We start from the raw sequence: 419,096 nt of genomic DNA on the forward strand, positions 1-419,096 counted from the left end.
TGCCGCAGCGCCCGCGCCGGCCGCGGCCGCCAAGGCCCCGGCCCTGCCGCCCGCGCCGAAGCCCGCCGCCAAGCCCTCCGCGCACAGCAACGCCGACGACGACTGGACGGCGTTCTGACCGGCCGCGCACGGCGGCAGAAATGACCACACGGGGCGCCTTCGGGCGCCCTTTTTCCTTCCGGTGGCCGGTGATCAGTCGGGATCGCGGTGCACCGGCGCCAGCCGGCGCGGGGCGGGCGGTTCCTGCTTGGACTCCCCGCCGCCGAAGATGCGCCGCACGGTCTCGCCGATGCGCGCGCCCAGCACGGTGCCCACGCCCGGGGCGACCACCGTGCCCACGGCCGCGCCGGCCAGGGCGGCGGGCGGCAGCCGGAGCGTGGGGTCCTTCACCGTGCCGCCGAATTCGAGCGGCACGCCCACGATGCCGTCCACCAGGTCGACCGCCACATGGCCGCTCACGCGCTGGTTCTGCACCACGGCGTCGCCGGTGGCGGTGAGCACGCCGGAGGTCGCCTTCAGGTCGCCGTAGCGCACGATGGTGCCGCCGGGATCGGCTTCGGTGCGCACGATGCCCGTCAGGCTGTCGAGCTGGGTCGTGCCGCCCTTGTCGCTGCCGGCGCTGCGGATGGCGGCTTCCAGGTCGAAGGTCAGCAGCTTCGCCCGGGCCACCGTGAAGGACGTGCGCGTGTGGAGCGCGCGCATCGCCGCGGCCGGGTCGTCGCCCTCGGCGATCAGGTCGGTGTGGCCGCTCGCGCGGCCGGACACGATGGAGCGGCGATCGAAGGCATCCATGACGCCCACCACGTCCACCCCCGAGAAATCGAGCGAGCCGGTCACCCGGTAGCGTTCGCCGAACTCCTGCAGCCGCAGCTCGCCGCGCTCGGTGCGCCCCCCGGCCGTCACGTCGGCGCGCCAGCGGTCTTCGCCGCCCTCACGCTCGATGGCCAGGCGTGCGGGGGGAGAGGCGCCCTCACGCTCCAGAAGCCCGCGCACGGGGCGCCATGCGGGCCCGAAATCCACGGAGCCGCCGTAGGCCAGGTCGCGCCCCTGCCGCCCGATCCAGCGCACGCCCTGCCATTCGGCGCGCGCCACCGGCACCTCGGCCAGCGTGAAGGGGCCGAAGCCGGCAGGGCCGTCCTCCCGGGCATTGCGCACCTTGAACTGCGAGAGCGACAGCTGCGGAACGGCCGCGCCCTCCAGCCGCAGCCGCGCCAGGGCGAGCCGCAGGCGCAGCAGATCGGACCAGCGCGCGTCGGCCACGATGCGGTCCGCCGAGACGGGCGCTTCCTGCTCGGTGTGCACGCCGTGCAGCACCACCTGGGGCGCCGGCAGCAGGTGCCACTCGAGGCGGTCCACCACGACGGGTACGCCCAGCAGGTCGCCGGCGCCGTCGCCCGCGCGCCGCGCGAGTTCCTCGTCGGAGGGCAGCCACCACCACAGCACGGCGCCGGCCACCAGCACGAGCGTGCCCGCGGCGGCCACGGCGCCCAACGTCCACCGCAGGGCCCGGCCCAGGCCAGGCCGGGGCGCAGGATGCGGGCGGTCCGGCGCCGGGCCGGCAGCGGCGAGGGGCGCACGGGCCGGCACGGCGGATGGAGAGGAGGACGAAGGCGTTGGCACGCTGCGTGGCCCGGTCGTTCGGAGGTGGCGGGAAAGGACGGCCCACCTTACCGCAGGCATTCCGCTGCACGGGTCGTCCCATTCCTACGCACGCGTGGGCCGGGGGCGCCAGCGCCTACACTCGCCACGCTTCACCCACCTCCCCTTTTTTCCATCCACCGCACGGGCGGGGCCCTGCCCTGCCCGGACGGAAAGCCCCCACCCGATCCACCGGACGCCCAAGGAGCCCATCGCCGTGCCTACCCCCTCTTCCCCGTACTTCACCCGCTGGCGGCGGGTTTCGCCCGCCGAGGGCGCCGTGGTCGCCCCCGACGAGCGCCTGCCCTGGGGGCACACCGCCGCCATGGGCGTGCAGCACGTGATCGCCATGTTCGGCGCCACCGTGCTCGCGCCCATCCTCATGGGGTTCGATCCGAACGTCGCGATCCTGATGAGCGGCCTGGGCACGCTGATCTTCTTCCTCGTCACGGGCGGCCGCGTGCCGAGCTACCTGGGTTCGAGCTTCGCCTTCATCGGCGTGGTGATCGCCGCCAGCGGCTACACCGGCCCGGGCCCGAACGCCAACATGGCCGTGGCGCTGGGCGGCATCATCGCCTGCGGCCTGGTCTACACCCTGATCGGCGCCATCGTGCAGGCCGTGGGCACGGGCTGGATCGAGCGCTGCATGCCGCCCGTGGTGACGGGCGCGGTGGTCGCGGTGATCGGCCTCAACCTCGCGCAGGTGCCCATCAAGAACATGGCCGCCAGCAATTTCGAGAGCTGGATGCAGGCCGCCACCTTCGTGTGCGTGGGCCTGGTCGCCGTGCTCACGCGCGGCATGCTGCAGCGGCTGCTGATCCTCGTCGGCCTGATCGCCGCCAGCGTGCTGTACGCGCTGCTCACCAACGGCCTGGGGCTGGGCAAGCCGATGGACCTCTCCGGCGTGCTGGCCGCGCCCTGGCTGGGCCTGCCGCGCTTCGCCGCGCCCGTGTTCAGCGCGCCGGCCATGCTGCTGATCGCGCCCGTGGCCGTGATCCTGGTGGCCGAGAACCTCGGCCACGTGAAGGCCGTCACGGCCATGACCGGCCGCAATCTCGACCGCTACATGGGCCGCGCCTTCATCGGCGACGGCATCGCCACCATGGCCAGCGGCGCGGTGGGCGGCACGGGCGTCACCACCTACGCCGAGAACATCGGCGTGATGGCCGCCACCAAGATCTACTCCACCGCCGTGTTCCTCGTGGCCGGCCTGATCGCGCTGGTGCTGGGCTTCTCGCCGAAGTTCGGCGCGCTGATCCAGGCGATCCCGCTGCCGGTGATGGGCGGCGTCTCGATCGTGGTGTTCGGCCTCATCGCCGTGGCCGGCGCCAAGATCTGGGTGGACAACCGCGTGGACTTCTCCGACAACAAGAACCTCATCGTGGCGGCGATCACGCTGATCATCGGCACGGGCGACTTCACGCTGAAGTTCGGCGACTTCGCGCTGGGCGGCATCGGTACCGCGACCTTCGGGGCGATCGTCCTCTACGCGCTGCTGAACCTGCGGCGCGGCCGCTGATCCCGGCCCCGGTCAGCGCTTCAGCAGCGACCAGACCAGCTCCACCCCGGCCGACAGCAGGTCGAACCGCTCGGAGGTGTGGGAGGTGAATGCCTCCCGCTGGCGCTCCCGGCGCTCGCGCTCCCGCTCGCGTTCCATCGCGATGAGCGCGTCGGCCAGGGCCTCGGGCCGGGCGGGCTCGGCCCCCGCCCGGGCGGCGCGGGCGTGGCGGTCCAGCGCCTTGTCCACGGCCTGCGGGTCGAGCAGCGACAGGGCCGAGCGGCAATAGGGGCAGGCGTGGTCGTTGCGGATGTCCACCGCGCCGCCGCAGGCCGTGCACGCGATGGTGCCGACGCGGTCGGCCAGCGCATCGATCTCCAGCGATGAGAGGTGGCGCACGAAGCCCTTCTCCACCATGAAGGCGCCGAAGGTGCTGAACCGGCCGTGGCGCGCCGCGCAGCGGTAGGTGCGGTAACGCCCGCCCTGGCCCAGGTCGAACCCCGGCTCCAGCACCTTCGCGCAGCGCGGGCACTGCATGCGATCGGCGAGCGGGCGGTGCGCGTCGCCGCGGTGCCGGTGCAGCAGCTCGAACAGCTCCAGCACCGCGCCCGGCGCGAGCCGCGTGTTCTCCTGCGGATCGAACCACAGGCCCTGGCAGGCGAAGCACAGGTCGATGTGCAGATCCGCGCCGTCGCGCGCGGCGAAACGGTGGTTCTCGGCAGGCTGGCGGCAGGAGGGGCAGAGGCTGGGCGCGGGCATCGCGGTGGATGTTACGGCACGGTCGGCGGGCCCGCGCAGTGTCGGCCGCGTCACGCTGCGGTGCCACGGACCGCACTGCCGCCGCCGGTGCAGCGGCTCGGCCGTGCCGGGGCGCTAAGATTTTTGCATCCGCTCCCAAGGCCCTCGCGGCCTCCTTCCCCTCCGGCCTTTCCCTGCGGCCCCGCGTCCGCCCTTTTCCCATGCCTTCCTTCGACACTTCCCGCATCCAATGCCCCGTCCTGCGGGACAAGCTCATGACGGCCGAGCAGGCCGCCGCCCTGATCCCGAACGGCGCGCGCGTCGGCATGAGCGGCTTCACCGGCGCCGGCTACCCCAAGGCGATCCCGCCCGCGCTCGCCGCCCGCATCGAGACGCTGCACGCCGCCGGCGAGCCCTTCAGCATCGGCCTGTGGACGGGCGCCTCCACCGCGCCCGAGCTCGACGGCGCGCTCGCCAAGGTGGGCGGCGTGAACATGCGCATGCCCTACCAGTCCGACCCGACCTGCCGCGCGCAGATCAACGCCGGCAAGATGCAGTACGTGGACGCCCACCTCTCCCACGTGGCGCCCTACGTGTGGTTCGGCTTCTGGGGCCGGCTCGACGTGGCGGTGATCGAGGTGGCCGGCGTGCTGCCGGACGGGCGGCTGATCCCGTCCTCGTCCGTGGGCAACAACAAGACCTGGCTCGACCAGGCCGACAGGATCATCCTCGAGGTGAACGCCTGGCAGCCCGAGGGCCTGGACGGCATGCACGACATCTACTACGGCACCGACCTGCCCCCCAACCGCGTGCCGATCCCGCTGGTGCACCCCGGCGACCGCATCGGCGAGCCCTACCTGCGCTGCGATCCGGCCAAGGTGGTGGCCGTGGTCGCCACGCACGCGCCCGACCGCAATTCGGCCTTCGCCGCACCGGACGACACTTCCGAGCGCATCGCCGGCCACATCATCGAATTCCTGCAGCAGGAGGTGCGGCACGGCCGGCTGCCCTCCACGCTGCTGCCGCTGCAGTCGGGCGTGGGCAACATCGCCAACGCCGTGCTCGCGGGGCTGGACGCCGGCCCGTTCCAGCACCTCACGGCCTACACCGAAGTGCTGCAGGACGGCATGCTGGAGATGCTGCGCTCGGGCACGCTGGAGAGCGCCTCGGCCACCGCCCTGTCGCTGAGCCCCGCGGCCACCGAGGAATTCACCCGCAACATCGGCTTCTACCGCGAACGCATCGTGCTGCGCCCGCAGGAGATCAGCAACCACCCCGAGCTGATCCGCCGGCTGGGCCTCATTTCGATGAACGGCATGATCGAGGCCGACATCTACGGCAACGTGAACTCCACGCACGTCATGGGCTCGTCGATCATGAACGGCATCGGCGGCTCGGGCGACTACGCGCGCAATGCGTATCTCTCGATCTTCATGACGCCCTCGCTCGCCAAGGGCGGCAGCATCTCGTGCATCGTGCCCATGGCCTCGCACGTGGACCACACCGAGCACGACGTGCAGATCCTCGTCACCGAGCAGGGCCTGGCGGACCTGCGCGGCCTGTCGCCCTCGCAGCGCTCGGAGGTGGTGATCGAACGCTGCGCGCACCCCGATTTCCGCCCCGCCCTGCGCGACTACGTGGCGCGGGCGCGCGCGAGCGGCTGCGGCCTGCACACGCCGCACCTGCTGGGCGAGGCGCTGTCCTGGCACGAGCGCTACCTGCGTACGGGCACCATGCGCACCTGACCGCCCCCTGTCCCGCGCGGGCCTGCGGGGAACGCCGGCGCCTCCCATAATCCACGGATCGCACCCGAAGGAGACACCCCCATGCCGATCTGGAAGCAGCCCATCGACCTGCACAGCCTGAACCACCCGGCCACGCCGAACGCGGTGACCCACCTGGGCATCGAATTCACCGAGATCGGCGACGACTTCCTGCGCGCCCGCGTGCCGGTGGACGAGCGCACCAAGCAGCCCTTCGGCCTGCTGCACGGCGGCGTGAGCGTGGTGCTGGCCGAGACGCTGGGGTCGGTGGGTGCGTTCTACGCCTCGCCCGAGGGCTGCCGCGCCGTGGGCCTGGACATCAATGCCAACCACCTGCGCGCCGCCACCGAGGGCTGGGTGACCGGCACCGCCCGGCCCGTGCACATCGGCCGCACCACCCACGTCTGGCAGATCGACATGGCCAACGAGGCCGGCGACCTCACCTGCGTCTCGCGCCTCACGATGGCGATCCTCGCGCCGCGCTGAATCAGTCGGACCTGCCCTCGCGGCAGGCGACGGAATCCATGCCGGCCGCCCACACGCCCAGGCGGAAATCCGCATCCGTCGCATCCACCACGCGGCGCAGGTCCATGCCGGCCTCCAGCCGCAGATGCGCCGCGTCGCCGGCCAGCGCGCAGCCCGCGATGGGCCGGCGCCAGTGGCAGGCCGCCACCACGCCGCCCGGGGCGAGCGAGGCGCGCACGCGCAGCGCCAGGCGGTCGATGTCGGCGGGCGCGAGGTAGTACACGAACTCGCTGAGCACGATCAGGTCGAACGCGCCCTCGGGCCATTCGTCCGGCACCCACATGCGCCGCAGCGCCACGTGGGCATGGCGTTCCAGGCGGCGCCCGGCGACCTCCAGCGCGCGCTCGGCGCCATCGGTGGCCAGCAGCTCGCCGCAGCGGGGCGCGAGTTCGGCCGTGAGCAGCCCCGTGGCGCAGCCGGGCTCGAACGCCCGGGCATACCGCTCGTGGGGCAGTGCCGCCAGCAGCAGGCGCCGCTTGCGGGCCTCGTACCAGCTGCCGTCGAAGTGCCACGGATCGTCGCTGCCGGCGTACAGCGCCTCGAAATGCCGCGGCGGCACCGCCTGCGGCGGCGCTTCTGCGGGCGCGGGTGTCGACGTGGGCATGGGAGGCTCGGTGAAAGCGGGAGGGTCTGCCAGCAGGGTCATGTGCTCGGGAGAAAGAAGTATTCGAGCGGCCAGCGGGCCCGCTCCAGGATGGCACCGTCGAGCACCGGCGCGAGGCCGTGCCCGCGGTCGGCGAGCTGCGAGCGGTGGCGCGCCAGGGCCGCCTGCTTGGCCGCCGCCGCCCCCGCCGTGGGCTGGAAGGCGCACAGCCGGTGCCAGGGCACCGGCGACTGCAGCGGGTCCGCCCAGTGCCACATCCATACCGGTGCCTCCCACAGCAGCGCGCCGGCCGCGCGCGCGGCGCCGGCCGCGGCCCGGCCGCAGGCCTCGTGGTCCGGGTGTCCGTCGAGCCGCCACGTGGTCACCACCGCATCGTCCGGGCGCAGCAGCGTGCGCAGCGACCGTTCCAGCGCATCGCCGCAGTCCTCGACGCCGCCGTCCGGCAGGCCGAGCAGCAGCAGGTCGGCCGTGCCCGCGCCCAGCGCTTCCAATCCCTCCACGCGCTCGCGGCGGCGCAGGGCGGCGGTGTCGGGTGCCGACCAGCCGGGCGTGCCCTGGTGGCTGGCCTCGCCGTCGGTCACCCCGACGATCAGCACCTCGCCGCCGCGGCGCGCATGGGCGTGCAGCAGCATGCCGCAGGCCAGCAGTTCGTCGTCGGGGTGCGGGGCCAGCACCACGAGGCGTTGGTCCGCGCCGACGATGGCCGCGGCGGGCAGGCGGGCCGGGCCGCGGCCGGCCAGCCACTGCTGCCAGGCATGCGGTGCGCGGCGCGGCCGGCCGATGTCGATCTGGCGATCGGCCGCGGGGTGTCCGGCTTCCATCAGATCGACCATGGGGCCACCGCCTTTTCCGCCAGGCATTCGCCCATCGCGGCATCGTCGCGTTCCGCGTGGCTCTGGCGGATGAAGACCGGCAGGTCCGCCGCCATGCGCGCGAAGGCGGGATCGCGGCACAAGGGCGTGGCGCCCAGCGCCCGGCCGACCTCGTCGAGCACCTCGCGGGCACAGGCTTCCGCTGTCTGGCGCACGCGCAGCGCGGCCAGCCGCGCATCCTCCTGCGGATGGGCATCGATCCATTGCGCCGTCTCGCGCAGCAGCGCCGCGGAGCCGGCCAGCAGGCGGTCCACCCGGCCCAGGGCCGCGAGCCGGAAAGGCATGCGCTGCGCCGCGGGCGCGCGGGCCAGCGCCGTGTGCAGGGTGCGCGCCAGGGCCACCGCACCGCCATGCCAGCACGCCGCGACGCCCGCCCCGCCCTGCCAGAAGCCGGGCCGGCGCAGATAGCCGCCCACCGCGCCCACGGCCACGGCCGGCACGTCCTGGAACAGCACGTCCACGCTGGCGCTGGCCTCCATGCCGACCGCATGCCATTGGTCGCCGCAGAAACCCACCCCCGGCTGGCGCATGTCCACCGCCACCAGCTGCGGGCCTTCTCCGTCCGGCCCCCAGGCGGTCAGCAGGCCGTGGCTCACATGCTGCGCCCCCGAGCACCAGGACTTGGCGCCGCACAGGCGCGGCATGCCGTCGGGCCCGGGCTGTACCGTCAGCCGCGCGCCCGGCGCTTCCGCGGCCCAGGTGCCCCAGACCGATGCGGCCGTGCTGCCCGCGATGCCCTCCGGCGCCCCGAGTTCGCGCAGGATCGCGAGCGCGTCGGTATGGCCTTCGTAGAGTTTCACGAGCGCGAGGTCGTGCGCCGCCACCTCGGCGAGCGCGCGCCAGCGGGCCGCGGTGTCGCCTCCGCCGGGCAGCGGCAGGTCGGCGCAGCCCGCATCCACCAGGGTCTGCAGGCGGTCCGCCGGGGCGAGCGTGCCGCTGCCCGCCAGCACCGCGCGCAGCACCGCCAGCGACACGGCGCCGTGGCTCGGAGGCAGCGCGTTCATGCCATGCCTCCGGCGGCCCAGGTCGTGGCCGCGGCCAGACCGGCCAGGCCCGCGAGGTGCGCGCCGAACCCTTCCGGCGCGCGGTACTGGCGGCGCGCGCTGGTCACCACGCGCGGCAGGTTGGTCCAGGCGATCGAGGCCCCCGTGGCCTCCAGGGCGCGCACGAGGGCCACGTCCTCGCCCGTGCACAGTTCCTGGAAGCCCCCGGCACGCAGGTAGGCGCCGGACGCCACGCCCAGGTTCGCGCCGTGGATGTGGCGGTGGTCCGGCCGGTCGTGGTAGGCCGCGCGGTAGCGCTGCTGGAGATCGTCGGAGTACCCGCCCCACTCGCGCACTTCCACGGTGCCGCAGACCGCCTCGCTCGCCAGTCCCAGCTGGGAGGCGAGCCAGTCGTGCGCCACGGTGCTGTCGGCATCCGTGAACCCGAGCCAGCGGGCGCCCGCATCGAGTGCGGCCTGCGCACCGGCGGCACGCGCCGCGCCCACGTTGCGACGGGTGAGGGTGAGGGTGCGCACGCCGTGCCGCCGGGCGATGTCGGCGGAGCGGTCGGAACATGCGTCGAGGGCGACCACGATGTCCACGCGCTCGCCCCGGAGCGCGGGATGCAGTGCGGCCGTGCGCAGTGCATGCAGGCACTCGCCCAGGCACGCTTCCTCGTCATGCGCGGGAACGACCACGCCGATCATGGCCGCGCTCCCGGCCACCGCATGGCAAGGCCCTGCCGCCGCGCAACCCGCTGCGGCACGCTGGCCAGCATCGTCCGGCGGCGGCACCGTCGGTGCCTGCGTCCTGCCGGTTCAGCCCGTTCAATCCTCGCCATGCACTTTCCTTGTTCTGTTCGACGGGAAAGTTAAGGCGGCACCCCTGGCCGGACTGTAGGAGAACAAGCCCATCCATTACCCGACGGCACCGGTTTCCGGACCGTGTGCGGCCGCGCGGCGGCGAGGCGTGCCGCGCCGGGAATGCAGCGGCTACGGGGCCGTGCCGACGCGGCCGGCGTCAGCCGCTGAGGCGCCCGATTCCTCCTCCGCGCGCCGTGCCATGCGGTCGCTCTTCCAGTACACGTCGTCGCCCCCGTCCATGCGGTTGAGCACGCGCGCGAGCACGAAGAACAGGTCCGACAGCCGGTTCAGGTAGCGCCGTGGCGCGGCCCGCAGCCCCTCCGGCTCGGCCTCGCCCAGCGCCACGACGGAGCGCTCCGCGCGGCGGGCCACGGTGCGGCAGACATGCGCCTGCGCGGCGGCACGCGAGCCCGCGGGCAGGATGAATTCGGCCAGGCGCGGCAGGGCGCCGTTGTAGCGTGCCAGGGCGTCGTCGAGCTGCGCCAGGGCGTCGTCCTTGAGCAGCTCGAAGCCGGGAATGGAGAGTTCGCCGCCCAGGTTGAACAGCTGGTGCTGCACGTCGCCCAGCAGCGTGCGCACGCCATCGGGCAGCGGCTCGCAGAGCAGCAGGCCGATGTGGGAGTTGAGTTCGTCCACGTCGCCCATGGCGTGGGGCCGGGCGCTGTGCTTGGAGACGCGCGTGTTGTCGCCGAGGCCGGTGCTGCCGTCGTCTCCTGTGCGCGTGGCGATTTGTGTCAATCGGTTGCCCATGGGGACCTTCCGGAGGAAATGGGGAGAAGAGCCCCGATTCTCCGTTACACCCGGGGGCCGATTGTGTACTCGGGCAACAGCGGGCAAAAGCGCTGGCCTGGCGGTCCGCGCTGCGGTGCAATGAAGGCCTGTTCAACTTCTACGGAGCCTGACATCCATGCCAGCTACGCAGCAACGACGATCCGCCCTCTCCTTCGATGCCCGCAGCGTGCTGCTGTTCGCGGCCATGGCCGTGGGAGGCGCCGCGGCGCATGCGCAGACCTCTCCGTCCGCCAGCACGTCGACCGGCCTGCATGCCGCGCCCTCGCGTTCCGGCAGCAACGGCGGCAACGGCGCCCAGGGCCTGTCCGCTTCCGCGGGCGGCGGCGCCGTGTTCGGCGGCACCCCCACCGCGGCCCCGTCCGCCGGTGCCTCGTTCGACCGGGCCGACGCCAACCACGACGGGCAGCTGAGCGCGCAGGAAGCCGCCCGCCTGCCGGCCATCAGCCAGCGCTTCAAGGCGCTGGACACCAACCGCGACGGAGCCCTGTCGCGCACCGAATTCGAGGTGGGCGCGAAATCCTGACGCACCCCCTTCGCCCCCGACGTCTGGCTGACGTTCTGTGATTGCGCAACTACCACGGGAACTCCAGCTGTATCTTGCAACGACCCGGCCCGCATGACAGGAGGCATGCGGGCTTCGGTGCGTCTGGAGGGAGGGCCGTCAGCGGTCCAGTTCGGCCAGTTGCATCGCGAGCCTGCGCCGCACGAAGGGAAGGTGGTCGACCAGGCCGAGCAGTGCCCCCCGCGCCGCGCGTGCCAGCGGTGAAGACGCCGTTGCCAGCCGGGTGAGCGCATCGGTCGTGCGGACCACCTCGCGCGCGATCGCATGGCGCCGCGCCGCCCAGGCCGCGATCGCGCCGGTGTCGCCTTCGCGCAGGGCCCGGTGCAGCGGGGCCGCGAGTTCGACGGCGTCCTGGATGCCCGTGTTCATTCCCTGCCCGCCCGCCGGGCTGTGCACGTGGGCGGCATCTCCGCACAAGAGCGCATGCCCCTTCCACACCTGCGCCGCAAGCCGGTGCTGCACGTGGAACGACGATCCCCACAGCAGCTCCCTGATCGCGGGGGTCGTGCCGGGCCGGGGACCGCGGGTGCCGAGCAGGGCGTGCACATGCGCCGGCGTCACGTCCGGGTCCGGATCGTCCACCGTGGCCACCACGCGGTAGCGGTCAGCGCCGCCGCCGGGCAGGGGCGCGACCACCATCAGGCCCTGCGGCGAGAAGAACAGGCTGACTTCGCTGCGGGGCAGCGGCCAGTCCATGCGCACGTCGGCCAGCACGAAGCGCTCCGCATAGTCGCCGCCCTCGAAGGAGATGCCGGCGCCCGCGCGCACCTCGCTGCGGGCGCCGTCGCATCCCACGATCCAGCGGGCATGCACCTGCCGCGGGCCTGCATCAGAGCAGTCCAGCTCCGCCGCGATGCCCCCGGGTACCTCCGTGAACGACACCAGCCGCGCCGGTCTCCACACCGTGGCGTTCCTGCCGCCGAGCCCCGCCGCGAGCACGGCCTCTGTCACGTTCTGCGGGCACATCAGCGCATAGGGATGGGGTGAGGGCAACCCCGCGAAGCCGATGCGCAGCAGCAGGTCGCCGCCTTCGCGCACGCAGAAATCCGGCGTTTTCAGGCCCTGGGACAGGAGCGCCGGCACGACGCCGAGCGGTTCCAGCACTTCCAGCGTGCGCGCATGGATGACGGCGGCGCGCGAGGTGTTCAGCCCGGCCGCGTGCCGGTCGACCAGGACCGAGGCGATGCCCAGGCGGTCCAGCGCGCGCCGCAGGGCCAGGCCCGCGGGGCCGGCTCCCACGATGAGCACTTCCGTGGAGATCGGTGCATTCGGTGCTGCGTCCATGGCGGGATTCCCAGAAAAGTAAACAGGCGTTTGCATTCTGGTCGCATCCCTGGCACAAGTAAACTGGCGTTTACAAAAACCCACATCCCCTGTCCAGGAAGTTTCCCGTGACCCGTTCGCAAGCCACCCGAGACCGCATCCTCGAATCGGCCCGCTGCCTGTTCGCCCAGGAGGGCTACGACGGCACCACGCTGCGCGCCGTGGCGGCCCATGCCCGGGCGAACGTCGCGCTGGTCATCCGCTACTACCGGAGCAAGGAGGCGCTGTTCCTGGCCGCCTCGGAGTTCGACCTGCGCCTGCCGGACCTCGGCACGGCCGCACGCGACGAACTCGGCCCGCGGCTCGCGGCGCATTTCTTCGCCGTGTGGGAAGACGGCCCCGCAGGACGGCAGCTGGTGTCGCTGCTGCGGGCTGCAGCGACGCACCCCGACGCGAGGGCTCGCATGCAGGCCATTTTCGAAACGCAGCTGCGCGCGGCCGTGCGCACCCTGGTGCCGCCCGATGAGGGCCCGGACCTGCGGGCCACCCTCATCGCCTCGCAGATGCTCGGGTTCGCGTTCGTCCGCTACGTGCTGGAGTTTTCAGCGGAAGGGCTCGACCGATCGGCGGCGGTGCGCGCTCTCGGCGGCACGCTGCAGCGCTACCTGACGGAGCCCCTGTGACCGTCAGTCGTGCAGCGACGACAGGAACTGCTGCAGCTCCGGCGTGCGCGGGTTGCCGAACACCTCGGCCGGCGGGCCCATCTCGTGCACGCGGCCCTGGTGCATGAAGATCACGCGGTCGCTCACCTTGCGCGCGAACGCCATCTCGTGCGTGACCATCAGCAGCGTCATGCCCTCGGCCGCCAGGCCCTCCACCACGCGCAGCACCTCGCCCACCAGTTCCGGATCGAGCGCGCTGGTGATCTCGTCGCACAGCAGCACGGCGGGCTCCATGGCCAGGGCGCGGGCGATGGCCACGCGCTGCTGCTGGCCGCCGGAGAGCTGGTCGGGCATGGCGTCGAACTTCTCGGCCAGGCCCACGCGCAGCAGCAGCCGGCGCGCATGCTCGGCGGCATCGACCTTGTCCTTCTTCTTGACCAGCGTGGGCGCGAGCATGATGTTGCGGCCCACCGAGAGGTGCGGGAACAGGTTGAAGCCCTGGAAGATCATGCCCACGCGCTGGCGCAGCTCGCGCATCGCCATGGGGCTGTCGTGCAGCAGCGGCTTGCCGTCCACGGTGAGCGCGCCGTCCTGGAATTCCTCCAGGCCGTTGATGCAGCGCAGCAGCGTGCTCTTGCCCGAGCCGCTCTTGCCGATGATGGCGATGACCTCGCCGCGCGCGACCTTCAGGTCGATGCCCTTGAGCACCTCGTTGGTGCCGTAGGACTTGCGCAGCGCCGTGACGTTGACGATGGGGGCGGCGGATGCGGATGCGGATGCAGATGCGGCGGTGGCGGGCGTGGGCATGGCGGCGGTTTCAGCGGCGGCTTGCATGGACTTTCCTTTCCAGGAACTTGGCATAGAGACTGATGGGGTAGCACAGCGCGAAGTACATGAGCGCCACGCAGGCGAACACCGTGAACGGCTGGTAGGTGACGTTGGAGATCATGTTGCCGGCGCGCGTGAGTTCGACGAAGCCCACCACCGACGCCAGCGCGGTGCCCTTGATCACCTGCACCATGAAGCCCACCGTGGGCGCGATCGCGATGCGCAGCGCCTGCGGCACCACCACGTGGCGCAGCTGCTCGCCGAAGGTGAGTGCCAGGCTCTGCGCGGCCTCCCACTGCCCCTTCGGGATGGCGGCCACGCAGCCGCGCCAGATCTCGGTGAGGAAGGCGCTGGTGTAGAGCGTGAGCGCCAGCGTGACCGACACCCACGCCGACACGTCGATGCCGAACAGCCCGATCCCGAAGTACGCGAGGAACAGCTGCATCAGCAGCGGCGTGCCCTGGAAGACCTGCACATAGGCGCCGACGAGCCGGTCCACCCAGCCGATGCGCGTGAGGCGTGCCACCAGCAGCAGCGCGCCCACGAGGCCGCCGCCGACGAAGGCGATGAGCGACAGCACCACCGTCCAGCGCGCGGCCAGCAGCAGGTTGCGGAAGATGTCCCAGACAGTGAAATCGACCATGGTGACTTACCCTTTCACTTTCCGAAGACGAAGCGCGGCCCCGCCCAGTTGAGCGCGCGCCGCAGCCCGATGGCCAGCAGCAGGTAGATGCCGGTGGCGACGATGTAGGCCTCGAAGGTGCGGAAGTTCTGCGCCTGGATCACGTTGGCCGAGTAGCTCAGCTCCTCGGTCGAGATCTGCCCGCAGACCGCCGAGCCCAGCATCACGATGATGATCTGGCTCACCATGGCCGGCCACACGCGCTTGAGCGAGGGCGGCAGCACCACGCGGGTGAACACCTGCATGCGGCTCAGCGCCAGGCTCTGCGCGGCCTCGATCTGCCCGCGCGGCGTGGCCTCGATGCCGGCGCGGATGATCTCCGTCGCGTAGGCGCCGAGGTTCAGCACCATGGCGATCACCGAGGCCACCTCCGGGCTCAGCTTGATGCCCATCGACGGCAGGCCGAAGAAGATGAAGAACAGCTGCACGATGAAGGGCGTGTTGCGGATCAGCTCCACATACGTGCCCACCACCACGCGCAGCGCCAGCGGTCCGCTCGCGCGCGCCCAGGCGCAGCCGATGCCGACGGCCATGCCGATCGCCATCGACACGGCCGTCAGCCCCAGCGTCCACAGCACGCCGCGCAGCAGGAAGGGCCACTGCACCAGCACGGCCCCGAAATCGAGTTGAACTTGCATATCAATCACTCATTGCCGGGCGCCAGCGATGACCCGCGCCCTGTGCCATGAAACGGTCACGACCTTACCCATCGAGTGGCCGCGGAGCAGGCCAGGCCAGCAGACGCCGCGGAACCGGCTCCGCCGGGCCGCTGGCGTCGAGCAGCCCCAGGCCAGAGGCCTGGGGCGTTCGGGCTGTCCAGGCCCGCGCAGGCGGGCCTGGAGCCGCAGCCCTCACCCCCTGCCCGCCGTGCACAGCACGGCGAGAGCGGGGGGAAGCGGCAAAGCCGCTCAGGGGGGCGTGCCAATCACTCCGTCAGGGGGAGGTCGCCCGCCGGCCGCCCCAGCCACTTCTTCGACATCGCATCCAGCGTGCCGTCCTTCTTCGCGGCCAGGATGATTTCGTTCACCTTGGCGCGCAGCGCGTCCTCGCCCTTGGCCACGCCCACGAAGTTCGGGCTGTCCTTGATCAGCAGCTTGTATTCGGCGCCCAGTTGCGGGTTCTTCTGCATCATCAGCCCGGCGTTGGAGACGCTGGTGGCGATCACCTGCGTCTGCCCGGCCACGAAGGCGGCGGTGGACGCGGCCTGGTCCTCGTAGCGCTTGAACTGCATGGAAGCGGGGCCGACCTTCGCCAGCTCCTGCTCCTCCATCGCACCCTTGGCGACGGCGATGGTCTTGCCGGCGAGGTCGTCGAACGACTTGACCTGCATCGCCTTGGGCGCATACACGCCCTGGAAGAACGGCGCATAGGCGTGCGTGAAGTCGATCACCTTCAGGCGGTCGGGGTTCTTGCCCAGCGTGGAGATCACCAGGTCCACCTGCTTGGTCTGCAGGTAGGGGATGCGGTTGGCGCTGGTCACCGGCACCATCTGCAGCTTCGCGCCCATCTGCTGGGCGATGAGTTCGGCCATCGCGACGTCCAGGCCCTGCGGCTTGAGGTCCAGGCCCACGAAGCCGTAGGGCGGGTAGTCGGTGGGCACCGCGATCTTGATCGTCTTCGTCTGCTGGATCTTCTCCAGGGCGTTCTGCGCGTGGGCGGCCGTGCCGCCCAGCAGGGCGGCGGCGGCCAGGGCGAGAGTGAGTTGGCGGCGGGTGGGGGTCATAGAAGCGCTCCTAGGTAGGTCGGTGAGGGGTCGTCGTCGTTGCCGGACGGGGAGGATGAGGATGGGGAAGCAGCAGCCGGGGCCAGCGGCGGTGACAGCGCACCGGGCCGGCGCTTCGCGCGCGGAACGGGGGCGGTGACGGCGGCGATGCCGGCCTCGCCGGAATGCAATGCCTGTGCCTGTGCACGCGCCCGCGGACGTGCGGCCGACTTCGGCACCACCGGCGCCAGCGCCCCGCGCAACTGCGCCAGCGGATCGGCATGGGCGGGCAGCCGCAGGTGCCCCTGCACGGTGCCGATGTGTTCGGACATCAGCGCCTCGGCGCGGGCGGTGTCGCCCGCCTCCAGCGCCGCGACGATGCGCACGTGGTCCTCGCAGGACTGGGCGGCATCGTGCGACGACTGGTAGAGCATGGCGATGAGCGTGGTGCGTGCCGTGAAATCGCGCAACGTGTCGGCCAGCAGGTGGTTGCCCAGGCATTCGGCCAGGCACACGTGGAAGTCGCCCAGCAGGAAGCTGCGCGCGCCCACGTCGCTGCCGCGCACGGCGGCCTTCTCACGCGCCAGGTGGGCACGGAGCGATTGCAGCGCGGGCTTGCCCAGCGGCTTCGCGCCGCGGATCAGGCCCAGCTCGATCACGCGCCGCGCCTCGAAGGCCTCGCGCGCATCCTCCTGCGAGGGCTCCACCACGTACCAGCCGCGCCGCGCGCTCACGGTGACGATGCCGCGCACCGACAGCCGGGTGAGCGCCTCGCGCACGATGGTGCGGCTGCAGTCGAACAGCATGGCCAGCTGCTGCTCGCCCAGGCGCGCGCCGGGTGCGAGTTTCTGCGCCATCACCGCTTCGATGATGCGTTCGCTGATGTCGGTGGAGGAAATCGCCATGGCTTGCATACCAGCACGAAGCGTGCCCGCTGGTATGCAAGATCGGCGCACAACTCTGGTTCAACCACGGCACCGCTACAGGCTCATCGGCACCAAGTTGGCGCCGCCCTGCCCGATCAGGTGCCGAGCAAACCTTCTGCGAGCCACTCGGTGCCCAGAAGGAAGTCGTCGATGTCCATCGCCTCCTGCGGGTTGTGCGAGCCGTGGGCATTGCGCACGAACAGCATGGCGGCTGGAATGCCCGCGGCGGCGAACACCGCCGCATCGTGGCCCGCGCCGCTCGGAATGCGCTCCAACGTCTGCCCCGCGCGGGCGGCCACGGCCTCGAATCGCCGGATCCAGCTCTCGTCCATCGTCGCGGGGGCCGTGGTGAGGCGGTCGTCGAACTCGAAGCGCACGCCCCGGTCCGCCGCGATCGCGCGGCATTCGTCCTGCATCAGCTGGTGGAAGCGCTCCAGCGTGGCGGCGTCCTGGCTGCGCGCCTCGAAGCTGAACTGCACCTCGCCCGGAATCACCGACACCGCGTGCGACTGCGCGGGCGTGGTGCAGATGCCGCTGGTCATCACGAGGTCCATACCCATCTGCAGCAGCACGCGCCAGTGCTCGTCCATGCGCGACAGCAGCTGCGCCACCGCCAGCACCGCATCCTTGCGCAGCCAGCGCGGCACCGCGCCGGAGTGGCCCGTCTCGCCGATGCAGCGCACGCGGTTGTGGCGCACGTTGCCGCGGATGCCCGTCACCGCCGCCACCGGCCAGCCGCGCGCCACCATCACCGGGCCCTGCTCGATGTGCAGCTCCAGGTACGCGGCCACGGCGCACGGCAACAGCGGCGTGTTCTGCGCGATGGCGGCCACGTCCGCGCCGCAGCGCGCCATCGCGTCGCCCAGCGTGCCGGCGCCGGCTCCCGCGCGGTGCGGCAACTGCAGCGCCGCGGCGGGCAGGCGCCCCAGCAGCGCCATCGAGCCCATGTAGGCGCGGCCGTACCAAGCGCTCTCCTCGCCGCGCAGGGCCAGCACGCGCACCGGCGGCGCCTCCGCATGCCGCCCGCGCAGCGACGACAGCACCAGCATGCCCGCCACCACGCCGGCCAGCCCGTCGTAGTTGCCGCCCTGCGGCACCGAATCCACGTGCGAGCCGATCACCACCACGGGATCGTTGCGCCCATCCTCGGGCAGGCGCATCCACAGATTGCGGGCGCGGTCGTATTCGCAGGCCAGGCCCATCGCGGCGGCATGGCGCTCCAGCAACTGCAGGGCCGAGTCTTCGCCGGGGCCGTAGCTCTCGCGCGTGATGCCGGGGCCGTCGCGGGTGGCGTCCGCCACCTCGCCGAGCAATGCCTCGGCCTGGCGGCGCCACGTGCGGGTGTCCAGGGATTCCATGACCGCGCTCATGCCGCGCCCCCCACCGGGCTCGCACCCGTGCCGCCATGGGCCAGCGACCACTGCGTGGGCGAGGCGGTGAACTCCGCCAACGTCTGCGCCTGCGCGGCGTTGAGGCGCCCCGCTTCCAGCAGGGCCACGTGCAGCTGCGCCCACGAGGCCAGCGCATGCAATTGCAATTGCTGCTGCGCCAGGCGCTGCGGCGTGTCCGGGTAGATCGCGTAATCGAACAGCACCAGGGCATCGCCCACGTCCACGCCCACCTGCCGCAGCGCCTGCGCGGCGGCCATCTTGGAGCGGCCGTCGGTGGTCACGTCGTCCACCAGCAGCACGCGCGCGGGCAGCCCGTCGCCCCGGTGCGGCAGGCGGCCCTGCAATTGCGCCTGCACGCCCCAGCCGATGGGCCGCTTGCGCAGGTACAGCATGGGCAGGCCGAGCCGGTCGGCCAGCCACGCCGCGAAGGCGATGCCGGAACTCTCCGAACCCACCACCGCGCCGATGCCTTGCCTCGCCACCAGCGGCGTCACCGCGCGCGCCGCGGCCTCCATCAGCTCCGTGCGCCAGGCCACGTCGCAGAGCAGGGCATGCGCATCCACATAGACCGGGCTGGCCCAGCCGGAGGTGTAGAAGAACGGCGTATCGCCCGCGATGCGCACGGCATCGGTGGCGACCAGGGCGCGCGCCACGCGCGCCGCATCGGCGGGAGAGAAAATCATTGCGAGCCTGACAAGAGCCAAGCGATGCATCCTAGGCAGCGCACCGGTTCCGGAGAAGTGCAAAAATCTCCGCCAGCCGTTCCCAAACGCGATGGCTCGTGCCGCGCCCTTGGCGCCGCATGCCGCGAACCCCGCCCCGTCGCGCCCTGCCCTCTTCCCGCCGTCTTCCTGCCGACCCCGCTCCCATGGCCCGCCTGCTCTCCCCCCGCAACTTCCTGCGCCAGCTCGACCTGGGCTCGCTGGACCTCTTCATGCTCGTGTGCGAGACCGGCAGCATCGCGCGCGCCGCCGAGCGCGGCCAGATGGCCGCCTCCGCCGTGAGCAAGCGCATCGCCGAACTGGAAGCGCTGGCGCAGGCCCCGCTGCTCGCGCGCCATGCCCGCGGCGCGCGGCCCACGCCCGCGGGCCGGCAACTGCTGCAGCATGCGCACGCCATCCTGCTCGCGGTGGAGCACCTGCATGCGGACCTCGGCGAATTCGCGCAGGGCGTGCGCGGCCACGTCACCGTGTGCGCCAGCGCCTCGGTGGTGGAGCAGTTCCTGCCGGCGGAGATCGCGGGCTTCATGCAGCGCCATCCCGACATCCGCATCGACCTGCGCCAGGCCGCCAGCCGCGCCGTGGCGCAGGCCGTGCGCGAGGGCACCGCCGACATCGGCATCTGCGGCGCGAGCGACGAAGTGCTGGGCCTGGAGGCCCGCCCCTACCGCCGCGAGCGCCTCGTGCTGGTGGTGCCGCGCGGCCATGCGCTCGCGCGCCTGCGCACGGTGGCCTACGAACGCGCGCTCGCCTATCCGCAGATCGGCCTGCGCGACAGCAGCACCGTGCAGCAGGCGCTCGCGCAGGAGGCGCGTGCCACGCGGCGCGTACTCGGCCGCCGCATGGAGGTGGACAGCCTGAGCGCGATGTGCCGCATGGTCGAGAGCGGCCTGGGCCTCGGCGTGATGCCCGAGGGCGCCTTCCGCGCGCTCGGCGAGGCCACCACGCTGCGTGCCGTCGCGCTCACCGATGCCTGGGCCGACCGCGAACTCAACCTCTACGCACGCCGCTTCGCCGACCTGCCCGCCGCGGCCCAGCGTTTCGCGGACCATGTCACGCCGCAGGTCGAGCCCGGGGCACCAGCGTGAACGCGCGCGGCTTCCTACAATGCCTTTACCACCCGCACCGCACGGAGACACCGCCATGAACGCCCCCACCGCCACCGCCCACCTGCTGCCCGAGATCCGCCTGCGCCCCGTGCCGCAGGCATTCATGGACGCGCTCGCCGCGCGCTTCGGCGCCCAGTGCTCCCTCGCGCAGGCCGTGCGCGAGCAGCATGGGCGCGACGAAGGATCGATGCAGGCCCCGCCGCCCTCGGCCGTGGTCTTCGCCGAAAGCACGCAGGACGTCGCCGATGCGGTGCGCCTCGCCGCGCAGCACGACGTGCCCGTGATTCCGTATGGCGCGGGCTCGTCGCTCGAAGGCCACCTGCTCGCCATCCAGGGCGGCATCAGCATCGACGTCTCGCGCATGAACCGCCTGCTGAGCGTGGACGCCGACGACCTCACCGTGACCGTGCAGCCCGGCATCACCCGCAAGCAGCTCAACGAGGCGATCAAGGACACGGGCCTGTTCTTCCCGATCGACCCAGGCGCGGACGCCAGCATCGGCGGCATGGCCGCCACGCGCGCCAGCGGCACCAACGCCGTGCGCTACGGCACCATGCGCGAGAACGTGCTCGCGCTCGAAGTGGTGACGGCATCGGGCGAGGCCATCCGCACCGGCACCCGCGCCAAGAAAAGCGCCGCCGGCTACGACCTGACGCGCCTGCTGGTGGGCAGCGAAGGCACGCTCGGCGTCATCACCGAAGTCACGCTGCGCCTCTACCCTCTGCCCGAAGCCGTGAGCGCCGCCATCTGCTCCTTCCCGAGCATCGAGGCCGCCGTGCGCACCGTCATCCAGACCATCCAGCTCGGCGTGCCGATCGCGCGCGTGGAGCTGATCGACGCGCACACCGTGCGCATGGTGAACGCCCACAGCAAGCTCGGCCTGCGCGAGGAACCGATGCTGCTCATGGAATTCCACGGCTCGCCCGCCGGCGTGCAGGAACAGGCCGAAACCGTCCAATCCATCGCGCAGGACTGGAACGGCAACGCCTTCGAGTGGGCCACCACGCCCGAAGAACGTACGCGCCTCTGGACCGCGCGGCACAACGCGTATTTCGCGGCCGTGCAGAGCCGCCCCGGCTGCCGCGCGATCAGCACCGACACCTGCGTGCCCATCAGCCGCCTGGCCGACTGCCTGCTCGATTCCGTGACCGAGGCCGACGCCAGCGGCATCCCGTATTTCCTCGTCGGCCACGTGGGCGACGGCAACTTCCACTTCGGCTACCTGATCGACCCGAACAGCGACGACGAGCGCATGGTGGCCGAACGGCTGAACCACCAGCTCGTCGCCCGGGCGCTCGCCATGGGCGGCACCTGCACCGGCGAGCACGGCGTGGGCATCCACAAGATGGGGTTCCTGCTGGACGAGACCGGGCCGGGGGCCGTGGGGATGATGCGGGCGATCAAGCAGGCGCTGGATCCGAAGAATATTTTGAATCCGGGGAAGATCTTTGCGATGTAATCAAGATTCTGGAATACTGTTGTTTTTGACAGTATTCGCAGAAGGGAGCGAACTGGTGAGGATCACCAGTTCGGTTACTGGGCACTAGAATGTGCCCCATGAAGACCACATCGAAACTCAGCGGAGGGATGCCCGCCCACTTCTCCGGGCACGAGACGTTTCCCCTGCGTCAAATGTGGCTCAAGAAGGCCTTCGACCAAGCAATCGAAGGTGGCCTGATCCGCAAGTCCACTTTCACCGACGAGAACGCCATAGCCTCTTTCGGCGTTGGCAAGAACATGGTCGTGTCGATTCGGCATTGGGCCTTGGCATGCGGCGTTATGCGCGAGGCCGACAATGGTTTCCGCGTCGGTAGCCTCGCCTCTGAGATCCTGCAGGACGGCGGCCTCGATCCTTACGCAGAAAATCCATCGACCGCGTGGTTAGCCCATTGGCAGCTCGCGGGCCGATGTTTCCGCTCGACGACGTGGCATTGGCTGTTCAATCATGTGACGGCGCCTACCTTCACCCGCCAGGAGCTCGAAGAGCCTTTGGCCCGATATGCCCGCGAGCTTGATCCAAAGCATCGTCTCTCAGCCTCGACGATCTCCCGCGACTTGGAGACCTGCCTTCGCAGCTACGCGCCGCGCGTGGCCGGCGGCTCGCCCGAGGACTTCGCCGAGCCGCTGCTTGGTGAGTTGGGGCTCCTGCAAGAAGTCCACAAGGGGCAATACGCCTTCCGCCGCGGCCCCAAGGCCTCTCTTCACGATGGTGTCTTCGCATATGCCCTTGTCGACTTTTGGGACCGCAATGCCGAAGGCCAAAGCTCGCTGGCTTTCGAGACAGTCGCATACGCCGAAGGATCTCCGGGACGAGTCTTCAAGCTCGACGAAGAGTCGATCGCGCAGCGACTAATCACACTATCCGACTTCACAGGACGCAGGCTCGAATGGACCGATTCCGCGGGCCTGCGCCAAGTCCACCGCAAGCACATGACCCGGGACGACATCAAAAACATGATCAGGCGCGCCTATGACTGAAAAGAAGCAAGAGGCGCTCTCTGACATCGTCCAGATTTCGCGCCAATACCAGCGCTCCATCCGCGTCGACGCGGACATCGGCCGAGCAGACGCCCTCTCCGGCTATATCTGCCATGCGACCGCGGCCTCCGTGGTCGAGGGCATGTGCAGGCAAATCGCGGATACGAATCAACGCTGCTTCACCTGGACGGGCCCGTTTGGCGGTGGAAAGAGTTCGCTGGCGGTGGCGCTGGCGAGCGCGCTGCACCCCGACAGGGCTCTGCGGGAGAAGGCTCGCCAAGCCCTGCATCTGGACTCCAAGCCATACTTCGACAAGGCTTTCCCCGTTCAGAAGGGGTGGTTGATCGTCCCGGCTGTGGGCCGGCGCGGCAGCGTCGTGGCCGAGCTCCATGCAGCCCTGCGCAAGGCGCAGGGCAAGACGGTCGACGGACGCAGCAAGCCCACCTCGCAATCGCTCATCGCCGAGCTGCTTGAAGAAGCCAAGAGCCGCCCGCGCGATGGAGCGCTGGTGTTCATCGACGAAATGGGCAAGTTCTTGGAGGCTTCCGCCCTCGGATCCGGAGACGATGTCTATTTCTTTCAAGAGCTCGCCGAGGCCGCGGCCCGATCCGAAGGCCGCCTGGTGGTCGTCGGTGTGCTGCATCAGTCCTTCGCGCAGTATTCGGCTCGCCTGGGCATCGACACCCGCGACGATTGGGCCAAGGTCCAAGGCCGCTATGTCGACTTGCCCTTCGTGGCCGCGAGCGACGAGGTCGTGGAGCTCATCGGCCGCGCGATCGAAGCCAAGGTCACGCCGCCGTGGATGCGCGACGCGTCCAAGTCGATCGCCGAGGCCATCCGCTCGCGCCGCCCCGCGGTGGGGCAGAACTTCGCCTCAGCGTTGGAGGCCTGCTGGCCGCTGCACCCGGCCATGGCCGCCCTGCTGGGCCCGATCTCCAAACGGCAATTCGGACAAAACGAGCGCAGCACCTTCGGCTTCTTGTCGTCGGTGGAGCCGCATGGCTTCCGCTCGTATCTGAACTTGACGCTGCGCGAGAACGCGAGCTGGTATCGCCCGAGCGACTATTGGGACTACCTGCGCTCGAACCTCGAGCCCGCGATCTTGGCCTCTCCCGATGGGCACCGCTGGTCGCAGGCGGTGGAAGCAGTGGAGCGCGCCGAAGCGAAGACCGGCGACGCCCTGCTCGTCTCGCTGATCAAGAACATCGCGGTCATCGACATGTTCCGCAACGGCTCGGGACTTGCGGCCGACGCCGCGGTGATCGGCGCCCTCTTCTACGACCAGACTCGCGAGCAGCTCGACGAGGCCCTCAAAAGGCTCTCCGATCTCAAAGTCGCCCTCTACAAGAGCTACACCGGCGCATGGTCGGTCTTTGAAGGTAGCGACTTCGACATCGACTCCGCCATCGCGCAAACCTTGGCCGCATCGCCTGGCATCGACTACGGTCGCTTGGCCCAACTCATGGGCATGCATCCGGTGGTGGCCAAGCGCCATTACCACGAGACCGGCTCCATGCGCTGGATGGAGCTCTCGCTGTGCAGCATCGAGCAGGCCGAGAAGATGGCGGCGGACTACCGCCCCAAGAAGGGCGAATTCGGCGCCTTCATCCTCGCGCTGCCCAGCAAGGGCATGAAGCCCAGAGACGCGAGGAAGCGCGCGCAGGGCTGCGCGAAGCTTCGCCCATGGCCCGTAATGATCGGCATCCCCGAGAACCACGCCCGCATCGAGGAGCTCTCCGCCGAGCTGGTGGCCCTCGAGCAGGTCAAGGATCGCCACGAGCTCTCGGGCGACGCCGTGGCCCGCCGCGAGGTCTACGCGCGCTTGGCGGCCACCCGCGCGGATCTGGAGGACCAACTGCAAGCGGCCGTGTCGCTGGCGAAGTGGCATGACGGAAGCGAGCAGATCGTCGAGCCTGGCTCGAAGCTTTCTCCGGTGGCCTCGAGCCTGGCCGAAGGCATGTTCTCCGACTCGCCCCCGGTGTGGAGCGAGCTGGTCAACCGCGACAGCGTATCGAGCAACAGCGTCAAGGCTCGCCGCGCCCTGCTGCACGCGATGATTAACGCTGAAGGCCAAGAGGCTTTGGGCTTCGAGGGCTTCCCGGCTGAGCGCGGCCTCTACGAGACGCTGCTCAAAAGCACGGGGCTGCACCGCCAAGACGCATCGGGAGCCTGGCGCTGCATGCCGCCGGACGATCAGTTCGCCGAAGGCTTCAAAAATCTGTGGGACGCCACGCGCGCCCTCTTCTCAGATGCCGACGCTCGCGTGGGCGCTCACGAGATCTATGAGCTTTGGAGCGCGCCGCCCTTTGGCATGAAGCTGGGCATCCAGCCGGTGATCATCACGGCCTTCTTACTGGCTCACAAGGCCAACGTCGCTGTCTACAAGGACGGGATGTTCGTGCCTCGGCTCACCGACTTCGACATCGACGAGTGCTTGCAGGATCCCGATCGCTTCTCGCTGCGTTGGGTGGCCATCGACGAGGACAAGAACCGCATCCTTGACGGCATTTCGAAGCTCTTGGCTGAGATCGGCGAGAAGGCCGGCGCGGCCGACCCGCTCGAAGCCGCCCGCGGCTTGGTGGCCATGGTCTTCAACCTGCCCGAATGGGCTCGCCGCACCTCGCGCCTGGGCAAGACCGCCCGGGAAATGCGCGACATGCTCTTGAAGGCCAGCGATCCGCACAAGGTGCTGTTCGTCGACCTCGCATCGCTGCTCGAGGCCGCCGACGGCAAGGCTTACGTCAAGGCGCTTCGCGCGCCTCTGCAGGAGCTCGCCGACGCTTACGGCAAGATGCTCTCGGAAGTCGAAGCCAAGATGCTCGCCGCGCTCGACGCCAGCCGCGATGACCTGCAATCCCTGCGCGATCGGGCGAACTCTGTCTCCGGCATTTCGGGCGATTACCAGATCGATGGCTTCGCGACGCGCCTGGCCAGCTACGACGGCTCGCGCGCGGCCCTGGAAGGCATCCTGAGCATGGCGGCCGAGAAGCCTCCACGCGACTGGGTAGACCGGCACATCGACGCCGCAGTCCTGGAGCTGGCGAAGTTCGCCCGGCGCTTCCGCGAGTCCGAGGCCTTCGCGGGCGTGCAAGGCCGTGCGGCGCGCAGCGAAGCGATTGCGGTGGTCATCGGCGCGGGCTCAGACACCAAGACGATCTCGCGCTCGTTCGCGATCCCCGATCGCCATCGCAAGACGGTGGAGGCCAAGGCCGACGAGCTCGCCTCGATGCTGGAAGGCCAGGGCCTGGGGACTGATGTATTGCTGGCAATCTTGGCCAAGGCCGGGATGAAGCTTGCATCGATCGATAAGGAGACAGCCAATGGTTGAACGCCACGTTTTGGGGATCTCGGGGGGCAAGGACTCTGCTGCGCTGGCCGTCTATATGGCCACGAAGCATCCCGAGCTCGACATCGAATACTTCTACACCGACACCGGCGAAGAGCTGCCTGAGGTCTACGAATTCCTGGCCAAGCTCGAGGGCAAGCTGCACAAGCCGATCCTGCGGCTAAACCCCAATCGCGACTTCAAGTTCTGGCTGCGCCAATACAACCACTTCCTGCCCAACCCAAACTCGCGCTGGTGCACGCGAAAGTTGAAACTTGCGCCGTTTGAAGAATGGGTCCGGCCTATGCTCGCGGCCGGCGACAAAGTCACGTCCTATGTGGCCATCCGCGCCGATGAGGATTACCGTGAGGGCTACGCGGCCAAGGCCGAGAACCTCTTCGTGAAGCTGCCCTTCCGCGAGGCCGGCGTCGACAAGGCCGGCGTCATCGACATCTTGGAGAACTCCGGAGTCGGCTATCCCAAGTATTACGAGTGGCGCTCGCGCAGCGGATGCACCTTCTGCTTCTTCCAGCAGAAGATCGAGTGGGTGCGCCTGCGTGAGAAACACCCTGACGCCTACGAGGCGGCGAAGGCCTTGGAGAAGGACGCACTGGAGCACGGCTCACCCTTCACTTGGTCCAAGGGCGAGTCACTCTCGGACATGGAGCAGCCTGCACGCATCGCTGAGATCCAAGCCGAATACGGCATCCGTCGAGCCCGCATGCTCAAGGCTATCCCCATCAACCCGCTGCGGCCTGTGAAGGCCTGCCCGGACGACATCGACGACATCTATGGGGTGGACGAAGGCAACGGCTCCTGCGCTGTCTGTCATAAGTAGGCGTGCAAGCTTCACTCTCAATGGAGGGATAACAGCAAGTGTTCAGAATCACCGCACGTACCGTCCTAGAGCTTGGCTCCGAACTCATTAGCTCGGACATCATTGCATTTTATGAGCTGATCAAGAACGGTTTCGACGCAGGCACGAAGTCGGGCGTCGAGATTCATTTCAACATCGTTCTACGTCGAAACCACTATCTTTCGGCGCGCGATCGCGCCTTGAAGTCGGGAGGGTTTGGTCACGCCCTCATTGAGGAGACGTTAGATCGACTCAATCCGGAGGCTGCGACTCACCTCCTTGAGTCGGCTCGCAGCAAGCTCAGCTCGGTAAGGAATCGCGATCAATTCCTTACCGCGATAGATGATGTATATGGGATGAGCGACATCACTGTTTCGGACACCGGAACTGGTATGTCCTTGAGCGGCCTGACGGACAACTTTCTTGTGATCGGAACGGCGTCGCGCAAGCGGGAAGTTGATAGCGCCCTTAGGCGAGGCGACGCGAAGTCCCCCTACTTGGGTGAGAAGGGTATCGGCCGGCTTTCGGCCATGCGGCTGGGAGACAAGCTACAGGTCGAGACGGCGACTGTTGCAGATGACGTGCTCAATGTGCTGTCTATCGATTGGGCTGACTTTTCATCGATCGACGCAATGCTTAGCGACATTGATATCAGGCCGAGCATTGGTGGCGCCAAGCCCAACCCTACCTGGTCGGGCACGCGCATTCGGGTCGGGGCGCTTGCAGAGGACTGGACCAAAGCTCGGGTGAAGAGGATGGCAGAGTACGACTTTGCACGCCTCACGGATCCATTTAACGATCCGAAACGGCGGCCACGGGTCGCACTCTTCTGGAACGGGGAGAGATTGGACATACCGTGGATGGAGCGGGCGCTCTTAAATGCATCGCACGCTTCCATCAAGGGGGTATATGAGATCGAAAATGGCGCTCCCGTTTTGCGGCTCGATCTAGTTGCTAGTAATCTCGGCTTCGAACATCCAAAAGAAGCGGAAAGCTCGATTGTTCGATCGATTGACCTACAGGCGCTGCTGATCGGCAATGAGCGGGAATTACCTGCCAGCTCCATGACCACCATTGGGCCGTTCAAGTTCGAGATGTACTGGTTCAATAGACGCTTATTGAGCCGAATCGAAGGCATAGGAGACCTGAAGGCCGTTCGAAACCTGCAGGAACGCTGGTCGGGGATCTTGCTCTTCCGCGATGGTTTTCGCGTATTCCCCTACGGTGACGATGATGACGATTGGCTAGGTCTCGATAGGAAGGCACTGCGGCGTTCTGGATATACCCTGAACAAAACCCAGTTCATCGGCCGAGTCGAGATTTCACGCGGCGCCAACCCGCATCTCGTCGACCAAACTAATCGTGAAGGACTGCGAGAGACCTCTGAACAGCAAGTGCTGATCGAGATCCTTCAGTACGCGATTCAGGATCAACTGTTCCGCTTCATGAAGCATGTAGAGGGACAGTACAAGGGTCAGAGGCTTGATCTGGCAGAAGCAAAATTAGAAGTTGAGGACCTCAACAAACGAGCGCGTACTGCCATTACGCAGCTGCGGAAGCTGGCACCGCATGCGAAGGCTGAGGTTGAGACCCTTCAACAGGCATTGTTGGAGTTCTCTGAATTCGCGGACAAGGCTCGGCAGCGTATTGAAGAGGTTGAGAGACAGAGCAAGCAAATGATCGAGATGGCTGGCGTTGGTCTGATGGTTGAAATCGTCGCCCATGAGTTGGCCCGCGCATCTGAGAATGCTTTGCAAAACATCGAAGCCCTCAGATCCAAAGCGACACCCTCCGACGTTCAGGACAAGCTCGCCTCACTTCGCGACCAGATGCTTAGCCTAAGCAAGCGCATTCGCGTCCTCGATCCACTGAGCGTATCCGGCAGGCAAACGAGCGAGACCTTTGATCTCCATCAATTGATTCGCGAGACACTCACCGCCCACGAAGCGCAGTTTGCTAGGCATCGCATTTCCGTCTCGCTCCCGACAGAAACCAGGCCTGTGAAGATTCGGGCCGTGAAGGGGATGATCATTCAGATCCTGGAGAACCTGATATCCAATTCTAAATACTGGATGGACATGAAATCATCCCGGGAGCCTAGCTATAAGCCCAAGATCACCATCGAAGTGTTAGATCATCCGCCCACGATTTTTTATGCTGACAACGGGCCAGGGATTGCTCCTGAAAATAGAGAGCGAATTTTTCGGTCATTCTTCTCCCTAAAGGAAAAGCCTAAGCGCCGAGGATTGGGCCTATTCATCGGGCGAGAGTGCGCGGAATATCTTGGGGGCTCGCTAACCCTAGACGAAGCCCCCTTGAAAGAGACAGGAAGGCTCAACCGGTTCATTCTTGAGTTGCCTGGGAGCGCGGTGAAATGAAGGAACTGAAGGAACTGCTTGAAGCCACGGGCGTGAAACGTGCCCTTGTAGTGGATGATGCATTCGATACCGTCCCGTTGGCCTCCGACATGGCAGTCGATTCAGAGGCGTGGACTAGATTCTTTTCGGATATCTCCGAAAGCGACCACGGCGTTCTCCAAGAGGCTTACCCAGCTTACAGCGACACTTCCGCTGACGAACTGAAGGAACGTGACAATTTCGTCAAAGCGATCTGGGCAGCTCGCCCCCGCCTCAGCAAAGAGCCGGTCGATGCCCTCTTCGCACGCTTTGACAGTGATCGGCAAATGGATCTGTCGTTCGCGTCAGCACTACTGACGACACTCAAGGATTTCGGTCTCGATTGCGAAGGTAGTGGGCGCAATTTCAAGGAAAAGGCAGCTGACGTTCAACTCATTTTTGTCGACCTATTCCTAAACACGGCCCAGCGCGACGAGGATATGGAATTATCCATCGAGGGTGTACGCCAAGTTATTGAGCAGCGACGACATGAGCATCCACTCGTAGTGCTAATGTCCCGCAGTAGCAGGCTTCCCGAGCGACGCGTTCAGTTTCAGGAAAGGACAAAGCTCTTCGAAACAAATTTCAGAATCATCCAGAAATCTGAGCTGGTGAAGTCTGACGTTGTCGCCCGCCTGCTGATACGACTCGGGACTCATTTCGAGGATTCGAAAAAACTATTGACATTTGTCAACGCCTGGGAGGATGGCCTCAACCGGGCGAAGGACAACATGATGATGCTGATCCGGAAAATAGGATTGGCCGAGATCGCTCGAATTCATCAGCTGTTGTTATCCACGGAAGGTGAGCCGCCAGGAAGCTACCTTGTGGACATCTTTGACAAGGTTCTGCAACATGAGATCGAGGGGCTCGATCCGATCATTGATGCGGCAAAAGTCATGAACACCCTAGCAATGGAAGGGTACCCCCCACCTTTCGTGCCTGGCGAGAAGGATCTGCAGGACTTTGTCCAGAGATGCTTGTTTCAGAATCCTGCTCGGCTGTCTTTGTCAGCGTCTCTCGGCTCGAAGATGGCATTTGGGGATGTGCTTCGGCGAAAGAGAAATGATCGCGTGGCGGCAGAGCAAGGCAACGAGGCAAAGCCCGCACAACACGATCCTCTCAGTGACCTAAGCCATGAGATGGTTGCTGCCGTTTTGACACCTGCCTGCGATCTGCAGCGAAAGGGTGCGAAGCGCGTCCTGTTATTGGTGGGAGCACTCAAGCCGCTAACCGCCGCGGACTGGTCTTACAAGGACGACGGGGCAAAGACCCCTGTCATTCAGATGAGCGACGGCTCCCGCTTTTGGATCAAATGGGACCTGAAGCACATCGAAGCGCTTGCTCACAATCAGCTCGAGGCGTTGCTGTCGGAGGCGGGGACCTTTGAGATTGCAGCAAGACTAAGAGAGTCCCATGCTTTAGAGCTTCAGCAAAAGTTGCTATCGAACCTCGGACGGATTGGACTCGTTGCTCCAATGCCGGCGACGTTCAACATGCGGATCGAAGCCTTCGTTCCAGATACCGATGGTGTTTTGACACAAGCCGAAATCTCTACATTGGACGACGGTGGCGTGTGCTTTATCGGCCGTGACCCCGACGGCAAGAAACCCGAAGAGCGCTTAATCCTGACGGAGAACGCTTGTGAAGCCGTCTGGACGTATGTGTGCAGCATTGACCCAGCCAAGATTCACGAAAGAACTCGTCCTCTCGTCAACGAGGTGAGGTTCACCGCAGATGTGCTCCAGGCGCTTGAACAAGGCTTGAGTCTTCCAACAACTGCGGACTCCTTCAAAGAGATAAAGGCGCCATCCGGAAAAGTTATCGGACTCGTTAAGCGCTCGAAAATCCAAGCCGGTATTGACAAGCTCGAACGGCAACAGCTTCCCAAAGCGGCAGTTGTATTGTCAATCTACACGCCAAAGGAACTCAACGCGCAGGATCCGAAGGAGCAGCCAAACGAGATCTTTGGGGCTATGGCAACGGATATCGTCGTCGCAGCAGAGGAATTCGGCAGCGCGGGCCCCGATCCTGTGACCTCGGAGAATGCCGCTGAGGTCAAGCCTGCCGGACCTGTCCTTTAACAACCCAGTCCGAATAGTCGGCCCAGCAGATTTGGGCCAGCTTTCGTGATCGGAGGCGCAAACCCATCATCGCTTGAGTCAAGCTACAGGTTATCGGATCGAATGGCAACCACTGCGGCTTCGATATCCTGATCCGACAAGAACGGGGCTTGCGCAAATACCAAGCCCTGCTCGCCGTTAAGCTTGGCGGCCAAGTGTCCCCGGCCTAGCAGCAGCTCGGCTCCCGGTCGATCCAGCGCGATCTTGGATGTCGCTTCACTCGACACCTTCAAGATCAGGCGGTTGCCCAGGTTCTCGCGCAGTTGCATGGGCATCACGTCCTTGTCGGGACGCTGCGCTGCAAAGATCAGGTGAATGCCGGCGGCCCGGGCCTTCACGCCCAGACGCTGCACTGCCGCTCCCACTGCCGACTTGTAGGCGTCGTCGAGCATCCAATCGGCAAATTCGTCGTGGACCAGGAAGACCATCGGCAGCCGCTCTTCGGGCGAGACCTTGGCGTTGTAGGTTGGAAGATCGCGCGCGCGGGCCTTGGCGAACGCCCGATAGCGGTTCTCCATCTCCTCGACCAAGGCCTCCAACACTTCGCCAGCCTTCTCCTTCGTGGTGACGATCTCCTCACGCATGTGGGGCAAGTCCGCCAATGGAGCGTAGTCCACGCCCATCTTCGGATCGATCAAGATGAGCTGAGCCAAGTCCTTGGAGTTGGTCGCAGCGATGTCCAGGATCAAAGCCTGTATCAACACTGACTTGCCGCTGCCCGTCGAGCCGGCCACCAGCGAATGCGGCTCGTGCGAGGACAGCCCGCCGAACTCCGAGCCGAGATTTAGATACAGCAGCGCGCCGTTGATCTCTTGGAGGCCCAAGAGGAAGGAGGTGTTGATGCCGGCGACATTGCGGTTGAGCTCTCGGCGAGACCATAGCTCCCAAAGCGACACGGCCTGCCGCTTTGTGCCCGCGATCGTCACCACGATCTCTCCCGGCTTGGGCTGGACCGTCACCAGGTTGATCGCATGCGTCGTAAGAAGCTGCATGCGCTTGTTCTCGATGTCTTCGACGCGCAGCTTGTCGGAGCCGGCCAGTCGAACCAGGCAGCCATTGGGCGTCAGTCGCGTGCCGAGGATGGCAGCCTGCAGCCCATAGCTATTCAGGGCGACTTTGAGCTTCTTGCTCACGTCCTGAGCCCACTCCTCCCGCTCGGCATCGGACTGAGCTCCGCCAGCGAACTTGGTGGCTACCAGCTCGGCGAGGCCAGCGCCAGTGTTCGCGCCCACGAATGCTGGCGTGATCGGGGCCGGCGCCGGGGCTTCGGTTGGTTGGACCGGGGCTGGAGCTGGCGCCGCAGGCTCTTGCGTCGGAGCGCTGACGGCGGCGGACGACTCCGCGTTCACCGGCGTTGCCAGGGGCGCCTCACCTGCGCCATCTGCGAGTTGACCCATCGCAGAAAGCCAGGCGACCCGTTTCGCGGGCTTCTTGAAGCTGTGGCCAGACCAGGGCTCGAGCGGGCCAAGGCCAGCTCGCGCGGCCAGGCTGCCGGCGCTCCTCGCATAGGCCTCGACAAGCTTTCGCAGATCTTCCCGGTCAAAGACCTCTTGCCAGGCCTTCACGCCGCTCTCATCGAGCAGAAGCTCTTGCTCAGAGGCCGAGCCAGAACCTGCGTCCGAGGTGTGGATGTATACCTGCGAGTAGCCGCGAAGCGAAATTTCCACGTCTCCCTCGCGAAGCTTCGAGCGGGCGCGTTCCATCAGGCCGGTCATACCTGGCGGAATCTCGGCATCGATGAGCATGTCGGCCAGGCGAGCCAACCAAACGTCTCGGTCAAGCCGACCCGGGTCGCCGAAAAGCGCTTCGCGGAATTTGTCCAGCGTCTGAAGCAGTTGGTCCTTCGAGCTGCGACGCGCCATCGCCAGGCCATCGGCGCCGACGTATTTCGACTCGACGATCGAGATGACGACGCGGATTCCCTCTTCCTTTTCCTCGACATTGATCGCCAGGATGTCGGCGATGCGGCTCTCCGGTTGCGAAAGCCAGCTTGCGTAGTCGTCCAGCAGGAAATAGGCCGTCAACGCTTGGCCGCCGCCGGCCTGCGCTTTGAACTCCTCCGCCAACAGGTGGCGGCTGAGGACTAGACCGATCATTTCGCCCGCGGACACGCCACGCTTGGCCGCGCGCAGCACGATGTCTCCGGACACCGAGAGCGCATCGCGTTTGGCTTTTTCCGCCGTTTCAGCAAGCTCCTCGGCGGTGAGCGGGAGCTTCAACTCGTCGAGTCGGCGGCGCACCAAAACTCCCAGCAGCCGCAGCTCGGAAGTCGAGCTCACAATCATGTTGCGGCCATTGGTGGATCCGCGGCGGTAGCGGACGACGGTGATCTTGTTGTGCTGGAGCTGTCGCTTGTCGAGAAGTTCGTCGTAGGTGGCGACCCATTCAGCCAGCTCGTGCGCGTCCTTGATCAAGGCGGCCAGATGCTGGCTTTGCAGCGAGATGCGCCGAGCCGGCAGAAATCGCTTCTCTTGCTCGATATCCTTGGCCATGCAGACGGAGGCCACTGACGTGACGTATGCCCACCCTGAGGCTGTCTGCCATGGGCAAGTGAGGAACGTGGTCGATTTGAGCTCGTCCTCGCCGGAGACGCTTCGATAGGACCAACGCGATGGCGCGTGATCGAGACTGGGACGATCGTTGGTCCAAGCAACCTCCAACCACTCCTCTCGAGCCGAGCGAGCGACCACGTCATGCAGGAAAGCTACGTCGAAGGCTTTGAAGCCCTGCGCGCTCTCGCTGGGAGTCGAAGAGATCGGACTCACCGCGATACGCAGCTTCGAGATGAAGTTGTCGCTGATCTCGCTGACCACCGGAAGGTCGGGATCGTCCCCGGCCTTGTTGACCAGTTCGCCGTAGACGCTCCGAAGCTTCGCCTGATCGGCATGGCGCACTGACACGCTGCATTGGAACTTTCCATCCTCCTGGATGGAGGAGAGCTCGCGCACCGTGGCCAGCGGCAGCTCGGCCGCGTCAGCGTTGTAGAGCACCACGCTGAGGTTCGAGGCCTCATGGGGCTGCAAGCCCACATAACGCTCCAACAGCTCGCGTGCCTGCTTGGCCGCGGCGGCCGGATCCACGTCCGACATGGCGTCTTCTTCGCCTCGGATCGGAGACTCAAAAAGGCTGTAGCCGTTGACCGTGCTGCTCTCGCTGACTAACTTGGGCGAGCTGCCCGCATTCAACACAGCGATCTCCGGATAGAACGGATGCGCGATCTCATCGCCGAGCTCGCGCATGAAGATCTCGCGGTCCCCGTAGAGAATGCTGTTGCTGGAGAGCAGGTGCGTGGCGAAGGCGGCCACGCGACGCGACTTCACCGCCAGTGCCTTCATGCGCTCCGGGTGCCACGGCGGAATGATCAGCGACGGGTTGTCGCCCGCCACGCGGGCCGTTCCCACGGAGAGCACCTCGGAGACCAGTTTCGAGCGACAGATGTCGCCGCGGGCATGCATCAACAGTGTGTTGAGGAGCGCACCGAACGACTCAGCTTGGCGTGTGACTGCCTCTCCATGCAGTCCAAAGCCGATGAAGTCCTCCATCGCCTTGATGTAGTCCGCCTCGAACAGATCCCAAGCGGCTCGCACCTCGTCGCGCTGGGCTTTGTTGAGCCGACCGTCGTCCTCGAGCTGTTTGATCCGCTTCTTGATCTCTTGCCGCAGGCTCCCAAACTTGTTCGTCGCAGGAACGAGCGAGCCAGCGTCGGTGGAATAGGTGGCCTCCAGCGAGTTGGTGTCGAGAAGCGATACGTTTTGAACGCCGCCCTTCTTGCTCACGAGCCGGCGATGGACTTCCGTGCAGCCGACCGCGCCCTTCTCCAACAGGCGGCGCATGTCCGCGACCATCGACAGTCCGATCGCCCCGGGCTTGTAGATCCAGACAAGTTGTGTCTTGTTGATTCTGGTCTCGGCGCCGCCAACGACCTTGATCAGCTCCACATCGAACTTGATCTGCAGCGCCACGCGCCCGAGCCCGGTGAAAGGCTTGAACTTCTTGTTGCGGCTCTCGGCGATCTCACGTTCTTTGGCGATGAACTTGTCGAAGTCGAACAACGGATCAGGGAGATCGGCGGTGGTCATCTTCGTGACCCTCCAGTCCGCCTTCGATCCCATCAGCCCCCGCAGACCGCGATACATGGCCGAGAAGTAGCTTCCGGCGTCTTGGTTGAAGCGCTCACGCCACTCGGTCCGCCCCTTGTTGACGGTGAATCGCAGAATCCGCTCGCCGTTGGCGTCGTCCAAACCTGCATGAAGGTTGTTAACTACCCGCGCAAAGCCGTCGAAGAAGTCCACGCACTCGATCGGCTTGCCGAACAGAGCCTTTTCCCAGCGCGCCATCAGCTTGGAGTCGCGCTCAAGGAACCGGCGGTGAGAGGCGAAGAATTCCTCGTCCTCCGGCGTGAATTCGCCTCGGCGCTCCCGCGTCTTCAAATCTTCGAGATGCTTGCGCCCGTCCTGCGACAGCGAATCCTCTTCTTCGCAATCGTGCTCGAAGAATCGAAGCGTTGTTTCAGCCAAGCCCTGGAGCTTTTCCTTCGGCTTGTCGAAGGCGAGATAGACCCCATCGACCTCCCACTCGAATTGAGCCAGCGCCGCGGCGGTGGTTTGGTCTCCCGCCGAGGCCGCAGCGAAGGCCAGCAAGGCCTTGCGCGCGCCCTCATCGATATCGGTGACGTTCGCGTCGATCCGCTCTTGGATTTCATCCGGATCCAGGGGCTGCCCGTTCTGACGCAGCTTCTTGAGCAGAGGAGCGCGCTGGTCGAAGAGCTTCGCAAACGCCTTCTGCCAGGGGCCCCGCGCTGTGGCGAACGTCCTGGCGTTGGTGAAATAGCCGCTGTCCTTGGGCAGTCCGACCTTGGGCAGCGAATAGCCCACTGCGTCCCGGATCGGCAAGCCGCCGGTGGAGATGGCTTCGACGATCTCTGAACAAAACTCGCCGAGCTGCACCAGAGAGAGCTCAGTGGCATTGAGCAACCCGCCAATTGCGGCTTGGAAGACCGCGCGATCGTCGGCCACCGGAGAGAGGCCGCCGGTGAAGAGGGCGGCGTCCACCCAGGGCTGCGGCTCGGCGCGCATCTCCTTGGCGCCGACCGGCGTGACGTGCGCGAGCGTGTCGGCGAGGTTGTGCTCGCTCCCGCTGGCTGTGAGGATCGCCTCCTTCTCCGTGACGGCGTTATTGCGCACGTAGCCGGCGTTCTCGGCGATTAGGATCTCTGGCGGCAGGCCCTGGCCGACCACCAGCGTCTCGGGGATCATCAGATCCATCCGGGCGAACAGATCGGTCTTGGCCATGACCGCGCGCGCCACGGCGGCGACCTGGCTGGACGAGAGCCGGTCGAGGCGGAACAGCGCTACGGTGTCATCCGCTTCGGAAGGTTTGGCGAGGCGCTTGGCGAGGATGTCCGCGCCGACGCGCCCGATGATGCGATCGGTCAGCATTCAGCCTCCACCTCAGACGCGAACGGGTTTTCAACAAAGGAACATGAGTCAGAGAGCCTGCGAACCAGGCCCAAGCCAACAAGGCGGGCTTCGAGGTTGTCACGGTTCTCAGTGAGCTCTGATTCGTCGATGGACTTGGTGTCTATCAACCGGGCGCCTTCGACTTCGCCGATCACCAGCCCATAACGGATCTTGGCTGCGGCCAGGAACTCATCGAATTGCATGCGCTCGCCCACGAGAGCGATGACGACGGATTTGAGCAGCCGATCGTTGGGCGCGTAGCGGTAGCGACGCGAGAGCCTCCGAGAGCTGAGGCCAATCGCTCGCGACCATGAAGCATGGATCTTCCCGACGTGCTGGGAATGGCGCGGCAGCGCAACCTTGACAAGCATGTCGATCAAATCGTCTGGCTTGCGGCTCGCAAGACCCTCTTCATCTTTGTCATCGGCCGGCGGCCATTGGAAAGCCTCGCGCAACAGCTTTACCCGCTCAGCATCCGGGAATTCAGCCGAGTCCGCATCGATCCAGGACTTCTCTCGTCGGATGGACTCAATGTGGGCGCGGATCGCCTTCTCGGGACAGCCCTGGTTCTGCAAATAGCTGTCGCTCGACAGCGCCCGCACCTTTCGACCATCCTTGGAAACGATCTCGCAGACAAACTCGACGGGCACGTCGTCTCCCGCGACGCGCTTGGCTCGCTCCAGGAAGTAGAGAAGCATATGCAAGCCCGTGATCGCAATCAGATGCTCCAAGGCGTCGTAGACCGGCATGTCCCTCGACAAAATCGCGAGCCAGTCTTCGCAGATCAGATCGAAGCGCTGATTGGAGACCTCGGGCAGATAGCCAGAAGTGCGCGGGTCTTCGGGAAGCTGCGGATCTCCTTGCAGAGCGCGAGTCAGCCGATTCATCGGCGCCGAGCGATCAAAGAGGCGCTTGGCCAGGATGTCGCCGAGCTCGGCGCCCTTCTTGGCGCGGGTCAGCATCAAATAGAGCAGCTCGCCGGAGCGCGCGAAGAAGCGCCGGTCATTGCTCATGCCGCCCTTCGCATCGATCTTCAGATCCTCGAAGAGCGCATCCGGGCCGAAAGGAAACACGAACTTGGAGCTCCAGCGCTTGTTGCTGCGGTCCTCGAATGCGGATGAGCGCAGCAGTTCGATCGCCTTCGCGAAGTCGTCGAAGCTGGCGAAGGATTGGCGGAGGTATGCCACATCGTCTTTCGAGTCGCTGTTGCCCGTCTTGCCCTGGTCGAACTTGTCGAACCATTGCCGCCACTTCTCCTCGTCGGGGAGCCGGCTGTCCGCGATCGACTCGACATAGGGGTTGTTGAAGAGAAGCCCTCGCAAGCGCATCTGCCGCTGCGGCTTGAATCGCACCGCGCCGTCGAGCCCTTCATGGGGACGCAGAGGCTTGTCCAGATTCGATCCCAGGACGCCCAGGAATTCGAGCACGGTCAAATGGGGCAACTGCTCGTCGTAGAGGCGGTGGCCCCAGATGTTTTCGTCGACGCAAAACTCGACGCCCTTGATGTAGGGACGCTTGAAGATTTCACTCATGCAGGGGCCCTCACCGTCACGGGGCGAACCAAGCCGCGCCCGCCGGGTTCGATGTCGATGAAGTCAAGGGTCATGGCCGAGTCCTGGCCCCCCACCTCGTCGTCATCCGCGACGCCGTTGCGGCGGACGTTCTCAGCCTTGCGCAGGAGCTTGGCCTTGAAGGCCAACAAATCCTCCAAGCACTCGTTGGAGAAGCTGGCGGGAAGAGCTCCCTCCGCGACGCGGGCGAGGAACTCATGGCGAATCGGCGTGAGGTCGAACTCCACGCGGTTGGCCGCGCCCGCGGCGAGCTGAACCTCCAGATAGGGGCGACCTGTCAACTCATAGAGCTTGATCGCCATGCCGAGGCCTTGCTGGCGCCGAGCGGTGGTCTCGTGGTCGCAAAGCACGCTCACCCGGCTTTGAGTAAAGCCGCCGGAGCTGGCGATGAAGATGCGATCGGCGTTCTCGAGCAGAAGGCCCGTCAGCACGCGGTTGAGACCCTTGGCGATCCGCGCTCGTACCGCCTCGCTGACTTGCGTCTTCTTCTCCTTCAACGTGTCGATGATGCCGAGGTAGTCGCCCGCGAAGCGGTAGACCGTCATCGACCAGCGCGCGTAGCTAGGATCGTCGCTGGGCAGCGTGAAGTAGAGCCTGCGGCGTTGGTCTGCCAGCATCTCCATGAACTCCGCCGCCCCGCCATCAACCCGGGCACCCTCGTGGCCTTCGAGGTAGTTGTGTTGGGCTTTAAGGTAGTTCGCCGTGGCCCCGTAGACTGGGTCACTAGCCACCAGCCGAGCGAAATCGGACTGGAGCCGGGCGTCATCCTTGCCGTAGACCAGCAAGCCATCGGCAGCGTTCGAGGTCTCTTCTCCGACCCCGAAGGACGCCATGGCCTTGAAGACAGGACCATCGAACACCCGTCGCTTGGGAAGGTTCGCGCCGAAAGCGTTGGCGTAGATGCTAGCCTTGTCGATGTGGCCCGCCTCTTGGATCTGAGCCACGTCGGCGCAGGTCATGAGATTCTCCTTCGCCTCCTTGGCATCGGAGTATCCGAGGACCATGTTCGCGCAAAGCGCGAGCAGATCCCGCACTGGAAGATGCAGGCCATTCAGGCACGCGATCTCCACCAAGTCGCCGAGGCGACCAGCGAGTTGCCCGCCATCGCCTTCACCGAGCAGTCGGCGGCGGTTCTCATCGATCGGGCAGACCTTGTCGCCGGCCTTCAGGGAACAGCGGGAGCAGTTATTCCACTGAGGATGCCCCGCTACAGCCTTGGCCACCTCTTCGAGGGTCTTTCGGGTGGTGGTGCGGCTGAGGTCGAACACCGCCAGGCGATCAGGCGCCGGACCGGCTTGCACGAAGCACTCTTGCAGCGGCGTGCGCAGCGGATGCCTGCCGCCCTGGCGCTTGCCAAGGATGCGCAGGCGATCCAAGACCTGGCCATGGTTCGCGGCGAGGATGACGACCTCGGAGTCATCGCCGCCGAGGACGGACTTTTCGAGGCGCTGCATGGACAAGTCACTCGACTCGCCCTCGAATTCGGAGAGGTCCTTGACGAACACCGCCAGGCGACCATCCGCTAGAGGAAGCTCCTTGACGTTGCCCTTGGCCGCCCAGGCCTTGGCATCTCCGCCAAGGCGAGTCCACAAGGCCCGGCAATGGTAGGTCTTGCCGTCTCCCGCGGTGCCGGCGATCAGCATCGATCCAGGAACCCTTGACTCGATGTGCGCGACCATCGCTTCGAGCATTGGTGTGGCGAGCTTGATCGGCTCGACCTTGGCCCGGCTGACTGCGGCAGCCACATACTCGTCGAAGAGGATCAGATTTTGCGGGGTGGGACCGTAGCTGCGAAGCAGTCGAACCCAAGCATAGGCCGGCGGAACCCCACCATCCCCTTGTCCTTGCGCACTGGCATTTGTCATTTCTCACTCCCTTTGAGTGTCATTTTCCACGACGCGCGCAGTCCTCGCCGGATCGGGACATACCCGGGGCCATGATCGCGCTCTCCACCCTATACAAGGTCGTGGTATTTCGCAGCCACAGGTGGTAGGTGATGTTGCCCCCGTATTTCCGGCCCCGTCCTATTCGCAATAAAGCGTTTGGTCCACCGATGGCTCAGGCCGCTGCGCGAAACCGCCACACGCCACTCATTGGGGCGTGCGGTCTGTCGCCGGCGGGGTGCCTTAGGCACAGCAGGTCGGCTTCTGCCGTCACGCGATAGGCGCGCTTGGCATTGACTTTGGATGCCCCGCACTGCGCGCTGGCGATTGACCAGGGCACAAGCACGACGGTAGCCATAGCTAGGCTCATGACGCAGTTCAGCATCACCGCTGGGCGTGCGGGGCCTGCGGCCATCGGTCCTTGCTTCAGTGCGCACCAATAGGTCGCGCATGTGCGAGCGCGACAGCTCCATCGTCTGCCAGACCGTCTTCACTTCTCGTCCCCGGGCAACAAGGGCAAGCGCGCAATCCAATTTTTTTGGCAGCGTACTCCATGGCTTCCTTGAGGATTTCGTTCTTTAAGGTCTTCTTGCTGAGCATGCGCTGGAGTTTGGCGATTTCCGCGCGGGCCGCCGCAAGCTCAGATGCAGGCATCACGGCTTCTCCTGCAGACACGTCCGTCAACACGACCTGCCGTTCGAGCTTGCGCCACTGAAATGGCAGCCCCGCCGAGACGCTTTCTCAACCAGTGATCAGCGCCTGCGGCGCTGGCCCTTCATCACTACCTCGACTGACTCCGTATGCCTAGTCATAAGCACAGTCTCAAAAGATAAGCGACGGGACGGTTCCGGGGGAATCAGGGGGCTATCTCACCGTCGGCCGTGCCATCGAAGCGGCTATCGAGCACATGAAGGTGGACGGGCTGAGGCGCAGCCCGATCAAGGAAGAGTTGGGCCCTGGACGTGGTGATGTGTGGGACTGGACAAAACCTGCGGTTGATCCTGGCCATGCCGCGGTTCGATCGCGCCCGAATCTGGCTGTCCATGCAAGCAGCTGTCGCCGCGCTGATTGCTGAAAACGAGATTGTTTAGCGCGCCCTACCCATTAGGGTCTGACGGCAGAGTTGGGCAATCTAGGACAGTCCGCACACTCAGGAGGAACGTTCTCGAAAACGATATCTCGTCCGATCTGCACCGCATTGACCGGCGGGTTCAACCACCAGTAAAGCTGGCCGTTGATCCATAGATCAGCAACATCGCTCTCCCCCATTAAGGTCTCCGGTTCGATACGATAAAGACGCACGAATGACGGGATTTTCATGTCGTAATGGATAAGTCGTTGGATCGGCGATACATCGTAATACTCTACACGATACACATGGCGAGGACTAATGTAGCTGCCTTTGAAAACAGGTGTCGTCAGATACCATACGCAGCATGCAAAGAGCACTGCAAGGCAAAGCCAAAGCGCCCATCGCAAATACTTCTTCTTTAGCTCCATGCTTTTCACCAAGAGAATTTTTGCGGGAACGGCAGTCGTACGCGCAAAACATCAGAAAGCACCATGAAGTCGCCGCCCCTCTGGTGCTTTTCCCTCCACCGCTGGAAGTCGGCGTTCTGAACGAGATATTTATAGCCTTCCACGGCAGCTGGTTCTTCATCCACGGTGATATCCTCAACTTTCACGGTGGTTCGGGTGAGAGGTCCGCATTGCACACCGGAGAAGCCCCAGCAGCCCAGGGGTTGTGACAGAAAAGCATGGTTGTCGTTGAAGTCGTAGGAGTCGCGCAAATAGAAGCCGAGTTCGTCGATCTCCACCATGGCCCCGCCACCGTCCTTCGGCATAAAAATACCTGAAACAGCCACGTTCATTTGCGCCTCGCCCATCGCACCATAGAAATCGTCCAGTGGATCGCTCCACTTTCCAAAGACCACATAGTTGACCTGGCAAGTCTCGTCCAATATTTTGGCAGGCTGGGACAGATCGCCAAAGCGCACACATTGCAGACCGCCATATTGGTTGGCGATACGCCTCTTCAGCATGCCCACCCCGGCAGGATTCGCCCAATTGGCCTGCAATCTAGCCAACGCAGCCTGCACTCGCGCAAACCTAAGCGCCAAGCCATGGTCACGGTCGTTTCGTCCAGATGCACCGCCGCCAACTGGCTCAATCGATAGTGGGAAGCTCGACCTTCCTTCATTTCAGGAGGCAAGCGGAATGGTGCACCGTTGAACCACCGTTCCATCAACGCACCTGCCACAGTCCACCCTAGCCGCGAGCGCATCACCGTCGGGATGTCACGCAGTTGAAAAAGTCGCGTAGCGTATTTCGGTGCGAGCTTACGCGCCAGTTCGGCACGCAGCGCCTCTTGCGCCACTGTTACGATGCTGCTGCTCATATCCTTCCCACCCCTCTTCTAGTCATGTCGAGGGGCGATCATATAAACCCAACGGTTGAGCAGCGCTATGTTCGCTCGGCAGATAGTTACCAATTGCAAGTCAGCGCCATTTGGTCGTTGAAGGCTTGTCCATAGACGTCGTCTCATGCGCTTCGAAGGCACCATCCACTCCTGGAACGACGACCGCGGCTTTGGCTTCATCCAGCCCACGCAAGGCGGGCAGGAGGTCTTCGTGCACATCAAGGCGTTCCGCGGCCTGCTTCAGGAGCGCCCGCAGGTGCACCAGCGCGTCAGCTTCGCGGTCGAGATGGGCCCGCAGGGCAAGAAGCGCGCAGTCCAGGTGGAACTGGTGCGCGCCACGAGCCGGCCACCGGCTGGCCGCGCCGCCCGCCCACGTTCCGATACCCCGCGCAGCGCACCCTGGAGCGCCGCCAGCGTATGGACGCTCGTGCTGGGTGCCGCGGTGCTGCTGGCTGGCTACGGGTTGGGCCATCCACCGCGGTGGACGCTCTGGCTGTACCTCGGGGCCAGCGTGGTCACGTTCCTGGCCTATGCCATCGACAAGTCCGCAGCCCGGCGCGGCGCTTGGCGCATCGCGGAGCGGAAGCTCCACTGGCTGGCGCTGGTGGGCGGCTGGCCCGGGGCGCTGGTCGCGCAGCAGGTGCTTCGGCACAAGTCGACGAAGGCGGAATTCCGCACGGTGTTCTGGGCGACGGTGGTGCTGAACCTGGCGGGCTTTTGCTTTCTGGCGAGCCCGTATGCCCGGGTGCTCGGCCGCCTTTCCTGAACGTTTTTCTTTTCCTCTTGCTCGTTCTCTCCTGCTTTCCGGCCGCACTGGCGATTCCCGCGACACCACAGTGAGCGTTGCCGCTGCTTATGGCTGGGAGAAAGGCTTGCCACTGTCCGCCGCGGGCATGGCGGTACAGAATGGCTGGGCACTAAAAAAGACAGGCAGGGAGGGAACCCATGCATCTTCACGCACCGCAGGCGATATTCCTCGTCGGCCTGCTGGCCTACCAGGGCATTCGCACCGTCTACCAACGCCGCGCCCGCGCCGCGGGACCATCGCGGGCGAACCATTCCACGCGGCTGGACAAGGCGCTGATCGGGCTCGTGGCGATCGGGCAGATGGTGCTGCCGCTGGTCTACCTCTTCACGCCCTGGCTTGATGGCGCTTCGTATGCCGACCCTCCGGACGCATGGCCAGCTGCGGGGGCGCTGGTGTGGGCCGCGGGCCTGTGGCTGTTCTGGCGCGCGCATGCGGAGCTGGGCACCTGGTGGTCGATCACGCTGGAGATCCGCCCGAACCACCAGATCGTGCAGCGGGGCGTGTACCGGTTCATGCGGCACCCGATGTATGCCGCGTTCCTGCTGTTCGCGCTGGCGCAGGCACTGCTGCTGCCGAATGCCGTCGCGGGGATGGGCGCGCTCGTCGCCGTGGGCATCCTCTGCATCGTGCGCATTCCGCGCGAAGAGGCGATGATGTGCGAGGTGTTCGGGCCGGCGTACCGCGATTACATGCAGGCCACGGGCGGGGTGGTTCCGCGGCTCTTCACGCGCCGCAGCCGCATCGCGTGATGCCGAAGGGCTGGTGTGGGCGGGCGGCTCCATGCCCGTGGCGGTTTGTTTCCGCCTTCCTTCGTCCATCCTCCCGCCCTTTCCATGCCACGCTCCCCCGACGGCACCCGCCGTGCAGACCTGCTCCTCGAAGGCGAGATCCGCTTCGGCCCCGCTTTCTACCGGCTGTCGATCGGCGGGCGCGCGGTACCGCACCGGATCTTCGGCGCGCCGCTGTGCTGGTCTGCCGATGCGCGATTTCTCGCCGCGCAGGAATGGCTCACGACCGACTACGGCACGGGGCCCGTCACCTGCGCCGTGCTGATCGATGTGGCCGCCTGGACGATCGCGCGGGAGGAAGTGGTGGTGAAGGGGTTCGCGGGGGACTTCCGCTTCGGCGAGGACGGCGTGCTGCACTACGCCAAAGTGTTCCCCGCCCGCGGCGAACGCGTGCAGGCCCGGGCCGCGCCGGACGCGCTGCAGCGCTGGGTGGGCATCGATGCCGCGCCGCCGGCCGCCACGGCCGGGTTCTAAGACCTGTCTAAGTCTGCACTCCTACGATGAAACCGTCGTTGAAAGCCCCGCCGATTTCCTCCACGAAACCGCGGTGCCGACGGCACGGAACCGGCCAGGCCGCCGCGCTGCGCTGCGCTGCGCCTCCCCGGGAGACCCATCATCATCGTTCGATCGAGGAGTGCCATCATGAGAGTTCTTGCCCGCCTGTCCGCCCTGACCCTGTCCACCCTGGTCGCCGCCACCGCGATGGCGCAGACCCCGAGCCCGGCCAAGGCGCCCGCCGCAACGGCTGCCGTGGCCGCCGCGCCCGCAGCGAAGGCCCGAAAGCCGATCGTGAAGACCACCTGCTCCGACTACGTGGGCCTGGACGAGTCCATCAAGCCCAAGTTCATCTACTACGCCGTGGGCCACACGCAAAGCGGCAAGAAGGAAGCGGTGTTCGAAGAGGACGCCATCGAGAAGATCAAGCCCGAGCTGGACCAGTACTGCTCGGTGCACCTGGACAAGTCCGCCTATGCGAAGGTGCTGGCCAGCAGCATGGCGTCCGAGGGGAATGCGGCGCATGGGCATTCGAAGGCCAAGTGATGGCGCGTGACAGCACGGGTGCCAGGTTCCACCTGGCCCTTGCAGGCTGAATGGATCAGATCCACCGATCCCCACGCCCCGACGCCATCCTCGCCCCCACCCAGGCCACCAACGCACACAGCCCCGCGAGCACCGACGTGAGCACGAGCTGGAACACGAACGCTCCGGGCGCGGCAGCCCACACGTAGTGCCGCACCCCGCCCGCACGGGGGTGAACGACGAGGTGGCCGGTCTGCACCGCGCCCACCACCTGCAGCGCCAGCCAGGCCGCGATCAGGCCGGCCAGCGCCGCGCCGGCTGCCGCCATGCACCGGCCAGGCGCGCGCAGCCGGAACGCGTCCACCGGCGGCTCCGCCACCTTGGGCAGGCTGCGGGCCTGCCGCCGGCGGGCGGCCGATCGCGCAGGCAGCGGTTCTCCGTTCAACGCCACGGGCACGCTCAGGAAATCCCCCACCGCGCGGGCGGCGTCCGCGAGGCGGGGCGGTGCGGCGGTCCCGGGCAGCACCGCGACCCAGGCCAGCACGCGGGGGCCGCCGTGCATGCAGCGCAGCACGAGTTCCTCGCGGCGCAGCCCACTGCGGCCGTGCGGCACGCGGCGCAGCCACACCGCGTCGACGTGGTGCAGCACCACGCCCATGTCGCGCACGCTCGGCGCGGCGCGGTAGTGGCGCAGGGCCTCGCCCGTACCGTGCGGGCCCGACAGAACGGCTTCGCGGGTGCGCGACGCGAAGCGCACCAGGGCGATGCCCGCGCCGCACGCCAGCACGGCCCAGAGGCACAGCATCGCGATCGCCCAGAAGCTCTCCGCGGCCAGGCGCGCGCGGGCCTGCGGATCGCCGATCAGGTGGACTGCCGCGATCCACGGCAGCACGGCGAGGCAGGTGCCGGCCAGCAGCATGACCGCGGCCCGCAGGCGCGGCCGCACGACGATGCGCAGGCGTTCGCGGCCCTGCCGCTCGACCGTCACCACACGCGGTGGCTTCCGCCGTGCGCGTCTCTCCTCATGCCGCCGCAGCCATGCGCTGCGCCCGCGCCCTGGCCGCGACGCCGATGCCGACCACGCCAGCGGACGCCACGCCCAGCACCAGTGCGGAGGCCGAGCCGTAGAAGATGCCGGAGGTCATGCCGGCGTCCAGCATGGCGCCGAACACGGGGGCGGCGACGCAGAAGCCGAGGTCCAGCCCCGAATACACGGTGCCGTAGACGCGGCCGGTGGCACCGGGCGGCGCCGCGCGCTTGATGAGCATGTCGCGCGAGGGGCCGGCCAGGCCGGTGCCAATGCCCGCCAGGGCGACGAACACCATGGCGGCCATGCCGGGCAGCAGGCCGGTGCCGGCGACGACCAGCAGCACGGCCGTGGCCAGCAGGCAGACGGTGATGGTGCGCTCCAGGCGCGCCACGCGGCCGGCCAGGAAGCCGCCCACCACCATGCCGGCGGCGCCGCACAGCATGTAGCCGGTGACGACCATGGAGGTGAGCGACAGCGGCAGGCCGTACATCTTCTGCAGCGTGGGGCCGGCGAAGCTCTGGATGACGCTCAGCGAGCAGGTGGTCCAGAAGAAGAACGAGAAGCACAGCCACACGGAGGGCAGCCGCAGGAAGGCCATGGGATGTTCGGCGATCGCGCCCTGGCCCACGCCCGCCGACGTCGCGGCGGCAGCACCCGGTTTGCCGGCAGCCGGCGAGGCGGCTGCGGCACCGCGGCGGTCATCGAGCGCATCGCGGTTCAGCACCATGATGGTGAGGATGATCAGCGCGAGCACGCCGCCGCAGAGGCACGCCGCGCGCCAGGAGCCGGTGGCCGCGGCGATGCCGCCCATGAACACCGGCGCGGTCGCCCAGCCGAGGTTGCCCGAGATGCCGTGCACCGAGAAGCCGTGGCCCAGGCGCTGCGGCGACACGCGCTTGTTGAGGATGGTGAAGTCCACCGGATGGAAGGGCGCGTTGCCCAGGCCCGCGAGCGCCGCCGCGGCCATCAAACCGGCATAGCCTCCCGCGGTGCTGGCCACGAGGCCGGAGAGCACGAAGCTCGACAGCGCGAAGAACAGCACCGGGCGCGCGCCGACGCGGTCCACGATGAAGCCCGACAGCGCCTGCCCCACGCCGGAGATGACGAAGAACACCGACACCAGCAAGCCCAGCTCGGAGTAGCTGTAGCCGAACTCCGCGATGAGGAACGGGAACAGCGGCGGCAGCAGCATGTGGAAGAAATGCGAGGAGCCGTGCGCCAGGCCGATGAGGCCGATGGTGCGGGCGTCCTGCCGCAAGGTGGCCGTGGGTGCGTTGATCGGGGTCATGCGCCGATCTTAAGAAGCCCGCCCTCGTCCGCATTACGATAGCCGGCCAAAGACTGTCGCGAACATGCCAAGCACTGCACTTTCCGCTCCCGCGGCCGGAACACGGCCCGACCGCACCCCGCGCGCACCGCGCACGCAGCGCGCGTTGTCGTACGTGGATTCGCTCACGCCGCACCTGTTCGTGCCCGGCCCGGCGCGGCCGGTGCGCGCGAAGATGCGGCACCTGTCGGCCGACACGCAGGTGCTGCCGCACAGCCATCCGTGGGCCCAGGTGGCGGTGTCCACCACCGGCGCGATCCGGCTCACCGTGGCGCAGGGCACGTACATCGTGCCGCCCTCGCGCGCGCTGTGGATTCCCCCGGGCGTGGAGCACACGGTGACCATGGTGGAGAGCGCCGACCTGCGCACGCTCTACCTGCACCAGCCGCGCGGGCGCTGCGGCCCGGGCGTGCCGCGCGCCGACGAGGCCCCGTGGCGGCAGTGCCGCGTGCTGGAGGTGTCTGACCTGCTGCGCGCGCTCGTGCGCGAGATGCCGTGCGAGCCCGACGATGCCCCCGCGCCGTCCGACGCGGCGCTGCGGCGGGAACGCCTGCTGAGCGCCCTGGTGCTGGACGAGCTGCGCCGCGCGCCCGTGGTGCGCCTGGGCGTGGACCTGCCGCGCGACAAGCGGCTGCGCCACCTGTGCGAGGCGGTGCTGGCCGATCCCACGCGCCACGCGACACTGGCCAACTGGGCGCGCGACACCGGGGCCAGCCCGCGCACGGTGGCGCGGCTCTTCCGCACGGAACTGCGCACCACCTTCACGCAGTGGCGCCAGCAGGTGGTGCTCGCCAAGGCCGTGGCGCTGGCGGCCTCGCGCCAGCCGATGGGGCAGATCGCGGCGGAACTGGGCTACGGCCCGAGCGCTTTCAGCGCGATGGTGCGGCGCACGGTGGGCATGCCGCCGGGACGCTTCCTGGGCACGCAGGCGGGGCCGCGCGGCGGCTGACGGGGGTTTTGTGTATCGTGGCGGCCATGACGAACACCGCCCGCACCCTCCACAGCTACGAGCCGCGCAGCGGCCACCGCCTGCCGCACGACCCCTTCAACGCCATCGTGGGCCCGCGGCCGATCGGCTGGATCAGCACGCGCAGCGCCGAGGGCACGCTGAACCTCGCGCCCTATAGCTTCTTCAACGCCTTCAACTACGTGCCGCCCATCGTCGGCTTCGCCAGCATCGGCGCGAAGGACACGCTGGCCAACGTGCAGGCCACCGGCGAATTCGTCTGGAACCTTGCCACGCGCGACCTGGCGGAAGCGATGAACCAGAGCTGCGCGGCTGTGCCGCCCGAGGTGGACGAGTTCGCGCTGGCCGGCCTCACGCCCCTGGCCTCGGAGCGCGTCGCCCCGCCGCGCGTGGCGGAAAGCCCCGTCACCTTCGAATGCCGCTGCACGCAGATCCTGCAGCTGCAGGGCGCGGACGGCGTGCAGGTGCCCACCTGGCTGGTGCTGGGCGAGGTGGTGATGATCCACATCGACACGGCCCTGCTGCAGGATGGGGTGTACGACACCGCGACCGCCGGGCACATCCTGCGCGCGGGCGGGCCGGCGGATTATTTCTCGGTGGGGCCGGAGCAGAAATTCAAGATGTACCGGCCGCGCTGAACCATGGCGGTGCGGCAGCGCTTATGCTCATGCATGGCAGCCTTTCCCATCCGCATTCCCTGCCGGGCAGCCGCCCGCTGCACGCACGGTGCCCGTGCAGGACTATCCTGAGAGAACCCACACCCATGAACGCCACACGCCTCGTCGCCCTGGCCCTCATCGTGGCCGGCGCCCTCGGCCTCGCCTACGGCGGCTTCAGCTACACGAAGGACACCACCGTGGTGAAGCTCGGCCCGCTGGAAATCTCCGCCAAGGAGAAGGAACGCGTCAACGTGCCGCTGTGGCTCGGCATCGGTGCGATCGCCGTCGGCGGGCTGCTGCTCGCGGTGGGCGGCCGGAAGTAGCGCGGCCCGCCGTCCGATGGCACGGCTCGCCCGGCGCTTTCCGTTCCTCGCCCGCCACTGGTTCGGCCTGCTGTGCACCTTGCTGGGCCTGGCACCGCTGCTGCTCCTGCTGGCCTGGTGGCCGCTGGCCGCGCTGCTGGAGTGCACGGGCAACGAAGGATCGGGCATGCACTGCGCCGCCGCGCCGGGGCTCTCCGACGCGGCCTACGCGGTGTTCCTGACGGGCGCATGGGGATCGATGTTCACGCTGCCGGCGGCGCTGACGCTGTACCTGGCCGGGGCGGGCCTGCGCTGGCTGCTGCGCAAGCCTGCGGCGCGGCGGTGAAGCGCAGCCGCCTTCTCCCGTACCGCACTATGCGGCCGTCGATGGCGCGTCGTCCTCGTCGGCCTGACCGCCGCCGCGCAGCGGCAGCGCAATGCCCGATGCGGCGAACACCTCGCGCACCACGCCCAGCGCATTGAGTGCGGCCGGAAAGCTGGCGTAGACCGCTATCTGCATCACCACCTCGACGATCTCCTCCGGGCTGCAGCCCACGTGCAGCGCCGCATGCACGTGCACGCGCAGTTGCGGCAGCGCATGGCCCATGGCGCACAGGGCCGCCACGGTGGCCAGCTCGCGTTCGCGCAGGCCCAGCGCGGGGCGGGAATAGATGTCGCCGAACGGGAATTCCAGCAGCAGGCGGGCGAAATCGGGGAAGGACTGTGACAGTTGCTCCACCACGGCGAGGCCCGCGGGGCCGTCCACCCGGGCCAGCATGCGGGCGCCGCGCTCGTGGCGCGTGTCGTGGTCGTAGTTGTGGTTGCCTGTGCCGGCGGGCATCGGCGGGAGGGAGGCGGTGGAGGATGGGGACGTGGGGGCGCTGGACGGGGATGCATGCGGCATGCGGGGCTCCTTTCGGCTGTCGAGGGGTGGAGCCGCGAATGTAGGAAGCCTGCGGCGCTCCGGGAATGACCGTTTCGGTGATACCTTTCGGTATGTCTTCCAAGCTCGATTCCCGGTCCCTCGCCCTCTTCCTGGCCGTGGCCGACGCCCTGAGCTTCCGCCAGGCCGCGGAGGCCCTGCATCTGTCGCAGCCGCCCCTGAGCCGCGCGATCCGGGAGTTGGAGGCACGGCTGGGCACGGCCCTTTTCGACCGCCACGCCCGAGGCGTGGGCCTCACCGATGCCGGGCGCCGGCTGCTGCCCTATGCGCGCGGCGTGGCCGATCTGCTGCGGCAGGCCGAGGCTGCCTTCCAGGGCGCCGCCGTGCCGGCCACGCTGCGGCTGGGGCTGACCAGCGCGGCCGAGCCGGCCTGGTTCCGCGGGCTGGCCGACCGCGTGCAGGCTCTGCAGCCCGGGGTGGCGGTGGCCGTGTCGTCGGACACCTCGCCGCGCCTGGTGCGGCAGCTGCGCAAGGGCCAGCTCGATGCCGCCTTCATCGCGCTGCCCACGGACGTGCGCGGGCTCGACGTGCTGGCGCTGGACCGCCTGCCCATGGTGGTGGCGCTGCCTTCCGCGCACCCGCTGGCCCGGCGCCGGCTGCTGCGGCTGGCCGACCTGGCGGATGAGCCCATCTTCTGGTTCGAACGCGCCCGGCAGCCCGCGTTCTACGACCACTGCGAGCAGGTGTTCGCACGGCATCGCTTCGCGCCCACGCGGCTGCGCGAGCCGGCGGACCACCATGTGCTGCTGGCCGGCGTGGCGGCCGGGCGCGGCATGGCGCTGCTGGCCGGCTCCTTCGCGGGGCTGCGGCGCGCGGGCGTGGCCTACCGCCGGCTGGCCGAAGGCGATGCGCTGGCGCTCGGCATCGGTCTGGCCGTGCCGCCGGAACAGCCGGCCCTGCGCGCGTTGCTGGCCCGGGCCTGCGGCGTGCCGCGGGCACCGCAGGCGAATTAAGGCGATGCTGAATAAGTCTCTGCGCTGCGCGCGAGGGGCTTGGTCAGCGTTGCCTTAACCGCCCGTGGGCCCCTGGTGGAACACCAGGTCTTCCACCGGCTGCCCGCCCACCAGATGCTGCTCGATGATGCGGTCCATGTTGGCCGGCGTGACGTCGTAGTACCAGGTGCCGTCGGGCTGCACGCACATCACCGGGCCGCCCTTGCAGGCGGCGAAGCAGCCCACGCGGCTGCGCTTCACGCGCAGGTCGCCGTCGTTCAAGCCGGCCGCCTTGAACTTCTCGCCCAGGCTGTCGAACAGCGCCTGGGCCTGGCCCTCCTGCGCGCAGCGCGGGCCGGTGCAGATGAGGATGTGGCGGCGGTAGCTGCCGATCTTGGGCTTGACGACGACGCGCACGCCTTCGGCGGGCGTGGCGGTTGCGGCGGTGTTCTCTGGCGTGTCGGTGCTCATGCCTCTTCCTCGGTCGTTGCGGCCTCGGCGACGGCGAGCGGTTGTGCCAGCGTGTCGCGGATGTAGTCGGCCGGCAGGCGGTGGCGAAGGGCCAGCGCTTCGATGCTTTCGCCAGCGGCGTGGTCGAGCTGCAGGTTCTCCAGCCAGCCATTGAGGCCCGTGGAGAGCGAACGGCCGGGACGTTCGCCTTCGCGCGTGGCGCCGCCGCCTTCCACGTCGTACTTGTTGGCGTAGCCGCGCGGCGTGACCATGAGGCCGTGCTGCACGATGGTGTTGCTGTTGCCGATGAGCACGGTGCTCAGCATGCCGATGTCGGCATCGCACATGGTGGCCAGGGTGGCCAACTCGATGCGTTCGCGGCGGCGGTAGGCGCTCTTGACGATGGCCACGGGCGTGTCGGGGCTGCGGTGGCGCAGGAACAGGCGCTGCGCTTCCTCGATCTGGCGCGTGCGGCGGCCGCTCTTGGGGTTGTAGAGCGCGACGACGAAGTCGGCCATGGCGGCGGCGTCGAGCCGGCGCGCGATGGTGGGCCAGGGCGTGAGCAGGTCAGAGAGGGAGATGGCGCAGAAGTCGTGCGTGAGCGGCGCGCCCACGCGGGCCGCGCAGCTGTTGAGCGCGGAGGCGCCGGGCACGATCTCGACCTCGATGCCGCCGGGCTCGACCACGCCGTTCTCGTCGAAGGCGGGCGGTGTCCAGCCGGCCTGGAACAGCACCTCGAAGGTGGGGCCGGCCATGCCGTAGACGCCCGCATCGCCCGAGGAGATGAGCGCGACCTTCTTGCCCTCGCGGGCGCGGGCCAGCGATTCGATGGCGCGGTCCAGCTCCTCGGTCATGGACTTGCGGATGATCTCCTTGCCCTCGATGAGATCGGCCACGAGCTTGATGTAGGTGACGTAGCCGATGATGGTGTCGGCCTCGGCGATGGCGGCGCGGGCGCGCGCGGTCATGTGGTCGGTGCTGCCGGGGCCGATGCCCACGAGCATGATCTTTCCTGCGGACATGTGCGTGCGTCCCTTCAGGCTGCGGCGGCCGGCGATGCGGGCGCGGCGATGCGCTGCAGCGTGCGCTCGTCGATGCAGGCGGCGAGCCAGCGGCGGCCGCGCAGGCGGGCAGCGGCCACCGTGATGCCGATGGTGAGCAGCGGCTCCACCGCCACGAGGCTCAGGTACGACGCGGCGAACAGCGCCCAGTCGGCCACCGGGGCCGCGTCGCTGCTGATGGAGAGCCAGAAGCCGACCATGAGCGTGACGCCCGCGTAGTACACGGCATCGAGCTTGAGCACGTTGGCCACGCTGATGCGCTGCATGCGCTGGCCCAGGCCGTGGTGCACGGCCACCAGCGGCACGGCCAGGCTCAGGAAGTTGATGGCGAGGTGCGCCAGATCCTGCGGCTCGAAGACGAGGGCCTGCGCGAGCAGCCCCAGCCCGAAGCCGAACAGCGTGGGGATGAAGCCGAACAGCAGGTAGATCGGCATGGCGCCCACGAAGTGCAGCTCGGACGGCCCCACGGGCATGTGCCAGACCTGCATCAGCACGCTGAAGAAGAAGGCGGCCAGCAGCGTGCGCAGCCAGGCCGTGGGGCTTTTCAGCAGGGGCAGCGCGTGCGCGCCCAGCAGCGCCGTGGCGGCGACGGAGGCATAGGCGATCTTGTCCTGCGAGAGGATGCCGATTTCGATATGCATGGTGGACCTTTCAGTGAGTTGCGGGAGGAATCCGGCTCAGGGCGCTTGCGCGGTGCCTCAGCCGGCGTGATCGGAAATGCCCTGCGGGGCCTGCGGCATGCGTGCGATGGAGACCGTGGCATTGCGACCGTCGGGCCCGCGCAGGCGGTGCTTTTCGACGAGCAGCGCCGAGGCATCGGCAGCACCCGCGGCCAGCAGCGCGGCGGCTTCGCTGACCGAGGGCGTGCCCATGTAGCGCAGCACGGTCTCGGACGGGTTGGGCACGGGCACGGCCGCGAGCCGCGCGGCGGCATACCAGCGCAGCGGCCAGCCGTGGCGCGCGGCCAGCGAGAGGAAGGCGGCTTCGTCCCGCTTGGCCTCGATGCTGGCGGCCACGGCCACCTGGGCAATCTCAGCGCCGGCCTGGGCGAGCGCTTCACGCAGGCAGGCATCGACCGTGGCCTCGGGCGTGCCGCGGTCGCAGCCCAGGCCGATGGCGAGGCGGACGCCGGAGCCCGTGGCCGCGTCCGGAGACGCAGCCGCGGCGTCGATGGTGGCAGCGGAGATCACGCGATGGCCTTGTCCGCGTCCTGTGGCGGGCGGTACACCACCAGACGCTCGTGCCACGCGGCCCAGCGCTCGGGTGCGACCTCGTCGTGCGTGATCCACAGCACGGCCTTGAAGCGTTCAGGATCCACGCCGCTCCAGTCGCCGAGGCAGGTGATGTTGGCGGGCAGCGGCGTGGGCCGGTTCCACCAATTCGGACTGCCGGCCTCCTGCACCACAGCGATGGGCTCGCCGTTGACCACATGGGCCGAGACGCGCGTGATGTTGATCTTGGGCGCCTCCACGCGCCAGCCCAGGTGGCGGCCGAGGATATCGACGGGAATGGTCTTGCCCACGTCGGACGCGGTGGTGAGCACGGGCGTGGCGCCGATCAGCGCGGCGATGCGCTCGCTCCATTCGTTGGCGCCGCCCACGTGGCCCGAGAGCACGGGGATGACGAACTGGCCGGCATCGTCCACCACCGTGACGCCGGGATCTTCGTCCTTCGACTTGAGCACCGGCGCGATCAGGCGCACCACGGCGCCGAGCGAGACGAAGAAGACCAGCTGGTCGTACTGCGCGAAGAGGGGCGCGATCTCGTCGCGCAGCGCGCCTTCGTAGGCGCGCACGGTGTTGGGCAGGCCTTCGAAGGCCGCTGCGAACTTGGCGGCGGCGCAGACATGCGCCTGGGGCACGTCGCGCGCCAATTGCGCGGCCTGGGCGGCGCCGTGGCGGGTGATGGCGACGAGGCACACGCGCACCTCGCTGGCGGGCTGCGCAGGGGCGGAGAGCACCACGTCGGGCGCGGCGGGAGTGGTGGCGGTCGTCATTCGGCAAGCTCCGGTTCTTCGGATGTCGAGATGCCCGCATCAGCGGCAGCGGGCGAGGATTTCTTCAGGCAGCCCTTGATGCGCTCGCCGCGGATGCGGTGCGGGTTCTTCACCACCATGAGCGAGAGATAGCTGACCTTGGTGCCGCGCAGCGCGGGCAGGTCAGGGCCTGCCACGCAGCGCTCGTCGGGTGCGCCCACGCGCTCGATGAACTGCGTGTGCGGCAGAAGCTCGCGCCGCTCCAGCCAGTCGATGAGGTCGTCCATGAGCGGCTTCACCTTCATGAGCACCAGGGTGTCGAAGTCGGGCAGCAGGCGGTCCACCGCGCTCACGCCGTAGGCGGCGGGCACGATGGCGATGGTGTCGTCCTGCTCGGCCAGCGGCATGCCGCGCGTGGCGCAGGCGGCCGTGAAGGCGTTCACTCCGGCGATCACGGGCGCTTCGATGCGCGCGTCCAGCGCCCGCACGGTGCGCGCCAGGTGGCCGAAGGTGGCGTAGGTGCTGGCGTCGCCTTCCACGAGGAAGAGCACGTCCCGCCCGGCCTGCAGCCAGGGCAGCACGGTGTCCGCCGCGCGCATCCAGGCCCGGGCGAGCTTGTCGCCGTCGTGCGTCATGGGAAAGAGCAGCGTCTGGTGCGTGGCGGGCGGCGTGAGGCCGGCGCGCTGCACGATGTCGAAGGCGTAGCTGGGCGTCTTGGTGCTGCGCGCAGGGTAGGTCCACACGGCATCGCTGCGCTGCAGCTGCGCCCAGGCGGCGCGGGTGATGAGGCCGGGGTCGCCGGGGCCGAGGGAGACGCCGATCAGGCGGCCCAGGGGTCCTTGCGTGGACGGCGTGTGCTTATCCTGCGGCTGCGGCCGCGGCCGCGGCGCGATCGTGATGGTGGCGGGTTCGGCGGTCATGCGCCCTCCTCCACGGCCGGCGCCGCAGCCCCGGCGCTGGCGGCCTGCGCGCAGACGATCCACACCGGGTTCTCGGCGGCCATGCGGTGCATGTGCAGGATGGGCTTGCTGCGCGCGGCCTGCAGCTGCAGCACGTCCCAGGCGGCACCGGCGGCCTGCAGCGCCTGGGTGGCGGCGGCGAGGTTCTCCAGCGTGACGAAGTTCATCACCAGCCAGCCGCCGGGGCGCAGGCGCTTGAGGCACAGCGCGATCAGCTCGGCCAGCTCCCCGCCCGAGCCGCCGATGAAGACGGCGTCCGGGTCGGGCCAGGCATCGAGCCCCTCGGGCGCCTTGCCGTGCACCAGCGTGTGGTTGGAGACGCCGAAATCGCGCACATTGCGGCGCGCGATCTCCACGTCGCCCTCGTTCTTCTCCATCGCCCAGACGTGGCCCTGCGGGCACAGGCGCGCGGCCTCCAGCCCCACGGAGCCGCTGCCCGCGCCGATGTCCCACACGCGGCTCGCGGCGCGCAGCTGCATGCGGGCCAGCGAGACGGCGCGCACTTCCTGCTTGGTGATCAGGCCCTTGTCCGGCTGGCGCTGGTGGTAGGCCGCATCGGGCAGGCCGAAGCGCACCGCGTCGGGCCGCTGGCGCGTGCGCACCAGCAGCACCACGTTGGGGTCGGCAAACTGCTGCGCGGCGGCCTGGGCCGGCGCCATGTCGGCCCACACGCGCTCGTCGGGCGTGCAGAGGCGCTCGGCCACGCTGATCTGGAAGTCGTCGCCCAGCCCTTCGGCCACCAGCAGGCGGGCGATGCGCGCGGGCGTGTTGTCGGGGCTGGTGAGCACGGCCAGGCGGTCGTGCTGGCGCACGGCCTGGGCCAGCGCGTACAGGCCGTGCGCGGGCGCGGCGCCCACGGTCCACTCGCCGGCATCCTTGGCATGCACGGAGACGATGCGCGCGTCCTGCCATGCCAGGCCCAGGCGGGCGCAGGCCAGTTGGAGCGTGGAGACGTTGGGCATCACCTCCAGCGCCTGGATGCACAGGCGCGAGGCCAGGTAGCTGGCGATGCCGTGGCAGAGCGGATCGCCCGTGGCCAGCACCACGCAGGCCTGCTCGGCGGCGCGGGCCTCGGCGATCCAGCCGGGCACGGACGAGAGGCAGCCGGTCAGGTCGCGCCGCACGGCCTGCGGGGCGATGTCGTCCTCCAGCAGCGCCAGCGTGCGCGTGCCGCCGATCACCAGGTCGGCGCGGCGCAGCAGCGCGAGCGCAGTGGCGCTCAGGCTGGCGGCGCCGTCGTCCAGCACGCCGATCACGCGGCAGGGCTGGGGGTCTTTCTCGAGCAGGTTGGTGGTCGTCATCGTGAGGTGCCGTCAGGCGTTGGCGGCCGGCCCGGAGGCGGCCTCGGTGATCTTGCTGCCGTCGAAATCGCAGACCAGCACGGTGAGGTGGAAGCGGTCGCCGTAGCGGTCGGGCGCCGTCAGCGTCTGCACCACGGCCTGCGCGAGGGCATGGTGGAAGGGCTCGCCCAGGCCCAGGGCCTGCATGCGTTCGGCGCCGAAGCGCGCGGTTTCGGCAGCGGCGATCTCGGCGCAGACCTCGGGCGGTGCGCCCACGCGGGCGGCCAGACCGGCCAGCAATCCGGTATCGACCTCGGCGCGGTTGGCGTGGGTGATGGTCTCGCCCTGGGCGATCTTCGTGAGCTTGCCCACCATGCCGCCGATCACCACTTCGCGCAGGCCCTGCGCCACGGCTTCGTCGAGCGCATAGCGCAGGAAGTCGCCCATCTGCACGAAGCAGGCGGCGGGCAGCCCGGGCCGCTCCTTCATGGCGAACTGTTCGGTGCGCCCGCCGGTGGTGAGCACCACCACGCCGTGGCCCAGCGTGGCGGCCACCTGCACGCCCTGCACCACGCTCGCGCGGTAGGCAGAGGTGGAATAGGGCTTGACGATGCCGGTGGTGCCGAGGATGGAGATGCCGCCCAGGATGCCGAGGCGCGCGTTCAGCGTCTTCTTGGCCATCTCCACGCCCTGGGGCACGGAGATGGTCACTTCCAGCCCCGCATGCTCCAGCAGCGGGCCGCCCACGGCGCGCACGTTGTCTTCGATGTTGCGGCGGGGCACGGGGTTGATGGCCGGGCCGCCCACTTCCAGGCCCAGGCCGGCCATGGTGACCGTGCCCACGCCGAAGCCCCCGCAGAGCACGACCTCGCCCGCGCGTCCGGGCAGCACGCGCACGTCGGCGGTGAGGTGGGCCTTGTCGGTGCAGTCGGGGTCGTCGCCCGCGTCCTTGATGACCATGGCATGCGCGGCTTGAGCGCTTTGCGCGCCATCGCCGGACGCACCATCGCACCTTCCGTCGTTCACCGCGAAGCGCACCACGTCGCCGTTGGGCAGCACGCAGTCCACCGCCTCGGGCACGGCGCCTTCGACCAGGCCCAGCACGGCGGCGCGCGCGGCCGCGGCGGAGCAGGCCCCGGTGGTGAAGCCGGTGCGCGTGCCGCGGCGGACGGTTTTCTCCATCATGGCGGGTTCAGCCTCCGGCAGCGCCTGGTTGTTGCTGCTGCTGTTGCTTCTGCCGCGCCTCGGCCAGCGCCAGCAGCGCGTGCAAAGCGGCCACCACCAGGGTGGAGCCGCCCTTGCGGCCGCGGATGACGATCCAGGGCACCTCGGCCACATCGGCCATCAGGTCCTTGGATTCGGCGGCGGACACGAAGCCCACCGGCATGCCGACCACGAGGGCCGGGCGCACGCCCTCTTCGCGGATCAGGCGCACGAGTTCGATGAGCGCGGTGGGCGCATTGCCGATGCCGACCACGGCGCCTTGCAGCAGCCCCAGCCGGTGCGCCTTGCGCATGGCCTGCACGGCGCGGGTGGTGTCCTCGGCCTGGGCCTGGGCGATCACGTCGGCGTCGCTGATGAACTGGTGCGCGCGCATGCCGAAGTGCGCCAGGCGCGGCTGCGAGAGGCCCGAGCAGATCATCTCCACGTCGGCCACCACGGGCGCGCCGCCGCGCAGCAGGGCGGCGACGCCGGCTTCCACCGCATCGGGGTGGAAGTCGGTCAGGCCGTTGAATTCGAAGTCGGCGTTGGCGTGGATCATGCGGCGCACGATGGGCCACTGCTGCGCCGTGTAGGGGTGCGGGCCGGCCTCGGCGTCGATGATGGCGAAGCTGTCGTGCTCGATGGCCTGGCCGGCGCGCGTGAGCTGTTCGGTGACGGTGTTGACCGTGCTCATGCGGCGGCTCCGGCCGGCTGGGGGACGGCATGGGCGGGGTGGTGATCGTGGCCATGCGCGTGCCCATGGGCATGTCCGTGTTCATGCCCGTGGTCGCCGTGCCCATGCGCGTGATCATGTCCGTGGCCGTGCGCATGTTCATCCGCGTGCGCGTGTTCGGCGGCTGCCTCGGCGGGGGCCGCGGGCGCATGGGCATGGGTGTGCTCGTGGCTGTGGCCGTGTCCCAGCTCGTGGGCGATCTCGCGGTACTTGCAGCCGTCGCACGGCAGGCGGCTGTCGGGCAGGCCGGCCTGCAGGTCGGCCACGCGCTGCTCCAGCAATTCGAAGATCTCGCGCTCCATGCCGAAGTGGGCCGACTGCGCGAAGCGCACCTGGGGGTACTGCACGCGCAGGTGCTCCACCTGCCGGGCGATGCGCTGCATCAGCGTGCCGGTGTAGAGGTAGTACGGCAGCACCACGATCTGCTTCATGCCCAGCAGCGCCTGGCGCTGCACCACGCGCTCCAGCCGCGGCCAGGTGATGCCGGTGAAGGCGATCTCGACCAGTTCGTGGTGGCTGTCTTCCTGCAGCCAGCGCGCCATCTTGGCGACGTCGCCGTTGGCCTGGCGGTCGGACGAGCCCCGGCCCAGCAGCACCACGCCGGTGGTGGTGGGGTCGGGCATGTCGAGCTTCTGCATGCAGCGGCGCAGCTGGCGCTGCAGGATCGCCAGGATGGGCTCGCAGGCCGTGAGGTGCGGGCCGTAGAGGAATTCGACGCCCGGGCAGTGCGCGCGCGCATGCTCGATGGCTTCAGGGATCTCCATCTTCACATGGCCGGCCGCGTTCAGGATGAGCGGCAGCACCAGCACGCGGGAGCTGCCCTTGGCGGCCAGCAGCAGGCCGTCGTGCAGGCCGGGCGGCGCGAATTCGATGAAGCAGACCTCGATGCGCCAGCCGGGCTGGCGCTCGCGCCACTGGCGCACGAAGGCGTGGATCTCGTCGTTGCCCTCGGGCTCGCGCGAGCCGTGGCCGACCAGCAGCACGGTGGTGCCGGCCTGCGCGGGCACCGCGACGGCGCCGACGCCGATGCGGACGGCAGCGGCCGGAGCGAGTCCCGCGCCGTCGCCGTGGTCATGGCCGTGGCCGTGTTCGTGGGAGTGCCCATGGGCATGCGGAGCGTGCAGGTGCGTCATCGTGGGGTGTCCTGTGGGATGTCCGTCAGGGGACTGGAGGCTTCCGCGCCCTGCGGCGCATCGCTCGCGCGGCGGAAGCGGTGGGTGAAGCCCGGGTCGTAGAGCTTGGATTTGGCGAGCTGCTGCCACTGGCGGGCCCCCAGCGTGGGGCTGGCGATGATCATGGCCTGGCTCACCACCTGGGCCTCGCGGCAGCGCTCGCGCACGTCGGCCACGGTGCAGCGCACGATGCGCTCCTCGCCGGGCCAGGAGGCCTTGTGCACCACCAGCAGCGGCGCGTCGTCGGGCCAGCCGGCTTCGCGCAGGCCGGCCTGCACCTTGTGCAGCAGCGTGATCGACAGGAAGATGCAGAGCGTGCAGCGGTGGCGCGCGAGTTCGGCGAGCGATTCGCCCGGCGGCATCGGCGTGCGGCCTTCCACGCGGGTGAAGATCACGCTCTGGGTCACCTCGGGCAGCGTGAAACTCTCCACCGCCGCCGCGGCCGAGGCCATGGCCGACGACACGCCCGGCACCACGCGCACCGGCACGCCCGCCGCGTCGAGCGGCTGCACCAGCTCGACCAGCGCGCCGTAGAGGGCCGGATCGCCCGTCTGCAGGCGCACCACGGTGCGGTGCTTCTGGGCCTGCAGCACGAGCCACGCGGCCATCTGGTCGAGCGTCATGGACTTGCTGTCGGCGATCGAGCAGCCGGGCGGCGCCCAGCGCGTGGCGGCCTCGTCCACGAGCGAGCCCGCGAACAGGATGGCGCCCGCGCGCTCGATGAGCGAGCGGCCCTTGACGGTGATGAGTTCCGGATCGCCGGGACCGGCCCCGACGAACCATACGGTGCCGGGCCCCGTGGCGGCGGTCTCGCAGGCCCCGGAGGACTGCGCCGAAGAATCTGGCATGGGAATGCAACGAACGAAAATGCGCCCGCCCAGCGGCGAACGCGCCCGCACCCTGCCTCCCCGCAGGGTCCGTGAAATGGAACGCGCACGCCGCGGCGCAGCGCGCGCACTCCCCTGTCGGCCGGTATCCGGGCTGGCGTTGCGGCAGGCATGCCGGGTTCCCCGGGCCCTTCCCGGAGGCCGCGAGGGCTTGTCCAGTGGGCATCGTTCCAGGGGCCGAAGGCGCGCGGCTCATGCACGTGCGCCTTCCATCGCTGACCGTTGCGGGGGCAGCCCAGGCCGGGGCGGATGTCCGTGGCGGACTGGCCCTTCCTGGTTCCCGTTTAACTGCGCGGCCGGAAGCGGCCGCGCGAGCACCAACGGGCGGGAGTATAGGGGCCTCGGCGGCCGCAGGCACGGTGCCGGGAGGATTCAGGAGGTTTCAGAACGATTCGGTCGGCCGCGGCGGTCGACACGGGGTGCGCTGCAGCGCGCTCTGGCACACGATCGCGCCCTTCGCGGGGAGCCGACGGCCACGCTCCGCAGGAAAAAAAACAGGGACCTCGCGGTCCCTGCCGTGCTCAGCGCGAAAGCGCGTCCGTCGTGGCGGCATCCAGCCGCCCCGTCACCGGCAGGCCCTTGTCCTTCTGGAACGCCCGCAGGCCGTTCGACGTCTTCGGGCCCATGCCGCCGTCCGGCGTGCCCACGTCGTAGCCCAGCGCATTCAGACGCGCCTGGGCTTCACGCACCGACATCGACGCGCCGGCCTTCGTCTGCGACGGGGCTGCGCCACCGTCCACGCCCAGGCGGCCACCACCGCCCAGACCCTGGCCCTGCACCTTCTGCGCCTTGTAGCTGCGCAGCGCCACCACCATCTGGTTGTACGCGTCCATGAACGCCGCCGTCAGCACCTTGCCCTGCGAGGTGTTCTGGTAGCCGCCCAGGTTGCCCCCGGCCGAGCCGCCGAACAGGCTGCCGAAGCCCGCGAAGTCGCTCTTGGACGCGCTGCCTTCCGACACCGACACCTGCACGCCCGAGCGGTTGTCCACCAGCGTCAGCATCGCGCTCGCCTCGCGCGTCTTCAGCGAGCCGCCCAGCGCGCCGATCGCCCGGCCGCTGCCGCCGCCGATGAGCGCACCCAGCGCGCCGCCGATGCCGCCCGCGTCGCTGTTGGAGAAGATGATCTCCGGCGACATGCCGTAGTCCGAGGCCACCATCTGGCCCTGCCCGAAGTTGCTGCCGCCGCGCATTTCGCCCGACTGCATGAGGGCGCGCTCGCGGTTCATCGCGCCCATGCCCGCCATGCTGCGCTCGACCACCACGAAGCAGTTCGACTGCTGCACCAGCAGCCGCAGCAGGTTCGACGTGGGCGGCAGGCGGTACTCATTGCGCAGGATCGTGTACCAGCCCGCATCCTGGTTCTCCACCAGCGACACCGTACCCAGCGGCGAGGAGCAGCGCTCCAATTGCGTGTTCGCATTCGCCGACGACTCGCCGGCCGCCGCGCCCGTCGCCACCGTCTTGGACTCCGCGCTGCCCATGCGCATGTTCGTGGTCTCGCAACCCGACAGCAGCGCCGCGGCGCAGGCCACCGCCAGCAGGGTGAAGGTCTTCTGGAACATGGGAGAAATTCCTTTCGGGATAAACACAGGGGAATAAAAGGGCCGCGCCCGGCAGCGCTCGGCAGTGCGGCGCAGCCGTCGCGCGGCGGCGCCGAATCATAGCGCCGGGGTCTGCCCACGCCCAGACGGCGGGGGCAGGCGCCCCACCCGGTAGATCCAGACCGGGTGGCCGTCCACGGGCCGCAGCACGGCCTCGGGCGCGGCCTCCGGCACCTCAAAGGCGAGGCTGACCAGCCAGGCGTCCGCGGCCATCTCGGCGCGGGCCTTGGCCGCCGCGCGCGCCATGCTCTCCGGCCGCTGGAACACGTAGACCATCCGGTAGCCGCCCCAGGGCGCGCGCCAGATGTCGCCGCGGCGCACCCGCGCCCACGGGCAGCGCAGCGCGCACAGGCAGCGCAGCGGCCAGCTCCATTCCAGCCCCTCCAGGCGCGCGGCGGGATAGACGCGGCGCAGCGCACGCAGGCCGTGGCCCAGGCCGCAGCCCGCGTCGAGCACGGCGGCGCCGGGCTCCAGGGGTGCGGCATCCGGCAGGCCGTCGAGCGCGCGCTGCGGGGTGGGGAACAGCGGCGCGTCGCGCCAGGCGTTGAGCGGATAGACCAGCAGCAGCACGCCCAGGGGCGCGAGCCAGGCCCAGGCGGGCACCTGCGCGGCACCGGCCGCCAGGAAGGACAGGGGAAAGCCGGCCGCGATGAAGCCCTGCCGCCAGCGGGTGGAACCCCAGAGGCTGGCGAGCACGCCGACGGCGCAGCCCGCGAGCCAGGCGCCCCACCAGGGCATGCCGGCCGCACCGCGCAGCAGCGCGAAGGCCAGCCATGCGGCCGCCCAGGCCAGCAGGGCGGGAAGGGGCCAGGGCAGCGGTATCTGCATGGAAGCGTCTCGTCGTCGAACGGAGGAAGGAAGACGCGGAACGGCCCGCGTAACGCGCAGTGTAGAGAGAGAGCCGCGGCAGGCGGACAGCCCCTGCACCTGCCCCTCCTACAATCCGCTGTTCCTTTTTCCACACCCGTTGCCACCCCGGAAGCCTTCCGCTCCGGGTTTTCCGAACTTTCGTACCGCCAAGGGCTTTCGTGCGTCCGTCTTCCCATCCATCGCCCTGCGCCGACGCCCTGCCCCTGGTGGTGGACCTCGACGGCACGCTGCTGCTCACCGACATGCTGCACGAGAGCTCCCTGCAGCTGGTGCGCGACGCGCCCTGGAAGGCGCTGGCGCTGCCCGTGTGGCTGGCAGGCGGCAAGGCGGCCCTCAAGCGCCGCATCGCGCAGCAGGTGGAGGTTCCGGTCGCCCATCTGCCCTACAACCAGCCGCTCGTCGCCTGGCTGCGCGAGCAGCGCGCCACGGGGCGGCGCGTCGTGCTGTGCACGGCCTCCGACCAGGCGCTGGCCGATGCGATCGCCGCCCACCTGGGCTGTTTCGACGCGGTGATGGCGAGCGACGGCGCCACCAACCTCGCCGGCCCGGCGAAAGCCGATGCGCTGGTGCGGGCCTTCGGCGAGCGCGGCTTCGACTACGCGGGCAATTCGCGCGCCGACCTGCCCGTCTGGCGTGCCGCGCGCGCGGCCATCGTGGTGAATGCCCCGGCATCCGTCGCGCGCCGCGCCGAAGCGCAGGGCAACGTGCAGCGCAGCTTCCCTGCGGCCGCGGCCGGCGTCACCGCATGGCGCAAGGCACTGCGCCTGCACCAGTGGATGAAGAACCTGCTGCTGTTCGTGCCGCTCATGGCGGCGCACCGCCTGGGCGACGGCGCGGCGTGGACGCAACTGCTGATGGCTTTCGTGGCGTTCGGGCTGTGCGCCTCCTCCGTCTATCTCGCGAACGACCTGCTGGATCTGGAGAGCGACCGCCAGCATCCGCGCAAGCGGCTGCGGCCGTTCGCCGCCGGCACGCTGCCGGCGTGGCAGGGCGTGGCGCTGGTGCCCGTGCTGGCGGGCGCGAGCCTCGCGCTGGCCTGGGCCACCGCCCCGGCCTTCCTCGCATGGCTGCTGGTCTATTTCGCGACCACCTGGGCCTACTCGCTGGCGCTCAAGCGCTGGGTGCTGGTGGACTGCGTGGCGCTCGCCGTGCTCTACACGCTGCGCCTGGTGGCGGGCGCGGCGGCCATCGCGCAGCCGCTGTCGTTCTGGCTGATCGCCTGCTCGGGCTTCCTGTTCCTGTCGCTGGCCTTCGTGAAGCGCTATGCGGAACTGCTCGTGCAGCAGGCCGCGGGCAAGACGCAGGCCCACGGACGCGGCTACCTCACCTCGGATGCGCCGATGGTGCAGAGCCTGGGCGTGGCGGCCGGCTATACCTCCGTGGTGGTGCTCGCCCTCTACCTCAACAGCGACACCGTGATGACCATGTACCGCGCGCCCGACCTGGTCTGGGCCACCGTGCCGGTGCTGGCCTTCTGGGTGAGCTGGATGTGGCTGCGCGCGGCACGCGGCCAGATGCACGACGATCCGCTCGTGTTCGCCTGCAAGGACCGCGCCAGCCTCGCGGCAGGCGCGGTGTTCGTGCTGGCGCTGGCCGTGGCGGCCCTGGGGTTGCCGTGGTAGCGGTGCATTCCTGGGGGCGGCTGCAGGCGGCGGAGCACACGCTGCATGCGCTCGCGGACCATCCCCCTACCCGCCTGCCGCTGGCGGAGGGGCAGCACGGCCTGGCCCACGGCATGGGGCGCAGCTACGGCGACGTCTGCCTGAACCCCGGCGGCGCGCTCTGGGCCACGCGCGGTCTCGACCGCTTCATCGCCTGGAACGAATCCACGGGAGAACTCACCTGCGAGGCCGGCGTGCTGCTGCGCGACATCCAGCGCACGTTCGTGCCGCGCGGATGGATGCTGCCCGTGACGCCCGGCACGCAGTTCGCCACCGTCGGCGGCGCGATCGCCAACGACGTGCACGGCAAGAACCACCATGTGCACGGCAGCTTCGGCGACCACGTGGCCGCGCTGCAGCTGCTGCGCACCGACGGCCTGCGCATGCACTGCGGGCCCGGTCTGCGGCCCGACTGGTTCGCCGCCACCGTCGGCGGGCTGGGCCTGACGGGCGTCGTCACGCAGGCCACGCTGCGGCTGCGGCGCGTGGCCGGCCCGTGGCTCGACACCGAAACCCTGCCCTACGCGAGCCTGCGGGAATTCTTCGAGCTCTCGGACGCATCGGAAGCCGATTGGGAATACACCGTCTCGTGGATCGACTGCCTCTCGGGCGCCGATGCGCGCGGCATCTTCATGCGCGGCAACCACGTGCCCGGCCCGGTGGCGTCGCCGCCGCGCACGCCCGGCGGCGGCAAGCGCACCGTGCCGTTCGCACCGCCGTTCTCGCTGGTCAACCGCCTCAGCCTGCGGCCGTTCAACACGGCCTACTACCACCTGCACGCGCAGCGCGCGGGCCGGCGCCTGCAGCACTACGAGCCGTTCTTCTATCCGCTGGACAACCTGCTGGAGTGGAACCGCATCTACGGCCGCCGCGGCTTCCACCAGTACCAGTGCGCCGTGCCCCGCGAGGGCGGCGAAGGCGCGGTGGCCGCACTGCTCGGCGAGATCTCCGCGTCGGGCCAGGGATCGTTCCTCGGGGTGCTCAAGACCTTCGGGCAGCGCACGCCGCCGGGCCTGCTGAGTTTCCCGATGCCCGGCGTGACCCTGGCGCTCGATTTCCCGAACCTGGGCGAGTCCACGCTGCGCCTCTTCGAGCGGCTCGACACCGTGGTGGCGGCGGCCGGCGGCCGGCTGTATCCCGCGAAGGACGCCCGCATGCCGCGCGCGCTGTTCGAATCGGGCTACCCGCGCCTGCCGGAATTCCTGCCCTACCGCGATCCCCGCATCCGCTCCGCGATGTCGCTGCGGCTGTTCGGCGACTGACGCGCCGGCCCGCCATACCTCCGGGTTTCTTCTTCCATCCCTTCACCGCTCGCGCCGCTTCCGCCGCCCGCCACCTCCGTCCGCCATGTCCGATACCTCCTCCTTCCGCACCATCGCCATCGTGGGCGCCACCTCGGCCATCGCGCACCACTGCGCCCGCCTCTGGCTCGCCGCCGGCACGGTGGACCGGCTGGTGCTCATCGGCCGCGACGCCGCACGGCTGCCTTCGGTCGCGGCGGACCTGCAGGTGCGCCAGCCCGGCACCCGCATCGAATCCATCGCGGGCGATATGCTGCGGCCCGATGCCATCGCTGACACGGTGCGCAGCGTGTGCGCCGAAGGCGTGCCCGACCTCGTGCTCATCGCGCACGGCAACCTGCCCGACCAGCCGGCCTGTGAATCCGATCTCGCGGCGGCGCAGCAGGCGCTGGAAGTGAACGGCATCTCCCCCGCGCTCTGGGCCGAGGCCTTCGCGGGCGCCCAGCAGGCGCAGGGACGCGGGCGCATCGGCATCATCGGATCGGTGGCGGGCGACCGCGGCCGCCAGTCCAACTACGTGTACGGCGCCGCCAAGGGCCTCGTGGAGCGCTACGCCCAGGGCCTGCAGCACCGCCTGGCCGGCACCGGCGTGCGGGTGACCCTCGTCAAGCCCGGGCCCACGGATACGCCGATGACCGCGCACCTGAAGGCGCAGGGCGCGCGGCTCGCGACGCCCGAGGACGTGGCCGGCGCCATCGTGCGCGGCATGGCGCGCGGCACCCCGGTGGTCTACGCCCCGGCGAAATGGGCACTCATCATGCTGGTGATCCGCCACCTGCCGCGCGCCGTGTTCCACCGCATGAAGATCTGAAGACGGGACCATGGACGGACACGCCCCGCCTTCCCCAGACTCCACGCCGCGGGCCGCGCCCGCCTGGCGGCGGCAGCTGCCGTTTGCGCTGCTGCTGGCCTTCGCGGCGCTCTACGCCCTGGCCACCGCGGTCTCGGCCTGGCGCAGCTTCACGTCCGTGCCCATCTGGGACATGTGGGGCGCGCTGGAGTTCTACACCGACGTGCGCGGCGGCGCGGGCTGGCAGGCCTGGTGGCGGCTCTTCAACGAGCACCGGCTGGTGCTCGCCAAGGCCCTCTTCTGGATGGAGTACACCTGGTTCGGAGGCCAGCAGGTCTTCCTGATCGTGGTCAACTACCTGCTCGCGGGATGCGGCGCCGCGGTGCTGTCCGCCTTCCTGCGGGCGCGGCTGGCGGACGGGCCGCGCCGGACGTGGATCGCCGGCACCGTGCTGCTCGCGCTGTGGCTGTTTTCCTGGGTGCAGCGGGAGAACCTGACCTGGGCCTTCCAGAGCCAGTTCTTCCTCGCCCAGCTGCTGCCGCTCGCAGGGTTCTACTGCCTCTACCGAGCGACGCGCCCGCCCGCTGCGCAGGGCTGGTTCGTGGCGGCCTGCGCCCTCGGCGTGCTCAGCATCGGCACGATGGTCAACGGCGTCATGGCGCTGCCGATGATGGTGCTCTACGCGCTCGTCGCGCGGCTGGGATGGAAGCGCACGGCCGTGCTGGCGCTGCTGGCCGCCCTCTGCATCGCCGCATACACGGCCGGCTATGTCTCACCGGGCGGGCACGGGGGCGGCGTGATGGCGACGCTGCGCGAGCATCCCGGGGGCATGGTGGTCTACACGCTGCTCTACCTCGGCTCGCCCTTCCAGCACCTCACCCGGCATCTGGGCCCTTCGTGGATGATCGTCGGGCAGGCGTTCGGGGCCCTGTTCGTGCTGCTGGCGCTGGCAGCGCTGCCCCGCGCCCTGCGCGCACCGCAGGCGCACCGAATGGATCTGGCCCTGCTGAGCTTCGTGGCCTACGTCGGCGGCATCGCGTTCGCGACCAGCGGCGGGCGCCTGCAGTTCGGGCTCGAGAGCGCGCTGTCGAGCCGCTACACGACCCCCACGCTGATGGCCTGGGCCGCGCTCGCCGTGCTGTACGCGCCGCGGCTCACGGCCCTGCGCGGCGGCGCGCGTGCCGCGGCCTTCGGCGTGCTGGTCTTGCTGCTGACCCTCATGCTCGTCGTGCAGACGCGCGACGTGGAGCGCAACGACCACGCGCACATGCGCCTCACCGGCGCGCTGGCGCTGCAGATGGGCGTGCACGATACGCGCCGCATCGGCATGCTGATCTGGAGCGAAGCACTGGGAGCAGAGCTGGCCCGCAGGGCCACCGCCGCGGGTGCGGGCGTGTTCGGCCGGCCTGCCCTGGCGGAGGCGACGCACGCCCTGGGCGAGCGGGCCGCAGCCCTGCCCCCGCGCTGCCACGCCTTCGTGGACCAGGTGGAGCACCTGCCCGGCGAGCCGCGCTTCGTGCGCGTGCAGGGCGGGCTGCTGCCGGAGCCGGACCGCACGCCTTTCGCGGCGGTACGACTCGTCGGCGCCGACGGCACGGTGGTCGGCTACGGCCTGCCCGACCGCTGGCGCAAGCGCACGCCGCCCTACCATGCGCCGGGCCCGTCCGGGCGCTACCTCATGTTCACGGCCTACCTGCAGGTGCCGGCGCCGGCTCCACTGCCCGCCGCGGTCACGCTGCAGGCGGCCGGCACGCCCTGCGCGGCCACCCTGGTGCTGACGCCTCCCGTACCGGCGCCCTGACACGGCTGCCCTTTCCAAGCTTTCCGATCCCGATGCATTCCCCCTCTTCCATGCAGCAGCAAAACACCAAGATCGTCCTGCCCGGCGGCGCCGGCCTGGTCGGCCAGAACCTCGTCGCGCACCTCAAGCTCCATGGCTACGCGAACCTCGTCGTGCTCGACAAGCATGCCGCCAACCTGGAGATCCTGCGCCGCATGCACCCGGACATCGTCGCCGAACTGGCCGACCTTGCCGAGCCTGGCGACTGGGAGCGGCACTTCGAGGGCGCCGACGCGGTGGTGATGCTGCAGGCGCAGATCGGCGCGCCGCAGGCCGAGCCGTTCGTGCGCAATAACCTCACCTCGACCGAACGCATCCTGGCGCTCATCCAGCAGCACCGCATTCCCCACACCGTGCACATCAGCTCCTCGGTGGTGGAATCGGTGGCCAAGGACCACTACACCGACACCAAGCGCGCCCAGGAAGAAATGGTGCTGGCCAGCGGCATTCCCTGCGTGGTGCTGCGGCCCACGCTGATGTTCGGCTGGTTCGACCGCAAGCACCTGGGCTGGCTGTCGCGCTTCATGCGCAAGATGCCGGTGTTCCCGATCCCGGGCAGCGGCCGCTACATGCGCCAGCCGCTCTACGCGGCGGACTTCTGCCGCATCATCGTGCGCTGCATCGAGGAGCGCCGCGTGGGCGGCGTGTTCAACATCACGGGGCTGGAGAAGGTCGACTACATCGACATCATCCGCACCATCAAGGCCGCCACCGGCGCGAAGGCCGCCATCGTGAAGATTCCCTACGGCCTCTTCTACCTGCTGCTGAAGGTGTGGGCGCTCTTCGACCGCGATCCGCCCTTCACCGCCGACCAGCTCAAGGCCCTCGTGGCCCATGACGAGTTCGAGGTGATCGACTGGCCCGGCATCTTCGGCGTGCGCGCCACGCCCTTCGCCGAGGCCATCCACGAAACCTTCCACCACCCGGAGTACAGCCGCGTGGTGCTGGAGTTCTGATGACCGCCGCCGCTTCCTCTTCCGCCGCATCCCAGGCCACGCCCGGCCAGCGCATCGCCGTGCTAGGCGCCGGCCCCATGGGCCTGGCCGTGGCCTACCAGCTCGCGCGCGACGGCCACCGGCCGGTGGTGTTCGAAGCCGACGACCGCGTGGGCGGCATGACCGCGATGTTCGATTTCGACGGCCTGCCGATCGAGCGCTACTACCACTTCCACTGCACCTCCGACCACGACTTCCTGCAGGTGCTGGACGAGCTGGGCCTGGCCGACAAAATGCGCTGGCGCGCCACGCGCATGGGCTACTGGTTCCAGAAGCGCCTGCAGGCCTGGGGCAACCCGGTGGCGCTGCTGCGCTTCCAGGGCCTGGGGCTGGTGGCGAAGTTCCGCTACGGCCTGCATGCGTTCCTCTCCACCAAGCGGGATGACTGGAAGCCGCTCGACGGCGTCGAGGCCACGGGCTGGATCCGCCGGTGGGTGGGCGCGGAGGCCTACGAGGTGCTGTGGCGCCGCCTCTTCGAGTACAAGTTCTACGAGCACACGGGCAACCTCTCGGCCGCCTGGATCTGGAGCCGCATCCGCCGCATCGGCCGCTCGCGCTACAGCCTCATGCAGGAAAAGCTCGGCCACCTGGAGGGCGGCTCCGCCACGCTGCTGGACGGCATGGCCGCGGACATCCGCGCGCACGGCGGCGAGATCCGCCTGTCCACGCCCGTGACGCGGGTGCGCATGGAAGCGGGCCGCGTGCAGGGCGTGGAGACGGCGCAGGGCTTCGAGGCCTTCGACAAGGTGATCAGCACCGTGCCGCTGCCCTTCGTGCCGCGCCTCATGCCGGACCTGCCGCAGGACGTGCTCTCGCGCTTCGCGGCGCTGAAGAACATCGCCGTGGTCTGCGTGATCGCCAAGCTGCGCAAGCCCCTCACCGAGAACTTCTGGCTCAACGTGAACGACCCGGACATGGACATTCCGGGCCTGGTGGAATACAGCAACCTGCGCCCGCTGCCGGAATCCATCGTCTACGTGCCGTTCTACATGCCCGGCGAGCACCCCAAGTACGCCGAGCCCGACCAGGCTTTACTCGACAAGGTGCGCCGCTACCTGCGCACCATCAACCCCGCGCTGCAGGAGGGCGACTTCCTCGCGATGCGCGCGAGCCGCTACCGCTACGCGCAGCCGATCTGCCCGCCCAACTACCTGGAGAGCCTGCCGCCCGTGCAGTTGCCGGTGCAGGGCCTGTGGGTGGCCGATACGTCCTACTACTACCCCGAGGACCGAGGCATCTCCGAGAGCATCGGCTTCGGCCGCCGCATGGCGCGCGATGCGGCCGCCGCAACCGCCTCCACGACAGGCCCACGCCCGTGATCGCCGCCTTCCGCTCCCGGCAGTTCCTGGCCTTCCTGGTGACGGGCGGCGTGGCGGCGCTCGCCAACTTCGGCTCGCGCATCGCGTTCAGCCACTGGATGCCGTTCTCCGCCGCCGTGATCGCGGCCTACTGCGTGGGCATGTGCACCGCCTTCGTGCTGGCGCGCGCCTTCGTCTTCAAGGCGAGCACGCAGTCCACCCGCAAGTCGGCGATGTTCTTCGTGCTGGTGAACCTGCTCGCCGTGGCGCAGACCTGGGCCGTGAGCATGGCGCTGTTGCGATGGGTGCTGCCCGCGCTCGGCGTCACGGATTTCGCGCCCGAGATCGCGCATGCCGTGGGCGTGGTGGTGCCGGTGTTCACGAGCTACCTGGGCCACAAGCGCTGGTCGTTCGCCGAGCAGCCCGCGCAGCCCACCCCGCGTTGAGGCCGGCACCGTGAACCCGCGCAGCGCCCTCTTCGCCGCCCTCGCCTGCACGGCCCTCTACGTGGCGGCCCTGGTGTGGGTGGATGCGCGCAACCAGATCTTCGCGCAGCTGCCGCGCGTGGCCGTCTGGCTGCCCGGCATGGCGATGGTGTCCCTCGCCACCTACGTGGTGCGCTATGCGCGCTGGTACGGGCTGCTGCGCCGCGCCGGGCACAGCGTGCCGGTGCTGGCGGGGTTCGCGGGATATCTCGCGGGCTTCGCCTTCACGGCCACGCCGGGCAAGGTGGGCGAGCTGGTGCGCGCGCGCTACTTCGCGCGCTGGGGCGTGCCGGCCGCGCGCACGCTCTCGGCCTTCGTCTACGAGCGCGCCTTCGATCTGCTGGCGGTGTCGCTGCTCGCGGCACTGGCCATTCCGTCGGGACGGCTGTTCGGCATCGTGCTGGCCTTCGTGGCGGGACTGATCGGCGCCGTCGCCGCGGTGGCCGCGCGGCCCCGGTGGCTGCAGCGCCCCGCCGCCCGCCTGCGCGCGGCCGGCTGGCGACGCACCGGCCGCGCGGGCCGCACGCTGGCGCGGGGCCTGTCGGGCTGCCGGCTCTGGCTCACGCCGCGCGACATGGCCCTCTCTTTCGTGCTGGGCCTGGTGGCCTGGGGCGGCGTGGCGGCGTCGTTCGCGTGGCTGCTGCAGGGCCTGGACGCGGCGCTGCCGCTGCGCGCGGCCCTGTCCACCTATCCCACCGCGATGCTGGCCGGCGCGGCATCGATGCTGCCCGCGGGCATCGGCACGACCGAGGCCACCATCGTCGCGCTGCTGGCGCTGCATGCCGTGCCGCTGGGCACCGCGGCCCTGGCCGCCGTGGGCATCCGCTTCGCCACGATGTGGCTGGCCGTGGCCTGCGGTTTCGCGGCCATGGGCTGGCTGGAGCGCCGAGGCCCGGCCCGGGCGGGCGACGGCACCGGCAGGACAACGGCGCCAGAAAGCCTCGGGCGCTCTTGACGCCCTCGGGGCACCCCTGGGGTCAGTCTTCGCCGCGCAGGCGCTCTATGAGGCCGTTGAGGGCCTCCAGCGAGCCGAACTGGATCGCCAGCTCGCCGACTTCCTCGGTGCGGCCGCCGCGCTTCACGCGCTTCTTCACGCGCACCTCCACCTCGGCCATCAGCAGGTCGGAGAGTTCCTCTTCCACCCGTTTGAGGTCGCGCGATTTGGCGTCCTTGCGGGACTTCTGCGGCGCGAGGCTGAATTCCGCGCCGATCTTCTTCACCAGCCCCTCGGCCTCGCGCACCGACAGCTTGCGCGCCGCGATCTGGTTGCCGGCGGTGATCTGCGCGGCGCGGTCCAGCGACAGCAGCGCGCGCGCATGGCCCATGTCGATGTCGCCTGCCATCAGCATGGTCTGCACCGGCTCGGCGAGGTTCAGCAGGCGCAGCAGGTTGCTGGCGGCGCTGCGCGAGCGGCCCACGGCCTGCGCCGCCTGCTCGTGCGTCAGGCCGAATTCCTTTACGAGGCGCGCGAGGCCCTGCGCCTCTTCGAGCGGGTTCAGGTCTTCGCGCTGGATGTTCTCGATCAGCGCCATCGCCGCGGCGGACTCGTCCGGCACATCGCGCACCAGCACCGGCACCTCGGCCAGCCCCGCGATGCGCGCGGCCCGGAAGCGCCGCTCGCCCGCGATGATCTCGTAGCGGCCCGCGTTCTCGCCCTGCGCCAGGCGGCGCACGAGGATGGGCTGCATGATGCCCTGCGCCTTGATGCTCTCGGCCAGCTCGTAGAGCGCGCCCTCGTCCATGCGCGTGCGCGGCTGGTAGATGCCGGGCACCATGTCGTCGAGCGGCAGCGCGGACGGTGCCGCCGGGGCGGCGGATGCACCGCCCTGCGCGCCGGGAGCCGCCTCCGCGACCTTGGGGCCGAGCAGCGCTTCGAGGCCACGGCCGAGGCCCTTGGGTTTCTTGGTTGCCATGCGATGTGATCCGAAAGAAAGGTGGAAATTCAGCGGGGAGTGTCAGCCGCGGGGCGCCATGCCTGCCACAGCCGTCGCAAGAGCGCGCGCTGCCCCCAGAACAGCACGGCCAGCGTGCCCAGCACCCACGCCCAATTCGATGGGGCGAAACCGGGCTGCAACTGGCGCACCGGCAGGCCCGTGGCTTCGACCAGCACGGCGGTCTCCACGGCGGCCCCCAGAGCGGCGAGGCCGGACAGCACCATGCCCGGCCCCAACGGAATGGCGGGCCCCGGCATGCGCGCGGCACGGCGGCGGCGCGCCAGTCGTATCCAGATGCCCAGACCGATGAGCGCGAGCACCCCGGCCAGGGCGGCCTTGCCGACCGCCAGGGCGATGGGCACGGAAAAGAGCGCACCGCCCGCGGCCAGAGCCTGCAGCCCTTCTGCCAGGACAGCGACCGCACGCCCGCGCCGGCCGCCGGGTTGCGGCGGCTGCAGCGTGGGAGGCGTACCGGCGCGGCGCCACGCCATCAGCGCGCCGCCACCCAGGGCGCGATCAGCGCATGCCCCGCGTCCCAGTCGCCCAGGCCCGATGCGGCATTCAGGTGCCCGCAGGCGCCGGCATCCACGAAACGCGCATGCCAATCGGCAGCCATCGCCCGGGCGCGCTCCAGGGCGCAGTACGGGTCGTCCTGGCTGCCCACCAGCACCGCGGGGAACGGCAGCGCCGCGCGCACGATGGGCGTCCAGCCGGGCAGCAGCGCGGCGATGTCGGGGCGCGCCACGTCGCCGGGGCCCACCAGCAGCGCGCCGCGCACCTTGCCGGCGTGCCGCGTGTGCGCGGCCCACCATGCAGTGAGGATGCAGCCCAGGCTGTGGGCCACGAGCACGACGGGCCGGGGCGCGTCGCCCACGACGTCCTCCAGCCGCGCGGTCCAGTCGCCGCGCAGCGGATGCATCCAGTCGTGCTGCTCCACGCGCCGGTAGCCGTAGCGGGCCTCCCAGCGGCTCTGCCAGTGGTCGGGGCTGGAGTTCTGCCAGCCCGGCAGGATGAGGACGTCTTCGGGGCTCATGCTACTCTTTTGATAGCAAAATCACATCCGCTTGACGCGCTTGACCATCTCGCGCGCGAAGTCGATGAATGCCTGGCTGCCCTTGGCGTTCGGATCGAACACCACGCCCGGCAGGCCATAGCTGGGCGCCTCGGCCAGCCGCACGTTGCGCGGGATCACGGTGCTGAACACCTTGTCGCCGAAATGGTCCTTGAGCTGCTCGCTGACCTGGCTCTGCAGCGTGATGCGCGGATCGAACATCACGCGCAGCAGGCCGATGATCTGCAGATCCTTGTTGAGGTTGGCATGCACCTGCTTGATCGTGTTGACGAGGTCGGTGAGGCCTTCCAGCGCGAAGTACTCGCACTGCATCGGCACGATCACGCCGTTGGCGCAGCACAGGCCGTTGAGCGTCAGCATCGACAGGCTCGGCGGGCAGTCGATGAGGATGAAGTCGAAATCCTTGTCCACCGCGGCCAGCGCGCTCTTCAGGCGCCGCTCGCGCTGCTCCAGGGCCACCAGCTCCACTTCGGCGCCCGCGAGTTCGCGGTTCGCGCCCAGCACGCGGTAGCCGCACTGCTCCGACAGCACCGCCGCCTCCTGCACCGAGGCGGATTCGAGCAGCACGTCGTACACCGTGAGTTCGAGCGCGCGCTTGTCCACGCCCGAGCCCATGGTGGCGTTGCCCTGGGGATCGAGGTCCACCAGCAACACGCGCTGGCCCACCTTGGCGAGGCCGGCGGCGAGGTTGACGGAGGTCGTCGTCTTGCCGACGCCGCCTTTCTGGTTGGCAATGCAGAAGATCTTGGCCATGGAGGATGCGGGAAGAGCGCCGGGAGGACGGGAAGTGGAAGCGGGCGGAAGGGAAAAGGCGGACAGCGGAAGCAGGTCGGTCGGTGCGGGGCCACCGGTCGGTCAGCTGGAGACCGCCAGCTTGATGCCGAAGCCCAGCAGGAAGGTTCCGGCGACCTTCTCCAGCACCCGGCCAACCACCGGCCGCGCGCGCATGCCCTCGGCCATGCGGTGCGTGAGCAACACCACGGCAAGACCGTAGAGGAACGTGAGGCCGGCGATCGTGGCGGCCATCACGCCAAAAGTCAGCAGGCCGCGGTGGTGCGCCGGATCGACGAAGAGCGGGAAGAACGCCATGTAGAAAACGATCGCCTTGGGATTGAGCAGCGTGATGAGGGCAGCCTGCCGGAAGTAGTGCCGTGGCTGGATGGCGATCACCGGGGACGAGCCCGGGCGGGCCAGCAGCATGCGAAGGCCCATCCAGGCCAGGTAGGCGGCGCCGAGCCACTGCACGGCGTGGAAGACCGCGGGCATGGCCGCCAGCAGCGCAGCCACGCCGGCCACGGCCATCCACAGCAGCACCTGGTCGCCCGCGATCACGCCGAGCGTGGCCGCCAGGCCGGCGCGCACGCCGCCCTTGCCGGTGGAGGTGACCAGCGCCAGATTGCCCGGGCCGGGAATGGCCAGGAACAACAGGATGGCGGCGACGAATGCGCCGTAGTCCGCAATGCCAAACATCAGCACCCCCGAAAATTGGAAGCGGGAGTTTAAGCCAGTGCTCCGTCGCCGGGTGCTGGCGTGCCGTCCGTTACGTCTTCGCGGGGGCGCATCCAGACGATGCAGCGCTCGGCGCCCAGGCCCGGCACCGCCAGTGGTTCCACGTGAAACACCTCGGCCCGTGCAGGCAGCGCGGCGATTTCATCGGCCGGATGCTTGCCCTTCATCGCCAGCCAGATGCCGTCGCCCGCCAGCGCCGCCTGTGACCAGGAAACGAAATCCGGCAGCGAGGCGAAGGCCCGGCAGCTCACCACGTCGAACGGGCCTTCGAGGTTCTCCACGCGCGCGTGGATGCCCTTCAGGTTGCGCAGTTGCAGCGAGACGGCCACCTGCTGCACGAAGGCCGCCTTCTTGGCCACCGTATCGACACAGCTCACCTGCAATTGTGGGCAGCAGATGGCGAACACCACGCCCGGCAGGCCGCCGCCGGAGCCTACGTCCAGCAACCGGGCTGCCTGCCCACGGGTACCCAGGCTGGACAAATGCCGCTGCAGCGGCGGCACCGCGGCGAGGCTGTCCAGCAGATGGTGGGTGAGCATTTCCTGCGGATCGCGCACGGCTGTCAGGTTGTAGACCTTGTTCCACTTCTGCAGCAGGGCAAGGAACTCCAGCAATTGCGCATGCTGGGTTTCGGTGAGGGACAGCCCCAGTCGTTCCAGGCCTTCGCTCAGCGGCCCGGCCAGCGCCGATGCAGCCCCTGCGGCCATCATGCCGCGGCCTCCACGGCGGGCTGGGCCGAGAACCCGCGAAAGCCGCCTTTCTTCAAGTGCACCAGCAGCAGCGACACGGCAGCCGGCGTCACGCCGGAAATCCGCGATGCCTGGCCGAGCGTCTCGGGGCGGTGCTTCTGCAGCTTCTGGCGCACCTCGATGGAAAGCGCCGCCACCTGCATGTAATCCAGCTCCTGCGGCAAGTGCAGGCTCTCGTAGTGGGAGGCGCGCTGCACTTCGTCCCGCTGCCGGTCGATGTAGCCCGAGTACTTGGCTGCGATCTCGACCTGTTCCAGCACGGGCTCGCTCAGGTCACCCAGTGTTTCACGTGAAACATCCGCACTGGCGTATTTGCCGGCGTTCATGCCCATGAGCGTCCCATACGACACGTCCGGCCGGCGCAGCAGATCGAACAGGTTGTATTCGTGCTCGATCGGCTTTCCGAGCACGCGCGCGGATTCCTCGGCCGGCAGATTGCGCGGGTTCACCCAGGTGGACTTCAGGCGTTCGGTTTCGCGTGCCACGGCATCGCGTTTGCGGCTGAAGGCGTCCCAGCGCGCATCCTGAACCAGCCCCATGCGGCGCCCGGCTTCCGTCAGGCGCATGTCGGCGTTGTCTTCGCGCAGCTGCAGGCGGAATTCGGCGCGGCTGGTGAACATGCGGTAGGGCTCGGTCACGCCCTTGGTGATCAGATCGTCCACGAGCACGCCCAGGTAGGCTTCGTCGCGGCGCGGCACCCACGCTGCCTCGCCCCGGCACTGCAGCGCGGCATTGATGCCGGCGAACAGCCCCTGGGCCGCCGCCTCTTCGTAGCCCGTGGTGCCGTTGATCTGGCCCGCGAAAAAGAGGCCCTGGATCTGGCGCGTCTCGAAGCTGCTCTTGAGCGAGCGCGGGTCGAAATAGTCGTATTCGATGGCGTAGCCCGGGCGCAGGATGTGGGCATTCTCCAGCCCGCGCATGGAACGCACCAAGTCGTACTGCACGTCGAACGGCAGGCTGGTGCTGATGCCGTTGGGGTAGAACTCGTGCGTGGTCAGCCCTTCCGGCTCCAGGAAGATCTGGTGGCTGTCCTTGTCCGCGAAGCGGTTGATCTTGTCTTCCACGCTCGGGCAGTAGCGCGGCCCCACGCCCTCGATCTTGCCGGTGAACATGGGGCTGCGGTCGAAGCCGGAGCGGATGATCTCGTGCGTGCGTTCGTTGGTGTGCGTGATCCAGCACGGCACCTGGCGCGGGTGCATCGCCGCGCTGCCCATGAAGCTGAACACCGGCACCGCGCCCTCGTTCACGCCGCCGGGCATGCCATCCCCAGGCTGCTCCTCGCACTGGCTGAAATCGATGCTGCGGCCGTCGATGCGCGGCGGCGTGCCGGTCTTGAGACGCCCCTGCGGCAGCTGCAATTCCTTGAGGCGCGCCGACAGGCTCACCGCCGGCGGGTCGCCCGCGCGGCCCGCGGAATAGTTGTTCAGGCCGACGTGGATCTTGCCGTCCAGGAAGGTGCCGGCCGTCAGCACCACCGTGCGCGAGCGGAAGGCGATGCCCACCTGCGTGATGGCGCCCACCACGCGGTCGCCTTCCACCATCAGGTCGTCCACGGCCTGCTGGAACAGCCACAGGTTGGGCTGGTTCTCCAGCATCCGGCGGATCGCGGCCTTGTAGAGGATGCGGTCGGCCTGAGCGCGGGTGGCCCGCACGGCCGGGCCCTTGGAACTGTTGAGGATGCGGAACTGGATACCGCCCTCGTCCGTCGCGAGTGCCATGGCACCGCCGAGCGCGTCCACCTCTTTCACGAGGTGGCCCTTGCCGATGCCGCCGATGCTGGGATTGCAGCTCATCTGGCCCAGCGTCTCGATGTTGTGGGTGAGCAGCAGCGTCTTGCTGCCCATGCGGGCGGCGGCGAGCGCGGCCTCGGTGCCGGCATGGCCTCCGCCGACGACGATCACATCAAATTCCTGGGGGTACAACATGCAACTGCTCCGAAACCTCGCACACGAGGGGCGGCCCGATACCGAAGGAGCGCACGCCGGGCCGCCAGCGGGCGCCTTGCCCGCCGGGCCGGCGGCGTGCCGGGTTCGGGTCGGGGCAATGGGATCTGAAAAAGGGGAAGGCCGGGATTTTCCCATGCCCGCCCCGGGCGCGCCACCACCCCAGCGCATCCCCTGCCCTGCGGAAGGGGCTGCCCCCGGGAGTGCCAGGGCGCTTGCCGGGCAGCATCGAGCATTCACCGCCCCTTCGGAACCGGCGGCGGGACCACTTGGGCCAGTTCCCGCCCATCACCTCCGGCATGCCCTCGCCGGCAGGTTGTTTCACGTGGAACATCGGCTTGCAGGAATCCTGCCGCGCGGCTGTGGTCGAATCACTCCATGCCCCAACTCCTCGTCTTCGCCGGCAGCACGCGCCAGCAATCCCTCAACCGCCGGCTGGCCCGCGCCGCTGCCGACATCGCCCGCAATGCAGGTGCCGACGCGACCCTGCTGGAGCTGTCGGATTTCGACATCCCGCTCTACAACGCCGACCTCGAATCCCAGGGCACGCCCGCCGACGTGGTGCGCCTGAAAGAGGTCCTGCAGGCCCATGCCGGCTGGATCGTCTGCTCGCCCGAATACAACGGCAGCTACACCGCGCTGCTGAAGAACACCATCGACTGGGCATCGAGCCCCGTCGCCGGCCATCCGGTGTGGAGCGACGGCACCCTCCCCTTCCGCGGCAAGGTGGTGGGCATGCTGAGCGCCTCCCCCGGCGGCCTGGGCGGGCTGCGCTCGCAAAGCCATCTGGCCCCCCTGCTCCTGAACCTGGAATGCTGGCTCGCCCCCCAGGCGTTTGCGCTGGGCCATGCCGGCAACGCGTTCGACGAGGCCGGCAGCCTGGTCGATCCTGCGCACCATGGCCGGGTGCGCACCGTGGTGGAGCAGGTGCTCTGGGCCAGCCAGCGGCTCGGGCGCTGAACGGGTGACCGCATCCCCTGAAGCACAGGCATGCCGGCCCGGCTGCGGCGCCTGCTGCACGGCGCCGTCCATCTCCAGCCCCATCCCGGGGATGCCCCACGGCAAGCCCGCGGGCGTGGCCTGCGTGCAGCTCGACGAGGCCCTGCGCTGCAGGATCTTCGGCCGGCCCGAACGGCCCGCCGTGTGCGGATCGCTGCGGCCTTCGGCGGACATGTGCGGGCCGGACGCGGCCCATGCCATCGCCTGGCTCGGGCGGCTGGAAGCGGCCACGGCACCGGGTCGAACCTGACAGCCCCACCGCCGCGGCACCCCGCCGGGCACGGGGATCGGGGCCATGTCCGGCGGCATGGCGGCCGACAGCACGGATCCGTGCTCGCTAGTAGCATGGCAGGCTTGTTCCACTGTCTTCGAACCTGACCATGAAGCTCTACTACAGCCCTGGTGCCTGCTCGCTGTCTCCCCACATCGCCCTGCACGAAGCCGGCCTGGCCTTTACCCCCGTGCTTGCCAGCACCAAGAGCCACAAGCTCCAGGACGGGACCGATTTCTACGAGATCAACCCCCTCGGCTACGTGCCTGTTCTGGAACTCGACGACGGCACGCGCCTGCGCGAAGGCCCGGCCATCGTGCAGTACATCGCCGACCAGGCACCCCACAAGAACCTGGCACCGGCCAACGGCACGCTGGCGCGCTACCGCCTGCAGGAATGGCTGAACTTCATCGGCACCGAGCTGCACAAGGGCCACACGCCCCTGTTCATGCCCAACACGCCGGATGCCTATAAGCCCATCGTGCGCGAGAAGCTGATGTCCCGCTTCCAGTGGCTGGATGGACAGCTCGAAGGCAAGGATTACCTGCTGGGCGAACACTACTCGGTGGCGGACGGCTACCTGTTCACCGTGTGCAGCTGGGGCAAGCACGTGGGCGTGGACACCTCGGGCCTCACGAACCTGCGGGCCTATGTGGAACGCGTGGGCGCGCGCCCGGCAGTGCAGGCGGCGCTCAAGGCCGAGGGCCTGCAGAAGTAATCCAGGCCCAGGGTTTCGGAGGAAGGGCAAGCCCGGTCTCAGGCCCTGCCCCTCCAGGGCACCGCACGGGCCCCGGTCCAGTGCAGCCCCGCGTCGAACGCCGGCCGCAGCGCTTGTCCACCAACCGGCGTGTTTCACGTGAAACACCGCTCAGCCGCAGGTCCGGCGCTGCGTTGCCTGCCAGGCGCACCCATAACCGGCCTGGATGGCACCGGGGTATAAGGCGTGCCACTTCCGCCCCGCCGCCGAGCCGACCTTCCGGGATGGTGACGGCGGAGCAGCCGGACCCGACCGGGACGGGCCCAGCCATCGCAGCAGGCACGCCATCGGATGCTGCGTTTTCGCTAGCACGACTCGCATATCCCGTCGCGGCGCAGTCCCACTGCAGAGAATCGGCAAACGCGGTAACGTCGTCTCCCTCATTTTCGAAAGAGGTACTCCCTTGTCCACTACGCTTTTCGATCCCGTCCAGGCCGGCGACCTGCAGCTTGCCAACCGCATCGCCATGGCGCCGCTCACGCGCAACCGCTCGCCGAACGCGGTGCCGAAGGACATCACCGCCACCTACTACGCCCAGCGCGCCACCGCCGGCCTGCTGATCACTGAGGCCACGGCCATCAGCCACCAGGGCCAGGGCTATGCGGACGTGCCGGGCCTGTACGGCACCGACCAGCTCGACGGCTGGAAGAAGGTGACGGCGGCGGTGCACAAGCGCGGCGGCAAGATCGTCACCCAGCTCTGGCACGTGGGCCGCATCTCGCACAACGACCTGCAGCCCGACGGCGGCGCCCCGGTGGCGCCCTCCGCCATCGCCGCCAAGTCCAAGACCTACCTGATCGACAAGGCCACCGGCCAGGGCCATTTCGCGGCCACGTCCGAGCCCCGCGCGCTGGATGCCGAGGAACTTCCCGGCATCGTGCACGACTACGCCGCCGCCGCGCGCAACGCGGTGGAGACGGCCGGTTTCGACGGCGTCGAGATCCACGGCGCCAACGGCTATCTGCTGGACCAGTTCCTCAAGACCGGCGCCAACCAGCGCACCGACGACTACGGCGGCAGCATCGAGAACCGCGCCCGCCTGCTGCTCGAAGCCACGCGCGCCGTGGTGGACGCGATCGGCGGCGGCAAGGTGGGCATCCGCCTCTCGCCCGTCACCCCGGCCAACGACATCGTGGATGCCGATCCGCAGCCGCTGTTCGACTACGTGATCCGCCAGCTCGCGCCCCTGGGCCTGGCCTACGTGCACGTGATCGAAGGCTCCACCGGCGGCCCGCGCGAGATGGAAGACCGTCCGTTCGACTACGAGGCGCTGAAGACCGCCTACCGCGAAGCCGGCGGCCAGGGCGCCTGGATGGTCAACAACGCCTACGACCGCGCGCTGGCGATGGAAGCGGTGGCCAGCGGCCGCGCCGACATCGTCGCCTTCGGCAAGGCCTTCATCTCCAACCCCGACCTGGTCGAACGGCTGCGCCAGGACGCACCGCTCAACCCGTGGGATTCCAAGACCTTCTATGGCGGCGGCGAGAAGGGCTACACCGACTACCCGACGCTCGGCGAATCCGCGAAGGGCTGACGGAAGGCCTCGCTGCCGCCGCGCCACCGCGTGGCGGCAGCGGGATCGCGTGTCCGGCACCGCCGCGGCAGCAAAAACCCGCGTGGAAGGCCCCGCCCTGGAAGGCCCAGAAGGGCCCCAGGAGGCCCGAACGCCGCCCTCCGCGGGCCCTGGGGCACCCGATGCCGCACCGGGCCCGGAAATGCGGTGAAATCGGGTCATGATCACCTGCACCCTGCGCTACGTCATCGATCCCTACAAGCTCGCCGAGTTCGAGCACTACGGCCGGCTCTGGATTCCCCTGGTGGAGAAGTTTGGCGGCCGCCACCACGGCTACTTCCTGCCGTCGGAAGGCGCCAACAACATCGCGCTGGCGATGTTCACCTTCCCTTCGCTCGCCGCCTACGAAACCTACCGCCAGCAATCGATGCAGGACGCCGAATGCATCGCGGCCTTCCGCTATGCCGAGGACACGCGCTGCATCCTGAGCTACGAGCGCAGCTTCTTCCGGCCGGTGTTCGGCGCGCAGCCGGACTGACGCCTCCGCGCCGCCTCCCAGCCTGTGCGCCGGCACGTCAGGCCGCCGGCGGCGTCGGTGCGGGCGGCGCGAACACCAGGCCCACGCGCAGCCCCTGCCCGTCCGGCCCCGTGCCCAGCGCCAGCCGCGCACCCAGCAGTTCGGCATAGCGCGCCACGATGGCCAGGCCCAGTCCGGCGCCCTGCCCCAGGCGTTCGCCCTCGCGGCCCTGCGCCCAGCGCTGCAGCAGGTCGGTGCGCTGCGCCTCGGGAATGCCGGGGCCGTTGTCCACCACCGACAGCATCACGGAGCCCTCTTCGCCCGGCGCGCCGGAGGCGATCTCCACCGTGATGCGCGGGGCCGGGCCGCCTTCCGCGGGGCGGCCGTAGCGCAGCGCGTTGTCGATGAGGTTGCCGAGCACCCCCTCGATCAGCACCGCCTGCCCCTGCACCACCACGGGCCGGTCGAGGCCGCGCGCGCCCAGGTCCACGCCGGCCGCATCGGCGCGCGGCAGCACGCGCAGCACCGCGTCCCGCGCCAGCTCGTCGAGCGCCACGGGCTCGCGCGGCATGGCGCCGCGCACCTCGTCGGCCAGCGCCAGCGCGAGGAGCTGGTCCACCAGGTGGCTGGCGCGGGCCTCGCTGTCGGCCACGCCGGCGAGCTGTTCGCGCCACACCGCCGGGTCCCGGTGGGCGAGGCCGTAGGCGGCCAGGGCGCGGATACCGGCCAGCGGCGTGCGCAGCTCGTGCGCCACGTTGCCGGCGAACTCGCGCTGCGCGCGCACGCCCTGGGCCACGCGCGCCAGCAGATCGTTCACGGCCGTGCCCAGGCGCTGCAGGTCGCGCGTGGAGGCCTCCACGGCCACCGGATCGAGCCCACGCACGTCGCGGGCCGACAACTCCGCCTGGAAGGCCGCCAGCGGCTGCAGATCGGCCTGGATGGCGCGCCGCAGCCAGAAGGCCAGCGCGCCCAGCAGCAGCAGCTGCGACACCACCGAATACAGCAGCACGCTGCGCAGCATGGCGCTGCGCGCATGCACGGTCTGCGCGGTGATCACCTCGAAAGCCTGCGGTTCGCTCACCCGCACGCGCACCGCCCGCAGCGCGCGGCCGCGGTAGTTGATGTCGGAGAAGCGGTAGGAGTCGTCGCGCGGCGGCGGCGCGGGCAGGCTGGCGTTGCCCGAAAGCATCGATCCGTCCGGCAGCAGCACCGCGAAATACACCGTCTCCACCTGGTCGAACAGCACCGATTTCAGTTCGCGCGAAGTCAGCGCCAGATCGAGCGCGCCGCCCTTGATCCGCACGTTGGCCGCGATGGCGTAGGCGTCGTCCAGCAGCGCGCGGTCGAAGGCGCGCTGCGAGAAGCCGTTGGCCACGAGCACCGAGATCGCCGTGCCCGCGAACCAGGTCAGGGCCAGCGGCACCAGCACGTGGCGCAGCAGGCGGGCACGCAGCGAGGGCGGGTGTGCAGGCGGCGCGGCCGGTGCTGCGGGCCGCGGCGGGCCGGCGCGGTCCTGCGGCGGCACGGGGCCTTCGCTCATGCGGGCTCCGGCGGGGTGTCGCCATCGGACGGGGCCGCCCCGGCCTCCAGCATGTAGCCCAGGCCGCGCAGCGTGCGGATGCCCGCGCCGCTGCCCTGCAGCTTCTTGCGCAGGCGCGAGATGAAGGCCTCCAGCGCGTTGTCGCCCAGCGTGTCGTCGAAGCCCGAGAGCTTGTCCGAGAGCGTCCGCTTGCTCACCACGCGGCCCGGCGGGGTCATCAGCTCCCACAGCACCTCGAATTCGCGCGCGGGCAGCTCGAACGGCACGTCCTGGATCGTGAAGCGGCGCGCGCGCCGGTCCAGCACCAGGGTGCCCGCCCGGGTGCGGTCGTCCGTGCCCTGGGTGCGGCGCACCAGGGCGCGCAGCCGGGCCTCCACCTCGGCCAGGTCGAACGGCTTGCCCAGGTAGTCGTCCGCGCCCGCATCCAGGCCGGCGATGCGCTCCTCGGTGCGGTCGCGGGCGGTGAGCACCAGCACCGGCGTGCGGTCGCCCCGCGCCCGGGCGGCGCGCAGCACGGCCAGGCCGCTGCCCAGCGGGCTCGCCGGGCTGGCGTCCTGCGGCAGGTTCAGGTCCAGCAGCACGGCATCGAACGGCTGGACACTCCAGAAATGGTCGGCCTCGGCCACCGTGACGGCCGCATCCACGCGGTGCCCGGCATCGGCCAGGCTGCGCTGCATGACGCCGCGCAGCACGGCATCGTCTTCGACTACCAGGATGCGCATGGGCAGGAAACGAAAAGCGGTGAAGGGAAGGAAGGGACGAAGTCCAGAACGCACCGCACCGTGGCGCGGACACCGCATTGTGTCCCGGCCGGGGCGGTTGCGGGCTCGGCGGTCAGGCCGTGGTCAGGCTGGGCGTCGGATAAACATGCCATGCGCTCCCATTCCCTCTTCTCTCCCCGCTCCCCCCGGCGTGCCGGTGCCGTGCAGGCGCCGGCCGCCTCCCGGCTCGCGGCGGCCCTGCTGGCCTGCGGCGGCGCCTTCGCGGCCTGGCCGGCCGCCCAGGCCCAGCCGGTACCTTCCACCGCCGCGCCCGCGATGGGTACGGCCCCTGCCGTTTCCCCGGCGGGCGCGGCGCCGTCCGCGAGGACGGGGGCGCCCACGCAGCGCGGCGCCGCCTGGACGCTCGCGCAGGCCCTGGCCGCCGCGCGCGACAACAGCGAAGTCAACCAGGCCCGCCAGGAGCTGGCCGGCGCGCGCGCCGACGTGCTGAGTGCCGACCATGCGCCCCTGCCCTCCCTGATCGCCAAGACCGCCTCCATCGACCTGCAGCACGGCCCCGGGCCGGGCAACGTGTTCACGCGCAAGCGCATCGACAAGTCCGTCGGCATCGACTGGACCTGGGAGCGCGGCGGCAAGCGCGCGCTGCGCAAGAAGGCGGCGGAGAGCGCGGCCGATGCCGCCGAAGCCGACGTGGAAGACACGCAGGTCCAGCAGCTGACGGGGGCCCTCTCGGCCTACTACGACCTGCTGGCCGCGCAGGACCGCCTCGCCGAAGTGGCGGCCATCGAGCGCAGCTTGGGGCAAGTGGCTGGCATGGCGGACCGCCGCGTGAAGGCGGGCGACCTGTCGGCGCAGGATGCCTCGCGCACCCGCATCGAGGCCGAGCGCGCCCGGGCCGACACCCGCGCGGCAGAACAGGCGCGCGACGACGCCGCCCTGGCGCTGGCGCAGGTCACCGGCAGCACCGGCAGCCGCCTGGAGGCCGTGGACACGCCCTGGCCCGCCCTGAACGGCGACCGGCCCGCCACCGACGCGGACCTGGCCGCCTGGGCCGAGACGCGCGCCGACGTGCGCGCCGCCCTCTCCCGCGCGCAGGCCGCCCAGGCCGCGCTCGACGGCGCCAACGCGCTGCGCCAATCCGACTGGACGGTGGGCGCCTCCGTCGACCACTACCCCGGTACCTCCACCCGGCAGGTCGAACTGCGTGTGCAGATCCCGCTGCAGTGGGGCTACCAGTACCAGGGCGAGATCGGCCGCGCCCAGGCCGACTATGCCAAGGCCCAGGACGCGCTGGACAACACCCGCCGCCTGGCGCTGCTGGACCTGCAGCGCCTGCGCCAGACGATGGACAACGCCGCGCGCCGCGCCACCGATTACGACCAGGGCGTGCTGCCCCGCGCGCGCCAGGTGGCCGACAACGCCGAGCTGGCCTACCGCAAGGGCGCCATCGCCCTCACCGACCTGCTGGATGCGCAGCGCACCCTGCGCGCCACCGTGCTCGACGCCCTGGCCGCCCGCGCCGACTACGCCAAGGCGCGCGGCGCCTGGCTGCTGCGCACGCAGCCGCAGGTGCTCACCGGCATGCCGTGAGCGCCAACCGCGCCGCAGCCCCTTCCGCCCACGCCTTTCCTCGATCCCGTATGCCTTCCCGGACCTCCCCGACCATGATGGTGCAACACCCCTCCCTTTCCGCGCGGCGCCGCGCCGTGCGCGGCCTGGTGGCCGTGGCCGCCCTGGGCGCCGCCTGCGCCCTGCTGCCCGGCTGCGGCAAATCCGCCGCCGATGCGGCCGCCGCCCCGCCCGAACCCGCGCCGCCCGTGGTGCAGTCGGGCCAGTTGCGCTTTCCCTCCGGCCATCCGCAGCTCGCCCTGCTGGGCACGGTGGAGGCGCGCGCCGCCAAGGACGTGGCGGTGGACCTGCCCGCCCGGCTCGTCTGGAACGAAGAGCGCACCCAGCGCATCTACCCGGCCTTCGCCGGCCGCGTGACCACCATCCAGGCCGACCTGGGCCAGTCGGTGAAGGCCGGCGCGCCCCTGGCCCTGCTGGCCTCGCCGGATTTCGGCCAGGCCCAGGCCGACACCGCCAAGGCGCAGGCCGGCCAGTCGCTCGCGCAGCAATCGCTCAAGCGCCAGCGTGAATTGTTCGAGGCCGGCATCATCGCCCGCAAGGACCTGGAGCAGGCCGAAGCCGATGCCGCCGGCGCCCAGGCCGAAGTGGCCCGCGCCGCGGCCCGCACGCGCCTCTACGGCAGCGCCAGCGGCGTGAACCAGCAGCTGGCCCTCTCCAGCGGCATCGGCGGCGTGGTGGTGGAGCGCAACCTCAACCCCGGCCAGGAAGTGCGCCCGGACCAGTCCGGCCCCGCGCTCTTCGTGGTGACCGACCCGACCTCCCTCTGGGTGCAGATCGACGCGCGCGAGAGCGATCTCTCCTCGCTGCGCCCCGGCGACCCGATCACGCTGCAGGTGCCGGCCTATCCCGGCGCCACGTTCACCGGCAAGGTCACGGCCACGGCCGACGCGATCGACCCCGGCACGCGCACGATCAAGGTGCGCGGCGTGGTGGCGAATGCCGACCGCCGCCTGAAGGCCGAGATGCTGGCCACCGCGCGCGTGCAGGAAAGCCGCGCGGGCGGCGTGGTGGTGCCCGCCAGCGCCATCGTGCTCGACGGCACGCAGCACGTGGTCTACGTGCGCCGCGAGGCCGGCGTGTTCGAGCCGCGCAAGGTCGAACTCGCGCAGGAAGGCCCGGCCGAAGTCATCGTGGCGAGCGGCCTGCAGCCCGGTGACGCCGTGGTGAACCAGAACGCGCTGCTGCTGTCCCGCCAGTTCCAGTCCATGACCGAAGACGCCGCCGCCGCGAAGAAAGCGACCCCATGAAGCGCCTGATCCATTACGCGCTGCACCAGCCGCTCTTCATCGTGCTGGGCACGCTGCTGTTCGCGCTGGCCGGCGTCATCGCCTTCAAGAACCTGTCGGTGGAAGCCTTCCCCGACGTGACCGACACCCAGGTCACCGTGATCGCGCTCTTTCCCGGCCGCGCGCCGGAAGAGGTCGAAAAGCAGGTCACGCTGCCCATCGAGACCGCGCTCGCCGGCCTGCCCAACTCCATCCGCGTGTTCTCGCACACGCAGTTCGGGCTGTCGTTCACCGTGGTCACTTACGACGACGCGGCCAACGTGAACATCGTGCGCCAGCAGGTGGCCGAGCGGCTCTCCACCATCGACCTGCCGCCCGGCGTGCAGGCCGAGATCGCGCCCAACGCCACGCCGGTGGGCGAGATCATGCGCTATCGCCTCAAGGGCGACGGCCTCACCACCACCGACATCCGCACCATCGAGGACTGGACGGTGGAACGCGCGCTGCGGCAGGTACCCGGCGTGGCCGACGTGGTCGCCATGGGCGGCGCCATCAAGCAGTACGAAGTGCAGCCCGACATGGACAAGCTGCGCGCGTACAAGGTGAGCTTCCAGAACCTGCTGGACGTGCTGGGCCGCGGCAACGCCAACGCGGGCGGCAGCTACGTCGCGCAGGGCGCGCAGCAGTACACCATCCGCGGCCTGGGCCTGCTGCGCTCGGCCGAGGACATCGGCCGCATCGTGGTCGCGTCCCGGGGCGGCACGCCCGTGTTGATCCGCGACATCGCCCAGGTGCGCATCGGCGCCGTGCCGCAGCTCGGCGTGGTGGGCCAGGACCAGGACGACGACATCGTCACCGGCATCGTGGTGATGCGCAAAGGCGAGAACCCGAGCGTGGTGCTCAAGGGCGTGAAGGACAAGATCGCCCAGCTCAACGAACGCGGCCTGCCGCCCGGCGTGCAGATCGTGCCCTTCTACGACCGCACCTGGCTGATGGACAAGACCCTCACCACCGTGTTCCACAACCTCGTGGAAGGCGCGCTGCTGGTGTCGCTGGTGCTCTACATCTTCCTGTCGAACCTGCGCGCCAGCCTGGCCGTGGTGGTCATCATCCCGCTCGCCCTGCTCTCCACCTTCATGGGCCTGAAGATCATGGGCGTGCCGGCCAACCTGCTGAGCCTGGGCGCGATGGACTTCGGCATCATCGTGGACGGCGCGGTGATCGTGATCGAGAACATCATGCACCGCCTGGCCGAGCGCGGCGAGGACATGGACGACCGCGACCGGCGCGACACCATCATCGAGGCCGCGGGCGAAGTCGGCCGGCCCACGCTGTTCTCGATGCTCATCATCATCGCCGCGCACATCCCGATCTTCGCGCTGCAGCGCCACGAGGGCCGCATCTTCCAGCCCATGGCGCTGTCGGTCACCACCGCCCTCATCGGCTCGCTGATCTTCTCGCTCACGCTGGTGCCGCTGCTGGCCTACTGGCTGCTGCGCCGCAAGCTGCCGCACGGCGACAACCGCGTGGTGACGCGCGCCAAGCGCCTCTACGCGCCGGTGCTCGACTGGGCGCTGGAGCGCCGCCGCACGGTGGTCATCATCGCGCTGGCGGTGTTCGGCCTGGCCATGGTGGCCGCCTCGCGCCTGGGCTCGGAATTCCTGCCGGAACTCGACGAGGGCACGACCTGGGTGAACTTCAGCCTCTCTCCCAACGTCTCGACCGCCGAAGCCTCGCGCATCCTGCGCATGGCGCGCAAGGCCCTGCTGTCGGTGCCCGAGGTGCGCACCACCGTCTCCAAGGCCGGCCAGCCCGAAGACGGTACCGATCCCAAGACCATCTCCATGGCCGAGATCTTCGTGGACCTGAAACCCGAGGACCAGTGGCGCGCCGGCATGACGCGCGCCAAGATCACCGAGGAGATGGGCCGCGCGCTCTCCGCCATCCCCGGCATCGACCCGGCGTTCTCGCAGCCCATCCGCGACAACGTGCTCGAATCGATCTCGCAGATCAAGGGCCAGATCGTGATCAAGCTGGCCGGTGACGACCTGGTGGAGATGAAGCGCATCACGGAAGAGATCGCCCGCGAGGTGAAGCAGGTGCAGGGCGTGGCCCGCGCCGAGATCGACCGTGAAGGCCAGGTGCCGCAGCTGCTGATCGACATCGACCGCGACCGCGCCGCGCGCTACGGCCTGAACGTGAGCGACATCCAGGACGTGATCGAGGCGGCGCTCGCCGGCAAGGCCGCCACCAACCTGTGGGAAGGCGAGCGCAAGTTCGCCGTGGCCGTGCGCCTGCCGCGGGACGAGCGCACCATCGCCAACCTGCCGCGCACGCCCATCGCCACGCCGGACGGCGGCTATGTGCAGCTGGGCGACGTCGCGAAGATCCGCGAAAGCGCGGGCGCCATGAACATCGCCCGCGAGGCCGGCCGCCGCACCACGGCCATCGGCATCTTCATCGCCGGCCGCGACATGGGCTCGGTCGTGGCCGACATGAAGGCCCGCGTCGAGAAAAACGTGAAGATCCCCGAGAACTACCAGGTCAACTGGTCGGGCGAGTTCGAGAACCAGGAACGCGCCATGAAGCGCCTCTCGGTGGTCGTGCCGATCTCGCTGCTCCTGATCTTCGTGCTGCTGTTCGACGCCTTCAAGTCGGTGAAGATGGCCTCGCTGATCCTGCTGAACGTGCCCCTGGCGCTCATCGGCGGCTTCGTGGCGCTCTGGGCCTTCGGCATCCCGCTGTCGGTGTCCGCCGCCATCGGCTTCATCGCGCTCTCGGGGCAGGCCGTGCTCAACGGCGTGGTGATGCTCTCGGTGTTCCAGCAGCTGCAGGCCGGCGGCGCCAGCGTGGTCGAGGCCGTGCGCCAGGGCTCCATGCAGCGCCTGCGCACCGTGCTCATGACCGCGATGCTCGCCATGCTGGGCCTGCTGCCCATGGCCCTCTCGCACGAAATCGGCTCCGAGACCCAGCGGCCTCTCGCCATCGTGGTGATCGGCGGACTGGTGACGGCCACGATGCTCACGCTGGTGGTGCTGCCGGCGCTGTACGTGGCGTGGTTCGGGCCGAAGAAGGGGCAGGAGCCTGATCCGGTGGCCCCGGCGGCGGGCACGGCCTGAGCCTCCAGCGTTCCCCTTGAAAACGCCCGGACCGATGTGATCGGTACGGGCTTTTTTTTGTTTGCAGGGGCAGCGACCGCTGAAGCTGCCGCAGCCTTCCGTCCGGCGGCAGTCCCTGCGCGCGGCCCGCGCTGATGTCCCGACCCCACTTGCAGCGGATCGGTGCCATATCCAGGGCGGATACGCACACCCGTGGGGCCATCTGCACGGGCGCGGTGCACACAGTCTTGCCCGCTTGTCACAGAACCGCATCGGCTGCTAGGCATGGTTTACGCTGATGCCCTTGCAGGATACTGTAAATATATTAACAACTGGAGCCAGGGCGATGGAACCCGTTGGTCTGGCATTCAATTTGCTTGTAGCGATACCGCAAATATATCCACCGTATCTTCAAACGAGCGAACCGCACCATCGCACACCGCCCATGGAAGCCTTCGATAGCCCACCCCCCTCATCCCCGCCGCACCCCGTGGTGCGCCTGATCCTCGATGCCTCAGGCGCGCTGCTCGGCCTGGAGCGCTGGCTCATCGCCGGACTGATGACGCTGCTGACCCTGCTGGTGCTGCTCAACGTGGTCACCCGCTATTCCGGCATGCCGCTCTACTGGGTGGACGAGGCCTCGGTCTACGCGGTGGTCTGGCTCACCTTCATAGGTGCCTCGGCGATGACGCGGCTGCGCATGGACTTCGCGGTCACCATGCTCACCGACAAGCTGGGCCCGCGCAGCACCCGCGTCGCCAAGGTGATCGCAACCTCCGGCGTGCTGGCCTTCGCCCTGGCGCTGCTGGCGATGTGCTGGATCTGGATGGATCCGATCGGCATTGCGCGCAAGGGCTTCGACGCCAGGGAATATGCGGCCGAGTCCTTCAACTTCCTCTACACCGAGCACACGCAGACGCTGGAATGGCCGATGTGGGTGCTGCAGCTGATCATGCCGATCTTTGCACTGTGCATGAGCTTGCACGCGCTGGCCAATCTGCTCGAAGACCTGCACCTTGCGCCGCAGCGCAAACACCCGGCCTTCGACGCCGCCAACCCGGAAGCGGTGAACTGACATGATGACCTCGCTCTTCTTCCTGGCGATCATGTTGGTCGGCGTGCCGATCGGCCTGTGCCTGTGTCTCTCCGGCATCTTCTACATCTACAGCATCGAGAACCCGGTGCTGCTGCAGTCCTACGCGACGCAGATGTTCGCGGGCGTCGACAGCTACGGGCTGATCGCAATCCCGCTGTTCATCCTGATCGGCGAGGTGATGAACAGCGGCGGCATCACGCGCCGGCTGGTCGACCTGTCGATGGCCTTCGTCGGCTCGGTCAAGGGCGGGCTGGCCTACGTCAACATCCTGGCCAACATGCTGGTGTCGTCGATCATCGGCTCGGCCACCGCGCAGGTGGCGATCATGGCGCAGGTGATGGTGCCGGAGATGGAGAAGCAGGGCTATGACAAGACCTTTGCCGCGGGCCTGACGGTCTACGGCGGCATGCTGGGTCCGATCATCCCGCCCTCGGTGATGTTCGTGGTCTACAGCGTGCTGGCGCAAGTGGCGGTGGGCGACATGCTGATCGCGGGCATCCTGCCCGGAATCCTGCTGACGGCGCTGTTCTTCGGGGTGATCGCCTGCATGGGCTTCATCTACAACTACCCGCGCAGTCCCAAGCGCACGCTGCGCCAGCGCGCCCACACCGTGCTGGTGTCGAGCCCGACGCTGCTGATCCCGCTGGTGATCGTGGGCTCGATCCTGACCGGCGTGGCCAACCCCACCGAGGCCGCCGCCGTGGGCGCGGTGAGCGCGGTGCTGGTGGGCCGCTACGTGACCCGCGAATTCAGGCTCGGCGACCTGGGCGCGATCATGCTGCGCTCGGGCATCTACTCGGCCATCGTGCTGTTCCTGGTGGCCGCCGCGTCGGTGTTCTCGTGGCTGCTGATCTACGGCAAGGTGCCGCAGCTGGTCGCGGAATGGATACAGACCGTCGCGAAGGATCCGATCACCTTCCTGCTGCTGGTCAACCTGATCCTGCTGGTGATCGGCACCGTGATCGACGGCATCCCGGGCCTGATCATGACCGCGCCGATCCTGCTGCCGATCGCGACCGAGGTCTACCACATCGACCCGCGCCATTTCGGCGTGGTGATCGTGATCAACCTGGTGTTGGGGCTGATGACGCCGCCGGTGGGGCTCAGCTTCTTCGTCGCCTCCGCGGTGACCGGGGCCAAGCCCGGGAAGATGTTCATCGTCACCCTGCCCTTCTTCATCATCAGTTGCGTCGCGCTGGTGATGCTGTCGCTGTTCCCGAGCTTGTCGCTCGGCCTGCTGAAGTAGGCCGGAGCGCCCGCGCATCCCGGTCGCCCGCTTTCGTTTCCGCTTTCGTCCTCACCTCGTTTTCCACGGAGCCCGCCATGCCCTTGAACCGCCGCCATTTCCTCCAGGCCTCGGCCGCCACCGCCGCGCCCCTGGCGTTCGTGACTCCCTCGCGTGCCGCAGCGCCCAAGGAATTCCGCCTGGGCGTGATCACACCCGCGGGCCACTCCTGGAACCGGGCCGCGATGCAGTTCGGCAACGAACTCAAGAACGCTACCAACGGCCGGCTGACGGTCACCGTCTTCCACTCGGGCCAGCTCGGCAACGAGTCGGTGATGATGCAGCAGATGCAGTCCGGCGCCCTCGACATGGGCTGGATTCAGGCCGCCGAGCTCGGCACCCGTGTACCCAGCGTGGCCTCGATCAACGCGCCCTACCTGGTGCGCTCCACGGCTGCCGCCGGCAAGCTGGTCAAGACGCCCGCGGCGCTCAAGCTGCTGGAAGTGCTGCCGCGCGAGACCGGCTGCGTGGGCCTAGGCTGGGGCATCACCGGCATGCGGGTGGTGTTCTCCACCAAGGACATCAAGACGCCCAACGACCTCAAGGGCATGAAGCTGCGCATCAATCCCACGCCGGTCTACCGCGACTTCTACCAGTACTTCGGCGCGGCACCCACGCCGATCCCGACCCCGGCGGTGTTCGACGCGATGACCAACGGACAGGTCGACGGCCTGGAAGCCGATGTCGAATTCTCCTGGAACCAGCGTTTCGACAAGGTCTCCAAGGTCATGATGCCGATGAACGCGCTGTTCATGCCCTTCGCGCCCCTGTTCTCCGGCCGCGTCTGGCAGACGCTCGACGCCAAGGACCGTGACCTGATCCGCCAACTGACGGCCCAGGTACTGGACGCGCAGATCAGCGACATCGTCATGACCGAGGCCGGCCTGCTGGAGAAACTGCGCAAGGAGCCGATCGCGATCCGCGAACTGAGCAACTTCGACACCAAGCCGGCCATCGAAGCGTTCGACAAGCTCTGGCTGCCCAAGGCGCCGCAGATCGCCGAACTGCGGGCGGTGGGCGCGAAGCTCTGACCGCCCGCCGCACGCGCCGCAGGGCCCGGGACGCTCCTGACCCCAGCGCCTCCGACACAGGATGTGCCAGGGCCGGGGGCGACGCCCCTGCGCTTCCTCCTCAGGAATTGATGATGCGGTGCGTGAAGCGCGCCAGGTAGCGCATCAATTGCTCGGCGCCTTCCTCGGCGGCGGCGGCGTCGCTGGAGGCGATCGCCTCGGCCATCGCGAGGTGGGCCTGCGCCCCTTCGCTGATCTCGCCTTCGTGCTGGTAGGCATACCAGAAGCGGCGGCACTGCACCACCAGCGGCAGCACCGCACCGACCGCCGACGCGTTGCCGCAGGCGGCATGGTTGATGTGGTCGAGCTCCTGGTCGGCCTGCATGTAGGCATCGAGGTTGTCCTTCTCGGCCGCCTTCATCATCTTCTGCGCCGCCGCCACCAGCGCCTTGCGCTGCTCGGGCGTGGCGCGGCGGGCGGAGGCCGCGGCGATCAGGCGCTCCAGCACGCGGCGGGTCTCGACCACGTCGAGGTGGTCGGACACGTCGATGCTGGAGACCACCAGGCCGCGCCGCGGCTGCTGCGCGACCAGCCCAATCGACACCATGCGCATCAGCGCCTCGCGGACCGGGGTGCGGCCCATGCCGGTCATCTCGGCGATGTCGGCCTCCACGACCGGGGTGCCCGGGGCGATCTCCAGCCGCGCGATGAGCGACTCGATCTTGTCGTAGGCGATGTCGGCGGCCCGGCGCTTGGGCGCCGGCTTGGCGGGAGGCTTCTTGCCGGAGGAGGACATTGGAATGAACGTGTGGGTCGGTGGAATCCTGCAGGCAGGTGCCGGAGCAATATATCGCGAATCTATTCCAGCGGGTTCACCACAGCTTTTTCGTCGGGTGCTTGTGCAAAAAGAGCGCATCGCCTATGCTCCCCATCGGCATATCGCTAATATATTTACAGCCTATTAAAAGGCGTTCACTTTCCCGGCCCGTGCGCCGATCCCATTGTTTTCAACAGGTAGAACCTCATGAGCGACAACATCTTCACCGGCACCATTCCCGCACTCATGACCCCGTGCACCCCCGACCGCCAGCCCGACTTCGACGCCCTGGTGGCGCAGGGTCGCTCGTTGGTGGACGCCGGCATGAGCGCCGTCGTCTACTGCGGCTCGATGGGCGACTGGCCCCTGCTGAGCGAGGCGCAGCGACAGGAAGGCGTGGCCCGCCTGGTGGCCGCCGGCATCCCCACCATCGTGGGCACCGGCGCGGTCAATTCGCGCGAAGCGGTGTCCCATGCCGCGCATGCGGCGAAGGTCGGCGCGCACGGTCTGATGGTGATTCCGCGGGTGCTCTCGCGCGGCAGTTCCGCCACCGCGCAGAAGGCGCACTTCTCGGCCATTCTCGCGGCCGCGCCGCAGCTGCCGGCCGTGATCTACAACAGCCCCTACTACGGCTTCGCCACGCGCGCCGATCTGTTCTTCGAACTGCGCGCCGCTCACCCGAACCTGATCGGCTTCAAGGAATTCGGCGGTGCCGCCGACCTGCGGTACGCAGCGGAAAACATCACCTCGCAAGACGAGGAGGTGACCCTCATGGTGGGTGTGGACACGCAGGTGTTCCACGGCTTCGTCAACTGCGGCGCCACCGGTGCGATCACCGGCATCGGCAACGCCCTGCCGCGCGAGGTGCTGCAACTGGTGGACCTGTGCAAGAAGGCTGCGAAGGGCGACGTGAACGCGCGCCGCCAGGCCCGCGAGCTGGAAGCAGCCCTGGCAGTGCTGTCGTCGTTCGACGAGGGAACGGACCTGGTGCTCTACTACAAGTACCTGCTGGTGCTCAACGGGCAGCAGGAATACACGCTGCACTTCAACGAGACCGACGTGCTGACCGACGCGCAGCGCAACTATGCCCAGAACCAGTACCAGCTGTTCCGCGATTGGTACGCGAGCTGGTCGAAGGAACTGGCCGGCTGACAAGTCGTGGACGAATGCCCGCCCGTCAGCGATGCTGGCTGGCGCCAAGGTTCTGGCGGATGTGCCGGATGGTCTTGGAAGCCGTGCGTCCACAAAAAAACGCCCGGGCCGATCACGTCGGTCCGGGCGTTTTTTTCGGCAGGGCGGGCGGCCGCCGGGGCCGCTATCGACCTCAGGCCGGCAGCAGCGCCAGATCGCGGCCCGTGTCGGGATGTGCCATGGCATGCAGCGCGGTGCCGCTGTCGTCCAGATGGAACTGCTGCACCACCTGCGACAGGCGCGCGGCCTGCTCGCGCAGGGACTGGGCGGCGGCGGCGGATTCCTCCACCAGCGCGGCGTTCTGCTGGGTCATGCGGTCGATCTCGCCCACCGAGCTGTTGACCTGCCCGATGCCCGAGGACTGCTCTGCCGACGCGGAGGTGATCTCGCCGATGATGTCCGTGACGCGCTGCACGCTCTCCACGATTTCCTTCATGGCGGTGCCGGCATCCTCCACGTGGCGCACGCCGCCGTTCACGGCCGTCACGCTGGAGCTGATGAGGCCCTTGATCTCGCTGGCCGCCTGGGCGCTGCGCTGCGCGAGGCTGCGCACCTCGCCCGCCACCACCGCGAAGCCGCGGCCCTGCTCGCCGGCACGGGCCGCTTCCACCGCGGCGTTCAGCGCCAGGATGTTGGTCTGGAAGGCGATCGAGTCGATCAGGCCGATGATGTCGCCGATCTTGCGGCTGGAGGCCGAGATCTCGTGCATGCTGGCCACGGCCTGCTCCACCACGCTGCCGCCGCGCGTGGCGATGCCCGAGGCGGAAGCGACGAGCTGGTTCGCCACCTGCGAGGACGACGCCGTCTGCTGCACCGTGGCCGTCAGCTGCGACAGCGAAGCCACGGCCTCCTGCGCATTGCTGGCGGTCTGCTCGGTGCGGGAGGACAGATCCTGGTTGCCGGAAGCGATCTCCTGGCTCGCCGTGGCGATGCTGCCGCTCGCATCGCGCACCTGCGACACGAGGGCGCTCAGGCCCTGCTGCATGCCCTGCAGCGAGCGCTGCAGGTCGGCCACTTCGTCGCGGCCCTCCACGTGCATGCGCTGCGACAGGTCGCCGCCGGCGATGGCCTGCGCCATGCGCCGCGCCTCCACCAGCGGGCGGCAGATGGAAATCATGTTCAGCAGCGTGAGCGGCACCACCACCACCACGGTGATCAGCACCGCCAGCGCGAACAGCCACTTGGTCTGCTCGGACACGGTCTGCTGGCGCTCGGTCACGGCCGCGACTTCCTTGCGCAGCGCCTCGTTGAGCTGCACCAGCAGCTTGTCGGCCTCGGCGAACTCCGCGATGGCCCGGGTGCTCATGCGGTTGGCGATGGTGGCGCTGTCGTAGCCGCCGGCCTCGAGCTGGCGCGCGATGCTCGCGAACTGCGCGCTGTAGGCATCCAGGCGCTTCACGATGTCGCTGGCGAGCCGGTTGTCGGTGTCCTGTCCGCCCTGCTGGAAGGTGGCGGCGACCTTCTTCGCGCGATCCAGGCTGGCCAGCCAGGCGGCATGCGCCTTCTGCACGCCCTCCGGCTTCTCGTACTGGATGATCATGTCCTTCTCGTACTGGCGGATGGCGCCCATCTCGCCGCGCAGCTCGGCCATCGCGCTCACCTGCGCGAACGAGTGGCCGATGAAGTCCTCGCTCATCGCGTGGATGCGGAACATGCCCAGCATGCCCGCCCCGCCCAGCAGGCCCAGCAGACCCAGTACGACACCGATGGCCCCCAGCATGCGGACACGGATGGTGAACCCGCGCATGAGCGAATCTAACTTCATGATTGCCTTCCTCTAATCCCCCCAACCCGGCGATGCGGGCTGGCTATGAATGAAACAAAACGTAGCTGACTGAGGGGCAAGCGTAACCGAATGGGGAGTGATTCTCAAAGACGCCAGCGCTTCAACAGCAGTGCATTGGCCATCACGCTCACCGAGCTGAGCGCCATCGCGGCACCGGCCACCACCGGGCTCAGATAGCCCAGCGCGGCGAGCGGAATGCCGGCCACGTTGTACGCAAAGGCCCAGAACAGGTTCTGCCGGATCTTGGCCACCGTGCGGCGCGATATGTCGAGCGCCGCCGCCACCAGCGCGGGATCGCCACGCATGAGCGTGATGCCCGCGGCATGCATCGCCACGTCGGTGCCGTTGCCCATGGCGATGCCCACGTCGGCCGCCGCCAGCGCCGGAGCGTCGTTCACGCCGTCGCCCACCATGGCGACCGTGCGGACCCCCGATGAACCCGCTCCGTGTGCAACGTCGCGTTGGAGCCGCGCCACGTGCGCCGCCTTGTCGGCGGGCAGCACCTCGGCGATCACCTCGCCCGCTTCGGGGCGCAGGCCCAGCCGCCGCGCCATCGCCTCGGCCGCGCCGCGGTTGTCGCCCGACAGCATCGCCACCCGCAGCCCGCGCGTGCGCAGGGCCTCGATCGCCGCGGCCGCGCCGGGCTTGGGCTCGTCGCCGAAGGCCAGCAGTGCACGCACCGCGTCACCGCCGCCGGGCAGCCGTTCCGCCAGCGCCGACACCGTCGCACCGCCGTCCTGCAGAGCCTGCGCGCGTGCAGCCAATGCGGGCGGTACGTCGGCCCCGAGCGACTCCATCCAGCGCAGGCTGCCCAGGCGCCATGCGGCCCCTCCCGCCTGCCCTTCCGTGCCCCGGCCCGGCACGGCCCGCACCGCGTCGGCCGCTGCCGGAAGGGCTTCGCCCCGCTCGCGCACGGCCTGCAGCGTGGCGTGCGCGAGCGGGTGTTCGCTGCCCGCCTGCAATGCGGCCGCGACCGCCAGCAGCGCCCGCCCGTCGTGCCCGGGCGCCGCCTCGAACGCCTGCAGGCGCGGCCGCCCGAGCGTGAGCGTGCCGGTCTTGTCGAACACCACGGTGTCCACGCGGTGGGCCGTCTCCAGCGCCTCGGCGTCCTTGATGAGCACGCCGTGCCGCGCGGCCACGCCCGTGCCCGCCATGATCGCGGCGGGCGTCGCCAGGCCCAGCGCGCAGGGGCAGGCGATCACCAGCACCGCCACTGCGTGGATCAGCGCGGCCTCCATGCCGGAGCCCGCCCACAGCCATCCCAGCAGCGTGCACAGTGCCAGCGCCAGCACCACCGGCACGAACACCGCGGAAACCCGGTCCACGAGCCGCTGGATCGGCGCCTTGGCGGCCTGTGCGTCCTCCACCAGGCGGATGATGCGCGCCAGCACCGTCTCGGCACCCACCGCCGTCACCTGCACCACCACGCGGCCGTCGCCGTTCACCGAGCCGCCCGTCACCGCGTCGCCCGGGTTCCGCGCCACCGGCAGGGGCTCGCCGGTGAGCATCGATTCGTCCACCTGCGTGTGCCCTTCGAGCACCGTGCCGTCCACCGGCAGGCGCTCGCCGGGGCGCACGGCGATGCGGTCGCCCGCCATCAGCTCGGCCACGGCCACGTCCACTTCGCCATCCGGGCCGATCCAGTGCGCGGCCTCGGGCCGCAGGGCATGCAGCGCACGGATCGCTTCCGTGGTCTGCCGCTTGGCGCGCGCCTCCAGCCACTTGCCCAGCAGCACCAGCGTGATCACGACGGACGAGGCCTCGAAGTACAGATGCGGCGCATGGCCCCCCCCGCCGCCATGCGCGGCCGTGAGCCAGAGCCACAGCGACAGGCCATAGGCCGCGCTCGTGCCGATGGCCACCAGCAGATCCATGTTGCCGGCGCGTGCCCGCAGCGCATGCCAGCCCGCGCGGTAGAAGCGCGCGCCCAGCACGAACTGCACGGGCGTGGCCAGCAGCCACTGCAGCCAGGCCGGCGGCATCCAGTCCCGCCCCGCCAGGCCGCCGAGCATGGGCAGCACCAGCGGCAGCGACAGCGCGATCCCCACCGCCACCGGCGCAAAACCGGCCCAGGGCGAAGAGGCCTCCGGCGGCTCCGGCGCATCCGCCGCGTGCGGCTCGTAGCCGGCATGGCGCACGGCGCGGCGCAGCAGGCCGTCCATGGCATCGGGCGCCGCACCGTCCGGCGCACCGTAGACGATGTGCGCGCGCTCGGTCGCGAGGTTGACCTCGGCACTGCGCACGCCGGGCACCTTGCGCAGCGCGCGCTCCACGCGGCCCGAGCAGCTCGCGCAGGTCATGCCGCCGATGCCCAGGTCCAGCGACCGCTCCGCCAGCGCGGCAGCCGGGCCGTCGTGAGAGAAGGAAGGGGAGGAAGATGAATCAGCCATGCCGGCACGTTAACCCCTGACATCATGGCAAGGTCAAGGCCCTGGCATCGCACGGCCGGCGCTTGACTCTGCCACCATGTCAGGGTTCATGATCCCGACATCCCATCACCGGCATTTGTCTGAAAAGGAGCCCGCCATGCAACACAGCTTCCAAGTCCAGGGCATGACCTGCGGCCACTGCGAGCGCGCCGTCGTGCACGCCGTCCGCCAGGTCGACACCGACGCCACCGTGCAGGTCGACCTGCCCACCGGCCGCGTCGTGGTGGACAGCGACCGCCCCCGCGAGGCGCTGGCCGCCGCCATCACCGAAGAGGGCTACACGGTCGCGGCATGAGCGCGCAGGCACCGCAGCGCCCGGTGCCCATCGGCACCGCCGCCGCGCGGGCGGGCGTCTCGCAGCGCATGGTCCGCCACTACGAGGCCCTCGGCCTGCTGCGCGGCGTGGCGCGCACGGACGGCGGCTACCGCCAGTACGGCGAAGGAGATATCCACACCCTGCGCTTCATCCGCCGCGCGCGCGACCTCGGCTTCTCGATGGACGAGATCGCCGCCCTGCTCGGCCTCTGGCAGGACCAGCGCCGCGCCAGCCGCGAGGTCAAGCGCATCGCCCAGGCCCACATCGACGACCTGGGCCGCCGCATCGAGTCCATGCAGGCCATGCAGCGCTCGCTGCGGCAGCTGGTGGGCTGCTGCCAGGGGGATGGGCGGCCGGATTGCCCGATTTTGGACGATCTGGCGGGGGGCGGTTGGGGCTGATCCGGAGAGCGGAGCAGGAAAGCCTTGATCCGAAGAGGTATAGAAGATCTATACCTCCAAAATTTATCCTTTCAGGTCAACGACTTATAAAACCCGCAAGGTTTAAAAGTTTCGCTCGTCCCAAGGTTTTCACGTCCTATGCGATGACGCCTTGGCGCCAGTGCGTGCGAGATCACAAACCTACGATGGCGGCATGGATCGCCGCCCCAGAACCCGACAGGCAACACGCCTGTGGGAAGTCGATCTCCCACCTTTTCTCTCTTCGAAGGACCATCAGCCATGCCTCCACGCGACATCCTCATCGCCTCCATCGCCCGCACCCCCATCGGCACCTTCGGCGGCTCGCTCAAGGACATCCCCAACACCCAGCTCGCCACCACCGCCGTGCGCGCGGCCATCGAGCGCAGCGGCATCGCGGCCGATGCGGTGGGGCATGTGGTGATGGGCAACGTGATTCCCACCGACACGAAGGACGCCTACCTCTCGCGCGTGGCCGCCATCGACGCGGGCTGCCCGGTGGAGACGCCGGCCTTCAACGTCAACCGCCTGTGCGGCTCGGGTCTGCAGGCGATCGTCTCCGCGGCGCAGGCGATCGCGCTGGGCGACTGCGACGTGGCGATCGGCGGCGGCAGCGAATCGATGAGCCGGGGACCGTATTTCGACACCGCGGCCCGCTGGGGTGCACGCATGGGCGACGCCAAGAGCATCGACTACATGCTGGGCATCCTGCACGACCCGTGGCAGAAGATGCACATGGGCATCACCGCCGAGAACGTGGCCGAGCGCTACCGCATCGGCCGCGAGGCGCAGGACCAGCTCGCCGCCGAGAGCCAGCGCCGCGCCGCCGCCGCCATCGCGGCCGGGCATTTCGCGTCGCAGATCGTGCCGGTGGAAATCCCGGGCCGCAGAGGCGCGGTGACGCTGTTCGATACGGATGAGCACGTGCGCGCCGCGACCACGGTCGAGGTGCTGGCCGGCATGAAGCCCGCGTTCAAGAAGGACGGCGGCACGGTGACGGCAGGCAATGCCTCGGGCATCAACGACGGCGCCGCCGCCGTGGTGCTGGTGGCGGGCGACCGCGCGGCCGCACTGGGTGCCAAGCCCCTGGCGCGCCTGGTCGGCTATGCGCACGCTGGCGTGGACCCGGCCTACATGGGCATCGGCCCGGTGCCCGCCACGCGCGCGGTGCTGCAGCGCACGGGCCTGTCGGTGCAGGACATGGACGTGATCGAGGCCAACGAAGCCTTCGCCGCCCAGGCCTGCGCCGTGATCCAGGAACTGGGCCTGGACCCGGCCAAGGTGAACCCGAACGGCTCGGGCATTTCGCTGGGCCACCCGGTGGGCGCGACGGGCGCGATCATCACCACCAAGGCCATTGCCGAGCTGCACCGCACGGGCGGCCGCTATGCGCTGGTCACCATGTGCATCGGCGGAGGCCAGGGCATCGCGGCCATCTTCGAGCGCGTGTGATTGCAACGGTTGGAAACAGCCGCGGCAAACGCTCCGTGGGCGCATAGGATCGCGTTTTTTCGATCCGACGACAGCAGATGCCCTACATCTACCAGAACGCCGAAGCACTCGAGGGAACCGACAAGGTCGGCAGCAAACACTGCGTGGCGCTCCTGCAGCGTTATGCACAGCTGCCGCACACCAGCACCTGGAAACAGGGCGAGACCGTGTTCGGCAACGCCCACATCAAAAAGGGCACGGCCATCGCCACGTTCAACAGCGCCGGCAAGTACGGCAGCCTGCCCACCGGCAACCACGCGGCGTTCTTCATCGCGCAGGATGCCGGCGGCATCTGGATCATGGACCAGTGGCTGAGCGATACGCAAAAGCCCAAGGTGTCCATGCGCTACGTGCGTCCCAAGCCCCAGCGCAAGAACGGCGACTTCGCCGACCCGAGCAACAACGCCGCCGCGTATTCCGTCATCGAATGACGATGCAGGCACGCCAGAAGAACGACACCGGAATCTCCATGACGCATCCAGCTTCCGCTTCAGCCTCCGCCTCCGCCTCTGCCCTCGACCTCGCAGGCGGCCGGTCGGTGGCCCTGGCCCTGTTGCTCATCGTGGGCACGGGACTGGCCGGTGCTGCCACGTCATCGGCGTCCGCACCGGCTCCGGCGCCCACCGGCACCGAGGCCGCGCCGGCCGCCATGCTCGAGTGTCCCGCCACGGTCCGGCTCGATGCCCCGAAGGCCAGTGCCCCGGGCGTGCCTGCAGGCACCGAGATCGTGCTGGACGCCCGCCCGCTGCGCCTCACCGGCTACAACTTTTTCGACGGCCCGCCCGCCCAGGGTGCGGCACTGGTGCCCACGTCGGACAGGCCGGCCAAGGGCGCGAAGGGTGGCAGGGGCGAGTCCACCGCCACGTGGGTGTTCGAGGGCGACTACCCGCAAGGCAAGTTCGCCTCGTGCGACTACGCAGGGGGCACGGTGCGCCTGGTGCAGCGCATGGACGACGCGGCGAAGCGCTGCATGGCCACGTCGCGCACCGCCGGAACTCCATCGGTGCTGCAGGTGCGGTTCCGGTGCGAGTGACGGCGCCACGCACCGCCGGCCTGCCGGCCCAGGAAATCCGCCTTCCCGGCGGATTTTTTATTTGTAGAACGCTTCCACCGTTCCCTTGAGCGTGATCATCAGCGGCCGGCCCTTGCGGTCCACCGTCTTGCCGGCGGGCACCTTGATCCAGCCTTCGCTCACGCAGTACTCTTCCACGTCGAAGCGTTCCTTGCCGTTGAAGCGGATGCCGATGTCGTGCTCGAACACCGCGGGCACATGGAACTTGCTGCGCGGATCGATGGAGAGATGGTCGGGGAGTTCGGGGCGTTGCACTGCGTCGGTCACGGGATGAGGCTCTCTGGCTGAAACAGGGAGAAGAAGAAAGGAAAGCCCGGATTCTCCTGCAATTGGCGAGCCCGTCCACCGTCACCGCAGCATCGCATACCCCACTGCGATCGCCGCGGCCAGACCCACGGCATCGGCGAACAGCGCGCAGGCCAGGGCATGGCGCGTGTGCTTCACGCCGACGCTGCCGAAGTACACCGCCAGCACGTAGAAGGTGGTCTCGGCGGAGCCCTGCATCACCGCGGCGAGCCGCGCGGCGAACGAGTCCACGCCGTGCGCCTGCATCACGTCGACCATCAGCCCGCGCGCACCCGCGCCCGAGAGCACCCGCATCAGACCCACCGGCAGAGCCGGCAGGAAATCCGTGTTCCAGCCGAGCGCCGCCACGCCCGCGCCGACGGCCGCGAGCAGCGCGTCCATGCAGCCGGCCGCGCGGAACACGCCGATGGCCACCAGGATCGCCACGAGGTAGGGGATGATCTGCACGGCCACGCCGAAGCCTTCCTTGGCGCCGTCGATGAAGGCGTCGTACACATTGATGCGGCGCACCGCCCCGGCCAGGATGAACAGCATCACGATGCCGAGGATCACCGCCGCGCCGAGGGTGCCCGCGATGCGGGACGCCTGCTCCGCGGGCAGCCGGCCCAGCGCCCACACGGCCGCGCCCAGCAGGCCGGACACGGCCGCGAGCGGCAGCAGCAGCCGGGGCCGCCAGAGCGGCAGCCGCTGGCAAATGCCCACGGCCAGCACGCCCGCGATCAGCGCGATGAAGGTGACCAGCAGCGTGGGCAGGAAGATGTCCGCCGCGTTGAAGCCCGCGCCCAGCCCCTGCTGCACCGCGACGCTCTGGCGGATCGCGATCACCGACGTGGGAATCAGCGTGAGCCCGGCCGTGTTCATGACCACGAACATGATCTGCGCGTCGCTGGCCGTATCGCGCGGCCCCGTGTGCAGCGACTGCAGCTCGCGCATGGCGGTGAGCCCGAGCGGGGTGGCTGCGTTGTCCAGGCCCAGCAGGTTGGCCGAGAAATTCATGGTCATCGCGCCCTGCGCCGGATGGCCCTGCGGCACGCCCGGAAAGAGCCGCCGCAAGAGCGGGCCGGCCGCGCGCGCGAGCAGTTCCACCATGCCGGCGCGCTCGCCCACGCGCATCAGGCCCAGCCAGAGCGCCATCGCGCCGGCCAGGCCCAGCGAGATCTCGAAGCCCGAGCGCGCGGCGGTGAACATCGCGGCCAGCAGCGCCGGGAAGATGTCTCCATCCCCCAGGGCCCAGCGCACGGCGGCGGTCACGAACGCGATGGTGAAAAAGCCGATCCAGACCCAGTTGAGCGCCATGGGGGGCGATGGTAGCCGCACCGATCCGCGCCCGGGCCGTTGCCCGGGCCGTTGCCCGGGCCGGCCCCGGCGGTCCCGCGGCGCGCAGGCCACGGACCGAGCCGCCCGGTCAGAACGGTGCGTCGTCGTCCGCGTCGGCGCCCGCGCCCGCCGCGGCAGCCGCCGGCGCGGCAGCGGCACCGCCCGCATCGGCCTGGCGCTCGCCCGGTGCCGGCGCCGGGCCGTCCAGCCCCGTGCGGCCCTCGCCGCCCAGCGCCTCGATCAGGTCGGGAATCAGCTTGGAGAGTTCGCCCGTGGCGATCGCCACGTCGGTGTCGAAACCCGAGTCGTCCTGGCCGCGGCCCTCGAACACCGTATCGAGGAACGACACCTTCTTGATCTGCAGGCCTTCGGTCAGCACGAAGGCGACGCGGTCGTCCCAGCTCATCGCGAGCTTGGTGGGCAATTTGCCTGCGGCGATGTGCTCGCGGATCTCGTCGATGTCGAGCGGATGGCGCGCGTAGCGGACCACGGCCTTGGATTCGTCGGCGCTCTTGAGCTCGCACTCGCGGTCCACACTGAAGCCCACCGGCGGTTCCTGCTCCTTGAGCCAGTGGGCCATGGCCGCCTGCGGCGAGGTCTGCGTGTCGAGCAGGGAGACCGACAGGCCCGGCAGCGCTTCCACCAGCAGCGAGACGACCTCGTCGGCGCGGCCCTGGCTGCCGGTGTCGAGCACCAGCAGGCGCGCCTCGGTGTCGATCCAGATCCACATCGAACCCTGCTTGGTGAACGCCATCGGCAGCAGGTCGAGCTTGGCCTCTTCCTTGAGCTCGCGGGTTTCCTTCTTGCCGGGCTTGCGGCCGGTCTCGCGCTCGATGCGCGCGGCCTTGTCCTTCACCTTGCGCGCGAGCACCGAGCCCGGGAGCATCTTCGATTCGGTCATGAAGCGCAGGATCCACTGGCCGCCCACGGATTCGGCGAGCGCGCCGTGGGCCTCGCCGCGCGGGGGCACCCAGCCGACGGATTTCTCCTGGGTGGCGCCGCACTCCACGAACGGGGTGCGGGCGAGGGCTTCTTCGAGCTGGGGCAGTTCCGCATGCCACTCGGCGATGCGGTAGATGATCATGTTCTTGAACACGGAATTCCTTGTGTGCGGTATCGCCCTGGGGCGGGCGCGCCGGCCGCGGTGCCGGCGAAAGGGCGCCATTGTCGTTGCTGCGCCCCGGCGGGGACACAGAACCTTGGCACAACTTTACACAGCCACACGCCCTCCTCATGGCGGGGATACACGGGCGGCCGACACTGGCCCTCAACCACCGCGCCGTACCGGCCGCGGAGGCAACGCCCCCCGGGGCACGAAAGGACTTCCCCCATGACCGCACCCCTCCTGCAACGACGCTTCGCCACCGCCGCCGCGGCCGCCGCACTGGCGGCCGTGCTGGCCGCACCCGCCTTCGCCCAGCCCGCTCCGCCGGCGCAGCCCGGCGCCCCGGCAGCCACCGCGGGGGCCGAGCGCCCGCACCGCATGCCCAGCCCCGAACAACGCGAAGCCCGCCGGGCCCAGCGCACGGAAGCGCTGCGGCAGAAGCTGCAGATCACGCCCGCCCAGCAACCCGCCTGGGACGCCTTCACCGCCGCCATGCGCCCGCAAGGCCCGCGCCCCGACATGGCCGGCATGGCACAGCTCACCACACCGGAGCGCATCGACCGCATGAAGGCGCTGCGCGCCCAGCACAACGCCGCGGCGGACCGCCGCGACGAAGCCGTGAAGACTTTCTACGCCGCGCTCACCCCGGCGCAGCAGAAGGTGTTCGACCAGGAAAGCCGCCACATGCATGGCCGGGACGGCATGCACGGCAAGGACGGCAAGCCGGGCGGCCACGGCGGCCGGCACGGCCAGGGCCAACCGGTGCCCGCGCCCGTGGCGCCGCCGCCCGCTCCGCAGTGATTCAGGAGGCCGACGCGGCCGTCGCTGACGCGGCGGCCGCCTACAGTGGATGACCAGTCGCGGTTCTACAGTGTGCCGCGCCGAGTGTGTAACCTCACAGTCGCGATATAACTGGAAATTCACTCATGAATCATTCATTCACGAAGCGCCTCGGCGCCACGCTGGTGGCCCGGGGCGCTTTCTTCGTTCTGGCGGCCGTCACGGCGATGGGCGTCCAGGCACAGACGGCAGGCACTGCCGACACCCCGTCGGTGTACGTGCAGGGGGGCTGGGCGGAGCACAGCACCGATGCGGCCACCCTGGGCGTCACCCTGCCCTGGGGCAACTGGCGCAGCGAACTGCTGGGCCATGAAGTGCGCGGCTACTGGGACATCCACGCCAGCCGCTGGTCGTACGACGGCGTCGCGGGCGGGTCCGGCCACGCCACGCTCGTCGGCGTCACGCCCACTTTCCGCCTGCGGCCGGACAACGGCCGCTCGGCCTTCTTCTGGGAAGGCGGCATCGGCGTCACCTACATGGACAAGCGCTACGAAACGGTCCACAAGGAGTTCGGCACCCGCTACAACTTCGCGTCCCACCTGGGCCTGGGCTACAGCCTGGGAGCGCAGCGCCAGCACGAGGTGATGGTGCGCGTGCAGCACCTCTCCAACGGCGGGATCAAGAAGCCGAACCCCGGCGAGAACTTCGTCCAGCTGCGTTACGCCTACCACTTCTGACCCTGCGACGGCCAGCCGGCCCTGCCGTCGGCGCCCGCTTCCAGAGAGCCCCGCCCTGCGGGGCTTTTTTTTGACCGTGTTTTTTTACCGCCTGTGGATAAGTCTGGGGGTATTTATGGAGCAAGTGCGACGTTATCCACAGGCGCGACCGGTTGGCCGAAGTTGTTATCGGTCGGCGCGCGGGTTCACCCCGGTTCGCGCCACAGGGTTCGGCCGCATCCAAGTCCGCGCAGCCATTGGATAAAAGCCGCTTGTCCACAGAAGGGGCCGGTCCTTACTACTATTCCTATGGTTTTATAAAAGCTTTCAAGTAATAACAAGAACATCCGTCCGGGGCACCGAAAACGGTCCGCGGGCAGGTTTGTGCGCCGATCCGGCCGCGGGGTGGTGGCTGCCGCCGGGCGTGCATGGGCAGCGAAGCGTGGGCAGGGGCGGCAACCGAGTGCCGCACGGGCCCCCCGGCCGACCCCACGGTGCCGCGGGCCTTGAGCGGGGATCCAGGACGGCTGGCGCACGCTTTCGGCGCACCGGAACGGTCGGCAGGAGAACGATCCGCGGTTCTGGCACGCGGCGAGCGCCGGTCGACGGCAGGCAGCCTGCCGCCCTCCACCCCGCCGACCGGACGATTTCGGCGGATGTGCGCGCCCCGGGGCCGGCCAGAAGCGCTGCGGACCCCGGATTTCCGCGGCTGCGGGCTGCCCACGGCCGGTCCGGAAGAACAACCCTGGGGACATCTTTCGCACAAGCGCCCAGTTGTCCACACGAAACGGCCGGCGCGCCGATTTGTCCCCGACGCGCGGACAGCGGCAGCCGGGTGCCACCCACAGGGTTGGTCCGCGGCGAAAACCGTTGTCGCACAACGGAAATCCGCAGTTATCCACAGAACGGGCCGGTCCTTACTACTACGACTATGTTTTTATAAAAACTACAAAGAAGAAGACAGGGACAACCAGGGTACGGAAACTAGGGCCGTACAGTGTGCGGAAGGAGCGTGTGATGGCGGCAGGAGAAACAGCCGCAGGCAGGGCCGGACGGCACACGCACTGCCCAGGCCTCTGGAAGGGCCGGGAAGGCCTCTTGGCGGGTGTCACGTAGGGGGTGGGCGCCCTGCCGCCGAAAACCGCTCTGCGGGCGTCTGGTGGGATGTGGGAGGTTGCCCGCAGCGATGCCCGGGCGCATGGAGCAGCGCCACGGGCGCGGCAGCGGCTCAGCGGGCCGTGATCCGGGCGCGCAGGAAGTCTTCGAGGACCGTCTCGGGCAGCGGGCGGCTGAAGAAATAGCCCTGGTAGGCACGGCAGCCGGCGTGTTCGAGCCAGCCGCGCTGTTCGGCGGTCTCGACGCCTTCGGCGATCACGTCCAGGCCCAGGCTGCGCGAGAGCGCGATTATGGTGTCCACGATGGCCGCGTCGTTCGGATCGGCCAGCAGGTCGCGCACGAAGCTCTGGTCGATCTTGAGCTGGTCCAGCGGCATGCGCTTGAGGTAGCTCAGCGACGAGTAGCCCGTGCCGAAGTCGTCCAGCGAGAAACCCACGCCATGGGCGCGCAGGGCCGACATGGTGGCGATCGTGGTTTCCATGTCCTCCACGAAGAGGCTTTCCGTCAGTTCCAGCTTCAGCCGGTTGGCCGGCGCGCCCGTGGACGTGATGGCGCGGACCACGTCCTCCACGAACGCCTCGTGGTGGAACTGGCGCGAACTCACGTTCACCGCCATGCTGAGGTGGGCCCGCTGGGGAATGTCCTTCCAGCGGGCGAGCTGCGTGCAGGCGGTGTGCAGCACCCAGCGGCCCAGCGGCAGCACGAGGCCCGTTTCCTCCGCCAGCGGAATGAATTCGCCGGGCGAGACCATGCCGCGGTGCGGATGCGGCCAGCGCACGAGCGCCTCCACGCCGGTCACGCAGCCGCGGTGGTCCACCTGGGGCTGGTAGTGCAGCATGAGCTGGTCGCGCGCCAGCGCGGCGCGCAGGTCGTTCTCGAGTTCGGCGCGCGCCGTCACCACCGCCTGCATGCCCGGGTCGAAGAAGCGCAGCGTGTTGCGGCCGGCGGTCTTGGCCTGGTACATGGCGAGGTCGGCCTGCTTGAGCAGTTCGCCCACGGTCGAGGTGCGCCCGTCGCCGAACGGCGCCACCCCGATGCTGGGCGTGCTGCGGTAGTGGTAGCCCTGCAGCACGTACGGCGTCGCCAGCACCGACAGGATCTTCTCGCCCACGGTGCGCGCGCTCATGGCGAGCTCGTCGGCGTGGGCGCTGAGGCCCTCCACCATCACCACGAACTCGTCGCCGCCCAGGCGGGCCACGGTGTCCACCGAGCGCACGCAGGTGTTCAGGCGCGCCGCCACCTGCTGCAGCAGCACGTCGCCCTGGTCGTGGCCCAGGGTGTCGTTGAGGGTCTTGAAGTTGTCCAGGTCGATGAAGAGCAGCGCTCCGCCCTGGCGCCGCCGGTGCGCCGTCGCCAGGGCCTGGCGCATGCGGTCCATCAGCAGCATCCGGTTGGGCAGGCCGGTGAGCGAATCGTAGAACGCCAGGCGCTGGATCTCCCGCTCGGTCGCCTTGCGCTGGCCGATGTCGGTGTTGATCGCCAGGATCGCGTCGGGCTGGCCCTGCTCGCCGGGGATCAGCGTCCAGCGGCCTTCCACGTCCAGGCGACGGCCGTCGCGGTGGAACTGCACGATCTCGCCGGACCATTCGCCGTGCTCGCGCGTGGTCTGGGTGGCGCGCAGGAATTCCTGCATGTCCTGGTAGAGCAGCATGGCGATGGACTGGCCGGTCGCCTCTTCGCGCGTCCATCCGTACAGGCGCTCGGCGCCTTCGTTCCAGAACGTGATGCGGTGGTCCAGGTCGCGCACGATGATCGCGTCGCGCGCCTTGTCGAGCAGCGAGGCCTGCCGGCGGATGTGCGCGTCCGATGCCTGGCGCGCCATCTCGGCGGCGGCCCGGGCCGCGAAGATGCGCAGCGTGGAAATCACCATGCCCGGCTGCTGCATCGGCTCGCGGAACACCACGAACACGAAGCCGATGGCGTGTCCCTCGGCATCGCGCAGCTGCAGGCCGACGTAGGCCTGCGCGCCCATGCGCGCAGCGGGCGAATCGGGGTAGAGCTCCGAGATGCCGTGCGGTATCACGCATTCGGCCTCGTTCACGAGGCGCAGGCTCGGCGTGCCTTCCAGCGCGTACTCGGCATTGGGCTGCGCCACGCCCTCTTCCACGCGCGACAGCGTCACCGCGCGCGGCAGCTGGCCGGCCGGCTGCGGCAGCAGGCGCGTCACGCAACCCGCCTGCGCGCCCAGCGCGTCGCACATGTGGCTGGCGAGCTGCTTGAAGAACTGCGTGCCGGTGCTGGCCGACACCGCGGCCGCCGCCTTGAGCACCACTGCCTGCAGGCGCTGCTGGTCCTGGCGCGTGCGCAGGCTGCCCAGCCCGAACGCGATGTCGTTGGCGAGCTGCTGCAGCAGCTCGGTTTCCTCGGCGCCGGTCTCCAGCACGTCCTCGGGGTAGAGCGTGAGCAGCCCGAACACCTGTTCCGCATCGCGCAGCGGCAGGCTGATGACGGCGGGCAGGCCCTGCTCCATGAGCGGCTGCGCCCAGAGGCCCGCGTCCGGGTCCTTGGCCAGATCGTGCACGATGACCGGGCGGCCGTTGCGCAGCGCTTCGCCGGAGGGGCCGGGGCTGTGCGGCGTCCAGGGGGCGTCCTGCCGGCCACGGGGGCGCAGGGCTTCCACGGCCACGGTCGTCAGGCCGGCCCAGGCCACCGGCTCGATGCTGCGGCGCTCCGTGCCCCCGACGGTCCAGCTGCGCACCATGCCCACCCAGGCACTGCGGTAGCCGCCGACTTCGCGCGCGATGCGGCACACCTCCGAGAGCAGTGCCGACTCGCTGGTGGCGCGCACCAGCGCCTCGTTGCAGGCGCTCAGCAGCCGCTGCACCGTGCCGACGCGCGCCAGCTCGCGCTCCACGCGCATGCGCTGCGTCACGTCGGTCGCGAGCACCTGCCGCGCGGACCGTCCGGCGAAGGTGGTGTCACCCGCGTAGACCTCCATGTCGATCAGCGTGCCGTCCTTGCGGCAGTGGCGGCGGTGCACGCCGTCGCGCCGCATTCCAGGCGGCAGGGCGCGCGCTTCCACTTCCCGGCGCACGCGTTCCTGCGGGGGCCAGAGCTGCGCGGTCGTCATCCCCAGCAGCTCGGCTTCCGTGTAGCCGTAGTGGCGCACCATGGCCCGGTTCACGGCGAGGATGCGCAGGCTGCCGCGCTCGTAGACCCACATCGGCTGCGGATGGGCGTCGAAGAGCGAGCGGTATTGCTGCTCCGACGCGCTCAGCTGCGCGGCGTAGCTGCGCAGCTGCAGCACGGCGCCCAGCGATTCGGCCAGGATCTGCACGTAGGCCACATGGCGCTGCGTGAACGTGAACACCGGATCGGCGTTCACCTTCAGCATGCCCAGCATGTTCTCGCCGGCGCGCAGCGGCGCCGCGATGAACGACAGCGTGCCGTGCCGGCCTTCGTCGGTGGCCAGCAGCGCCTGCGGCTGCGCGCCGTCGCTGTACAGAACGGTCTGCCCCGCGCCCAGTTGCTCCCAGAGCGGGTAGCCGAGCACGGGGCGCGATTCGTCCACGGGTTCGGAGCGGCGGCCGGTGCTGGCGCGCACGCGCAGGCGTTCGCCCTCGCGCAGCACCACCATGGCGCCATGCCCGTCCGCCAAGTCCATGGCGGTGCGCGCCGCCAATTGCAGCACTTCGTCCAGCGGCAGCTCGGGTGCGCTCATGCGCTGCTGCACGCGCACCAGCTCGGCATGGGCGCTCGCGTCCCGCTGCGCCTGCAGGGCACTCTGCTTCTGGGCGCTGATGTCGGTCATGCCGCCCACCATGCGCACGGCCGCGCCCTCGTCGTCACGGATCACGAAGCCGCGGTCGCGCACCCAGGCATAGGTGCCGTCCTGGCGGCGGAAGCGGTATTCGTCGGTCCAGTGCCGGGACGTTCCCTCGATGGTCGCGTGGATGCCCTCGAGCACGTGGTCGCTGTCGTCCGGATGCAGGCGCTGCGTCCACGAAGTGCTGTCGTGCGGCAGCGTGTGCAGCGGCACGCCGAACAGGGTTTCCATGCCCTCGTTCCACCACATCGAATCGTCGGTGAGGTTCCAGTCCCAGATCGCGTCGGCCGTGGCGCGCGCCACGAGGTGGAAGCGCTCCTCGGACAGCGCGCGCTCCTGCGCGCGCCGCACCCAGCCGCGCCGCTGCCGCCGCAGTTCCAGCAGCGCCATCGTCTGTTCGGCGATGGCCGCGAGCGCCTCCTGCCGCGCGGCATCCAGCGTGCGTGCAGCCGTGTCCATGACCACCACGGCGCCCAGCACCAGTCCCTCGGCGTTGCGGATCGGCATGCAGGCGCACATGCGGATGCGGGGCGGCCCCAGCACCAGGGGGTGCCCGCGCAGCGCGGCATGGGCGCGGGCATCTTCGACCTGCACGAGTTGCCCGCCCTGCGCGAGCGTGCAGAGCGTGTGGGCGCCGGCCAATTTCTGCAGCACGTCGGCGGCCATGCCCGAGCTCGCCTTGAACCACTCGCGGTCCGCGTCCACGAAGCCGATCACGGCCAGAGGCGCATCGCACAGGTGCGCGGCGAGGCGGGCCAGCTGATCGAAGGTGTCTTCGGGCGGGGTGTCGAGGATGGCGCAGGCGTGCAGCGCATCCAGGCGCCGGCCGGGAGCGTCCGTGCGTGCCCCCATGGTCAGCGTTCCGGGAGGCAAGTGGAAGCCCTGCGCTCAGGAACGTGCGACGTCGGAGGCGGGGGCGGCTGCACCTGCATGGCGTGGGCGTGGTGGTGGTTGGACGGGGAATGGCAGGGCCGGAGCCACCCGCTGTCTGAAGCGGATGATCCAGGGCGTGCGTGTTTCCGAATGTACACCCTGGCCGCCCCGTACGGACGTGACTGCAGGGCGGAATCCGTGCAGAAAACAACAGCCCGGCGGGCGATGACAGCTCAACCGTGGTGGCGCCGCGCACGTACTGCCGCGGCCAGCCCCTCCAGCACCGGCACCGTCTGCGCGAGGCTGATGCAGGCATCCGTCACCGACACCCCGCGCTGCAGCGGCTGGCTGGCGACGATGTCCTGGCGGCCCTCTTCGAGGTGGCTTTCGATCATCAGCCCGGTGATCCGCGCATCGCCCGCCGCGATCTGCGCCGCCACGTCGGCCGCCACGTCGATCTGGCGGCGGTGCTGCTTGCTGCTGTTGGCATGCGAAACGTCGATCATCACCTGCTCGCGCAGTCCGGCGCCGCGCAGCAGCGCGCAGGCCGCGTCCACGTCGGCCGCCGCGTAGTTGGGCTGCCGGCCGCCGCGCAGGATCACGTGGCAGTCGCGGTTGCCGCGCGTCTCGAAGATCGCCGCCTGTCCCATCTTCGTCATGCCCATGAAGGCATGGGGCGCCTGGGCCGCGAGGATGGCGTCCGAGGCCACCTTCACGCCGCCGTCGGTGCCGTTCTTGAATCCCACGGGGCAGGAAAGGCCGCTGGCCAGCTGGCGGTGGCTCTGGCTCTCGGTGGTGCGCGCGCCGATCGCGCCCCAGCTGACCAGGTCGCTGATGAACTGCGGCGAGAGCAGATCGAGGAATTCCGTGCCCACGGGCAGGCCGAGCGCGAGCACGTCCAGCAGCAGCGCCCGCGCCATTTCCAGTCCTTCGTTGATGGCGAAGCTGCCGTCCAGGTGCGGGTCGTTGATGTAGCCCTTCCAGCCCACGGTGGTGCGGGGCTTCTCGAAATACACCCGCATCACCACGAGCAGGTCGGCCGCCAGCCGGTCGGCATGCTCCTTGAGCGCTCTGGCGTATTCCATCGCCTGGCCGTGGTCGTGGATAGAGCACGGCCCCACCACCACCACGAGCCGGTCGTCCTCGCCGTGCAGCACGCGCGAGAGCGCGGCGCGGCTCGATTCCACCAGCGCCTGCGCGCTGTCGGGGGCGGGCAGCCACTCCTGCAGCAGTGCCGGAGTGATCAGCGGCCGCACGGCCTTAATGCGCGTGTCGTCGATGCGCGTGGTGTCGTGGGTACCGGGCTGCGGCGCGGTGCGGTGGACGTGCGAAGCGGAAGCGACGCCGGCAGCGTCCTGGGAAATGGTGGGGTTCATGGGCGGCGATTGTCGCGCGCCCGAAAAAAAAAGCCTTGCGCCAGGTCGCACCGATCCGCCGGTGCCGGCCGGCGGAGGCCCGCTCACGGCCTGCGGAACGCGATCGGCTGGCGGGACCAGTAGCCCGAACTGAAGCGGTCCAGCTTCACCGTGCCGCCCGTGGAGGGCGCATGCACGAAGCGGCCGCCTTCCACCACGATGCCCGCATGCGTCGGCCGGCCGGAGCCGAAGATCACCAGGTCGCCGGTGCGCTCGTCGCCCGCCTCCACCGGGGCGCCGAAATCGCTCAGTTGCGCCACGGTGCGTGGCGGCGGAATCCCCGCGAGGCTGCGGTACACATAGCCGATCAGGCCGCTGCAGTCGAACCCGCCCTCGGGCGTGTTGCCGCCGTAGCGGTACGGCGTGCCGACCAGGCCCATCGCATGGATCGCGATGTCGCTCGATTGCTCGGGCGTGAGGCGCGAATACGAATAAGCGGGCGCCCCGCCGCGCCGGCCGCGGGAGGGCGACGTACCGCAGGCCGGCAGCAGCAGCACGGCCGCCACCGATGCCGCGGCGAGCACGGTGCGGCGGGAAGAAAGGCCCGCCGCGGCGGCGTCACCACGGGCACTGCGGGCAGGGGGAGACTCGGTCTGCATGGCGCCGCAGATTAACGCAGGTGCGGAAACCGGCGGCGTTCACCGGATTTCCGCGGGGCGCTTCGAACCTCAGGCCGTGGCCGGAGCCGCCTGCGCCGTGTCGGCCTTCGTGCCGCGCCGTGCGATCAGCCGGTTGGCCACCGCCACCACGGCCTGCACCGACGCGCTCACGATGCTGTGGTCCAGGCCGACCCCGAAGGTGGCGCCCGGCACGCCCTCGAGCGCGGCCTCCACGATCGCGAGCGCCTGGGCGCCCGCCCCCGCCCCGGTGGCGCGCTCCTCGTAGTGGTCCACGCGCAGCGGCAGGCCGATCGCGTCCACCGTGGCATCGATCGGACCGTTGCCCCGGCCCTGCAGCGTCTGGCGCACGCCGTCGATCGTCACGTCGAGCGCGATGCCCTGCCCGTCTTCCTCCAGCCGCTGGCCGTGCAGCGTGAGCGTGCCGGGGGCCGCGCCGCCCGGGGCCCGGCCGTGGGCCGGCCCGATGTAGTGCTGCTCGAAGAGGCTCCAGAGCGCGCCGCCGTCCATCTCGCCTTCGCTCGTGTCGGTCGCGCGCTGCACCACGGCGCTGAATTCCACCTGCAGGCGGCGCGGCATCACCACGCCGCGCTCGCGCTCCAGCAGGAAGGCGATGCCGCCCTTGCCCGACTGGCTGTTCACGCGGATCACGCTGTCGTAGGTGCGGCCGAGGTCGGCCGGATCGATCGGGAGGTAGGGCACTTCCCAGAGGCCCGCCGGGTCCTGCGCGGCGAAGCCCTTCTTGATCGCGTCCTGGTGCGAGCCCGAGAACGCGGTGAAGACGAGGTCGCCCGCATAGGGGTGGCGCGGATGCACCGGCAGCGAGGTGCATTCCTCGGCCACGCGCGCCACGTGCGTGATGTCGGAGAAGTCGAGGTTCGGGTGCACGCCCTGCGTGTACATGTTGAGCGCGAGCGTCACGATGTCCACGTTGCCGCAGCGCTCGCCGTTGCCGAAGAGGCACCCTTCCACGCGGTCGGCGCCGGCCATCATCGCCAGCTCGGCCGCGGCCACGCCCGTGCCGCGGTCGTTGTGCGGATGCACCGACAGCACGATGTGCTCGCGCGGCGCGAGCCGGCGGTGCATCCACTCGATCTGGTCGGCGAACACGTTGGGCGTGGCGTTCTCCACCGTGGTCGGCAGGTTGATGATGATCGGCCGGCCCGGGCCGGCGCCCCATGTCGCGATCGCCGTCTGGCAGGCGCGCAGCGACACCTCGGGCTCGGTGGCGCTGAACGTCTCGGGCGAATACTGCAGCGTCCAGGCCGTGGCGGGCTGCGCGTCGGTGAGGCGCTTGAGCAGCGATACGTGGTGTTCGATGAATTCCATCACCTGCGACACGTTCATGCCGAACACGATGCGCCGCCAGGCCGGCGCCGTGGCGTTGTAGAGGTGCACGATGGCGCGCGGCGCGCCCTGCACGGCCTGCACCGTGCGCTCGATCAGGTCCTCGCGCGACTGGGTCATGACCATGATGGTCACGTCGTCGGGAATGCGGTTTTCCTCGATGAGGCGGCGCACGAAATCGAAATCCGTCTGCGACGCGGCGGGGAAGCCCACCTCGATCTCCTTGAAGCCGATGCGCACGAGTTCCTCGAAGAGGCGCATCTTGCGCTCGCCGTTCATCGGCTCGAAGAGCGCCTGGTTGCCATCGCGCAGATCGGTGGAAAGCCAGATCGGCGCCTGCGTGATGCTGCGCGTGGGCCACGTGCGGTCGGGCAGGGACACGGTGGCGGTGGGTTGGTACTTGGTGGCGGGCTTGGAAATCATCATGACGGGCTCCACGAAACTGAAAAGAAGGGAAGAAAACCGGTGCGACATTCCCTGCAGCCCTCCACATGCGTGGAGGCTGGTTCGTGGGCCGGGGTCAGGGGAAGGTCGGTGTTGCGCGGGCTGGTGGCACGGGTGCCGGATCAGCGGGCAACAGGGATGGCGAACGCAGGCAGACCCCGGCCAGGCACTAGGCCTAGAGCTAGGGTGGATAGGATGCGGCTGCGTTGCATGGTGTGCGAGATCGAGCATTCATGCTAGCACAGGCGGCGCGCCGCGGTAAAGCCCGTGCGATGGCCCCCGAGACCGGTCAGCCGGCGCGCGCTCCCGGCGGGCCCTGCCCTCGCGGCATGCCGGAGGCGTCCGGTGGCCCGCTGCCCAGCGCCTGCAGCTGCCGCCGCAGGGCGGGCGCCAGCTTCGATCGCCGGCGCGCCGGCTCGAACAGCCACACGTCGTAGAGCGGCAGGGATTCCTGGAGTGCCAGCGGCATCAGCGTGCGGGCGTCCGCGCCGAGCAGCGCCGGATGCGGCACCACGGCCAGCAGATCGGATTGCGCCGCCAGCCGCAGCATGCTGGCGAAATCCGGGCAGTGCACGGCCACGCGGGGTGGCGGCATGCGGCGCACGCGGTGGGCTTCCGCCAGCACGTCCACCGGCCCGCTGGCACTGGGATCCACGCGCGCCCAGGCCGCGCCGCGCAGTGCGTCCAGCGACCGGGCGCCGGCCAGCGGATGGCCGCGCCGTGCCACCACCTGCGGGCGGAGCGCGTACAGCCGCTCCTGCACGACACCGTGGTGCGCGAAGCCGCGGGGGCGCGGCGCGATGGCGCAATCGAGCGTGCCTTCCAGAAGATCCGCCAGCAGGCGTCCCTCGTCGGCGCACACCATCTCCAGCGTGCGGCGGGGACGGCCCTCGCACCAGCCGGCATACAGCAGCGGGCCGCATACCAGCGCCGCCGACGGCGTCACGCCCACCCGCAGCACCCGGGGGTTGCCGGCGCCTGCCTCCGCCGCGCCGGGAACCAGGGCGTCGAGCCCTTCGGCCAGCGGGCGCGACCCGGCGGCCAGCCGCAGCGCCAGCGCCGTGGGCACGCGGCGGCGGCCGTCCCGCACCAGCAGCGGCGCGTCGAACCGGGCCTGCAGCACGCGCATGCCGTGGCTCACGGCCGGCTGCGACACGCCGCAGGCACGGGCCGCGGCGGCGAACGAGCCGTGCTCGATGACCGCGCGAAGGTAGGCGAGGTGGGGCAGATACATCGATGCCGTTTATATATCCCGCGCCACGGCGCTTGCGGGCGCAGCGGCGGGCGGTGATGCTGCGGGGCGCGTTCCTTCCCTATTTTTTCCTGCTGTTTCTTTGTTCCGGAAGACCTTGCCATGACCTATCCACAGCTCGCCACCGTGAAAAGCTACCTCGCCTGCCTGCATGCGGGCGACACCGAAGGCCTGATCGCCTGCTTCGACAGCGAGGGCCAGGTGCATTCGCCGTTCCTCGGAACGATGCGGGCCCGGGAGTTCTTCCAGAAGCTCGCCCAGGCCTCGGCCGCGAGCGTGATCACGCCGATCGACCTCATGGTCTCCGCCGAACCGGCCGCGGATACCGTGCGCGTGGCCGCGTATTTCCGGTACGACTGGACGCTCGCCGACGGGCGGATCGTGCATTTCACCTGCGTGGACGTGTTCCGGTTCGCCGCGGGCAGCGCCCGGATCCAGGAAATGCACATCGTCTACGACACGCACCCCCTGCGCGAACAGGTGGGCGACAAATACGCGCCCGACGCCCCTTGAGCGCCCTCCAGGCACGCCAGAGCGCGGCGGTGCCGACGGGACCGCTTTCTTTTTTTCCTCACTCCGCTCCGACTTTTTCGGGGCTTTTTTTCGCCTTTTCGCTGCTCAAACCCCGTTTTTCCGCCCTTTCCCCGGATTCCCCCGCTTCCATGTATTCCACTTTCAAGCCGGAACTGAACAATGTTTTCACACAATGGAGTTTTGTACTAATACATTAAAATGAATGTATGAAGACATTGCATTTCGGTGGATCGTCCGCGGCCGAGATAGCGGACAGCATCGAAACCCATCTGCGCTCCGGGGCCCTGTCGTGCGGCGATGCGCTGCCGGCCGTGCGTGCGCTGGCGTCCCGGCTGGACGTCAATCCGAACACCGTGGCCGCCGCCTACGCACGCCTGCGCGACGCCGGCCGGCTGGTGACCGATGGCCGCCGCGGCACCCGCGTGGCTCCGGCGCGACCGCCCGTGGCCGATGCCACGGCGGTGGTCCTCCCCCATGGCCTGCGCGATCTCGCGGGCGGTGACGGAGACCGCTCCCTGCTGCCGCGGCCCCCGTCCACCGGCTGGCCTGGACTGCCTGCCGATGCCGGCTACGGCGGGCCCGCCGAGGCGCCGCTCTGGCAGGCGACGGCCCGCGACTGGCTGGAAAGCCAGGGCCTGCCCGCCGAGGCCACGGGCGTGTTCTCGGGAACGCTCGATGCCGTGGAGCGCGCACTGCGCCACCATGCCCGGCCGGGCGACAGGGTCGCGGTCGAAGACCCATGCTGGCCTCCGATGGCCGCGCTGCTGCATGCGCTGCGGCTCAAGGCCGTGCCGCTGCCGGTGGATGCGCAGGGCGTGCAGATCCCCGCCGCCGAATGCCTGGACGGTTGCAGCGCGCTGGTGCTCACGCCGCGTGCGCACCACCCCACCGGCTGTGCGCTGTCGGAGGCGCGGTGGAAGGCGTTGCGCCGCCTGCTGCAAAGCCGCCCGCACCTGCTGTGCATCCTCGACGACTACTGGGGCCCGCTCAGCCAGGAACCGCTGGCGCCGGGTGCCGGTCTGCCGCCGCTCTGGCTCTACGTGGTGTCCGTGGGCAAGTTCCTCGGGCCGGACCTGCGCGTGGCGCTCGCCGCCGGCACGCCCGCGCTCATCGACGCCATGCGCGCGCAGCAGGCCGTCGGTGCGCGCTGGGTGAGCCGGCTGCTGCAGACGCTCGCGGCCCGGCTCTGGCAGGAAGCACGGCGATCGGGCCAGCTCGCGCACGCCACCCAGGCGTATGCGCGGCGGCGGCAGGCGCTGGAGTTCGCGCTCCGTTCGCGGCCGGATGCCCAGGTGCCCACGGGCGGCGAAGGGCTGCACCTGTGGATACCCGTGCATGACGAGAACGCCGTGCTGTCCGCGCTCGCGGCCCGCGGCTGGGCGGCCCAGGCGGGGGCGCCGTTCCGCATCGCCAGCGCCCCGGCCGTGCGCATCAGCCTCGGGGATCTCACGGGTGCGGAAGTCGGCCCGCTGGCGCGGGATCTGGCGGAGGCCCTGGCGCCGGTGCCGTCACGGCCGGTGTTCTGAACCCGAAGGATTTGGGCCAGCGGCGGGTTTCGGGTGGAGTCTTGAAAGCGGCGTAGAAACCGCCTCAGCGGGCTACACGGGCAGTGGAACGGGTGATGGGGAAAGCAGGTCGTCCCCCGCCGCATACCGCGCCAGCATCTTGCCGAGCCCCTTGCGCGCGCAGCGCTGCAGTGCCGTCAGCATGGCGTGGTCAGGATCGGCGATGCCATGGCGGGTGCGCAGATCGTGCTGCATGCGGGAGAGCAGCGCAGCGGCCATCTCCGCGTCGGCGAGTGCGCGGTGGGCGCGCTCGGCACGCGGCAGGCCCAGGTGCGTGACGATGCGCCCGAGCTGGTGGCTGGTCGCCTCCGGATACAGGCGGCGCGACAGCAGCACGGTGCAGGCGAACGCGTGCGGTGCCGGAACATCCGCCAGCGCCAGTTCCGCGGCCCAGAAGCGGCTGTCGAACGAGGCGTTGTGCGCCACCATGGGCGCATCGCCCACGAAGCGCGCCGCGTCGCGCATCACGCTCTCGGCCGGCGGCGCCGTTTCCAGCATGGCCGGCGTGATGCCCGTGAGCTGCACGATGAAGGGCGGAAGCCAGGCCCCGGTCTTCATGAGGCTCTGGAACTTGTCCACAGGGCGGCCGTCCTCCAGCAGCACGATCGCGACCTCGGTGGCCCGCGCGCCCTGGGCGGGCGTCATGCCGGTGGTTTCGAAATCGATGACGGCGATGCGGGGAGAAGGCATGGGGCGATTGTCGCCCCTTCTCCCATGGAACGCTCAGCCCGCGCCGCGGCCACCGCCGCCGGTGGAGGGGCCGCCGCCGCCCTGGCGGGATTGCACCTGGTTGCTGCTGCCCACGTGCGCATCGCGGTCGTGGCGGCTCTGCGGCGTGCGCTGGCCTTCGTTGCGCTGCGTGGGTTCCTGGTGGCCTTGCTGGTTGTGGTCGTTCTCGACCTTGCCCGTGCCGGGCTGCTGCTTGTCGGACATGGCGTTGTCTCCTTCCAGAAGTTGCAGAAAGTGCGACGGCAGCGCGCAGTGCGCCGCCGCTGCGGTCAGGTCGGGCCTCAGGACAGCGAGAGTTCCTTGTGCTCGCCCATGTTCGGCGGGTTGCCGGTGACGGCCGCCTTGGCCATCTTGAAGAGCTGGGTCATCTTGCTTTCCTTCACGTCCCAGTACTCGGCGTGCTGGATGCGGACCACGAGCAGCGCCAGGTTGGGATCGTCGATGCCCTTGGGGAACCAGGCCTTGGCCGCGGGCGACCACAGGGCCTCCTTGCGGGCCTTGTCCTCGATGAAGCCGGCGGTGCCCGAGAGCGACACGTAGCTGTCCTTCTCGGGGTTGGCGTAGGTGACGTTCGTCTGCGCGTCGGCCTTCAGCCGCTGGGCGAGTTCGCCGTCGTGCGGGATGAAGAAGTACAGCTCCGATTGCTCGTCGATGTCCTTGTTCTGCGTCGTCAGCGGATGCGCGTGCAGCTGGCCGGTGGCCGAGCGGTGCGTGAGCATGCCGAAACGGATGTCCTTGATCAGCTTCCAGAGCGTGGTCTGGGGGGAATCCTGGGTCATGGGAGAGCCTCCGGTGGGTGCGTTGCCGGGTGCGTCGGCCCCGGTGCGAAAGCCCACTGTAGGCCGCTCGCGGTCGGGCCTGGGTCGGCCCTGCCCCCGCCTGTCTGTCGGGTCCGTCCGACAGCGCATCGCCCGGTGCAGGCCGCGCTGCAGTGCGGCCGGCCTGTCTGCCTAGCCTGCGGTGCGCCGCTCGAGCGTGAACGGCGGCAGGCCCTTGAGCAGCCGCTGCCCGTAGGCCGTGCGCACCAGGCGCTTGTCGTAGCAGTACACGTGGGCGCGGTCTTCCTCGGTGCGGATGGCGCGGCCCACCCACTGCGCGAGCCGGATGGCCGTGGCCGGCACGACGAGTTCGCTGAACGGATCGCGCCCGGCGCCGCGCAGCCATTCGGCGCGTGCCTCGCCCACCGGGTCGTCGGGCGGCGCGAACGGCAGCTTGGTGATGAAGAGCGATTCGCAGAGCGCGCCCGGCAGGTCCAGGCCCTCGCCGAACGACTGCATGCCGAAGATGATCGACGGCTCGCCCGCCGCCACGCGCTCGCGGTGCCGCGCGAGCAGCTGGGCGCGCGGCATCTGCGTCTGCACCAGCACGGTGCCGCGCATCGCGGTGGGCAGCGCGTCCACGGCCTGCCGCATCTGGTCGCGCGAGGTGAACAGCACCAGCGCCCCCGCCTCGACCATCGCCAGATCGCTCAAGAGCGCATCCACCATCTCGGCCGTGTAGTCGGCGGCCTGGCGCGGATCGGCCTGGGTTTCCGACGCGATGAGCGTGCCCTGCAGCGCATAGTCGAACGGGCTGGGCACCTCCAGCGCGGTCACGGCCTCGTCGCCATGCAGCCCGGCCTCGCGCAGGAAGAAATCGAACTGGCCGCAGCTCGTGAGCGTGGCCGAGGTGAGCACCGCGCCGCGCACGGCCGACCAGAGGTGATTGCGCAGCGTATTGCCCGGCAGCACCGGGCTCGCATGCGCCTTGACGACGATGAAATCGCCATCCACCGCCAGCGTGAACCATTTGGCCGCGGGCACCGCACCCTCGGGCGCATCCTGCAGCAGCAGCTGGGCGGTGTCGTGCACGCCCTCCAGCCGCGGAGCGAGCGCGCCGATCTGCGCGTACAGCGTGGAGAGGCGCCGCGCCTCGTCGGGCTTGTCGCGCATCTCGGTGCGCAGGGCCTTGGCGATCGCGCGCAGCGCGTCCAGAAACCCAGCCGCATGGTGCGCCACCTGGCCGAAGGGTTCCACCAGCGCCTCGGGCAGCGCGCCGCCGGCCACGCGCGCCCGGGTGGGCATGGCGTTGGCCGTGGCCTGCGGGCGTGTTGTGGAGCCCGCGGTGGCCGGACGCGCGCCGCCCCAGGCGGGCCGGGGCGAACGCAGTTCGCTGCCGTACACGTCCATCACGATGCGCGCGGCGTCCTGCAGCGCCGTGCGCAGGCGGGCGGAATGGTTGGGGATGTCGGCCACCTCCTCCACTTCCATCAACGTGCCGATGCGCAGCGCGCGGCTCGCGAGCTTGTCGATCCAGGTCAGCCGGCTCAGGTCGGCCTCGCAGGCGAACTGGTCGAGCGCGGTGGAAGGCAGGTGGTGCGCCTCGTCGATCACCAGCAGGCAGTTGTCCAGCTCGGGCAGCAGCCGCGCGCCGAGCGAGGACAGCAGCAGATCGTGGTTCGCCACGATCACCTGCGCGGCCACCAGCGCCTTGCGGCGGTCGTAATACGTGCACTGGCTGAAGGCCGGGCAGTGCTTGCCGGTGCAGGAGCTGGCCTCGGCCGCCACGGGGCTCCACACCTCGGGTTCGGGCGGCGATTCGAGCGTGTCGCGGTCGCCGTCCCAGGCCCCGCGCGCAAGCACGTCGGCCATGGTGGCGTAGAACTTCATGCGCGCCTCGGTCTCGTGGCGCGGTCGGGCGGCGCGCGCGGCGGCCTCTTCCTCGGCGAAGAGATCGTCCTCCGGCGCTTCGTCACCCGCCTCGCCGGTGCCGGCCAGGCGTTCGAGCTTGAGCTTGCACACGTAGCGCCCGCGTCCCTTGGCGAGCGCGAACTGGAACGGCTGCGGCATGCGGGCGGCGAGCGCGGGCAGGTCCTTCTGCACCAATTGCTCCTGCAGCGCCACCGTGGCGGTGGAGATCAGCACGCGCGTGCCGCGCGCGAGCGCCATGGCGATCGCCGGCACGCTGTACGCGAGCGACTTGCCCACGCCCGTGCCGGCCTGCACCACCGCGATCGAGCGCGCGGGCGGGGGCGATGCGCTGTCGCCGTCCTCGGCCTCCACCTTGCCAAGCTGCGCCCGCGCGAACGTGTGCGCCACCTGCTCGGCCATGCGCCGCTGCCCGCCGCGGCTGCGGAACCCCTCGGTGGCCTGCACCACCGCATCGAAAGACTGCAGGGCCTGCGCGGCCCACTCCTGTTGAGACATACAGTGGTAGTGTGACATGGATGGGCGGCGCGGCGCCAGTGCGGCGGCGCAACCAGCCAGCCTAGCTCCTGAATCGATAGCTGCAAAGACAGCAGCAGTGCAGCCGCAGGCATGAAGCTCGGCAGGAATGCAGCCGTCCCCTCCAGAGCGCGGCCACCTACAGACGTCCGCAGGAGGGCTGCCTAGCATGGGATGCATGCCATCGGCCGCTCCGCGGCGATGCACCACGAGCACACAGAGACAGGAGTTCCCCATGGCCCAGCAAGATCCCCGCCCCAACGACCGCCCGCCCACCGACCCCACGGCATCGGCGCCCATCCCCGAGCGCGTCGAGCGCCGCGTGGACACGACGCAGGACCATCCCGCGCCCGACGCCGAGCAGAACGACCTCAACAGCCCCGAAGGCCGCCTGCCCCACGAGCGCGACCAGTCCGTGGCCATGACCGACGGCAAGCCCAACGCCGAGATGAAGCAGGCGCACGACGACCTGGAGCGCGGCCTGAAGGACACCGACCGCGGCGGTCCGGCGCACGAGGCGTACCAGAAGCAGAAGCGCTGATCAGTCCAGCAGCTCCACACGCAGGTGCGAGGCAGGCGCGGCGCATCCTGCCAGGCCGGCGGCAGCCGCCGCCACCGCGCGCACGGCGCCGTCCCGCGCGGGCCGCGTGAGCGCCAGCAGTTGCGGTGCAGCCGCTTCGCTGGCGACACAGGGCGGTTGCCAGACCTCCAGCCGCTCCACGCCGGCCCCGGCCTGCGCCAGGGCACCCGCCAGTGCGGCCAGCGCAGCACCCGCGCCGCCTTCCCCTGCCGGTGAACCCGCAGGCAGCCGCAGCGGAACGCGCAGAAAATGCCGCGTCACCACCTCGTCCATCGCCACCACGGGCCGCTCCACCAGCGTATCCACGGGCCGGCCCAGCGGCAGCACCGCGCAGCGCACCGGCCCACCCGCCTGCGCCACCGTCTGGCGCGCCACGTCGATGAGGTCCGCCACCACGGCCGAAGCCGTCGGCCCGGCGCCGGCCCCCGCGCCGCAATGCAGCAGGGTGCCCTGCGCATCGCCGTGTACCAGCACCGCGTTCATCGCACCCTCCACCTGGGCGACCAACTGCGTTGCCGGCACCAGGGCCGGATGCACGCGCAGCTCCACCGCTTCGCCCTGCCGCCGCGCGATGCCCAGCAGCTTCACCGCATAGCCCCAGTGCGCCGCGGCCGCCACGTCCAGCGCGTCCAGCCCGCGGATGCCCTCCACGTGCGCCCGGTCAAAACCCACCGGCGTGCCGAAGGCATTCGCCGCGAGCAGCGCCGTCTTGTGCGCGGCATCGATGCCGTCCACGTCGAACGTGGGATCGGCCTCTGCATAGCCCAGCGCCTGTGCCTCCGCCAGCGCATCGCCGAAGGCCAGCCCTGCGGCGCGCATGCGGCTCAGGATGTAGTTGCTCGTGCCGTTGACGATGCCCGCCAGCCATTCCACCCGGTTCGCCGCCGCGCCCTCGCGCAGCGCCTTCACGATGGGGATGCCGCCGGCCACCGCCGCCTCGTAGGCCAGCGGCACGCCGCGCGCCTCGGCCTGGGCGAACAGCGCATTGCCGTGCACCGCCAGCAGCGCCTTGTTGGCCGTCACCACCGGCTTGCCGTGGGCGATGGCGGCGGCCACCCAGCCGCGCGCCGCGCCGATGCCGCCCGCCACTTCCACCAGCACGTCCACGTCGGGGTGGGTGGCCACGCGCATCGGGTCGTCGGTCAGATCCACCGAGGCCGCGCCATCGCCCAGCACGCGCGCGGCACGCTCCAGGTCCCGCGCCGCCACGGCCACGACCCGGATGCCCCGCCCGGCGCGCGCGGCGATGTCCGCCTGGTTGCGCGCCAGCAGCTCCCATGTGCCCCGGCCCACCGTGCCGATGCCGATCATGCCCACGCGCAGGGGACGGAGGGCACCGCTGACGGAAGGCGCGGTGGTGCCGGCGGTGGCGGGAACGGGCCGCCATTGGGGGTCGTTGAACATCGCGTCACTCTCTTTCTTGCTGCCGAACGATGGGCCCGCAGGCCCGGAAAAACAAAAAACCCGGCGGTCGGGCCGGGTTCGTTCGGGGAGAAGGAATGACACCAGGCGACCGTCGGGACGGCCACCCAGCACGCAGGCTAGGCAGCCGCGGTGGTAATGGTGATCATCGTCATTCGCGCGCAGGCGGCGACGTGCCGCGCCGGGAGGGCGCAGGGCAGAAGGCCGGGGGTGCGTGCGAACGACATGGCGGCCAGTGTACCGGAACGCGGCGGTGGCCGGGTCAATGCTTTTCCGGGGCGGTCAGCCGACGAGCTGCGCGTCGAGCGTGATCTCGGGCACGGACGCGAGCGCCTTCGACAGCGGGCAGTTCGCCTTGGCATCGGCCGCGATCTGCTGGAACTTCGCATCGTCGATGCCCGGCACCTTGGCCTTCAGCGTGAGCGCGATGCGGTCGATCTTGAAGCCCTCGCCTTCCTTGGCCAGGCGCACCTTGGCGGTCGTGTCGAGCGTTTCGGTGGAAATGCCGGCCTTCTCGCAGGCGAAGGCGAATGCCATCGTGAAGCAGGCCGCGTGCGCGGCACCCACGATTTCCTCGGGATTGGTGCCCGTGCGGTCGTCGCCGAAGCGGCTGCCGAAGCCGTAGGGGTAGCTTTTGAGCGCGCCGGTTTCGGTGCTGATCTGGCCCTGGCCGGACTTGCCGGCGCCTTGCCAATGGACGGATGCGGTTTTCTCGGACATGCGGACTCCTTTTGCGGTGGGGTGGAAACAGCCCCCGATCACAGCATGGCCCGCGCCCGGGACGCGTGGGTGCAGGGAGCGCCCACGGCCCCGTTCGCGTCCTACAGCCCAGTTCAATTCAACTGTTGCACGACCATCGTCGCACCGGCGCCGCCGTCGAGCACGACGGTTCCCACTATGCCCAAAAGCTGCAGCTGCAGCACGGAGCCGGCCGCCAGCGTCACGATGGTCTCGGCGCTGTAGCGGTTCGTCGACATGCTGGGGTTTTCCGTCAGCGCTGCCATCGGAGCGCCGTTGACCAGCAGGCGCGCACTGGCGAGCGTGGAGCTGGTCGTGCGGATCGTGTACTTCACGCGATAGCGCCCCGAAGCAGGCACGACGAAGCTGTCGTTCGATCCGTTCACCGTGAAGCCGCTGCTGCCCAGGTTCTGCGCATTCGGCAGGGGAACCGACGTGCCGCCGAGCACCACGGGGATCGTGGCACCCGAGGTGTTGTGCGCCGCCATCGACGCCATGCTGCCGCCCGCCGGGCCGGTGGCCCCCGTCTCGCCCGCCGGGCCCGTGGCACCCGTGGCGCCGGCCGGGCCCGTCGCCCCTGCGGGACCTTGAATCCCCTGGAGACCCTGGGGGCCGGCCGCACCCACGGACCCTGCGCTCCCCGCCGCACCCGTGGGGCCGACCGATCCGGTCGCCCCGGTCGCGCCCGCCGGCCCCGTGGCCCCCGTCGCCCCTGCGGGACCGGTGGCCCCGGTCGCACCCGCCGGGCCGGTCGCACCGGGTGTCCCCGCCAGGCCCGACGTGGCAGCGGGCGAACAACCACCCAGCCGTCCGGAGGCACTGTCGAAACAGGTCAGCTGGCCCTGCTGCGGCGCGGCCGGCAGCGCAGGCAGCAGCACCGCGCCATCGGTCTGCACCCGCAGGCGCTCCTCCGCCGTGCTGCTGCGCACGCTGAACCCGCCGCCCTGCGGCAGCGTGATGCTGACGTCCGCCGCCTGCACGGAGGGTGCGCTGGCCAGTGCCGCCAGCACGACCGCGGACGCGGCCAGGGTGGCCAGCCAGGGGTGCTGTGGCCCGAAGGAAAAGGAGGTGGGGTACATGGAGCAGGCCTTGTCGCGATTTTTGGAATGTGCGGAATTTTTTCTCGCCCTGCCCGGCCATGGGAACCTCGAAGTCCACGGAAAACCCTTGCGGCAGAGCACAGAGGGCCGCAGTCGCGCGGTGAAAGGCATGCGCGGCATGCTCAACCGACGCCTTGCGTGCTTTTTCCGCTCTCTCTCCCTCTGTCGTTCCAATTTAAAGGACACCGCTGCCATCGGCAACTGGGGCGGCCCCGGCCATGCACGCAGAAAAAGTGCATGGAAGCGCGCTGCAACTCTTCCGTGCAAAAAGGGAGCGGAAGGGCGTATTCCGCGCTGGGACGCAACGTGACGCGACGCGCCACGCTACGCTGCTCAGCGGTGCCGCGTACCGCCGGGCTGCCCCTGGGCGGCCGAGCCGTAGGCACACCAGCCAGGACGCGGGCTCTTCTTCTGCGGATGCAGCCGGCAGGTCTCCGGCCGCACGTCGTAGACCGTGCAGCGCCGCGTGGCCGCGTCCAGAAAGTGGCAGTCCCCGCTCGCCCGCCGCGCCATCGTGAACACCACGTTCTTGTGGTTGAAATGGTCGATCAGCCGCGCCTTCTGCAGCCGCTTCGCGATGTGCCGCGGCTCCTCGTGCTCCGCCTCGAACGCATCCACCAGCCCGAGCCGCACCAGATCGGAGAGCTGTACCTCGAGCGGCATCGTGCAGCAGTTGGCCGCGCAGGTGGCGCACAGGCCGGCGCGGTAGCGGGTCCAGGTGGCGGGGTTGTCGACGTCGACGAGGGAGATGGGGGAGCGCATGGGTGGGGCGATTGTGCCCGTCGCCCTGCGTGAGCGGCTGGTCGGCAGCTTCCGGGCACCTGGGCGCACTGCCAGCCGGACCGCTTGCCCCGACCGGCGCCCCCAAGCGCGCTTGACCTACGCCGGGCCCCGCCACGCCTGTGCACCATGAAGTGGCACTGAATGAATGCATCCCTGCATTTCACTTCCAACCTATTCGAGGAGCCCAGCATGAACCACCCGAACCAAGGCCACACCACTGCCGAATCCGTTGCCGACGCGGCCAAGGCACATCCCATCGGTACCGGGGTCGGTGCCGCTGGGGGTGCCGTGACCGGCGCCGCCGCAGGCTCCATCGGCGGGCCGATCGGCACCGCCGTGGGCGCGGTGGTCGGCGCCGTCGTCGGCGGCCTGGCCGGAAGCGGTGCGGCCGAGGCCGTGAACCCCGCCACCGAAGACGCCTACTGGCGAGACGCCCACGCCCGCGAGCCCTACTACACCGACGCCTACAACTACGACGACTATGCGCCAGCCTACCGCTCCGGCTACCAGAACGTCATCGACGGCGGCCGCGATTGGAACGAAGCCCGCACCGACCTGGAGCGCCGCTGGGACACCGACCACCGCGCGTCGAGCCGCCTGAACTGGAAGGACGCCGAACCCGCTGCCAAGGCAGCCTGGGAGCGTGCCGACCGCATCTGGAAGCAGACGAAGCAGGAATGATCTTGGACGCGCGCGGGCCGTTAAAGCGCAAGGTGTCCGTCAAATCCGGGGCAACTTCACTTTCACCATCCCGATGTTGGTGAGCAGGAAAAGCGATGCCTGGGTCAATGCGGCGACGGAGAGCTTCTTTAGACGCTCAAGGTCGAGCGGGCCCCACCATGTACGCTACGGAACCGGGGCGCAGGCCGGCTCGATAGTCATGGGAGCTACGGAAACACGGACGGTAATTAGCAAGGCGCGTGACCGCCCCCTTACGCATCAGCGAACCCGTTGCATCCGATACGGGTAACCATTAACGTTGCCGTCGATTGGCGGGCCGTCCAGAAACACATTAAGGTAAGCACCACTTTCACTTGTCCTGGTGACAACTTTCAATTGGCCGTCGGGCATTCTCAGCATCGTGCCGGAAGCGTAGGCTTTCAGGGCCTCGGGCGTGCTCTCTACGAAGAAGCCGCTCCAGCCCTTGGCTACACCATTGAGCCATGTGACATCAGTGATGTTAGCGGCCGAGCCCAGTGTTTCCATTATGCCCGTGCCGCCATGCCAACGGCTGGGAAGGCCTGCCATGTATAGGGACGAGTCAGCGATTTTTCCGGCTTCGCACACTACGAAGCCGTCAATGCGGCGCGTGTTCGGCTCGAACTCGCGTCGCATCCGGGCGGCGTACCCGACGACCTCGCGCGAGCCCGATACAAGCGCCACGATCGCACTGGCCGAACTCTGGGATGGCACGGCGGGCAGGGTGGCACCCAAGCCGCACCGCTGTGGAAGCCGATCCAGCGTCCGGACATGGACTAGGGCCACGGGCAACGGCGTTAATGGCCCGTCTACAATGGCGCCCAGAGGCGGAATATCCTTCCAGGCGCTCTTCTGCTCCAACCGCAATTGCACGATGGCCTTGGGTAGGTGGGTAGACCAATACCAGTCCTTCTCCGCCATGGGCCACACCGCTTCCGCCTCCTTGTACAGGGGCGAGATACCAACGGAGAGCGCAGCGGCGGCACGGTTGAGATCATCGTCGCCCGGATAGATCTTGTTGATATGAGTGGCTGGCCACAGCGCAATCACCACCAGCGCCACTGACGCCACCGCAATACCGATAATCCATACCGATTTTCTGAAGGTCATGGCATAACCCAGCAGCATCACCACGGCGACGGTCGAGTAAGCTGTGTAGCGGGTAGAGCCCAGCACCATCCAATGGACGGGCGGCGATCCGGCAGCCGCCGTCCGCACGATCCAGAACACGGCAGCGGCCGCTGCCGAAAGGAGTAAAAACAATCCGGTCAAAAATACCATGGCCGCGATGGCGATGATGCGCCGATCCGCTACGGCAGCGGGCGACAGCTTCGTGCCGAAAAGCGTTAAGCCATAGGTGCGGCGCAAAACGGCACGCAACGCACCTAGCGTCAATCCGACGGTCATCAGCATCATGACCAGCCCCAGCAGCACAATGCCGGGGATGCCCACCAACAGTTCAAGCGTCCGGAAAGGCATCGAAAAATACGCACTGGCGCCGCGAATAAACGATAGGACGGCATTCGGCGTCAGGATTTTGTCGAGCTGCGATAACTCACCGCCGCCATTACCGAAAGTTTTCTGAAAGGCGAATACAGCGACCAACGGCAGCAGCGCGGTGATAAACGCAGTCGGCTTGCGGACCAATATTAGATGCGCTACCACAACCAGGCCGGCAAAAAGATAGCCCGATCCATGGAAACTTACGGCCACCATGGAAACAACGATCGCCAGCACATACAGCACAGGCTTGCGGTACACCAAGCCGATAACGATGGCTGCAAGCAGCGCAAAGTAGAAAAATCGGGAAACACTCAGCACGACCTGGAAAGGTTGCAGCAACGTTTCAAAATCAATCACGCTGGTTAGCAGTGCAGCGGTCGCCAAGCACGCCAGAACGCGCAGCCAAAGTGGCTTTTGCTGCAAGGCACCCCATTTCCACATCAGCCAGCTGGCCGCTGCAGCGAACAGCGCGACGGCACTGAACGAGAACAACTGCATCAATTGCTGATCTGCGCCACTAAAGCGATAATCCCACCAGGCGATGAGATAGACAATAGAATGCAGATGCGCACCGTGCGGGTTAAAAAGATAGTCCCACCATGTGATTTCGTGGGCATTCAGGCGCAGCACGCGATCCCACACGGCCCACCCATCCACGATCGGCAGCACTGCCGATACATGGTGGGCAGTATAGAAGTTGAAGCCCATGATCAGGGCTGTGCCGACGAGCGCCAGCATAACAAACCAGCGGCCGGTCTTGTCAAAATTCGAACCCATTACGCAGCTTCCTTCGGATCAAACTTTCCCATGCATGCATCCAACAAAGTTCTGAAAACAGCCAGATTGCCGGAAAAGGCACTGATCTTGGTCGGTACCTCACCCTTGGGATAACGACGCACTGTCGGCAACTCCACACACCGATGTCCCAGGCGCGGCACGCGATGGGACAGGTAAGCCAGCAGCTCGTAATGACTAAACACGTCGCGGAACGGCGCCACCTGCGGGTCGAGCAGCATTTTCCGGCTATAGGCGCGAAAACCCTGGGTGGTGTCGGTCCACTTAAATCCCGACGATAGGCTCAGCAGGGGCGCGTGAATCAAACGAATAGCCAAGTCACGCGACTTAGGGGTGTTTTCGGCCACACCTCCTGGCAAGAAACGGGAAGCCTGCACAAAATCGAATCCTTGTTGCAGTGCCTCGATGAAGCGGCCAATCGCTTCAGGATCATCCTTGTCGTTGCCATCGATGGTGACGATGCCCTCGTAACCTTCATCCAGTGCAAATGCATATGCACAGCGCAATTGCGCGCTCAGTTTGCCAAGACCTGTCTTGACCAGTAGCCCGCGCACGTCCCGGGCTTTCAATGCGTCCGGCTGAAGGGAGCCATCAGTGCTTCCTCCATCCACAATGATGATGTCAGCAAGTCCAGCAATACCTACCATCTGCATTCTGGCAAGCAGGCTTTTGATGCGTTCGCCCTCGTTGATCAGGGGAATAACGACACACCACGGATGTCGGCGTCCTTGCCAAAAAGTGGTAGAGTAGCTGGGCACTTGCCAAGTAGCGCGCACCGACGGTTCGAGGGAATGGTTCACGGTGAATTAAAAATCTAGGCGCCACGCGCAGTAATGAAGGCAACCCCGGCAATCACCAGGGCTATACCCACACTGGTGGTCCAGGGAAAAGGCTCGCGGAAAATCAGGGCCGAGGACAGCGCCACCATCGCGACGGCACCGGCTGTTAGAATGGGGTGGGCAACATTCAACGGCAACTTCGCCAACGCCGCTGCGTACAACAGGAAGGCTGCACCATAAAGGCCCAGGCCCAGCCAGAAAGGCCAGTTACGTAGCGCCGCTACCGGATCGGAGAACGAAGGAAACTTCAAGGGCGGCTGCACCGCTACCTTGATCAATACGCTGGCAGATGCATTCGACAGAATGCCGAGAGTCAGGATGAGCCACTTCATGCCACGCCCTCGATGGCAGAGCCATAGGTGGACTTGGCAACCTCCAGGGCGCGGGCGACCGATAGCAATGGAGGTTCCGATTTGGTGGCGACCATTTCGATGGTGACCAAGTGGTCCGGAATATGGCGGCTGATGGCATGAGCCATGGTGGCATGCGCCGTACCGCCATCGCCAAGCGGCAGCAGGTCCGGCTCACTCGCGTGGATATGGCCGATGATTTTGGCATGTGACTGCAGCACGCAGTTGACGTTCTCGCCATTGATGGCGAGCGCTCCGGTATCCAACTGCATACGAATTGCCGGATGCGCCACGGCGGTGACGACGGTGGCGGTTTCGTCAGCGGTGCACATGAAATTGGCGCCGTAACGGGCGGGGTTGGGCTCCAGGCAAATCATTACCCCGTGGCGCGCGGCGCTGTCGCCCAGTTTACGGAAAAAGGCCGTGGCCTTGTCCATCGCATCGGCATCGTTCAGGCCGGATCGGTCACGGTTTTTTGGTGACCCAAAAACGATACGTGTCGCGTGCAGCAGGCCACCAATACGGCATATGCCGTCCAGGTGTTTTAGCAAAGCTTCCTGCGATTCGGCGGATCCAAAAACATTCAGTCCGGTGGTGCCGAACAACAGGGCCTGCATGCCGGTAACGGCAATGCCCCGGTCCGCCCACCAAGCCTTGACTGCTTTAATGTCTTGCTCCGTTGCGCTTGCAGGTTGCGGGAAATATTTGCCAGGCGCAATATCGATAGCGTCTATGCCCTGACTGTTGAGCAGCGCGGACATCGCTAGGTCGTCATGCCGTTCCCAGGCGATGTTCGAAATGGCCAGCCTCATGCTGCCGCCTTCCGCGTCAGCGGTTCGGATTGCGCGTAAGAACGAACCGCCTGAATCTGGTCACGCATGGTGTACTGGTAATTGCCTTGGCCCCCGAAAATTCCGGCATGGCGGCTATGCATGTCATACAGTACCGGCGTACCGGCACCGGCATTATCGAAATGCCGCCCGAAACCCTGCTGCGAAATGGCGGCGATGCTGATCGGCTCGGTTGCCATATGCACCAGTTGCAAATCGGCCTGCAGTGCAGTCTGGATGTCGAACCACAGGTTGACCATTGGGTAGAACTGGAATTTTGACCGGCTGTCAATCGCACTGGTGTTATTGTTGTTGAGAAAGTCGAATATGGCGTTCTTGCGTAGACCCGGCCCCACCAGTCCGGGCAGGCGCATGATCAAATGCCGTTCGAATTTTTGTTTGACGAATTTCTCCAGCAGACGGCGGTGCAATCCATAGGCATGCAGGCCGGTCTCTTCCACCCGAGTGTTTTCGTCCACGCCGACCGGCGTACCAAAAACGTCTACGGTACTGATGAGCACAAAAGTCTTTGTCTTAATTGTGTCGAGGTTGGCAATGAGCCCGTCGATTTTCTGGCGGTCTCCATCGGGGTCCTTATTGGCGAGCCATTTCTGCGCCGGCGCTCCGGCACACACCACCGTATCGAAGGATTTTCCTCCGATGTCGGCAATATTGGTGGACCGGTAGAGGTCTTCAAAAGTACCTTGCTTAAGAAGGGTGGAGCCCACGAATCCACTATATCCGATCAGCGCGTTAGTCATGTTGATTGTCCCGCCATTGCGGCTATGGGTAGTAAGTCGAAACACTCGGAATCGAGTTTTTCGATCACGTCGTAGATATTGTCGATTTTGCCGCCAAGTACTGAATAGCAGCCGGGTATATTTTCATGTTTTTCGAAAAGAATGGGGCGGCCGTCGTCACCTTCGTTTTTAGTCAGGATGGTTTTCACCTCGAACAGGGAATCCGCATAACGTGCCTGTGCGATGGCTGGCATGTAGCGCGCCACGTCGCGCAGCATGCGGTCTACCCGGGTTTGGCGATCATAGGCGTCAAGCCGGTCGTAGGGATTGAGGTTGCTTTCATCGTTCCAATGCAGGTGCGGCGTATACCGGACATGCGACAGCGTATGCAGCCGGCGCGCCGGAAACGGCATGACTGAGAAGAAGGGGCCGTCCATCACGGTCACGCCCAGGCCTTTGAGCGCCGCCGGTAGTTGGACCAGCGCCATCTCGGTGATTTCGTGCTTAAGCGGACTGCGTGTGCCGGGGAAGTCGCCACCGAACTGGTTCAGCGCGGCATAAGTGCAGTTGAAGAGATAGCGACAGGTGATGGCCTCCTCTGTACTGGCCTTGGCTGCCATGCAGGCCGTCACGCTGCGATCAGGGCCCGCCAAGATGCGTTTGACGCTGGTTTCCAGCCGGATCTCGACACCGCTCTCAGACAACTCTTTCTTCGCCCACGCTGCCAGCAGCGTGGTGTCGAATACATATTCCTCGACGGTGAAAACGTCCTCGATCAGGCGCGGCTCGAACAGGCCGTGCAGCGCCGGTGATGCCTTGTCGATACGTGCACCGATGTCCCGGCAAAAGCGCTCGAACTGGCGTGCCGTGACCTTTGAATTGCGGCGCGCAATGGCATAGAGCTTGGTGAAGTCCTGGCGTACCACTTGCGGCCAGTCCTGCACGAAGCGCGGGAGATTAATACGGCTGCGGTAGGCCGTGGTAAAACTGCGGGGGTAGTGGTAGCCGTTGTGCACCCGTGCTTGGTTGGTGTACGACGCACGCTGCATCAGGGCGCCTTCGCGTTCCACCAGCAGCACGCGGGACATGCCTCGCTGCCGCGCCAGATAGATGGCGATGGCAGCGCCATAAAAACCGGCGCCGACAACAATCGCGTCATATGCCGTGGAAGAGGATTGCATCGCGGCGCTCAACTCTGCGCCATCCACTCGGACTTGGGCTGGGCTGCCACCACTTCCTCAATGTTGAGCTTCTCGCGGCGCGTCACGCGGGCACTGGTGAACTCCTGGCCGACGTGGTAGAGCGGCCCCTCGCTCGACAGGCTGGCCATGTGCAGGATGTACTCACCCAGCACCAGCAGCACCAGCGAGATGAGAAAAAACATGCCCGACTGTTGCAGAGACATGCTGGTCCAGCCCGGCGCCACGTGCGGATTGGTCAGCGCCACGGCCATAACGTAGATCGAGTACAGCAGGTTGGCCACGGTACCGAACAACGACAGCGACGTGACGAGCCGCATCGGCGCACGGGTGGTAGACACCAGCAGGCGCACCCCGCGGTCGATGCTGTCGGCCAGCTTGCGCACGCGGTTGCTCCTGGGCGGCGCGCTGTAGCTGAGGTTGACGCGGGCGAATCCTGCTGTGGCAGGCAGGTGCCGGTAGCTCATTGCCGGCTGTGAATGCTGCAGCAGGAAGTTGACCACCCGCTTGCTAAGGATGCGGTATTGCGGCGCCTCCTTAGCCAGGCGAATGCCGTTGAAGCGCAGGTACAGCCACTCGAATACCGCGTAGGCAACGCCGTAGCTGATACTGTGGCGCAGCTTCTGCTGGTTGGTGGCGAATACGACGTCGGCGCCCCGCACCGCGTGCTCAAGCATGGTAGGCAGAAAGGCCAGGTCGTCTGCGGCGGTGTCGACCACGGCAACGAAATCACCCAAGGCGTTTTCCAGGCCCACCCAGGATGCCGTATCCATGTCCACTGCCTTGGTCAGAGCATAGACCTGCAGATTGGGCAACCCGGCTTCCTGGGTGAGCGACTTCAACACGCTGACGCTGTTGTCGTCCGACGCATTGTCGACCACGATGATTTCGTAGTCGCTTACTTGAGGACCTAGTCGTGTAGTCGCCTCGGTGAGCAAGGGGGGCAATTCGTCAGCTTGGTTGCGGACGACAAAGACGACGGAAAGAAAGACAGGATGAAACGCCATGGATGTAAGGACTGGTCAGCTGCCAATAGGACCGTAGACCCGTGTTTTGCGGAAGAGACAACGCTCGGCACGGGCGCCGCCTGTCTCCGGGTAGCCCCGCCGGCGAACGATCGTGTAAAGGATTGTTATTGGAGCACAAAATATAGCCGCATAGCCCGCGCGACACTAATTCGGGCCTGAGTGTGTACCGCAGTCTTTTCAGTACGATGGCCGGTCTGGAAGGCAAGAAGTGTTCGCCTTTTCGATACATCGTCAACACGACCACACCCAGCCGCCCCCAGTTTCCAGATGACCCTTGGTTGCGCTAAACATTGCATGGAGCCCCTGCCCGCGATCGTCTTTTGAAGTGTGATCTGCCATGAGTGACATCAAAATATTTCGCATTGAAAAGTGGCAAGCCGCAGAACTTCAGGGGGGCCGCATCGGACCTGGAAGAGCCGATGCAGAATCTGATCGAAGCCGATCTGGATACTTTCCTGGGCATTCGTTTCCTGGCTCTGAAGTACTCCACGGGCAAGACGCACGGCGGTCGCATTGCTCACTGGGGCTCGACGAGAGCCATTGCCCGGGCATCATCAAATACAAGCGTTCGGTAGACGAGAACGTCATCAATCAGCGTCTCCATTACCTGGACTGGTTGATGGACCACCAAGCCGAGTTCAAGCTGTTGGTGCTGGAGAAGGTGGGCAAGTCCGCAGCCGATGCCATCGACTGGAGTGTGCCGCGCCTGGTGTGCATTGCAGCCGACTTCACAAAGTTCGATGGCCATGCGGTACAGCAGATGAACCGCAACATCGAGCTGATCCGCTACCGTCAATTCGACGATGATCTGTTGCTGTTTGCGTTGGCCAACGCAAGTACCGCCGCAGTCAGGAAGGCCAAGGTCGTCAAGGGAGCCAAGGCGCCAGCAGTAGCCGTCCAGACCTCAGGCAGCACGGACAAAAGTTTTTAAGAGCAACTGAGCACACTGCCACCCGATTTGAAGCTGGTGTTGACCTCGCTGGAGGACTACACAGCTTTGCTGGGTGACGATGTGCTGCGCAAGGAGCTCGAGTTGTGTCTGGCGTTCAAGCGGCTCAAGAACTTTGCCACCGTAGTCTTGGCTAAAAAGGGGGGCTGCTGTATTTGCACCTGGACCAAGGACCTGTGACAACGGCGATGAAGAACGCCAGAGATGTCACACATCGGCTACTGGGGCACGGGAAATCTGGAGATGTCGCTGACTTCGATGAGGGATTTTGAGAAGGTCAAACCGCGCTGATGGCCGCGTATGAAGGGCGGGCGCGAGCTTGAGCCGATGCCCGTTCCCTGCCCTCACACATCAATATTCCCCGCCCTCAACGCATTCGTCTCAATAAAGTCCCGCCGCGGCTCCACCTCATCCCCCATCAGCATCGTGAACACCCGGTCCGCCTCGATCGCGTCCTCGATCTGCACGCGCAGCAGGCGGCGCACTTCGGGGTCCATCGTCGTTTCCCACAGCTGTTCGGGGTTCATCTCGCCCAGGCCCTTGTAGCGCTGGCGGCTGGTGGTGCGTTCGGCTTCCTTGATGAGCCAGGCCATGGCCTGGCGGAAGTCGCCCACTTTCTCTTCGCGCTGGCGTTCGCCTTCGCCGCGCAGCACCTTGGCGCCTTCGCCGAGCAGGCCGCGGAAGGTGTGGGCGGCTTCGGCCAGGGCGGCGTAGTCGGCGCCGTGCACGAAGTCCTGCGTGATGATGCTGCTCTTGATGTTGCCGTGGTGGCGGCGGCTGATGCGCAGGATGGGCTTGTCGGTGCGGGCGTCGAATTCGCCGGCCACTTCGGCGGGCACGCCGGTGGTGGTGAGTTCGCGCAGCTTGGCCTGCAGGGCGACGGCGCTGGCTTCGGCGTCTTCCACGGTGTCGAGGTTGAGCGCGACGCCGTCGGCGATCGCGCGCAGGGCCTCGCGGTCCATGAAGGCGGAGAGGCGTTCGATGACGGCCTCGGCCACCTGGTGCTTCTGCGCCAGCGTGCCGAGGGTTTCACCCTCGAGCGTGCGGGCCTGTTCGCCGCCGGTGGTCACGCTGGCGTCGCGCAGGGCCACGCGCAGCAGGAAGGTGTCGAGCGCGGGGCCGTCCTTCAGGTAAAGCTCTTCCTTGCCGTTCTTCACCTTGTAGAGCGGCGGCTGGGCGATGTAGATGTGGCCGCGCTCGACCAGCTCGGGCATCTGGCGGTAGAAGAAGGTCAGCAGCAGGGTGCGGATGTGCGCGCCGTCCACGTCGGCATCGGTCATGATGATGATGCGGTGGTAGCGCAGCTTGTCGACGTTGAAATCGTCCGCGCCGCTCTTGCCGGAGCCGGTGCCGTCGACACTCGCCTTGCCGATGCCGGTGCCCAGGGCGGTGATGAGCGTCAGGATTTCGTTGGAGGTGAGCAGTTTCTCGTAGCGCGCCTTCTCCACGTTCAGGATCTTGCCGCGCAGCGGCAGGATGGCCTGGAACTTCCGGTCGCGGCCCTGCTTGGCGGAGCCGCCGGCGGAGTCGCCCTCGACGATGTAGATCTCGCACAGCGCCGGGTCTTTCTCCTGGCAATCGGCGAGCTTGCCGGGCAGGCCCATGCCGTCGAGCACGCCCTTGCGGCGCGTCATCTCGCGGGCCTTGCGGGCGGCCTCGCGTGCGCGGGCGGCCTCGATGATCTTGCCGCAGAGGATCTTCGCGTCGTTGGGGCGCTCTTCCAGGTAGTCGGTCAGCGTCTTGGCGACGATGTCCTCCACGGGCGCGCGCACTTCGCTGGAGACGAGCTTGTCCTTGGTCTGGCTGCTGAACTTGGGCTCGGGCACCTTCACGGACAGCACACAGCACAGGCCTTCGCGCATGTCGTCGCCGCTCACCTCGACCTTGGCCTTCTTGGCCAGCTCCTGCTGCTCGATGTACTTGCCGATCACGCGCGTCATGGCGGCGCGCAGGCCGGTCAGGTGGGTGCCGCCGTCGCGCTGCGGGATGTTGTTGGTGAAGCAGAGCACCTGCTCGCTGTAGCCGTCGTTCCACTGCATGGCCACTTCGACGCCGATCTCGGTGCCGGGAATGCCGCCGTAGGTTTCTGCCGGGCGGCTGCCCGTGGCGTGGAAGGCGGTGGGGTGCAGCACCTTCTTGCTGGCGTTGATGAAGTCGACGAAGCCCTTGACGCCGCCGGCGCCGGAGAAGTCGTCTTCCTTGCCCGTGCGCTCGTCCTTCAAGCGGATGCGCACGCCGTTGTTCAGGAACGAGAGCTCGCGCAGTCGCTTGGCGAGAATCTCGTAGTGGAAGTCGTTGTTCTCCTTGAAGATCTCGGTGTCGGGCAGGAAGTGCACTTCCGTGCCGCGCTTGTCGGTCTCGCCGGTCACGCGCATGGGCGAGATTTCGACGCCGTTCACCGTCTCCAGGAGGCGGTTCTGCACGAAGCCCTGGCTGAATTCCAGCACGTGCACCTTGCCGTCGCGGCGCACCGTCAGGCGCAGCATCTTGCTGAGCGCGTTCACGCAGCTCACGCCCACGCCGTGCAGGCCGCCCGAGACCTTGTAGCTGTTCTGGTTGAACTTGCCGCCCGCGTGCAGTTCGGTGAGCGCGATCTCGGCGGCGGAGCGCTTGGGCTCGTGCTTGTCGTCCATCTTCACGCCGGTGGGAATGCCGCGGCCGTTGTCGGTGACGCTGATCGAGTTGTCGGAGTGGATGGTGACGACGATGTCGTCGCAGTGGCCGGCCAGCGCCTCGTCGATGGAGTTGTCCACCACTTCGAAGACGAGGTGGTGCAGGCCCGTGCCGTCCGACGTGTCGCCGATGTACATCCCGGGGCGCTTGCGCACGGCCTCCAGGCCTTCCAGGATCTGGATCGCGCCTTCGCCGTACCCTTCGCTGGCGCCGGCCTGCCGGGTGTCGATCTTGTGCGTGGGCTGCGCGTCGCCCGCGACGTTCTCGGAGGGCTCGGGCAATTGGTTCTCAGCGGTCATGGATGGGTAGCCTCGGGTCCGGTGACGCCGCGGTGCGGCGTCCGATGGGGTCAAAAGAGATCAGGGGGCGGCGCGTCAGATGCGCATCGGCATCACGACGTACTTGAAGCTCTCGTTGTCGGGGATGGTCATCAGCGCGGAGCTGTTGCCGTCGGAGAGGTCCACGCGCACCATGTCCTGGCCCATGTTCGCGAGCGCGTCGATGAGGTAGGTGACGTTGAAGCCGATCTCGATGGTGTCGCCGCCGTAGTCGATGTCGAGCTCGTCGACGGCCTCTTCCTGCTCGGCGTTGTTGGACGCCACGCGCAGGGTGCCGGGTTCGATGTTCAGGCGCACGCCCTTGAACTTGTCGCTGGTCATGATGGCGGTGCGCTGCAGGCTGGCCAGCAGCGGCGCGCGGCCCAGGGTGACGCTGTTCTTGTGGCCCTTGGGGATCACGCGGTTGTAGTCGGGGAACTTGCCCTCGACCAGCTTCGTGACGAACTCCATGCCGCCGAAGGTGAATTTCGCCTGGTTGTTGGCGAACTGCATCTCGATGTGGGGCTGGTTCTCGCCGCCGGCGTCCGACAGCAGGCGCTGCAGCTCCAGCACGGTCTTGCGCGGCAGGATGACTTCCTGCTTGGGCACTTCCACGTCCAGCGTGGCGCTCGCGAAGGCGAGGCGGTGGCCGTCGGTGGCGACCAGGCTCAGCGTGTTGCCCTCGGCCACGAACAGGATGCCGTTCAGGTAGTAGCGGATGTCCTGCACCGCCATGGCGAACGAGACCTGGCCGAGCAGGTCCTTGAGCACCTTCTGCGGCACGCTGAACGCGGGGCCGAAGGCGGCGGATTCCTGCACCAGCGGGAAGTCCTCGGCCGGCAGCGACTGCAGCGTGAAGCGGCTCTTGCCGCCCTTGAGCACCAGCTTGGACTGCTGCGATTCCAGGCTCACCGTCTGGTCGGCGGGCATGGTCTTGAGGATGTCGATCAGCTTGCGCGCGCCCACCGTGGTGGTGAAGTCGCCCGTGTCGCCGCCGAGTTCGGCGGTGGTGCGGATCTGGATCTCCAGATCGCTCGTGGTGAGCTGCAGCGCGTTGCCCGTCTTGCGGATCAGCACGTTGGCCAGGATGGGCAGCGTGTGGCGGCGCTCGACGATGCCGGCGACCGATTGCAGTACCGCGAGAACCTTGTCTTGTGTTGCCTTCAGGACGATCATGTCTTCAACCCCTAGTGATTTGTGCGACGGTGCCGGGCCGCCCGGCGGCCGCGGGGAAACGGCCTGCGCGGGCCTTCCCCGGCCAACCTGGCATTTTGCCCGGGAACCGGGTCGTTTCCTGGGCGCGGGCGGGTGTCACCGTGGTCTTGTGGTGGCGGGCCGCGTCAGCCCTTGAGCGTCTGCTCCAGCACGTGCAGCTGCTGGTTCAGTTCCGTGAGCTGCTGGCGCTCGGCCGCGATCTTGCGCACCGCGTGCAGCACCGTCGTGTGGTCGCGCCCGCCGAACAGCTCGCCGATCTCGGGCAGGCTCTTCTGCGTGAGTTCCTTGGCGAGGTACATGGCGATCTGGCGCGGCCGGGCGATGGAGGCCGGGCGCTTCTTGCTGTACATGTCCGCCACCTTGATCTTGTAGTAATCGGCGACGGTCTTCTGGATGTTCTCCACGCTGATCTGCCGGTTCTGGATCGACAGCAGATCGCGCAGCGCCTCGCGGGCGAGCTGGATGGAGACTTCCTTCTGGTTGAAGCGCGAATAGGCCAGGATCTTGCGCAGCGCGCCTTCGAGCTCGCGCACGTTGGAGCGCACGTTCTTGGCCACGAAGAAGGCGACTTCCTCGGGCATCTCGGCGCTTTCGGCGCGGGCCTTGTTGATCAGGATGGCCACGCGCATTTCCAGCTCGGGCGGCTCGATGGTGACGGTGAGGCCGGAGTCGAAACGCGAGACGAGCCGCTCGTGGATGTTCGCGAGGCCCTTCGGGTACGTGTCCGAGGTCATCACGATGTGGCTCTTCTTGGCCAGCAGCGCCTCGAAGGCGTTGAAGAACTCCTCCTGCGTGCGGTCCTTGTTGGCGAAGAACTGCACGTCGTCGATCAGCAGCAGATCGAGCGAGTGGTAGTGCGCCTTGAACTCGTCGAAGGTGCGGCGCTGGTAGGCCTTAACCACATCCGAGACGAACTGCTCGGCATGGATGTAGAGAACTTTCGCGTCGGGCTTGTCCTGCAGCAGGCGGTTGCCCACCGCGTGCACCAGGTGGGTCTTGCCCAGGCCCACGCCGCCGTAGATGAAGAGCGGGTTGTAGAGGTGCCCGGGCGAGCCCGCGACGTGCATCGCGGCCGAGCGCGCCATGCGGTTGGCCGTACCCTCCACCAGGGTCTCGAACGTGAGCGCCGGGTTGAGGCGCGAGCGGAACGGCACGGCCGTGGGCTCGTCCGACGGGGTGGCGCCGATGGGGGTCTCGGATGGGGCGGCCGGTTGGGGTGCGGCGGGGCGGACCACCGTGCGGGCCACGGTTTCCCGCTGAGCGAGCGCTAACTCCAGCGTGACCGGCTGGCCGTACAGGCCCTCCAGCAGGGCGGTGATGCGGCCGGCGTACTGGGCGCGGATCCAGTCGAGCTTGAAGCGGTTGGCCACCAGCAGGGTGACCTTGGAGAAATCGGGAGCGACCTGGGCGACGAGCGGCTTGATCCAGGTGTTGAACTGCTGCTCGGGCAGGTCTTGTGCGAGCTGTTCTGCGCAGGCCTGCCAGAGCCCCTGGCCGGGATCGGCGCCGGTGTCGAGGTCGGGGCTGCGGGAGGGTTCCTCGGTCATGAAGGCGGTTTTTTGTTGTGGATAGGAGGAACGGATCAGGGCCTGGGATTGTAGCTTTTCAAGGGGTTATCCACAAGCTGGGCAGGGCCCGCCGGGGTCTGCTATAACCCCGCCGCAGTGCCTGAGCATTGCCACCTGGCAGGAAGCCTGTGATAATCGCCGGTTTCCCTGAATGCGTTCAGGGCGATGAAGCCCGGGCGGCTTCCTGGCCATGCTGGCATGGCCGGGCGGCGCGTGCGGCTCGCGCGGTCCTTCGGTGGTCCGCGCAACGGGCACGGCCGATCGCAGCCGTGCCTGCCAAACCCCAAGAACCTTCGAGGATCGATCATGAAACGTACCTACCAGCCTTCCAAGACGCGCCGTGCGCGCACCCACGGTTTCCTCGTGCGCATGAAGACGCGCGGCGGCCGTGCCGTCATCAACGCACGCCGCGCCAAGGGCCGCAAGCGCCTGGCCGTCTGATACGGCTCCCCGACCGGAGGGCGCGCTGCATTGCGACGCCCTGCCATCCGGCCGCGCCACGGCACCGCCCGTGGATCGCAGACGGCTGGCCCTTGCTTGCCGGTCGCGGTTCCGTATGAGGCCGCCGCGGTGTCCGGCCCGGTCCTCCGGGAGTGGTGGTTCCATGCATCGGCTCAAGACCCGCCCGCAGTTCCAGGCCGCCATGGCCGGGGGAACCGTTTCCCGGACGGCGCACTTCGCGCTGCACCGCCTGCGCCTCGGCGCGGGTGCGTCCGCCAGCCCTGCTGCCACCGCCATCACGCCCGACACCCGATCTCCGGGGCCCGGCGCCCTGCCTCCACGGCAGGGCCCGCAGGCCCTTTTCGGCGTTCCCGGCTCCGGCGACGGTGCCGGCGAGCCCTGGCTGGGCGCGATGGTGCCCAAGCGCTGGGCGCGCCGCGCGGTGACGCGCAACACCATCAAGCGGCAGATCTACGCGGTGGCCCCCGGCTTCGCCGCGGAGCTCGGCACGGCCGCCCACGTGGTGCGCCTGCGCGCCGGGTTCGATCGCAAGCAGTTCCCGAGCGCCACCTCCGACGCGCTCCGGCAGGCCGTGCGTGCCGAGCTGCTGCAGCTCTTCGCGCAGGCCGTGCGCCGGCCCGGCGGCCACAAGCCCCCGGCGGCGAAGGCCGCTGCAGGGGCCGACGCGTCCGCTGCAGCGCTGCCCCTCGCGGAAGCGGCCCGTCCGTGATGCGCGCGCTGCTCATGGCGCTGGTGCGCGGCTACCGTTTCTTCCTGAGCCCCTGGCTCGGGGCATCCTGCCGTTTCGAGCCCACCTGCTCCGCCTATGCGCTGCAGGCGCTGGAGCGGCACGGTGCCGCGGCCGGCAGCTACCTCACCGTGCGGCGGATCGCCCGCTGCCATCCCTGGTGCGACGGCGGCCACGATCCCGTGCCCGCCGAAGCGCCGCGCGCGATGCGGATGTTTTCGCGGCTGACATCCCGGCCTCCGGAGGCCTCCTCCGTGGCCGGGACCCCCACCCCTTCCTCTCCAAAGAAGTCTTCATGAACGACATTCGCCGTACCATCCTGTGGGTGATATTTGGCTTTTCCATGGTTCTGCTGTGGGACAAGTGGCAAGTGCACAACGGCCACAAGGCCACGTTCTTCCCGTCGCCCGAGCCGGTGGCCACGGCGCCTGCCGCCGCCGGCGGCGCAAGCGCCCCGGGCAGCGTGCCCGCGCCGAGCGCCGCGCCCACGGCCGGTGCGCAACCGCTGCCAGGTGCCGCGGTGCCCACGCCCGTGGGTACCAGCAACGCCCCGCGCGAGCGCGTCACCGTCACCACCGACGTGCTGCGCGTCACCTTCGACAGCGAAGGCGGCACGGTCACGCACGGCGACCTGCTGGGCTACCCCGACATGGCCGACAAGTCGCGCCCGTTCACGCTGCTGGACGACAGCACGCAGCGCGTCTACGTGGCGCAGACGGGCCTGATCGGCGGCGCGAACTATCCCACGCACAAGACGCCGATGACCGTGGTGCCGGGCAACCGCACGCTGCAGGACGGCCAGAACGACATCAGCATCCGCTTCGAGTCGCCCGACCTCGGCGGCGTGAAGCTGGTCAAGACCTGGACGCTCAAGCGCGGTGCCTACGACATCGCCGTGAAGCACGAAGTGGTGAACACCGGCACCGCCCCGGTGTCGCCCCAGCTCTACATGCAGCTCGTGCGCGACGGCAACAAGCCGCCCGGAGAGTCGTCGTTCTACTCCACCTTCACCGGCCCGGCGGTCTATACCGAGGCCAAGAAGTACCACAAGGTCGACTTCAAGGACATCGAAAGCGGCAAGGCCGAGATCGACAAGTCGTCGCCCAACGGCTACGTGGCCATGGTGCAGCACTATTTCGCCACGGCCTGGCTGCTGGCCGACGGCATCCAGCGCGAGATGTTCGTGCGCAAGGTGGACACCAACCTCTATGCGGTGGGCATGATCACCTCGCTCGGCGAGATCGCTCCCGGCCAGACGAAGGCGCTGGATTCGCGCCTGTTCGCGGGCCCGCAGATCGAGACCATGATGGAGAAGCTGACGCCCGGCCTGGAGCTGGTGAAGGACTACGGCTGGCTGACCATCCTGTCCAAGCCGCTCTACTGGCTGCTCGACCAGCTGCACAAGATCCTGAGCAACTGGGGCTGGTCGATCGTGGCGCTGGTGCTGCTGCTCAAGATCGCGTTCTACTGGCTCAACGCCAAGGCATATGCCTCGATGGCCAAGATGAAGGCCATCAACCCCAAGATCATGGAGATGCGCGAGCGCCTGAAGGACAAGCCGCAGCAGATGCAGCAGGAGATGATGCGCATCTACCGCGAGGAGAAGGTCAACCCGATGGGCGGCTGCTTCCCCATCATGATCCAGATCCCGGTGTTCATCGCGCTCTACTGGGTGCTGCTGTCGAGCGTGGAGATGCGCAACGCGCCCTGGATCGGCTGGATCCGCGATCTCTCTTCGCCCGACCCGTTCTTCATCCTGCCCCTGCTGATGACGGCCAGCTCGCTGCTGCAGACCGCGCTCAACCCCGCGCCGCCGGACCCGATGCAGGCCAAGATGATGTGGTTCATGCCGCTGATCTTCAGCGTGATGTTCTTCTTCTTCCCGGCCGGCCTGGTGCTGTACTGGCTGACGAACAACATCCTGTCGATCGCTCAGCAGTGGATCATCAATAAGCGGATGGGCGTTCCGCCCCAGTTCAATCTGCCGAAGTTCCGCTGACACGGGCCTTCTGGCGTCGTTGCCGCATCTTGTCGTACGGCTTGTACTGCCTGCGATGCGGCGCCTAGCCAGAACCGCTTCGCTGGCCCGTGTGCCACGACCCTGCTCCAGGATGGTGCGCCGCCCGCGCGGCGCGCCATCCGGGCAATCCCCAACGGCCGCCCTCGGGCGGCCGCTGTTTTTTCGGTACGTTCATTGCTAGGCTCTCCGGTTCCTGACTGAACCCTTTTTCCCTGGAGGCTTGGCCGATGAAGCAGCGTTTGAAATTTTCCCTGGGCGTGGTGGCTGTCGCCGTGTTCATGGCCACCGGTTCCGCCAGCGCGGCCACCCTGCGCTGGGCCGGCGCGAACGACATCCTGACGGTGGACCCGCACGCGCAGAACCACCAGACCACGCACGCGTTCCTGCAGCAGGTGTACGAGAGCCTGGTGCGCTACGACAAGAACTACCAGATCCAGCCGGCGCTGGCCACCAAGTGGACGCAGATCTCGCCCACGCAGGTGCGCTTCGAACTGCGCAAAGGCGTCAAATTCCACGACGGCGCGCCGTTCACCGCCGATGACGTGGTCTTCTCCATCACCCGCGTGATGACGCCGCCGTCGAACATGATCTCGTCCGTGCAGAGCGTGAAGGAGGTCAAGAAGGTGGACGACTTCACCGTGGACCTGATCCTCAAGGGCCCCAACCCGGTGCTGCTGCGCGAGCTGACCGAGGCGCGCATCATGAACAAGGCCTGGGCCGAGAAGAACAACTCGACCAAGGCGCAGGACTATGCGGGCAAGGAAGAGAACTTCGCCTCGCGCAATGCCAACGGCACCGGGCCCTTCATCATGGTCGGCTGGCAGCCCGACGTGAAGGTCACGATGACGAAGAACGATGCCTGGTGGGACAAGCCCACCGGCAACATCGACGAGGTCGTGTTCACGCCGATCAAGTCGGCCTCCACGCGTTCGGCCGCGCTCATCTCCGGCCAGGTCGATTTCGTCGTCGATCCGCCGCTGCAGGATCTGGCGCGCATGAAGGCCAGCCCCGACATCAAGCTGATCGAAGGCGCCGAGAACCGCACCATCTACCTGGGCCTGGACCAGTTCCGCGACGAGCTGCCCGGCGCCGGCACGCCCGGCAAGAACCCGCTCAAGGACAAGCGCGTGCGCCAAGCGCTCTACCAGGCGATCGACTCGGCCGGCATCCACAGCCGCACGATGCGCAACCTGTCGGTGCCCGCCGGGACCATGGTGGCGCCGATGGTGAACGGCTGGAGCAAGAGCCTGGACGAGCGCGCCGCCAAGTACGACGTCGAGGCCGCGAAGAAGCTGCTGTCCGATGCCGGCTACCCCAACGGCTTCTCGATCAAGCTCGACTGCCCGAACGACCGCTACGTGAACGACGAGGCGATCTGCCAGGCCGTGACGGCCATGTGGACGCGCATCGGCGTGAAGACCACGCTGCAGACGGCGCCGATGTCGCAGTTCGTCACCCGCGTGATGAACAGCGACGTGAATGCCTATCTGTTCGGCTGGGGCGTGGCCACGTTCGACGCGCTCTATTCGCTCGACTCGCTGATGTCCACCAAGGACGGCAAGACGGCCGCGGGCGTCTACAACGGCGGCCGCTTCAGCGACGCCAAGCTCGACGGCATGATCGGCCAGATCAAGGTGGAGATGGACGCGGCCAAGCGCGATGCGCTGATCGCCGATGCCCTGAAGCTGGTCAAGGACGAGTACTACTACCTGCCGATGCACCACCAGATCCGCCCCTGGGCGATGCGCAAGGGCGTGGAGACGCAGCACCGCGCGGACGACCGCCCGATGCCGACCTGGACCACCATCAAGTAAGCCGGGCCGGCGGGCCGCGGGAAGGCGCGCTTATCATGCGCGCCTTCCCTCTCATCCCATGCCGCCGCCGCGGCCGTTTCGCCCATGCTGCCCCGCCACACCGATCCCATCGCCGCCATCGCCACCGCACCGGGGCGGGGCGCCGTGGGCATCGTGCGCGTGTCGGGCCGGGGCCTCGGCCCGCTGGTGGAGGCGCTCTGCGGGCGCGCGCTGCGCCCGCGCGAGGCCACCTACCTGCCGTTCCGCGATGCCGCGGGCCAGGCCATCGACCAGGGACTGGCGCTCTACTTCCCCGCGCCGCACAGCTACACCGGCGAGGACGTGCTGGAGCTGCAGGCGCACGGCGGGCCCGTGGTGCTGCAATTGCTGCTGGCCCGCTGCCTGCAGGCCGCCGCCGAGGCGCAGGCGGCCACCGGCCGGCCGCGCCTGTCCGGCCTGCGGCTGGCGCGGCCCGGCGAGTTCACCGAGCGCGCCTTCCTGAACGACAAGATCGATCTCGCGCAGGCCGAGGCGATCGCCGATCTGATCGACGCCAGCACCGAGGCCGCGGCGCGCAGCGCCAGCCGCTCGCTGGCGGGCGCGTTCTCCGACGAGATCCACCGCCTGCGCGACGCGCTGGTGCACCTGCGCATGCTGGTGGAGGCCACGCTCGACTTCCCCGAAGAAGAGATCGACTTTCTGCGCAAGGCCGATGCCCATGGCCAGCTGGCGGCGCTGCAGCGCACGCTGGCGGAGGTGATGGGCCGCACGCGCCAGGGCGCGCTGCTGCGCGAGGGCATCAAGGTGGTGATCGCGGGCCAGCCCAACGCGGGCAAGAGTTCGCTGCTGAACGCGCTGGCGGGCGCGGAGCTGGCCATCGTCACGCCGATCGCCGGCACCACGCGCGACAAGGTGCAGCAGACCATCCAGATCGAGGGCGTGCCACTGCACGTGATCGACACGGCGGGCCTGCGCGAGAGCGACGACGAGGTCGAGCGCATCGGCATCGAGCGCGCCTGGCAGGAGATCGCGGCGGCCGATGCGGTGCTGTTCCTGCACGATCTCACGCGCGCGGGCGAGCCTGGCCACGACGCGGCCGACGCGGCGATCGCGGAACGGCTCGCGCACAAGGTGCCGGAGGCGGTGCCGGTCATCGACGTGTGGAACAAGAGCGACCGTGCCGTGGCCATGGATGCAGGCGGTGGCGAGAACGGCGGGGCCGCAGCAATGCCGGGGACGTCGCCCGCCGCGCATGCCGGCACCGCCGTGCGCCTGTCCGCGCGCACCGGCGAGGGGCTGGACGCCCTGCGCCGCGTGCTGCTGGACATCGCCGGCTGGCAATCCGCCGCCGAAGGCATCTACACGGCCCGCGCACGCCACGTCGAGGCGCTGCAGGCGGTGGATGCGCACCTGATGGAGGCGGCCGCGCAGCTGGCGGCCGAAGGGCCCGCGCTGGACCTGCTGGCCGAGGAGCTGCGCCTCGCGCAGCAGGCGCTGAACGCCATCACGGGCGAATTCACGTCCGACGACCTGCTGGGCGTGATCTTCTCGAGCTTCTGCATCGGAAAGTAGCGGCCGCGCCAGTGGTGGGGCGGTGGCATTCCGGCAGGCGGGCCGCGGTTGTAAAAAACGTAAGGCCGCCTTGTGCGTACCGCCCAGCGCGGCTACCGTGCCGCCACCATGAATGCCGTGCTGCCCGTCACCCCCACGTCCTCGTCCGCCGCCCGGGTGGATCTCGGCGGCCTTGTGCAGGCCGTGTCCCAGTCCGTGGCGGAAGACGGCCTGCTGAACCCGTTCACGCCCGAACAATGGGAGCTGCTGGCGGGCTACCTGCTGCCCATGCAGGTGGATGCGGGCCACACGCTGTTCACCCAGGGCGTGCAGGACCGCACGCTCTACTTCATCGAGAGCGGCAGCTGCAGCGTGCACTACGAAGACGAGAAGGGCCGGCTGCGGCTCGCCATCGTCGGCGCGGGATCGGTGGTGGGCGAAGGCGCGTTCTTCTCGCACCGTCCCCGCAGCGCCACGGTGCAGGCGGGCGCGCCGTCCCGGCTCTGGACGCTGACGGCGCTGCGGTTCTCGGAGCTGTCGAACCGCCAGCCGGCGGTGGCGCTGGCGCTGTCCATGGCGGCGGGGTCGGTGCTGGCGCGCCGCCTGGGCAACCGCCGGCGGCGTGTTGCGGCAACCTGACACCGGCTCGACAGTAAGCAGGGCTGCGCAGGCCTGCGGGGGCGCGAGGGGGGCAGCGCGGAAAGCCACGGCTACACTGATCGGCATTCGCCCGCACCATCGCAAGAAGGCCCCCGCATGTCGCTGTTCAGCTGGTTCTCCCGCAAGAAGACACCGTCCCGTCCGCACCCTGCGGCGGAGCCGACGGGCCTGCTGGATGCGGACGCCACCGTCCCGCTGATGGGCCGCGGCGGGCGGCCCGCAGCCCCGCCCGCGCCGGTGGAGCATGCCGCCAACCGCAAGAACGAGCGCATGGAGCGGCGTGAACTGCTCTACACCGTGGTGCGCGACGCGATGGTGCGCGCGAGCGTGCTGTCGGCCGGCTACAAGTTCAAGGTGCTGTCGCTGGACCAGCGCGGCCGCCAGTTCCTGGTGATGATCGATCTCGCGCGCGAGTACGGCGGCGAGACGATGCGCCTGAGCGAGATCGAGGCGCTCATCGCGCAGACCGCGAAGACGCGCTTCGACATCCTGGTCACGGCCGTCTACTGGCGCATCAGCGACCATGTGGCGGTCGGCGTGCCGGGGCGCACGGCACCGCATCCCGCGGCCGCAGTGCCGCACGCCGCAGCGGCGCACGGCCCCGTGCATCCGCCGCAGCAGCAACCGGCGCGTGCGCCGACCCAGGGGCACGCTGCCCCCGCGCCCGCGCAGGCACCGCTGCTGCCGCCGAACCCGGCACGCGCGGCAGCGCCGGAACCTGCGCCGCGCTCCCCGCGCAGTGCCCCCGCGATACCGGCACCGGTACCGGCTGTGGCCGCATCCGCACCTGCAGGCGCGCCCGGGCGGGGCTTCGAGCCGATCGAGGCCGACGAGGTCGCGGCGTTCCGCCGCGCGCTGGGCCATGCGGCGATCGCTCCCGGCACGCAGGTGCGCTCGGGCCCGCTGCTGCCCGCCCACGGCACGGGCTACGACGACGAGGAAACGTCCGGCCGCGACCGCGCCTCCTCGCCGGACCTGAGCAACACGCAGTACGGCGAGTTGCGCTGATCCTGCGGCCCGCGCTCAGTAGACGTCGCGGCGGTAGCGGCCGTCGGCGATGAGGGCCTCGACGCCTTCGTCGCCCAGCAGATCCGCCAGCACCCGGTCCACGCCGGCCGCCATGCCTTCGGCGCTGCCGCAGACGAACACGACGGCGCCGTCGTCCAGCCAGGCGCGCAGTTCCATCGCGTGCTCCCGCAGGGCATCCTGCACGTAGCGGTGCGGAGCGCCCGGGTCGCGCGAGAACACCCGATCGAGCCGCGGCAGGAAGCCCTGGGCCTGCCAGGCGCCGATTTCCGCGGCGCAGAGGCTGTCGGCCGCCCGCTGGCGCTCGCCGAACAGCAGCCAGTTGTTGCGCTGGCCGGCCCGGACGCGGGCGCGCAGGTGCGCACGCAGGCCTGCCAGACCGGAGCCGTTGCCGATGAAGAGGCAGGGGCGCCCGTCCGTGTCGTCCGGGCCGAAGCGCGGGTTCTCCACGAAGCGCAGCCACTGCACGCTGCCCTGCGGCGCATGCGCCGTGAGCCAGCCGGAAGCGATGCCCAGCCCCTGCGCATGGCGCTCCTGGCGCACCAGCAGCTGCAGCGCGCCGTCCTCGGGCAGCGAGGCGATGGAGTAGGTGCGCGGCGCCAGGGGCGTGAGCGCGTCGGCGCAGGCCTGCGGATGGCGGATGCCCGGCGGCAGCGGCAGGGTCGGCAGCACGCTGCGGGCCAGCACGTCGGCCAGCGGCGCCTGGCCGGCCGGGTGCCGCACCAGGGCCAGGCCGTCGAGTCCGCAGGCCTGCAGCCACGCGGCCACGGCTTCGGCCGGCTGCCGGGGCGCGATGTCCACCAGGGCGCCGGGTTGCCAGCGGGCCGTCGTGGCGGCCTCCGGCCCGGCGGGGCGCAGCGTGATTTCCACCAGGGGGCCGCCCAGGCTGCCGGGGTTCAGCAGGGTCCGTCCCTCCAGCCGCCAGGGTTCATGGCAGGCGAGCGCGGCGGGGGCTTCCGTTGCCGTTGGCGCGACCACCACGGGCCATGCCTGCACGCCGTCCAGCGCCGCCAGGGCCTCGTGCCAGCGCGCCAGGGCGGCCGGATCGCCGTCGTCCACCTCGATCAGCGGAAACAGCGGCTCGGCGCCCCAGCGGCGCAGCTCTGCATCCAGCGCATGGCCGAATCCGCAGAAGTGCGCGTAGTGCCGGTCGCCCAGCGCCAGCAGCGCATGGCGCACCGCCGCCAGCGGTGCCGTGCCGGCCGCCGGCCCCTGCTGCAGGGCGCGCATGAAGCGGCGCGCGGCATCGGGCGCCTCGCCCTCGCCGAAGCTGCTGGCCACCAGCAGCACGCGCGCATGGCCGGCCAGGTCGTGCGGCGCCAGATCCTGCAGCGGGCGCGCCTGGGCGGGCAGGCCCGCCCGCTGCAGCGCGGAGGCCGTCTGCAGGGCGAGGCGCTCGGCCGTTCCGGCCTGGCTGGCATAGGCCACGAGCAGCGTGCGTTCACCGGCGCGCGCATCCGCCGGGTTCGCCGGGTTCGCCAGGTGCGGGGCGATGGCCTCCGCCGCATGCCGTGCCGCATCGGCCGCGCGGCGCTGGCGCCTCCGGCCCAGGTACAGCATCCAGCCCGTCACCGCGAACAGCGGCAGCGCCAGGCTGGCCGCGGTGACCGCGATGCGGCCGGGCAGCCCGAAGTACGTGCCCAGGTGCAGCGGGTAGATGGTGGTGAGGGCGCGCGCGCCGGCACTGCGCTGGCCGTAGCGGTCGTCCGTGGTGATCGCGCCGTCGGCCATGTCGATCAGCATGCGGTGGCGGGCGCGGTCGTGCGGCGCATCGTGGTCGAGCCAGAGGATCTGCAGCGGCTGGTCCGCACGCTGCGGCAGGCGCAGCACGGCCGTCTTCCAGTCCGGCGCGCGTCCGGCGAACGCCTGCCAGGCCGGAGCGAGATCCGGGGCGGAGCCCGGCGCCGCGCCCGCCTTGGCGGTACCGGCAGGGGTGGCCGTGCCGCGGGCGCCGGGCGCCATCGCCGTGCGCGCCGGTCGCGGTTGCCCGGCCCAGCCGTCGACCGTATCGCGCACGGCATCGAAGGACCAGTAGAGCCCGGTGGCGGTGAGCACCACGTACACCACCAGGGCCCAGGTGCCGGCCACGGCATGCAGGCTCCAGAGGAAGGGCCGGCCCTTGAGCCGCGTGTCGAACGCCAGCCAGGTGCGCCAGCGCAGCGGGTTCCGGGGCCAGCGCAGGACCAGCCCCGACAGCGACAGGCCCAGCAGGCACAGGGCAAGCGTGCCGGCGGCGATGCGGCCCGGCTCGCGCGGCAGCAGCAGCCAGCGGTGCAGCGACTCGACCCACTCAAAGGCATCGTCGCCGCGCAGCGCCGGCTGCACCGCGCCGGTATAGGGATTCAGGTACACGGCTTCGCCGCGGCGCTCGCCCGCCCGGGCCGCGAAGCCGATGCGCGGCGCCGCGCCCGGTGCGGACTGCACGGTGACCGTGTTGATGCGGCGGCCGGCCGCGTCGCTGCGCGCGAGCGCCTCCACGAGCTGGGGCGGCGTCAATGCCGGGCCGGCCTGCGGCGCGACCTGCCGCACGCCGGGGTTGATCAGGTCCAGGATCTCTTCACGGAACGCCAGCAGCGCGCCCGACAGGCCGATGACGACGAGCACTGTTCCCGCCGTGATGCCGATGAACCAGTGGAGCTGGAAGAGGACGGCGCGCAGACCGGGCCACGCGAACGCCCGGCGCGGAAGGCCCGGAGCAACTGAAGGCGTGGGGACCGGCGGACGGACGGGCGCTGCGCGCGGCTGCGCGGGATCGATGGCCATGGAGGACGGGGGGCGGAAAGCGTGGCCAGGCCGGCGGAACATGCCACCGGTCCTGTGTTTTGAGAATGATTGTCATTCTACCGTCGAGCCCGCGGCACGCCCTGCGGTGCCGCGCCGCGGGCGGTCTTGCCAGAGCTCTCAGTGCCCCGCGAAATCCACCAGCGTGAAGAGCGGCAGCCCCGACGCCTTCAGCCGAGCAGAGCCGCCCAGCTCGGGCAGGTCGACGATGGCGGCGCCCTCGGTCACCGTGGCGCCCAGGCGCTCCAGCAGTTTGCGGCCGGCCATCATGGTGCCGCCCGTGGCGATCAGGTCGTCGATCAGCAGCACGCGGTCGCCGGGCTTCACGGCATCGGCATGCAGCTCGACCGTGGCGCTGCCGTACTCCAGCTCGTAGGTCTCCTCGACCGTGGTGAAGGGCAGTTTGCCCTTCTTGCGGATCGGCACGAACCCGACGTTGAGTTCGTAGGCCACGACGGCGCCCAGGATGAAGCCGCGCGCGTCCAGGCCCGCCACCACGTCGGGGCGCAGGGCCCGGTCCATGTAGCGGTGCACGAAGGCATCGATGAGCACGCGGAACACCTTCGGGTCCTGCAGCAGCGGGGTGATGTCGCGGAACTGCACGCCCGGCGCGGGCCAGTCGGGCACGGTGCGGATGTACTGGCGGAGGTAGTCGTTGACGCTGAGGTCTTGCATGGCGGGCGGGGAAGGAAAAGGGTGGGCACGGCGGGCGACGCGCGTGGGAAAAAGGGCGGCAGTGTAGTGCGCCGGCAGTGCATTGAGCGGCCCGCGAGCGGTGCGTTCCCGTGCGCAAGCGGGTCTGCGCGGCCGTGGCTCAGCCGCGCAGCAGCGCGTCTTCCGCCAGTGCCAGAGCGGTCGGGTGGCCGGAGATCACCAGCGTGTCGCCCTCGGCCAGCACGCTGTCGTCGGTGGGGGTGGAGCTGCGCCCGTCCTTGTGGCGCAGGTTCACCGCGCGCACGCCCATGGCGTGCAGCGGCAGCTCCGACAGCGGCCGGCCGATGGTGCCGGCGCCGGGCGGCAGCGTGACGGTGGCGAGGCGCTCCTGGTCGCGCTCGGAGGCGGTGTCGTCGTCGGCCCCGTGGAAGTAGCCGCGCAGCAGGTTGTAGCGGGCTTCGCGCTGGTCCTGCACCAGCCGCAGCACGCGCCGCATCGGCACGCCCACCAGCGCCAGCGCATGGCCCGCGAGCATGAGCGAGCCTTCGATGGCCTCGGGCACCACCTCGGTGGCGCCGGCCGCCTGCAGCTTGTCGAGGTAGAGGTCGTCCTGCGTGCGCACCACGACGGGCACCTGCGGCGCGTGCGAGCGGGTGTTGGCCAGCACCTTGAAGGTGGCCGGGATGTCCAGGTAGGTGACGGCCACGGCGCTCGCGCGCACCAGGCCCGCGGCCATCAGCGCCTGCAGCCGCGTGGCGTCGCCGTACACCACGGCATCGCCCGCCGCGGCGGCCTGCCGCACGCGGTCGGGGTCCAGGTCCAGCGCCATGTAGGGGATGTGCTCGCGCTCCAGCATGCGCGCCAGGTTCTGTCCGCAGCGGCCGTAGCCGCAGATCAGCACGTGGCCGCTGGTGTTGATCGCCTTGCGCGCGATGGTGGTCATCTGCAGCGACTGCTGCAGCCAGTCGCTGGCCACGAGCTTCATCACGATCGGGTTGCTGTACTGGATCAGGAACGGCGTGGCGAGCATGGACAGCACCATCGCGGCCAGCACCGGGTTCATGAGCGCGGGCTCGACCAGGCCGTGCTCCTGCGTGAGCGACAGCAGCACGAAGCCGAATTCGCCGGCCTGCGCGAGGTAGAGCCCGGTGCGCAGCGAGACGCCCGTCGTCGCGCCCATGCCGCGCGCCAGCAGCAGGATGACCCCGGCCTTGAGCAGCAGCGGCACGGTCAGCAGCAGCAGCACCAGGGCCCAGCGCTCCAGCAGGATGTGCCAGTCGAGCATCATGCCCACGGTGATGAAGAAGAGCCCCAGCAGCACGTCGTGGAAGGGGCGGATGTCCGTGCCCACCTGGTGCCGGTATTCCGTCTCGGACACCAGCACGCCCGCGATGAAGGCCCCCAGCGCCAGCGACAGCCCGGCCAGCTCGGTCAGCCAGGCGAGGCCCAGCGTGATCAGCAGCAGGTTCAGCATGAAGAGTTCGTCGCTCTTGCGCCGCGCCACCAGGGTGAGCCACCAGCGCATCACGCGCTGACCGCCCACCAGCAGCACGCCGACGAGCACGGTGGCCTTGAGCAGCGCGAGTCCCAGCGCCACCAGCAGCCGCTCGGGCGAGGAGCCCAGCGCGGGAATCAGCACCAGCAGCGGCACCACCGCCAGATCCTGGAACAGCAGCACGCCCAGCACGCGGCGGCCATGCTCGCTCTCCAGCTCGGCGCGCTCGCTCATCAGCTTGACCACGATGGCCGTGCTGCTCATGACCAGGGTGCCGCCCAGCGCCAGCGCGGTCTGCCAGCCCATGCGCCACAGCCCGCCCACGAAATGCGACAGCAGCAGCATGCCCGCCATGCCGGCCGTGAGGGTGAGCACGACCTGCAGCAGCCCCAGCCCGAACACGAAGCGCCGCATGGCCCGCAGCTTCGACAGGCTGAACTCCAGCCCGATCGAGAACATCAGGAACACCACCCCGAATTCCCCGAGGTGGCGCACGCCCTCGGAGTTCTGGGTGAGAGCGAGCGCGTGGGGGCCGATCAGGATGCCTGCGGCCAGGTAGCCGAGCATCGGCGGCAGCTTGAGGCTGCGGCAGGCCACCACGCCGAGCACGGCGGCGAGCAGGTAGAGCAGCGTCAGGGCGAGGGAGGACATGCCCGATGCTAGCCGAGCGCGGCCGGCCCACGGTGGCCCGCCGTCATGCTTTCCGATGCGCCGCGGCGGCGCCCGGAACGTTCCCAGGGGTTTCGGGTGCGGGGGCCGGCGGCCCGGGGCCTGCCGCATAGAATCCGCGGATGCTTTCCGCCTCTCCCGCGGCGGGGCCGGCCCCGGTGCCGCCCGCGCTTTTTTCCGCCGAGCGGGCCCTGCGCCTGGCCCGTGACACCTTCGAGACCGAAGCCGCCGCGCTCACGGGGCTCGCCGCGCGCGTGGGCGATGCCTTCGCGCAGACCGTGCAGCGCGTGCTCGCCACCACCGGGCGCGTGGTGGTGATGGGCATGGGCAAGAGCGGCCACGTGGGCCGCAAGATCGCCGCCACCCTGGCCTCCACCGGCACGCCGGCGTTCTTCGTGCACCCTGCCGAGGCCAGCCATGGCGACCTGGGCATGGTGACGGCCGGCGACCTGGTCCTGGCGATCTCCAACAGCGGCGAGAGCGGCGAACTCACCGTGCTGCTGCCGGTGCTGCGGCGCCTGGGCGTGCCGATGGTGGCCATGACGGGCGGGCTGCAGTCCACCCTGGCGCGCCATGCCGACCTGGTGCTCGACTGCAGCGTGGAGCGCGAGGCCTGCCCGCTCAACCTGGCGCCCACGGCCAGCACCACCGCCCAATTGGCCATGGGCGACGCGCTGGCGGTGGCGCTGCTGGATGCGCGCGGCTTCCGCTCCGAGGACTTCGCGCGCTCGCACCCCGGCGGCGCGCTCGGCCGCAAGCTGCTGACCCTCGTGAGCGATGTGATGCGCGCCGGCGCCGAGGTGCCGCGCGTGCTGCCCGAAGCCTCGTTCAGCGAACTGATGCGCGAGATGAGCGCCAAGCGGCTCGGGGCCTCGGCCATCGCCGACGCGCAGGGCCGCATCCTGGGCATCTTCACCGATGGCGACCTGCGCCGCCGCATCGAGGCGGGCGACGCACTGCGCGGCGTGTCGGCCGGCGACGTCATGCATGCCGGCCCGCGCACCATCGCGCCCGACGCGCTCGCGGTCGACGCCGCCGAGATGATGGAGCGCCATGCCATCACCAGCGTGCTCGTCGCGGGACCGGACGGCATGCTCCTGGGGGTGGTGCACATCGGCGACCTGATGCGCGCGAAAGTCATCTGATGACCGGCACGGCACGTTCCACCCCCACCCATTCCGCCGCCCCGCAGGATGCCGCCGCCCCAATGGCGCCCCTTCGGCCGTCGCTGCAGTTCGACCCCGCGCTGCTGCTGCGCGCGCAGGACGTGCGCGTCGCCTTCTTCGACGTCGACGGCGTGCTCACCGACGGCGGGCTCTATTTCTCCGAAACGGGCGAGACGCTCAAGCGCTTCCATACCCTGGACGGGCACGGCATCAAGCTGCTGCAGAAGGCCGGCATCGTGCCCGCGGTGGTCACGGGGCGCGATGCGCCCGCGCTGCGCCTGCGGCTGCAGGCCCTGGGCGTGGTGCACGCCCGCTTCGGCACCGAGGACAAGCGCCCCGCGGCCGAGGCCATCCTGGCCGAACTGGGGCTCGGCTGGCACCAGGCGGCCGCCATGGGCGACGACTGGCCCGATCTGCCGGTGATGCGCCGCTGCGCGCTGGCCTGCGCGCCGTTCCATGCGCACGCCGAAGCCCGGGCCGTGGCCCACCACGTCACCACCGCCCCTGGCGGCAATGGTGCCGCGCGCGAATTCTGCGATCTGCTGCTGGTGGCCTCCGGCCGCTATGCGGCGCTGCTGGAGGCGTACGCCGCATGACGCTGATGGGACGCGCGCGCCAGGCGTGGGAGCGTATCTCCCTGTACCTGCCGGTGGTGCTCATGGGCCTGATGGCGCTCAGCACCTGGTGGCTGGTGCGCAATGCCCCCAAGCCGCTGCGCCCGGCGCAGGTGGTGGCGCCCACGCACGAGCCCGACTATTTCATGCGCGGCTTCTCGGTGAAAAGCTTCGACGCCAACGGCCGGCTGCAGAGCGAGATCCGCGGCGACGTCGCGCGGCACTATCCCGACACCGACACGCTGGAGATCGACAAGGCCCACATGCGCTCGATGGCACCGGACGGCCGTGTCACGGTGGCCACGGCCAACCGGGCGCTGACCAATTCCGACGGCTCCGAGGTGCAGCTCTTCGGCAACGCGGTCGTCACGCGCGAGCCGCTGAAGCGGCCGGGGCGCGAGCCCCTGCCGCGGCTGCAGTTCAAGGGAGAGTTCCTGCATGCGTGGCTCAACAGCGAACGCGTGAGCTCCAACCAGCCGGTCACGCTGACGCGCGGCAACGACCAGTTCACCGCGGACAGCATGGACTACGACAACCTCGACCAGATCATGCAGATGCGCGGCCGGGTGCGCGGTTCGCTCATACCGCCCGCGCGCTGACCGGCACCCCCGTCTTCATCCCGATCCCTCTCCTCACGCAAAGGCCGCCCGCCATGCCACCACGCCCCCTGGTCTTCATCACCGGCGCGTCCAGCGGCATCGGCCAGGCGCTCGCGCTGCGCTACCACCGTGACGGCTACCGGCTGGCCCTGGTGGCACGGCGCACGGCGGACATCCAGGCCTGGGCGCAGGCCGGCGGGCTGGGCGCGGACGACTTCCGCATCTACGGTGCGGATGTCTCGCGGCCGGACGACATCGTCGCGGCGGGCGCGGCCTGCATCGCGGAGCAGGGCGTGCCTCATGTGGTGATCGCCAACGCCGGCATCAGCGTGGGCATGGACACCGCCGAGCGGAGCGACCTCGACGTGATGGCGCAGACGTTCGCCACCAACAACCTGGGCATGGCGGCCACCTTCCATCCGTTCATCGCGTCCATGGTGCAGCGCGGCAGCGGCACGCTGGTGGGGATCGGCAGCGTGGCCGGCATCCGCGGGCTGCCGGGGCACGGCGCCTATTGCGCGAGCAAGGCCGCCACCATCAGCTATTGCGAGAGCCTGCGGGGCGAGCTGCGCGCCAGCGGCGTGCGCGTGGTGACGATCTGCCCGGGCTACATCGACACGCCGCTCACGCGGCAGAACCGCTATGCCATGCCCTTCCTCATGCAGCCCGGCGATTTCGCGGACAAGGCCCATGCGGCCATCGCTGCCGGGGCCAGCTACCGCGTGATCCCCTGGCAGATGGGCGTGGTGGCCAAGCTGCTGCGCGCACTGCCCAACGCCTGGTTCGACCGCCTGCTGGCCGGGCGTCCGCGCAAGCACCGGCGCGGCGCCGCGGAGGGCGGGGCCGGGCGCGGGTGAAGCAGGGAGCGACAAGAGAAGAAAAAGAAAAGGCCCCCGTTGGGAGCCTTTGCTGGGAACCCGGCAGATGTCGCTCTGCCGGTTCCGCGGTCGCCGTGCGGCCGATCAGTAGCCGCCGTTGCCGCCACCACCGTTGCCGTAGCCGCCGCGGCCACCACCGCCGCCGCCATTGCGGGCGCCGGAGCCGTAGGGGCTGCGGAAGCCGCCGTCGCCGCGGCCGCCGTATCCACCGCCGCCGCCGCCACCGTCACGGCCACCACCGTAGCCGCCGCCGCCGCCGCCGTCGCCACGGCCACCGCCGTAACCACCACCACCGCCGCCACCGTAGCCACCGCCACCGCTGCGGCCACCGCCGCCGTAGCCGCCGCCACCACCACCACCGCCGCCGAAGCCGCCACCGCTGCGGGGCGGACGCGCTTCCATCGGACGGGCTTCGTTCACGACGATGCTGCGGCCACCCAGGGACTGGCCGTTCATGCCTTCGATGGCGGCCTGCGCCTCCGGGTCACTGGCCATCTCGACGAAGCCGAAGCCCTTCGAGCGGCCGGTGTCGCGCTCCATCATCACCTTTGCGCTGGTCACGGCGCCGAACTGGGAGAAAGCCTGCTCCAGATCGCTGTCGCGCACGGAGTACGGCAGGTTGCCGACGTACAGTTTGTTGCCCATCACGGGACTCCTCAAAAACACATGGAAAAAGCGATGGAGTCCCGAAAACGCAGCCGGACGGTCGCAAAGAGCCCCTGCGCGCGAAACTGACGGATCCCCGCAATGCAACGCGAAAAAAAGATTTTTCGCCGAAGCATTATGGGCCATAAGTGGGGGGGGAGATCAAGCGTTCCCAAGCGTCCGTTTGTAGCTCGCATGAATAAAAAAAGGGTCCCGAGGGACCCTTTTTTGTATCTTTTGGCAACCAGGTGGTCGCCGGCCGATCAGTAGCCGCGGCCGCCGCCGTAGCCGCCGCCGCCATTGCCACCACCGTAGCCGCCGCCGCCACCGCTGCGGCCACCGCCGCCGTAGCCGCCGCCACCATTGCCGCCACCGAAACCACCGCTGCGGGGGGGGCGGGCTTCCATCGGACGGGCTTCGTTCACGACCAGGTCGCGGCCGCCGAAGTTCTGGCCGTGCGCGCCCTGGATGGCGGCTTGCGCCTCGGCATCGCTGCCCATTTCGACGAAGCCGAAGCCCTTCGAACGGCCGGTGTCACGTTCCATCATGACCTTGGCGCTGGAGACGGAACCGTACTGGCTGAACGTCTGTTGCAGGTCTTCATCGCGGAAGGAATAGGGCAGGTTGCCCACGTAGAGTTTGTTGCCCATGAAGGACTCCTAAAAAAAACATGAAAACGCGATGGAGCCCGACGCAACCAGCAAACCTGTGACGATCTCAGAGACGCGAAACCGACAATCACCGCAACTGCATTCCTGCAAGCAGAAAAGCAAGACCATTATCAACCATGTGATCCGGATCGGCGCAAGGAAATTGGCGTGCCTGCAACGTTCATTGTGGGTATTTACCCGCACTTTCCGGCGTCCGGGCCCGCTCCCGCGCACTACAATCGCGGCAGTCTCTGGGGAGTAGCCCGCCCGGCGCACCGCGCGCACGGGGGCATGCGTCAACAAACTTGGGCCTGCGCGGCCCATGGCGCATGCGGTTCGACCGAACTGGGCGAGACCATTGGCTGCGCACCGATCCACAGGCCGGAGTCGGGGCGCAGTCGATGCTGTCCGCTTTATCCGGCCGGATAAACCCCCACCCCATGGAAGCCTTCCTCGTATCCACGTCCATCGTCGCGCTCGCGGAAATGGGCGACAAGACCCAGCTCCTCTCGCTCGTGCTCGCGGCCCGCTTCCGCAAGCCCTGGCCCATCGTGCTGGGCATCCTCGCGGCCACCACCGCCAACCATGCGCTCGCCGGTGCCGTGGGCGCCTGGGTCACCACCGTCATCGGGCCGCAGATGCTGCGCTGGATCCTCGGCCTGTCGTTCATCGCGATGGCCGTGTGGATGCTGATCCCCGACAAGCTCGACGACGACGAAACCGGCGGCACCCCGCGCTTCGGCGTGTTCGGCACCACGCTGGTGGCGTTCTTCCTCGCCGAGATGGGCGACAAGACCCAGATCGCCACGGTGATGCTGGCCGCGCAGTACAGCGCGTACTTCTGGGTGGTGGCGGGCACCACGCTCGGCATGATGCTCGCCAACGCGCCCGTGGTCTGGCTGGGCGAACGCATCACGCGGCGCGTGCCGATCCGCGCGGTGCACGTGGTGTCGGCCGTCATCTTCCTGGTGCTCGGGCTCGCCGCGCTGTTCGCACCGGCCGCCGGTCCTTTGGCATAATTGCCGCACACGCGCCGATTTGCCACCGCTTGCGGGCGCTTTATAAATCCAGCTAAAGACCCGACCGTTGGTGCAGTGCGACGACCCGGCCTCGTTTTTAGCGATGCCGGGTTTTTTTCATCCATGTCGTTCATCGCCACACCGCAATCCATGCATTTCGCGGAGCCGCTGCCCCTGCAGGGAGGCGCGTCGATCCGCGACTACACGCTCGCCTACGAAACCTACGGCACGCTGAACGCCGACCGCTCCAACGCGGTGCTGGTGTGCCATGCGCTCAACGCGTCGCACCACGTGGCCGGGGTCTACGAGGGGCAGGCCCGCAGCGAGGGCTGGTGGGACAACATGATCGGCCCGGGCAAGCCGGTGGACACCGACCGCTTCTTCGTGATCGGCATCAACAACCTGGGTTCGTGCTTCGGCTCCACCGGGCCGATGCACACGCACCCGGACACCGGCGAGGTGTACGGCGCCGATTTCCCCGTGGTGACGGTGGAGGATTGGGTGAACGCCCAGGCGCGGCTGCTGGACCGCCTGGGCGTGCAGCAGCTCGCCGCGGTGCTGGGCGGCAGCCTGGGCGGCATGCAGGCGCTGTCGTGGACGCTGCAGTACCCCGACCGCATGCGCCATGCCGTGGTGGTGGCGAGCGCGCCCAACCTCACCGCCGAGAACATCGCGTTCAACGAGGTGGCGCGCCGCGCGATCGTCACCGACCCGGACTTCCACGGCGGGCACTTCTACCGCCACGGCACCATTCCGAAGCGCGGCCTGCGCATCGCCCGCATGATCGGCCACATCACCTACCTGTCGGACGACGTAATGAACGAGAAGTTCGGCCGGCAGCTCCGGAGCCGGGTGCTCGATCGCGCGGTCCCTGGCGCCACGGCCCCCCTGGCGGACGGCGACGCGCCGGTGCCGGGCGCGGGGTCTTACCTCTACAGCACGCAGGACATCGAGTTCCAGATCGAGAGCTACCTGCGCTACCAGGGCGACAAGTTCAGCGATTACTTCGACGCCAACACCTACCTGCTCATCACCCGGGCCCTGGACTACTTCGATCCGGCGCTCGCGTTCGGCGGCAACCTCACGCGGGCGCTGGCCCGCGCCCACGCGCGCTTTCTGCTGGTGAGCTTCACCACCGACTGGCGCTTCTCGCCCGCGCGCAGCCGGGAGATCGTCAAGGCGCTGCTGGAGAACCGGCGGGACGTGAGCTACGCGGAAATCGACGCGCCGCACGGCCACGACGCCTTCCTGCTGGACGATGCGCGCTACATGAACCTGATGCGTTCCTATTTCGACGGCATTGCCAGGGAGTCCGCAGCATGAGCGATCCATCCACCATGCACGCGATCGCGCGGCTCGTGCCCCACGGCGCGCGCGTGCTCGACCTGGGCTGCGGCGACGGCGCGCTGCTCGACATGCTGCAGCGCGAGCGCGGCTGCAGCGGCTACGGCGTGGAGATCGCCGACGACAACGTGCTCGCCTGCGTGCGCCGCGGCGTGAACGTGGTGCAGCTGAACCTCGACGAAGGCCTCGCGATGTTCGGCGACAACTCGTTCGACGTGGTGCTGCAGATCGACACGCTGCAGCACCTGCGCAACGCCGAGGTGATGCTGCGCGAGACGGCGCGCGTCGGGCGGGCGGGCATCGTCGCGTTCCCGAACTTCGCGCACTGGCCGAACCGGCTGTCGGTGCTGCGCGGGCGCATGCCCGTCACGCGCCGGCTGCCCTACCAGTGGTACGACACGCCGAACATCCGCGTCGGAACGTTCAAGGATTTCGAGGTGCTGGCGCACAAGAACCGCCTGCGCGTGCTCGACGCGTTCGGCCTGCAGCGCGGGCGGGAGGTGCGCTTCCTGCCGAACGCGCTGGCCGGCACGGCCGTGTTCCATTTCGAGCACGACTGACGCCCGCGGCGCGCTGCACGCCGGAATTCGCGCAGCGGGTTGCCCGGGGCGGTGGCGCGTGGCGGCGCGTTCGCTTATTCTGCGCCCCCGCACGACCGTTCTTTTTTCCGTTCCGCGCCATGCCGTCCCAGCCCCTGCTGCACCTGCCGACCCTGCTGGCGATGACCGTGGTGGGATCGCTGGTGATGGCGGCCGGGCTGCTGCTGGTGGGCGCGCGCCGGCGGGGCGAGGGGCAGGGCCTGTGGGCCACGGCCCTGCTGATGCAGTCGCTGGCCTACGTGCTGCTCGCGCTGCGCGGCCGGATTCCAGACATGCTCTCGATCGTGGTGGCCAACGGACTGCTGGCCGGTGTGTTCGCGAGCCTGCTCGCAGCCGTCTACCAGTTCCAGCGCCGGCCCCTGCCGTGGCGACAGATCGTGCCCCCGGTGCTGGTGACGCTCGCCCTCTTCGCGGCCTTCCGTGAAGACTACGCGGCGCGCCTGGTGCTGGCGGGCGTGATCTACACGGGCCAGCTCGGCCTGGTGCTGTGGGCGCTGCGGCAGCACCCGTCGGAGGGCCGCGGGGCCCGCATGGTGGCGATCGGCATCTGGCTGCAGTGCGGCATGCTGGTGGTGCGTGCGGTGGCCGCGGCCACGGGCCACATGCCCACGGCCGGGCTGCTGGAGGAGAGCCTCTGGCAGCACGCGACCTTCCTCACCACGTTCGTCACCGTGCAGGCCTCGTCGTTCGGTTTCATCTTCATGGCGCGCGACCGGGCCGACGCCATCAACCAGCGCATGGCCGCGCGCGATCCGCTCACCGACGTGCCCAACCGCCGGGCGACCATCGCGGCGCTGGACCGCGACATCGGCCGCGCCGTGCGCTCGCGCGAGCCGCTCTCGCTCATGATGGTCGACATCGACCACTTCAAGCGCGTCAACGACGAGTTGGGACATCTGGCGGGCGACGAGGTGCTGCGCGGCGTCGTGGACCTGATGGGCACGCGCGTCCGCGCGCAGGACCTGATCGGCCGCTACGGCGGCGAGGAGTTCGTGGTGCTGCTGCCCGACACCCCGCTCGACGGCGCGCAGCGGCTGGCCGCCGACCTGTGCGCCGCGGTGGAGCGCACGACCTTCGACACCGCCGCGGGGCCCGTGCGGGTCACCCTGAGCATCGGCGTGTTCGGCGGCCGCCTCGACGCGGAAGACCACTGGGACGCGCTCATCGCGGCGGCCGACCGGGCCATGTACGACGCCAAGCACGGGGGACGCAACCGCGTCGTCGTCGCGGACATGCCTCTGGGCGCGGTGGCGCGCGGCGCCGGACCGCGCGACAATCCCGTGGACGGCTGACAGGGCCCCCGCGGCCCGGTGCCGTGTCCCGCGGCATCCCGCCGCAAGCCACGCACGGCACGCCCTCCGCCAAGGAACGAACGACCATGAACGCCCCCCTCGCCCCGCACCTCCTGCAGCCGGCCGACGCGCTGGACCACGTCAGCCGCCAATGGGACGGCGACATCCTGCGCCAGCTCACCGACTACATCGCGATTCCCGCCAAGTCCCCCGGTTTCGCGCCCGACTGGGAGCAGCTCGGCCTGCTCGACACCGTGCTGCGCAACGCCGCGGCGTGGGTGGAGGCCCAGAAGGTGCCCGGGCTGCGCCTGGAAGTGCTGCGCATGCCCGGCCGCACGCCGGTGCTGTTCTTCGAGGTGGAGGCCACGCGCACCGGCTCGCAGCAGACGGTGCTGATGTACGGCCACCTGGACAAGCAGCCCGAATTCGACGGCTGGCGCCGCGACCTGGGCCCCTGGACGCCCAAGTACGAGGACGGCAAGCTCTACGGCCGCGGCGGCGCGGACGACGGCTATGCGGTGTATGCCAGCATCGCCGCGGTGCAGGAGATCAAGCGCCAGGGCGTGCCGCATCCGCGCATCGTGGGCCTGATCGAGACCTGCGAGGAAAGCGGTTCGCGCGATCTGCTGCCCTACATCGACCTGCTGCGCCCGCGCCTGGGCGACGTCACGCTCGTGATCTGCCTGGACTCCGGCGCGGGCAACTACGACCAGCTCTGGCTCACCACCAGCCTGCGCGGCATGGTGAGCGGCACGCTCAAGGTGCAGATCCTGACCGAGGGCGTGCATTCGGGCGATGCGTCCGGCCTGGTGCCGTCGTCCTTCCGCATCATGCGGCAGGTGCTCGACCGCCTGGAGGACAGCGCCACCGGCCGCCTGCTGCCCGCGAGCTTCCATTGCGAGGTGCCGCCCGACCGCCTCGCGCAGGCGCGCGCCACGGCCGCGATCCTGGGCGACGAGGTGACGAAGCGTTTCCCCTGGGCGCACTACGACTGCGGCGGCTCGACCACGTTCGCGCTGCCCACCACCACCGACCCCGTGCAGGCGCTCATCAACCGCACCTGGACGCCCACGCTCAGCGTGACCGGCGCGGAAGGCCTGCCGGCGCTGCAGGACGCGGGCAACGTGCTGCGGCCCTACACCGCCTTCAAGCTCAGCCTGCGCCTGCCGCCCGTGGTGGACGCGGCCGAGAGCGTGCAGACGCTCAAGGCCCTGCTGGAGGACAACGCACCCTACCAGGCGCGCGTGACCTTCGAGCCGGGCGGCGCCGCCAGCGGCTGGAACGCGCCGGCCATCACGCCCTGGTTCGAGAAGGCGCTGAACGCCGCGAGCCAGGCGCACTTCGGCGCGCCCTGCGGCTACATCGGCCAGGGCGGCACGATCCCGCTCATGAACATGCTGAGCCAGGGCTTTCCCACGGCGCAGATGATGGTCTGCGGCGTGCTGGGCCCCAAGAGCAACGCGCACGGCCCGAACGAGTTCCTGCATGTGCCGTACGCCAAGAAGCTCACGGCCGCCGTGGCGCAGGTGGTGGCGAGCCTGCCGGAGCCGGACGAGGACGAGGACGCGGACACGGACGCCTGAGCGTCAGGGCGGGCGCCGGTCCGGCACGATCCATACCGGCACGCCCGTGCGCCGGCACTGCCGGAGGATGCGGCCGGCCTACGTTCGGAGCGATCTCATGCGGCCGGCCGGAGGCGCTGCCGCAGCGCCAGCCAGGCGAGCCCCGCGCCGGTGAGCGCGATCGGCACGAGCGAGCCGTAGTTGAGCAGCGTCCAGCCCTGGGTGGTGACGAGCGCGCCGGAGGCGAAAGAGGTCAGCGCCATGGTGGCGAACACGCCGAAGTTGATCGCGGCCTGCGCGCGGTCCTTCTCCTCGGGCCGGTAGGCGCGCAGCGCCAGCGCGGTGCTGCCGGTGAAGAGGAAATTCCAGCCCACGCCCAGCAGGAACAGCGCGGCCGTGAAGTGCTGCACGTCCACCCCGCGCAGCGCGATCGCCACGCAGCCGGCGTTGAGCGCCACGCCGGCGCCCATCACGCGCAGCACCCCGAAGCGCCGGATCAGGCTGCCGGTGAAGAAGCCCGGCGCGAACATGCCGATCACGTGCCACTCGAGCACGAATGCCGCGTCGCCGAAGGTATGCCCGCAGACCTGCATGGCGAGCGGCGTGGCCGCCATGAGCAGGTTCATCACGCCGTAGCCCAGCGCGGCGGCCAGCATGGCGACGGCGAACGCGGGCTCGCGCAGCAGCTGCGCCACCGAGCGGCCCGCGGTGCCGTCCGCTCCGGCCGCGCGCGCCGCCACGGGCGGGAAGCGCAGCGCGGCCATGCAGGCCATGGACACCAGCGCAACGCCGACCAGCGCCAGGTACGCGCCCGCGAACGGCACGCCGAGCAGGTCGCGGGTGTGGTTCGCGAGGTTCGGGCCGGCCACGGCGCCCAGCAGGCCGCCGGCCATGACGAGCGAGACGGCCGTGTCGCGCTGGGATGCGGGAACGATCTCCGCGGCCGCGAACCGGTAGAGCTGGCCGTTGGCGCTGTAGTAGCCGGCGATCACCGTGGCCGTGCACAGCAGCCAGAACGCATGCGTCCACACGGCCAGCGCGCACAGCAGCGCCGAGCCGGCGGCCACGGCCAGGCCGATCTGGAACGAAGCCTGCCGCCCCCAACGCCGCTGTGCCCGCGCCACCAGGCCGGTGGACAGCGCGCCGCCCACCACGTAGCCCATCACCGGCAGCGTGGCCATCCAGCCGCGCGGCGCGAGCTGCAGGCCCACCAGGCCGTTGATGGCGATGAAGACGACGTTGTTGGTGAGGAACAGGCCCTGGCAGAGGGCGAGCAGGCCGAGCGAGCGGCGGTGGTCGGAGAGCGTCATGCGCCGATCCTGCACGATGCCATGGTGTCAGGGTCAAGCAGAGCGGTCTCCGCCACGGTGCGGTCGCGTCCGCCGGCCTTGGCCGCGTAGAGCGCCCGGTCGGCACGCTCCAGGGTGGCTTCGATGCGTTCGCCGGGTACGTGCAGTGCGAAGCCGATGGAAACGGTGATGCGCAGCGGCTCCGGCGCGGCATGCTGGCGGGCCGGCGTCTCGGGCCGCTCCGCCGGATGCGGGATGCGCAATTGCGCCATGGCCTGCCGCAGGCGCTCCAGCAGGGCGTGCGCCGCATCGGGCGGCGTGTTGCAGAGCATGAGGACGAATTCCTCGCCGCCCCAGCGGGAGACGACGTCGCCCTCGCGCAGGCATGTGCGCACCGCCTGGGCGAACGCCTGCAGCACGCGGTCGCCGGCCGCGTGGCCGTGGGTGTCGTTGACGGCCTTGAAATGGTCCATGTCGAGCAGCGCGAGCACGAGCGGCAGGCCCGAGCGCGAGGCCCGGCGCTGCTCCAGCCGCATCAGCTCCAGCATGTGACGGCGGTTGAGCAGCCCCGTGAGTTCGTCGTGCGTGGCCAGCTCGCGGATGTGCTCCAGCGCCCGGGCCAGCTCGTGCTTCTGCCGCCGCAATTCCTCGCGCGTGGCCTGCAGGCGGGTGGTGAGGAAGGTGCTGCCCATGAGCACCACGGCGGTCATGATCCCGTAGGCCAGCGAGAGTCCCGTGGAATGCGCCGCGTCGCCCTGCCACTCCGCGGCCACCGCCGCCACCCCGAACGCGGCCATGGCGTAGAGCATCACGCCGAACATCTGGCGCGTGGACAGGCCGAACATGCCGAACATCAGGATCACGGCCAGGATCGGCAGGGCGATGCCGCGTGCCTGTCCGCCGATGGCATAGGCCGCGGCGTCGCATGCGATCGCGTAGACGATCTGCGGCAGCGTGAGCGACGGGTCGGCCCAGCGCTGCGACACGCCGCTGCGGATGAGCGCATACACCACCACCAGCCCGCCGCCGGACAGGACGGTCCAGATCCGCACAGGGCCCGGCTCCGTCAGTCCCGCGGCCACCGCGATGTGCATCGCGGCCATGCAGCAGGCCATCAGCAAAGCGGCGAGGCCGGCCATGGAGAGCCGCTGGCGCTGGCGCGGCTCGGCAGTAATCAGGAGGTCGAGGAGCCGCGACCCTGCGGTGGGCCTGGAGGGCATGGACCTGGCTGGCCGCTCTGACACCGGAACTCTCCTTCGGGAACGCGGAACTGCGCCGCCGAAGGGTTGTACTCCAGGCCGCCCCCCCGGAACAATGCCTGCGCCGCAGGTCGCGGGGAAACCCTACAAGGCCGCCCTCAGGCCGGCACCGGCTCCAGTTGCGGCACGCCGCGCCGCTTGGCCACGGCGATGGGCGGCGCCCAGCGCGAACCCTGGGGCTTCTTGCTGGTCACGAGCGTGATCTCGGCCGGCTCGAACACTTCCAGGTTGTGGGTGATGGGCGTGGTCAGCACGTACTGGGCCTGGGTGGAGCGCAGGAAGTGGCCGACCAGCTGGATGTTGCGCACGTCCAGGTGGGCGAAGGGCTCGTCGATGAAGACGAAGCCGCCAGAGCCGCTTTCCTCGTCCTTGAGCAGGCCCACCAGCAGGATCAGCGACTTGATGACCTGCTGGCCACCGGAGGCTTCGCCGTCGTTCAGGCCGATGCTGCCCTTGCCGTCGAACGCGAAATGCACCTTCAGGCCCGCCTGGGCGAGCACGGTGTCGTCGTTCTCCAGCAGCGGCAGGTCGGCCGCCACCTCCACGCCCGCCAACGCGCCCAGCTCCTGGATGTTCTTGCGGTAGCGGCGCACGGTGCTGCGCAGCACCTCGATATAGCTCTCGCGCGCGTTCATCACCGCGGTGCCCGCCTGGGCGTTCTTCACCTGGTGGTCCGACAGGCTCAGGGCCTGTTCGCGCACGGTGGCCTCCATGCGGCGGAAGCGCTCCTCCACCGTGGCATCCTGCTCCCAGGTGCCGTGCTCCAGTTCCTGCTCGACGGCGGCCAGGCGCAGCTTCGCCTGGGTGTCGTTCACGTAGTCCTTCTCGAGCGCGCGCAGCGTGTCGGGCGCCGTCCAGCGGGCCGGGAACTGCCGGCGCTGTGCCTGGCTGCGCCGGGCGTGGTCCAGGTGGCCGCGGCGGCGGGCCGTCCATTCCTGCGCGGCGCGGTCGGTGTCGCCGCGCGAGCGGCGCAGCTGCTGCTCCAGACGCTGGTGCTCGTCGGTGAAGGCGCGATGGCGGTCGTGGGCGCGCGTGGCCTCGGTGTCCAGCCGCTGCCAGCGCTGGGCCGCGGCGATGCGCGCCTGCTTCGCAGCCGGCAGTTCTTCGCGCGCCTGGGCGAATTCGTCGCTGCGGCGCGCGAGTTCTTCCGCGGCGCTGTGGCCCTCGAGCGCGCGGCGGGTGTCGGTGGCCTGGCGCTTGAGCGCCATCAGGCGGTCGAGCACGGGCGCGAGCTGCGCGTCGATCTGCGCGAGGTCGCGCTCGGCGGCGGCACGGCGCGCATGCACGGCGGCGGCGCCGAACTGGTGGTCGCGCGGCTCGACCCACATGGAGCGCGCGCCGCGGCCGTCGTGCATGTAGGCCTGCGGCGTGATCCAGGTACCGCCCAGCCGCTTGCCCTCGCGCGGGTCGGCCACGCAGCGCAACTGCTGCAACTGCTGCACCAGCCAGCGCGGCACGGGCGCGGTGAAGCGCACGTGCGCGAGCAGCGTTCCGGGCTCGCCGCGCAGCGGCTTCTCGCCGGGGCCGACGAGGTAGTGGCGGTAGCGCTCGCGCTCGCCGATGTCGTAGGCCTCGGCGAGGTCGCTTTCCTTGTCGAGCAGCACCACCCAGCGGTGGCCGCGCAGCACCCCTTCGATGGCGGCGCGCCAGGCCTCGTCCGCGACCTCGATCACCTCGGCCACGAACTGGTGGCCGATGCCCTGGGCCACGAGGCGCTTGCGGAACTGCTGCACTTCGGGCGGCAGCGGCGGCAGGCTCTGGCCTTCGAGGCCCTTGAGCGCTTCCTGCGCGATGCGGCGGCGCTGCTGCAGCGCGGAGCGCTCGTCCTGCGCGGCGGATTCCTGCTCCTGCAGCTGCCGCAGGTGGGCCTGCAGTTCGTCGGCGTTGCTGCCCTTGTCCACCAGCGCGAGCAGCTCGGCCTCGCGTTTCGCCAGTTGCTCCAGCGGGGCCTCGTGGCGCGTGGCGCCGTCGAGCGCGGCGCGCGCTTCGTCGCGCTCGGTACGCAGCCGCTCGGCGTCGGTCTGCGCGCGTGCGCTCTCGTCCAGCAGCGTGAGCAGGCGCTTGTTCTGCGCGGCCTGCTCGGCCAGCGCGGCGCGGTGCTGGGCCTTCTGGCGGCGCAGCTCGCGCGCCTGCTTCGCCAGGCCTTCGCGTTCGCCGTGCCAGCCGAGCACCGGCAGCACCTCGGTCGCCAGGCGCTCGCGTTCGGCGAGCTTGAGCTGCCAGGTCTTGTAGTTGGCCACGCGGTTCTGCAGCTCGGCGAGCTGCGCGCGGCTGTGGTCGAGCTCGCGCTCGGCCTGCACCATCTCGCGCGAGAGCTGCTGCTGGTGCTCGCGCGCCTGGTCGTAGGCGTCGAGCACCTGCTGGTCGCCGAACACGTCGAAGACGAGGCGCAGCAGCTCGCGCGGGCTGAATTCGCACAGCCGGTCGGTCTGGCCCTGCTCGAGCGACAGCACGCGCGCGATGGCGGGCGACAGGCCGGCGGCGCCGAGCACGCGGCCCCAGGCCTCCACGCCCATGAAGCCGAGGTCCTTCTCGGGCGTGTCGCGCAACTGCTCGATGGAGACATCGCCGTCGAGCAGGCAGTAGCGCCGCTGCCAGTCGCCGCCGTTCTTGTCGATGCGGCAGGCGAGCGTGACCTGGTCGGCGTACAGCAGCCGGCGCGCGAACGGCCGGCTGGAGGTCTGGCGGCCCTGCGGGCGGTTGTCCACCACCGCGCGCAGCCACGCGGTCTGGGCGCCGGCGTGGCGCGCGTAGGTGCGGTAGTCGCGCGGGGCCGAGCAGCGCAGGCCCAGCAGCGTGCGCATGGCGTCCAGCAGCGTGGTCTTGCCCGAGCCGTTGGGGCCGGCGATGGTGATGATGGAAGCGTCCAGCGGCAGCGCGACGCGCTGGCAGTAGTCCCAGTGGACGAGTTCGAGGGATTGCAGATGGAACATGGTCGGGTGGAGCGGCCCGGTCAGGCCGTGGGGGTCTCGGACCCGGAGGAAGAGGAGGGGGCGGCCGCGGCGTCCGGCAAAGGCGGCGCCGCGGCGCGCTCGCGGGCCAGCACGTCGGCCAGCGCGCCGTCGAGGATGCGGGGGGCGAGCACGTCGTAGTCGAGCAGCACGTCCAGCAGCGGGCCTTCGCCGATCTCGTCCTGGCGGCGCGTGATGAAGCCGTGGCGCTCCAGCAGCTTCAGGTTGGCGTCCAGCCGCAGCTTCTTGCCGAGCTGGTTGCCGTAGTCCTCCAGCAGCGTCTTGTACGACAGCATCGGGCTCACGAGCCGCGCCGAGGGCAGGGGCTTGGCGCCGGGAAAGAAGTCGTTCTGGCCGTCGCCCTCGGCCTCGGTGCGGCTGGTCTGGCGCTCGCGCTTCGGCAGCACGATGAGCGCCCAGAGCACCACCAGCAGGGCCTGCGCATCGCGCGGCAGATCCAGGTTGTTGTTGGCGTTGAGCGCGCCTTCGCCCAGCACGGTGTTCTGCGCGGGGGGCAGCAGCGCGAGGCTGACGTGGTCCGCGTAGATGCTGTCCACGAAGCGCAGGCCGGACTGCGCCAGGCGCTGTTCGACCTGGGTGAAGAGTTCGGCATCCACCAGCGCGCGCTTGACCCGCGGGTGGCTGCGCGGCAGCCAGCGGCGCGTGAGGAGTTCTGCGATCAGCAGGGCGGCGTCGTCCATGGGCAGCGGTCCATCCGAAAAGGCAATGCAGGGAATCGAAAACGAAGCGAAAAAAGGCGGGAGGAGGCGGGCACGCTCCGGGGCGTCAGCCGGCGGCATCCCGGGAAGTGTCCGGCGGCGCATCCGCCGGCACCAGCCGGCCCCGGCTCACCAGCTCCACCTGCGCATGGTCCAGCGGCTGGAGGGCCGCTTCCCATTCCACCCGCCAGGGCTGGCGCGCGAGCGCGCCGGTGGCGCCGGGCAGCACGCCCGCCTGCGGGTCGCCCAGCAGCGGCAGCAGTTGGGCCTTGTAGGCCACCTGGGCGTAGCGGGCGGAATCGGGATCGGCGCCCAGCAGCGCCGCGGCCGCGTCGCGGGGGGCTCCGGCCTCCCCGGTGGCCGGCTCCAGCGACCAGGCCGACAGCAGATCGGCGAGATCGCCCAGTTCGCGCGGCAGGGCCACGGCGGCGAGCGTGCCGGCCGGCGCTTCCTGCGCGCCCGGCAGGTCTTCCGCCGGGCCCTGGGTCGGGCGGTCGCGCTCGAACTCCGCCTCGGTCACGTCCAGCAGTTCGTGCGGGGCGAGCGCGCACAGGCCCACCGGCATGGCGAACGCGGTGTCGAGCAGCGCCGCGGGCTGGCGCAGCGTCTGCAGCCAGCGCTTCACGTCGGTGCTGGTGATGCCGGTGGTGCCGAGCGTCACGCGCTGGCGGTCCACCTGCTGGAGCGCGCGGTTGAACTGGCTGGCCATGGCCAGCAGGCGGGACTGCGCCTGGCCGAGGGCGCGCGCTGCGCGCTCCATCGCGATATGGCCGTGTGCGTGGCCGATGATGGCCGTGATCGCGTCCGAAGCCCGGTCGATGAGCTGGGCGGCGCGGTCGTAGCGCAGCCGCGCCGCGCGCAGCCGGAATTCCGAGCCGCTCGCGATCGCGTCGGCGAACTCGCCGTGCAGCCGCGTGAGCTGCGCCTGCAGCATCTGCAGCTGGCCGGGATCGAGCGCGCCGAGCTGGTTCGCGCCCACCACCTGCCCGAGCAGGGCGGCCAGCTCGCCGCCTTCGGCATCCTGCGCGGCCGCGTCGCCGCTCGCCAGCGGTGCCAGCAGGCCGGCCACGCGCTGCGCGAGCGGCGGCAGCGCATAGGAGCGCAGGCTGTCGTCCCAGGCCAGCAGCCCGACGTCGCGGAAGCGTTTGAGCACCGTGTCCAGCGCCTCCGGGCGCAGGGCGTGGAAGAGTTCGTCGATGCGCTCGCGCGGCAGCTGCGCCTCGCCCTGGCGCGCCAGCTGCAGAAACACCCACAGGCGCAACTGCACCAGCGCCGCGGGGCCGTGGAAAAGGCCGCTCAGCGCCTGCGAGAGTTCCTGCTCGCGCGCGATGCGCCACAGCAGGGGGTCGTCGGTCGCGGCATCCGTGTCGCGGAAGAAGTCGAACAGCGCGCCGGCCGATTCGTCCGGGCTGCCCGGTGCGGCCGGGTGGGCATCCGCCAGTTCGGCCCAGGGCATGGACAGGGGCGCGTCGGTGCCCGCCGGCAGCGGCCAGGCGGCGGCGTCGGTGCGTGCGGCCGTCATGCGCAGGCCAGCAGCGACAGCGCCGCGACGGAGGCCGTCTCGGCCCGCAGCACGCGCGCGCCCAGTCCGGCGGGCAGGAAGCCCTGGGCCAGCGCCAGGTCCTCCTCGTGGGGCGCAAGGCCGCCTTCGGGGCCGTGCAGCACCTGCACCGTGCCGGCGGGGCCCGCGGCTTCGCACAGCGGGCGGCTGCCTTCGCGCAGCGACAGCACGAGGCGGGTGGCGCCGGGCTCGGCCGGCAGGCGCAGCCATTCGGCCAGCGCGACGGGGGCGCCGACCTCGGGCACGCGGTTGCGCCCGCACTGCTCGCAGGCCGCCACGGCGATCGCCTGCCAGTGCGCCTGGCGCTTCACGGCCCGCTCGCCCGAGAGCTTCAGCACGCTGCGCGCCGCCGCCACGGGCTGGATGCGGGCCACGCCGAGCTCGGTCGCCTTCTCGACGAGCCAGTCCATGCGCTCGTTGGCCGGCATGCCCACGACGAGGTGCACGGCCCGCGGCGCCTCGCGCTCCACGGGATCGTGCGCGCCCACCTGCACTTCGACCTCCGAGCGGCCCATGCGCGCCACGGTGGCCGCGTATTCGCCGCCGCGGCCGTCGAACAGCACGATCGCGTCGCCGGGCTGCAGCCGCAGCACCTGGACATGGCGCGCCGCCGTGGGCGGCAGGGCCAGCGCGGCACCGCTGGCGAGCGGCTCGGGGCAATGGAAACGGGGAATGTTCACGCTGGCGTCGTCGGGTTGCTCAAAAGGGGGAAGGGGGCTTGGGTTCAGACGCGGCCGAAGGCGTACCCCGTCGGCGCCTCGGTGCCTTCGATCGCATCGATCAGCCGCAGCAGCGGCACGAGCTCGCGGTAGCGGCCGGCCGTGGCGCGGATGTAGGCGATGAACCGGGGCGTATCGGCAAGGTAGCGCGGCTTGCCGTCGCGCAGCGTGAGCCGCGCGAAGATGCCGGCCACCTTCAGGTGGCGCTGCAAGCCCATCCATTCGACCGCGCGGTAGAACGATCCGAAATCGTCGCCCCATCCGGAGGCGCTGCCGGCGCCGAGAATGCCCGCACGCCGGGCCCGTTCCCAGTAACGCACGGTAATGTCGATGACGAAATCCTCATCCCAGCTGATGAAGGCATCACGCAGCAGGCTGGCGATGTCGTAGGTGACGGGGCCCTGCACCGCGTCCTGGAAGTCGAGCACGCCCAGCGGCGCGCCGGCCTCGCGCGGCACCATCAGGTTGCGCATCATGAAGTCGCGGTGCACGTACACGGTGGGGGCCGCGAGGTTGTCCGCCACGATCGCATCAAAGGCCCGGGACAGCGCGGACTGCTGGGCATCCGTCAGCGCCACGCCGCGGTGCCGCGCCAGGTACCAGTCCGGGAACAGCGCCAGTTCGCGGCGCAGCAAGGCCCCGTCGTAGGGCGGCAGCGTGTCCGGCCGCGAGGCCTGCTGCCACTGCAGCAGCACGTCGACGGCCTGCAGGTACCAGGCATGCGCGTCGGCAGGGCGCGCCGGGTCCAGGCGTTCGATGACGGTCTGGCTGCCGAGGTCGGACAGCAGCATGAAGCCGTTCGTCTCGTCCCAGGCGAGGATGTCCGGCACGTTCAGGCCCGCCTCGGCCATCAGCCGCCCGACGTGCACGAAGGGCCGGCAGTCCTCCTTGTCCGGCGGGGCGTCCATGACGATGCGGCTGGCGCCGTCCGTGCCGTCGATGCGCAGGTAACGGCGGAAGCTCGCGTCGGCGGAGGCGGGGCGCAGGCTGGCGGGCAGCAGGCCGTGCGCCGAGGCCAGGGGCGCGAGCCAGGCATCGAAGGCGGCATGGCGCGCGGCGTCGGGCCATGCAACGGGCGGGACTCCGGCATCGGTGGCCGGGGAGGTGGGGCGGGGGTGGCTCATGGATAATCCGATTTTACAAACCCGGCCCCTCCGGTCCGGGTGGCCTGCTGCGCCCGCCTTCTTCGTTCCGCCTGGCTGCGCCGCCGACCCGGTTGAATCCATGGACCTTCCTTCCTTGCCCGATCCTCTCCGACCGACGCATTCCCTCCCGCGTGCCCGCCGCAGCCGCCCCGCCGAGCCGCCCCGGTTCGAGCGCCGGCTGCTCGCGCGCCTGGCCGCCTGGATGGTCTGCGGACTGCCGCTGGCGGCCTTCGCGCAGGCCGAGTCCGATCCCGCCCCGGCCCCCGGCACTCCCGCATCCGCCGCGGCCACCGCCGTCGACGCGGGGCCCGCCCTGCGCGCCAGCCCGCTGCTGCAGGACCGCATACCCGAGGCGGTGCGCCCGCAGTTGCCGATCTTCGTGCGCGGCGACCGCGTGTCTGGCCAGCCCGACATCAACGCCACCGTGGAAGGCAATGCCGAGCTGCGGCGCGGCGACACCATCATCCACGCCGACCGGCTCGACTACGAGGTGCCCGAAGACCTCGCCAAGGCGCGCGGCAACGTGCGCATCAACCGCGCGGGCAACGTCTACGAGGGCTCGCAGCTGGAGCTGCGGGTGGATGCGTTCTCGGGCTTCTTCGACGACGCCAGCTACCGCTTCCTCGCGAACGGCGCCTATGGCGACGCGAGCCGCGTGGACTTCATCGACCGCGACCGCGCCGTCGTCCGCGACGCCACCTACACCACCTGCCAGAGGAACGACGAATCCACCTGGCGCCCGGCGTGGATCGTGCGCGCCAAGACGATCCGGCTCGACACCGCCGAGGAAGTGGGCACGGCCGAGGGCGGCGTGCTCGAATTCCTGGGCGTGCCCGTGCTGCCGGTGCCCGGCAGCTTCACGTTCCCGCTGTCGGACAAGCGCAAGTCCGGCCTGCTGCCGCCCACCATGGGCATCGACAGCGTGAGCGGCGCCGTCTATTCGCAGCCCTACTACTGGAACATCGCGCCCAACCGCGACGCCACCATCACCCCCACGGTGATGGCCAAGCGCGGCGTGAGCCTGGGCGGCGAGTTCCGCTACCTGGAGCCCACCTACAGCGGCGAGGTGCGCGGCGAGTACATGCCGTCCGACCGGCTGCGCGACCGCGACCGCTGGGGCCTGGGCCTCAAGCACCGGGGCACCATCGACACCGGCATCGGAGCCATCGGCCTGAACGTCGACGTGAACCGCGTGAGCGACGACAACTACTGGCGCGACTTCTCCACCCGCACCAACGGCGGCGTCAACCAGCTCACGCAGCGCTTGCTGCCGGCGGACGCCTCGCTGACCTGGGGGCGCAACGACATGTCGCTGAGCCTGCGCACCCTGCGCTGGCAGACCCTGCAGGACGTGAACGCGCCCATCGTGCCGCCCTACGACCGCATGCCGCAGATCCACTGGGGCTACACGCCCTCGCAGCTGCCCGGCGGCTTCGACGGCAGCGTGGAGGCGGACTACACCAACTTCCATGCCGACCGTGCGCTGACGGGCCAGCCCAATGCCCGCCGCACCTACGCCATGGCGCAGTTCAGCCGGCCGTTCCTGGCGCCGGCCGGCTTCCTGACGCCGCGCGTGCAGTTCCACGCCACGCAGTACGACTTCGACAGCAGCCTGGTCGCCACCGGCCGCAACACCGCCTCGCGCGTGCTGCCCACCTTCAGCCTGGACAGCGGCCTCGTGTTCGAGCGCGACGCGCGGTACTTCGGCCGCAATTTCGTGCAGACCCTGGAGCCGCGCGCCTTCTACACCTACACGCCCTACCGCGATCAGAGCATGATCCCGGTGTACGACACGGCGGCGAACGACTTCAACTTCGCCACCATCTACACCGAGAACGGCTACAGCGGCAACGACCGCATCGCCGACAACAACCTGCTCACCCTGGGCGTGACCACGCGCCTGCTCGACCCCGACACCGGCGGCGAGGCGGCGCGCTTCGGCATCGCCCAGCGCGTGCGGTTCAGCGACCAGAAGGTGGTGATGCCGGGCGAATCGCCCGTGAGCGAGCGCCTCTCCGACGTGCTGCTGGGCGCCGGCATCAACTGGACGCGCCAGTGGGGCTTCGACTCCACCGTGCAGTACAACCCCAAGACGGAGCGCTCGATCCGCACCACGATCGGCGCGCGCTACAACCCGGGCGACTACCGCACCGTGAGCGCCGCGTACCGCCTGCAGCGCGGCACCAGCGAGCAGATCGACGTGGGCTGGCAGTGGCCCATCAACGACCTCTGGGGCGACAAGGGCCGCGACCTCGGCCCGGGCCGCGGCCAGGGCGGCGGGCGCTGGTATTCGGTGGGCCGCCTCAACTACAGCCTGCAGGACCGCAAGCTCGTGGACACCGTGGTCGGCTTCGAATACGACAGCTGCTGCTGGATCGGCCGCGTGGTGCTTGAACGCCTGCAGAGCAGCGTGACCACGGCGACGACGCGGCTGCTGTTCCAGATCGAATTCGTGGGCTTCTCGCGGCTGTCGCTGGGCTCCGACCCGATCCAGACCCTCAAGCAGAACATCCCGCGCTACCAGTACCTGCGCGAGCAGGTGACGCCGCCCAGCCGGTTCACGAACTACGACTGACGCAATGCAACGGAACGCGCCGACCGATCCGCCGCTCCAACCGACCCGATTCCGACGATTTCCCATGAACCATCGAGCACTCCTCCTGGGCCTGGCGGGCATTGCCTCCGCCATCGTTTCCTTCGCGCCGGCCGGCGCCGGCGCGCAGGGGCTGCGCTCGCCGGGCGGCGGCGGGCTGTCGGCCCCGGCCTCCGGGCCCTCGCTGCGCACCGCGCCGCGGATCACGCTGCCCGACCCGGGGCCCTCGGCGGGCGGTGCGTCCGCCGCGCGGCAGGCCGACTTCATCGTCGCCGTGGTGAACACCGAGCCGATCACCAACAACGAGGTGCAGGGCCGCCTCGCGCGCGTGGAGCACCAGCTGGCGACCCAGGGCGGCGAGCGGCCCCCGCGGCAGGTGCTGGCGCGCGAGGTGCTGGAGCGGCTCATCAACGAGAAGATCCAGGTGCAGATGGCGGAGGAATACGGCATCAAGGTCGATGACTACGCGGTCTCGCAGGCCGAGCAGTCGGTGGCGCGCCAGAACAGCGTGACCATCGAGGAGATGCACCGCCGGCTGGCGGCGGACGGCATCAGCCCCGAGCGCTTCCGCGTCGAGCTGCGCAACCAGCTGCTGATCCAGCGGCTGCGCGAGCGCGACGTCGAATCGCGCGTGCGCGTGAGTGACATCGAGGTCGACCAGTACATGCGCGAGCAGCAGCAGTCCGGCGTCACCGACCCGTCCAAGTATGAACTGAACCTGGGCCACATCCTGGTCACCGTGCCGGAGAACGCCACGCCCGAGGTGGTCGAGCAGCGCCGCCAGCGCGCGCAGCAGGCGGCCGACCGCGTGCGGGCCGGCGAGGACTTCGCCAAGGTGGCGCGTGAGTTCTCCGACGCCTCCGAAGCGTCCGCCGGCGGCGAACTGGGCCTGCGCGTGGCCGACCGCTACCCGGACCTCTTCCTGCGCGCCACGCAGCAGGTGGCGGTGGGCGGCATCGCCGGCCCGGTGCGCTCGCCCGCGGGCTTCCACGTGCTGCGGGTGATCGAGCGCTCGCGCGTGGGCATTCCTTCCTCGGCCCTGCAGACCCACGTGCGCCACATCCTGCTGCGCACCGGCCCGCAACTGACCGAATCCGCCGCCGCCGAACGCCTCGCCGAATACCGCCGCCGCATCCTGTCGGGCCAGGCCGACTTCGCCACGCTCGCGCGCGAACATTCCCAGGACGGCAGCGCCAAGCAGGGCGGCGACCTGGGCTGGGCGGGCCCGGGCCGCTACGTGCCCGAGTTCGAGCAGGCCGTCGAAGCGCTCAAGCCCGAGGAGATCAGCCAGCCCGTGGTGTCGCGCTTCGGCGTGCACTTGATCCAGCTGCTGGAGCGCCGCGAGGCCAAGCTCACGCAGCGCGAGCAGCGCGACGCGGTGCGCGACACCGTGCGCGAGAAGAAGCTCGAGGAAGCGTTCACCAACTGGGCCCAGGAGGCCCGCGCCCGCGCGTACGTGGAATACCGCGAACCGCCCCAATGAAGCACATCCCGCGCAAGCGCTTCGGCCAGCACTTCCTGTCCGACCAGGCCATCATCGATGCCATCGTGCGCGCGATCGCGCCCGTGCCGGGCGAGCCGATGGTGGAGATCGGCCCCGGACTCGCCGCGCTCACGCAGCCGCTCGTCGAGCGCCTGGGGCGCCTCACCGTGGTGGAGCTGGACCGCGACCTCGCGCAGCGGCTGCGCGCGCACGGCCAGCTCGACGTGATCGAATCCGACGTGCTGAAGGTGGACTTCACCGCGGTCGCCGCGCGCCTGGGCGTGGCGAAGGTGCGCGTCGTGGGCAACCTGCCCTACAACATCTCCACGCCCATCCTCTTCCACCTGCTGGAGCACGTGCAGGCGATCGAGGACCAGCACTTCATGCTGCAGAAGGAAGTCATCGACCGCATGGTGGCGGCACCCGCCACCGCGGCCTACGGGCGCCTTTCGGTCATGCTGCAGTGGCGCTACGCGATGGAGGACGTGCTGTTCGTGCCGCCCGAGAGCTTCGACCCGCCCCCGCGCGTGGACAGCGCCGTGGTGCGCATGGTGCCCCGCGCCGAGCCCGCCGCCGTGCAGCCCGCGCTGCTGGAAGAACTCGTGCAGGTGGCCTTCAGCCAGCGCCGCAAGCTGCTGCGCCACACCCTGGGCCGCTGGCTCGAGGCACGCCAGTTCGCCGGCACCTTCGACACCCAGCGCCGCGCCGAGGAAGTGCCCGTGGCCGACTACGTGGCCCTGGCGCAAGCGTGCGTTTGAAGGTCTGTTCCATTCCATCTCACCCCGCAGCAAGATGCCGTCACTGCGCTTGAGACTGGCGCGGCCAGGCCAGCAGCAGCCGCGCAAGGGCCGCCCCGCCGCGCTGGCTGCGTCCCCCTTCCCGTAGCGCGCAGCGCGTAGAGAGAAGTGGGAAGGCGCGTCGGCGCCTCAGGGGGTAGTGCCGAATCCTAGGCCGCCGCCAGCCAGTAGCCCGAATTGAACGGGCTGCTCATGCGCAGCGCCAGCGGCGACACGTCCACCAGCTTGTCGGTGGGCATCTTCTCCGAGCCCGGAGCGAGCGTGATGGCGATGGGCTCGGCGGCGGCGACCTTCTTCCTGTCGTTAGCCTCGTTCGCCCGTTCTGCCTGGCCGTGGGATGCAGAACGGGCTACAGAAAAGAATAGAAGCACCGGAACGCGATCTTGCGCTCGGCCCAGTAGTCCGCCGCCTCGCGGAAGATGTCCAGCAGCTGCTCGCGCGCTTCCTTGTCGAACTTCACGGTGGTGGGGATCTGCTCGAGCACCACGATGAAGCCGGGCTGCGGGCCCGACTTGTGCAGCGGATCGGTCATGCAGTCGTACAGCGCGTCGAAATTCTTGCCGAAATGCGCCGGGAACATGAACTGGCTGGCGATCAGCTCGAGCACGTCCTGCTTGGTCAGGGCATGCGCGAGATTGGCGTACAGGAAGTGCTGGCCCAGCGCCTGGGCGGAGGCCTGCAGGTCCTGCACGCGGAAGGCGCGGATCGACTGCACGATGTTGGGGCGTACACCGCGCAGGGAATTGTCCTGGTCGGTACGAAGTGGCTTTTCCATCTCCGCTGCTCTTTCTTTATGTAGTCACCAATGAGGGATATCGTCGCAAGCCGCCCTGGGGCACGGCTTCTCAGGAAGGGAGTCGGCGGGAACGGGATCGTTCAGTGCACCGGCTTCCCGCCCGGACGGGCCCGGAGCCCGTCATTCCACGATCTTCCGAAAGCTCGCGTAGTGGTCGCTGGTGTAGTAGCAGGCATCCGGCGTGCGCGGAGGGCCGCCGCATACGATCCGCCGCGCACCACGGTCGCGAGCTCCCGGCGTCCTGACGGTGTATTCCCGGTAGTAACCGCGCTGGTGGGCGGGCAACAGGCGTTCCCGGTTGCCAAAGACGGTGCCGTCCTTGTCGTGGGGGAATGGGCCGCCTTCACGGATGAGGCCGAAGGTGGCGCGTCCTTGCGGGGGGAGCTCGGCCAGTGCGATGGTGTCGGGTCCGCCCGGGGACGGAACGTTCCGGGCGTTCCCCGCGGCGGGGGCCAGAACGAACGCGGCGCCCAGAGCGCATGCAATACCTGCCTTGTACGCCCGGATGGCGATGGCCTTGAGCATCAACTACACCTTTCAGAAACTACGGGTTTACCCGAAATTTCGAGCCAATAGTGTGACTTAAAGGCCCCCAAAAAGCAAGCGCCTGCCCAATAAACAGGCAGGCGCTGCAAGGTTTCCGAAGAAGAGTAAGTGAGTGCTTGCTAGGCTGCAGGCATTCAGCGCGCCGCGTTGGCGTCCGCGACGGTGAGCGCCGTCATGTTCACGATGCGGCGCACCGTGGCGCTGGCCGTGAGGATGTGCACCGGCTCCGAGGCACCCAGCAGCACCGGACCGATCGCGATGCCGCCGCCGGCCGCCGTCTTCAGCAGGTTGTAGGAGATGTTGGCCGCGTCGATGTTCGGCAGCACCAGCAGGTTGGCGCTGCCAGCCAGCGTGCTGTGCGGCATGACCTGGGTGCGCAGTGCCGCGTCCAGCGCGACGTCGCCGTGCATCTCGCCGTCCACTTCCAGCCAGGGGGCCTGCACGCGCAGCAGCTCCAGCGTCTGGCGCATCTTCACGGCGCTGGGCTGGTTGCTGGAGCCGAAGTTGGAGTGCGACAGCAGCGCGGCCTTGGGCTTGATGCCGAAGCGCATCATCTCCTCGGCCGCCATCACGGTGATCTCCGCCAGCTGCTCGGCCGTCGGGTCGTAGTTGACGTGCGTGTCCACCAGGAACACCTGGCGGTCGGGCAGCAGCAGGCCGTTCATGCAGGCGTAGGTGTTCACGCCGGCGCGCTTGCCGATCACCTGGTCGATGTAGTTCAGGTGGTGCGCGGTGTGGCCCCAGGTGCCGCAGATCATGCCGTCCACTTCGCCCTTGTGCAGCAGCATCGAGGCGATCAGCGCCAGGCGGCGGCGCATCTCGATCTTGGCGATGGGCACGGTGATGCCCTTGCGCTCGGTCATGCGGTGGTAGGTCTGCCAGAAGTCGCGGTAGCGGTGGTCGTTCTCGACGTTCACCACGTCGTAGTCCACGCCTTCCTTCAGGCGCAGGCCGAACTTCTCGACGCGCTGGGCGATGATGGCCGGGCGGCCGATCAGGGTGGGGCGGGCGATCTTCTCGTCCACCACGATCTGCGCGGCGCGCAGCACGCGCTCTTCCTCGCCCTCGGCGTAGGCCACGCGCTTCTTCGCGGCCGCCTTGGCGGCGTTGACGATCGGCTTCATCATCGTGCCGGAGGCATAGACGAAGGTCTGCAGGTGGTCGCGGTAGGCGTCCATGTCGGCGATCGGGCGCTGGGCCACGCCGCTGTCGGCGGCGGCCTGGGCCACGGCCGGCGCGATCTTGATCATCAGCCGCGGGTCGAACGGCTTGGGGATCAGGTATTCGGGGCCGAAGGCCAGCGGCTCGCCCACGTAGGCGGCGGCCACCACTTCGCTCTGCTCGGCCTGGGCCAGCTCGGCGATCGCATGCACCGCGGCGATCTCCATCTCCAGCGTGATCGTCGTCGCGCCGCAATCGAGCGCGCCGCGGAAGATGTACGGGAAGCACAGGACGTTGTTGACCTGGTTCGGGTAGTCCGTGCGGCCGGTGGCCATCACCACGTCGCCGCGCACGGCGTGGGCGTCTTCGGGCGTGATTTCCGGGTTGGGGTTGGCCAGCGCGAAGATGACCGGGCGCGCGGCCATCTTGGCCACCATGGCGGGCTTGAGCACGCCGCCGGCCGACAGGCCCAGGAACACGTCGGCGCCGTCGATCACTTCCGACAGCGTGCGGGCGTCGGTCTTCTGGGCGAACTGGATCTTGTCCTCGTCCATCAGCTCGGTGCGGCCCTCGTAGACCACGCCGGCCAGGTCGGTGACGAACACGTTCTCGCGCTTCAGGCCCACCTTCAGCAGCAGGTTCAGGCAGGCGAGGGCGGCGGCACCGGCGCCGGAGGCCACCAGGCGCACGGAGCCGATGTCCTTGTTCACCACCTTCAGGGCGTTGAGCATGGCGGCGGCCACCGTGATCGCGGTGCCGTGCTGGTCATCGTGGAAGACGGGAATGTTCAGGCGCTTGCGCAGCTCGCGCTCCACGTAGAAGCACTCGGGCGCCTTGATGTCTTCGAGGTTGATCGCGCCGAAGGTGGGCTCCAGGGCGGCGATGACCTCGACCAGCTTGGCCGGGTCCTTCTCGTTGATCTCGATGTCGAACACGTCGACGCCGGCGAACTTCTTGAAGAGGACGCCCTTGCCCTCCATGACGGGCTTGGAGGCCAGCGCACCGATGTCGCCCAGGCCGAGCACGGCCGTGCCGTTGGAGATCACGCCCACCAGGTTGCCGCGCGCGGTGTAGCGGAAGGCGGCGGCCGGGTCCTTGACGATCTCCTCGCAGGGAGCGGCCACGCCGGGCGAGTACGCCAGTGCCAGATCGTGCTGGTTGACCATCTGTTTGGTGGCCGCGATGGCGATCTTCCCCGGCTTCGGAAACTCGTGGTACTCGAGGGCAGCCTGGCGCAGCAGGGCGCGTTTGTCGGGCGTGGCGTTGACCGGGGGGGTATCGGACATCAAGGGGTCTCCAGCTCTGTGAGGGCTGCCGGACCTCGCCACAGGAGCAGGCGCTCCAGGACGGGACGGCGTTTTAGGGTGTGAGATTGTAGTCAGCCTGCCGTAGAAACCCTGGTACGCAATTCTGCTTAACCAGGGTGAAGCACCCGTGACCTGGAGATGGCCTTTGCTGAGTCGGCGTTTTCAGGCCGTATCCAGCGGAAACACCGGCCGCCGCACGTTCCTGAAAGGGAACAGCGCGTAGTTGGAACTCGTCACCCCGGTGGGGCTGTCGCATTCCACCAGCGCATGCGAGAGCGGCACGAACACCGGCCGGCAGTACATGCGCGACTTGAGCAGCACGAAGCCACTGGCTCCTTGGCCACGCCGAGCTGGGTGAGCGGCACCTTGTTGCCCAGGCGCACGGTGGTGTGGGCGCCAATGCCGGCCGCCATCAGTTCGTTCATGGAGTCGCAGGTGCCGCCGGACATGCAGTTGTCGCTGTGGTCCAGCAGCAGCACCGGGCGGTCCGCGCCATCGGCCAGGGCCTGGGCGCGCCGCAGGGACGCGGCTAGCGGCTCGCTGTCCTAGACGAATTCCGCGCGCTCGGCCCAGCGTGCCTTTCTCTTGTCCCAGCCTTTCCAGCGCATGGCGGTAGTGGTCAAACAGCTCGTCGCCATCCTTGGCTAGTAGCGAGGCCAGGCGTATTCAGCAGTAACGATGCTGGGCTGGTTGTACGGTGGCTGCGAGCGCTCGTCAGCCATCTTCAGGAACAGCAGATAGGTCAACTGCTCCACATAGTCGCCATAGCTCATGCCGTCGTCACGCAGCACGTTGCAGTAGTTCCAGAGCTTCTGGACGAGGGAGTGGGTGGTCGCGTTCATGCGGATGTGATGGGCGGCAAGGCGCCAAGCTTGTCTGCCACCTGTTTGCAGGCCGTGATCAGGTCGGTGACGAGCCGTGTATCGACTTCGAGCATGCCTTCGTACTCGCCCAGGTTGCGGGCGTCATGGCACTTGGACAACACGCGCCACACCTCGGGGCCCAGGCCCAGCGTGTGGGGCAGCAGCTGAAAAACAATGAATCGGTTGGCCGAGCGGTAGCCATGCCAGCGCAGCGCTGCAAGGCACAGCGCGTGCGCAGCGTTGTAGGCCAGGTCAAACTGGCTTTCGAGGGCCAGGTCTGGCTTTTGGGCGTCTTGCAGGCGGGCCAGTCCCATGCGCTGCAGGCCTGCAAATTCAGGCGCATCGGGTGGCTCTGCACGCAGGGCCTTGCCTGGCCCGGCCAGGTTGTCAAAGGGTGAGGTCATCAGGTCCTCCTATCAACCAGATCTTGGGTTGTGCCATGACGCGCGACACAAAAGCGCCACCTTCCCGCAGCCGCTTGGCAAAGTCTTGTGGCGTAAAAATGTTGGGATTGACCTCGCGCCCCAACTGCGCGCTCAAGTCTTGCAGCGCCAGAATGGTGTCGCCATAGGTCAGGGTGTCGCTTACCAGCAGCAGGTCAATATCGCTGCGTGCCGTGTCTTGCTGCTTGGCGATGGAGCCATACACGAACGCCACCTTGATTTGTGCCGCCAGCGGCGCCAACGCAGCGCGCAAGGGCTCGGCCATGCCCACCGTCTTGCGCACCAGGCTGCACAGCTCTTCGTAGATGGGTGAATCCGGGTTGGCCTGGTAGTGCCTCTGGTTGCCCACCGGTTTGACCGTGACCAAGCCACTTTGGGCCAAGCGCGCCAGCTCCCGCTGCACCGCCCCCGAGCCCACGCCTGCCAGGTTGATCAATTCGGTGGCGTAGAAGCTGCGATCCGGCTGACCGAACAGCAGGCCCAGCACGCGCCGCTGCGTGCCAGAAAACAGAGCACCCGCCAAGCTGGTGCTGCGTGTTTCTGTGGTGCTTGCTGGTTTTGTACCCATTTTGGGCATTTTAATACCCAAAATGGGTTTTCGAAGAAGTGAAGTGCAGGAATAGAGCTACAAGGGTAGGTTCTTGGGAAAAAATGGCCTCTACCGCCCGTCTATCAATCGCAAGCAGCTATCAAAGTTGTAGTGAATTGATGACTCCGCCGCTTCGGCCTCTTGCAGTTCTTTCAGCGTGCGTCCATCCGCCGCCTTCCATTCAATGCGCCCATTGGCACTGCGGCCCAGCACCACGGCGGCGGCCGTGCTGGGCGAGCTAAAGCTGTAGTCCTGCGTGAACTGGTAGAGCCCGCCCTGCAGGCCCAGCACGCCATTGCCAATCAGCTCCAGCCGCAGGTCATACATGCCGCGCACATGCAGCGCCATGCTGGGCACAGTGTCTGCCACCGCCTGCGAACCCGCCCGCACCACAAAACCCTGGCTGGCCTCGTAGCCCGTGGCCTGCACACCCTTGCCCTTGCAGGTGAGCAGCGGGCTGGCCTTGGCTGCCGGTGCTGGGGCGCCTGCTCAAACGCATGCACCCCCAGCACCGGCAACATGCCCAGCATGTGGCTCAAAAAGACTTCCATGTCGGCCCGGTCGGCTTCGCTCAGAGATGGCTCGGCGGGCTGGTTGGCGTTGTCCAGCGGCAGGCGCTTGGCACCGCGAGCGGAGGGAGAAAGGGCATTGGCCTCCGGCGTCATCCTCTATCTCCTTGCGGTCCATTCTAGAAGCGGGCAGTACCAATTTGCCCAATATGACTGAAGACCGAAGGAAGGCCTGCGCAACGCACGCATGAGTGTGCTTAAGCGCTGAACCCGTGGATTTACATAGCGACCGAAGCCTGCTTCTTCGCAGTTCGCGTCCATACAGCTGCCGATCGACTGCCCACTTGGCCACTCTTGGGCATCACGCCCCTGGCGCTGAACAGATCGTTAGGAATTTCCCGCGCCGCGTTCGCTTCGCCGTTGCTACCAAGCCCAGGCTGTGCTGATTTATGTGACGTCTCGCACCCCCGGCCCGTTTCTCAAGCCGCATCCAGCGGAAAAACTGGCCGCCGCACGTTCCTGAACGGAAACAGCGCGTAGTTGGAACTCGTCACCCCGGTGGGGCTGTCGCATTCCACCAGCGCATGCGAGAGCGGCACGAACACCGGCCGGCAGTACATGCGCGACTTGAGCAGCACGAAGCGGTGGGCCTTGGGGTCCATGCCCACGCAGGAGAAGACGCCCAGGTCCCACGGTTCGTGGGTGCGCTCGGTGACCACGATGCGCGCCTTGCCCGTGTCGAACAGCACCGTGCGGCCCATGGCGCAGCGCTGGCCGGTGTAGATGGGGCCGGTGACGGTGTATTCGCCGTCGCTGATGGCCACCACGGTGCCTTCGACGGCCACCGGCTCCTTGGCCACGCCGAGCTGGGTGAGCGGCACCTTGTTGCCCAGGCGCACGGTGGTGCGGGCGCCCACGCCTGCCGCGATCAGTTCGGCGACGGCCTCGGGGTCGCACAGCGGGCCCACGGCGATGTCTTCCAGGCCTTCGGCCAGCGCGGCCTGCAGCACGTCCATGGAGTCGCAGGTGCCGCCGGACATGCAGTTGTCGCTGTGGTCCAGCAGCAGCACCGGGCGGTCCGCGCCTGCGGCCAGCGCCTGGGCGCGCCGCAGGGAGGCGTCCAGCGGTTCGCTGTCGTAGACGAATTCCGCGCGCTCGTCCCAGATGGCGGCGGCGATGCGGTCGGCGGCAGCCTGGGCCGGCGCGGGGTCGTCGGCATCGGCGGTGACGACCACGCTCATGCAGGGCGCCTCGATGTCGGCGAGCGAGAAGCCCGCGAACACCGTGGCGGCGGGAACGCCTTCGGCCTCGGCCGCGCGCGCCGCGTCCACAGCGCGCAGCATCGCGCCCTGCAGCGTGGTGCTGCGCAGCGTGTGGCCCATCATGGGCAATGGATGCCAGCGCACGGTATAGCGCGCCCGGCCCTGCAGCATGTCCAGCAGCAGGCGGCCGGCGTGTTCGCCGGTTTCGTACATGTCGATGTGCGGATAGGTCTTGAAGCCCACCATCACGTCGGCGTGGGCGACCATCTTGGGCGTGATGTTGCCGTGCAGGTCCAGCGCCACGGCCACGGGCACGCCCGGCGCGGCGGCGCGCACGCGCTCCAGCAGGTCGCCTTCGCCGTCGGGGCTGTTCTCGGCCACCATGGCGCCGTGCAGGTCCAGCAGGATGGCGTCGCAGCCGGGCGCGGCCTCCACGATGCGGCGGGTGAGTTCGTCGTAGGCGGCGGCATGCACCGGGCCGCTGGGGTTGGCCATGGCCGACACGGGCGTCACCATCTCGGCGCCCAGGCTGCGGGCCAGGTTGATGAAGGCCGCCATGGCGGTGCGCATGCCGAGGTTGTCCTGCAGCGCCTCCTGCCCGTAGCGGGGCGAGAAGGCTTCCAGCGGCGTGGGCACCGGCGAGAAGGTATTGGTCTCGTGGTTGAGCCGCGCGATCAGGAACTTCATCGTCATGCCGCCACCCCCGCGCTGCGCAGCATGGCGTGCAGCAGCACGTTGCAGCCGGCCTCCAGGTGTTCAGGCTCCGCGTCTTCGATCTCGTTGTGGCTGATGCCGTCCGCGCACGGCACGAAGACCATGGCCGTGGGCGCCAGGCGTGCGAGGTACACGGCATCGTGCCCGGCGCCGCTCACCACGTCCATGGCGCTGTAGCCCAGCGCGGCCGCGTCGGCGCGCACGCCTTCGACCAGTTCGGGGGTGAAGGGCTGCGGCGGGAAGTACACCACCTGCTCCACCGCCATCGGCGTGCGGCGGGCCGTGCCGATGCGCTCGCAGGCCGCGCGCAGGGCGGCGTCCATCTGCAGCAGCACCGCGTCGTCGGCGGCGCGCAGGTCCACCGTCATGCGCACGCTGCCAGGGATCACGTTGCGCGAACTCGGGAACACCTCCAGCACGCCCACGGTGCCGCGCGCGTGCGGCGCATGCGCCAGGGCGATGCGGTTCACTTCTTCCACCAGGGCGCTCGCCGCCAGCAGCGCGTCGCGGCGCAGGTCCATGGGCGTCGGGCCCGCGTGGGCTTCCATGCCCTGCACGGTCACGTCGTACCAGCGCTGGCCGAGGGCGCCCTGGACCACGCCGATCACGCAGTGGTTGGCCTCCAGCACCGGCCCCTGTTCGATGTGCGCCTCGAAATACGCGCCCACCGCGGGCGTGGGGCCGGCCTCGCCGGCATAGCCGATGGCGGCGAGCGCCTCGGCCACGCTGGTGCCCTGGCCGTCGCGCTGCGCCAGCGCATGCTCCAGCGTGAAGGCGCCGGCGAACACGCCCGAGCCCATCATCACGGGCACGAAGCGCGAGCCTTCTTCGTTGGTCCACACCGCGACCTCGATCGGGGCCTCGGTCTCGATGCCCGCGTCGTTCAGGCTGCGCACCACCTCCAGGCCAGCCAGCACGCCGTAATTGCCGTCGAACTTGCCGCCGGTGGGCTGGGTGTCGATGTGGCTGCCGGTCATCACGGGCGGCAGGGCGTCGTCGCGCCCGGCTCGGCGCGCGAAGATGTTGCCGATGGCGTCGATGCGCACGCTGCAGCCGGCCTCGCGCGCCCAGCGCACGAACAGGTCGCGGCCTTCGCCGTCCAGCGCGGTGAGCGCCAGCCGGCACACGCCGCCCTTCGGCGTGGCGCCGATGCGCGCCAGGTCCATCAGCGATTGCCACAGCCGCGCGCCGTTCACGCGGGCCTGCAGCGCAGGGGGGGAAGTCTTCATGTCCACGGTGGGTGATCCTGAATGGGGTTCGGGGGGTCAGGCCAGGCCTACGCCCAGGTAGCGGTCCTTGGTCGCTTCGTCGGCCAGGAAGTCGGCGTTGCGGGCCTCGTGCACGACGGCGCCCTGCTCGATGATGTAGTGGCGGTCGGCCAGCTGGGTGCAGACCTCGAGGTTCTGCTCCACGAGCAGGATGGCCACGCCCGCGGCCTTGATGGCCTGCAGCTGCGACACGATCTCCTCGACGATCACGGGCGCCAGGCCTTCCACGGGCTCGTCCAGCATGAGCAGGCGCGGCGCGTTCATCAGCGCGCGGCCGATGGCCAGCATCTGCTGCTCGCCGCCCGAGAGCTGCCCGCCGCCGTTGGTGCGGCGCTCCTTCAGGCGCGGGAAGATGCGGTAGATGTCGGCCAGCTGCCAGGGCGACTGCCTGCGCTGGCCCAGCAGCAGGTTCTCTTCCACCGTGAGCAGCCGGAAGATGCCGCGGTGCTCGGGCACCAGGCACACGCCGCGCTGCGCGATGCGGTGCGCGGGCAGGCCCTGCACGTCTTCGCCGCGGAAGCGCACGCGCCCTGCGCTCGGCTGCACCACGCCGCAGATGCTCTTGAGCGTGGTGGTCTTGCCCGCGCCGTTGCGCCCGAGCAGCGTGACCAGTTCGCCGTCGTCCACGTGCAGGCCGACGCCCTGCAGCACGTGGCTCTTGCCGTAGTGGGCGTGCAGCCCCTCGATCTGCAGGATGCTCGTCATGCCTTGCCTCCGGTGATCATGTTGCCCAGATAGGCGCTGCGCACGCGTTCGTCGCTGCGGATCGCGTGCGGATGGCCTTCGGCCAGCACGCGGCCCTGCTGCATGACGGTGACGGTGTCGGAGATGTCCATCACGATGTTCATGTTGTGCTCGATGAGCACCACGGTGTGCTCGTCCTTCAGGCCCTGGATCAGCCGCTTCATGTCGTCCAGGTCGTCGATGCCCATGCCCGAGGTGGGCTCGTCCAGGAAGATCGCCTTCGGGCCCGCGGCCAGCGCCATGCCCACTTCCAGCCGGCGTTGCTGGCCGTGCGAGAGGTTGCCGACGGGCGTGTCGGCATGGCGCTCCAGGCCCAGCCGCGCCAGCACGCGCGCCACCACGTCGGCGCGGGAGCGGGCGCCGACGGGCGCGCTCCAGCAGTTGAGGGCCTGTGCGGGCGCCGTGCCCTGCGCGGCCAGCCGCAGGTTCTCGCGCACCGGCAGCGTGAGGAACAGGCTGGTCACCTGGAACGAGCGCGCCATGCCGCGCTGCACGCGGCGATGGTCCGGCTCGCGCGTCACGTCGTGGCCGTCGAACACGATGCGCCCGCCGCTCACCGCCTTGGTGCCGGTGAGCATGTGGAACAGCGTGGTCTTGCCCGCGCCGTTGGGGCCGATCACCGAATGCACGGTGTTCGCGCGCACCTTGAGGTCCACGCCCGAAAGCGCGGCGAACTTGTCGTAGCGCTTCTCGACGCCGATGGCTTCCAGCAGGATGGGGGATGCCGTGCTCATGCTTTGTCTCCCGTGCCGGCAGGGGTGGCGTCCGCGGGGTGCTTCGCGCCGCGCAGGCGGTCCCAGGCCGATTCGAACAGGCCCCAGAGGCCGCGCTGCATCCCTAAGCTGACGACCATCAGCACCACGCCCAGCAGCAGCAGCCAGCGCGGCCAGAGGGTGGAGAGCCAGTCGCCCACGATCAGGTAGAAGGCCGAGCCCAGCAGCGAGGCCAGCAGGTTGCCGGTGCCGCCGATCACGGTCATCACGAGGATCATCTCGCTCGTGTGGTATTCGGCGCTCGCCAGCGGGGCGATGCCGGTCATCATGGCGTGCAGCGCGCCGGCCAGGCCGGTGACGGCGCCGGAGATCACGAACGCCTGCAGCTTCAGCAGCCGGAGGTCGTAGCCGATGGCGCCCGCGCGCTCCTCGTTGTCGCGCACGGCCAGCAGGGTGCGGCCGAACACCGAGGCCGATACCTTCTGCAGCAGCCAGAAGGCCACCAGGAACACCACGGCGACGAAACCGTAGTACTGCCAGGGCGAGGCGAGCGGCCAGAGCGTGAACCCGCCCACGGCCAGCGAGGGGCGGGGGATGTCCATCAGGCCGTTGTCGCCGCCCGTGAGGCCGGGCATCGAGTAGGCGAGGAAGTAGAACATCTGCGCGAAGGCGAGCGTCAGCATCACGAAGTAGGTGCCGCGCTGGCGGATGGCGACCCAGCCCACCAGCGCCGCGCCCACCGCACCCGCCACCACGGCGAGCGCCAGGGCCAGCGGCATCGGCAGGGGCCAGCGCGTGAGCGTGAGGGCGATGGTGTAGCTGCCCAGCCCGAAGAAGATGCCCTGCCCGAAGGAGAGCAGCCCCGTGTGCCCCAGCAGCAGGTTGCAGCCCATGGCCGCGAGGCCGTAGATCAGCACTTCGCTGGCCAGGGACCCGGACTGCATGGTGAGCGGCATCGCCAGCACGAAGGCCAGCGCCAGCAGCAGATGGAAGTGTTTGCGCAAGATCGTCATGGCGGTGTTCATCCTTTGCGGCCCAGCAGGCCATGCGGGCGCAGCAGCAGCACGGCGGCCATGGCGACGTAGATCATCAGGCGCGCGCCCTCGGGCCACACGGTGCTCATCACGCTCTGCACGATGCCGATCAGGAGGCCCCCGACCAGCGCGCCGCCGAAGCTGCCCATGCCGCCCACCACCACGACCACGAAGGCCACGCCCAGCGCCTCGATGCCCATGAAGGGTTCTGCGCCGCGGATGGGCGCCGCCAGCACGCCCGCGATGGCGGCGGTGGCCGCGCCGAGCGCGAACACCAGGCTGAAGATGCGGAACACGTTGATGCCCAGCAGCGAGACCATCTCGGTCGATTCGCTGCCCGCGCGCACCGCGCTGCCCAGGCGCGTGCCTTCGAGCACCCACCACAGGCCCACGGCCAGCACGGCGGTGAAGCCGATCACGAAGAGCCGGTACTTGGGATAGACGAAGCTGCCCCACATCACCACGCCCTGCAGCAGATCGGGCACGGCCACGCTGTCGCCCAGCGGCCCCCATTGCAGGATCACCAGTTCCTGCACGGCGAGCGCCAGGCCCACGGTGACGAGGATGTGGAACTCGTGCGGCTTGGCGTACACGTGGCGCAGCACCAGCTTTTCGGTGAGCCAGCCCAGGGCGCCCACCACCAGCGGCACCACCACCAGGGCGAGCCAGAAGCTCAGGCCCCAGCGCGTCATCTGGTAGCAGAAATACGCGCCCAGCAGGTAGAACGCGCCGTGCGCGAAGTTCACGAAGCGCAGCAGGCCGAACACGATGGACAGGCCCACGGCCAGCAGGAAGTACAGCATGCCGATGCCGATCCCGTTGATGACCTGTAGCAGGTAGATGCTCATGGAATGGAGGCAGGACGCAGGAAGGGAAAGGCCCCGGCACCGGAGTGCGGGGCGGGAAGGTGCGAAAGGTCGCGGCGGGTCAGCCGAGCTTGCAGCCGGTCTGGTCCACCGGCAGGAACGACTTGCCGGAGCTCACCACGTCCACGTAGTCGTCCTTGTTGGCCATCTTCGCCTTGGGCTTGCCCTTGAGCAGGTAGTAGTTCTTGAGCACCTGGTGGTCACCCTTGCGGACTTCTTCCTCGCCCGTGAGGCCCGCGTACTTCATGCCCTCCAGCGCGGCGACCACGGCCTTGGGCTCCACCGTGCCGGCCTTGATGATCCCGTCGATCAGCAGCTTGGTGCAGATGTACGAGCCCGCCAGGCTGTAGTTGGGGTTGGACTTGAACTTCTCCTGGCTGCGCTTGACCAGCTCCAGGTTCAGCGGGGCGTCCACGGTGTGCCAGTACTGCGCGCCGAAATAGATGCCGTCGCACAGGTCCGCGCCCAGCGATTCGAACTGCTCCAGCCCCGAGGCCCAGGCGATCAGGATGGTCATGTTCTTGTGCATGCCGAAGCTCACCGCCTGGCGCAGCGCGTCCGACGATTGCGAGCCGAAGTTCAGCAGCAGCAGCACGTCGGGCTTGGCGGCCATCGCGTTGGTGAGGTAGCCGCTGAACTCCTTCTCGGTGAGCGAGTGGTAGCTGTTGCCCACGTGCTCCAAGCCCTTTTCCTTGAAGACGTTCTTGGCCGCGGAGAGCAGGCCGTCGCCGAACACGTACTGCGGCGTGATGGTGTACCAGCGCTTGGCCTTCGGCAGCGCGTCGGCCAGCGGGCGCACGGTCTGCTCGATCGCGCCGAAGGTGGGCACCGACCAGCGGAACGTGGCGGGGTTGCAGTCCTTGCCGGTGATCTCGTCGGCGCCCGCGGTGGTGATGAAGATGCCGCCGGCCTTCTCGGCCTCCTTGCCCATGGCCAGCGATTCGGACGACAGGATGCCGCCGGCGAAGAAGCGCGTGCCCTGCTGCTGCGATGCCTCCTGCACCTTGCGCACCGCGGTGGCGGGCTTGCCCTCGGTATCGAGCACGGTGTAGGCCAGGGGGCGGCCCAGGGCCTTGCCGTACTGCTCGATCGCCAGCTTCATGCCGAGGTCGGCGAACTTGCCGTTCGCCGCGAAGGCCCCCGACATGGGCACGGGGCAGCCGAACTGGATCGCGCCGCTGGACTGCGCCCAGGCGCTGCGCGCGAGGCCGAGCGATGCGGGCAGCGCGGCCAGCGCGGAGAGTTGCAAGAGATGACGACGTTGCATGGGGGAAAGCTCCTGTGGGGGTGGAACCGGCCGGCCTGCGGGCCGGGGCAAGGCTTTTTTGCAAAGCACGCGGCGTGCCACGTATTGTTCCTATTTATAGTGATAAATAGAACAAATGCCGTGCACGTAAACCCTGCCTGCGCCACCGCTGCACGCCCATGGTGCATACACTGCACCACGGAGCCGACGGCCCGGTGCGCCTGCACCATGCCGAGCTCCACCCGTCTTCAACCCGCAACGCACCATGGCCACGAAACCGCCCGCCGGCAAGCCGATCAAGCCCCTCAAGCGCCCCGACCTGGTGGCGCAGGAGATCAAGCGGCTGATCACCGAGAAGAACCTGAGCCCCGGCGACCGCCTGCCGCGCGAGAGCGAGCTGCAGGCGCAGTTCGAGGTGAGCAAGGGCACCATCCGCGAGGCGCTCAAGTCGCTGGAGGTGCAGGGCCTGGTGACCATCTCCACGGGCCCCTCGGGCGGGGGCACCATCGCCGAGGTGTCGCTGGACCGCACGCTGCAGTTCCTGCAGAACTACCTGTTCTTCCAGGACGTGACGATCGACAACATCTACGCCGTGCGCCAGTTCCTGGAGCCGGAACTCGCGGCCGGCGCCGTGCCGCACCTGACGGAGGCCGATTTCGAGGCGCTGGAGCACAGCATCGCCTGCTGCGATCCCCACTCCAGCAGCGAAGACCTGCTCTCCCAGCGCCGGGAGGACGTGAACTTCCACGACATCCTGGCCGCCGCCAACCCGAACCCGTTCCTGCGCTTCGCCTGCGAGCTGATCAACGAAATGCTGCGCCAGCTCATCGTGTACGGCAACCGCACCCCGAAGTCGGAGCACCGGCGCTTCGGCGAGACCAATGCCCGGTTCCACCGCGAGATCGTGCAGGCGGCGCGGGCGCGCGACGCGGCGCTGGTGCGCGAGCTGATGGCGCGGCACATGCTGGACGCCGCGAGCAGCGTCCAGCGCATGAAGGGCCGCATCCAGGGCCGCCTGATCCTCGATGCCGAGACGCTGCGCGGACCCCGCTCGGTCCACCTGCGCAAGAAGGAATAGCGGCCCGTCAGGCGGTGGACTGCCGCCCGCCGGCCGTGCCGTGCACCGCCACCCGGTTGCGTCCCCGCACCTTGGCGTCGTAGAGCGCCTCGTCGGCGCAGGCCAGCAGCGCGAACGGCTGGCCGGCATGCTCCGGAAACGCGGCGACCCCGCAGGAGAGGGTGGCGGACAGCGACCCGGGGCCGTGGCGCACCCGCAGCGCCTCGAAGGCCCGGCGCAGCGTCTCGGCCCGCTCCCGGGCGACCGCGAGGGGCGTGTCCGGCAGCAGCAGCACGAATTCCTCGCCGCCATGCCGGCAGGCGAGGTCCTGCACGCGCACGTGGCGCTGCAGCAGCAGCGCGAGGGCCTGCAGCACGGCATCGCCCGCGGCATGGCCGTGGGTGTCGTTGATGCGCTTGAAGTGGTCGATGTCGATCATCAGCAGCGACAGGGGCAGGTCCTGGGCGCCGCAGTGCGCCATCCTTTCCGCGAGCGTGGCGTCGAGGTGGCGGCGGTTGTGCAGGCCGGTCAGCGGATCGCGCACGGCCTGTTCGCGGAGCTGGTCCTGCAGCAGGCGGATTTCCTCGAACTGCTCGCGCAGCCGGGCATTGCTCTTCTGCTGCTCCATCGCCCGCCGGTAGCTGGTGTGGGCGAACATGGTGAGGAACAGCGTGAGCGCCAGGATGCACAGCAGCGAGGTGGCCGTGTCGATGTCCGGGTGCAGCGGCCGGCCCCCGTACACCGCGAGCCCTGCCAGGAGCCCGCAGCCCATGGCGGCCATGAGGCGCAGCAGGCCCGGGTAGCCGTGGAACGCGACGACATTGATGCAGTTGCCGATGAACAGCGTGAAGGTGATCCAGACGGGCATGCCCAGCAGGCCCGCCCAGAGCCCTCCGAAGAGGTTGTCCACCACGATGTTGTGCATCTCCGCCTTCGCCTGCTGTGGCGAGCGGCGGGCCCGCCAGTAGGCGATCTGCGGGTAGACGAGGAACTGCGCCACCAGCACGGCCCAGGCCGCCGGGCCGGCGCCGGTGTGCAGGAAATGTGCTCCGAGCGCCAGGAACAGCAGGGCGTAGAAGAAGGTGCGGTTGCGGTGGTTCATCCGCACCAGCCAATGGACGGAGCGGCCCGGCGGGGAGGTTGGCGGCAAGGGCGCTGGCAGCGGAGGGGGCATCGGCGGCGGGAGGGGGGTCCGGGCGGGACCGCGGGGAAGGGCGCGTGGCGGGATAACTGGACAGTGAATGCCTGGTTATCGACAGTTTCCCGGAAAGCTGCAGTGTTGTCTTCCGCCGACTCCCGGACTTTCCGGAACGGCCGGCCGCTGCGCCGCCTTGCAATGGAGTGACAATCCGCGTTCCACGGCGTCCCGTGGTGCCGCATGCTCCGGGAGGGAGCCCCCGGTGCCGGTCCGCAGTGCCTTCTTCTTTCCATCCAGCCACGAAAACAGGTGAAACGATGCGTTCCATGCGTTCCTACAGTGCCCTCTTGAGCCTTCTCTGCAGCGCCGCGGTGCTCGGCGGATGCGCCGCCGGTGCGTCCGGCCAGGCGTCCGGCACCGCCGCCGAGGCCCCGCCCCCGGCCGCCGCCCCGGCAGCGGAGCCCGCGCCCGCCCCGGCGCCCGCTCCCGCCGCGCCCCGCGTGCCCGAGGACGGCACCGTGGCCGAGTTCTCCGGCACGGACACCGCCCTGCCGGCCGATGCCATGGCCCTGCTGGACGCGATGGCTGCCGACAAATCGGCCGCGTCCCAGCGCTGGGAGATCAAGGGCTACAGCGACCGCAAGACCGCGAAGAACGCGCGCGAGATCGCCCTGGCCCGCGCACTGGCGGTGCGCAAGGAACTGGTGGCACGCGGCATTCCTGCGCAGAACCTGCGCGTGATGTACAGCACCTCCGTGGCGCGCGAGGCGGTCACCGTCCTGCCACGGTGATTACTCCCCCCTGAGTCGCCTTTGGCGCCTGCTTCGCGGCCTTCCGACGGGTGAGGCCGCAGGGCAGGCGTGCGCCGTGCCGCGTCAGCGGCTGCTCGGGAAGCTGAACACCGCGCCTTCGCGCACGCCGGCCGAGGGCCAGCGCTGGGTGATGGTCTTGCGCTTGGTGTAGAACCGCACGGCGTCCGGGCCGTAGGCATGCAGGTCGCCGAACAGGCTGCGCTTCCAGCCGCCGAACGAGTGGTAGGCCACGGGCACGGGCAGGGGAACGTTCACGCCCACCATGCCGACCTGGATGTGGTCGGTGAAGTAGCGGGCCGCCTCGCCGTCGCGCGTGAAGATGCAGGTGCCGTTGCCGTATTCGTGGTCGTCGATGAGCTGCATCGCTTCCTGCAGGGTCTTCACGCGCACCACGCCGAGCACGGGGCCGAAGATCTCCTCCTGGTAGATCTTCATGCCGGGCTTCACGTGGTCGAACAGGCAGGCGCCCAGGAAGTAGCCTTCCTCGTGGCCGGCCACCTGCACGGTGCGGCCGTCCACCACCAGCGTCGCGCCTTCGGCGACGCCGCTGTCCACATAGGCCTTCACCTTCTCGAAGTGCTGCTTCGTGACCAGCGGGCCCATGTCGTTGCCGTTGTCCGTGCCGGGGCCGACCTTCATCTTCGCGATCTCGGCCTGCAGGCCGGCGATCACGGCATCTGCGGTGCCGTCGCCCACGGCCACCACCAGCGGGATCGCCATGCAGCGCTCGCCGCAGCTGCCGTAGGCGGCGCCCATGAGTGCGCTCACGGCGTTGCCGATGTCGGCATCGGGCATCAGCACGGCATGGTTCTTCGCGCCGCCCAGGGCCTGCACGCGCTTGCCGTGCTTGCAGCCTTCCGCGTAGATGTACTCGGCGATCGGCGTGGAGCCCACGAAGCTCACGGCCTTCACGCGCGGATCGCGCAGCAGCGTGTCGACTGCGCCCTTGTCGCCGTTCACCACGTTCAGCACGCCGGGCGGCAGGCCCGCTTCCAGCGCCAGCTGCGCGATCAGCAGCGCGCTGCTGGGGTCGCGCTCGGAGGGCTTGAGCACGAAGGTGTTGCCGCAGGCCACGGCCATGGGCCACATCCACAGCGGCACCATGGCCGGGAAGTTGAACGGCGTGATGCCGGCGGTGACGCCCAGCGCCTGGAATTCGGACCAGGAGTCGATGTTCGGGCCCACGTTGCGGCTGTGCTCGCCCTTCAGCAGCTCGGGCGCGTAGCTCGCGTATTCCACGTTCTCGATGCCGCGCTGCAGCTCGCCGTGCGCATCGGCCAGCACCTTGCCGTGCTCGGCGGTGATGAGGGCGGCGATTTTGTCGGCGTTCTCTTCGAGCAGCACCTTCAGTCTGGACATCACGCGCGCGCGCTTGAGCGGCGGCGTGTTGCGCCAGGCGGGGAAGGCCTTCTCGGCCGAGGCGATGGCCGCCTCGACGGTCGCCTGGTCGGCCAGCGCCACGCTGGTGGTGGACTGCCCGGTGGCGGGGTCGAACACCGGCTGGGTGCGGGCGGTGTCGGCGACGATCTGGCCGTCGATCAGGTGGCCGACGGTGGAGGTCACGGATTTGTCGTGTTGCATGGCGTTCTTGTCGAAGGAAAAAGCGGGATCAGGCCATCGCGGCCTGGGGTTCCAGATGGGGGGTCACGTGGCCCAGCGCGCGTTCCACGTATTGCTCTTTTTCGCCCACGGGGGCGAAGTAGTGCAGCACCTCGCGCGCGGCCTCCACGCCCTTCAGGCGGCACAGCAGCCACGCCACCAGGTACTGCGAGGCGAGGCAGCCGCCCGCCGTGGCGACGTTGCCGCGCGCCACGAACGGCTGCTGCACGACCTGCACGCCCGAGGCTTCCACCCAGGGCCGGCTGGTGAGGTCGGTGCACGCCGGCACGCCGCCGAGCAGCCCCAGGCGGCCGAGCAGGAACGTGCCGGAGCACTGCGCGGCCAGCAATTGGCGGGCAGGGTCCAGCACGCGCAGCGGCTCCATGAGGGCCGGGTCGGCGGCGACGTCGCGCGTCTTCATGCCGCTGCCCACCAGCACCGCGTCGGCCCCGGCGAGCGCGTCCAGGCCTTCGTGGGCGTCGATCGTCAGCCCGTTCATGGACGTCACGCGCCGCGCGGGGCTGGCGATGCGCACATGCCAGTCCGCGTCGCCCCGCAGGGCGATGCGGTTGAGCATGCCGAAGGCGACCAGCGAATCCAGGTCGTTGAAGGCGTCGAAGGTCAGGATGGCGATGTGCATGGGCGTGCGCGTTGGCAGGTGCAGGTCAGGCCACTTCGTCCAGCGCGTCGCCGAGGGCGCTGACCAGCCGGTCGATTTCCGCGGGGGTGGAGATGAAGGGCGGCGCGAGCTGGATCGTGTCGCCGCCGTAGCGCACGTAGAAGCCCTTCTCCCAGCACTTCATGGCGATCTCGTAGGGGCGCCTGGCAGGCTCGCCCGGCAGCGCGGAAATGGTGATGCCGGCTGCGAGGCCGTAGTTGCGGATGTCGGACACGTGCTTCGCGCCCTTGAGGCCATGCACCGCGTTCTCGAAATGGGGTGCGAGCGCCTTGACGCGGGCAGGCATGTCTTCCTTCTGCAGGATGTCGAGCACCGCGTTGCCCGCAGCGCACGCCACCGGGTGGGCCGAGTAGGTGTAGCCGTGCGGGAATTCGAGCATGTACTCGGGGCCGCCCTGCGCGATGAAGGTGTCGTAGATCTCCTTGGTGGCCATCACGCCGCCCAGCGGCTGCGCGCCGTTCGTCACCTGCTTGGCGAAGTTCAGGATGTCCGGCGTCACGCCGAAGGCCTCGGCGCCCGTCCAGGCACCGCAGCGGCCGAAGCCCGTGATGACCTCGTCGAAGATCAGCAGGATGTTGTTCTGCGTGCAGATCTCGCGGATGCGCTCCAGGTAGCCCTTCGGCGGGATCACCACGCCGGCCGAGCCCGAGAACGGCTCCACGATCACCGCCGCGATGTTGGAGGCGTCGTGCAGGGCGATCACGTCCAGCAGCTTGTCGGCCAGCGCGCGGCCGCCGTCTTCGGCCATGCCGCGCTGGAAGGTGCCCGCGGGCGGCTGCGTGTGCGGGATGTGGTCCGCCTCCACGCCCTGGCCGAAGGTCTTGCGGTTGCCCACGATGCCGCCCACCGAGATGCCGCCGAAGTTCACGCCGTGGTAGCCCTTCTCGCGGCCGATCAGGCGCGTCTTGCTCGCCTGGCCCTTGGTGCGCCAGTAGGCGCGCGCCATCTTCAGGGACGTGTCGGCGGATTCGGAACCCGAGCCGGTGAAGAACACGTAGTCGAGCCCCTCGGGCGTCAGTTCCTTGAGCTTGTTGGCCAGCGCGAACGAGGCGGGATGGCCGAACTGGAACGCGGGCGAATAGTCGAGCGTGGCGGCGGCGCGGCCGATCGCCTCGGCGATCTCCTTGCGGCCATGGCCCAGGCCGGAGCACCACAGGCCCGACAGGCCGTCGAAGATCTTGCGGCCTTCGGCATCCGTGTAGTAGGCGCCCTGGGCGCCCACGATCATGCGCGGGCGGGCCTTGAAGTTGCGGTTGCCCGTGAAGGGCATCCAGTGCGCTTCGAGCCAGGCGGCGTCCATGCGGGGAGCGGCGGCATCCGCGCCGGATGCGGGTTCGATGACGGAAAAGCCCATGGTCGGTCCTTCGGAAGAGGGTGGCGGAAGAGAAGACACGCAGGCAGGCCACGGCGGCAGCGTTCCCTGGCCTGCGGCACCTGCATTGGTGACCTGATTCTTCCGGGGATGGATAATTTCTTGAATGAGCAAATATCCATGTTCACTTGCCAGTTCATGCAAGTTTCTGCGCCTGCCATGACGAACCCTGCCGCACCCCGCTCATCCGCCCTGCCGTCCCCGCTGCCGGGCCCCGTCCCGGCCACCCGCGAGCGTGCCGTGCTCGGCCAGCTCAGCGACATGGACCTGCGCCTGCTGCAGGTGTTCAAGAGCGTGGTGGAGTGCGGCGGCATGGCGGCGGCCGAACTGGAGCTCAACATCGGCACCAGCACCGTGAGCCGCCACATGAAGGACCTGGAGACGCGCCTGGGCCTCACGCTCTGCCGCCGCGGCCGGGCGGGTTTCGCGCTCACGCCCGAGGGTCAGCGCGTCTATGAGGAAACGCTGCGCCTGCTGGCCTCGGTGCGCAGCTTCCGCGACGGCATCGACGACATCCATGCGCGCATGGGCGGCCAGCTGGCCGTGGCCGTGTTCGACAAGACCGCCAGCAACCCGGCGGCGCGCATCGGAGAGGCGATCGCCGCCTTCGGCCGGCAGGCGCCCGAGGTGGAGCTGCAGCTGCACGTGGGGCCGATCAACGCCATCGAGCGCGGCGTGATCGACGGCAGCTACCAGGTCGGCATCATCCCCGCGCACCGCAGCTCGCAGAGCCTGGTCTATACGGACCTGTTCGGCGAGACCATGCTGCTCTATTGCGGCGCGGGCCACCCGATCTTCGGTGCCGACCACGCGGGCCTGGATTGGGACGCCGTGCGCGCCTACCCCTTCGCCGGCCTGGGCTACCACTCGCCCAACATGGAACTCAGCCACCGCGCCCGCTTCGCCCGCGCGGCCACGGGGTTCGACCAGGAGTCGATCGCCACGCTCATCCTGTCGGGGCGGTACCTGGGATTTCTGCCCGACCACTACGCGGAGGATTTCGAGCGGCGGGGGCGCATGCAGGCGGTGCGGCCGGAGCTGCTGCGCTACGAGTGCCGGTTCGTGGGGCTGGTCAGGCGATCACCGGCGCCGTCGAGGGCGGCGCAGGCGTTCGGGGAATGCCTGGCGCGGGCGCATGGGTGAGGTGGGGGTGACCACAGCCTGTGCAGTCGCGAACATCCAGAGCGTGGCAGAGCGCAAATCGGCACAGCTGGATGCAGCGTGACCCCGGACTTCCTCCGCAGTCCTCCCGGCAATCATGAAGGCCGTGCATCCCTTGCAGTGGCATGCGGCCTGAGGCTCACTGGGTAGGTGGCATGCGGTCATGGCCGCACGGATGGGGGCTGTTCAGAGGCCGCCCGCAGTCGCGGGATGCCATCGCATTTCTTGCTCCAGGCGCCCATAATCCGCACACCGCCATTCCCTGCAGGGGCTCCCCACATGTCTTCCATCTCCTCCATCGCCTCGTCCGGCCTGCGCGCCGCGCAGCTGCAGCTGGACACGTCGGCGCACAACGTGGCCAACGTGAACACGGAAGGTTTCCGCCGCCAGACGGTGGAGCAGGCCGCGGTGCCGGACCAGGGTGGGGTGGAGGCGCGCGTCGGCCGGGCCCCGGCGGAGGGCGCTTCGCTGGAGGAGGACGTGGTGGGCCAGATGTCCGCGACCTATGCCTTCTCGGCCAATCTGCAGGCGGTCAAGACCGAGGACCGCATGCTCGGCTCGCTGCTCGATACCCGCGCCTGACCGATCCTGCGGCGGGGCTCAGTGCCCCGTGGCGAGGCCGGCGAGGCGTTCGACCAGCCAGTGGGCGAAAGGCGCCGACCGGATCTGCGGGGCTGTCGCGGTGGCGTACGCATGGTGCGGATGCGCCGATGCGCTGCGCGGCACGAGGAGGTGCATGGCGGTTCTCCTGCTTTCTACCGTTCTCTTTCTGGTCTTTTCTCTTCTCTTGGCGTCAGGCGCCCGCGGCGGCCGGTTGTGGGGTGGTGTCCACGGCAGCGCCCGCAGCCGCTGCCGCGCGCCGCACGCTGGCGCGTTGCCAGGCCGTCTCGTGGAAGAAGAACGCCACGGCCTGCACGGTGGGCTCCAGCAGGCTGAGCGTGAGCGAGGCGATCAGGTTGCCGGTGACCGCATAGGCCACCAGGGCCGCCACGCAGATGTGGATGAGGTAGTAGCTGCCGGTCTTCATGAGTGTGGGGAGGTTCTGGCGGGTGGCGTGGCGGATGCGGTCCATGGCGGCTCTCTTTCTTTCTTTTCCTGGCTTCCCGGTCGGTCGGGCGGTGTTCGCAGGGGATGGGTGAATGCTAGGCATTCGCATCTCCGCGCGCCAATTGATCCTCTCGAAACCGGCGATAGCGCCGTGGCCGGGCGCCGCTATGATCGGCCTCGCGCGGACGGGATCGCCGCCGCTTTCCCTGCCTTTCCTTTCCTCTCCTCTCTTCACCCAAGCCGGAGCACCGCATGGCCCTCATGGACTTCATCAAGAAGCAGTTCATCGACATCATCCAGTGGACGGAAGACGACGACGGAACGCTGGCGTGGCGCTTCCCGATGCGCGATCTGGAAATCCAGAACGGCGGCACGCTGGTGGTGCGCGAGTCGCAGATGGCGGTGTTCGTCAACGAGGGCAAGGTGGCCGACGTGTTCGGCCCCGGCACCTACAAGCTGACCACGCAGACGCTGCCAGTGCTCACCTACCTGCGCAACTGGGACAAGCTGTTCGAGTCCCCGTTCAAGAGCGACGTGTACTTCTTCAGCACGCGCCAGCAGGTGGACCAGAAGTGGGGCACGCCGCAGCCGATCACGATCCGCGACAAGGATTTCGGGGCGGTGCGCCTGCGCGCCTTCGGCAACTATGCATACCGCGTGGCTGATCCGAAGCTGTTCCACACCGAGATCTCGGGCACGCGCGCGGCCTATACGGTGGGTGAGCTCGACGGGCAGCTGCGCGGCTTGGTGCTGCAGAACATCAGCAACGCGATCGCCTCCAGCGGCCTGCCGTTCCTCGACCTCGCGGCCAACCAGATCATGTTCGCCGATGCGCTCGCGAAGGAGCTGCAGCCCGCGTTCGCGAAGGTCGGCCTGCAGCTGGAGGCGATGACGGTGCAGAACCTGTCGCTGCCCGAGGAACTGCAGAAGATCCTCGACCAGAAGATCGGCATGGGCATGGTCGGCAACGACATGGGCAAGTTCATGCAGTACCAGACGGCGCAGTCGATCCCGAAGTTCGCCGAAGGCGCGGGCAGCGGGGGCGGCGGCATCGCGGGCGACGCGATGGGCCTGGGCGCGGGCGTGGCGCTCGGCCAGGTGCTGGCGCAGAACCTGCAGCAGGGCCTGCAGGGGGGCGCGCCGGCCTCCGCCGGCAGCGGCGCGGCGCCGGCGGCCCCGGCTTCCGCGCCCATGGCGGGCGTGCGGCCCGAGGACGTGATGGCCACGCTGGAGAAGCTGGGCGACCTCAAGGCCAAGGGCATCCTCACGCAGGAAGAGTTCGACGCCAAGAAGGTGGAGCTGCTCAAGAAGCTGGTCTGAGCGGGCGAGCCCCGACGCGCCGCGGGTGCCGGATGGCGATGCCACCGGCCGCCGCGGCGTGATCCACGCCCTGCCGGCGCAACTGCCGGCAGGAGGCCGACCACACCGACTCCTCCATGGCCGAACCCTCCACCCAGCGCCACTACCGCGCGCCCTGCCCAGGCTGCGGCGCGCCGGTCGAATTCCGCAGCGCGCAGTCCACGCATGCCGTCTGTCCCTACTGCCAGAGCACCGTGGTGCGCAGCGGGGAGGTGCTGTCGCGCGTGGGCAAGATGGCCGAGGTGTTCGACGACCACAGCCCGCTGCAGCTCATGGCGAGCGGCCGCGCGGTGCTGGACGGGCGCGAGCAGCCGTTTACGCTGATCGGGCGGCTGCAATACAAGGCCGACACGGGCACGTGGACCGAGTGGAACGCGATCCTGGAGGACGGCACCACCGCCACGCTGGGCGAGGACAACGGCGGCTACGTGTTCACGCGGCCCGCCGGGCCGGGGCGCGAGCTGCCGGCGCCGGAACGCTTCCGGGTGGGGGCCACGACGGCGATCAACGGCACGCCCTACAGCGTGGCGGCGAACGTGCAGGCGCACCTGCTGTCGGCGCAGGGCGAGCTGCCCAAGCTGCCGCCGCTGGGCCAGCCGTTCGCCGTGGTGGAGCTGCGCAGCGAGCAGGGCGAGGTGCTGTCGATCGACTATTCGCAGTCGCCCCCGCGCGTGGAGCGCGGCCGGGCGGTGCGCCTGGAAGACCTGCGCATGCAGGGCCTGCGCAAGGAGTCGGTCAAAGAGGAAAAGGCGCGCCAGTTCAGCTGCCCGCACTGCGGCGCACCGGTGCAGGTGGCGTTGGATACCACCAAGAGCCTGACCTGCCCCTCGTGCGCGAGCCTGATCGACATCTCGGGCGGCATCGGCGGCGAGCTGCGCCACGCGGTGCAGGACGAGCCGGTGCAGCCGCTGATCCCGCTGGGTTCGACGGGCCGGCTCGAAGGCGTGGACTGGCAGGTGGTGGGCTTCCAGCACCGCATGGGCCAGGAGCCGGACGACGACGAGACCTTCGGCTGGGACGAATACCTGCTCTACCACCGCCAGCGCGGCTTCGCCTTCCTCGTGGATGCCTCCGACGGCTGGAGCCTGGTACGGCCGGCCACGGGCGCGCCCAAGCTGTCCGCCAACGGCCAGAGCGCCACCTACCTGCAGAGCACCTACCGGCTGGATTACCAGTACCGTGCCGAGACCACGTACGCGCAGGGCGAGTTCTACTGGCCCGTGGCGCGCGGGCAGGTCACGCAGAACCGGGATTTCAGCGGCGCGGGCGGCAAGGGGCGGCTGTCGATGGAGCAGACGCCGCGCGAGATCACCTGGTCGGTCGGCAGCCTGGTGGACAGCGCCCTGGTGGCGCAGGCCTTCAAGCTCGAGGGCCGCAAGGATCTTTTCAAGCGCGACGACGCGGCGCCGCTGGCGAGCGCGGGCACGGTGGGCAGCGTGGGCTGCGGCACCGTGGTGCTCGTCGCGCTGGTGCTGATCGTGCTCCTGCTGCTGTTCTCGCGGGGCTGCAGCTCGTCGTGCGATCCGCAGCGCGAGAACTGCACCTCGTCGAGCTACCGCTCCTCGGGCGGCTCCTTCGGGGGCTGGTCCAGCGGGGGCGGGCACAAGTAGCGCGGCCCGGCACATTTTTTTCTTCGTTCAATGAAGGAGTTCACCATGACCCTCGACTGGCTGCATCCCGCCGCGTTCTTCGGCTCCATCCTGTTCGCGCTGATCGGCGTGCTGGTGTTCTGGATCAGCTTCATCGTCATCGACAAGCTCACGCCCTACGACCTCTGGGCCGAGATCGTCGAGAAGCAGAACAAGGCCCTGGCGATGGTGGTGGCCGCGATGTGCCTGGGCATCAGCGTCATCGTGGCGGCGGCGATCCACGGAGGATGAGGAGGCCCGGGGTGCCGCGTCCGCCCCGCCACCCCACGGAAATCCTGGATGGACTGTGGATGAATTATTAAGAATAGTTATCATTGTCATTACAATTCGCCGCTTTTGTAACACGGCCGTAGCCACGTGGGTGGCGGCCGGTTTTCCGAGAGCGACATGGCGAAACCCATCCTTTCCCGAGCGCGGCGCAAGCGAAGCCGCGGCCTGGCCGACGCGCAGGCCCCTCTTTCAACAGCCCTTCTTCACGGCACGCCCCACTTCGGCACCACGCCCCTGCGGGCCGCCATGCTGTGGGCGGGCCTCGCGGGCGCGGCCTGGGCCCAGGCCGAATCCCCCGCGGACGGCACCGCCGCCGCGCAGGCCGCGCTGCCCACCGTGCACGTGTCGGGCGCGCAGTTCGACCCCGACGACGTGCGCCCCGAGGGCGTGACGACGGCCACCAAGACCTATACCGCGCCGCGCGACATTCCGCAGACCATCGACACGGTCGAGGTGAACAAGTACAAGAGCTACGGCATCAACGACCTCGCCACCATGCTCGACGGCCAGCCGGGCGTGACCGCGAACTACGACATGCGCGGCGAGGGGCTGACGATCCGCGGCTTCGACGTGAGTTCGGGCGACATCTACCGCGACGGGGTGCGCGAGGGCGGGCAGGTGCGCCGCAGCACCGCGAACGTGGAGCGCATCGAGATCCTCAAGGGCCCGGCGTCGGTGCTCTACGGCCGCGGCGCGGGCGGCGGCGTGGTCAACCTGGTGAGCAAGCAGGCGCGTTTCGACGCCAAGAGCAGCGCCACGCTGCGCGGCGGATCGTGGGACAACGTGGGCGGCACGCTGGACATCAACCGCGTGCTGGGCCCGAACGTGGCCGTGCGCCTCACGGCCGACCGCGAGCAGGCGCACAGCTTCCGCAGCGGCATCCGCAACAGGAACGAGATGGTGTCGCCCAGCATCCTCGTGGACACGCGCACGGGCCTGCGCTGGACGGGCCAGTACACCTACGACAACGTCTGGCGCGTGCCGGACCGCGGCCCGGCCTACGAGCAGTTGCCCGCGGGCATCTCGCCGCGCCAGGGGTTCGCGCAGCCCGGCGACTACGTGGAAGACCGCCTGCGCGTGCTGCGCTCGGACCTGGGCTACGACTTCAATCCGCGGTGGAGCGTGCGCTGGGTGGCCAGCCAGCGCGAGGCGCGGCAGGATTTCGACCACTACTTCCTGGGCACCTACTGCAATGCCCGTGGCCGCACGCCCACGGGCGCGGCGTGCACGAACCCGGGCCTGCTGCGGCAGAGCTATGCCTGGCAGCAGACGAACAACAAGACCACCATCCACACCGTGGACCTGACCGGCCGCGCCGAGCTGGCCGGCATGGCGCACGAGCTGCTGGTGGGCGTGGAGCACAGCGACGAGGAACGCCAGCCGCGGCTCTTCTCCACCGCGGCGAGCAACGGCTTCGTCGATCCGTTCAATCCGGTGTTCAACGCGGTGCGGCCCGCGCAGGGCACGCCGACGCAGCACAACCTGCATCTGGCCAAAGCCCGGGCGCTCTACGCGCAGGACCTCATCAGCCTCACGCCGCAGTGGAAGCTGCTGGTGGGTGCGCGCTACGACGACTACGACTTCGACAGCCTGAACCGGCTCACGGACGCCTGGCGCCATTCGAGCGGCAGCTCCGTGAGCCCGCGCGCGGGCCTGGTGTGGCAGCCCAGCCGTGAGCACAGCGTGTATGCCTCCTACAGCAAGAGCTTCTCGCCGTACGGCGGGCGCGGCATGCTGGGCGTGAGCGGCGCGCAGGACGACGAGCCGCAGTATTCGCGCCAGTTCGAGGCGGGCATCAAGAGCGATTGGCTGCAGGGCGCGCTCTCCACGCAGTTCTCGGCCTACCAGATCGAGCACTACAACATCCGCTACCAGCCCGACGCGACCAACGAGCCCGACGTCTGGGCCGTGCGCGGCAAGGAGCGCTCGCGCGGGCTGGAGTTCACCGTGTCGGGCCGCGTGGCGGCCGGCTGGTACGTGCGCGGGGGCGCGGGCATCACCCACGCGGAAGTGGTGGAGAACCTGGCCAACCGCGCGCTCGAGGGCAAGGACCTGCGCGACGTGGCCCGCCGCACGGGCAACCTGTTCGTGCGCTACGCGCCGTCCGGCCCCTGGTATGGCGAGCTGGGCGTGACGCACGCGGGCCCGCGCTGGGCGAATGATGCCAACACGTCGCGCATGGCGGGCTACAGCCGCTGGGACGCGCTCGTCGGCTGGCGCGCCGCGCCGTGGACGGTGACGGCGGCGGTCTCCAACCTGTTCGACAAGGAGTACTGGCGCCCGGGCACCAGCGGGCTGCCGGGCACGCCGCGCTCGCTGCTGGTGAGCGTGAACTACCAGTTCTGACGCCGGGGCCGCTCAGAGGCCCAGGGCCTGGCGCATCTGCGCACCCGTGAGCCGCTGGCGCGGACCGGCCAGCAGGGCGCACATGCGTTCGTTGCAGGGCGCGCGCAGGCCATGCGCTGCGGCCAGGCGCACGACGGCGCCGCAGAGGTCGTCGATCTCGGTGGGCCGGCCGGCTTCCAGGTCGTCCCACATCGAGGAGCGCGCGGCCGGGTCGATGCGCAGCATGCGGCGCGCGAGCCGCGTGAACAGCGCGTCGGGCAGCCGCAGCACGTGCGGCAGCAGTGCCGGCGGCACGGGCGCGACCTGCGCGGGGCGGATGCCGGCACGCGCCATGGCGCGCAGTGCCTCGGACTGCAGCGCGGCGAAGACGATCCGGAAATCGCGGACTTGCAGCTCGTCGCGCAGCGGCAGGTCCGACAGCGCATTCACCGGGTTGTTGAGGTTCAGCAGCAGCTTGCCCCACTGCACGGGTTGGATGTCGTCCACGGCGAGCGCATCGATGCCGGCGGCGGAGAAGGCACCGGCCAGCGTGGCGGCAGCCGGATCGCGCTGCAGGTGGATGCGGCCCGTGGTCGCACGGTGCACGTGCGTGCCGCGCAGCACCACGTTGTAGGGCACCATGGCTCCGATGGGGTGCAGGGCCGGCGCATGGGCCGCGATGCGCGCCACGTTCTCCACGCCGTTCTGCAGCGAGACCACCGGCAGGCCCGCGGGGCAGGCAGCGGCCAGCGCCCGGGCGGCCTGCGCCGTGCCGCCACCCTTCACGCAGAGCAGGACGACGGTGTCCGGCGCGAAGGCCAGGGCATCGGGCGTCTCCGCCAGCCGCAGCCGGCCCGGGGGCAGGTGCGCATCGAACCTGTCCAGGTCGCTCACGCGCAGGCCGTCGCGGGCGAGCGCGTCCAGGATGCGCGGTCGCCCGACCAGCGCCACGTCCTGCCCGGCGGCGGCCAGGCGCCCCCCCACGTAGAGGCCGATCGCGCCGGCGCCCATGACGATGAATGGCATGCGGTTCCTTCCGTGCGGCCGTGGAAAAGAGGTCTCCATCAAGGCCCGCCGCATTGTGGCGCCTGGCGGGCGGCTCACCGTTCCGGACATTCCGCGCCCGTGTGCCCTCTGGTCCACGGAAAGGCGGGAATCCATCCCGCAAAATAGCGCGCTTGACCGCCACCCCTGCTTCCCTGCCGCCGGCCACCGCCGCGCCCCGGCCCCTCGACGTCGCCCTGCTCGCCAGCGTGTTCGTCGTGGCCGCCTGCGGCCTGCTCTACGAACTCGCCGCCGGTGCGCTCGCCTCGTACGTGCTGGGCGATTCGGTGCTGCAGTTCTCCACCGTCATCGGCACCTACCTGTTCGCGATGGGCATGGGCTCGTGGCTGTCGCGGTACTTCGATCGCCAGCTGCCCGCGCATTTCCTGCGCATCGAACTGCTGGTCGCGGTGGTGGGCGGGGCCTTGCCCGCGCTGCTGTTCCTGGCGAACGCCTACGTGCCGGGCGCGTTCCGGCTGCTGCTGTACGGCATGGTGCTGCTGGTCGGCATGCTGGTGGGGCTGGAGATTCCGCTCGTGATGCGCATCCTCAAGCGCAACGTGGCGCTCAAGGACCTGGTGTCGCAGGTGCTCACCTTCGACTACCTGGGCGCGCTGGCGGTGTCGCTCGCGTTCCCGCTGCTGCTGGTGCCGCACCTGGGGCTGGTGCGCACGGGGCTGCTGTTCGGCATCTTCAACGCGGTGGTGGCGGTGTGGGCGTTGTGGCTGTTCCGGCACGAGCTGCGGCGCTTCCGGGCGCATGCGCTGGCGTGCGCGGCGGTGCTCGGGGCGCTGCTGGCGGGCTTCGCGGGGGCCGAGCACATCACCCGCCTGGCGGAGGACCGCTTCTACCAGGACCGCATCGTCATCGCCAGCGCCTCGCCCTACCAGCGCATCGTGGTCACGCACGGCCGCTCGGGCTACCGGCTGTTCCTGAACGGCAACCTGCAGTTCGCCGAGCGCGACGAGTACCGCTACCACGAGGCGCTGGTGCACCCGGCGATGTCGGCCCACGGGGCGCCGAAGCGCGTGGCGGTGCTGGGCGGCGGCGACGGCATGGCGGTGCGCGAGATCCTGAAGTATCCCTCGGTCGAGTCGGTCACGCTGGTGGAGCTGGACCCGGCGATGACCCGGCTCTTCCGCACCGACCCGGCGCTGGTGCGGCTCAACGCGGGTGCGCTCAACGATCCGCGGGTGCGCATCGTCAACACCGATGCGTTCCAGTGGCTGCAGGAGGGGAGTGAGGGGGATTCCAGTTTCGACGTGATCGTGGTGGACTTCCCCGATCCGACGAACTTCGCGATCGGCAAGCTCTACACGAACAGCTTCTATGCATTGCTGGAGCAGCGCCTCGCGGCCAGCGGCTACGCGGTGGTGCAGACCACGTCCCCGCTGGTGGCGCGACAGAGTTTCTGGACCGTGGTGCAGACCATCGAGTCGACCGGCCTCGCGGTGGCGCCGTACCACGTGCACGTGCCGAGCTTCGGCGAATGGGGCTTCGTCATCGCCAGCCGGCGGCCGTGGCGCCTGCCGGAGCGCCTGCCCGAGGGGCTGCGCTTTCTCTCGCCGGCCACGCTGCCGCTGCTCTTCGACTTCCCGCTCGACATGGCCCGGGTGCCGGCCGAGGTGAACCGCCTGTCGAACCAGGTGCTGGTGCACACCTACGAGCAGGAGTGGGGACGGGTGGCGGCGCACTGAGCCTCGCTGGCCAGACCCCTATCTCCCTGCAATGTGCTGAAATTGACGGGATGGGGCACAATGTAGTATTCATTTTTATCAATACTGCCTGTGCTGGACCGGTTTTTTTCTGCTGAGGGCACGGGAAGCGATCCCTTTCTGGCCTGGAGCCACGATCCGTGGATGGTGGCGCTGTCGGTGGGGCTGGCGATCGCGTCGTCCACCATGGCGATGCACATGGTCGGGCTCGCGCGAACCGCGGCCACGGTGTTCACTCGCCAGGCGATCGTGTTCTCCGGGGCCCTGGCGCTGGGCGGCGGCATCTGGGCGATGCACTTCGTCGGCATGCTGGCCTTCGACCTGTGCGCCCAAGGGGCTTTCCGGCCCGGGACCACGGCGCTGTCGGTGCTGCCCAGCGTGCTGGCGTCGCTGATGGCCCTGTCGGTGCTCGCGCGGCCCACGATCGGCAGCCGCGGCGCCACGGCCGGCGGGGCGGTGGTCGGCGCGGGCATCGGCCTGATGCACTACCTGGGCATGTCGGCCTCGAGCCTCTCGCCGGTGATGCGCTACGACGCCGCCGGCTTCACCGCGTCGGTGGTGTTCGCCGTGGGGATGTCCATCGCGGCGCTGCATGCGCGCCTCTGGCTGCAGCGGCGCAGGGACGTGCCGCCGTGGCTGGCCGAGGTGGTCGGCGGCACGGTGCTGGGGCTGGCCATCGCCGGCATGCACTACATCAGCGTGGATGCCCTGCGCCTCGCGGGGCCGGCGGAGCCGTTCCTGGTGCCCGGCGCCCGTGCGGGCGGCTATCTGCCCCTGGCCATCGCCGTGGTGACGATGGTGCTGGGCATGCTGATCACCATCGCGAGCAGCGCCCTGCGCCACCGGCGGCTCTACCGGCAGGCCATGGCCACCGCGCTGCACCTGCGCGCGGTGGTGGACACCGCAGCGGACGGCATCGTGGTGATCGACGCGGAAGGCACGGTCCAGTCGTTCAACGGGGCGGCCGAGCGCCTGCTGGGCTGGCGCGCAGCGGAGGTGCTGGGGCGCAGCGCAGGCATCCTCGTGCCGGCGCCGCAGCGCGACCACCTCGCGCGCGCCCTGCGCGGCGATCTGGAAGCCGGCCTGGCCTGGACCGCGGGCGCCGTCCACGAGATGCAGGCCTTGCGCAAGGATGGCTCCTGCGTGGACATCCGCCTTTCGGTGGGCCGCGTGGAGCAGCCGGACCGCCCGGTGTTCGTGGGATTCCTGGTGGACCTGACCGAGCGCAAGGCGCTGGAGGCCGAGCGCCGCCGCGGCGAAGAGCAGTTGCGTTCGCTGGTCGGCAACATTCCGGGGGTGGCCTTCCGGTGCCGCTACCAGCGCGACTGGGCGATGCTGTTCATCAGCGACGCGGTGGAGGCCCTCACAGGCTGGGCCGCGGCCGACTTCATCGCCGGACGCATCGGCTTCGATCGCCTCATCCACCCCGAAGACGCCGAGCGTGCCTGGGAGGAGGTGTCGTGCGCGGTGGCCGCGGGCCGGCCGTACCAGCTCGAATACCGCCTCGTCGCCCGCTCGGGCGCGCTGGTGTGGGTGTCGGAAACCGGCCGCGGCATGGCCGGTACTGGCGAGGCGGTGGAATGGCTCGACGGGGTCATCCTGGACATTTCCGAATCCAAGGCCCGCAACGCCGAATTCTCGGGGGTGCTGTGCGCGCTCGACCGCGCCCAGGCGGTCGCCGAATTCGACCTGCAGGGCCGGCTGCTCTCCGCCAACGCCAACTTCCTGTCCCTCATGGGCTACACGCTCGACGAAGTGGCGGGGCAGCACCACAGCCTCTTCTGCACGCCGGAGTACGTGCGCGATCCGGCGTACGGAGCGATGTGGGAGCGCCTGGCCAGCGGCGAACTGGATGCCGGCGAATACCAGCGCCTGGGCAAGGGCGGGCGGCATGTGTGGATCCAGGCCACCTACAACCCCATCCTCGACGCGGAGGGGCGGACCACCAAGATCGTCAAGTTCGCCACCGACCTGAGCGGCCGCCGTGCCATGGAGCAGGACCTGCGCCGCGCCAAGGAGCGCGCCGAGCAGGCGGCCCAGGCGCGCGCCACCTTCCTGGCCAACATGAGCCACGAGATCCGCACCCCCATGAACGCCATCATCGGCTTCACGGAGGCGCTGCTGGACACCACCCTGGATGCGGCGCAGCGCCGGCACCTGGGGATAGCGCACCAGGCGTCGCGGTCCATGCTGCGGTTGCTCAACGACATCCTGGACACCGCCAAGCTCGAGAAGGGCGCGGTGGAACTGGAGGCCGCCGACTTCAGCCTGCAGGACCTGTGCGAGCAGATCCTCGCCTCGCTGCGCATCCATGCCGCCAAGAAGGGTCTGGCGCTGGAGGTGGACTATCCCGCGGCCGTGCCGCAGTTCTGGCACGGCGACGGGTTCCGCGTGCAGCAGATCCTGCTGAACCTGCTGGGCAACGCGATCAAGTTCACGCACCAGGGCCGGGTGACGCTGCGCGTGCGGCGGGAGCGCGGCGATCTGGTGCTGGCGGTGGAGGACACCGGCATCGGCATCGATACCGAGAGCATGGGCCGCATCTTCGACCTGTTTTCGCAGGCGGACGCCTCGACCACGCGCCGCTTCGGCGGCACGGGGCTGGGCACCACCATCGCCCGGCAACTGGCCGAACTCATGGGTGGCAGCATCGCCGTGCAGAGCGCGGTGGGCACGGGCAGCACGTTCACCGTGCGGCTGCCGCTGCCGCCCGCCGAGGCCGCCGCGGCGGAGCGGGTGCTGCGCCGCGTGGACCTGCCGCCGCTGCGGGTGCTGGCCGTGGACGACGTCCCGGCCAATCTGGAGCTGCTGGACATCCTGCTGGGACGCGCGGGCCACACGGTGGTCTGTGCCCCGAGCGGTTCGGCAGCCGTCGAGGCCTTCACCTCCGGGCGTTTCGACCTCGTGCTCATGGACCTGCAGATGCCGGACATGGACGGGCTCGAGGCCACCCGCCTGCTGCGGGAGCACGATCGCAAGAGCGGCCACCGCCCCACCCCGATCGTCGCGCTGTCGGCCAGCGTGCTCGAGCAGGACCGGCGCAACGCGCGCGCGGCGGGCATGGACGGTTTCGCCAGCAAGCCGGTGGAGCCTGCCCGCCTCGCGCAGGAGATGGCGCGCGTGCTCGGACTTCCGCATGCGGCATCCGCAGGGTTCGCCGTGCAGGCCGCGCTGCGGGCGCCGGAGGCGCCCGGGCCCGAACCGCTGCCCGTGCCGCCCGTGTCGCCCGTTCCGCCGATCGACTGGCACCGTGGGCTGCAGGTCTGGAGCCAGCCGTCCGCGCTGCACCGTGCCATCGACCGCTTCATGCAGGACGCCCGCCCGCTGGCCGCCGGGCTCCAGGCCGCGGTGGACGGCGGGGACTGGCCGGAAGTGGCCCGGGGTGCGCACCGCCTGCGGGGCGCGGCCGGCAATCTGTCGCTGGTGCGGCTGCAGACCGCGGCGGCCGTGCTCGAACGCGCCGCACGGGACGCAGACGCGGCGCTCGCCCGCTCCGCGATGCAGGCCATCGCGCCGGCGCTGGAGTCCGTGCGCGAGGCGCTGCGGCAGCAGTCGCCAGCGCCCGGCGGAGCCGCGCCCGCCGCGGCGGGCGCGGTCGATCCCGCGCTGCTGCGGCAGGCCATGGAGGCGATGGACCAGGCGCTAGCGCGGTCCGAACTGGCCGAGGCGCCGCTGGCGCTGCTGTCCGCCGGGCTGCCCGCGGCGGATGCGGCGCGGTTGCAGGAAACCCTGGACCGGTTCGATTTCGACGCCGCGCGCGCCTGCCTGCACACCTTGCGCGGCAGCCGTGCCGTGGCGGAAGCATTGCCGACATGACAGCGACCGAAGACCTCCGTCCGCGCCTGCTGCTGGTGGACGACGAGCCCGCCAACCTGCAGGTGCTGCGCCACGTGCTCCAGGAGGAGTACCGCCTGCTGTTCGCTACGGACGGGGTCCGGGCGCTGGACATCGTGCGCCGCCAGCGGCCCGATCTGGTGCTGCTGGACGTGATGATGCCCGCCATGGACGGCTATGCCGTGTGCGAGGCGATCAAGGCCGATCCGGCGATCGCGGACATTCCGGTGATCTTCGTTTCCGCCCTGGGCGAGGCGGGCCACGAGGCGCGGGGCTTCGAGGCCGGCGCGGTGGACTACATCACCAAGCCCGTGAGCGCCCCGGTGGTCCGCGCGCGGGTGCGCACGCACCTCTCGCTCGCGCGGGCGGAGGAGCTGCGTGCCACGCGCCTGCAGATCGTGCAGCGGCTCGGCCGTGCCGCCGAGTACAAGGACAACGAAACCGGCATGCACGTCATCCGCATGAGCCACTACGCCCAGTTGCTGGCGCTGGCGGTGGGCATGGGGGACGCCTGGGCGGAAGACCTCCTGCATGCCGCGCCGATGCACGACGTGGGCAAGATCGGCATCCCCGATGCCGTGCTGCTCAAGCCCGGCAAGCTCGACGCCGAGGAGTGGGCGGTGATGCGCCGGCATCCCAAAATCGGCGCGGAGATCATCGGCGAGCATGCGGGCGGCGTGCTGTGCGTGGCGCGGCAGATCGCGCTCACGCACCACGAGAAATGGGACGGCAGCGGTTATCCCGAGGGCCTGGCCGGCGAGGCGATTCCGCTCGCGGCGCGCATCGTGGCGATCGCCGACGTGTTCGATGCCCTCACCACGCGCCGCCCCTACAAGGAAGCATGGAGCATGGAGACGGCCTTCTGCCATCTGCGCTCGGAATCCGGTCGCCACTTCGACCCGGCCCTGGTCGAGCCCTTCATCGCCCTGGAGCCGGAGATCCGGGCCGTGCGCGAGCGCTGGGCGGAGTAGCGCCGCGGGCGCGGGCCTGCCACGGCCCTGGCGTAGAGTACGCCGCATGTCCGCCTTCCCCACCGATCTTCCCGCGCTGCGGCGCCGCACCCTGCTGCGGGGTGCCGCGGCCACGGCCGCTTTCTCGCTGGCGGGCTGCGAGCCGCCACCGCGCGACCTGCCCGGAGGCTACACGGGCATCGACATGGCCCGGGGCCATGCACTGCGCGACCGCCTGCAGAAGGGCGGGGCCATCGAGCCCGACATCGTGCGCCGCACCCAGGTGGTGGTGGCGGGCGGGGGCATCGCGGGCCTGGCGGCCGCGCGCGCGCTGCGCCTGGCCGGGGTGGACGACTTCGTGCTGCTGGAGATGGAGGACACCGTCGGCGGCAACAGCCGTGCCGGGCAGGTGGACGGCATCGCCTGCCCGCTGGGCGCGCACTACCTGCCCGTGCCCGGCGACGGCGCGCGCGAGGTGCAGGACCTGCTGGAGGAACTCGGCCTGCGCCGCCGCGTGGCGGGCCGCTGGCAGATCGACGAGGCGAGCCTCTGCCACAGCCCGCAGGAACGCCTGTTCTTCCGGGGCGCCTGGCAGGACGGCCTGCTGCCGATGAACGGCGTGGGGGCGGACACGATCGCGCAGTACCGGCGGTTTTCCGAGCGCGTGGCCGAACTGGGGCGCGCCGCGCGCTTCGCCATGCCGACGTTCAAGCTGTGGCGGGGCGACCAGCCCCTGGCGGCGCCGCTGCGCGCGCTGGATGCGCAGACCTTCGGCGCCTGGCTGGACCAGGAGGGCCTGGGCGACGCGCACCTGCGCTGGTACCTGGACTATTGCTGCCGCGACGACTATGGCGCGGGCGCCGCGCGCGTCTCGGCCTGGGCGGGCATCCACTACTTCGCGAGCCGCCACGGCTTCCACGCGCCCGGCGACGCCGCGGGCGGCGAGGAGCGCGAGCGCGAGGGCGTGCTGACCTGGCCCGAGGGCAACGGCTGGCTGGCCCGGCGCCTGGCCGGGCCGCTGGACGATGCGGGGCTGCTGCGTTCGGGCAGCACGGTGCTGCGCATCGAGGAGAACCGGCGCGGCGTGGAAGTGGACGTGCTGCACCACGCGAGCGACAGCATCGAGCGCTGGCAGGCCCGGCGCTGCGTGGTGGCCATGCCGGTGTACGTGGCCGCGCGCGTGGTGCGCAATCCGCCGGCCTTCCTCGCCCAGGCCGCGCAGCGGCTGCAGTGGGCGCCGTGGCTGGTGGCCAACCTGCGCATCGACGCTCCGCTCGCCGACCGCGAGGGCGCGGCTCCCGCGTGGGACAACGTGCTCTACGACGATCCCGCCCCCGGAGGCCTGGGGTACGTGGATGCGGGCCACCAGCGCCTCGACCCCCGTCCCGGGCCCACGGTGCTCACCTACTACCGCGCGCTCGGCGACGTGCCGGACGGCCGCCGCCAGCTGGCCGAGCAGCCCTGGACGCACTGGCGCGACGCCATCCTGGCCAGCCTGGCTGCCCCGCACCCCGACCTGCACGCCCGCATCACGCGCGTGGAGATCACCCGCTATGGCCACGCCATGGCGATTCCCGTGCCCGGCACGCAGGACTTCCTGAGCCGGGTCGGCCGCATGCCGGCGGCGCGGCAGCGCTACCTGCTGGCGAACGGCGAGCGCATCGCCGCGCCCGCCGTCCCCGGCACCGCGCGCCTCGCATTCGCGCACGCGGATTGGTCGGGGTATTCGGTGTTCGAAGAGGCCTTCACGCGCGGGCACGCGGCGGGCATGGCGGCCGCTGCCTGAGCGGCCCCGGCGCGCCGGCCGCCGCGGGCGGAAGGCGACGGACGGGGGCCGTCGATCGATCCATGACCCTGCATGCTGTACGGGAATGCCGTCTGCATGTGCAATTCGATATGAATTCGATATATCTTATCGATATAGATATATCGGAATTCACCATGAAAGACATCGAATTGCTCGACCCCCGCGGCGCACCGGCCGGGCCCCGGCGCGGGGGCGGCCGCGTGTTCGGGCACGGCGGCCTGCGCCTCGTGCTGCTGCGGCTCATCGCCGACCGGCCCCGGCACGGGTATGAACTCATCAAGGCGATCGAGGAGCGCCTGGGCGGCAGCTACAGCCCGAGCCCGGGCGTGATCTACCCGACCCTCACCCTGCTCGAGGAACTGGGCCACGTCACCGTGAGCGCCGAAGGCGGTGGCCGCAAGCTCCACACGGTCACCGATGCGGGCCTCGAACACCTGCAGGCGCATCGCGACGAGGTCGAGGCCCTGCTCGCCCGCATGGCCGACGGAGGGCGCGGCGCCGCCCGGCCCGCGCCGGTGGAGCGCGCGGTGCACAACCTGCGCCAAGCGCTGCACATGCGCCTGGCGGGCCCGCCGCTGGACACGGCGCAGGTCCATGCGATCGCCGACCTGCTCGACGAAGCGGCCCGCCGGATCGAGCGGCTGTGAACCGCGCCCATCCGACTTTTCCCCCCGCGGCCTGCCGCACCGGCCGCCATCTCCAGGATTGCCCATGAGCCAGACTGCTCTTCCCCCTTCTTCCCAGCCGACCCCCGCACAGCTGGAAACCCGCGCGCTGCAGCGCGTGCGCCACGAACTGCGCCTGCGGACCCTTGCGGTGCAGCGCGCCGAGCGCATCACCCCGCACTGCGTGCGCGTGACGCTTGCCGGCGAAGAACTCGACGGCTTCCACAGCCCCGGTTTCGACGACCACGTGAAGCTGTTCCTGCCCGATCCCGCCACGGGCGAGGCGCTGCTGCCCGCCGTCGATGCCCAGGGCGCGCCGGTGCCGGGGGCGCCGCGCCCGGCCATGCGCGACTACACGCCGCGCCTCCACGACGCGCAGGCCGGCACGCTCGCCATCGATTTCGCCGTGCACGACGCCGGACCGGCCACGGCCTGGGCACTGCAGGCCGCCCCGGGCCAGCGCATCGGCATCGGCGGGCCCCGCGGCTCGCTGCTGGTGCCGCTCGCCTTCGACGGCTATGTGCTGATCGGCGACGACACGGCGCTGCCGGCCATCGCGCGCCGCCTGGCCGAATTGCCCGAGGCCACGCCCGTGCTCGCGCTCATCGAAGTGGACGGCCCGGCCGACGAGCAGCCCCTGCCGACCCGGGCCGCGGCGCGCATCCGGTGGGTGCACCGCGGGGGCGGCACGGCCGGCGGGCCCGGCCCGCTGCTCGACGCCCTGCGGGCGCTGCCGCTGCCTGCCGGCGACGTGCACGCCTGGGTGGCCTGCGAGACCGCCGTGGCCAAGGCCCTGCGCCAGCACCTGGTGGGCGAGCGCGGCGTGCATCCGAAGTGGATCAAGGCGTCGGGCTACTGGCGGCGCGGCACCGCGGCCACGCACGAGACCCACGACGACTGACGGCGCACCGGGAGGCCTGGCGCCCCGTCCCGGCCCGGCAGGACGCGGCCCCGTCCGATAAGGAAGAGCCGCGGCCGGCGCGATACTGCCGGCCTGGCTCCAGCCGGGGCCTTCTTTCGCCCGACCCACGCCCATGTCCCGCCACGATCCGCCGCCTTCCGGCCCGTCCCGACGGGGTTCTTCCGTTCCCGCGCGCGCGGAGGATGGCGCCGGCCTGCGCGCCCTGCGGACCATCGCGGGTTTCGAGGCATTCAAGGGCGCCGTGGCCCTGCTGGCCGGAGCGGGGCTGCTGGGCCTCGTGCACCACGACCTGCACCGCGTCGCGGTGTCGCTGATCGGGCACGTGGGCCTGGCGCCGGGGGAGCGCTATCCGGCGATGCTGCTGTCCCGCATCGACCTGTGGGCGCACGAGGACCTGCGGTGGCTGCTCCTGGCGATCACCGCGTATGCCGCCCTGCGCTTCGTCGAGGCCTACGGGCTCTGGACGGGCCGCGCCTGGGGAGAGGCGCTGGGTGCGCTCTCGGGCGGGCTCTACATCCCGTTCGAGGCATGGCACTGGCTGCACCGGCCGTCGCTCGCCGCGACCGCGGTGATCGTGGTGAACGCCGCGGTCGTCGCCTACCTGGCCTGGCGGCTGTGGAAGCGGCCGTCACCGGCCTGACATCGAACGCCGGCATCGTCGCGGGTTTCCATCCGTCCCGGTGTTCCCGCATGCCTGCTGCCTTCCGCTTCGTCCCGCTCGCCGCCACCCTGCTGTCGTTCGCGGCCCTCTCCTGTGCCCATGCGCAGACGGCGGCCTTCCCCGCCACGCTCGCCGGCCACGCCGTGCTGCCCGCGCAGTCCTTCATCCCCGCCCCGGCGGATGCGCCCGCCGACCTGCGCACCAGCGGCAAGTTCACCACCGCGCGGCGCGTGGACGCCGTGGGCACCGTCGAAGGCACCTCCGCCGGCCGGCCCACGGGGGTCTCGCTGCCGTTCGAGGGCCAGCCGCTGCAGGGCCATTCGGGCATCAAGCGCATGGCCGACGGCAGCTTCTGGATCCTCACGGACAACGGCGCCGGCGCGAAGGCCAATTCGCCGGACTTCATGCTCTACCTGAACCACTACGCGGTGGACTTCAAGACCGGGCAGTTCGAGCGCCTGAAGACCGTGTTCCTGCACGATCCCGACAAGAAGGTGCCCTTCCGCATCGCCGAAGAAGGCACTAAGGAGCGCTACCTGACCGGCGCCGACTTCGATCCCGAGAGCTTCCAGTTCGCGGGCGGCGCGCTCTGGATCGGCGACGAGTTCGGCCCCTTCCTCATCAAGGCCGACCTGGACGGCCGCGTGTTGGCGGTGTTCGACACCCAGGTGGACGGCCGCGTCGTGCGCTCGCCCGACCATCCCGCCCTCACCACCGCCGCCGCGCCCGACGCCAAGGCGCCGGCCTTCGACATCAAGCGTTCCAAGGGCTTCGAGGGCATGGCGTCCAGCCCCGACGGCAGCCGGCTCTACGCGCTGCTCGAGGGCCCGGTATGGGACGAGTCTGCCAAGGCCTACGAATCCATGGAGGGCGGCCGGCAGTACCTGCGCGTGCTGGAGTTCGACGTGCAGTCGGAAAAATGGACCGGCCGCCACTGGAAATACGTGCTCGAAGCCAACCAGAACGCCATCGGCGACTTCAACATGATCGACCCCACCATGGGCCTCGTCATCGAGCGCGACAACGGCGAGGGCACGCCCGACCTGGCGTGTGCCGAAGGGCAGAAGCGCGCGGACTGCTTCCACGACGTGGCGAAGTTCAAGCGCGTCTACAAGGTCGAGCTGACCGACGCCAATGCCGGCGGCCCGCTGCGCAAGGTGGGCTACATCGACCTGCTGGACATCCGGGACCCGCAGCGCCTCGCCAGGAAGCCGCTGACCGGGGGCGCGCTCGCCTTCCCGTTCTTCACCATCGAGAACGTGGACGTGGTGGACGCCACCCACATCGTGGTGGGCAACGACAACAACCTGCCCTTCAGTTCCAGCCGCGACCCGCGCCGTGCCGACGACAACGAGCTGGTGCTCATCGAGGCGGGCGGGCTGCTGCGGGCGCGCTGAGGGCGGGCGCCGCCGGTCTTTGCCGCCAGGACACGGCATGCCGCTGCGGTTGGGTCACAATCCCGGCAGTCCACCCGCAAACCGGCTGCCCGGCGCAGCCCGTCCCGGGTCCGTCCGGGAAGTCTCCATCCATTGACCCAACCGCCCGCCCTGCCTTCCCGCACCGGTCCCGATGACGGCGCGGCCGCTGCCTTCCCGGCGCGCCCTCCCGCGGCGCCCCCCGATGCGCAGCCGCGCCCGCGCACGCTCGAGGAGCTGGAGGCGCACCTGCGCTTCGCCGCGGCCGCGGGCGGGCTCGGCCTCTGGGAGCTGGACGTGGAGACGATGGAGCTCACGAGTTCCGAGGTGTGCCGGGAGCAATTCGGCCTGCGCGCCGAGCAGCCGCTGTCCGCGCGGGCCGTGGCGGCCGCCGTCCACCCGGACGACATGCCACGCGTGCGCGCCGCGTTCGAGCAGAGCATCGCGCAGCGCCAGGAATACGCGATGGACCACCGCATCCGGCGCCTGGACGGCCAGGTGCGCTGGCTCAAGGTGCGGGCGCGCGTGCATGGCGGCACGGCGGGGCACAGCCTGCGCATCGCCGGCACGGTGCAGGACGTCACCGACCAGACGCTCGCCGAGCGCCGCATGCAGGCGCTGCTGCAGCTCGACGACAGCTTCCGCGCGCTCGACGAGCCGGCCGACATGGCCTACGCGGCGGCGCGCCTGCTGGGCGAGATGCTCGCCGTGGGGCGCGCGGGATACGGCGACATCGACGGGACGAACACGGTCACGATCTACCGCGACTGGACCGACCTGGGCATGTCCACGGCCGCCGGCCGGCACCATCTGCCCCACTACGGCCATTTCTACCAGGACCTGCTGCGCGGCGACATCGTCGTGGTGAACGACATCTCCACCGACCCGCGCACGTCCGGGCACACGTCCGCGCTGCGGGCGGTGCAGGCGGGTGCGCTGGTGAACCTGCCCCTCATCGAGGACGGCCGCCTGGTCGCGATGCTGTTCCTGAACCATCCGGGGCCGCGGTCCTGGTCCGCCGACGAACTGGCGCTGATCCGCAGCGTGGCCCACCGCACGCGCATGGCGGTGCAGCGGCGCACCGCGGAGCGGCAGCTGCGTGGGCTGGCCGACACGCTGGAGTCGAAGGTGGAGCAGCGCACGCGCGAACTCATGGCCGCCGAGGAGGCACTGCGCCAGGCGCAGAAGATGGAGGCCGTGGGCCAGCTCACCGGCGGCATCGCGCACGATTTCAACAACCTGCTGGGCGGCATCATGGCGAGCCTGGACCTGATGCGCCTGCGCATGTCCCAGGGCCGCCACGGCGACCTCGGACGCTGCATCGAAACGGCCCACCGCTCCGCCAAGCGCGCGGCCGCGCTCACCCACCGGCTGCTCGCCTTCTCGCGGCGGCAGACGCTCGCCCCCAGCGTGGTGGACCTGAACCTGCTGGTCGCCGGACTGCTGGACCTGGTGGAGCGCACCGTGGGGCCCTCCATCGCGGTGCGGTTCGAATCCACGGCGGGGCTGTGGAAGGTCCGCGCCGATGCCGGCCAGATCGAGAACTCGCTGCTGAACCTGTGCATCAACGCGCGCGACGCCATGCCCGGCGGCGGCACGCTGCGCATCTCCACCGCCCACCGCGTGGTCCCGCCACCCGGGCCCGGCGAGCCGGAACCGGCCGGTGCGGCCGGGCTGCCGCCCGGCGACTACGTGACGCTGACCGTGGCCGATACCGGTGCGGGCATGGCGCCCGAGGTGGTCGAGCGGGCCTTCGAGCCGTTCTTCACCACCAAGCCCATCGGGCAGGGCACGGGACTGGGCCTGTCGATGGTCTATGGCTTCGCCCAGCAGTCGGGCGGATCGGCGCGGATCGTCTCGGCGCCCGGGCAGGGCACGAAGATCACGCTCTGTCTGCCGCGCCATGCGGCCGCGGACGGCGCCGAGCCGGAGGAGGACGTCGCGGGCGCCCAGGCTTCGCCTCCGGCCCCGGCACCCGGCACGGACCGGCCGGCGCCGGTGCTGCTGCTGGTGGAGGACGAGCCGGCCATGCGCTGCACGGTGGCGGAGTTCCTGCGCGACCGGGGCTGGCGCGTGCTGGAGGCGGAAGACGGCGCCTCGGCGCTGGAGGCGCTGCAGGGCGGGCCCGCGCCGGACCTGCTGCTCACCGACGTGGGCCTGCCCGGCGGCATGAACGGCCGCCAGGTGGCCGATGCCGGCCGTGCGCTGCACCCCCGGCTGCCCGTGCTGTTCATCACCGGCTATGCCGAGCAGGCGGTGATCGGCGAGCGCGATCTCGACCCGGGCATGGGCGTGCTCACCAAGCCGTTCGACCTCGAGGTGCTGGCGGCGCGCCTGGCCGCGGCCCTCGGCGCATAGCCCCGGCGCAGGGCGGGTCGGCCGCTTCGCGGGCGGCGAAGGCGGCGGGCCGGGTGGCACAATGCCCGGGCGGTTTTCCGCTTCCACCCACCCACCCCTTCCCCGATCCCCGCGCCATGTTCACAGGCATCGTCCAAGCCACCGCCACCCTCGCCGAACTGCAGGACCGCGAGGGCCTGCGCACCTTCGTGATCGAGTTCCCGCCGGGCTTTTGCGAAGGGCTGGCCATCGGCGCGAGCGTGGCCGTGGACGGCGTCTGCCTCACGGTCACGCGGCTCGTCTCGCCCATCTCGGCCGCGTTCGACGTGATGCTCCAGAGCCTGAACGTCACCACGCTGGGCGGCTATGGCGCCGGGCAGCGCGTGAACGTGGAGCGGGCCGCGCGCGACGGCGCCGAGATCGGCGGCCATCCGCTGTCGGGCCACATCGATTTCTCGGCCACGCTGGAGAGCGTGCGCGATTCCGAGAACAACCGCGTCTGGCGCGTGGCCGTGCCGCCGGCCTTCCGCCGCTACGTCTTCGCCAAGGGCTACATCGCGCTGCACGGCGCGAGCCTCACCGTGGCCGAGGTGAACCGCGCCGAAGGCTGGTTCGAGGTCTGGCTCATTCCGGAAACGCGCCGCGCCACGGTGTTCGAGGACCTGCGCGCGGGCGACGCGCTCAACGTGGAGATCGAGCGCAGCACCCAGGTGGTGGTGGACACGGTGCGCGAAGCCGTCGAGGAGAGCCTGGGCGAGCTGCGCCCGGTGCTGGAGGCGCTGCTGCGCGAGAAGGGCCTGTCGCTCGACGATCTGGTGCGGCCGCCCGCGGTGCTGCCGCGCTGACTCAGGGCGCCTCTTCGACGCGGTTGCGCCCCCGGTCCTTCGCCCGGTAGAGGGCGGCATCCGCCTCGGACAGCAGGTGGTCCAGCACCAGGCCGTGGCGTTGCGACATGGCGACCCCGATGCTCACCGTGAGGTGCGCGCGCTCGCCCGACGGCAGCGGAACCGGGGTCGCTCCGATCGCCTGGCGCAGTTGCTCCGCGCGCGCGGCGCCCCGGTGCCCGGGCAGGGGCCCAGCAGCACCACGAATTCCTCTCCGCCATAGCGCGCCGCGAGGTCGTCCGGCCGCAGGACCGCCCGCACCGCGCGTGCCACGGCGCGCAGCGCCACGTCGCCGGCGACGTGGCCTTCGCGGTCGTTGAAGGACTTGAACAGGTCCACGTCCAGCAGCAGCAGGGCGACGTCGAAATGCTGCTGCCGCGCCCGCGTGACGCGCTCGCGCGCCGCCGCGAAGAAGGCGCGGCGGTTCGGCAGGCCGGTGAGGAAATCGGTGAGCGACTGCTCCCGCAGCTGCGCGATGAGCCCGTCGCGCTCGCGCTCCAGCGACTGCCGGGTGCGCGTGTGGTCCTGCAGGGCGCGCACGGCGCCGACCACCGCGGCGATCTCGTCGTCGGCGGCGGGCTGCGGCAGCGGGAAATCGAGCCGGTTGTCCGCCAGCTCCTGCAGGGCCCGCGTGGTCTGGGCCAGCGGGCGCAGCACGCGGGCGTGCAGCGCGTACAGCATGGCCGCGAGGACCGCCCAGAGGGCGGCCGAGGCGCCGGCCACCGCCACCAGGCTGTGCAGGGCCTGCTCCTGCGCCGCGGCCGCTTCGCGCTGCATCTGCACCATCACGCTCTCACGCAGCGCCACCACCTTCTGCAGCTCGGGCACGTAGCGCGCCGCGAACTGGGCGGCGGTGATGCCGTAGCGGCCGTCGCCCTCGCCAGCGGCCAGCACGGGCGCCACGATGGCCCGCGCCGCATGGCCGAAGTAGCCGTCCGCCACGGCCGCCCATGCCTGGGCGACGGCGGGCGGGGCCTCCTGCCGCGCCCACCGCTGCTCCAGCAGGAAGTGCAGGGCCTGGATGCGGCCGCGCGTGCGCTCGATGGCGTGCCGCTCTTCGGTCGTGAACGGCCGCTGCGCCGTCAGCGCCGCCGTGAAATGCGAACCCAGCAGACCGGCATGCTCGCGCAGTTCCGCCGTGATCTGCAGCGCCTGCGCTTCGCTGCCCAGTGCCGGCTGGGCCGTGCGCACGGCTTCGATCAGTGCGCTGGTGGCGGGCGCCAGCCGGAGCACCACGTCGACGAGGCCATAAACGCTGTCGCGGATGGCGTCGGGCGTGCGAAGCGCGTGCGGCCGGGCGATGACCTCGTCGGCCACCGTGCGCGCCCGGACCAGCGCCTGCGCGGCCTCGTCCACAACGTACGGGAGCGCCGCCGTGCGCGCCGAAGGCGCAAGGCCCGCCACCGCCGTCCGCAGCTATGCCAGCGCCAGGTCGGTGGCCTCGCGCGCCTGCGCGAGGGCGGTGACGGAAGCCGGATCGGCCGGGCCGTCGGAAGCACCGAGCCGCGCATTGGTGGGCCCGCGCTCGCGCGACACCCGCTCCGCCGCCACCAGCCCCAGGCGCAGATCCGCGAGTGCGCGCGAGCCGGCATCGGCCGCGCGCCAGCTCCTCCATTCGGTCCAGTTCGCATGCATGGCCAGAATGGCCGTCACGGCGGCGAGCACGGCACCGGCGAGGCGCAGGAGATGGTGGAGGGACATGGAAGGCGCAGGGCCGTTACCGGGACGGGCCTGCCGCCGGGGCGTTGATCACGGGAAGAACTACGATATCGCCACTCTATCGCATCACTGCGCCACGGTCGCGTTGCCGGAAAAGCGCTGCCGGCGCCCCTGCTTCCGCTGCCATGCCCGCACCTACCGAGACCGGCCATCCGCCGCCGCCACCCCCTGTCGACATCCGCCCGCTCGCGGCGGCGGACCTTCCAGGCCTGATGGCGGTACAGCAGGCCTGCTATGGCACCGGCTTCCTCGAAAGCGCCGAAGTATTCGGGCAGCGCCTGGCCAGCCCCGCGAACTGTTCGCTGGTCGCCGTCGAGGGCGATGCCGTGCTGGCCTACCTGGCCGCCTACCGTTCCATGCGCGGCAAGGTGACCGCTTTGCACGGCGGTTTCGAGGCCCCGGCCGGCCAGCCCGACACGCTCTATCTGCACGACATGGCCGTGCACCCCGACTGCGCGGGGCACGGCCTGGCCGGCGCACTGCTGGAGGCACTGTGGCGCGACGCCCGCGCGGCAAGGCTGCGGTACAGCACCCTGGTGTCGGTGCAGGGCTCGCGCCCCTACTGGGAGCGCCGGGGCTATGCGGTACGGGAGCCCGCGTCGCCCGAGGCGCGCGAACGGCTCGCTTGCTATGGCGCGGGGGCGGTCTACATGGAGCGGCTGTTGTAGCGGCTCCGTGCCCGCCGATCCCCGTGCGTGTCGAACGCGCGGCGTCTGGCCACAGGGGTGCCGACGGCCTGCGCCGCATCATCGCCGCTCCGTTCCCTGCCCTTTGTATCAACGCGCCGGAGTCCGTGAGTGCGGGGCGCCCGCATCCGGAATTTCTTCGAGTTGCACGGTGGAGGGCGCCCGCGCCGCGCCCTGTGCGCGGCTGCGGAACATCTCCAGCGCGTTGTGCCCCACGCCGCGCAGCGTCTCCCACAGCTCTGCGGGCCGCAGCGACTGCAGCGTGGCATACATCTTCTCCAGGCCCGCGCCCGCCAGGTGGCCCACCGGCCCGGGAATGGTCACGTTGAGCAGGGCCATGGCCGCCGCCCCCGCCAGCATGCCGGTGGTGTTCTTCTCGATGAAGTCGTCCCCGGCGTGGTTGGCCGTCAGCACCGCGATCATCACGAGGCTGAGTCCCGCGAACGACTTGAACTCGTCGAGCGCATCGCGGCGCGTGACGTTGGGATTGCGGGCATTGGCCACCATCAGCGCCACGGTGAAGGCCGCGTCGGAGGACAGGTCCACCATGCCGATGCGGTCGGGGTACATCAGCCCGGTCGTGGCCGCGCAGACGGCGCCTGTGAAGGCGGCCAGGGCGTACTTCGCGGTGCGCTCGGCCGCCTGGGCCTCCCGCTCCGCACCGCCGGCGGCCGTTGCCGCCTGCTCCGGCATGCCCGCGGGATGCAGTACGCGCTCCAGGTCGGTGGCGATGGCCAGGAACGCATCCGCGACCATCGTCACCTGCTTGCTGGTGACCGGGCTCAGCTCCTTGCCCTGCGCCAGGAAGCCGGCCTTGCCGTCGGTGACGGCCTTCTGGTCGCTGCGTGCCTGCTCCAGCGCCTGTGCCAGCGTGGCGCGCGCGATCATGGCGGCCTCGCGCCCGGCGGGCAGGGCCTGCGCCGCGCCCTCGCTGTCGGGGCCGGCCGCCCCCTGCGGAGCCTCCGGCGGCGCTGCCGGGAAGCGCGCAGCTTCCTGCAGCCGGGTACCGACCGCGGCGAGCGCCGGGTCCGGCACGCCGTGGCGCATGCGCTGCACGACCTCCCTCGTTTCCTTGCCCAGGAATCCGAGGAACAGCGCCGCAGTCGACACCATGCCCGCGCCCACGTTGAAGGCCGGGTGCCCGTTGAGCCGGTGCAGCTGCGGCACGAACGTGGGCAGTGCGAAGATCGCCGCCTGCACCACGTTGATGTAGTGGCGCGACATGAAATGGTCCATTGCGCTGTGCCGGTTCGCGCCCATGGGGGAGCGCGCCGAGCCGATCGCCATCAGCGCGGTCTTGGCGTAGAGGCCGGCCAGCTCGGCCTCGAACTGGTTCTGGTGGCCGTGGAAGGCGATGGCCACGGGCACGATGGGCAGCAGCGCATTCATGCCCAGATAGACCGCGGCACGGCGCGCCAGCGGCTGCTCGGTCTGCAGGGCCTCCAGCGTGGAATCCAGGTGCGCCAGCCTGCCCCCGAAGTGCGCCTGGAGTTCGCCGGGCACGTCCGGGGCCAGCAGCCGCCCGCGCAGGCGCTGCGCGGCAGTCCGCAGTTCCGGCAGCGTGCCGCCGGCCGGGATCGCGCCGCGCTCCGTATCGCCCCGGCCTCGGAGCGCCTGCACGAACTCCGCATCGTCGCCGCGCATCACCGCCGTGCGGGCGTCGGCCAGCCGCCCTAGCGCCCTGGCGGCTTGGCCCATGCGCGTCCATGCACCGGGCGCGGATGAGTCGTCCGCTGTGCCCGGCCCGTCTTCTTGCGGGTGGGCGGGACTGCCGGCTGCGGTGGCCGGCGCGGAGGCCGGCGGAGCGGGCCGCAGCCCGGGCGACCGCGGCGGCGTGGCGCCACCGTCGCTGCGCACGGACCGCCGGGCGGGGGAGGGGAGTCCCTCCGGCGCAGCAGCGCGCGCGGATTCACGCGGCGGGCTGGCGGCGGGCGCTGCCGTATCCGCGGAGGCCACAGGACGCTGCGGGGGCGCAGGAGCGAAGGAAGGGGGGGTGATCGCAGGCATTGGATGGGATGATCGAAACAAGCCCGAGCCTGAACGAGCCGGGGCCCTGCGCATGCGGGCGCGCGAATACCTGCCCCCCGGGCGCGAAGCGCGCGGCGGGGCCGTCCGGCGAGGCGCCGGTTCAGGAGGCGAGGGCGGCCTGCGCCGTGATCCAGTCGCGGAAGCTGCGCAGGGCCGGGTCCACCAGCACTTCGGGCCGGTACACCAGCCGGTAGGCCAGCGGCGTCGCCACTGCGGCCGACCGCACGGCCACGAGCGTGCGCGCCGCGAGCTCTTCCGCCACGAAGCCTTTGCGCACCAGGGCGAAGCCCCGGGCCGCCAGCGCAGCCTCGACCGTGCCGTTGGAGTGCGTGAACACCACGCCCTGGTTGCAGTCCACCCCGGAGGCTCCATTCGCATCGCACCAGAGCCGCCAGTCGCCGCGGTGTCCGTCGTGCAGCAACCGGTGGCCGGTGATGTCGGCGATGCGGGGAATGCGCCGGGGCGCGATCAGGCGCGGGCTGCAGACCGGCACCAGATCGTCGGCCAACAGCACCTCGGCCTGCAGCCCCGCCGCCACGTCCAGTCCATGGCGCACCGCGAAGTGGATGTCCTCGGACGCCAGGTCCACCACGCGGTCGGTGGTGCTCACGTGCACGTCCACGTCCGGCGCACGGCGCGCGAAGTCCTCCAGCCGCGGCACCAGCCACTGCACCGCGAAGCCGGCGGTGCAGCTGAGCCGCACCACGCGCCGCTGCCCCAGCGCCTGCAGGCGTGCGGTCGCATGGCCGATGAGTGCCAGCGCCTCTGCGCAGGCCACGAGGTAGTCGCGCCCCGCCGGCGTGAGTGCGAGCCCGCGCGGCAGCCGCTCGAACAGGGCGCAGCCCAGGAAGCCTTCGAGCCCGCGCAGCTGCTGCGATACCGCGCCGGGCGTCACGTGCAGTTCCGCGGCGGCGGCGCGTACGCTCAGGTGGCGGGCCGCCGACTCGAAGAAGCGAACGGAAGCGAGAGGAGGAAGGCGCATGACTGTTCAAGCCAGCTAAACAGACTGACAGGATAAATCGTTTGCCGGGGCTGCGGCCTGCTGAAGAGAATGCCACTGCGGCCGCATGCCGGCCAACCGTTTCCTCCACCCTGCCAGGGATTGCATTCCGCCATGTCTTCCGCCAGCCTGCTGCGCCTCCTGCTGCTCGCCGCCCTGTGGGGCGGCAGCTTTCTTTTCACCCGCTACACCGTCCCGGCCCTGGGGGCCGTGCCCACGGCCTTCGGGCGCGTGCTGCTCGCCGCCCTGGGGCTGATGGCGCTGGTGGCGCTGACGCGGCAACGCCCCGCGTTCCGCGGGCGCCTGGGGGCGGTGCTCGTGCTCGGGGTGGTCAACTCGGGCATTCCGTTCTGCATGTTCGCGCTCGCCGCGCGGGTGCTGCCGGCCGGCTACAGCGCGATGCTGAACGCCACCACGCCGCTCATGGGCGTGCTCATCGGCGCGGCGGCCTTCGGCGAGCGCATCACGGGCGCGGGCGCTGCGGGCGTGCTGCTCGGCATGGCCGGCGTGGCCGTGCTCGCGCAGGCCGGGCCGGTGGCCCTGGGCATGCCGGTCGCTTTGGGCATCGCGGCCTGCCTGGTGGCCACGGGCTGCTATGGGCTGGCGGGCTTTCTCACGCGCCGCTGGATCACCGCCCGCGGCGGGCTGGACAGCCGCCTGGTCGCCCTGGGCAGCCAGTGGGGCGCGGTGCTGGCGCTGGCACCGTGGGCGGCATGGCAGGCCTTCAGCCAGCCCGGCCTTGCCGCCCGGTGGGGCGCGGCGCCTGCGCCGGTGTGGGGGGCGCTGCTGGCCATGGGCCTGCTCTGCACCGCCTGGGCCTACGTGCTGTATTTCCGGCTGATCGCGGACGAGGGGCCGCTCAAGGCGCTGGCCGTGACGTTCCTGGTGCCGGCATTCGGCGTGGCCTGGGGCTGGCTGCTGCTGGACGAAGCCGTGACCGGCGCGCATGCCGTGGGCGGCGGCCTGATCGCGCTGGCGCTCTGGCTGGTGCTGCGGCCGGCGCCCGCGCGGCCGTGACGGGATGGAATGGGGCGATGTCCGACGGGACCGCAGGGGTGCCGCATCGTCATAATGCGCGCCATGCCCCACCGCTGGAAACCCAACGTCACCGTGGCCGCCGTCGTCGAGCAGGAGGGCCGCTTCCTCCTCGTGGAAGAGGACACGGCCGACGGCCTGCGGCTCAACAATCCCGCCGGGCACCTCGATCCCGGCGAGTCCCCCGAGCAGGCCTGCGTGCGCGAGGTGCTCGAGGAGACGGCCTACGACTTCACCGCCACCGCGCTGGTGGGGGTCTACCTCAACCGTTTCACGCGCAGCCGCACGGGCGACGACATCACCTACCTGCGCTTCGCCTTCGCCGGCACGCTGGGCGCGCACCACGCCTGGCGCACGCTGGACGACGGCATCGTGCGCACCGTCTGGATGACGCCCGAGGAACTGCGCTCCTGCGCCGACCGCCACCGCAGCCCGCTCGTGATGCGCTGCATCGAGGACTACCTCGCCGGGCAGCGGCACCCGGTGGGCATGATCCACACCGACCCGAGCGTGCTGCGCGGGAGCTGAAGCGGCCGCGGTCACGTTGGCGGCCTGCCGCCGGCAGGTCTTTGGCGCATGCCGCGAGCAGGCCCGCCGCGCGAAAAATACAATCCCGGGGATGACAGCCTCCCCCAAGCAGCGCATCGTCGTCGGCCTCTCCGGCGGCGTGGATTCCGCGGTGACAGCCCATCTCCTGAAGCAGCAGGGCCACGAAGTCGTGGGCATCTTCATGAAGAACTGGGAGGACGACGACGACAGCGAGTACTGTTCCTCCAACATCGATTTCGTCGATGCCGCGGCCGTGGCCGACGTGATCGGCATCGAGATCGAGCACGTCAACTTCGCCGCCGAGTACAAGGACCGCGTGTTCGCCGAGTTCCTGCGCGAGTACGAGGCCGGCCGCACGCCCAACCCCGACGTGCTCTGCAATGCCGAGATCAAGTTCAAGGCCTTCCTCGACCACGCCATGCGCGTAGGTGCCGAGAAGATCGCCACCGGCCACTACGCACGCGTGCGCCACAACCCCGCCACCGGCCTGCACGAACTGCTCAAGGGGCTGGACCCGGCGAAGGACCAGAGCTACTTCCTGCACCGCCTGAACCAGGCGCAGCTCTCGCGCACGCTGTTCCCGGTGGGCGAGCTGCGCAAGACCGAGGTGCGCCGCATCGCGGAGGAGATCGGCCTGCCCAACGCGAAGAAGAAGGACTCCACCGGCATCTGCTTCATCGGCGAGCGGCCGTTCCGCGAGTTCCTGAACCGCTACATCCAGCATGCGCCCGGCCCGATCCTGGACGAGCGCGGCCGCAGCCTGGGCCGCCACGTGGGCCTGTCGTTCTACACACTGGGCCAGCGCCAGGGCCTGGGCATCGGCGGCGTGAAGGACAAGGGCGCGCAGCGCGGCGGCGGCGAGCACGCGCCGTGGTTCGTGGCGCGCAAGGAGGTGGAGCGCAACGTGCTGCGCGTGGTGCAGGGGCACGACCACCCGTGGCTGCTGTCGCACACGCTGCAGGCCACCGACGCGAGCTGGGTGGCCGGGCGCCCCCCGGCCACGGGCGCCTGCGCGGCCAAGACGCGCTACCGCCAGCAGGACGCGGCCTGCACCGTCGCGCAGGCCGAGGGGCGGGATTTCGCCCTCGCGTTCCCCGAGGCGCAGTGGGCCGTCACGCCGGGGCAGAGCGCCGTGCTGTACGACGGCGACGTCTGCCTGGGCGGCGGCGTGATCACGGCCGCGGGCACGGACGCCGGCACGGTCTAGCGCAAGACCGCCGGCCCCGGCCAGAGGGTTTGTCCCTGTGACCGCACGCGGGAAAGTTCGCCTTCCCCGGTGCTGCCGCGCTTTGAGAAATGCCCCGCTGCGGTGATCATCATTCATCCAACGGAGACAAGCGCATGGCCTGGCAGCAAATCTACGACCCGTTCGGCAGCATGGTCCTCTCGACCGCCCTCGCGGCGATCCCGGTGGTGGTCATGCTCGCAGCCCTCGGCTTCTTCCACATCAAGGCGCACATCGCAGCGGGCATGGGCCTCGTCGCGGCGCTGCTCGTGGCCGTGTTCGCCTACGGCATGCCGGCGGACATGGCGGGCCGCGCCGCGCTGCTGGGGGGCTTCACGGGCCTGCTGCCGATCGGCTGGATCGTGCTCAACATCATCTTCCTGCACCAGCTCACGGAGCAGAACGGCAGCTTCAAGGTGCTGCAGGATTCGCTCTCGGGCATCACGGAGGACCGGCGCATCCAGCTGCTGCTTATCGCGTTCTGCTTCGGCGCGTTCTTCGAGGGGGCGGCGGGCTTCGGCACGCCGGTCGCGGTGACGGCGGCCATCCTCATCGGGCTGGGCTTCTCGCCGCTCGCGGCCTCGGGGCTCTCGCTCATCGCCAACACGGCGCCGGTGGCCTTCGGTGCGCTGGGCACGCCGATCCTCACGCTCGCCAAGGTGCACGGCTACGACGTGATGGAAGTGACCGCCATGGTCGGCCGCCAGCTGCCGTTCTTCTCGCTGCTGGTGCCGTTCTGGCTGATCTGGGCCTTCGCGGGCCGCAAGGGCATGGTGGAGATCTGGCCGGCGATCCTGGTCACGGGCGTGTCGTTCGCGGTGCCGCAGTTCCTGGTCTCCAACTTCATCGGGCCGGAGCTGGTGGACATCATCGCGGCGATCGTCTCCATGGTCTGCCTGATCGCCTTCCTGCGCGTCTGGAAGCCGAAATCGGTATGGACCTCGCCCTCGCTGCGCGGCAACGACGTGAGCGCGGCCGAGGCCAAGCCCCCGCAGCCCGTGGCGCGCCACACCCGCGCCGAGCTGGTGGCCGCGTGGATGCCCTGGGCCATCCTGTCGGTGTTCGTGTTCATCTGGGGCCTGCCGCCCGTCAAGGCCTGGCTCAACGGCCTGTTCGCGCCGTCCTTCCCCATGGCGGGGCTGCACAACCTGATCGAGAAGGTGCCGCCCGTCGTGCCCGTGCCCACCAAGGAGGGCGCGGTCTACACGCTGAACCTGCTGTCGGCCACCGGCACGGCGATCCTGCTGTCGGCGGTGGTGAGCGCCTTCCTGATGAAGTACAACCCGGTCGCCATCGTGCGCACCTTCCTGAAGACGATCTGGCTGGTGAAGTACTCGCTGCTCACGATCGTGCTCATGCTGGCGCTGGGCACGCTCACGCGCTACTCGGGCACCGACACCACGCTGGGCCTGGCGTTCGCCAACACGGGCGTGCTCTACCCGTTCTTCGGCACGCTGATGGGCTGGCTGGGCGTGGCGCTCACCGGCTCGGACACGGCCTCGAACGTGCTGTTCGGCGGCATGCAGAAGGTGGCTGCCGAGCAACTGGGGCTGTCGGCCAACCTGATGGGCGCGGCCAACAGCTCGGGCGGGGTGATGGGCAAGATGATCGACGCGCAATCGATCGTGGTCGCTTCCACGGCCACGCGCTGGTTCGACCACGAGGGCGACATCCTGCGCTACGTGTTCTTCCACTCCATCGCGCTGGCCTGCCTGGTGGGGCTGTACGTGACGATGCAGGCGTATGTCTGGCCGTTCACGCTGATGGTGGTGCACTGAGCGGGCGGCCGGCACGGCCCTTGCGGCGTCACATGGAGCCCGGGGGCAGTTCCTTCAGGGCATCGCGGATGGTGCGCGCGACCAATTGCTGGCGCTCGCGCGGCAGGCGGGCCAGCGTGGTGGCCACGCTGACGGCCGCCACCGGCCGGCCGCGCGCGTCCCGCACCGCCATGCCCACGGCCAGCACGCCGCGCGTGGCGTGGTTGCCGATGACGGACCAGCCGCGCTCCCGCGTGGCGCGCACCAGCAGGCGCATGCGCTCCGGCGTCATGCCGCCGTAGGTGGGCAGGTGCGGTGCGTTGGCGGCGATGATGGCCTCCACCTCCGCATCCGGCAGGGCGGCGAGCAGGGCGAGGCCGGCGGCGCCCACGCCCAGCGGCTGGCGCGTGCCCACCTCGATCACCAGGATCTGCACCGGGTGCGTGCCCACCTGCCGCGCGATGCAGTGCGACAGCGGCCCTTCCCGCACGATGGCGAACGCCGCGTCGCCGCACGCGGCGCTGATGCGCGCGAGCAGCGGCTGCAGGTGCACCGCGCGGTTGGGCTGCGCGCCGGCCGGTGCGAGCGCCGCCATGCGCGGCCCGGGCACGTAGCGGAAGCGCCCCTGCCGCGCCACGTGGCCGCCTTCGAGCAGCGTGGCCAGCAACCGGTACACCGTGGGCCGCTCCAGCCCCGCGGCACGGCACAGGTCCACCACGCGCACGCCATCCGGCCCGCCCGAGAGCACCGCATCGAGCACCTGCAGGCCGCGCCGCAGCGTGCGGCTGCCGGCGTCGTCGTCCTCCGCCGGCACCGGCACGCGGGCCTGATCGTCCGCTGGCCGGACGTTTCGATTCGTGGTGCGAGAGGGCATTGCGAAGAATCCGGGTGTCGATGAAGTCCGTGCGCAGTGTGCCCCAAGGCCGCGCGACGCGGGCCGCGACGGCACCGTGTCGCATCCAGGAGACAAGACCATGACCGTGACCCACCCGACCCTTCGCCCCTTCACGCGCCGGCGCCTGCCGGCTTTCACCGCCGCCCTGGGCGCCATCGCCTGCGCGGCCGCCACGGCCCTCGCCGCGCCGCCCGCGCAGGCACAGCCGCAGGCCGCGGGGGCCTGGCCCGCCCGGCCCGTGCGCCTCGTCGTCGGCTATGCGGCGGGCGGCGCGACCGACGTCATCGCGCGCATCGTGGCCGTGAAGCTCGGGGAGCGCCTGGGCCAGCCGGTGGTGGTGGACAACCGCGCGGGCGCCAACAGCAACGTCGGCGCCGAGGTGGTGGCCAAGTCGCCGGCGGACGGCTACACGCTCTACGTCTTCACCATCGCCAACACCATCAATGCCTCGCTGTACGGCCGGCTGGGCTACGACCCGCAGAAGGACTTCGAGCCCATCGGCCTGATCGCCAAGATCCCCAACATCCTGGTGGTGAACAACCAGCTGCCCGTCAAAAGCGTGGCCGATTACATCCGCTTCGCCAAGGAGTCGAAGGACGGCATCACCTTCGCGTCGTCGGGCAGCGGCTCGTCCATCCACCTCTCGGGCGAGATGTTCAAGATGCAGACGAAGCTCAACATGCTGCACGTGCCCTACAAGGGCAGCGCGCCGGCCGTCACGGACCTGCTGGGCGGACAGGTGCAGTCGATGTTCGACAACACGCCCTCGGCACTGCCGCACGTGCAGGTCGGGCGGCTGCGGGCCATCGCGATCACCAGCGCCCAGCGCTCGCCGCTGCTGCCCGACGTGCCCACGGTGGCGGAATCGGGCTTCCCGGGCTTCGACGTGCAGTCGTGGTTCGGCCTGGCCGCGCCCGCGGGCACGCCCCGGCCCGTGATCGACCGCGTGAACGCCGAACTGGTCAAGGTGTTGAACGCGCCCGACGTGCGCCAGCGCTTCCAGGACCTCGCCGCCACGCCGGAGCCCGGCACGCCCGAGCAGATGCGCACGTTCACGGCCGCCGAGATCCAGCGCTGGCGCGAGGTGGTCAAGGCCTCCGGCGCCAAGGCCGAGTGAGCCGCTCTTCAGAGCCTTTCCAGCAGCACTTTCGCAGGAGTTCTCCGACCCATGTTCCCGATCGATTTCTTCTGGCGGGCCGCCACGCGCTGGCCCGACCGCATCGCCATCGACGCGCCGGAGGGCGCCATCCGCTACGACGCGCTGGCGGCGCGCGTGGCGGCCCTGGCCGCGGCGCTGGTGGCGCGCGACCCGGCGCCGCAGAGCCGCGTCGGCATCTGCGCGCACAACAGCGCCGACCACATCGCGGCGCTGCTGGCGGTGCTGGCCTGCGGCAAGGTGTGGGTGCCGCTCAATCCCAAGAGCACGCAGCCGGAGATCCGCCGCATCGTCGATGCGACCGCGCCCTCGCTGCTGGTGCTCGATCCGGAATGCGCCCCGCTGCTGGAAGGCGCGCCCGGCGAACGCATCCACACCCATGCTGGCGCGGAGCACGGCGCGGGCGCCGTTCCCACCGTCCAGGCCCTGGCCGAGCGCCATGCCGGCGCGGCGCGCCCGGTGTTCGACCTGCCGGACAGCGCCACGCAGGCCATCAAGTTCACCGGCGGCACCACGGGCGCGCCCAAGGGCGTGATGCAGCCCTACCGCGCCTGGATGGCCAACATCGCCAACCAGATCCAGGCCTGGGGCTTTGGCGAAGACGAGCGCTACATCGTCGCCGCGCCGATCACGCACGGCACCTCCACCTACCTGCTGCCCATCCTGGCGCAGGGCGGCTGCCACGTGGTGCTGCAGGGCGCGGGCGCCGAGGCGGTGCGCACGGCCTTCCGCGAGCGCGGCGGCACCGTGTGCTTCATGCCGCCCACGCTGGTGTACATGCTGATGGCGCTGCCCGGCGCCAGCCGCGCGGACTTTCCCCGCCTGCGCCGGCTGATCTACGGCGGCGCGCCCATGCCGCCCGAGAAGATCCGCGAGGTGCGTGCGTTCTTCGGCCCGGTTCTGGGCACCACCTACGGCCAGACCGAGGCGCCGCAGATCCTCACCGTGATGCGGCCGGAGGACTTCGAGGACGAGCGCAACTGGGCCGCCGTGGGCCGCACCACCTGGTTCAGCGACGTGGCCGTCATGGCGCCCGACGGCCGCCTGCTGCCCCCGGGCGAAGTGGGCGAGGTGGTGGCGCGCGGCGACCTGCTCATGACCGGCTACTGGCGCCTGCCCGAGAAGACCGCCGAAACCCTGGTGGACGGCTGGCTGCACACGGGCGACCGCGGCCTGATCGACGAGCGCGGCTACCTCTACCTCAAGGACCGCCTCAAGGACCTGGTCATCACCGGCGGCTTCAACGTCTACCCGGTGGACGTGGAGAACGCCCTCGGCCAGCACCCGGCGGTCCACGAATGCGCCGTGTTCGGCATCCCCGACGACAAGTGGGGCGAGGCGGTGCAGGCCGCCGTGCAGCTGCGCGCGGGCCATGCCGCCACCGAGGCCGAGCTGATCGCCTTCGTGCGCGAGCGCCTGGGCCCGGTGCAGACGCCCAAGCGCATCCGCTTCCTCGACAGCCTGCCGCGCTCGCCCGTCGGCAAGGTGCTCAAGAACGCCGTGCGCGAACAGGCGCTCGCCACCCCCTGAACCGGAGAACCCATTCCATGACATCCGTCCGCAACGACGCCCCCGTCACCCGCCTGTGCACGCACACCCTCACCAGCCTGCACTACCGCGACGCCGACCTGGTCGAGGACCTGATGGGCAAGAAGACCTTCACCGAGGTGATGCTGATGCAGATCCTGGGCCGCACGCCGCGCCCGGTGGACCTGCGCATCGCCGACGTGGTGCTCATCGTGCTCATGGAGCACGGCCTCACGCCCAGCGCCATCGCCACGCGGCTCATCTACATGAGCGCGCCGGAGAACCTGCAGGGCGCCGTCAGCGCCGGCCTGCTGGCCGTGGGCAGTTCCTTCGTGGGCACCATGGAGAACTGCGCGCGCCTGCTCGACCGCATCATGGCCGCCGACGATCCCGATGCCGAGGCGCAGGCCATCGCGCGGGAATGCAAGGCGAACCAGAGCGCCGTGCCCGGCTTCGGCCACCACCTGCACAAGCCGGTCGATCCGCGCGCCTACAAGCTGCTGGAACTGGCGCGCGCCGAGCCCGACCTCGCCGGCCGGCACGTCCGGGCCCTGGAGACGCTGTCCAAGGCCGTGGACGCGGTCGCCGGCCGGCCCATCACCATCAACGCCACGGGCGCCGTCGCCGCGCTGCTGGGCGAGATCGGCGTGCCCACGGGCGTGATGCGCGGCTTCGCCGTCATCTCCCGCGCGGCGGGGCTGGTGGCGCACATCGTGGAGGAGCAGCAGAGCCCCTCGGGCCGCTTCATCTGGGACACCGTGGAGCACGCCATTCCCTATGTCGGCGAGGGCGGCAAGCCTTCGGACGGCGGGGCGCCGACATGAGCGGCGAAGACACCGATCCCGGTGCCCGCCGCCCGCCCGCGCTGCCGCTGGACCTGTCCGGCCGCGTGGTCTTCGTCGCCGGCGGCGGCTCGGCCGGCCCCGGCTGGAGCATCGGCCGCGCCGCCTGCGTGACCTATGCCCGCCTGGGCGCCGCCGTCTGCGTGGCCGACCGCGATGCGGCGTCGGCCGCGGAAACCACCGCGCTCATCCTGGCGGAGGGCGGCGAGGCCGCCACCCTCGTGGGCGACGTGGCCCTCGAGGCCGACGTGCAGCGCCTCTTCGCCGAGGCCCGCGCGCGCTTCGGCGCCATCGACGTGCTGCACCACAACGTGGGCATCGGCAAGACCGGCGGCCCGCTGGAGACGACGGCGGACGACCTGGACCGCATCCATGCGGTGAACGTGCGCAGCCTGCTGCTGTGCGCGCAGCAGGTGCTGCCGGACATGGTGGAGCGCGGGCGCGGCTCGGTCATCGCCATCTCGTCGGTGGCCGGCATGCGCTACGTGGGCTATCCGCACCTGGCCTACAGCGTCACCAAGGCCGCGGTGACCCAGTTCACGCGCATGATCGCGCAGCAGTACGCGCCCCACGGCCTCCGCGCCAACACCGTGGTGCCCGGCCTGATCGACACGCCGCGCATCGCCGGCACGGTGGCGAAGATGTTCTCCGGCACCAGCCTGGACGAGGCCCGCGCCGCCCGCGCGCGGCAGGTGCCCATGGGGCGCATGGGCACGGCGTGGGAGGTGGCGCACGCCTGCGCCTTCCTTGCCTCGGATGCCGCCGCCTACGTCACGGGCACGGAGCTGGTGGTGGACGGCGGGCTGACGGGGAAGTACGCGTAGAGACCGCATCGTCCATACTGTCGATCAGCTCGACAGGAGGGACGACGATGCCGGGATCACACGCGTTGCGGACGCCGCCGCCCACGATGGGGGCGGAGGGGCGGGGCGCCTTGCCGGTGCAGCAGCTCACGGAGCTCATCGAGGCATCCCGCCAAGGCTATGCCCTGTTCGATGCCGACGACCGCCTGCACTATGCCAATCCGGCCTTCCGCGCATCGCTCGGCCTGGCGCCGGGCGAGTTTCCCTCGTGGGAAGGCCTCATGCGCAAGGGCTACCACGCCTCCACCGGCACCGTGGTCGAGACGGACGACTTCGACGTCTGGCTGCGGTCCGCCAGGAGCCGGCGCGGCAAGCTGCCGTACCGGACCATCGAGACGAACCTGAAGGACGGGCGCTGGGTGCTGACCACGGAAACCACGCTGCCCGGCGGCTGGATGCTGTGCGTCCTGACGGACGTATCGGAACTGGGCACCGGGCTGCGCGACCTGCGGCAGGAGCGGGACCGGGCCCTGAAATCCGCCCTTAGCGACGAGCTGACCGGCCTGGGCAACCGCCGCTACGCCATGGATATCCTGAAGCAGAAGCTGGGGCCCAGCAAGGCGCAGCAGATGGTCGTCGCCATCCTCGACATCGACCATTTCAAAGCCGTGAACGACCGATTCGGGCATCCGGGCGGCGACTTGGTGCTCAAGGACTTCGCGGCCCAGCTCGCCCTCGCCGCCGGCCGGGACGATCTGGCGGGGCGCATCGGCGGGGAGGAATTCCTGCTGGTGCTACAGGGGATGGACATGGCGCAGGCCGAGGATCTGCTGCGCAGGCTGCTGGTGTCGGTGTCCGGCCGCGCCCCGTTGCCCGGTGCGCCGGATTTCCGCTACAGCTGCTCCGCCGGAGCCGCGCTGGCGGGCCCGGGAGAGACGGCGGGCGAGGTGCTGCGCCGGGCGGACCAGGCGCTCTATCAGGCCAAGCAGGGGGGCCGCAACCGCGTCGTCGTCTCTCCGGAACCGGCGGGCCCGCCGGCCTCCGCGGCCGGCCCGGCCCGGGCCGCCGCGGGCTGAGAGGGGACGCGGCCGCGCCGCTCAGCCGCGCCGGCCCTCGGGGTCGCTCGGCCCGTTGCGGTCGGACATTACTTCTGCCGGGGGCTCGAGGTCGCCGCTGTCGCCGCCCTCGGCCTCCCAGGTGCCGCCCTCGCGGCCGGTCTTGCCGCGCGGATAGCCCATGGTGGTGCCGTCGTCGAAATTCAGCGGGCCGCCCTCGCGCGGATCGTCGAAGGGCTGGACCGAGATCTCGTCGATGCCGTCGGACACGTCGCGTTCGGCATTCAGGTGGTCGTTGATGTCGTCGCCCTCGGGCAGCTCCGCCGTGGGGTCGTCGGTGGGGTCGATGCCGGGTTCGTCGTCAAGGGAGGGAGGTGTGCGCATGGGAGGCTCCTTGGATGGATGCCGGCGGTAGGCCAGCCGATGCATGCAGCTTCCCGCAGCTGGCGTCGAGGGACAGTGGGTACGCGGCGTGAACGAAGGTAGGAGATCTGCCATGCCGCATGGGACACGCAGGCCTGCTTGCGGGAGCAGCAGTCATACCAAAATTTATTCGCCAATCAACGAAATTTAATATCCGGTCTCAGCCATTCGGATATTTGCCTCCATAGAATCGCCAGCCTCCATATTGAATGCATGGCGCCGTCCATGCACCTTGCGACATGGCATTGCCTCAGGATGGTACAACTATGGCACGCCCGGCAATGGCGCCGGCCAGTATTGCCATTCCAGCCTGCTGAATTTTCTACAAGTGCATTCCGACGAATGGAGGTTCCAATACAAGCCGCTTGCAGGCGCGTATGAACTGTATTCCGGAGAATTGAGCGAGCCCCGCCCGGCGGGATCATCCGGTGCCAGCCTATCCATACGGATCGACAAGGAAGCAGCCCGGCAGATGTTCGCGCAGATGGGGCCTGATGTCCCCCAACCTGTGCCCCTCCGAGCCCGGTGAACGGATGCGCCAGAAAAACGACTTGACCTGCTACCGCAGCCGGTCCGGCAAGCACAGCTGCTATGTCGGCTTCGATCTGGGCAGCGGCAAAAGCAAGGCCGGGAACATCTGCTGACCGGTTCGGGAGGGCTGCCACGGCGGGCGGCTCGCCTGCGCCCACGCCGCTGACGCCGGCGGGCTCACGGAGAGGACGCGATGCAGATGCGGTTGCCGCCGCTTTTCTTCGCCCGGTACATCGCCCCGTCGGCGTGCACCAGCAGGCCGTGCTCCTCGTCGCTGTGGTCGGGATAGATGGACACGCCGATGCTGGGCAGGATGTGCCGGCGGTGGCCCCCCAGGTCGAACGCCTCGCCGAAGGCGGCCAGGATCTTCTCGGCCGTGCTGCCGGCCTGTTCGGCGGAGTGGACGCCTTCGACCAGCACCACGAACTCGTCTCCGCCCAGCCGGGCCACCGTGTCGGAGGCGCGCACGCATTCCAGCAGGCGCTGCGCCACGCGCTGCAGCAGCAGATCGCCCGCGGCATGGCCCAGCGTGTCGTTGACCTCCTTGAAGCGGTCCAGGTCGATGAACAGCAGCGACAGCCGCTTGCCGTCGCGCCGGGCCCGCGCCAGCGCGGTGTGCAGGCGGTCCAGGAACAGCTGCCGGTTGGGCAGGCGGGTGAGCTGGTCGTACTGGGCCATCTGCCGCAGGCGTTCCAGCGTCTGCTTGCGTTCCACGGCCGCCGCCACCTGGGTGGAGACGAACTGCAGCAGTTCCTTGTCCTTGTCGGTGTAGTGCGACTGCTCCGAGTACCCCTGCAGCACCAGCACGCCCAGGACGCCCTGGCGCGTCTGCAGCGGCACGCCCAGCCACGAATGGGGCCGTGGCGCGGGTGCCCCATGCTCTGGCCAGGGCGATCCGTGCGCCTCTGCGGCGCCGGGCGTGAGCAGCAGCGTGCGGCCGGTGCGGATCACCTCGGCGTGCAGCGGCGCTTCGGCCAGCGGCAGGGAGGGCGGTGCGGGAGGGTGGTGTTCGTCGGCGTGGTACGGAAAGCTCAGGGTCTGCGCCAGGACGTCGTACAGCGCCACGGAGAGATTGGGGGCCGGCAGCAGCCTGCCGATGATCTGGTGGATGCGGCTGCACAGCGACTCCAGCGTCTGCTCGGTGTGGGCCGCTTCCGAGATGCCGTAGATGGCCGCCTGCAGTGCCTCGGTGGACTTGCGCTCGGTGATGTCGTGCGCCACGGCCAGGCGCACGTTGTGCTCCTCCAGCCGGCGCGCCGTCCAGCGGATGTGGGCGATGCGCCCGTCCTTGCGGATGTAGCGGTTCTCGAAGTGGAGCTGGAGCTGGCCGCCGGTGATGTGCTGCACCTGGTCCTGGGTGGCGGGCAGGTCGTCGGGATGCACCATGTCGAGCATGCGCTTGCCCGTCACTTCCTGCGGCGCGTAGCCGAAGATGCGCTCGAAGGCGGGGCTCACGAAGATGATGGTGCTGTCCGGTTCGACGATGCACACCGCATCGAGCAGCAGGTCCACGATGTTCAGGGACGAAATGCGTTGCATGGGGCGGGCAGGGTGCTCTGGGCGGGTGACCCATTGTGCCGCGATGCCGTGGTGCTGGGCCCACAGCCGGGCCGGTCAGCCCCCGCCCGCGGGCCTGCGCGTCACCCACCACGCGGAAACTACGATCAGCAGTCCGCCGACCCAGCCCTGCACCGCCATCCGCTCGCCCATCCACAGCACCGCGATCAGCGCCCCCCACAGCGGTTCGCTGCCCATGAGCAGCGCCACGCGCGAGGGACTGGTGCGCGATGCCGCATGGTTCTGCACGAAGAACGCGAACAGCGTGCACAGCAGCACCAGGAAGGCCATGGCCCCCCAGAACGGCAGGCTGCGCGGCAGCGGCGGCCAGACGGGGCCGTGCACGGCCAGCATGAGCAGCCCCGAGCCCAGCGCCATCACGCCCATCTGCACCGCCGTCACCGTGAGCGCGGGCAGACCGTGGCGCTGGCCGTGGCGCCGCGTGAGGCAGACCATCACGCCCCGCAGGAAGGCCGCCATCACCATGAGGCCGTCGCCCCAGGCCAGGCCGGACCGGCCGCCGTGCTGGAACGCCAGCAGCCCCGCCCCCAGCAGCGACAGGCCCGCCGCCGCGAGCACCGCGCGGCTAGGCCGTTCTCCGAGCAGCCACCATTCGCACAGCGGCGTGAAGGCCACGCACAGGCTGATCAGGAAGGCCGCGTTCGAGGCGGTGGTCAGCGAGACGCCGAAGGTCTCGCACACGAAGATCGCCAGCAGGTTGATGCCCAGCAGCGAAGCGCCCGCGAGCGCCGCCGGCCATGCGGCCCCCGCCAGCCCGCGCAGCGCCGGCAGCAGCAGCAGGAAGGTGAGGCCGAAGCGCAGCACCAGGAACTGCACCACGGGCACCTCGCCGGTGGCGATCTTGGCGGCGCTGTAGCTGCCGCCCCAGATCACGGCCACCAGGAGCAGCAGTCCTTCGACCGGGCCGAGCGCCGGCCGGTGCCCGGCGCGCGCGCTCCCGAAATCCTGCATCCCGCCTGTCTGCATCGGTGTTCCCATGGTCTTGCTGTGGACGAGCATTGTTCGCCGCGCGTGGCGGCGTTGACTAGACTGCGCGGGAGAACAGGAGCTGTGCACGGTGAGAACAGATGATTTCCTGGAAGTGGTGCATGAACTCGTGGCCTTCGTGCGCGTGGCGGAGGCGGGCAGCTTCTCCGCGGCCGCGCGGCGCCACGGGCTGACGCCCTCCGCCGTGAGCCGGCAGGTCGCCCGGCTGGAGAAGGCCCTGGGCGTCTCGCTGCTGCGGCGCACCACCCGTCAGCTGCACCTGACGGAGGCCGGGCGCGAGGTGCTGGAGCGCGGGCGCGCGCTGGTGGCGGCCGCCCAGGCCACGCTGCGCGTCGCCGAGGGCCATGTGGGTGGGCCCCGCGGGCTGGTGCGCCTGAGCGCGCCGAAGGCCTTCGCGCGCCATGTGCTGCACGAACCGCTGCTGGCCTTCCTGCGCGCCTGCCCCGAGGTGGATCTGCATCTGCTGGTGGACGACCGCCCGGTGGATGCGCTGCGCGAGGGGGTCGATCTCGTCGTGCGCATGACCGACGATCCGCCGCCGGGCATGGCCGCGCGCGCGCTGATGTCCGTGCGGCAGTGGGTGCTCGCCAGCCCGGCCTACCTGGCGTCGTCCGGGCGCCCGATCCTCCGCCCGGAAGACCTGGCGGCACACCGCTGCCTGCCGCTCGGCGAGCAGGCGGGCGACAGCCTCTGGCGCTTCGCCCGCCGCGCAGGCGGAGCCTCCCACGGCGGCGATGGCGATGGCGATGGCGAAAACGACGGCACGGTGGACGTGACGGTGTATGGCCGCTATGCCGTCAACCACAGCGAGATGCGCCTCGCGGCGATCGAGGCGGGGCTGGGCGTGGGCTGCGTGCCGGACTTCGTCGCGCGCGACGCGCTGCAGGCCGGGCGGGTGGTGCGGCTGCTTTCCGGATGGACCGTCGCCAGCCACTACCAGGGCACGGCCTATCTGCTGTTTCCCGCGTCCCGGCACCTGCCGCCGAAGCTGCGGGTGCTGATCGACCACCTCGTCGCTGCATTGGGCTCCGCCGGAACGTGATTGCGCAAGCGGGTCCACCCGGGCCGGGCTGGCCGCGCAGGAGGTTCGACCGTAAACTACGGGCGAGGAGAGAGGGCTGCATCGGTGGGCGCGAGCGTTCGTCCCCGAAAATCCGGCGTCCCGGAGGGCGGGGCGCCGCCTTGGGCTGCCCCAGGCAGAAAAGGATGCACATGGCGACGGCGATCTATTCCGATCCGTTGGCTCCGTTTTTCGCGCATTCCGTCAGCGCAGCGGGGCTCGAGCGCGTCCTCCAGGTGGTCCGCCGGCACCTTTCCATGGACGTGGCCTTCATCTCCCGGTTCCGGGAGAACGACCGGGTGCTCGATTACGTCGACGGCGACGTCGACTGCGTGCTCCAGCCCGGGCAGGTGATACCGCTCGAGAGCGGCTACTGCCAGAAGGTGATGCGGGGCGAATTGCCGCAATACATCCCCGACACGTCCTGCGTGCCCGCGGCCCGCGACATCCCCGAGACCGCGGCCATCCCCATCGGCTCGCACCTCAGCACGCCCATCGTGCTCGAAGACGGCCGGCTCTTCGGCACGCTGTGCTGCTTCAGCTATCGGCCGGTCGCGGCCCTCACGGAACGCGACATGGACGTGCTGCGCGCCTTCGCCGAGTTCCTCGGCTTCTACTTCGACGCGGCGGCGCGGCGCGAGAAGGAACGGGAAACCGTCGCGCGCAGTGTCCGCACCGCCATGCAGGAGGGCCGCCTGCGCATTGTCTTCCAGCCCGTCTACGACATCGCGCGGCGCAGCCTCCATGGCTTCGAGTGCCTGTCCCGGTTCGACATGGAGCCCGTGCGCCCGCCGGACCAGTGGTTCATCGCGGCCCACGGCGTGGGGCTGGGCATGGAGCTGGAACTGCACGCCATCCGCACGGCGCTGTCGTCGCTGCACTGCTTTCCCGCCGGCCTCCTGTTCAACGTGAACTGCTCGCCGGACTTCATCCTGTCGGGCAGGCTGCAGGCGCTCCTGGAAGAAGGAACCGACGTGTCCCGCATCGTGCTGGAGGTGACCGAGCATGCCGCCGTCAGCGACTACGCGGCGCTGGCCCGGGCCCTGCAGCCGCTGCGCGCGCGCGGCACCCGCCTGGCCGTGGACGATGCGGGCGCGGGCTATTCCAGCATGCGCCACATCCTCCAGCTGCAGCCGGAGGTCATCAAGCTCGACATGAGCATCACGCAATCCATCGACCGCGACCGCCATCGCCGGGCGCTGGCCAAGGGCCTGATCAGCTTCGCGCACGAGATCGGCAGCCTGATCGTCGCGGAGGGCGTGGAGGAGGCCTCCGAACTGGACGCCCTCGGCCAGCTCGGCGTGGACTTCGCCCAGGGCTACTACCTCGCCCGGCCGCTGGCGCTGCAGGACGCCATCCTGGCCGCGCGCGGCGGCTGAGGGCGGCCGCCGGCCCCCGCGGCCTACATCCGCTCGATGCCGGCCATCTCCACCCACTGGGCCCAGCGGCGGATGTCTTCCTGGATGAAGCGCTGCAGGTCCGGGCCGGAGCGCCACTGGTTCTCGAAACCGCGTGCCGCATAGGCCTGCTGCACGGCGGGGTCCGCCATGGCCTGCTGCAGCGCGCGTCCCATGCCCTCGACGGCCGCGGCCGGCGTGCCGGCCGGCGCGGCCAGCCCGAACCAGCCCTGCAGCTCCAGGCCGGGCACGACGGAGCTGGCGGGCGGCACCTGGGGCAGCGACGGCAGCGGCCGGGGGCTGGTGACGGCGATCGGGCGCAGCCGGTCGTTCTGCAGCGCGGGCGCTGCCGAGAGCGTGTCGATGAACACGAAATCCAGCTGCCCGCCCATCAGGTCCGTGAGGATCTGCGTGACCGACTTGTACGACACCCCCTGGTAGCGCAACTCGGCGAGCACGCGCAGCAGCTCGGCCGGCACCTGGGACGACGAGCTGTAGTAGCCGTAGTTCAGCGAGCCGGGCTTCGCGCGCGCGGCCGCCACCAGTTCCTGGAGGCTGCGGTAGGGCGCGTCGGCGCGCACCAGCAGCACCGAGCTGAAACGGCCGAACATGCCGACCTGCACGAAATCCTTGAGCGGGTCGTAGCGCAGCTGGCGGTACAGGCTGACATTGGCGGCGTGCGTGGAATTGCTGGTGAGCAGGAAGGTGTAGCCGTCCGGCGCCGCGCCTTTCGCGGCCAGCGCGCCCAGGATGCCCGCGGCGCCGGGGCGGTTGTCCACCACCACGGTGGCCTGCGGCAGCGTGCGCGGCACGTGGCTGGCGAAGGTGCGCGCCACGAAATCCGCGGCACCGCCCGCGGCGGACGGCACGATCAGGCTGATGGGCCGCGCGCCCGGCCACGGGGCATCCGCCGCGCGCGCAGCGGGCAGGGCCAGCGTGGCGAGCGGCAGGCTGGCAAGGCCGCGCAGCAGCGCGCGGCGGTGGGGCTGCGGTGGGGTGGAGGGGGCGGTGCGGCGCATGGATGTGTCTCCTGGGGGGCTGTGTTTCTGGTCTTGGAGGGGGGCGGCGGGCGGGTGCCTGGGGGTCGTCACGCCCGTGCCGGCGGGCCGGTGAGTGCGGCCAGGAAGGGATGGAGCGCCTGCAGGTAGTGCGGCAGGCAGTCCACCATGGGCGTGTGGCCGCCGGGCAGCAAGCGCAATTGCGCCGAGGGCAGGCAGGCCGCCAGTTCCCTGGCATCGGCCACGCTGCGGCGCGTGTCCTGCTCCCCGTGCACCACCAGCACCGGGCACTGCAGCGCGGGCAGCAGCGGGCGCAGGTCCACGGCGCGCAGGCCCTCGATGCTCTGCAGCAGCGCGGCGGGCGGAAGGTGTTCCAGATAGGCGCACAGCTGCGCGAACAGCGGTGCCGGCGGCGTATGGGCGAAGCAGGTGCGCAGGAAATCCTGCCGGGCCTGCGCGGACCAGTGCTCGCGCACCCGCCGGGCGAAGCCCGGATCGCCGTGGCGGCTGCTGTGCGCGCCGGTATTGCCCGCCACCACGCCGGCCACCGGCATCCCGGGCTGCAGCGCGGTCAGCAGGGCCAGCACACCGCCGACGGAATAGCCCAGCAGCACCACCGGGCTGGCATCGCCCTCCTGCACCCGCGGGCGCAGGGCATCGGCCAGCCGCCGCGCCACCTCGCGCGGATCGCAGGAATGGGGGCTGTGCGGCGGCTCGGCCCAGTCCACGGGCTGCACCGTCCACCCCGGGGCATGCAGGCCGCCGAACACGGCCGGCGAGCAGCCCGCGCCGGGCAGGGCCACCAGCAGCGGCCCGCGCAGCGCGCGCCAGTCGATCGCGCCCAGGGGCGCTGCCGGCAGGGGCGGCGTGCCGCAGGCGTCGAGGGCGGGGGGGCGGAAGACGGGCAGCGGGGGCATGGCGGCCATCGTAGGCAGCCGCCATCGATGTGGATAGGGAATAATTTTCATCCGTTGATAAGCAAGAGGAATCAAACCCCATGGCCTCCCCCTCCCCGTGGCTGCCCGAGCTACCCGTCGCCCAGGTGCGCCATTTCCTGCTCGTGGCCGAGCATGGCGGCTTCCAGGCCGCGGCGGACAAGGCCTTCCGCACGCAGCCGGCGATCAGCAAGTCGATCCGGGCGCTGGAAGAGCGCCTGGGCGGAGCGCTGCTGGAGCCGGGCCGGCGCTCCGTGCTCACGCCCCTGGGCCGGCAGTGCCTGCCGTTCCTGCGCGAGCTGGTGCTCCACCACGACCGCACGGCCGCGGCGGTGTCGGCTTTCGTGCGCAAGGACCGGGGCACGCTCACCGTGGCGGCCATCGCCGCACTCGCCGGCAACTGGCTGCCGGAACTGGTGAGCGGCTACCTGCGGGACCACCCCGGCGTGGCCGTGCGCCTGCTGGACGACAACTCGCGCAACGTGGAGCGCATGGTGCGGGACGGCGAGGTGGACTTCGGCGTCGGCAGCCTCGTGTCGGAGGCGCCGGAGATCGTGTTCGAGCCCCTGGCGGACGACGCCTTCGGCCTCGTGTGCAGCCGCCGCCACCCGCTGGCGCGGCGCCGCCAACTGCGCTGGGATGAACTGCAGGGGCTGCCCCTGCTCGGCACCACCGCCCACCACCAGTTGGCCGCCTGGCCCGAGCAGGCCCGCTGGCTGCAGGCGCCGGTGCTGCAGGTCAGCACCATGCTGACCATGCTGGCGCTGCTGGAGGCCAACGTGGGCGTCACGGTACTGGCCCGCCTGGGCGTGCCCGCCATGCTGTCCGACCGGCTGGCCTTCGTGCCCCTGGTGGCGCCCCGGCGCGAGCGCCGGCTGGGCATCCTGCGCCTGGCGGGCCAGTCGCTCAGCCCGGCCGCGCAGGCGATGCGGGAGCGGTTGCTGGAGCATGCGGAGGGGTTGCAGGCGGTCTAGGACTTTGTTTCGCAGGCCGGTCGGACCGTCCCGTCTGGAGCCGGTCTGTATCTGTCGCGGCGACTGCTGGGTCGCCGATACCTCAAAGGGAAGCCGGGCGGGTGGGTACACTCGTGCCCATGATGAGCCGCCCTTCGAAAAGTCTCCATACCATCGGGTACGAAGGTATGGATATCCGCGCCTTCATCGATAGATTGTCCAGTGCAGAGGTCCAGGCCGTTGTGGATGTACGGGAGCTCCCGCTTTCTCGGAAAAAGGGTTTCTCCAAGACAGCGTTCCGTGAAGTGCTTTCCCAAGCGGGCATTGGATATTTCCACATGCCTGTCCTGGGTTGTCCCAAGGACATCCGCGACCCCTACAAAGCGAGCCGTGACTGGGAGGCTTATACACGGTCATTCCTGGCGTACCTCGGAACGCAAGAAGCCACAGTACGCGAATTGGCCAGATTGGCCAAGGCGACGCAGGCTTGTCTCGTCTGCTTCGAGTCCGATTACGCGATGTGCCACCGCACATATGTTGCAAGAGCTGCCCGCAAGCTGGGAGGCCCGCCGATCGTGCATCTGATGGCTAGAACAGCCCAGGCTGATTCGGTGTTTCAGGCTGCAGCTTAGGCGGGCATATCACACTGATGATGAGCCACTGGTCGGGAAACCGGTGCATGGTGCCCATCAGCAGGATCAGGTCGCGAGAGGGAAGTTGTCTTTCGTATTTCTCCCGGAATGGGGCTTCCCAGCCAGCAGCGCCGTGCTGTTTGAGAAGCCTCCTGTAGAGCGCGCCGACCTCCCAGTCCACCAGTTTGTGACAGTAGACGGTGCGCTGGTCATCGACCATGCACTCATAGCGATAGTAGAAGTCGAACGGAATCTTCTGCAGCAAGGCCACCTGCCTGTGGGTCTCTTCTTCGTCGGGGAAAAGATTGGATTGCCGCTGCATCTGGGTCAGCTTGGCGGGCTCCTCGGGTGTCCACTCGGGATTCCTGGCGGGCCGTATGTCCAGGCCGAGAATTCGCGCCGGCCGCACCATCGCCAATGAACCGTCGGTTCGCTGGCGAACATGTTCCGCCTTGGCGAAGTCATCATGGATAGGAACTTTTCGCAGAAGCTCCATGCGGCATCGCCAGCCTTCCTTTCCTGATGGCAGCGGGTCGGTGTCGCATTCGATCTTGTCGATGTAGATGCGGTGGCTCTCCGGGCGGTGATCGTCCCGCGATTTTTCCATCAACACCCTGATCCACTGCCATTTGCGGAACTGCTGATCGTCTGCGATAAGCCGGAACGGTACCGGAAAAAGGCGGATGAGGGCGCCGGCTTCCGTCATGCCTGCAACACAAGATGTCTCTGAATAGTTGCGCTGGGCGAAGGATAGGTTTTACAGAGAATCAGAACCCGCTCACGGAACGTCGCCATCGAATCCCCTTTTCTACCTGTGCAGTGTATTGCGGGTACTCTTGGCAGGTGTAGGTCAACGCATAAGCAGAAATCAATATCAATATAAATTCAACAATGGAAAAAAGCCCCACAGGCCAATGGCGTGCGGGGCTCTGTGCTGCCGGCCATGCCGGCGCGGCGGTGTCTGCGGCTCAGAACGGAATATCGTCGTCCATGTCGTCGAACCCCGACGCCGCGCGCGGCGCCTGCGCCGTTGGGGCTGGAGCAGGACGAGGCGCCGGTGCCGGGCGCGGCGCGGCCGCCTGGGGCGCAGGGCGCCGCGCGGGCGCCGGTGCGCTGTTGCCGCCACCGTAGCCGTCGTCGCCACCGCCATAGCCGCCGTCGTCATAGCCACCGCCGGCACCGCTACCCTGGCCGCCGCCCATGCCCTGGCGGCTGCCGAGCATCTGCATGGTGTCGGCGCGGATTTCCGTCGTGAATTTTTCCTGGCCCGACTGGTCGGTCCACTTGCGGGTGCGCAGGCTGCCTTCGACGTAGACCTGGGAGCCCTTGCGCAGGTACTGGCCCACGATCTCGGCCAGGCGGCCATTGAAGACGACGCGGTGCCACTCGGTAGCTTCCTTGTTCTCGCCGGTGTTCTTGTCGCGCCAGCGGTCGGTGGTGGCGATGGTGACGTTGGCGACCTGGTCGCCGCTCGGGAAGGTGCGCATTTCGGGATCGCGCCCGAGATTGCCGACGATGATGACTTTGTTGACGGATGCCATGGTGTGAGGGGCCTGTAGAGAATGGTGGAGGAAAGGCACTACGGCCTGCGCGGCGGCCACGGGGGCGCCGCGAAGAGGGAGCGGGGATTGTGCCCCAAGCGGCCGGGCCGTGCGTGACTGCTTTCGCCCGTCCGTACGGCCTGCCCGGCCGCCCCGCCGGGAGTGCCACAATGGTCTCCTGCCGCGCACACCGCGAACCCTTGCGGCGATGTCCGCCCCGTACCGGGCCTCCGCGGCGCGGCATCCCTCCATCCCCGCCATGCAACGAGAACCCGATTTCCTGGACAACCTGCGCTCGGAACTGCGCGACGGCCGGCGCTGGCTGGAGCGCAGCATCGTGCTGGCCTATGCGGTGGTGGCCGGCCTCAGCGTGGTGGCCTTCACCATGCTGGCGGAATGGGCCTTCGGCATCTTCGAGCGCGTCCACCACTGGGGCGGCGGCTGGGCCGTGCTGCTCTGGACGCCCGCGATCACCGCGGCGGTGGTCTGGGTCACGCGGCGCTGGGCGCCGGGCGCGGCCGGTTCGGGCATCCCGCAGGTGATCGCGGCGCTGGAGCCGGGGCTCACGGTGCCGCAGCGGGGCCGTTTCGTCTCCCTGCGGCTGTCGGTGGCCAAGATCCTGCTGTCCAGCGCGGGCTTCATGGCGGGCCTCTCGATCGGGCGCGAGGGGCCGTCGGTGCAGGTGGCGGCCGGGATCATGCACCACGCGCGCCGCTGGTTCGGCCCGCGCTCGGGCATCACCGCGCACGGGCTGCTGGTGGCCGGCGGGGCGGCGGGCATCGCCGCGGCCTTCAACGCGCCGCTGGCGGGCGTGGTGTTCGCGATCGAGGAACTCTCGCGCAAGCTCGAATCCCGCAGCAGCGGGCTGATCATCGCGGCCATCGTGCTGGCGGGTTTGATGGGGGTGTCGGCGTTCGGCAACCTGAGCTATTTCGGGCGCATCCAGGTGCCGCGGCTGGGCTGGGAGGCGCTGCTGCCGGGCCTGGCCGTCTCGCTGGCCTGCGGCGTGCTGGGCGGCCTGTTCGCCAAATTGATGGCCGCGTCGCTCACCGGCGCGCCGGACCGCTTCAACCGCTGGCGCGCGCGCTGGCCGGTCCGTTTCGCGGCGGGCGGCGGGCTGGCGATCGCGGTGATCGGCCTCGCCACGGGCGGGGCGACCTTCGGGGCCGGCTCCGAGGCCGTGAAGCACATGCTGGCCGGCGAGGCGGACGTGCCGGCCTTCTACGTCACGCTCAAGTTCATCGCCACCTGGCTCTCGGCCTGGGTGGGCGTGCCGGGCGGCATCTTCGCACCATCGCTCTCGATCGGGGCGGGCGTGGGCCACAACGTGGCGCTGCTGGCCGGGAGCGACATCGCCCCGTCCATCGCGCCGGCCCTGATCGCCATGGGCATGGCCGCCTTCCTGGCGGCGGTGACGCAGGCGCCGCTCACAGCCTTCATCATCGTGATGGAGATGGTGGACGGGCACGCGCTGGTACTCAGCCTGATGTCGTCCGCGATGCTGGCCAGCCTCGTGTCGCGCATGCTGGCGCGGCCGCTCTACGAGACCCTGGCCGCGTCGATGCTGAGCGCCGCGCACCTGCCCGAGGCGGCGCCCGACGCTGCCGCGGACGCGGGGCCGGGAGCGGTAACGGGAACAGGAACAGGAACATGGACGGAGGCATCGGACACACCCGAGGCGCCCGTGGCGGACCGACCGCAGCCGGACCGCTGACCAGCCCTTCAGACCCGTCGGACCTTTTTTAGTCCCCTGCGCCCGGCTGGAACCGCGGCCGCCTAATGCCGTCCGCGCCCGCGCCCGGCCTGTGGCGGCACCGGCCGCATGCCCCAGGCGGCCGCCAGCCAGGCGAGGCAGAGCAGGCCGGTCACCAGGAACAGGCTGGGCGCGCCACCCCAGCGCAGCAGCGCGCCGCCCAGGGCGCCGCCCGCGAACAGCCCGAGCGACTGGAGGGTGTTGTAGGTGCCCAGCGCCGCGCCGCGCACGGCCGGCGGCGCGGTGCGCGAGACCAGGCTGGGCTGGCTCGCCTCCAGCGCGTTGAAGCCGCAGAAGAACAGGAACAGCAGCCCGCCCAGTGCCCACAGGCCCGGCGGCGTGCCTGCGGCGGCGGCCCATCCCAGCCCGGCCTGCACGACCAGCACCAGGCCGATGGCGCCCAGCAGCGCAGCGCGCAGCCGGCCGCCGCGCTCCAGCGCGAACAGCCCGCCCATGGCCACGAACGAGAGCACCACGGCGGGCAGGTAGAGATGCCAGTGCACGCTCTTGGGCAGGCCGGCCTGCACCAGCAGCGCGGGCACGGCCACCCACATCGCCAACTGCACGGTGTGCAGGACGAACACCCCGAAATTCAGGCGCAGCAGATCCGGGTGGCGCAGCACATCGGCGAGCCGGCCGCGCGGCGCGTCGGCATGGCGCGCGGGCTCGGCCGGCACCACCCAGAGCACCACGGCGATGCCTGCCAGCGCGAGTGCGCAGGTCAGCCCGAAGATGCCCGGCAGGCCGAAGCGTGCCGCGAGCGGCGGAGCGGCCACGAGCGCCACCGCGAACATCAGCCCGATGCTGCCGCCCACGAGCGCCATGGCCTTGGTGCGCACGCCGTCGCGCGTCTGGTCGGCCAGCAGGGCCGTGACGGCGGCGGAGACGGCGCCCGCGCCCTGCAGCGCGCGGCCCAGCAGCAGCCCGCCGAGCGAATCCGCCAGCGCCGCCAGCAGGCTGCCGGCCGCGAACACCAGCAGGCCGAGCACGATGACCCGCTTGCGCCCGAAGCGGTCGGAGGCCATGCCCAGCGGCAGCTGCAGCACGGCCTGGGTGAGCCCGTAGATGCCCATGGCCAGGCCCACCAGGGCGGGGTCGTCGCCGCCCGGGTATTTGCGCGCCTCGAGCGCGAACACCGGCAGCACCAGGAACAGCCCCAGCATGCGCAGCGCGAAGATGAGCGCCAGCGACAGGCTGGAGCGCCGCTCGAGCGGCGTCATCGTGGTGGCGGAAGCGGCGGGGGCGCCGGATGCGGGCTGGGGCGGCAGGGAGTCCGGCACGGCAGTGGTCAGCGGTTGCGGGCGGTGGGGAGACGGCGATTCTCGCCCATCGCGCGCGCCGCCGCCGGGAGAACGTGCGGGCGGCCTCCCTGCAAGGCCGTCCCGACGTTCCGGGGACGGTCAGCGCCGCCGCTGGCGCCAGCCGAGCACGGCCGCCATGGCGGCCAGCAGCGCCAGGGCGGCGGGCGACAGCGCCGGCACCGGCGTGGGCTCCGCAGGAACCGGAGTGGGAGTCGGCGTCGGGGTCGGTGCCGGCGCCGCCAGCAGCGCCGGACCCCCCGGATCGGCGATCACGCCCACGGTGGGGTCGGTGTCGCCCGCGCCGTTGTCGGTGATCGTGAAGCTGATCGTGTCGCCCGCGATCTGCGCGTCCTTCCATTCGAACCAGGTGTAGCGGTCCGCGCCGGGGCCGGACGGGCCGAACTTGATGAAGCGGGTACCGTCGGGCAGGGCCTGCGGGTACTGCATCGTCACCGTCACGCTGCCCGTGCAGCTGGTGGCGACGAAGCGGAACACGCCGTGCGGGAACTGCGCGCCGGCCGGGCCGCCGGAGGGCGCTTCGAACGCGGTCCGGGTGGCGTCGAACTGGCAGCCGCCCGCCACGGCGGGGCCCGACAGCGTGGCCGTGATCGTGCCCGTGCCGGTGGCCGAGGTGCCCGTGAACACGGCGGGGTTCGCGCGCAGCACGAGGTGGATCGTCGATTCCTTCTGGATGTTGTAGTCGGAGAGCGTGCGGCCGTCCTCCAGCTGCTTGCCCGCGAAGATGAGCCGCTGCTGCTCCGGCTCGATGCCTTCCTCGTCCTGGATCTTCGCCTTCACGTTCTCGATCGAGTCGCTGGGTTCGACGTCCAGCGTGATCGTCTTGCCCGACAGCATCTTCACGTAGATCTGCATCGCCCAGGCGCCCTGGGCCGGGAAGGCGAGCAGGCAGAGCAGCGCCAGTTGCGCGAAGGCGCGGCGCAGCGACGGGAAAGCACAGGGCGGGAATGCGAGGGAAGGACCGGGAAGCATGGGAGAAAACGGTGACGCGGCCGCGAGGCGGGATGCAGGGAGAGCGGAAACGCGGAAGGCGTGACCGTCGGGTAAGGAAACGTAACCCCCGATGATGACGGAAGGCTCGTGCCCTGGGAAGGGCGCGTTACGAAGTTTCCGGGCCGGCGCCGGGCGTCGCCACCGTTGCATACAGCACTCGCGGCGGGGGCTGCGGCTATGGCACCAGACCCATCCGTGCCCGGAGGCGTTCCACGCATTCCGCCACCGGGAGCACGTCGGTGCGCAATTCCAGCACGGGTGCCCCGGGCGGCTCGTAGGGCGAATCGATGCCTGTGAAGCGCGGCAGCGCGCCGCTGCGTGCACGCCGGTACAGGCCCTTCGGATCGCGCTCCTCCGCCACGGCCAGCGGCACGTTCACGTACACCTCGATGAAATCCCCGGGTGCGAACAGCGCCCGCGCCGCCGCGCGCTCGGCCCGGAACGGCGAGATCAGCGCCACGATGGCGACCATGCCCGCATCCACGAACAGCCGCGCCACGTGCGCGGCCCGGCGGATGCTCTCGGCCCGGTCGGCATCGGTAAAGCCCAGGTCGCTGCTCAGCCCGGCCCGCAGGCGGTCGCCGTCGAGCACGCAGGCGCGCAGGCCGTCGCGCTGCAGCGAGGCCTCCAGCGCATGCGCGAGGGTGGTCTTGCCCGCGCCCGAGAGGCCGGTGAGCCAGACGGCCCGGGCGGGAGGGCGCTGCGGGCGTTCGGCCTCACGGAGGCCAGGAAGCGCCGCGGGGAGAGGGGGCATATGGTTCATGGCGAAGCGCAGCGGTGCCACCGGTGCCCGCAGGGGCGGGCGCACGGCGGTATGGGCTTCGATTATGGGCATGGGCGCCGCCGCCCGGCCTCCCCTATCATGGTGGGTTTCCCCATGCCGACGCCCCGAAGTGACCGAGCCCACCGCCTCCGATGAACCGCGCCCCGTCGCCGAAGGGGCCTACCTGGCGCACGCCCTGCGCGAGGCCCGCATCAGCATCCGCGGCGCGCGCACGCACAACCTCAAGAACATCGACCTCGACATCCCGCGCAACCGGCTGGTGGTGATCACCGGGCTGTCGGGCTCGGGCAAGTCGAGCCTGGCGTTCGACACGCTCTATGCGGAGGGCCAGCGCCGCTACGTGGAAAGCCTCTCGGCCTATGCGCGCCAGTTCCTGGGCCGGCTCGACAAGCCCGACGTCGACCTGATCGAGGGCCTGTCGCCCGCCATCAGCATCGAGCAGAAGGCCACCAGCCACAACCCGCGCTCCACCGTCGGCACGGTGACCGAGATCCACGACTACCTGCGCCTGCTCTATGCGCGCGCCGGCACGCCCTACTGCCCCGAGCACGGCCTTCCGCTGACCGCGCAGACGGTGAGCCAGATGGTGGACGCAGTGCTGGCCCTGCCCGAGGACACGCGCCTCATGGTGCTCGCGCCGGTGGCGCGCGACAAGAAGGGCGAGTTCACCGAACTCTTCGCGCAGATGCAGGGCCTGGGCTACGTGCGCTTCCGCGTGGACGGCGCCATCCTGGAGCACGAGATGCTTCCGCCGCTCAAAAAGACGGAGAAGCACGACATCGATGTGGTGATCGACCGCCTGAAGGTGCGCCCCGACGCGCAGCAGCGCCTGGCGGAGAGCATCGAGGCGGCCCTGCGCATCGGCCAGCAGGCGGGCGACGCCAACGGCCGCGTGGTCGCGCTGGAGATGGATTCCGGGCAGGAGCACCTGTTCTCCTCCAAGTTCGCCTGCCCCGTGTGCAGCTATTCGCTGCCCGAGCTGGAGCCGCGCCTGTTCTCGTTCAACTCGCCGATCGGCGCCTGCCCGACCTGCGACGGCCTGGGCCAGCACGAGGTGTTCGATCCGGCGCGCGTGGTGGCCTTTCCGTCCCTGAGCCTCGCGAGCGGCGCGATCAAGGGCTGGGACCGGCGCAACGGCTACTACTTCGCCATGCTGGAGAGCCTGGCGAAGCACTACCAATTCGACGTGGAGGCGCCCTTCGAATCGCTGCCCCAGCGCGTGCAGCAGGCGGTGCTCTACGGCTCGGGCACGGAGGAGATCGCGTTCAGCTACATCCTCGACAGCGGCGCCCGCAAGGGCAAGGCGGTGGTGCGCAACCATCCCTTCGAAGGCGTGCTGCCCAACATGGCGCGGCGCTACCGCGAAACCGATTCGACCGTGGTGCGCGAGGACTTGGCCCGCTACCGCAGCACCCAGCCCTGCCCGGATTGCCACGGCACCCGCCTGCGCCGCGAGGCGCGCCACGTGCGCGTGGGCGAAGGCGAACAGTCGCGCGCGATCTACGAGGTGAGCCACGCCACGCTGGCCGAGGCGCTGGCCTGGTTCGAAGCGCTCACGCTCGCGGGCGCCAAGGCCGAGATCGCCGGCAAGGTGGTGCGCGAGATCGCCACGCGCCTCACCTTCCTGAACGACGTGGGACTGAACTACCTGAGCCTGGACCGCAGCGCCGAAACGCTCTCGGGCGGCGAGGCGCAGCGCATCCGCCTGGCCAGCCAGATCGGCTCGGGGCTCACGGGCGTGATGTACGTGCTCGACGAGCCCAGCATCGGCCTGCACCAGCGCGACAACGACCGGCTGATCGCCACGCTGCAGCACCTGCGCGACATCGGCAACAGCGTGATCGTGGTCGAGCACGACGAGGACATGATCCGCGCCGCCGACCACTGCGTGGACATGGGCCCGGGCGCGGGCGTGCACGGCGGCCGCGTGATGGCCCAGGGCACGAGCGCCGAGCTGTGCGCCCACCCCGATTCACTCACCGGCCAGTACCTCTCGGGCGCGCGCACCATTCCCGTGCCCGCCCGCCGCACGCCCTGGCTGCCGGTGCTGGAGGCGGCGGAGCCCGAGCCCGCGAAGAAGGGCAAATCGCGCTTCCCCGAAACCGACGCCAGCCGCCGCCGCGCCGAGCGCATGGCCGAGCACCGCGCGAAGCAGGGGCGCCTGCAGGCGCTGCGCGTCGTCGGCGCCACCGGCCACAGCCTGAAGAACGTGAGCGTGGAGTTTCCCGTGGGGCTGCTTACCTGCGTGACGGGCGTGTCGGGTTCGGGCAAGAGCACGCTGGTCAACGACACGCTCTACGCCGCCGTGGCCCGCCAGCTCTACCGCGCGCACGAGGAGCCCGCGCCGCACGAAGCCATCGAAGGCATCGAATACTTCGACAAGGTCATCAACGTCGACCAGTCGCCCATCGGGCGCACGCCGCGCAGCAACCCGGCCACCTACACGGGCCTGTTCACGCCCATCCGCGAACTCATGGCCGAGACGAACACGGCCAAGGAGCGCGGCTACGGCCCCGGGCGCTTCTCCTTCAACGTGGCCGGCGGCCGCTGCGAGGCCTGCCAGGGCGACGGCGTGGTGAAGGTGGAGATGCACTTCCTGCCCGACGTCTACGTGCCCTGCGACGTCTGCCACGGCCAGCGCTACAACCGCGAAACCCTGGAAGTGCAGTGGAAGGGCCTGAACATCGCGCAGGTGCTGGAACTCACCGTGGAAGACGCGCACGCCTTCTTCAAGGACGTGCCGGCGATCGCCCGCAAGCTGCAGACGCTGCTCGACGTGGGCCTGTCGTACATCCGCATGGGGCAGGCCGCCACCACGCTCTCGGGCGGCGAGGCGCAGCGCGTCAAGCTCGCGCAGGAGCTGTCGAAGCGCGACACCGGCCGCACGCTCTACATCCTCGACGAGCCCACCACCGGCCTGCACTTCGCCGACATCGACCTGCTGCTGAAGGTGCTGCACCAGCTGCGCGACGCGGGCAACACCATCGTCGTGATCGAGCACAACCTGGACGTCATCAAGACCGCCGACTGGATCATCGACATGGGGCCCGAGGGCGGAGCGGGCGGCGGCACCGTGGTGGCCGAGGGCACGCCCGAGGACGTGGCGGCGAACCCGGAAAGCCACACGGGGCGGTATCTGGCCCGGTATTTGTAACGCCGTTTCCCATAGCGGGCCTTTGCAGTCGTTACCAGTGTAACGAGGCGAACCGCTACTGTTGAGCAGTTCAGCTCTTCCATAGAATCGCTCCGCTAAAACAGCCAGCAATGGCGGAGGGAGGGATTCCATGGGTGGAGTGGTCCGTGTCGACCAGGCGCAGCTGCGCGCGCAACTGGAGAAGAAACTGCCGCCCAAAGTGCGGCTTTTTCAGCTGGATGACATTCCAGGGGTGATGCGCTCGCGCCTGGGATGGCCGGTGGCGGCGGCGTTGATGGACCGGTGGTTTCGGGGGGCGGCGTTCGAGATGCCCGGCGAGATGAAAGCAGGAGAGGCGGCCTACCGCCCCGTTGTGCTCCAGGCTGCCCATTTGGACGAAAATACTGTCTCCATGAATTGGGCTCTGGGATTTTCGAGAGTGAATGCCGGCATCGCAAAACTGCAGTCCCAGTGGGCGACTCCTGCCGGTATTTCGCAATTGAAAAAGCTCGTCAGGGAGCAGAGCATGGCCCACATCGCTACGCAGACATGGCGATTCGGAGACCTAGCGCAGCCTGCAAAGATGCTGGATACAACTTGCCAAGTGAACTATCTGGGTTTGGGACAACTCAGCGATCCCCTGGACGATTTCTATGGCGCCATGGGAGAGGCAACGCTCAAAGTGGCAGTGTCAGGATTGGTGACACCGAAGGGTTCAGGGAAAGCAAAAATCGCGATTGATGAGTTGGGGTTCTATTTAAGAGATAGTTACGATTTCAACGACGGGGAAAATTCCTTTCTTTCACAGCCGTTAGGTTTCTGGGGCTTCGGAGGTGTGGAAAGGGTTCATTGGGGACGCCGGATTTCTATTTCGGAGCAATGGGCCCGGGAAAAAGAAGAGCAGATCATGAGTCACAACTATCTCGTGCAAAATCATGATTTCCGCCGTTGGCGCGCCTTGCATGGCAGGGGTGGGGACTTCATTGTCTTGTCGGATGTACACCGTGTACGGCTCCCTTTTTCTGTTCAACTGGAATGGTGATGCAGCCTAAATTCTTCAAAAAAACCCATTGCTTTTTCTGGTTGCTGGGAGGCAGTGCAATCATTTGGGTGGGATGGAGGTTGTCATTCCAGGAATTTATGTTCAGCGACAATAGTCCCCACATGACTTATCGGGTGGATGTCCATCATGCATCCATTCTCCAGCGGCTGATCCATTACGAACTGGACGAGCCTGTGGTCGTGCGTCTTTACCGCATTGAGCCGAGGGGCTTGCTCGGTAAGAGTCCCGTTGTGGATATGAGCGGAGGAACCGCCCAAGTCAGTTGGCATACGGCTCCACCGCTGGATTTTAATATGGTTTATGTAGGCCGCGATGCGATATTCAACAACATACCTTCTGAATGCAAAAATCAGAAGTCATTGCCAGGTTGTCCGAAAGATGAAAAATAAGATGGCAAATCGGATCGATATAAAAAAAATTCAATGCATTGCCTGCTGCTTGATATTGGTCGCGGCAATTTTTCTGGCATGGTATCTTTCATCCCCTACGCTGCACAACCGTTACAACAGTCCATTGCATATATACCGGCTGGAGGTCTACGATGCATCCTGGTTCCAAAAGATGATGTACCGAGATTTCGCCGAGCCTTCAGTAGTCAGGTTGTACCAGTCGAACGGTCAAAAGTTGTTGGGTACCAGCCCCGTGGTGGACCGTTGGCGCAACGATGCCATTGTCTGGAACCTGGATTCACCAGGAAGTGCCAATGACGTGCAATTCGGCAAAGACGTGCGATTCGACCAACTACGATCCGAATGCGAGCCTCCGTCTCCTCTTCTGGTTTGCATGAAGCAATGAGCCCTGCGCAGGCCAGCAGATGGCCTTTTTTGAAGGCGGCCCCATGCGTCATTTGGTGTCTGGCACTGAGTGCTTTCGTTGCCGTCGTTTGGTATGGGGCTTCCCCGTCGTTCTCTTACAGCTACAACAGTCCCCATGGGGTCTACCGCCTGGAGTTTCACAAGGCATCGATCCTCGCGCGCCTTATCCACCACCTGAAATGCCTTATGTCGTGCGCCTGTATCGCGTGTCCCCTCAAGAAGCTGTTGCGTGAGCGGGTCGTGGACCTGCAGTCCGGCGGACAGTTCGATTGGCTTCTCGATGCGCCGGTCGCCATCAACAAAGTGATGATAGGCAGCGTGGTGCTTTCGAAGGCATTCCTCCCGAATGCGGAGACCCGCCGCTGGGCACGGGGCGCCCGGCAAGACCGGGAAGCACGGTGACAGCGCAGTGATCGCGCGCTGCCACCGTCTTGCAGTGCGGCGCTACCCCATGAACCCCAGATTCACCGGATACGCCGACCCCCCGAAATTCCCGATGCGCGGCAGCACGCCCGCCAGTTCGGTGTTCGCCACGCCGAACCAGCGCGCCAGGGTGGCAGCGTACTGGTCCACGGCCGTGCTGGGCAGCAGGCGCCCCTGGCCCACGTGCCACTGGTCTTCGCTGCCGCTGCCGTTGCCCACGCTTACCGGTGGCGGCGCGCCGTAGAAGGCCGCGCCGCGCACCGCGCCGCCGACCACGAAATGGTGGCTGCCCCAGCCGTGGTCGGAGCCGTCGCCGTTCGAGGTGAGGGTGCGGCCGAAGTCCGAGGCCGTGAAGGCGGTGACCTTGTCGGCCACGCCCAGCTCCGCCGTGGCGTTGTAGAAGGCGGTCATGGCGCTGCTCACCTTGTCCAGCAGCGCGGGCTGGGTGGCGATGAGGTTGTCGTGCAGATCGAACCCGCCCAGCGAGACGAAGAACACCTGGCGCTTCGTGCCGAGCGCGCCGCGCGCCGCGATCAGCCGCGCCACCACCTTGAGCTGGTCGGCCAGCGCATTGTTCGCGGGGAAGGCGGTGGAGAGGTTGGCGCTGGCCAGCGCGGCGGAGATCTGGCCTTCCGCGCCGATGGAGCGCTGCGTGACGCGTGCGTATTCCGCCTCCAGCACATGGCTGCCGGCGGCCTGCACCAGTTCGCTGAAGACGCCGCGCACCGCGGCGGAGCCATAGATGTTGCCCTTCACGCCGTTGATGGGCACGGCGCCGCTCGGGCTGATCTGGTATTGCAGCGCCTGGTCGCCCGACAGGAACACGGCATTGCCGCTCGCCGAGATGCAGGTGAAGAGCGAGGTGGCGTTGGACGACAGCGCGAGGTCGCCCAGGTTGCCGCCCCAGCCGACGGTGGAGCCTTCGGCGCCCTGCGACTGCCAGACCGATTGCTGGTCGTTGTGCGAGAACAGCTTGGGCGGCAGCGGGTAGTTGCGCCGGTCGCCGCTCGCGTACTGCGCGCGCGTGAGCGGCACCAGCAGCGGCCCGACGTTGAGCTGCACGGCCGCGCGGCCGGCGTTGAAGAGGCCGGCCATGCCGGTCATCGCCGGGTGCAGCGCGTACTGCAGGCCGCCGGCCAGCGGCGACGCGGGCCGCAGCACCGTGGCGTCCAGCGCCGCGCGCCCGAGCGCGATGCCGCCGGCCGTGCCGTCGCTGTGGCCGCCGCGGATGGCGGAATACTGCGCGTAGCGGGCGCCGTCGTAGGGCACGACGGTGTTGGCGTAGTCGCAGCCGCCGAACAGGAAGACGCAGACCAGTGCCTTGTAGTCCTGCGCTTCGAAGGCGGCTGCCTCGCCCATCGCGGCGAGGTTCAGGGCCATGGGCAGTGCGGCGCCCGTGGCGGCGAGCTGGGCCGAGCGGCGCAGGAAGGCGCGGCGCGAGTGGCGTGCGGGATCGATGAACGGCATGGGATGGGCTCCGGAAGGGGGACGGCGCGGGCCGTTCATTTCATTTCTGCACGAGGTAGGCCGGGCAGGCCATGACCAGGAGCACGGCGGCCGCGACGCGGTTGAGCTGCGCCGCGGCGCTGCTCGTGGCCGTGACCGGCGTGGCCGCCAGCGCCTGGGCGATGCGCGCCTGCGTGGCGTCCGGCACCTGGCCGGCCGACAGCAGCAGCGCCGCCTTGCGCACCAGCGCCGCGGGGTCGGTCACCAGCGGCAGCAGGGCGGCGTAGTCGCAGGTGATGTCGAAGCCATTGGCGGCGTTGCTGGCGCTGTTCTGCGGCACGTCCGGCGCGTTCACGTACAGCCCGTTGCGGATCGCGTTCTGCATGAAGTTCAGGTAGCCGCCCACGCTGGATTCGGTGACGATCTGGAACTCCGGCGCCACCTGTCCGGCGGATGCGAGGGCCGTGGAGGGCGGCACGTAGCCGGGGCGGAAGAAATTGAACACCGAGGGCGATCGCAGCGGGCTCTGCCCCAGCCGCGTGGCGGGATCGCTCAGGTCGCCGAGCTTCCAGCTGCCCCGGGCCGAGCGCAGGCCGAAAGTGCGGCCCCACTGCACGAAGCGCACCATGGGCTCGCGCAGCCGGCCGAACGCGGGGCTGGAGAGGCCCGCGGCGCTGCGCGCTTCCGTATCCAGCAGGATGGCCGCGACCACGGCGCGCAGGTCGCCGCGCACGCCGCTTCCGTTGTCCGCGAAGGCGGCGGCCACCCGCGCCACGTAGGCGGGGCTGGGGTTGCTCGTCACCAGGCGCTGGATGAGCTGGCGGCTGATGAAGGGCGCCACGTTGGGGTGGCGGAAGAGCGTATCGAGCGCGGTCTTCAGGGCGGCGTCGCCGGCGGCACCGGCCGCGACGGTAGTACCCAGGAAGGTCGCGGCCAGCGTGGAATGCCGGCTGGCCGTGAGCACCATCGGCAGCCGGGCCTGCTGCGGGCCCGGCACGGTGCTGGTGCCCACGGTGAAGGACTGGTTCTGGCTGCGGTCGTAGTCGTAGCCGGTGAACACCCGCGCGAGGTTGCTCACGTCGGAGGGGCCGTAGGTCTCGATGCGGTTGCCGTTCGCGTCGCGCTGCTCGGTGCCGTCGGCGTTCAGCCGGTACAGGCCCAGGGTGAAGAGCTGCATCACCTCGCGCGCATAGTTCTCGTCGGGCTGCCGGCCGGTGCGCGCATCTTCCTTCTGGCTGCCCAGGACGTTGAGGTACACGCCCATGCCGGGGTTGAGCGTCACCGCTTCCAGCAGCGCACGGAAATTGCCGAGCGCATGCTGGTTCAGCACGTCCCAGTAGCCGGCGGCGAGGAACGCGGGCCAGGTCTGGTTCAGCCCGGTGGTGGAGACGACCATGATCTCCGAGAGCGCCAGCGCCACGCGCTTGCGCACGGCGTCGCGCTCGGTGAAGAGCTGCGCCCACAGCATGTAGTCGGCCGGGTACGAGGCGTTGTGGTAGCGAGTGTCCGCGTTCGCCACGCCGTAGCCGCGCTGCATGAGCCACTCGGTGCCCGTGGTGTCGACGGGCTGGGCGAACTGCCGGGCCAGCCAGGCGGCATAGCCCTGGGTGCGCACTGCGGCGATCTCTTCGTCGGAGGCGGAGAATTGCGCCTGCAGCAGGAAGCGCGCGGCCTCTTCGGCGGTGGGGGCGGACGCCGCCGCTGGACCGCTGCCTCCGGCCTCGGTGGCTCCGCCGCCCGGTGCGCCGGCCGGATCGCCGCCGCTGCCGCCGCCGCAGGCCGCGAGGATGCCCGCTGCCGCCAGGCTGGCCAGGGCCGGCACGGCCGGAGACGGCACCGGCGTGGCCGCCATGGCGGGGGGAAGGACCGTTTCAGGCGGGCGCTCGGCCACCTCGGCGGGTGCCGTGGGAGTGGGGTGCATGGATCAGCTTCCGTAGGGGCGGGAGACTCGGACACGGGTGGCAACGCACCTGCGCCGGGAAACGTGCCTAACGCAGAAAAGTGCTGCAGGTTGTCAGCATGCAGGCGGATACGCGGAAAAATGGTGACTAATTGTTACCATGTCGCCCTATGTTGCATGGCGGAATCAACGGCACTGAAAACCTCCCCGGACAGCGGCATCTCCCGTGAAAAGTCAGGTGCCGGTCAGCTTCGCGCCGGGCTGGATGCCGGGCCCTCGCCGCCGCCGAGCCGGAAGGCCCCCGCCGCCTGTACCAGTTCGTCGGCCTGCGCGCGCAGGCTGTTCGCCGCCGCGGCCATTTCCTCGACGAGGGCCGCGTTCTGCTGCGTGGCCTGGTCCATCTGCGTCACGGCCTCGCCCACCTGCGCCACGCCCTGGCTCTGCTCCTGGCTCGCCTCGCTGATCTCGGCCATGATGCCCGTCACGCGCTGGATCGCCTGCACCACCTCGGCCATGGTCGAGCCCGCCTGGTCTGCGAGTTCGCCGCCCTGCTGCACGCGCTGCACGCTGTCGGTGATGAGCGCCTTGATCTCGCGGGCGGCTTCGGCGCTGCGGCCCGCCAGCGCGCGCACCTCACCGGCCACCACGGCGAAGCCCCGACCCTGCTCGCCCGCGCGCGCCGCTTCCACGGCCGCGTTCAGCGCCAGGATGTTGGTCTGGAAGGCGATGGAGTCGATCACGCCGGTGATGTCGGCGATCCGTCCGGACGAGGTACGGATGCCCTGCATCGTCTGCACCACCTGCGTCACCACCTCGCCGCCCTGCGCGGCCACGAGGCTGGCGTTCATGGCGAGCTGGTTGGCCTGGCGCGCGTTGTCGGCGTTCTGCCGCACCGTGGCCGTCATCTCTTCCATGGACGCGGCGGTCTGCTCCAGCGCGCTGGCCTGGCTCTCGGTGCGCGCCGACAGGTCCATGTTGCCCTGTGCGATCTGCGCGCTGGCCGTGGCCACGCCCTCGGCGCCGCCGCGCACTTGCGCCACCATGGGCTTGAGGCGGGCGCGCATCTGCTGCTGGGCCGCGATGAGGCGCCCCACCTCGTTCGTGCCGTGCGGCACGTCGCTGCCGCCCAGGTCGCCGTCCGCCACGGCGCTCGCCAGCTGCACGGCCTGCGCGAGCGGCTGCGTGATCGAGCGCATGAACACCACGCCCAGGCCCGCGCCCACGGCCAGTGCCAGCAGCAGCGCGACCAGGGCGATCGCCAGCGTGCGCTGGTCGGCCGCCACGCGCTCGCGCAGTGCCGCGTCCAGGCTGGCCATGGCCGTGGTGTTGAGCCGGTTCAGCGCCTCCAGCGTGCCGGTCAGCTGGTCGAAGTAATCCTTGGCGGGCGTGGTGATGTCCGTGGCCGACAGCAGGCTGCGGTCCACCAGTTGGCGCGATGCCGCCACGCGCTGGCGCACGTCCTGCACCGGGCCGGCCAGGGCCTGGCGCAGTGATCCGTCGGCCAGTGCGCGCTCGAAATTGCGGAACGTGTCGGCTTCCAGCTCGCCCACCCGCTGCTGCAGGGCCTGCAGTGCGCCTTTGCCCTCCGGCGGCAGGGCCTGGCGCGCGAGGTAGCCCGCGCCCTGCCCGCGCAGCAGGCCGAGCTTCTCGCCGAGCATGGGAGCGTTCACGGCGGCGGCCTGGATCAGGTCCTGTGTGGCGGTGTCCGGATCGGTCTGGAATCCATAGTGGTGCAGCAGCTCTTCGCCGATCTGCATCAGCACCGCCACGAGCTGCGTATGCTGCGCGAGGCTCTGCGGCGGCTGCAGCGCGCGCGTGCCCACGGCCTGCTCCAGCGCGCGCCAGGTCTGCTCGGCCTGCGCCCAGGCGCGCACCTGGGTCTCCGGCACGCCGGCTTCCGCGAACGCCTTGCCCGCCTCCGCGAATGCCTGGTTGAGCGCGTCGCGCGCGGCAGGGCGCCGCGCGGCCAGCGCCTCGTCACCGCCCAGCATGGCCGCCGACAGGCCGCGGTGCACCTGCAGCTGCTGCACCACCCGGTTCACCGCGATGAGCGGCGCTGCGCCCCGGCTCTCGCGCTGGGCGGCCCCGATGTCCTGCAGCGACCCGCGCACATACAGGACCGTGGGCAGGGCGCCCATGAGCAGAGCGATCACCCCCAGGATGAGGAATTTGTGGAGCAGGCTCAGGCGGTGCAGCGGAGACATGGTGGGGGCCGGTTGGGATGGGGAAAAGGGCGTGCGCGGGCCCTGCGCAAACGATTGTGGGTCAGCAGGGACGCAAGAGGTGTGCCGACACGCGGAAGACTTGACCAACATCAAGTGCGATCCATCTTCATAATGGGCATGCGGCTTGCCGCACGAATCCCCCTCAACCCGCCGGCAGCGCGTGCCGTAATGGATGCCTGCCGCCCCCGGCGGCACCACGGCCGCGTTGCAGCGCCGCACTGCGCCCCCGTTCCATGCCCTTGCTCTCCACGCCCCACCCCGTCCCGCCAGGCCCCGCCTGCTCCTGCGCAAGCCAGGCGGGTGGCATCGCCCTGCGCGGGAGCGTGCGATGAGCGCCGCAGCGCAGGGGCAGGCCGCCGTGCCGCTGGCCCCGCGCGACCTCCTGGCCGCGCTCGCCGTGGTCGTGCTGTGGGGCGTGAATTTCGTGGCGATGAAATGGGGGCTGCGCTTTTTCACGCCCTTCCAGCTCGGCGCGATGCGGTATGTCTTCGCCGCGCTGCCGCTCGTCTTCTTCCTGCGGCCGCCTGCCGTGCGCTGGCGCTGGGTGGTGCTCTACGGGCTCTTCCAGGGCGTAGGGCAGTTCGGCATGGTGTTCCTCGCGCTGCGCGTGGGGCTCACCGCGGCCCTGGCGAGCGTGCTGCTGCAGACGCAGGTGTTCTTCACCGCGTTCTGGGCCTATCTGCTGCTGCACGAGCGTCCGGGCCGACCGCTGGTGGTCGGCCTGGGGCTGGCGGCCCTGGGCCTGGTCTGCTTCGGCCTGCATTTCGTCGCGCCCGGCAGCGCATCGGATGAGGTGACGCTCGCCGGCGTGGGGCTCGCGCTCTGCGGCGCGGCGTCCTGGGCCGCGTCCAACATCGTCGCGCGCATGGCCCAGCAGGAGTCGCCCGGCTACCGGCCGCTGTCCTTCGTGGCCTGGAGCAGCCTGGTGCCGGTGCTGCCCTTCGTCGCGCTCTCCATGGCCTTCGACGACGATGCCGCGCGCTGGCTGCGGGCCGACGCGTGGACGGCATTGCCCGGGCTGGCCTGGGGATCGGTGGCGTACCTCGGCTGGGCGGCCACCATCCTCGGCTACGGGCTCTGGACGGGGCTGCTCACGCGCTATCCGGCCAACCGCGTGGCGCCCTTCAGCCTGGCCGTGCCGGTGGTGGGCCTGTCGGCCGGCATGCTGGTGCTCGGCGAGCGCGTATCGGCCTGGCAGTGGGCAGGCATCGCCGCGGTGGTGGCGGCGCTGGCCTGCGTGGTGCTGGGGCCGCGCTGGGCCGCGGCGCACCGGCGCTGAACGGTGCGCCCGGTGGTCCAATCGGGCCATGGGCATCCACCACCTCTACCTCGCGGTCGCGATCGGCGCCGAAGTCCTCGCCACATCGTTCCTCAAAGCCTCCGAAGGCTTCACCCGGCCCGTGCCGAGCCTGGTCACCCTGGCCGGCTACGGCGTGTCGTTCTATTTCCTCTCGCTCACCCTGCAGGCGATTCCCACCGGCATCGCCTATGCGATCTGGTCCGGCATCGGCATCGTGCTGGTGTCGACCATCGGCTGGCTCGTCTATGGCCAGCGGCTCGACGGCCCGGCACTGGCGGGCATGGGGTTGATCCTGGCGGGCGTGCTCGTGATCAACCTGTTCTCGAAGACGGCGGGCCACTGAGGCCCGCCCCTGCCGCTACAGCGGGCGCCGCCGCGCGAACCGCACGACCGTGACGCCCGTGCGCGCCTGGCGCGTGGAGGGCATCACCAGCACGCAATCGTCGTAGGGCGTGGCGACGGGTTCGCCGTCGTTGTCGCCGATCACCGTGCCCGCCTGGGGAATCACTTCCAGTGCCGTCACCGGGCGCACGAAGCGGAAGCCGCTGCTGCGCGCGACGACCGGGCCCGTCACCTCCAGCACCCATTGCCGCGGCGCATCGGGCTGGCGCCAGCCGGGCAGGGCCTGCGCCAGCGCGGCGGCATCCAGCGTGCCCGCGGCTTCAAGAAAGCGCGCGCACTGGTCGCGGGCCACGGTGCGGCTCGCCGGATCGCCGTGGAAGCCGCATTCGATCAGCAGCGATCGCGTGCCGTTCTCGCCCGCCTCGCCGGCATCCGCGTGGCCGAAGCGGCCGTAGTCGCGCATGCGCACGCCGTCCTGGTGGCCGGCGTCGGCCACCACGTATTCGGGCGCGCCCATGCGCCGTGCCAGGGCCTGGTTGCGCGCATGCGTGCCGGTGAGCAGCAGCGGCGCGCCGGGCTCGTGCATCGAGTGCAGGTCGAGCAGCCAGTCGGCTTCGCGCACGAAGGGGCGCAGCGCGGCCGCGCGGCGGCGTTCCTGCGTGTCCGCGGCATCCAGCCGGTCGTCGCTCCATTGGCGGTTCATGTCCTGGTCCACGAAGCGCGAGGCGTCGTGGTCCTGCGGATCGAAGCGGTCGAAGGCGGCCAGGTTGCAGAAGGCCAGGGTCAGGCTGCCCGCCTGCGGCCGGAGGCCGGCGTCCAGCAGATCGCACAGCGCCCAGGCGCCGCACAGCTCGTTGCCGTGCACCAGGGCGGTGATCAGTACGTGGCGGCCGGGCCGGCCCGAGTCGAAGCGCCAGACGCCTTCGGTGCCGGTGTTGCCGGCGCGCCATGCGCCGAGGTCGGGTTTCGGCAGCTCGAAGCGCAGGGAGGAATCAGTGGTATCGGAAGCCATGGGCATCACTCCTCGATCTTGGCGAACTGGACGATCTTGCGGTACTTGGCCACTTCGGAGGCCAGGTAGGCGTCGAGATCCACGGAGGGCGAGGCCACGACCGATCCGCTGGCTTCCAGCTTCTTGCGGAACTCCGGCGCCTGCAGGGCTTCGCGCGTCACCTTGCGCAGCTTGTCGGCCACCGGGCGCGGCAGGTTGGCGGGGCCCATCAGCGCGAACCACACGTTGATGTCCACGTTCTTGAACTGCGGCAGCTCGGCCAGGGCCGGAATGTCGGGCGTGATCGCCGAGCGGCGGGCCTCGGTCGTGCCCAGAGCCACCACCTTGCCGCTGCGGATGTGCGGCAGGCCGCTGGATAGCACGAACACGCCGAACTCGATGTTGTTGCCCAGCAGGTCGTTGGTGAGCGGCGCCACGCCGCGGTAGGGGATGTGCGTCATGAAGAGCTGGCCCTGCTCCTTGACCATCTCGCCGGCCAGGTGGAGCGACGTGCCCACGCCCGAGCTGCCGTAGCTGGTCTTGCCCGGCTGCGATCGCACGCGCTGCACGAACTCGGCGGCGGTCTTCACGCCCGAGCCGGTGGAGGCCACCAGCACCAGCGGCTGCGACGCGATGAGCGACAGCGCCGTGAAATCCTTCACGTCGTACTTGACCTTCTTCGTGACGAGCCGGTTGATCGCGATCTCGTTGCTCGCGCCCAGCAGCAGCGTGTAGCCGTCCGCTGCGCTGCTGGCCACCTTCTGTGCGCCGATCGCGCCGCCAGCGCCGCCCAGGTTCTCGATCACCACCGGCACGCCCAGGCGCGTGGAGAGCTCCGGTGCCAGGGTGCGGGCCGTCAGGTCGGTGCTGCCGCCGGGCGGATAGCCCACGACCAGCGTGATCGGCTTGGAGGGCCAGGCATCCTGCGCGAATGCGGCCTGGGGACCGGCGAAGGCAGCGGCCAGGGCGAGCGGCGCAAGCAGGGCGAGCGCGCCGCGACGGGACGAACCGGCGCGCTCGGGCGCACGGTGGTGGCGGAACAATGGCATGAAAGGTCTCCGTGGGCGGTGGAATGGGGTGGGCCCGATTGTGGGATGCCCCTGCCGGCAGGCCGTGCCAAAACGGCACGCAGTGGTGCTGTTTTGGCACGCGGAGATTGCGGGTGCTCAGCTGCGCGACAGCGCCTGCCACACGGCCTCGGCGGCCTCCGTGAGCCGGCGCTTGGGGCGCACCAGGCGCACGTCGAACCGCAGCTCCAGCCGCCGGTCGCCCGCGGGGGCCAGCCGGCCGCTCTGGCAATCCGGGCGCACCATCGACCACGGCAGCCACGCCACGCCCAGGCCGCGGTGCACGTACTCGTACTGCGCATCGGCCGAATCGCATTCGATGATGCGGCGCAGCCGCGGCGCCAGCGGATGCCGCGCGAGCAGGTCTTCCACCAGCCGCCCCAGCGCCAGCGTGTCCGCGTACGCGAGGTAGGGAACGGCCGGGCCGGTGGGCGACAGCGCGTGTTGCGGGGCGCCCTGCGCGTTCGCCCGCGACACCGGCACCAGCCGGTCCGAAGCGAGGGTGGCGTGGGCATAGGCCCGGCCATCCAGCCGCACCTCCAGCGCCGCATGGTGGTAGCCGAGCCAGAGGTCGGCCTCGCCGCGCTCCAGCATCGCCACGGTCTGCGCCAGCCCGTTGGTGACTACGTGCAGCTCCGCGGTCCGCAGCGTCGCGCGCATGCGCGGCAGCGCATCCGCCAGCACCGTGCGCGCCAGCGTGCGGCCCGTGGCGAGGGTCACCGACCGCGCCTGCCGCCCGGCGATGGCGCGCAGCTCGTCCTGCGACTGCGCCAGCTCCCGCGCCAGTTGCTCCGCCGTCGCGAGAAACGCCGTGCCTGCCGCGGTCAGCCGCACCGGGCCGCCGGCAGCGCCGCGGGCACTGCCATCGGCACCGGGCGCCGGCTCGCCTTCCGCGCCGCCGCGCTCCACCAGCGCCGTGCCCGCCCAGGCTTCGAGCGCCCGGATGCGCCGGCCGAATGCCGGATGCGTGACGTGCCGCGACTCGGCCGCGCGCGTGAAGCTGCGCTCGCGTGCCAAGGCGATGAAGTCTTCCACCCATTTGAGCTGCATGGCGCGGTCTGGTGCGTGTGGGCGGCAGCGGTGGATCGTCCGGCCGTTGCGGCCTGCAGTGTGCGCGCTGCCGGGTATCAGCCCCGCGCCGCGTTCAGCGCAGCGCGCGTGGCCAGCGCCGCCTGCCGGGCCGCTGCGGCGAAGCCGTCGTCCGCGCTCGCGTACAGGATGGCGCGCGAGGAGTTCACCACGATCGGGCCGTCCGGCCGCAGGCCGGCGCGCACCGTGGCGGCGGCATCGCCGCCCTGGGCGCCCACGCCCGGAATGAGCAGAGGCAGCGTGGGGGCGAGGGCGCGCACGCGTTCGATCTCGGCCGGGTAGGTGGCGCCCACCACGAGGCCGAGCTGGCCGTTGCGGTTCCAGGGGCCCTGGGCCTGGCGCGCGACGTGCTCGAACAGCAGCGGCTGTCCGTCCACGCTCGCCAGGCGCTGGCTCTGCAGGTCGTCGCCGCCCGGGTTGGAGGTGCGGCACAGCAGGAAGGCACCCTTGCCGTGGTAGGCCAGATAGGGCTCGATCGAGTCGAAGCCCATGAAGGGCGAGAGCGTCACCGCGTCGGCGCCGTAGCGCTCGAAGGCCTCGATCGCGTACTGCTGGGCGGTGGAGCCGATGTCGCCGCGCTTGGCGTCCAGGATCACCGGCACGTGCGGCGCCGTGGCGCGCATGTGCCGCACCAGGCGTTCGAGCTGCTCTTCCGCGCGGTGCGCGGCGAAGTACGCGATCTGCGGCTTGAAGGCACAGGCGAGGTCGGCCGTGGCATCGACGATCGCCGCGCAGAAGTCGTAGATCCGGCCGGCGTCGCCGCGCAGGCCGGCGGGAAAGCGCGCGGGTTCGGGGTCCAGGCCCACGCAGAGCAGGGAGTCGTTGCGCGCGGTCGCGTCCCGCAATTGTTCGAGGAAGGTCATGGCCGGCAATCGTCGGGTCGGAGGGATCGGGCCGCTCACGCGGCGCGGGCGCGCTTCTGCAGGATCTCGAAGGCCGGCAGTTCCTTGCCTTCCAGCACTTCCAGGAAGGCACCGCCGCCGGTGGAGATGTAGCCCACGTCCTTCTCGATGCCGTACTTGGCGATGGCGGCCAGCGTGTCGCCGCCGCCCGCGATGCTGAACGCAGCGCTCTGCGCGATCGCGCGCGCGATGGTTTCCGTGCCGTGCGAGAACGCGTCGAATTCGAACACGCCCACCGGGCCGTTCCAGACGATGGTGCCGGCGGACTGCAGTTGCGCGGCCAGGCGCTTCGCCGTCTCGGGACCGATGTCCAGGATCAGGTCGTCCTCGGCCACGTCGGCCGCGGCCTTCACCGTGGCGGGGGCGTCCGCCGCGAAGGTCTTGGCCACCACCACGTCGGTGGGGATCGGCACTTCGGCGCCGCGCGCCTTCATGGCCTCGATCACGGCCTTCGCCTCGCCCACGAGGTCGGCTTCGGCCAGGCTCTTGCCGATCGGCAGGCCGGCGGCCAGCATGAAGGTGTTGGCGATGCCGCCGCCCACGATGAGCTGGTCCACCTTGTCGGCCAGGCTCTTGAGGATGGTCAGCTTGGTGGACACCTTGCTGCCCGCCACGATCGCGGCCAGCGGGCGGGCCGGCTGGGCCAGCGCCTTGCTGATGGCGTCGATCTCGGCCGACAGCAGCGGGCCGGCGCAGGCCACCTTCGCGTATTCGGCGATGCCGTAGGTCGTGCCCTCGGCGCGGTGCGCGGTGCCGAAGGCGTCGTTCACGTAGATGTCGCAGAGCTTGGCCATCTTCTGCGCCAGTTCCGGCTGGTTCTTCTTCTCGCCCACGTTCACGCGGCAGTTCTCCAGCAGCACGACCTGGCCGGGCTGCACCTGCACGCCGTCCACCCAGTCGGCCACCAGCGGCACGTCGCAGCCGAGCAGTTCGGCCAGACGCGCAGCCACGGGCGCGAGCGAGTCGGCGGGCGTGAGCGTGCCTTCCGTGGGGCGGCCCAGGTGGCTCGTCACCATCACCGCGGCGCCCGCGTCCAGCGCCATCCGGATGCACGGCACCGAGGCGCGGATGCGCGTGTCTTCGGTGATGCGGCCGTCGTCGTCCTGGGGCACGTTCAGATCGGCGCGGATGAACACGCGCTGGCCACGGGCCTGGCCCTGGGCGCAGAGGTCGGAGAAGCGGAGGATTTGCATGGGGGAGACAGGAGGATGTGGAAAAGCCCGGCGGCCGCGGAAGGCGGCGCACCCGGACGGTCGCGGAAAAAAACTGCGGGCGATTGTAGGCGCCGCACCGCCGGCACTGCCGTAGGCGGCGGGCTACAGGCGGCCGGTGCGCGCTCGCTGTGCGCCGCGCTACCAGCCCAGCCCGATGTGCAGCGGCAGGTAGACCGCCATGCCCACGCAGATCGTGCCCAGGATGCCCCGGCGCCAGAAGTAGTAGCTCGCGGCGCAGACCAGCGCCGGCAGGCGCGCATCCTTCAGCGTATCGATGAATTCGCCGCCCGCCATGAAGAGCTCCGGCGCGAGCACGGCCGCCAGGGCCGCGAGCGGGGCGTATTTCAGGCCGCGCTTGAGCCACGAGGGCATCGGCACTTCGTTCTCGGGAATCATGAAGAACGCGCGCGTGACCAGCGTGATCACCCCCAGCCCGACGATCGCGATCACGGTTTCGGTCACCGATGCGCCCATGCCGCCTCCCCGCCCCTGCAACTGCTGTCCGTCATGGATGTTCCTCCTCGCGCAGCGGCACCACGTCGCCGTCCTCCACATGCTTTTTCTCGTCGGGCCTCAGCTTGCCGTGCGCGGGCACCAAGCGCACCTCGGGCCGGCGGCGCAGGTGGCGGTCCACCGCCTCGATCAGCAGACCCGCGGCCACGGCGGCGGCGATCGCCACCAGGATGTTGAGCTTGAGCGGCAGCGAGAACGCCGCGATCGCCGCGGTCATCGCCACGCCCGTGGCGATCCAGGTGGCGCGGTCGAACAGCATCGACAGCAGCACGCCCAGCAGCGCGAGCACGCCCGCGAAGCCCAGGCCCCACGACAGCGGCACCACGTTCGCGAGCAGGATGCCGGCGATCGACGGAATCTGCCAGGAGCACCAGTTGAGCACCGCCGCCCCCCAGAAGTACGGCACCTGCTCGGCCTGCGGCGCGGGCCGGGGGAAGCGCTTCATGAACGCGACGAAGATCACGTCGCCGCTGAAGTACCCCACCGCGAGCCGCTGGCGGCGCGGCAGCCACGCGAAATAGCTGCGCCACATGCTGCTGAAGATCACGAAGCGCAGGTTCACGCAGCACGCGGCGAGCCACATCACCCAGAGCGGCGCGCCGGCCGCGAGCAGCGGCAGCACGGTGAGCTGCGCGCTGCCCGCATACACCATGAGCGACATGAAGATCGCCAGGCCCGCGGGCATGCCGCTCTTGACCATCGCCACGCCGGTCACGAGCCCCCAGGCGCCGATGCCCACGCTGGTGCCGATCATGTCGGTCATGCCGGTGCGGAAGTACGGATGCCGCACCATCTCGCCCACCGACTGCGGTACGGGCCCCTCCGGCGCCTGGGCGGACAGGTCGCCGGGCACGCTCATGCGCCCGCTCCGCCGCCGAGCACCATGCCCGGCGCGAGCGGATGGCCGCGCAGGAAGTCGCCCACCGGCAGGCGCTTGCCGCCCGCGCGCTGCAGCACCGTGAGGCGCAGCACGCCGGCCGCTTCGGCCGCTCCGTCCGCGTCACCGCAGGCCACGTCCACGCCGCCGCCATCGACCTGCAGGATCTCGCCGGGCTTCGCGGCCGCAGCAGGCCGCTGCGGCAGGGGCTCGCAGGCCCAGACCTTGATGGTTTCGGCCCCGCACGAAGTCGAGGCGCCCGGGAACGGATCGAAGGCGCGCACGCGCCGTCCGATGGCCTCGGCCGGCAGCCGCCAGTCGATCGCGCTCTCGGCCTTGTCGATCTTGTGCGCGTAGGTCACGCCTTCGGCGGGCTGGGGCGTGGCGGCGAGGCCGCCGCAGGCCGCCAGTTCCAGCGCCTCGACGATCATCCGGCCGCCCAGGTCGGCCAGCCGGTCGTGCAGCGTGGCCGTGGTGTCCGCGGGAGCGATGGGCGTTTTCTCCGTGAGCAGCATCGCGCCCGTGTCCAGGCCCGCGTCCATCTGCATGATGGTCACGCCGGTCTCGGCATCGCCGGCCTCGATGGCGCGGTGGATGGGCGCGGCGCCGCGCCAGCGCGGCAGCAGGCTCGCGTGGATGTTCAGGCAGCCCAGGCGCGGCAGGTCCAGCACCCACTGCGGCAGGATGAGCCCGTAGGCCGCGACCACCATCGCATCGGCTCCGGCCGCTTCCAGCGCGGCGCGCGCGGCCGCGGCATCCTCGGCGTATTTGCCGTCCAGCCGCAGGCCGCGCGGCTGCGCCACCGCGATGCCGTGCGCGAGGGCGCACTGCTTGACGGGGGACGCCTGCAGCTTCATGCCCCGGCCGGCGGGGCGGTCGGGCTGAGTGAGGACGAGGGGGACGCGGATGCCTGCGGCGAGCAGGCGCTCCAGGGCCACCCGCGCGAAGTCGGGCGTGCCCGCGAAAATGATCTTCATGGCGGCGGAAGGGGGCGCTCCCGCAGGGGCGCCGAACGGTCAGAAATGGAACGGGTCGCGCGGATCGGGCTCGTCGGTGAACATCACCTTGCGGACCACGCCGTGGCGGTCGATGTGCACGTGCCCGAAGCGGCGCGTGTTCATGTCGTCGAGGAACCGGTAGGTCCAGATGTCGCCATCGAAGCGCGCCACCTGCTCCACGCGCATCGGCGGGCCGAAGAAGCGCCGGACGTCCTCTACCGGCGTGCCGGCCGGAATGCCCGCGAGGTTCTGGAAGTTGAGGACCTGGTCGCGCCGCACGAGGCGGCCCTGCGCATCGAAATCGAGGTGGTAGACCTGCCGCCCCATGGGCTGGGTCGTGTAGACCATGCGCTCGCCGCCGCCGGGCAGCGCCGAGGAGAAGTAGGGTGGGCCCAGCTCGCGCAGCACCGCGTCCCGCGGCGCACCCGGCCGCAGGAAATCGGGCGACGCGCAGGCCACCAGCAGCACGGCCAGGCACGCCACCGCGACGCGGCGCCAGAGCGTGGCCGCGCGTCCGGTCATGCCCGCGCCCTCTGCTGCTGCTTGACCAGCTTCGTCTTGATGCGGTTGCGCTTCAGGGGCGAGAGGTATTCGACGAACACCTTGCCCAGCAGATGGTCCATCTCGTGCTGGATGCAGATCGCCATCAGGCCCTCGGCCTCGATCTCCCGCGACTGGCCCTGGGCGTCCAGGGCGCGCACGCGCACGGCGGTGGAGCGCTCGACGCCGTCGTAGATGCCGGGCACCGACAGGCAGCCTTCCTCGCCGACCTGCTTGTCCTCGCTCGCCCAGAGGATCTCGGGATTGATGAGCACCACCGGGGTGTCGCGGTCTTCGGACACGTCCATGGTGATGATCCGCTCGTGCACGTCCACCTGCGTGGCCGCCAGGCCGATGCCCTGCGCGTCATACATGGTCTCGAACATGTCGTCCAGCAGCGCGCGCACGCGGTCGTCCACCGCCGCGACGGGCTGGGCCACCTTGTGCAGGCGGGGATCGGGATAGCAGAGGATGGGAAGGAGGGCCATGGGAGAGACGGGCGGAGATGTCGCTATTTTCGCCACTTTCGTGCGGCGGCGTCGCGGGCCGGGGCAATAATCATTGCCCGATCCAGGGCTTGGGGCCAGAATCCGCAGAGATTTGTAACGTATCGGCCGGCAAGTTTTGTCACCAGCAAGACGGCCCGCTGCCAGTGAGGGGCGCTTTGCGATGTGTGCTGACAAGAGCAACGACGGGATCGAGACCATGAAGCCATCTGCCCGCCCGGGCACTGCCCTGCCGGGCGCCCTGGCGCTGGCCGCCGCGGCGCTGCTGGCCCCCATGGCGGTGCAGGCGCAGAACTATCCCATCACGGCAGACCAGCGCGCCACGGCCCAGCAGGTGGCCTCCCGCGGCGTGCCGCTGGCCGAGCTGGCGCCCAGCGCGCCCGACACCTACGTCGTCAAGCGCGGCGACACGCTCTGGGCCATCTCCGGCATGTACCTGCTGCGGCCCTGGCGCTGGCCCGAGCTCTGGGGCATGAACCTGCAGTCCATCCCCAACCCGCACCTCATCTTCCCCGGCCAGACGCTCTATCTCGAGAAGATCGACGGCTACGCCCGGCTGCGCACCGCGCGCGGCGGCACCGGAGGCGATCCCGAGACGGTGCGCGTTTCCCCGCGCACGCGCACCGACAGCCTGGCCGGCACCGCGCTGCCCACGCTGCCGCCGCACCTCATCGAGCCGTTCCTGGTCGAGCCGCTGGTCGTGGACGAACTGACCTTCTCGCAGGCGCCGCGCATCGTGGCCACGGTGGACGAGCGCGTGCTCATGGCGAACGGCGATCGCGCCTATGCCCGCGGTCCGGCCGGCCAGCCGCTGCTCCTGGAACCCTCGACGCCCCGGCTCTACCGCGTCTTCCGCAATGCCGTTCCCATGAAGGATCCGGAATCCGGCGAGATCCTGGGCTACGAGGCCCAGTACGTCGGCCGTGCCGAGCTGCTGCGCGGCGAGGCCACAGCGGAGACCCGCACGCCCGACGGCGTGACGACGGACGTGGTGCCCGCCACCATCGAGCTCTCCCGCGCCAAGGAGGAGATCCGCTTCGGCGACCGCCTGCTGCCCGCGCCCGAGCGCGGCTACGCCAGCTATACGCCCCAGGCGCCGCAGTTCGCCGTGGATGCGCGCGTGGTCTCCATCTACGGCAGCGCGGCCGTGGCGAACGCGGCGCAGAACCAGGTGGTGGCGATCAACCGCGGCACGCGCGACGGCATGCAGCCCGGCCTCGTGCTCACCGTGCTCACCAAGGGCGAGCGCATCGTCGACAAGACCGATCCGGACCGCGGCACCATCAAGCTCCCGAGCGAGGCCAACGGCACGGGCATGGTGTTCCGCACGTTCGACCGCGTCTCGTACGTGCTGCTGCTGCAGGTGCGGCAGGGCGTGCGCGTGGGCGACCGCCTCGTGAACCCGCAGTAGGCGCGGCCAAAGTAACGCGGCCGTGGCGCCGCGCCGCTATGCTCGCCGCATGCAACGCGACGAACTCTCCGCATGGCTGCGCCTCACGCTCACCCCTGGCGTGGGCCCGGGCACGGCGCGGCGGCTGCTGGCCGCCTTCGGCCTGCCGCAGCAGATCTTCCGGCAGCCGGAAGATGCCCTGGCCGCGCACGCCACGCCATCGCAGGTGAAGGCGCTGTGCGCCGTTCCGGGCGGCCTCGCCGCGCTGGAAGAGGCCACGTGGCAATGGCTCCATGCCGCAGCGCCCGAGGAGGGCACCCCGGAGAACGAACCGCCCGTGCGGCGCATCGTGACGCTGGGCGACGCGGCCTACCCGCCCGCGCTGCTGACGATCGAAGACCCGCCGCTCCTGCTGTACCTGACGGGCGCGGCGCGGTGGCTGGATGGCGACGGCCCGTCGCACTGGCCGATGGAGCGCTGCGTGGCGATCGTCGGCAGCCGCAATCCCACGGCCCAGGGCGCGGAGAACGCCCGGCAGTTCGGGCGCGCGCTGCGCGGCGCCGGCCTGTGCATCGTCTCCGGGCTGGCGCTCGGCATCGACGCCGCGGCCCACGAGGGCGCGCTGGAGGCCGGCCCCGGGCCGGGTAGCGGTGCCGCAACCCTTCCGTGCACGATCGCCGTCGTCGGCACGGGGCTGGACCGGGTCTATCCGGCCCGGCACCGCACGCTGGCGCACCGTATCGCGCGGCAGGGCGTGGTCGTCAGCGAATACCCGTTGGGCACGCCGCCGCTGGCCGGCAACTTCCCCCGGCGCAACCGCCTCATCGCCGCGCTGTCGCAGGGCACGCTCGTGGTCGAGGCGGCGCTCGCCTCCGGCTCGCTCGTCACGGCCCGGATGGCCTCGGAGCAGGGGCGCGAGGTGTTCGCCATTCCCGGCTCCATCCACGCGCCACAGTCGCGCGGCTGCCATGCGCTCATCCGGCAGGGGGCCAAGCTCGTGGAGTCCGCGCAGGACGTGCTGGAGGAATTGCGCTTGCCCGCGCCCGCGGCGGTGCCTGCCACGGGTGGCCAGGCCATGCACGGCGAAGAGGATGCGCAGGACGCAAGCGAGGGCGATGCCGGGCTGGATGCCGTCGATACCGGCCGGCACGCCGCGCTGCTGTCGGCCCTGGGTTTCGACCCCGTGGGCCTGGACGCCCTGGTGGCCCGCACCGGCCTGGATGCCTCCCGGCTGCAGGTGGCCCTGCTGGAGCTGGAGCTGGACGGGCACGTGGCCCGGCTGCCCGGCGGGCTCTTCCAGCGCATGGCGCGGGGATGAGCGCGCTGCCGAGGCGGCCTGCTCACACGTCCAGCATCAGCCGCAGGTTCTGCACGGCCGCGCCGCTCGCGCCCTTGCCGAGGTTGTCCAGGCGGGCGACGAGCACGGCATGGCGGTGGGTCTCGTTCGCGAACACGCGGATCTCCAGCATGTTGGTGTCGTTGAGCGCCAGCGGATCGAGCTTGCCGTCCTCGGTGGGCGGCAGCACGCGCACCCACTGCTCCGGCGTGTTGCTGCGCGCGTAGTGCGCGGCCAGGGCATCGTGCAGGTCGGCCCCCTTGGGCGCGCCCGGCAGCAGGTCGAGGTGCAGGGGCATCTGCACCAGCATGCCCTGCGCGAAGTTGCCCACCGACGGCACGAAGATCGGCCGGCGCGTGAGGCCCGTGTACTTCATGATCTCGGGCAGGTGCTTGTGCGACAGGCCCAGCCCGTACATCTCGAACGGCGCGGCCTCGCCCTTCTCGTAGGCTTCGATCATCGTGCGGCCGCCGCCCGTGTACCCGCTCACCGAAGGCAGCGCGATGGGGTGGTCGGCGGGCACCAGGCCGGCATCCACCAGCGGGCGCAGCAGCGCGATGGCGCCGGTGGCGTAGCAGCCGGGGTTCGCCACGCGCGTGGCGCCCGCCACGTCGGCGCGCTGGCCCGGGGCCAGTTCGGGAAAGCCGAACACCCAGCCCGGCGCCGTGCGGTGCGCCGTGCTGGCGTCGATCACCTTGATCGTGCGGCCCGTGGCCGCCTCGATGCCGTCGACCAGCGCCACCGTCTCGCGCGCCGCGTCGTCGTGCAGGCAGAGCACCACCATGTCCACGCCGGCGATCAGGTCGCGCTTGGCCGAAGCGTCCTTGCGCAGTTCCGGCGCGATGCTCACGAGTTCCACCTGCGGCATCGCCTGCAGGCGTTCGCGGATCTGCAGACCCGTGGTGCCGGCTTCGCCGTCGATGAAGATCTTGGCCATGGACATGGAGACTCCTGAAAGAGGGAGGGGCGCGGAAAGCCGGCGCAGGGCTACGTGACTCCCGCAGGGGATGGTGCGTCGCAGCATGATACAGTCGCCGGCTGCCATGTCACCCACCCGCGGCCAGACATCCGGTCATGGCAAACGGGTAACCACCATCCTTCCCCTGAGAGAGACCTCATGAAGATTCACGAATACCAAGGCAAGGAAATCTTGCGCAATTTTGGTGTGCCCGTTCCCCGCGGCATTCCCGCGTTCACGGTGCAGGAAGCCGTGGAAGCCGCCCAGAAGCTCGGCGGTCCCGTGTGGGTGGTCAAGGCCCAGATCCACGCCGGTGGCCGTGGCAAGGGCGGCGGCGTGAAGGTCGCCAAGAGCATCGACGACGTGAAGAAGCTCGCCGGCGACATCCTGGGCATGCAGCTCAAGACGCACCAGACCGGTCCCGAAGGCCAGAAGGTCCGCCGCCTCTACATCGAAGACGGCGCCGACATCAAGAACGAACTCTACGTCTCGCTGGTCACCGACCGCGCCACGCAGAAGGTCGCCCTGATCGCTTCCAGCGAAGGCGGCATGGACATCGAGGAAGTGGCCCACTCCACGCCCGAGAAGATCATCACCGAGATGATCGACCCCCAGACCGGCATCACGCCCGAGCAGAGCAAGAAGGTCGCTGCGGCCATCGGCCTGACCGGCGCCTCCGTCGACCAGGCCGTGGACATCTTCGCGAAGATCTACAAGTGCTACATGGAGACCGACGCGTCGCTGGTCGAGATCAACCCGCTGAACTGCGACTCCAAGGGTGACCTGATGGCCCTGGACGCGAAGTTCAACTTCGACGCCAACGCCCTGTTCCGCCATCCCGAGATCGTGGCCTACCGCGACCTGGACGAAGAAGACCCGGCCGAAGTGGAAGCCTCCAAGTTCGACCTGGCCTACATCAGCCTGGACGGCAACATCGGCTGCCTGGTGAACGGCGCGGGCCTGGCCATGGCCACCATGGACACCATCAAGCTGTTCGGCGGCGAGCCGGCCAACTTCCTGGACGTGGGCGGCGGCGCCACCCCCGAGAAGGTCACCGAAGCCTTCAAGATCATGCTGAAGAACCCCAAGGTCGAAGGCATCCTGGTGAACATCTTCGGCGGCATCATGAAGTGCGACACCATCGCCACCGGCGTGATCACCGCCTGCAAGGCCGTGAACCTGAACGTGCCGCTGGTCGTGCGCATGAAGGGCACCAACGAAGAGCTGGGCAAGAAGATGCTGGCCGAATCCGGCCTGCCCATCATCGCCGCAGACACCATGGCCGAAGCCGCGACGAAGATCGTTGCCGCCGTCAAGTAAGCCCGGAGAACACTCATGTCGATCTACATCAACAAAGACACCAAGGTCATCACCCAAGGCATCACGGGCAAGACGGGCCAGTTCCACACCGAGAAGTGCCAGGAATACGCGAACGGCAAGAACTGCTTCGTGGCCGGCGTGAACCCGAAGAAGGCCGGCGAGTCGATCTTCAACATCCCGATCTACGGCAGCGTCAAGGAAGCCGCGCAGCAGACCGGCGCCACCGTGTCGGTGATCTACGTGCCGCCCGCAGGCGCCGCCGCCGCGATCTGGGAAGCCGTCGAGGCCGACCTCGACATGGCGATCTGCATCACCGAAGGCATCCCCGTGCGCGACATGCTCGAAGTGCGCAACAAGATGAAGGCCAAGGAAGCCGCCGGCGGCAAGAAGACCCTGCTGCTGGGCCCCAACTGCCCCGGCCTGATCACGCCCGACGAGATCAAGATCGGCATCATGCCCGGCCACATCCACCGCAAGGGCCGCATCGGCGTGGTCTCGCGCTCCGGCACGCTGACCTATGAAGCCGTGGCCATGCTGACCGAAGTCGGCCTGGGCCAGTCGAGCGCCGTGGGCATCGGCGGCGACCCGATCAACGGCCTCAAGCACATCGACGTGATGAAGGCCTTCAACGACGATCCCGATACCGACGCCGTCATCATGATCGGCGAAATCGGCGGCCCGGACGAAGCCGAAGCCGCCCAGTGGTGCAAGGCCAACATGAAGAAGCCGATCGTCGGCTTCATCGCCGGCGTCACCGCCCCTCCCGGCAAGCGCATGGGCCACGCCGGCGCGCTGATCTCCGGCGGCGCCGACACGGCCGATGCCAAGCTCGCCATCATGGAAGAGTCCGGCTTCGTCATCACGCGCAACCCGTCCGAACTCGGCAAGCTGCTCAAGGCCCAGCTGAAGTGACCGCCGCGGTTCCGCTGCCCGGAAGGGCGGCGGACGGCATGCGCCACTAAGCAGAACTACGCACTCCGGTGCGTGGCCTGCCCGCTACACTGTGCGCTCCCAAAAAGAGAGGCGCCCGAAACGCAGGTTTCGGGCGCCTCTTGCATTCATAACAGTGGAGCAACCGCCATGGAATTCCTGCAGACCGCCGACTTCTGGATCGGCCTGGTGAAGATCGTCTGGATCAACATCATCCTCTCGGGCGACAACGCCGTCGTCATCGCCCTGGCAGCCCGTTCGCTGCCCCCGCACCAGCAGAAGAAGGCCATCGCCTGGGGTTCCGGCGCCGCCGTGTTCCTGCGCATCGTGCTCACCGTGGTGGCCGCCAAGCTGCTCGAACTCTCCTTCCTGCAGATCATCGGCGGCTGCCTGCTGCTCTGGATCGGCTTCCAGCTGCTGACGGAAGGCGACGAGGAAGAGGGCGAATCCAAGGCCAACGGCGGCCTGATGGCCGCCGTGCGCACCATCCTCATCGCCGACCTGGTGATGAGCCTGGACAACGTGATCGCCGTCGCCGCCGCGGCCCATGGCAACATGGTGCTGCTCATCCTGGGCCTGGCCATCAGCATCCCGCTGGTCATCTTCGGCAGCACGCTCATGATCAAGCTGATGGAGCGTTTTCCCGTCATCGTCCTGCTGGGCGCCGGCCTGATCGGCTGGGTGGGCGGCGAGACCATCGTCAGCGACGTCGCACTGCACGGCTACGTGATCGCCCATCCGTGGCTGCATTACGTGGCGGCCGCCCTGGGGGCGCTGCTCGTGGTGGGCGGAGGCAAGTGGATGCAGATGCGGTCGCAGCGCCGGGCTGCCGCCTGACGCCTTCCCCTGGCGCCCGCAGTGGCGGGCCCCTGGGGGCCGGTCGGGGCCTGGGCCGGCCTGCCCGACTCCCATCCGCTGCCGCGCCGGGGGACCGGACCGGCGGCGGAAGTACTGCGAGTCACGCTCCGACCGCCATGCCTCGTCTATGATGCCCTCCGAGACGCACAGGGAAAAGGTATGGGGAATTTCACATGGCCGCAGCAATGACACGCATGACCCTGGCGCTCGACCGCGCCGCCAGCCGGCGCGACCGGGGCTGCCTGCCGCGCATGCCTGGGGCCGGTACGGCATGAGCGCGCCCGAGTCCCTGGCGTACGAATTCTGCGCCCTCACCGACCAGGGGCGCGTGCGCTCCAACAACGAAGATGCGGTGGCCGTCGACGTGCAGGCCCAGGTCGCCGTGCTCGCGGACGGCATGGGCGGCTACAACGCCGGCGAAGTCGCCAGCCGCATGGCCACCGAACGCATCCGCGAGTGCCTCGTGCAGTGGCTGAACGGCGACGGGCGCGACGCGCCCACGGGCGAGCTGCGGCACGCGATGGAAGTCTGCGTGGATTCCGCCAACCGCGCCATCTACGAAGCATCCCACGCAAACGCGCAGTACGCCGGCATGGGCACGACCCTCGTGGTCGCCGCCTTCCGGCAGGACCGCCTCGTGCTCGGCCACATCGGCGATTCCCGCTGCTACCGCCTGCGGGATGGCGCCCTCCAGCAGATCACCCGCGACCACTCCTGGCTGCAGGAGCAGATCGATGCCGGCCTTCTCACGCCCGAGGAGGCCGCCGTCTCCGGCTTTCGCAACCTCGTCACCCGGGCCATGGGCGTGGAGCCCACCGCCGCGCTGGAGGTCAACGAATTCCAGGTGCAGCCCGACGACCTGTTCATCCTGTGCTCCGACGGGCTGACGGACATGGTGGACGACGTCGAACTGCAGTCCCTGGCCGCTTTGCACGAGCCGCTCGCGGAGCGGGCCACGCGCATGGTGGCCGCGGCCAACCAGCATGGCGGGCGCGACAACATCAGCGTGCTGCTGGTGCGCGCGGGCGACACCGAGAAGAAGCGCGGGCTGGTGTCACGATTGTTGCTAGGTTCCGCCTGAAAGCCCGGGCATGCCGGCCTTTGCCGCCCTGGGCGTGCAGACGGCAGACAGACGCACAGACGCTTAGACGCATAGACAGACAGACGAGGAACGGCTCATGCCCAAAATGATCGTGTCGATCGACGGAGTGGTCATCAAGGAAGTGGCGCTCACCAAGGAGCGCACGACGCTGGGGCGCCGGCCCTACAACGACATCGTCATCGACAATCTCGCCGTCAGCGGCGAGCACGCGGTATTGCACATGGCGGGTGATGCCGTGGAGGTCGAGGACATCGGCAGCACCAACGGCACCTATGTGAACGGCCAGCCCGTCAAGCGCCAGGCCCTGCGCAACGGCGATCTGGTCGAGGTGGGCAAGTACAAGATCCGCTTCATCCACGAAGCAGCCGGCGAGAACTACGAGAAGACCATGGTCTTCACCCCGGGCATGCAGCCCCCGCGCCCGGCGCCGCTGTCCCGCCCTGCGCCCCTCGGCACCCTGCCGGGCATCGGCTCCGCCCCTGCCGCCGTGCCGCTGAACGCGACCATCCGTGTCGCTTCCGGCGCCGCCGCCGGCCGCGAAGTGGCCCTGGTCAAAGTCGTCACCACCATCGGCAAGCCCGGCGTCGCGGTCGCCTCGATCACCAAGCGCCACCACGGTTTCGTCCTCTCCCATGTGGAAGGCGCAGACCGCCCCCGCCTCAACGGCCAGCCCATCGGCGCCGAGCCGATGCTGCTGCAGGACGGCGATCGCCTGGAACTGGCGGGGACGGAAATGGAGTTCCGGCAGCAGTGACTGGCAGGGTCCAGTTACGTTGGGTAGTCACTGCAACGCTTGCTGACAGGCTTGGGTGACAAGAATGTCACTTATACCCTATGGATGAGCGCCCGAGGCCGGAACTTTGGCCGTGCGCTTCGTGGCACGCAACCTGCTAACAAGGGGTGAGCCTGCGAAATCCTTTTGCAGGTGGACATTCCAACTTGTTCCTTCGGGAGAGATTTATGAAGCGTGCTGTTCAACAAGGTTTCACCTTGATCGAACTGATGATCGTCGTGGCGATCATCGGTATTCTGGCTGCCGTGGCCCTGCCGGCTTATCAGGACTACACGGTCCGCGCCAAGGTGTCGGAAGGTATTCTCGCTGCATCCGCTTGCCGCACCACCATTACGGAAGTCGTTCAATCGTCCACTGGGTCTCTGCCGGCGGGCAACGCTTGGGGTTGTGAGTCTGCCTCTGGCAGTGCGCCTTCCCGTTATGTGGCGAGCGTGGCTACTGATGGTAACGGTGTCGTTACTGTAACGATGCAGAATATTTCTCAATTGGGATCGAACAATACTATTACTCTGACTCCTTATGCTGGGGCCACTGGGACGACTGTTCCTACCGCTGGTACCACCATTGGTCGCTGGGTTTGTGCCGGCTCCATCGACGCTAAGTATCGCCCCGGATCGTGCCGCGGCGGCTGATAGCTCTACTTCAAAAGGAGCGACCTGCGGGTCGCTTTTTTTATGACCATTTCTAGAGAAAAAATTGGATTAATACTATTTGGTATTTTTCTAATATTGGCTTGGACGTCGTCCGATCATTATCCGCCATGGACGGCATTTCATTCCGATGCTATCGCTTTTGCAGCGATAATAATTTATATATGCGTTGCAGGTGTTGCTCCTGGAATTAGGTTGGAGGTGATTTTTCTGCTGATGATTGCAGCCGTGCCTTTGGCGCAATATTGCCTCGGAATAATTTACTTTAAGGGTGATGCATTTATTGCCTTTGGATACTTGGCCGGACTTGCATTGGCTTTTCACGCTGGTTCGCGCGTGACGGACAAAAATTCAGCTTTTGTTGCGATCAGTGTTTCTTTGGTGGTGATGGCGTTGATTTCCGGCGGCGTGGCATTGGGGCAGTGGTTAAGCATAGGGAGTGAATATATATCTATAATGCCAGTGAAGGCTGGTAGAATATATGGTAATTTTGCACAACCCAATCAGTTTGCCACAATGATGGGAGTGGCCCTCGTGATTTCTTTTGGATTGCGGGAGAAGGGGATTATAGGGGAATTTGCTTTTCTGCTATTTTTGTTATTCTCGATTTTTTGCTTAGCGTTGAGTGAGTCTAGAGCAGGAATGCTGCAGATTGCTCTAATGGTGGTTTTGCTTGCAGGATTGAAGTCCTGCAAAAAATTAACTGCATCGTGGGCTTTGGTTCTTGCCCCTTTGATGGCGTTGATTTTGTTCTTGTATGCGGCACCTTTGATCCACAAGCTTTTGCTCCTGAGTGATGGGGCTGCCCGTGACTATATATCACCCGGTGTTCGCTGGATACACTGGGAAAATGCGGTCAGAGCTATCTCTTTAAGCCCATTGGTCGGCTTTGGATGGAACCAGACCGCTGTGGCGTTGGCTCAAACCGTTAATATGGGATCTGCTACTGGCGAGTTGATCGAGCATAGTCATAATATTTTGCTCGATATATTTTTGTGGAATGGAATTCCTCTAGGTTTGGTGATAATTTTTTCGCTTGGGATTTGGGTCTTCAGTTCTTGGCGTCAGGCCGATTCAATAAGTGATTTTTTAATATTGGCCTCGTTTCTGATGGTGGGCCTGCATTCGATGCTGGAATTTCCGTTGGAGTACGCTTATGTCTTGATTCCAATGGGTTTCTTATTGGGATTGGTTTCTCGGAGTAGTGATTTTTGGGGTGCGCTGATATCTTCTCGATTGATATTTTTCGTTTACGCACTAGGGGTTGCTCTTTTTTGTATTGTTCTTAGGGACTATTACTATGCTGAAGATAGATTTAGAGATTTGCGGCTGGATAGTGCAAAAATTGGACCGCCGCCAAAATTAGATTCTGATAGACCTCTTGTGCTTCTCTCTCAGTTGGAGAATTTTTTACGGTTTTCACAAGTCCAGGCCACGCCTGAAATGAGTGCATCAGATATAAAATGGATGAGGAAGGTGTCGGAGAGGTATGGATACCCGCCCGTGCTGTTTCGTTATGCCTTGGCGGCTGGGTTGAATAATGGCTATAAAAGCGCGGAAAGTGCTTTGCAGCGAATTTGCCAGACCCAAAGCGAGACGATGTGCGAGGAAGCTAGGGTGAATTGGAGTAGCATGGAGAAAAAATATCCCGAGCTTGCTAACGTCAAATTGCCTTATCGAAGGTGAAGTCAGATTTCCCGCCAGTTTTGCTCTGGAGTCTGACTCGATTGATTGTCATAGATTTATCGGCTGCCTTGCACATGTCGTAAATTGTTAAAAGCGAGACCTGAACCGCAGTTAACGCCTCCATCTCCACTCCGGTCGGCCCCATTGTTTCTACCGTCACAGTACAGTGCACGGACGATGCCTCTGAGTCCAATTCAAAATCCACTGCCACACGCGTCAACGCCAACGGGTGACACAAAGGAATAAGATCACTCGTCTTCTTCGCCGCCTGGATGCCAGCGATGCGTGCGATTCCCAACACGTCCCCCTTGCCAGCCGTACCGGAGGCGATCAGCGCCAGCGTCTCCGGCTGCATATCGATGCGCCCGCCGGCTACGGCGACACGCCGCGTATTGGGCTTGTCGCCCACGTTCACCATGTGCGCCTGACCGCCGGCATCGAAGTGAGTGAGTTGGGACGAACGGGTGGCCATGGGGAAAACCTTTGAGAAAGTGGAGGTCAAGAGGGATGGCATCTTTGGTGCCCCGGGGCATCATACGGTCCATGCGCGCACTCCATCGCTCCGTACACGCAGGCATTCCCACGGGGAAAGCCACGCCACTTACATCGTCTGCACTCTGCTGTCTGACTGCGGCCCGTAGCGCCTTCCGTCGCTCAGCCATCGCCTGTGCCTTGGCCCTCGTCGCGGCGTCGCAATGCCTCCTGGCAACGCCCGCCCGCGCCCAGGGCGCCCTCCCCACCCTCGGCGATGGCTCCGACATGACCACCAGCGACGAGCGCCGCCTGGGCGACCGGATCATCCGCGAGCTGTACCGCGACCCGGACTACATCGACGATGCGGTGCTGAACGAATACATCCTGGGCATCTTCCTGCCCCTGGTGAAGGCGGCGCGGGAGCGGGGCGAATTGCCGCCCGAGCTGGACGAGCGCTTCGCCTGGGAGATCCTGCTGGGCCGGGACCGGACGGTGAACGCGTTCGCGCTGCCGGGCGGCTATTTCGGCGTGCATCTGGGCCTGATCGGGGTGGTGGCGACGCGGGACGAGCTGGCGTCCGTCATGGCGCACGAGCTGAGCCACGTCACGCAGCGGCACATTTCGCGGCTGATCACGCAGCAGAACCGCCAGGGGCCGCTGATGCTGGGGGCGATGGTGCTGGGCATGCTGGCGGCCGCCAAGAACCCGAATGCCGGGCAGGCGATGATGGTCGGGGGGCAGGCGCTGGCGGTGCAGAACCAGCTCAATTTCTCGCGCGACATGGAGCGCGAGGCCGACCGCGTGGGCTACGGGCTGATGGCGCCCGCGGGTTTCGCGCCGCAGGGGTTCGTGGCGATGTTCGACAAGCTGCAGCAGGCCAACCGGCTGAACGACAACGGCAGCTGGCCGTATCTGCGCAGCCACCCGCTCACCACGCAGCGGATCGCCGACATGCATGCGCGCCTGCCGCCCAGCGTGGCGAATGCGCCCGCGCCGGCGCCAACGCTGGAGCACGCGATGATGTCGGCGCGCGCTCGCGTGCTGGCCCGGCCGGGCGTGGACGTGTGGCGGCAGTGGGTGAACGAGCCGCAGACCAGCGGGTTCGCGGCGCAGCCGCTGGCCCGGCGGGTGGGCACGCTGTATGCCGCGTCGCTGAGCGCTCTGCAGCTGCAGGACACGGCGGCGGCGCGCACGGCGCAGCGCACGCTCCAGGAGGCCGTGCGGGGCGATGCCGCGGGCACGCGGCAGGCGCACCTGCTGGGGGCGGAGATCGAGCTGGCGGCGGGGCAGGCGGGGGCGGCGCTGGACCAGCTGGCCGCGTTGCCGGGCGGTGGCGTTGGTGGCGGCGGCGCCAGCCCGGGCGCAGCTCTGGCGGTGGCGGCATCCGCGGCACCAGGCTCCACGGCGCCCCAGGGTGCCGGAGGCGCAGGCGCCGGCAGCGGTGGGGCGCTGACGCTGGAGTCCACCCAGGTGGCCCGCCCCGCCGCTTCCGCGGCGGGCCCGGGTGCGGGGCGCCCGGAGATGATCCTGCGCACCCAGGCGCTGCTGCGCGAGAACCGGGTGGCGCCGATGACCGGCACGCTGCAGACCTGGGTCACGAACCATCCGCGCGATGCGTCGGTGTGGTATCTGCTGGCGGCGGCATGGCAGCAGCAGGGGCAGCCGCTGCGGGCCGTGCGCGCGGAGGCCGAGGCGCACGTGGCCCGGTACGACTATGCCGCGGCGGTGGACCGTTTCAAGGCCGGGCAGGACATGGCCCGCAAGACCGGCAGCCGCGGGGGCGACCCTGCCGAGTACATCGAGGCGTCGATCATCGAGACGCGCCTGCGCGCGACCGAATCACTTCTTAAGGAACAGGCCGCCGAGCGCTGATTCGATCAGCATGCCCAGCACGGTGTAGATGAGCGAGCCGATCAGTGCCGCGGCGAAGCCGTGCACCTGGAAGCTGCTGCCCAGCACCGAGGCGGCGGCCCAGAACATCAGCGCGTTGATGACGAAGAGGAACAGGCCCAGCGTGAGGATCGTGACGGGCAGCGTGAGCACGACCAGGATGGGCCGCAGCACCACGTTGAAGAGCCCGATCACGAAGGCCGCGATCATGGCCGAGCCGAAGCTGCGCACTTCGACACCGCTGTACAGGTAGGTGACGCACAGCAGCGCGGCGGCGCTGAGCAGCCATTTGAGGAGGAGCTTCATGGCGCAGGAGGATAGCACCGGGTGCCGGCTGCGCCGAAGGCGGACGTGTGCTCCGTGGCCGCCCGTGGCCGCCGCGGCTGCCGTTGTCGCCGCCCCCGGTGGAGTGAGGGCGGCGCCGGCAGCGGCAGGGGCGGGGGCGGGCGGATGCCAGGCCGGGCTCAGGCCTGCTCTGCCACGACCAGGAAGAGCGCGGCGAGGCTGGCGAGCGTGCCGGGCAGGGACCAGCGGCGGGGCGCCGGCTTGCGGATGACCAGGGGCGCTGCCGCCGCCGGGGCTGCGACCGACTGGGGCGCGGCGGCATCCTGCTTGGGCCGGCGGGCATCGACGATCTGCGCGGTGCCGTGCTCGGCCTGCAGTTCGGTGGCGAGATCCGGCAGCGGCCCCTTGGCCAGCACGGTCGTCACGGGGCTGCCGCCGGCGCGCAGCCAGGGCAGGACCTGCGCGAACAGCTTGTCGGCCCACTTGGCGCGCCAGTTCTCGCGCGCGCTGTGGCTCACCCACTTGCTGATGCGGTGGGTCATGCGGGGGGCGCAGGCCACCACCACCCAGTGGGTGCCGGGCGCCTCTGCGCGTGCGGCCAAGGGGGCGAGGATCTGCTGCGCGTAGGCGGCGTCGTCCACGTAGACGATGACTTTGTCCATGAAGGCTCTCCTGGCGGGTGGGTGGGGGAAACGGTGGCTGTAACGAAGTCGATTCGCTGCGGGGCGTGGAGTTCAACCGGGCGGTGCGGATCGTGGTCCGCACCGCCCGGCGGATACGTCCATCAACCGTGGTGCGCGGGGGCAGGGCGGCGCGAAGCCAGGGCCTTGCCGACGATCAGCACGAGGAGCGCGCCGGCCACGCTGGCGCCGTACTTCACGACATCGGTCTGCGGCAGCTTGAACATCCACTGCCAGCGGTCGGGGTTGGCGAAGGCCGGGTCGGTGACCAGCATGCCGCCGGCGATCCAGCCCAGCAGCATGCCGCCGGCCACGATGATGAACGGGAAGCGCTCCATCAGCTTGATGACCAGCTGGCTGCCCCAGACGATGATCGGGATCGAGATCAGCAGGCCGAGCACCACGAGCAGCAGCGAGTGGTCGCCCGCGTTCTGCGCGGCGCCGGCGATGGCGATCACGTTGTCCACGCTCATCACCAGGTCGGCGACGATGATGGTCTTGATGGCGGCGAACAGCTTGTCGCTGCCGGCCACGTCGCCGTGGCCTTCCTCGTCGGGGGCCAGCAGCTTGATGCCGATCCAGACCAGCAGGATGGCGCCGACGAACTTGAGGAACGGCAGGTTCAGCAGCGTCATCGCGAAGGCGATGAGGATGACGCGCAGGATGATGGCACCGGCGGTGCCCCAGATGATGCCCTTGGTGCGCTGCGCGGGCGGCAGCTTGCGGCAGGCCAGGGCGATCACCACCGCGTTGTCGCCACCCAGCAGGATGTCGATGATGATGATCTGCCCCAGGGCGACCCAGAACTCGGGCGATGTCAAGAATTCCATAACTTCCTCGTTGTATTGGCTTTGGCATGCCGGCCCCGTGGCGAACGGGTCCGGCGATTCACGGGCATGAAGCCCGCCAGCGGCCGTCAAGGAATGTGCGGAGGCATGTGCGCGCAGGACGGCGCCCATGCGGGGAGTGCATGGCCTTGAACGGCCCGCGGACGGGCCTTTCAAAGGTCTTGCTCGGCCGGCGGGCCGCACGGCTCCGCCAAGACCCGGAAATGCCGGAAGCGTTGCGGCTTCGTATTGACGACATGACCGAAGGTGCCGGCGGCTCGGAAAAAACCGTTGCGCCGGGACCGGGAGCTACTCCCCCTCGAAGCCCGCATTGGAACACAGGCATGGACGCCGCGGCAAGGCGGACTGCTGCGTGGCAACGTGGCGGCCATGAATGCAATGCGCACGGAATCCTCTTGCACACTGGATCTGTTGCTATGTTTATGGAAGCGTTGGTGCTAACCCGGATGGCGGGCGGGCCATGCCGCGCCGGCGCGCGGCCGGGCCGGGTGCGCGGGTAAGATCGGCCGCCTTTTTCCTGCGCGTCCATGGCCGTCCTGCACATCACCGATATCGAAGCCGCGATCAACCACTGGCGCGCCCGTGCGCCGGCGCGCGAGGGGCTGGCGCTGGCGCCCGAGCTGCAGGCGCTGGCCGAGGTGTATGCGCGCATGGCCTACGCGCGCGAAGACGAAGTGGACGAGGCCCGCCTGTCGCCCGAGGCCCTGGCCGCCTGGCTGGCCTGGTACGAGACGACGCCCGATACCCCCTGCATCGCCATCTGCTCCACCAGCCAGGGCGACGAGCAGTGCAAGGGCTGCGGCCGCAGCTTCGCGGAGGTGCAGCACTGGCTGGCGATGGGGCCGGCCGAGAAGCGCGCGGTGTGGCGCCGCATCACGATGGAGAACAGCGCGTGGCGGTTCAACCGCTATGCCGAGCGGGCCGCGGAGGGAGGGCGGCCGGATGCGCCACCCGGTACACCGGGTGACAGGCGCACCGGAAGCGCCTAAGCTGGGCCCATGCTCCGTCTGACCCAGGCCCCCAACATCGCGATCGCCACGCTCTGGGCCGATCTGCTGAGCGAGGGCGGCATGCCCGCCTCGGTGCAGCGCCAGCACCTGCTGGCCGCGGCCGGGCAGCTGCCGCCGGACCAGTGCCTGCCGGAAATCTGGCTGGAGCACCCGGAGCATGCGCCCCAGGCGCGGCGCCTTTTGCAGGCGCTGGCGGATCTTCCCCAGCGCCGCTGGCAGTGCCCGGGTTGCGGGGAGGCGGTCGAGGGCGGCTTCGAACAGTGCTGGAACTGCGGGGCGTTCATGCCCGCGGCATGAGGCGGCCGGGAGCTGCGCGGCACCCGGCGCGCGAAGGCCTGACGGCCCGCGGCCTCACTTCCAGCGGATCGGCTCCAGGTGGACGCTGCCCAGGTTGCTGCTGAGCGTGAGCGCGCCTTCCTGCACGGTGGCCTGCAGCTGCATGCTGCGCTCGGCCAGGGCGGCGAGCTGCTGCGACGCCTCGGCGGGCAGGCGCCAGACCTCCAGCTTGTCCTGGCGGGTGAGCTTGTTCTCGATGCCCTTCCACCAGACCTCGGCGGCGTGGTGGAAGCAGTACACCCGCACCGCGTCGGCCTTGGACGAGGCCTTGGCCAGCGGCTTGTCCTCCGGCTGGCCCACTTCGATCCACAGGCGCTTGCGGCCGGTGAAGTCGGTGATGGAGACGTCCGGATCGTCCGGGTCGGAGAGGCCCGCGCCGAAGGCCAGCGTGCCGTCGCCCTGGCACATGGCCTGCAGCTGCCAGGCGTTGAGCGCCAGCGCGGCGAGGCGCACCATCATGCGCTCGTCGGTCTCGCTGGGGTGGCGGGCCAGGGTGAGCGCATGGTCGGCGTAGTAGCCGTGGTCGATGTCGGCGATGGAGAGATGCGCCTTGAAGATGGTGGACTTGATGGCCATGGTCAGACCCGGCGCGCCAGCTCGGCGGCCTTGCCGATGTAGCTGCCCGGCGTCATGGCCCGCAGGCGGTCCTTGTCGGCCTGGGGAATCTCCAGGCCGTCGATCAGCGCGTGCAGCGCCTCGGCCGTCACGGTCTTGCCGCGCGTGACTTCCTTGAGCTTCTCGTAGGCGCCCTGCACGCCGTAGCGGCGCATGACGGTCTGGATGGGCTCGGCCAGCACTTCCCAGCTGGCGTCCAGGTCGGCGGCCAGGGCCTCTTCGTTCAGTTCCAGCTTGTTCAGGCCGGTCATGAGCGAGGTGTAGGCCAGGGCGGCATAGCCCATCGCCACGCCGATGTTGCGCAGCACGGTGCTGTCGGTGAGGTCGCGCTGCCAGCGGCTGACGGGCAGCTTCTCGGAGAGGTGGCGCAGCAGCGCGTTGGCCAGGCCCAGGTTGCCTTCGGCGTTCTCGAAGTCGATCGGGTTGACCTTGTGCGGCATGGTGGACGAGCCGATCTCGCCGGCCTTCAGGCGCTGCTTGAAGTAGCCCAGCGACACATAGCCCCAGATGTCGCGCGACAGATCGACCAGGATGGTGTTGGCGCGGGCGATGGCGTCGAACAGTTCGGCCATGTAGTCGTGCGGCTCGATCTGGATCGAATAGGGCTGGAAGGTGAGGCCCAGGCCCAGCGGCTCGGGCGTTTCCACGACCTTGCGGCTGAAGGCCTCCCAGTCGAAATCGGGCCATGCGGACAGGTGGGCGTTGTAGTTGCCCACGGCGCCGTTCATCTTGCCCAGCATCTTCACGGTGGCGATGCGATCGACCGCGCCCTGCAGGCGCACGACCACGTTGGCCAGTTCCTTGCCCACGGTGGTGGGGCTGGCGGTCTGGCCGTGCGTGCGGCTCAGCATGGGCACGTCGGCGTAGGTATGGGCCATCTCGCGCAGCTTGAGGACGATGCGGTCCAGGCCGGGCAGGATCACCTGGTCGCGGCCGGAGCGCAGCTGCAGGGCATGGCTGGTGTTGTTGATGTCCTCGCTGGTGCAGGCGAAGTGCACGAATTCGGCGGCCTTCTGCAGCTCGGGGCGGGCCTCGAATTTGGACTTGATCCAGTATTCGACCGCCTTCACGTCGTGGTTGGTGGTCTTCTCGATCTCCTTGATGGCGGCGGAGTCGGTTTCGGAGAAGTTCTTCACCAGTCCCAGCAGGTAGGCGCGGGCGCCGGTGGTGAGCGGCTTGAACTCGTCGAACCCTGCGTCGGAGAGCGCGATGAACCAGGCCACCTCGACCTGCACGCGCCGGTGCATGTAGCCGTGCTCGCTCATGATCGGGCGCAGGGCGGAGAGTTTGGCGGCGTAGCGGCCGTCGAGCGGGGAGAGGGCGGTGATGGTGGGCAGGCTCATGGGCCGGGATTGTAGGTGCCGACCGTGGCGCGGGCGCAGCACCTCGCTGCGGTCGAGACTGCGCGACGGCGGCAGGGCCCCTAGAATCGGCGGCCGCCCGTTCTCTCTTCTCCTGCCCGTGCCTGCACGGAACCACACCATGAAACTCATCGGATCCTCTGCCAGCCCCTATGTGCGCAAGGTGCGCATCGTGATGGCCGAGAAGAAGCTGGACTACCGCTTCATCGAGGAAAACGTCTGGGCCGACGACACCACGATCGCCACGTCCAACCCGCTCGGCAAGGTGCCGTGCCTCGTCATGGAAGGCGGCGAGGCGGTGTTCGATTCGCGCGTCATCGTCGAATACCTGGATACGCTGTCGCCCGTGGGCCGGCTCATTCCCACGCAGGGCCGCGAGCGCGCCGAGGTGAAGACCTGGGAGGCGCTGGCCGACGGCGTGATGGACGCCGGCGTGCTGGCCCGCCTGGAGGCCACGTGGAAGGGCCGGCAGGAAGGGGAGCGCAGCCAGGCCTGGATCGACCGCCAGCTCGGGAAAGTGGAGGCCGGCCTGAAGGCGATGGCGCAGGGCCTGGGGGAGAAGCCGTATTGCAGCGGCATCCACCTGAGCCTCTCCGACGTGGCGGTGGGCTGCGCACTCGGCTGGATCGAGTTCCGCTTTCCGGAGATCGCGTGGCGTGCGGAGCATCCGCATCTGGGCCGGCTGCTGGACAAGCTGATGCAGCGCCCGAGCTTCGCGGAGACGCAGCCCCGCTGACGCCCGATGTGGGGGCGCGAGGCGCCCCAGATAAGCCGAAAGCGCGCAGCCTTGCGGTTGCGCGCTTTTCTTTTGCCCGGCCGGGGCGGAATAAAAAAAGTTGCGAAGCGTCCCGAAACGAATTAGAGAGGGAGGGAGGAGAAGCGCTTCAGGATTTCAGTCGGACGGGTCCGAAAGGCTTCGCAACGAGAAACTGGAACTCAACTATGAAGAGCAAGCAAAGTCAACTTTAACGTGCCCACGGGGCATAGAGTAGTGCCAATCCGGCGAAGTTCCACCCTTTCGGGGCCCAAAAAACCCAAAAAATGTAACGCTTTCCGCAGAGAGGAATATGAAACGTGAAAACGTTGCAAATTAGCGAAAAATGGCGAGCTGTTTTTCGATCGCCTGCGTGATTCGAGGATCGTCCGGCGCGACGGAACTGGCGAAACTGCCCACCACCTTCCCCTGCCGGTCCAGAAGGTACTTGTGGAAGTTCCACCGGGGCACATCCCCTGCCTGGGCGGCCAGTTCCCGATAGAACGCCGACGCCTCCGCCCCCTTCACGCTGCTCTTGGCGAACATGGGAAACCGCACGCCGAAGGTGTTGCTGCAGAAATCGGCGATTTGCGCATTGCTGCCGGTTTCCTGCGAGAAGTCGTTGGAGGGAAAGCCCAGCACCGAGAAGCCCCGTGCCTGGTAGCGGGCGTGGAGCGCCTCCAGTGCCTGGTACTGGTTCGTGAACCCGCAGTAACTCGCGGTGTTGACGACCAGCAGCACCTGCCCTGCGTATTGGCAGAGCGGCTGGGGGGCTTCGTCCTGCAGCCGCTCCATGGTGTGGCGCAGCACGGCGGGGCAGGTGCCGGGCGCAGCGGCGGAGGCAGACGCGCGCGGCGGGGCGGGCGGGGCGGTCTGTGCCAGGGCCGGCAGGACGCCGGAAGCGGCCAGGGCCATCGCCAGGATCAGCGGCAGGGGAAGGCGGGTCATGCGAGGTCTCCGGAGCGGCAGTGCATGGCCGCCACGGTAGCGGAGGCGGCGCGCGGAGACAAGGGCCACCGCCCGCAGGGCCCGTCGGCGGGCACCGGCTCAGACCAGGGCGAGCATGCGCGAGAGCGGCAGCTGCACGCGCACGTCGCGCAGGGCGACCGCGCCGGTGATCTTCCAGGCCGGCTGGGCGGTGTCGCGTGGGATCGGCTCGCCCGTCGGCATGCCGCTGCGGTTGAGCACCACGGCCACGCGCGGGGTGGTGGCGCTGGCGCCGCGGCGCAGTACCACGGCCACCTCCTGGGTGGCGAGCCGCACGAAGGCGCCGGGGGGATAGACGCCCAGCGCCTTGACCAGGGCAGAGCCGGCCTCGTCCACCTGGTGGGCTTCGTCGTAGTAGGTGGCCTGCATGGCTGCGGTCACGGGCATGGGCGCCCGCGAAGCGCGCGGTGCGAGGCGCGCGGCGAAGATGTCGGCGCGCTGGATCAGGCGGGCCATCTGCTGCGCTTCGGACTTGGCGGACATCGGGCCGGGGGCCCGCTGGTGGTGGCAGCGCACCGCCTCCAGCCAGACCGGATCGCCCACGCCCAGCTGCCGCAGCAGGGCTTCGGAGCGCGCGGAATGGCTTTCGATCTCGGCCAGTTGCTGGGCGGTGAGCGGCTGGGTCTGCACGGCCAGTTGGTCCTGCAGCGTGGTCATGGCGATGTTCATCGACAGCGCGGCACGGCCGATCCGCAGGACGCGGGATTGCGGCCAGCGCAGGTGTTCGGCGGTCACGATCATGCAGGCGCAGGCCACGAGCATGGCGTGCGTGCCGCTGTACTGCTGGGTCTCCTGGCCGGAGAGGTAGATGAGCGCGAGCAGCGTGGCGTCCGGCGTGGCGCTGCAGTGGCGTGCCAGTTCGCCGTGCAGCGCGTCGAAGCGCTCGCCGAATTCGGCGGCCGGCGGCGGCGAGCGCAGCAGCTGGGTGGCGCGCAATTGCAGCTCGGGCCAGTCGGGCGGGCCGTTCGCCGCCACGCGCTCGCGGCCGGAAGCGCCGCCGGCGGAGATCTTCATGGCGGCGATCTGGCCCAGCGAGGTGTCCGTGAGGAGCATCTTCTGCAGCTGGGCCAGGTAGGCGCGGTGGCTGTCGCCGGATTCGGCGGTGTCCACGCAGAGGCTGAGGCCGCGCGCCACCATGAGATTGAGTTCGTCGCGGTTGCGGATCACGTACCCCCGCTGCGCGAGCAGCACGCCGCTGGCGCCGCGCAGCACGAAGGGCAGCGGCTGCCCCAGCGGGATCGTGTCGATGTTCAGCGCAACAAGGTTCATGGCGGGTCGCCCATTATCGGGGCACGGGCGGGGCGTGAAAGCCGCGGCAACCCCGGGAATCCCCGGCTGTTGGCCGGTTCCGGGCGCCCCGCCTTACCGGGGCAGCGGGGTGCCGTCCGCCGGCCGCTGCCGCAGCACCCGCCGCCGGAACCACTGCGCGAAGTCGTCCACGTAGGTGAAGACGGCCGGCACCACCAGCAGGCTCAGCACGGTGGAGGTGAGCAGGCCGCCGATCACGGCCACCGCCATCGGCGAGCGGAAGCTCATGTCCGCGCCGCCCCAGGCCATGGCGATGGGCAGCATGCCCGCGCCCATGGCGAGCGTGGTCATGATGATGGGCCGGGCCCGCTTGTGGCAGGCGTCCAGCAGGGCGTCCCAGCGGCTCATGCCCTGGTCGCGCCGCGCGACGATGGCGTATTCCACCAGCAGGATGGAGTTCTTCGTGGCGATGCCCATGAGCATGATGAGACCGATGAGCGAGGGCATGGAAAAGCTCTTGCCCGCGATCAGCAGCCCGACGAAGGCGCCGCCCAGCGACAGCGGCAGCGCCATCAGGATGGTGACCGGCTGCAGGAAATCCTTGAACAGCAGCACCAGCACGAGGTAGATGCAGACCACGCCCGTGAGCATGGCGAGGCCGAAGCTCGCGAACAGCTCGCCCATCATCTCGGCGTCGCCCACGTCGATCAGGCGCACGCTGGCCGGCATCTGGCGCACCGAGGGCAGTTGCCGCACGGCCTCGGTGACCTCGCCCAGGCCGCGCGTGCCCAGCTCGACCTCGAAGTTGACGTTGCGCGCGCGGTCGTAGCGGTTGATGACGGCGGGGCCGCTGCCCACCTCCAGGCGCGCCACCTCGCCGAGCCGCACGGGGCCGCGCGCGCCGGGCACGGCGAGGCGTTCCAGCACCGAGAGGTCCTCGCGGGCGGCGTCGTCCAGCCGCACCACGATCGGCACCTGGCGCTGCGGCAGGTTGAGCTTGGGCAGGTTCTGGTCGTAGTCGCCCACGGTGGCCACGCGCAGGGTTTCGGCGATGGCGCTGCTGGTGACGCCCAGGTCGGCGGCGCGCGCGAAGTCGGGCCGCACCACGATCTCGGGGCGTACCAGGCTGGCGCTGGAGCCGATGTTGCCGACGCCGGGAATGGTGCGCAGGTCGCGCTCCACGGCGCGCGCCGTGTCGGCCAGGGCCTGCGGGTCTTCGCTGGCCAGGGCCAGCACGTACTTGTCGTTGGAGCCGCCCAGGCCGATCTTCACGCGCACGCCGGGCAGGTCTTCCATCGCCAGGCGCAGCTGCTGCTCGATCTCCTGCTTGAGCGGCCGCTCGCCGCGCGCCACGAAGCGCAATGTCAGGGTGGCCTTGCGCGGATCGCCCACGCTCGATCCGCCGGCCATCGGGTCGGCGCCCGCCGAACCGCCGCCGATGGCGGTGTAGATGCTGCGCACGTGGCCCACCTTCTGCACGCGCTCCGTGGCCAGGGCCACGGCGGCGCGGGTTTCGGCGAGACGGGTGCCGGGCGGAAGCTCCAGGTTGACCTGGGTCTGGGCGTTGTCGTCCGGCGGGATGAAGCCCGAGGGCAGCAGCGGGATGAGCGCGATCGAGGCCACGAAGAACAGCAGCGCGCCGATCACCGTGAGCACGCGGTGGCGCAGCGCCCAGGCCGAGGCGCGCATGTAGCCGGAGAGCCAGCGCGGCTCCTTCTCTTCGCCGGAGAGGGGCTTGAGGATGTAGGCCGCCATCATCGGCGTGAGCAGCCGCGCCACCACGAGCGAGGCGAACACGGCGAGCGCGGCCGTCCAGCCGAACTGCTTGAAGAAGCGCCCGGGGATACCGCTCATGAAGGCCGTGGGCAGGAACACGGCGATCAGGGTGAAGGTGGTGGCGATCACCGCCAGGCCGATCTCGTCGGCCGCCTCCATCGCCGCCTGGTAGGGCGACTTGCCCATGCGCAGGTGGCGCACGATGTTCTCGACCTCGACGATCGCGTCGTCCACCAGGATGCCGACGACGAGCGAGAGCGCCAGCAGCGTGATGATGTTGATGGAGAAGCCGAGGAAGTGCATGCCGATGAAGGCGGGCAGCACGGACAGCGGCAGCGCCACGGCCGAGACGATGGTGGCGCGCCAGTTGCGCAGGAAGAGCCACACCACCACCACGGCGAGGATGGCGCCCTCGTACAGCAGGTGCATGGAGCTGTCGTACTCGTCGCTCGCGATCTCCACGAAGTCGACGGTGCGGGTGAGGTGCACGTCGGGGTGCTCGGCCACCAGCTGGTCGAGCGCCCGCTGCACGCCCGCGCCCACTTCCACCTCGCTGGCGCCGCGGCTGCGCGAGACCTCGAAGCCGATCACCGGCTTGCCGTCCAGCAGGGCGCCGGTGCGCGGCTCGGCGACGGTGTCGGTGACGGTGGCGATGCGGTCCAGGCGCACGCGCCCGCCGCCCGACAGCGGGATCTCCAGCGCGGCGACTTCCTGCGCGGTGCGCACCGTGGCGATGGTGCGCACGGGCTGCTCGGCGCCGCCGAGTTCGGCGCGGCCGCCCGCGCTCTCGGTCTGCACCAGGCGCAGCTGGCGGGAGACGTCGGCCGCGGTCGCGCCCAGCGCCTGCAGGCGCAGCGGGTCGATGGCCACGCGCACTTCGCGCTGCACGCCGCCCACGCGGCCCACCGCGCCCACGCCCGGCACGGCCAGCAGGCGGCGGGTGAGCGTGTCGTCGACGAACCAGGACAGCGCCTGGTCGTCCATGCGATCGGACGCGATGGCGAACGCGAGGATCGGCTGCGAGGAGAGTTCGAGCTTGGTGACGATCGGGTCGCGCAGGTCGGCCGGCATGTCGGCCCGCACGCGCGAGACGGCCGAGCGCACGTCGTCCACGGCCTCCTGCACGGGCTTTTCCAGGCGGTATTCGGCCGCGATGGTGGCCGTGCCGTCCACGATGGTCGTGGTGATGTGCTTGAGGCCCTGCGTGGTGGCGATCGCGTTTTCGATCTTGCGCGCCACGTCGGTCTCGAGCTGCCCGGGCGCCGCGCCGGGCAGCGCGGCGGTGACCATCACGACCGGCAGGTCCATGTCGGGGAAGTTCTGCACCTTCATCGCGCGGAACGACAGCAGGCCCGCGAAGGTGAGCAGCACGAACAGCATCGCGGCCGGGATGGGATTGCGGATGGACCAGGCGGAAAGGTTCATGGCGGCGGGGTGCAGGACGCTGGCGGGGGGACGGAGGTCGGCAGGCGGGGTGCCCCGTTACCGGGCGGCGCTGGCGCTGGGGGCGGCCGGGGCGGTGGCGGCGGCGGGCCGGGAAGGGGCGGCTTCCACGCGCACGGTGTCGCCGTCGTTCAGGAAGGCGCCGCCGCGCTCGACGACCGTGGCGCGCTCGGGCAGCCCCGAGACGATCTCGACCCGCTCGCCCGTGCGCTGGCCGGTCTTCACCTGGCGCATCGCCACGCGGCCGCCCTCGCCGACCTCGAACACGGCGGTGAAGCCGTCGCGCACCACCACGGCCGACTGCGGCACGGTGAGCGTGTCGCGCTGCGCGAGCAGGAATTCGCCGCGCGCGAACATGCCGGCGCGGATGTCCGGGTGCGCGGGCAGGTCCACGTAAATGAGGGCGTTGCGCGTCTGCGCATCCACCGTGGGGGCGACCACGCGCACGGTGCCTTCCACCTCGGCCCCGCTCGCCGCGGTGACGCGCGCGCGCATGCCGGGCCGCACGCGCGGCAGCTCGCTGGAGGTGATTTCCGCGCGCCATTCGAGCCGGCCCTTGCGCACCATGCGGAACAGCTCGGTGCCGGCGCCTACCACCGCGCCCACGGTGGCGGTGCGCGAGGAGATGACGCCACTGTCGGGCGCCAGCACCTGGGTGTGCTTCAGGCGCAGCTGCTGCGCGGAGAGGGCGGCCTGCGCCGCCTCCACGCGCGCGGCGGCGGTCTCGCTGGCGGTGGAGTATTGCTGGATCTGCTGCTGGCTCAAGGCGCCGGAGGCCTGCAGCGTGCGGGCGCGCTCGGCATTGGCCGCGGCCTCGGCGGCGCTCGCGCGCGCCTCCAGCAGGCTGGCGCGGCCCTGTGCCAGCTCGGCCTGCACGGTGTCGGCGGAGAAGACGGCGAGCACCTGGCCCGCACGCACCGTGTCGCCGACGTTCACGCGCACCTCGGTCAGCCGCAGGCCGTTGCTCTCGGTGCCGATGCTCGCTTCCTGCCACGCGGCGACGTTGCCGTTGGCCGGCAGCCGCGCGGCGAGCGATTCGCGCCGGGGCGTGGTGGTGGTCACGGTGAGCGCCGGCCGGGGCGCCGCCGCCGCGGCATCCTTGCCCTTGGCGCCTTCGGCATGGGAGGCGCCGGGCGTGGCCAGCACGAGGGCGCCGCCGGTGACCGCGGCGAGGCAGGCGGCCGACAGGGCCAGCAGGGAGGGGCGTGAACGCAGTCGCAGCATGGAAAGGAGTCCGGGAATGGCGGTCGGTGGGTCGTGGATTCGGGCGCAGGCGGGCCGTCAGGGCGCGGTGGATGCGGGCGCAGGCGCAGGAGCGGGCACGGATGCCGTGGCCGCTGCCGGCGGCGGTGCCTCCCAGCCGCCGCCCGCGGCGCGGTAGAGGCCGATCCAGGCCGCCATGCGCTCCTGGCGCAGCGAGATGAGCGCGGTTTCGGAGTTGAGGGCGGTGCGCCGCGTTTCCTCCAGCTCCAGCAGGCTCGCCAGGCCGCCGCGCCAGCGCGCTTCGGTCGCGACGAAGGAGGCGCGGTAGCCCGCGGCGGCGCGCTCGGCATCGGCGCTGCGCGCCGCGGTGCTCGCGAGCCGCACCAGGGCCTGTTCGACCTCGCTCACCGCGCGGCGCGCGTTGGCGCGGTAGAGCTGCGCGGCTTCCTGGTAGCGGGCCTCGGCGGCGTCCACCTGGGCCGCGCGGCGGCCCGCGTCGAAGATCGGCAGGCTCACCCCGACGGGCCCGATCGACCAGGTGTTCGTCGCCACGCTGGTGCCGCCCGTGCTGCCCCAGGCCCGGCCGACGGAGCCGGCCAGCGTCAGGCGCGGGAAGCGCTGCGCGCGCGCATTGCCCACGTCGGCGCTGGCCGCGGCGACCTCGCGCTCGGCGGCATACACGTCGGGCCGCTGGGCCAGCACGCGGGCCGGCAGGGCATCGATGGCGAACAGCGAATCCGGCAGGGATTGCGGGGCCGGCGCCGCCGCCGCGCGGGCGCGGAGTTCCGGCTCCGGCAGGCCCGTGAGCGCCACCAGGCCCTTCAGGTCGATGTCGCAGGCCATGCGCTGCTGCTCGGCGCGCACGCGGCCTTCGGCCCCGCTGGCCTGTGCGAGCGCCAGCGTGGCCGGCGCGGTGAAGCCCGCGCGCTCGCTGGCTTCCGTGAGGCGCGCGCTCTCGGAGCGGGAGCGGGCGTCGGATTGCGCCACGTCCGCCAGCCGCAGGCACTGCCGCCATGCGTCGTACTGCGTTGCCACCTCGGCGGCCACCGACACGCGGGCTTCGTGCCACCGGGCCTGAGCGCCGGCCAGCCGCTGCCGCGCGGCTTCGGCCGCGGCGGCGTTGCCGCCGAAAACATCCACCTCCCAACTGGCCTGTACGACGCCCTGTACGGTCGTCGCCAGTCCCGCGGCCTGCTGGCTGGTGCCCCGGCTGGCGTTGCCCTGGGCGTCCACGCCCGGCAGCAGCGCCGAGCGCGCGGCGACTTGCGTGGCGCGGGCCTGTTCCACGCGCGAGCGGGCCTGGGCCACGTCCGGGGACACGTCCTGCGCGGCGGCGACCAGGTCGGTGAGCAGCGGGTCGCCCAGGCGCTCCCACCAGCGCACGATGTCTTCCACGCGGCCCTGGTGCGGCAGCGGGGCCTGCCAGCCGGCGGGCGTGGGAAGGTCGACGCGCGGCGGCGGTGCGGTGGCCGCGCAACCGGCCAGGGCGAGCAGGGCGAACAGGATGGCCGCGCCGGGAAGGCGGCGGGGCCCGTGGGGGAGGGGCAGCATCATGGTTTCGACGCCTTTCGGCGGGCCGGCGGGCGGGGGGCGGCAGGAGGCCTGGCCGCAGGGGCGGCGGCATGCCGCCAGGCTTTCTCGGCCGCGATCATGGCCAGCGCATAGTCCACCATGCGGTCGGCCCAGAGTTCCACGGCCTCGGCCGTGGCCAGCAGTTCAGGCTTGAGGGCGTCGATGTCGTCCCGGTGGCCCCACAGCTGGAACGCCATGCTGGAGAGGGTCAGCGCCAGCCGGTGGACGGCGAGGTCGGCGGTGGCGATCCCCATGTGGCGGCAGAGCAGGCGCACGAGCGCATCGTGGGGCTGGCGTACGTCCTGGTCGAGCGCGCGCTCCCACTGCCCCGTCGGCTCGAGCATTTCGCGGATGTGCAGGCGCACGCTCTGGCGGGCCAGCTCGCCATGGGCGAGGGGAGCGAGCGCCGCGTGGAAGTAGCACCGCAGCGCCTCTTCCATCGCAATGCCCGGCTGGGCGAAGGCGGAGCGCAGGGACGCGTGGTCCCACGTAGGCTCGGTGAAGACGGCACTGTAGAGCGATGCCTTGTCGCCGAAGTAGTAGCTCACGGCCGCCACGTTGGCCTGCGCGGCCGAGGCGATGGCGCGGATGGAGGTCTTGGCGTAGCCGTGCTCGGAGAACAGGCGCAGCGCTGCCAGCAACAGGCGCTGCCGTGCGGAGGCGGGCTCATCCTCGCCCCGGCCAGGCGAGGCTGGCCGGGGCGCTGAGGCCGGGGCAGGCGCGGGCGCGGGGTGCGCAGTGCGCGAGGGGCGGGAAGGCATGCGGCGGATTACACCACATCAATCAAACGTTTGTTTGAATTCTTCCCCGCCGCGGTCCGGGGCGCGTGTTCCCGGTCAGCGGGTGCTCAGCGGCGGTCGGTGCCGAACACCGCGCGCCACAGCGCCATCACCGCTTCGCGTTCCGCCTGCAGCGCGGAAGGCGCCACGCGTGTCGGTTCTTCGTTCAGCCGCGCACGGTGTTGCACCTGGCGCAGCGTCCGGTAGGCCGACGCCGCGGCCGCACCCACGCCCGCGGGCAGCAGCCCGGCCGCCTCGGCGCGCTGCAGCAGCGCGATGTTGCCCACGTTGTCGCACAGTTCCGGGTGCGCGCCCGCATGCGCGAGCACGAGGTATTGCACCGCGAATTCCGCATCCACCATGCCGCCCACGCCGTGCTTCACGTCGAACTGCCCCGTGGGCACCGGGTGCGCTTCGCGCACGCGCTCGCGCATGGCGACGATCTCCGCATGCAGGCCGGCCGCATCGCGCGGCGCGGTGATGACGGCCGTGCGCACCTCGTCGAAGCGCTGGTGCAGCGCGTCGCTGCCGAGTACGAAGCGCGCGCGCGTCATGGCCTGGTGTTCCCAGGTCCAGGCGGTGTTGCTGCCGCGGCGCTGCTGGTAGTTGGCATACGCCTCGAAGCGCGTGACGAGCAGGCCCGAGCTGCCGTTGGGTCGCAGCGCGGTGTCGATCTCGTAGAGGTCGCCTTCGCCGGTCTTCACCGTGAGCCAGTTGATCAGCTTGCGCGCGAAGGCGGCATACACCTCGGGCGCGCGGTCGTCGTCGTCGTCGAACACGAAGACGATGTCCAGGTCGCTGCCGTAGCCGAGTTCCTTGCCGCCGAGCTTGCCGTAGCCGATGATGCCGAACTGCGGCACGTCGCGGTGCCGGTTGCGCAGCCGGTCCCAGCACCAGGCGGCGGTCACGCGCAGCACGCAGTCGGCCAGGGCCGAGAGGTCGTCGGCCACCTGCTCGACGGTGATGCGCCGCTCCACGTCGCGCGCCAGGGTGCGGAAGGTTTCCGCATGCTGGGCGCGGCGCAGCAGATTGAGCAGGGCCTCGTCGTCGTCCTCGCCGGTGGAGCGCAGCGAGCCGATGCGCAGCTCCAGCTCGTGCTCGAAATCCGCCGGCACGAAGCGTTCGGCGAGCAGTGCGTCGCCGGCCAGCTCGTCGATCACGCCGGGGTGCTGCAGCATGTAGCGCGCGGGCCACTGGGCGGCGCCGAGCAGGTGCATGAGGTGCTCATGCACCGAGGGGCGCTCCAGCAGCAGCGCAAGGTAGCTCTCGCGGCGCAGCAGCGGCTCCAGCCAGGCCACGAGCCGCACGGCGGCGTCCTCGTTCACGCGGCCCTCGGCCACCCAGCGCGCCGTGCGCTGCACCAGCCGCAGCAGCCGCACCCGGCCCTCGTCGCGCAGCGCGGCCACGCGCGGATGGTCGCGCCACTCGGCCACCCGCTCGCGCACCTTCGGGGGCAATTGCTCCAGCAGCGTGTCGAGTTCGGGCACGGGCGCCGATTGCGCGCGCGGTCCGCCGCAGCCGCCGCTGCTGCACTGGCGCTTGCCGGGGCCGCCGAGCAGGGTGTCGAATTCCTGGGCCACCAGTTCGCGGTGCGCGTCGAGCTGGTGCAGGAAGGCGCAGCAGCCCAGTCCCAGCGTACCGGCGATCCAGGCGAGGTCGTCGTCGTTGGTGGGCAGCACGTGGGTCTGCTGGTCGTCCAGGTACTGGATGCGGTGCTCCACGCGGCGCAGGAAGGTGTAGGCCTCGGCGAGCGCATCGGCCGTCTCCTGCGGCATCAGCCCGGCGCGCGCGAGGCGCTGCAGGGCTTCGAGCGTGGGGCGGCAGCGCAGCTCGGGGAACTGCCCGCCGCGCACCACCTGCAGCAGCTGCACGGTGAATTCGATCTCGCGGATGCCGCCGCGCGAGAGCTTGACGTCGTTGGCGCGCTCCGGGTGGCCCGCGCTGCGCTTGGCGGCGTGGTCGCGGATCTGCCGGTGCAGCGAGCGCAGCGAATCGAACACGCTGTAGTCGAGGTAGCGGCGGAAGACGAAGGGCAGCACTACGGTGCGCAGCCCCTGCACGGCCGGATGGCCCAGGCCGTCGCGCGGCGCGACGATGCGGCTCTTGAGCCAGGCGAAGCGCTCCCATTCGCGCCCCTGCACCTGCAGGTATTCCTCCAGCGCGGCGAGCGAGACGGCCGGCGGGCCGGAGTTGCCGTTGGGGCGCAGGGCCAGGTCCACGCGGAAGACGAAGCCGTGCTCGGTGGTCTCGCCCACCAGGGCATGGATGGACTTCACGACCCGGCCGAAGTATTCCTGGTGCGAGATGCGCCCGCGCCCGCCGTCGATGCCGGCGGTCTCGCCATCGAGCTCGTAGACGTAGATCAGGTCGATGTCGCTCGATACGTTGAGTTCGCGCGCGCCCAGCTTGCCCATGCCCACGATCCAGAGCGCCACCGGCGCGCCGTCCGGGCCCACCGGGGCGCCGTGGCGGGCGTCGAGCTCCTGGCGGGCGTGGCGCAGGGCTTCGTCGAGCGCCAGTTCCGCCAGTTCGGTGGTGGCGCGGGTGATGTCGGACAGCGGCGCGCCCTCTTCGCAGTCGAGGCGGATCAGCCGCTCCATGACCAGCTGCCGCAGCACGCGCAGGGCCGCGCCGGTGTCGTGGCCGCGCGCGCGCAGGGCCTGCAGTGCCTCCGCCATGGACGGGCGGGTCGGGGCGCCGGCCGGCAGCAGGGGCATTTCGCCGGCATAGCGGCGCTGCAGGCGCTGGTGGAAGCGGGAATGGTCGGCGCCGGGGGCGGGCCCCGCGGGAGCGCCCGTGTCAGCGAACGGTGTGGACATAAGGCAAGGAAGAGGCTGTAAAAGCGTACATACCGACACCCTTTCGGGCTGAACCCGCACAGCGGGCGCGGGTCATAATTCCTGCCACATCCGAACCCACCATGATTGAGACGACACCGCACCCATCCCGCCTGCTGAAGTGCATGGCGGGCCTTGCGCGGTGGTCACTGGGACTGTTGATCGCCCTCTGGTTGCTGGTGACCGTGGCCTGGGGGGTGCTCCACGGCTGGATTGTGCCGCGAATCGGCGAGTGGCGTCCGCAGCTGGAAGCCCAGGCCACGCAGGCCCTGGGGGTACCCGTGCGCATCGGCGCGCTGTCGGCGCGCTCCGAGGGCCTGGTGCCGACCGTGGAGCTTCTCGACGTCGCCCTGCTCGATGCGCAGGGGCGCGAGGCGCTGCGCCTGCCCCGGGTGGTCGCCTCGCTGTCGCCGCGCTCGGTGCTGCGCCTGGGCTTCGAGCAGCTCTATATCGAACGCCCCGAACTGGACGTGCGCCGCGAGGCCGACGGGCGCCTGGTGGTGGGCGGCATCCCGGTGCGCAGCCAGGCCGGCCCCGGCGAGGGCGGCGGCGGCGCCGACTGGCTGTTCTCGCAGGGCGAGGTGGCATTGCGCGGGGGCACCGTGCGCTGGACGGACGCGATGCGGGGCGCCCCCCCGCTGGCGCTCTCCGACGTGGACATCGTGCTGCGCAACCGCGGCTGGCGCCACGCGATGCGGCTGGACGCGACGCCACCCGCGGCCTGGGGCGACCGCTTCACCGTCATGGGCCGGTTCCGCCAGCCATTGCTGACCACCCACGGCGGGGCCTGGAAGCAATGGAGCGGCCAGCTGTTCGCGCAGTTCGGGCGCGTGGACGTCTCCCGGCTGCGCCAACACGCGGACATCGACGGCATCGACGTGGTCGGGGGCCGCGGCGCGCTGCGCGCCTGGCTGGACGTGCGGCGCGGCGAGGTGGCCGGCGGCACGGCCGACGTCGCGCTCGCCGACGTCGAGGCCGCCCTCGGCGCGGGGCTGGAGCCGCTGGCGCTGGCGGCGGTGGCCGGCCGCGTGGGTGGCCGGTGGCTGGATGGCGGCTTCGAGGCCTCCACCCAGGGGCTGCAGTTCCGCACCCGCGACGGCCTGCGCTGGCCCGGCGGCAATGCCACGGTGCGCGTCACGGGCCGGGACCCCGCCGCGCCGGAGCGCGAGCAGGGCGAACTGCGCGCCGACCGGCTCGATCTGGCGGCGCTGTCGCAGATCGCCAGCCGCCTGCCGCTGGGCGCGCCGCTGCATGCGGCGCTGGGCCGCTACGGGCCGCGCGGCATCGTGCAGGAGGTGCAGGCCGGCTGGCGCGGGCCCGTGGACGCACCCCGCCAGTACCAGGCCCGCGGCCGCGTGGCCGGCCTGGCGGTGGCCGACGGCACGCCCGACGCCGGTGCGCGTCCGTCCGGCGTGCCGGGGGTGCGCGGGGCCGCGGTGGATTTCGAGCTGACCCAGGCCGGGGGCAAGGCGTCGCTCGCGATCGAGGATGGCGCCCTCGTGCTGCCCGGTGTCTTCGAGGAACCCACGGTGCCGGTGGACCGCCTCACGGCCAGCGTGCGCTGGCAGCTGGAGGGCGAGCGCATCGCCGTGCAGGTGCCGGACCTGCAGTTCGCCAACGCCGACGCGCAGGGCGATGCGCGCGTGGCCTGGTCCACCGCCGATGCGGCGCGCGCCGCCGGCCGCTCACGGTTCCCCGGCGTGCTGGACCTGAGCGGGGCGCTGCACCGCGCCGACGGCACGCGCGTGCACCGCTACCTGCCGCTCTCCATTCCCGCGGAAACCCGGCACTACGTGCGCGACGCCGTGACGGCGGGCACCGCGTCGGGCGTGCAGTTCCGGGTCAAGGGCGATCTGCACGACATGCCCTTCAGCCACGGCGGGCCGGGCGAATTCCGCATCGCCGCCCAGCTCAAGGGCGTGACCTACGCCTACGTGCCGCCGGGCCTGCAGCATGCGGGCGACCCGGCCTGGCCGGCGCTCACGCAACTGGCTGGAGAGCTGGTGTTCGACCGCTCCAGCATGGCGGTGCGCGGCGCGAGCGGCAGCTTCGCCGGCACGCCGCGCCTGCGCGTGGAGCGGGTGGAGGCGCGCATTCCCGATCTGGCGCACAGCGTGGTGGGCGTGCAGGCCCAGGCGCAGGGGCCGCTGTCCGACATGCTGGCCTTCATGGCCGCGTCGCCGCTCTCGCGCCTCACCTCTCGCGCGCTCGATGGCGCCACCGGCACGGGCGCGGCCGGCCTGCAGCTCACCCTGAGCCTGCCGATCAGCCACATCGACCAATCGAAGGTGCAGGGCAGCGTCACGCTCGCGGGCAACGACGTCCGCATCACTCCCGACGTGCCCGTCATCTCGCGTGCGCGCGGCGCCGTGCAGTTCAGCGACACCGGCTTCACGCTGGCGGGCGTGCAGGGTCGGGCGCTGGGCGGAGACCTGCGGCTCGAAGGCGGGATGCGGGCCGCGGCGCCGGGCAGCACGGCGCAGGAATCCTCGGTGCAGGTGCGCGGCCAGGGCGTCGCCACGGCCGAAGGCCTGCGGCAGGCCACGCAATGGCCCGGGGTGCCCGAACTGGCGCGCCGCGCTTCCGGCAGCGCCGCCTACGCATTGACGCTGGGTGTGCGGCGCGGCCTGCCCGAGGTGCTGGTGACGACCAACCTGCAGGGCATGGCCCTGGACCTGCCCGCGCCGCTCGGCAAGGCGGCCGATGCGGTGGTGCCCGTGCGCTACGAATCGCAGCTGGCGCGCGAATCCTCCGTGCCCGCCGCCGCGGGCGCCACGGCCCCGCCGCTGCGCGAGCAGATGGCCGTCGAGATCGGCGGCATCGGGTCGGCCAGCTACCTGCTGGACCACTCCGGCCCCGTGCCGCGGGTGCTGCGGGGCGCCATCGCCATCGGCCTGCCGCCCGGCGAGACGGCGGCCATGCCGGAGCAGGGCGTGTCCGCCAACGTGCGCACCGAACACCTGGACCTGGATGCATGGCAGCAGGCGCTGGCTCCGGCTTCGGCCCCCGCCCCGGCCCCGGCCGCTGCCCCGGTCGCCGAGGTCCCGCCGGCGGCGGAGGCGGTGGCCGCAGGCGCGCCCGGCGCTTCCGGGGCGGGCGCGGGCAAGGGCGCGGCGCGGATGCCCGCCGGCGGCGCGCAGGAGTTCCTGCCGACGGTGCTCGCGGCCCGCGCCAAGACCCTGACCCTGCAGGGCCGCACGCTGCACGACGTGGTGGCCGGCGGATCGCGCGACGGCGCCACGTGGCGCGCCAACCTGGATGCGCGCGAGCTGAACGGCTACGTCGAATACCAGCCGGGCGGTGCGCCGGGCGGCGAGGAAGCCGGTGGCCGGGTGTTCGCCCGCCTGTCGCGCCTGTCGGTGCCGCAGTCGGAAGCGCAGCAGGTGGAGGAGTCGCTGCTCGACACCAAAGAGGCCGGCAGCACCACGCTGCCGGCGCTGGACATCGTCGTGCAGGATTTCGAACTGCGCGGCCGGCGCCTGGGGCGCATCGAGGTCGAGGCGCAGAACCGCGGCGGCACCGGCGGCGCGCCGCGCGAATGGCGGCTGTCCAAGCTCAACCTGTCGGTGCCCGAGGCCACGTTCGCATCGAGCGGCAACTGGGTGCTGCTGGGGGGCGGTGGCGCCGCGGGCGCACGGCGCCGCACCTCCATGGATTTCCGGCTCGACATCCGCGATTCGGGCGAGCTGCTCGCGCGCTTCGGCATGGAAGGCGTCATCCGCCGCGGCAAGGGCCGCATGGAAGGGCAGGTGGCCTGGATGGGGGCGCCGCTCAGCCCGGACTACCGCTCGATGACCGGGCACGTGAACCTCAACGTGGAGTCCGGCCAGTTCCTGAAGGCCGATCCGGGCCTCGCCAAGCTCCTGAGCGTCTTGAGCCTGCAGTCGCTGCCGCGCCGCCTCACGCTCGATTTCCGCGACGTGTTCAGCGAGGGCTTCGCCTTCGACTTCGTGCGCGGCGACGTGCGCATCGACCAGGGCATCGCCACCACCAACAACCTCCAGATGAAGGGGGTGAACGCCGCCGTGCTGATGGAGGGCAGCGCCGACCTCGACCACGAAACGCAGAACCTGCACGTCGTGGTGGTGCCCGAGATCAACGCCATGACCGCCTCGCTCGTCGCCACCGCGATCAATCCGGTGGTGGGCCTGGGCAGCTTCCTCGCGCAGGTCTTCCTGCGGGGTCCGCTCATCCAGGCCGCGACCCAGGAGTTCCGCATCGACGGCACCTGGGCCGATCCGCGCATCGTGCGCGTGCCGCGCCGCCGCGCGGGCGCGCAACCCTCCGGCGCCGCTGCGCCGGATTCCGCCGCCGCCGAGGAGGCCCCCGCGCCGGGGCCCGCACCGGCCGCTTCAAACCGCCAGGCGCCCGCTGCCCGGGGCGCAGAGGACGACGCACCATGATGAAAGCCGCCGCACTGCAGATGGTCTCCGGAACGCAGGTCCGGGACAACCTCGCGCAGGCCCGCCGCCTGCTGGAAGAGGCCGCCGCCGAAGGCGTGGAACTGGCTGCGCTGCCGGAGTACTTCTGCGCCATGGGCGCGCGCGACACCGACAAGCTGGCGCTGCGCGAGACCTTCGGCGACGGCGAGATCCAGGGCTTCCTCGCGCAGGCCGCGCGCGAACTCGGGCTCTGGATCGTGGGCGGCACCCTGCCGCTGCGCTGCGACAGCGACCGGCACGTGCGCAACACCACGCTCGTCTTCTCGCCTGCGGGCGACTGCGTGGCGCGCTACGACAAGATCCACCTGTTCCGCTTCGACAACGGCCGCGAGCGCTTCGACGAGGCCGCCGTGATCGAGGCCGGCGGCGCGCCGGCGCGCTTCCCCATGACCGCGCGCGACGGCTCGGCCTGGCGCGTGGGCCTGTCGGTCTGCTACGACCTGCGTTTCCCGGAGCTGTACCGCGCGCACGCCCGCGCCGGCGCCGACGTGCTGCTCGTGCCCAGCGCCTTCACCCACACGACGGGGCAGGCCCACTGGGAGGTGCTGCTGCGCGCCCGCGCGGTGGAGAACCTCGCCTACGTCGTCGCGCCCGCCCAGGGCGGCCTGCACGAGAACGGCCGGCGCACCTGGGGCCACAGCATGGTCGTGGACCCGTGGGGCGAGGTGCTGGCGCAGTGCGCTGAAGGGCCCGCCGTGGTGGCCGGCACGCTCGACGCCGGGCGGCTGCGGCAGGTGCGCGCGCAGCTGCCGGCGCTGGACCACCGCGTGCTGTGAACCCGCCGTGAGCGCCGTGCCTTCCTCCGCCGATACCGCGCCGTCCGCGCCTGCGTCCGCAGCCGCGCCGGTGCCGCCGCCGGGCCCCGGGCCGGCCGCGCGGGGACGCTGGTCCTGGCGCCGCTGGCACATCGCATGGCGGCGCTGGTCGCTCTGGACGGCGCTGGTGCTGCTCGTGGCGGGCATGCTGGTCACGCAGGTGTGGCTGGCGGGCCGCTACGAGGCCACCGAGGTGCAGAACCGCCTGGAACGCGACGCGGCCGATGCCGTCGCCGACCTGCGCACCGGCTTCACCCACAACCTGCAGAACCTGCAGGCGCTGCAGGCGGGCGATCCGGACATCGCCACCTGGGAGGAACGCTCCGCCCGGCTGCTCGGCATCCGCCGCGAGCTGGTGCGCGTCGAATGGCGGGACCCGTCGCTGCGCGTGCGCGCCCACGCCGAGACGCCCTACCGGCCCGTGCAGTGGGACGCGGACGCACGCGGCAGTGCCCACTCCAACACCGCCCTGGCCTGCGGCAACGCGCGGCGCGTGGGCGGGCCCTCGTACTCCGGCAGCTACTACCAGCCCCTGGGCGAGGGCCGCGGCACCGAGATGATGGAGCTGTGCATCCCGCTCACGCACGAGGGCGTGAGCACCGGCTACCTCGTCGCCACCTATTCGCTGCAGAACGTGCTGGTGGAGATGGTGGTGCCGGGCCTCAAGCGCGGGCAGGAGGTGTCGTTCACCGAGGCCGACGGCACCCGCCTCGCGATGGTGGGCGCCAACCGGCGCGGCATGCGCATGTTCAGCACGCAGCAGCTGTTCGACCTGGCCGGCACGGCCCTGGTGCTGCGCATGGACAGCTGGCACAGCGCCCCCAGCGTCTTCCCCAACGTGCTCACCGCGCTGGTGACGGCGATGTCGATCGCGCTGGTCACCGTGCTCGTGGTGCTGGTGCGCGACAACCGCCGCCGGCTGCGCGCCGAGCGCGACCTGGGCGACGCGCTCGCCTTCCGCAAGGCGATGGAGGATTCGCTGGTGACGGGGCTGCGCGCGCGCGACCTGCAGGGCCGGATCACCTACGTGAACCCGGCCTTCTGCGAGATGGTGGGCTTCCCCACGCAGGAACTGCTGGGCCAGGCCGACCGGCCGCCCTACTGGCCACCCGAGTTCGCCGACGAATACTGGCGGCGGCAGCAGAGCCGGCTCGCGGGCCAGCATCCGCCCCCGCGCGAGGGCTACGAGTCCACCTTCATGCGCAAGGACGGCACGCGCTTTCCCGTGATGATCTTCGAGGCGCCCCTGATCAATGCGCAGGGCCTGCACACGGGCTGGATGAGCGCCTTCCTGGACGTGAGCGAGCAGCGCCGCGTCGAAGAGATCTCGCGGGCCTCGCAGGAGCGCCTGCAGGCCACCGCGCGGCTCGCCACCGTGGGCGAGATGGCCTCGCTGCTGAGCCACGAGCTGAACCAGCCTCTCGCGGCGATCGCGAGCTATGCCTCCGGGTCGATCAACCTGCTCGAGAGCGCGCCGCCCGGGCAGGACGGCGGGGCCGCCACTGCCTCCTACCTGCCGGACGTGCGCGTGGCCCTGCAGCGGATCGCCCAGCAGGCCGAGCGTGCGGGCCGCGTCATCAAGAGCGTGCACGACTTCGTGCGCCGCCGCGACCAGACGCGCGAGCCCGTCGCCCCCGAAGACCTGCTGGACGCGGTGCTGCCGCTGATCCGCCTGCAGGCCCACAAGCTGCGCGTGCAGATCCGCATCGCCGTGGAGCCGCAGCTGCCCCGCGTGCTGTGCGACCGCACGATGGTGGAGCAGGTGCTGCTCAACCTGGCGCGCAACTCCATGCAGGCGATGGACGAGCCCGGCACGCCGCAGCGGCTGCTGGAGCTGCGCGTGCGCCGCGCGGCCTCCAATGCCCAGAACGCGTGGATCGAATTCCAGGTGATCGACGGCGGCCCGGGCATCGCGCCCGAGATCGGTGCCAAGCTGTTCACGCCGTTCTTCACCACCCGCGCCGAAGGCATGGGGCTGGGCCTGAGCCTGTGCCGCACCGTGGTCGAGCAGCACGGCGGCTTCCTGGGCCACGCGCCGCACGCGCCGCGTGGTACGGTATTCACCTTCACCCTGCCGGCCTGCCCCGCCGCAGGAACCGACACCGATCCTGCCCACCCTTCTGCCTGATGGAACCCGTCTCCAACGCCACCGTGTACATCGTGGACGACGACGCCGGCGTGCGCGAAGCGCTCGCCTGGCTGCTGCGCTCGCGCCGCGTTCCCAGTGAATCCTTCGACAGCGCGGAGGCCTTCGAGGCCGCGCTGGGCGAGCGCCCCATGCCGCGCCATCCCTGCTGCCTGCTGCTGGACGTGCGCATGCCCGGCATGAGCGGCCTGGCGGTCTTCGACCGGCTGGCCGAGCGCGGTCTCATCGCGGCCATGCCGGTGATCTTCCTCACGGGCCATGCCGACGTGCCCACGGCGGTGGCCACCGTCAAGCGGGGCGCCTTCGATTTCTGCGAAAAGCCGTTCTCCGACAACCTGCTGGTGGACCGCATCGAGCAGGCGATCGCGCAGTCGGCCCGCCATCTCGAATCCGTGCACCAGCGCGACGACCTGCAGCAGCGGCTCTCCGAGCTGACCGAACGCGAGCGCGACGTCATGCGGCTCGTGGTGGAGGGATTGCCCAACAAGCTGATCGCCGACCAGCTGGACATCAGCGTGCGCACGGTGGAAGTCCACCGGGCACGCGTGTTCGACAAGATGCAGGTGAAATCGGCCGTCGAGCTGGCGAACCTGCTCCGATCGGCCGATTGAGCGTTTGAACGGCCCCGCGGCGCTGCGCGGGACCGGCGGGCTGCGTCAGCCCTGGCGCTGGCGCTCGCCCACGTAGATCTCGACGCGGCGGTTGCGGGCGCGGCCCTCGGCCGTGTCGTTGGTGGCGATCGGCTCGCGTGCGCCGCGGCCTTCCACCTGGATGCGGCCGCCGTTCACGCCGTGCGAGGTGAGGTAGTTGCGCGTGCTGGTGGCGCGGTCGAGCGACAGCGGGTTGTTGATCGCGTCCGTGCCGGTGGAGTCGGTGTAGCCGACGATGCGCACTTCGGCGTTGGGGTTGTTGCGCAGGCCTTCGGCGAAGCGGTCCAGCACCGGGGCGAAGTTCGACTGGATGTCGGAACGGTTGGTGGCGAACGAAATGTCGCTCGGGATGTCGAGCTTGAGCTGGTTGTCGGCCGTCTGCGTGACCACCACGCCCGTGCCGCGCGTCACCTGCTGCATCTCCTGCTTCTGGCGCTCCATGTGCTGCGACCAGATGTACGAGCCCAGGGCGCCCACGCCCGCGCCGATGACCGCGCCGGTGCCGGCGTTGCCGCCCGTCACCGCGCCCAGCACGGCGCCGCCGGCGGCACCGACGCCCGCCCCGGTGGCCGTGCGGCGCTGGGTGTCGGTCATGTTGGCGCAGCCGCTGGCGAGCAGGACGGCGGCGGTGGCGGCGATGAGGGTGCGGGATACGCGCATGGAATTCTCCTTGTGTGCTGTCGTGTGATGGGAGTGCGGCCGGCCCGCGGAATGCAGGCACGGGGGAGCGCGAAAATCAACGTTCCCGTCCAGCCGGCACATACGGGAATTCTTGGCGCCACCGCAGCCGCGCGTGACCGGCGAAAGCCGCCAGCGCGTGCAGGCCCCGTCCTACTTTCCCTCGTCCGGCGGCTCGCCGTCCCGGGGCGGCAGCTCGCCCCGGGGCCGTCCCGAGAACATGGTCCACCACACGATGGCGACGAGCACCACCAGCGCCAGCAGTGCTTCAAGCAAAATCAGCCCCATGAATCTCCGTCTCCTGCGCCTGGTGACAATGGCGCTGATTGTAGGAACGCTGGCCGCCTGCTCCACGCGTGCGCCCGCACCCTCCCCGGTACCCGCCCCGTCGCCCACCGGTCCCCTCGTCACCCTGCCGCCGGGGCCCGGCGTGCCGCTGCCCCCCGAACCCGGCGGGCCGCTTCCTTCGCCCATGGCCCAGCCCAAGAGCCGCTGGATTCCCGTGCACTGGAACGAACTGCCCGGGTTCTCCACCGACTCCCTGTACGAGGCCTGGAACGCCTGGCTGCGCAGCTGCGAACGCCCGCTGCCGGCCTTCGCGCCGCTGTGCCCCGAGATCCGCCGCCTCTCCATCGCCACGCCGGAGGAGCAGCGCGAATGGATGGTGGCGCGCCTGCAGCCCTACCGGATCGAGGCGCTCGACGGCAACGCCGACGGCATGCTCACCAGCTACTACGAGCCGTATCTGGACGCCAGCCGCAATCCGGGCAACGGCTTCACCGTGCCGCTCTACGCCCTGCCCAACGGTTTCGGCCAGCGCAAGCCCTGGTACACGCGCCAGCAGATCGACACCCTGCCCGAGGCGCAGGCCGCGCTCGCGGGCCGGGTCATCGCCTGGGTGCGCGATCCGGTCGAGGCGCTGGTGGTGCACATCCAGGGCTCGGGGCGGCTGCGCATCCAGGAGCCGGACGGCTCCGTGCGCCTCGTGCGCGTGGCCTTCGCCGGCACCAACGACCAGCCCTACCAGAGCGTCGGCCGCTGGCTGCTCGACCAGGGCCTGGTGCGCGACGCCACCTGGCCGGGCATCCGCGCCTGGACGCTGCAGAACCCGCAGCGGGTGCAGGAGATGCTCTGGGCCAATCCGCGCTACGTGTTCTTCCGCGAAGAGGCCATGTCGCCCATGGACGCGGCCTTCGGCCCGCGCGGCGCGCAGGGCGTGCCGCTCACCCCGGGCCGTTCCATCGCGGTCGACCGGCAGAGCATTCCCTACGGCACGCCCGTCTGGCTGGCCTCCAGCGGGCCGACGGCGCAGCTGCAGCGGCTGGTGCTGGCGCAGGACACCGGCTCCGCCATCCTGGGCGCCGTGCGGGCGGACTACTTCGCAGGCTGGGGCCAGGAAGCGGGCGAGCTGGCCGGGCGGCTCAAGCAGGGCCTGCGGCTGTGGGCGCTGTGGCCGAGGTGAGCTGAAGCCGCTCCGGGCCGCCAGCGCCGCTCCGCCCGGGGCAGCGCGGCGCACATGTGACGTGCGCCGCGCCCACACGCCCTGCGGATCGTGTAGTCTGGCCTCTCCATAACCACAGCAGGGAGAGAGAACCATGACACCGATCCGCACGGCGATCGTCCACCTGACCGCGCTGCTCGCCTGCGGCGCCGCGGGCGCCCAGACGCCGCCAGGCGCCGCCACCGATTCCACGGCGTCCACCGCTTCCGCCACTGCCGCGGGCCCCGTCCTGCGCCCCGGCACCAACGCGCACTTCATTCCGTTCGCATCCCCGCCCGGCGACCAGTCCCTGCCCATGGCGAACGCGCCCCGGCTGGCCTTCGAAGTGCGCATGCCCGCCGACGGCCCGGTGAGCGCGCCCGCCCGGACCTTCACCGTCACCATGGACACGGGCTCCACCGGCGTGGTGATTTCCGCCGTCGACCTGCCCGGCTATTCGCGTGCCGGGGAAGCGCGCGACACCCACCCCGGCTGGGAATTCCTCTCCAGCAGCAAGCGGCTGTGGATCGGCCACTGGGTGGTGCGCGACCTCGTCTTCCGCTCCGGGGGCGAGGAGGTGATCGCGCGGGTTCCGGTATTGGCCGTCGAGAAGGAAATGATCTGCCCGGGCTGGAGCGAAAAAGCCAACCGGCCCGACTGCGACCAGCCCACGGACACCACCGAAAACCCCGCCGGCATCGCCTACATGGGCGTCGGCTTCGGGCGCGAGCACGACGGCCAGCCGCAGGGCACGCCCGACAAGAACCCGCTGCTCAACCTCTCCATGATCGGCGGCCGGCCCGTGCGGCCGGGCGAGGTGCATGCCGGCTACATCGTCACCCAGCACGGCGTGCACGCCGGCCTCACGCCGGCCAACGCCACGGGCTTCCGTGCCGTGAAGCTGCAGCCCGGCAGCCTGCTCGCGAACGGCTCGCCCGCCTCCACCGATCCGCGCGACTGGCGGCAGGCCACCATGGCCGTCTCGGTGAACGGCAGCGCGCCCGAGGCCGGGCCCGTGCTGGTGGACACCGGCATCGCGCAGATGTATCTCACTGTCTCCAACCCTTCGGCGCTGCCGACGGCCCAGATACCCAACCCCAGTCGCCCCGGCCGGACCGTCACCGGCCTGCAGCCGGACACGCCCGTGCAGGTGATGTTCCCCGGCGCGCAGGCGCCCGTCGCGCAATACGACTTCCGCGTGGGCGATGCCGCGGCGCCCCAGGCGGTGCTGGTGAACTCGCCCGGGCGCCCGGCCTTCGTCAACACCGGCCGCCACATGCTGCGGCAGTTCGACGTGCTGTACGACGCCGAAGGCGGCTGGTTCGGGTTGCGGCCGGTGCGGCGCTGACCGCCGGCAGCGGTGCGCGCGGGTATCGCCGCCTGCGCTGCCGCTACCGCTCCAGCTCCACCAGATAGCGCGTCACCGCGGGCGGCGCATCGCCCACATGGAACGCCAATTTGCGGTCGCGCAGCGCCACGTCCGATGCGGTGACGCGGTCGAAGCGCCGCAGGTGCTCGGTCCAGGATTCGTCCACGATGCGCTCCACGTAGCGGCTCGGGTCGGCGATGTCGTGCTGCAGCTGCCAGTCGAGCGCGCCCTGGCGCAGGCGGCTGCGGCGGCTCTCCTGCATCGTCGCCCGGAATTCGGTGGCGCGCTCGGGATCGATCACGTATTCGATGGTCACCACCACATGCCCGCGCTCGGGCGTGGTGGGCGCGGTGGGCACCTTGAAGGCGCGCGAGGGGCTCAGGTCCTCTTCCATCGTGCGGTCGGCCACGAAGCGCTGCACCAGTGCCATCGCGATGGTGCCGGTGAGCGCGGCGATCGCCAGGCTCATGTGCACGCTGGTCACCGAGGCCACCTGCCCCCAGAAGGCCGCGCCCGCCGCCGTGGCGCCCATGATCGCCATCTGGTAGATCGACATCCCGCGCGCGCGCACCCAGTTCGGCAGCGCGAGCTGCGCCGACACGCTCAGCGAATTCGCCGTGGTGATCCAGGCCATGCCGCCCACCACCATCGCCGGCACGGCGACATACACATTCGGCGCGATCGCGACCACCGACGTGGCCAGCGCCTGCAGCAGCGCCCCGCGGCCCACCAGCGTGTCGCGCGGCATCGCCTGGCGCAGCCGCGGCAGGAACATCGCCGCGGCGATGGCGCCGGCGCCCATCGAGGCCAGCAGCAGCGTGAAGGTGCCCGCGCCGCCGCCCTCCAGGTCACGCGCCACCAGCGGCAGCAGCGCCAGCAGGGCGGTGGCGTGCAGGAAGAAGATCGAGATGCGCCAGAGCACGGCACGCATGCGCGGCGACTCGCGCACGAACTGCACGCCCACGCGCATCGCGCTGCCGAGCCGTTCGCGGCCCAGCGGATTGGGCACGTGCGTGCGCTTCCAGCGCATGATCGTGAAGCCCGCGATCACCGACAGCACGGCATTGAGCACGAACACCCAGGCGCTGCCCGCGCTGGCGATGATCGCCCCGGCCAGCAGCGGGCCGACGATGCGCGAGGCGTTCATCGCCACGCCGTTGAGCGCGAGTGCCGCGGGCAATTGCGCGCGGTTGACCAGCTCCGGCACGATGGCCGCGAACACCGGCCAGCGCATCGCCAGCCCGATGCCGTTGGCGAACGTGAGCGCCAGCAGCAGCGGCGCCGTCATCCCTCCGGCCAGGATGGCCAGGCACAGCACCAGCGCCACCGCGGCCACCCAGAACTGCGTGGCGATGAAATAGCGCCGCCGGTCCAGGATGTCCGCCAGCGCGCCGCTGGGCAGGCCCAGCAGGAACACCGGCAGCGTGGAGGCCGTCTGCACCAGCGCCACCAGCACGGGCGAGGTGGTGAGCGTCGTCATCAGCCACGCGGCCGCGACGTCGTTCATCCACATGCAGGTATTGGCCGCGAGCCAGGTGAGCCACAGCATGCGGAACACCGGTACCCCGAGCGGGGCGAGGGGGGCGAGCTCGGCACGCCGCGCGGCGTCCTGGCCGAGCTGGGCGGCCGCCGCGGCCTCGGCGGAGGCAGCCGCCTGCGCGGCGGGCGTGGCGGCCGGGTCTTCGATCAGGCGGCCGGGGGGCGCGCGTTCAGCGCCACCGTGCGCGGGCGGTATGGGGGCGTTTGTTGAGGAAGGGTAAGGTGACGTGTCCGGGGAAGGAGGGGGCTGCTGCGGCATAGGCATCCCATTGTCCCCAGTGCGGCGCGATCGTGCAGCGACTTTCTTCCCGGACGTTGCCGGACGGCGCAATACGCGGCCGTCGTTCGGGCCCCGGCGGGGCCTCTTGCGTCAGCGTCCCCGGCCTAGATGGCTCAGCGGCAGCGCCCCACCCGCCTTCACCTCCCCCAGCGAAAAGCTCGTGTGCATGTCCTTCACGTTGGGCAGGTTCAGCAGCACGCCGCGCGCGAACTGCGAGAAGCTCTCCAGGTCGCGCGCCACCACCTGCAGCTCGAAGGTGCCGGTGCCGCTGATGTAGTGGCAGGCGACCACTTCCGGGATCTTCGCGATGGCTTCCTCCATCTCGCGCGTGAGGCCGCCGGTGCTGCGGTCGGCGTCCAGCCGCACGAACGCCAGCACGCCCAGGCCAATGCGGTGCCGGTCGATCTCGGCGTGGTAGCCCTTGATGAAGCCTGCACCCTCCAGTGCCCGCACGCGCCGCCAGCACGGCGCCGCCGAGAGGCCCACCCGCTGCGCCAGCTCGGCGTTGGTCAGGCGTGCATCGGCCTGCAGTTCCGCCAGGATGGCGATGTCGAATTTGTCGAGTTCTTCCATTCATCGATTGTTTCGAGAAAGGATCTTTCTGAAACGAGGGTAAACACGGCATGGAAACGAAAGGACATATCCGGCCGTCCTGCCTACACTGGCATGCAGACACAGCCCGCCCCACCGGGCGCGCAGCCCTGCCCGCGCCCACGAGGCCGCGGCACCCCCGACGATGATGGAGAGACAACCATGAACGCACCGCTGCCGGAGCACATCCGCCGCGCCCTCGAAAACGTTACTCTTGAAGACAAGTACACCCTGCCCGAGGGACGGGCCTTCATGAGCGGCGTGCAGGCCCTCGTGCGCCTGCCGATGCTGCAGCGCCAGCGCGACGCGCGTGCAGGGCTCAACACCGCGGGCTTCATCAGCGGCTACCGGGGCTCGCCGCTCGGCGGCTACGACCAGGCCCTGTGGGCCGCCCGCAAGCACCTGGCGCAGAACCAGATCGTGTTCCAGCCCGGCGTGAACGAAGAGCTGGGCGCCACCGCCGTATGGGGCACGCAGCAGCTCGACCTGTATCCCGACAAGAAGAAGTTCGACGGCGTCTTCGGCATCTGGTACGGCAAGGGCCCGGGCGTGGACCGCTGCTCCGACGTGTTCAAGCACGCCAACATGGCCGGCACGGCGCAGCACGGCGGCGTGATCGCCATCGCGGGCGACGACCACATCAGCAAGAGCAGCACCGCGCCGCACCAGAGCGACCATATCTTCAAGGCCTGCGGCCTGCCGGTGTTCTTCCCCAGCAGCGTGCAGGACATCCTCGACATGGGGCTGCACGCCTTCGCCATGAGCCGCTTCTCGGGCGTCTGGTCGGGCATGAAGACGATCCAGGAGGTGGTGGAGTCGTCCAGCAGCATCTCGATCGACCCGGACCGCGTGCGGATCGTGCTGCCCGAGGATTTCGCGATGCCGCCCGGCGGCCTGCACATCCGCTGGCCCGACGCGCCGCTGGAGCAGGAAGCGCGCCTCATGGACTACAAGTGGTACGCCGCCCTCGCGTACGTGCGCGCCAACAGGCTCAACTACAACGTCATCGAAGGCCCGAATGACCGCTTCGGCATCATCGCGAGCGGCAAGGCCTACAACGACACCCGCCAGGCGCTCATCGACCTGGGCCTGGACGACGATACCTGCCGCCGGCTCGGCATCCGCCTGCACAAGGTGAACGTGGTCTGGCCGCTGGAGGCGACGATCACGCGCGAGTTCGCCCAGGGCCTGCAGGAGATCCTGGTGGTGGAGGAGAAGCGCCAGGTCATCGAATACCAGCTCAAGGAAGAGCTCTACAACTGGCGCGCCGACGTGCGCCCGAACGTGCTGGGCAAGTTCGACGAAGGGGAGGGCGACAACTCCGGCGGCGAGTGGAGCATGGCCAACCCGAGCCAGAACTGGCTGCTGCGCCCGAAGGCCGACCTGACGCCCGCGATCATCGCGCGCGCCATCGCCAAGCGGCTGAAGAAGCTCGGCATGCCGGACGACGTGGTGGCGCGCATGGACGCGCGCCTCACGGTGATCGACGCGCGCGAGCGGTCGCTGGCCGAGACCACGGCCGACACGGGCGACCGCACGCCCTGGTTCTGCAGCGGCTGCCCGCACAACACCAGCACCCGCGTGCCCGAGGGCTCGCGCGCCGTGGCCGGCATCGGCTGCCACTACATGGTCAACTGGATGCCGGGCCGCAACACCTCCACCTTCACGCAGATGGGCGGCGAGGGCGTGACCTGGGTGGGGCAGCAGCCGTTCTCGCTGGACAAGCACGTCTTCGCCAACCTGGGCGACGGCACGTACTTCCACAGCGGCCTGCTCGCGATCCGCCAGAGCATCGCGGCCGGCACCAACATCACCTACAAGGTGCTCTACAACGACGCCGTGGCGATGACCGGCGGCCAGCAGGTGGGCGAGCGGCCCGAGGGCCACTCGGTGCTGCAGATCATGAACAGTTTGAAGTCCGAGGGCGTGGCGAAACTGGTGATCGTGACCGACGAGCCCGCCAAGTACGACGGCGTGCCGCTCGCCGAGGGCGTGACGGTGCACCACCGCGACGAGCTGGACCGCATCCAACGCGAATTCCGCGAGATCCCCGGCTGCACGGTCATCATCTACGACCAGACCTGCGCCACCGAGAAGCGCCGCCGCAGGAAGCGCGGCACGCTCGCCACGCCCGACAAGACCGTGGTCATCAACGAGCTGGTCTGCGAGGGCTGCGGCGATTGCTCCGTGCAGTCCAACTGCCTGTCGGTGGAGCCGCTGGAGACCGAATTCGGCCGCAAGCGCCGCATCAACCAGAGCACCTGCAACAAGGACTATTCCTGCCTGAAGGGCTTCTGCCCGAGCTTCGTGACCGTCGAAGGCGGCACGCTCAAGAAGCCGAAGAAGGAAAAGAAGGGCGACCTGTCGGCGCTGGCCCCCATTCCCGAGCCGGTGCTGCCGTTGGCCGAATCCGCCTGGGGCATCGTCGTGGCCGGCGTGGGCGGCACGGGCGTGATCACCATCGGCTCGCTGCTGGGCATGGCCGCGCACCTGGAGGGCAAGGGCGTGGTCACGCAGGACGCGGCCGGCCTCGCGCAGAAGGGCGGCGCCACCTGGAGCCACGTGCAGATCGCCAACCGGCCCGAAGCCATCTACACCACCAAGGTGGACACGGCCAAGGCCGACCTGATCATCGGCTGCGATTCGATCGTCGCCTCGCTCAAGACCACCATGGCCGCGATGCAGCCGGGCCGCACCTTCGTGGCGCTGAACAACCACGGTTCGCCCACCGCGTCGTTCGTGAACAACCCCGACTGGCAGTTCCCCGGCCAGCACTGCGACACGGCCATCGCCTCGGCCGTGGGCGGCGAGCTGCTGGGCAGCTTCGATGCCGAAGAAGTGGCGCTGCAGCTGCTGGGCGACAGCATCTACACCAACCCGCTCATGCTCGGCTACGCCTGGCAGAAGGGCCGCGTGCCGCTCTCGCATGCCGCGCTGATGCGGGCCATGGAGCTCAACGGCGTGCAGGTGGACAACAACAAGGCCGCCTTCGAGTGGGGCCGCCGCTGCGCCCATGATCTGGCGGCCGTGCGCGCGCTGTTCCAGACGGCGCAGGTCATCCAGTTCGCCAAGAAGCCGGCGCTGGCCGAGGTCATCGCGCGCCGCGAGGAGTTCCTGACCGGCTACCAGAACGCCGCCTATGCCGCCGAATACCGCGCCTTCGTGCAGAAGGTGCAGGACGCCGAGGCGCGACTGGGCACCACCACGCGCCTCGCCGAGGCCGTGGCGCGATACCTCTTCAAGCTCATGGCGTACAAGGACGAGTACGAGGTGGCCCGCCTGCACACCGACGGCGCCTTCGCCGGGAAGATCGCCGGCATGTTCGAGGGCGATTACCGCGTGGTGCACCACCTCGCGCCGCCGCTCACGGCGAAGAAGAACGAGCGCGGCGAGCTGGTGAAGAAGGCCTACGGCCCCTGGATGCACAAGGCCTTCGGCGTGCTCGCGAAGATGAAGGGCCTGCGCGGCACGGCGTTCGATCCCTTCGGCCGCACCGAGGAGCGCCGCACCGAGCGCGCGCTGATCCGCGAGTACCGCGCCTGCATCGAAGAGCTGCTGGCCGGTCTCACGGCGGAGAACCTGCCGCTGGCCGTGGAGATCGCGCGCATTCCCGAGCAGATCCGCGGCTACGGCCACGTGAAGGCCCGGCACCTGGAGGCGGCCCGCACGCAGTGGGAAGGCCTGATGGCGCGCTGGCGGCAGGGCCCGGCCGAGGCGGCGCTGCGGCAGAGCGCCTGAGGAAGGGGCCCGGGTTGCCGGTTCAGAAATCCCACTCGAAGCGATCGGCATCGCCGATCAGCATCACCTTGCTCCGGGTCGCCTTGCAGATCCATCGCTGGCGCGTTGCGTCGATTCCCTGAGGGGGCTCGAACAATGCGTCCGGGACCAACGCCACGGCGCAGGCTTCATGGGGGGCGCGCACCGATTCGTATTTGATCCACAGCACGCCCCTGTGCCGGGCCTCTGCGGCCAAGGCCTGGGTGGCGGTGTAGTCGCTGCCATGGGTCCACTGCGCTCTGCGGCGGTTCCAGGGCTCCTGCATGAGGTCGATGGAAGGGCCCCGCAGCTGCGCCTGGAACAGCGTGTGTTCCGTCAGCAGGTCTTCGCCCAGCAGGCCCGTGCTGTCCAGGATGAACCGGTGGCGCCAGTAGGCGATTTCGGCGCAGACGGCCACCTGATTCCTTGCGCCGTACCACTGCCCGTGCTCATGGGCCGGGCGAAACCGGTGAGGATGCGGTGGCGTGTACCGGAAGGGCGTGAACAGCAGGTAATGCCGTCCTTTCGCAATGGGGGGCTTGCTGGCCTCCAGCATCTGCTCCAGCAAATCCTGTTCCTGCAGGGAGTCGACCAGCCTGACCGTGGCCGCTGCGTATTGCGACTCCACCCCGCGCCATACCAGCAGCTGGCGCACACGGAGGCTTTCGCCGAACCACCGCGGGTCCCATGCGCTCATGTGGGCGCACGCATGGCGTCGAGATACGACAGGGTGGCCACGAGACCGTCCACACGCTGGACCATCTGCAACGGCACACCGCCCAGGGCCTTGTTGAATCCCGTCATCCACGCCTGCCGCTTGCCGTCGTCCGTGCCCACGAGGGCATCCAGCGAACGGTAGACGCGCACCAGCAGCAATGCCAGCTCGCCCTCCTTGCTTGCCGGATCGATCGGCTTTTCCGCTTTGAGGATCCGCGACACCGTGGGCTCGCTCAGGCCCAGCGTTCTGGCCAGCATGACGCCGTTCATTCCAAGAAATAGGCTCGCACGGGCCGTGGCCTTGGCAAGCACCTGGCCAGGGTCGGGTCGGGCGATGGCTTGTTCCATGGCGTGCTCCTTGAGATTTCTGTGGAAATATTATGCATAAAAGACGCAATATTTAATACCGCTGCCCATGGGACACTCCCCCTGCATAACCCAACGACCCACGGGTTATGCCTCCAGGTCCCGGAAAGGCGCCGCATACAATCGCCTGTTGCCCTGCGGCAGGCGCTCTCTGCGCCGCTGCGTGCACGATCGGCCCGGCGGCTGCGCCGGACGACCCTTCTTTCAACGGAGCCTGTTGCCGTGTTTATCTCTTCCGCTTTCGCCCAGACCGCCCCGGCCGCCGCACCTGCCGGCGGCATGATGTCCTCGCTCACGGGCATGCTGCCGCTGGTGCTGATGTTCGTGGTGCTGTACTTCATCATGATCCGCCCCCAGATGAAGCGCCAGAAGGAGCACCGCGCCATGATCGAAGCGATCGCCAAGGGCGACGAGGTGGCCACGGCCGGCGGCATCGTGGGCCGGGTCACGCGCCTGTCCGAAGGCTTCCTGCACATCGAGATCGCCTCGGGCGTCGAAGTGCAGATCCAGCGCAGCGCCGTCTCCCAGGTGCTGCCCAAGGGAACCGTGAAGTGATCACTGGCATCCCCCTCGGCAGCCGTTGCCTCTGGGGGATCGGCGCGCGGCGCCTAGTTAATTGAGATAAGAGCGCGATCATGAACCGTTACCCGGTCTGGAAGTACGCGATCCTCGTGGTCGTGCTGCTCGTGGGCATCCTCTATTCCCTGCCCAATGTGTTCGGCGAGGCGCCCGCGGTGCAGGTGTCCTCGGCCAAGGCGTCGCTGAAGATCGAGCCGTCGCTGCAGGGGCGCGTGGAAGAGGTCCTGAAGGCGGCCGGCATCACGCCCGACGCGGTGGGCTTCGACGGCAATTCGGTGCGCGCGCGCTTCGATACGCCCGACACCCAGCTCAAGGCCAAGGACGTGATCCAGAAGGCCCTGGTGCCCGATCCGGCCGATCCGCAGTACATCGTCGCGCTGAACCTCGTGTCGCGCTCGCCCGCCTGGCTCACGGCGCTGCACGCCCAGCCCGTCTACCTGGGCCTGGACCTGCGCGGCGGCGTCCACTTCATGCTGCAGGTGGACATGCAGGCCGCGATCACCAAGAAGGCCGAGTCCTTCGCGGGCGATCTGCGCACCCTCATGCGCGACCGCAACATCCGCCACGGCGGCATCAACCGCGACGGCCAGACCATCGACGTGCGCCTGCGCGACGAGGCGGCCGCCACGGCCACGCGCAACCTGATCTCCGACCAGTTCCCCGACCTCGTGGCCACCGCCACCCCGGACGGCAACGGCGTGCTCGTGCGGGCGACCATCAAGCCCGAGGCCCTGCGCAAGGTGCAGGACCAGGCGCTCAAGCAGAACATGACCACGCTGCACAACCGGATCAACGAACTCGGCGTGGCCGAGCCGGTGATCCAGCAGCAGGGCACCGACCGCATCGTGGTGCAGCTGCCCGGCGTGCAGGACACGGCCAAGGCCAAGGACATCCTGGGCCGCACCGCGACGCTCGAAGTCCGCATGGTGGACGAGAGCACCGAGGCGCGCGGCGCCGAGCGCGGCTCCGGCCCCGTGCCGTTCGGCAGCGAGCGCTACCCCGACCGCAACGGCCAGGCCATCATCGTCAAGAAGCAGGTCATCCTGACGGGCGAGAACCTCACCGACGCACAGCCCGGCTTCGACGGCCAGACGCAGGAGCCCACCGTCAACCTGACGCTCGACGCCAAGGGCGCGCGCATCTTCAAGGACATCACGCGCGAGAACATCGGCAAGCGCATGGCCATCGTGCTCTTCGAGAAGGGCAAGGGCGAGGTCGTCACGGCGCCGGTGATCCGCTCCGAGATCGGCGGGGGCCGCGTGCAGATCTCCGGCCGCATGACCACGGCCGAGGCCAACGACACGTCGCTGCTGCTGCGCGCCGGCTCGCTGGCCGCGCCGATGGAGATCATCGAGGAATTCACCATCGGCCCGAGCCTCGGCGCCGACAACATCAGCCGCGGCATCCACAGCGTGGTCTGGGGCATGGTGGCCATCGCCGTGTTCATGTGCGTGTACTACGCGCTCTTCGGCGTGTTCTCCACCATCGCGCTGTCGGTGAACGTGCTCATGCTGATCGCCGTGCTGTCCATGCTGCAGGCCACGCTGACGCTGCCCGGCATCGCCGCCATGGCGCTCGCGCTGGGCGTCGCCATCGACTCGAACGTGCTGATCAACGAGCGCATCCGCGAGGAACTGCGCGCGGGCGTCGCGCCGCAGGCGGCCATCCATGCGGGCTACGAGCGCGCCTGGGCGACCATCCTCGACTCCAACGTCACCACCCTCATCGCCGGCCTGGCGCTGCTGGCCTTCGGCTCGGGGCCCGTGCGCGGCTTCGCCGTGGTGCACTGCCTGGGCATCCTGACCAGCATGTTCTCGGCCGTGTTCTTCTCGCGCGGCCTGGTGAACCTCTGGTATGGCCGCAAGAAGAAGCTCAAGAGCGTGTCCATCGGCCAGGTGTGGAAGCCCGGTCCCGACACCCCGGTGGTGCCCTCCGCGCCCGCCAAGACGAACTGACCGAAGGAAGACACGCCATGGAATTCTTCCGCATCAAAAAAGACATCCCGTTCATGAAGCACGCGTTGGTCTTCAACGCGATCTCCTTCATCACCTTCGCGCTGGCCGTGTTCTTCCTGGTCACGCGCGGGCTGCACCTGTCGGTGGAGTTCACGGGCGGCACCGTGATGGAGGTGGCCTACACGCAGGCGGCCGACACCGGCAAGGTGCGCGAGGCCGTCTCGAGCCTGGGCTACTCCGACGTGATCGTGCAGAACTTCGGCACCTCGCGCGACGTGATGATCCGCCTGCCCGTGCAGAAGGGCGCCACCTCCGCGCAGCAGAGCGAGCAGGTGATGGGTGCCCTCAAGGCGCAGGACCCGGGCGTCACGCTGCGCCGCACCGAGTTCGTCGGCCCGCAGGTGGGCGAGGAACTGGTGCACGGCGGCCTCATGGCGCTGGCCATGGTGGTGGTCGGCATCGTGGTGTACCTGGCGTTCCGCTTCGAGTGGAAGTTCGGCGTCGCGGCCATCATCGCCAACCTGCACGACGTGGTCATCATCCTGGGCTTCTTCGCGTTCTTCCAGTGGGAGTTCTCGCTCGCCGTGCTGGCCGGCGTGCTCGCGGTGCTGGGCTACTCGGTGAACGAATCCGTGGTGATCTTCGACCGGATCCGCGAGGCCTTCCGCAAGTACCGCAAGATGACCACGCACGAGGTCATCGACCACGCCATCACGAGCACGATGAGCCGCACGATCATCACCCACGCCTCCACCGAGGCGATGGTGCTGTCGATGTTCTTCTTCGGCGGCCCGAGCCTGCACTACTTCGCGCTCGCGCTGACCATCGGCATCCTGTTCGGCATCTATTCCTCCGTGTTCGTCGCCGCCGCCATCGCGATGTGGCTGGGCATCAAGCGGGAGGACCTGATCAAGGCACCTGCGCGCAAGGAAGGCGACCCCAACGATCCGAACGCCGGAGCGGCGGTCTAGGCCCCTCCTTCCGCAAGGCCGGCTCCGCACCGGAGCTCGGTGCAGGGGCAGCGGCAGGCGGCCGGGCCCATGCGCTGTTCCGCGGTGCGGATCGGCCTTCCGATATAAGCAGATTCCCACACGCGGGCCCCAGGGTTGCGCACGCATAATCCGCGGCGTATGGAGACATCCACCCCCCCTCAATCGAACGCGCGGCGCCTGGCGCGCCTGGGCCGCCAGCGTTTCGTGGAGGGACTGAGCGCGGGCCTGCCCGGCCTGGACGCCGAGCTCCAGGAATTCACCGCGCACCTCATGGGCCTCACGGCCACCCAGCGCGTGATGCAGGAGCGGCGCGATCTGTGGATGCGCTACCAGCAGTTCCATGCGGCCTGGGTCGCGGGCGCCGCGCGCGCCCTGGGCGATGCGCTGTCGTCCCTCGCCAGCACGCGCAGCGCGGCCCTGTCCGTGGGGCTGTCCGTCGGCGGCCTCGAATTGCTGAGCGACGACGTGGTGGAGAACCGGATCCTCGCCTCGCGCATCGGCCTGTCGGTCGGTGAGCAGGCGGGCGCCGCGTTCGATGCGGTACGGCAGCACATCCAGCACCTGGAGGGCGAAGAACCCGGCGAGCGCGACATCCTGCGCCCCGAGGTGCTCGCACTGCGCCTGGTGGACCCGTGGGTCGCCAGCGGCCTGCTGCGCTCCGACCTGCAGGCACTGCTGGAGCCGCTGCAGCGCGGCCTCGGCGCCCTGGTGCTCTCGCGCTACCAGGATCTCGTCGCATTTTTCGAACAGCACGGCGTACGGCCGGACAGCGACCTGCGCTCCCGCGTGCGCCGCACCGGCGGATCGACCGTGCAGGCCCCGCTGGGCGGCCCGTCGCCCGGCGCGGACGGCGCCCGGGGCATTTCTTCCGGGGCAGGGGGCTCCTCCCGCGAAGGATTGCGCGGCGGATCGCAGCCAGCGGGCCAGGGCGGCCCTCCCGGCGCGGCAGCGGGTTTCGCCGGCACGCAGGCCGCCGCCTACGGCACGCCGATGGCCCGCGCGCGGCAGCGTGCGCAGGGGGTGATGGGCCGGCTGCACCGGATGCTCGTGCAGCCCGCCGTCGCCGCCTTCTCGGCGTCCGGCGCCGGGCGGATGCCCGGTGGTGCGCCCGCCACGGCGGTGGCGCCGGCCTCCGCGGCGCTGCAGCAGGCCCTGGCCGCGCAGCGGCTGGAGGCCGACAGCTTCTACCGCAGCAGCGAAGTCGCCACGCTGGTGATGGACTACCACAGCCCCGCGGCCGTCGTGCAGGTCGTCGGCGCGGTGCGCGAGCGCGCCGCGGAGTTCAAGGCCAAGGCCTCGACGCCGGGCGAAAAAGCCATCATCGAGGTGGTCGCCCTGATGTTCCAGAGCATCCTGAGCGAGGACCGCATTCCCCCTGCGATGCGCGTGTGGTTCGCGCGGCTGCAGGTGCCGGTGCTGCGCGTGGCGCTGGCCGAACCGGAATTCTTCAGCGACGTGGCCCATCCGGCCCGCCAGCTCATCGACCGCATGGGCGGGGTGGTGCTCGGGTTCGACACGGCCGCCATCCAGGGCAGTGCGCTGGAAGCCGAGGTCCGCCGCGTGGTGCAGGTGATCGAGCAGTACCCCGAGACCGGGCAGCGCGTGTTCCAGCTGGTGCTGGCCGAGTTCGAGAGCTTTCTCTCCCGGTTCCTCACGGCGCCGCAGGCCACGTCGCGCATCGTCACCGTGGCCCAGCAGGTCGAGCAGAAGGAGACGATGGCGATCCAGTACACGATCGAGCTGCGCAACCTGCTCAGGGACATGCCGGTGCGCGAGGAGATCCGCAATTTCCTCTTCAAGACCTGGGCCGAGGTGCTGGCCCTGTCGGCCGTGCGCAGCGGTGCGCAGCACGCCGACACGGCGGCCTTCAAGCGCGCGGCGACGGACCTGGTGTGGGCCGCGAGCGCCAAGCCCCAGCGCGCCGAGCGCGCCCAGGTCATCCAGAGCCTGCCTGCCCTGCTGCAGCGGCTGCGCCAGGGCCTGGCCCTGCTGGGGGTGACGGGCGCGCCGCAGGACGCGCACATCAAGGTCCTGACCGACACGCTCGCGGATGCCTTTCTCTCCAGGACGGCCTCGATTCCCCAGGCGCACATCGACGCGATGGCGCGCAGGCTGGACCACCTCGAGGATTACATGAGCGACGCCACGCTGGGCGAGATGCCGCTCGACGCCGACTACCTGGAGATGATGCTCGGCATCGACGCCTCCTCCATCCACGTGGCGGCCGACAACGGCACCGCCGTGGACGACGCGGCGCTGGAATGGGCAGGGGAGCTGCAGCTGGGGGACTGGTTCACGCTCGACCACAACGGCGCATCGGCCCAGGTGCAGTACGCATGGCACAGCGAGCGCCGGCAGCTGCACTTCTTCGCGGCGCCGGACGGCACCAGCTACCTGCTGCAGTTGCGGCGCATGGCCGCCTATCTGCGGGCCGGGCTGCTGGTACCCCAGGAAGAAGAAGCCCTCACAATGCGGGCCACGCGCGAAGCGCTCGCCAAGATCGACGCCAATCCGGAACGGCTGCTGGGGTAGGGCCGCCGACCGGTTCGCTGGCGCGGGGAGCGTACCGGCGCCTGGCCGCGATGCTCCGGACCACGCCGCGTCCGTTCGACGCCATTAATTTTGGAAATCCATTGCATCAGTTTGTTTTGAGATGCATGGCTTCAAATATATGGCGCTTGTCATCCGTGAAATTTATCCTGTGGCTGCTCATCCATTGGGCCGGCCCATTCGTTGATCCGCTCGTTGATTCGGGGGCGACGATGCACACCGCGATAAATTTCTCACGGGGGTTTCATGCATACGGAATACTCTTCTTCCGACTGTGCCGACGTCATCGTCGTCGGCGCCGGGATCGTCGGACTGACCAATGCGCTGCAATTCGCCAAACGCGGCCTGAAGGTCACGCTGATCGACAGGATCTCCATCCGCAAAGACAGCTTCAAGGTGGGTGAATCCTTTCTCGTCTTCACCAGCGCATTCCTGAGGACCGTGGGTGAGCTGGACCGCTTCATCTCGGAAGAATCGTTCATCAAACTCGGCGTGTGGTTCACGGTGGGGGCCGAAAGAAAATCCGACTTCTCCGGAACCACCGAATGGGCGGTCAATGCCGATCCGCATCCACCCCATTATCTTTTCGACCTCGCGCCCGACCAGAAGTGGTTCCGCTGCATGTTTCTCGACATGCAGATCGCGCGGCCGGACGCCGAGGCCGCCATGCGCGAGGCGGTGCGCGCGCATGAGAACATCCGGTTCCTCGACGACGTGCGCGCCAGGGAGATCGAGCTCTCGGAAGACGACGGCCCGCACCGGGTGCATCTGGACAGCCCCGATCATCCGGAGCCTCTGCGGGCTTCCTGGATCATGGACTGCTCGGGCCGCAACCGCGTGCTGGCCCGCAGGCTGGACCACCGCGCCGAGCACCGCGAACTCGATGACGGCTTCCAGACGACGGCCGCCTGGGGGCAGTTCTCCCATGTGGACGATGCCAAGTTCGGCGAGCAGTGGACCGCGCTGCTGCGTTCGGGCCAGCGCACGCCGCGCGACCTCTATACCGTGCATCTCTGGGGCGTGGGCTACTGGATCTGGGTCATCCGGCTGTCGCAGAACCGGATCAGCGTCGGCGTCACCTTCGACCAGCGCATGGCGCCCCCCGAGCGGACGCCGCGCGAGCAGTTCTGGTCGCTGATCCACCGCCATCCGCTGCTGGATGGCCTCATCGGCGAGGAGACGCTGCTGGAGTTCCAGTCCTTCCGCAACGTGCAGCACTGGACGGACCGCTTCGTCAGCGGGCGCCGCTACGCCATGGCCGGCGATGCGGGCAGCATCATCGACGCCTACTACAGCCAGGGCATCGCGCTGGCGCTGGTGTCGAGCTGGCACATCGCCAACATCGTCGAGCGGCACGTGAAGACGCGCCGCATCGACCAGGCCTACATCGACCGCGTCAACGAGGCCACGCGGCAGGACTGGCACATGCTGCGCAACATGGTGCGGGAGAAATACACGCCGGCGATCGAAGACCCGCGGTTCTTCCTGCTCTCGCACATCCTCGACATGGCGATCTTCTGGTGCATGGGCAGCACCCGGGCCAAGCTGACCCGCTGGCTGGTGCAGACGGAAGGGTACGCCGACCGGCAAACCCCCGAGCTCGCCCAATTGCGCGCCGGGGTGGAGCAGCGGCTCTTCTATTCCCGCTCGCCTTACTGGCTGGGCCTGGCGCCTGCGCGCATCGAATCGATCCAGCGCCATCTGCAGTCGAAGATCGCCGAGCGGGCCCGCTGGCGGCTGGCCCACGGCATCACCCTCCCGCCGATCACGAGCGTGCTCAGCGTCACGGCCCCGCTGCCGCAGATCTGGAAGCTGCCGTTCGCCCGGAAGGGCCGCCCCGTGGACCTCAGCGGACGCGATCTGGTGCAGCCGGCTTCGCAGCGGCCGCCGGGCACCGCCAGCTGGTTCGACGCCCTGCCGATCTCCGTCAACACGAAGCTCGACTGGGTGATCCGTTTGCGGCCCCTGGGCCTGCTGGGGAGCTTCCTCTTCGGCTACCTCTACGATGCGGCGGACACGGGATGGCGCAAGCTGACGATGCGGCTGCGGCCCGTGCGCCGCGGCGCCGGTGTGCTGGCGCACGGCGCCGCAGCCAAGAGCGGGAGCGGCCCCGATGCATAAGGCCATCTATCTCAGCCTCGGTGCGCCGCACCTCGAGTACCCGGGCGTGGAGGCCGCCCTGCGTGCCGAAGGCGTGGAAGCCCGCATGGTCCACATCGACGCATTCGAGGCGCTCGACCTGGAAGACGTGGACCTCGTCAACCTGCGCATGTGCCGCTGGTACCACAAGGATCCTGCCTTCCGGCAGCGGGTGGAGAACGTCCACCGCCGGCTGCAGCAGGTGCGCCGCGGCCCGGTGCCGATGGCCAATCCGCTGCCGCTGGTGATCGACGCACTCGACAAGGGCCGCTACCTGCGCAAGCTCGGCCAGGACGGCATCGAGCTCATTCCCACCCGCTGGATCGACAAGGGCACTGCCTTCAACCTGTCCCACCTCATGGAAGAGCAGGGTTGGACCGACGTGGTCGTGAAGCCGACCATTTCCTCGGGTTCGTGGAACACGATCCGCGTATCGCGCCGCGGCCCGTCCCTGGACGAGCACCATTTCGTGCTGGAGGGCGATGCGTTCGCGCGGGAGGGCGACCTTGCCGCCCTCGCGCAGACGCACGATCTGATCGTGCAGCCCTTCCTGCCGTCGGTGCTGGAGTTCGGCGAGTTGTCGTTCGTCTTCCTGGGCGGGAGGCTCAGCCACACCGTGCGCAAGACCGTGGGCGCTGGCGGCTGGTGGGCGCATGAACGCCTCGGGGGGTGCAATTTCCGCTGGACGCCGAGCCCGCGGGACGAGGCCTGGGCCGTCCGCGTGAACGACGCGCTCGAACGGCGCTACGGGCCGCTGTGGTTCGCGCGGGTGGATGGCATCCATACCGGAGACGGCCGCATCCAGCTGCTGGAGTGCGAACTCGCCATCCCGCGGCTGCTGCTGCAGGAAGGGCAGGCGTTCGGGACGTATGCGCGGGTCATCGCGGAAGGCATCCGGCGGGTGAAGGCGGCGGGTGGAACACGGGCCGTACCCGAAACCCCGGCGGCCGCAGTGCCTGCCGTTGCAGGGGCTGCGGTGGCGTGACGCGGTGGGGCGCAATGGGGTAGGGTGGGGTGGGATGAGCGCGGACCCGCCGGTGCTTGCAGGCCGGCAGGTCCGCGCGCTTCACGCATGGGGGGGCTTTCGGTGCCGGCCTTTTCGTCAGCCGTCTTCCGGCATGCCGTCGTCCGTGTCCACACGTCCGTTCACGACACGCCGCACCACGTCGCCCGGAAATCCGCGCGCTGCCAGGAAGCGCATCTGCCGCGCCCGCTCCTGCGGCGTGGCCGGCGGGCTGCCGAAGCGCTGGCGCCAGACGGCCAGGGCCCGTGCCGCCTCGCTGCCGCGCAGGCGCTCTGCGGTTTCGCGCACCAGCGCGTCGTCCAGACCCTTGGCGCGCAGCTCCTGCACCACGCGCTGCGTGCCCAGCCGCGCCGCACGGCGGTGCACCACGGATTCGGCCACGCGGCCGGCATTGATGAAGTCCTTGGCCTGGAGCTCGTCCAGCACCGCGCGCAGGTCGTCGCCTTCCTGCACATGGCGTGCGAGCTTGGCTTCGAGCTCGGGGCGGGAATGCTCGCGCTGCGCCAGCAGGCGCAGCGCACGGCCCTTGAGCGAGAGCGTGGAGTTGTTTCGCATGGATGGGTGCAGGCGGGAGCGAAAGCACAAGCGCCGGACGGCCGCATGCACGGCCGGCCGGCGCTTGTGCAGCCGGACGTCAGGCGTCGTCGCCCGTCCCGGCGGCTGCGGCCGGAGCGCTGCTCGGCGGCAGCAGCGAGACGCCCAGGTCTTCGCGCACGCGGTTCTCGATCTCGCGGGCGAGTTCGGCGTTCTCGCGCAGGAACTCGCGCGCGTTGTCGCGGCCCTGGCCGATCTTCTCGCCGTTGTAGGCGTACCAGGCGCCGCTCTTGTCGATGATGCGCGCGTTCACGCCCATGTCGATGATCTCGCCCTCGCGGCTGATGCCTTCGCCGAAGAGGATGTCGAACTCGGCCGTCTTGAAGGGCGGGCTCACCTTGTTCTTCACCACCTTCACCTTGGTCTCGTTGCCGATGGCCTCGTCGCCCTTCTTGATGGTGCCGGTGCGGCGGATGTCCAGGCGCACGGAGGCGTAGAACTTCAGCGCGTTGCCGCCGGTGGTGGTTTCGGGGCTGCCGAACATCACGCCGATCTTCATGCGGATCTGGTTGATGAAGATGACCATGCAATTGGTCTTCTTGATCGTGGCGGTGAGCTTGCGCAGTGCCTGGCTCATGAGGCGGGCCTGCAGGCCGGGCAGCGCGTCGCCCATTTCGCCCTCGATTTCGGCCTTCGGGGTCAGGGCGGCGACCGAGTCGATGACGATGAGGTCGACGGCGCCGGACCGCACGAGGCTGTCCACGATTTCCAGGGCCTGCTCGCCGGTGTCGGGCTGGCTGATGAGCAGGTCGGGCACGTGCACGCCGAGTTTCTGGGCGTACTGGATGTCGAGCGCATGCTCGGCATCGACGAAGGCGCAGGTGCCGTTCTGCTTCTGCATCTCGGCGATGACCTGCAGCGTGAGCGTGGTCTTGCCGGAGGATTCCGGGCCGTAGATCTCGATCACGCGGCCGCGCGGCAGGCCGCCGACGCCCAGTGCGACGTCCAGGCCGAGCGAGCCGGTGGACACCACCTGGATGTCCTCGATGGCTTCGCCTTCGCCCAGGCGCATGATGGTGCCCTTGCCGAACTGCTTTTCGATCTGGGCGAGGGCTGCCTGCAGGGCCTTGGCCTTTTCGCTGTTGGCGGCGTTGTTCTTGACGGGTGCGTCCATGGAGAACTCCTGAAGTAGGAAAAACGAAGGAAGAAAGCCGGGATGGAGGAACCGCCGTCGGTGGCTGTTTTCAATCACAGGCTGGATGCTTGATCAGTAGTGTATGGGCGGCATACTTTGCAAACAATGCCTCTTTTGATCAGTTTGCCTGACAATCCGGCGGATGCCTTCCACGTCCTTTCCACAGCCTCCGTCGGCCAGTCTCGCCACCCGCGACGACGCCTGGCGCCTCACCCACCTGGGCCGGCTGCTCGGCCATGCGATGCGGCGTTTCGATGCCCGCGTGCTGGAGCTGATGGCGCACGACGTGCACGTGCCGCTGGCGCTGTCGCACCTGGCCGCGCGCGACCAGGTGAGCGCGGCGCACATCCACATCACGCGGCACCTCTCCCTGCAGGGCGACCGGCTGACCGACCTGGCCGCGCGCGCCGGCATGGCCAAGCAGTCGATGGCCGCGCTGGTCGAGCAGTGCGAGGCCTGGGGGCTGGTGGTGCGCGAGCCGGACCCGCACGATGCCCGCTCCCGGCGCGTGCGTTTCACGGAGACCGGCCTGGCCTGGCTGCAGGCGTTCCGCGATGCGGTCGCACAGGCCGAATCGGAATTCCGCGCCGAGGTGGGCGACGAGGTGGCCGCGGTCGTCGCGCTGGGGCTGGAGGCCTATGCGGGCGGCGACGGAGGGCGGGGCTGAGAGCGGCTCAAACGACCCTTCTGGCGTCGTTGCCGCATCTTGTCGTACGGCTCGTACTGCCTGCGATGCGGCGCCTCGCCAGAACCGCTTCGCTGGGTCGCGTGAGCCGCTCTCAACGGCGGCGCCCTGCGGTCCTAGAATCGATGCCGTGCCGCGGAAAGCGCCTGCGGTACCTCGCTCTGCAGAAATACTGAAAACGCCAGGAGACACCCCATGCGCATCCTCATTGCCGAAGACGATCAGGTGCTGGCGGACGGCCTGCTGCGCACGCTGCGGGGCTCCGGCGCCGTGGTGGACCACGTGGCGAGCGGCAGCGAGGTGGACACGGTGCTCGCCACCACGCAGGAGTTCGATCTGCTGATCCTCGACCTCGGGCTGCCGCGCATGCACGGGCTGGAGGTGCTCAAGCGCCTGCGGGGCCGGGGCTCGGCCCTGCCGGTGCTGATCCTCACGGCGGCCGACAGCGTCGAGGAGCGCGTCAAGGGCCTGGACTACGGCGCGGACGATTACATGGCCAAGCCGTTCTCGCTGCAGGAGCTGGAGGCGCGCGTGCGCGCCCTCACGCGCCGCGGCATGGGCGCCACCAGCAGCACCATCCGGCACGGCCCGCTCGTCTACGACCAGGCCGGCCGGATGGCCACGATCGACGGGAGGCTGGTGGAGCTGTCGGCGCGCGAACTCGGGCTGCTGGAAGTGCTGCTGCAGCGCGCCGGCCGCCTCGTGAGCAAGGAGCAACTGGTCGAGCGCCTGTGCGAGTGGGGCGAAGAGGTGAGCAACAACGCCATCGAGGTCTACATCCACCGCCTGCGCAAGAAGATCGAGCGCGGCCCGATCCGCATCGCCACCGTGCGCGGCCTGGGGTATTGCCTGGAGAAGGTGGCGGCGCAGGGCGCGTGATGCACGGAGGGCGGCCGTGAAGATCTTCCAGCGCGAGCAGCGCTCGCTCTTCGGGGAAATCCTCGACTGGATGCTCACGCCGCTGCTGCTGCTGTGGCCCGTGAGCCTGGCGCTCACCTGGCTGGTCGCCCAGGGGCTGGCCAACAAGCCGTTCGACCGGGCGCTGGAGTACAACGCCCACGCGCTGGCGCAGCTGGTGACCGTGCAGGACGGCCGGGCACAGTTCAACCTGCCCCAGCCCGCGGGCGAGATCCTGCGCGCGGACGAGTCCGACATCGTCTACTACCAGGTGCTCGGGCCCCAGGGCGAGTACCTGTCGGGCGAGCGCGATCTGCCGCGGCCGCAGTCGCCGGAAGACGATCGGCCGCTGTCGGGGCTGGTGCGCCTGCGCGACGCCGAACTGCGGGGGATCGAGATCCGCGTGGCGGCGATCTGGGTGCGGCTGCCGATGCCGGGGGCGCCCGCGGCGCTGGTGCAGGTGGCCGAGACGCGCGAGAAGCGCAGCGTGCTGGCCACCGAAATCATCAAGGGCGTGATGCTCCCGCAGTTCGTGATCCTGCCGCTGGCGGTGCTGCTGGTGTGGCTGGCGCTGGCGCGCGGCATCCAGCCGCTGCACCGGCTGGAGGAGCGCATCCGCGCGCGCGATCCCGACGATCTTTCGCCGCTGGACCACCGCGCCGTGCCGCTGGAGGTGGCCCCGCTCGTCGATTCGGTGAACGATCTGCTGCGCCGGCTGCAGGATTCCCTCGCCACGCAGAAGCGCTTCCTCGCCGATGCCGCGCACCAGCTCAAGACGCCGCTCGCGGGGCTGCGGATGCAGGCCGATCTGGCGCAGCGCGAGAACACCAGCACCGAAGAGCTGAAGCGCTCGCTGCAGCAGATCGGCCGTGCGAGCGTGCGTGCCACGCACACCGTGAACCAGCTGCTGGCGCTGGCGCGGGCCGAGGCGGGCGGAGCGGTGCTGGCGCGGCAGCCGGTGGACCTGGCCCGGCTGGTGCGCGAGGCGGTGCGCGACAGCGTGCCGCGGGCGCTGGAGAAGTCCATCGACCTCGGCTACGAGGGAGCGCAGCCGGCGGACGCCGGTGTCTGGGTGGACGGCAATCCGACGCTGCTCAAGGAACTGGCGCGCAACCTGCTGGACAACGCGATCGCCTACACGCCCTCCAGCAGCGAGCGGCCGGGCGTGGTGACGGCGCGCGTGCTGGCCGACCCGTTCGGCCACGTCGTGCTGCTGCAGGTGGAGGACTCCGGCCCCGGGGTGCCGGAGGCCGAGCGCGAACTGGTGTTCCGCCCGTTCTACCGCGCGCTCGGCACGGATGCCGACGGCTCGGGCCTGGGCCTGCCGATCGTGCTGGAGATCGCGCGCCAGCACGGGGCCGACGTGCGGCTGGACGACGCGCACCCGGGCCAGAACCCGCCGGGAGCGTGTTTTTCGGTGCGGTTCGCCGCGCGGGCCGCGGCGGGGACGGACGACGGCGCAGGCTGACGCACACCGCAGGCCATACCCTGCGGCGCGCCCCCAGGCGCGAAAAAGCCCGCGCGGCAGGGCCGGGCGGGCGGTGTCTGCAGCCTCCGGCGCGGGGAGGCTGCGGGGATGCGCGGCGGCATCAGTGGGTCATCGGGATCGTGCCGTGTTCGTACACGTAGGCGACGTCGCTCACGTCACCGCCCTGGCGGCGGACTTCGGCCACGTATTCGGGGCCGCTGCGCAGGCGCTGGTATTCAGCGAAGCGCTGCTGGTACATCGGGTCGCTGGCCAGCGAGCGCTCGCCCAGCTGGAAGCGGTCCAGGCCGGCGCGCTTCCACAGGGCCATGTCGGCGTTCACTTCGGCGCGCGTCAGGGGCTGCTGGTTGGCGACCACCGGGGCCGGGCCTGCCCAGACTTCCTGGGAGACGTTGCCGTTGGCCATGGGGCCCGCGGTGGCGGCGGTGGCGCCTGCGAAGGCGATGGTGGCGATGGCGATCAGGTGCTTGCGATTCATGGCGAGGGATCCTTTCTTCGACAAGGGGGAAGGGGGTTTGCAGCGCGCCGGATTGCGTTCTGCATGGGGAGAAGTTTGCGCCTCTCCTCGTTTTCCCGCATGTGCGAAAACGCACGGATTCGTGTAGGTCTGCGGCCGACTGGACTGTGCTCCCCGCGGCCCGGCCGCGTGGGAGAACAGGCAGTTTCCGAGGCCGCCTGCCGGGGAATCAGTTGCCGCCGGCAGCGGACGGCTGGCCTGCGACGGCCGAGGCGTTGCCGCCCTGGCGGCGCACTTCGGCGACGTACTCGGGGCCGCTGCGCAGGCGGCGGTACTCGGCCAGGCGGGTGGCGTAGGCGGGGTCGGCGATGGCGTTGCGCTCGCCTTCCATGCTGTGGCCGAGGCCGGCGCGGTTCCACAGCGCGAGGTCTGCCGCCACTTCGGCGCGCGACAGCGGGGCACCCTGCACGGCGGGTTCGCTGCCGAACCATTCTTCCTGCGAGGTGGGCGCGGCGGAGGCGGCACCGGCGGAAGCGAAGGCGGCGAATGCCAGGGCGATGGTGAGGGATTGGCGGGTGTTCATGGTGTGATTCCTTTCGGTCAGGTCGTCACCGCGTTGCGTTGGTGCGTTGCGGCATGGAGGCAAGTGTGCGCCGCCGACCCCCTCGCCGTCTGTGCGAAAGCGCACAGGTTTTTACATGTCGTCCGTCAAGACGACACCGTGGGCGCACCCTGGAGCGCAGCCGGACGCGCGACGTGCAGCACGGCCAAAGGGGCCGTGCGCCCCCGCACCGGGATCTCCACCGGCGTGCCGAGCTGGTCCAGGACGCCGGCGAGCCGCGCCGCGTCCCGCGACAGCACGAGGCGCGCGCCGGCCACCTTGGAGTGCTCCTGCAGGCGGCTCGCCGTGTTCACCACCTCGCCGACGGCGGTGAACGTGGTCGTCTCCTCGAAACCCACCCTCCCTACGGCGGCCCGGCCCGCGTGCAGGCCCATGCCGAAGTCCAGCGCGTGGCCGAACTGGGCCTCGAACGGCGTGGCCCAGGCCTCCATGCGTTCCTCGATGAGGGCCGCGGCCTGCAGCGCCTGCCGGCAGGCGGTGGGCAGGTCGGTGTCCAGTCCGAAGAGGGCCATCACGCTGTCGCCGATGAACTGGTTGGGCAGGCCGCCCGCGTCGCGCACCGCGCTGCCGACACGCTCGAAGTACTGGTCCAGCACCCAGGCCAGATCGAACGGCCACTGCCGCTCGGAGAGGCCCGACCAGCGGCGCAGGTCCACGAACAGCACCGCCACCTGGCGCTCCTCGGCGGCGGTTCCGGCCGCCCCGGAACCTCCGCCGGGGTGGAAGAGCGGCGTGACGCGCAGGTCCCCGGTCGGCCGCAGCTGGCAGGCCAGGCGCACGCCATCCGGCGCGCCCACGCGCTGCAGCGTCAGGCGCTCGTCGCGCTGCGGCGGCGGCAGGTGGCCGGAGGGCCCCTCGACCCGTACGCGGCAGGTCGAGCAGCGCGCCCGCCCGCCGCAGCGCGACAGGTGCGGGATGCCATGGCTGCGGCTCGCCTCCAGCACGCTGTAGCCGCGGGGCACCTGCACGGAACGGCCGGGGTAGCGCAGGGTGATGCGGCCCTGGCCGCGCCACGGGCGCCACCGGTCCCAGGCATGGCGCAGCAGCAGCACGGCGGCCAGCGCCAGCAGCCATCCCGTGCGCAGGCCGTCGGTCAGGCCGCGCAGCGCCCGGCCCGCTTCCGGCCCCGCACCCGGCGGCGCGGGCATGCCGGTGGCCGCCATCTCGCGGGCCATCGACAACAGCCCCAGTGCGGCCAGCACGGGCAGCAGCACCGCGGCCGTCAGCAGCAGCGGTTGCGCGCGGCGCCAGGGCGCACGCACGCGCAGGGCCATGTGCAGGCCGAGGCAGCCGTGCACCCAGGCCACGGTGAGCAAAAGCAGCTGCAGCGCGATGCCTTCCGGCGTCCAGATCGCCTGCACGATGCGCGCATAGGAGGGGGCCACGCCCCAGGCTTCCTGCGCCCAGCGCGTGCCGGTGGCGTGGGCCGCGAGCAGCAGCGGCAGGCACAGCCCGAACGCCAGCCGCACGGCCTCCAGCGCGGGCATGCGCAGGGTGCGCCGCTGCCAGACGGCGGCGAGCGCCATCGCCCCGTGCACGGCCAGCGCGCCGTAGAGCACCACCGTGCCCGGCAGCGTGCGCCACAGGGCGTGCAGGGCCCGGCGCAGTCCCTCGGCCGCTTCGAGCGACACCAGCCCGGCGGCATGGTTGATCAGGTGCAGGGCCACGTATGTCCAGAGCACCAGGCCGCTGGCCCAGCGCAGGTTGCGCAGGGTAGGCAGGGCAAGCCGGGGACCGGGAAGGGGCATGGGAGGGCGGGGCGAAGCGGAACGGGGCGGCTGAGCATAATGCGCGACGCTTCCGTGCCCCCTTCCGAGCCCCGTCTTTCCATGGCCTCTGCCCCCGTCGCCCGATCCAGCCTGGCCCTGCGCCGCATCGCCCTGTTCGAGGGGCTCGGCGACGCCTGCCTCGGCCGGCTCGCCGCCGAGTGCGACTGGCGCAACATCGACGCGCGCAAGCCCGTCTTCACGCGGGCCTCGGCGGCGGGCGAGGTGTTCTTCCTCGTGTCGGGGCGGGTGCGCATCACCACCTACTCGGCCCACGGCCGCGAGGTCACGTTCCGCGATTACGAGGCGGGCGAGCATTTCGGCGACCTGTCCGCCATCGACGGGCAGCCGCGCTCGGCCGACGTGGTGACGCTGGAGCCCACACTGCTGGCGTGCCTGCCGGGCCCCGCCTTCCTGGAGCTGCTGCGCAACGAGCCGGTGGTGGCCCTGCGCACCGTGGCCAATCTCACCTTGCTGGTGCGGCGGCTCACCGAGCGGGTGATCGAACTCAGCACGCTCGGGGTGCAGACGCGCCTGCATGCGGAGCTGCTGCGGCTGGCGCATGCCGCGGGCGTGCAGGACAACACGGCCCGCCTCGACCCGGCGCCGGCCCATGCGGTGCTGGCGGGCAAGATCAGCACCAACCGCGAGCAGGTCACGCGCGAGCTCGGCGCTCTGACGCGGCGCGGCATCCTGCGCAAGGAAGGCGCGCGGGTGCTGGTGGTGGCCGACGTGCGCGAACTGCAGGCGCTGGTGGCCGAGGTGCGCGGCGACTAGCCCGGGCCGGCGGCAACGGCAGGTGCGTCCTGCAGCGGCGCAGGCCGGCGCGCGGCGAGCAGCCAGTCGCGGAACCGCACCAGCGTCGAGAGCTGCGCCCGCGCTTCCGGGTAGCACAGCCAGTAGCCGAGGTCGCTCGTGTAGCCGCCGCCGGGCAGCGGTTCCGCCACCGTGCCGGCGGTGATCTCGTCCTGCACCAGGCAGCGCGGCACCAGCGCCACGCCCATGCCCACGGATACGGCCCGGATCATGGTCTGGAACTGGTCGAACTGGGGCCCGGCCAGGGCGTCGAGCCCGGCGATGCCGTGCGCCTCGCTCCAGTGCTGCCAGGCCTCGGGCACCGTCACGTGGCGCAGCAGCGTGCAGCGCGCCACGTCCTGCGGGCTGCGCAGATCGAAGCCCGGCGTGCCCGGCCGGGGCGCGATCAGCGCGACGTCGTTGCCGGCCAGGTAGTGCGAGCGCGCGCCGGGCCAGTGGCCGTCGCCGAAGAGGATGGAGCAGTCCAGTTCCGGATCGGAAAAGTCGTAGCCGTGCACGAACGGCACGAAGTGCAGCGTGATCTGCGGATGCTGCTCGCGCAGTTGCGGCAGCAGCGGGATGAGCCACTTGGCCGCGAACGTGGGCAGCACCGACAGGTGCAGGGCGCCGCCGCCGTCGCCGCTGGTGATCAGCTCCAGCGTGGCCGCCTCCAGCCGCGCAAGCAGGACGCTCACCGCCTTTTCGTAGCGTTCCCCGGCAGGGGTGAGCGAGAGGCGTTTGCGGCTGCGCTCGAACAGGTCGATGCCCACCCAGCGCTCCAGCTCCTGTATCTGTTTGCTGACCGCGCTCTGCGTGAGGTGCAGCGCCTCGGCCGCGCGCGAGACGCCGCCGAACCGTGCCACGGTGCAGAAAGCCCGCAGAAGGTGCAGGGGAGGGTTGAGGCGGCGCAGCGACATGGTCCCAGGATGGCGATGACAATATTCCGGATGGGAATATTAACAGGCATACGAATTGCTTTTTGAAACACGGAGCTTACGTTAGTCTTACTTTCTCTATAAGGATCAACCCCCATGCAACGTCGTCATCTTCTCGGTGCAGTGGCTGTCGCAACTGTCGTTCCTGGAATGTCTTTCGCGCAGGACAAGCCCCTGCGCATCGTCGTGCCCTTCCCGCCGGGCGGCGCCACCGACATCGCCGGGCGCTCGCTGCAGGAGCCGCTGCAGCGGCTGCTGGGCCAGCCCGTCGTGATCGAAAACCGCGCGGGCGCGGGCGGATCCATCGGCATGGCGGAAATCGCCCGGTCCGCGGGCGACGGCCTGACCTTCGGGGTGGCCACGCTGTCCACGCACGGCGTGAACCCGGCCGTGTACGCCAAGCTGCCGTATGACCCGGTCAAGGATTTCGCGGGCGTGACCGAGATCGTCAAGGCGCCCGGCATCATCGTGGTCAATCCGCAGGTGCTGCCGGTGAAGGACTTCGCCGACCTGGTGAAGTACCTCAAGGCCAATCCCGGCAAGATTTCCTACGCCACGCCCGGCAACGGCACCATCGGCCACATGTGGGGCGAACTCTTCAAGAGCGTCACGGGCACGGCCATGGTGCACATTCCCTACCGCGGTGCGGGCCCGGCCGTCAACGACGTGCTCGGCGGCCAGGTGCCGGTGTACTTCGACCAGGTCGCGTCGTCGCTGCCGCACGTGAAGGCCGGCAAGCTGAAGGCCCTCGCCGTGTCGTGGCCCGAGCGCCTGGATGTCCTGCCGGAGATCCCCACCTATGGCGAACTGGGCTATCCGCAGGCCAACGAACCCTCGTGGTTCGGCCTGGTGGCCCCGGCCTCCACGCCGGCCAGCCAGGTGCTGCGCGTGCAGCAGGCCGTGGCCACGGCCCTGAAGGAGCCCGCCGTGCGCGACCGCCTCGCCGGCCAGGGCCTCTATGCCTCCGGCACGACGCCGGCGGATTTCTCGCGCCAGATCGTGCGCGAGATCGACAAGATGAAGAAGGTTGCTGCCTATGCCAAGATCAAAATCGAATAATTTCCGAGGAGTGCGCCTATGCAAGCCGTGCTGAAACTGATCCACAGCCGGTACCTGCACGCGGAGCCCGGCGCCGCGGGCGCGCCCTGCGCGCCGCCGCAGGCGCGCATGGTGTCCACCGTGCCGGGCCGCACGCCCGTGGTGCTCGATTCGCCGCACAGCGGCACCGTCTACCCCGAGGATTTCCGCGCCGCGCTGGCCCTGCCGGTGCTGCGCCGCGCCGAAGACACGCACGTGGAGAAGCTCTACGACTTCGCCCCCGCGCTGGGCGTGGGCTGGGTCGAGGCGCATTTCCCGCGCATCTACCTGGACGCCAACCGCGACGTGACCGAAGTGGATGCCTCCATGTTCGAGGGCGGCCGCTGGCCGCACGAAGTGACGGCCGACCCGGTGGTGCTGCAGAAGGTGCGCCTGGGCAAGGGCCTGGTCTGGAAGTTCACCGACGAGGGCGCGCCCATCTACGACCGGCCGCTCACGGTGGCCGAGATCGAGCAGCGCATCGAGCGCTGCTGGCGCCCCTACCACGCGGCCGTGGCGCGGGAGATCGATGCCGCCCATGCGCGGCACGGCTACAGCATCCACATCAACTGCCACTCCATGCCCGCCGTGGCCGCCAGCCACGCGACGCTGCACCCCGGCCTGCACCATGCGGACTTCGTGGTGGGCGACCGCGACGGCACCACCGCCAGCCCCGCCCTGTCGGAGGCGATCTGCGCCTTCCTGCGCGAGCGCGGCTACAGCGTGGACTACAACCACCCCTACAAGGGCGTGGAGCTGGTGCGCCGCTACGGCAACCCCGCGCAGCACCGGCACAGCATCCAGGTCGAGATCAACCGCAAGCTCTACATGGACGAGCAGACGCTGGCGCTCGACCCCGCAGGCTTCGCGCGCCTGCACGGCGATCTGCGGGCCCTGGTGGAGATGCTGCTGGCGACCGATCCGCGGTAGATCCAGAGCGACCCACAGAACCCTTCTGGCGTCGCTGCCGCATCTTGTCGTACTTGCGCGTACTGCCTGCGATGCGGCGCCTCGCCAGAACCGCTTCGCTGGGTTCCGTGGGCCGCTCTCAGTGGATAGTGGCTCAGCCGCAGGCGCGCAGCGGCTTGCCGGCCAGCGCCGGCCGCAGTGCATCGAGCGGCGGGCGCAGCGGGTCGGTGGCCTGGGGCAGGCGCAGCAGGTAGCCGGTGGCATCGCCGCGCTCCTGCACCACGCGCGCCGTGCGCACTCCCTGCGTGCCGAGCGCCGCCAGCGCGCGCTCGGCCGCTTCTTCGGTGGAGAACCGTCCGAGCGACAGGCCCGGCTCCAGCGCCGCGCCCGGCCGGTCGTAGGCCACCTTGCGTGCGCGCAGCTCCGCCCGCTTCTTGTCGAGCGCGTCCTCGTCTGCGAAGCGCCCCATGTAGACCATCCAGCGGGCCGTGGCCGAGACCGCCTCCAGCCGCCATGCCGCATCGGGCAGGCCGGCCGAGGCCGCTGCCGCGCGCAATGCGTCGGCCTGGCGCGCATCGAGCGGGCCGGCCTGCAGGCAGGTGCCTCCTGCCGCGGCGACGGGGGCCGAGGGGCCATTGCCGGCCGGGGCCGATGCGGCAGGGGCTGCGGATGCAGGTGCGGACGCGGACACGGACGCCGCCGGCGCGGCGGGCGATGCCGCGGGCACGGGATTGCGGGCGGCGGGCCCGCCGATGCGCAGGCTGTCCGGCTGGATCTGCTGCTCCAGCCGCCGCGGCTCGGCCTGCTCCGCCGGGGCCAGGCCCCAGCTGCGCAGCAGGCCGTGCGCCCAGGCGTAGTAGCCCGCGTTGGCGAGCAGAAGGACCAGGACGGCGGCGCGCAGCATGGGGGTGTGCTCCTCGGGGTGCGGCCCTGGCGGTCAGGCCGGCGGCAGCGGCTGCCCGGCGGGCCGCACGCTGATCTCGGAACCGGTCACGGCCTGCACGCCCTGCGCGGTGCGCACCCGCAGCGCGCCGTCGGCCTCCACGCCGTCCGCGGTGCCGGCGCCGCCGTCGCTCAGGACCACCTCCCGGCCCCGCAGCACGTCGCGCTGGTGGAAGCGTTCACGCAGCGGCGCGAAACCCTGCGCCTCGAACGACTGCAGCATCGCCACCAGCGGCGGCACCAGCCGCAGCAGCGCGGCCGGCGCGTCCAGCCGGGTATCCACGTCCTGCAGGCTGCCGGGCGGCGTCGTCAGGCCCTGCGCGCTCGGCAGCCGCACGTTGATGCCCACGCCCACGACCACGTAGCGCGCGGCCCGGCCCGTGCCCGGGGCCGGCGCGGAGGCCGCGCCGACGAGGCTCGCCGTCTCGACCAGGATGCCGCCCAGCTTGCGGCCGTCGTCCAGCCACAGGTCGTTGGGCCACTTCAGGCCGATCCGCGCGGCGCCCGGCCGCGGGACCGGCTGCAGGTTCTCCGCGATGGACACGCCCACGGCCAGCGACAGGCCGGACCACTCGACCGGCGCCAGCGGCAGGCCCAGCGAGAACATGAGCGAATTGCCCGCGGCGTTGTTCCAGGCGCGGCCCAGGCGCCCGCGCCCGGCCGTCTGCACCTCGGCCACCAGCAATGTGGGCTCGCTGCTGCCAGCGCGTGCGCGCTGCATGAGTTCGGTGTTGGTGGAAGCTATGCTCGGCAGCACCTCCACGGTGAAGCCCGGCAGCAGGGGGACCACGGCCTCCCAGACCGCCTCGGCGGGCCAGCGCAGGGGCTGGGGGGCAGGGGGCTGCACCGTGCTCACCGGCGGGGGCTCCGGGGTTTGCGTGCGGGCGCTGCAGCGGGCTCGGCACCTGCCTGGGCGGTCTTCGCTTTCGAAGCACGGCGAGGCGCCTTGTCCGGCACGGCTTCCGGGGCGGACTGGTGCGTGGCGGCCTTTTTCGCACCGGCCTTGCGCTGGGGGGCAGGGGAGGGCGGCGGTGCCGAAGGCCCCGGCGGCGACCAGCCGCGCTTGGGCGCCAGCAGCGTGCCCCGGCATTGGGCGCTGCCGCACCAGCACGGGTACTCGGCCTTGAGTTTCGGGGTGTAACGCTCGTCGACGATCAGGCCGTAGTCGTAGTGGAGTTCCTCGCCCGCGTGGATGTTGCGCAGCGCGGTGATGAAGACGCGGCCGCCGCGCTCGTCGGCATAGCAGTTGGGCGCGCAGCTGTGGTTGATCCAGCGCGATGCATTTCCGCCATGGTTCGCATCAATGACACGGTCTTCATCGACGTGGAAATAGAAGGTATGGTTCGGCTGCAGCGGATCGTGCGGATGCCGGTCCTGGGCTTCCTGCCAGCCGATGATCTCGCCCGTGTATTCGATCAGCACCTCGCCCTCGGCGATATCCTGCACCGCGAACACGCCCTTGCCGTGCACGCCCGAGCGCCGCACCTGGATGCGGCGGCCGCCCCTGTCGGCGGAAGGGTCGGCGGCGGGGCGGGCGGTGCGGGGCATGTCGAAACTCTGTTAATTTGGATGGGCACACCTGCGCAGGCACGTGTGCGTGTGCGCGTGTATGCGCGAGAGACCGGAATTGTAGAAGCGCCCTTCGGGGCCGACCCCACAGAAAATGACCAAGACCCTGGTAATCGCAGAAAAACCCTCGGTGGCACAGGACATCGTGCGTGCGCTCACCCCCGTGGCGGGCAAGTTCGACAAGCACGAAGACCATTTCGAGAACGACCGCTACGTGGTCACCAGCGCCGTGGGCCACCTGGTGGAGATCCAGGCGCCCGAGGAATTCGACGTCAAGCGCGGCAAGTGGAGCTTCGCCCACCTGCCCGTGATCCCGCCCTATTTCGACCTGAAGCCGGTGGACAAGACCAAGAGCCGCCTCAACGCGGTCGTCAAGCTCGCCCGCCGCAAGGACGTCACCGACCTCGTCAACGCCTGCGACGCGGGGCGCGAGGGCGAGCTGATCTTCCGCCTCATCGAGCAGTACGCGGGCGGCGCCAAGGGCGGCCTGAACAAGCCCGTGCAGCGCCTCTGGCTGCAGTCGATGACGCCGCAGGCCATCCGCGACGGCTTCGGCAACCTGCGATCGGACCAGCAGATGCAGGGCCTGGCCAGCGCCGCGCGCAGCCGCTCCGAGGCCGACTGGCTCGTCGGCATCAACGGCACGCGGGCCATGACGGCCTTCAACTCGCGCGACGGCGGCTTCTTCCTCACCACCGTCGGCCGCGTGCAGACGCCGACACTCTCGCTCGTCGTCGAGCGCGAGGAAAAGATCCGCCAGTTCGTCAGCCGCGACTACTGGGAAGTCCACGCCGGCTTCCATGCCGAGGCCGGCGAGTACCTCGGCAAGTGGTTCGATCCGCAGTGGAAGAAGGTCGCCGACGATCCCGAGGCCCGCGCGGACCGCGTCTGGAACTTCGAGCGCGCCCGCGAGATCGCCGACGCGGTGCGCGGCAAGGCCGCCAGCGTCACCGAAGAGAGCAAGCCCACCACCCAGGCCTCGCCCCTGCTGTTCGACCTGACCAGCCTGCAGCGCGAGGCCAACGGCAAGTTCGGCTTCTCGGCCAAGACCACGCTGGCGCTGGCGCAGAGCCTGTACGAGCGCCACAAGGCCCTGACCTACCCGCGTACCGACTCCCGCGCCCTGCCGGAAGACTACCTGCCGGTGGCGAAGGACACCTTCGGCATGCTCGCCACCAGCGGCATGCGCCACCTGGCGCCCTATGCCCGGCAGGCGCTCGACGAGAACTACGTGCGGCCGAGCAAGCGCATCTTCGACAACGCCAAGGTGAGCGATCACTTCGCCATCATCCCGACCACGCAGGCGCCCAGCGGCCTCTCCGAGGCCGAGCAGAAGCTCTACGACCTGGTGGTGCGCCGCTTCATGGCCGTGTTCTTCCCGAGCGCCGAGTACATGGTCACCACCCGCATCAGCCAGGTGGTGGGGCATTCGTTCAAGACCGAGGGCAAGGTGCTGGTCAAGCCCGGCTGGCTGGCCATCTATGGCAAGGAGGCCGCCAACGAAGTCGAGGACGGCAAGGCCGGCGACAAGGGCCAGCCGCTGGTGCCCGTGAAGCCCGGCGAGATGACGCACACCGAATACGCCGAGGCCAAGGCCCTGAAGACCAAGCCGCCGGCCCGCTACTCCGAAGCCACGCTGCTGGGCGCCATGGAGAGCGCCGGCAAGCAGGTGGAAGACGAAGAGCTGCGCTCGGCCATGCAGGAAAAAGGCCTGGGCACCCCGGCCACGCGCGCGGCCATCATCGAAGGCCTGCTCACCGAGAAATACATGCTGCGCGAGGGCCGCGAGCTCATTCCCACGGCCAAGGCCTTCCAGCTCATGACGCTGCTGCGCGGCCTGGGCGTGGAGGAACTCTCGCGCGCCGAACTCACCGGCGAGTGGGAATACAAGCTCGCCCAGATGGAGAAGGGCCAGCTCAGCCGCGAGGCCTTCATGCAGCAGATCGCCGCCATGACCGAGCGCATGGTGAAGAAGGCCAAGGAATACGACCGCGATACCATCCCCGGCAACTACGCGACGCTCTCCACCCCGTGCCCGAACTGCGGCGGCGTGGTGAAGGAGAACTACCGGCGCTACGCCTGCACGGGCGCCGACGGGCGTGGCGACGGCTGCGGTTTTTCGTTCACCAAGTCGCCCGCGGGCCGTACCTTCGAGCCCGCCGAGGCCGAGGCCCTGCTGCGCGAGCGCCGCATCGGCCCGCTGGAGGGCTTCCGCTCCAAGGCCGGCTGGCCGTTCACGGCCGAGGTCGCGATCGTGCGCGACGAAGAGGCCGGCAACTTCAAGCTGGAGTTCGACTTCGGCGACGACCGGGCAGGAGAGGCATCGGGCGAGCTGGTCGAGTTCACCGACGAACCGCTGGGCCCGTGCCCCATCTGCGGTGCGCCCGTGCACGAGCACGGCAGCAATTACGTGTGCAGCAAGGCCGTGCCCACCGCCGCCCAGCCCACGCCCAGCTGCACCTTCAAGAGCGGCAAGGTCATCCTGCAGCAGCCCGTGGAGCGCGAGCAGATGGCCAAGCTGCTCGCTACCGGCAAGACCGACCTGCTCGACAAGTTCGTGAGCATGCGCACGCGCCGCGCGTTCAAGGCCTTCCTGGCCTGGGACAAGGAGGCCGGCAAGGTGAACTTCGAGTTCGAGCCGCGCGAGAGCAAGTTCCCGCCGCGCAAGTTCGCCGGCAAGGCCGGTGCGGCTGCCGGTACGGCGAAGGCCGGCACCTCGGCCGCCGCCGCCAAGAAGGCTGCCAAGCCCGCCGCCAAGGCCGCGGCGAAGAAGAGCCCGGCCGCCACCGCTGCCAAGGCCCCGCGCAAGACCGCTGCCGGCAAACCCCCGAGTCCGGCCCTCGCGGCCGTGATCGGCCCGGACCCCGTCGGCCGGCCCGAGGCGGTGAAGAAGATGTGGGAATACATCAAGGCCCACAACCTGCAGGACCCCAAGGACAAGCGCACCATCGTCGCCGACGCCAAGCTGCGCGAGGTGTTCGGCAAGGAGTCGGCGGGCATGTTCGAGCTGGCGGGGATTCTGGGCAAGCACCTGCAAGGAGATGGCGAATGACCCTGATGACTATCACCACCCCGGCCACAGACAAGGGGCACCGTGCCCCTTGCGCCGCCGGCCAGCACGCACGATATGCAGCCTTGCTGGTGGCTTGCTGCGCCGTCCTGGCCCTCGGCGGCTGCGGCACCGTCGCGTCACGTCCCTCCAACGACCCGGCCACCAGCACGCAGGCCGGCGAAAGCGGGGTGACCGTGTTCGGGACGGTCGATATGGGGGTGGGGGGGGTGCGGTCTTCGAGGTGATCGGCCGAAGCAAGGTTTTCATTGCCGCATGCCATTCCGCTGGGAGCATTCGATGGCGGCAAGCTTGTCGGTGTCGCTTTCGTTTCGGGTTCCAGCCTCAGCCTTTGCGATGTGGCACCCGAAGCTCTCCATCGCGGTGTGGTCAAAAGCCTTCGCGAGGCCGCGAAAGTCAGTTGAGTTCAGTGCCGACAGTGCCAAGGCTTGCACTCAAACTATTGTCGGCTTCCGGCTCTCATTACTTCGTGCCTCGCGCGCGCTTTGACGCCGCTCCCGCAGGCTCGCTTTGCGGGCAACCCGGCTTCGTAGAGCCGATCTTCACCTGCTCGCAGTTCCAAGGGCATGCGGCGGCTGTGGTGTGCCAAAATTTTATGGGCCGGTCTGCTGTTTTATTTTTGCCGCACTGCTCAAACCGCAGTGTTATGCCAGTCGAAAATTAGAAATCCCGGCTCTAACGTGTTTTCATCTGGAACATTGGAGAGGTGAGAAACGGCTCGCATTTTGATACCGGCCATCGGCACATGAAGCAGGGCCGAATGACTGCCGGGGAGCATTCAATCCGAGACAGTGCTCAAACGAATTCGCAGGCGAAAAGATCTATAGTACCAGCGCGCCGTTGCCGCAGACTGATAGACACATGCATCAAAGTATCCAATCCAACTTCGACATGCTGCACTCCTACGAAGAACAGTTGTGGCGTTTAGGAGCTTTAGCCGAGCGGTACTTTGCAGAAGATCCCAACACCAGCTTGCTCAAGCTCAGGCAATTCTCAGAAATCTTGGCGCAATCGCTGGCCGCCCGAGCTGGGCTACTGACGAACTCCGCTGAAACCCAGTACGAACTCATACGGCGCTTGCAGAACGAGGGCGCATTGCCTAGAGAGGTGAAGCAGGTCTTCGACCAAATCCGCATCAACGGCAACGCTGCGAATCACGCCCTGGCCGGTAATCACGCAGGAGCGCTTTCCACACTCAAGCTTTGCTGGCAGCTTGCGCTGTGGTTTCATCGCACCTTCAAAGATGCCAACCACCGAGCTGGCCCCTTTGTTCCGCCCCAGCCCCCCAACAACAAAACCACAGAACTACAAGCCGAACTGGCCCGCCTCCAGCAGGCGGTTGCAAGTTACCAAGCTCAAAATGAACAGACGGGCGCAGAGCTTGCGCAGACCAGAACACAGCTATCTTCGTTGCATGAAGAGCGTGCCGTTTGGGAGCAGTTGGCCACAGAGGCCGATGCGGCGAAAGCCCGTTTGGCAGACCAACTTTCTGCCCTGCAAGCTGCCGCTGTCGCTGCACCGGTCATGCAATACGCTTCCTTAGTGCAGTCCGCCAATGCAGCCGCTACCAAAGTCCAGCTGGATGAGGCCGAAACCCGCCGCATCATCGATGCCCAGTTGCGGCAGGCCGGGTGGGAAGCTGACACTGACACCCTGCGCTACAGCAAAGGGGCACGCCCCCTGCGGGGCCGCAATATCGCCATCGCTGAATGGCCCTGCGATGGCTATTCGGCCGACTACGTACTTTTCCAGGGGCTCACGCCCATGGCCGTGGTAGAGGCCAAGCGCAAGAACATCGATGTGTCTGGCGCACTGCAGCAAGCCAAGCGCTACAGCCGCACATTCACGGCGGGCGCTGAGGTTCATCTCCACGAACGCAACTGGGGTGCGCAGTCCGAATACCGCATTCCCTTCATCTTCTCTGCCAACGGGCGGCCTTACCTGCGCCAGTTGTCTACCAAAAGCGGTATCTGGTTTTGCGATCTACGCCACCCTGAAAACCGCAGCCAGGCGCTCGATGGCTGGTACAGCCCCGAGGGACTCAAGCATTTGCTGGCGGCAGATGAGGTCAAAGCCCACCAGCAACTGGACAACACCAATTTCAACTTCGGCTTTCCGCTACGTCCATACCAGCAGCAAGCCATCCGCGAGACAGAAAAACGTATCAGCCAGGGCCAGCGCGACATCCTGCTGGCCATGGCCACCGGTACCGGCAAAACCAAAACCTGCATTGCGCTCATCTACCGCCTGCTCAAAGCGCAGCGCTTCAGGCGCATCTTGTTTTTGGTAGACAGGTCGGCCTTGGGCGAACAAGCAGCCAACGCCTTCAAAGACACTCGCATGGAGCGCCTGCAAACCTTTGCAGAAGCGTTCGGCATCAAAGAGCTGGATGCCCAAGCGCCAGACGCTGACACCAGCGTCCACATCGCCACCGTGCAGGGCATGATGCGGCGCGTGCTGTTCGCTGCCGATGGCGTGGCCCCACCCACGGTGGACCAGTACGACTGCGTGGTGATCGACGAATGCCATCGCGGCTACACGCTGGACCGCGAGTTGTCCGACACCGAACTCAGCTTTCGGGGCTTTGAAGACTACATCTCCAAATACCGCCGGGTGCTCGACTACTTTGATGCCGTCAAGATCGGACTGACCGCCACCCCCGCCCTGCACACCACCGAAATCTTCGGTGCCCCTGTGTTCACCTATAGCTACCGCGAGGCCGTGGTGGATGGCTTCTTGGTGGACTACGAACCGCCCATTCAGATCTACACCGAGCTTTCCAAAGGCGGCATGCACTGGAAGGCAGGCGAAGAGGTCAAGGTCTACGACGCGCAGCGCAATCAGATCGAGCTTTTCAAGGCCCCCGATGCCATCGACCTCAACGTCGAAGACTTCAACCGCAAGGTCATCACCCGTCCTTTCAATGAGGTGGTGTGCAACTATCTGGCGCAAGAGATCGACCCCACGGGCAAGCGCAAAACGCTCATCTTCTGCGTCAACACCGACCACGCCGACTTGGTGGTGGATGTGCTCAAGGCCGCTTTTGAAGCGCAGTACGGCAGCGTAGAGGACGACGCCGTCATCAAAATCACCGGCAATGCCGACAAGCCGCTGGAGCTGATTCGCCGCTTCAAAAACGAGCGCCTGCCCAACGTGGCAGTCACGGTGGACCTGCTCACCACCGGGGTGGACGTGCCCGAGATCTGCAACCTCGTCTTCCTGCGCCAGGTCAACAGCCGCATCTTGTTCGACCAGATGCTGGGCCGCGCCACCCGCATGTGCGACTTTGACGGCGACCCCAAAGACAGCTTCCGCGTGTTTGACGCCGTGCGTATTTTTGAAGCCATCGGCAACATGACAGCCATGCGCCCCGTGGTGGTCAACCCCAGCATCAGCTTTGCGCAGCTGGAGCAAGAAATGGTGGCCGTGCAAGACCCCGCTGCCCGCGAGCTGGTGCGCGATCAGTTCCTGGCCAAGCTGCAGGTCAAAAAGCGCCACCTCGACGCAAAGGCCAAGCAAGACTTTGAAATCAAGGCAGGCATGACGCCCGAGGCTTTCATTCAAAAGCTGCGCACCCTGTCGGTGGATGAAATCGCCAACTGGTTCATTCAAAACCCCCAGCTGGGCGAAATACTCGACCGCAAGCGCGAAGGACGTGGCGAGCCTGTTTTTGTCTCCGACCACCCCGATGCCCTCGCAGGCATCGAGCGCGGCTACGGCACGGCCCGCAAGCCCGAAGACTATTTGAAAGAGTTCAAAGACTTCATTACCAGCCAAGGCAACCAGCTGCCCGCGCTCGTCACCGTACTCACCCGCCCACGCGACCTCACGCGCAAGCAGCTCAAGGAGCTGGTGCTGGTGCTGGACCAGGCTGGCTTTACCGAAACCCGCCTGGCCACCGCCTGGCGCGAGCTGAGCAACCAGGACATTGCCGCCCGCATCATTGGCTACATTCGTCAGGCCGCCATGGGCGACGCCCTGTTGCCCTATGCCGAGCGCGTAGACCACGCCTTGCAAGACCTGCTGGCCAAGCCACTTGCCGGCAAACCCTGGACCCAGCCCCAGCGCGACTGGCTCAAACGCATTGCCGCGCAAACCAAAGCCAATATGTTGGTAGACCGCGAAGCGCTGGACGACCCCGACCTTATATTCAAACGCGACGGCGGCGGCTTTGCCCGCCTGGACAAACTCTTCAACGGCCGGCTCCAGCCCGTGCTGGAAGCCTTCAACGACGCACTGTGGGCGGACGACCAAAAGTCCGCCTGACCGCTTTTCCCCGCATCCCCCTACATGACTGCAATCAACCCTGTGACGTCGGACATCGTCACCAAGCTCTGGAACCTGTGCAACCTGCTGCGCGACGACGGAGTGACCTACCACCAGTACGTGAGCGAGCTCACCTACCTGCTGTTCTTGCGCATGATGCAAGAGACTGGCCAGGAAGACGGCCTGGTCATCTACAAGTCGCCCAAGAAAGGCGAGCCCGCTGAAAGAATGGAAGGCACCCGCTGGGCCGACCTGATGGCGGCATCCGCCCCCGACCGGCTGGACATGTACAAAGAACTGCTGCTGGACTACGGCCTGCATGGCCGGGGCAGCGTGCAGCAGATTTATGCCAACGCCAGCACCTTCATCACCAAGCCCGCCACCTTGTCCAAGCTGGTGGTAGAGATCGACAAGCTCGACTGGTACAGCGTGCAGCGCGACGACCTGGGCGACCTGTACGAAGGCCTGCTGGAGCGCAACGCCAGCGAAAAGAAAAGCGGCGCAGGCCAGTACTTCACCCCCCGCGATTTGATCGACAGCATCGTGGCCGTGATGCAGCCCACGCTAGGCGACGTGATCCAGGACCCCGCCTCGGGCACCGGCGGCTTCTTGATTGCCGCCAACAACTACCTGCGCGACAAGTACCCGGTGGATGACCGCACTGAAGCCCAGCAGCGCAAATACCGCCACAGCACCTTTTACGGCATGGAGCTGGTGCAAGACACCCACCGCCTGGCCCTCATGAACATGCTGCTGCACGGCATTGAAGGCGGCATACAGTTTGGCGACACCCTGGGCGAAGAAGGCACCCACCTGCCCCAGGCCACGCTCTCCTTAAGCAACCCGCCCTTTGGCACCAAAAAAGGCGGCGGCCTGCCTACCCGCACCGACTTCACCTATCCCACCACCAACAAGCAGTTCTGCTTTTTGCAGCACATCTACCGCAACCTAGCCCCCGGTGGCCGCGCTGCGGTGGTGCTGCCTGACAACGTGCTGTTTGAAAGCAACGTGGGCGCAGACATACGCCGCGACTTGATGGACAAGTGCAACCTGCACACCATCTTGCGCCTGCCCACCGGCATCTTCTACGCCCAGGGCGTCAAAACCAACGTGCTGTTCTTCACCCGCGGCACCACCGACAAAGGCAACACCAAAGAGGTCTGGGTGTACGACATGCGCGCCAACATGCCCCAGTTTGGCAAGCGCACCCCCTTCACCCGCGAGTATTTCCGCACCAGGCCCGATGCCCCGGCCAGCACGCCCCGCGACAAATTTGAAGACGTGTTTGGCAACGACCCCTGCGGCGGCCCCGCAGCCTTGGCGCAGCGCGTGGACATGGGCGAGACAGGCCGCTGGCGCTGTTTTTCACGCGAGCAAATCAAGGCCCGTGGCGACAACCTGGACATCAGCTGGCTCAAAGACGACAGCGCCGAAACCGCAGACGCCCAGCGTGACGAACCCGCCCTGGTGGCCCGCCTGGTGATGCGCGAGCTGAACGGTGCCATGGCCGACCTGCGCAGCCTGCTGGAAGAGCTGGGCGAAGACCCCGACGCCGCGCTGGAAGACCAGTTGGCCGACGACACCGTGGCAGACGAGACTACGGCCGACGAGGCCCAGCCATGAGCCAACTGGTTTCCGCCGCGGCAGAAGGTGGCCTGCCCACCAGCCTGCACGCCGAGCTGCGCACCCTCATCGCCAGCAGCCGCCAGCGCCTGGCCGGCGCGGTCAATGCCGAACTCACCCGCCTGTACTGGGCCGTGGGCCAACGCTTGGCCACCGAAGTGCTGGGCGGCGAACGCGCCCAGTACGGTAGCCAGTTGCTGGAGCAACTGGGCCAACAGCTCTCGCAAGAGTTTGGCCGGGGTTTTGAAGCCCGCAACCTGCGCCGCATGGTCAAGTTTGCGCAGGCTTTCCCCAGTGCAGAGATTGTGTCGACACTGTCGACACAATTGAGCTGGAGCCACATGGCCGCCATCGTTGCGCTCAAAAACCCGCAAGCCCGCCAGTTCTACGCCCAGCACGCCGCGCAAGACCGCTGGAGCGTGCGCGAGCTGACCCACCAGATCGAGCGCAAGGCGTTTGAACGCACCGAGCTGGCTGCACTGCAAGCCCCACCCCCCGTTCAGGTTGAGCCTGTCGAAGCCCCTAGCCTTCCCGCCCTCGTCTTCAAAGACCCGTATTTCCTCGACTTTCTGGGCCTGCGCCAAGGCCACGACGAGGCCGACCTGGAAGCCGCCATCCTGCGCCAGCTCGAAGCCTTCATCCTGGAGCTGGGCCGGGGCTTTGCGTTTGTGGAGCGGCAAAAGCGCATGGTCATCGACGGGGAAGACTTCTACCTCGACCTGCTTTTCTACCACCGCCGCCTGCGCCGCCTCGTGGCCATCGAGCTGAAGCTGGGCCGCTTCAAGGCCGCGCACAAAGGCCAGATGGAGCTGTATTTGAAATGGCTGGACCAGCACGAACGCCAGAGCGGGGAGGAAGCCCCCATCGGCCTCATCCTGTGCGCCGAATCCAGCCGCGAACAGGTGGAGCTGCTGCAAATGCACAAAGACGGCATCACCGTGGCCGAATACTGGACCGAGCTGCCGCCCAAGGCCGAACTGGAACAGCACCTGCACCAAGCCCTGCTGGAAGCGCGCGAGCGGCTGGCGCGGCGCGGCGTGTTGTTGGAAGGGGGCGAGGATGAGTGATTTACCTGAAGGTTGGGTATTGACCCCGTTGGGAGTAGTCGCGACTGTTCGAAGTGGAATTGGATTCCCTTTGCATTTTCAGGGGAGCGTCGTTGGCGATTTGGGTTTCTACAAAGTGGGCGACATTTCTAGAGCTGTCGCTTCTTCTAGGGGACAACTACGGGAGCCTCAGCATCGCGTTTCGTTTGAAGTTGCGGCCAAACTAAAAGGCACGCCAATTCCCAAAGGGGCCACGGTCTTTGCCAAGATTGGCGAGGCAATTCATCTCAACAGACGTGCCTTGGTTGTTGAGGACTGCTTGGTTGACAACAACGTGATGGCGGTGAAGGCTGAGTCTGCAATTACAGACAAATTGCTGTTTCGCTTTATGCAAGCGCAAGATTTATCTGAATTGGCGCGATCGACCACTGTCCCGTCCATAAGAAAGGGAGATGTTGAGAGTTTGATGATCCCCCTTGCACCACTTTCGGAGCAAACCCGCATCGCCACCCAACTCGACACCCTGCTCGCCCGCATCCAATCCTGCAACGACCGCTTCGACGCCATCCCCGCCTGGCTCAAGCGGTTTCGGCAGGCGGTGTTGGATCAAGCCACTTCGGGCGCTCTGACTGAAGAGTGGAGAGTCAACGCAAAGCGTAATTCTGCTGCGTGGAAAAACGTGCAGTTGCACGAAGTCATTGCAGAGATGCGGAACGGTCTTGCGCAAAAACCAACCGAGCAGCCGCCCGGGTCAAAGATTCTCAGAATTGGTGCGGTACGCGCCGGGCATCTAGACCTAAATGATCACCGTTACCTTGTGGTCACACAAAAAGAGGCTTTGCAGTACGAACTGCGCAAAGACGACCTGCTTTTTACTCGCTACAACGGTAGTCTTGAATTCGTTGGCGTTTGCGCAGCCTTGAAACAAGATGCACCAAATTATGTGTATCCAGATAAGCTAATCCGAGTAAGAGCACGATCTGAACTGGTACTTCCTAAATTCATAGAGATTGTTTTTGGTAGCAGGCCGATTCGGCGCCAGGTCGAAAGTTTTGTGAAATCAAGTGCGGGTCAGCGCGGCGTTTCCGGAGCGGATCTCAAAAATGTGCGGTTTCAACTGGCCTCGCTTGAGGAACAAGCCGAGATCGTCCGCCGCGTAGAAGCCCTCTTTGCCTTGGCCGACCGCATCGAAGCCCGCGTCAATGCAGCCCGAACCCAAGCCCAACGCCTGAGCCCCTTGGTGCTAGCCAAAGCCTTTCGCGGCGAACTGGTGCAACAAGACCCGCAAGACGAGCCCGCCAATGTGTTGCTGCAGCGCCTTGCCGCGACCCAACCCGCCAAAGCGAAGGCATCGCGTGGGCGGCCACGCACCAAAACGCAAGAGCTGTTTGCCACGCCCGAAGGGGTTCAACCCGATACGGCTGGCTTGCCCGATGGTGTGTGGGCAGCGCCTGACGTAGTGGATGAGCACGCGGTAACGGCCATGCTGGTGGCAGTGCTCCAGGCCTGGGGCGGCCCCATGCCGCAGATGCAGGCCCGCCTTGCCGCCGTGCTGTGCCTGCAACCCCGCCAGATGACAGCGGCGCTGCCTGCAGAGCAAGCCGTGCAATGGCAACGGCTGGTGGGCCCAGTGGCCGACCCGCTGCCTACGCAGGTGACGCGCTTGCAGCCCGCTATCGATGGCACATGGCGCAAAGCCGTGCTGGGCATGCGGGCGCGTGGTGACTTGGTGGAAGAAGGCTCAGGGTCGCAGGCCACCTGGGCTTTGGGGCCTGACGCGGGCCAAATTGAAACGGCAGGTTGGCCACAGGGCCGTGCGGGCTGGGTGGTGGCGTACTTACGGGCGCAGGGTGCCGAGGCCATCTTGCCTTTGCTGGAACCATTGACGGTGGAGTTTGTGCATGCAAGAGCAGCCTGAACTGTTTGAACGCCCCGCCTTGTGGGTCACCCCGCCAGCGGGGGCCAAGCAGCCTGCGCTGTGGGTGCGGCGGCTCACGATCTGGAAAGAGCCGCACCTGCCGGTACGGACAGTGGAGCTTCGGCCAGGGCTGAACTTTGTGTGGTCGCCGGACCCGGCGGACTTTGGTGGCCGCAACGATGCGGGCGCACTAGGGCACGGTGCGGGCAAGACGCTGTTTTGCCGCCTGCTGCGTTATTGCCTGGGCGAAGACCAATTTGCGCCTGAGGACCAGCGGCTGAGCATCAGCGCCGAGTTTTTGAACGGTTGGGTTTCGGCAGAGGTGGTGCTGAACGGCACCCCTTGGGGCGTGTTGCGACCCCTGGGCGTGGGGCGCGGGCATTTTGCGGTGGCGAATGTTTTGCCGGAGCAACTGTTTGACCGGCAGAACGAGCCGACCGGTATGGCACCGCTGCTGAACGCTATTGAGACCCAAGTCCTCACGCCGCAAGTGGCCGCCTTGATGCCGGTGGATCATCCGCACGATGCCTGGCGGGTGGCCTTGGCGTGGCTGACGCGTGACCAAGAATGCCGGTTCGACCATGTGCTGGATTGGCGTGCGGCGGAATCGGCGTCGGAATCGCCCACCCGGTCCATGTCGCGCAGCCGCTTGCAAGAGGCTTTGCGCGGCTTGATTGCCGCCATTTCTCCCGAAGAAATTGAGTTGCAGCAGGCGATTGCCTCCAAAGCCGAAGCCCACAAGGCCAAGACCTTGGAGGCGGGGCGCAGGCAGTGGGCTTGTGAGCGGCTGCGCCTGGAGATCATTCGCAATCTGGACTTGGTACCTACCGATGTGCCCGAGGGACGGTTGTGCATTGGCGTGCTTCGCCAGGCCGCCAGCCAGAAGCTAGCGCAGGCATCCAAGGTGAGCCCGGGGGTGGATGTCTCCAACCTGGGCGAATTGCGACAACGTTGGCGTGACAGCGAGCAGCGCGTGAGTGAGCTAGAGAAACAGTTGGCCGTGCAGGAAGCCAGCTTGCCCATTCGCGAAGAACTGCTCAGGCAATACCAGTCCGAGCTGCCCGCCAGCTCGGCCAGGGTACGGGGGGCGGAAGTCCCTGCCTGCCAAATCTGTGAAGTGCCCATTGACCGCGTGTTGGCCCAAGGGTGCAAGCTCTCGCACAAGCTGCCCGACTTTGACGGCCTGCGGGCGCGTCACGACGCATTGGTGGCGCAGATCGATGAGGCGAAGAAAGCCATCGGAGATGTCCGTGTCGAGATCACGTTGCTCAAGCAGCAGCTACCACCGGCACGCTCCGCACGGGACTCCCTGCGGCAAGCACTGAACAAAGCTGAAAAGCTCAACGAAGGCCGTTCCACCAGTTGGTTCAAGGTGACCCGAAGCCTGGACGACATCAAGCGTCTGGCCCGCGATTGGGACGACTGGGACCAAGCCCTCTCTGCCGCTGCAAAGCTGGTGACGCAGATGGAGGACAAGCGTGATCGCATGGTTGCGTTCCGTGAGCAGCAGGGTCTGGTTTTTGATCGACTGTCGAACTACTTCGATGCAGTGATTCGCACGGTGGTTGGGCCCATGGCGTCAGGGCGCGTTTCGCTGGACGGCAATGGCGTGAAGCTAGCGGTTCAACTGGGGGGAGAGCGGTCTACCGCTGCCATTGAATCGCTCAAGGTGATTGCTTTCGACATTGCCGTGATGTGCATGAGCATGGAGGGCACTACCCACCTGCCCGCATTCCTCGTGCATGACAGCCCCCGTGAGGCTGATTTGGGGCTCAGCGTGTACCACCGCCTTTTCAGCACGGTTGCGACGCTGGAAGCCCAAGAAAACTCCGTTTTTCAGTACATCGTCACGACCACGACGCAGCCACCGGCGCAGTTCCAGAAGCAGCCCTGGCTGCGCCTTGAGCTGCGTGGCTCGCCATCCACCGAACGCTTGTTGCGTTGTGATCTGCCATGAGCGACATCAAACTCTTCCGCCTCACCAGCGGCACCGCCACCGAGCTGCAAGGCAGCGCCTCCGATCTGGAAAAGCCCCTGCAAACGCTGATCGAGGCCAACCTGCAGCCCTTGCTCAACATCCGCTTCATCGCCACCGAGCATTCCACAGGCAAGACGCACGGCGGGCGCATCGATTCGCTGGGCTTGGATGAAAACAATTGCCCCGTGATCCTGGAATACAAGCGGTCGGTGGGTGAGAACGTCATCAACCAGGGCCTGTTCTATCTGGACTGGCTGCTGGACCACAAGGCCGAGTTCAAGCTGCTGGTGCTGGACAAGTTGGGCGCTGCTGCCGCAGATGCCATTGACTGGAGCGCGCCCCGTGTGGTGTGCATTGCGGCGGACTTCACCAAGTACGACGGGCACGCGGTGCAGCAGATTGGTCGCAACATCGAGCTGATTCGCTATCGGCAGTTTGGTGAAGACTTGCTGTTGTTGGAGTCCGCCAGTGCAGGCAGTGATGTGGGCAACAAGATCACCTCTGCCAAACTGCTGAAAGCCGTCGCCAGCAAGCCGGGCGCCGCCGCCAAAGTGGCGCCTGCCGCAGTAGGAGTCCTCGCTTCCAAAGGCACTGGGCCAGACAAGTCCTTTGCAGACCTGTTGGCGAACTTACCGGAAGCCGTGCAACTACTGCTGGCCTCTCTAGAGGATTTCACCCTGTCATTGGGTGACGACGTGCAGCGTAAGGAACTGCGCTTGTATCTCGCGTTCAAACGCCTGAAGAACTTTGCCACTGTGGTGTTGCATCGCAAGAACTGCCTGCAACTGTTTCTGCACGTGGACCCAGCCACGGCCCTACCCGTGCTGCCGAATGCGCGAGACGTGACGAATATCGGGCATTGGGGCACGGGCAATCTCGAAGTCACGCTGACAACACAGGCCGATCTGGACGCGGTCAAGCCGTTCATCATGGCGGCGTATGAGGGCCGCAGCGATGTGCGCAGGGAAAACGCGCCGCTTGGACAGAAGGGCTGCTGATGATCAACTCCTCGCGAGTTTGACAAAAGCTGCAACGCCAAGCTGTCCCCAACGCGGGTAACGAAACCGAGCAACACGGCGCTAAACCCGCGCTGCATCGCGGGCACTGAAAATAGGGCGACAAGATGCGGCGACGAAGCCGTTTGGCCTTTGTTAGCCGCCCTAAACCACCAACCGCGAATGCCCCACGCCCCCGCCCTTCACCACCCGAATCTGCGCCGGTATCCGCTCCTTCAAGGCCTCCACATGGCTGATGATCCCGATCATCTTGCCGCTGGCGTTGAGTGAATCCAGCGCCGTGAGCGCCACCTCCAAGGTGTCGCCGTCCAGCGATCCGAAACCTTCGTCGAGGAACAGCGAGTCGATGGAGGTCTTGTGGCTCACCAGGTCCGACAGCGCCAGCGCGAGCGCCAGGCTGACCAGGAAGCCTTCGCCGCCCGACAGGGTGCGCGTGTCGCGGGGCACGTCGCCCTGCCAGGCGTCCACGATTTCCAGTTCCAGCTCGCCCGTCGGTTTGCGGCGCAGCAGGTAGCGGCCGTGCAGGCGGTTCAGGTGCTGGTTCGCCAGTTGCAGCAGATGGTCGAGCGTGAGGCCCTGGGCGAACTTGCGGAACTTGTCGCCCTTGGCGGAGCCGATCAGGCTGTCCAGCCGCTGCCACAGGTCCGTCTCCGCCGTCTGGCTGGCGATCTGCGCGAACAGGGCCTGCTGGTTGCTGCGCAGCTGGGCGTCCTGGACCAGCAGGGCGCGGTGGGCGCCGATCTGTTCGCTGAAGGCGTTCGCTGTGCTCTCAGCTCGGCCAGGCGGGCCGTCAATTCTTTGGCTGAATGCGGCGTGAGTGCCTGGGCTTGCAACTGCGCTTGCCCGAGACCACCTGCATGGGCCCTGCCGCATCGTCGCGCCAGGCGCCGGTGCGGATGCGCAGCCGGCCGCTGTAGCCGGTGGGGAACAGCGCGGCATGCCAGCCGAAGAGGCGTTCCGCGGTCAGCGGCTCGGCAAAGCGCTGGGTGGCGTCCAGCACCATGTCCACCACGCCGTCCACATGCCGGTCGGACGGGGCCAGCGCGCCGATGTCCACCCCCAGGCGGCGCGCGATGGACGAGCGCACGGCGTCCAGATCGAGGGATTCGCCTTCGATGGCGCTGGTGGTGACGACTTCCTGGGTCAGGGCGCGCAACGTGGCCTGGTCGCGTTGCGCCAGTCCCACCCCGGCCATGCGCCCGGCCAGATGGCCCTGGGCGCGGTGCACCTCCGCCAGAGGCGCTGCCAGCGCCAAGGCGTCGAAGCGCCACTGCGGCCAGTCGGGGCGCTGCCAGACGTAGGTGCGGCGGCGAGGAGCGTTGTCGGACCACATGCGGTGATTATCTGGTTTATTCGCCGCAGATTGTGCGGCGAATAAGGTGGCGGCACGCCATGCCCGGCGCGATGGGCATCGGCGCCCTGCCAATGATGACGACCGGGCACGGCGGTAGGGCGGACGACGCCGCAGAGAGCGTCCGGGGCGGTGCGGTTCGCCAAGGGCCGGCATCAGAAGCAGAAGCAAAAGCAAAAGCAAGGTTCAGCGAAACCGCGCGTCCGAACTTCCTTTTTCTCACCCTCGTTTCGCGAACTGGCCGCCACGGTGGCGGCATGCCTCGAATCATTGGCAGGCTTTCTCTTGAACTCAGGAGCGCTTATGGCGACGGCACGCATTTCCCCTTCGGCTGCAGCACCCCTGCCCGTCCGCCCGGAGACCCGGGCACCGGCTGCGCCGGCCCCGCGGCACGAGGCGCCTCCGTCTCGAAATCCTGCATTGCCCGGTTCGCTGGGGGGGCTGGCGCGACGGCAGTCGCCCGTCCACGGCGGCACTGCGTCGCCGCCTGCCCCGCGGGTCGCCCTGGACCGGCTTTCGCGCGCAGCGCAAGCCGTGCAGCCGTCGAAGGCCACCGGGCCTTCGGTGGGCCGTGCCGATCTATTCAGTCGCCTGAAAGCCAAATTGGGCCGGCATGAAGGCAGCGCTCCTCCCGACGAAAACCTTTTCGAGACCAGTCTCCAAAGCGGACTCGTGCAATCGATAGGCCTCAAGACAGTGTTCGGGGACGATCGGATAGGAGTGGATGGGGTGTGCGCCGGACTCTCCGCCATATGGCTGAATGTCCACTGTGCAGTTCCCGATGGCAACGTCGATACGAGGATGAGAGCGGTGGGGTCGCTCGAGGGAATTCAGCACGCCCTCGTTTTCCAAAGATCGTATATGACGAACCATGAATATTTGACGCGTGGCTCCGGCCCGGATACGTCGCTGCAATCGAAGGCGCGGGAAGACGTCGATGGACTCTACGGAATCGAGAGGGACAGTCGGCCGATCAAAATCACGGGTTCTACGGCAAAAATAGCCGCCATGATGGCGGACGTCGATGGCTACGCGAGCCTTATGTTCCAACGCACGGATAAGGCCTGGAAGACCAGCGGCCATGAAATGAGCATGTACCGGACCCCCGAAGACGGGATGATCACGTTTTTCGATCCCAACTACGGGGAGTTTCGATTCAAACCCGAGGACACTGCCCAGTTCCTGAGAACGTTGCGGGAAAAGTACCGCCTGAAAAGCGATGTCTCCTTCGACTGGGTATTGACCAAGGTCCGGCCGAACCATACCGACGCGAGTACGCCGCTGGACGTTCTGGTGGACTACGTCAAGGCCAACCAGGAGAGCCCGGCCCGCTCCTAGTGCAGCGGTCCGATACGGCCGGTGGCCCGGCTGCCCGCGCACATGCGCGACGCCAGAACGCCATGGCGGCCGCTACGATCCGTGTCCCGGCCCATAGCCCGGCCCGGCCGGCAGGGCCTTTCAGGAGACACATCGCCATGTTCAGCCACGTCATCGTCGGCGTCACCGACCTCGAACGTTCCAAGCGCTTCTACGACGCCCTGCTCGGCACCCTGGGCGTGCCGCCAGGCGTCGCCAACAAGGGCACCCGTTATTTCTACCGCAGCCCCACGGGCCTGTTCGGCATCACGTTGCCGATCAACGGCGAGCCGGCCACGCACGGCAACGGCAGCACCATCGGTTTCGCGGTGCAGTCGCCGGAGCAGGCCGACGCCTTCCATGCGGCCGGCGTGGCGAACGGCGGCACGACCTGCGAAGACCCGCCCGGCTACCGCGAAGGCCCGGCCGGCCCGCTGTACCTCGCCTACCTGCGCGACCCGGACGGCAACAAGCTCTGCGCCATGTTCCGGCCGCCCAAGGCCTGATCGCCCGGCTCCTGGCCCTGCTCCTGCGGCCGCAGCCGTGCGCCGTGGGGCTTCACGGCAGATCCGCCAGGAAGCGCGCGACGCGCTGCGCAAGATCCTGCGGCCGCTCGCGGTGCGGGACGTGCGCCGCGCCGGGGAGGATCTCCACGCGCGCCGGGCCGGCCGCCCAGCGGGCGATGCGCGCGGGCTGTTCGGTGGAGCCGTATTCGTCCTGATCGCCGTGCAGGGCGAGCACCGGGCACTGCACGCGTGCCAGCACGCCGGCCTGCGACCACTGGGCGAAATCAGGATGCAGCCAGGTGTCGACCCAGGCGCCGAGCACCCACCGTGCACGGGCCTCGTCGCCGCCGTGGTAGCGGGCGAGCCGCCGCAGGGCTTCGGGGCTGCGGTCGAACTGGTCGCGCGCCGCGCGGATGCCTTCCAGGGTGCGCTCTTCCACGCAGGCCTGGGCCGCCACCGTGACGAGGGCTTCGCAGCCGCCACCGCTGCCGGAGCCCGTGGGCGTCGCCCTGCCCGTGCCGCCATCCGCCGCGCAGTGCGCCGCCATGGCGCCGCCCACGCTGTGGCCCAGCGCGGCGAAGCGGTCGAACCCGAACTGCGCGCGCAGTGCCGGCAGGCTGGTGAGCGCCTCTTCGCCGATGAAGTCCGGCGGCATGGGCGCGGTGCGGGCATCGGAGCGGCCGAAGCCCAGGCGGTCGTAGGCGATCACGTCGCGGCCGGTGGCGGCGCACAGCGCCGCGGGGAAGTCCCGCCACAGTTCCACGCAGCCGAGCGAATCGTGGAAGAGCACGACCGGGAGCGGGGCCGTGCCGGAAGGCGAAGCCCCGGGGGCGGCCGGGCCGGGAGTCCAGCGGCGCGTGAACAGGCGGCCGTGGGGCGTGCCGGCCCAGGCGTCATGCGTCGTGGGCGGGTCGTGCGACAGGGCGGTGGGGGCCAGGAGGGCAGGGGCGGGCGTGCCAGGCGATGGAGCGCTCATGCCGCGGGATTGTGCGGCCTTGGGGCTCGCCGGCGCGTCGCCCATGTGCCGGGGCGCTGGCCGGTGCCGATACGGGATACTCCCCGCTCCCGCAGACCCGCCTCCCTGGGTTCTTTTTCCATCTCTCTGCCCGCAAGGACCCCGCCATTGAAATCCGCCAGCCCCTCCCTCTTCGACGAGGCCTACTACCAGCGCTTCTACTTCGACAAGAAGACCAGCGTGGTGGACCCGAAGCACATGGAGCGGCTGGGCACCTTCGTCTGCAGCTACCTGAAGTACCTGCGGGTGCCGGTGGAGCGCGTGGTGGACGTGGGTTGCGGCATCGGGCTGTGGAAGGACATCGTGGCGCGGCATTTCCCGGGGGCACGCTACCAGGGCGTCGAGTTCAGCGCGTACCTGTGCGAGCGCTACGGGTGGCAGCAGGGCTCGGTGGTGGACTATGCGGCCGACGACGGGCCGTTCGATTTCGTCGTCTGCCAAGGCGTGCTGCCGTACCTGAGCCCCCCGGACCTGAAGGCCGCGCTGGGCAACCTGGGGCGGCTGTGCCGCGGCGCGCTGTATCTCGAGGCCGTGTCGCGCGAGGACTACGAGCGCGACATCGTCGACGAGGACCTGACCGATCCCGCGCTGTTCCGCCACCGGGCCGAGGTGTACCGGCGCGGGCTGTCGCGCCACTTCCGCGAACTGGGCGGCGGGCTCTGGCTGAGCCGGGCGGCCGAGGTGCCGCTGTTCGAGCTGGAGTGCGCGGGCGGGTAGCCGGGCGGTGGCCGGGGCATGCAGCCCGGCCCGGCGGTGCACGCACACCGAGCTGGCCGTTTTCTACAGCCCCCGCTCCACCATGTCGAGCAGCCGCTGCGCAAGTACCTCGCGCAGCGCTTCGGGGGCGTCGCGCAAGGGGCCATCGATAGCGAGGAAGGCCATGCCGTGCACGGTGGACCAGGCAAGGTACTCCGCGCCGGGCCGGCGTTCGGCGGGCAGGGCGCCGGCAGCCACGAGCTCGTCAAGGGCCACGCCCAGGTGCTCGAAAGGGTTGAGCCCGCTGGCACCGCCCTTGGCGGGATCGGGGTCGCGATCCACCGTGAAGGGCTGTCCGAACGCCATGCGGAACAGCCCGGTTTCCGACTGCGCGAAGCGCAGGTAACCCCGGCCGACGGCCCGCACCTTGCCATGCGCTCGCTGGGCGATAGGCGCATCCGCAGGCACCTTGGCGAGTTCCTCTTCCATGAACACGGCCATGGCGGCCACAGCGGCAGAGCGCACGGCATCCAGCAGGTGCTGGCGGCTCGCGAAGTGGCGGTAGGCCGCATTGGGCGCCACGCCTGCGCGCCGGGTGGCCTCGCGCAGCACGACGGCGTCCGGTCCGCCCTGGCGCGCCAGTTCCAGCCCGGCATCCAGCAGGGCGCGGCGCAGATCGCCGTGGCGGTAGGTAGCGCGCGGGGTGGTGGCCGGTGGCAGGGCGGAAGCGGACATGGCGTTTGCAATGTGGACAGTGTCCATTGTCTCAGCTATATTTTGTGGACGATGTTCACATTTGGATGAACCCCCAGCCTAGGAGCCTCCATGAAAGCCCAACCGTACCTGTTCTTCAACGGCCGTTGCGAGGAGGCGCTGGCCTTCTACCGGGAAGCGCTGGGCGCCGAGGTCACGGCGCTGATGCGCTTTCAGGACAATCCCGATCCACCCCAGGAAGGCACCTGCGGCGGCGCGCCGGGCGCGCCCGCTCCCTCGCCCGACAAGGTGATGCATGCCGAGTTCCGCATCGGCGAAACCCACTTGATGGCCTCGGACGGCATGTGCGGCGGGCAGCCCCGCTTCGAGGGCATCTCGCTGGCGCTCACGCCGGCCGATGCGGCCGATGCCCGGCGCGTCTTTGCCGCCCTGGCCGAGGGAGGGCAAGTGCAGGTGCCGCTGGGGCCGGCATTCTTCTCGCCGGCTTTCGGCGTGGTGGCCGACCGCTTCGGCGTGCCCTGGATGGTGGTGGCGCCGCAGGCCTGATTGCACCGGCACGGGTTTGCCGAAAGGGCCGCCCCTCCTGCAGCACTCCGGAGTGCGTGGGCAACCAAGTGTTACTTCCTGCGCCCGCGTATCCATGGACGGGCCATGGAAAATTCACGCCATGCCGACCTTTCCTCACCAGCCCGTTCCCGCGCGAGCGTCCCGCCGTGCCTTCTGCCGCACCTTGGGGATCCTGTCCGGTGCCTTGGGGCTGGGCGCCACGCTCGTCGCGCCGCCCGCGCAGGCCCAGCCGGCCTACACCATCACCACGCCCCAGATCCAGGACGCGCTGGCCGAGAAGCTGCCGCGCCGCTACCGGCTCGGCGGGTTGCTGAACCTGGAGGTGCAGGTGCCCGCGCTGCGGTTGCTGCCCGCGCAGAACCGCATCAACGCCGTGCTGCCGGTCGTGGCGTCGGGACTGGCGGTGTCGGATGGCGCGCGCGATGCGGCGGGCTCGCTCGACGTGGATTTCGGGCTGCGCTACGAGCCGTCGGACCGCACGCTGCGCGCGCAGCAGATCCACGTCAATGCGCTGCGCATCGACGGGCTGCGGTCTTCCGCGGCGGAAATGCTCAACGGCTACGCGCAGCAGCTGGCCACGCAATCGCTCGGCGAAGTGGTGTTGCACACGCTGCGCCCGCAGGACCTGGCCCTGGCCGACGGGCTGGGCATGCAGCCGGGCCCGATCACGGTGACGGAGCGCGGGCTGCGGGTGGAGTTCGTGCGCAAGCCGGTGCCTTGAGGAGTCCCTGCGGAGGAGGCCGGTGCGGTCCGTGCGCACGGCATGCGAGCACCTTCGCGCCGCCGCGCACGGTTTCGGGCGAAAAACTCTGCAAAGCGCGGCCGGTCGCATGCTGGGAGCATCTTCACTGCGAACGCTGGCAAGGGGCCGTGAGCCGCCGCTGCCATGCGTCGCGCTTCGGAGCGCAACCATGTTCTCGACCACACGCTTTCTCTCCCAGAGCGCCAGGAAACTGCAGAGCGGCTTCAGCCAGCTGACGGGATTGGCGAAATCCCACGGCGCCCCCCGCCCCTCCGTGCCTGCCAGGCAAGCCGCGCCCGAGGGGCTGGGCGCGCGGCAGGCAAGGCAGGAGGCACCGATGGCGCCGCGCAACCCTTCCCGGCCCGAGGCGGCCAGGCATTCGCCGGCCCCGGGACCCAGCGCGCCACCGGCCCGTCCCGCCCCTGGCCGGCCCGCTGCGCAGTCCTTCACCGGGTGGCAGGGCCCCGTCATGGCGCAGCACATCCCGCATGCGCCGTCCCGGCCGCCAGCGCCTTCGTCGTCCGCCGGCCGGAGGGCCGCACCGGAGCCCGTGGGGCTGCAGCAGATCCACGCCATGGTGCAGCCGGCGGCCCATGCCGTGCACCGCACGGGACGCTTCGCCCCCGCCACATCCGCGGAAGCCCTCCCAGGCGCGCAGGCAGCCACGTCCACCGCTGCGGCTGCGCGGGCGGCTTCCCTGTCCGCGTCGTCGGTGGCGTCCCAGCGCACGCACGCGCAGCAGATCGCGGAAGCAACGGCCCACCTGACGGCGCAGCTCACGGCGTCGAGCCGGATGCACCGCAGGCTGATCGACGTGCGCGACGATGCGCAGACGGACGACGATTACGACAGGGCCGACAGCGCGATCCGCGCGCTCAAGCAGCAGCGCGAGCCCCTCATCCTGATGAACAACCTCCTGAGCGGCGCGGACCGCAACGGGTCCGGCCAGATGCGCAGGCTGCAGGACTTCGCTCCGGTGCCCGTTCCGATCGATCCGGGGGCGCTGCGCCATCCAGGCCATTTGCGCACGCATGCGGACGCTCTCCAGCGCAACGCCGCCGCCCTGCGCAGTGCGCACGCGCAGTTCGGTCCGGTCCGGGAGCTGGCCGGGCGCGCCGAGATGCTGCGGGCGGCACTGGCGCAGCACGATCTGCCCCCTGCCGCGCGCCAGGAACTGCAGGCCGTGCTGCGCGGCTTCGACCACTATGTGGCGCTCGACGCGGTGGTGCGCGGCAGCGACCGGGCCATCCGGCGCATGGGCGGCGCCGGGCTCCTGGACGGCACGCCGAGCACGGCCGCCGAACGCCGGGAGGCCGAGGCAGCGGCCCGCCGGGCCCATCAGGCCGCGCTGGACAACGGCTACTGAGGCGCCCGTGCCCTGGCGGTGCGGGCCCGGCATCGTCCTACGCGGCCGTACCGCCGCATGGCCTACAACCGGGGCAAGAGCCCGGCCACAAGGGCCGGGTGCCGCTTTCGCAGGACATCCTTCCATGCCCCTTTCCGACGATTCCGGTCGCGCAGAGCGCGACGTTGCACAGCCCTCCGACGCCGCCGAGGCCGCAGGAGACCCCTCCGCCTCCACCCGGGTCGCCGGCCACATCCCGGAGCATCCGGTGGTGGTCATCACCGGCGCGTCGAGCGGCATCGGCCACGCCACGGCGCTCGCGTTCGCGCGGCGCGGCGCATGCCTGGTGCTGGCCTCGCGCAATCCCGACACCCTCGCACCCGTGGCGCTGGCCTGCCGAAAGGCCGGGGGCCACGCGATCGGCGTGCCCACGGACGTGACCGATGCCGCCGCCGTGAAGCGGCTGGCGGAGAAGGCCCTGCGGCATTTCGGACGCATCGACGTCTGGGTGAACGGCGTGGGGGTGGGCGCGATCGGCCGCTTCGACGAAGTGCCCGTGGAGGCGCACCGCCGGGTGCTGGAAGCGAACCTGCTGGGCCATCTGCACGGCGCGCACGCGGTGCTGCCGCATTTCCGCGAGCGCGGTGCCGGCCGGCTCATCAACCTCATTTCCTTCGGGGGCTGGGTGGCCGCGCCGTATGCCGCGGCGTACACCGCCAGCAAGTTCGGCCTGCGGGGCCTCTCGGAGAGCCTGCGCGCCGAGGTGTCCGATCTGCCGCACGTGCATGTCTGCGACGTGGCCCCCACTTTCGTCGATTCGCCGGGCCTCTCGCACGGCGCCAACTACACCGGCCGGCGCATCCGCCCGCCGCTGCCGATGGTCGATCCGAACCGCGTGGCGAATGCCGTGGTGGGCCTGTCGCGCGCACTGCGTCCGCGCACGGTGACGTGGCTGGGGCTGGGAGCCCTGCCCGGCCGGGTGGTGCACGCGGTGGCGCCGGACACCCTGGGGCGCTGGATGCGCTGCCTCTCCGACTGGGGGCTGTCGCGCGCGCAGCCGGTGCAGGAGAGCGAGGGCAACCTGTTCGAGCCGTCGCTCGGCACGGCCGTGGCGGGCGGGCACCGCAAGCGGCGCGCCGGCCAGATCGGCCTGGTGGCGGCGCTCGGCGTCGTGGGCATCGCCTACGGCTGGTGGGCCGGCCGCCGGCCGCGCTGACGGGGCAGGGCGGCAGCGCCCTGGCGGCGACCGCGCGCCGGGGCTGCCGGCCCGGGCGCGCAGGGCGCGAGGCCGCGTGGGGCATCCTCCTACAGCCCGCGGCGCGGGGCGTGCCTACGATGGGCCCAGCCGCTTCCACGCGACCCCGCCTCGCCGCCGCCGCCTGCCGGCTCCCCTCTGCAATGCGCCACGCTGCCGTGGCACCACCAGCACAGGACACACGCCATGACGTCTCCCATTCCTTCCGTCGGTGTCCGCGCGGCCGCCGCCGCGCCCACCGCCGTTCCCTTCACGTTCTATGCGGCCAACGGCCGTGTGTATGCGAGCAACGTGAAGGACAAGCTCATCGACCTGGGGCGCCTGGACCGCGAAGGCAAAGGCTACGCCTACCAGCTCGACGCCGATGACAAGATCGCCTCGCGCGGCTTCGAGACGCCGGAGCACGCGCTGGCGGACATCGTGGGCGCGATCACCTTCCTGTTCCTCGACGGCCAGTTCACCGCGCTCGCGGATGTGGGCGGCGAGCGTCCCGACCTCGCCGATGCACCGCAGATCCACGTGACGCTGGATGCGCTGGGCAAGGGCGAGCCGGCCATCGCGGCCGACATCTAGCCCCGAGGGGCCCCTTTCGGAGCGGCCGCCGGTTCGGCGCCCGGAGTCCTGGGCCTGGCACCGATGACGTGCCGGAAGGGGCGGGCGCCCTGCATTGCGCGCGCCGCCGGGCCCCGGATTTTTTCTTTTTCCCATCCCTTCTTTTTCCACACCCTGTCCGCGGCCGGCATCCGGCGCTCCCCTGGGGGCGCGTGCCATAGGGCCGCGGCGCCGAGACAAGGAGCCGCATGCCCACCACCGATCCCTCCACTCCCTCCCTGCTGGCCTGGTTCCACGACGAAACGGTCTGGGGCCTGTCGCTGTCGAGCATCACCCTGGCGCTGGCCGCCACGCTGGGCGTCTACCTGGGCATCACGCTGCTGCTGGGCCTGGCGCAGCGCCGCAGCCGGCGCATCGCGGAGGCCCGCGCCGCCTCGGGCAGGCACGGCGCCGGCCGGGTGGCGGCAGTCGTCTCCGAGGTGCTGGGCGGCACCAGCCATCTGCTGATTCTGCTGGCGGCGCTGCTGGTCGGGGTGGGCATGCTCGATCTGGCGCCGCGCTGGCAGGCGCGCGTGGGGCAGCTGTGGTTCATCGCGCTCGCGCTGCAGGTGGCGCTGTGGGGCACGCGCGCGATCGGCATCGCCATCCGCCGCTACGAGGAGCGGCACCTGGGCACGCCGTCGCTGCAGGTGAGCGCCTCGGGCACGCTGATGTCCTGGGGCCTGCGCACGCTGCTGTGGGCCACCATCGTGCTGGCGATGCTCGCCAACCTGGGTGTGAACATCACGGCCTTCGTGGCGAGCCTGGGGGTGGGCGGCATCGCCATCGCCCTGGCCGTGCAGAACGTGCTCGGCGACCTGTTCGCCTCGCTCGCCATCGCCGTGGACAAGCCGTTCGAGGTGGGCGATTTCATCGTGGTGGGCAGCGTGGCGGGCACGGTGCAGCAGATCGGCGTGAAGACCACGCGCATCCGCAGCCTGGGCGGCGAGCAGATCGTGATGTCCAACACCGACCTGCTCAAGCAGACGATCAACAACTACCGCTACCTGCAGGAGCGCCGCATCGTCTTCAACTTCACGCTGAGCTACGCCACGACCGCGCCGCAGGCCGAGGCGGTGTCGCAGGCGGTGCGCCGCATCATCGAATCGCACGACAAGGTGCGCTTCGACCGCGCGCACCTCAAGGGCTTCGGTGTGAACGCGCTCGAGTACGAAGTGGTCTACATCGTGCTCGACCCGGGCTATAACGCCTACATGGATGTGCAGCAGTCCATCAACCTCGCGATCATGCGCGAGCTGGAGTCGGTGGGCGTGCAGTTCGGCGTGCCCGTGCGCACGGTGCACATGGTTCCACCCACGCGCGGCGAAGGCCCGGCGGCCGGCGCGATTTCCCAGGAGGCATTCCCATGATCGAGACCCCCCGCATCGAACGGCTGGCATCGCGGCCCGTGGCGCTGCTGCCCGTGGCCTGCACGCGCGAGGAGATCCGGCAGGCCATGGGGCGCAGCGTGCGCGCGCTGATGGATGCCCTGGCCGCGCAGGGCACCTCCCCGGATGGCCCGCTGTTCACGCACCACCTGCGCCGCCCCACGGACACCTTCGAATTCCACCTCGGCGTGCCGGTCGGCGCGCCCGTCGGGCCGGGGCCGGACGGCGGCATGCGGCCGGGCGAGTGGCCTGCCATGCAGGTGGCCCGCACCGAGTACCGCGGCCGCTACGAAGACCTGCCGCGGGCGTGGGAGGCCTTCCGGCAGTGGATCGATGCGCAGGCACTGCAGCCCACGCAGGACGTGTGGGAGTGCTACCTCACCGGGCCGGAGACGGGCGGCGACCCCAGCGCCTGGCGCACGGAGCTGATCCAGCCGCTGCGGCCGGCATGACGGCTCGCCCGGCCGCCGGCTGAGCGCTCACTGCACGCGCCGCCACGGGCGCGAAAACCGTCTCTCATGCGGTGCGTGCAGGTCGTGTCGGGGCGCATTGTTCGTTTTCCGGCGTTGCAACGCATGGGGGGCGGGCAGGCACGCAGGCCGCTTCGGGCTGCGCACGGTGCCTTCGCGTGCGCGCGGATTTCTGCGGCAGGGACATCGACAGTGTTTGCCTTCCGCGGCGCAGCCTGCGGCGCGCCTGTATGCCCTGCCCCTGTCTTCCTGGAGTGCCCACCCATGGATTTCCCCGCGTGCACCCGTGCGCCTTCGACCGCCCCGTCTTCCCCCTGTACCTCACCAGAGGAGCCACGTTCTCCGGTTGACGAGGGTGCTGGCCTGGCCGGGCCTGGCGAGGGCCGGCCGATGGCTGCTTTCCCCCCGCCGGCCGTTTCGCGCCGGAGTTCGCTGCCGCTCGCCGCGGACGGACTCCGCCCTCGCTCCGCCGCATTGCCGGGCACTGCCGGACCCAGGGCCGCAGCGGTCGCCCCGACAGGCACGTCTGCCATGACCGTGGTGGCCGCTACGGGCGTCGCCACCGCGGCCGGGAAGCGGCCGGGATTGTCGGACGCCGCCTGGGAGCGCATCGCGCGGCTGCCCGCCGCGCAGCGCCAGCGCCTGAGCGCCTCCGAACGCGCGACGGTGGCCGGGGTGGTGCGCGAACTGCGCCGCCGCGTCGAGGCCGCGGGCATCGACTTCGTGCCGGTGTTCGGCCACTGGTCGCTGCGCACCGACAACTACCGCGAACTGGGCCGCGCCAGCCAGGCGGACGTGCAGGAGGGGCGCGACACGCTGCCGGCGCGTATCGCCGGCTACGGCCTGGACTTCGTCGCCAGCACCGAGTACCGGGGGCGTCCGCAGCATCCGGGGGCCGTCGCCTCCATCGCGCCGCTGCCCGGCGGGCAGGTGTCCGGCACGGTGCTCAAGCTGCCTTTCGACCGCGCGGAGGAGTTGCTTTCCGTGCTGCTGGTGCGTGAAATCGGTGCGGAAGCGGATTTGCGCAGTCCGCCGGACGCCGACGGACGCCCGCGTTCCAGCCTGATGTACCGGCCCGCGGTGCGCCCGGTCACGCTCGGCGACGGCAGCACGCTGCACGCACTGCTTTTCGAAACGCATCCCGAGGGGCCGAAGTCGCTGCGGCGCGTGTTCGGCGATGCGGCCGGACTCACGGCCGGGCGCCTGGCGTTCTTCATCGCGGCCGAAGGCGGCTTCGTGCGCGACGGCAGGGCCTTCGGCGGGGCCAGCGCCGACTACTGGAGGGCCGGCATGCAGCGCCTCGTGGATTCGGGCGACACGCCCGACCCCCTGCTGGCCGAGGCCTTCCGTCTCGCGGCGGAGAGCCGCGCTGCCGACGGCACGCTGTCGCTGGACGCCATGGCGGGGGCGGCCGTGCCGCGCGCCACATGGCACGGCCACCGGGGCTGGCTCGCATCGGCGGAGGCGCGGCTGCACCACGTCTATGCGCGACCCGCGGGTGCGGACGCGCTGGCGGGGCACCGGCGGCTTCAGGACGCGATGGACGCGGTGCTGGCGGGCTGGCAGGCGGGCGAGGCCGCGCAGAGAGCGCGTGCGGGCGGCGCAGACCTGCGCGCGGCGCTTGCCGGGGACCTGCCCGCACTGCTGCGCGAGGCCGGCTTCGATCCATCCGTCTATGCGCCGTCCGCGCAGGGGCCGGACGGCTACGGTCGGCACCTGCTCTTCAGTGAATCCGACGCGCGGGCCGGCATGCAGGGCCTCTACAGTGTGCAGGTGGCGGCCTTCGATGCCCGGCGGCATCCGGCCGCGCTGGCGCATCCCGCGCTGTGCGCCGTGTTCGAGGCGCCCCGGGCAGCCGGCGGGGAAGCGCAGCGCGGAGGGGCGCCGGGCGGCAGCACCACCGTGGCGGTCTACCTGCACCGCGATATCGACGGCGTCTCGGGAGGGCTGGAGCGGCCGGCGCACGATCCGTTCACGCCTGCAGCCCGCATCCTGCACTGACGGCTGCCGGCCGGCAGGCGCCATTGTTCCATCCACGGGCCGGTGTGTTGCGCGCAGGCGCCGTTGGCTGCGGCCGGAGCGGCCCCATCTGCAGGGTAGACCGGCCGCCGCCCATCCCCGGCTTCCCGCGGCCGCTTCCAGGAGAATCCCGCCATGCCTTCCACTTCGCCCCTGCTCGCCGTCCAGCCCCTGGGTCCGCTCTGGCCCACGCTGGACCCGTTCCTTTTCTGCGCCCACCACGATGATGCCTATCCGCGCGGCAACGCCCGGATGGGTCCGGACGCTCCGCTCGCCGGCCGGCAGATCGGCCAGGATTTCTCGCGCAAGGACGGCTGGAGCATGTACCACGGCGACGTGGTGCCGGGCTTCCCGCCGCATCCGCACCGCGGCTTCGAGACCGTGACCATCGTGCGCACCGGTCTGATCGACCATGCCGATTCGCTGGGCGCGGCCGCGCGCTTCGGGCAGGGCGACGTGCAGTGGCTCACCGCCGGCAGGGGCGTGGTGCATTCGGAGATGTTCCCGCTGCTCGACCCGGCGCAGCCGAATCCGCTGGAGCTGTTCCAGATCTGGCTCAACCTGCCCGCGGCGGACAAGATGGCGCCGCCGCACTTCACCATGTTCTGGGCCGGCGACGTGCCCCGCGTGGTGCACGACGACGACGCCGGCCGCCGCACGGAAGTGACGGTGATCGCGGGCCGCGTGCCCGGCGAGGCGGCCGAGCCGCTCGCGCCGCCGCCGCACTCCTGGGCCGCGCGCCCGGAGTCCGACGTCGCGATCTGGACGCTGCGGCTCGCTCCGGGCGCGCGCTACCGCCTGCCCGCCGCCACCGGCGAGGGCACGCGGCGCATGCTCTACCACTTCGCCGGCGAGGGCGTGCGCGTGGCGGGCGAGGCCGTGGGCCATGCGGCGATCGAGCTGCGCGCGGGCGAGGCGGTGGAGATCGCCAACGGCAGCGACGCGCAGGCGGCCGAATTCCTGCTGCTGCAGGGCCGCCCGCTGGGCGAGCCCGTGGTGCAGTACGGCCCGTTCGTGATGAACACCGAGGCGGAGATCCACGCCGCGCTGGCCGACTACCGGCGCACGGAGTTCGGCGGCTGGCCCTGGGGCGACGGAGCGCCGGTGCACGGGCCCGAGCCGCGCCGTTTCGCGCGCCGGCCGGGCACGGAGGCCGACGAGGTGCCCGCGCCGCTGCCCGGGTGACGGCCGCCTTGGGAAAGCCCTGGGGCCGTGCCACGGCCCCGCCCGCCGGGGCCGGGGATGCCTGACAATGGGCCCATGGCGCGGCCCCGCGGGGCGCGCCGTCGTTTTTTCCCGTGCCACCGCACCGCATCGCTTCTTTGCCGCCATGAACATCACCAAGGACTCCGCCGTCACCCTCAGCTACAAGATCACTAGCCCCCAGGGCAAGCCCCTGGATTCGGGTGACGTGGCGTATCTGCATGGCGGCTACGACAACCTCTTTCCGAAGGTCGAGGCCGCGCTGGAAGGGCAGGCCCCGGGCTTTTCCACCACCGTCGAGCTGGACGTTGCCGATGCCTTCGGCGAGCGCGACGAGAGCCTGGTGCGCACCATCCCGAAGAGCGAATTCCCGCCCGGCGTGAAGGTCGGCGGCCAGCTGCGCGGCGTCGGCGACGACGGCCAGCCGCAGCTCTTCAACGTGGTGAAGATCAAGGGCCCCGAGGTGCACCTGGACGGCAACCACCCGCTCGCGGGCCAGGCGCTGCGCTTCACCTGCAAGGTGACGGAGGTGCGTCCTGCCACCGCCGACGAGATCGCCCACCGCCACGTGCACGGCGGGCACGGCCACCACCACTGAAGCCTGGAGCGCCGCGGACGAACGTTGCCGGCGCGCTTTCAGAGCTGCTCTCAGTACTCCACGTCCACCACCACGTTGTCCTGGTAGACGCCGGGCGGCGGGGGGCTCTGGTCCGCGTAGATGCGCGCCGTGTAGGGCAGGACGATGGGCGTGAGCCCGTCGGTGAGGGCCGAGCCCGCCACGCGCGTGCCCGCCGCCGCGCCCCAGATGCTGCCGTCGCCGCGGAACAGGTCGTAGGCGAGGCGGTTGGCGCCGCTCGCCATCTGCCGCCGGCCGCCCGCCGGATAGGTGCCGGGCCCGAGCCCCACGGTGACGGACAGCCCGCGCGTGCACACCACCGACACGTTGCCCGTCACCGCCGCGAAGGCCGCCGGCAGGGGCGCGGCGCCGAACTGCACGTTCGGGGCGGAGAAAGTGCAGTCGTTCGTCACCACGAGCTGCACCGTGAGCACCCGGTTCAGGTTGCCGTTGCGCGGCGTGCCCACGCAAAGGCCGCCCACGCCGAGCAGGCCTTCGCAAATGTTCGCGTAGGCCCAGTTCACCGTGATCGTGTCGGTGTAGGTGCCCGCGGGAACGTTCGCGCCCACGGCGGTCGTGATGCGCAGCGGCACCGAGGCCGTGTTGTTGCTGAGCAGCGCCACCAGGTTCGCCCCGTTCGCGTTGATGACCAGCAGCCCCTGCGTGTAGCCCGCGCCGCCCAGGTCGGTGACTTGGTAGGGAATGGGCGGCTTGCTGCCGTCCTTGAGCGTGAGGCCCGTGGTGGGGCTCACGAACTTCGCCTGCACCGTGGGCGTGCCGAGCGTGGAGAGCACGATGCCGCCGCAGCCGAGCGTGAACTGCGCGGTGGTGGAAATGGCGGGGCCGGCCAGCACGCGCTGCGAAGGCACTGTGCCCAGATTGCCGCCGGTTTCGCTGTTCACGCAGTCGGCCGCGGCCGGCCGGCACAGGGCGGCGAGCAGAGCGGCGGCGGAAAGCAGGGCGTGGCACCGCCATCGGCCGCGGGCCGCGCGCGGTATGCGCTGCATGGGGTTCACAGCGCGGTCCTCCCGGCCGGGCCTGCTGCGGGGCCGGCGGCGGGGGCTGCGGCGGGGGAGCCTTCGCCCGCGCGGCACACCACCCGCAGATCGCGCTGCTCCGCATGCTCGGCCGCATCGAAGGCGGCGCGGCATGCGCGTCCGTCGGGCATGCGGGCGGTGAGCGTGTTGCGCGTGTGCAGGGTGGTCAGGTAGACCACGCCGTCCCATCCGACCACCGTGGGCACCTGGCCCTGCTCGTGCACCACCGCGCTGCCCGGCGGCAGGGCCGTGCCGGCCTCGTCCACCAGCGTGAGGGTGGCCGTGCGCATTCGCAGCACCGGCATGCGCACCAGCGTGCCCGTGCCCCGCGCCACGGCCGCGCGGCGCTCGAGCAGGGGCGTGTGCACGTCGGCGGGCAGCGAGAGCGGATCGATCGCGTAGCGGGCCGGATAGTAGGCCGGCACGTTGGGCACCAGCAGGTAGCCCTGCGCATCGGTGCTGCCGACCGGCTGGTGGTTGAAGGTGATCGGCACACCGGGCGTGCCGTCGGTGGAGACAAGCGCGAAGCCGTCGGTGACGCGGTTGGCCGCGAACACGTAGCCGTCCATCGCGCCCAGCGATCCCGAGGCGCCGGCCCAGTGCATGGTGTCGGCGGACGCGCCGAAGATCCCGCCCTGCACGAGGCCGTTGCGGCCCTGGTACTGCGCGCTCGCGAGGCGGTAATCGGTGCCCGCGCCGCCACCGCGGCCACCGTTGCCGCGCGCCTGGGCGATGCGCCAGCCGAAGCCGCCGTCGCTCGGCAGGCTGCGCTGCAGCCCCAGTTCGCCCTGCGTGCCGGCACCGGTGTGCGCGGCGGCGGCCTGCGCCGTGAGCAGGGCGTCGAGCAGATAGGTCAGCTGGGCACGGACCTGGGTCTCGCCGGTCTCCACCGTGCGGCCCGCCGTGAGCGAGAAGAAGGCGTCGCGGCCCATGGGCATGCTGTAGCTCGCATAGGCGACGCGGCTGCGCTCGGCACCGGCGCCGCGCAGGTCGATCCAGCCCGCGCCGATCGAGGCGCTGCCCAGCACCCGGCTCGCGTTGATCTGCCGCGTGGAGCGCGCGGACCGCAGCGAGCCGCCGCCGTAGTCGCCCGCATCGCCGAAGCCGGAGGCGCGCCGTGTCTCCTGCACCGAGATGCCGCCGCGGGGCGTCTGGTACTGGTAGCCGGCGCTCCACTGCCAGCCGCCGCGGCGGTCGGCCGACACCGCATCGCCCGGAGTGGCCCGCCCGCGCGTGAGCGAGGCATTGAAGATGCCCAGCGTGCCCCAGCGCGCGAGCCCGCCCACGCCCAGCACGGCCAGCCCACGGCCGGCCTGGGCCTGGGCTTCCACCGTCACCGCGTTGCTCAGGCCCCGCCGCAGCACGCCGGTCGCGACGGGACGGCCGTAGGCGAAGCTGCGCAGGCCATAGCCGCGCCGTACCGCTCCGAGCGACAGCGAATAGTCGGACCATCCGGGGCGCAGCAACTGGCTGCTCACGTAGAACGGCACGGTGGCCACCACCTGCCGGCCCAGCGCGTCGGTGGTGACCACCGAGGCCGTGCCCGCACCATTCACGGCGGGCAGCTCGCCCAGCGTGAAAGGGCCGGGCTGCACGGTGTGGCGGGCCGCGCGGAAGCCGTTGACGAACACGTCCACGGCCGAAGGCACGGCGGCCTGGCCGGCGAATTCGGGCATCGGGTAGGTGACCAGATCGGGCCGCGCGGCGAAATTGCGGGCCCATTGCACGCCGCCCAGGCGCACGGGCGTGGTCCAGGGCAGCGCGCCGGTGATGAGGTCGCCCGCCGTCCACGCCGTGGCGCTGCCCGCGTCGGTGTCCGTCCAGGCGGTGTCGTAGCGCAGGTAGCCGTTGCCGGTGCCGCCGCTGGCGTGCCGCAGCACGCCCGTGTGCGAGACCACGCCGTATGCGCCGAAGAGGCGCTGCTCCGACCAGACCGATGCGGCCGTGAGGCCGCGCGTGCGGGTGGCGTAGACGTCGTAGTTCATCAGGAAGCCCGTGCCGCGGGAAAGCGCCACCTCGTCCGCCGGCTCTGCCGACAGCGTCTGCAGCGGCAGCCAGTCGGGCGGCACGTCGATGCGCAGGCGCTGCGCGAGGCTGTCGTACGCGACCGAGACGCCGGGCAGCGCATCCACGGCCACGGCGGTGCCGTCGGGCTGGTCGGTGCGCACCCGCAGACGCCGCAGCAGGGCCGCGTCGATCTCGTAGTGCGGACCGCGCTGGCGCACCGCGACGAGTTCGCCGCTGGCCAGGCCGTTCACCTCCACCTCCAGGTAGAGCAGGGTGGATCCCTCCGCGGCCTCCGCGCCCGCCATGGGCTCCGGCGGCGGGGGCAGGTCGCCCGCGGACGGTCCGGCGGGCAGGCAGGCCAGCAGCGCCATCCACCGGCCGGCACGCAGGCGGGCACGGGCTGCGGCGCGGCGTGCGGGATCATGGCGCGGCACGGGGCAGCGGCGCTTCGCGCCCGTTCACGGTGGCCTGCAGCACCGCCCGCGGCGGCGGGGGCTGGTCCAGCGCCCAGCGCCGCTGGCTGTTCGGCAGCACGTAGCCGAGGAGGCCCGGGGAGACCACCGGCCCGTCCCCCCCGTCCGGCTGCCGCCACCGCACGGCGGTGAGCCGGGCATGGCCCGGTCCCGCGTTCTGCACGGCGAGCTGCTGCGTGCCGTCCGAAGAGCGCTCCACCGTCCACCGCAGCGACGGCTCCAGCGCGTCGCCGGCGGACAGGCGCGACAGCAGGTCCGCATGCGTGGCCGGCATGCGCGGCCCGAGCGTGCCGGGGGCGTACACGAAGAGCGGGATCGCGTAGCGGATCTGCAGCCGCACGCCGAACTGTGCGGGCGGCCGCGATGCGGCTGAAGCCCCTTCGGCCTGCGCCATGGCGGCGGTCGGGGGCGGCAGCTCGTCGAGCAGCACGCGGAAGGCCTGCTCCTGCCCGGCCGGCACGGGCTGCGTGGCGATGAGCCGCACCATCTGCCGCGCGCCCGCGGGAATCTGGCTGATCGGCGGGCTGGCCACCACCGCCTGCTGGGGCGCAAAGCGGTCTTCGCCGTCCTCTTGCCGCCAGGCGAAGACGCGGGCCTGCATCGCCACGGGCTCGCTGCCGCGGTTCTCGATCCAGAGCGCGACCGCGCGCTGCTCGCCCGCGATGACGGGGTCCACCGGCCAGATCATCAAGGGGGCTGCGGCGTGCAGGGCCGTGGGGGCGACCGGCAGCAGGGCGGCGAGGGCCAGCGCCCGCAGGCGGCCACCGGGGCCTGGCCATTGCTGGTGCTGGTGCTGGTGCCGGCCCAGGAGCGGAAGGACAGGAGCGCTCACCATGACAGCGTCACCTGCACCGTGTCGGTATAGACGCCCGAAGGCAGCCCGAAGCCGGGAAACGTGACCGTTCCCTGAAGCGGCAGGGCCGCGGCGACCGCGCCGAGCGTGAGGCTGGCCGGCACGTTGGGCACCAGGGCCGTGGTGGTGCCCGCGGCCAGGGCCAGCACATAGGGCACGAAGGCGCCGGCGTTGTTGGAGAGCCGGCGCTGGCTGCCCTGCGCATGCTGGCCCGCGTCGGCCGCCACCTGCACCGCCGTGCCCGGCGTGCACTGGATCAGGGCCTGCCCGCCCGCGCCCGAGCCCGCCAGCCGGGTTTCGGTGCCCGTGCGCACAGCGGAATGCGTCCCGAAGTCGATGCTTCCGAAGCCCAGGCCCGTGACCTGACCGGCCGCGCCGGCCACCATGCAGCCGCGCACGATGGCCGCATTCACCGCGAAGGTCGCCTGGGTGGGAATGGCCGCGGGCGTGGCGGGCGCGGTGGGCAGCAGTGCCCACAGGGGCAGCAGCGGCGTCAGGAACCGGTGCGGCGCGGGCAGCGCGGCCGGCCATGCGGCAGCGTGCCCACGCCGCGCCCGGGGGCGGGCGGCGTGTCGCATGGCTGGAATCTCCCGTGCCACCGGCGTGCCGGCGGCCCTCGTCATCGGTTCAGAAAGTGAGCGTGACCTGCAGCTGGTCGGTATAGAGCCCCGCGGGCAGGGCCACCGCGCTGGTCTTGTTGACGAGCCCGTAGATCGGCAGGGTGAAGGGGTTGCCCGCCGACGGCACCGCGATGCCGGTGACCGCCGTGGCCGCCGTGTAGGGCACCGTATGGCCCGGGTCGCGGTACACGTCGTAGGGCAGGAAGGCGCTGCCGTTGGACATCGCGCGCGAGCCCGTGCCGATGCCCGCGCCCTGGCCGGGATGGGTGCCGCCGTCGATGGTCACGCTGAACGCGGTGATTTCCGGCGAGCAGACGATCTGGGTGGCGCCGGCGCCGCCTTCGCCCCCGCTCGCGGTGGCACTGGCGGTGCCCACGAACGTGGCCGGGCGTGATCCGAAGTCGAGCGTGCCGAAGTCGGCGCCGGAGACGGTGCCCGGCCCGCCGTTGATCACGCAGCCCGAGGTGAGCATCATGCGCGCGCCGAGCACGCCGGACAGGGTGGCCGCCCCGAGCGGCGCGGTGACCGTGGCCAGCGCCAGCGTGCAGGCGGCTGCGGCCATCGCCGTGCGGGCCGGCCGGCCTGGCCGGACCCCGGGGCCCGGGCCCCGGGCGGGACGGGGGGACGGTGACTGGATTTCCATCGCGTTCTCCTCCACAGACAAAACCGGTGCGGCGATGGCCCTGGCCAACCCGTACGTCGTTCAATGCGTTCTGCGCCCTGTGTCATCCACCTTCCGCTGCCGGAAGGCCGGGTGGCTTGACCCACCTCTGATCGTGTTTGTACCTCACCTGACGGGACGGTGGAATCCCCGAAAACCAGCTGTAACTCCTGGAAGAGCCGGGAAAATGCGTTCTTCCGTGCGTATTGTCGAGTTCAGCGCCGAAGCAGGGCCTGCCGCAGCAGCCGCGCGGCCCGGTCGCGGATGCGGAACGGGCTGTGGCCCGGTGCAGGGCGCTGCTTGGCGCGGATGCAGGCCGCCAGGAAGTCGTCCAGGATGGGCGCATCGTCCATGGTCTGCGAGGCGCCGGGTTTGAAGAATTCCGGGTGCCATTGCGTGGCCGCGATATAGCCGCGCCCGGAGTGGGCATGCCGGCGGATCGCCTCGGGCACGCCGTCCGGATGGCTCCACGCCTCGATCTCGAAGCCCGGGGCGAGATTCTTGATGCCCTGGTGGTGGATGCTGTTGACCACCGCGCGCGACTGCTGCGGGTACATCTGCGCCAGCCGCGTGCCCGGCACGATCTCCACTTCGTGGAAGTGCTGGTCGTAGGTGACGGCGTTGCGGTGCTGCTGCGCGCCCGGATGCTGGGTCTCGATGTCCTGGTAGAGCGAACCGCCGAAGGCCACGTTGATGAGCTGCAGGCCGCGGCAGACACCGAAGATCGGCTTGCCGGCCTGCTCGAACGCCTCCACCACGGCCAGATCGTAGAGATCGCGGATGCGATCGCCGAGCCAGGCGTCCTTGAGGGGCACCTCGCCGTAGCTGCCCGGCCACACGTCGGCGCCGCCGTGCATCACCACCCCGTCGAGCCATTCGGCATAGTGCGCGAGCGTCACGTCGCCGCGCGCCGTCTCGCCGGTGGGGCAGGGCACCATCACGACCATCGCCCCGGCCGACATGATCCAGTGCGCGATCGACTGCTCGACGTACTGCAGCGTCTTGTTGGTGAACAGCGAGCGGGCGGGGTCGGCGTGCGAGAAGCAGGCCGACAGCCCTATCTTGAGCCGCTGGGCGGCGGACAACGCCGAGGCACGGCGCGTCGGCGGCGCGCCGGAAAAGGGGGGAAGATCAGGCATGCGGAATTTTTAGCACCATCCGCCGCGGCTCTTCTGTAGGAGCCTGCCGCCGGAGTGCCTGGCCGCCCGTCCGATCGCAGCGTGCGCTGAGGGCGGGTTTCGTCACACCTGGGCGCATGATGGTGCGGCAGGGGGCTTGTTTTTCCCTGGAGTGCCGCGATCCTGGAAGTAACGCGCCCATCTTTCCATTCCATCCCCGCTTTCCCGCTTTCCGCTTTCCGCTTTCCGCTTTTCGCAATACCTACCAAGGAGGCTTCGATGCAAGTACAGGTCCGGCACGACGAATACATCCAGGGCGGCGAGTCGCTCGCCCAGTGGATCCAGAGCGAAACCGTGGAGCGCCTCTCGCGCTTCCGCGAGCACCTGACCCGCGTGGAAGTCCATCTGTCGGACGTCGATGCCGGCAAGTCCGGCAGCGCCGACAAGCGCTGCGTGGTCGAGGCACGCCTCGCCGGCCGCCAGCCGATCGCCGTGAACGCCGAAGCGGACAAGCTGGCCGATGCCTTCACGGCCGCGGTGGACAAGCTCGCCCGTGCCATCGATACCGACCTGGGCCGCCTGAAGGACAAGCACGGCCGGGAGACGATCCGCACCATCACGGAGTGACCGCTGCCGGTGCCGGCCGACCCCGAGCGGGGCGGCAGGCACCGCGCTCGTCCGTCACCTGCCATCCGCCGTCGGCGGCTGCTCCCCGCCGCGTTCCGCCAGCCGCCGGCGCGTCACGGTGCCCGGTGCCTCGACCATGCGGCCGCTGCGCTCCGCGGCGCCCTGCGCGAGTTCGCCGATCAGCGCGGTCTCGGGCAGGTTCTTCCAGTAGCGCGTGGGCATTTCGCGCCGCATCATGTCCAGCTTCAGGCGGGCCGGATTGAACGTGTGCCGGTAGTAGGTGAGCCACAGGGCCTCGCCCGCGTCCGGCCCGGGTGCGTCGGCGCGCCGGGCGCCGGGCCCCACCTGCAGCGTGCCGCCGTCCCATCGCAGGCTGCATTCGGGGGTCAGCACGGCCCAGCGCATCTGCGTGAAGCGCTGCACGAAGAACGCCGCATTGGCCTGCACGATGAAATGATCCGGCTCGAACCAGGCCACGTGCAGGGGTTCGTTTCCGCCATCCTGCACGGGCCGGAAGCGCACGAACGCCCGCATCTTGTGGATGTCGCGCCGCACGGCCGCCGCCATGCGGTGCAGGCGCGCGATGTCCGGATCGAGCGGATCGTGCCGCAGCGCCGGTTCATGCGCCATGCGCCAGAGCGCGCGGTAGAGCAGCGCGAAGCGGTCGCCTTCGCGGTGCAGGGCGGCATGCGCACACAGTGCGACGAAGGCGCGGGGCATGGGCAAGGCCGTGGCCTCCGGTGCTGCCTCCTTCACTCCATGGTCTGCGGCGTCCTCCGTCGCGCCGAACAGATCGGCCTCCGCCGCCCCCGCCACCTGCCAGTGCACCTGGGCAGGCTCCAGCCCTGCCTGCAGGCAGTCGCGGGCCGCCGCGCGGAACCCGGGCCAGTCGGCCGGATGGGCGAGCGTGACGGTGCGGGCCATGTCAGGCGAAGAGCGAGGCCTGCACCGGTGACGTGAGGCGGGCGCGCAGCCGTACCGGGTCGCGCAGCCGATCGGCCGGGCGGTGGTCGGCCACGGCGACGAAAGGCAGCACCCGCCCCAGGGGCACGTGCAGGCGGCCCAGATCGGCATGGCACAGGCGGCGCACGCGGCGCGCGGCCAGCAGCCGTTCGACCGTGCGCACGCCCAGGCCGGGCACGCGCAGCAGCCGCTCGCGGGCGGCGGTGTTCAGGTCCACCGGGAAATGCTCCGGGTGGGCGATCGCCCAGGCCAGCTTCGGGTCCATGTCGAGCGAGAGCATGCCGCTGCCGCTGCCGTCGCCACCAGCGGTTTCGGCGGCCGGCGCGGGCGGCACGATTTCGTCGTGCGTGAAGCCATAAAAGCGCATCAGCCAGTCGGCCTGGTAGAGGCGGTGTTCGCGCACCAGCGGCGGCGCGGCCAGCGGCAGCGCGCGCGAGGCGTCGGGTATCGGGCTGAAGGCCGAGTAGTACACGCGCCGCAGGCCGTAGCCGCCGTAGAGCCGCGAACTGGCGGCGAGGATGGTGCGGTCGTCCGCGCCGTCCGCCCCCACGATCATCTGCGTGCTCTGCCCGCCGGGGGCGAAGCGCGGGGCCTCGGCGCGGCGCACGCGGCCGGGCAGGGAGATGATCTGTGCATCGCCTGGGCGGGCGCCCTGCTGCTGTACGCGGGCTTGGCGGGCTTCGTCGATGTGCAGCGCCAGCCGGCCCATCGAACGCTGGATGGCCGCGCCGTCCTTCTCCGGCGCGAGGGTGGCGAGGCCTTCCGACGTGGGCAGCTCGATGTTGATGCTCAGCCGGTCGGCATAGCGCCCCGCGCGCTCCAGCAGTTCGGGGGCGGCGTCCGGAATGGTCTTGAGGTGGATGTAGCCGCGGAAATCGTGGTCCTCGCGCAGCGAGCGGGCCACTTCCACCACGCGCTCCATGGTGTAGTCGGGGCTCTGGATGATGCCGCTGGAAAGGAACAGCCCCTCGATGCAGTTGCGCCGGTAGAAATCGAGCGTGAGGTCGACCACCTCGCGCACCGCGAAGCGCGCACGCGGCACGTTGCTGCTCACGCGGTTCACGCAGTAGAGGCAGTCGTATTGGCAGTAATTGGTGAGCAGGATCTTCAGCAGCGAGATGCAGCGCCCGTCCGGCGCGTAGCTGTGGCAGATGCCCATGCCCTCGGTGGAGCCGATGCCCCGGCCGCCCACCGAATTGCGTGCGGACGTGCCGCTGGATGCGCAGGACGCATCGTATTTGGCGGCATCCGCCAGGATCGCGAGCTTGGAAGTGGTATTCACTGTATTAATTTACAGTGTTTGCCGCCTTCCGGGGTGAAAACCTTGCTCCCGCCGCGCCTTTGCACGCCGGCCTGAAGCCGCTCTTAAAAAGAGCTGCCGGGTTGCTTCAGGAAATCCGCCTCTTCCGGCGTGCTCTCGCGCCCCAGCACCGCGTTGCGGTGGGGAAATCGCCCGAACCGTTCCACGATCGCCTGGTGCTGCCGCGCATAGTCCAGGTTGTTGGCCTGCCCGAGCGCCGTGAACAGCCGCACCGATTCCGCCTGGATGGCCACGGATTCGCTGTGCATGAACGGCATGTAGAGGAACGCGCGCTGCTCGGGCGGGAGTTGCGTGTCCAGCCCCTGGGCGATGGCTTCCTGCGCGAGCACCAGAGCCATGCCGTCCTGCGCGAACGACTGCGCGCTGCCGCGCATCAGGTTGCGCGAGAACTGGTCCAGCACGATCACTTCGGCCAGCCGCCCCGCGGCGTCCTGGCGCCAAGCCCACAACTCGCCCTGCGCGGCCCGCGCATGCCATGCGCTGAAGCGCGTGCGGATCGCGTCGTCGAACGCGTCGTCCTTGCGGAACCACTGTTCGGGGGTGGATTGGCGGAACCAGAAATCGAGCACGTCGTGGGCGGTCATGGCAGGCAGTATCCGGCAGTGCGGGCGGGGGCGCAAAAAAAGGCCCTGGCCGCGCGGGCGCGGTGCAGGGCCACCAGAGAGAGACGGATGCAGGGGGCGGGCGGTCAGCGGCCGCGCAGGTTGCCCTTGTCGTCGGCGATCACGATTTCCACGCGGCGGTTCATCGCACGGCCTTCGGGCGATGCGTTGTCGGCCACGGGGTAGGTCTTGCCGTAGCCGCGTGCGGTGATGCGGTCGGGCGCCACGCCGCGCTGCACCAGCGCGTTCTGCACGGCCTGCGCACGGCGTTCCGACAGTTCCTGGTTGTAGGCGTCGCCGCCGACGCTGTCGGTGTGGCCTTCGATGATCAGCTTGCGGTCGGGGAACTGGCGCAGGAAGTTCGCCAGCTTGTCGAGGCGCGGAGCGGCCTGTGCCGAGAGTTCGGCCTTGTTGAAGGCGAACAGCACGTCGCCCAGCGTCACCAGCAGGCCGCGCTCGGTCTGCTGGGCTTCGATGTCGCGCAGCTGGGCTTCCAGCGCACGCACGCGGGCGGCATTGTCGGCGGCGCGCTGCTCGGCGCTCGCGGCCTGCAACTGCGCCTGCTGGGCGCTGCGGGCGTTGGCCTCGGCCTGCATGCGGGCGCGGTCGGCCTCGCTCATCAGGCGGATGCGCTCGGCCTCGGTGCCGGCCTTCTTGATGTCGGCGTCCAGCACGCGGGCACGGGCCGTGTTGGCGGCGATGTCGGCGCGCTGCGTGGCCAGGTAGGCCAGGTGGTTGGCTTCGGCTGCGTCATGGTCGTCGCTCCAGGCGCGGTCGGCGCGCGCCAGGGTGTCGGTGGCGGCCTTCAGTTCCAGCGGGGCGTTCTGCACCACGGCCGGATCGCGGGCGGTGCGGTCCACCGCCGAGCGGGCGGTTTCGACGGCGTCGAGCGGCGCGCGCGTGGCGCAGGCGGCCAGCAGGCCGGCGGCGACGAGGGCGGTGGCGAGGGTGGTGGTGCGGCGGAGGATGTTGCGCATGGTGTGGTTCTCCCTGTCGGGTGGTCGTTCGTTCAGTCGGTCGGTCCGGGCTCAGCGGGCGGGAGCGGGGTTGGACGGAACCGGCATGCCGGGCACGGCGCCGGGAGGCGTGGCGGGACGGGGCGCCATCGCGGGAGCGGGCATGGGCGCGGGCATCGGGGCGGGCACGGCGGCGGCGCCCGGTGCCACGGCGGGCGCGGGGTCGCGGCGGGTGATTTCGGTCTGCAGCGACTGGATGCTGGTGCGCACCTGCTGCAGCGTGGCGGCGTTGTTCGCGGCCTCGGCCTTGGTCTCGGCCACGCGGGCATCGGCCTCGGCTTCTGCGGCGTAGCGGCGGGCCAGTTCGTATTCCTTGTCGGTCATCGCCTTCTCGGCGGCCACCAGCTTCTCGCGGGCCCGCTGCAGTTCCACGGGCGCATTCGCGGCCACCTGCGGCTCGCCGGCTACGCGGTTGACGGTGGTGCGCGTCACGGCCATCTGATCGACCGGAGGGGGCGTGGACGAGCATGCCGCGAGCGCTCCCAGAGCCAGAACGGCCGTGGCGGTGCGAAAAAGGGTGGCAGTCTGCATGGCGGGAACTCCTTTGGAATGGGTGATGGCTACCGCACGCTCCGAGCGCGGCGGTGGGGTAAGCAAGGTCTCCGATTGTTCGCAACGCTACCCGCCTGTCGCGTAGGCCCAGCGCAGCAGGCGCCGTGGGCGGTTTCTTACGGTTGCGCCGATGGCGCGGTGCGTAAAACGCGTTTGCTTATGCGATTTCCGCAGTTGGCGGCAGGCGCCGGGCTTCCCAGAATCGACGGTTTTTGCCCGACGACATGTGCCGTCCGCGAAGGGGCGCCGCCGCTGTGCTTCGCTGCCGGCCCGCATGTCGCGGATGGAGATACCCGCCATGCCTACCGACCTCGATGAAAGCTTCGCCGACATGGCCCCGTTCGTGGCCCTGCGGCGCGATCTGCATGCCCACCCGGAACTGGGCTTCGAAGAACACCGCACCGCGGGCATCGTGGCCGCACGGCTGCGCGAATGGGGCGTGGACGCCGTGCACGAAGGCATCGCAGGCACCGGCGTGGTGGGCGTGCTGCGCGGGCGCCGCGCGGGCCGCCGCACCCTCGGTTTGCGTGCCGACATGGACGCCCTGCCGCTCGACGAGGAAAACCGCTTTCCCCACCGCTCGCTCCATGCCGGGCGCATGCATGCCTGCGGGCACGACGGCCACACCGCCATGCTGCTGGCAGCGGCCTGGCATCTGGCCCGCACGCGCGATTTCGCAGGCACCGTCCACCTGATCTTCCAGCCCGCCGAAGAGATGGGCAAGGCCGGCGCGCGCCGCATGATCGAAGAGGGCCTTTTCGAGCGCTTTCCGTGCGATGCGGTCTTCGCGCTGCACAACTTCGCGCTCGACCACGTGGGCGCGTTCGCGCTCAATCCCGGCGCGCTCATGGCGTCGAGCAACACCTGGCGCGTCACCCTGACTGGGCGCGGCGCCCATGCCTCGCAGCCGCACACCGGCATCGATCCGGTGGCCGCCACCATCGATCTCGCGCAGCAGCTGCAGACGCTGGTGGCGCGGCACGTGGACGGGCGCGACCGGGCGCTGCTCGCGGTCACGCAGATCCAGGGCTCCGACGCACCCAACGTCATTCCCGACGCGGCCTGGGTGGGCGGCACGGTGCGCACGTTTTCCGTGGACGCGCTCGACCGCATCGAGGCCGCGCTGCGCCGCCAGGCGGAGTACACGGCGCTGGCGCACGGCTGCACGGCCGACGTGCGCTTCACGCGCGCCTCGCCGCCGCTCGTTAACCACCCGGCCGAGGCCGCCTTCGCGGCGGAGGTAATGCGCGAGATCGCCGGGCCGGACGCGGTGGACGACGCCTTCCCTGCCGTGCTCGCCGCCGAGGACTTCGCCCACATGCTGCGCGTGCGCCCCGGCTGCTACGCCTTCATCGGCAACGGCCCGGGCGACCACCGGCTGCCGGGCCACGGCGACGGTCCGTGCCTGATCCACAACCGCTCGTTCGACTTCAACGACGGCATCCTCGCCACCGGCGCCCGCTACTTCGTGCGGCTGGCCGAACGGTGGCTCCATCCCGACCGGACCTGAACGCCATGGCTTCTTCCTTCCTTTTCCCTTTCCCCTCGCAACGCCGGCGCCTGCTGGCCGCCGCAACCGCCGCCGCCGTGCTGGCGGCGTTGTCCGGTACCGTGCACGCCGAGCGCGTGATCCGCATCGTCGTGCCGTTCGGTGCCGGCGCCACGCAGGACACCGTGGCCCGCACCTTCAGCAACGAACTGGGCCAGGCGCTCGGCGCCACCGTGATCGTGGACAACCGCGCGGGCGCGGGCGGCACCGTGGGTACGGCCCAGGTCGCCCGGGCCGCGCCCGACGGCAACACCCTGGTGCTCGCCGCAGCGAGCCACCACCTGGCCAGCCATCTGTACGCGCGGCTGCCCTACGATCCGGTGAAGGACTTCACGGGCGTGTCGTTCCTGGGCCGCACGGGCTACGTGGTGGGCGTGCCGGCAGCCTCGGGCATCACCTCCATCGCGGACCTGATCGCGAAGGCCCGGGCGCAGCCCGGGGTGCTGAACTACGCATCGGCCGGCAACGGCAGCGCGTCGCACCTCGCCACCGCATCGCTGGCTGCGCAGGCAGGCGTGCAGCTGCAGCACATCCCGTTCAAATCCACGGGCGATGCCACCACCGAACTGCTGGCCGGCCGCGTGCAGGTGGTGACGGGCGCGACCATCGCCATGCTGCCCCTGCGCAGCGATCCGCGCGTGAAGCTGCTGGCCTATTCCGGCACGGCTCGCTCGCGCTTCCTGCCCGACCTGCCCACCGTGGCCGAGTCCGGCCTGCCGGGCTATGCGTTCGACTCCTGGCTCGGGTTGCTGGCGCCGGCCGGCACGCCGCCCGCCGAGGTGGGACGCATCAACACCGCCGTGCGCAAGGTGCTGGCCGACCCGGTCGTGCAGGAGCGCCTGGCGCGCGTGGGCGTGGAGGCCGGCACCCTGTCCGCGGCCGAGTTCCAGCAGTTGCTGCGGGACGACGCCGAGGCGGCCGGGCGGACCGTGCGGGCGGCGGGCGTGCGGATCGAATGACGCCCCGGGGCAATGCGACGAGTGGCATTCCCATGAAAAAGCCCGGTGGCCGCAAGGCCCCGGGCTTCGATGGTGCCCGGTCCCCCTCGCGGCGGCCGGGCATGTGGCTGGCGGATTACTTGCCCGCGACCACGCGCACCATTTCCAGGCACTTGTTGGAGTAGCCCCACTCGTTGTCGTACCAGGACACGACCTTCACGAAGGTGCCGTCCAGCGCGATGCCGGCATCGGCGTCGAAAATCGAGGTGCGTGCGTCGCCGCGGAAGTCGGTGGCCACCACCTTGTCTTCCGTGTAGCCCAGCACGCCCTTCAGGGCGCCTTCGGACTGGGCCTTCATCTCGGCCTTGATCTCTTCGTACGTGGCGGCCTTCTCCAGCTCCACCGTCAGGTCCACCACCGACACGTCGGAGGTGGGCACGCGGAAGGACATGCCGGTCAGCTTCTTGTTCAGCGCGGGAATCACCACGCCCACGGCCTTGGCGGCGCCGGTGGAGGAGGGGATGATGTTCTCCAGGATGCCGCGGCCGCCGCGCCAGTCCTTGTTGGAGGGGCCGTCCACCGTCTTCTGCGTGGCCGTGGCGGCGTGCACCGTGGTCATCAGGCCGCGCTTGATGCCCCACTTGTCGTTCAGCACCTTGGCCACGGGGGCCAGGCAGTTGGTGGTGCACGAGGCGTTGGAGACGATCGCCTGGCCGGCGTACGTGTCGTGGTTCACGCCGTAGACGAACATCGGCGTGTCGTCCTTCGACGGTGCAGACAGCACGACCTTCTTCGCGCCCGCGTCCAGGTGCTTCTGGGCCGTCGTCTTGTCGAGGAACAGGCCGGTGGACTCGATCACCACCTCGGCGCCGATCTCGCCCCACTTCAGGGCGGCCGGGTCGCGTTCCTGCGTGAGGCGGATCTTCTTGCCGTTCACCACCAGCGTGTTGCCCTCGACGGACACGGTGCCCTCGAAGCGGCCGTGCACCGAGTCGTACTGCAGCATGTAGGCCAGGTAGTCGGGCTCCAGCAGGTCGTTGATGCCCACGACTTCGATGTCGCTGAAGTTCTGCACGGCCGAGCGCAGCACGTTGCGGCCGATGCGGCCGAAGCCGTTGATGCCGATTTTGATGGTCATGGTTTGTCTCTCCAAGGTTGCAAAGTCGAAAACGGGGGACTGCCACGCCGCGCCCGCTGCGTGCAGGCGCGGCGGGCGGGAGGGGGTCAGTGGGCCGTCTTGGCGGCGGGCTGCTTCTTCAGCCGCGCAGCGCCGATCGCCACCATCACGGAATCGGCCACGTTCTCCGGCGTGAAGCCGAAGTGCTTGAACAGCACCGGGGCCGGGGCCGATTCGCCGAAGGTGTCGATGCCGACCACGGCGGCGCAGCCGTACTTCCACCAGCCGTCGGTCACGCCCATTTCCACGGCGATGCGCGGCACGCCGGCCGGCAGCACGCTGGTCTTGTACTTCGTGTCTTCACGGTCGAAGGTGGTGGTGCTGGGCATGGAGACCACGCGCACGGCGATCTTCTTCTCGGCCAGCAGCTTCTGCGCGGCCAGGGCCAGCTGCACTTCGGAGCCGGTGGCGATGATGACCGCCTGGGGCTTCTTCTTGAGGCCCGCGTCGGCCGGCTCGGAGAGCACGTAGGCGCCGCGCGAGATGTCGCCCAGGTCGCGCTTGGGGGCGTAGGCGAGGTTCTGGCGCGACAGCAGCAGGGCGGTGGGCCGGTTGCGGTTGGACAGGGCCACGCTCCAGGCCACGGCGGTCTCGGCCGTGTCGGCGGGGCGCCAGACGTCCAGGCCCGGGATCAGGCGCAGGCTGGCGGCATGCTCGATCGACTGGTGGGTGGGGCCGTCCTCGCCCAGGCCGATGGAGTCGTGCGTGAACACGTGCACCACGCGCAGCTTCATGAGCGCGGCCATGCGGATGGCGTTGCGGCTGTAGTCGCTGAACGTGAGGAAGGTGCCGCCGTAGGGGATGAAGCCGCCGTGCAGCGCGATGCCGTTCATGATCGCGGCCATGCCGAACTCGCGCACGCCGTAGTTGATGTGGCGGCCGCCCAGCTTCGCGGTTTCCGCGCCGCCGGTGTTGACTTCCACCTGCACCACGTCGCCGTTCTCGTCGAAGCGCAGCGCGGGGGTGCTCTTGGTGTTGGTGAGGTTGGAACCCGTCAGGTCGGCGCTGCCGCCGAGCAGTTCGGGCAGGGCGGCCGTGAAGGCTTCCAGCGCGAGCTGGCTGGCCTTGCGGCTGGCCACGGTCTCGGCCTTGGTGTGGGCGTTCACCACGGTGTCCACCGCGGTCTGGGCGAAGTGCTTGGGCAGGTCGCCCGCCATGCGGCGCAGGAACTCGGCGGCCAGCTCGGGGTACGCGGCGGCGTAGGCATCGAAGCGCTGCTGCCAGTCGGACTCGGCCTGTGCGCCGGCGTCCTTGGCGTTCCAGTCGGCATACACCTCGGCCGGGATCTCGAACGGAACGTGGCTCCAGCCGATGGCGTTGCGCGTCAGGGTGATCTCGTCGGCGCCCAGCGGTTCCCCGTGGGCCTTGGAGGTGCCGGCGCGGTTGGGCGAGCCCTTGCCGATGGCGGTCTTGCAGACGATCAGCGTGGGCTTGTCGGTGCTGGTCTTGGCGCTTTGCACCGCGGCGGCCACGGCCTCCACGTCATGGCCGTCGACCGGGCCGATCACGTTCCAGCCGCTCGCGCGGAAGCGGCCCGGCGTGTCGTCCAGGAACCAGGGCGCGACCTGGCCGTCGATCGAGATGCCGTTGTCGTCGTAGAGCGCGATCAGCTTGCCCAGCTTCCAGGCGCCGGCCAGCGAGATCGCCTCCTGGCTGATGCCTTCCATCAGGCAGCCGTCGCCGAGGAACACGTAGGTGTGGTGGTCCACGATGGTGTGGTCCACGTCGCCGTTCTTGCGGTTGAACTCGCGGGCCAGCAGCTTCTCGGCCAACGCGAAGCCCACGGCGTTGGTGATGCCCTGGCCCAGCGGGCCGGTGGTCGTCTCGACGCCGGGGGTGATGCCGTATTCGGGGTGGCCGGCCGTCTTGCTGTGCAGCTGGCGGAAGTTCTTCAGCTCTTCGATCGGCAGATCGTAGCCCGTGAGGTGCAGCAGCGCGTACAGCAGCATGGAGCCGTGGCCGTTGGAGAGCACGAAGCGGTCGCGGTCGGCCCACTGCGGGTTGGCCGGGTTGTGGCGCAGGTGGCGGCTCCACAGCGCGACGGCCATGTCGGCCATGCCCATCGGGGCGCCGGGATGGCCGGAATTGGCCTGTTGAACTGCATCCATTGCGAGTGCGCGGATCGCATTCGCCATCTGTTGAGAATTGGCCATCAGGGGCGGCTCCGGAAGGGGCTGGGGAGGGAAAACCGCGCATTTTACCGGGCCACCCCCTGGTCTGCCCACGGTATGCCCGTGCCCTGCACTACAGTGCGGACCATGCAAGGCCTGCACCTCACCGCCGATCTCCACGGTTGCCGCTGTGCGCCGCGCTGGCTGCTCGATGCCGACGCGCTGGGGCAAGCCTGCTTGGACGCCGTGCGTGCGGCCGGCCTGCAGGCCGTCGGCCGGCTGTTCCACGCCTTTCCGGCCACGCGGCACGGGCCCGGCGGCGTCACCGCCACGGTGCTGCTGGCGGAATCGCACCTGTGCCTGCACACCTGGCCGGAGCGCCAGGCGGTCACGCTGGATGTGTACGTGTGCAACTTCGGCGGCGACCATTCCGCGCGGGCCCATGCGCTGATGGATGCGCTGCTGGCGCTGTTCGATCCGGCCGGCGTGCAGCGGCACGCGCTGCGGCGCGGAGAGCCCGCGCCGCCCGGCGATGGCGGCCACGGGGGCCCGGCGCTGCCCGACGAACCGGTTCCCGCATGACATGACGACTCCATCGACGACACCCTCCACACCGTCCCGTGCCGCCGCGGGCGCGCAGCCCCCCGCCATGCTGCTGGCCGCGGGCCGGGGCGAGCGCATGCGCCCCCTGACCGATGCCACCCCGAAACCGCTGCTGGCCGTGCAGGGGCGCCCGCTGCTGGAGTGGCACCTGCACGCCCTGGCCGCGGCCGGCGTGCGCTCGGCCGTGGTCAACACCGCCTGGCTCGGCGAGCAGATCGGCGAGCGCTTCGGCGAGCGGTTTTCCATCGGCGACGGGGCCGCGGGCGATGAGGGGGGGCTGTCGATCGCCTACTCCCACGAAGGCCGCGACTTCGGCGGCGCGCTGGAGACGGCGGGCGGCATCGCGCGTGCGCTGCCGCGGCTCGCCGACGTGTTCTGGCTGGCGGCCGGCGACGTGTTCGCGCCCGACTTCACCTTCGCGGCGGCAGACGCCGCGGCCTTCGCGGCCGGCGATGCGCTCGCCCACCTCTGGCTCGTGCCCAACCCGCCGCACCATCCGCGCGGCGATTTCGGCCTCTCGCCCGACGGCCGGGCGGTCGACCTGCCCGCGCACGACCCCGGCCCGCGCTACACCTACAGCACGCTCGCGCTGCTGCGGGCGGAACTGTTCTCGGCGCCCTGGTGCGACATCCCGGCGGGCAACCCCGGCGGCGTGGCCGCGCCGCTCGCGCCGCTGCTGCGCCGGGCGATGGCCCGGGGGCGCGTCACGGCATCGCTCTACACCGGGCGGTGGACCGACGTGGGGACGCCGGAGCGGCTGGCGGCGTTGAACCGCTGAAAAACCGCGTGCCGCGCGGAGTGCCGGCCAAGGCGGCTGGCATGCGCCGTGCATGGCCCCGCCGCAGCCGGGGCGGCCGCGTCGGTGGTAGAACCTGACCTGTGCGAAGGCCAGCGGGGCGCCACCCCGATCCGCCGGCATTTCCCGATCCGCATCCCAGAACCAGGCAGACCGAACGATGACCGCCCTTACCTCCCCCTACGCCCGCCGCCGCGCCCACCTCGCCTCCCTGCTGGGCGAGGGCGGCATCGCCATCGTGCCCACGGCGCCCGAGCGCCTGCGCAACCGGGACACCGACTACCTCTACCGCCACGACAGCTACTTTTACTACCTCACCGGCTTCACCGAGCCGCAGGCCTGGCTGGTGCTGACGTCCGAGGGGCAGGCCACGCTCTTCTGCCAGCCCAAGGACCTGGAGCGCGAGATCTGGGACGGCTACCGCCTGGGGCCCGATGCGGCCGTGGAGGCGCTGGGCGTGGACGCCGCGCATTCGACGGCGCAATTGGAGGTGCTGCTGCCGCGGCTGCTGGAGAACCGCGAACGGGTGTGGTTCCCGTTCGCCACGCACGAGGGGCTGGCGGCGCGGGTGGACGGCTGGCTGCAGAAGGTGCGGGCCCGCGTGCGCTTCGGCGCGCTGTGCCCGGCGCAGCAGGGCGACCTCTGCACGCTGCTCGACGAGATGCGGCTCGTGAAGGACGCGCACGAGCAGGACGTGATGCGCCGCGCCGCCCGCATCAGCGCCGGCGCCCACATCCGCGCCATGCAGTACAGCGCGCGCATGCTGCGGGCCGGCGAGGACGTGCGCGAATACCACCTCGACGCCGAACTGCTGCACGAGTTCCGCCGCCACGGCTCGCAGGCCGTGGCGTACAACTCCATCGTCGCGGCCGGCGCCAACGCCTGCGTGCTGCACTACCGCGCCGATGCCGCGCCCGTGCGCGCGGGCGAGCTGGTGCTGATCGACGCGGGCTGCGAACTGGATGGCTACGCCAGCGACATCACGCGCACCTTCCCGGCCGACGGCCGCTTCACCGGGCCGCAGCGCGACCTGTACGACCTCGTGCTCGCGAGCCAGCATGCGGCCGTGGCCGCCACGAAGGCGGGGGCGCGCTTCAACGATCCGCACGACGCCACCGTGGCCGTGCTCTCGCAGGGCCTGCTGGACCTGGGACTGCTCGACAAGTCGAAGTACGGCTCCGCGCAGGACGTGATCGAGCAGCGCGCGTATTTCCCGTTCTACATGCACCGCACCGGCCACTGGCTGGGCATGGACGTGCACGACTGCGGCAGCTACGTGGAGCCCTCGGAAGTGGGCGGGGACAGCGAGCGCCGCGACCCGCTCTCGGGCGAAACCATCACCCAGCGCCCCAGCCGCATCCTGCGCCCCGGCATGGTGCTGACCATCGAGCCGGGCCTCTACATCCGCCCGGCGCCCGGCGTGCCCGAGGCGTTCCACCACATCGGCATCCGCATCGAGGACGACGCGATCGTCACCGAAGGCGGCTGCGAGCTGATCACGCGCGACGTGCCGGTGGAGGCGGACGAGATCGAGGCGTTGATGCGCGGCTGAGCGCGGCCGGGGGGCGGAGCGGGCGACAGGGTCGGGCCCGCATGAAACCGCCATGTAACCGCTTCCGTGCCAGAATTGAAACCGGATTACATCGAACCCCCGCACATTCAATCAGGAGACACCCCCATGCGCATCCGCCGAGCCACCAAGATCGTCGCCACCCTGGGGCCCGCGTCGAGCGATCCGGTCCTGCTGGAGCGGATGATCGCCATGGGCGTGAACGTGGTGCGGCTCAACTTCAGCCACGGCACGGCGCAGGACCACATCGACCGCGCCGAGAAGGTGCGTGCCGCGGCCCAGCGCGCGGGCCGCGAGGTGGCGATCATGGCGGACCTGCAGGGCCCCAAGATCCGCGTGGGCAAGTTCGCCGAGGGCAAGGTGTGGCTGGAGCCCGGCGCGGCCTTCGTGCTCGATGCCTCGCGCACCGAGCTGGGCGACGGGGCCGGCGTGGGCCTGGACTACAAGGAGCTGCCCCGCGACGTGCGGCCCGGCGACGTGCTGCTGCTCAATGACGGCCTCATCGTGCTCACGGTGAACGCGGTGCGTGGCGAACAGGTGCTCACCACCGTGCGCGTGGGCGGCGAGCTGTCGAACAACAAGGGCATCAACAAGCAGGGCGGAGGCCTCACGGCGCCGGCGCTCACGGCCAAGGACATGGAGGACATCAAGACCGCCATGGGCTTCCAGGCCGACTACGTGGCCGTGAGCTTCCCCAAGAACGCCACCGACATGGAGATGGCGCGCCAGCTCTGCAACGTCGCCGCGGCCGAGTTCCGCCACAAGCCCGGCCTGATCGCGAAGATCGAGCGCGCCGAGGCCGTGCCGCGCCTGGAGGAGATCCTGCGCGTGTCCGACGGCATCATGGTCGCGCGCGGCGACCTGGCCGTGGAGGTGGGCAATGCCGCCGTCCCCGCGCTGCAGAAGAAGATGATCCGCATGGCGCGCGACATGGACAAGGTCGTCATCACCGCCACGCAGATGATGGAGAGCATGATCACCAACCCGGTGCCGACGCGGGCCGAGGTGAGCGATGTGGCCAACGCGGTGCTGGACGGCACAGACGCCGTGATGCTCAGCGCCGAGACGGCCGCCGGCCGCTACCCGCTGGAGACGGTGGAAGAGATGGCCAAGATCTGCGCCGCCGCCGAGGCCGCCGAAGACCCCGAGCGCGATTCGGATTTCACGGGACAGACGCTGGGCCGCATCGACCAGTCCATCGCCATGGGCGCGCTGTTCACGGCCCACCACCTGGGCGCCAAGGCGCTGGTGGCCCTGACGGACAGCGGCTCCACCGCGCTCTGGATGAGCCGCCACCGCATCCACATCCCGATCTACGCCCTCACGCCCAAGGTGGCGACGCAGCGCAAGATGGCGATGTACCGCAACGTGCGCCCGCTGCTCATGGACACCAGCGTGGACCGCGACACGGCCCTGGAGCAGGCCGAAGGCCACCTCAAGAGCCGCAACATCGTGCAGCAGGGCGACCTCTACGTGATCACCTGCGGAGAGCCGATGGGCGCGCCCGGCGGAACCAATATGCTGAAGATCTGCCGCGCCGGCTGATCCACGCCCGCACCATCCGCTGGGCGGGCCATGCGCAGGCCACGCCCACCAGCGCACCGGCCACCACGTCCGACGGCATGTGCACGCCCAGGCACAGGCGGCTCCAGGCGATGGACGCCGCCACCCCGTAGGCCAGCCACCGCCAGACGGGCGGCGTGCCGCGTCCCAGGCCGCGCACGAATCCGCGCGCCAGCGCGAAGGCCGCGGCCGCATGCATGCTCGGGAAGCCCGGGCGGGCCCCGTGCTCGATCCACTGCATGCCCAGGCCGAGCGCCGCCGGTCGGGGAATGTGCACCAGTTCGCGGAAGCCCCGCACGGCGCACCACGCCAGCAGCATCGACAGCAGCCCGCAGGCGGCGGCGCGGCGCGTCGCCGGCAGCCCGCGCGCGAATTCCAGCAGCAGCAACAGGCCGGCGAACACGGGCAGGTCTTCCGACAGCCAGCGCGCGGCGGCGATGACGCCCGCCGGCGTGGCGGCCGTGGCGTTCAGCGCCAGGAAGAGGGTGGTGTCGAGGCTGTCCATCACCGGCTCGCGTCGATGCCGTCGGGCAGCGGATCGCCCGGCAGGGTGCGCAGGCGCCGCAGCGCGGCCATCGCCAGGTCGCAGGCCCAGCCCGTGGTCCAGCACAGCCAGGCCGTCCACAGCGTGTGGCTCATGAAGTGCGCACCGCGCGCCTGCTGCGCCAGCCCGAGCGTGAAACCCGCGGCGAGCGAGGTGGCCAGCCACCAGCGGGCCGCGCGCGGCAGGCGGCGGCGCAGCGGAAAGTAGCCGCCGAGGAACGCGAAGCCGGCCGCGGCATGGCCCGCCGGGAAGCAGTGGCCGCCACCGCCGTCGAACACGCCGTGCGACCAGTGCGAGACGTACCGGGCCACGCCGCCGAACTCGGCCAGGTCCCACGGGCAGCTGGTGGCGCTGGCCCGCTTGAAGACCGCGATCACGGCGAGCGCGAGCAGGGCGCTGGCCGCCATCTGCATGCGGTCCGCGGTGGCGAGCCGGCGCATCCAGCCTACCGGCCACCAGACCGAGGCGGCCAGCAGCACCATCAGCACCCAGCCCGCGCGCCGCGCGTCCTCGTGCATCACGGCCACGAAGAACCAGTCGTCGCGCAGCGGGAACCCGCCGGCGTTGCCGAAGATGCGCGCGAGCGCGGTATCGAACGCGGTGGCGTCCCAGCCGGCGATGAGGCCCAGGCAGGCCAGCGTCCAGAACAGGATGCCCGCGGACCCCCGGAGGGTGGCCGGGGGCGGCGGGGCGGTGGAGGAATGCGCAGGAAGCATGGAGCGCGACCTTAGGGAGTCCGTATTAACGCCGTCTTAATGACCCCACAATCGGCGCCATGAGAATTCTCGTAGTCGAAGACGATGAGGGCATCGCCGCGGGCCTGCGGGCCAACCTGCAGCAGCGCGGCTATGCGGTGGACGTGTGCGGCGGCATCGCCCCGGCCTGGAGCGCGCTGCGGACCGAGCGGTTCGACGCCGTCCTGCTGGACCTGGGCCTGCCCGACGGGGACGGCGGCGACCTGCTCACGCGGCTGCGTGCGGCGCCGCCCGCCGCGCCGGGCCAGCCCGGCAAGCTGCCGGACCCGGCCACGCCCGTGCTCATCCTGACCGCGCGCGACCAGGTGCGCCAGCGCATCGCCGGCCTGGACCAGGGCGCCGACGACTACCTGGCCAAGCCGTTCGACGTGGATGAACTGGAGGCGCGCCTGCGCGCCCTGCTGCGCCGCGCCGCGGGGCGCGCCTCGCCCGTCATCCGCGTGCACGACATCGAACTCGACCCGGCGGCGCGCACGGTGCGGCGTGCCGGGCAGCCGGTGGAGATGTCGCCGCGCGAATTCTCGGTGCTGCTGGTGCTGCTCGACGCCCGCGGGCGCGTGCTCTCGCGCCAGCAGATCGAGGAGCGCCTCTACAACTGGCAGAGCGGGGTGGAGAGCAACGCCATCGAGGTGCATATCCACCACCTGCGCAAGAAGCTCGGCAGCGAGCGCATCCAGACCATGCGCGGCGTGGGCTACTTCGTTCCCTGGGAGTGACCGGCGCCATGGCCCCCGCACCGCCGCGCGCTGCCGCGCGCATTCCCTCCCTCACGCGCCGCCTGGTGCTCTGGACGCTCGGCGCGCTGCTGGTCGTGTGGGCCACCTTCGTCGGCATGGCCTACCTCACCGGCATCGAGGAGGCCGACGAGCTGACCGACGGCCACCTCGCCAGCGTCGCGGCCCTGCTGCTCAACCTGCGCCCCGGCGAGACGGTGGACCCGGCCGATGCCATCCAGCGCGCCCCCACGCCCTGGCTGCGGGCGCACGACTACCAGCAGTCGCTGAAAGTCGTGCAGTGGGATGCCGACGGCCGCCTGCTCTCGCACAGCGGCGAGGCCCCGCTGCCGCCCTTCGACGTGCCCGAGGGCTTCGCCACCCTGCACCTGGGGCAGAAGTCCACGCCCTGGCGCAGCTTCTCGCAATGGGACGGCCCGCGCTCGCGCAAGGTGGCCGTGCTGCTCGACATGGAGGAGCGCGACGACCTCGCCGAGGACATCGCCGCGCAGATGGTGCAGCCCGGCCTGTGGCTGCTGCCCGTGGTGATGCTGGTGCTGGGCTTCGCGGTGCGGCGCGGCCTGCGGCCGCTCTACACCCTGTCGCACGACGTGGCCGCGCTGGACGTGGCCGGCGCCGGGCGCCTGTCCACCGGCGAGACGCCGCGCGAATTCGAATCGGTGGTCGCCTCCATCAACACGCTGCTCGACCGGCAGCAGGAGGCACTGGTGCGCGAGCGCCGCCTGGCCAACGAGGTGGCGCACGAATTGCGCACGCCGCTGTCGTCCATCGTGCTGCAGGCGCGGGCGCTCGGCGGCGGCCTGGACGGCCCGGCCCAGGCGGAGGCGCTCGCGCGCATCGGGCAGGACGCCCTGCGCGCCGGCCACGTGCTCAACCAGCTGCTGGCGCTGGCGCGGGCCAGCCGCACGCGGCTGCACGAGCTGGAGGCGGAGGTCGATCTCGCCGAGCTCGCGCGCGCCGTCGCCGCCGATTTCGCGCAGGCCGCCTGGCAGCACGGCGCCGCGCTGGGCGTGGCGGCCGACGTGCCCGTGCCCGTGCGCGGCAATGCCGTGCTGCTCGACATGGCGCTGCGCAACCTGGTGGAGAACGCGCTGCGCCACACGCCCACCGGCACGCGCGTGGAGATCCAGGCCGGCCCCCTGGGCGCGGGCGGCGGCTGGCTGCAGGTCTGCGACGACGGCCGCCGTGCCCCGGACGCCGTGCCCGCCTCCCACCCCCTCGACGCGGCGGACGACCGGGCCCGCGGCGCCGCCCACGCCCGCGCGCCGGTGGACAGCCTGCACCTCGGCCACGAGATCATCGCCCGCGTGGCCGAGGCGCACGGCGGCCGCTTCTCGGAAGCATCGGCGCCCCCGCCCTTCACGACGTGTTACCGGGTGGAACTGCGCACCGCCGCGGGGGCGGGTGCCCCCGGCTAAAATGTCCCGGTTACGAAGCGGTTACCACCGCCGGCCCGCCGAGAATGACCCGGCCCGCCGTGCGCTCTGCACGGGCCGGGCGCTCCATCCCCACCCTTGAATGGAACCACCCCCATGCCTCTCGTCTCGATGCGCGAAATGCTCGACCATGCCGCGGAAAACCGCTACGGCATCCCCGCCTTCAACGTCAACAACCTGGAGCAGGTGCAGGCGGTGATGGCGGCGGCCGACGAAGTCGGCGCCCCGGTGATCCTGCAGGCCAGCGCGGGCGCACGCAAGTACGCCGGCGAGCCCTTCATCAAGCACCTGATCCTGGCCGCCACCGAGATGTACCCCCACATCCCCCTGGTGATGCACCAGGACCACGGCACCAGCCCCGAGGTGTGCCAGGGCGCGCTGAACCTGGGCTTCGGCTCGGTGATGATGGACGGCTCGCTGATGTCCGACGGCAAGACGCCGTCCTCGTTCGACTACAACGTCGACGTCACGCAGAAGGTCGTGGCCATGGCCCACAAGGTCGGCGCGACGGTGGAAGGTGAACTGGGCTGCCTGGGCAACCTGGAAACCGGCGATGCCGGCGAGGAAGACGGCATCGGCGCCGAAGGCAAGCTGGACCACAGCCAGATGCTGACCGACCCCGAAGAGGCCGCGCAGTTCGTGCAGGCCACGCAGCTCGACGCGCTGGCGATCGCCATCGGCACCAGCCACGGCGCCTACAAGTTCAGCCGCCCGCCCACGGGCGACATCCTGGCGATCAGCCGCGTGAAGGAAATCCACGCCCGCATCCCCAACACCCACCTCGTGATGCACGGCTCGTCCTCGGTGCCGCAGGAGCTGCTGGCGATCATCAACCAGTACGGCGGCAAGATCAAGGAAACCTACGGCGTGCCGGTGCAGGAGATCCAGGAAGCCATCAAGTACGGCGTGCGCAAGATCAACATCGACACCGACATCCGCCTCGCCATGACCGGCGCGGTGCGCAAGTTCCTGGCCGAGAACCCCGACAAGTTCGACGCGCGCGAATGGCTCAAGCCCGCCCGCGAGGCCGCCAAGCAGATCTGCAAGCAGCGCTACGTCGAGTTCGGCTGCGAAGGCCAGGGCGCGAAGATCAAGGGCCGCAGCCTGCAGGACATGGCCGGCCTCTACGCCTCGGGCGCGCTGGCCCAGGTCGTGAACTGACACGCGCCGGCACGGCGTCCGGCCGGGCGGGGCCGGTGCGGCGGGTTCGGGTTAAGCTCCCGTTTCTGCCGCCGGGCCGGGGCCGCGCCAACGCCGCCCCTGCGCCCGGGCCGGTCCGCGGTCCTTCCGCTTTCCTTTCTTTGCCGAGCCGCCCGTCCCCGTGAAAAAGCCGTCCTTCCCGTCCCTGCCCGCGCGCGCGGGCCGGTGCCTTCCGATCGCCGCCGCTGCCGCCGTGCTGCTGACCCTCGCGGCCTGCGCCCCGGTGCAGCCTTCGCTTCCGCAGGTGGGCCGTGCCCAGGTCGACATGCCGGCCGGCGACTGGGAAGTGCTGCAGCGCGGCCACTTCGTCGTCGACGTGCTGCCGGACGACGTCGCCGACGACCTGCCCATGGACACCACCGTGCTGGGCCTGCGCGGCCCCGGCAGGGACCGGCCCCTGCTGGCCCTGGTGTTCGTGCAGACCAACGCCACCAACTACCCGCGCGACACCACGCTCTGGACGCTGCCCTGCCGACCGCAGGACGGGGTGTTCGTCGAGGACTTCACCCGCGGCAGCCCGGCCCGCGCCGACTGCCTGCGCTACCGGCGCCGCGCCGATACGGCCGACTACCTCGCGCGCAACCGCCCCGCGGTGTCGCAGTGGATGGCGCAGCAGAAGCTCGCGCCCGGCGTGCCGTACTCGCATGTGCTCTACCGCTACGCCAACGACGGCGGCGCCTTCATCTCGGTGGACGTGGTGGCCTCGCAGAGCCTGCTGCGCCCCGAGACGCGCAACAACGACGAATTCCTGGAGGCCGGGCGTCCGGCCTTCCGATGGAGCCGCGAGCTGGCGGACGCCGCGCGCCTGAGCGTCTCGATGATGGACGGCCGCTTCGTGTTCCCGGCGTTCCCCGTGCCCATCAAGGACCCTGCAGCGCCTGCCACGGGCACCGCCGCGGCCACCACCCCTGCGACGCCCGTGGTCACCGGGGCGCCGGCGGTTCCCGCTGCGCCTGCGGCGCCCGTGGTTCCGCCCGCCCCTGCGGTCCCGGTGGTCCCGGCCCCTGCGGCGGCGGCTCCGGCGACCCCGCCGGCGCAGTGAGTGCCCGCTGAGGCCGCGCTGTGAGGAGCGGCGCATGCGCCGCGCGCCGCCCGGTTCCGGAAGGCACCGTACGCGATGATCCGTACAGGAATTCCCTAGGGGTAAGCCCAGTCACGCCCCGGCGGCCCGGGCGACGAGAATGCGAATTCTTTTTTTTCGTGTAACAGCAGGTTCTGGAGACATACAGCATGAACGACCGTCCGTGGCTTGCCGCGTACCCCGAGGGTGTGCCGGCCGACATCGATCCGGCGCAGTACCCGTCGCTCGTCGCCCTGATGGAAGAAGCCTTCCAGAAGCATGCGGACCGCACCGCCTACAGCTTCATGGGCAAGGACATCAGCTTCGCCCAGACGGAGGTGCAGAGCCGCCAGCTGGCTGCCTACCTGCAGGGGCTCGGGCTCGCGCGCGGCGACCGCGTGGCGGTCATGATGCCCAACGTGCCGCAGTACCCGGTCGCCATCGCGGCCATCCTGCGCGCCGGTTTCGTGGCCGTGAACGTGAACCCGCTCTACACGCCGCGTGAGCTCGAGCACCAGCTCAAGGACTCGGGCGCGAAGGCGATCGTCATCGTGGAGAACTTCGCCGCCACGCTGCAGGCCTGCATCGGCGCGACGCAGGTGCAGCACGTGGTGCTCTGCGCCATGGGCGACCAGCTGGGCCTGCTCAAGGGCCTGGTCGTGAACTACGTGGTGCGCAAGGTCAAGAAGCTGGTGCCGGCGTTCTCGCTGCCGGGCGCCGTGCGCTTCAACGACGCGGTCGCCAGGGGGGCGCGCGGCACCCTGCAGAAGCCCGACCTGCGGCCCGACGACGTCGCGCTGCTGCAGTACACGGGCGGCACCACGGGGGTGTCCAAGGGCGCCGTGCTGCTGCACCGCAACCTGATCGCCAACGTGCTGCAGTCGGAGGCCTGGAACGAGCCCGCGATGCGCAAGATTCCGGAGGGCGTGCAGCCCGCGAGCGTCTGCGCCCTGCCGCTCTACCATATCTTCGCGTTCACCGCGAACATGATGCTGGCGATGCGCACCGGCGCCAAGACCATCCTGATCCCCAACCCGCGCGACCTCGCCGCGGTGCTCAAGGAGCTATCGGGCCACACCTTCCACAGCTTCCCGGCCGTGAACACGCTCTTCAACGGCCTGGCCAACCACCCCGACTTCAACACGGTGGACTGGACGAACCTGAAGGTGTCCGTCGGCGGCGGCATGGCCGTGCAGAGCGCGGTGGCGCGCCTGTGGCTCGAAAAGACCGGCTGCCCCATCTGCGAGGGCTACGGCCTGTCGGAGACCAGCCCCTCGGCGAGCTGCAATCCCGTCACCACGAAGGAGTACACCGGCACCATCGGCGTACCCCTGCCCAGCACGCGCATGAAGCTCATCGACGACGAGGGCCGCACGGTGACCGAGCCCGGCCGCGCCGGCGAGATCGTCATCCAGGGCCCGCAGGTCATGGCCGGCTACTGGCAGCGCCCCGACGAGACGGCCAAGGTCATGACCGAGGACGGCTACTTCAAGACCGGCGACATCGGCACCATGGACGAGCGCGGTTTCTTCAAGATCGTGGACCGCAAGAAGGACATGGTGCTGGTCAGCGGCTTCAACGTCTACCCGAACGAAGTGGAGGACGTGGTGGCCGCGCTGCCCGGCGTGATGGAATGCGCGGTGGTGGGCGTGCCCGACGAGAAGACCGGCGAGGCCGTGAAGCTGGTGATCGTGAAGAAGGACCCGGAACTCACCGAAGCCCAGGTGCGCGAGTTCTGCAAGTCCAACCTCACCGGCTACAAGCAGCCGCGCCTGATCGAGTTCCGCGAATCGCTGCCCAAGACGCCCGTGGGCAAGATCCTGCGCCGCGAGCTGCGCGACAGCAGGAAGGCCTGACCGGGCCATTCGCCCAGCGGCCGGCGGCGCAGTGCTGCCGGCTTTTTTTCGTCTTTCGTTTTCCCCGCCGGCCACGGCGTCGCTCTCCATGCTCCGAACAGCCATCCTCAGCGCCCTGCCCGAAGAGCAGGCCGGCCTCTCGTCCGCCCTGCAGGCGCCGGAACGCGTCGTGCACGCCGGCAGGACGTTCCACTGCGGCATGCTGGAAGGGCAGGAGGTGGTGCTGGCCCTGTCCGGCATCGGCAAGGTGGCGGCGGCCACCACCGCCACGGCGCTCATCGAGCGCTTCGGCGCGGCGCGCATCGTGTTCACGGGCGTGGCGGGCGGCCTGGGCGAGGGCGTGCAGGTGGGCGACGTGGTGGTCGCGCACGACTACCTGCAGCACGACATGGACGCCTCGCCGCTGTTCCCGCGCTGGGAGCTGCCCGGCTACGGCCGCGCCCGGCTGGCGTGCGACCCGCACCTGGCCGGCCTGCTCTCGGCGGCGGTGGACGGATGCCTGCAGGATCTGGGCACGCAGGCAGGCGCCATGGAAGGCACCGCCCGCGCACCCTGCCGCCACACCGGCCTCGTCGCCAGCGGCGACCTGTTCGTCTCCACCGCGGACGGTGCCAAAGCCCTGTGTGACGCATTGCGCGCCGAGGACCACGACGTGCTGGCCGTCGAGATGGAAGGCGCCGCGGTCGCCCAGGTCTGCGCGGACTATCGGCTTCCCTTCGCCGCCGTGCGCACCATCTCTGACCGCGCCGATGACACCGCCCACGTGGATTTCGCCCGCTTCGTCGAGACCGTGGCCGCGCGCTACGCGGACCACATCATCCGCCGCTTCTTGCAAATGCTTTAACAAGAGGGCTGTACAACCCACAACGTGGTGGGCAGCCTCCGATGCTTTCCCGCATCACGCAGAAGGCGCGGCCCAGGCCAGCAGACGCCGTGGAACCGGCGGCTCCGCCGGGCCACTGGCGTCGTCCCCCCGGGGGGAAGGCGCGCAGCGCCTCAGGGGGGGGTCACTTCAACCAACCGCGTTTGCGGAAGTACCACATCGGCCCCACGGCGCTCGCCACCATCAGCGCGATGCCGTAGGCATAGCCGTAGGTCCACTGCAGCTCCGGCATGAACTGGAAGTTCATCCCGTACACGCTCGCGATGAGCGTGGGCGGCAGCAGCGCGACGCTCGCCACCGAGAAGATCTTGATGATCTTGTTCTGGTTGATGTTGATGAAGCCGACCGTGGCGTCCATCAGGAAGTTGATCTTGTCGAACAGGAACGCCGTGTGGTTGTCCAGCGACTCGATGTCGCGCAGGATCTGCCGCGCGTCCTCGAACTGCTCGGCATTGAGCATCTTGCTGCGCATCATGAAGCTCACGGCGCGGCGCGTGTCCATCACGTTGCGGCGGATGCGGCCGTTCAGGTCCTCCTGGCGCGCGATGGCGGCCAGCACCTCGCCGGCGCGCGCGTCGGTCACGTCGCCCGAGAGCACCTGCGTACTCACTTCCTTCAGCTCGTCGTAGATGCCTTCGAGCGTGTCGGCGGAGTATTCCGCGTCCAGGTCGAACAGCTTGAGCAGCACTTCCTTGGCATCCTCGATCAGGCCGGGGGCGCGGCGGGCGCGCATGCGCAGCAGGCGGAAGACCGGCAGGTCCTCGTCGTGGATGGAGAACAGCACGCCCTTGCTCTTGAGCGTGTCGTTGACGAGGTTGAGGATGAAGGCCACGCGCACCGAGCGTGGGTTGTCCTCGTCGTCGATCAGGAAGTCGCTGCGGATGTGCAGCTCGCCGTTGTCTTCCTCGTAGAAGCGCGCGGATTCCTCGATGTCCTCGTCCATCGCGTCCGCGGGGATCTGCAGGCCGTAGTGCTGCTTGATCCAGCGCTTTTCCTCGAGCGTGGGCGATTCGAGGTCCACCCAGATCGGCTGGAAGCGGGCCAGCTCTTCCAGGGATTCGATCTCTTCCTGGACGAGGCGGCCGTTGGCGAGCGTGAAGATGTTGAGCATGGGCTCGTTCCCGGTGGGGTGGCGCGGGTGCGCCGTGGGCGAAGGGAGGACGGAAGGGTGCTTTCAACCCCCCGAAGGCCCTGGGCATGCCGGGAGTTGAAAGCTACCGACTGGGGTAGGTTTCCACGGAGCTTTCTCCAAAAAAGCAAGCCGCGAATTATCGCACCGCGGCAGAGCCGCCGTGTGACTGCTGCATGTCAGGCACGGGCCCGGAACGGCTTGGCGTGCGGTGGCCCGACAGCCTCCGCGAGGCCCGGCCCGCAGCCTCCGGATCAGGCGTCGCCGGCCGCTTGCGGCGCAGCGGGCGGCACCGTGCCCGCAGCGGCGTTGCGCACCTGCCCGAGCGCCCGGCACAGGTCGGCCCAGGCGGCGGCCTTGGCGTCGGGCGCGCGCAGTAGGTAGGCCGGGTCGTAGGTGACCACCGCGGGCGTGCCGTCCGGCAGCCGGTGCACGGTGGCGCGCAGCCGCCCGAGCGGCTCGCGGCTGCCCAGCACCGCGCGCGCGGCGGACAGGCCCAGCACCAGAACCATCGCGGGCCGCAGCGTGGCGATGGCGCCCTGCAGCGCCTCGGCCGCCTCCTGCGCATCGGCCGAGGCACCGGGTGCCGCGCGCTCGACGGCTGCGAAATGCGTGCGCGGATGCCGGTGCAGCCGCATCGCGCGCAGCATGTTGTCCAGCAGCTTGCCGGCATCGCCCGTGAGCGGTGCTTCCGGTGCCGCGCTCTCGGCCACCACGAGCCAGCCGGAACCCAGTTCGACCGGCGTGGCGGCGGGGTCGGCCTGCGGATAGAGCGGCAGCGGCGCATGGAGCCGCAGGGCGGGGGCCGCCGAGGCCTCCGACGGCCTGTTCCCCGGCACGGGCGGGGCCGGGTTCGCGGAGCCCGCGGCGGGCACCGCGGGAGACGGGCCGCGCGCCGGAGCCGCCCCGGGCGGGGCGGGCGGAACGGCCACGGGCGCCGCCACCGCGCCGGCCTGCGGACGGGCTGGGGCCGCCGGGACCGGTGCCGCCGCAGGCGCCGCGGAAGATGCGGTCGCGGTCGTGTGCATGGGTGCATGCGAGGGCTCCGCGGCCGGTGCGGCGGGCTGCCATACGGTGATGCCCATTTCGGCCAGCATGGCGCGCTGGCGGGCGTCGAGGTCGAGGCTCATAGGGGGCGGCTCATCACGATGGCGTCTTCGCGGCCGCCGTCCGCGGCGGGGTAGTAGCGCTTGCGTTCACCCACGACGCGGAAGCCGTGGGCCAGGTACACGTCGCGGGCGCGCTGGTTGCTCACACGCACTTCCAGCCAGAGCCACTGGGCCCGCTGGCCGCGCGCCCAGAGCGCCAGCGCGTCGAGCAGCACGCGTGCCCAGCCCTGGCGCTGGTGGACGGGCGCCACGGTCAGGTTGAGCAGGTGCACTTCGTCCACGCCGCGCATGGCCACGAAGTAGCCGATCAGTTCGCCGTCGCCCGCCACCAGCAGCGGCGCCTCGTAGCCCGCGGCGAGCGCGTCGGTGAAATTGCCGCGCGTCCAGGGGTGGGAATAGGCCTGCTGCTCCACGTCCAGCAGCGCATCGAGCCGCCCGAGCGTGAGCGGCTCGAAACGGACCTCGTCCGGGGCATGCAAAGGAGCGCTCATGCCTGCGAGGATACGGAAGACGGCCCGCCGGCGGAAGGGGGCGCGGTCGCCGCCGCGGCTTCGCGCGCGGCGGCCCGTTCGGCCGTGGTCTGGGCCACCTTGTCGCGCACGTAGCGCGGCAGCGCGCCGGCGGCCGGCACCGCGCCGCCCGCCGCGTGCAGTGCCGGGGCGA

General features: G+C 69.6%; 366 protein-coding genes, 7 pseudogenes and 2 riboswitches. Of the genes and pseudogenes, 182 read left to right on the forward strand and 191 right to left on the reverse strand.

Annotated features, from left to right (window positions below; translation table 11 throughout):
* Positions 1–192: 192 nt before the first annotated feature.
* Entirely contained in the window at positions 193–1,620 is a 1,428-nt protein-coding gene (locus tag Q9R47_RS02100; protein WP_311231551.1) for a hypothetical protein, read from the reverse strand.
* A gap of 235 nt (positions 1,621–1,855) precedes the next feature.
* On the opposite strand from Q9R47_RS02100, the gene Q9R47_RS02105 reads away from it, so the two are divergent.
* Positions 1,856–3,157, forward strand: a complete 1,302-nt coding sequence (locus tag Q9R47_RS02105) for a solute carrier family 23 protein (protein WP_311231552.1) — start codon at positions 1,856–1,858, stop codon at positions 3,155–3,157.
* Positions 3,158–3,169: 12 nt separating this feature from the next.
* Here Q9R47_RS02105 and Q9R47_RS02110 read toward each other — a convergent pair whose 3' ends face one another.
* A complete protein-coding gene (locus Q9R47_RS02110) occupies positions 3,170–3,895 on the reverse strand; it encodes a zf-TFIIB domain-containing protein (RefSeq protein ID WP_311231553.1) in 726 nt (241 codons plus the stop codon).
* Between the two features lie 200 nt (positions 3,896–4,095).
* On the opposite strand from Q9R47_RS02110, the gene Q9R47_RS02115 reads away from it, so the two are divergent.
* A complete protein-coding gene (locus Q9R47_RS02115) occupies positions 4,096–5,619 on the forward strand; it encodes an acetyl-CoA hydrolase/transferase family protein (RefSeq protein WP_311231554.1) in 1,524 nt (507 codons plus the stop codon).
* Between the two features lie 81 nt (positions 5,620–5,700).
* Positions 5,701–6,123: a hotdog fold thioesterase gene (locus Q9R47_RS02120; protein ID WP_311231555.1), complete on the forward strand. Its 423-nt coding sequence runs from the start codon at positions 5,701–5,703 to the stop codon at positions 6,121–6,123.
* A 1-nt stretch (position 6,124) separates the two neighbouring features.
* Here the strand turns inward: Q9R47_RS02120 and Q9R47_RS02125 are convergent, their stop codons facing one another.
* From Q9R47_RS02125 to Q9R47_RS02145, 5 genes are all read right to left on the reverse strand, one after another.
* A complete protein-coding gene (locus Q9R47_RS02125; protein ID WP_311231556.1) occupies positions 6,125–6,766 on the reverse strand; it encodes a class I SAM-dependent methyltransferase in 642 nt (213 codons plus the stop codon).
* A 38-nt stretch (positions 6,767–6,804) separates the two neighbouring features.
* Entirely contained in the window at positions 6,805–7,599 is a 795-nt protein-coding gene (locus Q9R47_RS02130; protein ID WP_311231557.1) for a PIG-L family deacetylase, read from the reverse strand.
* Positions 7,587–8,642, reverse strand: coding sequence for an acyl-CoA dehydrogenase (locus tag Q9R47_RS02135; protein ID WP_311231558.1), 1,056 nt, complete (start codon positions 8,640–8,642; stop codon positions 7,587–7,589). Before Q9R47_RS02135 ends, Q9R47_RS02130 begins: the two co-directional genes overlap by 13 nt.
* Complete coding sequence (locus Q9R47_RS02140) at positions 8,639–9,328, reverse strand: glycosyltransferase (protein WP_311231559.1); 690 nt, start codon at positions 9,326–9,328, stop codon at positions 8,639–8,641. The genes Q9R47_RS02135 and Q9R47_RS02140 overlap by 4 nt, the downstream gene beginning before the upstream one ends.
* A gap of 285 nt (positions 9,329–9,613) precedes the next feature.
* Positions 9,614–10,234 (reverse strand): cob(I)yrinic acid a,c-diamide adenosyltransferase, encoded by a 621-nt coding sequence (locus tag Q9R47_RS02145; protein ID WP_311231560.1) that lies wholly within the window; start codon positions 10,232–10,234, stop codon positions 9,614–9,616.
* A 157-nt stretch (positions 10,235–10,391) separates the two neighbouring features.
* Between Q9R47_RS02145 and Q9R47_RS02150 the strand changes: the two genes are divergently transcribed.
* Positions 10,392–10,799 (forward strand): EF-hand domain-containing protein, encoded by a 408-nt coding sequence (locus Q9R47_RS02150; RefSeq protein ID WP_311231561.1) that lies wholly within the window; start codon positions 10,392–10,394, stop codon positions 10,797–10,799.
* A gap of 138 nt (positions 10,800–10,937) precedes the next feature.
* Here the strand turns inward: Q9R47_RS02150 and Q9R47_RS02155 are convergent, their stop codons facing one another.
* Positions 10,938–12,122, reverse strand: coding sequence for an FAD-dependent monooxygenase (locus Q9R47_RS02155; RefSeq protein WP_311231562.1), 1,185 nt, complete (start codon positions 12,120–12,122; stop codon positions 10,938–10,940).
* A gap of 107 nt (positions 12,123–12,229) precedes the next feature.
* Here Q9R47_RS02155 and Q9R47_RS02160 point away from each other — a divergent pair, with 107 nt between their 5' ends.
* Entirely contained in the window at positions 12,230–12,784 is a 555-nt protein-coding gene (locus Q9R47_RS02160; RefSeq protein WP_311231563.1) for a TetR family transcriptional regulator, read from the forward strand.
* A 3-nt stretch (positions 12,785–12,787) separates the two neighbouring features.
* Here the strand turns inward: Q9R47_RS02160 and Q9R47_RS02165 are convergent, their stop codons facing one another.
* From Q9R47_RS02165 to Q9R47_RS02195, 7 genes are all read right to left on the reverse strand, one after another.
* Positions 12,788–13,570 (reverse strand): amino acid ABC transporter ATP-binding protein, encoded by a 783-nt coding sequence (locus Q9R47_RS02165; RefSeq protein ID WP_311231896.1) that lies wholly within the window; start codon positions 13,568–13,570, stop codon positions 12,788–12,790.
* Positions 13,571–13,580: 10 nt separating this feature from the next.
* Positions 13,581–14,234 (reverse strand): amino acid ABC transporter permease, encoded by a 654-nt coding sequence (locus tag Q9R47_RS02170; protein ID WP_311231564.1) that lies wholly within the window; start codon positions 14,232–14,234, stop codon positions 13,581–13,583.
* Positions 14,235–14,248: 14 nt separating this feature from the next.
* Entirely contained in the window at positions 14,249–14,911 is a 663-nt protein-coding gene (locus tag Q9R47_RS02175) for an amino acid ABC transporter permease (RefSeq protein ID WP_311231565.1), read from the reverse strand.
* A 287-nt stretch (positions 14,912–15,198) separates the two neighbouring features.
* Complete coding sequence (locus tag Q9R47_RS02180) at positions 15,199–15,996, reverse strand: transporter substrate-binding domain-containing protein (RefSeq protein ID WP_311231566.1); 798 nt, start codon at positions 15,994–15,996, stop codon at positions 15,199–15,201.
* Positions 15,993–16,880 carry a GntR family transcriptional regulator gene (locus tag Q9R47_RS02185; RefSeq protein ID WP_311231567.1) on the reverse strand — a complete coding sequence of 296 codons (888 nt, stop codon included), beginning with the start codon at positions 16,878–16,880 and terminating at the stop codon, positions 15,993–15,995. The genes Q9R47_RS02180 and Q9R47_RS02185 overlap by 4 nt, the downstream gene beginning before the upstream one ends.
* A gap of 116 nt (positions 16,881–16,996) precedes the next feature.
* Positions 16,997–18,259: a hydantoinase/carbamoylase family amidase gene (locus Q9R47_RS02190; RefSeq protein ID WP_311231568.1), complete on the reverse strand. Its 1,263-nt coding sequence runs from the start codon at positions 18,257–18,259 to the stop codon at positions 16,997–16,999.
* Positions 18,260–18,267: 8 nt separating this feature from the next.
* Complete coding sequence (locus Q9R47_RS02195; protein ID WP_311231569.1) at positions 18,268–18,975, reverse strand: phosphoribosyltransferase family protein; 708 nt, start codon at positions 18,973–18,975, stop codon at positions 18,268–18,270.
* Between the two features lie 185 nt (positions 18,976–19,160).
* On the opposite strand from Q9R47_RS02195, the gene Q9R47_RS02200 reads away from it, so the two are divergent.
* The 7 genes from Q9R47_RS02200 to Q9R47_RS02230 all read left to right on the forward strand — a co-directional run bounded on the left by Q9R47_RS02200 (position 19,161) and on the right by Q9R47_RS02230 (position 31,259).
* Positions 19,161–20,099 (forward strand): LysR family transcriptional regulator, encoded by a 939-nt coding sequence (locus Q9R47_RS02200; protein ID WP_311231570.1) that lies wholly within the window; start codon positions 19,161–19,163, stop codon positions 20,097–20,099.
* 55 nt (positions 20,100–20,154) lie between these two features.
* Entirely contained in the window at positions 20,155–21,579 is a 1,425-nt protein-coding gene (locus Q9R47_RS02205; protein WP_311231571.1) for an FAD-linked oxidase C-terminal domain-containing protein, read from the forward strand.
* 98 nt (positions 21,580–21,677) lie between these two features.
* Positions 21,678–22,598 (forward strand): DUF4007 family protein, encoded by a 921-nt coding sequence (locus Q9R47_RS02210; protein ID WP_311231572.1) that lies wholly within the window; start codon positions 21,678–21,680, stop codon positions 22,596–22,598.
* Positions 22,591–25,926 (forward strand): ATP-binding protein, encoded by a 3,336-nt coding sequence (locus Q9R47_RS02215; RefSeq protein ID WP_311231573.1) that lies wholly within the window; start codon positions 22,591–22,593, stop codon positions 25,924–25,926. Before Q9R47_RS02210 ends, Q9R47_RS02215 begins: the two co-directional genes overlap by 8 nt.
* Positions 25,919–26,761, forward strand: coding sequence for a phosphoadenosine phosphosulfate reductase family protein (locus Q9R47_RS02220; protein ID WP_311231574.1), 843 nt, complete (start codon positions 25,919–25,921; stop codon positions 26,759–26,761). The genes Q9R47_RS02215 and Q9R47_RS02220 overlap by 8 nt, the downstream gene beginning before the upstream one ends.
* Positions 26,762–26,799: 38 nt before the next feature.
* Positions 26,800–29,157: an ATP-binding protein gene (locus Q9R47_RS02225; protein ID WP_311231575.1), complete on the forward strand. Its 2,358-nt coding sequence runs from the start codon at positions 26,800–26,802 to the stop codon at positions 29,155–29,157.
* On the forward strand, positions 29,154–31,259 hold the full coding sequence (locus Q9R47_RS02230) for a hypothetical protein (protein WP_311231576.1): 2,106 nt from the start codon (positions 29,154–29,156) through the stop codon (positions 31,257–31,259). The genes Q9R47_RS02225 and Q9R47_RS02230 overlap by 4 nt, the downstream gene beginning before the upstream one ends.
* Positions 31,260–31,342: 83 nt before the next feature.
* Here the strand turns inward: Q9R47_RS02230 and Q9R47_RS02235 are convergent, their stop codons facing one another.
* The 6 genes and pseudogenes from Q9R47_RS02235 to Q9R47_RS02260 form a co-directional block, all read right to left on the reverse strand.
* Entirely contained in the window at positions 31,343–36,736 is a 5,394-nt protein-coding gene (locus Q9R47_RS02235; RefSeq protein ID WP_311231577.1) for an FtsK/SpoIIIE domain-containing protein, read from the reverse strand.
* Positions 36,730–38,289, reverse strand: coding sequence for a hypothetical protein (locus Q9R47_RS02240; RefSeq protein WP_311231578.1), 1,560 nt, complete (start codon positions 38,287–38,289; stop codon positions 36,730–36,732). Before Q9R47_RS02240 ends, Q9R47_RS02235 begins: the two co-directional genes overlap by 7 nt.
* Positions 38,286–40,193 carry a hypothetical protein gene (locus Q9R47_RS02245; protein WP_311231579.1) on the reverse strand — a complete coding sequence of 636 codons (1,908 nt, stop codon included), beginning with the start codon at positions 40,191–40,193 and terminating at the stop codon, positions 38,286–38,288. Before Q9R47_RS02245 ends, Q9R47_RS02240 begins: the two co-directional genes overlap by 4 nt.
* Before the next feature lie 182 nt (positions 40,194–40,375).
* A pseudogene (locus Q9R47_RS02250) lies at positions 40,376–41,023 on the reverse strand (IS3 family transposase); the annotation flags it as partial.
* A gap of 292 nt (positions 41,024–41,315) precedes the next feature.
* Positions 41,316–41,711, reverse strand: coding sequence for a hypothetical protein (locus Q9R47_RS02255; protein ID WP_311231580.1), 396 nt, complete (start codon positions 41,709–41,711; stop codon positions 41,316–41,318).
* 5 nt (positions 41,712–41,716) lie between these two features.
* A pseudogene (locus Q9R47_RS02260) lies at positions 41,717–42,609 on the reverse strand (DUF6402 family protein).
* Between the two features lie 145 nt (positions 42,610–42,754).
* Between Q9R47_RS02260 and Q9R47_RS02270 the strand changes: the two are divergent.
* The 4 genes from Q9R47_RS02270 (at position 42,755) to Q9R47_RS02285 (ending at position 45,267) form a co-directional block, all read left to right on the forward strand.
* Entirely contained in the window at positions 42,755–43,396 is a 642-nt protein-coding gene (locus Q9R47_RS02270) for a cold shock and DUF1294 domain-containing protein (RefSeq protein ID WP_311231583.1), read from the forward strand.
* A 179-nt stretch (positions 43,397–43,575) separates the two neighbouring features.
* On the forward strand, positions 43,576–44,187 hold the full coding sequence (locus Q9R47_RS02275) for a protein-S-isoprenylcysteine O-methyltransferase (RefSeq protein WP_311231584.1): 612 nt from the start codon (positions 43,576–43,578) through the stop codon (positions 44,185–44,187).
* 84 nt (positions 44,188–44,271) lie between these two features.
* A complete protein-coding gene (locus tag Q9R47_RS02280; protein ID WP_311231585.1) occupies positions 44,272–44,700 on the forward strand; it encodes a hypothetical protein in 429 nt (142 codons plus the stop codon).
* 168 nt (positions 44,701–44,868) lie between these two features.
* The gene (locus Q9R47_RS02285) at positions 44,869–45,267 is read left to right on the forward strand and encodes an HdeA/HdeB family chaperone (protein ID WP_311231586.1); all 399 of its coding nucleotides are present in this window, start codon (positions 44,869–44,871) and stop codon (positions 45,265–45,267) included.
* Positions 45,268–45,322: 55 nt separating this feature from the next.
* Here Q9R47_RS02285 and Q9R47_RS02290 read toward each other — a convergent pair whose 3' ends face one another.
* Both Q9R47_RS02290 and Q9R47_RS02295 read right to left on the reverse strand, forming a co-directional pair.
* Positions 45,323–46,237 (reverse strand): hypothetical protein, encoded by a 915-nt coding sequence (locus Q9R47_RS02290; RefSeq protein WP_311231587.1) that lies wholly within the window; start codon positions 46,235–46,237, stop codon positions 45,323–45,325.
* Positions 46,238–46,268: 31 nt separating this feature from the next.
* Positions 46,269–47,564, reverse strand: a complete 1,296-nt coding sequence (locus Q9R47_RS02295) for an MFS transporter (RefSeq protein ID WP_311231588.1) — start codon at positions 47,562–47,564, stop codon at positions 46,269–46,271.
* Between the two features lie 64 nt (positions 47,565–47,628).
* Between Q9R47_RS02295 and Q9R47_RS02300 the strand changes: the two genes are divergently transcribed.
* The 4 genes from Q9R47_RS02300 (at position 47,629) to Q9R47_RS02315 (ending at position 49,877) form a co-directional block, all read left to right on the forward strand.
* Complete coding sequence (locus Q9R47_RS02300; protein ID WP_311231589.1) at positions 47,629–48,552, forward strand: helix-turn-helix transcriptional regulator; 924 nt, start codon at positions 47,629–47,631, stop codon at positions 48,550–48,552.
* A gap of 26 nt (positions 48,553–48,578) precedes the next feature.
* Positions 48,579–49,208 carry a flavin reductase family protein gene (locus Q9R47_RS02305; protein ID WP_311231590.1) on the forward strand — a complete coding sequence of 210 codons (630 nt, stop codon included), beginning with the start codon at positions 48,579–48,581 and terminating at the stop codon, positions 49,206–49,208.
* A 125-nt stretch (positions 49,209–49,333) separates the two neighbouring features.
* Positions 49,334–49,552, forward strand: a complete 219-nt coding sequence (locus Q9R47_RS02310) for a hypothetical protein (RefSeq protein WP_092840165.1) — start codon at positions 49,334–49,336, stop codon at positions 49,550–49,552.
* Positions 49,553–49,568: 16 nt separating this feature from the next.
* Entirely contained in the window at positions 49,569–49,877 is a 309-nt protein-coding gene (locus tag Q9R47_RS02315) for a hypothetical protein (protein ID WP_311231591.1), read from the forward strand.
* A 27-nt stretch (positions 49,878–49,904) separates the two neighbouring features.
* On the opposite strand, the gene Q9R47_RS02320 is transcribed toward Q9R47_RS02315, so the two are convergent.
* Entirely contained in the window at positions 49,905–50,435 is a 531-nt protein-coding gene (locus tag Q9R47_RS02320) for a carboxymuconolactone decarboxylase family protein (protein ID WP_311231592.1), read from the reverse strand.
* Positions 50,436–50,527: 92 nt separating this feature from the next.
* Here Q9R47_RS02320 and Q9R47_RS02325 point away from each other — a divergent pair, with 92 nt between their 5' ends.
* Positions 50,528–51,427, forward strand: a complete 900-nt coding sequence (locus tag Q9R47_RS02325; protein ID WP_311231593.1) for a LysR family transcriptional regulator — start codon at positions 50,528–50,530, stop codon at positions 51,425–51,427.
* Positions 51,428–51,481: 54 nt separating this feature from the next.
* Here Q9R47_RS02325 and Q9R47_RS02330 read toward each other — a convergent pair whose 3' ends face one another.
* The 13 genes from Q9R47_RS02330 to Q9R47_RS02390 all read right to left on the reverse strand — a co-directional run bounded on the left by Q9R47_RS02330 (position 51,482) and on the right by Q9R47_RS02390 (position 63,555).
* Entirely contained in the window at positions 51,482–51,877 is a 396-nt protein-coding gene (locus Q9R47_RS02330) for an NAD(P)H-dependent oxidoreductase subunit E (protein WP_311231594.1), read from the reverse strand.
* Positions 51,874–52,878 (reverse strand): precorrin-3B C(17)-methyltransferase, encoded by a 1,005-nt coding sequence (gene cobJ / locus Q9R47_RS02335; RefSeq protein ID WP_311231595.1) that lies wholly within the window; start codon positions 52,876–52,878, stop codon positions 51,874–51,876. Before cobJ ends, Q9R47_RS02330 begins: the two co-directional genes overlap by 4 nt.
* 14 nt (positions 52,879–52,892) lie before the next feature.
* On the reverse strand, positions 52,893–53,558 hold the full coding sequence (locus Q9R47_RS02340; protein ID WP_311231596.1) for an energy-coupling factor ABC transporter permease: 666 nt from the start codon (positions 53,556–53,558) through the stop codon (positions 52,893–52,895).
* A gap of 57 nt (positions 53,559–53,615) precedes the next feature.
* Positions 53,616–54,107 (reverse strand): cobalamin biosynthesis protein, encoded by a 492-nt coding sequence (locus Q9R47_RS02345; RefSeq protein WP_311231597.1) that lies wholly within the window; start codon positions 54,105–54,107, stop codon positions 53,616–53,618.
* Positions 54,104–54,913, reverse strand: coding sequence for a cobalamin biosynthesis central domain-containing protein (locus Q9R47_RS02350; protein WP_311231598.1), 810 nt, complete (start codon positions 54,911–54,913; stop codon positions 54,104–54,106). Before Q9R47_RS02350 ends, Q9R47_RS02345 begins: the two co-directional genes overlap by 4 nt.
* Positions 54,910–55,812 (reverse strand): precorrin-2 C(20)-methyltransferase, encoded by a 903-nt coding sequence (cobI, locus tag Q9R47_RS02355; RefSeq protein ID WP_311231599.1) that lies wholly within the window; start codon positions 55,810–55,812, stop codon positions 54,910–54,912. Before cobI ends, Q9R47_RS02350 begins: the two co-directional genes overlap by 4 nt.
* Positions 55,809–57,152: a precorrin-6y C5,15-methyltransferase (decarboxylating) subunit CbiE gene (cbiE, locus tag Q9R47_RS02360; RefSeq protein ID WP_311231600.1), complete on the reverse strand. Its 1,344-nt coding sequence runs from the start codon at positions 57,150–57,152 to the stop codon at positions 55,809–55,811. Before cbiE ends, cobI begins: the two co-directional genes overlap by 4 nt.
* Before the next feature lie 12 nt (positions 57,153–57,164).
* Positions 57,165–58,316 (reverse strand): cobalt-precorrin-5B (C(1))-methyltransferase, encoded by a 1,152-nt coding sequence (locus Q9R47_RS02365; protein WP_311231601.1) that lies wholly within the window; start codon positions 58,314–58,316, stop codon positions 57,165–57,167.
* A gap of 7 nt (positions 58,317–58,323) precedes the next feature.
* Positions 58,324–59,028, reverse strand: coding sequence for a precorrin-8X methylmutase (locus tag Q9R47_RS02370; RefSeq protein WP_311231602.1), 705 nt, complete (start codon positions 59,026–59,028; stop codon positions 58,324–58,326).
* Complete coding sequence (locus Q9R47_RS02375) at positions 59,025–60,200, reverse strand: sirohydrochlorin chelatase (protein ID WP_311231603.1); 1,176 nt, start codon at positions 60,198–60,200, stop codon at positions 59,025–59,027. The genes Q9R47_RS02370 and Q9R47_RS02375 overlap by 4 nt, the downstream gene beginning before the upstream one ends.
* The gene (cobM, locus tag Q9R47_RS02380) at positions 60,197–61,087 is read right to left on the reverse strand and encodes a precorrin-4 C(11)-methyltransferase (RefSeq protein ID WP_311231604.1); all 891 of its coding nucleotides are present in this window, start codon (positions 61,085–61,087) and stop codon (positions 60,197–60,199) included. Before cobM ends, Q9R47_RS02375 begins: the two co-directional genes overlap by 4 nt.
* 101 nt (positions 61,088–61,188) lie before the next feature.
* A riboswitch (cobalamin riboswitch) is annotated at positions 61,189–61,463 on the reverse strand.
* 184 nt (positions 61,464–61,647) lie between these two features.
* On the reverse strand, positions 61,648–62,688 hold the full coding sequence (locus Q9R47_RS02385) for a peptidoglycan-binding protein (protein ID WP_311231605.1): 1,041 nt from the start codon (positions 62,686–62,688) through the stop codon (positions 61,648–61,650).
* 96 nt (positions 62,689–62,784) lie between these two features.
* Positions 62,785–63,555: a class I SAM-dependent methyltransferase gene (locus tag Q9R47_RS02390; RefSeq protein ID WP_311231606.1), complete on the reverse strand. Its 771-nt coding sequence runs from the start codon at positions 63,553–63,555 to the stop codon at positions 62,785–62,787.
* A gap of 200 nt (positions 63,556–63,755) precedes the next feature.
* Between Q9R47_RS02390 and Q9R47_RS02395 the strand changes: the two genes are divergently transcribed.
* From Q9R47_RS02395 to Q9R47_RS02430, 8 genes are all read left to right on the forward strand, one after another.
* Complete coding sequence (locus tag Q9R47_RS02395; RefSeq protein WP_311231607.1) at positions 63,756–65,219, forward strand: UbiA family prenyltransferase; 1,464 nt, start codon at positions 63,756–63,758, stop codon at positions 65,217–65,219.
* Positions 65,213–66,520, forward strand: a complete 1,308-nt coding sequence (locus Q9R47_RS02400; RefSeq protein WP_311231608.1) for an FAD-binding oxidoreductase — start codon at positions 65,213–65,215, stop codon at positions 66,518–66,520. The genes Q9R47_RS02395 and Q9R47_RS02400 overlap by 7 nt, the downstream gene beginning before the upstream one ends.
* Before the next feature lie 85 nt (positions 66,521–66,605).
* Positions 66,606–67,370, forward strand: coding sequence for an SDR family NAD(P)-dependent oxidoreductase (locus Q9R47_RS02405; RefSeq protein WP_311231609.1), 765 nt, complete (start codon positions 66,606–66,608; stop codon positions 67,368–67,370).
* Positions 67,371–67,380: 10 nt separating this feature from the next.
* A complete protein-coding gene (locus Q9R47_RS02410) occupies positions 67,381–69,150 on the forward strand; it encodes a hypothetical protein (protein ID WP_311231610.1) in 1,770 nt (589 codons plus the stop codon).
* Between the two features lie 50 nt (positions 69,151–69,200).
* Complete coding sequence (locus Q9R47_RS02415; protein WP_311231611.1) at positions 69,201–70,145, forward strand: NAD-dependent epimerase/dehydratase family protein; 945 nt, start codon at positions 69,201–69,203, stop codon at positions 70,143–70,145.
* Positions 70,145–71,503 carry an NAD(P)/FAD-dependent oxidoreductase gene (locus tag Q9R47_RS02420; RefSeq protein WP_311231612.1) on the forward strand — a complete coding sequence of 453 codons (1,359 nt, stop codon included), beginning with the start codon at positions 70,145–70,147 and terminating at the stop codon, positions 71,501–71,503. The genes Q9R47_RS02415 and Q9R47_RS02420 overlap by 1 nt, the downstream gene beginning before the upstream one ends.
* Positions 71,500–71,928, forward strand: a complete 429-nt coding sequence (locus tag Q9R47_RS02425; RefSeq protein WP_311231613.1) for a GtrA family protein — start codon at positions 71,500–71,502, stop codon at positions 71,926–71,928. The genes Q9R47_RS02420 and Q9R47_RS02425 overlap by 4 nt, the downstream gene beginning before the upstream one ends.
* 10 nt (positions 71,929–71,938) lie before the next feature.
* Entirely contained in the window at positions 71,939–72,922 is a 984-nt protein-coding gene (locus tag Q9R47_RS02430; RefSeq protein WP_311231614.1) for a lysylphosphatidylglycerol synthase transmembrane domain-containing protein, read from the forward strand.
* Between the two features lie 22 nt (positions 72,923–72,944).
* Here the strand turns inward: Q9R47_RS02430 and Q9R47_RS02435 are convergent, their stop codons facing one another.
* The 7 genes from Q9R47_RS02435 to mnmG all read right to left on the reverse strand — a co-directional run bounded on the left by Q9R47_RS02435 (position 72,945) and on the right by mnmG (position 79,156).
* Positions 72,945–73,880, reverse strand: a complete 936-nt coding sequence (locus tag Q9R47_RS02435) for a ParB/RepB/Spo0J family partition protein (protein WP_311231615.1) — start codon at positions 73,878–73,880, stop codon at positions 72,945–72,947.
* A gap of 29 nt (positions 73,881–73,909) precedes the next feature.
* On the reverse strand, positions 73,910–74,392 hold the full coding sequence (locus tag Q9R47_RS02440) for a hypothetical protein (protein WP_311231616.1): 483 nt from the start codon (positions 74,390–74,392) through the stop codon (positions 73,910–73,912).
* The gene (locus Q9R47_RS02445) at positions 74,392–74,934 is read right to left on the reverse strand and encodes an alpha/beta hydrolase (protein ID WP_311231617.1); all 543 of its coding nucleotides are present in this window, start codon (positions 74,932–74,934) and stop codon (positions 74,392–74,394) included. Before Q9R47_RS02445 ends, Q9R47_RS02440 begins: the two co-directional genes overlap by 1 nt.
* 21 nt (positions 74,935–74,955) lie before the next feature.
* On the reverse strand, positions 74,956–75,726 hold the full coding sequence (locus Q9R47_RS02450; protein ID WP_311231618.1) for an AAA family ATPase: 771 nt from the start codon (positions 75,724–75,726) through the stop codon (positions 74,956–74,958).
* A 102-nt stretch (positions 75,727–75,828) separates the two neighbouring features.
* Positions 75,829–76,443, reverse strand: a complete 615-nt coding sequence (locus Q9R47_RS02455; protein WP_311231619.1) for a LysE family transporter — start codon at positions 76,441–76,443, stop codon at positions 75,829–75,831.
* 29 nt (positions 76,444–76,472) lie between these two features.
* Positions 76,473–77,189, reverse strand: a complete 717-nt coding sequence (gene rsmG / locus Q9R47_RS02460) for a 16S rRNA (guanine(527)-N(7))-methyltransferase RsmG (protein WP_311231897.1) — start codon at positions 77,187–77,189, stop codon at positions 76,473–76,475.
* Positions 77,189–79,156 (reverse strand): tRNA uridine-5-carboxymethylaminomethyl(34) synthesis enzyme MnmG, encoded by a 1,968-nt coding sequence (gene mnmG / locus Q9R47_RS02465; protein ID WP_311231620.1) that lies wholly within the window; start codon positions 79,154–79,156, stop codon positions 77,189–77,191. Before mnmG ends, rsmG begins: the two co-directional genes overlap by 1 nt.
* 396 nt (positions 79,157–79,552) lie before the next feature.
* On the opposite strand from mnmG, the gene Q9R47_RS02470 reads away from it, so the two are divergent.
* The 5 genes from Q9R47_RS02470 (at position 79,553) to Q9R47_RS02490 (ending at position 83,252) form a co-directional block, all read left to right on the forward strand.
* A complete protein-coding gene (locus Q9R47_RS02470) occupies positions 79,553–80,134 on the forward strand; it encodes an NAD(P)H-dependent oxidoreductase (RefSeq protein ID WP_311231621.1) in 582 nt (193 codons plus the stop codon).
* A gap of 4 nt (positions 80,135–80,138) precedes the next feature.
* Positions 80,139–80,423, forward strand: coding sequence for a YkgJ family cysteine cluster protein (locus Q9R47_RS02475; RefSeq protein ID WP_311231622.1), 285 nt, complete (start codon positions 80,139–80,141; stop codon positions 80,421–80,423).
* A 130-nt stretch (positions 80,424–80,553) separates the two neighbouring features.
* Positions 80,554–81,162, forward strand: a complete 609-nt coding sequence (gene gstA / locus Q9R47_RS02480) for a glutathione transferase GstA (RefSeq protein WP_311231623.1) — start codon at positions 80,554–80,556, stop codon at positions 81,160–81,162.
* Between the two features lie 442 nt (positions 81,163–81,604).
* Positions 81,605–82,735: an alkene reductase gene (locus Q9R47_RS02485; RefSeq protein ID WP_311231624.1), complete on the forward strand. Its 1,131-nt coding sequence runs from the start codon at positions 81,605–81,607 to the stop codon at positions 82,733–82,735.
* 199 nt (positions 82,736–82,934) lie between these two features.
* On the forward strand, positions 82,935–83,252 hold the full coding sequence (locus tag Q9R47_RS02490; RefSeq protein WP_311231625.1) for an NIPSNAP family protein: 318 nt from the start codon (positions 82,935–82,937) through the stop codon (positions 83,250–83,252).
* A 37-nt stretch (positions 83,253–83,289) separates the two neighbouring features.
* On the opposite strand, the gene Q9R47_RS02495 is transcribed toward Q9R47_RS02490, so the two are convergent.
* Both Q9R47_RS02495 and Q9R47_RS02500 read right to left on the reverse strand, forming a co-directional pair.
* On the reverse strand, positions 83,290–84,771 hold the full coding sequence (locus Q9R47_RS02495; RefSeq protein WP_311231626.1) for a sensor histidine kinase: 1,482 nt from the start codon (positions 84,769–84,771) through the stop codon (positions 83,290–83,292).
* Positions 84,768–85,493, reverse strand: a complete 726-nt coding sequence (locus tag Q9R47_RS02500) for a response regulator transcription factor (protein WP_311231627.1) — start codon at positions 85,491–85,493, stop codon at positions 84,768–84,770. The genes Q9R47_RS02495 and Q9R47_RS02500 overlap by 4 nt, the downstream gene beginning before the upstream one ends.
* A 150-nt stretch (positions 85,494–85,643) precedes the next feature.
* Between Q9R47_RS02500 and Q9R47_RS02505 the strand changes: the two genes are divergently transcribed.
* The 6 genes from Q9R47_RS02505 to Q9R47_RS02530 all read left to right on the forward strand — a co-directional run bounded on the left by Q9R47_RS02505 (position 85,644) and on the right by Q9R47_RS02530 (position 94,858).
* Positions 85,644–87,083 (forward strand): TolC family protein, encoded by a 1,440-nt coding sequence (locus Q9R47_RS02505; protein ID WP_311231628.1) that lies wholly within the window; start codon positions 85,644–85,646, stop codon positions 87,081–87,083.
* 74 nt (positions 87,084–87,157) lie between these two features.
* On the forward strand, positions 87,158–88,369 hold the full coding sequence (locus Q9R47_RS02510; protein ID WP_311231629.1) for an efflux RND transporter periplasmic adaptor subunit: 1,212 nt from the start codon (positions 87,158–87,160) through the stop codon (positions 88,367–88,369).
* Positions 88,366–91,467, forward strand: coding sequence for a CusA/CzcA family heavy metal efflux RND transporter (locus tag Q9R47_RS02515; RefSeq protein WP_311231630.1), 3,102 nt, complete (start codon positions 88,366–88,368; stop codon positions 91,465–91,467). The genes Q9R47_RS02510 and Q9R47_RS02515 overlap by 4 nt, the downstream gene beginning before the upstream one ends.
* Positions 91,468–91,891: 424 nt before the next feature.
* On the forward strand, positions 91,892–92,521 hold the full coding sequence (locus Q9R47_RS02520; RefSeq protein WP_311231631.1) for a TRAP transporter small permease: 630 nt from the start codon (positions 91,892–91,894) through the stop codon (positions 92,519–92,521).
* A gap of 1 nt (position 92,522) precedes the next feature.
* A complete protein-coding gene (locus Q9R47_RS02525) occupies positions 92,523–93,788 on the forward strand; it encodes a TRAP transporter large permease (protein WP_311231632.1) in 1,266 nt (421 codons plus the stop codon).
* Between the two features lie 77 nt (positions 93,789–93,865).
* On the forward strand, positions 93,866–94,858 hold the full coding sequence (locus Q9R47_RS02530; protein WP_311231633.1) for a TRAP transporter substrate-binding protein: 993 nt from the start codon (positions 93,866–93,868) through the stop codon (positions 94,856–94,858).
* A gap of 100 nt (positions 94,859–94,958) precedes the next feature.
* Here the strand turns inward: Q9R47_RS02530 and Q9R47_RS02535 are convergent, their stop codons facing one another.
* Complete coding sequence (locus Q9R47_RS02535) at positions 94,959–95,633, reverse strand: GntR family transcriptional regulator (RefSeq protein ID WP_311231634.1); 675 nt, start codon at positions 95,631–95,633, stop codon at positions 94,959–94,961.
* 228 nt (positions 95,634–95,861) lie between these two features.
* On the opposite strand from Q9R47_RS02535, the gene Q9R47_RS02540 reads away from it, so the two are divergent.
* On the forward strand, positions 95,862–96,806 hold the full coding sequence (locus Q9R47_RS02540) for a dihydrodipicolinate synthase family protein (protein ID WP_311231635.1): 945 nt from the start codon (positions 95,862–95,864) through the stop codon (positions 96,804–96,806).
* A 172-nt stretch (positions 96,807–96,978) separates the two neighbouring features.
* Here the strand turns inward: Q9R47_RS02540 and Q9R47_RS02545 are convergent, their stop codons facing one another.
* Together Q9R47_RS02545 and Q9R47_RS02550 are read right to left on the reverse strand one after the other, a co-directional pair.
* Positions 96,979–98,610, reverse strand: a complete 1,632-nt coding sequence (locus Q9R47_RS02545; RefSeq protein WP_311231636.1) for a methyl-accepting chemotaxis protein — start codon at positions 98,608–98,610, stop codon at positions 96,979–96,981.
* Positions 98,611–98,714: 104 nt separating this feature from the next.
* Positions 98,715–101,021 carry a heavy metal translocating P-type ATPase gene (locus Q9R47_RS02550; RefSeq protein ID WP_311231637.1) on the reverse strand — a complete coding sequence of 769 codons (2,307 nt, stop codon included), beginning with the start codon at positions 101,019–101,021 and terminating at the stop codon, positions 98,715–98,717.
* Between the two features lie 136 nt (positions 101,022–101,157).
* On the opposite strand from Q9R47_RS02550, the gene Q9R47_RS02555 reads away from it, so the two are divergent.
* The 5 genes from Q9R47_RS02555 (at position 101,158) to Q9R47_RS02575 (ending at position 104,319) form a co-directional block, all read left to right on the forward strand.
* Positions 101,158–101,355 carry a heavy-metal-associated domain-containing protein gene (locus Q9R47_RS02555; RefSeq protein WP_013592558.1) on the forward strand — a complete coding sequence of 66 codons (198 nt, stop codon included), beginning with the start codon at positions 101,158–101,160 and terminating at the stop codon, positions 101,353–101,355.
* The gene (locus Q9R47_RS02560; protein WP_311231638.1) at positions 101,352–101,777 is read left to right on the forward strand and encodes a Cu(I)-responsive transcriptional regulator; all 426 of its coding nucleotides are present in this window, start codon (positions 101,352–101,354) and stop codon (positions 101,775–101,777) included. Before Q9R47_RS02555 ends, Q9R47_RS02560 begins: the two co-directional genes overlap by 4 nt.
* 279 nt (positions 101,778–102,056) lie before the next feature.
* Complete coding sequence (locus tag Q9R47_RS02565) at positions 102,057–103,247, forward strand: acetyl-CoA C-acyltransferase family protein (RefSeq protein WP_311231639.1); 1,191 nt, start codon at positions 102,057–102,059, stop codon at positions 103,245–103,247.
* A gap of 77 nt (positions 103,248–103,324) precedes the next feature.
* A complete protein-coding gene (locus Q9R47_RS02570; RefSeq protein WP_311231640.1) occupies positions 103,325–103,717 on the forward strand; it encodes a BPSL0067 family protein in 393 nt (130 codons plus the stop codon).
* Positions 103,718–103,755: 38 nt separating this feature from the next.
* Positions 103,756–104,319, forward strand: coding sequence for an STY0301 family protein (locus tag Q9R47_RS02575; RefSeq protein ID WP_311231641.1), 564 nt, complete (start codon positions 103,756–103,758; stop codon positions 104,317–104,319).
* 57 nt (positions 104,320–104,376) lie between these two features.
* Here Q9R47_RS02575 and Q9R47_RS02580 read toward each other — a convergent pair whose 3' ends face one another.
* The 3 genes from Q9R47_RS02580 to Q9R47_RS02590 form a co-directional block, all read right to left on the reverse strand.
* Entirely contained in the window at positions 104,377–104,625 is a 249-nt protein-coding gene (locus tag Q9R47_RS02580) for a DUF3297 family protein (protein WP_311231642.1), read from the reverse strand.
* Positions 104,626–104,706: 81 nt separating this feature from the next.
* Positions 104,707–105,960 (reverse strand): nucleoside recognition domain-containing protein, encoded by a 1,254-nt coding sequence (locus Q9R47_RS02585; protein ID WP_311231643.1) that lies wholly within the window; start codon positions 105,958–105,960, stop codon positions 104,707–104,709.
* A gap of 109 nt (positions 105,961–106,069) precedes the next feature.
* Positions 106,070–107,077 carry a recombination-associated protein RdgC gene (locus tag Q9R47_RS02590; RefSeq protein WP_311231644.1) on the reverse strand — a complete coding sequence of 336 codons (1,008 nt, stop codon included), beginning with the start codon at positions 107,075–107,077 and terminating at the stop codon, positions 106,070–106,072.
* Between the two features lie 234 nt (positions 107,078–107,311).
* Here Q9R47_RS02590 and Q9R47_RS02595 point away from each other — a divergent pair, with 234 nt between their 5' ends.
* Both Q9R47_RS02595 and Q9R47_RS02600 read left to right on the forward strand, forming a co-directional pair.
* The gene (locus Q9R47_RS02595) at positions 107,312–107,887 is read left to right on the forward strand and encodes a Spy/CpxP family protein refolding chaperone (protein ID WP_311231645.1); all 576 of its coding nucleotides are present in this window, start codon (positions 107,312–107,314) and stop codon (positions 107,885–107,887) included.
* 125 nt (positions 107,888–108,012) lie between these two features.
* A complete protein-coding gene (locus tag Q9R47_RS02600; protein ID WP_311231646.1) occupies positions 108,013–108,603 on the forward strand; it encodes an acyloxyacyl hydrolase in 591 nt (196 codons plus the stop codon).
* A 1,207-nt stretch (positions 108,604–109,810) separates the two neighbouring features.
* Here the strand turns inward: Q9R47_RS02600 and Q9R47_RS02605 are convergent.
* The 5 genes from Q9R47_RS02605 to Q9R47_RS02625 form a co-directional block, all read right to left on the reverse strand.
* Positions 109,811–114,316 (reverse strand): EAL domain-containing protein, encoded by a 4,506-nt coding sequence (locus tag Q9R47_RS02605; protein WP_311231647.1) that lies wholly within the window; start codon positions 114,314–114,316, stop codon positions 109,811–109,813.
* Between the two features lie 254 nt (positions 114,317–114,570).
* On the reverse strand, positions 114,571–115,713 hold the full coding sequence (locus Q9R47_RS02610) for a 3-deoxy-7-phosphoheptulonate synthase (protein ID WP_311231648.1): 1,143 nt from the start codon (positions 115,711–115,713) through the stop codon (positions 114,571–114,573).
* A gap of 83 nt (positions 115,714–115,796) precedes the next feature.
* Positions 115,797–116,351 (reverse strand): C40 family peptidase, encoded by a 555-nt coding sequence (locus Q9R47_RS02615; protein WP_311231649.1) that lies wholly within the window; start codon positions 116,349–116,351, stop codon positions 115,797–115,799.
* Between the two features lie 69 nt (positions 116,352–116,420).
* On the reverse strand, positions 116,421–118,139 hold the full coding sequence (gene leuA, locus Q9R47_RS02620) for a 2-isopropylmalate synthase (RefSeq protein ID WP_311231898.1): 1,719 nt from the start codon (positions 118,137–118,139) through the stop codon (positions 116,421–116,423).
* A gap of 310 nt (positions 118,140–118,449) precedes the next feature.
* Positions 118,450–119,394 (reverse strand): LysR family transcriptional regulator, encoded by a 945-nt coding sequence (locus tag Q9R47_RS02625; protein ID WP_311231650.1) that lies wholly within the window; start codon positions 119,392–119,394, stop codon positions 118,450–118,452.
* Between the two features lie 120 nt (positions 119,395–119,514).
* On the opposite strand from Q9R47_RS02625, the gene Q9R47_RS02630 reads away from it, so the two are divergent.
* Together Q9R47_RS02630 and Q9R47_RS02635 are read left to right on the forward strand one after the other, a co-directional pair.
* Positions 119,515–119,925, forward strand: a complete 411-nt coding sequence (locus tag Q9R47_RS02630; protein ID WP_311231651.1) for a nuclear transport factor 2 family protein — start codon at positions 119,515–119,517, stop codon at positions 119,923–119,925.
* 227 nt (positions 119,926–120,152) lie between these two features.
* A complete protein-coding gene (locus Q9R47_RS02635; RefSeq protein ID WP_311231652.1) occupies positions 120,153–121,472 on the forward strand; it encodes an aminotransferase class I/II-fold pyridoxal phosphate-dependent enzyme in 1,320 nt (439 codons plus the stop codon).
* 72 nt (positions 121,473–121,544) lie between these two features.
* Here the strand turns inward: Q9R47_RS02635 and Q9R47_RS02640 are convergent, their stop codons facing one another.
* The 4 genes from Q9R47_RS02640 to dinG form a co-directional block, all read right to left on the reverse strand.
* Positions 121,545–122,201, reverse strand: a complete 657-nt coding sequence (locus tag Q9R47_RS02640; RefSeq protein ID WP_311231653.1) for a 3'-5' exonuclease — start codon at positions 122,199–122,201, stop codon at positions 121,545–121,547.
* 33 nt (positions 122,202–122,234) lie between these two features.
* Positions 122,235–122,444, reverse strand: coding sequence for a hypothetical protein (locus Q9R47_RS02645; RefSeq protein ID WP_311231654.1), 210 nt, complete (start codon positions 122,442–122,444; stop codon positions 122,235–122,237).
* 77 nt (positions 122,445–122,521) lie between these two features.
* The gene (locus tag Q9R47_RS02650; protein ID WP_311231655.1) at positions 122,522–123,019 is read right to left on the reverse strand and encodes a pyridoxamine 5'-phosphate oxidase family protein; all 498 of its coding nucleotides are present in this window, start codon (positions 123,017–123,019) and stop codon (positions 122,522–122,524) included.
* A 171-nt stretch (positions 123,020–123,190) separates the two neighbouring features.
* Positions 123,191–125,425: an ATP-dependent DNA helicase DinG gene (dinG, locus tag Q9R47_RS02655; RefSeq protein WP_311231656.1), complete on the reverse strand. Its 2,235-nt coding sequence runs from the start codon at positions 125,423–125,425 to the stop codon at positions 123,191–123,193.
* Positions 125,426–125,678: 253 nt separating this feature from the next.
* Here dinG and Q9R47_RS02660 point away from each other — a divergent pair, with 253 nt between their 5' ends.
* On the forward strand, positions 125,679–125,984 hold the full coding sequence (locus Q9R47_RS02660; RefSeq protein WP_311231657.1) for a hypothetical protein: 306 nt from the start codon (positions 125,679–125,681) through the stop codon (positions 125,982–125,984).
* Here Q9R47_RS02660 and Q9R47_RS02665 read toward each other — a convergent pair whose 3' ends face one another.
* From Q9R47_RS02665 to Q9R47_RS02675, 3 genes are all read right to left on the reverse strand, one after another.
* Positions 125,985–127,427 (reverse strand): homoserine dehydrogenase, encoded by a 1,443-nt coding sequence (locus tag Q9R47_RS02665; RefSeq protein ID WP_311231658.1) that lies wholly within the window; start codon positions 127,425–127,427, stop codon positions 125,985–125,987.
* 300 nt (positions 127,428–127,727) lie between these two features.
* Positions 127,728–128,165 carry an OsmC family protein gene (locus tag Q9R47_RS02670; RefSeq protein ID WP_311231659.1) on the reverse strand — a complete coding sequence of 146 codons (438 nt, stop codon included), beginning with the start codon at positions 128,163–128,165 and terminating at the stop codon, positions 127,728–127,730.
* A 113-nt stretch (positions 128,166–128,278) separates the two neighbouring features.
* Positions 128,279–129,262 (reverse strand): BclA C-terminal domain-containing protein, encoded by a 984-nt coding sequence (locus tag Q9R47_RS02675; RefSeq protein WP_311231660.1) that lies wholly within the window; start codon positions 129,260–129,262, stop codon positions 128,279–128,281.
* Between Q9R47_RS02675 and Q9R47_RS02680 the strand changes: the two genes are divergently transcribed.
* A complete protein-coding gene (locus tag Q9R47_RS02680) occupies positions 129,261–129,593 on the forward strand; it encodes a hypothetical protein (protein WP_311231661.1) in 333 nt (110 codons plus the stop codon). The genes Q9R47_RS02675 and Q9R47_RS02680 overlap by 2 nt on opposite strands.
* 23 nt (positions 129,594–129,616) lie before the next feature.
* On the opposite strand, the gene Q9R47_RS02685 is transcribed toward Q9R47_RS02680, so the two are convergent.
* Positions 129,617–130,045: a YkgJ family cysteine cluster protein gene (locus tag Q9R47_RS02685; protein ID WP_311231662.1), complete on the reverse strand. Its 429-nt coding sequence runs from the start codon at positions 130,043–130,045 to the stop codon at positions 129,617–129,619.
* Between the two features lie 210 nt (positions 130,046–130,255).
* On the opposite strand from Q9R47_RS02685, the gene Q9R47_RS02690 reads away from it, so the two are divergent.
* Entirely contained in the window at positions 130,256–130,747 is a 492-nt protein-coding gene (locus Q9R47_RS02690; RefSeq protein WP_311231663.1) for a hypothetical protein, read from the forward strand.
* Positions 130,748–131,005: 258 nt separating this feature from the next.
* Here Q9R47_RS02690 and Q9R47_RS02695 read toward each other — a convergent pair whose 3' ends face one another.
* The 7 genes from Q9R47_RS02695 to Q9R47_RS02725 are packed head-to-tail and all read right to left on the reverse strand — an operon-like array spanning position 131,006 to position 138,028.
* A complete protein-coding gene (locus Q9R47_RS02695; RefSeq protein ID WP_311231664.1) occupies positions 131,006–133,045 on the reverse strand; it encodes a hypothetical protein in 2,040 nt (679 codons plus the stop codon).
* Positions 133,045–133,863, reverse strand: a complete 819-nt coding sequence (locus Q9R47_RS02700; RefSeq protein WP_311231665.1) for a glycosyltransferase family 2 protein — start codon at positions 133,861–133,863, stop codon at positions 133,045–133,047. The genes Q9R47_RS02695 and Q9R47_RS02700 overlap by 1 nt, the downstream gene beginning before the upstream one ends.
* Before the next feature lie 14 nt (positions 133,864–133,877).
* Entirely contained in the window at positions 133,878–134,234 is a 357-nt protein-coding gene (locus Q9R47_RS02705) for a multidrug transporter (protein WP_311231666.1), read from the reverse strand.
* Complete coding sequence (locus tag Q9R47_RS02710; protein ID WP_311231667.1) at positions 134,231–135,064, reverse strand: TIM barrel protein; 834 nt, start codon at positions 135,062–135,064, stop codon at positions 134,231–134,233. The genes Q9R47_RS02705 and Q9R47_RS02710 overlap by 4 nt, the downstream gene beginning before the upstream one ends.
* Positions 135,061–135,843, reverse strand: coding sequence for a pyridine nucleotide transhydrogenase (locus tag Q9R47_RS02715; RefSeq protein ID WP_311231668.1), 783 nt, complete (start codon positions 135,841–135,843; stop codon positions 135,061–135,063). Before Q9R47_RS02715 ends, Q9R47_RS02710 begins: the two co-directional genes overlap by 4 nt.
* Positions 135,840–137,003, reverse strand: coding sequence for an FAD-dependent oxidoreductase (locus Q9R47_RS02720; RefSeq protein WP_311231669.1), 1,164 nt, complete (start codon positions 137,001–137,003; stop codon positions 135,840–135,842). The genes Q9R47_RS02715 and Q9R47_RS02720 overlap by 4 nt, the downstream gene beginning before the upstream one ends.
* An 8-nt stretch (positions 137,004–137,011) precedes the next feature.
* Entirely contained in the window at positions 137,012–138,028 is a 1,017-nt protein-coding gene (locus Q9R47_RS02725; protein WP_311231670.1) for a glycosyltransferase, read from the reverse strand.
* Between the two features lie 358 nt (positions 138,029–138,386).
* Between Q9R47_RS02725 and Q9R47_RS02730 the strand changes: the two genes are divergently transcribed.
* Positions 138,387–138,980, forward strand: coding sequence for a hypothetical protein (locus tag Q9R47_RS02730; RefSeq protein ID WP_311231671.1), 594 nt, complete (start codon positions 138,387–138,389; stop codon positions 138,978–138,980).
* A gap of 36 nt (positions 138,981–139,016) precedes the next feature.
* Positions 139,017–139,178, forward strand: a complete 162-nt coding sequence (locus Q9R47_RS02735) for a hypothetical protein (RefSeq protein WP_311231672.1) — start codon at positions 139,017–139,019, stop codon at positions 139,176–139,178.
* A 164-nt stretch (positions 139,179–139,342) separates the two neighbouring features.
* On the opposite strand, the gene gyrB is transcribed toward Q9R47_RS02735, so the two are convergent.
* From gyrB to dnaA, 3 genes are all read right to left on the reverse strand, one after another.
* On the reverse strand, positions 139,343–141,970 hold the full coding sequence (gene gyrB / locus Q9R47_RS02740; RefSeq protein WP_311231673.1) for a DNA topoisomerase (ATP-hydrolyzing) subunit B: 2,628 nt from the start codon (positions 141,968–141,970) through the stop codon (positions 139,343–139,345).
* A gap of 75 nt (positions 141,971–142,045) precedes the next feature.
* Positions 142,046–143,164 (reverse strand): DNA polymerase III subunit beta, encoded by a 1,119-nt coding sequence (gene dnaN / locus Q9R47_RS02745; protein ID WP_107171173.1) that lies wholly within the window; start codon positions 143,162–143,164, stop codon positions 142,046–142,048.
* 164 nt (positions 143,165–143,328) lie between these two features.
* Positions 143,329–144,750 (reverse strand): chromosomal replication initiator protein DnaA, encoded by a 1,422-nt coding sequence (gene dnaA / locus Q9R47_RS02750; protein WP_311231674.1) that lies wholly within the window; start codon positions 144,748–144,750, stop codon positions 143,329–143,331.
* A gap of 327 nt (positions 144,751–145,077) precedes the next feature.
* Here dnaA and rpmH point away from each other — a divergent pair, with 327 nt between their 5' ends.
* The 8 genes from rpmH to Q9R47_RS02790 all read left to right on the forward strand — a co-directional run bounded on the left by rpmH (position 145,078) and on the right by Q9R47_RS02790 (position 152,992).
* Entirely contained in the window at positions 145,078–145,212 is a 135-nt protein-coding gene (gene rpmH, locus Q9R47_RS02755; protein ID WP_005798102.1) for a 50S ribosomal protein L34, read from the forward strand.
* Between the two features lie 163 nt (positions 145,213–145,375).
* On the forward strand, positions 145,376–145,942 hold the full coding sequence (locus tag Q9R47_RS02760) for a ribonuclease P protein component (protein WP_160012677.1): 567 nt from the start codon (positions 145,376–145,378) through the stop codon (positions 145,940–145,942).
* Positions 145,939–146,259 carry a membrane protein insertion efficiency factor YidD gene (yidD, locus tag Q9R47_RS02765; RefSeq protein WP_311231675.1) on the forward strand — a complete coding sequence of 107 codons (321 nt, stop codon included), beginning with the start codon at positions 145,939–145,941 and terminating at the stop codon, positions 146,257–146,259. Before Q9R47_RS02760 ends, yidD begins: the two co-directional genes overlap by 4 nt.
* Positions 146,256–147,959 (forward strand): membrane protein insertase YidC, encoded by a 1,704-nt coding sequence (gene yidC, locus Q9R47_RS02770; protein ID WP_311231676.1) that lies wholly within the window; start codon positions 146,256–146,258, stop codon positions 147,957–147,959. Before yidD ends, yidC begins: the two co-directional genes overlap by 4 nt.
* A 248-nt stretch (positions 147,960–148,207) precedes the next feature.
* The gene (locus Q9R47_RS02775) at positions 148,208–149,794 is read left to right on the forward strand and encodes an ABC transporter substrate-binding protein (protein ID WP_311231677.1); all 1,587 of its coding nucleotides are present in this window, start codon (positions 148,208–148,210) and stop codon (positions 149,792–149,794) included.
* 84 nt (positions 149,795–149,878) lie between these two features.
* Positions 149,879–151,345, forward strand: a complete 1,467-nt coding sequence (mnmE, locus tag Q9R47_RS02780; RefSeq protein WP_311231678.1) for a tRNA uridine-5-carboxymethylaminomethyl(34) synthesis GTPase MnmE — start codon at positions 149,879–149,881, stop codon at positions 151,343–151,345.
* Between the two features lie 108 nt (positions 151,346–151,453).
* Entirely contained in the window at positions 151,454–151,963 is a 510-nt protein-coding gene (locus Q9R47_RS02785; protein ID WP_311231899.1) for a cyclic nucleotide-binding domain-containing protein, read from the forward strand.
* Between the two features lie 117 nt (positions 151,964–152,080).
* On the forward strand, positions 152,081–152,992 hold the full coding sequence (locus tag Q9R47_RS02790; protein ID WP_311231679.1) for a hypothetical protein: 912 nt from the start codon (positions 152,081–152,083) through the stop codon (positions 152,990–152,992).
* Between the two features lie 15 nt (positions 152,993–153,007).
* Here Q9R47_RS02790 and Q9R47_RS02795 read toward each other — a convergent pair whose 3' ends face one another.
* The 3 genes from Q9R47_RS02795 to Q9R47_RS02805 form a co-directional block, all read right to left on the reverse strand.
* Positions 153,008–155,773: a sulfite reductase flavoprotein subunit alpha gene (locus tag Q9R47_RS02795; protein ID WP_311231680.1), complete on the reverse strand. Its 2,766-nt coding sequence runs from the start codon at positions 155,771–155,773 to the stop codon at positions 153,008–153,010.
* A gap of 138 nt (positions 155,774–155,911) precedes the next feature.
* A complete protein-coding gene (locus tag Q9R47_RS02800) occupies positions 155,912–156,466 on the reverse strand; it encodes an adenine phosphoribosyltransferase (RefSeq protein ID WP_311231681.1) in 555 nt (184 codons plus the stop codon).
* Between the two features lie 139 nt (positions 156,467–156,605).
* Positions 156,606–158,591, reverse strand: a complete 1,986-nt coding sequence (locus Q9R47_RS02805) for a monovalent cation:proton antiporter-2 (CPA2) family protein (protein ID WP_311231682.1) — start codon at positions 158,589–158,591, stop codon at positions 156,606–156,608.
* Positions 158,592–158,731: 140 nt separating this feature from the next.
* Here Q9R47_RS02805 and Q9R47_RS02810 point away from each other — a divergent pair, with 140 nt between their 5' ends.
* From Q9R47_RS02810 to Q9R47_RS02825, 4 genes are all read left to right on the forward strand, one after another.
* Positions 158,732–159,754: a KpsF/GutQ family sugar-phosphate isomerase gene (locus tag Q9R47_RS02810; protein ID WP_311231683.1), complete on the forward strand. Its 1,023-nt coding sequence runs from the start codon at positions 158,732–158,734 to the stop codon at positions 159,752–159,754.
* 62 nt (positions 159,755–159,816) lie between these two features.
* Positions 159,817–160,371 carry a 3-deoxy-D-manno-octulosonate 8-phosphate phosphatase gene (locus tag Q9R47_RS02815; protein WP_311231684.1) on the forward strand — a complete coding sequence of 185 codons (555 nt, stop codon included), beginning with the start codon at positions 159,817–159,819 and terminating at the stop codon, positions 160,369–160,371.
* Positions 160,368–160,988 (forward strand): LPS export ABC transporter periplasmic protein LptC, encoded by a 621-nt coding sequence (gene lptC, locus Q9R47_RS02820; RefSeq protein WP_404977085.1) that lies wholly within the window; start codon positions 160,368–160,370, stop codon positions 160,986–160,988. Before Q9R47_RS02815 ends, lptC begins: the two co-directional genes overlap by 4 nt.
* Before the next feature lie 53 nt (positions 160,989–161,041).
* Positions 161,042–161,845 (forward strand): SDR family oxidoreductase, encoded by an 804-nt coding sequence (locus Q9R47_RS02825; protein WP_311231685.1) that lies wholly within the window; start codon positions 161,042–161,044, stop codon positions 161,843–161,845.
* Positions 161,846–161,950: 105 nt separating this feature from the next.
* On the opposite strand, the gene Q9R47_RS02830 is transcribed toward Q9R47_RS02825, so the two are convergent.
* Together Q9R47_RS02830 and Q9R47_RS02835 are read right to left on the reverse strand one after the other, a co-directional pair.
* A complete protein-coding gene (locus Q9R47_RS02830) occupies positions 161,951–162,511 on the reverse strand; it encodes an RNA-binding protein (RefSeq protein ID WP_311231686.1) in 561 nt (186 codons plus the stop codon).
* Positions 162,512–162,774: 263 nt separating this feature from the next.
* Positions 162,775–163,161, reverse strand: a complete 387-nt coding sequence (locus tag Q9R47_RS02835; protein ID WP_311231687.1) for an RNA-binding protein — start codon at positions 163,159–163,161, stop codon at positions 162,775–162,777.
* A gap of 236 nt (positions 163,162–163,397) precedes the next feature.
* Positions 163,398–163,508, forward strand: a riboswitch (yybP-ykoY riboswitch).
* Between the two features lie 93 nt (positions 163,509–163,601).
* Between Q9R47_RS02835 and Q9R47_RS02840 the strand changes: the two genes are divergently transcribed.
* The 5 genes from Q9R47_RS02840 to Q9R47_RS02860 all read left to right on the forward strand — a co-directional run bounded on the left by Q9R47_RS02840 (position 163,602) and on the right by Q9R47_RS02860 (position 168,998).
* Positions 163,602–164,180, forward strand: coding sequence for a TMEM165/GDT1 family protein (locus tag Q9R47_RS02840; protein ID WP_311231688.1), 579 nt, complete (start codon positions 163,602–163,604; stop codon positions 164,178–164,180).
* Between the two features lie 123 nt (positions 164,181–164,303).
* Positions 164,304–165,503, forward strand: coding sequence for a homoserine O-acetyltransferase (locus Q9R47_RS02845; RefSeq protein WP_311231689.1), 1,200 nt, complete (start codon positions 164,304–164,306; stop codon positions 165,501–165,503).
* Positions 165,500–166,084, forward strand: coding sequence for a methionine biosynthesis protein MetW (metW, locus tag Q9R47_RS02850; RefSeq protein WP_311231690.1), 585 nt, complete (start codon positions 165,500–165,502; stop codon positions 166,082–166,084). The genes Q9R47_RS02845 and metW overlap by 4 nt, the downstream gene beginning before the upstream one ends.
* Before the next feature lie 119 nt (positions 166,085–166,203).
* Positions 166,204–167,415, forward strand: a complete 1,212-nt coding sequence (locus Q9R47_RS02855) for a diguanylate cyclase (RefSeq protein WP_311231691.1) — start codon at positions 166,204–166,206, stop codon at positions 167,413–167,415.
* Between the two features lie 86 nt (positions 167,416–167,501).
* Positions 167,502–168,998 carry a M20 family metallopeptidase gene (locus Q9R47_RS02860; RefSeq protein WP_311231692.1) on the forward strand — a complete coding sequence of 499 codons (1,497 nt, stop codon included), beginning with the start codon at positions 167,502–167,504 and terminating at the stop codon, positions 168,996–168,998.
* A 95-nt stretch (positions 168,999–169,093) separates the two neighbouring features.
* On the opposite strand, the gene Q9R47_RS02865 is transcribed toward Q9R47_RS02860, so the two are convergent.
* The 7 genes from Q9R47_RS02865 to Q9R47_RS02895 form a co-directional block, all read right to left on the reverse strand.
* Positions 169,094–170,287: an MFS transporter gene (locus tag Q9R47_RS02865; RefSeq protein WP_311231693.1), complete on the reverse strand. Its 1,194-nt coding sequence runs from the start codon at positions 170,285–170,287 to the stop codon at positions 169,094–169,096.
* Positions 170,284–171,486, reverse strand: coding sequence for a GGDEF domain-containing protein (locus Q9R47_RS02870; protein ID WP_311231694.1), 1,203 nt, complete (start codon positions 171,484–171,486; stop codon positions 170,284–170,286). Before Q9R47_RS02870 ends, Q9R47_RS02865 begins: the two co-directional genes overlap by 4 nt.
* A gap of 137 nt (positions 171,487–171,623) precedes the next feature.
* Positions 171,624–174,458: an ATP-binding protein gene (locus Q9R47_RS02875; protein WP_311231695.1), complete on the reverse strand. Its 2,835-nt coding sequence runs from the start codon at positions 174,456–174,458 to the stop codon at positions 171,624–171,626.
* 20 nt (positions 174,459–174,478) lie between these two features.
* Complete coding sequence (locus tag Q9R47_RS02880) at positions 174,479–175,177, reverse strand: hypothetical protein (RefSeq protein WP_311231696.1); 699 nt, start codon at positions 175,175–175,177, stop codon at positions 174,479–174,481.
* 85 nt (positions 175,178–175,262) lie between these two features.
* On the reverse strand, positions 175,263–176,651 hold the full coding sequence (locus Q9R47_RS02885) for a hypothetical protein (protein ID WP_404977086.1): 1,389 nt from the start codon (positions 176,649–176,651) through the stop codon (positions 175,263–175,265).
* Between the two features lie 62 nt (positions 176,652–176,713).
* Complete coding sequence (locus tag Q9R47_RS02890) at positions 176,714–177,430, reverse strand: 16S rRNA (uracil(1498)-N(3))-methyltransferase (protein WP_311231901.1); 717 nt, start codon at positions 177,428–177,430, stop codon at positions 176,714–176,716.
* Positions 177,431–177,480: 50 nt separating this feature from the next.
* Entirely contained in the window at positions 177,481–178,599 is a 1,119-nt protein-coding gene (locus Q9R47_RS02895; RefSeq protein WP_311231698.1) for a phosphotransferase, read from the reverse strand.
* 100 nt (positions 178,600–178,699) lie between these two features.
* On the opposite strand from Q9R47_RS02895, the gene Q9R47_RS02900 reads away from it, so the two are divergent.
* The 3 genes from Q9R47_RS02900 (at position 178,700) to rsmA (ending at position 183,454) form a co-directional block, all read left to right on the forward strand.
* Positions 178,700–181,195, forward strand: a complete 2,496-nt coding sequence (locus tag Q9R47_RS02900; protein WP_311231699.1) for an LPS-assembly protein LptD — start codon at positions 178,700–178,702, stop codon at positions 181,193–181,195.
* A 64-nt stretch (positions 181,196–181,259) separates the two neighbouring features.
* Entirely contained in the window at positions 181,260–182,696 is a 1,437-nt protein-coding gene (locus Q9R47_RS02905) for a peptidylprolyl isomerase (protein ID WP_311231700.1), read from the forward strand.
* Positions 182,693–183,454: a 16S rRNA (adenine(1518)-N(6)/adenine(1519)-N(6))-dimethyltransferase RsmA gene (rsmA, locus tag Q9R47_RS02910; RefSeq protein ID WP_311231701.1), complete on the forward strand. Its 762-nt coding sequence runs from the start codon at positions 182,693–182,695 to the stop codon at positions 183,452–183,454. Before Q9R47_RS02905 ends, rsmA begins: the two co-directional genes overlap by 4 nt.
* Before the next feature lie 188 nt (positions 183,455–183,642).
* Here the strand turns inward: rsmA and Q9R47_RS02915 are convergent, their stop codons facing one another.
* The 16 genes and pseudogenes from Q9R47_RS02915 to Q9R47_RS02990 form a co-directional block, all read right to left on the reverse strand.
* On the reverse strand, positions 183,643–183,864 hold the full coding sequence (locus Q9R47_RS02915) for a hypothetical protein (protein WP_311231702.1): 222 nt from the start codon (positions 183,862–183,864) through the stop codon (positions 183,643–183,645).
* Complete coding sequence (locus Q9R47_RS02920) at positions 183,843–184,268, reverse strand: barstar family protein (RefSeq protein WP_311231703.1); 426 nt, start codon at positions 184,266–184,268, stop codon at positions 183,843–183,845. The genes Q9R47_RS02915 and Q9R47_RS02920 overlap by 22 nt, the downstream gene beginning before the upstream one ends.
* Positions 184,269–184,409: 141 nt before the next feature.
* The gene (locus tag Q9R47_RS02925) at positions 184,410–184,814 is read right to left on the reverse strand and encodes a ribonuclease (RefSeq protein WP_311231704.1); all 405 of its coding nucleotides are present in this window, start codon (positions 184,812–184,814) and stop codon (positions 184,410–184,412) included.
* Between the two features lie 155 nt (positions 184,815–184,969).
* The gene (locus Q9R47_RS02930) at positions 184,970–187,282 is read right to left on the reverse strand and encodes an NADP-dependent malic enzyme (RefSeq protein WP_311231705.1); all 2,313 of its coding nucleotides are present in this window, start codon (positions 187,280–187,282) and stop codon (positions 184,970–184,972) included.
* 183 nt (positions 187,283–187,465) lie between these two features.
* Positions 187,466–187,875: pseudogene (locus Q9R47_RS02935) on the reverse strand (MlrC C-terminal domain-containing protein); the annotation flags it as partial.
* 72 nt (positions 187,876–187,947) lie between these two features.
* On the reverse strand, positions 187,948–188,145 hold the full coding sequence (locus tag Q9R47_RS02940; protein ID WP_311231706.1) for a type I restriction-modification system subunit M N-terminal domain-containing protein: 198 nt from the start codon (positions 188,143–188,145) through the stop codon (positions 187,948–187,950).
* The gene (locus tag Q9R47_RS02945) at positions 188,142–188,570 is read right to left on the reverse strand and encodes a hypothetical protein (RefSeq protein WP_311231707.1); all 429 of its coding nucleotides are present in this window, start codon (positions 188,568–188,570) and stop codon (positions 188,142–188,144) included. The genes Q9R47_RS02940 and Q9R47_RS02945 overlap by 4 nt, the downstream gene beginning before the upstream one ends.
* Positions 188,554–189,177 carry a transcriptional regulator gene (locus Q9R47_RS02950; protein ID WP_311231708.1) on the reverse strand — a complete coding sequence of 208 codons (624 nt, stop codon included), beginning with the start codon at positions 189,175–189,177 and terminating at the stop codon, positions 188,554–188,556. The genes Q9R47_RS02945 and Q9R47_RS02950 overlap by 17 nt, the downstream gene beginning before the upstream one ends.
* A 90-nt stretch (positions 189,178–189,267) precedes the next feature.
* The gene (locus tag Q9R47_RS02955; RefSeq protein ID WP_311231709.1) at positions 189,268–189,627 is read right to left on the reverse strand and encodes a DUF4357 domain-containing protein; all 360 of its coding nucleotides are present in this window, start codon (positions 189,625–189,627) and stop codon (positions 189,268–189,270) included.
* A gap of 559 nt (positions 189,628–190,186) precedes the next feature.
* Positions 190,187–191,656 carry a M81 family metallopeptidase gene (locus tag Q9R47_RS02960; RefSeq protein ID WP_311231902.1) on the reverse strand — a complete coding sequence of 490 codons (1,470 nt, stop codon included), beginning with the start codon at positions 191,654–191,656 and terminating at the stop codon, positions 190,187–190,189.
* 2 nt (positions 191,657–191,658) lie between these two features.
* Positions 191,659–192,912 carry a Zn-dependent hydrolase gene (locus tag Q9R47_RS02965; protein WP_311231710.1) on the reverse strand — a complete coding sequence of 418 codons (1,254 nt, stop codon included), beginning with the start codon at positions 192,910–192,912 and terminating at the stop codon, positions 191,659–191,661.
* Positions 192,913–192,948: 36 nt separating this feature from the next.
* Positions 192,949–193,656 (reverse strand): ABC transporter ATP-binding protein, encoded by a 708-nt coding sequence (locus tag Q9R47_RS02970; RefSeq protein WP_311231711.1) that lies wholly within the window; start codon positions 193,654–193,656, stop codon positions 192,949–192,951.
* Positions 193,653–194,429 (reverse strand): ABC transporter ATP-binding protein, encoded by a 777-nt coding sequence (locus Q9R47_RS02975; RefSeq protein ID WP_026433535.1) that lies wholly within the window; start codon positions 194,427–194,429, stop codon positions 193,653–193,655. The genes Q9R47_RS02970 and Q9R47_RS02975 overlap by 4 nt, the downstream gene beginning before the upstream one ends.
* Positions 194,426–195,421, reverse strand: coding sequence for a branched-chain amino acid ABC transporter permease (locus tag Q9R47_RS02980; RefSeq protein ID WP_311231712.1), 996 nt, complete (start codon positions 195,419–195,421; stop codon positions 194,426–194,428). The genes Q9R47_RS02975 and Q9R47_RS02980 overlap by 4 nt, the downstream gene beginning before the upstream one ends.
* Positions 195,422–195,429: 8 nt before the next feature.
* Positions 195,430–196,290 carry a branched-chain amino acid ABC transporter permease gene (locus Q9R47_RS02985; protein ID WP_107130699.1) on the reverse strand — a complete coding sequence of 287 codons (861 nt, stop codon included), beginning with the start codon at positions 196,288–196,290 and terminating at the stop codon, positions 195,430–195,432.
* A 79-nt stretch (positions 196,291–196,369) separates the two neighbouring features.
* Positions 196,370–197,575: an ABC transporter substrate-binding protein gene (locus Q9R47_RS02990; RefSeq protein WP_311231713.1), complete on the reverse strand. Its 1,206-nt coding sequence runs from the start codon at positions 197,573–197,575 to the stop codon at positions 196,370–196,372.
* Positions 197,576–197,819: 244 nt separating this feature from the next.
* On the opposite strand from Q9R47_RS02990, the gene Q9R47_RS02995 reads away from it, so the two are divergent.
* Positions 197,820–198,632, forward strand: coding sequence for a FadR/GntR family transcriptional regulator (locus Q9R47_RS02995; RefSeq protein WP_311231714.1), 813 nt, complete (start codon positions 197,820–197,822; stop codon positions 198,630–198,632).
* Between the two features lie 7 nt (positions 198,633–198,639).
* Here Q9R47_RS02995 and Q9R47_RS03000 read toward each other — a convergent pair whose 3' ends face one another.
* Entirely contained in the window at positions 198,640–199,713 is a 1,074-nt protein-coding gene (locus Q9R47_RS03000) for a diguanylate cyclase (RefSeq protein ID WP_311231715.1), read from the reverse strand.
* 362 nt (positions 199,714–200,075) lie between these two features.
* Between Q9R47_RS03000 and Q9R47_RS03005 the strand changes: the two genes are divergently transcribed.
* Positions 200,076–200,540, forward strand: coding sequence for an OmpA family protein (locus tag Q9R47_RS03005; RefSeq protein WP_311231716.1), 465 nt, complete (start codon positions 200,076–200,078; stop codon positions 200,538–200,540).
* Between the two features lie 84 nt (positions 200,541–200,624).
* On the opposite strand, the gene Q9R47_RS03010 is transcribed toward Q9R47_RS03005, so the two are convergent.
* Genes Q9R47_RS03010 through Q9R47_RS03020 form a run of 3 tightly spaced genes read right to left on the reverse strand, consistent with a single transcriptional unit; the run spans position 200,625 to position 204,193 of the window.
* On the reverse strand, positions 200,625–202,142 hold the full coding sequence (locus Q9R47_RS03010) for a CoA-acylating methylmalonate-semialdehyde dehydrogenase (protein WP_311231717.1): 1,518 nt from the start codon (positions 202,140–202,142) through the stop codon (positions 200,625–200,627).
* A 28-nt stretch (positions 202,143–202,170) separates the two neighbouring features.
* Positions 202,171–202,800, reverse strand: coding sequence for a DJ-1/PfpI family protein (locus tag Q9R47_RS03015; protein WP_311231718.1), 630 nt, complete (start codon positions 202,798–202,800; stop codon positions 202,171–202,173).
* Between the two features lie 25 nt (positions 202,801–202,825).
* The gene (locus Q9R47_RS03020) at positions 202,826–204,193 is read right to left on the reverse strand and encodes an aspartate aminotransferase family protein (protein WP_311231719.1); all 1,368 of its coding nucleotides are present in this window, start codon (positions 204,191–204,193) and stop codon (positions 202,826–202,828) included.
* A 279-nt stretch (positions 204,194–204,472) separates the two neighbouring features.
* On the opposite strand from Q9R47_RS03020, the gene Q9R47_RS03025 reads away from it, so the two are divergent.
* Both Q9R47_RS03025 and Q9R47_RS03030 read left to right on the forward strand, forming a co-directional pair.
* Positions 204,473–205,354 (forward strand): LysR family transcriptional regulator, encoded by an 882-nt coding sequence (locus Q9R47_RS03025; protein WP_311231903.1) that lies wholly within the window; start codon positions 204,473–204,475, stop codon positions 205,352–205,354.
* Positions 205,355–205,651: 297 nt separating this feature from the next.
* Positions 205,652–205,954 carry a flagellar basal body protein gene (locus Q9R47_RS03030; RefSeq protein WP_311231720.1) on the forward strand — a complete coding sequence of 101 codons (303 nt, stop codon included), beginning with the start codon at positions 205,652–205,654 and terminating at the stop codon, positions 205,952–205,954.
* Between the two features lie 18 nt (positions 205,955–205,972).
* On the opposite strand, the gene Q9R47_RS03035 is transcribed toward Q9R47_RS03030, so the two are convergent.
* A complete protein-coding gene (locus Q9R47_RS03035) occupies positions 205,973–206,110 on the reverse strand; it encodes a hypothetical protein (RefSeq protein WP_160012674.1) in 138 nt (45 codons plus the stop codon).
* 55 nt (positions 206,111–206,165) lie between these two features.
* Entirely contained in the window at positions 206,166–206,444 is a 279-nt protein-coding gene (locus tag Q9R47_RS03040) for a DUF2061 domain-containing protein (RefSeq protein ID WP_311231721.1), read from the reverse strand.
* A 227-nt stretch (positions 206,445–206,671) separates the two neighbouring features.
* Here Q9R47_RS03040 and Q9R47_RS03045 point away from each other — a divergent pair, with 227 nt between their 5' ends.
* The 4 genes from Q9R47_RS03045 to Q9R47_RS03060 all read left to right on the forward strand — a co-directional run bounded on the left by Q9R47_RS03045 (position 206,672) and on the right by Q9R47_RS03060 (position 212,043).
* Positions 206,672–207,739 carry an SPFH domain-containing protein gene (locus Q9R47_RS03045; protein WP_311231722.1) on the forward strand — a complete coding sequence of 356 codons (1,068 nt, stop codon included), beginning with the start codon at positions 206,672–206,674 and terminating at the stop codon, positions 207,737–207,739.
* A 116-nt stretch (positions 207,740–207,855) separates the two neighbouring features.
* Positions 207,856–209,388, forward strand: a complete 1,533-nt coding sequence (locus tag Q9R47_RS03050; RefSeq protein ID WP_311231723.1) for a DUF4178 domain-containing protein — start codon at positions 207,856–207,858, stop codon at positions 209,386–209,388.
* Between the two features lie 45 nt (positions 209,389–209,433).
* Complete coding sequence (locus tag Q9R47_RS03055; protein ID WP_311231724.1) at positions 209,434–209,658, forward strand: DUF350 domain-containing protein; 225 nt, start codon at positions 209,434–209,436, stop codon at positions 209,656–209,658.
* A 156-nt stretch (positions 209,659–209,814) separates the two neighbouring features.
* On the forward strand, positions 209,815–212,043 hold the full coding sequence (locus Q9R47_RS03060; RefSeq protein WP_311231725.1) for a TonB-dependent siderophore receptor: 2,229 nt from the start codon (positions 209,815–209,817) through the stop codon (positions 212,041–212,043).
* Positions 212,044–212,055: 12 nt separating this feature from the next.
* Here the strand turns inward: Q9R47_RS03060 and Q9R47_RS03065 are convergent, their stop codons facing one another.
* Complete coding sequence (locus tag Q9R47_RS03065; RefSeq protein ID WP_311231726.1) at positions 212,056–213,048, reverse strand: 2-dehydropantoate 2-reductase; 993 nt, start codon at positions 213,046–213,048, stop codon at positions 212,056–212,058.
* A 152-nt stretch (positions 213,049–213,200) separates the two neighbouring features.
* On the opposite strand from Q9R47_RS03065, the gene Q9R47_RS03070 reads away from it, so the two are divergent.
* From Q9R47_RS03070 to Q9R47_RS03115, 10 genes are all read left to right on the forward strand, one after another.
* A complete protein-coding gene (locus Q9R47_RS03070) occupies positions 213,201–214,763 on the forward strand; it encodes a polyamine aminopropyltransferase (RefSeq protein WP_311231727.1) in 1,563 nt (520 codons plus the stop codon).
* 162 nt (positions 214,764–214,925) lie between these two features.
* Positions 214,926–218,597, forward strand: coding sequence for a PAS domain S-box protein (locus Q9R47_RS03075; protein ID WP_311231728.1), 3,672 nt, complete (start codon positions 214,926–214,928; stop codon positions 218,595–218,597).
* A complete protein-coding gene (locus Q9R47_RS03080; RefSeq protein ID WP_311231729.1) occupies positions 218,594–219,586 on the forward strand; it encodes a two-component system response regulator in 993 nt (330 codons plus the stop codon). Before Q9R47_RS03075 ends, Q9R47_RS03080 begins: the two co-directional genes overlap by 4 nt.
* A 46-nt stretch (positions 219,587–219,632) precedes the next feature.
* The gene (locus Q9R47_RS03085) at positions 219,633–221,351 is read left to right on the forward strand and encodes an FAD-dependent oxidoreductase (protein ID WP_311231730.1); all 1,719 of its coding nucleotides are present in this window, start codon (positions 219,633–219,635) and stop codon (positions 221,349–221,351) included.
* 155 nt (positions 221,352–221,506) lie between these two features.
* Positions 221,507–222,019 (forward strand): PadR family transcriptional regulator, encoded by a 513-nt coding sequence (locus tag Q9R47_RS03090; RefSeq protein WP_311231731.1) that lies wholly within the window; start codon positions 221,507–221,509, stop codon positions 222,017–222,019.
* Between the two features lie 64 nt (positions 222,020–222,083).
* Positions 222,084–222,938, forward strand: a complete 855-nt coding sequence (locus Q9R47_RS03095; RefSeq protein WP_311231732.1) for a siderophore-interacting protein — start codon at positions 222,084–222,086, stop codon at positions 222,936–222,938.
* A gap of 133 nt (positions 222,939–223,071) precedes the next feature.
* Positions 223,072–223,599, forward strand: a complete 528-nt coding sequence (locus tag Q9R47_RS03100; protein ID WP_311231733.1) for a DUF2127 domain-containing protein — start codon at positions 223,072–223,074, stop codon at positions 223,597–223,599.
* 50 nt (positions 223,600–223,649) lie between these two features.
* The gene (locus tag Q9R47_RS03105) at positions 223,650–225,017 is read left to right on the forward strand and encodes an esterase-like activity of phytase family protein (protein ID WP_311231734.1); all 1,368 of its coding nucleotides are present in this window, start codon (positions 223,650–223,652) and stop codon (positions 225,015–225,017) included.
* A 132-nt stretch (positions 225,018–225,149) separates the two neighbouring features.
* Positions 225,150–227,393: an ATP-binding protein gene (locus Q9R47_RS03110; protein ID WP_311231735.1), complete on the forward strand. Its 2,244-nt coding sequence runs from the start codon at positions 225,150–225,152 to the stop codon at positions 227,391–227,393.
* 116 nt (positions 227,394–227,509) lie between these two features.
* Positions 227,510–228,217 (forward strand): riboflavin synthase subunit alpha, encoded by a 708-nt coding sequence (locus Q9R47_RS03115; protein WP_311231736.1) that lies wholly within the window; start codon positions 227,510–227,512, stop codon positions 228,215–228,217.
* Position 228,218: 1 nt separating this feature from the next.
* Here the strand turns inward: Q9R47_RS03115 and Q9R47_RS24270 are convergent.
* Positions 228,219–229,042 (reverse strand): annotated as a pseudogene (locus Q9R47_RS24270) (diguanylate cyclase).
* 630 nt (positions 229,043–229,672) lie between these two features.
* Positions 229,673–229,957: a hypothetical protein gene (locus tag Q9R47_RS03130; RefSeq protein WP_311231738.1), complete on the reverse strand. Its 285-nt coding sequence runs from the start codon at positions 229,955–229,957 to the stop codon at positions 229,673–229,675.
* A gap of 143 nt (positions 229,958–230,100) precedes the next feature.
* Here Q9R47_RS03130 and Q9R47_RS03135 point away from each other — a divergent pair, with 143 nt between their 5' ends.
* Complete coding sequence (locus Q9R47_RS03135) at positions 230,101–230,643, forward strand: GNAT family N-acetyltransferase (RefSeq protein ID WP_311231739.1); 543 nt, start codon at positions 230,101–230,103, stop codon at positions 230,641–230,643.
* Positions 230,644–230,751: 108 nt separating this feature from the next.
* On the opposite strand, the gene Q9R47_RS03140 is transcribed toward Q9R47_RS03135, so the two are convergent.
* Both Q9R47_RS03140 and Q9R47_RS03145 read right to left on the reverse strand, forming a co-directional pair.
* Positions 230,752–232,359, reverse strand: a complete 1,608-nt coding sequence (locus Q9R47_RS03140; protein ID WP_311231740.1) for a hypothetical protein — start codon at positions 232,357–232,359, stop codon at positions 230,752–230,754.
* Positions 232,360–232,789: 430 nt separating this feature from the next.
* Complete coding sequence (locus Q9R47_RS03145) at positions 232,790–233,671, reverse strand: LysR substrate-binding domain-containing protein (RefSeq protein ID WP_311231741.1); 882 nt, start codon at positions 233,669–233,671, stop codon at positions 232,790–232,792.
* Between the two features lie 132 nt (positions 233,672–233,803).
* Between Q9R47_RS03145 and Q9R47_RS03150 the strand changes: the two genes are divergently transcribed.
* The 4 genes from Q9R47_RS03150 (at position 233,804) to Q9R47_RS03165 (ending at position 238,276) form a co-directional block, all read left to right on the forward strand.
* The gene (locus Q9R47_RS03150; RefSeq protein ID WP_311231742.1) at positions 233,804–234,706 is read left to right on the forward strand and encodes a DMT family transporter; all 903 of its coding nucleotides are present in this window, start codon (positions 233,804–233,806) and stop codon (positions 234,704–234,706) included.
* Positions 234,707–234,769: 63 nt separating this feature from the next.
* The gene (locus Q9R47_RS03155) at positions 234,770–235,252 is read left to right on the forward strand and encodes an NUDIX hydrolase (RefSeq protein ID WP_311231743.1); all 483 of its coding nucleotides are present in this window, start codon (positions 234,770–234,772) and stop codon (positions 235,250–235,252) included.
* Between the two features lie 91 nt (positions 235,253–235,343).
* Positions 235,344–236,480 (forward strand): tRNA 2-thiouridine(34) synthase MnmA, encoded by a 1,137-nt coding sequence (mnmA, locus tag Q9R47_RS03160; RefSeq protein ID WP_311231744.1) that lies wholly within the window; start codon positions 235,344–235,346, stop codon positions 236,478–236,480.
* Positions 236,481–236,614: 134 nt separating this feature from the next.
* Positions 236,615–238,276, forward strand: coding sequence for an L-lactate permease (locus Q9R47_RS03165; RefSeq protein ID WP_311231745.1), 1,662 nt, complete (start codon positions 236,615–236,617; stop codon positions 238,274–238,276).
* A gap of 28 nt (positions 238,277–238,304) precedes the next feature.
* Here Q9R47_RS03165 and Q9R47_RS03170 read toward each other — a convergent pair whose 3' ends face one another.
* Positions 238,305–239,129 (reverse strand): IclR family transcriptional regulator, encoded by an 825-nt coding sequence (locus tag Q9R47_RS03170; protein ID WP_311231746.1) that lies wholly within the window; start codon positions 239,127–239,129, stop codon positions 238,305–238,307.
* A 100-nt stretch (positions 239,130–239,229) separates the two neighbouring features.
* Here Q9R47_RS03170 and Q9R47_RS03175 point away from each other — a divergent pair, with 100 nt between their 5' ends.
* The 5 genes from Q9R47_RS03175 to Q9R47_RS03195 are packed head-to-tail and all read left to right on the forward strand — an operon-like array spanning position 239,230 to position 244,554.
* Entirely contained in the window at positions 239,230–240,267 is a 1,038-nt protein-coding gene (locus tag Q9R47_RS03175; protein WP_311231747.1) for a tripartite tricarboxylate transporter substrate binding protein, read from the forward strand.
* A 51-nt stretch (positions 240,268–240,318) separates the two neighbouring features.
* Positions 240,319–241,836 carry an AMP-binding protein gene (locus Q9R47_RS03180; protein ID WP_311231748.1) on the forward strand — a complete coding sequence of 506 codons (1,518 nt, stop codon included), beginning with the start codon at positions 240,319–240,321 and terminating at the stop codon, positions 241,834–241,836.
* A gap of 17 nt (positions 241,837–241,853) precedes the next feature.
* Positions 241,854–242,657 carry a citryl-CoA lyase gene (locus Q9R47_RS03185; RefSeq protein WP_311231749.1) on the forward strand — a complete coding sequence of 268 codons (804 nt, stop codon included), beginning with the start codon at positions 241,854–241,856 and terminating at the stop codon, positions 242,655–242,657.
* Positions 242,654–243,499, forward strand: coding sequence for an SDR family NAD(P)-dependent oxidoreductase (locus Q9R47_RS03190; protein ID WP_311231750.1), 846 nt, complete (start codon positions 242,654–242,656; stop codon positions 243,497–243,499). Before Q9R47_RS03185 ends, Q9R47_RS03190 begins: the two co-directional genes overlap by 4 nt.
* Positions 243,500–243,546: 47 nt before the next feature.
* Positions 243,547–244,554: a diguanylate cyclase domain-containing protein gene (locus Q9R47_RS03195; protein WP_311231751.1), complete on the forward strand. Its 1,008-nt coding sequence runs from the start codon at positions 243,547–243,549 to the stop codon at positions 244,552–244,554.
* A gap of 21 nt (positions 244,555–244,575) precedes the next feature.
* On the opposite strand, the gene Q9R47_RS03200 is transcribed toward Q9R47_RS03195, so the two are convergent.
* The gene (locus Q9R47_RS03200) at positions 244,576–244,917 is read right to left on the reverse strand and encodes a serine/threonine protein kinase (protein WP_311231752.1); all 342 of its coding nucleotides are present in this window, start codon (positions 244,915–244,917) and stop codon (positions 244,576–244,578) included.
* A 533-nt stretch (positions 244,918–245,450) separates the two neighbouring features.
* Between Q9R47_RS03200 and Q9R47_RS03205 the strand changes: the two genes are divergently transcribed.
* Positions 245,451–245,600, forward strand: coding sequence for a hypothetical protein (locus Q9R47_RS03205; protein WP_311231753.1), 150 nt, complete (start codon positions 245,451–245,453; stop codon positions 245,598–245,600).
* Positions 245,601–245,664: 64 nt separating this feature from the next.
* Here the strand turns inward: Q9R47_RS03205 and Q9R47_RS03210 are convergent, their stop codons facing one another.
* Together Q9R47_RS03210 and Q9R47_RS03215 are read right to left on the reverse strand one after the other, a co-directional pair.
* Positions 245,665–247,026, reverse strand: coding sequence for a diguanylate cyclase domain-containing protein (locus Q9R47_RS03210; protein WP_311231754.1), 1,362 nt, complete (start codon positions 247,024–247,026; stop codon positions 245,665–245,667).
* Positions 247,027–247,101: 75 nt separating this feature from the next.
* Entirely contained in the window at positions 247,102–248,031 is a 930-nt protein-coding gene (locus tag Q9R47_RS03215; protein ID WP_311231755.1) for a DMT family transporter, read from the reverse strand.
* Between the two features lie 91 nt (positions 248,032–248,122).
* Between Q9R47_RS03215 and Q9R47_RS03220 the strand changes: the two genes are divergently transcribed.
* Positions 248,123–249,094 (forward strand): LysR family transcriptional regulator, encoded by a 972-nt coding sequence (locus tag Q9R47_RS03220; protein ID WP_311231756.1) that lies wholly within the window; start codon positions 248,123–248,125, stop codon positions 249,092–249,094.
* 170 nt (positions 249,095–249,264) lie between these two features.
* Positions 249,265–250,491 carry an EAL domain-containing protein gene (locus Q9R47_RS03225; protein WP_311231757.1) on the forward strand — a complete coding sequence of 409 codons (1,227 nt, stop codon included), beginning with the start codon at positions 249,265–249,267 and terminating at the stop codon, positions 250,489–250,491.
* 23 nt (positions 250,492–250,514) lie between these two features.
* On the opposite strand, the gene Q9R47_RS03230 is transcribed toward Q9R47_RS03225, so the two are convergent.
* Both Q9R47_RS03230 and Q9R47_RS03235 read right to left on the reverse strand, forming a co-directional pair.
* On the reverse strand, positions 250,515–251,528 hold the full coding sequence (locus Q9R47_RS03230) for a tripartite tricarboxylate transporter substrate binding protein (RefSeq protein ID WP_311231758.1): 1,014 nt from the start codon (positions 251,526–251,528) through the stop codon (positions 250,515–250,517).
* Between the two features lie 68 nt (positions 251,529–251,596).
* A complete protein-coding gene (locus Q9R47_RS03235; protein WP_311231759.1) occupies positions 251,597–252,424 on the reverse strand; it encodes an alpha/beta hydrolase in 828 nt (275 codons plus the stop codon).
* 80 nt (positions 252,425–252,504) lie between these two features.
* On the opposite strand from Q9R47_RS03235, the gene Q9R47_RS03240 reads away from it, so the two are divergent.
* Together Q9R47_RS03240 and Q9R47_RS24275 are read left to right on the forward strand one after the other, a co-directional pair.
* Positions 252,505–253,416 carry a LysR family transcriptional regulator gene (locus tag Q9R47_RS03240; RefSeq protein WP_311231760.1) on the forward strand — a complete coding sequence of 304 codons (912 nt, stop codon included), beginning with the start codon at positions 252,505–252,507 and terminating at the stop codon, positions 253,414–253,416.
* Positions 253,417–253,583: 167 nt separating this feature from the next.
* On the forward strand, positions 253,584–254,027 hold the full coding sequence (locus Q9R47_RS24275) for a DUF488 family protein (RefSeq protein ID WP_404977087.1): 444 nt from the start codon (positions 253,584–253,586) through the stop codon (positions 254,025–254,027).
* On the opposite strand, the gene Q9R47_RS03245 is transcribed toward Q9R47_RS24275, so the two are convergent.
* A complete protein-coding gene (locus Q9R47_RS03245) occupies positions 253,984–254,733 on the reverse strand; it encodes a hypothetical protein (protein ID WP_311231761.1) in 750 nt (249 codons plus the stop codon). The two genes, Q9R47_RS24275 and Q9R47_RS03245, sit on opposite strands and share 44 nt — an antisense overlap.
* Before the next feature lie 262 nt (positions 254,734–254,995).
* Positions 254,996–255,568, reverse strand: a complete 573-nt coding sequence (ssb, locus tag Q9R47_RS03250; RefSeq protein ID WP_311231762.1) for a single-stranded DNA-binding protein — start codon at positions 255,566–255,568, stop codon at positions 254,996–254,998.
* Between the two features lie 259 nt (positions 255,569–255,827).
* Here ssb and Q9R47_RS03255 point away from each other — a divergent pair, with 259 nt between their 5' ends.
* Positions 255,828–257,282 carry a chloride channel protein gene (locus Q9R47_RS03255; RefSeq protein WP_311231763.1) on the forward strand — a complete coding sequence of 485 codons (1,455 nt, stop codon included), beginning with the start codon at positions 255,828–255,830 and terminating at the stop codon, positions 257,280–257,282.
* Positions 257,283–257,344: 62 nt separating this feature from the next.
* Here Q9R47_RS03255 and Q9R47_RS03260 read toward each other — a convergent pair whose 3' ends face one another.
* The 3 genes from Q9R47_RS03260 to cysC all read right to left on the reverse strand — a co-directional run bounded on the left by Q9R47_RS03260 (position 257,345) and on the right by cysC (position 260,396).
* A complete protein-coding gene (locus tag Q9R47_RS03260; RefSeq protein WP_311231905.1) occupies positions 257,345–258,541 on the reverse strand; it encodes an MFS transporter in 1,197 nt (398 codons plus the stop codon).
* Between the two features lie 180 nt (positions 258,542–258,721).
* Positions 258,722–259,612, reverse strand: a complete 891-nt coding sequence (locus Q9R47_RS03265; RefSeq protein WP_311231764.1) for a ubiquitin family protein — start codon at positions 259,610–259,612, stop codon at positions 258,722–258,724.
* Positions 259,613–259,808: 196 nt separating this feature from the next.
* Positions 259,809–260,396, reverse strand: a complete 588-nt coding sequence (gene cysC / locus Q9R47_RS03270) for an adenylyl-sulfate kinase (protein ID WP_404977088.1) — start codon at positions 260,394–260,396, stop codon at positions 259,809–259,811.
* A 130-nt stretch (positions 260,397–260,526) separates the two neighbouring features.
* Between cysC and uvrA the strand changes: the two genes are divergently transcribed.
* The 5 genes from uvrA (at position 260,527) to Q9R47_RS03295 (ending at position 265,830) form a co-directional block, all read left to right on the forward strand.
* A complete protein-coding gene (uvrA, locus tag Q9R47_RS03275) occupies positions 260,527–263,571 on the forward strand; it encodes an excinuclease ABC subunit UvrA (protein ID WP_311231765.1) in 3,045 nt (1,014 codons plus the stop codon).
* Positions 263,572–263,701: 130 nt separating this feature from the next.
* Entirely contained in the window at positions 263,702–264,592 is an 891-nt protein-coding gene (locus tag Q9R47_RS03280) for a DUF6402 family protein (protein ID WP_311231766.1), read from the forward strand.
* Positions 264,592–265,002 carry a hypothetical protein gene (locus tag Q9R47_RS03285; RefSeq protein ID WP_311231767.1) on the forward strand — a complete coding sequence of 137 codons (411 nt, stop codon included), beginning with the start codon at positions 264,592–264,594 and terminating at the stop codon, positions 265,000–265,002. Before Q9R47_RS03280 ends, Q9R47_RS03285 begins: the two co-directional genes overlap by 1 nt.
* Positions 264,992–265,408 carry a hypothetical protein gene (locus Q9R47_RS03290; protein WP_311231768.1) on the forward strand — a complete coding sequence of 139 codons (417 nt, stop codon included), beginning with the start codon at positions 264,992–264,994 and terminating at the stop codon, positions 265,406–265,408. The genes Q9R47_RS03285 and Q9R47_RS03290 overlap by 11 nt, the downstream gene beginning before the upstream one ends.
* Positions 265,405–265,830 carry a hypothetical protein gene (locus Q9R47_RS03295; RefSeq protein WP_311231769.1) on the forward strand — a complete coding sequence of 142 codons (426 nt, stop codon included), beginning with the start codon at positions 265,405–265,407 and terminating at the stop codon, positions 265,828–265,830. Before Q9R47_RS03290 ends, Q9R47_RS03295 begins: the two co-directional genes overlap by 4 nt.
* A 42-nt stretch (positions 265,831–265,872) precedes the next feature.
* On the opposite strand, the gene Q9R47_RS03300 is transcribed toward Q9R47_RS03295, so the two are convergent.
* From Q9R47_RS03300 to Q9R47_RS03310, 3 genes are all read right to left on the reverse strand, one after another.
* Positions 265,873–267,318, reverse strand: a complete 1,446-nt coding sequence (locus Q9R47_RS03300; RefSeq protein ID WP_311231770.1) for a DUF1501 domain-containing protein — start codon at positions 267,316–267,318, stop codon at positions 265,873–265,875.
* A 40-nt stretch (positions 267,319–267,358) separates the two neighbouring features.
* Entirely contained in the window at positions 267,359–269,218 is a 1,860-nt protein-coding gene (locus Q9R47_RS03305; protein WP_311231771.1) for a DUF1800 family protein, read from the reverse strand.
* 224 nt (positions 269,219–269,442) lie between these two features.
* Positions 269,443–271,401: a methyl-accepting chemotaxis protein gene (locus Q9R47_RS03310; RefSeq protein ID WP_311231772.1), complete on the reverse strand. Its 1,959-nt coding sequence runs from the start codon at positions 271,399–271,401 to the stop codon at positions 269,443–269,445.
* A 349-nt stretch (positions 271,402–271,750) separates the two neighbouring features.
* Between Q9R47_RS03310 and Q9R47_RS03315 the strand changes: the two genes are divergently transcribed.
* Complete coding sequence (locus tag Q9R47_RS03315) at positions 271,751–272,701, forward strand: EamA family transporter (RefSeq protein ID WP_311231773.1); 951 nt, start codon at positions 271,751–271,753, stop codon at positions 272,699–272,701.
* Positions 272,702–272,729: 28 nt separating this feature from the next.
* Positions 272,730–273,065: an SMR family transporter gene (locus tag Q9R47_RS03320; RefSeq protein WP_311231774.1), complete on the forward strand. Its 336-nt coding sequence runs from the start codon at positions 272,730–272,732 to the stop codon at positions 273,063–273,065.
* Positions 273,066–273,080: 15 nt separating this feature from the next.
* On the opposite strand, the gene Q9R47_RS03325 is transcribed toward Q9R47_RS03320, so the two are convergent.
* From Q9R47_RS03325 to def, 10 genes are all read right to left on the reverse strand, one after another.
* A complete protein-coding gene (locus tag Q9R47_RS03325; protein WP_311231775.1) occupies positions 273,081–274,082 on the reverse strand; it encodes a succinylglutamate desuccinylase/aspartoacylase family protein in 1,002 nt (333 codons plus the stop codon).
* On the reverse strand, positions 274,082–275,104 hold the full coding sequence (locus Q9R47_RS03330; RefSeq protein WP_311231776.1) for a tripartite tricarboxylate transporter substrate-binding protein: 1,023 nt from the start codon (positions 275,102–275,104) through the stop codon (positions 274,082–274,084). Before Q9R47_RS03330 ends, Q9R47_RS03325 begins: the two co-directional genes overlap by 1 nt.
* A 117-nt stretch (positions 275,105–275,221) precedes the next feature.
* Positions 275,222–276,172 carry a LysR substrate-binding domain-containing protein gene (locus Q9R47_RS03335; RefSeq protein WP_311231777.1) on the reverse strand — a complete coding sequence of 317 codons (951 nt, stop codon included), beginning with the start codon at positions 276,170–276,172 and terminating at the stop codon, positions 275,222–275,224.
* A 77-nt stretch (positions 276,173–276,249) separates the two neighbouring features.
* A complete protein-coding gene (gene pyrF, locus Q9R47_RS03340; RefSeq protein ID WP_311231778.1) occupies positions 276,250–277,074 on the reverse strand; it encodes an orotidine-5'-phosphate decarboxylase in 825 nt (274 codons plus the stop codon).
* Positions 277,075–277,109: 35 nt separating this feature from the next.
* Positions 277,110–278,306 carry a phosphoglycerate kinase gene (locus Q9R47_RS03345; protein WP_311231779.1) on the reverse strand — a complete coding sequence of 399 codons (1,197 nt, stop codon included), beginning with the start codon at positions 278,304–278,306 and terminating at the stop codon, positions 277,110–277,112.
* Positions 278,307–278,465: 159 nt separating this feature from the next.
* A complete protein-coding gene (locus Q9R47_RS03350) occupies positions 278,466–278,801 on the reverse strand; it encodes an AzlD domain-containing protein (RefSeq protein WP_311231780.1) in 336 nt (111 codons plus the stop codon).
* 31 nt (positions 278,802–278,832) lie between these two features.
* Positions 278,833–279,633 carry an AzlC family ABC transporter permease gene (locus Q9R47_RS03355; RefSeq protein WP_311231907.1) on the reverse strand — a complete coding sequence of 267 codons (801 nt, stop codon included), beginning with the start codon at positions 279,631–279,633 and terminating at the stop codon, positions 278,833–278,835.
* 62 nt (positions 279,634–279,695) lie between these two features.
* Positions 279,696–280,694 carry a methionyl-tRNA formyltransferase gene (fmt, locus tag Q9R47_RS03360; RefSeq protein ID WP_311231781.1) on the reverse strand — a complete coding sequence of 333 codons (999 nt, stop codon included), beginning with the start codon at positions 280,692–280,694 and terminating at the stop codon, positions 279,696–279,698.
* A gap of 39 nt (positions 280,695–280,733) precedes the next feature.
* Positions 280,734–281,237 (reverse strand): hypothetical protein, encoded by a 504-nt coding sequence (locus Q9R47_RS03365; protein ID WP_311231782.1) that lies wholly within the window; start codon positions 281,235–281,237, stop codon positions 280,734–280,736.
* The gene (gene def / locus Q9R47_RS03370; RefSeq protein WP_311231783.1) at positions 281,234–281,743 is read right to left on the reverse strand and encodes a peptide deformylase; all 510 of its coding nucleotides are present in this window, start codon (positions 281,741–281,743) and stop codon (positions 281,234–281,236) included. Before def ends, Q9R47_RS03365 begins: the two co-directional genes overlap by 4 nt.
* Before the next feature lie 181 nt (positions 281,744–281,924).
* Between def and Q9R47_RS03375 the strand changes: the two genes are divergently transcribed.
* Positions 281,925–283,172, forward strand: coding sequence for a LysM domain-containing protein (locus tag Q9R47_RS03375; RefSeq protein WP_311231784.1), 1,248 nt, complete (start codon positions 281,925–281,927; stop codon positions 283,170–283,172).
* 49 nt (positions 283,173–283,221) lie between these two features.
* Positions 283,222–284,469: a DNA-processing protein DprA gene (gene dprA / locus Q9R47_RS03380; protein WP_311231785.1), complete on the forward strand. Its 1,248-nt coding sequence runs from the start codon at positions 283,222–283,224 to the stop codon at positions 284,467–284,469.
* Between the two features lie 22 nt (positions 284,470–284,491).
* Here dprA and argC read toward each other — a convergent pair whose 3' ends face one another.
* Positions 284,492–285,424 carry an N-acetyl-gamma-glutamyl-phosphate reductase gene (gene argC, locus Q9R47_RS03385; RefSeq protein WP_311231908.1) on the reverse strand — a complete coding sequence of 311 codons (933 nt, stop codon included), beginning with the start codon at positions 285,422–285,424 and terminating at the stop codon, positions 284,492–284,494.
* Positions 285,425–285,604: 180 nt separating this feature from the next.
* Here argC and sucC point away from each other — a divergent pair, with 180 nt between their 5' ends.
* From sucC to Q9R47_RS03420, 7 genes are all read left to right on the forward strand, one after another.
* Positions 285,605–286,765 (forward strand): ADP-forming succinate--CoA ligase subunit beta, encoded by a 1,161-nt coding sequence (sucC, locus tag Q9R47_RS03390; RefSeq protein WP_311231786.1) that lies wholly within the window; start codon positions 285,605–285,607, stop codon positions 286,763–286,765.
* A 15-nt stretch (positions 286,766–286,780) separates the two neighbouring features.
* Positions 286,781–287,677 carry a succinate--CoA ligase subunit alpha gene (sucD, locus tag Q9R47_RS03395; protein WP_311231787.1) on the forward strand — a complete coding sequence of 299 codons (897 nt, stop codon included), beginning with the start codon at positions 286,781–286,783 and terminating at the stop codon, positions 287,675–287,677.
* A 168-nt stretch (positions 287,678–287,845) separates the two neighbouring features.
* On the forward strand, positions 287,846–288,532 hold the full coding sequence (locus Q9R47_RS03400; protein WP_311231788.1) for a TerC family protein: 687 nt from the start codon (positions 287,846–287,848) through the stop codon (positions 288,530–288,532).
* A 292-nt stretch (positions 288,533–288,824) separates the two neighbouring features.
* Positions 288,825–289,634, forward strand: a complete 810-nt coding sequence (locus tag Q9R47_RS03405) for a Stp1/IreP family PP2C-type Ser/Thr phosphatase (RefSeq protein ID WP_311231789.1) — start codon at positions 288,825–288,827, stop codon at positions 289,632–289,634.
* Between the two features lie 97 nt (positions 289,635–289,731).
* On the forward strand, positions 289,732–290,409 hold the full coding sequence (locus tag Q9R47_RS03410) for an FHA domain-containing protein (RefSeq protein ID WP_311231790.1): 678 nt from the start codon (positions 289,732–289,734) through the stop codon (positions 290,407–290,409).
* A gap of 206 nt (positions 290,410–290,615) precedes the next feature.
* The gene (locus tag Q9R47_RS03415; RefSeq protein WP_311231791.1) at positions 290,616–291,080 is read left to right on the forward strand and encodes a pilin; all 465 of its coding nucleotides are present in this window, start codon (positions 290,616–290,618) and stop codon (positions 291,078–291,080) included.
* 42 nt (positions 291,081–291,122) lie between these two features.
* Complete coding sequence (locus Q9R47_RS03420) at positions 291,123–292,784, forward strand: Wzy polymerase domain-containing protein (protein ID WP_311231792.1); 1,662 nt, start codon at positions 291,123–291,125, stop codon at positions 292,782–292,784.
* Here Q9R47_RS03420 and moaC read toward each other — a convergent pair.
* The gene (gene moaC, locus Q9R47_RS03425; RefSeq protein WP_311231793.1) at positions 292,762–293,256 is read right to left on the reverse strand and encodes a cyclic pyranopterin monophosphate synthase MoaC; all 495 of its coding nucleotides are present in this window, start codon (positions 293,254–293,256) and stop codon (positions 292,762–292,764) included. The genes Q9R47_RS03420 and moaC overlap by 23 nt on opposite strands.
* Before the next feature lie 287 nt (positions 293,257–293,543).
* On the opposite strand from moaC, the gene Q9R47_RS03430 reads away from it, so the two are divergent.
* A complete protein-coding gene (locus Q9R47_RS03430; RefSeq protein ID WP_311231794.1) occupies positions 293,544–295,130 on the forward strand; it encodes a M48 family metalloprotease in 1,587 nt (528 codons plus the stop codon).
* Here the strand turns inward: Q9R47_RS03430 and Q9R47_RS03435 are convergent.
* The 3 genes from Q9R47_RS03435 to Q9R47_RS03445 form a co-directional block, all read right to left on the reverse strand.
* A complete protein-coding gene (locus Q9R47_RS03435) occupies positions 295,098–295,454 on the reverse strand; it encodes a phage holin family protein (RefSeq protein ID WP_311231795.1) in 357 nt (118 codons plus the stop codon). The two genes, Q9R47_RS03430 and Q9R47_RS03435, sit on opposite strands and share 33 nt — an antisense overlap.
* Before the next feature lie 158 nt (positions 295,455–295,612).
* Positions 295,613–296,095 carry a hypothetical protein gene (locus Q9R47_RS03440; protein WP_311231796.1) on the reverse strand — a complete coding sequence of 161 codons (483 nt, stop codon included), beginning with the start codon at positions 296,093–296,095 and terminating at the stop codon, positions 295,613–295,615.
* A 122-nt stretch (positions 296,096–296,217) separates the two neighbouring features.
* Positions 296,218–296,943 (reverse strand): TerC family protein, encoded by a 726-nt coding sequence (locus Q9R47_RS03445; protein ID WP_311231797.1) that lies wholly within the window; start codon positions 296,941–296,943, stop codon positions 296,218–296,220.
* Positions 296,944–297,488: 545 nt separating this feature from the next.
* Here Q9R47_RS03445 and Q9R47_RS03450 point away from each other — a divergent pair.
* Together Q9R47_RS03450 and Q9R47_RS03455 are read left to right on the forward strand one after the other, a co-directional pair.
* Positions 297,489–297,950: a DUF3717 domain-containing protein gene (locus Q9R47_RS03450; protein ID WP_311231798.1), complete on the forward strand. Its 462-nt coding sequence runs from the start codon at positions 297,489–297,491 to the stop codon at positions 297,948–297,950.
* Between the two features lie 9 nt (positions 297,951–297,959).
* Positions 297,960–298,268, forward strand: a complete 309-nt coding sequence (locus Q9R47_RS03455; protein ID WP_311231799.1) for a DUF2007 domain-containing protein — start codon at positions 297,960–297,962, stop codon at positions 298,266–298,268.
* A 54-nt stretch (positions 298,269–298,322) separates the two neighbouring features.
* Here Q9R47_RS03455 and Q9R47_RS03460 read toward each other — a convergent pair whose 3' ends face one another.
* Both Q9R47_RS03460 and purB read right to left on the reverse strand, forming a co-directional pair.
* Complete coding sequence (locus Q9R47_RS03460) at positions 298,323–298,883, reverse strand: YaeQ family protein (RefSeq protein ID WP_311231800.1); 561 nt, start codon at positions 298,881–298,883, stop codon at positions 298,323–298,325.
* A gap of 2 nt (positions 298,884–298,885) precedes the next feature.
* The gene (gene purB / locus Q9R47_RS03465; RefSeq protein WP_311231801.1) at positions 298,886–300,265 is read right to left on the reverse strand and encodes an adenylosuccinate lyase; all 1,380 of its coding nucleotides are present in this window, start codon (positions 300,263–300,265) and stop codon (positions 298,886–298,888) included.
* 139 nt (positions 300,266–300,404) lie between these two features.
* Here purB and Q9R47_RS03470 point away from each other — a divergent pair, with 139 nt between their 5' ends.
* Positions 300,405–301,019: a glutathione S-transferase N-terminal domain-containing protein gene (locus tag Q9R47_RS03470; protein WP_311231802.1), complete on the forward strand. Its 615-nt coding sequence runs from the start codon at positions 300,405–300,407 to the stop codon at positions 301,017–301,019.
* Positions 301,020–301,373: 354 nt separating this feature from the next.
* On the opposite strand, the gene Q9R47_RS03475 is transcribed toward Q9R47_RS03470, so the two are convergent.
* The 7 genes from Q9R47_RS03475 to glnE all read right to left on the reverse strand — a co-directional run bounded on the left by Q9R47_RS03475 (position 301,374) and on the right by glnE (position 312,864).
* Positions 301,374–301,985, reverse strand: coding sequence for a glutathione peroxidase (locus Q9R47_RS03475; RefSeq protein ID WP_311231803.1), 612 nt, complete (start codon positions 301,983–301,985; stop codon positions 301,374–301,376).
* A 99-nt stretch (positions 301,986–302,084) separates the two neighbouring features.
* The gene (locus Q9R47_RS03480) at positions 302,085–303,293 is read right to left on the reverse strand and encodes a phosphohydrolase (RefSeq protein ID WP_311231804.1); all 1,209 of its coding nucleotides are present in this window, start codon (positions 303,291–303,293) and stop codon (positions 302,085–302,087) included.
* A 93-nt stretch (positions 303,294–303,386) separates the two neighbouring features.
* Entirely contained in the window at positions 303,387–306,473 is a 3,087-nt protein-coding gene (locus Q9R47_RS03485) for an efflux RND transporter permease subunit (RefSeq protein ID WP_311231805.1), read from the reverse strand.
* Between the two features lie 57 nt (positions 306,474–306,530).
* Positions 306,531–307,715, reverse strand: a complete 1,185-nt coding sequence (locus Q9R47_RS03490) for an efflux RND transporter periplasmic adaptor subunit (protein ID WP_311231806.1) — start codon at positions 307,713–307,715, stop codon at positions 306,531–306,533.
* Positions 307,716–307,772: 57 nt separating this feature from the next.
* Positions 307,773–309,248 (reverse strand): efflux transporter outer membrane subunit, encoded by a 1,476-nt coding sequence (locus Q9R47_RS03495; RefSeq protein WP_311231807.1) that lies wholly within the window; start codon positions 309,246–309,248, stop codon positions 307,773–307,775.
* Positions 309,245–310,027 (reverse strand): CerR family C-terminal domain-containing protein, encoded by a 783-nt coding sequence (locus Q9R47_RS03500; protein WP_311231808.1) that lies wholly within the window; start codon positions 310,025–310,027, stop codon positions 309,245–309,247. Before Q9R47_RS03500 ends, Q9R47_RS03495 begins: the two co-directional genes overlap by 4 nt.
* 86 nt (positions 310,028–310,113) lie before the next feature.
* The gene (gene glnE, locus Q9R47_RS03505; protein WP_311231809.1) at positions 310,114–312,864 is read right to left on the reverse strand and encodes a bifunctional [glutamate--ammonia ligase]-adenylyl-L-tyrosine phosphorylase/[glutamate--ammonia-ligase] adenylyltransferase; all 2,751 of its coding nucleotides are present in this window, start codon (positions 312,862–312,864) and stop codon (positions 310,114–310,116) included.
* Between the two features lie 101 nt (positions 312,865–312,965).
* Here glnE and Q9R47_RS03510 point away from each other — a divergent pair, with 101 nt between their 5' ends.
* The 4 genes from Q9R47_RS03510 to Q9R47_RS03525 all read left to right on the forward strand — a co-directional run bounded on the left by Q9R47_RS03510 (position 312,966) and on the right by Q9R47_RS03525 (position 320,896).
* Positions 312,966–317,285, forward strand: a complete 4,320-nt coding sequence (locus Q9R47_RS03510) for a YhdP family protein (protein WP_311231810.1) — start codon at positions 312,966–312,968, stop codon at positions 317,283–317,285.
* Complete coding sequence (locus Q9R47_RS03515; protein WP_311231909.1) at positions 317,285–318,100, forward strand: carbon-nitrogen hydrolase family protein; 816 nt, start codon at positions 317,285–317,287, stop codon at positions 318,098–318,100. Before Q9R47_RS03510 ends, Q9R47_RS03515 begins: the two co-directional genes overlap by 1 nt.
* A gap of 70 nt (positions 318,101–318,170) precedes the next feature.
* The gene (locus Q9R47_RS03520; protein ID WP_311231910.1) at positions 318,171–320,267 is read left to right on the forward strand and encodes an ATP-binding protein; all 2,097 of its coding nucleotides are present in this window, start codon (positions 318,171–318,173) and stop codon (positions 320,265–320,267) included.
* Positions 320,267–320,896, forward strand: a complete 630-nt coding sequence (locus Q9R47_RS03525; RefSeq protein WP_311231811.1) for a sigma-70 family RNA polymerase sigma factor — start codon at positions 320,267–320,269, stop codon at positions 320,894–320,896. The genes Q9R47_RS03520 and Q9R47_RS03525 overlap by 1 nt, the downstream gene beginning before the upstream one ends.
* A gap of 45 nt (positions 320,897–320,941) precedes the next feature.
* Here the strand turns inward: Q9R47_RS03525 and Q9R47_RS03530 are convergent, their stop codons facing one another.
* Positions 320,942–321,595, reverse strand: coding sequence for an OmpA family protein (locus Q9R47_RS03530; RefSeq protein WP_311231812.1), 654 nt, complete (start codon positions 321,593–321,595; stop codon positions 320,942–320,944).
* Positions 321,596–321,766: 171 nt separating this feature from the next.
* Positions 321,767–321,901 (reverse strand): hypothetical protein, encoded by a 135-nt coding sequence (locus Q9R47_RS03535; protein ID WP_311231813.1) that lies wholly within the window; start codon positions 321,899–321,901, stop codon positions 321,767–321,769.
* Here Q9R47_RS03535 and Q9R47_RS03540 point away from each other — a divergent pair.
* On the forward strand, positions 321,849–323,075 hold the full coding sequence (locus Q9R47_RS03540; RefSeq protein ID WP_311231814.1) for an MltA domain-containing protein: 1,227 nt from the start codon (positions 321,849–321,851) through the stop codon (positions 323,073–323,075). The two genes, Q9R47_RS03535 and Q9R47_RS03540, sit on opposite strands and share 53 nt — an antisense overlap.
* Positions 323,076–323,208: 133 nt before the next feature.
* Positions 323,209–324,441: a hypothetical protein gene (locus tag Q9R47_RS03545; protein ID WP_311231815.1), complete on the forward strand. Its 1,233-nt coding sequence runs from the start codon at positions 323,209–323,211 to the stop codon at positions 324,439–324,441.
* Between the two features lie 43 nt (positions 324,442–324,484).
* Here the strand turns inward: Q9R47_RS03545 and Q9R47_RS03550 are convergent, their stop codons facing one another.
* Together Q9R47_RS03550 and Q9R47_RS03555 are read right to left on the reverse strand one after the other, a co-directional pair.
* Positions 324,485–326,260 carry an MFS transporter gene (locus Q9R47_RS03550; RefSeq protein ID WP_311231911.1) on the reverse strand — a complete coding sequence of 592 codons (1,776 nt, stop codon included), beginning with the start codon at positions 326,258–326,260 and terminating at the stop codon, positions 324,485–324,487.
* 111 nt (positions 326,261–326,371) lie between these two features.
* Positions 326,372–326,854, reverse strand: coding sequence for an Lrp/AsnC family transcriptional regulator (locus Q9R47_RS03555; protein WP_311231816.1), 483 nt, complete (start codon positions 326,852–326,854; stop codon positions 326,372–326,374).
* A gap of 180 nt (positions 326,855–327,034) precedes the next feature.
* Between Q9R47_RS03555 and Q9R47_RS03560 the strand changes: the two genes are divergently transcribed.
* The gene (locus tag Q9R47_RS03560; protein WP_311231817.1) at positions 327,035–330,610 is read left to right on the forward strand and encodes an indolepyruvate ferredoxin oxidoreductase family protein; all 3,576 of its coding nucleotides are present in this window, start codon (positions 327,035–327,037) and stop codon (positions 330,608–330,610) included.
* Positions 330,611–330,632: 22 nt separating this feature from the next.
* Here the strand turns inward: Q9R47_RS03560 and Q9R47_RS03565 are convergent, their stop codons facing one another.
* Both Q9R47_RS03565 and Q9R47_RS03570 read right to left on the reverse strand, forming a co-directional pair.
* The gene (locus Q9R47_RS03565; RefSeq protein WP_311231818.1) at positions 330,633–331,325 is read right to left on the reverse strand and encodes an RES family NAD+ phosphorylase; all 693 of its coding nucleotides are present in this window, start codon (positions 331,323–331,325) and stop codon (positions 330,633–330,635) included.
* Positions 331,322–331,693, reverse strand: a complete 372-nt coding sequence (locus Q9R47_RS03570) for an MbcA/ParS/Xre antitoxin family protein (protein WP_311231819.1) — start codon at positions 331,691–331,693, stop codon at positions 331,322–331,324. Before Q9R47_RS03570 ends, Q9R47_RS03565 begins: the two co-directional genes overlap by 4 nt.
* A gap of 240 nt (positions 331,694–331,933) precedes the next feature.
* Here Q9R47_RS03570 and yajC point away from each other — a divergent pair, with 240 nt between their 5' ends.
* The 6 genes from yajC (at position 331,934) to Q9R47_RS03600 (ending at position 340,911) form a co-directional block, all read left to right on the forward strand.
* A complete protein-coding gene (gene yajC / locus Q9R47_RS03575; protein WP_311231820.1) occupies positions 331,934–332,266 on the forward strand; it encodes a preprotein translocase subunit YajC in 333 nt (110 codons plus the stop codon).
* Between the two features lie 80 nt (positions 332,267–332,346).
* On the forward strand, positions 332,347–334,245 hold the full coding sequence (gene secD, locus Q9R47_RS03580) for a protein translocase subunit SecD (RefSeq protein ID WP_311231821.1): 1,899 nt from the start codon (positions 332,347–332,349) through the stop codon (positions 334,243–334,245).
* Between the two features lie 17 nt (positions 334,246–334,262).
* A complete protein-coding gene (gene secF, locus Q9R47_RS03585; protein WP_311231822.1) occupies positions 334,263–335,216 on the forward strand; it encodes a protein translocase subunit SecF in 954 nt (317 codons plus the stop codon).
* A gap of 159 nt (positions 335,217–335,375) precedes the next feature.
* On the forward strand, positions 335,376–337,769 hold the full coding sequence (locus Q9R47_RS03590; protein WP_311231823.1) for a DUF1631 family protein: 2,394 nt from the start codon (positions 335,376–335,378) through the stop codon (positions 337,767–337,769).
* 264 nt (positions 337,770–338,033) lie between these two features.
* Positions 338,034–339,908, forward strand: a complete 1,875-nt coding sequence (locus Q9R47_RS03595) for an FAD-dependent oxidoreductase (protein ID WP_311231824.1) — start codon at positions 338,034–338,036, stop codon at positions 339,906–339,908.
* Entirely contained in the window at positions 339,901–340,911 is a 1,011-nt protein-coding gene (locus Q9R47_RS03600; protein WP_311231825.1) for a hypothetical protein, read from the forward strand. The genes Q9R47_RS03595 and Q9R47_RS03600 overlap by 8 nt, the downstream gene beginning before the upstream one ends.
* A gap of 117 nt (positions 340,912–341,028) precedes the next feature.
* Here the strand turns inward: Q9R47_RS03600 and recX are convergent, their stop codons facing one another.
* Together recX and recA are read right to left on the reverse strand one after the other, a co-directional pair.
* Positions 341,029–341,505, reverse strand: coding sequence for a recombination regulator RecX (gene recX, locus Q9R47_RS03605; RefSeq protein WP_311231826.1), 477 nt, complete (start codon positions 341,503–341,505; stop codon positions 341,029–341,031).
* Positions 341,506–341,584: 79 nt separating this feature from the next.
* Positions 341,585–342,658 carry a recombinase RecA gene (recA, locus tag Q9R47_RS03610; RefSeq protein ID WP_311231827.1) on the reverse strand — a complete coding sequence of 358 codons (1,074 nt, stop codon included), beginning with the start codon at positions 342,656–342,658 and terminating at the stop codon, positions 341,585–341,587.
* Positions 342,659–342,821: 163 nt separating this feature from the next.
* Between recA and Q9R47_RS03615 the strand changes: the two genes are divergently transcribed.
* The 3 genes from Q9R47_RS03615 to Q9R47_RS03625 all read left to right on the forward strand — a co-directional run bounded on the left by Q9R47_RS03615 (position 342,822) and on the right by Q9R47_RS03625 (position 345,729).
* Positions 342,822–343,346, forward strand: coding sequence for a MarR family winged helix-turn-helix transcriptional regulator (locus Q9R47_RS03615; protein WP_311231828.1), 525 nt, complete (start codon positions 342,822–342,824; stop codon positions 343,344–343,346).
* A 213-nt stretch (positions 343,347–343,559) separates the two neighbouring features.
* On the forward strand, positions 343,560–344,243 hold the full coding sequence (locus Q9R47_RS03620; protein ID WP_311231829.1) for a response regulator transcription factor: 684 nt from the start codon (positions 343,560–343,562) through the stop codon (positions 344,241–344,243).
* Between the two features lie 16 nt (positions 344,244–344,259).
* On the forward strand, positions 344,260–345,729 hold the full coding sequence (locus Q9R47_RS03625) for a sensor histidine kinase N-terminal domain-containing protein (protein ID WP_311231830.1): 1,470 nt from the start codon (positions 344,260–344,262) through the stop codon (positions 345,727–345,729).
* Between the two features lie 121 nt (positions 345,730–345,850).
* Here the strand turns inward: Q9R47_RS03625 and Q9R47_RS03630 are convergent, their stop codons facing one another.
* The 3 genes from Q9R47_RS03630 to Q9R47_RS03640 all read right to left on the reverse strand — a co-directional run bounded on the left by Q9R47_RS03630 (position 345,851) and on the right by Q9R47_RS03640 (position 348,574).
* Positions 345,851–346,225 (reverse strand): DUF4148 domain-containing protein, encoded by a 375-nt coding sequence (locus Q9R47_RS03630; RefSeq protein ID WP_311231831.1) that lies wholly within the window; start codon positions 346,223–346,225, stop codon positions 345,851–345,853.
* Between the two features lie 208 nt (positions 346,226–346,433).
* Complete coding sequence (locus tag Q9R47_RS03635) at positions 346,434–346,787, reverse strand: DUF4148 domain-containing protein (RefSeq protein ID WP_311231832.1); 354 nt, start codon at positions 346,785–346,787, stop codon at positions 346,434–346,436.
* Between the two features lie 125 nt (positions 346,788–346,912).
* Complete coding sequence (locus tag Q9R47_RS03640) at positions 346,913–348,574, reverse strand: adenylate/guanylate cyclase domain-containing protein (protein WP_311231833.1); 1,662 nt, start codon at positions 348,572–348,574, stop codon at positions 346,913–346,915.
* Between the two features lie 81 nt (positions 348,575–348,655).
* Between Q9R47_RS03640 and Q9R47_RS03645 the strand changes: the two genes are divergently transcribed.
* Positions 348,656–349,369 carry a Crp/Fnr family transcriptional regulator gene (locus Q9R47_RS03645; RefSeq protein WP_311231834.1) on the forward strand — a complete coding sequence of 238 codons (714 nt, stop codon included), beginning with the start codon at positions 348,656–348,658 and terminating at the stop codon, positions 349,367–349,369.
* Here Q9R47_RS03645 and Q9R47_RS03650 read toward each other — a convergent pair.
* On the reverse strand, positions 349,366–350,304 hold the full coding sequence (locus tag Q9R47_RS03650; protein WP_311231835.1) for a LysR substrate-binding domain-containing protein: 939 nt from the start codon (positions 350,302–350,304) through the stop codon (positions 349,366–349,368). The two genes, Q9R47_RS03645 and Q9R47_RS03650, sit on opposite strands and share 4 nt — an antisense overlap.
* A 114-nt stretch (positions 350,305–350,418) precedes the next feature.
* Here Q9R47_RS03650 and Q9R47_RS03655 point away from each other — a divergent pair, with 114 nt between their 5' ends.
* A complete protein-coding gene (locus Q9R47_RS03655; RefSeq protein ID WP_311231836.1) occupies positions 350,419–351,381 on the forward strand; it encodes a tripartite tricarboxylate transporter substrate binding protein BugE in 963 nt (320 codons plus the stop codon).
* Positions 351,382–351,399: 18 nt separating this feature from the next.
* On the forward strand, positions 351,400–352,329 hold the full coding sequence (locus Q9R47_RS03660; RefSeq protein WP_311231837.1) for an N-formylglutamate amidohydrolase: 930 nt from the start codon (positions 351,400–351,402) through the stop codon (positions 352,327–352,329).
* 133 nt (positions 352,330–352,462) lie between these two features.
* Here the strand turns inward: Q9R47_RS03660 and Q9R47_RS03665 are convergent, their stop codons facing one another.
* The 3 genes from Q9R47_RS03665 to Q9R47_RS03675 are packed head-to-tail and all read right to left on the reverse strand — an operon-like array spanning position 352,463 to position 354,798.
* Positions 352,463–353,212, reverse strand: coding sequence for an SPOR domain-containing protein (locus Q9R47_RS03665; RefSeq protein WP_311231838.1), 750 nt, complete (start codon positions 353,210–353,212; stop codon positions 352,463–352,465).
* A gap of 33 nt (positions 353,213–353,245) precedes the next feature.
* Positions 353,246–354,106, reverse strand: coding sequence for a biotin--[acetyl-CoA-carboxylase] ligase (locus Q9R47_RS03670; RefSeq protein ID WP_311231839.1), 861 nt, complete (start codon positions 354,104–354,106; stop codon positions 353,246–353,248).
* Positions 354,103–354,798, reverse strand: a complete 696-nt coding sequence (locus tag Q9R47_RS03675; RefSeq protein ID WP_311231840.1) for an SET domain-containing protein-lysine N-methyltransferase — start codon at positions 354,796–354,798, stop codon at positions 354,103–354,105. The genes Q9R47_RS03670 and Q9R47_RS03675 overlap by 4 nt, the downstream gene beginning before the upstream one ends.
* A gap of 115 nt (positions 354,799–354,913) precedes the next feature.
* On the opposite strand from Q9R47_RS03675, the gene Q9R47_RS03680 reads away from it, so the two are divergent.
* Both Q9R47_RS03680 and Q9R47_RS03685 read left to right on the forward strand, forming a co-directional pair.
* The gene (locus Q9R47_RS03680) at positions 354,914–357,871 is read left to right on the forward strand and encodes a DNA topoisomerase III (protein ID WP_311231841.1); all 2,958 of its coding nucleotides are present in this window, start codon (positions 354,914–354,916) and stop codon (positions 357,869–357,871) included.
* Entirely contained in the window at positions 357,868–358,116 is a 249-nt protein-coding gene (locus Q9R47_RS03685; RefSeq protein WP_311231842.1) for a hypothetical protein, read from the forward strand. Before Q9R47_RS03680 ends, Q9R47_RS03685 begins: the two co-directional genes overlap by 4 nt.
* An 18-nt stretch (positions 358,117–358,134) precedes the next feature.
* Here Q9R47_RS03685 and Q9R47_RS03690 read toward each other — a convergent pair whose 3' ends face one another.
* Positions 358,135–358,323 (reverse strand): hypothetical protein, encoded by a 189-nt coding sequence (locus Q9R47_RS03690; RefSeq protein WP_311231843.1) that lies wholly within the window; start codon positions 358,321–358,323, stop codon positions 358,135–358,137.
* Between the two features lie 427 nt (positions 358,324–358,750).
* Between Q9R47_RS03690 and hsdR the strand changes: the two genes are divergently transcribed.
* The 6 genes from hsdR to Q9R47_RS03720 are packed head-to-tail and all read left to right on the forward strand — an operon-like array spanning position 358,751 to position 369,718.
* A complete protein-coding gene (hsdR, locus tag Q9R47_RS03695) occupies positions 358,751–362,155 on the forward strand; it encodes a type I restriction-modification system endonuclease (RefSeq protein ID WP_311231844.1) in 3,405 nt (1,134 codons plus the stop codon).
* A 24-nt stretch (positions 362,156–362,179) separates the two neighbouring features.
* Positions 362,180–363,778 (forward strand): N-6 DNA methylase, encoded by a 1,599-nt coding sequence (locus Q9R47_RS03700; protein ID WP_311231845.1) that lies wholly within the window; start codon positions 362,180–362,182, stop codon positions 363,776–363,778.
* Positions 363,775–364,845 carry a PDDEXK nuclease domain-containing protein gene (locus tag Q9R47_RS03705; protein WP_311231846.1) on the forward strand — a complete coding sequence of 357 codons (1,071 nt, stop codon included), beginning with the start codon at positions 363,775–363,777 and terminating at the stop codon, positions 364,843–364,845. The genes Q9R47_RS03700 and Q9R47_RS03705 overlap by 4 nt, the downstream gene beginning before the upstream one ends.
* Positions 364,838–366,742, forward strand: a complete 1,905-nt coding sequence (locus tag Q9R47_RS03710; RefSeq protein ID WP_311231847.1) for a restriction endonuclease subunit S — start codon at positions 364,838–364,840, stop codon at positions 366,740–366,742. The genes Q9R47_RS03705 and Q9R47_RS03710 overlap by 8 nt, the downstream gene beginning before the upstream one ends.
* A complete protein-coding gene (locus tag Q9R47_RS03715) occupies positions 366,726–368,699 on the forward strand; it encodes a chromosome segregation protein SMC (RefSeq protein WP_311231848.1) in 1,974 nt (657 codons plus the stop codon). The genes Q9R47_RS03710 and Q9R47_RS03715 overlap by 17 nt, the downstream gene beginning before the upstream one ends.
* On the forward strand, positions 368,696–369,718 hold the full coding sequence (locus tag Q9R47_RS03720) for a DUF5655 domain-containing protein (protein WP_311231849.1): 1,023 nt from the start codon (positions 368,696–368,698) through the stop codon (positions 369,716–369,718). Before Q9R47_RS03715 ends, Q9R47_RS03720 begins: the two co-directional genes overlap by 4 nt.
* 162 nt (positions 369,719–369,880) lie before the next feature.
* On the opposite strand, the pseudogene Q9R47_RS03725 reads toward Q9R47_RS03720, so the two are convergent.
* A pseudogene (locus tag Q9R47_RS03725) lies at positions 369,881–370,575 on the reverse strand (SbcC/MukB-like Walker B domain-containing protein); the annotation flags it as partial.
* Between the two features lie 2 nt (positions 370,576–370,577).
* Positions 370,578–371,069, reverse strand: a pseudogene (locus tag Q9R47_RS03730) (DUF4172 domain-containing protein); the annotation flags it as partial.
* Between the two features lie 438 nt (positions 371,070–371,507).
* On the opposite strand from Q9R47_RS03730, the gene Q9R47_RS03735 reads away from it, so the two are divergent.
* Entirely contained in the window at positions 371,508–372,425 is a 918-nt protein-coding gene (locus Q9R47_RS03735; RefSeq protein WP_311231850.1) for a YopT-type cysteine protease domain-containing protein, read from the forward strand.
* A 137-nt stretch (positions 372,426–372,562) separates the two neighbouring features.
* Positions 372,563–372,949, forward strand: a complete 387-nt coding sequence (locus Q9R47_RS03740; protein WP_311231851.1) for a VOC family protein — start codon at positions 372,563–372,565, stop codon at positions 372,947–372,949.
* 52 nt (positions 372,950–373,001) lie between these two features.
* Here Q9R47_RS03740 and Q9R47_RS03745 read toward each other — a convergent pair whose 3' ends face one another.
* Positions 373,002–373,925, reverse strand: coding sequence for an alpha/beta hydrolase (locus tag Q9R47_RS03745; RefSeq protein ID WP_311231852.1), 924 nt, complete (start codon positions 373,923–373,925; stop codon positions 373,002–373,004).
* Positions 373,926–374,072: 147 nt separating this feature from the next.
* Here Q9R47_RS03745 and Q9R47_RS03750 point away from each other — a divergent pair, with 147 nt between their 5' ends.
* The gene (locus Q9R47_RS03750; RefSeq protein WP_311231853.1) at positions 374,073–374,681 is read left to right on the forward strand and encodes a class I SAM-dependent methyltransferase; all 609 of its coding nucleotides are present in this window, start codon (positions 374,073–374,075) and stop codon (positions 374,679–374,681) included.
* A gap of 63 nt (positions 374,682–374,744) precedes the next feature.
* Here the strand turns inward: Q9R47_RS03750 and Q9R47_RS03755 are convergent, their stop codons facing one another.
* Positions 374,745–375,395 carry a TetR/AcrR family transcriptional regulator gene (locus Q9R47_RS03755; RefSeq protein ID WP_311231854.1) on the reverse strand — a complete coding sequence of 217 codons (651 nt, stop codon included), beginning with the start codon at positions 375,393–375,395 and terminating at the stop codon, positions 374,745–374,747.
* A 90-nt stretch (positions 375,396–375,485) separates the two neighbouring features.
* Here Q9R47_RS03755 and Q9R47_RS03760 point away from each other — a divergent pair, with 90 nt between their 5' ends.
* The 10 genes from Q9R47_RS03760 (at position 375,486) to Q9R47_RS03805 (ending at position 385,552) form a co-directional block, all read left to right on the forward strand.
* A complete protein-coding gene (locus Q9R47_RS03760) occupies positions 375,486–375,920 on the forward strand; it encodes a VOC family protein (protein ID WP_311231855.1) in 435 nt (144 codons plus the stop codon).
* Positions 375,921–376,041: 121 nt separating this feature from the next.
* Positions 376,042–376,662 (forward strand): DUF1439 domain-containing protein, encoded by a 621-nt coding sequence (locus tag Q9R47_RS03765; RefSeq protein ID WP_311231856.1) that lies wholly within the window; start codon positions 376,042–376,044, stop codon positions 376,660–376,662.
* Between the two features lie 190 nt (positions 376,663–376,852).
* Positions 376,853–378,049, forward strand: a complete 1,197-nt coding sequence (locus Q9R47_RS03770) for a hypothetical protein (protein ID WP_311231857.1) — start codon at positions 376,853–376,855, stop codon at positions 378,047–378,049.
* 124 nt (positions 378,050–378,173) lie between these two features.
* Positions 378,174–379,244: an SDR family oxidoreductase gene (locus Q9R47_RS03775; RefSeq protein WP_311231858.1), complete on the forward strand. Its 1,071-nt coding sequence runs from the start codon at positions 378,174–378,176 to the stop codon at positions 379,242–379,244.
* Positions 379,245–379,469: 225 nt separating this feature from the next.
* Positions 379,470–379,856, forward strand: coding sequence for a hypothetical protein (locus Q9R47_RS03780; RefSeq protein ID WP_311231859.1), 387 nt, complete (start codon positions 379,470–379,472; stop codon positions 379,854–379,856).
* A gap of 227 nt (positions 379,857–380,083) precedes the next feature.
* On the forward strand, positions 380,084–381,244 hold the full coding sequence (locus tag Q9R47_RS03785) for a mechanosensitive ion channel family protein (protein WP_311231860.1): 1,161 nt from the start codon (positions 380,084–380,086) through the stop codon (positions 381,242–381,244).
* Positions 381,241–381,714: a GyrI-like domain-containing protein gene (locus tag Q9R47_RS03790; RefSeq protein ID WP_311231861.1), complete on the forward strand. Its 474-nt coding sequence runs from the start codon at positions 381,241–381,243 to the stop codon at positions 381,712–381,714. The genes Q9R47_RS03785 and Q9R47_RS03790 overlap by 4 nt, the downstream gene beginning before the upstream one ends.
* A 549-nt stretch (positions 381,715–382,263) precedes the next feature.
* Complete coding sequence (locus Q9R47_RS03795) at positions 382,264–383,733, forward strand: gamma-glutamylcyclotransferase (RefSeq protein WP_311231862.1); 1,470 nt, start codon at positions 382,264–382,266, stop codon at positions 383,731–383,733.
* A 153-nt stretch (positions 383,734–383,886) separates the two neighbouring features.
* The gene (locus Q9R47_RS03800; RefSeq protein WP_311231863.1) at positions 383,887–384,936 is read left to right on the forward strand and encodes a pirin family protein; all 1,050 of its coding nucleotides are present in this window, start codon (positions 383,887–383,889) and stop codon (positions 384,934–384,936) included.
* 145 nt (positions 384,937–385,081) lie between these two features.
* Entirely contained in the window at positions 385,082–385,552 is a 471-nt protein-coding gene (locus Q9R47_RS03805) for a peptidylprolyl isomerase (protein WP_311231864.1), read from the forward strand.
* Positions 385,553–385,602: 50 nt separating this feature from the next.
* Here the strand turns inward: Q9R47_RS03805 and Q9R47_RS03810 are convergent, their stop codons facing one another.
* The 6 genes from Q9R47_RS03810 to Q9R47_RS03835 form a co-directional block, all read right to left on the reverse strand.
* A complete protein-coding gene (locus Q9R47_RS03810; protein WP_311231865.1) occupies positions 385,603–386,577 on the reverse strand; it encodes a spore coat protein U domain-containing protein in 975 nt (324 codons plus the stop codon).
* Between the two features lie 5 nt (positions 386,578–386,582).
* Complete coding sequence (locus Q9R47_RS03815) at positions 386,583–389,048, reverse strand: fimbria/pilus outer membrane usher protein (protein ID WP_311231866.1); 2,466 nt, start codon at positions 389,046–389,048, stop codon at positions 386,583–386,585.
* On the reverse strand, positions 389,035–389,922 hold the full coding sequence (locus tag Q9R47_RS03820) for a molecular chaperone (protein ID WP_311231867.1): 888 nt from the start codon (positions 389,920–389,922) through the stop codon (positions 389,035–389,037). Before Q9R47_RS03820 ends, Q9R47_RS03815 begins: the two co-directional genes overlap by 14 nt.
* On the reverse strand, positions 389,916–390,518 hold the full coding sequence (locus tag Q9R47_RS03825) for a spore coat protein U domain-containing protein (protein WP_311231868.1): 603 nt from the start codon (positions 390,516–390,518) through the stop codon (positions 389,916–389,918). The genes Q9R47_RS03820 and Q9R47_RS03825 overlap by 7 nt, the downstream gene beginning before the upstream one ends.
* A 49-nt stretch (positions 390,519–390,567) precedes the next feature.
* On the reverse strand, positions 390,568–391,203 hold the full coding sequence (locus Q9R47_RS03830; protein ID WP_311231869.1) for a spore coat U domain-containing protein: 636 nt from the start codon (positions 391,201–391,203) through the stop codon (positions 390,568–390,570).
* A 233-nt stretch (positions 391,204–391,436) separates the two neighbouring features.
* The gene (locus tag Q9R47_RS03835; protein WP_311231870.1) at positions 391,437–392,360 is read right to left on the reverse strand and encodes a type 1 glutamine amidotransferase; all 924 of its coding nucleotides are present in this window, start codon (positions 392,358–392,360) and stop codon (positions 391,437–391,439) included.
* Positions 392,361–392,618: 258 nt separating this feature from the next.
* Here Q9R47_RS03835 and Q9R47_RS03840 point away from each other — a divergent pair, with 258 nt between their 5' ends.
* Positions 392,619–392,966: an HPF/RaiA family ribosome-associated protein gene (locus tag Q9R47_RS03840; RefSeq protein ID WP_311231871.1), complete on the forward strand. Its 348-nt coding sequence runs from the start codon at positions 392,619–392,621 to the stop codon at positions 392,964–392,966.
* A gap of 54 nt (positions 392,967–393,020) precedes the next feature.
* On the opposite strand, the gene Q9R47_RS03845 is transcribed toward Q9R47_RS03840, so the two are convergent.
* From Q9R47_RS03845 to Q9R47_RS03865, 5 genes are all read right to left on the reverse strand, one after another.
* Positions 393,021–393,890: a TIGR03915 family putative DNA repair protein gene (locus Q9R47_RS03845; protein WP_311231872.1), complete on the reverse strand. Its 870-nt coding sequence runs from the start codon at positions 393,888–393,890 to the stop codon at positions 393,021–393,023.
* Position 393,891: 1 nt separating this feature from the next.
* Positions 393,892–395,211, reverse strand: coding sequence for a putative DNA modification/repair radical SAM protein (locus Q9R47_RS03850; protein WP_311231873.1), 1,320 nt, complete (start codon positions 395,209–395,211; stop codon positions 393,892–393,894).
* An 83-nt stretch (positions 395,212–395,294) separates the two neighbouring features.
* Positions 395,295–395,834 carry a DUF924 family protein gene (locus tag Q9R47_RS03855; RefSeq protein WP_311231874.1) on the reverse strand — a complete coding sequence of 180 codons (540 nt, stop codon included), beginning with the start codon at positions 395,832–395,834 and terminating at the stop codon, positions 395,295–395,297.
* 104 nt (positions 395,835–395,938) lie between these two features.
* Positions 395,939–396,829 (reverse strand): OmpA family protein, encoded by an 891-nt coding sequence (locus Q9R47_RS03860; protein WP_311231875.1) that lies wholly within the window; start codon positions 396,827–396,829, stop codon positions 395,939–395,941.
* 51 nt (positions 396,830–396,880) lie between these two features.
* Complete coding sequence (locus Q9R47_RS03865) at positions 396,881–397,399, reverse strand: DUF4398 domain-containing protein (RefSeq protein WP_311231876.1); 519 nt, start codon at positions 397,397–397,399, stop codon at positions 396,881–396,883.
* A 319-nt stretch (positions 397,400–397,718) separates the two neighbouring features.
* Between Q9R47_RS03865 and Q9R47_RS03870 the strand changes: the two genes are divergently transcribed.
* Positions 397,719–398,930: a M20 aminoacylase family protein gene (locus tag Q9R47_RS03870; protein WP_311231877.1), complete on the forward strand. Its 1,212-nt coding sequence runs from the start codon at positions 397,719–397,721 to the stop codon at positions 398,928–398,930.
* A gap of 5 nt (positions 398,931–398,935) precedes the next feature.
* Positions 398,936–399,928 carry a tripartite tricarboxylate transporter substrate binding protein gene (locus Q9R47_RS03875; protein ID WP_311231878.1) on the forward strand — a complete coding sequence of 331 codons (993 nt, stop codon included), beginning with the start codon at positions 398,936–398,938 and terminating at the stop codon, positions 399,926–399,928.
* A 115-nt stretch (positions 399,929–400,043) separates the two neighbouring features.
* On the opposite strand, the gene gap is transcribed toward Q9R47_RS03875, so the two are convergent.
* Positions 400,044–401,045 (reverse strand): type I glyceraldehyde-3-phosphate dehydrogenase, encoded by a 1,002-nt coding sequence (gene gap, locus Q9R47_RS03880; RefSeq protein ID WP_311231879.1) that lies wholly within the window; start codon positions 401,043–401,045, stop codon positions 400,044–400,046.
* Between the two features lie 86 nt (positions 401,046–401,131).
* Positions 401,132–403,237: a transketolase gene (gene tkt, locus Q9R47_RS03885; RefSeq protein WP_311231880.1), complete on the reverse strand. Its 2,106-nt coding sequence runs from the start codon at positions 403,235–403,237 to the stop codon at positions 401,132–401,134.
* Positions 403,238–403,342: 105 nt separating this feature from the next.
* On the opposite strand from tkt, the gene Q9R47_RS03890 reads away from it, so the two are divergent.
* The 4 genes from Q9R47_RS03890 (at position 403,343) to pyk (ending at position 407,709) form a co-directional block, all read left to right on the forward strand.
* Entirely contained in the window at positions 403,343–403,777 is a 435-nt protein-coding gene (locus tag Q9R47_RS03890) for an S-adenosylmethionine decarboxylase (RefSeq protein WP_311231881.1), read from the forward strand.
* Between the two features lies 1 nt (position 403,778).
* Positions 403,779–404,576 (forward strand): nucleotidyltransferase family protein, encoded by a 798-nt coding sequence (locus Q9R47_RS03895; RefSeq protein WP_311231882.1) that lies wholly within the window; start codon positions 403,779–403,781, stop codon positions 404,574–404,576.
* Positions 404,577–404,754: 178 nt separating this feature from the next.
* Positions 404,755–406,146: an aminopeptidase P N-terminal domain-containing protein gene (locus tag Q9R47_RS03900; RefSeq protein WP_311231883.1), complete on the forward strand. Its 1,392-nt coding sequence runs from the start codon at positions 404,755–404,757 to the stop codon at positions 406,144–406,146.
* Positions 406,147–406,272: 126 nt separating this feature from the next.
* The gene (gene pyk, locus Q9R47_RS03905) at positions 406,273–407,709 is read left to right on the forward strand and encodes a pyruvate kinase (protein WP_311231884.1); all 1,437 of its coding nucleotides are present in this window, start codon (positions 406,273–406,275) and stop codon (positions 407,707–407,709) included.
* On the opposite strand, the gene Q9R47_RS03910 is transcribed toward pyk, so the two are convergent.
* A complete protein-coding gene (locus tag Q9R47_RS03910) occupies positions 407,642–408,232 on the reverse strand; it encodes a phosphatase PAP2 family protein (RefSeq protein WP_311231885.1) in 591 nt (196 codons plus the stop codon). The two genes, pyk and Q9R47_RS03910, sit on opposite strands and share 68 nt — an antisense overlap.
* Positions 408,232–408,987, reverse strand: coding sequence for a phosphatase PAP2 family protein (locus tag Q9R47_RS03915; protein ID WP_311231886.1), 756 nt, complete (start codon positions 408,985–408,987; stop codon positions 408,232–408,234). The genes Q9R47_RS03910 and Q9R47_RS03915 overlap by 1 nt, the downstream gene beginning before the upstream one ends.
* Positions 408,988–409,046: 59 nt before the next feature.
* On the opposite strand from Q9R47_RS03915, the gene Q9R47_RS03920 reads away from it, so the two are divergent.
* The 6 genes from Q9R47_RS03920 (at position 409,047) to Q9R47_RS03945 (ending at position 416,156) form a co-directional block, all read left to right on the forward strand.
* Entirely contained in the window at positions 409,047–409,742 is a 696-nt protein-coding gene (locus Q9R47_RS03920) for a response regulator transcription factor (protein ID WP_311231887.1), read from the forward strand.
* Positions 409,743–409,750: 8 nt separating this feature from the next.
* Entirely contained in the window at positions 409,751–411,178 is a 1,428-nt protein-coding gene (locus tag Q9R47_RS03925; protein WP_311231888.1) for a histidine kinase dimerization/phospho-acceptor domain-containing protein, read from the forward strand.
* Between the two features lie 114 nt (positions 411,179–411,292).
* The gene (gene fba, locus Q9R47_RS03930; protein ID WP_311231889.1) at positions 411,293–412,357 is read left to right on the forward strand and encodes a class II fructose-bisphosphate aldolase; all 1,065 of its coding nucleotides are present in this window, start codon (positions 411,293–411,295) and stop codon (positions 412,355–412,357) included.
* A gap of 160 nt (positions 412,358–412,517) precedes the next feature.
* A complete protein-coding gene (locus Q9R47_RS03935) occupies positions 412,518–413,438 on the forward strand; it encodes a hypothetical protein (protein WP_311231890.1) in 921 nt (306 codons plus the stop codon).
* Between the two features lie 188 nt (positions 413,439–413,626).
* Positions 413,627–415,312 carry a long-chain-fatty-acid--CoA ligase gene (locus Q9R47_RS03940; RefSeq protein WP_311231891.1) on the forward strand — a complete coding sequence of 562 codons (1,686 nt, stop codon included), beginning with the start codon at positions 413,627–413,629 and terminating at the stop codon, positions 415,310–415,312.
* A gap of 88 nt (positions 415,313–415,400) precedes the next feature.
* Positions 415,401–416,156 (forward strand): 5'-methylthioadenosine/adenosylhomocysteine nucleosidase, encoded by a 756-nt coding sequence (locus Q9R47_RS03945; RefSeq protein WP_311231892.1) that lies wholly within the window; start codon positions 415,401–415,403, stop codon positions 416,154–416,156.
* Between the two features lie 163 nt (positions 416,157–416,319).
* Here the strand turns inward: Q9R47_RS03945 and corA are convergent, their stop codons facing one another.
* The 4 genes and pseudogenes from corA to Q9R47_RS03965 all read right to left on the reverse strand — a co-directional run.
* A complete protein-coding gene (gene corA / locus Q9R47_RS03950; protein ID WP_311231893.1) occupies positions 416,320–417,306 on the reverse strand; it encodes a magnesium/cobalt transporter CorA in 987 nt (328 codons plus the stop codon).
* A gap of 272 nt (positions 417,307–417,578) precedes the next feature.
* On the reverse strand, positions 417,579–418,454 hold the full coding sequence (locus Q9R47_RS03955) for a uracil-DNA glycosylase family protein (protein WP_311231894.1): 876 nt from the start codon (positions 418,452–418,454) through the stop codon (positions 417,579–417,581).
* A complete protein-coding gene (gene rimI / locus Q9R47_RS03960) occupies positions 418,451–418,924 on the reverse strand; it encodes a ribosomal protein S18-alanine N-acetyltransferase (protein WP_311231895.1) in 474 nt (157 codons plus the stop codon). The genes Q9R47_RS03955 and rimI overlap by 4 nt, the downstream gene beginning before the upstream one ends.
* Positions 418,921–419,096, reverse strand: a pseudogene (locus Q9R47_RS03965) (tRNA (adenosine(37)-N6)-threonylcarbamoyltransferase complex dimerization subunit type 1 TsaB); the annotation flags it as partial. The gene rimI and the pseudogene Q9R47_RS03965, both read right to left, overlap by 4 nt.

Source organism: Acidovorax sp. PRC11 (genome assembly GCF_031844105.1).
Classification (GTDB): Bacteria; Pseudomonadota; Gammaproteobacteria; order Burkholderiales; family Burkholderiaceae_C; genus Paracidovorax.

Excerpts from the sequence above, each read along its gene's own strand:
- Q9R47_RS02270 (WP_311231583.1), top strand. The coding sequence starts at position 42,755 with ATGCGCTTCGAAGGCACCATCCACTCCTGGAACGACGACCGCGGCTTT.
- Q9R47_RS02925 (WP_311231704.1), bottom strand. The coding sequence starts at position 184,814 with ATGCTCAAGGCCATCGCCATCCGGGCGTACAAGGCAGGTATTGCATGC.
- Q9R47_RS02975 (WP_026433535.1), bottom strand. The coding sequence starts at position 194,429 with ATGAGCACGGCATCCCCCATCCTGCTGGAAGCCATCGGCGTCGAGAAG.
- Q9R47_RS02575 (WP_311231641.1), top strand. The coding sequence starts at position 103,756 with ATGACGCATCCAGCTTCCGCTTCAGCCTCCGCCTCCGCCTCTGCCCTC.
- Q9R47_RS02180 (WP_311231566.1), bottom strand. The coding sequence starts at position 15,996 with ATGACCCCCACCCGCCGCCAACTCACTCTCGCCCTGGCCGCCGCCGCC.
- Q9R47_RS03455 (WP_311231799.1), top strand. The coding sequence starts at position 297,960 with ATGCTCCGTCTGACCCAGGCCCCCAACATCGCGATCGCCACGCTCTGG.
- Q9R47_RS24275 (WP_404977087.1), top strand. The coding sequence starts at position 253,584 with ATGGATATCCGCGCCTTCATCGATAGATTGTCCAGTGCAGAGGTCCAG.
- sucC (WP_311231786.1), top strand. The coding sequence starts at position 285,605 with ATGAAGATTCACGAATACCAAGGCAAGGAAATCTTGCGCAATTTTGGT.
- Q9R47_RS02275 (WP_311231584.1), top strand. The coding sequence starts at position 43,576 with ATGCATCTTCACGCACCGCAGGCGATATTCCTCGTCGGCCTGCTGGCC.
- Q9R47_RS03820 (WP_311231867.1), bottom strand. The coding sequence starts at position 389,922 with ATGGTGAGCGCTCCTGTCCTTCCGCTCCTGGGCCGGCACCAGCACCAG.
- Q9R47_RS03870 (WP_311231877.1), top strand. The coding sequence starts at position 397,719 with ATGCCTACCGACCTCGATGAAAGCTTCGCCGACATGGCCCCGTTCGTG.
- Q9R47_RS03155 (WP_311231743.1), top strand. The coding sequence starts at position 234,770 with ATGCCCCACCGCTGGAAACCCAACGTCACCGTGGCCGCCGTCGTCGAG.
- Q9R47_RS03790 (WP_311231861.1), top strand. The coding sequence starts at position 381,241 with ATGATCGAGACCCCCCGCATCGAACGGCTGGCATCGCGGCCCGTGGCG.
- ssb (WP_311231762.1), bottom strand. The coding sequence starts at position 255,568 with ATGGCATCCGTCAACAAAGTCATCATCGTCGGCAATCTCGGGCGCGAT.
- Q9R47_RS03590 (WP_311231823.1), top strand. The coding sequence starts at position 335,376 with ATGGAGACATCCACCCCCCCTCAATCGAACGCGCGGCGCCTGGCGCGC.
- metW (WP_311231690.1), top strand. The coding sequence starts at position 165,500 with ATGAGCGATCCATCCACCATGCACGCGATCGCGCGGCTCGTGCCCCAC.
- Q9R47_RS02165 (WP_311231896.1), bottom strand. The coding sequence starts at position 13,570 with ATGCCCACGCCCGCCACCGCCGCATCTGCATCCGCATCCGCATCCGCC.
- Q9R47_RS02150 (WP_311231561.1), top strand. The coding sequence starts at position 10,392 with ATGCCAGCTACGCAGCAACGACGATCCGCCCTCTCCTTCGATGCCCGC.
- gstA (WP_311231623.1), top strand. The coding sequence starts at position 80,554 with ATGAAGCTCTACTACAGCCCTGGTGCCTGCTCGCTGTCTCCCCACATC.
- Q9R47_RS03545 (WP_311231815.1), top strand. The coding sequence starts at position 323,209 with ATGACACCGATCCGCACGGCGATCGTCCACCTGACCGCGCTGCTCGCC.
- Q9R47_RS03140 (WP_311231740.1), bottom strand. The coding sequence starts at position 232,359 with ATGGGCCAAGCCGCCAGGGCGCTAGGGCGGCTGGCCGACGCCCGCACG.
- Q9R47_RS03705 (WP_311231846.1), top strand. The coding sequence starts at position 363,775 with ATGAGCCAACTGGTTTCCGCCGCGGCAGAAGGTGGCCTGCCCACCAGC.
- Q9R47_RS03495 (WP_311231807.1), bottom strand. The coding sequence starts at position 309,248 with ATGATGCTGCCCCTCCCCCACGGGCCCCGCCGCCTTCCCGGCGCGGCC.
- pyk (WP_311231884.1), top strand. The coding sequence starts at position 406,273 with ATGCGCATCCGCCGAGCCACCAAGATCGTCGCCACCCTGGGGCCCGCG.
- Q9R47_RS02140 (WP_311231559.1), bottom strand. The coding sequence starts at position 9,328 with ATGATCGGCGTGGTCGTTCCCGCGCATGACGAGGAAGCGTGCCTGGGC.
- corA (WP_311231893.1), bottom strand. The coding sequence starts at position 417,306 with ATGCTCAACATCTTCACGCTCGCCAACGGCCGCCTCGTCCAGGAAGAG.
- Q9R47_RS02145 (WP_311231560.1), bottom strand. The coding sequence starts at position 10,234 with ATGGGCAACCGATTGACACAAATCGCCACGCGCACAGGAGACGACGGC.
- Q9R47_RS02455 (WP_311231619.1), bottom strand. The coding sequence starts at position 76,443 with ATGTTTGGCATTGCGGACTACGGCGCATTCGTCGCCGCCATCCTGTTG.
- Q9R47_RS03525 (WP_311231811.1), top strand. The coding sequence starts at position 320,267 with ATGGAACCCGTCTCCAACGCCACCGTGTACATCGTGGACGACGACGCC.
- Q9R47_RS03315 (WP_311231773.1), top strand. The coding sequence starts at position 271,751 with ATGAGCGCCGCAGCGCAGGGGCAGGCCGCCGTGCCGCTGGCCCCGCGC.
- pyrF (WP_311231778.1), bottom strand. The coding sequence starts at position 277,074 with ATGACCTTCCTCGAACAATTGCGGGACGCGACCGCGCGCAACGACTCC.
- Q9R47_RS03715 (WP_311231848.1), top strand. The coding sequence starts at position 366,726 with ATGCAAGAGCAGCCTGAACTGTTTGAACGCCCCGCCTTGTGGGTCACC.
- Q9R47_RS02660 (WP_311231657.1), top strand. The coding sequence starts at position 125,679 with ATGGCCCAGCAAGATCCCCGCCCCAACGACCGCCCGCCCACCGACCCC.
- Q9R47_RS03875 (WP_311231878.1), top strand. The coding sequence starts at position 398,936 with ATGGCTTCTTCCTTCCTTTTCCCTTTCCCCTCGCAACGCCGGCGCCTG.
- Q9R47_RS02255 (WP_311231580.1), bottom strand. The coding sequence starts at position 41,711 with ATGGAGCTAAAGAAGAAGTATTTGCGATGGGCGCTTTGGCTTTGCCTT.
- Q9R47_RS02885 (WP_404977086.1), bottom strand. The coding sequence starts at position 176,651 with ATGCCCTGGGCCGAACTGGCGGATGCCCACCCGGCCGCACCGGGCAGC.
- Q9R47_RS03720 (WP_311231849.1), top strand. The coding sequence starts at position 368,696 with ATGAGCGACATCAAACTCTTCCGCCTCACCAGCGGCACCGCCACCGAG.
- Q9R47_RS03795 (WP_311231862.1), top strand. The coding sequence starts at position 382,264 with ATGACCGTGGTGGCCGCTACGGGCGTCGCCACCGCGGCCGGGAAGCGG.
- argC (WP_311231908.1), bottom strand. The coding sequence starts at position 285,424 with ATGGCCAAGATCTTCATCGACGGCGAAGCCGGCACCACGGGTCTGCAG.
- Q9R47_RS03770 (WP_311231857.1), top strand. The coding sequence starts at position 376,853 with ATGTTCTCGACCACACGCTTTCTCTCCCAGAGCGCCAGGAAACTGCAG.
- glnE (WP_311231809.1), bottom strand. The coding sequence starts at position 312,864 with ATGTCCACACCGTTCGCTGACACGGGCGCTCCCGCGGGGCCCGCCCCC.
- Q9R47_RS03800 (WP_311231863.1), top strand. The coding sequence starts at position 383,887 with ATGCCTTCCACTTCGCCCCTGCTCGCCGTCCAGCCCCTGGGTCCGCTC.
- Q9R47_RS02110 (WP_311231553.1), bottom strand. The coding sequence starts at position 3,895 with ATGCCCGCGCCCAGCCTCTGCCCCTCCTGCCGCCAGCCTGCCGAGAAC.
- Q9R47_RS03210 (WP_311231754.1), bottom strand. The coding sequence starts at position 247,026 with ATGCAACGCATTTCGTCCCTGAACATCGTGGACCTGCTGCTCGATGCG.
- Q9R47_RS02350 (WP_311231598.1), bottom strand. The coding sequence starts at position 54,913 with ATGACGACCGCCACCACTCCCGCCGCGCCCGACGTGGTGCTCTCCGCC.
- Q9R47_RS03005 (WP_311231716.1), top strand. The coding sequence starts at position 200,076 with ATGCGTTCCTACAGTGCCCTCTTGAGCCTTCTCTGCAGCGCCGCGGTG.
- Q9R47_RS03640 (WP_311231833.1), bottom strand. The coding sequence starts at position 348,574 with ATGCCCCTTCCCGGTCCCCGGCTTGCCCTGCCTACCCTGCGCAACCTG.
- Q9R47_RS03835 (WP_311231870.1), bottom strand. The coding sequence starts at position 392,360 with ATGCCTGATCTTCCCCCCTTTTCCGGCGCGCCGCCGACGCGCCGTGCC.
- Q9R47_RS03050 (WP_311231723.1), top strand. The coding sequence starts at position 207,856 with ATGGCCGAACCCTCCACCCAGCGCCACTACCGCGCGCCCTGCCCAGGC.
- Q9R47_RS03620 (WP_311231829.1), top strand. The coding sequence starts at position 343,560 with ATGCGCATCCTCATTGCCGAAGACGATCAGGTGCTGGCGGACGGCCTG.
- Q9R47_RS02920 (WP_311231703.1), bottom strand. The coding sequence starts at position 184,268 with ATGGAAAAGCCACTTCGTACCGACCAGGACAATTCCCTGCGCGGTGTA.
- Q9R47_RS02130 (WP_311231557.1), bottom strand. The coding sequence starts at position 7,599 with ATGGTCGATCTGATGGAAGCCGGACACCCCGCGGCCGATCGCCAGATC.
- cysC (WP_404977088.1), bottom strand. The coding sequence starts at position 260,396 with ATGAACCATATGCCCCCTCTCCCCGCGGCGCTTCCTGGCCTCCGTGAG.
- Q9R47_RS02625 (WP_311231650.1), bottom strand. The coding sequence starts at position 119,394 with ATGTATCTGCCCCACCTCGCCTACCTTCGCGCGGTCATCGAGCACGGC.
- Q9R47_RS03060 (WP_311231725.1), top strand. The coding sequence starts at position 209,815 with ATGGCGAAACCCATCCTTTCCCGAGCGCGGCGCAAGCGAAGCCGCGGC.
- Q9R47_RS02505 (WP_311231628.1), top strand. The coding sequence starts at position 85,644 with ATGCGCTCCCATTCCCTCTTCTCTCCCCGCTCCCCCCGGCGTGCCGGT.
- Q9R47_RS03805 (WP_311231864.1), top strand. The coding sequence starts at position 385,082 with ATGAACATCACCAAGGACTCCGCCGTCACCCTCAGCTACAAGATCACT.
- Q9R47_RS02710 (WP_311231667.1), bottom strand. The coding sequence starts at position 135,064 with ATGAGGCTGGCCATTTCGAACATCGCCTGGGAACGGCATGACGACCTA.
- Q9R47_RS03135 (WP_311231739.1), top strand. The coding sequence starts at position 230,101 with ATGCCCGCACCTACCGAGACCGGCCATCCGCCGCCGCCACCCCCTGTC.
- Q9R47_RS03100 (WP_311231733.1), top strand. The coding sequence starts at position 223,072 with ATGTCCCGCCACGATCCGCCGCCTTCCGGCCCGTCCCGACGGGGTTCT.
- Q9R47_RS03700 (WP_311231845.1), top strand. The coding sequence starts at position 362,180 with ATGACTGCAATCAACCCTGTGACGTCGGACATCGTCACCAAGCTCTGG.
- Q9R47_RS03145 (WP_311231741.1), bottom strand. The coding sequence starts at position 233,671 with ATGCGCCTTCCTCCTCTCGCTTCCGTTCGCTTCTTCGAGTCGGCGGCC.
- Q9R47_RS03280 (WP_311231766.1), top strand. The coding sequence starts at position 263,702 with ATGGGTGGAGTGGTCCGTGTCGACCAGGCGCAGCTGCGCGCGCAACTG.
- Q9R47_RS03190 (WP_311231750.1), top strand. The coding sequence starts at position 242,654 with ATGAGCGGCGAAGACACCGATCCCGGTGCCCGCCGCCCGCCCGCGCTG.
- Q9R47_RS03510 (WP_311231810.1), top strand. The coding sequence starts at position 312,966 with ATGATTGAGACGACACCGCACCCATCCCGCCTGCTGAAGTGCATGGCG.
- Q9R47_RS03415 (WP_311231791.1), top strand. The coding sequence starts at position 290,616 with ATGAAGCGTGCTGTTCAACAAGGTTTCACCTTGATCGAACTGATGATC.
- Q9R47_RS02675 (WP_311231660.1), bottom strand. The coding sequence starts at position 129,262 with ATGTACCCCACCTCCTTTTCCTTCGGGCCACAGCACCCCTGGCTGGCC.
- moaC (WP_311231793.1), bottom strand. The coding sequence starts at position 293,256 with ATGGCCACCCGTTCGTCCCAACTCACTCACTTCGATGCCGGCGGTCAG.
- Q9R47_RS02445 (WP_311231617.1), bottom strand. The coding sequence starts at position 74,934 with ATGAGCCCCGAAGACGTCCTCATCCTGCCGGGCTGGCAGAACTCCAGC.
- Q9R47_RS02450 (WP_311231618.1), bottom strand. The coding sequence starts at position 75,726 with ATGGCCAAGATCTTCTGCATTGCCAACCAGAAAGGCGGCGTCGGCAAG.
- Q9R47_RS02125 (WP_311231556.1), bottom strand. The coding sequence starts at position 6,766 with ATGCCCACGTCGACACCCGCGCCCGCAGAAGCGCCGCCGCAGGCGGTG.
- Q9R47_RS02170 (WP_311231564.1), bottom strand. The coding sequence starts at position 14,234 with ATGGTCGATTTCACTGTCTGGGACATCTTCCGCAACCTGCTGCTGGCC.
- Q9R47_RS02615 (WP_311231649.1), bottom strand. The coding sequence starts at position 116,351 with ATGCAGACCGAGTCTCCCCCTGCCCGCAGTGCCCGTGGTGACGCCGCC.
- Q9R47_RS03895 (WP_311231882.1), top strand. The coding sequence starts at position 403,779 with ATGACGACTCCATCGACGACACCCTCCACACCGTCCCGTGCCGCCGCG.
- Q9R47_RS03365 (WP_311231782.1), bottom strand. The coding sequence starts at position 281,237 with ATGACCGGACGCGCGGCCACGCTCTGGCGCCGCGTCGCGGTGGCGTGC.
- Q9R47_RS03040 (WP_311231721.1), bottom strand. The coding sequence starts at position 206,444 with ATGGACCGCATCCGCCACGCCACCCGCCAGAACCTCCCCACACTCATG.
- Q9R47_RS02235 (WP_311231577.1), bottom strand. The coding sequence starts at position 36,736 with ATGCTGACCGATCGCATCATCGGGCGCGTCGGCGCGGACATCCTCGCC.
- Q9R47_RS02155 (WP_311231562.1), bottom strand. The coding sequence starts at position 12,122 with ATGGACGCAGCACCGAATGCACCGATCTCCACGGAAGTGCTCATCGTG.
- Q9R47_RS03565 (WP_311231818.1), bottom strand. The coding sequence starts at position 331,325 with ATGAGCGCATGGGACCCGCGGTGGTTCGGCGAAAGCCTCCGTGTGCGC.
- Q9R47_RS02365 (WP_311231601.1), bottom strand. The coding sequence starts at position 58,316 with ATGATGGAGAAAACCGTCCGCCGCGGCACGCGCACCGGCTTCACCACC.
- Q9R47_RS03540 (WP_311231814.1), top strand. The coding sequence starts at position 321,849 with ATGGCGACGAGCACCACCAGCGCCAGCAGTGCTTCAAGCAAAATCAGC.
- Q9R47_RS03420 (WP_311231792.1), top strand. The coding sequence starts at position 291,123 with ATGACCATTTCTAGAGAAAAAATTGGATTAATACTATTTGGTATTTTT.
- lptC (WP_404977085.1), top strand. The coding sequence starts at position 160,368 with ATGACGCTGATGGGACGCGCGCGCCAGGCGTGGGAGCGTATCTCCCTG.
- Q9R47_RS02525 (WP_311231632.1), top strand. The coding sequence starts at position 92,523 with ATGATGACCTCGCTCTTCTTCCTGGCGATCATGTTGGTCGGCGTGCCG.
- Q9R47_RS03470 (WP_311231802.1), top strand. The coding sequence starts at position 300,405 with ATGAAACTCATCGGATCCTCTGCCAGCCCCTATGTGCGCAAGGTGCGC.
- Q9R47_RS02965 (WP_311231710.1), bottom strand. The coding sequence starts at position 192,912 with ATGAAGACTTCCCCCCCTGCGCTGCAGGCCCGCGTGAACGGCGCGCGG.
- Q9R47_RS02240 (WP_311231578.1), bottom strand. The coding sequence starts at position 38,289 with ATGAGTGAAATCTTCAAGCGTCCCTACATCAAGGGCGTCGAGTTTTGC.
- Q9R47_RS02705 (WP_311231666.1), bottom strand. The coding sequence starts at position 134,234 with ATGAAGTGGCTCATCCTGACTCTCGGCATTCTGTCGAATGCATCTGCC.
- Q9R47_RS03900 (WP_311231883.1), top strand. The coding sequence starts at position 404,755 with ATGACCGCCCTTACCTCCCCCTACGCCCGCCGCCGCGCCCACCTCGCC.
- Q9R47_RS02315 (WP_311231591.1), top strand. The coding sequence starts at position 49,569 with ATGGCACGGCTCGCCCGGCGCTTTCCGTTCCTCGCCCGCCACTGGTTC.
- Q9R47_RS03630 (WP_311231831.1), bottom strand. The coding sequence starts at position 346,225 with ATGAATCGCAAGCACCTGATCGCCATCGCCACCATCGCCTTCGCAGGC.
- Q9R47_RS02570 (WP_311231640.1), top strand. The coding sequence starts at position 103,325 with ATGCCCTACATCTACCAGAACGCCGAAGCACTCGAGGGAACCGACAAG.
- Q9R47_RS03000 (WP_311231715.1), bottom strand. The coding sequence starts at position 199,713 with ATGAACCACCGCAACCGCACCTTCTTCTACGCCCTGCTGTTCCTGGCG.
- Q9R47_RS02310 (WP_092840165.1), top strand. The coding sequence starts at position 49,334 with ATGAACGCCACACGCCTCGTCGCCCTGGCCCTCATCGTGGCCGGCGCC.
- rsmA (WP_311231701.1), top strand. The coding sequence starts at position 182,693 with ATGAAGCACATCCCGCGCAAGCGCTTCGGCCAGCACTTCCTGTCCGAC.
- Q9R47_RS03635 (WP_311231832.1), bottom strand. The coding sequence starts at position 346,787 with ATGAACACCCGCCAATCCCTCACCATCGCCCTGGCATTCGCCGCCTTC.
- Q9R47_RS02825 (WP_311231685.1), top strand. The coding sequence starts at position 161,042 with ATGCCACCACGCCCCCTGGTCTTCATCACCGGCGCGTCCAGCGGCATC.
- Q9R47_RS02540 (WP_311231635.1), top strand. The coding sequence starts at position 95,862 with ATGAGCGACAACATCTTCACCGGCACCATTCCCGCACTCATGACCCCG.
- Q9R47_RS03035 (WP_160012674.1), bottom strand. The coding sequence starts at position 206,110 with ATGCACCTCCTCGTGCCGCGCAGCGCATCGGCGCATCCGCACCATGCG.
- Q9R47_RS02215 (WP_311231573.1), top strand. The coding sequence starts at position 22,591 with ATGACTGAAAAGAAGCAAGAGGCGCTCTCTGACATCGTCCAGATTTCG.
- Q9R47_RS02865 (WP_311231693.1), bottom strand. The coding sequence starts at position 170,287 with ATGACGCTCTCCGACCACCGCCGCTCGCTCGGCCTGCTCGCCCTCTGC.
- Q9R47_RS02565 (WP_311231639.1), top strand. The coding sequence starts at position 102,057 with ATGCCTCCACGCGACATCCTCATCGCCTCCATCGCCCGCACCCCCATC.
- Q9R47_RS02870 (WP_311231694.1), bottom strand. The coding sequence starts at position 171,486 with ATGCCCTCCAGGCCCACCGCAGGGTCGCGGCTCCTCGACCTCCTGATT.
- Q9R47_RS02840 (WP_311231688.1), top strand. The coding sequence starts at position 163,602 with ATGGAAGCCTTCCTCGTATCCACGTCCATCGTCGCGCTCGCGGAAATG.
- Q9R47_RS02375 (WP_311231603.1), bottom strand. The coding sequence starts at position 60,200 with ATGACGCACCTGCACGCTCCGCATGCCCATGGGCACTCCCACGAACAC.
- Q9R47_RS03010 (WP_311231717.1), bottom strand. The coding sequence starts at position 202,142 with ATGCAACACGACAAATCCGTGACCTCCACCGTCGGCCACCTGATCGAC.
- Q9R47_RS03550 (WP_311231911.1), bottom strand. The coding sequence starts at position 326,260 with ATGCCGCAGCAGCCCCCTCCTTCCCCGGACACGTCACCTTACCCTTCC.
- Q9R47_RS03075 (WP_311231728.1), top strand. The coding sequence starts at position 214,926 with ATGGTGGCGCTGTCGGTGGGGCTGGCGATCGCGTCGTCCACCATGGCG.
- Q9R47_RS03785 (WP_311231860.1), top strand. The coding sequence starts at position 380,084 with ATGCCCACCACCGATCCCTCCACTCCCTCCCTGCTGGCCTGGTTCCAC.
- Q9R47_RS02120 (WP_311231555.1), top strand. The coding sequence starts at position 5,701 with ATGCCGATCTGGAAGCAGCCCATCGACCTGCACAGCCTGAACCACCCG.
- Q9R47_RS02185 (WP_311231567.1), bottom strand. The coding sequence starts at position 16,880 with ATGGCGATTTCCTCCACCGACATCAGCGAACGCATCATCGAAGCGGTG.
- Q9R47_RS03130 (WP_311231738.1), bottom strand. The coding sequence starts at position 229,957 with ATGTCCCTCCACCATCTCCTGCGCCTCGCCGGTGCCGTGCTCGCCGCC.
- Q9R47_RS03180 (WP_311231748.1), top strand. The coding sequence starts at position 240,319 with ATGTTCCCGATCGATTTCTTCTGGCGGGCCGCCACGCGCTGGCCCGAC.
- Q9R47_RS03910 (WP_311231885.1), bottom strand. The coding sequence starts at position 408,232 with ATGGACAGCCTCGACACCACCCTCTTCCTGGCGCTGAACGCCACGGCC.
- Q9R47_RS02640 (WP_311231653.1), bottom strand. The coding sequence starts at position 122,201 with ATGCCTTCTCCCCGCATCGCCGTCATCGATTTCGAAACCACCGGCATG.
- Q9R47_RS03045 (WP_311231722.1), top strand. The coding sequence starts at position 206,672 with ATGGCCCTCATGGACTTCATCAAGAAGCAGTTCATCGACATCATCCAG.
- Q9R47_RS03535 (WP_311231813.1), bottom strand. The coding sequence starts at position 321,901 with ATGGGGCTGATTTTGCTTGAAGCACTGCTGGCGCTGGTGGTGCTCGTC.
- Q9R47_RS02940 (WP_311231706.1), bottom strand. The coding sequence starts at position 188,145 with ATGAACGCGACCACCCACTCCCTCGTCCAGAAGCTCTGGAACTACTGC.
- Q9R47_RS02555 (WP_013592558.1), top strand. The coding sequence starts at position 101,158 with ATGCAACACAGCTTCCAAGTCCAGGGCATGACCTGCGGCCACTGCGAG.
- Q9R47_RS02320 (WP_311231592.1), bottom strand. The coding sequence starts at position 50,435 with ATGCCGCATGCATCCCCGTCCAGCGCCCCCACGTCCCCATCCTCCACC.
- sucD (WP_311231787.1), top strand. The coding sequence starts at position 286,781 with ATGTCGATCTACATCAACAAAGACACCAAGGTCATCACCCAAGGCATC.
- Q9R47_RS03260 (WP_311231905.1), bottom strand. The coding sequence starts at position 258,541 with ATGACGCCGCTCGAGCGGCGCTCCAGCCTGTCGCTGGCGCTCATCTTC.
- Q9R47_RS03305 (WP_311231771.1), bottom strand. The coding sequence starts at position 269,218 with ATGCACCCCACTCCCACGGCACCCGCCGAGGTGGCCGAGCGCCCGCCT.
- rimI (WP_311231895.1), bottom strand. The coding sequence starts at position 418,924 with ATGAGCGCTCCTTTGCATGCCCCGGACGAGGTCCGTTTCGAGCCGCTC.
- Q9R47_RS02420 (WP_311231612.1), top strand. The coding sequence starts at position 70,145 with ATGACCGCCGCCGCTTCCTCTTCCGCCGCATCCCAGGCCACGCCCGGC.
- Q9R47_RS02600 (WP_311231646.1), top strand. The coding sequence starts at position 108,013 with ATGAATCATTCATTCACGAAGCGCCTCGGCGCCACGCTGGTGGCCCGG.
- Q9R47_RS03560 (WP_311231817.1), top strand. The coding sequence starts at position 327,035 with ATGAACGCACCGCTGCCGGAGCACATCCGCCGCGCCCTCGAAAACGTT.
- Q9R47_RS03485 (WP_311231805.1), bottom strand. The coding sequence starts at position 306,473 with ATGAACCTTTCCGCCTGGTCCATCCGCAATCCCATCCCGGCCGCGATG.
- Q9R47_RS02670 (WP_311231659.1), bottom strand. The coding sequence starts at position 128,165 with ATGTCCGAGAAAACCGCATCCGTCCATTGGCAAGGCGCCGGCAAGTCC.
- Q9R47_RS02795 (WP_311231680.1), bottom strand. The coding sequence starts at position 155,773 with ATGGCCATCGATCCCGCGCAGCCGCGCGCAGCGCCCGTCCGTCCGCCG.
- Q9R47_RS03080 (WP_311231729.1), top strand. The coding sequence starts at position 218,594 with ATGACAGCGACCGAAGACCTCCGTCCGCGCCTGCTGCTGGTGGACGAC.
- Q9R47_RS02690 (WP_311231663.1), top strand. The coding sequence starts at position 130,256 with ATGAACCACCCGAACCAAGGCCACACCACTGCCGAATCCGTTGCCGAC.
- Q9R47_RS03165 (WP_311231745.1), top strand. The coding sequence starts at position 236,615 with ATGGCCTGGCAGCAAATCTACGACCCGTTCGGCAGCATGGTCCTCTCG.
- Q9R47_RS02300 (WP_311231589.1), top strand. The coding sequence starts at position 47,629 with ATGCCAAGCACTGCACTTTCCGCTCCCGCGGCCGGAACACGGCCCGAC.
- Q9R47_RS02435 (WP_311231615.1), bottom strand. The coding sequence starts at position 73,880 with ATGGCAACCAAGAAACCCAAGGGCCTCGGCCGTGGCCTCGAAGCGCTG.
- Q9R47_RS03810 (WP_311231865.1), bottom strand. The coding sequence starts at position 386,577 with ATGCAGCGCATACCGCGCGCGGCCCGCGGCCGATGGCGGTGCCACGCC.
- Q9R47_RS03205 (WP_311231753.1), top strand. The coding sequence starts at position 245,451 with ATGTCCCCCAACCTGTGCCCCTCCGAGCCCGGTGAACGGATGCGCCAG.
- Q9R47_RS03515 (WP_311231909.1), top strand. The coding sequence starts at position 317,285 with ATGAAAGCCGCCGCACTGCAGATGGTCTCCGGAACGCAGGTCCGGGAC.
- Q9R47_RS02760 (WP_160012677.1), top strand. The coding sequence starts at position 145,376 with ATGCATCGGCTCAAGACCCGCCCGCAGTTCCAGGCCGCCATGGCCGGG.
- secD (WP_311231821.1), top strand. The coding sequence starts at position 332,347 with ATGAACCGTTACCCGGTCTGGAAGTACGCGATCCTCGTGGTCGTGCTG.
- Q9R47_RS02855 (WP_311231691.1), top strand. The coding sequence starts at position 166,204 with ATGCCGTCCCAGCCCCTGCTGCACCTGCCGACCCTGCTGGCGATGACC.
- dnaA (WP_311231674.1), bottom strand. The coding sequence starts at position 144,750 with ATGACCGAGGAACCCTCCCGCAGCCCCGACCTCGACACCGGCGCCGAT.
- Q9R47_RS03225 (WP_311231757.1), top strand. The coding sequence starts at position 249,265 with ATGGCGACGGCGATCTATTCCGATCCGTTGGCTCCGTTTTTCGCGCAT.
- Q9R47_RS02560 (WP_311231638.1), top strand. The coding sequence starts at position 101,352 with ATGAGCGCGCAGGCACCGCAGCGCCCGGTGCCCATCGGCACCGCCGCC.
- Q9R47_RS03405 (WP_311231789.1), top strand. The coding sequence starts at position 288,825 with ATGAGCGCGCCCGAGTCCCTGGCGTACGAATTCTGCGCCCTCACCGAC.
- gyrB (WP_311231673.1), bottom strand. The coding sequence starts at position 141,970 with ATGACCGCTGAGAACCAATTGCCCGAGCCCTCCGAGAACGTCGCGGGC.
- mnmG (WP_311231620.1), bottom strand. The coding sequence starts at position 79,156 with ATGTTGTACCCCCAGGAATTTGATGTGATCGTCGTCGGCGGAGGCCAT.
- Q9R47_RS02830 (WP_311231686.1), bottom strand. The coding sequence starts at position 162,511 with ATGGGCAACAAACTGTACGTCGGCAACCTGCCGTACTCCGTGCGCGAC.
- Q9R47_RS02695 (WP_311231664.1), bottom strand. The coding sequence starts at position 133,045 with ATGGGTTCGAATTTTGACAAGACCGGCCGCTGGTTTGTTATGCTGGCG.
- Q9R47_RS02880 (WP_311231696.1), bottom strand. The coding sequence starts at position 175,177 with ATGGACGACGCCGCCCTGCTGATCGCAGAACTCCTCACGCGCCGCTGG.
- Q9R47_RS03215 (WP_311231755.1), bottom strand. The coding sequence starts at position 248,031 with ATGCAGACAGGCGGGATGCAGGATTTCGGGAGCGCGCGCGCCGGGCAC.
- Q9R47_RS02280 (WP_311231585.1), top strand. The coding sequence starts at position 44,272 with ATGCCACGCTCCCCCGACGGCACCCGCCGTGCAGACCTGCTCCTCGAA.
- dinG (WP_311231656.1), bottom strand. The coding sequence starts at position 125,425 with ATGTCTCAACAGGAGTGGGCCGCGCAGGCCCTGCAGTCTTTCGATGCG.
- Q9R47_RS03345 (WP_311231779.1), bottom strand. The coding sequence starts at position 278,306 with ATGCAAATCCTCCGCTTCTCCGACCTCTGCGCCCAGGGCCAGGCCCGT.
- Q9R47_RS02245 (WP_311231579.1), bottom strand. The coding sequence starts at position 40,193 with ATGACAAATGCCAGTGCGCAAGGACAAGGGGATGGTGGGGTTCCGCCG.
- Q9R47_RS03095 (WP_311231732.1), top strand. The coding sequence starts at position 222,084 with ATGAGCCAGACTGCTCTTCCCCCTTCTTCCCAGCCGACCCCCGCACAG.
- Q9R47_RS03615 (WP_311231828.1), top strand. The coding sequence starts at position 342,822 with ATGCCTTCCACGTCCTTTCCACAGCCTCCGTCGGCCAGTCTCGCCACC.
- Q9R47_RS02995 (WP_311231714.1), top strand. The coding sequence starts at position 197,820 with ATGGCCACGAAACCGCCCGCCGGCAAGCCGATCAAGCCCCTCAAGCGC.
- Q9R47_RS02835 (WP_311231687.1), bottom strand. The coding sequence starts at position 163,161 with ATGGGCAACAAACTCTACGTGGGCAACCTGCCCTATTCCTTCCGCGAT.
- Q9R47_RS03775 (WP_311231858.1), top strand. The coding sequence starts at position 378,174 with ATGCCCCTTTCCGACGATTCCGGTCGCGCAGAGCGCGACGTTGCACAG.
- Q9R47_RS03410 (WP_311231790.1), top strand. The coding sequence starts at position 289,732 with ATGCCCAAAATGATCGTGTCGATCGACGGAGTGGTCATCAAGGAAGTG.
- def (WP_311231783.1), bottom strand. The coding sequence starts at position 281,743 with ATGGCCCTCCTTCCCATCCTCTGCTATCCCGATCCCCGCCTGCACAAG.
- Q9R47_RS02405 (WP_311231609.1), top strand. The coding sequence starts at position 66,606 with ATGTCCGATACCTCCTCCTTCCGCACCATCGCCATCGTGGGCGCCACC.
- purB (WP_311231801.1), bottom strand. The coding sequence starts at position 300,265 with ATGAGCCTGCCCACCATCACCGCCCTCTCCCCGCTCGACGGCCGCTAC.
- Q9R47_RS02725 (WP_311231670.1), bottom strand. The coding sequence starts at position 138,028 with ATGGCGTTTCATCCTGTCTTTCTTTCCGTCGTCTTTGTCGTCCGCAAC.
- Q9R47_RS03015 (WP_311231718.1), bottom strand. The coding sequence starts at position 202,800 with ATGCACATCGCCATCCTGACCTTCGACGCCTTCAACGACCTGGATTCG.
- Q9R47_RS02390 (WP_311231606.1), bottom strand. The coding sequence starts at position 63,555 with ATGCAGATACCGCTGCCCTGGCCCCTTCCCGCCCTGCTGGCCTGGGCG.
- Q9R47_RS02520 (WP_311231631.1), top strand. The coding sequence starts at position 91,892 with ATGGAAGCCTTCGATAGCCCACCCCCCTCATCCCCGCCGCACCCCGTG.
- Q9R47_RS02295 (WP_311231588.1), bottom strand. The coding sequence starts at position 47,564 with ATGACCCCGATCAACGCACCCACGGCCACCTTGCGGCAGGACGCCCGC.
- Q9R47_RS03685 (WP_311231842.1), top strand. The coding sequence starts at position 357,868 with ATGACCCTGATGACTATCACCACCCCGGCCACAGACAAGGGGCACCGT.
- Q9R47_RS02330 (WP_311231594.1), bottom strand. The coding sequence starts at position 51,877 with ATGAGCACCGACACGCCAGAGAACACCGCCGCAACCGCCACGCCCGCC.
- Q9R47_RS03825 (WP_311231868.1), bottom strand. The coding sequence starts at position 390,518 with ATGCGACACGCCGCCCGCCCCCGGGCGCGGCGTGGGCACGCTGCCGCA.
- Q9R47_RS02495 (WP_311231626.1), bottom strand. The coding sequence starts at position 84,771 with ATGAGCGAAGGCCCCGTGCCGCCGCAGGACCGCGCCGGCCCGCCGCGG.
- Q9R47_RS02960 (WP_311231902.1), bottom strand. The coding sequence starts at position 191,656 with ATGAAGTTCCTGATCGCGCGGCTCAACCACGAGACCAATACCTTCTCG.
- Q9R47_RS03310 (WP_311231772.1), bottom strand. The coding sequence starts at position 271,401 with ATGTCTCCGCTGCACCGCCTGAGCCTGCTCCACAAATTCCTCATCCTG.
- Q9R47_RS03265 (WP_311231764.1), bottom strand. The coding sequence starts at position 259,612 with ATGCTTCCCGGTCCTTCCCTCGCATTCCCGCCCTGTGCTTTCCCGTCG.
- Q9R47_RS03430 (WP_311231794.1), top strand. The coding sequence starts at position 293,544 with ATGACCACCAGCGACGAGCGCCGCCTGGGCGACCGGATCATCCGCGAG.
- Q9R47_RS03675 (WP_311231840.1), bottom strand. The coding sequence starts at position 354,798 with ATGCCCCGCACCGCCCGCCCCGCCGCCGACCCTTCCGCCGACAGGGGC.
- Q9R47_RS03650 (WP_311231835.1), bottom strand. The coding sequence starts at position 350,304 with ATGTCGCTGCGCCGCCTCAACCCTCCCCTGCACCTTCTGCGGGCTTTC.
- Q9R47_RS02370 (WP_311231602.1), bottom strand. The coding sequence starts at position 59,028 with ATGAGCACGGTCAACACCGTCACCGAACAGCTCACGCGCGCCGGCCAG.
- Q9R47_RS02685 (WP_311231662.1), bottom strand. The coding sequence starts at position 130,045 with ATGCGCTCCCCCATCTCCCTCGTCGACGTCGACAACCCCGCCACCTGG.
- Q9R47_RS02530 (WP_311231633.1), top strand. The coding sequence starts at position 93,866 with ATGCCCTTGAACCGCCGCCATTTCCTCCAGGCCTCGGCCGCCACCGCC.
- Q9R47_RS02815 (WP_311231684.1), top strand. The coding sequence starts at position 159,817 with ATGGCGCCCCTTCGGCCGTCGCTGCAGTTCGACCCCGCGCTGCTGCTG.
- tkt (WP_311231880.1), bottom strand. The coding sequence starts at position 403,237 with ATGGCCAATTCTCAACAGATGGCGAATGCGATCCGCGCACTCGCAATG.
- Q9R47_RS02790 (WP_311231679.1), top strand. The coding sequence starts at position 152,081 with ATGTCGCTGTTCAGCTGGTTCTCCCGCAAGAAGACACCGTCCCGTCCG.
- Q9R47_RS03400 (WP_311231788.1), top strand. The coding sequence starts at position 287,846 with ATGGAATTCCTGCAGACCGCCGACTTCTGGATCGGCCTGGTGAAGATC.
- Q9R47_RS03920 (WP_311231887.1), top strand. The coding sequence starts at position 409,047 with ATGAGAATTCTCGTAGTCGAAGACGATGAGGGCATCGCCGCGGGCCTG.
- Q9R47_RS02410 (WP_311231610.1), top strand. The coding sequence starts at position 67,381 with ATGGACGGACACGCCCCGCCTTCCCCAGACTCCACGCCGCGGGCCGCG.
- Q9R47_RS02635 (WP_311231652.1), top strand. The coding sequence starts at position 120,153 with ATGAAGACATTGCATTTCGGTGGATCGTCCGCGGCCGAGATAGCGGAC.
- secF (WP_311231822.1), top strand. The coding sequence starts at position 334,263 with ATGGAATTCTTCCGCATCAAAAAAGACATCCCGTTCATGAAGCACGCG.
- Q9R47_RS02895 (WP_311231698.1), bottom strand. The coding sequence starts at position 178,599 with ATGAGCCACCCCCGCCCCACCTCCCCGGCCACCGATGCCGGAGTCCCG.
- Q9R47_RS02195 (WP_311231569.1), bottom strand. The coding sequence starts at position 18,975 with ATGATTTTCTCTCCCGCCGATGCGGCGCGCGTGGCGCGCGCCCTGGTC.
- Q9R47_RS02545 (WP_311231636.1), bottom strand. The coding sequence starts at position 98,610 with ATGAAGTTAGATTCGCTCATGCGCGGGTTCACCATCCGTGTCCGCATG.
- Q9R47_RS02175 (WP_311231565.1), bottom strand. The coding sequence starts at position 14,911 with ATGCAAGTTCAACTCGATTTCGGGGCCGTGCTGGTGCAGTGGCCCTTC.
- Q9R47_RS03085 (WP_311231730.1), top strand. The coding sequence starts at position 219,633 with ATGTCCGCCTTCCCCACCGATCTTCCCGCGCTGCGGCGCCGCACCCTG.
- Q9R47_RS03355 (WP_311231907.1), bottom strand. The coding sequence starts at position 279,633 with ATGGTGCGGCATCCGTACTTCCGCACCGGCATGACCGACATGATCGGC.
- Q9R47_RS03915 (WP_311231886.1), bottom strand. The coding sequence starts at position 408,987 with ATGCTTCCTGCGCATTCCTCCACCGCCCCGCCGCCCCCGGCCACCCTC.
- leuA (WP_311231898.1), bottom strand. The coding sequence starts at position 118,139 with ATGATTTCCAAGCCCGCCACCAAGTACCAACCCACCGCCACCGTGTCC.
- Q9R47_RS02980 (WP_311231712.1), bottom strand. The coding sequence starts at position 195,421 with ATGACGATCTTGCGCAAACACTTCCATCTGCTGCTGGCGCTGGCCTTC.
- Q9R47_RS02490 (WP_311231625.1), top strand. The coding sequence starts at position 82,935 with ATGATCACCTGCACCCTGCGCTACGTCATCGATCCCTACAAGCTCGCC.
- Q9R47_RS02680 (WP_311231661.1), top strand. The coding sequence starts at position 129,261 with ATGGAGCAGGCCTTGTCGCGATTTTTGGAATGTGCGGAATTTTTTCTC.
- Q9R47_RS02285 (WP_311231586.1), top strand. The coding sequence starts at position 44,869 with ATGAGAGTTCTTGCCCGCCTGTCCGCCCTGACCCTGTCCACCCTGGTC.
- Q9R47_RS03150 (WP_311231742.1), top strand. The coding sequence starts at position 233,804 with ATGTCTTCCGCCAGCCTGCTGCGCCTCCTGCTGCTCGCCGCCCTGTGG.
- Q9R47_RS03840 (WP_311231871.1), top strand. The coding sequence starts at position 392,619 with ATGCAAGTACAGGTCCGGCACGACGAATACATCCAGGGCGGCGAGTCG.
- Q9R47_RS02905 (WP_311231700.1), top strand. The coding sequence starts at position 181,260 with ATGAACCATCGAGCACTCCTCCTGGGCCTGGCGGGCATTGCCTCCGCC.
- Q9R47_RS03440 (WP_311231796.1), bottom strand. The coding sequence starts at position 296,095 with ATGGACAAAGTCATCGTCTACGTGGACGACGCCGCCTACGCGCAGCAG.
- Q9R47_RS02950 (WP_311231708.1), bottom strand. The coding sequence starts at position 189,177 with ATGGGTACAAAACCAGCAAGCACCACAGAAACACGCAGCACCAGCTTG.
- Q9R47_RS02440 (WP_311231616.1), bottom strand. The coding sequence starts at position 74,392 with ATGGCGTGGCGCCGCGCCGGTACGCCTCCCACGCTGCAGCCGCCGCAA.
- Q9R47_RS03235 (WP_311231759.1), bottom strand. The coding sequence starts at position 252,424 with ATGCCCCCGCTGCCCGTCTTCCGCCCCCCCGCCCTCGACGCCTGCGGC.
- Q9R47_RS03195 (WP_311231751.1), top strand. The coding sequence starts at position 243,547 with ATGCCGGGATCACACGCGTTGCGGACGCCGCCGCCCACGATGGGGGCG.
- Q9R47_RS02610 (WP_311231648.1), bottom strand. The coding sequence starts at position 115,713 with ATGAACCCCACCATTTCCCAGGACGCTGCCGGCGTCGCTTCCGCTTCG.
- Q9R47_RS03285 (WP_311231767.1), top strand. The coding sequence starts at position 264,592 with ATGCAGCCTAAATTCTTCAAAAAAACCCATTGCTTTTTCTGGTTGCTG.
- Q9R47_RS03490 (WP_311231806.1), bottom strand. The coding sequence starts at position 307,715 with ATGCTGCGACTGCGTTCACGCCCCTCCCTGCTGGCCCTGTCGGCCGCC.
- Q9R47_RS02970 (WP_311231711.1), bottom strand. The coding sequence starts at position 193,656 with ATGACGAGCATCCTGCAGATCGAGGGGCTGCACGCCCACTACGGCAAG.
- Q9R47_RS03855 (WP_311231874.1), bottom strand. The coding sequence starts at position 395,834 with ATGACCGCCCACGACGTGCTCGATTTCTGGTTCCGCCAATCCACCCCC.
- gap (WP_311231879.1), bottom strand. The coding sequence starts at position 401,045 with ATGACCATCAAAATCGGCATCAACGGCTTCGGCCGCATCGGCCGCAAC.
- cobI (WP_311231599.1), bottom strand. The coding sequence starts at position 55,812 with ATGACCGCCGAACCCGCCACCATCACGATCGCGCCGCGGCCGCGGCCG.
- Q9R47_RS03185 (WP_311231749.1), top strand. The coding sequence starts at position 241,854 with ATGACATCCGTCCGCAACGACGCCCCCGTCACCCGCCTGTGCACGCAC.
- Q9R47_RS02645 (WP_311231654.1), bottom strand. The coding sequence starts at position 122,444 with ATGTCCGACAAGCAGCAGCCCGGCACGGGCAAGGTCGAGAACGACCAC.
- Q9R47_RS02720 (WP_311231669.1), bottom strand. The coding sequence starts at position 137,003 with ATGCAATCCTCTTCCACGGCATATGACGCGATTGTTGTCGGCGCCGGT.
- rpmH (WP_005798102.1), top strand. The coding sequence starts at position 145,078 with ATGAAACGTACCTACCAGCCTTCCAAGACGCGCCGTGCGCGCACCCAC.
- dnaN (WP_107171173.1), bottom strand. The coding sequence starts at position 143,164 with ATGATCGTCCTGAAGGCAACACAAGACAAGGTTCTCGCGGTACTGCAA.
- Q9R47_RS03290 (WP_311231768.1), top strand. The coding sequence starts at position 264,992 with ATGAAAAATAAGATGGCAAATCGGATCGATATAAAAAAAATTCAATGC.
- Q9R47_RS03020 (WP_311231719.1), bottom strand. The coding sequence starts at position 204,193 with ATGGGCTTTTCCGTCATCGAACCCGCATCCGGCGCGGATGCCGCCGCT.
- Q9R47_RS03230 (WP_311231758.1), bottom strand. The coding sequence starts at position 251,528 with ATGCGCCGCACCGCCCCCTCCACCCCACCGCAGCCCCACCGCCGCGCG.
- Q9R47_RS02470 (WP_311231621.1), top strand. The coding sequence starts at position 79,553 with ATGCCCCAACTCCTCGTCTTCGCCGGCAGCACGCGCCAGCAATCCCTC.
- Q9R47_RS02220 (WP_311231574.1), top strand. The coding sequence starts at position 25,919 with ATGGTTGAACGCCACGTTTTGGGGATCTCGGGGGGCAAGGACTCTGCT.
- Q9R47_RS03530 (WP_311231812.1), bottom strand. The coding sequence starts at position 321,595 with ATGCGCGTATCCCGCACCCTCATCGCCGCCACCGCCGCCGTCCTGCTC.
- fmt (WP_311231781.1), bottom strand. The coding sequence starts at position 280,694 with ATGAAGATCATTTTCGCGGGCACGCCCGACTTCGCGCGGGTGGCCCTG.
- fba (WP_311231889.1), top strand. The coding sequence starts at position 411,293 with ATGCCTCTCGTCTCGATGCGCGAAATGCTCGACCATGCCGCGGAAAAC.
- Q9R47_RS03090 (WP_311231731.1), top strand. The coding sequence starts at position 221,507 with ATGAAAGACATCGAATTGCTCGACCCCCGCGGCGCACCGGCCGGGCCC.
- Q9R47_RS03330 (WP_311231776.1), bottom strand. The coding sequence starts at position 275,104 with ATGCCATTGTTCCGCCACCACCGTGCGCCCGAGCGCGCCGGTTCGTCC.
- Q9R47_RS02805 (WP_311231682.1), bottom strand. The coding sequence starts at position 158,591 with ATGTCCTCCCTCGCCCTGACGCTGCTCTACCTGCTCGCCGCCGTGCTC.
- Q9R47_RS03200 (WP_311231752.1), bottom strand. The coding sequence starts at position 244,917 with ATGCGCACACCTCCCTCCCTTGACGACGAACCCGGCATCGACCCCACC.
- yidC (WP_311231676.1), top strand. The coding sequence starts at position 146,256 with ATGAACGACATTCGCCGTACCATCCTGTGGGTGATATTTGGCTTTTCC.
- Q9R47_RS03570 (WP_311231819.1), bottom strand. The coding sequence starts at position 331,693 with ATGGAACAAGCCATCGCCCGACCCGACCCTGGCCAGGTGCTTGCCAAG.
- Q9R47_RS03105 (WP_311231734.1), top strand. The coding sequence starts at position 223,650 with ATGCCTGCTGCCTTCCGCTTCGTCCCGCTCGCCGCCACCCTGCTGTCG.
- Q9R47_RS02785 (WP_311231899.1), top strand. The coding sequence starts at position 151,454 with ATGAATGCCGTGCTGCCCGTCACCCCCACGTCCTCGTCCGCCGCCCGG.
- Q9R47_RS02190 (WP_311231568.1), bottom strand. The coding sequence starts at position 18,259 with ATGGAATCCCTGGACACCCGCACGTGGCGCCGCCAGGCCGAGGCATTG.
- Q9R47_RS02210 (WP_311231572.1), top strand. The coding sequence starts at position 21,678 with ATGAAGACCACATCGAAACTCAGCGGAGGGATGCCCGCCCACTTCTCC.
- Q9R47_RS03760 (WP_311231855.1), top strand. The coding sequence starts at position 375,486 with ATGAAAGCCCAACCGTACCTGTTCTTCAACGGCCGTTGCGAGGAGGCG.
- Q9R47_RS03740 (WP_311231851.1), top strand. The coding sequence starts at position 372,563 with ATGTTCAGCCACGTCATCGTCGGCGTCACCGACCTCGAACGTTCCAAG.
- Q9R47_RS02810 (WP_311231683.1), top strand. The coding sequence starts at position 158,732 with ATGCTTTCCGCCTCTCCCGCGGCGGGGCCGGCCCCGGTGCCGCCCGCG.
- Q9R47_RS02605 (WP_311231647.1), bottom strand. The coding sequence starts at position 114,316 with ATGGGGGCACGCACGGACGCTCCCGGCCGGCGCCTGGATGCGCTGCAC.
- Q9R47_RS02200 (WP_311231570.1), top strand. The coding sequence starts at position 19,161 with ATGGCCCGCCTGCTCTCCCCCCGCAACTTCCTGCGCCAGCTCGACCTG.
- Q9R47_RS03655 (WP_311231836.1), top strand. The coding sequence starts at position 350,419 with ATGCAACGTCGTCATCTTCTCGGTGCAGTGGCTGTCGCAACTGTCGTT.
- Q9R47_RS02510 (WP_311231629.1), top strand. The coding sequence starts at position 87,158 with ATGATGGTGCAACACCCCTCCCTTTCCGCGCGGCGCCGCGCCGTGCGC.
- Q9R47_RS03025 (WP_311231903.1), top strand. The coding sequence starts at position 204,473 with ATGGACCTGCGCCTGCTGCAGGTGTTCAAGAGCGTGGTGGAGTGCGGC.
- Q9R47_RS03940 (WP_311231891.1), top strand. The coding sequence starts at position 413,627 with ATGAACGACCGTCCGTGGCTTGCCGCGTACCCCGAGGGTGTGCCGGCC.
- recX (WP_311231826.1), bottom strand. The coding sequence starts at position 341,505 with ATGCGAAACAACTCCACGCTCTCGCTCAAGGGCCGTGCGCTGCGCCTG.
- Q9R47_RS02585 (WP_311231643.1), bottom strand. The coding sequence starts at position 105,960 with ATGGCGCTCAACTGGGTCTGGATCGGCTTTTTCACCATCGCGTTCGTG.
- Q9R47_RS03030 (WP_311231720.1), top strand. The coding sequence starts at position 205,652 with ATGTCTTCCATCTCCTCCATCGCCTCGTCCGGCCTGCGCGCCGCGCAG.
- Q9R47_RS02230 (WP_311231576.1), top strand. The coding sequence starts at position 29,154 with ATGAAGGAACTGAAGGAACTGCTTGAAGCCACGGGCGTGAAACGTGCC.
- Q9R47_RS03780 (WP_311231859.1), top strand. The coding sequence starts at position 379,470 with ATGACGTCTCCCATTCCTTCCGTCGGTGTCCGCGCGGCCGCCGCCGCG.
- Q9R47_RS03300 (WP_311231770.1), bottom strand. The coding sequence starts at position 267,318 with ATGCCGTTCATCGATCCCGCACGCCACTCGCGCCGCGCCTTCCTGCGC.
- Q9R47_RS02775 (WP_311231677.1), top strand. The coding sequence starts at position 148,208 with ATGAAGCAGCGTTTGAAATTTTCCCTGGGCGTGGTGGCTGTCGCCGTG.
- Q9R47_RS03240 (WP_311231760.1), top strand. The coding sequence starts at position 252,505 with ATGGCCTCCCCCTCCCCGTGGCTGCCCGAGCTACCCGTCGCCCAGGTG.
- Q9R47_RS02550 (WP_311231637.1), bottom strand. The coding sequence starts at position 101,021 with ATGGCTGATTCATCTTCCTCCCCTTCCTTCTCTCACGACGGCCCGGCT.
- Q9R47_RS03335 (WP_311231777.1), bottom strand. The coding sequence starts at position 276,172 with ATGCAGCTCAAATGGGTGGAAGACTTCATCGCCTTGGCACGCGAGCGC.
- Q9R47_RS02385 (WP_311231605.1), bottom strand. The coding sequence starts at position 62,688 with ATGTTCCAGAAGACCTTCACCCTGCTGGCGGTGGCCTGCGCCGCGGCG.
- Q9R47_RS02515 (WP_311231630.1), top strand. The coding sequence starts at position 88,366 with ATGAAGCGCCTGATCCATTACGCGCTGCACCAGCCGCTCTTCATCGTG.
- cobM (WP_311231604.1), bottom strand. The coding sequence starts at position 61,087 with ATGCCAGATTCTTCGGCGCAGTCCTCCGGGGCCTGCGAGACCGCCGCC.
- Q9R47_RS02945 (WP_311231707.1), bottom strand. The coding sequence starts at position 188,570 with ATGACCTCACCCTTTGACAACCTGGCCGGGCCAGGCAAGGCCCTGCGT.
- Q9R47_RS02860 (WP_311231692.1), top strand. The coding sequence starts at position 167,502 with ATGAACGCCCCCCTCGCCCCGCACCTCCTGCAGCCGGCCGACGCGCTG.
- Q9R47_RS03450 (WP_311231798.1), top strand. The coding sequence starts at position 297,489 with ATGGCCGTCCTGCACATCACCGATATCGAAGCCGCGATCAACCACTGG.
- Q9R47_RS03755 (WP_311231854.1), bottom strand. The coding sequence starts at position 375,395 with ATGTCCGCTTCCGCCCTGCCACCGGCCACCACCCCGCGCGCTACCTAC.
- Q9R47_RS03115 (WP_311231736.1), top strand. The coding sequence starts at position 227,510 with ATGTTCACAGGCATCGTCCAAGCCACCGCCACCCTCGCCGAACTGCAG.
- Q9R47_RS03170 (WP_311231746.1), bottom strand. The coding sequence starts at position 239,129 with ATGCCCTCTCGCACCACGAATCGAAACGTCCGGCCAGCGGACGATCAG.
- Q9R47_RS03325 (WP_311231775.1), bottom strand. The coding sequence starts at position 274,082 with ATGCCCATGGCTTCCGATACCACTGATTCCTCCCTGCGCTTCGAGCTG.
- Q9R47_RS03350 (WP_311231780.1), bottom strand. The coding sequence starts at position 278,801 with ATGGGCGCATCGGTGACCGAAACCGTGATCGCGATCGTCGGGCTGGGG.
- Q9R47_RS03660 (WP_311231837.1), top strand. The coding sequence starts at position 351,400 with ATGCAAGCCGTGCTGAAACTGATCCACAGCCGGTACCTGCACGCGGAG.
- Q9R47_RS03255 (WP_311231763.1), top strand. The coding sequence starts at position 255,828 with ATGCAACGAGAACCCGATTTCCTGGACAACCTGCGCTCGGAACTGCGC.
- Q9R47_RS03945 (WP_311231892.1), top strand. The coding sequence starts at position 415,401 with ATGCTCCGAACAGCCATCCTCAGCGCCCTGCCCGAAGAGCAGGCCGGC.
- Q9R47_RS02990 (WP_311231713.1), bottom strand. The coding sequence starts at position 197,575 with ATGCAACGTCGTCATCTCTTGCAACTCTCCGCGCTGGCCGCGCTGCCC.
- rsmG (WP_311231897.1), bottom strand. The coding sequence starts at position 77,189 with ATGGCCGCAGGGGCTGCATCGGCGCTGGCCGGGCCGCTGAGCGAAGGC.
- Q9R47_RS02985 (WP_107130699.1), bottom strand. The coding sequence starts at position 196,290 with ATGAGCATCTACCTGCTACAGGTCATCAACGGGATCGGCATCGGCATG.
- Q9R47_RS02875 (WP_311231695.1), bottom strand. The coding sequence starts at position 174,458 with ATGTTCCATCTGCAATCCCTCGAACTCGTCCACTGGGACTACTGCCAG.
- Q9R47_RS02630 (WP_311231651.1), top strand. The coding sequence starts at position 119,515 with ATGACCTATCCACAGCTCGCCACCGTGAAAAGCTACCTCGCCTGCCTG.
- Q9R47_RS02715 (WP_311231668.1), bottom strand. The coding sequence starts at position 135,843 with ATGACTAACGCGCTGATCGGATATAGTGGATTCGTGGGCTCCACCCTT.
- Q9R47_RS03745 (WP_311231852.1), bottom strand. The coding sequence starts at position 373,925 with ATGAGCGCTCCATCGCCTGGCACGCCCGCCCCTGCCCTCCTGGCCCCC.
- Q9R47_RS03320 (WP_311231774.1), top strand. The coding sequence starts at position 272,730 with ATGGGCATCCACCACCTCTACCTCGCGGTCGCGATCGGCGCCGAAGTC.
- Q9R47_RS03680 (WP_311231841.1), top strand. The coding sequence starts at position 354,914 with ATGACCAAGACCCTGGTAATCGCAGAAAAACCCTCGGTGGCACAGGAC.
- cbiE (WP_311231600.1), bottom strand. The coding sequence starts at position 57,152 with ATGACGACCACCAACCTGCTCGAGAAAGACCCCCAGCCCTGCCGCGTG.
- dprA (WP_311231785.1), top strand. The coding sequence starts at position 283,222 with ATGCAACGCGACGAACTCTCCGCATGGCTGCGCCTCACGCTCACCCCT.
- Q9R47_RS03435 (WP_311231795.1), bottom strand. The coding sequence starts at position 295,454 with ATGAAGCTCCTCCTCAAATGGCTGCTCAGCGCCGCCGCGCTGCTGTGC.
- Q9R47_RS02650 (WP_311231655.1), bottom strand. The coding sequence starts at position 123,019 with ATGACCCAGGATTCCCCCCAGACCACGCTCTGGAAGCTGATCAAGGAC.
- Q9R47_RS02900 (WP_311231699.1), top strand. The coding sequence starts at position 178,700 with ATGGACCTTCCTTCCTTGCCCGATCCTCTCCGACCGACGCATTCCCTC.
- Q9R47_RS03175 (WP_311231747.1), top strand. The coding sequence starts at position 239,230 with ATGACCGTGACCCACCCGACCCTTCGCCCCTTCACGCGCCGGCGCCTG.
- Q9R47_RS02800 (WP_311231681.1), bottom strand. The coding sequence starts at position 156,466 with ATGCAAGACCTCAGCGTCAACGACTACCTCCGCCAGTACATCCGCACC.
- Q9R47_RS02845 (WP_311231689.1), top strand. The coding sequence starts at position 164,304 with ATGTCGTTCATCGCCACACCGCAATCCATGCATTTCGCGGAGCCGCTG.
- Q9R47_RS02595 (WP_311231645.1), top strand. The coding sequence starts at position 107,312 with ATGACCGCACCCCTCCTGCAACGACGCTTCGCCACCGCCGCCGCGGCC.
- Q9R47_RS03375 (WP_311231784.1), top strand. The coding sequence starts at position 281,925 with ATGTGTGCTGACAAGAGCAACGACGGGATCGAGACCATGAAGCCATCT.
- cobJ (WP_311231595.1), bottom strand. The coding sequence starts at position 52,878 with ATGTCCGCAGGAAAGATCATGCTCGTGGGCATCGGCCCCGGCAGCACC.
- Q9R47_RS02305 (WP_311231590.1), top strand. The coding sequence starts at position 48,579 with ATGACGAACACCGCCCGCACCCTCCACAGCTACGAGCCGCGCAGCGGC.
- Q9R47_RS03595 (WP_311231824.1), top strand. The coding sequence starts at position 338,034 with ATGCATACGGAATACTCTTCTTCCGACTGTGCCGACGTCATCGTCGTC.
- Q9R47_RS03830 (WP_311231869.1), bottom strand. The coding sequence starts at position 391,203 with ATGGAAATCCAGTCACCGTCCCCCCGTCCCGCCCGGGGCCCGGGCCCC.
- hsdR (WP_311231844.1), top strand. The coding sequence starts at position 358,751 with ATGCATCAAAGTATCCAATCCAACTTCGACATGCTGCACTCCTACGAA.
- Q9R47_RS03645 (WP_311231834.1), top strand. The coding sequence starts at position 348,656 with ATGGCCTCTGCCCCCGTCGCCCGATCCAGCCTGGCCCTGCGCCGCATC.
- Q9R47_RS03055 (WP_311231724.1), top strand. The coding sequence starts at position 209,434 with ATGACCCTCGACTGGCTGCATCCCGCCGCGTTCTTCGGCTCCATCCTG.
- Q9R47_RS03765 (WP_311231856.1), top strand. The coding sequence starts at position 376,042 with ATGCCGACCTTTCCTCACCAGCCCGTTCCCGCGCGAGCGTCCCGCCGT.
- Q9R47_RS03555 (WP_311231816.1), bottom strand. The coding sequence starts at position 326,854 with ATGGAAGAACTCGACAAATTCGACATCGCCATCCTGGCGGAACTGCAG.
- mnmE (WP_311231678.1), top strand. The coding sequence starts at position 149,879 with ATGCTGCCCCGCCACACCGATCCCATCGCCGCCATCGCCACCGCACCG.
- Q9R47_RS02730 (WP_311231671.1), top strand. The coding sequence starts at position 138,387 with ATGAGTGACATCAAAATATTTCGCATTGAAAAGTGGCAAGCCGCAGAA.
- Q9R47_RS03065 (WP_311231726.1), bottom strand. The coding sequence starts at position 213,048 with ATGCCATTCATCGTCATGGGCGCCGGCGCGATCGGCCTCTACGTGGGG.
- mnmA (WP_311231744.1), top strand. The coding sequence starts at position 235,344 with ATGACAGCCTCCCCCAAGCAGCGCATCGTCGTCGGCCTCTCCGGCGGC.
- Q9R47_RS02535 (WP_311231634.1), bottom strand. The coding sequence starts at position 95,633 with ATGTCCTCCTCCGGCAAGAAGCCTCCCGCCAAGCCGGCGCCCAAGCGC.
- Q9R47_RS03925 (WP_311231888.1), top strand. The coding sequence starts at position 409,751 with ATGGCCCCCGCACCGCCGCGCGCTGCCGCGCGCATTCCCTCCCTCACG.
- Q9R47_RS03245 (WP_311231761.1), bottom strand. The coding sequence starts at position 254,733 with ATGACGGAAGCCGGCGCCCTCATCCGCCTTTTTCCGGTACCGTTCCGG.
- Q9R47_RS03460 (WP_311231800.1), bottom strand. The coding sequence starts at position 298,883 with ATGGCCATCAAGTCCACCATCTTCAAGGCGCATCTCTCCATCGCCGAC.
- Q9R47_RS02500 (WP_311231627.1), bottom strand. The coding sequence starts at position 85,493 with ATGCGCATCCTGGTAGTCGAAGACGATGCCGTGCTGCGCGGCGTCATG.
- Q9R47_RS02665 (WP_311231658.1), bottom strand. The coding sequence starts at position 127,427 with ATGTTCAACGACCCCCAATGGCGGCCCGTTCCCGCCACCGCCGGCACC.
- Q9R47_RS03480 (WP_311231804.1), bottom strand. The coding sequence starts at position 303,293 with ATGAACCTTGTTGCGCTGAACATCGACACGATCCCGCTGGGGCAGCCG.
- Q9R47_RS03445 (WP_311231797.1), bottom strand. The coding sequence starts at position 296,943 with ATGGAATTCTTGACATCGCCCGAGTTCTGGGTCGCCCTGGGGCAGATC.
- Q9R47_RS03500 (WP_311231808.1), bottom strand. The coding sequence starts at position 310,027 with ATGCCTTCCCGCCCCTCGCGCACTGCGCACCCCGCGCCCGCGCCTGCC.
- Q9R47_RS03665 (WP_311231838.1), bottom strand. The coding sequence starts at position 353,212 with ATGCTGCGCGCCGCCGTCCTGGTCCTTCTGCTCGCCAACGCGGGCTAC.
- Q9R47_RS03600 (WP_311231825.1), top strand. The coding sequence starts at position 339,901 with ATGCATAAGGCCATCTATCTCAGCCTCGGTGCGCCGCACCTCGAGTAC.
- Q9R47_RS02135 (WP_311231558.1), bottom strand. The coding sequence starts at position 8,642 with ATGAACGCGCTGCCTCCGAGCCACGGCGCCGTGTCGCTGGCGGTGCTG.
- recA (WP_311231827.1), bottom strand. The coding sequence starts at position 342,658 with ATGGACGCACCCGTCAAGAACAACGCCGCCAACAGCGAAAAGGCCAAG.
- Q9R47_RS02930 (WP_311231705.1), bottom strand. The coding sequence starts at position 187,282 with ATGTCCGATACCCCCCCGGTCAACGCCACGCCCGACAAACGCGCCCTG.
- Q9R47_RS03710 (WP_311231847.1), top strand. The coding sequence starts at position 364,838 with ATGAGTGATTTACCTGAAGGTTGGGTATTGACCCCGTTGGGAGTAGTC.
- Q9R47_RS03845 (WP_311231872.1), bottom strand. The coding sequence starts at position 393,890 with ATGGCCCGCACCGTCACGCTCGCCCATCCGGCCGACTGGCCCGGGTTC.
- Q9R47_RS02325 (WP_311231593.1), top strand. The coding sequence starts at position 50,528 with ATGTCTTCCAAGCTCGATTCCCGGTCCCTCGCCCTCTTCCTGGCCGTG.
- Q9R47_RS02415 (WP_311231611.1), top strand. The coding sequence starts at position 69,201 with ATGCAGCAGCAAAACACCAAGATCGTCCTGCCCGGCGGCGCCGGCCTG.
- Q9R47_RS03475 (WP_311231803.1), bottom strand. The coding sequence starts at position 301,985 with ATGACCCGCCTTCCCCTGCCGCTGATCCTGGCGATGGCCCTGGCCGCT.
- Q9R47_RS03865 (WP_311231876.1), bottom strand. The coding sequence starts at position 397,399 with ATGCAGACTGCCACCCTTTTTCGCACCGCCACGGCCGTTCTGGCTCTG.
- Q9R47_RS03890 (WP_311231881.1), top strand. The coding sequence starts at position 403,343 with ATGCAAGGCCTGCACCTCACCGCCGATCTCCACGGTTGCCGCTGTGCG.
- Q9R47_RS02340 (WP_311231596.1), bottom strand. The coding sequence starts at position 53,558 with ATGCATATCGAAATCGGCATCCTCTCGCAGGACAAGATCGCCTATGCC.
- Q9R47_RS02205 (WP_311231571.1), top strand. The coding sequence starts at position 20,155 with ATGAACGCCCCCACCGCCACCGCCCACCTGCTGCCCGAGATCCGCCTG.
- Q9R47_RS02115 (WP_311231554.1), top strand. The coding sequence starts at position 4,096 with ATGCCTTCCTTCGACACTTCCCGCATCCAATGCCCCGTCCTGCGGGAC.
- Q9R47_RS03955 (WP_311231894.1), bottom strand. The coding sequence starts at position 418,454 with ATGAGCCTCGACCTCGACGCCCGCCAGCGCGCCATGCTGGCCGAAATG.
- Q9R47_RS03295 (WP_311231769.1), top strand. The coding sequence starts at position 265,405 with ATGAGCCCTGCGCAGGCCAGCAGATGGCCTTTTTTGAAGGCGGCCCCA.
- Q9R47_RS03860 (WP_311231875.1), bottom strand. The coding sequence starts at position 396,829 with ATGCGCAACATCCTCCGCCGCACCACCACCCTCGCCACCGCCCTCGTC.